Genomic DNA, 453,775 nt, shown 5'->3' with positions numbered 1-453,775 from the left:
TAACCACGGCGATTGATACCGCTCTCGACCAGCTATCTCTTCCAACAGTGAGCAACTACTTCTAATGTCTACTATAGGCTATGGCACCGACGACAGAGACCGTGACTATCAACGATGCAACCATTCCCGCACTCGGCCTTGGAACTACCCCGATGACTGGCCGAGAGTGCCGTCTGGCTGTCGAGCAGGCACTAGAGTTAGGGTACCGCCACGTGGACACCGCACAGATGTACAACAACGAAGACGCGGTCGGAGCAGGCATTACCGCTGCTGCTGTCGACCGGGAGAATGTCTTCGTAACGACGAAACTCAACCGTGGGAACGTAGCGTCCGAGAAGGTGGTGTCCTCAGTCGAGGCAAGTCTCGACCGACTCAACACGACGTATGTCGACCTGCTGTTGATCCACGCGCCAAGTAATCGTGTACACATTACAGACACGATCGGAGCGATGAACGATTTACAAGACCGGGGTTACGTGCATCATATTGGGGTGAGCAACTTTTCGATCGATCAGACGCGGGCCGCGATGGAGGCATCACGGACGCCAATCGTCACGAACCAGGTGCAATACAATCCGTACCATCGCCGGGACAGCCTGCTTGCGTTCTGCATCCAGCACGACGTGAGTCTCACAGCGTATACGCCAATGGCAAAGGGCCGCGTTGCAACCGACGAAACGCTCATCACGATCGGCGAACGGTACGGCAAGACCGGCGCACAGGTCGCGTTGCGGTGGTTACTTCAGCAGTCGAATGTTATCGCGATCCCAAAAGCCTCCCGGAGCGAACATAGGCGGGAAAATCTCGACGTCTTTGACTTCGAACTCACCGACGACGAGATGGAGGCGGTCTTTGCGGTCACCGGAGGGGTGATCGATCGTCTCCGAGAGGTGTTCCGATGGTGATGGTCTCAGTTGTAAAACAGCTGTTCAGTGAACCGTCTCGGGGTCAAAACTAGAGGCACTTGTCGTGTCTCCCTGTCGATCTGCGTAGTAAATACTTCTGGTACTGCCAACGTATATCTATGCGATTACCGTTCGGGGATGTGGTTGAATGGGCGAAACAGAGTATGCAATCATCGGAGGCGGGATCGTCGGTGAAGTGTCGCCCACAATTTCAGTGAGCTGATAGGTGAGTCCGTCGTCGTCTACGAACGCGGGGAACTAGCGTCGGATTCGACGCACAGGTAGTCTTATAGTGATTTAGTCTGTTTCACAGCAATTGCACGTCGATCGATAAAGGTGGGATTATACTACTTTTCGACTCTCGTAGGAGAGAGAAGAGACGGTCGCAGGCGACAAGACGACCTGTGGGGCACTAGTAAGGGGTATTGGATTGTCGATACCTCCGAAAGCCCCCGCACGCTCGCCGGCTGTGCCTCGCTGCTTCTCACTGCGTTGCGGAGCTTGGCTGGCGAGAGCGGAGCTCTCGCTGCTTCCCACTCTCACGCTCGTTCGCTCGCGGGAACGTCGTCTCGCTCGTCGATCGCACAGCCCCTTTCAATCCCCACCCGGAGTGGATGCTCGAGATTTGGGGCTCATTGTTTAACTGGTGGTTCTCTCCGGCACGCCCCGCTCGCCGCTTGCCGCCGTCCGGTGAGCACAGCTCACCGACGTCTCGTTCGCTTTGCTTACGAGACCTCCGCGTCGCTCGCGACTGACCATTCCGGGCTGCGCCGAGCAAGCTCGGCGTTCCGGGCTAAAGTGAATCTGGTCTCGACGCCAGCATTAAGCGCGTTTTCGGTTGCGCCCCTCGCGGGCCGGACACGAGAAACGGCTTAAAGCTGGCCGCTTGCTCCGGGCGGGTCGGCGCGCGGTGCTGGTCATGTTCCTTCGAAAACGCGCGCTCGCTTCGCGCCCAGGGGCGCTCGCGAAGGCGCAAGCGAGCGCGCGTAGGTGATGGTCGAGTTGTGATAGAGGTGGAACTTATGTAGTGGTGAGTGTCGGAAAAGACGCGGTAGTGGACGCGCCTTCGGAATCTAGGCGATCCCAATGAGTACTAGCTATAGCTTCGGTAAAGAAGGTTCGTATCGACAATCGAATAACCAGACGAGCGGCTGCCCGGAATGTGGGCGGCGAGTAATCACAGCGGGAATCGAGACGGTCTGTGAGGCGTGTGGCCTTGTCGTTAGAGTAGATGAAATAAACCAGACAGTGTCACCGAGTGTGCATGGGCCAGTGCGTCGGAGCGGTCCCCAAGAGTGGGCAATCGAGCCGACAACGGTGTTCAGAGTGAATCACGGACTCGGGTCGCGATTCAGTCTCGGACGAGACGGGAATGGACGGCCACTTTCGGCCGAACAAAAGCGGCGATTCGGACGACTACGTCGGTTGGACAAGCGGATGGACGCCCGTGATCGACGGTTGAACGAGAGCTTGCGAGATGTCCAGAGCATCGGTGAGAACGTTGGATTGCCGAGGTATGTTTGTGAGGATGCGTGTCTGCTTATGCGACAGGCGGCCGAGCGACGACTGCCAGGTGGCCGGATGGCCTGGGAATCACTGGCGGCTGGGGCAGTGTTGTTGGCGGCACGAAGAGCGGACCTATCACGAGAGACTGCCGTGGTCGTAGAATACGCAAAATCGACATGCGAACGAGCGTGTGCAGCAGCGCGAAAGATTCGGATCGAGTGTGAACTGGTCGAGACGTTTCCCCCAGTGCAGGTGCGGGCATTGGATGTGGTGTTGGCCGCGTTAGACGACAGGCTGGACGCACAGACTGTACTAATGTTTGCTCGCCTAGGACAGCAATTGCTGGCAGTGGCCGACACGAAGCCAGTCGGGCCAGGAACGTCGCGGGTGGCCGTTGCGGGCGCGGCCGTGTATGCGGCAGACCGGTTGACGGACGGAAAATCAGTGACTCAGGCAGATGTGGCCAACGCGGTGAGTCAGGTGTGTCCGACGTCGAAAAGTGTCGTCGCAGGCTATTCTCGAGAGTTGTACGATGCCTACGAAGAACGACATGGACGGGCAGAACGACAGGATGTCCTCGGAACGGAGCGTGCAGTGGGGAGAATCGAATAGCGCGACGGGCGAGGTTTTCTTTTTTGAGACCAGCCACCCACGCCCACCTCCCCACCCACCGCTCCCGGCCTTCGGCCGGCAGCCACGACCGAGAGAAAGAATGTCGAGGTCAGATACCGTATTCGAAGATTACGGTTTGAGGCAGTTGTATTGTACTTGTGTCTTTCTGCGGAGGGAATCCCACAGTCCACCACTATGTCTTCTTCATTCACCACGTAACGCACGAACTGATGGCCTGTACGTGCCCTATCACGTCCACCACTACGCTTACTGCAAACACATGGCTGCGGTCGAAACCGCGACTGACGGGGGAACGCTCAACGTCTTCCTCAGAGGACGAAGAGAATGGACTAGAAGACTGCGACTGTGACGGTCTCGGTGGCATCACGTGCTGGCCGTGCGACAGGACGGACGGAACTGCCGAATGAACCACTGCTTTAATATAACCCGAGACTCACTTTGATCGCCACATCGATTTCAGCCATTTTTTCGTCGCTGACGTGCCCAAAAGTTCGTTCAATACGCTTTTCAATATCGACCGTCCGTATTTGATCAAGTTGGACAGCAGAATCCTTGTCGACATCTTCGTCGCTTGCCCGGAGAATAACGACAAATGGATACTGTGAGAGTGTCGTTGTCATCGGTGCGACGATTGTTGTCGGAGAATACTGGTTACCAGTATCGTTTTGAACGACGACTGCTGGTCGGGTCTTTTTCATCTCGGAGCCTTTTGTCGGATCGAGATTGACGAGAACGATATCACCGCGAGAAACATTCATAGATAGTCATTTGCCTCTCTCGATGCCCCTTCCCAATCCTCATTTATTTCACGTGCCTGTTCGGCGTTGTCCTTGTATGCTTTCGCGAGTTCCGCATCGTCAACGCCATTCGGCTTTCGAATCACGATTTTGCCATCTTCGCGTTCGACGATGACCTCGTCTCCACCGTGGATATCTTCTTGCTCTCGAATCCACTTTGGAATCGTGATCTGACCCCGATCACCGACACGACGTGTGTTCTGAGACATTATACGAATTCATATGTTTTTCATATCTATAAGTGCACTGGGTGCGTTGGGGAGAAACGACGTGGGATTGGGATGGTCACGGTGACGTCCCGTGTTGGCCATCCCTTCGTGCGAACATAAGGGACGGACAGACCTGCCGAACGAACCACCGCTTCAGCCCTTTTTACCTATGGCACGCCAATTGACGTTTTCAGATACCACCGACCAGCGAACGCTGACGGAAAGTGAGATATGGTGATTAGCTATTGACATCCTCCCGCGCCTGAAGACGCGGGAATCCCACGGCACCGCACCGCTGAGTTGGGATATTACGGTTCGCGGTTCACGACCTGTTCTCGTGGGGCGAAAACGCCCTCACTACAGTCGAGCAGGTGAACCGCTGGCTGTGCCAACCAGCCGTTATCCCTATCGCCGCCATCCGTGACGAGACTCGGGAGTACCTTTTGCCAAATATTCTCCGCACCGTTCACGTCCGCGTTCGCAACCGTCTCGCACTTCTCACACACGTATAGGCCACGTTCAACCCGCTGGTTGTCGTCCACGTGGCCGCACGCCGAACACGACTTCGACGTATCGCGTTCAGATACCAACTCCACGTCGATGCCTTCAGCTTCCGCCTTGTAGTCGAGAAGCGTCGTGAAGCGGTCGAACGCCCACCCGTGCAAGTCCAAGTTGCCGTGGTCGCCCCAATTTCGAGAGGCTTCGTTCTCATCGTCTTCACGGATGCCGCCGAGGTCACCAACGACAAGCGTCCCGACACATCGTTCGACGCACTCTTCAACGATTGCTTTCGAGAGTGCGTGCAAGAAGTGCGTCCGGCGACCCGTTCGCTTTCGGTCAAGACGAGTGGCTTCACGGGACGAGGAATCGTCGCACTTGGCTTTCTTCTTCGTGAAGTAGTATTCATCTTCTTTGAGTGCGCCACCAGGGTACAACACCGACTCACCGCCGAAGGAGACAGCGGCGAAGTTGCAGATACCGAGGTCAACACCAGCTACCTCGTCACCCGGTGGTTCCGGGTCGATGGTGGTTCGACAGACGAATTGCAGTCGCCACTCGTCGCGCGTGTAGATGGCGCGAACCTGTTGGATGTCCCACTCGGTCAGGTCAACATCCGGGCGAGTTTGGTACTCACATAGGATGAAGTCCGAGCGGTGTTCTTTGAAGTTGCGACCTTTCGAGAGGCGAACGCGCTGAAACTGTGCATCATGCTTGAAGCCAGCCGCTTTGAATGACACAGTCGAACGAGGGTGTGAGTCTCCGTTTTTGCGGAAACCGGGCGGTCGGGCACGGTCGTCCCCGTTCCGACGTTTACTGAACCAGCCGGTGAACGCTTCAGCGAGTTCTTCGAGAACGCGCTGACTGGATTGAGAATGTAAGTCCGTATAGCGTTCGTGGCCTTTGAGTTCGGCTTTGAGTTCCCCGTCATCGGGGATCTCGCCCGTCGTGTCCCATCGTTCGTCTGCGTAGTAGCGACCGACGTTCCAGAGTTTGGACGCGGCCCATCCGAGTTGGTCGAGGTCATCACTCACCCGTTTTTGGTTTGTGATTGTGGCCTCGAATGTTCGGATGGTTCGCATTGGATTTTACCTTCAGAATCGGTTATGAACCGTGAAAACATACTATTATCGATTTAACGTGGAATATCCGGCCCGGCAATCACCGGCGGGTGTGCAAGCAAGCGTACGGCGCGTATCCACGGCTGAAAGATCGTGGTATTGTGCCTGTTTAATCTATAACGCAATCCTCTCCAATGTTGTTTACTCAGCATATGATCAAGTCTATCCATGAGATCCAAATGGCCATCTTTCGTACTCTCGATTAACTGTCTACATTTCACCCATTGTAAGTAAACGATGTGGCGTGATCGATGCTTTAAATTCTAGTTAGTAAGCGCGGTCAACGTTCCGTTTACTGAGCGATCGAGAATGATCTCTGAATAAACGATATGCAAAAACCTTTTACTTAGAATGCTCATCTAACTGCTAATGAAAGATGGATACCTCGTTGATGACCCGACTCCTGGCAAATATCTTCCAGCGGATTCAAGTGCAAAGCTTCCCGCAGCAAAATTCTATCTTCCAGATAATCTCCCTCCTGATATTGAGCTTTCAGAAGATGTTATTCAGCAGCATGGTCGAGCAATGCACTCATTAGGACGATTGGATGGGTTCTGGAGTGAAATTGAGGATCCGGATACTACCTTTGGACTTTTTGTCTATAAAGAAGCGGAACAATCGTCACAAGTAGAAGGAACAAAAGTGACAGTTTCAGACATATTCCAAGAAGGGAGCGATTCAAAAGACGTCCGAGAGGCACGTAACTACGCGAAAGCATTACAGGAAGCAACAGCCCAACTTATCGAAAGTGGTCGTTCTCGGGCATACCTTTCGAACGACCTCCTGAAATCTGTACACGAGTTGCTGATGGAGGCAGGACGAACAGAACATGAGGATCCAGCCCCCGGTACATTCAGAGAGCAGTATGTATGGATTGAAGAAGATACAAATGGTTTTGGTCAACAGATTCGGTTTGTTCCACCCGAAGCAGAAATCGCAGCGGGAAAAATGGAAAATTTTGAGCAGTACATGCAAGCTGGCGATAGCTATCCGGATCTCATTGAGATTGGGATACTTCACTATCAACTTGAGACGATCCATCCTTTCATGGATGGCAACGGAAGAGTAGGGAGACTCTTGATTGTGCTGATGCTAATCGCTGCTGACATTCTTGTCCATCCTCTGTTCTATCTCAGCTCATATATTCGTCGCAACCGGGATCAGTACACAGATCTCTTATTGACAGTAAGCGAAGAGGGAGATTGGAATGCGTGGTTAGAATTCTTTCTCCGAGGTATCAAAGAGCAAGCCGACGAAGCGTTTAGTCGTGCAAAACTTCTCCTTCTCCTGCGTGAGCAATATCAAGCTGAGTATGCAGATGCATCACCATCTGTTAGGGCACTTCTCACTGTGATTTTTCGCGAGCCAATTTTAACTGCAGCCAGAGCAGCAAAATTGATCGATATGTCGTATCCTGCAGCAAACAACGCAATTGAACAATTGGTCGCCGATGATATTCTCCGAGAGCGAACTGGAAAAGAGCGATATCGGGAGTATCAAGCTGATGAGGTACTTAGAATACTTAACAAATCTGCTGTAGAAATTCCATCTCCTGGAGAGCTACTCTCGAATCCAGATGGAACATGGCTGTAACCGCTTTTCCCACTGGCTATCGGCTGCTACTCGTATATCTGTGACATGCATCAACATTCACACGTTCGAAGTTGTCACGAGATTCTTTCGTCCCGATTGAGAATACGAATTGTACGTCTTCTGGTAGCGTCCCAAGGTCAAGTAGCTCTTGAGAATCTTCAACTGAACCTCAAACCCAATCGCGTTCCTGGACACCACCGACCAGCGAACGCTCACGGAAAGTGCAAATGCTGCGACCGATGATACCCCTGAGACACCGATAACCCTGCGCGACTGAGCACAACAGCCTGCAACGAACATCGCCGCGAAGTATTTCCCTGACCTGCCGGTCGAAGCAATCGACTGGTAGGTTTCACACCGAGCACAACGACAGGTGGGCATCACGAAGTACGACCCGACGACAGAGGCAATCACGATTGCGCTCACGTGGACGGTCGACGAATAACACGGGTGAAAGCAATTCAGTGTGACTGTTCGCTATGAACTCGTTCACGTCTGGGAGTATCATGAGTTCGGCACCACGGATCACAGCACATCGTGCACCCGCTGACCGATCGCCTCAAAACCTCGCAACACTGCGGACTGTGAACTACCCCGCCCTGCTCGGCCTAACGGCCTCGCTGAGGACGGGGCTTCCTGCTTCCAAAACGCGCTTTGCAGATACAGGTGTATCCACAGGGAGCGCAGTCTCCACAGGCATTGAATCGGAGTGAACCACTCCTACTTTCTTGAGACCACGGGCAAGGATATTCCATGCCGCATTCGCGTCTCGATCCGCTTCGAACCCACACGCCGGACACGAGTGCTCACGCACCCACAACGGTTTATCCGTCTTCACGCCGCAAGACACACATTCCTTCGTCGTGTTCCGTGGGTTTACCGGAACGTAGTGCGTTCCTTCTCGGTCACACTTGTATTCGAGCATCCGGAGAAAAGTGCCCCATGCGGCGGATGCTCGGTTGCGTGAATTTGAATCAAACTGCATCATTCCAGCGACGTTCAGGTCTTCAACAGCCACGAGGTCGTACTCCCGAGCGTAGTAGTTCGAGAGCTTGTGTAAGAAGTCACGGCGCTTCTGTTTCAAATCGGCGTGACGGCCAGCGACGACCGTTCGCTGAGTCTCCCAATTCGCAGAGCCGTGTTCCTTCCGCGAGAGATCGCGCTGTGCGCGTTCCAAACGCTCACGTTCCTCGGACAGGTCGAGGCTTTCGATTGCATACCCGTCCGTGTCATGGGCGTACTTGAGGATGCCCACGTCGATGCCGACACACTTCTCGGGAGCCTTCGGTTTCTCGGGCGTTTCTTCGTCAACGTCGATGGCGAACGTGGCAAACCACTCACCCGTCGGTTCTTGCTTGACCGTGACCTGTTTGATGGTCGCGTTCTCGGGGATATCTCGGTGGAGATGGATTGGAATCTCACCGATTTTGCTCAGCCACAATACGGGCCGACCGCTCGTATTCTTGAGCTTGAAGCCGGTTTGGTTGTAGGTAAGCGAGTGGTAGTCCCGTGGTCGCTTCCACTTGAGCATCCCAACGGCGCGTCCGTTCTCTTTCTGCGCTTTGAGCGTCGAAAGGTTGTCGTAGACGCGCTTGACGACCATCTGTAACACCTTCGAGTGAACGTCTCGGAGGTCATCCCACCACGATTTGAGGTCGGGGAGCGTTCCCTGCACCTTGTATCGGGCGGGAATGTCGTCGGATTCGTTGAGTTTGAATAAGCAATGGTTGTACAGTTGTCTACAAATATCGACGTGGCGCAGAAGCTCCTCTCGGATGGCGACTGTCGGTTCGATCCGATATTTGTAGTTGTACTGCATGGCCTATTCGTCCGGATCTGGGTCTGAAACACGAACGATTTTCACGTCCGCTCCGATCCACCGCTTTGGGACAGTGATGTGAGCACCGCCACTTCCGAAGGGTTTCACGGTTTGGTCAAGGACTTCTTTAGCGTCCTCTGTTTCGTACCTATCCATCACTTATCTATATTCATACCATATAGATAAAGATTTTGATTACGTGTGCCTGTGGGCCAGTCGTTGTACAGTGTATGAAAAACGATGGCGGCGCTGTATCCCCTCCCTACTCGCTCGCCCCGCACCGCGCTCGCTCCTTGAGGAAGGGGACTTAGCGCCTGTATTCAGTTAACACACCAAAGTGGTGAGTTGTGAGCGAGAACTGCGGGTGATCGAAGTGCCCGATATCAGCCCTCGAAAACGGTACGAAATCCGGGCAATACAGCTGTCGTGAGTGCGGTGGGTCACTCTGTGTGAAAGAAGGCAACGACTGACCAACTCTCGTTTAAATAGTTCTTGCAACGAGGAGTAGATAGAGAAGATTTCGCAGGTTGCAGATTGCTGTGTGAGTCCTTGCGATCGCTATTGTTTTAGAGAGAGCGTGCGTTGGTTAGTAGCACATACTAACAAACCGTGGCTATCCTGACAACAAATCAGTCGCTTTCGGAGAGTGCATGAAACTTCGTTTAACGTACCGCTGCCCCAGAGTTTCCATATCTATAGTGCATCTATTATATGAAACGTCTGCGGATCTCTATCTGCCGGCTTTCATCATCGACCGTTCCATGTCCCTACTTCCGAGTACGCCAGTCACCCCTCAGTGCCACGTTACACACCCCACCGTCGAGGCGTGCGATGGTACAGTGGTCGACTCGATAGCGATTGGTGGGGGCAGTCTTTACCGAGCAATAAGAGGAAAGGTGAACAACGGCGCGCTCTGGGAGGATCGGTGTGAAGGTCGTATCTGGTGTGGTCTTCAGCGGGATGTCGGTGAGATCGATGACGATTTTTGTCACCCAGTTGCCATCGGTGCCGGTGAGATAGGCGCACGGCTCGACCAGTGTGGAAAGCGTCCAGCTGGCCCGTGCATCGAAGGGAGTAATGGCACCAAGTGACCCACCGAAGTGACGGGCAATCGTCGACAGCGTCTTTCGGTGCTCGAATGGCTCGCCCGATGCGTACATCTTGATGCGGATGTCTTTGGCCTGTGCAGGGGTGTGTGTCCGATCATGGGTGAACTGGACGATGACTGTGACTGTATTGACAGAAAAGACCAGCGAGACGTTTTCCGGGACGTCTGATTCGTACTTCGCTTGTTGGGTGCGATCGGCTGTACTGCGGAGTGCGGTTGCAAAGTCAGCGAATCCCCAACCGTACCACTGTTGATCCCAGTCCGCGATACTGAACGACGCTGTTTTGTGATCGACACCCCCATACTGACTAACAGTCATCAGTTCTTCGAGGAAGGCAGTCACGGACATCGTCGTCCCCCCAGAGTCGCCGAAGGCCACCAATTGTCGGCCATATTGGGCTACAAAGCGATGAAACAGTGTGGCTCTCTTTCGATTCTGTGCTGTCATATAATAAACGCGGTCAAGAGTGCCATTGGTTCCGTCGAGTGGCCGTCGTATGGGGATGGCAGTATGGTCGAGACCAGTTTCCAAGACCTCGCGATAGGCTGCATCGATATCACCATCATACCGTGCTCTGGCGAGGGCTTCGATGGTGAGTTGTTGTTCGGGGTCCGTGTCGTACGGCAGCATATGTAGAGCTTGCAGTCGGGATATTAGAGCCTATCTTTAAGTTATAAGTATGTGAGAAAATCTATGGTGGAGAGAGTGGACATCGTTGATAGCACCTCTTCATTGTGATGGAGGCGATAGGGCTAACGGCTGGTTGGCACAGCCAGCGGTGCGCTTGTTCGATTGCAGCGAGGGTCGGTTCGCCCCGCGAGAACAGGTTGGTAACCGCGAACCCTAATATCCCAACTCGGGGGTATCCTCACCCTTTAGGGTGGGGAGGATGTCAACTGGTTAGCCACCGAAATCCACCATGGAGCCGGGCCTGACTCACCGCGGCTCGAAGACGTGGACCGGCCAATCGGTTTCGTAGTCGAGCGCGACCTCCCGCTCTGCGGCCGTCGACTCGCGCACCGTAAGTTCGACCGAGTCACCGATGGCGACGTCGGCGTAGTCGGCGGCCACGCGCCCAAGGAGGCGGCCACCGTCCGCAAGCTCCACGACGGCGACCGTGTAGGGCGCGTCCGCCGCGAACGCTGGCGGCGGCGTGTGGACCTCCGTGTACGAGAAGACCCGGCCCTCGCGCGACTGCGGTTCGACGTCGACGGCGCGACTGCCGCAGGCGTAGCAGGCCGGCCGCGGCGGCAACAGCACCTGTTCACAGTCCGAACAGATCCCACCCATGAGTTCGCCGTCCGCGAGGGCGTCGAAGAAGCCCGGAAGTGTCCGCGGGTCGGTCGCATCGAGGTCACCGTCAGTCATGGTGCCACCCCCGTTGTGAGTACGTGGCCAACGGTGACGGCGTCCGCGACGCCCCCTTCGTTGAGCAACAAGGCCGTCTCGGCCCCCTCGACCGCGCGGTCGCCTGCGGCCCCCGTGAGCTGTTCGTAGGCTTCGAGCGCCTGCAAGAGCCCGGTCGCGCCGATGGGGTGGCCGCGGGCCTTCAGTCCGCCGCTCGGACTCAACTGCACGTCCGTCCAGCCGTCAGTCCGCTCCGCTGGCGCCTGGTAGCTCTGATAGCCCGTTCCCGCGGGGGCGAAGCCGACGGCCTCCGCGAGCAGGGCCTCGCAGACAGTGAAGGCGTCGTGGACCTCCGCAATATCGACGGCCGCGGCGTCGATGCCCGCTTCCTCATAGGCGGTCTCAGCGGCGATGCGAGCGCCGGCGATGTCGGTCATGTCTCGCTCGGCGACCGCGATGTTGTTCGCGGAGGCCCCGCTGCCCGCGACACGCACCTGCGGGCGGTCGAGTTCGGCCGCCAACTCGGCGGTCGTCACGAGGACGGCCGCGGCGCCGTCCCCGACCGGCGCACAGTCGTAGAGCTTCAGCGGCGGGGCGATGGGGTCAGACTCCAGGACCGTCGCCACGTCGATCTCCTTCGGAAACTGCGCCCGGGGGTTGCGAGCGGCGTTGGCGTGGTTCTTCACTGCGATCTCGGCAAGGTCGCGTTCCGTAGCGTCCGTCTCGTGGAGGTAGCGCTTGGCGAGCAGTGCGTACTGGCTGGGCGCGGTAATGCCGGAGCGCTGCTCGATGGCACGGTCAAACGCCGCCGACAGCGCGTCAGTCGCACCACTGGTGCCCGCGGAAGTCATCTTCTCGACGCCGCACGCGAGCACGGCCTCGTGTTCTCCGTTGCGGACGTCCTTGACCGCGTGGCGCAATGCGAGCGCGCCTGCGGCGGCACACCCCTCGACTCGTTCGGCGGGGACGTGACGGAGTCCGGCCCACTCGGCCAAAAGTGTCCCATACATGATCTGGTGTTCGTAGCTCTCCGACTGGTTGCCGACATACACCGCCTCGACGAGGTCGGCAGGGTCGGGCAGTTCGTCGAACGCCTCCGCGAGGGCAACCGAGAACAGGTCGCGGCCCGGGAGGTCCGTGCGGCCGATCGGCGAGGCGCCGACCGACGCGATGACTGGCTCTGGCATGCGTACCTACCCGGTCTCACTGTGAATAGTTAGCTATTCGCATTCTCACACTGGCAGAGCTATCTGGTGTTATCGTAGAATAAGTAAGTTGAGATCTCATCTCCACAATTATCATCCTCTCATCTAATATTCTCAATGAAGACGTTGAAATTATAATAATCTTTTTAATCCTCACGATAGAAGTGCTAGTTGTGTCGAAGGGCTAACACGGTCATAGTTAGCAAAACTCATGACATCATTGCACAAACAACGGGGAAATGAGAGGGATATGCACCAAGAGTCAAAACAATATGCAGTGGTGGTTGCCACAAAACGAGAGGACATCGAAATCGTTTTGCATGGGTTATCACCCAGCCGAGCCGAACAACTCGTTACCCAAAAAAAAACCGAGAGATGAGCGGGGAGTCTTCGATTCATGCAATACCAGAAACGGAAGTGGATGGGACCATCGACAACAATCACTAATTGACATCCCCCCGCTCAAACGCGAAGATTTCGCCGAGTTGGAATATTACAGTTCGCGGTTACCAATCTATTCTCGTGGATTACAACGGTAAAATAACGAGAGAGTGACGCGCCACTCCCCCGTCCTCTCGCAGAAACACCGCAGAAACAACCGCACTCAGCAATAGTCGTCCGTTGCGTTCGCCCTATGTAGCAGTGGAAATTATATCTGTGCGGTGGGTGGTGGGGTGAACTTGGAGGTTCGCCGAACCTCCGTATTATCTGGGAGACGACCTCGCCGACAAACTTGCAGATTTGTAGATGCTGGTTATCGATACAAGCGCGTTTATTTCTCTCGCGGTTGGTGGTGTCCTCGACGACGTCCTAACTGAATCTGACGTCGTAACGACGGCACTTGTCATCGACGAACTTGAATCAACTGAAGTTGTCTACTCAAGCAGTTTTGTGACAGCAGATAGTCGCTAATATCCGTAGTCAATAGATATATTGCGTTCTAGCTCGTATTTCTTCGCATGAGCGATACAAGCGAACGGGGGCCACCTAAAACAGATTTTGCTACCGATTTCGCCGACCGACTAGAGGACTCCCCAGCGGACGAGCGAGTCTACAGAACCGCCCTCGAACTCACCGACCCAACCCGTGTTACCGAGGTTTCTGACCGCGCGGATTGCTCTGCGAATGCTGCTCGTCGGCATCTCAAACGACTCGCCGACATTGGTCTCTTGACCTGCGTGACAGAAAACCCGGCGACGTACAAACGGAACGAAGCGTACTTCGAATGGCGACGGCTGAATCGCTTAGCAGAGTTGAGCGAACAGGAATACAAATCCCGGCTTGGAGCATTGCTCGCCGAGAATGAAGCGTACAAGGAGACCTATGATGTGGAGAACCCCAATGACATCGATCCTTTAGACTACGCAGAGTACGGGGATCCAGAACAGGTCTGGTTAGACATTACCAATTGGGAGGCAGTCAGACAGGAGATCCACGATCTCCGCCGTGTCAACCGTGATAGCACGGTTGGTGAAGGGGTCGTCTGAGTGTGGTCAACGGGAAGCGAAAGCGGACACCAAATCGTGCTTTGTTGCGGGAAATCGCATCGGTTCTCGGATCAGAGGAGTGGATCGAGACGATTTCCGTCTTTCCATCGAATCGGCCGGATTCGATCGTCATCTCGCTTCATAATAATGCAGAGCGAGGAAACCCACGACTTGAGTCGTGGGAGGAATCGACCGTCTTTGGTTTCTTTCGTCCTCACCGAAAGTCTTAGGCTCTCTCGGGGCGTTTTGTACAATACTGCTAAGCGGCCAAAACGGACGCTTGGTAGGGGCCTCCGTAGGCAGGCCCTGAACCTCGGAACTGTGACCGCGAACGTGACGCCTTCAGCCTCTCCGTTCCCACTGTTGGGATAGAGCGCGAGACCACGAGGAATTAAAGCGGTGTGAGTCGCCAGCGGTCCTTGCGGATAAACCCCCCGCGAGAGTACGCCGGCCGGAATAACACAATTCCGTCCGGCAGAACCGGCGGCGTGAAGCCCGCTCACGAGTGACCGAGTCGTGTGCCGAAACCTTCGGGGGAAAGCCCACGACTTTAGTCGTGGGTAGCTTACGACGAACACTACCCAGAGGAATATGTGAGAGAGGCGTACATCGAGGTCCAATCCTATGCCAACGGTGACATGAATACGAGCGCATATTTCCGTCGGGACGCTGGCCGCTCAGCCCGTTTAGGAGTGTGCATACTGCGTTATCTCACTGCCGATAGCGTGCTCGCTTCGCCACAAACACAGGGATTTCATCCACATTGATAGCGAACGGACGATGGACTTCTCAAAGTGGTCGAATCGCTTCTGACCACAAACGCGGTGGCCGGTACCCGCTCTCCCCCACCCGCTGGCTTTGAGCCGATAGACGCCGATACAACTGTCATACTCACGAGTAGCCGTCCGGCGTCAGTCCCGAACTGTGTCAATTCGGGACGTCCATAACCGCGTTCGTGTGAGTGGTCGTGGGAGTGTTGTTACCCACTCGGGTGCGATTTCATCCTGGCCACGCTACTCTCCGGCAACCGTGTCTGTGGCCGGGCTGTCGTTCGTGTTGTTCGAGACCTCACCGGGAAGCTCGACGTCCGATTTCAAGACAAGGCGCGTCTCTCGATACTGCAATCCATCCTTGGAGCGCTGGCGTTTGGTCATCCCAAGCCGATGCTTTGAGAGCTCGCACATTGCGTCCATGGTTCGACGAGCGAGTTCCTGTGAATATTTCTTGCTCACGCCGGACTCTTTCAGTCGAATCCACTCGGCGAGATCTGAGGCATCGAGATAGGTCCGAATCTCGCCACTGCCCTTCGACCACAACGAATAGCGACTTGCATCGTCACGTTCGCGCCACGCCTTGCCTGCCAGTTCGTCGGGTTTACGATTCGTGACGGAGGCGAGCATGTCGTCATCATAGCGGGCAAATCGCTGGATCGGCAGGAGATCTGCCGTCGAATGGGCCACTGCACCACCGCGACCGAGGACATCCGCTTCACCGGGCAATCGGAAGTAAGTCTGCCCATCGTCTTTCGTGATACGTTCGAGTTTATTGCCGTCGACGAAGATCCGGTCAGCGTCAACGTTTTGCGCGAGTAGGTGAGCACCTTTCTCGAACTCGCGGGCTTGCAGTTCATCGATGCGTTCGTCACTGGCCTCTGTTTTGCGGATGATTGCCTTGCGATGGGCGTTTGCTTCGGTCGTCGTCGTTTCTAGCTCGTCGATGCGGTGTGCAAGCTCCTCGATTCGGGTGGTGTTTTGCTCAGCAGTCATACGGAGGTCAGCGATTCGCTCGTCTTTTTCGGCGACTTCTGCTTCGAGGTCGTTAATGCGATCGGCAAGCATCTCGATCTGTTCGACAAGGTTGTTGACAGACTGTTCGTCTGTCGTGCCGACAGCGGACGTACTGGTATCACACATCGGCATACACCCCCACTGGACCTGCGGTGTGTTCGGGTGTCAGGAGGGGTGGACAATGGGTGCTAGTGGTGGGAGTGTCGATACAATCTGGGTTCTCGTGAGTCGTGTGAATATCCTCAATGACGGTCATTGGCGAATCGGAGTTGGACTTGGGCGTGGTGGTGCAGTGGAACGTGGCGTGCTGTGTCGTGGTGATCAGTGGTGCCAGGAGTACGAGCGAAGGTGAATGATGTGGAGCCGTCTCGACAAGGCGCGTCGATGGGAGATATGTGTGAACGTGAATGTCGTCACTGGGTGAGCGGTACGTGCATGGCTCTGTGTGCTCTGGATCTCCCGTGGGTAGTGTCTCGGTCCTCATGTCTGCTCACCGTCCGCTGGGTTGTCGAGATTCTCGACGTGGGCGTTCGTCCGAAGCCAAGCGTATCGTCCAGTTGGTGTCCGACCGTACCAATCGAGGTTTGTTTCGGTATGGTCGTACTCATCATAGTAGCAATACTGTACTCTGTAGCGGTCGTTGGTTGGTGTGAGGACCGACAGGACGTGCTCGCCGGGTTCGGGACCACGGCAGGTGAGAACCGGGTCGTGATGTGAACACTGGTAGACGACGCCTGTGAGCGTGCACGTTTCAGTGTGGATCTGGATCGGGTCCCCGCAGTCGAATGCAAGGACTAACTGGTGGTCGATCATTGGCCGTCTTCCTGAGTGATGTGCTGGCAGGGTGGACGGAGTTGGTCGTGTGCTTCGGCAGGGGTGAAGGTGTGAGAGGGTTGGGTGGTATTGGACGAGAAGCGTGGGTGATCATCTGTAGTGACCCGCACCAACTGGCTCATCGGTCGGTCACCTCTGGGTTCGCTGGCGCACTGCGGTGGAGGACGTTGCCGTGACAGCCGCTTCGAACGACGGTCTCGACATTGATCATACCATCAGGAAAACAGATTTTGCACGGTTCATAGAACGCAAGCAGGCCGTCGCTGAGCGGTGTGGTTCGCCACGTAGTGTCTGGCGTGTGTGTTGTGACCCAGCAGTCCGGACGTGGTGTGGGGTGCGAGTCACTCATGGCGTCTCACCACCCATGGGGGAGTTGATTTGTGTACGGTGCGGTAGCCGGACGGGACATTTTTGTCCCGTGTGCGTGTAGGTGAACATGCTTCTGTCAGAGTGATAGAAGCAATCGCGGATCTCGGTGGCTCTAACACCGATCCGCCTTCTACGGAACTTGATCACGAGCGGATAGTCCGCGATTAACTTCCTGATCTAAGGAATGGAACGTAGTCACTTAAGCTTATGCCACCATATAGTGCCATAGAAAGAACTTTATCGGCTCGTATTTGATACTATCGGTGTGGTTATACCTATGATGCACGAGTTGCAGACGAAATGCGGCCACGAGTCTCATGGATGACAGGGAATGACGATACGATTCTTGAATTCCTGCATGAGAAGCAGGTGGCACTCTCACCTACAGGACTCCATATCAATCTGAACCGGGAGGGATACGATATTTCATATTCGACAGTGAAGCGCCGGCTTGGTTATCTCGAGGACGTAAATCTCGTCGACAAACTCGAACGGAAAGGTGGATACTATAATCTCACTGAGAAGGGTCAGCGATATCTCTCCGGTGATTTAAGCGCAGATGAGCTGGAGATAGATGATGAAATCTGACTAAATTCTTGAATCCAGATCTATTCCAAAGTACTCCACCAAACGACAGCTCTTCCTCCGACTTCTTTTCGTTTGATTTTTTCCTCCTCTTCAAGTCGATTGAGTTTCCTAAGTGCTGTACGTCGAGAAATACCAATTTGATTTGCGATTTCACTTGCAGTCAAAACCGGATCATCAGATCTTGAAAAGGCACAGAGTATTCGATCGATAGTCTCGTCATTGTCAGCGGGCATACTATGAAATTCTAAACTTGATCCCATATATAGATTGTCCCTCGAAGGACAAGAACTAAGAGAGTGTCCCACGTAGGACAGAGTGAGGAAGAACGGTTCCCTTGGGACGTGAAGAACGTCCGGGTGGTAAGGATACCCGGAGCCGGTCTTCCTGTAATGAGGTCAGAAGACCAATGCAAACTACGAGAGGCGCTAGTGAAAAGCATTCCGACGAACCGCGTGAAACCATCACCGGCCCGCACATCGGATACGATAAGTACGGCAACCGGGATCACAAGTACTACCGCTGTGAGGTATGTGGCTACGAAGTTGCGGGGAATTGTATCCGGGACAAGTGCTCACGGTGCGGCGCGGAGGCGAACTACAATGCGTCAGCCCACTCGCCAGGATCTCGAACGTCTGGCCCATGAAAAAACGAGTTACACGGCGTTTCGATGTGCCTGTATCGCTGCCGGACTTACTCCAGGCGAGGCAGAGCGTCTCTGGCTCGGTGACCACTCAGTGCTCACCGAAGAACAGATAATAGCCCATGTGAGCGGTGACGAGTTCATACTGACTGCTACTGACAAGGCATGGATTCGAACGGATACACCCGTTCGCGTCCGGCAATAATCTCTCTCCTCAATGTATGCCAGACGAATACATCACAGAGGCACGGGTTTCGCAGGTACTCGAGGGATATCGACTCGGTGAACCAGGGGAGGTTCAGTGTATGAACAGAGGATGCCAACGAAAACTTCGTGACGGTCATCCAGTTACAGTCTATGCCTCCCAATCGAGTGGTGGCAGTGAATGGGTTGTCACGAATGTGTATTGTGCAAATAATTGCGAACCAAAGCCAAGCAAGTACCTGGGCGACGCCCAGACAGAGGTCACCGCTTATGCGTGGTTGGGCGTACTATCACTCGCTGCAGAACAAATTTCGCTGCTTTGTTTGACCAGTGTGGAGGTTGTTGAGGCAGAAAAGCAGGTCTGAGATAGACTGAGTCGTACAGATCTACTGTATTTTCTCGAGGGGGTGACAACGCATTCAGGTAGTTCCATTATAATACATAGACATATACACACTCGTAGTTCCACTGGAACTCTGAGTATCTACGGAAACCCCTGAACAAGTGAACGAACAACCGATCGGTCCATATTCTATGAGCAAATACGACGATCTCTTCGATGATACCATCGACTGACAGCGTCTTCGCCGAGGCGCATTCGATCCACTGGCGAAACCGGACAAAATCATCGCCCGCGACGAACAAGAATGACAACTCGCGACGATCCACAACGGGGTCCACGACGGGTATCTGCCGACGACAGTGTCGACCTATAGTCCACCAGTACTGGGAAAACGACGATGACACGACAGGTATGTAATGAATTCGCCGAGCAAAACAAACAGATTGCTGTCGAGTACTTCAATCTCAAAGGGTGTCGAACGTTATTTAGTGCAGCAAACGAGATTCTCCTAGAGGTAACGGGCGAACAGAAGAAGACCTACGAAGGACTGGACGGCGTCTTTGCGAGTCTCTGGGAGGCAAAGACTATCCAGAGTACACTATCCTCCTCCTGGACGAGATTGACCAGGTCCCCAAGGGCTCGAATTACGGTCCAAACGACTTCTTTTATCGCTTGTTGCGCGGTGAAGGACGACTCAAACACGATATTTCGCTATCGACATTTCTCCTTAATAACGAGCTGCTGGAAGTTGATCTCCGCCTTAATAGTCGCGTTCAGAGCGCGATGAGCGAAAAACAAATATTCTTCCCGCGATACACGCGGTCACAGTTGGATGAACTGATGATTCCGCGTCTTGAACGTGAATTGCGTGAAGATGCATTGTCGGATGACGTGTATAACCATGGCCTCCGACAAGCAGCGACGCGGTGTGGCGATGCACGGAAGACATTGATTCTCTTCCGGCATGCGGGCGAGATGGCGAACAAACGGGAACTTGACACCATCACCCGTAAGTGTATCGAGGAAAACCTCGAACAAACAAAACAGTCATGCTTGAGCGGATCACGTAGTTGCCTCTCCAGCATTTTCTTGTCTTGATTGCGCTGATGACGTACCACCAGTTACGATGACGCAGGTCGAAGAGTCCCACAATAAAATCTCGTTTCCGGAGGATCATTCCATTAGTGTGCATGCTATGAGCGATATCGTGACCGATCTAGAGACAATGGGGCTCGCCGAGACATGGATTGACTCGCGCGGCCGTGATGGCCGCGTAAAGCAGATCGAAGCTACGTTTGACCCAGAGTGGGTCAAAGATGCCAAGCCACAGTACTTCAAGCGATTCAATAATCATATGCGTCAGTCGGAGTCTGAATAGGGTACTGCGATGATCATTTGTGAATCGCTTCCTAATCCGCGAATGAGAGCTACTGATCTTTATTGGTTAGCGATATACGGATGCCTCTTATTCGGCAACTGCATTTTGGTTACACTGTTAAATGACCGGGGTCGTGGAATTGGCGAGAGACACTCCATTCGCTCGAGCATCTCGATACTCGAATTACCATTCAATAATCTCATCAAACTGGATTATCACATCATTTTAGTATAGCATTTCTGACTGTCTGAATGTGGAAAACAAACGCATACTCGTGACGGACGGAGCCGGTTTCAACGGCTCGGACCTCGCGAACTTATTTGCACAACCGAACGATGTCGTCGTCGTTGATGACGGCTATCTGAGCATATCCGACAATCTCGACGATGCGGCTGAGTTCTATGAACGGGGTGTACTGGAAGACGATCTGCCGAACGACGTGGGCGTCGTGTTCCACCTTCCTCCCTCTCGTTGTACAAGATGCACGAGGAGGACCCAACGAGGGGTGCTCGTGTAAACGTCGAAGGGTTCGTCAATATGGTCGAGCAGGCACGAGACGATGGCTGTGACACCGTCATCTACGCCTCCACCTCGTCTAGCCACGGGAATCGAACCGAGCCATCCCCTGAGTACATGGACGTAACGGTCAACACTGGGTACGAAGCGTCCATGCTTGTGGGAGAGCGTTAGCCGAATACTTCCAAAACCACTACAACATGAATATGGCAGGGATGCGCTTTTTCTCGTGTATCAGGGCTACGGCGGTGCCGAAGAGCACAAGGGGGAATTTACCAACGTCATCGTCCAGTTCGAAGACGACATCGACGAAGGAGAAGTAACGGTCATCTACGGTGATGGGACCCTATCCCGCGATTTTACGCACGTCAATGAAATCGTACATGGGTTGGAACTCGCTGCTGAACATCAATTGACGGGCATTTACAATCTGGGGACGGGCGAGGGATACGACTTCAATACAGTCGTGGAGATGTTGAATGCCAAGTTGGGGACGAATATCGAACCAGAGTACGTCGAGAACCCGATTCCAGATGACGTCTACGTTCACGATATGATGTCCGATACGACAGCCATATATGAGGCAACTGGATGGAAACAGGAGATTTCGTTTGAGGAGGGTATCAAGCGAGTGTATGGACAGAACAAATAGGTAGAATTGTCAGGTGTGCCCTTCACATTTAATACTATAGATTTAATATAATATTCGACCATTCTGACAAAAATCGAAAATGTTATATACAAATTTAATAATTAAAATTCCATATAAAACTTACTATCTTTCTCTTTGTTTTAAAATGTTGAGAAATTCCTTAGATAGTGACTGCCAAGATAGGTTTTGTTCGGCATATTTTCTAGCATTTTCACCAATTTTAATTAGTAAATTTTGTTCTGATACGAGATTTTCTATCGTTACTAACATTTCATCAATTGGGGACTCAATATAGTGAATTCCGCTTTCTATATTAAGACCTCTTGAGCCAAATGAGGTACTAATCACTGGAAGACCAGCAGCCATATAGTCAGCCATTTTCACGTTTGACCCTGAACCAGAAATAACAGGATTGAGAGCAAAATCAGAGTTATTGAATACTGTTTCTAAATCATCTACGTACCCAACCAATTTTACATTTTCAGGAATGTCAGAAAAATTCTGACAAACATTTCCTACAATATTAAATTCAACCGTATCTATCTGTCGTGCCATTTCTAATATTCGGTCAACAGCTTGTATATTTGGGTAATGATCGGCTCCAATGAATAAGGCTGTTAGAGGGCTAGTGATTGGTACATTGAGTGTATGATTCCCTCTATCTTTTATATCTGTACCATTTGGGATAATGATAAACTCTGTTCGTTCATCAATAATTTTTTTGTAATTTTTCATATCTCTACTTGAGGTTACTAATGTTATATCTGAATTTTCTACGCTGTATTTTTCAAGATTTTCAATTTTATCATATCTGAATTTACTGAAGCCGGATTCTAAGTGAGAATGCAGTTCTGGTTCATAGTTATGACTTGAATAGACTAATAATGTTCCTTCTGGGACTATTTTGCTAATACTTGGGAATAGCCAAGGATACTCAACAATGACTACATCTGCCTTTTCAATTTTTTTCCTTAATATTTTAGGAAATATTCCCCGATAAACAAGATTTGAAAATATAGGCGGAGAATTCAAGACTTTTCTCGTAAGAAAGCAGGCACCCTGCTGTAATGTGCTCTTCGCTCGGTATTCAAAGTAGCTTTCTTCGATTTTTTTATTGCTGATTTTATCAACAGAAACTAAACTTTCGACATAACGGAATACAGTATCTTGAGGGGGTGCTGACGAGACAAGACCATGCATTCGCTGCTGACCACCACGACAAGGAGGGTATACAGGGCCAGGAGTTATTTGTAATATATACATTCCTTAAACAGGAAATGGTTTCGGTACCTCTTTAATACTCTGGTTACCCATTCAAAATCGACCATCTCAATGAATCTCTCAAAAGCAACTATCCAAATTTTTTTAGTCAATATATTAGACACTATAATTGGGTTTATCGCGATCTCACTATTCTCAAGGCTGATCGGCGTGTCCGGACTCGGTTCATTTTTTATTTTCCAAGCAACATTACATATCCTTTCTATTTTTTCAGATATGGGTCTTGGGAAATCCATAAGCAAGCGAATGAGTGAAGGGAAAGACGTTGGGGATTATTTATTTACGGGTCTTCTTATTCAGTTCCCGCCTATTGTATTTCTTTGTGGAGGGATCCTAATTTTTGAAGCTCAGTTAAATTCCTACCTTGGTAGTAAAGTGGCCCTTCTACTCATTCCTGCTCTAATAGTACGCCAATACAACAATTTCTCAATCCATGCTATAGAAGGCGAATTAAAGGTCGGTCAAACAGCGATTCTTCAAATTGCTCAGCAAACAACTTGGCTACTGTTAGGTGCCGTTTTGATTTTCCTTGGAGGGGGTATAAAGAGTTTGATTTATTCATATATTTTTGGTCATTTCGTCAGTCTTATGTGGGCTAGTAGAAGGATATCTACAGAACTTGGTGAATTTTCAAAAAATAAGGCATACTCCCTATTGGCCTTCTCCAAATTTATGTTTATTTCTTCACTTGGCGGCCAAAGTTATAATTGGGTAGATGTTCTTGTCATGGGATGGTTTCTGTCCGATGTTAGCATTGGTGCTTATGAACTAGCATGGCGTGTTAGTGCTCTATCTCTTATAATGAGCAAGTCAGTAAGTCGTGTCATTTTTCCCCAAATTAGTGCCTGGAGTGCTGAGAATAATGTGAGAAAAATCGAAGATTTGTTTCCATTAGCAGTCAGTGCAGTATTAATCATATCGATCCCATCTTTATTTGGCATAATTCTATTTTCTAAAGAAGTACTTTCCCTTCTCTTTACGTCAGAAGCCAAGATAGCATCCTTAGCATTAATTGTGTTGATGAGTGAAAAAGTAATTCATGCGTTTCATGGGATTGTTGGTCAGTCGCTTCACGGCCTTAATAAGCCCAATTTAGTTGCAAAAGCGACCATAATATCAGTCATTACTAATGTTGTTCTGAATATAATTTTAATTCCAAAGATTGGAATTCTTGGAGCTGCGCTAGCGACAACTATCTCTCATGCGATAAATACCATCATTATATCCTATCTATTGAGGGATTTAATTGAAATGAAAATTTCATGGAAGCATATTGGTTGGTACTTATTGTCTTCGGTCGCTATGTGCATATGTTTAATAATATTAAAAGATTTATTATTCGATGGTAGCGTGATTTCTTTATTCTTACTAGTTTCTATAGGAACAGGATCATATCTGGGAGTTCTAATACTTTGGAAACCCCTTCGGGAACAATTTCGGCAAATAACAGTATCATATTTAATTGGTTAACCTGGCATACATCGCAAGTCAATAAAACGAGTTTGGATAACGTAAAGACAGCTGATGAGGAATTCTACTCTAATCAAAGGATGGAAAATAAACTACATTAATGATATAAATTGGTTGTATAGTTATTTTTATTGAGTGTTTGATTTTACTCCGTGCAATCTAAATGGGGCCATATTACCCAGTAGGTAAATACAGTTCGCAAACTTTGTACTTGTATTCCACCTAACATATTATTCTTTATATACGGATAAATTTAAACTAAAATCGGTACGATTCGACCTTCGGCACTGTCTAGTTAAGCTAGTTTGAGAAGCGAGCAGTTCGTTGATTTAGTGCTTTGCTCAACCAAGAACTGCTCAGCGAGACGTTAGAGACCACGAATCTTGAATGTTGGGAGCGTGAGCGGACGGCGACGTTGACGAGAGCGAAGCTCTCGTTCGCCAACCAGAAATCTTTGATTTCTGGTGACGCCCGTTAGGGCGTTCGCCGTCCGGCTCCACGCGACCGGTTGTTCACTCAGAGAAACAAAAGCAATTCTCGCGCTCCTCGGCGTGAAACGGTCGCATCAAGCGATCTTTCACTGGGTTCATCGGATATCTGACAGCGTGTCCGACCCGCTGTCGGCTACGCCGACGCGAGTCGCGGTGGACGAAACCGCTGTCAAAATTAACGGCGAATGGTCTTGGGTGTACGCTGCAATAGATACCGAAACAAAGGTGCTGCTCGGTATCGAAGTTTTTGATCGGCATGGCACTGATCAAGCGGCTGCGTTTCTCGGCCAGTTGACCGAGAAACACGATCTCTCAGAGGCTGTGTTTCTCGTTGATGGCTACGGTTATCGGACTGCCCTCTTTCGAATTGGGTTGAGCGGTCAGCTTGACTACTCCGAGCGAAACCTGATCGAAAACTGTCCCGTTTCGAGTATTTAAATCCGATGTTAGGCCGTCATGTTCGGCCTGATGACCGAAACGGTTCATACCCTGACACAGCGTCCTTCTGATCAAAATCTCAGCGGAGCGAGTCGCCAGTCAGCTACGACTGCAAACGAATTTTACTCGCTGCTCGACGTAGTCGACAGCGAGTTCATCGCCGAGCAGTTCGATATCGGCACCTACACGAACAAGCACGATTTTGAGAACCATCTCAAGGTCGGCGTCTTCGAGGGAATCAATCCGTCTGACTCGCTCACTGAACTTGCCGAGAAGACAGCCACGCATGACCAGCTCGAGGAAATGGCTGCATCGACCTTTTCCCGGCGAACGAACGACCGCGACTACCGCGCGGTCGTTCGTCTCTTCTTCGAGCTACTCTATTCGCCCCAGCTGTATCACCAACGCAGTGTTCAGCGCAAACGGTTCGAATGGCTCGATCGAGCAGTTGTTGCTCTCGACGGAACAAATCTTGCACTCACAAGGTCGGTCGCTGTTCCGAGTGAGCTCCATGACGGTGAAGTCATTGATGAGATTGAGCCAGGCAACCGTGGCCTCAAATTCAACCTCGCTGCACGTGTGGACGGACACGCCAAGAGGCTGCTTGGCGTGTCCGTCACAGCAGGCGAAACACGCGAACCAACTCAGTTCGACCATCTCCAGGGCGATGTCGAGGTCTTTGCAGACCTCGACTCGCCAATTCGCGTGTTCGATCGTGGCTATCTCGACTATGACCGCTTCTGTACGCTGAAAGAGCGTGAAGAGGATTTTGTGTGTTTATTGCAGTCAGATTCTCGGGTCGATGTCCTGGAACGAATCCAGGACATCGACATCACTGACGAAGCAGGGACGCGACACGTACGCGACGACCTGATTGAACTCGCCGAGACTGGCGAAACGTTTCGGCGGATCGTGTTTGAGGACGTGGACGGAGAGGAGATAGCGTATCTCACGACGCTATCTCCGAAGGAATACGATCCTGTGGACGTGATGAACATCTACACGCTTCGGACACTCATCGAGATTCTGTTCCGGGAGTTGAAGCAGTATACGAACATCGAGAACTTTCACTCACAATCAGTGAACGGCGTGTTGTTCGAGCTGTTCTGTACGTTAATTGGCTACGTGCTGATCGAGTGGTTCCGGCACTGCCACCCGCTACGGGGTGGCGTGCCGGAAGCGATCTGCATGATCCGAACACGGTGGAACCAGTCATTGCGCTCGTACGGATGAGTTCGCCTCACGCCTGTGAGATCGTCGCCGCTTACAGCGGCGGCTCTCTCTACTCTGCCGTCTCAGCCTCGAACGACGGAGAAATATGGAACTGAGGACAGTTTGAGATTGTCCTCTCGGCGGTCAGACTGTAGTCACTGGCTCAGAATTCTAGTCAACAGTTTTTCGGCGTCTTGCTTGCTCGGTAGCCTTATCACGTCGAAACGGGACAGATCGAAAAGTGGTTTCACACGCTCAAACAACGCATCGACCGCTTCCATACGTCGTGGGTGGGCAGTCGGCCCAGCGTCCAGCGGTGGCTTGGACAGTTTGTGCATTACTATAACCATCAGCGACCGCATCAATCGCTCGACAACCGAACACCTGTCGAAGAGGAGCTTAACTAGACAGTGCCCGAACTTCTCTTTTAAAAAAGCGAAATTATTAATCTTACTCATTATATAAAATAGGCAGATTACAAATATAACTATAGATTCGATAGCTAAATAACCATGGGAGATGGGTGTAGAGTGCTGTTATGAAGTCATTGATGACTATTCTATCCTTTCAAATAATAATGTGCCCCACCTGTTGTATATATTTTCTGAACATCAGTACGAGTCGGCCAATTAGGTGGGGAACGAGTCCGACCATTCCAGAGGATTAAAAGCTCTCGAGATGACGGTGTGTCATACCAGTATGTTTCATTAACTGGCCGATTAGTCCCAAATACCCATTGCAGATAATAGGAGTCAAGGGTTTCCTCCTCATATCCTTTAAAAAAACGTATGTGTTTTGTGTCCGCGGAAATCGGAGCATTGCCATAGTTCTTGTGCCATTGCAGTGATGCGTAATCTGTAGATTTAAAGTCATTCCCAAGTTGCCCCGCTTCTCGATCGGGAGATATAGTATTACTGATGAGGTGTGACGGAAGTGTGACTACTGAAATAAGAACGATAATCGACACCATAACGTATGCGAGTCGTGGATGAGACCAGCGTTGGATACAAAAGGTTGCGACAGGCATTGAAATAAGGAACCCAAGTCCGATCAATCTCGGCCCGCCAATAATAGGACTTGCTAACGTCAATGGATAAGCAGCTGCCCAAAAAACTAAAATGAATCCAAAAATATACATCGGCCAAGGAATATTTACAGGGCTGCTAATCCGCTCTTTAAGGATCGAACCTACTATTAGGACAGCTAAGATAATAATGATACCTGTTCTTGCCGCGTGAATTGGTGCCTGATACCAACCACCGCGCCATGCTAGTTGTAAATGACTATACCACGAATTATAAACAAACACATGAGACAGTCCACTAACACTATTTCTCCCGGCAAATGATCCTGTCATGGATCTTATTAATGGCTGAAATATCGCGAGAATTGCTGCTTTGTAGAGGTAGGTCCAATAAATAATAATTAGAGAAAAAACTGATTTCACAGGGAGTTTTGTAGATGAGACATCATTTGTTTGCAGTCCTAACACAGTCAGGTATTTTGACATTGGATGACGGACAATATAAGCAAACATTGCAAGCATAAGCAAAGTTGTTACCAAATGATGAGTGATAATTATTGCAGCGCAAACGATAAGAAAGATGGGAGTCCAAAAACGTTGCTTTTTGCCACGATGACTACGAATTAAAATATAAAAACAGACGACTAATGGCGGTAGGGCATATGTCTCCTTCACACTCCACGAATGGAACTCTGTAAAGAACCATGCACTTGCTAAAAGTACACCAGCAGTCGCACCCCAACGGCTTCCATACCAAGAACGGACCGCTAGAATTACCAGAGTCGTTGTTGTAACAACCGTAATAAAAGGAACATACTTGAGGACAACTTCTGGGGAAACCCCTATTAAAATCGATATTATTGCTATTGCGTAGTGGAAACCAGGTATGGTGTCGACAGGATTTCCAGCAAGGACGTTATTAACCTCGGCTAGCCCAAACGGAGAATCCCATCCATACAATCGATACGGGTCAACTATATACATTGCTGCGATTGTCCCTTGAAATGAGATAGCAGCAAAAATGTTTAGACTGTCTCTCCACACTGCCAACAAGCCGATTAATAATAGAACCACCATCCATATAAAAATCAAACTCAAACTAACATATTCATCGGGGAGACGGTATATGAATAAGCAGATGGCGATCCCAAGGAAAATGAATGTGGTTTCTTCATGGGGAATTCGTGACACAGCAACCCGTTTAAGCTAATCTACTAAATAACTGCTGCATTATCAATATTCAGTACCTAACAAAGCACCTTGACTAATTGCTTTTGAAGTCCGAATTCAATGAGAAAGTTATTGAGTGAACAGTTCTACTGGAAATAGATTCAATAATACACACAAAATTGGCACCCCTCACGCAGCTCGTCGTCTTATATTAATGATTTCCTTGAACAATTATTGTCAGAGGCCACGCCTCAGGTCGGGACATAGCCACGACTCTCAATGCGGATAACGGCACTCATTTTGTAACAAGCGTTTCAGCTCATCGGACAGTGGTCGCACTACCGAGTTCTGTGTTGGGATAGTCGTAATATTTGATCGGAGAGCCAATAGCTTGCCCCGATATTGGAAGAATTGGCTCTGGTGAATCGCCATACAGCGGTTGATTTGGCTATGTTGCGGCACGCTTGATGTTATAAACGACACATTTCACGACGAGTTCACGAAATTCTCGGTACCAGGTTCGCGCACGCACGGCGTCGCCGTGCGTGCGCTTGATCGCCGAGAAGACGGTCTCACACATCGATCTTTGACGGTAGCGAGGCCCATCGACCCGCGCGTTATGCGCGTGGTCGATGGGCCGGAAGATTCGATGTTTAATCAGCGGTCTCACGTCCTCTTCTCGAAGTTTTTCGCGTAATTCCATCCAATCGTAGCCTTTGTCAGCGGCGAGGCTGCGCAGGTCGCCTGCGTTGCGGCAGGCGACCTGCCAGCCGAGCTGTGTGTCATGCAGTTTCTCAGTCGTGCAATGAACGTCAAGGACAGCCTGCGTCTCTGTGTCGACGAGAGCGGTCGCTTTCAGTGTTTGAACGCGATAATTCGTCCGTCGACAGTAGTGCTTGCTGGCGTTTTCACGGTCGAAAAACGTGGCGTCGATGGCGGCGTGACCCGAAAGGTCGTGCAGCTCCGACGAGAGTCGGAGCAGCACTCGCCAGACTTTCATCTCGAATCTATCAAACGCCTTGACTAACGTCGAGTGGTCAGGGAGATCGCCCTCTTCGAGGCCGATCTCCCCAAGAATATGCGGCATTTCGCTCAGCAAATCGAGTGCGTTACGGTACGATTCATCGAGGTAAACCCGCAGACAGTGCAGCGAGACGAGAGCGTAGTCGGCGAAGCCGCCACCCCCTTCGGGGGCGGCGACTTCGCCTCGTTCACCAACAACATTTTTAGCCAACCGAACCACTTTGCTCGTGAAGCGGGAGATTTTCGACATAGAGCATCGGCGATTTCCCGCTTCAACTCCTTCGAAGTAACGGACGAATCCGACGCCGTCTAGTGATTCACCAGAGCCGAAGAATTTTACCTGATGGTATCGAGCGGCTCGTGGTGTGTCAATAAATGGTATGTCACGGCATCCTTCTGACCCGCCAACTCGTGTTCGGCCACAACCATCCTTACTAGTAGGAATAGTTGATTTAGACGAGAAATTTGACGGTCCAACTGAGGTTATCAATTTTTGCCGTCATGCCGTGTGAAAAACATGGCTCCACTTGTCCTAGCGTTCTTGCTTGGCCGTCTTTCCATAGCAGACGATTAAAATTATGTTGTATATAGTTATGTGTCCGAACAATCATCAAATATTTTATCATAGAAGGCATGACTGAGGAAATCAAGTCAATAATAGCCAAATTTATTGAGTATATAATAAAACAACTCAGGATTATCTATCGTCATTCTTGGAGATTCTCGGAATAGTTGAATCGTTTTGAAAATTTGATCCATAGTAGTAAGATTTGAATGATGATAACGGAGATAATCTAGTTTTGCCATGGTTGTTACTTCCTCCGTAAGATATTCTGGAATGGATTGAGATGATTCTTTAGGGGATTCAAGAATTAGATCAGCTAATCGTTGGCCGAACTTTTTGGGTCCAAAATCTTCTCCATATTCTTGTAGAAACTTCTTAGCTGATTTAATATATTGAGTATATTCTTCATCAGAAACATTTCTAAGATATGTGTGTAATTCTTCCGGCGAACCCAAATCTGGATAATGAATAAATGCAGACTCTGGTACATAATTCGATATGTCATTAGATCCCCAATAAATTGGGACAATACCATATCGAAGACAGTCAAATATTTTTTCAGAAACGTATCCATTAATTCCTGTTACATTTTCAAAGCTCAAAGCAAAACGATGGGTATGATATGGTTTCTTCTTGGTATTTACCTTTCCCTTATAAGTACTGTAAGTTGTTGGCCGAAATTGCCCGTAACTTAATGGTTGCGATATTCCAGGAGTAGAGTCCCAGCCAACTCCATAATGTGAAAAGTCTTCTGGATTCTTTGCATCAAAATAGCTTATCAAATCTTCTCTTGAAGAATATAGCTCGTTTGGATGTTGGGAATATTTTCGTCCAGAGATATTACACAACAGTTTTCTGTCTTCGTATGGTTTATCACTAATCTGAGTTTCTGGATAACAATATGGAAGTCGATACTCACTACATTTATGATGGTATGAGGCAATGTTCGGGTTCCACGTGAGAATATGATCAAAAATATCGAGGTACCGTCTTATCCTCGGTAATGTGTTAAAGGGCACAAATGTTGGTGGTTCCCGCATCAAATATATTAATCTTGGATTATTCTCAGCTTGATATATCCTATTCAAATAATAAAAATTAATATCGATCATTACACACACGTCAGCTTCCTCAGGAGGAATTTCATCTACTGTTCCAACATGATGCCCTCGACTCTTGAGTTCTTGGCATAAGGTAAAAAAAGCTGGGCGGTCTGGGCCATAAGAATTACCTAAGTCATACTCATCTGAATTAAAGATTTTATTTTTAAGAAGTTTACTTGAATATGGAATGAAAGCGATGTCCATGTCGTTTTGCACTACCTCATAGGAAAGCAATATAGCTTTTGTTTTTGTAAGCAACCGGTTCAATAGTGATTTGCTGAAATTAAGTATTTAGAAAAGCGAAAAGTATATTAGAGAATCCAAGTTAACATCCCTATCGACGAAGATACTGAAAATGAACGGTAACAAGATAACTAAAGCCATAAATAACCCTATTTTCGCAATGAAAAGTGGGTTAAGGAACGTCAACCGTCTTTTCTATAGTGCTACTATAGGTGATAAAAATCCTTCAGGAATAGATATATTTGCCAAAGACTGGGATAATCTCATTATTCTTGATGCATGTAGAGCCGATTATATAAGAAAATTCGAAATGGACGGTGAATATCAAAAGGTAGAATCAAGTGCTTCAACTACCTGGCAGTTTATAACCAATAATTTCAAAGGAAAAAAACTCCATGATACAGTCTATGTATCAGCAAATGCTTGGTTTCCTAAGCTAAGCGACAAAATTGAGTCGGAGCTACACAAATTCATCAATTTGGAGAATTATGACTGCCAGGACGAAAGAACAGGTATTGAACCGCCGTCAACGGTCTCGAAATATGCTCGAGAAGCACAAAAGGATTATCCAAACAAACGTCTTATTATCCACTATATTCAACCACACTATCCGTTTTTGGGGGAAATCGGTCAATCAAACTTTGACCCTGGTGTTAATCTCTTAGAAGCAGTTACAAAGGCAAACGTTTCTAAAGAGATTGTGGAAGCTGCCTACCGTGAAAATCTAGAGCTGGTCTTAAAGGAAGCAGTTAAATTAATAGATGATCTAGAAGGTAAATCCGTAATTACAGCAGACCATGGAGAAATGCTAGGTGAACGATCATTACCAATTCCGTTTCGCGATTTTGGACATCCGCCAGTAACATACACTAAACCATTAGTTGAGGTTCCTTGGATAGTTTTTAAATCTAACTCACGAAAGTCTATCACGTCTGAATCCCCTGAAACACTCAAAAATAACGACATGAGTAAAGTCAATGATCGATTAGAAAAACTAGGATATAAATTATGAGCTTCAAAAAAGCAAGTCAAGCTATTCGGTTAGCCAATCAAGCATACCATAGTAGAATATTTTCCAGACAATTTAATCAATCAGGAATTTGCGTGATGGAAAGAGATTGGGATATATTATTACTATTAGATGGATGTAGGGCAGATACTTTTGAAAAATTATCTTCTATTAATGGAAAATATGATTGTGTAGAGTCACGTGGAGCGATGACCCGTGAATTTCTTCTTGGTAATTTTCATGAAAGGGAACTCACTGATACCGTGTATGTCACTGCTAACCCTATGCACCGAAGGCATCCAGAGAAAATGAACATTAGGTTTCACAAAGTCATTGATGTTTGGAAGGAGGACGGTTGGGATGAAAATTACAATACGGTACTTCCGGAAACCATGGCAGAGAAAGGTATTGCAGCTGCTAAAGATCACCCGAATAAACGGATCATAATCCATTTCCTTCAACCCCACTACCCTTTCATCACTGACATGATAGACATGTCAAATTATATTCCAGACCCACAAAAGGAAGGAATTGACTTCTGGGGTAAGGTCAGAACAGGAGAAATTAAGATCGATAAAAAGGTCTTGAAAGCTGCGTATGAACAAAACCTCGAAGCGGTTCTACCATCCGTTGAACAAATATTATCGGAAACACAAGGGAAAAAAGTAGTGACTTCTGACCATGGGAATTTGTTTGGAGAACGAGTTTATCCACTTCCTATAGTTGAATGGGGCCATCCAGAGTTCACCTATGTGAAGAAACTCACCACCGTCCCTTGGTTAGAGATTTCCTCAATAAAGAGACGCAGTATTTATAAAGGTAGACAGAAATCAAATAATTACGAACCGAGTGAAGAAACCGAAGAAAGACTTCGGCAACTTGGATACATCTAGAAATCATACAAGAATGAAGGACCTTAATATCAAAAACATCGTCCTCTTTGTTGGAGATGCAGTACGATTTGATTCTGCAGTGGACCAGCTCCGTCAATTTGGTCAAACCCACCGCACAATTGCAGGCTCTCTCCATACTCCAGCTTCCTTTGGAACCATGCTCACGGGTCGCTCTGTGCCGAATACTGGGATTAAAGGGTTCCATAATAAACTCTCCCAAAAAATACCATGTCTTTTGGATATTACGGATCGGAACTGCTACTTGTCCTCAAAAACTGGTACAATGCATGAAGATATTCATAGAATTTTCGGCCACGAGAGGAAAAGTCCAATCGATGAGGTAGAGGAACCTTTCATCTGGATTTGTCGTGATCCTGGTGGTCATGCTCCATACAATGGATATGATCCTGAAACGTATGAGCAAGTTGACGAAAATGCAAAAGAATATTTACGTCGAGTCGCAGGTGATCAAGAGACAATTACTCATGACTATAGAGTAGGGGTACAGGACTCTATCTCGAGATTTCGAGATATACTAAAAAGTATTGAAAAAAGAGGAATTGAAAATGAAACTTTGTGTATCTACACAAGTGATCATGGTGAACTTCTCGGAGAATACGGATTACTTGGTCATAACCATGTTGCTTGCCCTGAATTAGTATATGTACCCACTACCTTTGTTCACCCGGACATTTATCCAGGAGTAGAAAAACCCATACGTCACGTCGACCTTTATCCGACAATAATGAATGCAATGGGGACGGAGTACAAGAAGAACGAAATAGAGGGTAAACCCCTACATTCAATATCTGGTAATGAACTTGGATATAACTACTTTGAGATGGTATTTTATGGTAACAGTCATTTAAAGGGATTCAATCGTACTGTCCATAGTTGTTGGGATAATTCCGGTGGCCATGCCTTCGTAGAAAGTTCGTACATTGATTCGTTTGCTATCTACTTAGGAATACTCTTAAAAAGTCACAAAGGTAGACAAATAATTGCTAGCAAGTCGTTTAAAGAATCGGTCAAGAAATTTTTACCAGGCCACGAAAAATACGGAGAGCCTAATTTTTCAAAGAAGAAAGCTATTTCCCACATGTCAGAAATCGAAGAAACAGGAGTACTAGAAGCAACTGAGGAGTTAGATCCGGACACAAAAGATCGATTAGAAGAACTTGGATACTTATGACATATCCGAGATTTTCTGTCTTGAATGTGGTCATATCCACGCCTAATAACCGAGAAGGAGCAGTTCGAGCTGGGCTTCAACTAGGTGACCATCTTAGGAAGTATGTTTCAGTAGATACCGTTAAAATGCAAGGAAACTACGACGAAGAGCTAGTTACCGAACTGGAGTTGTCTAGTGAATTTTCCCAAATCCCATCAAAAACAAAGGTACGAAATGTATTCAAGAGATTAATAAATTCGCCAAAGAATTATTCGAACACACTTATTTGGACTCGAATGGATACGAAAAGGAATTTATCTGATTATGATATTGTTCATATTCATAATCCCGTACCTCTAGCTGGAATGATTAGTGTTGCAGCTACCTGCCTTCGTGCAGATTTACCTTACTGTGTAACTACTCATGGAATTAGCAAAATTTCAGATCTTAAAGAGACAATGGAAATGTCATCACTAAATAAATTACTATTTGAGAAAATATATATGAGATTGTATTTTGGCGTTCTTAAAAATGCAATACATCTTTTTGCACTATCTCGGTCAGATGCTACCCTTTTGCAGAAGCGATTCCCTAACCAATCTATTAGTGTCGTACCAAACGGAGTTCGTATTCAGGAGGAAAATTCGGAGATGAATGTGAATGAGACACAAGTAGCAGAGATCAATTCATTTACTCCTTTATTGCTTTTTGTAGGTAAACTTACCCGAGGAAAAGGAATAGATGATCTTCTAAATGCAGTAGAAAGACTCGATCAACCGTTCACACTTATTATTGTAGGTCCACCTCAAGATCAAAAATATGTTACTGCACTGGAGTCCTATGGAGATCACATACAGTATTTAGGATATGTAGACAAACCTTTATTGAACAGCTTATATAGAGAATCTGACATATTTGTTTTTCCGACGCGATCTGATGTTTTTCCTTTGGTTACTTTGGAAGCAATGGCATCAAAAACACCGGTTATATCAACAAACGTCGGTGGTATCCCAGAGCAGATTACAGACGAAACAGGCTATTTAGTTGAACCAAAAAATCCAGAAGCTCTCGCATGTGCAATAAGCGAATTATTGGACGATGATATCCTCCGAAATAAGATGGGCGAAGCTGCACAAAAACGTGTAGAACGAAAGTATTCTTGGGATAGCGTTGCTAAACAAACCGCCCATCAATACGAAAATCTATTGACGAAATCAGAAGATATTTGACGAGCAAAACTTAAAATACATATAAGAACACAAATGACCGATACCCCAAAGAATGTGATTATTATAACTATTGACTCTTTGCGCGCCGATCATCTTCCAACGTTTGGCTATGAAACGGAAAATACAGAATCTATATCTTCACTTGCAAAAGAGAGTCTTTCATTTTCAAACGCTTTCGCTACTGGCCCAGGAACCACACCTTCATTCCCGGCCTTACTAACCGGGACTCTTCCTCTATCATATGGAGGCTTAGGTCCCCTCGACTCTGAACGACCTCGAGTCGCCACAAAACTTAGTGAGGAAGGTCTGTCAACAGGTGCTTTCCAATGTAACCCGTTTCTATCATCATATTTCAACTACAATACTGGATTCGATTGTTTCAAGGACTACCAGAATGCTCTCATGGGGATTGCTACAAAGATATTCCCCAGAGGAATTGAGATAAACAATCCAAAATTCCGTCGAGTTGACGAGTGGATCCATTTGACGGATGCGCTGAAAAAATCATATCAGCTTATAAAAGGGAAACCAAGACCGTATGTTAACGCTGAAGTCATAACAACGGATACAATTAATTGGCTCAAGAAAACGAATAATCAATTTTTCTGCTGGACTCATTATATGGATGTTCATCATCCGTGTTTCCCTCCCATTTCTTACCGGGAAAAATATAGAGTTTCAAATGTAACACAATCTGAAGTCTCTGAGTGGTACTCCGCATTGCTTCGAAACCCGACGAAACTTTCCAATGAAGAAATAGAGGAACTCAAGCGATTATATGATGCTTCTATCGACTATACTGATGATCAAATATCCCGGATTATTGAGTATCTTAAAGAAAGTGGTCGATATAAAGATACACTAATAATTATCACCTCCGATCATGGGGAGCTATTTGGTGAATATGACCAATATGGAAAACCTGAACGAATGTATGATGAACTCTTACACATTCCCCTCCTCGTTGTCAATGGTCCTGAATATTTATTTAGTGTTACAGATGAATTAACGAGTCTACTTGACATCCCTCCACTTGTTCACGAGAGTCTTGGCTTTGAAGTTCCAGAAGAATACGAAGGACAAGTTCCTGGCGTCGATAAAACAAGAGACTACATTATAGCTGAACACGAAGTTGAAGGAGAGGTGATTATTGGAGCTCGATCGAGAGATTGGTTATATGAAGGGGATGAAATCAGGGGTGATCATCGACTCATTGACCTCCAAAACGGCGGTTTTGAACAAGTATCTCACGGGAGTTCTCCAGAGGCTGAAAAATTAGAAAAAGTAGTCCTCCGTCGGCTTAATCAATTAGATATTGACACCCGGAGACTTGAGGATGAAGTAGAAGGAGATATACAAGACCGATTGAAGGATTTGGGGTACCTATGAGTTAGAAATTCAAGAGCTATAGCAGAATAACATAACGAAAAATAAAAGAGACGAGAATGATAAAATTCGCTTATAATAAAGCGGGTATTTAAATATTATCTAATTTAATAAATCCTGCATCATCAAGGTAGTTCTGTACGTATATGTGCAGATCGGCAGGTAATTCTTCGAATATTTGGATCTCAGTGTGCTGGTCATCCATCTTGAGTTGGTTGTTCTGGGCTTTAACCAAGTAACCATTTGCGAGATAGTGCTTACCCCCAGACTCATTGATCTCTGATTTCTCATAGAAGTGTTCGTATGACCCCAAAGACTCCAAAATCTCCACCGATATCCCTAATTCATCATGAGCGACACGATGAACTGCGGCTTTCAATGTTTCATGCTTCCTCACACGACCCCCTGGTACAAACCATTCATTTTTTGCGGGTTCATTTTGTCGTTTGGCTAGTACTACACCTTCCTCACAGATTACAACGAGATCAACTGAAACGATTGGCACATTACCAACAATTACTTGCCACTCTTTGTCTGGAATATAGTGGTCGTCCTGAGTCTTCATTTATGCTCCCGGTTTTCTTCATACCAATTAATAGTGGTCTGCAATCCCTCCTCAAATGAAGTTTCTGCTTCCCAGTCGAAGCTTGCTCTCGCCCGGCTAATATCAAGTTGTCGACGAGGTTGGCCGTCTGGTTTAGAGGTATCCCACTCAATATCGCCCGCAAAATCAGTCTGTTCAGCAATAAGCTCAATCAAGTCGCGGATGCTGATCTCCATTCCGGAGCCTAGATTGACTGGCTCACTTTCGTTGTAACACTCAGTTGCGTCAAGAATTCCATGAGCAGCATCCTTAACATAAAGGAATTCACGAGTCGGCTCACCAGTTCCCCAAGCAGTAATACTGTCGTCACCGTGCTCACGTGCCTCAATACACTTCCGAATAATAGCAGGAATAACGTGTGAAGTTTCAAGATCAAAATCATCACGAGGCCCGTACAGATTCACGGGCATGAGATAAATACTGTCAAAATCGTACTGCTGACGATAGGCCTTTGACTGAGTCAATAAGGCCTTTTTGGCAATGCCATAGGGTGCATTTGTTTCCTCAGGATACCCATTGAATAGGTCGTCTTCACTAAACGGAACATCAGTATACTTCGGATATGAACAGATAGTACCGAGAATAGTGAATTTCTCAACACCAAATTGTCGAGCTTGTTCCATGAGCTCGATACCCATGATTGCATTATCATAGAAATATCGCCCCGGATTCTCACGGTTTGCTCCTATCCCACCGACGCTCGCAGCGAGGTGGAGTACGACATCCGCCTCCGAATCTTTGAAAGCACGCTGAATCGCATCACGATCGCGCAAATCGTATTCAGCGCTCCGCGGAACGAAAATATTCACACCATCAGAGCGTGCTTCCAATTCGTCAATGACGTGGCTACCAAGGAAGCCAGCACCACCGGTCACCATGACTGTCTTGTCATCCCAGTAGTTCATCGCCAATCCACCCTTCCGTACCAATTTTGCCGATTATTAGCGTACCAATCTATCGTACGTTGCACACCTTCACGCCAGTCGACTTGGGGTTCCCATCCGGTTTCTTGGTTTAGTTTCTCATACCCCACGAGCAATTCTTCAACATCGCTTTTACCAGGCCGGTAGCGATCCTCATCTTGTACAATTTCTGGTTGATCCCAATAATCGTACTCAGCACCAACATCAAGAATCAAGTTGGCCCAATCGTTCATGGAGATGTTTTCACCGTAACCATAGACATATTGCTCGCCAGGATTCCCCTCCAGAGCAACGTGCAAGTGGCCATATACACCATCTTGGACAAAGCACAAGTCGCGCTTTGGTTCGAGATTTCCAAGTTCGACGATATCACGTTCAAGCGCCTGTGTGATGATAGTACCCGTAATGTAACGAGGATTCTGACGAGGGCCGTAGTTGTTGAACATACGTGTGGTCACGGCGGGTAATCCATACCCATCGTGGTAGTTCATAGTAAGGAAATCGGCTGCAAGCTTCGAAGTGGCGTAAATAGAGGTAGGGTTTACCGGTGAGCGTTCACTTAGGAGGACACGTCCATCATCGAGTAGATCATGGTGCTCAGCCATTTCCTTCTTCACATTACCATATTCTTCGCTTGTACCTGCCGTGTCGAACTTTGTAATCTCAAGATCAAGATCAATAATCGACTGGAGAAGATTGAGTGTTCCCACGACGTTACTGTCTATCGTCTCATAGGGACGTTCCCACGACTCACCAACGTGCGCTTGAGCACCGAGGTGAAAAATAAGTGAGTCATCATGGCCCTCCAATGCACCGAGGGCCTTCTGGACGGAGTGTTTATCCCGAAGATCACCGCGGTGAACAGTGATATCAGAGGCGTGCACTCGAACGTTTTTTAGCTCGCCACTAGAGGTTGCTCGCACGAATGCATGAACATCTGCTCCATATTCAACAAGAGTATCGACTAGATGGGACCCAACGAACCCATCAGCTCCAGTTACGAACACCGGACGATCAGCCAATTGTGATTTTAAATCCATCATATTATTACCGATTTCGAGTCCACATTAATCCTTCTATTGTATTTAGAACAACCCTGGATGAGTTAGCGACTATATATCTGATGAATTATATTATGGCAATATTGGCCTGTTCTACTGAATCAAAAAGCTCATTACTAACATTTGCATATCATATGAATACAACTTTGGCATAAAATGACAGATACATTGAAAGAACATGTGCTGGTGACTGAATATTTCCATCCAGACACTGCTTCTACAGGGCAGCTGATGACCGAACTAGCAACTGGTTTGGAATCACGCGGGCTAGATATGACCGTATACACTAGTCAACCCAACTACCACAGCGGCGAGAATAAACGCCAGCCACTAGAGACAACTCATAAAGGCGTTCTGGTAAAAAGAATACGAGCCCCACAACTACGGCAGTCTTCACTACCACGCCGCCTTTTCAATTGGATCATATATACTGTCTGGATGTCTATCATCTTGTTTGTGAGTAAAGCTGAATCTGAAAGAGAACTTATTTTCGTCTCAAACCCCCCATTTCTCCCGCTACCACTTTGGTTGGTATGTCGCCTACGTGGATGGGAATACACCTACATTGTTCATGACCTCTACCCGGACCAACCCAGGGAACTAGGTTATATAAAACCTGGAGGGATAATTGACCGCTGGTGGTGCGCAATCCATAAGCGAGTATTCAATGATGCAAAGCACATTGTAGCTCTCGGCCCGGTCATGCGAGAACGAATTGTCTCAGTTACTGGAGACGGAGTCACAACGGACGAAATCACGATAATACACAATTGGGAAGATGATGAATTCATTCAACCACGTGAAAAAACGAAGAACTGGTTCAGCAAAGACCATAATCTGGTTAACCCGTTTACAGTACTCTACTCAGGGAACATCGGTGAGTTTCATGATTTAGAGACATTAATCAAAGCTGCACCTGCATTTGATAGCGAAAACGTCCAATTTCTCATCATCGGTGAAGGAGATAACAAGCAGAATTTGGTTAACCTTGCTAAAGAACTCGGTGTTAAAGGAGATGTAGTGAAATTTTTACCGTATCAACCACAAGAAGATCTTCCTTATAGTCTCACTGCAGGCAACGTCTCTGTAGTAAGTGTGAAAGAAGGGTTTGAGGGAGTTTGTGTATCAAGTAAGCTGTATACAGCAATGGCAACTGGGAAACCAATTCTCTGTATTGCGCAACCTCACGATGACGAGGCGCGGCTAGTTGAAACTAACGAGGCTGGCATCCAAGTGGCTCAAGGAGACGTTGAAGGCGTAATTGAGGCAATTCGAACTTGGCAGGAAAACCCAGAATTGCAAACTGATCAGGGAGGAAACGCTCGTGAAGCCTTCGAGACATATTTTACAAAAGAGCAGTCGATATCTCACTACTATCAAATGCTTACAGGAAGGTCAAAATAAGTATTAACTGAGCTAAATTAAAAAAAAGATAATTTTCTAATCAATTTTAGAAGAGAATACACACATACTGAAAGAACGAAGTGGCCAGCTCATTTTTAGTATTTATTCAACGGGGCGAGAGATGTAGTAGTATTTTCGCCAATTTTAAATCGTTTAAGTTTGTATTTGTTTTGTGGGCTCGATTTGACATCAGGTATTTTTTCCGGACAATGGAAAATCGTATAATACTTACCATTATTCAGTTGATAATGGCTGATCTCAAAGTATTTGGTATTGCCTAGTTCTTCATTGATTATCTGGATTGCAGATTCAATCCGTTCAGAGTCTGGTTTTGTCGTCATACTGCCCACATTGAGATTGGAGATATTAGTTGTGGGGTGATTAAAAAAGGTAAGAGGTCACTGAATCCCATTATAAAATTCAAACAGAGAATAGAACTATCATTCTGATACAATTGGTTCATTCGTATTTTGCCACCTAGACATCCGCTTATAGTCCGACTCTAATTTCTCATTGCTACTCTGAAGTGCATTCAAAATTCCAATAACGTCGATCAGAGGTATCGGAACCTACCAAAATGGAACCGGTTGCAGGTTTTGGATCCGTGATAGAGATTTATAAGGACAGATGTGCTGTTATCGTGTGGAACAAGCTCCGTATCGAAAAAGGACAACTTTTTTCCTTGATTATTAATCCAGTCTCTTCATCGAGTTCGCGAATCACGGCTATCCCTGGTGGTTCGTTGGTTTCTAAGTAGCCTGCAAGGATATCCATGATCCAACTACAGGAGGCTGCTTACGTTACATGAGTAGTACCTTTTGTGGTCAATGAAAAACACCTTCACAGGGCTTTGAATTTCGATAGATGGGGAGTTCATATTCAGAACAATATGCATGGATAAAGCCTTCGATCTAACGGTGATTTAGTACCTAATCACAAGCAGAGAGGGGGATAGAAAGATAACATATGTAGGGGAATGCATTTGGGATACGATGGACTGTAGATTTCACTCCGCAATTACACTCATAAAGAACGATGAAAACACCGTCTGAACACCGAGGATAATCGCGGTGAACGCGACAATGTCGTCCATCAAAAGCGGCAACTCAACATAGCCACTTGTCACCCATTTTACCAGCAAGAAAGAAGCATATGTCGCACCACCAGCAAACACTAATAGACCAAGCGTTGCGGCATGTTCCAACTGCATCCGCTTTAGCAGACGACCCATCACCGGGCTTTGCGCTTTCTTGATAGGGTTCGCTGCAACCGTAGCGAACACACCGAGACTCCCGATCTGATACCCACTGATCGCTAGTAAACTACCTGCAACCATCGAGTGTATTCCAATGGTTACCCCGTTGATTGGAACGTTGAAATAAGCAAGCAGCATTACGAGCAATCCAACGCCCGACAATATCATAGCCGGAATCGAGAAGAGATAGCCAGGTGCGTTCACGAGCATGAACTTCACATGTCGCCAACCGTCACTGAAGCTGTCGAGAGTCGCATCACCCTCCCGCTCATGATACGTAATAGGAACCTCTTTGATCGTCATATCACGAGCACCAGCTTCCATGATCATCTCGCTTGCATACTCCATTCCAGTCGTCTTCAATTCCAACTGCTCATACGCTTCGCGTTCGATGACACGGAATCCACTGTGTGCGTCTGAAACACCAGCACCGTAGAACACGTTAAGGAATTTCGTCAACAATGGATTGCCAATATATTGGTGTAGCTTCGGCATCGAACCAGGTTTGATCTCACCTTCGAGCCGACTTCCCATTACCATGTCCGCATTACTCTCATTGAGTTCATTCAACAATCGGGGCAAATCCTCAAAGTCATACGTTGTGTCTGCATCACCGATTGCAACATAATCGCCACGAGCGCGTTCGAACGCGTATCGATACGCATACCCGTATCCTGGCTGGTCTGGCTCGATAACGATTGCCCCCATTTCGCGAGCAATCTCAGGCGTTCGATCCGTCGAACTATCACTGATGATGATTTCTGTTGTCACACCGATCTCATTGATCCCTCGCTTGACCATCTCGATACACTCAGCGATGCCACCTTCCTCGTTGAGCGTCGGCATGATGACACTCAAGGTTGGTGTCTCTTCGCTATTTTGACCTACAAGAAGATCACTGGATTCGGTACTCTGTCTGTCGTGAACCGTAGTACTACTCGCTTGTTCGGTGTCCATTAAGATTCAGTCCCCTCGTCAGTCGTCTGCGTTTTGCTTGTCCGTGCTCACGGTCGCTCGTGTCATCACTGGTGATTCCCCACAGTCGACACAGGCGAACGAGCCAGCGACTGTTTTGGCTACAGGTGCGTTACAGGCGACACATTTGATTGCCGCGTCACGGACGGTTTTTGGATATCTTCCCATTATTTTTTAGCTACTAAATCCAACGTCTTAACTATTTTTAACGAGCTGGACAGATTTTATCAATTAGTATACATTAGTAAATCAAGTTTTCGGATCCTTTGTTTGATTATATGGAATACATCGATAAGACATATAGCTTCCGATGACAGATATGAACACCGGGCCAAAATAGGGACAATTCATCGCTAGTAAAATATAAGGAGGATCCTTACTCATGAGTGGCAAACAGCCGAGGTTACACCCGACGACCGAGAAATAACGACTGGGTCATCACCACTAACCGAATAGATGACTTGTTTGGACACGATCCAGGATTGATACTGATTTTTCTCGACTCGTTTCGGTGAGGTGGGGAAGAGTTGCGCACCGACAGTCGTCCACGACTGCTGTGAGACGACAGTACACTTTGGTGGCCCACTCCCGCCGCGCAACCATTGATACAAGGGAGTGTAGGTGGAGTTTGTCCGTGATGGATAATAGTATGATGCGAGTCGCGTGATATGTCCATCACTCACCCACGTAGACGGGATATACGTCGCAGCAAAGGTAGTCGTCTCGAATTCATTTGGTTCCGTCACCGGTTGTGCTGGCGTCGCTCGAAGGCCAGCAAACGCGAGTGGTGCGCTAACCAGTGCAATCACAAGTAACAACGGAATCAACCCTGTACGAGTGACACGCAAAATTCGATTAGTCACACGACCTCGAATACCAAGACCTACAACAGCAAGAGAAGCTAACACTATCGCCCCGAAATGTGCGAAGATTTGACTTCGAGCAACGATGTCCTGGTACCCGACAGTCAATTCCGCGGTCAGAGCAAAGCCAATTAAAGCGAGTGGTCCCAGAACGAGCGCGAGAACGATCACTCCGTCTCGTGTGGTTGTAATGTACGGGAGTCCATATGTCGCAACGAAACCACCCACTGCGATCGGTATCACCAGCAGTAGTGCCATTGTTTGGAGTTCGGCTGTCCCAGGGAAGACAGGAACAAAGAAATTAGTGACCACAACCCCAACGCCACCAACTAAAATGAGCATTGACACGGTACGTTGACTCCGAACGCTTGTCGTCGGGATTGCGACCGATGCAGCGATCAAGACCAGGATCCAGGCGAAGAAAAGACCGGGAACTGATGTGACTCGTGAGACGTCACCTAACTCCATTATTGAATAATAACTCCCGAGGTACGCCCAGAAGCCAACAACAATCATTGCACCAAGGATTCCGATACGTGGGACCGATTGACGAAGAGATCCAGCTAGAAGCGACGTAATAACGAGCGCACCAATCATCGTACTGAGGCTGTGAGTGAGTGGGAAGACAATAACGAGAAGTGCCGTCAAAACGATCCAAGAAGGTCGTCCTGTCTGTACCATTCGGAAGAAGACGAGAGCAATCACAGCGACAAATACGATACCAGCACCTTCACTTGTAACCGCTGCAGACCGCCCAAGGTAGATGCCTTCTGTTGCCAACACCAACCCAGCGAGTACAGCTGCAATACGAGTTTCTCTCGGTTGCCACCCCAATTCCAGACCGATACAACGGGTGACCCAGATTGCAATCAGGCATGGTACACTTCCAATGATCGCGATCAACGGCTGGGCAATACGAAGGGGCGAGATTCCAGTCAGTTGACTGCAGATAGTCAGCAGCGCAGAGAACGTATATTTATCCGGTTGAAAGTACGAAGCCGACGTTGGGAGGTGGCCGTGAGCCAGCGTATATCGAGCAGGAGCAGCGAACTGAAAGCCGTCGAGATTGAACGGTAAATAACTCCAATACAGTGGAATTGTTCGCATCGCAACCGCGACCATGAACACAGTAATACCAACAAGCACGTACGGACGGCGGTTATCCATGGAGTTCACCTCGGGCGTCCCCGCCAACCTCGGGTGTTACTCCGACTGATTTGAACAGTGAGACCGGTTGTCGTCGCAGAAGGTCGAGAGTGACAAGAAGAGCACTGAGGAGGACAATCATGAGTTCGCCGAATATTACAATCACGACCACCCTAAACGTTATCTGCGAAGTGATTTGAATACCGAAAACCGTAAGAAACCCACTTGAGGCGAGTAGTTTCGTGAGAACAGTTGCACTCACAAGTCCGATTCCAGTCGCAACAACCCCAATTTTGAGTGCATCTGAGAGAACGAGAGCGGCAATTTGCCTTGGAGATGCTCCAGTCGCTCGATAAACACCAATGGCCTGTCGTCGAGCGTGAATCGCTTGGGCGAACATTGCTGTCGTACTGCCGATCGTCATAATGCCCGCTAAGACGGAAAGGATCCCGACAAGAAACGACAAGTTCCCAAACGCAGTTTCGAGAATTCGGCCGATGCCACTTCCTCCGGAGTACGCACCCCGATTCGCATATGCGGTGACAATTCGCTCATCGCCGGTTACCGAATACGAATCAGTATCCAGTGTTTGACCAGCGGCACTCATACGAACAGTATACGAGCCAGGAGCTGCTCGTGCGAGTCGGAATGTCGTCGACTTGTTTTCCCCTGGCCCAACGGAAATATCACGTGTATACTGGCTTCCCGTCCCCGAGAGGGTAACCCGCTCATCGATCTTTGTCTGCCATGGATTATACAAGGACAGCCGAGCACGTGGCTGTACTGTCAGCGACGGCTGGTCGGGACGAACCTGTACTTGCCCTATGAGAGTCTTAGTTGCATTCTGGGAAACGGTAACTGTCTGGCGTATCGAGCGATTCTCTCGTGTCACTGTAACGGTGTACGTTCCAGGTTCTCCAAACGGAACACGGACTGTGCCGTCCCCTCGCGTCATAACCGTTCGATCACCCACTCGCAGCGTCGCATTCGGAACTGGCTGCCCTGTTGCAGTCATGACTTGCACACGTGGGTGACTCGATGGAGGCACGGTTTTTGGAAGCCCCACAAGCCGAAGCGCAGTCGGTGAAATGACCGTGACCAATGTCGTTTGATTATCAACATGCACTTGCTGAGTTCCAGTGTGTGACACGGGGATTCGAACCGTGACAGTCCGCTCAGCATGTGGCTTGAGTGTAACTGACGTCGTTCGCGATCGGTTCCCTACACGAACATGAATCTCACGAGAGGACGTCTCCGATCCAAAATTCTTCACTCGAACATTAACGGGTATGGATTCATTGGTGGTCACCGTGTCGGGAGCCGACACATTAAGAAGAGAGACAACTGAACGTGTCTGTGAGTCCCCACTTAAGGTCTCTTTCGTTCGAATGAAATGCACCATCCCCGGCTTCGCGTTAGAGAGATGCTGCCCCGTCGAGAGCGAGACGAGTAAGTGATCGTCATAGATGTCTGGTGCAGAATACATTCCCACGACTTTGACTCGCGTAAACGTCGCTTTCGTACTTCCACCGAGGGTCACAGAATCACCGACATCGATATTCTGGCTAGTAGCAAGATCTTCACCAACTAGCGCCTCGGTCGATGTTTGTGGTTTCCGTCCCTGTGTTAGTGTCGCATTTGAAACGGTTGCAAATGAGTCGAACTCGGCACCACGCACGACAAGTGCAGTACCATTATACACTGAAAATAACAGCAATTCTGGACTTGCCGCGATGCCCTTTTGTTGCAAGGTACTCGCATAACTACTAGGTACCTTACTAGCAATGGGGTGGACGGCACCCGGCTCCGTAATTGTCGTTCCACCTGTCTGCATAAGCGGGGTAAGAACACCAGCGACAGATGCACCAACCAGTACAACTGTCGCAAATACCACGAGTGTTGCCGTACTGGGAAGCAGTGCTCGCCAGTCAAGCAATGTAAGAGACCAGTACTTCGAAAGTGAAGCGAAAACACCCTGTGATTCTGTACTAGATTCCTGCTGTCGCCCAATTGCTGCGGGAGAATCGCGGCTTGCAGGCCATGCAGCTCCCACACCAGCAATGAGCCCAGTAAATCCAAGTCCGCTATATCCTAATAGGAGGATTTGAACCACACGGGGCGTTACTCGAACCGACAGCGATATCGGAAACCCAGATGCGACGGCGACGTTTACTGCTGCACTCGTTAGGATCACACCAAACGCGTAGCCAAGACTGATCCCAGCCACTGTTAACATCAAAGCACGAATTCCGAATAGTCGCCGTATGGTATTGGGCGTGCCGCCAGTCGAGCGAATGAGTTGAATTGCCTGTAGACGGTCACGCACGGTCATTCGCGTAATGCTGTACACGATTACGCCAACAAGGATCGCCCCGCCAAAAGCCAAGAGTGCAATGACCGAAAGTAGTTGTCGTGTTCCCACAATGAAAAACGCTAATGCAGCACCCAAGGGCACGCCTGCAGTAGGGACAGCGCCAGCACTCCCAGGAGGCTGAATGACGAATGCACCAGTCACACCGAGGCGGTGTACCGTTTCAGGCGATGTACGATACCACGATGGTGGAATACTTGATTGAGAGGTCCCGTCGATGGAAACCGATACCGTACGCGACCCATCTGACCCAGAGAGTCGCTGTGTCTTCCCAGAATATCCTGAACTACTGGCGACACTCACCCCTTCGGTTGGCGGGTCAGGAATTGAAATACCCGTTTGCTTTCGAAAACTCTGAGCTTCATCCGGTGGAATACCGACGACATACTGCTCTGAGCCATTTGAGTCTCTGACTGCTGCAACGGGAAGAACAAGCGCATTAGAAGACGCTTGTGTCTGTGCCGTCTCAAGCGACTTATAGTACGTAGCCGTCCCATCAGAGCCATAATCTTGTGCGATGGAAGTCGTCTGATTTCCAGCTGCAGCGAGGACAATGGTTGTCCCTGTGAGAAACGCAACAGTAACCGCAATAACGAGAATGGCAAGCTTATCGCGGTGTGACCAGCGGATGAGAATCGAACGACGATATCCCACGGATTACCCCAGAGTTTGTTTCGTATCGATATTCCCAGTACTTGGTGCAGCCAACGCATTGGAAGGAGACCCGTTCGAGACGTTTACCCAAAGGTGCAACTCCCGATACGCAGATTGCTCTGAAGGATTGGCCGGTACTTCGTCCTTGTACAATAGATATTGGAGTCGTAGTCGATTTCCAGTTATCGGTGGAGTAATAGTATGGCGTTTACGCCACGTCGAATTCGCATCGAGAGTTGTCTGAAATCGCTTTAGGTCTCGTGTTGTCTGAACCTGGGTACTGTTATTCATCACCTTCACCCGTTGAAGACGCACAACCACCGTGTAATCTTCCTCTTGATGTTCATGGTTGCCGATTCCAACGTACAATGGTTTGCTCTCTCCTTGGGTGAAATTGGTCGGATAATCATCTGCTACGAACTGCCCGCTCTCGTTTTTCGTCAACAGATAAAATTCAGAAAAGGATTCTCCTTGATTTGGGACCATTGTAACATATCCAACACTCCCGGCTGCAAGGAGTAAACTAAGGACCAACACCACGTTGAGTGCGGCGTCAGCTCTCGTATCCGGTTCAAAAAGCTCTGATCTCGTGGCCGTAAACCAACTTTTGTACGGCACGCGGAAGCGCTCTTCTTCAGGAAGTTGAGTGCGTCGAGCTGCTGCAATACCAGTCATACATAGCGTGAACGCGCTGAGGCTGAGCAAAACAGGAACCAGTCGAATTCCCCACGGTGTGAAGTTCAGCACCAATCCGATAAGCGGGACAATTGCGATACTCGTTCCGAACGACAACGCAACTCGCTCGAGCCCATCAATTCCAGAACCGGGACGTGGAAGCCGTGATTCTCCTTCGTCAGGTGAATCATCATCTACTGTCGATTCTATAGGTGAATCCTCCGGAAAAAGTGCGGCAATAAATGCATACCCAGGTGGGAAGAGGACAAACACAAGCCCGACGAAAGCACGAATCGGTGTCTCATTCAGACCGGGAATCAAAACCACAGCAAGTGTGAGAAGAACTACAAAACAGATGGCAGCTAAATCCGCCGGTAGGGAGCGGACTGATCGAGGGAGAAGAAGCTGGAGGTCAACGTCACGAGCCATTCGTTTCCTTGTAATCTCTACCATAATAAAAAGTCCCCGATAGAGTAGGGAATTCTCTGTGGGGGGACTGAAAAACCAGAATGCACGGTAAATAGAACTTTCTTAAGTAGATTTTCTCAGTGCCAGATAGGCGCTGTGAAAGAACACACTTTTGTCAGAACTGACATCATACTGTGCATAAACGCTCTCTCCCCAGAATGGATCGGTGATTGTCTTTTAGAAGTCGGCATTCAGCTTTTCCCACTTCATAATCCCGATTGGCCAACAACGTTGTGCGGCATGCATTCTCTCGTTTGATCCGGAGATCCTCGATTATTCGCAACACCTAATAAAGATGTATGCGTATGTATGCATATGGGGACGAAAACCATCCGACTCGACGACGAAGCCTACGACCGTCTCAACGACCGGAAAGGAGAGGGAGAGAGCTTCTCGGATGTAGTCAAACGCCTTGCAGGCGAACGGTCATTTCTCGAACTCGCCGGAATACTCTCGGATGAACAGGCTGACGCCGTTCGCGACGCGGTCGCCGAACTTCGCGAACGTGAGAATGAACAGATGGCAGCACGTCGAACCGAGCTGGGTAGAGAGACCGAGTAATCCTCCCATGATTTTCGACACCTGCGTACTTATCGACATAATGAACGGAGACGAGAGCGCGATTGAGACGGTTCGTGTGGCTGAACGTGAGCGTGAACAACTGTACCTTTCCGCGCGAACGCTATTCGAACTGTATCAGGGCATTCCCCGCGCGCCGAATAGCGAAAAAGAGCAAGGGACAGTTGAGAAAGTTCTCGAAACAAGAGAGGTACTCCCTGCTGACGATGCTGTGATGAAAAAGGCAGGACGACTGTACGGAAAACTCATCACCGAGGGGCAACAAATCGATGTTGGCGACTGCGTGATTGGCGCAACAGGTGTCGTGCATGAACAGGCAATTCTAACGCGAAATACGTCTCATTTTGAACGGATTCCAGGGCTCGAACTTCGCGATTATTGAGATGCTTGTTTGACGTCTTCCCTCGCTACAAGACGCCCACAGATTCCGAAGCGAGACAGTGAGTCGATGATTTCCGGAAGATTCTGTGGTTGCTGTGTTTCAATCGAACACTCCAGTGTAATTTCCGAAGACCTAAATCCGGGGAAATATCGTTGTGGTAGAATAATCAGATAATATATAACTCTGGCCGTTAATTTTGAATACTTTTAGGGTTCGATAACGAGTACGGACGTAGAACTAAAATCATGAGTAGGGATATGCGACCTGAATGAACTATACGCGAACACTGTTGACACGCTGGTCACGGCGAGATCGACTCGCTGTACTCATTATCGCCATTACTGTTGCGTTTCTCGTTGGTACAACGCTATTGATATCATCGGCGAGTACCCAATCAGCGGCTGTTGCAGGAAGCGAGAGCGGCTCGATGGTGATTCAACAGTACCCCTCATCCGCAACTGCTCAACAGAATGCGACGAAGAGCGATCTCGTCTTTCCAGTGACGACGGTCCAGTTTGAGGGAATGAACCACACAGTAGTGGGAGTACCAGAAAGCGCACCATCAGAGTTGTCTGACCTCTCGGTGTCGTGGCGAAATGCAACTATTCCAGCACCACCAGACACAGGTATTCGCGGCGCAGTCTCAACACCGACCAGCCAGCGTATTCAAACCCATTCAGGAGGCCGTAACTCTGTCCGTGTCATTCCATACGAAACGGACGATTCTATTTTCCCCCGAACGTGGTACGTTGCAAATCCATCCACCGTTCATACGTTTGGAGAAACTGGAGCACTCGTCATCCGAGTAAGCGACTCGAATACGCATGAGCAGCAACTCACACAAGAAGGAATCATAACGCCATCCCTGTCAGCGTATTTTCTACGTGGAATGCGTGAAGTACTCCAAGTACTCACTGCGGCCACAATAGCTGCCAGCGTTCTCATTCTCGTCGTTCTTTACAACGTCACGAAAATGAGTGTCCGAGACCGCCTCAGATCCATTGCCGTCATTCGGTCGACTGGTGGAACCGCACGGCGTCTCGTTGGTATTTTTTCACTTCGATCCGGCCTCTTGGCCATAGTCGGCTGCGTGTTGGGTGTTATTATCGGAGTAGTTGCGACACGGGCAGTCGTGAAGATCGCCATCTATCTCGGGGTGTCTTTCTCGCTTGATCCGAGTATTACACCAGCGGTTGTGCGTATTTTGCTGTTGATGATCGGTTGTCTGGTTGGCACTGCAATGCTTGCAGGCGCTAGTGCAGCCTGGTCAACGGTGAGACAACCGCCAGCACAACTGAACAGCGAACACACAAGAAGGTCTATCACACGAACAAACGAAAAATCGTGGAGAGGAATGCGTATACAGCCTCGGTTACTCTCCTGGCGAGCGGTGATTCCGATAGCAACGACATTGACCGTCTTTGCTCTCATCGTTCTTCTTTCGGGATCGCTTGCAGGGGTGCTTGCTCCGCTCGCAACAGCATCAACAGGCACCGTCACAGAACCGGGTGCGCCATATCCGATGGCGAGTCGCATCGAAACCCAATATGCAACCGCATTGCGAGACCAAGGCATCGAGGCAAGCCCAGAGATCATCGTTGTGCAGATTGCTGATGGAAAGCCATACTTAGCGAGAGGGGCGAACTATTCCGCATTTGCTGCAGTTTCGAATGCAGAGCTTGTCAAAGGCCATCGACCACAATCACCAAGCGAGGCGGTTATCGGTGAGGATCTATCAGAAACATTGAACATCACAGGAGGAGATACGGTTTTGCTTGGGGGAAGCACGTCGCCTGCATTCACCCGAGTACGGATAGTTGGTGTGTATCGTGCGCCCGGGATGCAGGATGACCAACTCATCGTCCCACTCGAGACCGCCCATACGATCTCGACGAGACCAGGAACAGTTCAATTCATTCGAACAGCAAACGGCACACCACAAACACAATCAAGAGAACATCAGAGTTCCGAGACAGAAAACATAGTCATCAGTAGTATGTCCGCTCCCGAGATGGTAGGCGTCGGTCAGGAATTTACTGTCAGAGTCGGTATCCAAAATATTGGAACATCCGAACAGACACGAAGAATTTCAATGTCGTTTGCTGGTGAGACACACCACCAATCCGTCACACTCCAATCGGGTGAAAAGACGACTGTGCAGATGAATACGAGTGTTTCCAAAACAGGCAACTATTCACTAACCGTCGGGTCACATTCACAGACCATCTCCGTCTATCGAAAGCCACCACTCGTCCTGCCAGCGACTCCTGAAGAGGCACCACCAGGAGCAGATATCGGAGTTGCCGTTCGAACAATCACGGAAAAAAACGTCTCGAACGCTACAATTACGATTGGGGATACGAGAACGACAACGAATGAATATGGGCTGGCAAAAATAACACTCCCGGAAACACCAGGAACGTATGAGTTGACGGCCAGTAAAGGAAACCGAACCAAAACAACTAGCATCCAAATTTCACCGGATGCCACGCGACACCTAGTGGCGGACATAGACATCACACCAGATAGGGGAACCGTCTATACAAAACCAGAAGCTCTCATTCGGATTGCAAACCCATGGGGCAAAGACCTCCCTCGAAACGTATCGCTTGTCAGCCCGCTTGAGACCGAAAGTCGGACTGGAACGATTCCCGCATATAGTGTTAAGAACATCCCAGTGACGCTCGAGGAGACTGATTCACCAGATCAGTTCCCACCAGGACGATACACCGCCAAAGTCGTATCGAATGGAACAGTTCTCTCGACGGACACATACGTCGTGACGGGTGATGCTCAAATTCAGTCCTCACTCGCACAGAACACAGACTTTTCGAGTGGTAGTGGACTTGGCCAGGCCGTAGAAGTCGTCTTCGGGAATTTCAAATTGCTCATTGCTGGGATGATGCTACTTGCAGGACTTACTACCATCGGGAGTACAACAGCAACCTTTGCTCAAGAAGTACACGCCCGTCGACAGGCAATTGGGATTCACCGGGCTACCGGTGCGACCCGATGGCATCTTCTGAAAGCGTTGTTTTCTGATGTCGTTCGAATATCGATACCTGCATCCATCATCGCAATCGTTTCTGCATTCGGAATCATGTATGGTATGTCTCTCGCTGGAATGCTGACGATCTTTGGAATCCAATTAACAGTGATGGCAAATCCCTTCCTGATTGTTGGAACGATCCTTGGGGCGTTTTTGTTGTCCTGTCTGAGTGTCTCATTCGCGGTGCTACCGTTGCTCATGACAGATCCCTCTGCCTTGCAATCTGGACGGGCTACTCGATCGAATCTATAGACATCAAACGTAACGAGACGCTCAAACCCATCCTTTTCGGAACCAGGTTGGAGTCATACGCGATCAGAAGAAGAATTAACTAAGCCAGGAAGAAAGGTATATTTAAGCACATGAAGGTTCATCGAAATATAATATGCAAAGATCTAACAGGAATCGTAAATAAATACTATGTGGTTGCTTAAATTAGACTACAGTACGGTAACGAAGTATTCCGATCATACACAACAATGAACAAAAGTAAGATACTGAGTATTTTCTTAGTGGGGATACTCATCACGTCCGCATTCGGTGTTGTTCAAGCAGACAACGGAAAAGACAAGGGCAAAAATGGCGACAAGCACGCCCAAAAGGTCGTTTTCAAAGTCGAGGACATGACGATTCATAACTGGTCGTTTTATGTCGGGCCAGATGATACGCCAGACCGAACTGTATACGTCGATCCAGTTTCAATAAAGGACAAGACGTTCAAGCTGAACGCAAAGAAGATGATGAAAGGTAGGGGCATGTCCGAAATGGCCGCGATGCCTGCAAAAAAGCAAGCGATGGCACAGGCCAAAAAGGGCATCGACCGGAAAAAAGGTGAGACAATCCGTATTTGCATCAAAAGTATCGAGGTGAAAAACGTCAAAGTGGTCGCAAAACTGCCGAAAATGACGCCAGAGGAGATGCAAAAGATGTCGTCCGACCAACAGTCAAAAATGTCGGATGCTCCGCAACTGCCCTCGTATAAAATTACGATCCACCGAATGGACATCGACCGATGGTCGTTCGTTGTCGGAGCAGGTGAGCCGAAAAAGACGATTACGCTCGGAGACCTGACGCTCGAAGACAAAACTATTCCTCTGGGAGGTTTCTCGATGGACGATCAACAATCGAGCCCTGCCATGCAGTCGGTGCAAAAACAAATCCAAGATGGCATGATGAAGAAAGGTGCGAAGATGGGTTCGACCTACCGCATCGTCATTCAAAATGTCCATCTGAAAGATGTCACGCTCGCCGCTGGAGATTCCGGCGAGATGGATGACTCGGAAGATACCCAGACGACCACTACCGAAGAAGAGATGACGACCACCGAAGACGACAAGAAGACAACCACCGAAGAGGAAATGACGACAACTGAAGACTCCTCGGACGATAGTGGATCTGGAAGCGACGGAGAAGAAACGTCCAACAGTAGCGGACAGCCTGGTTTCGGCATTGGAATCGCTGTCATCGCTTGTCTCGCAGCAGCACTCCTCGCGACGCGAAACTGGTAAGCTCTTATAGACGAGAGCTAACTTTTCGGCTTTTATTATAGGGTTCACAGATCAAGCAGACACAAAAGGAAATCATTGCTCCCTTTCGAGTGTATCCCGGCAGCTTCTATACTTGACGCGTATCGCGAATTCGAGCAGATCTACAACAACCACCCCAAAGAACTGGATGTCAATAGCTTCAATCTGATATCATTATAAGCGTAGAGGGTGTCATAGAAGAGTTCTCACACCGTGATCACGGTACTTCCCGGATTGTCTCCACGTTCGTAGTTGGTGATTGCGACGACGAGACGAAGGCACAGCGCGAGGAGACGAAGGCACAGCGCGAGGAATACTTGTGCTCGTGCGTGAACGCGGCCTCGGGCATGCATTCGCCCGAGGCCGCAGTCCTTGACTGATTCGTTGGTTCGTTCGATGCCACTCCGCCGGTTGTACGTCTCGTCTAGCGTTGATTGCTTCAGCTGGACGTCCTCGCTGTGTTTTTCGATGCAGTCTTCGACCCTGTACTCGATGTCTTTCGGGTCATCAGCGTTCCGTGCGTTGTACGGAGCGACTGGCACGACCCCTGCGGCCAGCAGGTGGTCGTGCCAGTCAAGCGTGTCGTAGGCACTGTCACCGACCATCCAGATTGGTTGCTCGACGGCGAGCGCGTCACATGTGACGCGCATCGCCGTCTCTTCCGGTGCTTGTTTACTCTCGGTGAACTCGGCTGCAATCGGGATCTTTTGCCCGGTCGAGACGATCGTACAGCCGTAGCCGTAGTAGTACTCGTCCTCGGTTGGATCGTAGCACTTCGACGCGTCTGGGTCGGCTGGCATCGCCCTCACGTCGGTCGAATCGATGCAGTGGGTCAAGTCGAACAGGCCGCGGCAGGCGGCCTGTTCGACGAGACGGGTGAAGACATCGTCAACGATGTGTTCGAGGTCAGTGAGGAAGCGATCGACCGCGTCTCTCGACGGCGGTCGATTGAAGCCACAGCTCAACCAGACGACCGTGTTCCGAAGCTCTCGCTCAACGGGACGGATGCCGTAGATGTCTTTGTAGTAGCAGTGGAGAAAACCACGCATCAGCTCTGGTGGTTCGTGGTCTCGTGTTCGCCCCGTCTCCGCCGGGGCGAACACGTCGAATTCTTCGAGAAACTCGAAGGAGAGGTGCTCAAACAGCGCTAGCGTCTCGGTTTCCACGACATTGAAGAACGACTCTACCGAAAGATCATCTTGCAGGGTCGCTGAACTCATTCCACCTCAGCGTTCACCCTGCTCTCTGGTGTGGTAATCGTTCTATGACACCCTCAGCGTAGGCTGTTCCCGCTGATCGCTCTTGATACGAGCGGTATCAGTCAGTGAGCGGATTGAGAGTCGATCTAAATTCGAAATATGACGTCCATCTCGTCGTTGTCAGCAACCAAGTCGACAAGGATCAGTCAAAGCACGTCGTCGCACCTGAGTAGCGACTCGAGTCGTGATCATTGCCGGATAATAGTCGTGTTTGTCTTGCGATTCATCTAGTTCAGGAATTGGATTGCCAAGCTGTACGTACCTCTCTACAAATAGTGCATAATAGAAAGTCACGGAGAGACGTGATATCGTTTAGATCAAAACAGATGTTTCAGACAGTCTGCACCAGAAAGTTAGGATCTGGACGGCGAAAGGCGACAAATAAATGCGACAAGTCATGTTGGAAGGATTCAGCGCGGAAAAGATATCGAGAAGAAATCTGTCGTCTCTCAACCCCTTGTCTAAGCCCTCACGTGAGAGGAGGGTTCCCCAGCCTCCCAGTGATAATAGCCGACCAACGATCCCAGGAGAGCCCAGAACGGGAACACTCGCGGGAGCTTGTCAAGGAATGGTCCCCACGCAGCAGCACTTAGCAACCCAACGAGGCTGCAACAAACCGCCAACACTAGGATTCGGTCAGCGTCTCGTGAGAACAGGAGTTTACCTCCCGAGAATAGTGCAACACAGACCGCGCCAAGATATAATATGAATCCGGGGAGTCCTGTCTCTGCGAGGAGTGCAACATAGAGTGAATGCATCCTGAACGCCCTCGAAAGGCCGTAAGACTCGGCATAGAACATGAAATTTCCGCCGCCAACTCCGAATATTGGGTTTCGCATAAATAGGTCGATGCCAGCAGCCCATTGCTCGATTCGCACCCCAAGCGACCGAAGGCTAAAGAACGGAACCGACATGTTGTTCACCAAGTCTGTGGCGGTTGGCCGACCCTTGCCACTAACTTGCGTTGTCGTCTGACTGCCACCCGGCGCTGCTGCCGTCCCGTTCTGAGTAGTAGTAGTCGGGGTAGTTGTCGTTGATGTGGGTGGCGTCGTGGTCGTTTGATGAGTGGTATTCTGTGCAGTAGTGGTCGGGGTTGTTGTCGTGGCTGTGGTCGTGGTATTTGCCGTATCAGTCGCTGTCGGTGTAGGAGCGGTCGTCGTTGTCGTTGTTGTTGTTGTCGTTGACTGGGTTGTTCCAGGAGCTGCACCTACCGATGACGATGAGTTTGGTGGTGTTGGTTGTTTGCCCAGAGTTGGTGAGCTTTTAGATCCTGCACCAGACGCGGGGACGAGAATAATAGCAGCTGCAAAGAGCGCCTGTCCAACCACAGGGAGGTTTTGGACACGGGCAAGCTGATGCACGGAGCCGCGACGAAGCCATAGCAGCCCTGCAACGAATATGAGTGCCGTAAGGAAAATCGCGCCGCGTGCGGAGTCACTTGCGGTCCCCCGCTGAACGATGAGCATTGCAAGGATGGAGAGTGCACCAGCAGTCCTCATAGAGGTGCCACGACGCCAGGAGAACACGGCAATGGCTGGGAATGTGAGGATGATAAGTGAGTTAATGCCGCCGATAGCAAACCCAGACACCCACGCCCCGGTTCGAAGAACGACCGGCCCCAGGCCAATTGTTCCAATAATCTTGTGCGTTTCACCGAGTACAGGGAGTCCAAGTGGGCCTTCATTTGCGAATTGGATAATTCCCACGGAGACATGGCCGATTGCAGTGATGCAAAGCACTCCAATGATATCCCTGAACTCAACGACCCCAGACCGAACACTTCGGATAACAAGAGAAAAAACCAAAAACGCCTGAAGGAAGAATAGCGTGAAGAACAGTGCGACATCTGGCCGTGGCGCATTCGAAACAATTGCGACAATCCCTGACCAAACGACGAATCCCAACAACAACATCTCCGCGCGCGATGTCCCGATTTTATGCAAGTCTTGCCGGACACCGAGAACAATAGCAGCGATTAATGGTGCCTGAAATGCCCAAATAGCGGGTCCAATATTCATCGGATATTGGCTGGTGTCTCCGACAGGGATATTGGCACCGTAGGTCGTCAGCATGAGGAGTGCAACGAGAGATCCAGTGAACCACCGTCCAGAAAGTAGGACAAAGAGTGCATAGCCCCCAATAGTCAATCCGAGGGCAATTAGTGGCCCAACATATCCAGGGAGGCCAATTGCACGGAGAGTTAATCCAAATCCCGGGGTGAAAGCAAACAGTCCAACGGCGAAGATTGCTGCAAATATAAGTGGAGAAGTCTTCGAGGGATTTATTTTGAATCGTTGATAAATATCCGACATGCGGTTGCTGGACACGGTTAGTGGATAAAATAAGCAGGCAAGGTATAATATTTGCGTTACGGAGAGGAAGGTGATAGCGCTCCTCTTCAGTACAAATGCAAGATGGTTATGGCGACTAAATCCGGCTCCTACCGACTGTAATCACCCAATTCCCATCCAAAGTGTGGCGGGATGATCCTCCAAATTCAATGATTCATTATGATATGTACGCTATAAAAGTAAGGACAGCATTGAAATTCATTTGATTTTATATTGGAAAAGAATACCAACGAGAATAGTTGATTTGACAGAATATATGAATGAGTGCAGAGATCAGAAGAATGGAGAGTTCTTATAGCCAAATTCGCTTTTAAAAAAGTACGTCGTCAGTTACTCGTCCACTGAAGGGTCCTTTTCCCGTCAGAAGCAGAATATTTGAGAAATGCAGTCACATCCGACGGCTCTGTTCCGTCTGGAACTTCAAAGATGAGAATCCCCGACCGCTTTTTTCCACTCTCAAGCGACCCAGTAGTGTACAAACTGCGGACTGCACCTTTGTAATCAGCTGGGTCATATCGATCTCCTCCTACAAAAACGTAAATCGACATATTAGACGGGATTTTTTGTGAGGAGTCTGTAGGGTTTGCAACGATGAATTTCACAAAGAGGAATGACTGATCTGTGGATTGTGTCGTCCCTGAATCTTCATACTCCGATTTGATCTGGAATTTCTGTACAGTTCCTGTGAGACCACTCTCGAAGGTCGCTGTTTCCCCCAGCGTTAGAGTCTTACTCGTTGTTTGTCCGTTTGACGTACCTGCTTTTGTCGTAGTCGTCTCGGTCTGTTCGGTAGTCGCTGTCGTCGTTTGCTCTGTTGTGCGAGTCGTTTGCTGTGCTGTGGTAGTTGTTTCAGTAGTTGATGTCTCCTCCTCTGATTCCCCCAAGGAAGAACAACCCGCCATACTGATTCCAAGACCAGTACTGACTATCGCGATGAACTCTCTACGTTCCACACAGAGCAGACGACCTCTTCGTTAATGTTTCTATGGTAGGGAAAATTATAGAATGATTTGCTCAAAATTTCGCGCATAGACGAGGACAATCGTGGGACAGGAACGACAGTGAGAGCGAGGGAGTTCAACCCACAGATAACACTCAAATATCAATTCTAAAATAGATAGATGTTGATTTTCGCTTTCAGTTTCTAGATAGATGGTTGATATTTAGACGTCATATCCATGATTCCAAACAGAGGGTACTACGCTTACAGACGTGTTCACGATGGGAACAAGCGAGGCTAGATTGATTCACACGATGAATAAAACACAGTTTATAGGAGTAATTATATATACAAAAGATATTGAATTATCGGAAGCTCAAATTACGCTCTCTATTGTCCAGATTCCGAATCGGTGGGAAAGGTTTTTATGGTAGGTTTGGGTAAGTTGACCTTATGGCAGAGAATGACAACCAGGTCAAGCGGCGGAAATTTCTAAAAGCGGCAACCGCAAGTGGTGTCGCGGGGATGACGGCCTTAGCAGGGTGTTCTGGTGGCGGTTCTAATAATAACGAAAACAATAACGGAAATCAGTCCGGCGGCTCAGGCAATGCAAAAGCAGGCAAGGGCCTCTCGTCCTACACGTACGTCAATAATGCCCAAAGCTACAACCCACCGAGACACGACGCGATAAACCTCATCGCAAAGCAGTTCAGCGATCTCGGACTAAACATGAATGTCGACGTGCTCGAATGGGGTACCCTGTTCAGCCGCGTCTCCCAGGAATACAATTACAGTTTCGCAACATGGCACACGTTCTTCGTTTCAGAACCGGTGACGGAGTTAAACAACTTATTTAACTCAAATAACACCGGCCCAGGGAAAGGGAATTACTCCGGCTATGAGAACCCCGACCTCGACAAGCAAATGGAGAGTTACCTGGCCGAACCGGACTCTGGCAAGCGAGTCGATCTAGCCCATAAGATACAAAAAAAGGTGATGGACGACGTGCCGATGATGCCAATTACGCAAATGCCGCAGGCAGCCATCTACAACAAAAACCAGGTGGGCAACTGGCAAGCGGACCTCGCAAACGGGTTCAACTCCTACTGGACGATGATAAATCTGGAGATGAAAGGCGGCGAGGACACCCTCAAGGGCTACTGGCCAGAAACACTCTCGACGATGAACGTGCTCGGTCACAATGACGAGAGCAAGCACGTCTATCAGTTCAACATGATGTACGACTTCTTGGTTCAGCTCAACAACAAGGCCGAACCAGACCCGAAGGTCAGCCTCGCTAAAGACTGGAAGCGAGTCGATGAAACCACGATGGAGTACACGATCCGCACAGACCACTCGTGGCACGACGGCAAGGACCTTACCGCCAAGGACGTCGCGTTTACGTACAACTACATCATCGATAACAAGGTACCGCTGTATTCGACGCAGGTGGAGTACCTCAAAAGCGCCGAAGCTGTCGACGAGTCGACGGTTCGAATCAAGATGTCCAAACCGCTGGGGCCGTTCAACCTCGCAGTCGCGAACCTCATCCCCATCATCCCCGAGCACAAATGGGCCGACAGGAAGAACCCGAGTCAAGCAAACATCAAGAAACCGGTGGGTAGCGGCCCAATGATGTTCGACTACTGGGAAAAGGGCAGTGAGTTCGGAATGAAGAAGTTCGACAAACACTTCGCTCCTGTCTCCTTTAAAAAACGGTTCTGGCGCGTCATTCCCGAAGCGTCGACGGTGTGGGAGAACCTCAAAAACGGCGATCTGAATTACGAGCCGTTCGGCCGCATCGACCGCAGTCTCGACCAGAACCAAAATCACAAGAGTATTGGCACGAAGTTCCAAACCGCACCGACGTTTTGGATGTTCACACCGAACGAGCGTGAACAGGGTCTCGACGACGTACAGTTGCGCAAGGCACTCGTCGAATCCATTCCGCGAACACCCATTGTCAAACAGATTCTGTTCGGCTTCCCGGACCCCGGCAGCAACGTCGTCTCGTCGGCGTTCGGGAAGCTCCACACCGATGATGTGACCGAGTACAAAGAGAGCAAAAAAGCCGCTCGAAGCCGACTTAAGGAGGCCGGTTACACGTGGAATGACAAGGACATGCTTCAAGCGCCGAGCGGCAACTAAGCTGGGGGAACCGACTTCCGTTCAGAATTTCACATAAATCAACTGAGAAAATACAACATAAATTATGGGAAAAGCAAGTTTTGTTATCAGACGCACACTCCAGCTCATCGTGACGCTCTGGGCAGTCGCAACAGTGCTCTTCGGCCTGTTTCGACTCATGCCGGGTGACCCAACATCGTATGTGGTTTCCTCGCAAATGACGCAGGAAGCGCGTCGAAAAATAATCGCAAGTTATGGCCTCAATGAGCCATTGCATGTTCAGTACATCAAGTTCCTTGAGAATCTGATACAGCTGAACTTCGGTCAATCGTTCCACTCGAAACGACCAGTCACGGACGTCATTGGGACCTATCTGCCAAACACGCTCATACTCATGCTAACGGCGTTCATATCGGCGTACGCGATCGGCATTACGCTCGGCATCCTATCGGGATGGTACCGTGGCTCCCGATTTGAGAAAAATGCAGTCATCGTCGCACTGACCGCACGGAGCGTTCCCACGTTCTACGTTGGACTTATCGTCCTGTGGATCTTCGGTGCAGGCCTTAACATCATCCCAATGAGTGGTATGACCAGTCTGGGATCTCAAAGTACGGGATTCTGGCAGATGGTATTCTCCGTCGATTTCCTGCAACACCTTGTCGCTCCGGCACTGGTGTTGGGGTTCTATTTCATGGGCTATCCGCTGCTCATCATGCGTTCCAGCATGCTCGAAGTACTTTCGGAGGACTTTATCGACGTTTGCCGCGCGAAAGGGCTGAAAGAGCGGACGATAATGTTCAGACACGCCGCACGGAACGCGCTGTTGCCCATCGTCACCGCGGCGGCCATCGCCCTCGGCTATGCCGTCGGCGGGAGTGTCCTCATCGAGACGGTGTTCGCGTGGCCCGGTCTCGGGCGTGAGATGGTGCGAGCAGTGCTTCGGCGGGACTTCCCCGTCGCACAGGGGACGTTCATAGTCCTCGCCGCAACCATCATCACGCTGAACTTCATCGCCGATTTGGCGTACGGATATCTCGACCCGCGAGTAACCTACGATTAAAACAATGGCACAAGAAGAACAAACCAGACAGTCAATATTTACCGACCTCGACGACAGATCGTCCGATCAGGAGATCAATAAGTGGCGACGAACAGCCCATCTCTGGCGTGGAACGCTTCGCGACCACTGGGAAAAGCTGACCAGTGAGCTCTCGGTCAAACTCTCGCTGATAGTCGTGGCAGGGTTCGTCCTCGTTGCCATCTTTGCGCCGCTTATCGCGAACCATCCACCTCTTCAGCGTCAGTATCAGAGTGACGCCGGAATAATCATCCAAAAGTGGGCTAAACCATCGCTCCTGGGCGCCGACAATTCCTACCTTCTTGGGACGACCGCAGAAGGGTTTGACATCTTTAGCCAACTCGTGTACGGAACGCGGGCGGCACTGATGGTCGGGCTCATTGCAGCGGTGTTCACCGCCGGCATCGGGACGCTTGTCGGTCTTGTCGCCGGGTACTACGGCGGAAAGGTTGACGATGCGCTCATGCGGCTCGTCGATTTCCTGTACGGAATGCCGTTGTTGCCGACCGTCATCGTCCTCGTCGCGGTGCTTGGGCCGAACCTCTGGAATATCATCTTCGCGTTGATTATCCTCCAGTGGCGCTCGACCGCTCGGGTTATTCGGTCCCAATCACTCTCACTCCGCGAGCGGCCGTTTGTGAAGGCTGCGGAGGTTGCCGGTGCAAGCGACTGGCACATCATCAGTCGGCATCTCGCCCCGAACGTCCTGCCGCTAACGTTCCTATACGGTTCGTTCGGCATCGCATGGGCAATCCTGGCCGAGGCGGGTGTCTCGTTCATCGGTCTCGGCGATCCGAACACCGTCTCGTGGGGGACGATGCTCCAGGCATCGCGAGCGTACTCAGCACTCCAGTTCGGTGCGTGGTGGTGGTTCGTACCGCCGGGAATCTGTATCGGGCTACTCGTGATTAGCGGCTTCCTCATCGGCCGCGGCTACGAAGAGATAACCAATCCCAAACTACAATGACCCTACTAGAAGTCAACGACCTCGAAGTCTATTACGAAACGGAAGACGGTCCCGCACAGGCAGTCGACGGTGTATCGTTCGAACTCGAAGAGGGAGAGAACCTCGGTATCGTCGGCGAGTCGGGGTGCGGTAAGACCACGCTCGCGAAAGCGATAATTGGCATTCTCCCCGACGCTGGATACGTCAATAATGGCAGTATCGAGTTCAAGGGCGATGACCTCACCGACATGACGGGCGCCCAACGCCGGCGGCTCAAGTGGGAAGAGATATCGATGATCGCTCAGTCGGCGATGAATTCGTTGGATCCGGTGTACACTATCCGCGAGCAGATCGTCGAGGCAGTCGAGACGCATCGGCCAGGCACGGGCCGCGTTGAGGCCGATGAGTTGGTAACAGAGATGTTCGAGCTCGTGGGACTGGACCCAGAGCGTGCCGACGATTATCCCCACCAGTTCTCCGGCGGAATGCGCCAGCGCGCCATGATTGCAATGGCGCTCGTGCTCGAACCGTCGCTGATGTTAGCCGACGAGCCGACCACGGCGCTGGACGTTATCATGCAGGATCAGATCCTCAAACGCATCAACACAATTCAACAGGAGATTAACTCCTCGATGCTGGTCATCACCCACGACGTGAGCGTCGTTGCCGAGACATGCGACCGCGTACTCGTAATGTACGCTGGGAAAGTAGCCGAAGAGGGATCGGTTGAAGAAATATTCGATCACCCGTATCACCCCTACACGATCGGCCTGAAGCGGGCGTTCCCAAACATCCGGATGTCGGACCAAGACCTACTGTCCATATCGGGGTATCCACCCGAACTGGTAGACCCTCCCCAAGGCTGTCGATTCGCCGAACGATGTCCAATGGCAACTGATCGGTGCCGCAAAGAGGAACCTGAAGCACACCATATCGGCAGTCTACGATCGTACTGCCACTATGTCGACGAGATCGACGAGGAGCTACGGCCATACGCCGACGACGCACGAACGTGGAACCAGACTGCTGCGGCCCAAGACGTCGGAGGTGACTGAAATGAGCGACGTGCTCCTCGAAGTCGACGACCTCAAGAAACACTTCAAGGTCGATCAGGGGTGGATAGCAAGTCTAATGCAGTCGGTCTCCGGTGAGGAACCGGAATATGTTCATGCCGTCGACGGCGTCAGTTTCGACCTCCACGAGGGCGAAACGCTTGGATTAGCAGGTGAGTCCGGCTGCGGCAAGACCACGACGGGAATGTCGCTGGTAAAGCTCCACGAGCCGACTGACGGCGACATCATCTACGACGACAAGGAGCTTTCAAAGGCCAGCGACGAAGAGCTCCAAGAGTTTCGACAGAACGCCCAAATGATCTTTCAGGACCCGTTCGAGAGCCTGAATCCCCGGATGACGGTGTACGATACGATTGCTGAACCGCTCCGCATCCACGACATCCGCAACGAGACTGCACGCGTCCAGCGCGCACTGGAATTCGCAGAACTCCTCCCGGCCGAGCAGTACTTCGATCAGTACCCCCACGAACTGTCCGGAGGACAGCGCCAACGCGTTGCCATTGCCCGTGCCCTCGTGCTTGACCCCGATTTTATCGTCGCTGACGAACCGGTGTCGATGCTCGACGTTAGTCTTCGAGCTGGGGTTCTGTCGCTGCTGGACCGGATGACCGACGAGTTCGGACTTTCGGTCGTCTACATCAGTCACGACCTCTCGTTGCTCCGGCATATGTGTGACCGCCTCGCGATCATGTATATGGGCAAGATTGTCGAGAAGGGGCCGACGGATCAAGTGATCGAGAATCCCCAACATCCCTACACGCAGGCGCTCATCAACGCGGTTCCCGTTCCCGACCCGGGCGTGGGACGTGAACGAGTCGAACTACAGGGTGAAGTGGGTGACGTTATCGACATTCCGACCGGCTGTCGGTTCAAGGCTCGCTGTCCGAAGTACATTGGTGACGTCTGTGACAAAGTCATTCCGCCGTTGGAACAGAAATCTGATGTCGACGGAGAGCAGGACATCGCCTGCCACCTATACGAGAGTGCTGAAGGGTATGATCCATACGAGGAGTTAGCAGGTGAACGTCGAGAGGGCGACGTCGCGATGAGCGAGGACACTGAGTCGGCGTCGGCTGACGACTGAACGAATTAGTCCGTCTCGCTGAGCACCGGCCCGAACTCGCTGGTCCTCGCGATAAACCAGACAAATCTTCACTCAAGATTCACGAAGCGAGATACGGCTCAATCGCATCATAGCTCGACCACCCACCGAGCGCCATCACAATGCGTGGTGATACGTTCTCTTCGACCAGCAGATGGTTCGCCCAGTAGCGGCGCAAATCGTGGGTAGACACTCGTCGATAGTCCTCGTTGTCCGACTCGTCGGCAGCGTTCTCAACCCAGTATTGAACGGTCCGTTTCGACCGTCCAATCAGGGGGTCGTCGTCCCGAAGACCGGCTTCCCGAACGTAGCGATTGATCGTTGCCTCGACCTCGACCGGCAACCATGTCTCGCGCTGCTTCCCACCTCGGTAGCTCCCGGTCGTATCCTTCCCGTTCGTGACCTCTAGCTCGTAGTGGCGGCCGTCGTCCATCCGCGAGATGTTCGATGGCGTGACGCCCAGCACTTCAGTCACGCGCAGCCCACAGTCGCCCATCAATCGAATCGCTATCTCGTGTTCGAACGAATCAGCGGAGCGGGGGATCGCTCGATACTCCTCCCGACTGAGCCAGACATTGAACGTCCCATCTTTTTCCGTTCCGTCCTCATTGCGTGTTACTCTTGACTTTCATACAATATTGAGGTTGAGGACGACGCTATCGAGATGTTGAATCGGGTGATTTCGGTAGTCTCGGGGGTTATCGCCTGTTTGATTTGCACGTTTGTAGATAAACACGAAATTGAACGATTCACATGATCTGATCTCGTTCAGAAGTCAGAGTTAGCATTGTATACTAACTCAACACATGCAAATAGAAAACTAGCGCTGATCGGCGCGACCGTACAATCCGGACATCCAAACGGGCACTGCGTCAATCCCAATCGATTTCTTTCCACCCTTCGAAGTGCTTGATTCGGAGTTTCAATTCAAATTCGTCCCATCCACAGTTGTCATAGAGGAACTGGACCAGAGAACCGAATTCGCCGTTATCGAGCATGATTCCCCGGTTCCCGTGGTCGATAATGAATGATTGTCGTCGGACGATTTCGAGAGATTTCTTCGCAGCACCACCTTTGTGCGGGGGATAAGACGCTTTATTGAGAACCACGTCAGCGGGAAGTGGTTTCCCATATCCGTGGTTAGTAACGAGGACACGAATAATAGAACAAACTAGTTCTGTGTCTTGCATGTATGTTACACGGATGTAAGGGTTAATAAAGATTGCTACTTCAAAGTAAGAGAATACATACTTTGAGTGGTGACTAGCATGCCAATACTTATGTTCTAGCCTTACTTTGGTGTAGTCATGAGCAACCCAGGTATGGATGCTAAAACCCCGAATGACATGACCACGAAAGAGCAACGCCTAGCCTATCCGTCCGGCTGGTTGTATCTCTGTCAGCATGAGAGTGTTCACTTGATGCTTGATGCACTCCTCCAGGTTGATCCCAGAAAGGAGTTTAACAAGACTGAGTTAGCAGAATTCGCGGGTGTCAGTACGCAGAGTGTCCGACGGCACATAGGAAAGCTTGTTGAGTTAGGTATCGTTGAGGAGACAGCTAACGGTCGCAGATACCACTACAACCTTGAGAGCAAGACTGGCCAGATCGTGGCTGAATTGAATGCAGAGATCAACGCAATTGGTGCAGGTCGAGCGGATGAAGAATAGACAGGTGGTCTTCGATAACTGAACAATCTACACAGCGTACTGAAAACGAGTAGAAGTATGGCGACCCAGTGTTTGGGCCTCACGTCTCGAAGTCGGTTCGCGTGGCGGTGCGACGAAGCCGACACACCGACCCCCAATGTAGCCGGGAAGATGCCTGACCAGAAGAATTCTTGGCCCAGTCACGGTGAAATCCGGAAACTGGATCATTGATAAATACGCATCACGAACTGTGCATAGATTGACAGGGGCCCGGGGAGGTTGTACTTCCGCTTATCAAATCAGGCAGAAGAGCAGCTTAATGATGAATGAAACGGACCCGTTCATTACTCTGCTTAGTCATCCGTAATTATATGTCGTGCTGAATCACGATGGTGTCCGATTAGGATCTTATACTATCTCGATGGTTCCAGGTAGGATGTTCGCGAGACCTAGCATCCTTTGTAGTCCTACAACTCTACAAACTCACCCGATAGAAGAATCGAGAAGTCGCCGCTGTCTCGCGTTCTTCTTTCTTTAGGTATCTTAGCAATCAATTTTCCAACCGGCGAAGACCTCACAAAACAGTCACAAACCGATGTCAGTCATGAATCGATGCATCAGGGTTCCACCGCAGGCGTTTCTGAGACGTGGGAGAATCGCCTGAACGGGAGTGAAACGAGCAGTTATCGTGATTACCGTTGGACTATCGGCTTCGGAATTGAGTGTTAAAGGCCTGAACGGTCGTCGTGGCTTATCAGAGATACCGATGAGCGTCGAGAGGCATGCATCGGATAGTAACACTCGTCGTTGCACTCACCGTCGCCAGCACCGTGCTGGTTGGTGGAGCAATGGCAGACTCACAGTATAGCGGCCAAGCTGCTGTCTCAGACGCCGAACAAGACCAGACAGTCGGGCAGTTCAACGTGAATGAGCAGGACGACAACGTGGCTGCCAGTGTTGCCATTGGTGCGGGTGATGGGAACAATGGAGGACCCGGTACGAACCCTAATCAGATAGCCGCTGCTCAAAATGGAGACAGTGGTGCTGAGTCGGGCGATGCGGTCGCGATTCAAGCCAGCGCCCAGAGCAACGAGAACGTTCAGTACGCCGACTCCAACGCCCAGAACTTCAACGGGCAGTCCCAGAACGGTGACGATGGACGACCGCCACAAGCGGGCGGAATATAATCACGGCATCTTCAGTTTTTCGTACGGATTGTGGGCGTCACTGCCGCTTATACTGCCCAGCGGTAGTAAACCCGCTAAATCAGGCAAATTCGAAGAGTCGAGCTTACTGCCGTCGAACGTTCTACTTCAGTTATCAAATCAATCACGCGTCTTGAAGTGTGCCGAAATCCCGGAACGCAGACTACTTTCGCCCGGTTGTTCATCCTACAGTGGAAGACGATCAACTTCTGAGTGATGAATAGAGAGAATATATTTAGCACGCAACTCCTGTCTCACCCTGAGGATTATCAACAGAGCCTCTTCGAGGAATCCTCACCGTTTACGGCGGGGAGGATATCAATCTCGATGCTCTTGTAGCAGTGATTCGTCATCTGGCACGGCCATGTCGAGGAGTGGATCGTTTTCATATACTGCGACGCCCTCGTATCGACTCAGGACATATCCCGAGTGGTCTGTGTTCACTCGGGTTTTCGTCTCCCCGTGAGGTGTGACGATATCCGCAACTACCTGTCCCGACTGGACCCATTCTCCCTCCTGTACTTTATAGTGAACGAGTCCAGCGGTGTCCGCGTGTGGGTGGATGAGCCGTTTGAGATCGGTCTCAGCTGGCAGCTCAAACTCCATTGGGGATGACGCCGATTCGGAGATCATCCCGAAGACGTGGAGCACGTTGTACAACCCGACGATGGCTGCCTCACAGACGTCCTGTTCCACGACGAATCGACCGCCGAGTTCCGGCGTGAACGCCGGAATCCCGTCCGCGACTGCCGCCCCGGTCAACGTGTGCTCGAGCGACCGTCGCTCGGTCTCCTCGTGACTGAACTGGTTGACCGCAGGGAGACCGAACGCGTCGGTGAGTTCGATGATACGGTCGCGTAATTCGACGGCTTCGGATATTTCTCGAGTGTTTCCATAGCTCACTCGTGGTAGAATCGAATACGGATACGTTGCGACCCATGACGTATGAAGTGAGATGACGACATCTGCGCTCGCACTGATCTCTTCGTACACCCGCTCGCAAATCAACTGCTGAACGCTCGGTGGCGTCTCGCCGTCTCCGCGCTCGAAGCCGAAGTACCGATTCGGGTCGTCACCATGATAGTATGAGGTTCGAGCATTCGTCCGAAGTCCAGACGGATTCATCACCGGGATACAAACGACTGTCCCCTGGAGCGATTCGTCCCGAATTCGGGACACAAACTCGTGTATCGCTTCCATTCCAGTCGGTTCATCGCCGTGAATCGTTCCGGTCACCCATACCGTCGGCCCAGATTCTTCTCCTTCGACGATGACGACGGGAATCTGTTCGGGCTGTCCCGTTGGCAAATCAGCGACGGACAGATAGCCTGTAGAAGTCTTACCTGGGCCCGACTCTGCAGTTCCGACCTTCATACGTCTTTCCGGCGACTATCCGTGTACGCTGGTGTTTCCGGGACGTGTCGAAGTCCGGTGTGCGGGCTAGGTAATTGGGTCGATGCAACGGGAACAATTTGTTCTTCGTGATCGATATGCCATTGCGTAGCGCGACCGGTTCGCTGCCGTTCTACAGTATTCTGTTGAAACATAGCTGCTCGTGAGGTTGTCATTTTCGTGGTCAGTTAATTGTCGTCTCTTTCTTGGATATTGAAGACGTCGACAATTCCGATAGTTGAGACCTCGTAGTAGAGAATAGTAAAATCATCGGGAGTCGATCACCGACAGCGAGTTCCGTAATCCCCGTCGATTGCATTCCACGTCTTATTCTTGTGTGCGAAGTTTTGCTCGGAGGCGAACGCCGGGCGCGGTCACCGCGTACGGAATCTGCGATTTGTGTTTCTCGTCGACACCAGTGATAGTTCCTCGGATACAGCCGATAGCAGTCGCATTGGAGAGGGTCAATGGGTCATACACTAACGACAAACCTTCGATGCGGCCGGCACGATCGCCGTTCCGAAGCCGGTAACCCTCCGCGATGGGGAACTGGGCACAACCTCGATCCGGTCGGTCATCGACCTTCCGGTCGATATCCCTTGCGTAGAGGGCACTCGCGGGCATGACGCCCGACCGCTGGACGCGTTCGAACTCGTCACGGAGCCACGGTTCGTCGAATCGCTCGACGAGTATGTCGGCCCCGTCGTGAAGGGCCACCCGGCCAGTATCGCCGGGTGCGACCTCTAGATGGCGGGCATGGATTCGCGGTGGCTGCCCGAACCCGAGACTGTGGATAGCGTTTCCAGCGGGAGACACGTCCGCTTCCGCTCCAGTGGCGGTGTTGTGGAGGTATCTCGTCACCGTTCCGTTCTCGATAAGTTGCACCGGTGTCGTCGGCCGGAGTTCGGCGTCATAACCGCGAGCGGCCCACGAGCCGGCGTGAATGGTATCCTCTATCGAAAGCGACTCGGGACCGAGTTCGTCACCGATGTCGTACGGACTCAAGCCCATCTCAACCATGTCCGCTTCGAGATATCGCGAGATGAACGCGAACAACTGCCCGGCCGCCCGCGGACTGAGAACGACGGTCGCCTCATCGGTCGGTGCGTTGGTCGTCGCCGCTCTCGTCAACGCCCGAGCGTCGGCGACAGCGGACTCGAACACGTCCGGGAGTTCGTCGAGGAACGCTGCGCCTCGCGTAGACCCGGCATGGCGTCGAATCGTCGGCCCGTCTCGGACTGCGAAGGTGAACTCCACGCTCGCGCGGTCCAATGTTGTTCGAACCGTGCTTCCTGTCGTCGTCGACGCAGTTTCCGCAATGTGCGTGTCGGCGTAGTTAACCCACTGTCGTTCGAGATCGATATCTGCCGCCGCCGTGAGACTATCTTCGATGGTCGAACGTTTCGTCTCTAGCGGTACCTTGTCGATTCGGTCCGATGCCCATCCATCGTGGACGGCTCTGTGGGTGGTGAGCTGGTCGAATCGAGCGGGGTCAGCCTGTGCCAGGAACTTGCCGCCGCGAACCGCTCTGTCTGCTACATCGGCTAACGTCTCCTCGTTTAAGTTTGTCGTGTACCGATAGTCGGCAGCGCCATTGGCGAAGACGCGACACCAGACACCCGTCTCGTCGAACTCGAGTTCGTCTCGTGGACCCTCTTCGGTCACGACGATGTCCGTTTTCGTCTGCGAGACGGCACCCGCTTCACCGTACGCGACGTCGTCGTCGTCCTCAAAGCGGGTGAGCAGCCATTCCATCGCCGCTATCGGGTCGCCGCTCGTAGTCATGCGAAAGGATACCAATCAATACGGTATGAAACCACCGAAGGTCGGCCGGGGTTGTCATCGTTCGAACGCGTGAACGCATCGGAGATGAAGTTCGACTCGACTACTGACGATCCTTGCGTTGCTGTGCCTCTGCTTCCGCCTCGTAAGACTCGGCGACAACGGTATCCTGCAGTTTCCGTCGGTACTCCCATCCACCAGCCAACAGGACGAGGAGTCCAACTAACGCGCCACGTAACGGAGCCCCCTCGTACGAGAAGTAGACAAATACGAGGACGGCGAATGCTACGGAGAGTCCGAGACCGACCGTCGCCCATCCGTTCCGTCGCAGTCGAAAATCCGGCATGGTGGTATGTTTCAGGGGCGACAGCATCAACCTTCGGGAGGCCAGCGTCGACTGGTAGGTACTCTTGATACGGCATTCGGTCAACAAATAGTTTGAATAATTGATAAATATACGTTTTCGACGTGTTACGATCGACGCCTACGCCAATTTCTGGAGTAAATCTAAGTGAGACGTGATCGTCCCTGTCGTGGACACTTAACTCACTTGCACCCCTATCGACGAACCGATGCCAGCATACGAACCCGTAGACTCCCCGGACAAGACCACAATTTTCTCGTATCACGATCTGACACCACCTACAACACGGGACATCTATACGGCACGACAAATCGTAAGGCAATATCTCCCGCGAACTCCATTAGTCCGCAGTGAAAGTCTCTCGGCCGAACTTGATGCCAACGTGTTGCTCAAGCGTGAAGATACACTGCCGACACGCTCATTCAAAATTCGAGGATTCTATAATCTCGTCGCAGAGCTTGCACCAGAGTTCCAAGAGATAGGGTTGATCACGGCGAGCATGGGAAATCACGGCCAAGGGATGGCCACGGCCGCACGCGAATTCGATGTTCCGGCAACTATCGTCGTTCCTGAGACACTTGAGAATCAGACGAAGATCAGCAGTATGAAGCGGCTTGGTGCGACCGTCATCAAGCACGGCGAGGATTTCGACGACGCCCGCGAACACGCTGAACACCAGGCAGCCGAGGAGGGATATCGATACGTGCACGGTGGGAATGAGCCCCATCTGATCGCCGGCCGTGCCAGTGCTGGTCTCGAAGTTATGGAGGATTGTCCGGAAGTGGATGTTGTAATCAACCCTGTCGGCGGGGGGAGTAGTGCTTCGGCCTATGCACTGACCATTGGCAAACTCCTCGGCGGTGATGTCATCGGCGTTCAGGCAACCGGGGCTGATGCCGTCTATCAAGCGTGGAGCGAGGGCACAATTGAATTCCAAGAGCAAGCTGATACATTTGCTGAGGGTATCAATATACGGACCCCATTTGCACTCCCGCTTCAGATTATGCAAGACCACCTGACGAAGATGATGCTTGTCGAAGACGACGACATACGCGCTGCTATTCGGAAACTACTTACCGAGGATGCAGTGTTAGCCGAGGGGGCCGCTGCCGTCGGCGTTGCAGCGGCAGTTCAACTGGGCGACGAACTAGCGGGGAAGACCGTTGTTTTGCCAATCACAGGAAGCAACCTCTCGGTGGGAAAACTCCGAGATATACTTGGTAACTCGTAAGCGACCACCGGTCAGATTTGGTATTCAAAGGTATTCGGAATCCAACGTTGGTTCGGTAGTGAAATATTTCACATCCTCTCTCCCCGAAGGGCAGGAGTTTAGTCTCAAAAATCCAATAATTATTCTTCAGAACCACCGAGTGGATCACGATGGGCAACAGTGCAAATAGCGTCGGTTAGCACCTCGACCGCGATCGGTAGTGACGTTTCGTCGATATCAAACGTCGCGGTATGGTGGCCAGTCGGGTGATCAGTGCCGACGATAACGTACGTTGCCAGTCCACCCTGTTTTTGAACTGTATCCATTAGGTAGGTTGCATCCTCGCTCGCTCCGAACCGAATCGAATCGATAACGTGGTCGACATCGTGGTGGTTTCGTGCGCTCTCACCGACGATAGCGGCTAACTCGGGGTCGCTGTCAGCGCGCGGTGCTTGACCATCAACAGTCACGTCGGCCTCGCATTCATGCATGGCCGCGGCGGCATGAACCGTATTCTCGAACTCCGTCTTCGTGTACTCCATTAAGCGAGTAGTCTCACCACGGACCTCAGCTTCTGCCTCGATGTGCTCGGCGATTACGTTCGCCGCGGTCCCTCCCTCCACGCGACCGATATTGACCCGAGTCGTTCCATCGGTATGTCGAGGAATGGCATAGGAGTTCTGAATCGCAGTTCCGAGGGCCTGCATCGCGTTTTGGCCCTCGTTCGGTGCGAGACCTGCATGGGCAGATTTGCCCTGAAACGTGACGATGAGATTGCTAACTGCGAGTGGTTTAACCATTCCCGAAACAATCTCTCCAGTCGGATGACCAAGACCGATGTGGATCGCAAACAGATAATCAACGTCTGAGACATGCTCGCTTTTCGCCATTGGACGGCCCCCGCCCCCTTTCTCCTCTGCTGGCTGGAAGAACACCTTGAACGTGCCAGAGAAGTCACTCGCTCCGATGGCCTCCAGTATACCAAGTCCAATGGTCATATGAGCGTCATGGCCACACGCGTGCATGACGTCATCATGTCGAGAGCGAAATCCTTCGGCCGCCGGACGATGAGTTCCGTCAGTCGACTCTTCACGAAGGAGCCCATCGATATCGACACGCAGAGCAACAGTTGGTCCATCACCATGCTCAAGAATCGCAACTGCACCGGTGCAATCCGAGAGCTGATCGAGAAACTCAGCAGGGGCACCGTCTTCACGGGCCTGTTCTCGCCAACGGTCGATTTCAGTAGCGGAGGGGACGGCCAGTCGCTCAGCGGGGTTCATCGCTTCCCGCCCCAGGTGGAGTCGGTCTACGCCGATGTACTCTATCTCTTCTGCAAGTCGAGAAGTAGTGTAAAACTCACGCCAGGCAGGTTCAGGATATTGATGAAATTCACGTCGAAGATCGGATAAACGGTCATGTATAGGTGTAGTAACCCGCATGAAATCAACCTTGGTTGTACAAATATAAATATTCTCTACAAGGTCCGCTCTTCTCGATGAGACCGAAGAGAAGCGACGGTACGGTATCAGATCAGCTACTGCTAGCGTAGTCAGCAGTATGTGTAGCGAAGGGCTGATGGTCGAAGAAGAACACGTCGAGACAGCAAGAAACACCCGCATCGGTCAAACAATTAAGTTGGTGTGGTGCCAAATATGAGCCATATGGTATCAAGTAGCACAACCAGAGACCTAAGCCACCACCGTTCTCTCGAGACGACCAGTGTCCTGCTGTTTGAGAACGTGTGGATGATTCAAAATTGACTTTGTAATAATGTTCACATTCAGGAAAATAGCTGCCGTTTCAACCCTCTCATGACTTCCCACGACCCACTTGGCGATGTTAGACGTCACACAGCTCTTGAAATCCCTGTCCAGTCGGAAACTGTTGTAGCAACCCGATATGAACCACTCGACAGCGATGGACCCTCACCAGCGCTGTTGATGTATGTTCCGTATCACCAAGACGATCTCATCACATACGGTGCGTATGACCCCCTCTGTCTGTATTTTGCCAAGCACGGCTACGAGGTCATTGTCGCAGACATGCTCGGAACCGGTAGTTCGAGCGGGTTCATCGACGAACCATTCACCCGACGTGAGGGGACTGAACCAGCAGCCATCGTCGAGTGGCTCGCTGAACAGCCTTGGACTACTGGTCGGATTGGTCTCTTCGGGAAATCATACGGTGGTATTACAGCGCTGGATGCTGCGGCTCAGCAACCGGACGCTTTGGACGCAATCGTCCCTATTCATACTCCCTATCAGGGATGGCGGAACGCATATTCCTACGGTGGCCTGTTCGAGTTTCTCACCATTGGGATGGACTGGCTGACACTGATGCAAGCGCTCGAAGCAAAACCAGCGAGTATTCGTGATGCGGATGGTGAGTGGCTTACTCGTTGGCAGAATCGATTAGAACGGTCACGCGATCGAACGCCATGGCTGTTCCAATTCATCGACAATGAGCCCCACGAATCTTACTGGGAGGATAAGACTATTCCCGTCGAGCGTATCGAAACCCCGACACTCGCTGTCGGTGGGTGGCGTGATCCATACACGCAGGATACACTGGAGTACTTCGAGGCCATCGATGCACCAAAGCGGCTTCTTCTCGGTCCATGGCGTCATCAGATGCCTCATCGCGGCCGTGAAAGCTCTATCAACTTCCGTCGACAAGCACTCGAGTGGTTCAACCACTTTTTGCGTGACGAAGAAAACGGAGTGATGGACGAACCGACCATCTCTTACTGGACCGAACTCGACGGTGGCGGATCTTCGGCTGGTCAATGGCGCGGCCGAAAGACTTGGCCGACCGTTTGTGATGAAGACGCAACTGATCGGCCAACCAATGGCGAAACGATTTATCACAAGACAGGTGATTCTGTGTCATTCGCACTCACACCGACAGGACTCGTATCTCCAAATGAATACAAGACCGGTGAAGTTGATGCCGAATACAGATTTGATTCTACTGTCGGACCGTCCTCGATCGATCCCTACGGGGTCTCGTTCGAACCGCCAGCAACGAACGATGACGACGTACGGTCGTTAACGTTCGAGACGGGTCCCCTCGATAGTCCAATCGAACTCACCGGCACCGGCAACGTGACGCTCCGACTCGAAGCCAGCGTACCCGACCCAACTATCGTCGTTCGACTCGTCAATGTGTCACCGGATTCTCGGGGCACACTCGTTTCCCATGGCGCGATTCGAGGTAAATACCGAAAGGGCCTCGACAACCCTGATGAAATGAAACCCGGAACCGAGTACGACATAACCGTTCCGTTCGAGCCGAAGTCGCACGTCTTTGAGGAAGGGCATTCGATTCGCGTTGCCGTCGGCTCATCTTACTTTCCGGTCTCCCTCCCGACCCCACGCCAGGGTTCGTTCATCGTTCGTTCCACACCCGCTAATCCCGCTACTGTGCGGTTCCCTGGCTGCCAAATGAACGGTGTGGATTTTGATGACACGATACAGATGCCTCCACCCGATGAGAGAATTCCGACAAGCGCCGAACATGCGACTAGCAGTTCCTCGTGGACGACTAGTCGTGAGCGAGTCTCTAATCGTGTCCAGACGTTAAAACGCCACGCGTTAGACGTTGATTTCCCACACGGTCGGCTTTCACGGGAAGCGACTTTTGAGGCGTCGGTTACGGCAGACGATCCATCAACCGCAACTGCTCAGAACGAAATGACGCTAGGAATTACGACGAATTTCGGCGAATTCGAGATTACTGCCAGTAACTACATTTCTCACGGTCTCTGCCAGCTTGAGACTATCGTTGAACTCGATGGCGACACAATGTTCGAGCAGACATGGCACTAGTGACAACTCTTTGACAAACGCCCGCGCTCAAGCACGAGGATTCTCCCGAGTTGGGATATTACGGCTCGCGGTTTGCACCACCGCGACCGAGCACGTCTTCCTCGTCGGGAAGCCGGAAATGGACCTTCCCACTGTCTTTCGTGATGCGTTCGAGTTTACGGGTTATTGGGTGATTGCCTTTCGATATGCTGTTGTCTTGTCTGTCTCGCTCGCCAGTTCTTTCGTGGTGGCTACTCAGTTGAAGACGTATCAGCGGCATCCTCAATGAGTGAGTATGCTTTCTCGCGGAGGTTTCCGGTCATGTGGAGCCCGTGCGAATCAACACGGTCGACGAGTTCCCGAGCGTCTTGAGGAGGAAGCCCCTCGTCGACAGCTCGTACGATAACGCCAATGGTTCCGGTGACCGTCGCCCCTAGTCCCCGAGCCGTAGTACGGACGCGACGATCATCGGAAATGACACCGATCGATCTGTCATCGTTAGTGTAGGCAAGGACAGCAGCGATCAGATGGACGTCGCCATTTTCGGTCGGCTCTCCGAGGACATCTTTTGCCTGGTTAATTCGGTCGTGAACGGCAGGATCATCAGTGTGGACCTCATGCTTGTTGACAAACCGGGTGAGATTCGTTTGAGCGGGTTCGGTCGTGACTTCGGCTCCAACGAGTGGGAGGATGACGAGATCGCCAGTAACGTTCGTGAGGAGGTTGAGTTCGCCGATGGTACCGAGAGAAATGAGCGTTGTGGCATCGATGAAGACCTGCATCAGAGCTCACGGGCGGCCATCGCGTCCGCGTCGAGATCATCAGGGGAAAGCTGGGAGGTGAGATTCCGTTCACGGGCGATTTCGAGCCACTCGGCGAGGCTCACTCCAGCGAGGCGCGCTGCCTGATTGACGGAGATTTCTCCTGACTGGTATCGTTCGATGGCGACGCGTTGCCGGAGTGACGTGAGGCCTTCGGAGAGAGCTTTGCGAATAACCGTACTTTTGTCTTCGTCGAGGAGTTCGATAACTGCCTTGAGTTCGTCTTCATCATCCTCAGGGATACGAGCGCTGATCGAAGGCATGTTTACATCTTAATACACTGTATCACATAACGGTTTCTCTTAAAGAGGCTCACCGGTCTTGGATGGCTTGCCCGACAGTTGGGAAACGTGCGTCGTGGCATCCTCGCCCCGCCGTAAACGACGGGACTTCCTACACAGCAGGGACGCCTTGTGCTGAGGTTTCGGAACTATACTCCAGACCCTCCAGCGGGTAGTTTCTACCCATCGGAATCGTAGCGTTCCAAGGCCCTGTCACCGGGGCTCCCGTCTTCCACCGTGTCATTGGCACCCGGTTTCTCGGGGAAACTCACACCATGAAAGTCGAGTAGTTGGGTTCCACTCGAATACGGAATTATGTCGTACATAGCAGGAGAACACCCGAATGACAATGAGCCAACCAAACTGGTCCGGGAAAATCCTTTTTGACTAACTGATTGAACGCCAGTTGGGGGAATCAAAATGAAGCAAACCAGACGACAAGTGCTCAGAGCCATCGGCGTGAGCAGCATACCGATTCTCGGCGGGATTTCGAGCGCACAGGAGATGACCACCAGCCAAAACGGAAACGCGAGTCGCGTCCGGGCCATCCACGCGATTCCGGACGCTCCGGAAGTGGATGTCTACGTGGACGGAAACCGTGTCCTGCAGAACGTCGCGTTCAAGGACGTGAGCAACTACCTCGAACTCGAACCTGGACAATACACCGTTCAGGTCGCGCCAGCAGGCCAGGGGCGGGGGAGTGCGGTCATCGACCAGCAGGTCACTCTCGACGCGAGCACCGATTACACAATCGCCGCGGGGGGAACACTCGACAATCCCGAGGCGTTCGTGTTCATCGACGAGAATCAGATACCGTCCGGAAATCAAGCCCGACTTCGAGCAGTCCATCTCTCATCGGATGCGCCAGCGGTCGATATCGCCGCTGACGGCAACGTCCTTGTCGAAGGACTCGAGTTCGGCAACGCCAGCGAGTACGTCGAAGTTCCCGCGGGGTCGTACACCATCGAAGTCCGACCCGCGGGATCGAACGAGGCCGTCGCCACATTCGATGTGAACCTCGAAGGCGGCACGGTGGTTTCAGCGTTTGCCGTCGGGCTTCTGCAGACGAACGACAAGGCTCAAGCCTTCGACCTCGTGCCGGCGATAGACGCCCCAAGCGAGATGATGACGACCACAACGACGACGATGTAACGACGGCAACACCACGCGAAACAACACCACATTTGTTTTCTGTCAGTTATCGGTGAAGGGTATCACTAACGGTCCAGCAGTTGTTCGGGACTTCGGTTGTTCACACGTTCCCAAACAGTGTCCTTGATTCACTCCGCTGATAATTCTTGGCCGACCGGACTCGTTCGTGTGGGCTACCTTTCTTCAAGGAGAGAATCCCACCGTTTACGGCGGGGAGGATGTCACTCGGTCTCTTCGACGGTCCCACAGTTCCGACAGCGCTTCATTCCACCGTGTACGTCTCCGTAGTCGTGTCTGATACCCGTGATGCACAGCATGTCCTGGAGTACTCCCATACCAGGCAGGTATCGCGGCCACCGGATAACAGTTTCCCGACGACAGCAGGTGACGAGACGGCGCAGATTTGCACATAGCGGGGGCGATGTATCTCCACTATTGATGACGACTGCTATCACTATCGAAGTGGTTTCACTTTCACTCCGTGGCGACGGAATATGATCGAACCAGCCTATTCTTACAACCAACGAACGATGCCACGATTAGAGAATCTACATCCGGACACGGTAATGGATCGCTCGGCGACTCGGGTATTTATTGTTTTAGCAGGAATCGTACTCGCGCAAATGACGCTCCAAATTGCACTCTCAACTGGTTTGGCTCGCTGGCCGGCGATGGGTGCAGGAGCCATAGTTGCGTTCATTACTGGGGTATGTCTGGTCGAGTATGAGATGAGTGCGACGCTTGACGAGCAGATTCCGTTCCGCAGTTAAAGAACGATTGGGCACCACACGAATGTTGACGGTGTGATCAGATGGCTGAATCCCTTAATTGCGCATTGATATAAGCTACTTATTCCAGCAACGCACAGATTTGTAATCCTACTGTTATTTTAATTATATCAGTAATATCTAGTAAACAGTCATTTCGCCGAATTGATATTCGGCTTTGTTGAAATCCTCGGAGCATGATAGGAACTGCGTGCTAAATAGAGAGGACGGATTAATCAACCGGGCGACCCAGTCGGTATCGAGCCGAGTAGTTACGACCCCACCGTCGCGTTCACCGCCCAGTCCGGTTTCTCGACGTTGGTGCTCCCTACGTCGGACAGGGTGTACGTCTCCGTAATCTTCCGGGTGTGATAGTCGGCCCAGACGAATTCGTACTCATAGTGGCGGATGACGCCGTCTTCGTCAAGCAGGAGTGTCGCTGAGAACTCCTCGTACCACGAACTCGCGTTCTCGCCCCCCGCCCATGAATCGGCCAGCGCGTCGACGCCGGTGGCCTCGTAACGCATCACCGGAACGCCCTGGAACGTCTCGACGCCTTCGCGCTCGTAGGTGGCGTCAATCGCAGCAAACGCGAGCTGGCTTCCGCTGTCGTTGTTGAACCATCCGCGCCAGAGATACCGCTCGCCCGACTCGTTGAACACAGGGGCGCGGGTAGGATTCACTGCCGACTCGTTCTCCGTCCGGGACAGGGTGTACTCTGTACTTCCGTTCGAGTAGATGGAACGGTTCCCCGAAAAGTAGCCGGTGGTGTGTCCGAGGTACTGTGAGTCGCCGGGCTCGACGAGAAACCGGCCCGTGTCGTTCATGTACGTGAAGTTCTTCTCTGAAGGGTGGAAAACGCGATCCTTCCGAGTTTTCTCGGTTGAGAGCGTGAAACTCGTGTTCGCCAGCACATTCGCGTGGGTGTCGAACACCGACTGGTCGATGGCCGACGCGTTCGGGAAATCGGCAGGGGACGCGTCGGGCGACGGCCCGTTCCCGCCTGTGCTTTGAAGTCCAGTACATCCCGCGAAAGTCAGGAGGGCGACAACGGCGATCGCTGAAAGCGGAGACGTACGAATAGGGGACTATTCAAATAATCCATATTTAATTCTTATGGGTAATTTCGCCTCTCAGATACAGGGCGATGCCACCCTAAATCGGTGTTGTAACTCTCAAGAGAATCAGTCCCGAACCGATTGCAAGATACACGCTTTCTATTCACCATAGCTTCGACAAGCCATCACCAACCAAGGATTTCAACAAAGCTAGATATTCAAATCCAGGGCACTGTCTAGTTAAGCGATTTTGTTGTAGAGTGGCGTTTCAACGTCTCTACCGAGAGTGGCTAACGAATCTCGTTGTCTCATCATGACTAGGTTTTCGGTGAAGCAATCGAATTCAGTCTTCTCATGATGCAGCCGATCTCACTTTCAAGAATCAGTCACTTACGGGTAGTGTATAAAACGCCGTCAATCGTACCGTTGTCGCTTGATTTTCCTTATCTAGACAGTGCCAAATCCAGTATCGCACCTCGGATCAACACCGATTCAAAAATCGCACGACTCTGAGAAAGAGAATCGGATACACCCCTCGATCAGAACGATCGGAGGTGGATGTTGTTGTCGTCTTTGCTCTCGACGTTGTCGTATTGGAGCGTGTGAGTCTCATCGGAGTCATCCCATCCGAGAGCGGATTTGATTTTGTCCGTGAGACTGGAACTGTCGTCCTGACGAACGTGGGCCGTCCCGTTTTCGACCCGGTCGACCGTTCCGACTTGTGTTCCATCTGCGCTTGTAACGGTTTTACCTCGGTCGTCGTCCGTGAATTTTTGAACCATTGCTTTTGGATAGATTGGACCGATGGAAGAAACTAAATTGGCTGTGTATGCAAGCTATTATGTACCGTTCGATCTGTTGTGGAGACCAGGAGAACGTTAGTCTCGACCGTGGACCTGTTCTCACCGTCTGATGATGGGCTCTCCCGATTGGATGACTCGTGACTTGAGTGACCTCCTCTCCGCCCTACACGGTTCGTGCGTTGAACAGGAGGTCTCACTTCCCTGAAATTCCAGATAATCGTGTCGAGGCGGTTACGCCGGTTGGAGACCCAGACATTCGTACACAGTTACGGTTCATTCTCGCGTTGACTACACAACAATCGGACGTGCTGGGAGACGCATTTGGTTCGATACTTTGACCAGCAGTGCCGCGATCCTTAGAGGTCCACGATTGCCGTTACCACGTTCCAGTTTCGACGTGTCGCTGCCATTCCCAACTTCTTGCCCACGTCGGTGAAACGACCAGTTCCAAGTTTCTCCTTATCCAGCTTGCTGTAGACGTCACGGCCGCGGATTTCGAATGATTCCGCTTCGCTCTGGCTATCCAGCAGCTTCTCACGTTGTTCGGCTGTCGGTACCTCGTTCAGAAATGTGAGATACCGTTTAATCGAATCGTTACTGGGCTCACCAAACGGTTGGTCGTCAACGGCGTCAGCGAGTTCGGTACGTGTCCGTACCATGACGGTGATGTCGTAGTCGAACGTATCGGCGATGGCGTCCGTGACAGCCGAACGAATCGTCTCTTCGTCACTATCCGTCTCGAATACGACGTTTCCACTCTGAATGTACGTCTGAACGCTTTCGTAACCGAGCGACTCGAACAGTACCCGCAGATCATCCATCTTCATGCGGTTATGAGCGCCGACGTTAATGCCGCGAAGGAATGCTATGTACCTCGTCATAAGATACCTCTTTTGAAAGATTGTATGCTTAGGCTGTATTTGAATTTTTTCAGTCTTTTAGCCAAAATCGTTTACTCACTCCGTATTCTCACTCTCACATGAGTGCCGGTGACTCGGCTTTGACCGATACAACGGTCGATATCATATCGTAGGACACCGAGTCCACGTGCACTCTCGAGAAAGAGAAGTGGCGGACTGATAACTCTCCACGCCTCTTTCAGCCTTTCATTGCCAATAGGATGATTCGGACACCCCTGGTGGGAGAGGAAAGTGTTCTCGAAGCCTCGTAATAACGAATCGCGTTTCGGAGGGACAGATGACGAAACGTAGTCGATGGGCTAACCCCCGACGTGAACAAGGCATCGTGTGGATGTCAGTAGATGCGCTCGGTTGCGAGTTCGGCACCTTCGACGAGGGCTTCCAACTTCACCCACGCGATTTCGGGAGAAACCATCCCGAGTCCGGCTTGCGTGCCGAAGCCGCAGTCCGGTGCGGCGATTAGCGGCGTCGAGTCATCGACTGCGTCCGCCACCCGCTCTAAGCGGTCCGCAATAGTTTCGGGGTGATCGACGGTGTTCGTTTTCACGTCCACGACGCCTGGAATCAGCGTCCAGCCATCAGGAACCAAGTGCTCGGCAAATGCACGGTACTCGTGTTGATGACGGGGGGGCCTGTTCGACGCTGAGTCCGGTGATGTCCGCCTCGTAGATTTCCGGTAGCAGTTCAACTAAATCCGTATCGAGGTGGTGGGGGCCTTCGTAGCTTCCCCAGCAGGTGTACAGTCGAACCTGCTCTTCTGGAACGTTCGACAGCGCCTCGTTGAGCGCCTCGACGTGGAGGCGCGTGGCTCCCTTGATGTCCTCGAGGGACTCGTCCGCGTACGCCGCTGTCTGGCCGACGGTGAGGAGTTCGGGAGCGTCGATCTGGAGATTCATTCCGGTTTCGGCGACGAGTTCGTACTCCTCTGCCATCGCATCCGCGACGGCAAAGAGAAACTCCTCGTAGGAATCGTAATACTCGTTGACATGCGTAGCGGTGACGACGCTGGGCGATGCTGAGGTCGTGACATCCTCCCGCGCCTGAAGATGCGGGCCTCCCACACTCACCAATGAGCGGTTCGTTGGGATGGTTACGGTTCGCACCCCGACGAGGTGCTGGCTGTGCCAACCAGCCGGTACTCCTATCGCGTCCAGAGAACGGACGGGACTCGGAGGTACCTGGTTGTTTTGTGTCGGTCCGCCGTCCGTGGGCTTACTTTTTGATGCGGCAAACACCCAGTCAACTGCCAGTTGTCGGACTGTCAGAATCCGATGGGATACCATCGAATCGGCACCAAGAGATACGCACGGAGAGCATCTAAGACTATGCCGTACAGTGAAAGTAACCAAAGACGGCGATACATCCACGCCCTCAAAAGCGTGGTATGCTCGCCTGCAATCCTATAAATATCAACATGACATCTTCAATGCCATATAAAATAATCAATCACCCGGTCAGAAGATATATGTGTGGTCTGGTCGTGAGCCTGGGTGACAATGGAAATCCTCCATCGACTACGTAGTGCTTTCAGTCCGGAAAAGGACTCTCAACGAACGGAAACGCAAGTGCGAGCGGTCGGTGATATTTTCGAGTGTGAAGAGTGCGGAACGACGTTCATTTCGAATCCGACCCAGTGTTCGAACTGCAATCATACCAAATTTCGAAACCACGGAAGCTGTTAATCTTCAATTGTCCTCCGATACCTCATCCATCAGGAGGACTCGATTAGCTGAATTACAGGCGCTAAGCCCCCTTCTTCAGGGAGCGCCGAAGGCGCGAGTAGGGAGGGGATACAGCGTCCACAAGAGCTTCGCTCTTGTGTGCGAACGAATCGCTTTGCGATTCGTCAACGTCCTCAGAATCGCAAGGCGATTTTGACGTGCGAACGAGAGGGGAGCTCTCGTTAGCGCCTGTGGAGACTGCGCTCCCTACGGGAACTGCTGTGGTTCCTGCACAGCGCGTCGTGGAAGCAGGAAACCCCGTCCTCAACGCGCGAAGCCCCTAGGGCGGGGTAGTTCACGACTTATCGGAGACAGGTCACCGCAAACGGTTACTGCTACCGATGAAACCCGTGACATCCTCCCCGTCGTAAACGACGGGGCTTCCCATAACAATGGGATTCCGGCAATGCCGTCGGTTTCAGTCCGAATACGCCGAAAGCGTCATCTGTCCGGTTCTCGGACTCGTCTCTCGGTTGACTGTGGCGGTGTCACGACCGCTCCCATCCTGTGGCGTGTCATTGCGTTCCGGTTTCCAAGGAACGCTCTCACCCCACGGGTCTACGCGACCGGCGATGTTCGCCGCCGCGTTAATGTCTGCTTGGAATGTCAATACGTGGCAGTCGTCGTTTGTACAGCGGAACTCCGCTTGCGAACCCCGCCGACCGATGTGGCCGCAGGCGTGGCACATCTTCGAGGTGTACGCTGGATTCACGAACCGAACGTGGATTCCTAACTCGGTTGCTTTGTCCTCAATGCGGCCCTGCAACCGTGCAAACGCCCACGCGTGCAACCGCCGGTTCATGTACTTGCCGTAATCCAACCGTTCACGGATGAACGACAAGTCTTCGAGAACAATCACCGGGTTCTCGAAGGAGCGAGCGTACTCGACGGCGTTCCGAGACGCCTTTTCAACGATGTCTGTAAGAGCGTTCTGGTAGTGGTCGAAGCGTTCATCAATCCGCCACTCGGACGCGTCTCGCTGTTGGAGTCGTTTCAACGTCGTGTACATCTCTTTGCGGAGGTATCGGGCACGACTGCCATTTTCGAGCATCGGCTTCGTCGGTGTGTTGCGTTTTAGGGCACAGCCCGTAATCAACGCGGATTCTCCGATGTCAAAACCGATGCGCGTCTCGTCACCATCGTGTTCGGGTTCGTCTACCTCATATTCGACGGCGATGTGAAACACCCAACTACTCCGATTCTGTTGGAGTTGTATCTGGCCTGTTTTGGCGTCACCTTCGAGAAGGTCATTCCAAAGAGGTTCTTGCTCCGGGTTCAACCGAAGCGGTATCCAGAAGTTCGTTCCGTAGCCGGGAAGCGGGACGTTCCAACAAATCTCGTAGTGGCGAGATTCGTCACGGTCGAATTTCGCGGCTTGATTCGTAAGTCGAATCGGATGCTCGTCGTCAATCTCACGAGCGTTGTACGTCTTCCGCAGTTTCGGGACGTAGCTACACAGCGCGGCTTTCGCCTGATACGGGAGGTCGTAGGGCGTCACAACGTCACTGACACCACCCATCGTATCGGCTCCCGAATCGAACGCTTCGTCCAACGCTTCGCGGTAGGTGGAGAGAAGGCGACGAAGACGCACCGTTTTCCCCTGCGTTGGCGGGGCAAGTGTGGCTTCGAGTGTCTTCGTCATCGTCTCTACCATACCACACTATACACACTATGAACACTTATGTGTTCCGATGATGTAGGGGATGTATGGAGCGAAGAAACGTCACAATCCGGGAAGAACAGGACGAATGGATACGGGAGAACCACATCAACCTCTCAAGTCTCGTTCGTGAATGTATCGACAACCGAATGGAATCCGGCTTAGCCGATTGACGGCGGCAAGTCAATTGAACGTACGCGATTCACGCCCGCCGTAAACGGCGGGATTCTCTCGCTGATTAAACGATAGAGCAACTCGGTTCCTCGAACTCAGCAGAGCCTACCTCGACCGCCCCCGCTTGCAGTAGAGAGTGAAGAACGACGGACTACGAGGCGTTGATGACACCGACGGTTCAGTTCAATACGCGATACTGTCGGAGTTATAGTCGGTTTCACGTTTCCACTGATTCCGACATTCACCCGAACAGAAGTGATACATGACCGTGACGTCCTCATCAATCTCGTTCACTTCCTCTCGGGTGAGTATAGGATGCGATTCAGTGATGTCTAGCGTGGCTGCACAGTGAACACAGCTCACGTATTGCCTATCGGCCTCCATACCCTTTATCGACTTTCGCGTTTCGCTCACGATATCTTATTACAGAGGATTATCATAATGGTTTTGGCTCCTGACTTCAAGACCGTATCTATCAGATTGCAACGAATAAGAAACGAAAACAGCAATAGTTGCAGAATGTGAGAGCACGTTCGGTGGAAAAACTCGGTTACGGCAGAAACCAGCAGAAACCATACGGAGAGAGTGAAACGTACACGGAATCAGCGTCGGGCTCAAACCGAGCGTCGCCGAAAACGAGCATCGGGTCGGCATTTAACGGAAGCTTCGTCGTGGCCGTCTCGGCGCTCAGATTATGGACAGTAACGATAGTCTCGCCGGCAAGCGAACTCGCGTGAGCGAACACGGCTGGATGATCCACGTCGAGGACGGTTCCATCGCCTCGGAGAAGCCCCGAGAACTCGTCGTGAGTTCGAACGAGATGGCTGATCCAGTTGAGTAAGGAGTCGGGGTCCGCCCGTTGGTCGGCGACGTTTACTTCCGTTGGAGCGAAGGTATCATCCGAAACGATCGGACGGATGAGGTCATCAGAATCAGCGGTCGAAAAACCGGCGTTTGGCTCGTCGGTCCATTGCATCGGCGTTCGGACGGCGAAACGACCCGGTTGATTCAGGTCCTCACCCATCCCTAACTCGTCTCCATAGACGATGATTGGAGTGCCCGGTAGTGAGAACAAGAGGCTATAAGCGAGTTTAATGCGCTCGCGGTCGCCGTCGAGAATCGGTGCCAGTCGGCGACGAATACCGCGGTCATAAATCCGCATCGTTTCGTCGGGGGCGAACGCCTCGTACACCTCTGCCTGCTCTGCCTCGGTGAGCGCGCCGATGTTGAGTTCGTCCAAATTCCGCAGGAAGTTCGCCCAGCCAGCGTTCTCGGGTGGGTCGGGGAGTTCCTCGAGTACTGACGCAAGCGGTTCGGATTCACCGCGTGCTAATGCGAGAATCATGTGCGCATTGAGTTGGAAATTCAACAAGAGGTGCATTTCGTCGCTGTTACCGAAGTACTCGCCCAATTCAGCGGGGGGTCGGTCGGCCTCTGCAAGGAGTACGGCGTCACTGCGACGCTGAGAGACGAACTCGTGCATTTCACGCAGGAACCCATGAGGGTCGTCCAGCGGTTCCTCTACAAGCCCTTTCGCCTGTGTGAGTAATCCAGCAGCGTCGATGCGGAAACCAGCGACGCCCAACTCTAGCCAAAATCCGAGTATCTTCTTCACTTCCTCGCGGACCTCGGGGTTGGCAACGTTCAAATCCGGTTGGAAGTGATAAAATCGATGATAATAGTACGCGTCGGCCTCGCTGTCGTACGACCACACGTGATCTTCCTCACCGGGGAAAATCGGACCACGATCGGGGCGTATCTCTGGCTCTTCGTCTGCCCAGAGGTAGAAGTCTCTATACTTCGAATCAGGGTCGCTGCGAGCGGCTTGGAACCACGGATGCCGATCCGACGTGTGATTGATGACGAGATCGATAACGACTCGGATACCTCGAGCATCAGCGGCGCGTACGAATTCCACGAAGTCACCAAGGGTGCCGAGCTGCGAATCCACTCCGTAGTAATCCATTACGTCGTACCCATTATCCCGTCCCGGTGACGGATAGAACGGTAACAACCAGATGCAGTCGATTCCGATTCTGGAAAAGTAGTCCAGACGTTCAGTAAGTCCTTGAAAATCACCCACACCGTTTTCGTCCGTATCCTGGAATACTTTTAAGTCGAGCGAGTAGATAGTCGCATCCTGATACCACGTATTCTCAATATCTTGCATATTAGCAACTAAGGATGCAATGTAGGAAAATCATCCGGCTCGAACAGCGTATTAGTGAGAAAACAGATGCATATTAGTCGATAGCCTCGTCTGAAACTGGCCGGAACGATTTCGCCGGTCCACCCGAAACAGGGGCCCATGAGCGACCAATCAGACGACGCTGTGGCGGAAATTCCCTCCTCCACCGGATGGCACGATGTGACGACGTACGGCGCGACGGGCGACGGAACGACCCCAGATGCCACTGCAATTCAGGATGCCCTAGAGGCGGCAGCGGACGGTGGCGGAACCGTCTACCTGCCGCCCGGAACGTACCGCGTCGAGTCACCGGTGACGCTTCGCTCCGGCGTTCGGTTCCGGGGTGAGGGCATGGGTGCGACGACGCTGGTGGCGGACGGCGACGACTACGCGGCACTCGAAGGGTTCGGAACGAGAGATGACCCGCTAACTGACCTCTCGGTCGAAGCGATGAGTATCGACTGCTCGGCGCTCAGCGACGGAGAAACGTACTCCACCGGCGAGAAGTGCATCTACCTCCAGAACGTGCGGCGGTGTCGAATCGTCTCTGTCTACGCCTACGGCGCGCCCGCCACCGGTATCGGGACGGATTTTATGATCGATAGCTTCGTCCACGGCTGTATCGCCGAGCGCAACGGACGGCTCTGGTCGCCCGGTGACATTGGAGCGAACGGCATCGGCATCGGGGCGGGTCGGGTTTCGGCAGAAACTGTCGTCGTCTCCGACTGCCACGCCGTGGACAACGGGAACAACGGCGTGATGTTCGAAGCACAGGGCCCAGACGAGAAGAACGTGCACGCGGGGTTCATGACGACGCTCGGGTGTACCGCGCGCGGAAACCGTATCGGCTTCAGAGACTCGGCCGACAGGTGCGTGAAGTTTGTCAGCTGTTCGGCGACCGAAAACGACGAGCACGGGTTTGTCGTCAGCGACAAGAACGACACTTCGCCTCCGGCGACCGAACACCGAATCGCCGACTGCCACGCAGTCGATAACGGAATTCACGGTGTCGCGGTATTAGACGGTGCAGGCTCCGTACTCGACGTGACGGACTGCCAGCTATCGGGGAATGTGGGATGTGGCGTGTTCGTCGCGCCAACCGTGACTGGGACGGTCTCCGTCTCAAGCGCCACCGTTTTCGAAAACGGACGGTCGGGAGTTCGGTTCGAAAACGGGGGCAACCACCACGATGTTTCTCATTGCTCCGTCTTCCGAAACGGTGTTCGCGGGGACGACAATGATTCGGACGACGCCGCGGGAATCCGACTCGTTGCCGCGGCGAACCGGTACCGATATACGACGCTCTCGAACAACGACGTCTACGACGACCGGGACGAACCCACGCAATGTCTCGGTATCGACATCGAGGGTGACCACGAGGGGACCAAGGTGGTCGGGAACACCCTCCGTGGAACCGAGGCGCTTCGATTCACGACCCCTCCGGCGCTCGTCCGTGACAACATCGGGTACGCGACCGAAAACGGCGGTCGAGCGACCGTCGCAGATGGCGAGGCGATTGCGCATGGACTCGCGGAGTCACCGATGAGTGTCGTCCTCCAAACCGAATCTGCCAACCGCGCGTTTCCGACCGAAATCGACGACGAGACGGTCACTACCTCCGTGGTTGGTATCAATGGCGAGCCAGTCGATTCGCCGGAACCCGTTCACTGGCAGGCGCGAGTTCGGTAAGACCAGCGACGATCAGTGTAGTTCACACTTCCAATCGTCCAACTGTATCCTATTCTAACTATTTGACGGGGAGTGCCGAGGACGCTATTCGATTCGGAAAACCAGCGCGGTAGTACTGGCAGTACGAGGACTGAGTACTCCAGAATGACGGAGTTTACTTGCAACCATCGTTACAAAAACGGCTTATAAAAATCGAACCCCTATTTTGAACTGTCAGTCCATCGACGCCGGAGAATCGAGCGTTCGAACCCACTGCTCGAGTTTCTCGCGTGTCGGTGGTCCCGAAAAGAGACTGACCGGGACGAACACGAGGAGACTGCTAAGAAGCCCGTAGATAATGGGTAGATTCGACGAGAACCCCTCGAAAAACAACGTTGCAACGACGACCACTGCACTGATACAAATCGAGGAGAGAGCTCCTTGCCACGTCGCTCGCTTCCAGAAGAACGCCCCGAATATCGGAACAAAAATACAGCCAGTGAGCAAGTCGTACGCGAGGGTTAGAGCGAGTACGACACTCCCGATTTCGATCGCTGCGTAGGTCATGATTCCGCCGAGGACGATAATGAGCCCTCGAGAGACGCTGGAATACTTCGCGTCGGATGCATCGGGGTTGATAAACTGTTTGTAAATGTCGCTCGTAAACTGCCTCGGGATCAAGCCCCGAGGCTTTCGCATGGACTCCCGTTCTATGCCGTAGTGGCAGGGGGGACGTACTCCCCACTCACGTTCAACATCCCGCGATTCAAGCGCACGTCTACAGGTGCGCCTCCGGCGGCTGCGTTTTGCCGCCGCCGGAGATACCGAAAGCCGATATTCTTCGCCGCGTTGTAATCCGCGTGATTCTGATACCCGCACTTCAAGCACTCGAAGTGCTCGCCGTCGCGGTTGTCCTCGTGCGTACACCCACACGTCGAACAGCGTTGGGACGTGTGGTTTGGCGGGACTTGTACGGCGTCGACGCCGTGTTCTGCCGCTTTGTATTCGACGTATTGGAACAACCGGCGGAACGCCCAGACGTGTTGCCACGTCGCCTGCGGGATGTTCTCGCGGATATGCGTTAGGTCCTCGAAGACGATGTGCGAACAGCCATATTCGACGGCTTCCTCAATGAGTTCGTTCGCTACGCCATGCAGGTATATCTCAAAACGCCCGTACTCCTTGTTGCCCACGCCTTCGATGGCTTCGTGTGCCGCTCTTGTTCCGGTTTGTTGGAGCGAGCCACGACGCTTCTCGTACTCCCGACGCCAGTGGTTGAACTCATCGGCAGACCAGAACGTTCCGGTTGACGAAACCGCAATGTTGTTGACGCCCAAATCGACACCGAGGACTGTTCTGTGCTCGGTTTGGGGTTCGGGGTCGTCGGCTTCGACCTTTCGCATCGAGGCATGAAGGTACCACTCGTTGTCCCGACGCTGTAAGTGCGCCATGCGGAACTCGTAGTCTTCGTCATCGAGATACGTCCGTGGATGGCACTCAGGGTCATCAGGAAGGATGTAATCGCACTCGATACGTCCGTTGACGGTCGAAAGCGACACGTAGTCGCGGTGGAACGTCGCGCTTCGTTTATCGTAAACCGCGCTATCGGCGGAGAAGTAGGGTTGTGACGTTCGTTCACCGCGCTTCAGCCTCGATACACCGCTCTTGACAGCTTCGACCGCCCGACGAATCCCCTTCTGAACGAGGTTCGCGGTAAGGTCGGTTTCGTCTCGGAGTTGGTCGTACAAGGCACGTTCTGCTTTGGCCTTCGAGATAATGTGGAACCCGTCGTCACCGTGCCAACACCATTCGCTCGTGGTGTTTGCACAGTGTTTGAATTGCTTGACTGTCTCACGGAGGGACGAATCGGCGCCCTGAGGTACGTCGAGCTTGATTACGGCGGTACGACGGTATTCCACGATATTTCACATATGGAGTCTTGGTTACTTATTGTTATGGGAATAAGCCTGCCGATGTGTGTGGTTTGCGTCGTGTATCGACGCGCTTCCTCCCCGAGGTCAAGCCTCGGGGCATCCGCGCTGTGTTTTCTGTGAAGAGGGTACTCGAAGCGAGCAGAGCGGAGTCCGCCGTCGACATCATCGCTGAAACGAATCCGGCAAGGATGATTCCCGAGAGCCCGACCGGGACGATGTCGAGAATGAGTCGCGGAAGGGCGAGTTCCGAATCACCAAGGGACGGTAAGACGACGAGGGCAATCATTCCGAGAAACGCCGTTGTGAGTCCGTAGACGATCGCGTACACACCCGCGGCAATGTTTCCTTTTCGAGCCGTCTCGGCACTGTTCGCGGTAAAGACACGCTGCCAGATGTCTTGTCCGATCATGATGCCGAGGACGTACAACAGGAAGTAACCGACAATCGTGTTCACCCCGATAGCAGTGACGTCGAAGTACGAAGGGTCGAGTTCCGTCATCAACCCCGAAACACCACCCACGGAGTTGAGACCGAGTGGGAGTGCGATGAAGAAGATACCGATAGTCATGATACACCACTGGACGAAATCAGTCATCGTCACGGTGAGCATGCCACCGAGTGCTGTATAGGCGATAATGATCGCTCCTGCGAGCAGAATCATCGTACTCTGCTCGAAACCGAAGAGGACGCTTAGCACTTTTCCAACCGCGATGGTCTGCGTGGTCGCGATAGTGAGCGCATAAATTCCGGCGATTATAGCACCGATCGTTCCCGAGTATTTGTCGAACCGACGTTCCAGTACTTCGCCGAGTGAGTACGCCTTGAGGTTGGCCAGATTCGTCGAGATGAGTAATCCGAGAGCAATCGTCCCGATACCGAGTGTGATGACCAACCAGGCCCCTGAAATCCCGCTTTCGTATCCAAGGCTACCACCGCCGACAGTGGCCGCACCACCGAGGATGACGGCAGACATGACCGGGACGTACATCCAAAGTGGGATATTACGGCCGGCGACGAGATAATCGTCTAACGTTTCCGATTTTTGGTACCCCCAGTAGCCGATACCGATCATACCCACCATGTACAAAATGAGCAGACCAGTGTCAATGGGTGACACAACCATGGCATGACTATGCCACCTCCAATACTAATATATTGTCCTTCCTGTCTGTTCGGAATAGTGTATCGCGTACGTTTATCGGTTAGGACTCCACTGTGAGAGTATGCCCGACCGTCTCGATAACCGAGAGTATGATTTATTGCGGCTCATCGAGGTGTATGAGCCGATCGGGAGTATCCGTCTCGTTGATCAACTCCAACATCGCGGCTATTCGATTAAGGGACGAACCGTTCGGCTTCTCCTTTCAGAACTGGATGCGGATGGGTTTACGGAAAAAATACCGGGACAAGGTCGGCGTTTAACCGAGAAAGGCCGGTCCGAGTTGCGTTATGGACACGTCAGCGGACGACTCGAACAAGTCCGAGAACGTATTGCTGTCCTGACCGGACAAGTTACGTATGATCCGTTCGAGGACACTGGTGAGCTGGTCACTTCTGCTATCGATCTCCCGAGTTCGATGGTCGAAGACGCTTTAGAAGAGCTGACCGCGGTCGACTCCTTACCGATAGAGCCCGTTATAGTCGCCATCGAAGAAAATCCAAACGAAAACCAGAGCGATGATACCGTTCGCCTATTCTTCCCGTCCAGTATTACCCTCGACGGAGTGTTGCTTTCACGGGGTATCAACAGCCAACTGCAGGTCGCTGGGATAGTCGAATATCATCCCGACCCAGCGCCCGAACAGTTCGCTCACGAAGGAACGATCGTGAGCGACCACGGTGGCGCAGTTCTCCGATACACGGATGCGATCAGTGGGGAAGGATCCACCGTCGACATCGCTGATCTACTTATCGAGGCGAGGAGATCGTCGATTCGTCCACTACTCGACGGAGAAGACTCTGGCTTGTTCATCGTGGACAACCGGGAGTTCCCATTGCTCCGATACGAAGAAGCGTTCGACCTCGCTGCTGCAACCAGAGCACAACTCGGTGGAGTCATCGACCTCCGAAAGCCACGGGAGAACGGACCGTTCCCGTGCGGACAACCGGGATGGGACTTCGCCTCGCTCACGTACGGAGCAATCGGTGAACTTGCGATTTCACTTCTCGTCGAAGAGGGATATAGTGGGTCGTGGACGACGCTCCACGGATTGAAAGAACGGTCGGCGTTTCGACCCGTTGCAACCGTGCTCGCCCAGCACGATTAGTAAAAACTACTCCGCAAATTGCCGTTCGAGCAGTGTTACGCCAAGGAACGCTGCGAGTGTCTGTGTCGATTCCGTCGGATCATACTGTGGCGAGACCTCCATCACGTCAGCAGCACTAACGGCATCGTGCGTCCCCAGCACTTCCATTACTCGCACCGCTTGGTGTGCACTCAATCCATCGGGTTCTGGAGTCCCAGTCCCCGGTGCAATACTCGGGTCTACGCCATCGATGTCGAACGTGACGTAAACGGCGTCTGTGTCAGCTGCCGCCGCCTCGACTGCGTCGACAACCACATCGGTGATGCCGCGGTCGTGGACGTCACGCATCGTAAAGAGGTTGAGCCCGGTCTCATCGGCGAATTCGAAGAAGTTCGGGCTCTCATAGCCACGAATTCCGACTTGACTAACATGAGAAAAGTCACTATACTGGGATTCAGCGATGAGTCGAGTACTTGACCCATGATAATGCTTTCCGAATGTCGTACTCTCGGTAGAAGTATCCGTATGTGCATCGATTTGAACCAATCCAACAGAGTCCGTGTTCGAGCCCTCAGCAAAGCCACAGAAGGCTGGATACGTACAGTAATGGTCCCCACCCAACGTCAGCGGGAAAGCGTGTTCAGCGATCGTTGCGACGTGCGACGTGATGCTCTCTGCGGTCTGTTCGTAATCCATCGGAAAAACCGGAACATCGCCGCAATCGGCGACCTGGAAATCGGAGTAATCGACCTGCGCACCCGTGTTCATGTTTGTCAGCCCGCCCTTATAATTCGATAAGTAAGCCCACCAAGCACTCGAACGGCGGATCGCTTCGGGTCCGTACCGTGCACCGGGTCGATTAGTGAGCGCTCCGTCATAGGGCACTCCAAGAACACCGACATCGATGTCATCGAGATCACCTACACCGCGTGCTTCGCCCTTCAGAAACGTGTTTCTGCCCGCATACGCCATTTCTACATCCGCACCGGGGTGCGTTGACTGAAACTCTGCTGCAGGATTTTTCATTGGTAACTTCCCTTGGGGTTGTCAATTGCTCGTGTGTGCACATTCAACACATGCATGGCAATGTATTGCCACCCTTCTATTATACGCATTTTGGTCAGCTATTTGATTCACTCGGCAGGAGCTTCACTAAGAACGGAAAGATATGGTCGAATGACCCCCCCTAAACGAGAGGGGTATTAAATAGGTTCCACGTAATGTACAATTAGAAGATGCGTAGCATGACAGGTCGGGGGGTGCTCTGAGGCCACCCAGAGAAACAGGACATTTTCCCCAACCAGCATCAAGAATTGAGTCCACTAGCGCTTAACAATTATCCACGTTACTTGATAGGCGAGAATGTCCATTCGGACGCCAAGAGGATTCGCCGACGAGGAGTGGAGAATCGTTCCCCGGCTATCTAACAGACTTAATGGAATGAGAACTAGTTTCTCACACTTACTGATTTCGTAATAATCCGAGTGTTAGTAAGTATAACAGGTTTACTCACTGCTTTTTCATATTGTAATACTGTCGGGCCATTAGACGAATATCTGATTGATACGCTCCGAATTCGATATCTCCGGGTCGGAGGTCAGTCTCTGCACAGTCCGCAAGTCCTCTGCGCGAAAAAACGGCCGAGTGGGAGAGACTTCAGGAAGTGATAACGAGCTTTCCGACGCTCTCACGGTTCTCCATCGACGCAAACGCCTCGTCCGTCTCCTCGAGTGGGTAGGTTTCGTCGACCTCTGGTGTGAGCGCACCATCGGCGACGATTCGACCAGCGTTTCCAAGTCGGACTGTGTCCCCATCGTACTCCCAATGACACGTTTGTGACCGAGGAACAGGTTGGGGATATCGATTTCGGACGTGCCACCGGCCGTTCGCCCACACACCGCCATCCGTCCACCGCGCCGCAACACGTCCAACCCGAGTTGCGTATACGCGCCACCGAGGTGGTTGAGTACTCCGTCGACCGGACCGATATCGGTGACCGCAGCCCGAATCTCGTCCGGTTCGGTACCCTCGATAGCGTACTCGAGACCGAGCGATTCGAGATGATTGAGTTTCGTTCGGGAAGAAGACGTCCCAATGCTGTGGGCACCAAGGATCGCTGCGAGTTGTACACCGGCCACACCGACGCCGCCGGTTGCACCTGGAATAAACACGAGGTCGGTCGGTCCGGCTTCCACTCGGCGAAGCATATGGTAGGCGGTCATGTAAGCCGTTGGGAGAGCCGCCGCCTCGACCATCCCCACGTCGTCGGGAAGCGAAACGAGGCGGTCAGCCTGGACCTGAGCGGTCTCGGCGAGGCCACCGTGGTAGAGGGAGAAATTCTCGCACAGATTTTCCGGCCCCTCGCGACAATAACGACACGTTCCGCACGTCTCGTTCGGGCAGAGTACCACGCGTTCGCCGGGTTCGACGGCAGTGACGTCCTCGCCAATCTCTTCGACAGTCCCGGCGAGGTCGAGGCCAGTGAACTACCCCGCCCTACGCGCTACGCGCGTTGCGGACGGGGCTTCCTGCTTCCAAGACGCGCTGTGCAGGAACAACAGCAGTTCCCGTAGGGAGCGCAGTCTCCACAGGCGTTGATTCGGAGCATCCCGCACCTATATCCGCATTCTTCAACCCTCGGACGAGGATGTTATACGCCGCGTTCCAGTCCCTATCCGCCGTGAATCCACAGGACGGGCATGAGTGTTCACGTACCCACAGCGGCTTGTCCGACGAGACACCGCACGCCGCACATTCTTTGGTCGTCCCTCGGGGATTCACCGGAATGTAGTGCGTTCCATCGCGTTCACACTTGTATTTGAGCATCCGCAGAAAAGTACCCCATGCGGCGGATGCTTGGTTGCGTGAATTTGAATCGAACTGCATCATCCCCTTCACGTTCAGGTCTTCAACGGCTACGAGGTCGTACTCCCGCGCGTAGTACGCCGAGAGCTTGTGCAAGAAATCATGGCGCTTCTGTTTCAGGTCGGCGTGACACCCTGCGACTCGTCGCCGTTGTTTCTCGTAGTTGTTCGAACCATGCTGTTTTCGAGAGAGTTTTCGTTGCTCGCGTTTCAAGCGATCACGTTCGTCCGATAGGTCGAGTGATTCGACGGCAGTTCCGTCGGTATCGTGAGCGTATTTGAGAATCCCGACATCGATACCGACAACGGTCTCGGGCGTCTCGGATTTCTTTGGGAATTCGCGGTCTTCTTCAACGCTGAAACTGGCGAACCACTCACCGGTTGGCTCTTTTTTTAGGTGGATCTGTTTGATAGTCTTTTCGTCGGGGATCTCTCGGTGCATCTGGATGGGCACATCGCCAATTTTCGAAAGGTGGAGCACAGTCTGACCGCTCTTCTTGTCGAGCTTGAAGCCAGACTGTGTGTAAGTGAATGATCGAAAATCACGTGGGCGTTTCCAGTTCAGTGAGCCGACTTTGAATCCCTCTTCTTTGAGCCGTCCGAGTGCTTTGATGTTGTCCACAATCCGCATGACGGCTGTCTGAAGGACCGTCGAATAGACATCGGTGAGTGCGGTCCACCACTTCTTGAGATCAGGAATCTCGTCACGGACTGATTGAACACGTTGCTTGAGAGTCCCACTCGACTCGGGGATTTGTTCAAAGCGATAAAGGCCATGGTTGTACAGTTGTCTACAGATATCGCGGTGTGAGTCCATGACTGAACGCTGTTTGTCGGTCGGACTGAGTGCATATCTGTAGGTGGTGCGCATTGACTATTCGCGCTCCTCGATCAGTTCGTCTATCTTCTCGCGTATAAACGATGAGAGGTTGAGGTGTTGCTCCTCAATCCACTCGTCTTGGTCTTCGCGGATGGTGATAGTCTTGCGCTTCACCGTATGCACATATTGCACGCTATGCACTATAAACATGCCGATTACGTGGACCTGCAATAGAACAGTATATGTAAGACGATGACGGCGCTGTATCCCCTCCCTACTCGCTCCCTTCGGTTGCTCCTTGAGGAAGGGGCCTTAGCGCTGGCAGTCAGGTAAAAGTGAGCACCCTCTCAAATCAACATCTCCGCTTGGCTCCCTCTCGTTCAGAGGTGTTCACTCTGCTTTCGACGGGAATAGGCTTGTATCTGCAAGCAATAGTCGTATGCATCTCGGTTGGCAATTGAACCTGTGCCTGATCTTGGTAATCCAATTGGTTTCGACCTCGCAACCGTTCTCACTGGCTCGGGACTCACCCTTCTGTTGTCTGCAGCGATTGCAAAGTATGGCGAACAGTTCCAGTACAGCACCGTCGAGTTATACGGAATGAGCGGTGCCGTCTTCATCGCCATCGGAGTGATCTTCGGCATCGTTCTCGTAGCGACTGGTAATCGCTAAGCTCCAATATTATAGACCTCAAATCGAGAGTGAGGTTATGAGTCGAGTTTTGAGAGAAGAGATGTATCGGGAGTCCCATCGATTTCGAACAGTACTTTCATCTCGCCATCGGAAAGCTCGAAGTCGAATACGTCGAAATTTCGTCGAATACGGTCCGGTTTCGACGACATCGAGATCGGCGAAACCATGGGTTGTTGAAGCAACCACCGAATGGCGATTTGTGCTGCCGTCTTATCGTACCTCCCCGCGATTTCACCGAGCGTTTCGTTATCGAGTACGTCACCGCCTCCAATGGGGCTATAAGCAGTGAGTACGATATTTTCGTCGATGCAAAACGAGAGGAGGTCGTCCTTCCGCTCGTCGATGTTATATTCGACTTGATTGGTAAGGATCGGTGCGTCCGAATAGTCCATAGCATCTCGAGTCTGGGCGATCGAGAAGTTCGAGACGCCGATATGTTTGACCGACCTCTCGGCAACGAGTTCGTTCATTGCTTCAAGCGTTTCCCGATGTGAAACGTCTTCATTCGGGAAGTGGATCAGGAGCAAATCGACATAGTCGGTTTCGAGTCGACCGAGACTATCATGCGTCGAGTCGATAACCGCGTCGTGCGTTCGATTGTCGCCGGACAATTTCGTCGTAATGAACACCTCCTCACGGTCGAGAGCAGCGTCGCGGACCGCATCTCCGACGGCAGACTCGCTGCCATACATTTGGGCGGTGTCGAGATGGCGATAGCCGGCCTCGAGTGCGGTGGAGATCACTTGCCGACGTTCGTCATCGGTGTTCATACGAGCAGTACCAAATTGGAGGGAAGGGACCGTCGTGCCGTTTTGTGTAGTAAAATACATGTGACCAGGACTATCTACGGCTAGTAGTTACAAAAAGAGTCTTGCGAATGTGACAGTTAGTCAATAGGCTTCGTGTCCCTGCCGCATCACCGCAGAATTGGGTCTACTTCCATCTCCACAGGGAATAACAAATAAGAACACGATCCACGAATCGCTGGAAAAATCCCGACCGGGAAATCAGTTCGCGAGCACAGCAGCGGGTCCATGCCCACGTCCGGGTCGGAATCGAAGACGATGCGATAGCAGCGTGATGTTCGGGTAGCCGATAGTGAACTGAGTTCGCAGTTCACAACCTTGTCGAGAGAGCGTGTGTGCCTCTGACATGGCTTCGACAGGCGTAATGGCCGAGTTTCCTCGAGCCAGCTAAACCAATGGACGGACCTAAAAAATAAATTCTGACCACATTCTCAAAATCGACTCGATAACAGCTACCAGTCTCCCTCGAAGCGACGACGAAAACGAGGTCGTCTCGCTGGAAACGGTAGTCCCCGAGGTGGGCACCGTGCGTTGTGACAGTCGAAAACTCTCGGCCATGACACCAGTTTCCCGTGCATCGACCGGCCCACTGACGCGGGGGATACTCAAAGTCAATCGTTTTCCGTCCTCTGTTGTAATGCGGTTTCGTCGAGAGACCTTCCGTGAACGGGTGATTCTTTTCTATTATGCACGGCAATCCGGATGCGTGACCAGATACGAGACAGCCACGGAGTGTGACTTCCGCCCAGTTCTATGACGTGCATCTTGGCCAAAAGGAGATAGAGCGAGAGCGAAAGGGCGTATATGAGTGGCACTATCGCCAGTTGCCAGAGAAGTGTCGACGTCAGGTCAATCCCAATCGCCGGACGCCAAACCCTGTTCATCGTCCGGAGGAGACGAATCAAGGGGACATGAAGCAGATATATCCCAAGGGCGTGTTGTCCCACTTTCGGGAGAACCGTATTCTTCCCCCACTGCGGGTTCGAGAGTACGTATGCGAAGAGGGCAAGAACGAAAAATGTCGTCGAAACCGTGTACTCGGTCAAGTATATCTCTTGGCGAAGAACGTTACCACGAATAACGTAGCCGATTGCATACTGTTCGAGAAGTTGGATGACTCCAAGGAAGCAAACTGCCCCGAGGTAGATGTGACGACGGTCCTCGTTTGGTGTCCAGTCCACCGAACTGATTTGATATCCGAGAGCGACGTAGAAGAATCCGAAGAAGAGGGCGTCCCGTGTTCGAAACGGTATGTCTACAATCATTTGATAATTCGTTCCGATGAGGCCAACGAGGTGAATGAGCACAGCGATGGGCAACAGATAGCGGGTTTTTCGGAACTTGACGAAACAACCGAGGAAGATGAGTGAGAATATCAGTGCTGTCAGGAACCACAATGGAACGGCAAGTGCGGTTCCATAGTACAGTAGATCGATTCCGGAGATGTCACCGATGCCGCGAGCGATGAGAGCGTTCGCTACTGGAACGCCCCGGAATAACGCGAGACCGACCACTGCTGTTATAGAGATTATTCGCCCGAACAGATAGATCGAGCCGAGTTTCTGGACGGAGTTACTCACGCTCGATTTGACGGTATCGATATTCACCGTCTCTGCGAAAAAGTATCCAGACGTCAGGAAAAAGAACGGAACGTCGAATTGGCCGATAGTGTCCAATACGAAGTAGACGTGATTTCCGTACGTTCCGAAGCCTCGAAACGGTTGGACGTGTGCAATGACGATAAAGAATATAGCGACGGCTCGCAGCGTATCAATGCTATGAATTCGATCACTCATCGTATCTCAAAGGTCTAATGGGGAATCCCTCGCGCCTAATTAAAACGTCTCTGATTGTGGCTGGAAGCCGAATGGGACTTGTTTACACAGGTTATAGGTGACTGGTCAGAGGCACACCGGTGTGTCACTGCCTACGTCGGGAGGTTTTCCGCGAAGAAGTCCTGGTCTTCTTGTTCGATGCCGAGGAGGTAAAGGACGCCTGCGAACGCGACGAGACCAATGACGCCGCCAACCGCGCCCTGAAGGAGCGCAACGATTTTTGGCGATCCGATTCCCACCATGTAACCCGCGAGGAAGGACTTTGTACCAAGCATTGCAAGCGCTGAGACACCACCACTCAACACCGGCTTGATGTACCGCTTAGAGTAGGGAATTAGCCGGACAGTATACCAGACCTGAACCACCCGAACAACATTGATGAACGTGATGACCGTCGCAGACGCAAGTGCGGCTCCGATCAGACCGAATTGCTGGATGAACAGATAGTTGAGAATGACGTTACAGATGCCAAGGACCCACTGATTGACCAGTGTGAGGTAATGATGGTCGGTCATCAACAATACGTAGCCCGAAGGACCAACGCTTGCATTGGCGAGTTGTGCGACAATGAACAGCAACAGGACGGCCTCCCCTTGCCGGGCGAATGAATCACTGAACAGGACCAAAAGCTCGTGTGCGTACACGGCAGCGCCGACCGCAGGGAACAGTCCCAGTGTGAAAGTCCAGCGGGTAATGCGGCGGTACAACGCCTCCAAATCACCCATCTTGTCATTGTTGTAGAGGCGAGAGGCGATTGGCGGGAAAAGTTGACTGAACCCGCTCAGTGGAAGGAGAAGAACCCCAGCAAGCACGGACGCGATTTTGTAGATGCCGACGGCATCCTTGGTCGTGATATACGCGCTCGCCAGGAATCCAACCATCAGCAAGTCGACTTTGCTCGCGAGGACCTGTCCAGCGTGATTGAGCGTAAGGGGTAACGAAAAGTCATAGAACTCAACGATATCGGAACGAGAGCCCCCGAGCTTGGGTTTCAGGTCAGTTTTCGAGATGACCAGATAGACGGCGATACAGAACACAAGAAGTGAAGCGACGACTGTGGCGGCGACTGTCCCAACGAGCGCGAATCCAAGAAGAATCGCGATGCTGATCCCGATAACACGAAAGAGTGGTGTCAGAATATTCCGTACGAAAACCTGATATTCGGGCATTTCCAGGCTTTTGAACAAACTTCCAAAACAGCTAATGAGCGTATCGACTGGTAGTAGCAGGGCAAACACACGCAGAACGTTGGTAAAGTACGGCTGATATGCAGGGTCGACATATCCATTGATGAATGGCGCGGCAAACCACAGAGCGGCCCCGAATATGATACCCGCGGTCAACGACGTAAGATACGAGAGCCCAAGCATCCGTCGACGTTTCAGCGGGTCATCGTCATACTTTGGGATGAACTTCATGATGGCCTGGTTCGTCCCAAGATTGGTGAACACCTGCGCGAAGGTCAGAGCGACTAATCCAAGAGTATAAACACTGAACAGAACGCCACCGAGCCCCTGCACGAGAACCCAGTTGAGAACGAATCGAAGGGCGTTATCGAGCCCTTTGCCAGCCATAAAAAAGGAAGCACCGCGGGAGACCGACTTAAGTGAAGATGACGACTCCGAAGATTGGTCTGCCATTGGTTCAGGATGTCTATTTCATCAGAGCCGATTATCTCTTCCGCTTTTGGGACTGTGTGCGTGCATCTGTGTGCCACACCATCTCCAGATGGTCGTTCGTCTCTCAGCTCACAATAGTTCATACATTGTCTGCCACTTAATTTCTCTCTCCAGCAATCGACCAGTGGATCGTGAATATCAAAGGTTTATAGATTTGAGAGGATCAAATTAATCTAGTGAGAGCACAAAATGTCCGAAATAGGATGTGAGTCAATAACACACAAGTTGCTTACCAAAACGGAGGGAAACCACCAAACAGCATGTGTATTTTCGCTACCATACTCCTGATAAGCCGTTAGCTTTAACCATTAGTTGTGAGATTAAAGACATCATGAGTATGGACAAGGGTGTGAGACATCAGAACCAGTTTTTGCTTTGCGACCCTCAGTTCCAGCCGACCCTCCCCACTAGTTTTTCACACGAAGCCATCTCGGATGACTTGGAGATTTACTACTCCGAGATTCTCCCCTTTCAGCACGTCTCGGATAATGAAGCCGAACTCGCGATTATCGGAGATGTGGTCGTTCCAAACGGGCCAACCATTCGGAAATGGTTAATGGAAACGGTGAGCAAGCAGTTGACGGAGATTTTCCGTCGTTCACAAGAACTCACCGGACGCTACGTGATTATTCACTCAACAGAGGATTCCACGACCATCATTCCAGATGCGATCGCGAACAAATCCCTCTACTATCACACCGACTCTTGCCTAATCACCTCCTCGCTAAAACTGCTGGCCGATTCTGTCGACATCGAACTGGCAGAGAATTCAGCGGTCACGTCGTTCATGAACACGTCGCAGTTCAAGGACAACGAAAGCGCGTTCGTCGGGAATAAAACGGTATTTGAAAACCTCCGCTGTGTCCTCCCCAACCACGTGCTCGACGCTACCGAGATGGAGGTTTCACGGCGCCCACTCTTTGTGCCGGATATCCAACGACCACCAGCCGAGTACATCGCAGACCATATTTCAGGAGCGATGAAGTCATTCAACGACAACTACCGCCTCCTCACCCCGATTACAGCGGGACGTGACACGAGAATGCTACTCGCTTGTTCTCGGGACATCATCCAGGACATTACCTGGTATACGTTCTCCGATTGGGGAAAGGGTGAACATCCCGACGTAAAGATACCAAAGCGGATAGCCACGGAACAGGATTTCGACTATTCGATTCATCACCCTCGGTCGCTCGATGATGACTTTCGAGCGGCGTTCGACGACTATCTCTGTTGGACTCGGTACCTACCTAAGACAAGACACATTCAGTTTTTCTACAATAATTTCGACGTAAACAAAGACCTCTATGTGAGCGGAAATGGGCCCGTTTACAAGATGAACTATGTGATGCCCGAAAACGGAGAAAATCTGGTGGATCACTTCTGTAACGAACTCCAATATCCCGATAGTGAGTTTGTCAGAAAGGAAATCAAAGAATGGTTACCTGGTGCAGTCGAGTACGCGAAGGAGTACAACTTGTCGCCCGCGAATCTCCTGTACTGGGAGCAGCGGATGGGCCGATGGGGAGCATTGGCACCACGGGAAACGGACTTTGCACTAAGAGGAGTGTCTCCTCTCGTGAACTATGATCTACTACTGACGGGGTTGCATGTCGAGCGATCGCGAGTCTCACCACCAGAGTATGACCTGATAAACAGTGTCATCGAGACGAAGTGGCCCGAATTACTGAAGTACACCTATAACCCCAGTGAAAACCCGTATAAAGCGAAAATCGGTCAGATCGCCCCACCGCAAGTGAAACAGGCATTGACCACGATCAACGCCAAACTGGACGATTTCTTCTAGGCGAAACAACGACTCATTTGGTTGCGCCATCACCGTCACTGTCGTTTCCGACCAGCGAACTTACAGCGTCAATGACGGCTGTCGCCGTTTCACGACCCACGCGATTCGTCGCGAATGCCGCCCGTTCGTACCGTTCGGTCACATCACCGATGGTAGATAGCGTCTCATCGCCGACATCAGCTTCCTGGCAAGCGTTATAGAACTCCCAGTGAGTCAATGCGGTCGTCGGAACAACGCTTGCAAAGCGGTTTCGAGTTGCTGCATACCCCATCTCGACAGCTCTTTCAAACTCTCCGTCGTCGCGTGCCGAGCGGGCACGATCAAGGAACGCCATCGCGGATGGTGACGGATCAGATGCCGTCTCCTCGGTAGTGGGAACACTATCAGGTTCCGGCGTACTCTCATCGTCAGTTACCGTCTCCTCGTCTTCATCGTCATTCGAGCGCAAGAAGAGATATCCACCGAGGGCGGCCAGGACTCCGATTCCGGCGATTCCCAACCCTAACCAACGACGTGGTATCGGCAGCAGTGAATCACTTTCAACGGATGAACCCAAAATCGTTGTCGAAGCGCGTGCTGATTCGACGTTCTTTCCTCGGCCATTGAAACGTGCGACAAACGTGGTATTGCCGTTCGAGGAAAGGAGTGCTGCTGGAATCGCTGCTGAGATTCGATAAGACCCGTTTTTGTTTGTCCGTGTGGTTGCTACCTGTGTTCCGTTAGTGAAGATCTGTACCCGTTGACCAGCAAGTGATTGCCCAGATTTGGTCTTGAGCTGTCCAGAGAAGTCGACGGTTTTTGGTTTCCCTTTCGATCCTGAAAGCGTGAGTGTAGTTTTTGATGTGTCGATAGTGACCGGCGCCGTTGCGTTTGCTGCAGTGAGGGAACGATTGTGGAACGGGAAGGATACGCGAATCTTACGGGTATTCGCAGGTACATTAGTGGGAAGAGAACGTGTAAATGAGAACGTACCATTCTGTGCGGTACGAGTCGTTCCAAGCTGAACGTTACCAGCATAGATGGCGACCGGAACATCGGCTGCGACGATTTCGTCTGCTTGAACGCGTCCCGACACCGACACTGTATCGTTGTATCCGACTCGTTGTGTGTGTGACGAGATCGAAATGTTTCCTTCGACCTGTGAGACTGTCGCTTGAACTGAATCGTTCGAGCCGAGATAGATAGTGTCGTTTCGCGGTCGGTACTCGACACGGAATGACTGGCTACCAAGCGCTGTTACTGCTGGTCGTCCAGTCAATGTGAACTCACCATCCTCGTCGGTCCGGTAATCAGTTCGTTTCGTACGATTCTCTCCCATCAGAAGGAAAATCGACTTGTTTTCAATTGCCTCCCCGTCTTCATTCGTCAACTGGCCAGTAACAGTAATCGGCTCAAGAAACGATACTTGATCTGACTCAAGCGAGACTGACAGATTAGTTTTAATGAACTCCGTTTCGCGTACTTCAGTTTGCTGGGTAGAGATGTTCTGTGTGACGTTCTGAATCCGTTGTTTTTCTTTGTCTGTACTGACGTTCGTGCGGTTCGAGAGCTGATTGTAATTTGACGTCAGATTGCCACTCTTTTGATTGATTTGTCGCGCCAGTCGGTTGAGCTTTCGAGCGAGATTTCGAGCTTTTCCATCGTTTCCGTTCTGTTTTGCTCGTTGATATCGATCATGAAGTGTCCGATAGCGCTGAACTTTCGAGACGTATGTTTGCTGGTTCTTTTGAGTGTTTTTGAGCGTTTCTGCAGTCTGGTCGTCCTTTGTTCCCTCTGTCTGTCCGGAGACCTCGACGTACTTACCTAGGAGATCGTTATAATCATCTCCTAATACCGAACGGGCCTTCTGATACTGCCCTTGTTCGATTTGGACCGAGCTCCCCCCGAGACGTGAGGATAACTGACCGGCAAGATATGCTTCAAGACCAGAGAGATCTTCCTCAGATTGGGCATCGTCGGGATCTTCATGATGAACCGAGGAATTGTTGCGAGCGAGTGGCACCGTTTCAACTTGATCCGGCGTCGACGTGAGCTGGGTACTGTCAGCTGCCGATATTGCGGCTACCTGTGCGGGCAGTACTGTCGCTATGAGGAGGAGAGCGAGAAGACCGAGCGAAGCGGTGAACCGAGACACACCTATCTTCTCACATTCCATCGTAAAAACTACTTCTTTCTTGATTCGACACTATCTATTTTAACTTCTCTTCGACAGGCATTCGGTTGTCGAATTCTGGATACTTTCACATACCTAAACTAGTTGTTATAGGAGGTCATTTAGAGAGGAAATGGGAACTGGCCTCACTCAATGTCCTGACTGTCGATGGACCGGTAAGACAAGTAGTTGCGTGATCGATGATCTCGAACGAAAGTGTCCTGTCTGCCACTACGTGTTTCAACGTAATTCGTGAACTGGGAAATCTATCTTTTTGAGGCGAGAGAATCCCGCCGTCGACGGCGGGCGTGAATCGCCGCACAGTAGATTTACGTGGTCAGTGGCTGTACTGGATGCTAACTGACGTAAGATAACCAAGATACTTCCGAGTCAGCAGGGCAGAACCATGACCCCACTGCCGGATAGGAATAACGGCAGCGTGGCCCTGCCAGTATCCTATCGGTTTACAAACGTAAGTTCCCAAACCAGCGGGTCTCGGCTCGTGAAAGGCCTCCGCGTTTCCGCCGAGGAGGAGGTCACCCCAACCATATCCATGACCCACCGAGCAGAATGGTAATTTGTTATCCATAAATGCTTAATAACCAATACTGGATATACTTATCCAGATAAGACGAGATCGTGATATATGAGCGTAAATCGGAAAATTACAATTATAGCTGTTATCATAATGGTTCTTGGAGCTGGTTGTTCATCATTCGGTACTATTGATAACGAAACAACTACGAGTACACATGATAGTAAAACGACATCGGAGATTGCAGCCGACAATACAGCAACCACAACCAATAGTGAGGGCACAGCAACGGTAGCGGACTCAACCACCGTGTCGTCGAATATAGATACGTCCGAAAGCGGGCACAGTTCCGACTCGTCGAAAAGCGATTCGACCACCACGGCTGAAAAGGCAGGAAAGGATACATCGACCGACAAATCATCCTCGGTGACAACCCAAGAGCCAATCGAAGACTCAACAGACGACGGTGACGCCGCAACGACCGACGAATCGGCAACGAGTTCCAATTCGTCAACTGACGACACATCGAGTGATGATTCGAATAGTGATTCATCGAGTGGCGATTCAGCCTCTACTGATGGCACAACTACTGCAGGGACACGAACTACTACAACACAAGACCCAACGCAGACCTCAACATTGACAGCTGCAACTACATCCGAATCGCCACAGACAACGTCTGACGAAACAACGACCACGACTTCTGTTAAGGGCGAAGATAGATATCGAAAGAAGTTCCTCGCAGAAATCGAATCGAGTGGTATCACTGTGGTTCACTACTCCCATCATACTGGGAACCCATCTGTGATCTATGCCACGCAGTATTTGGGCGACGCAAATGCTCAACACGAAGAGATGGATATGATCATCGAAGCATTTGCTGCAGGAGTCGAAGATGGCTGGCAGACAAACACTCTTCATGCCACCATCCAAGAAGGCTACAATGAGCCGCTGGCTTACTACCATATTGAGCGGACATGGGTTGAGCAGTACAACCAGGGAGAAATCAGCTACGACGAACTGAAGAAGAACGTTGACGAGACGGTCGAGTGGTTGTATAATGAACCATCAAAATCGACGACTGAATCGAAGCTCATCCACTACCACGCCAGAAGGTGAGATCCTCCCCGTCCTCAATCACGGGGTTTCTCACACCCACCACTGGGCGGTTCGTTGGTCTCTTCGGATATAGCACCCATCGCTGCCCCATCGTCTCTGTAGTACGTTTGTCATAGCACTTGAACGAACGCTAAGTCAACCGCAGTTCTGAGATCATATCGAGAAAACACTCCGTGAGCACGTTGAGAAACGGGAAGCGACGGAGACGCTCGATGATGCGAAAGAGACAGCAGAGGAAGCCGCTGAAAAAGCCAATGAGACAGTCGAAGATAGCGCAGACGAGGCGAGCGATGATACGGATGAGGCGGAGGTTACGGTGCGCGGCAAAGAATAGCTCAAATTGACTTTAAACAATCCTCTAGAACTCCTCTCATACTCTGTTGTCCAGAATTCGATGGAAAGCCTTAGGAGAGATTTGAACTCCCGACCGACTCCTTACAAAGGAGTTGCTCTGCCAGCCTGAGCTACCAAGGCAGTCGGATATCATTACGCACCCAACAAAGGCTTTCTCCTTTTCTTTGCTCCTCGTCGTTATTATTGGTTCCATGTCTCCCTTCCAATGGGTGTGTCTCGTAGTCAAGGCCCTGAATATTCACACAAAACTTATACATATTTGAGGAAAAGAATTCGTCATGAAATCTAGAACTCGGCGGGGATTCTTAAAAACGGCTGGCGTTCTTGGCACAACACTTGCGGTTGGATCACAGTTCACTCCATCCACAAAAGCTGCTGACGGATATAGCGATACATGGACGATGCCTCGTGGAAATCCGGGACGAACTGGCGCAACCACCGATCCTGGTCCAGGATCAAATGTCACTACCGAATGGTCATTTGATATGGACGGTGGAATGCACACCGCAGAACCGGTTGTCGATAATGGGACCGTGTATTTAGCTGTAACAACGGCACACACCCCTTCAGTCAGCAAGGGCTATGTAGCTGCCTTTGATCTGGAGCAAAAGACCACAGTTTGGAAGCACGATGGGATCGCTCGCCCGGGGACACCGACAATCAGTGGGGACACCATCTTTTTCAACACCCACGGTTCCGAGGATGCCGAAGCATCTGGATTCTTCGCGCTTGATAGCAACAGCGGCAAACAGAAGTGGCACAAATCTGCGTCGGCCGGTCTATCGAATGCACTCGTTGCGGACGGTCGGCTCTATGTTGACATCTCTGGAAGTATTGCTCAACTAGATCCCTCGACTGGTGACAGTATCTGGACAACCGACGGAGTTGATGGAACTGCGTGTTATACTGATGGAATTGTCCTCACTGCGGATGGGGTCGCACTCCAAGCCGACGATGGCTCTGTTCTCTGGGATGTCTCTGCTGATGAAGACTGGATACAAACAGCCGTCGATAGCCTCGTGTATGGCATTGGAAGTAAAGACGACAACGAGCCGGTGGTGAAAGCGAGGTCCACGAGCGATGGGACAGTTCAGTGGGAATATCCACTTGGATTTAAAGATGAATGGTGGGGGTCCCGACTGACAGTCGCTCACGGACACGTGTTTTTCGGAGTTGGAAATTCGATCCGGGCAGTCAACGCAAAGTCGGGCGAGGTAGCATGGAGGACAGAGATCAGTGCAGAGCTTTCTTCCACGCCAACAGTTGGTGGTGAGACACTCTACGTTCCTGGGCGAACAACCCCAGAACAGGATGATGGAGACGCACTAATCGCTGCTCTCGACCCACTATCCGGAGATCAGAAGTGGGACTACTCATTCGGGAGTTGGGAGATTGATGATTATGGCCCTACCGCTCGATCACCCGTTATTTCTGATGGACGAGCATTCATTACGACGTATCCGATGATGTCGACCCTCGATTGGATGTACACAGAATATGCAGACTTCCACGTTCTTGGTTCCGGGTCTGAACCAACTACAACAATAACTGAACCCTCGACCCAAACAACAACCGAGCCAACGACAGGGACGGAGACGGCGACGACAACCAAAACAACAACGGTTCAAGAAACGACTACCACCGGGACGAGTTCAGAGGTCACAACCGCTTCTACATCCACCACTAGGCAATTGACGATGTCTAAAACGACGACCACAAGGACAGGCAAGACGACTACGGGAGAGTCAACAATTCAAACGACCAGTACGAGTACTACGAACTCCGATGGACAGCCAGGTTTTGGAGTACTCACCACGATTGGTGGACTTGCTGGCGTCGGCGCGTATCTTCGATCACGACTCGAAAATTCAGAGTAATAAGAAAGTCGAGTTTTCACGTTTATTGTTCGTAGGTACCTCGACAATTCCTTCACCCATGGAACGCCGTAACTACCAGGCTACAGTCACCAGTGACATCCTCCCTGGCGTAAACGCTGGGGCTTCCCGTCCCGCAGGAGGGATATTTTCCGGTCTACGACACGACCTGCTCTCTCGTGCGAAACACCCCGCTCTCGCGGTCGAACACGTATGTCGGTGGCTGTGCCACACAGCCGTTACTCCTATCCTCGCCGTGAGGACTTGGAGTTATCTTCTGCCGCATGTTCTCCGCCGCGTTGCAATCCGCATTCCCGGCTAATCCACACGACGAGCAGACAGACAGGCCACGTTCGACACGGTTCGACTCGTGTCGTCGCCACACCGTGAGCAGGTCTGTGAGGTGTCCCACTCGTTCTCTTTCAACACCTCGACGCCGTGCTCCTCGCCTTTGTACGTGAGGTACTGGTAGATGCGGTCAAACGCCCATGAATGCAACTTCTTGTTCCCCGTCTTTCCCCAGTCCGAATCACGAACGTTCTCGGGCCAACTCACCGCGAGCGTGCCGACACCGCGTTCAACACATTCGGTGATGATGCTGTCTGCAAGAGTGTGGTAGAAGTGCGTCTCACGGTCTGCGAGTTTTTGGCGTGCCCACATCGACTTCTCGGACGGGCCGTTTTCGCCTTCTGTGTCGTACTCTGCACGTGTGAAGTAGTGCTTGTCTTGCTTGAGTGAATTGCCGGGGTGCAGAACGTACTCGTTGGGGAACGCGACTGTGGCGATATTCTTGATGCCGAGGTCGATTCCGGCCACTTCGTCGCCTGCAGAGTCGTCGGTTTCGAGTTCGACTTTGCAGACAAAGTGCAGTTCCCACTCGTCGCGGTTCCAGACTGCCTGAACGTTCTGTACCTTGTTGACTTCTGAGAAGTCTACATCCGGGTGGGTTTGGTACTCGCAGAGGATGAAGTTCGCAGAGGATGAAGTCCGAGAAATGTTCTTTGAGGTTCGAGCCTTTCGAGAGTCGGACTCTGTTGTTCTCGGAGTCGTGTTTGAAGCCGTCCGCTTTAAACGTGACCGTACTGCGTGGACGAGTGTCGCCGTATTTGCGGTAGCCGGGTGGATTCGCCATGTCGTCTTTCTGTCGCAGGTCGAATCATGACTGTAAAGCGTCGGAAAGTTCTTTGATGACTTTCTGACTGGATTGTGCGTTCAGGTCTTTCCAGCACGCTTTGGTACTTCATATACGCTTTCAGCGGGCCCTTCATCGGGAATCTCACCGATTGTATCCCACACGCGGTCTGCTGTCCATCGTGCGACGTTCCAGAGTTTCGAGGCGGAGTTTCCGAGCGAGTCGAGGCCATCGCAGACCTGTTGGTAGTTCTGGATGGAACCAACGTAGGTACGTGTGACCTCAATCGCCATACATAGCCAATATCGAACCAGTTACCTAATGCTACGGATTGGCGTTGAATATACGATCTGCCATCGGCGGTAGATTACGTAGGAGTTGTCGGATTCACTCCCGTCCCCAGAACGCTTCGCGTTCTGGTGTGCGAACGAGACGCAACCCGTCTCGTTAACGCCGTAAACGGCGGGATTCTCTCCTCGAAGAAAAATAGACCACAGCAACTGTCGAGAATTTTGCTCGCCAGTACTCACAACAAGCAAAGCAGAAACTCCTAGTACAACCCAGACAATCAACGCAAAGACGGGGTGAACTACCCCGCGTCGGATGACCCGTAGTACTCTCGCTGTATTTTCTATAGAGATAAAGTCGATTCAGACCACATTACTGTTGTTTCAAGACAAAATACTTCGATTTGGGTACTGAGATAACACAACGATCGTCTTTGCTCGGCCAGAGAATAGCACGCGTTCGAACAGGAAGGAGGGTGTGGGTAGGGGTAATAGTGGATCAGGAGTGATGGCACCAGACCCACGTTGAAGACCCATTCAGGGATCATTAGCGAACGCACCGCATTCTGTACCTTATTAGGGATCGGTAAATGCTTTGTGCTACTGTTCGAAACAAAGACGATCAGATTTCCTTTGAGAACGACTGAGTACTGTCAGTCAATACCACATCAGGTGCTGCAGTGCCCACGTTATCTCATAAGAGCACTACGAAAAGACTCGCGTGGCGTGTAGCTAGTACTCTCTGTCGTAATGTCAAACACATCGGTATGTCGGAATGTCTTCATTACGAGATAGAGGAGATACGCTTCGACAACAAATTTGACAATCGAGTATGCCCGTGTAGATGTCCGCAGGATAGCTGACAATCCAAGTACAGCAGCTGTTGTATGGATAATACTTCCTTTTGAAGACACCAGTGCGGCCAACACTTCCGACGATTGCCCATCGCTCACATTGCGAACCAGTATATAAATGCTGTTAGGACTGGTCGAAATAATGAGCGCGATTGCACCTGGGACAAAGGCGATGAGGACTCCAATACCAAACACGCATCTCGTTTGTGGAGGAATTATTACTGACACAAATGTTGTGGCGACCAAGGAGATAGGTGTCCTGACGTGATGGCACAGAACTGGGCACAGGTCGAACAATTTGCTATTCTGAGTGCTATCATCTCGAACTTCTTCTCAGGCCGGGACATTCTAGTTGATAATCTCTTTTCAAAATGTGTTGTCTATGTTGTAGGTACCAGTCTTTACTGTTCGTGAACTCTAACATCTTATTATGGAGTTATCACATGGCACGGTATAAAGTCGAATGTGTGACCCTCGACTACGACTCCCAATATGATGATTGCCGTTGTATTGAGGAAATTGGGTTTCGGACTGAAAGCGGGGGATAACTACTCGAACGCCACGTCAGGTGTACGAGATGATCAAACAAGATGGCGATACAGTCCACGTTGAGTACAGAGGAGATCTTACCGAGGTGATCGGTACGACTCATGGAACAACAAAATACGTCCGGACAGAGTCGACAGACTCTAAAGACGATACTCTTCTAAAAAAGCCAAGTTGTTGAGAACGAATCTTAAACTCTGTGTGCCATTGGTTCGGCATACTTTTTTATGGGACAATCTTGATTGACTTGCTCAATCTTGTTCGGGAATTGTAACCGTTGATTCGCCATCGACCACCCGAAACCCACCGGCTTCTTTCCGAGCCGACACCTCCTGCTGAGGATATGGAATTTTGATTCCTTCTCGGTCATAAGCGAGTTTGACAGCTCGAACCACGGCGGTCACTGCTCGCCATTTCCGACGACTACTTGGTTTCTCGATCCAGAACCGGAGCTCGAGCAGTACTGCAGAATCTCCTAGCTGTTTTAACACCACGTCTGGACTGGGTACCGTTAGGATATCATCGACACCCTTCATTGCCTCCTTTGCGATATCCATCGCATAATCAGGATCTGCTTCGTAATCTACTCCAACTTCAACATTGAGTCGAAGGCGTCCCTTCCGCCCGATATTGATGAGTGTACTACTACTCACAAAGTCATTTGGGAGCATAACATATTTTCCCTCAAACGTCTCAATACGCGTTGTGAAAATCGTGATATCAGTCACGATCCCCTCGTGCTCACCAATCTGTACCCAGTCGCCGATCTCGAACGGCCGGGAGAACATGAGTTGAAAGCCAGCGAGCAGTGACCCAAGCGTTTCATTCGCTGCTAATCCGATTGCAGCACCAAGCAGTCCAGCACCCACAAATAACCCTTGGAGGTTTATTTTCCAGACACCCAATATGGCGACAAAACCTACGAGATATACACCGATAATAGACAATCGCGAAACAATCTTTGCCTGATGCCGTGTGATCTCCTCGGTCTGTTGTAAGAGTCGGTCGACGACCCGATCAACCATCCCAGAACTCACGTACGCTGCGACACATACACCAAATGTCAGCACGATCTGAAATCCGGTCTTTCTGACTGCGCCGAGTGCTTTTACACCTTCTTTCGCTTGATTCGTCTGTTCCCAGATGATGACGAAAAGACTGCCACTGACTCCAATGAGAATCAGACTCGCGATGAAGAGACCGATATTTACGAGGCGAAATGGATAGTCACGCTTTGCAACCCGCGAGAGTCTCCAGAGTAGCCACTCACAGAGGATGAACCCGATACCGACAATGAGTGAGAGGAAAAACTGGCCCTCGGAACCAGGGAATTGATTGATAGCCCACTGAAGAGGCGATGCGAAAATCATCGATACTCATCTCTTGTGGGCTGGTATTGGAGGGAGCTCTTAAAGCGGGATATCCAGGTCTGTAGATGTAATTGCTGTACGACGCGCGTCATGCGTCACATTCGAAGACAGCCACGTCACAAGAGTGTACCGAAATTATATTTCACTACCGTAGACCAGTCGTCGATGAGCAGACGGTCAGTTGATCTCAAATATATTCACCGTCCCGTAGTAATAAATCCGATTCACAGAACAGTGACGACGGATTCTGATCGACAGGTAATACAGTACATTAAATTAGGTGGGGATTGCTGTCGATAGTATGGAGGTGACGCGGCGATACGAAGCTGGGGTGGTACTTGTCTGTCTACTCGCGATCAGTGCATGGCTTCTCGATCAACCCTTACTTCTCGTGGGAGCAGCCGGAATCGGCGCGTCACTGATCGTTCAGCAGTATCGCTTTGTGCGTGACGTGCTGGCAACGACAGACAACCTCACCGTAACCCAATCAGCATCACGCGATCGCGTGAGTACTGACGAAGAATTATCGATCGCAGTGCGTGCAACGCTTCCGGAGCCTTCCGGGCTTTCAATGACCGTTGAGGCACAGCCGCCAGTGACTGCAACCATCCGCGACCCGGAACACCAACAGCTTCGTCTTGCCACTGGGGATACGGAAGCGACGACGACGTTGTCACTTCGCTGGCCGGTCGCCGGAAAATTCGAGTGTCCGCCACCAATCGTGACGCTTACAGACCAAACTGGGATGTTTCGCTCGACGGTTTCGGCAGGGAATACCACAAGTATAACCGTCAGACCGCGACGCCCACGCTCACTTCATGTTGGCATGGCTGGCAAAGGGATGTCCACCGTCTTTGGTGAGCACGAAACTGGCGAAAGTGGCGCCGGCCTCGACCCAGGGGAGATCAGACAGTATGTGCCAGGAGATACGGTTCGACAAATCGACTGGAAGGCCACTGCGCGAATGAGACGACCCCATGTCCGTGAATTCGATGCCGAAACAGACCTTTCGACCGCGCTCGTCGTCGACAATCAGTCGGAGATGGCAACGGGGAAAACAGGAGAAACGAAACTCGATTATCTTCGACAGGTCGCGCTCGCCTATGTCGATAACGCACAGATGAATGGAGAGCCAATTTCGCTCTACACCGTTGAAGATGGAGGCGTGACTACCGTCCGGCAGCCGGCTGCAAGCACCCGCCACTACATTGGCTTAGAAACAGACCTACACGACCTTGTTCCGCACCCTGCGGAGGACGGAAGAACATACGGAGACAATGTATCCCTGGCACGCGCGACAACAAGGCGGAGAACAGAGAGAACTCAAACACCCCGCCAAGCACGAGAAATGGCGAGTCGCCTCCGCGATGACAGTTCGTCGTTCGGGCGAGCCCTTCTCCCCTATGTTACAAACTCTGAACGGTATGTACAACAAATCGAAGATGACCCGCTATACAAGGCGACTCGGACATATCTCCGAAGAATCCAGGGACCTCTCGTGACCGTGATCCTCACGGACGATACACATCGAATGGAAGTTCGAGAGGCAGTCAGAGCGGCACGTCACCACTCCAAACAGGTTCTCGTTTTCCTCGCGCCTACGGTGTTGTTCGAACAGGGCGGAATCGGAGATGTCGAAACAGCATATGAAGATTACGTCGATTTCGAGCAGTTCCGCCGTGATCTTACTCAAATCGATGGTGTGACCGCGTTCGAAGTCGGTCCAAGCGATCGAATCGAAGCGATTCTCACCGAAGCCCAACGAACGAGAGAAATTGCCGTTCGGGGGCAATAACGATGCAAGAGGAGACCTCAACTTGGCTCGGTGGCATCGGAGCGCTCCTCATTGGAATCCTTTGCACCGTCGCCACTGGACTACCGGGAGTTCTCGCCGGAGTAGTATTCCTACTGGTGTGGTACACTGTATCGACGTTGTACACCGTCGCGTTTGGGCAACTCATCGTTGCTATCCTCGCCGATAGCATCGCCGCTGAATACCTTATCCTACTGGAGATCGGCCTCCTTGCTGTACTCGTCGGACCATTATTGACGATTGATCGACCGCGCTGGCGTGTCACCGTCACAAGCGCTATGGCTGTTCTATTCGGTGTGGGTACACTGAGAAGCCTTCAGTGGAGTAATCGGCTTTGGATTGCAATCGCCGTTGTAATCTTCGTCTTTGCCATCGCCTCGTATGGACTGCACCGATACGAACGCGTCGCACTCGGACTCGTAGAGGAGAGTACTCATGAGTAAACAATCTGTTTCACCTACCCCAGAACAGGGTAACCAAACGGAATCGGATGCTGAATCGGTCGCCGACCTCACTGCCAGAATTGAACTCCTTACGGAAGAAAACAAACGGTTGCGCGACGAATATCGCCGTGCCCGACGGACGAGTTACCGACAAACCGCGCTTGGAATGGTTGGACTCGGCATCCTCGCCGGGATGGGTGCTCTGCTATTTCCCACCGCACAAACCGTGCTCCTCGCGTTGGCCGGCACCGGATTGTTCGCTGGTGTACTCACATATTTCCTCACCCCGGAACAGTTCGTCTCAGCGTCAGTCGGCGAGCAGACCTACGCCGCCCACGCTGCAACTGGTGGAGAGCTTGTAGAGACACTAGGCTTGACCGACACGACGGTGTATCTTCCGACGACAAATACAGCGAGCGGGGACGCAGGCGTACGGCTGTTCGTTCCCCAACACCGCAACTACGACCTTCCCGCGAAAGACAACGCGAACACATTATTTGTCGTGACGGACGATGAGCGTCAACGAGGAGTGACCGTCCCCCCTACCGGGTCGGGACTATTCTCAGAGTTTGAGTCGATGGTGGGTGATACCGCGACCGAACTACCTGACCTTGCAGACCAACTTGCGGATGCACTCGTCGAAGGATTTGAACTCGTTGAAAGTGCAACACCCGATGTGGATCCCGAAGAGGGACGCATCACTATCGCTATTACCGGGAGTCGATATGGTGCTGTGGACCGATTTGATCACCCCGTCTCTTCGTTCGTAGCCGTCGGATTGGTGCGAGGAACTAATCAACCGGTTACGCTCGAAAGCAGCGCAAGCGACGACGACCGAACCGATTATCTCGTCACTTGCTCGCTTGTCGTCGAAGAGTGAGAAGGAGATTTTTCAACACGTGCCGCCCCGTTTTTCACTGCTGTTGCCGACAAACAACTAAAGCAACCAAACACTTCATCGTCGTTGTTCCCACAGACGCGACCGAAGTCCGGCGTGACAAATGAACCGCAGTTGCGACACCGACGATCACTATATCCGACTTCCTGTTGAGGCATTCGTTTCGATCCAGTCATCAGGACACCACATCGGTCGTTCGCTGGAAGGAGTCAGCGTTCATCCTATCGTTGCTCGTGGTGAGAATTCTCACGCGCAAACTCTGAATGCTATAGCGGGTATCACACCGTTCGACTCTTCTTTTGATATCTGATTGTAACCGTGACATCGTGGTTGTAGGCGGTAGTCGTTCGCATCTCGCTGCTCGCTTTGGAGAGTGTTTGTTACAGAGTGCCAGTCACCGTACTGAGTCGGTCTATCCGCTGGGGTTTCAAACCTTTTTTCGTAGTTTTTTATAATTTAATAAAATAAAGATTTAGTTTAAAGGTCGGATTCGAAACGGTCCTATCCGAAGAGCAGTATCAGTGAGAAGAGTCAGGAATATCCACAGCACCGTAACCGTTCTGGCATGAGTTTATCCGATTCAAGGAAAAAAGATAGAGTATGAAACTCCACGAAACGACCTCGAATGATGCGGAGCGGATTCACGAGTTGGCACGTAGCGCGATGACCACCTCGTACTCCCTAAGTCCACAGCAGATCGAGAACATCGTCGACGAGGAGTTCTCCGACGAACGACTTGCCGACGTGATAACGCGCTCGGAGGGCTACGCGTTCGCGCTCGAAGACGAGGAGTTCGAGACGCTCGTCGGATTCATCGAAGGACATCTCGACGGTGACACGGGTGAAATACGATGGATATTCGAAGACCCCGAACACCGTGGGAAAGGGGTCGGAAAGGAGTTACTCGAAACGACGGTAGAGAAGTTACGCGAGGACGGCGCGGAGCGAATCCACGTGAAAATCCTTGAAGCGAACAGGGAAGGTGCAGGGTTCCTCGCCGATTTCGACGTCGGGAAGACGGATGATCAGCAGGTCGAATACGGCGGCGAATCGTTCGTCGAGGATCGGTACACCCTCGATGCATCAGAACGAGAGGCAGTTGACGACGGGTCCGAGGAGGAACTCGAACCGACGGAAGTGGCATTGGAGAACACAGAAACGCAGGACGGAGTGCTGACTGCCACGACCGACGACGGAGAGACTGTATACCTGAACGTGGAGGAAGCGAAATCGGGAACCGAAAACCCGTTTTTCGTTACCTACACAGACGAGGAGTTCACCGAGCAATTCGGCTACTTCTGTGGCAACTGTGGATCACTCGATACGACGCGTGACGCCCAAGACCACATCGAATGCGCCGAGTGTGGAAACGTCCACACACCGAAGTCGGCCGAATCGTACGACGGTTCGTATCTCTGAACGGGATTCCTCGTCGGAAAAGTGGTCGCCCGTAATTGGCAGCGGTAACCCCTCCGTGGGCGCTGACCGTGAAACGGACGATGCTCGAAGCACGACGATATCAATGGAGGGTACAGAAACGTCTCCGAAATCGACCGTTGCGAACTCACAATCGACGCGCACACAGAAACCGATCCGAGTCCGACCGAGACGCTACGGGCCGTCGTACGTCGAGCGAACGACCTGTATCACGTCCACGACGCAGTTCGGGAGGAACTCCACGCGGACGTCAGCGTCCACGGTGACGCCTTCTGAGAACGGCAGAAGAAGGTAGAAATCGGGGCGGTTGTTTCTGCCGACGAACCCTTCCAGAAGCGGATAAGTTTTCAGTGATAGTTCAAATTTTCAGAATGATACGTCCATAATCAATCATAATAGTTAATGCCCGATGTAGCAACTATAGCATGTACAATGGTAGCAATTGACATCGAAACAGAAGAGGGGCAAAAAGAAGCGTTACGTCGGATGCTGACGATTCGGGCGTTCGACACGAAAGCGGGTGAGTTATTCGGCGACGGAGAACTCCCGGGATTCGTACACCTCTATATCGGTGAGGAGGCAGTCGGTGTCGGTGCGTGTTCGGCATTGGAGGAAGAAGACTACATCACGAGTACCCACCGAGGACACGGCCACTGCATCGCGAAGGGACTCGGATTGGAGGGGATGATGTCCGAGTTGTACGGCAAGGCGGATGGCTACTGCAACGGCAAGGGTGGCTCGATGCACATCGCAGACGTGGATGCAGGCATGCTAGGTGCGAACGGTATCGTGGGTGCCGGGCCGCCGCTCGCCACCGGTGCCGCCCTCACGTCGCAGGTCAAAGGGGAGGACACCGTCGCGTTGGCGTTCTTCGGCGACGGTGCCGTCGCACAGGGACAGATTCACGAAGCCATCAACCTCGCCGCGACGTGGAACCTCCCGGCGATATTCCTGGTCGAGAACAACCAGTTCGGTGAGGGGACACCGGTCGAAAAACAGCACAACCTCCAGAACCTGAGCGAGACGGCGGAGGCGTACAACATCCCCGGATTCACGGTGGATGGAATGGACGTCACCGCCGTCTACGAAGCGGTGAAAGAAGCCCGGAAGCGTGCGCTCGCACGCGATGGACCGACGTTCATCGAAGCGGATACCTACCGCTATCGCGGTCACTTCGAGGGCGACCAACAGCCGTACCGAACCGACGACGACATCGCGATTTGGAAGGAAAACGACGCGATAGAGAAATTCAGGGAACGGCTGATCGACGCCGGCACCATCACCGAATCAGAGTTCGAAGAGATGGAATCGGAAATCAGCGAGCAGGTGGAAGCGGCAGCAGAGAAAGCCAAGGAAGCCGACTACCCCGACCCAAGCGAGGCCTACGACGACATGTTCAACGCCAACGTACCCGAGATAAACGATTTCGCACAGCAGATGCGGACCGACGGAGGTGAGGACCGATGAGTACCGAGAGCATGCCCTCTTCGGGACCGTCGGACACCGAAGAGATGACAGTTCGCGAGGCGATTCGACTCGCGATGCGAGAGGAACTGAACCGCGACGACGACGTCTTCGTCATTGGCGAGGACGTCGGCGAGTTCGGCGGCGTATTCGAAGTGACGAGCGGCCTCGTCGACGATTTCGGCGAGGACCGAATTCGTGATACACCGATCAGCGAAGCTGGGTTTATGGGCGCGGCGGTCGGTGCCGCGGCGACAGGAACGCGGCCCGTCGTCGAAATCATGTTCGCGGACTTCCTCGGCGTCTGTTCCGAGCAGATAATCAACCAAATGGCGAAGAATCGCTACATGTTCGGCGGAAAGACTGAGATGCCAGTGACCGTTCGAACGACCGAAGGCGGCGGGATGGGTGCCGCAAGCCAGCATTCGGGCACGCTACACACGTGGTTCGCACACTTCCCAGGCATCATCGCCGTCGCTCCGGGAACGCCGCGGGCCGCGAAGGGCCTGTTGAAGTCGGCCATCCGTTCGGACGACCCGGTGTTCGTCTTCGAGAACAAGGCGATGTACGAACAGACGGGCGAAGTCCCGCTCGACGAGGACTTCACCATCCCGCTCGGGACGGCGAGCGTCGAACGCGAAGGTGACGACGTGACCGTCGTCGCGACCCAACGCTTGGTCGGCGAATCGGTCGAACTCGCGGACGAACTCGCGGGCGAGACAAGCGTCGAAGTCATCGACCTCCGGTCGCTCTATCCGCTCGATACCGACACGCTCGTCGAGAGTGTCGAGAAGACGGGTCGTCTCGTCATCGCCGACGAGAGTCCGCTCTCGTACGGTACCCATGCGGAGATTGCGACGCGCACCATGGAGAACGCGTTCTTCAGCCTCGACGCGCCGATTCAGCGCGTCGGTGTCGCGGACGTGCACATCCCGTTCAGTCCGGCGTTGGAAGAGGAAGTCCTGCCGGACGCCGACGACGTGAAAGCGGCCATCGACCGCGTCGTATAAGTGTCCCCAACAGTCGGACTCATCGTCAACCCAGTCGCCGGCCGCGACATCCGGCGACTGACGGGCGGCGCGAGCGTTAGTAGCAACTATGCGAAACGGCGAACAGCAACCTGCGTCCTCGAAGGACTGACGATGGCAGACGATGCCGAAGTGCTGGTCATGCCGGACAGCGCCGGTCTCGCTGACCGAATCGTGGATGGTGCACCAGACGACCTCGTAGTCGACCTGCTGGATATGACGGTCACAGCGTCCGGTGAAGATGCACGAAACGCCGCGGAACAATTCTCGGACGAAGCGGATGCCGTGGTCGTCCTCGGTGGCGACGGCACCAATCGCGACGTCGCCCACGGAATCGGGGACGTCCCCGTCGTGAGCATTTCGACCGGGACGAACAATGTGGTTCCCACGGCGGTCGATGGAACCGTCGCCGGTATCGCCACGGGACTCATCGCAAGCGGTGCAGTGCCCGCCGACGAGACGACGATTCGGCACGGAACCGTCGAAGCAGTCGTCAACGACGGGAGTGGGGAACGCCGCATTCGAGGGCTCGCAACTCTCGGGATTTTGGACCAGCAGTTCATCGGGACCCGAGCCATTCTCGACCCGGAAGACGTCATCGGCGGCGTCGTCTCGCGGGCGTCACCGAAAGAAATCGGTCTCTCCGGCATCGCCGGTGGTCTCGCCGTTCACCGTCCGGACGACCCCGGTGGCATCGGCTTTCGAGTAGGGACGAACGAAGCGCAACAGGAGGTACACGCGGTCACCGTTCCGGGCGTCCTATCGCGTATTTCCGTCGAGGAGTATCGCACACTCGACGACGGTGAAGCGTTCGCGTTCGACGTCACCACAGGCGTCATCAGCGCCGACGGTGAACGCGAACTCGAAGTCCGCGATGCGTCCGTCCAATTGCACCCCGTTGCCGACGGACCACGACTCGTAGACATCGACGCGGTGATAGGACGGGCCGCGAATGAAGGACTCTTCCGCATAGAATAACTCGATTCCCGGAAGGGAACCCGACTCCTGCGCTACTTTTCGCCCGCCGCGATCACGAGCGGCCACGGGTTCTCGACGTGTTCGACGAGCGTTCCGAGGAATCGGGCGGCGTCCGCCCCATCCACGATACGGTGGTCGAACGAGAGCGAGAAGGAAATGCGCTTGCGGACGGCGACCTCGTCGTCTTCGGTTGGGACCACTTCGCGTTTGATGGTGTTGACGCCGAGAATGGCTATCTGTGGCGGGTTGATGACCGGGTCGAAGCGCTCCACGCCGAGGACGCCGAGGTTCGAGACGGTTATCGTCCCGCCCGTGAGGTCGTCCATCGTGTACTCGCCCGAGAGCGCCTGGTCGGTCACGTCCCTACGCTTCGCCGCGAGGTCGGAAAGAGAGAGCGAGTCCACGTCGGGAATCACGGGCGCGATGAGTCCGGCGTCGATATCGACGGCGACACAGATGTTGTGTGCTTCGCGTAACCGGTGAACGCCGTCCTCGAAGGTGGCGTTGAACTCCGGATGGGCGTCGAGCGTCGCCGATAGCGCCGTCAACAGGATGTCCGTGACAGACACGTCGGGGGAAAGCGCCTCGTCCGCGGCGGACGCGGCGGCGAGGAGTTCCTCGGCATCGGCCGACCGATGTTCGGTGACGTGGACCGCTTCGCGGTCGCTCTGTCCCAGACGCTCCGCGATGGTACTGCGCATCCCCGTCAGCGGCTGTTCTTCGTCCCGCGTTCCGGGCACCGTCTCGACTTCCTCGCTCGTCGTTCCCTCGGCCGCCATCCGAACGTCGGTTTCCGTGAGACGGCCGTCGACTTCCGTTCCCACGGTTTCGACATCGACGCCCAACTCGCGTGCGAGTCGGCGAGCGCTCGGCGTGGCGAACACCCGTTCCGTGGGGACGTCGGGTTCGTCGGTAGCCGCAACTGTGGTCGCTTCTCCGCCCGCCGATTCGGTCGAAGTCGCCTCCACTTCGGCCGCCTCTTCTTCCATCGACTCCGCCGCGGCCTCCACGTCGCCTTCGGTCACGGCTCCCTGCGGTCCGGTCCCCTCGGCAGTGTGAAGCGGCACATCCAACTCCTCCGCCCGCCGTTTTGCTCGCGGTGTCGCCTTCACATCGTTAGTCGGTTCGGCCGAGTCGTCCTCGGCGGCCGCCTCGACATCGGTTTCCGCGATGGCACCCTGCGGTCCGGTACCGTCGATAACCGTGAGGTCCACGTCTAATTCCTCGGCACGTCGTTTCGCTCGCGGCGTCGCCTTGACCTCGCTCGCTGATGCGGTCGAACCGTCGGTGGCGGCCCGCGTGTCGCTCCCCTGTGCGGCACTCGAACCCCCGTCTTCGGCGGACGTTTCGGATGCAGTTTCCGCAGGTTCACCCTCGACTTCCGCGACCAAGTCGTCGATATCCGCGTCCGGCGCGGCGACGATGCCGAGCGGTGCCCCCGGGTCGGTCACGTCGCCCTCCTCGACGAAGACCCGTCGAAGCACGCCGTCCTCGCGGGCGTCGATTTCGGCCGTCGTCTTCTCCGACTCGATTTCGGCGACGACGGCACCCTCCTCAACCGTATCGCCTTCGGAAACGGTCCAGACGTTGAGCGTCCCGGAGTCCATTTCCAGTCCCAACTTGGGCATCTTGACAATATATCCCATGACATAGAAAGACAGACTCGGTTGTATTAAATCTCCACCGCCGGTTCGGGAACGGATTTTCGACTGACCGGAGCGATGAGAGGGTTCGGCTCGAAGAGGTGATAGCGGTGGGGATAGGGTAGGGTTGCATGTGCCAGTACAATCCTTTCGGTTCTCGCGCGAGAAGTCGAAGACATGGCAACCGAGTCCAACGAAGAGGCGTACTCTTGCGACCACTGTGACAAGGAGTTCGACCGAGAAGAACAGCTGTACGAACACGTGGAGGACGTCCACGGAATCACTCTGGAAGAAAAGCGCAGCGAGGAGTCAGCGGCGGCCACCTCGGACGCGAGCGCGTCAACGGGCTCGATTACCGACGAGACCAACGAATCCCCTTCGGCGGCCGAACCGTCAGAAGCGGCCGGACCCTCGTCGAACGACGACGATATCGAACCGAATTCGGACGACGAAAACTGAGACGTAGCGCCTTCGGCGGAGACGGACGGTAATTCGGTGAAACGCTATTTTCCCGTTAGTCCTTGCCGACGGACGACTGCCCATCTGGAGCGGTTCTGAACAGGTCCGTCTCGAAATGACATCCTCCCCGGCGTGAACGCCGGGGTTTCCTCTCGCTGGGGGTCTCGCTTACCGGCCCACAGAGGCAACTTTCGGGTTTGTGCGCTCCTCGTTGGAACAAATGCGTGGTGACGTTGACCATGAATGGTCGTTCCACTTGAGGCGCACGGGCCGTGCCATCGGCCGTACTACGTCGCTGTGCCGTCTCAGGAACGTCTCGCTCGCTACGAGATCCGCGTGGCCGTCGAAACCACAGGGACATGTGAGTGAATCTTGGTGCCGCGTGGTTCGGTCGGTCGAACCGCAGTTCGGACACTCTTGAGAGGTCCACGCTTCCGACCACACTTCGACCGTGATGCCGAACTCCTCGGCGGTACACGCGAGCCGATTGACGAATGCGCGGAACGCCCAGAAGTTGTGCGTCTTCGCGTTCGCTCGCACCGACCACGACGTTTCTAACACGTCGGTTAAGTCTCCGACGTACACCGTCGAAACGCCTTCGGCGTGCAGCCGTTCGATGAGGTCGCGTACCAGTGCGTCTTGGGCGTGGTCGCGTCGGCGGGTTCGTCGGCGGTACAGTGAGCGTATCTGCTTGCTGCTGTATCGCCCCTCCCGAAGTTTCGACTGAAGTTCGGCAATTCGGCGCGTCGTCTCGCGGAAGCGGTCGAACAGGTCGCGTCCTTCGTACAGGTACTGTTGGCCGGCCGTGGTCGTACACGCAACGAGGTTGTTCGCACCAATATCCAGAGCGGCTTCTTCCGAAGCCAGTGGTTGTGCCAGCCGAGAATTGTCGATTGTGACTGGCTGAAAGGCCCTGAACGTCTGTGCGGTCTCGTCGTAGTACAGCTCCAACCTGCCTTGTTTGTCGTACTCGTCCCAGTTCGGATCGCCGCGAACTTCGAGTCTGAGGCGTTCGCGGGGTCCAAGACCGTACTCGTCTTTCAGGTCATCCCCGACGAGAATTTCGAGCCGGGAGTACTCGCCCCATTCGAGCGTGTATGACGTGTTGCGGATGTACGTCCGAAGGTTGCGACCATCCTCGGCGTTGCCCCAGAATCCGGGTTTGCCGTTGGCTTCGCCCTTCTTCTTGAGTGCAAAGAACGAGTTCCACGCTTCGCGGTTCTTCCGTTCGATTTGCTGAACCGTCGAAGCACCGAGCGTTCCGCCATAGCGCCCGCGATACTCGCTGATTTCCCACACGTCGCCGTCTGGGTCGGCGTAGTTCTCGCGGCGCTCGTAGTTGATTTCGTTCCAAAGAGCGGCTGAAGCGTCCAACAAGCGGCGAAGTAACTCCTCGTCCGCGTCGGATTGGGGAATGACTTCGAAAGTGTTGGTGCGCTTCATCGCTACTTCTGTGTACGGTCGGAACTAACATAAACCTACGATTGTCGTAGATTGTATGTCGAACCATGTGAATATTGAAGTTCCGGACGACGAACAGTACGAGCGCCTCAAGCGAGTGAAAAACGAACATGGTCTGACGTGGCGAGGGATGTTAATCCACGCTGCTGACGACTTGGAGACCCCCGACAAGCAGTGACCGGCGGTTGCGGAACAAAGCGTACGCGATTCACACCCGCCGTAAACGGCGGGACTCTCTCGCTGAATTAGGTAGGCCAATTGGACGATGACGGAGACGATGGCGATCGCCGCGACAGTGTAGAAGACGCCGCCTTGGGCAGAAAAGAGGTGCCAGAGCATCATGGGGAGGAAGAGAACCGTCCCGAACAGACCGATTGCGGGCGGGACGGCCGAGACGGATTCGTGGTCGCTCTGGGTCAACGCGAGGTAGCTCATGCCCCCGAAGACGACGATGAAGGTCAGCGACGCGAACGACGTGATGCCTTTCAAACTGCGACGACGGTGAACGCCGCGGTCAGCACGCCGAGGATGACGATGATGCGCTTTGGAAGGTCCTCGCCCACGTGGAACTCGTTCCCCACCGAGTGAGGGCCATCGTCGGGATACTTCGAGCACTTCAGGTGGGCCGGACGATACAGACAAAAAAAGTGAACAGTTCGGTCGCCGATGACGGCTTCAGTTCACTTCGTTGTGCATCGCGTCGATGACTTCCTCGAGGTCGGGCGTTCCGCCGCCCGGCTGACGACCGTAGGAGAATTCTTCCTTGCCGTCGGCCGACTCGCCCTGCGTCCAGCGCTGGTCGGGATTCGGCCGCTCCTCCTTCGAGGTGGACATGAACTCGTAGTTGTACTCCTGATTTTCCTTCTCCTGCGGGAAACTGTTCGGGACCGGAACGTGATCTTCCATCGTTTCGAGAGCCGCGTGCCACTGGTTCTGGTGCATCGTATCACGTGCGATGAGGTACGACAGCATGTCCTTCATGCCGGGGTCGTCGGTCATCTCCCAGAGGCGTGCGGCGAGAGTCCGCCCCGTGGATTCGGCCATGACATTAGCGTACATGTCCGCGGCGAGGTTGCCGCTGGCGACGATGTAGCCCCCGCTGAACGGGACGCCGTTGGCATCGACGGGCATCGCGTGCAGGCCCGCCGAGAGCGCCTGCCGTGGCTGGCCGCTATCCATCATCTCGGCGATGACCGCGTCCTCTCGCGCCGCCTCGCGCTGTTCCTCGGACGCCCCTTCCAAGTTCTTGGCGACCGCGGTGGAGAGCATCTCGATGTGACCGAGTTCCTCGGTCGCGGTCTCCATCAGCAGTTGCCGGTACTCGCTCTTGTCGGCGGGCACCGCGAATGCCTGAAACATGTACTGGAGCGCGACTCGCATCTCGCCCTCCGCCCCACCGATAGCCTGCTGAAGCATCTTGGCGAACCGCGGGTTCGGTTCCTCGACCGTTACTTCGTACTGGAGTTCGTCGTCGTGATAGAACATCGTTTTTCTCCCACCCGATTGTCACGGGTGGAATCATTAGGCGCGGGGGTTGCTAATGCGCGGAAGTTATACGAGGTTGCTCAAAATCGCTCGTACCGGTCGAATTCGGCCGTCCTGTGCGAGACGCGACGCTTCGCACGGGCCCCCGGCCACAACCCATTGCAGGGAGGAGCGATTTAGACGAAACGATGGTCAATTTCAATCTCGACACGCTTCCGCCACGGGGTCGTCTCGGCTGGTGGGTTTTCGTCATCCTGCTCGCGCTCGTCGCGGGGTTCGTCGCCTACTCGTTCGTGGGGATGTTGGTTCTCGGGGTCTTCGGTTACTACGCGACCCGCCCTATCTATCGACGGGTGAGCGTCATGGCCGACTCGGACGGGGTGATAGCCGGATTGACCCTCCTCGTGGTGTTCCTTCCCATCTTCCTTCTCACGCTGTACGCCGGGTTTCACCTGTTTCACCAGGCTCAACAAGCGTTCGGCGGTGCCACGGACTCGGCGCTCGTCACGAACTATCTCGGGGCGCTTCCGAAAGCACAACAACAACAGGTACTCGCCGCTATGCAGCACCCACAGCAGCTGGTCTCGAATCCACAGAAGACGATCCAGACGGTGCTTCAGTCGGGACTCCAGGTCACATCGGCAGTCATCGGCGGGATAATGCTCATCGCGCTCTCAGTGGCGCTCGCGTACTTCTTCCTGAAAAACGACGATCAGCTCTCCTCGGGTCTCACCCAGTTGTTCGGAGGGAGGGACACGACGGCGTACGCCTACGCTGTCGCCGTGGACGAGGACCTCGAATCCGTCTTCTTCGGCAACCTGCTCTTCGTCGTCGGGATGACCGTCATCGCGGCTATCGCCTACTGGGGGACGAACCTCGTCGCACCCGCGGGACTGCACATTCCGATGATGTTCGTGCTGGCGTTTCTCACCGGCATCGCCAGTCTGATTCCCATCGTCGTGGGAAAAATCGTTTACCTGCCGGTGGTGGGCTACCTCGGGATACAGGCGATGAACGCAAACGGCGACCACCTCGTGTTCGTCGGAGCCGTACTCGTCGTCTACTTCCTTCTCCTCGATACGCTGCCACAGACGTTCCTTCAACCGTACATCACCGGCCGTCAACTCGACATGGTGATGATGATGTTCGCGTACCTCCTCGGCCCCATCCTCTTCGGTTGGTACGGCTTCTTCCTGCTCCCGATACTGTTCATCTTGATGCTGGAGACGATTCGCATCGTCCTTCCCGAACTCCTCCACGGGAAGCCGCTCACGCCGACCGTCTCGATGGGCGAGTCGGTCGGAACGAACCCCCGTTCGGTGCGGGATCTACCCCACGAAGAGAGTGCCGAGGGGGGAACGAACGCGGAGGCCGACACCGAGTAGGAGTCCGACCTCTGCGGACCCTACATCCACCGCTTCATCGGCCGGAAGATACAGCAAACATAAGCCAGTCTGTACTACGCAATGAGAGAGTTCCACGTCCGCGCTTCGGACGATGAACGGGAAACCATCGTGTCGATTCTCGACGAATACGACATCGACTACACGGTGGTCGATGGCGATGGTGGGAGCGTATTTTTCTTCTTTCCCCTGCCGACCGCCATGGTCGGACCGATTCTCGACGAGTTTCGGGAATCAGGGCTCGAAGACGACGTCAGTGCCGTCTCGACGAAGGCGGAACTGGTCGAGACGGCGAACTTCGCCGAACTTAGGGAACGGTACAGCCCCTCCGTTAGGAAACTCGCGGAGAACGAACTCCATGCGAAAATCCGGGAAATGCAGTGGCCGTATCAACTCTACTACCTCGGGACGTTCCTCTCAGTTATCGCGGCCGCCGCCGGGTTGCTGTTGGACCAACCTGCGCTCATTATCGGGTCGATGATAATCGCTCCACAGGTGAGTTCGGCCCTCGCGGCACCGACCGGCGTCATGCTGGGAGACTGGGAACTGTTTATCGAAGCGGTCAAGGAACAGGGGTTGGGCCTCGGGAGCGCGATACTCGTCGCCGCGGCGTTCGGATGGGGTGTTCGACAGGCGGGGTTCGTCCCGCCCGGCGTGTCCATCACAAACATCGAACTCATCGGAGTTCGTCTGGCGCCCACCGCCCTTTCGACCATCGGTGCCGTCATCGCCGGCGTCGTGGGTGCGTTCGGGTACACGACCGAACAGTCCACGACCCTCATCGGCGTCATGATAGCGGCGGCGATAATCCCGGCGGCGGCGGCGACAGGACTCGCTATCGCGTGGGTCGTCCCGCTGTTAAGCATCGGCGCGTTCTTGTTGCTATTGGTCAACATCCTCGCCATCAACGTCGGCGCGTTGGTCACGCTCCTCGCGATGGGGTACCGGCCGAGTTGGACGGACTCGGACGGGTCATTCCGGGAATCGATTCCGTCCGGGAAGCGAGTCATGGTTTACGCGACGTTGCTCGTTCTCCTGGCCGCGACGGTCGGCACCGGCGTTTTGACCGCGACAAACGTCGCATTCAGTAGCTCCACGAACCGGGAGGTGGCGGCGACGCTGGACCAACCCGCATACTCAAACCTCACGCTGTCCGGCGTCCGAGCGACGTACGGTGGGATGAGCTTTCAGTCGACCCCGGCGAACGTTACAGTGAGCGTCAGTCGGAGTTCCAATAAAGCGTATAGCAACCTTCCCGCTCGGTTGGAACGGCGAATCGAACGTGGGACGAACCGGAACGTCTACGTCACCGTCGAGTTCACGGAGTCGGGGACAGCGAATGAGCGGAACTCCTCGAACACATACCGTTCGCTCCCGAATTCGAGCGTTTGAGACAATATGGCGTGCGAGGGATATCATAAACGGGCTTTCATCAGCAGGCACAGCGAAGGAGTGGCCCCTCGTGGAAATCGAACCCAACGATGTCACCCGAAGACCGTGGTGAAACCGACCCGTCGGACCGTCAGCGGGCGTCGCTGGGCAAACGGTATCCGGGATTGGAGGTTCTCACCGAGAACCCGGAAAACGCACAGACAGCGTCGCGGGAACACCTCGAATCATACCTGACGCCGCGCGAGGAGCACTACATCCGGACCCACCACCGCACGCCAGACATCGACACCGAGGAGTGGACGGTTTCGGTGACTGGTATGGTCGGCGAGGAGGCCGACCTCTCGGTGGAAGAGATACGGCACGACTACCCGACCGAATCGGTCGTCCATATGATGGAGTGTTCGGGAAACGGACGGGCGTACTTCGACCCCGACGCGGAGGGCGATCAGTGGACGGTCGGTGCGGTCGGAAGCGCGGTGTGGACCGGGACGCCGGTCCGGGCCATCCTCGATGACTACGACGCCGCCACGGACGACGGGTTGTGGCTGTCCGTGATGGGTGGCGAAGCCAAGGAGGACGAGGACGTGTTCTGCCGGTCGATTCCCATGGAGAAAGTGCTGGACGACTGCCTGTTAGCCTACCAGATGAACGGGGACCCGATGACGCCCGAACACGGGTATCCCCTTCGACTCCTCGTTCCCGGATGGTTCGGGAACAACAGCGTCAAATGGGTGGACCGGATGCACGTCATGGAGACCATGGTGTCCGGCGAAGAGTGGGAATCGAGGAATGGACGCGACTACACGGAGTACCAGCAGTCCTCGTACCGTATCGTCCCGGCACAGGACGACGAACCGGAGCGCTACGAGTCGGTCGAGACGTTCAGCTCGTACGACCAGATGCAGAAAACAGACGAGATTCGAAACGCCTACTGCTTCGACCAACTGGTCAAATCGCTCATCACGTCGCCGACGCAGGAGACCGCGCAGTCGTCCGACGGCCGGGTGGAAATAACGGGCGTCGCGTGGTCAGGTGACGACGCTGTCGAGCGAGTCGAGGTGTCCGTCGATGGGGGCGAGACGTGGAACGACACCGAGTTCGTCGGCCCGGACCTCGGCCGCCACGCCGTCCGAAAGTTCCGATACGTGTGGGACGCGACGGCGGGCGAGCATACGCTCCTCTCGCGGGCTACCGACGAGGAAGGACGCACGCAACCGGCGACCGTCTCGGTCCCGGAAGAAGGGCTTCGCGGGATTAGGAACGGAAAGTATCCGTGGAACAAGAAGGGGTACGGCAACAACGCCTACCGGCCGCTCGGCGTCTCGGTTTCGGTCGAGAAATGACCGAATGGCACGAAAAATCCACGACAGCGCCCGTTTTTTCACTCCGCCCACGACAGTCGGTCGAACAGGCCGTCGATTACGACCACACCAGCGGCGATGACGACCCACAGGCCGAGAACAGCGGCTATCAACACGACCCAGTGCGGGACCGGCGTCGGCGAGGAAACCGCGTGAAGCGGGAGCAGGTGTATCGCTGTCGGGTGTTCGGAAACCCCGATTTCGACGGCGATTTGCGGTGTCATCGTCCCGGTTCAGACATTTTCGGAGGGCGTTTCCCGTCCCTCGTTCGACCCGGTTCGGTAGACGTAGATTCCGGCACCGATGATGAGGAGACTGACGACTATCCAGTGAGGGTTGTAGCGACCACCTTGGGAAAGCGGCTGGTGAAGACCCAACAGGATGTGGTCGACGAGCGCGTCGTAGAGGTCGAACACGCCGAGTCCGATGACGGCGGACCCGGCAATCGGTCGGATGGGCAACGGACTTGCCGTACGCCGCTCCGCTTTCCAGAGCAGGCCGCCGCCGATACCCATGATGACGACCATGGTGATGGAAAACAGCCCGTCGGCGAGGATGTTCGTTCGAAGCCCGTCCATCGTGGTCTGCGGGTAGATTCCGGAAACGAGGTGGTGCCATTGCAACACGAAGTGAAGCACCAGCACGTCTATCAGGCCGCTAAACCCGAACCCGAAAATCCCCGCGGCAATGAGCGCCCGGCGCGTCGCGCCGTCGAATCCGTCCCAGTCGTTACTCATGGTATTCCGGAAAACAGGACCGACGATATTAGACGACGGGGCTCAATTCGCAAGGTCGTTTAAAACCGGAGTGAACGAAACCGACGGTCATCGCTCCTCGACCCGAACGTCAGTGACGTCGCCGAGCACCGTCCAATCGTCCTGGTCGGGACCGTAACGTCGTGCGCGCGGTGTCGTCCAGTCGCCGTTCTCCCGGTCGGCGCGAACGTCGTGTCGGATGCGCGAATCCTCGTCGCCCTCTATTTCGACGCGCAGTCGCTCCTCCGGGTCGTAGTCGACGATGGTCGCTTCCCCGTCGATAGTCGAATCATCATCGACCGTTACCCGAACTCGTTCTCCCAACTCCAACTCTCCCAAGGTTTCGATTAGTGTCATTTGTGGATACCTCCCAGACGTGCGTCAGCGGGACCGGTCAGATGTGTTCAGTCGGGTCGTTCGAAAGCCCGAGAAAAAACGAAGAGCGGGGCCCACTTAGTCCCCAGCGGCCGCCTGCTGGTCGAACTGCTCGCCGGCCTGAGAGAGTTCGTCGAGGGCTGACTGCTCCTCACGGAGCGTTTCCGCCAGCATGTCCGACGCCTCGTCGTAGCCGAGTTTCTGTGCCAGCGAGGTGACGTTACCGTATGCGGCGATTTCGTAGTGTTCGGTCTTCTGTCCGGCGGCGATGTTGTAGCGGTCGAGTACCTCGCCGTCGTTCTCCGAGGCGAACTCCTCGTGTTCCTCGATGAGCGCGTCCAAGACGCGGTCGTCTCGCTCCTGCGGTTGTTCGTCTATCTGCTCGAACACCTCTTCGAGACGCTCGACGTGTTCCTGCGTCTCCTCGCGGTGTTCCGAGAACGCGTTCTTCGCGCTCTCGTCGTCCGTCTGTTCGGCCAGCGTCTCCAGCGCGTCGACGAGTTGCTGTTCGTCGTAGTACAGTTCTTGAAGGCCCTCTACGAGCAGCTTTTGTGTATCGTCTGTAGTCATTGTTATCTCCAACTAGGTTTTGTCGACCCACTACAATGAGGGACGAGGCTACATGCTCAGGGAGTCTAAAACGGGGGCAAAGGAGCGGTCGAACGGAGCGACTCCGTTCGACGCGGCCGTCAGCTATCGGCCGGTCGGTTTTCGGTGCTAGACACGGAATGGGATTACATGAGTTCGACGTTCGAATCCGAGTTCGACGACGTGCTCGCGGCGGTTCCGGACGAACACTACGAACGGTCGCGCTTCGTCCCGTCGGTCGGTCCGTTCGACGCCGACGTGATGATGGTCGGCGAGGCCCCGGGCGAACGGGAAGTCGAGGAGGAAGAACCGTTCGTCGGCAGTGCAGGCGGTCGGCTGGATAGCGCGCTGGACGCCATCGGGGTCGGACGGGACGAGTTGTACATCACCAACCTCGTGAAGGTTCGACCGCCAGAGAACCGAAACCCACACCGGGACGAGATAGACGCGTGGTGGCCCGTCCTGCGGGCGGAAATCGAACGGGTGAACCCGTCGGTCATCGTACCGCTGGGGAGTTTTGCGACGCGCGAGATACTCGATACGGACGAGAATGTATCGGACATCCACGGCCAAACGTTCGAAATCGAGGGCCGCGATGTCGTTCCGACGTACCACCCGGCGGCGACGTTTTACGACGAGAGCAAGAAAGGGGAACTCCAGCGGGATTTGGAGGCGGTGTTCGAACGGACGTGACCGCGACGAGGACCTGAACGCAATTTTCTCTATCTCTCTCTACGCGAGCGACCTCGCGGACTTCGTTTCCACGCGTTTATACGAGATCGAGGAGAATACCTGACCCTTTAGGGTCAGGATGAATCCGACACTACTCTACACTAACCACCGTTCGATTGCCCGGCATGATATTCCACGCTCTAATCCAAATTATTATAACACGACACTGCATAACTTGTTATGAAGACGTTTCACGAATGCATATTCATCGTACTTACCGTGCGAAAATCCGCAACCACTCACAAGTGGAACGGATGCTTGACCTGCATGGATGGAGTGCATCGAAACTGTGGAACGTTGCGAACTATCATTCCCGCAAAGTGTGGGATAACACGGGCGAGATTCCCGATGATTCTAACTTGAAACGCGAGTTGAAGACTCATACAACCTACAAAGGGCTACATTCGCAGTCCAGTCAGCGCGTTCTGGAGGAACTCGCTGAAGCCTTCAACTCGTGGTACGGCAAACGCAAGAACGACTCTCGTGCGAATCCGCCCGGCTACCGCAAGAAAAACTACTACGACGACGATGGCAACCGTGTTCACGAAGAACACCCCCGTTCCACCATCACGTGGAAGCAGAAAGGCATCCGTTACGACACCAAGCACAACCGCGTCAGACTCTCGAAGGGTGCGAATCATAAAGACCACCCCCGCGATTGGGATTACATCCTCGTCGAGTACGAGACTCGTCCCGAAGTCACGGTTGAAAACCTGCAACAGGTTCGGGCCGTCTACAGCAAGTCGAAGGAGCGTTGGGAACTGCACCTCGTCTGCAAACACGAAGTCGAGACCCCCGACTCCCCCGGTAATGAGACTGCTGGCATCGACCTCGGTATCTGTAACTTCGCGGCGGTTGCGTACAGCACCGAGGAAGCCGACTTGTACCCCGGCAACCAACTGAAACAGGATGGCTACTACTTTCCGAAAGAAATCGCTAAATGCGACGATTCAGGCGGTTCTGAGGCCACCAGACTTCACCACAAATGGTCGGAGCGCCGCACCCACTTCTTCCACAGCCTCGCCAAACACATCGTAGAGAAGTGTATCGAGCGTGACGTGGGTCGCATCAACATCGGGAAGCTTGCAGGTGTCCGTGAGGATGAGAACGGCGACTCGAAGAACTGGGGTCGCCACGGAAACCTTGACCTGCACGGGTGGGCGTTCGACCGCTTCACCAAAATCCTCACGTACAAGGCGAAAGTCAAGGGAATTGAAGTCGTAGACGTTTCAGAGCGCGACACGAGCAAGACGTGTTGCGTCTGCGGTAGAGAAGACGATAGTCAGCGCATTGAACGCGGTCTGTACGTATGCGACGAGTGTGAGGCGGCGTTCAACGCGGACGTGAACGGGGCGGAGAACATCCGCCTCGACTTGAGCCAAAGTAACTCCGAGTCTTCGGCCAATTTGGATGAGGATAGGAGTACCGGCTGGTTGGCACAGCCCGGAGTCTACCTTCATCACTTGTCCCACGGATTCTCACCGAGAGAACAAGTGGTGGACTGCAAACCCTAATCTCCCAACGCTTGGGATTCCCGCGTCTTCAGGCGCGGGAGGATGTCAACGCTCGTGTTGTCCTTCCTCGAACTCCTCAACTACCTTGTCACAGAAGGCAGGCAAGTCGTCGGGGTTGCGGCTGGTGACGAGTCCCTCGTCCACGACGACTTCCTCGTCAACCCACTCCCCGCCCGCATTGCGGATGTCGGTCTGTAGGCTCGGGTAGGAAGTCACCGTCCGTCCTTCTACGACGTCCGCTTCGACCAGCGTCCACGGTCCGTGGCAGATGACGCCGATGGGTTTGCCCGCGTCGAAGACATCCCTGACGAACTGGACCGCGTCTTGGTCAGCACGAAGGGTGTCCGCCCCCACAGCACCGCCCGGAATCAACAGGGCGTCGTACTCGTCCGCGGATGCCTCCGAGAACGCCCGTTCAACCTCGTAGGAGCCACCCTCTTCGAGGTCGTTGTTGACCGTTTGAACCTTACCGGTCTCGGCACCAACGACGTCTACGTTCGCGCCGGCGTCCTCAACGGCTTCTTTGGGTTCGGTGAACTCGACTTCCTCGGTTCCCCGCGGTGCGATGAAAATTGCGACGTTCGTATCGGTGAGTGTGTCTGCCATCGTAATCCAGTCGGCGATACCCTGCCGATTTCCCTAAAGGCAGTGGCAGAACACAGAGATTGGCAGTAACGAACCCCGACGAGCGGACAGAAGATACTTGACCTCTTCCCGCGCCTAAAGTCGCGGGAATCCCACCATGGGATTTCAGGCCGAGCGTGGCCCTAAGGTTTCAAGACGCATACGCCCCAAGCGTCAATTGCTGGGCTTCAGCATCGGCTTGGGAGTCTTGTGGGACGGTCAAACGTCCCCCTTCCTCAGCCGAGTCATCGTCACTCGTGTGTTTTCTTGAGTGACTCTCTCCGCTGAGGTAGCGGTCTGCAATATTGAGCGCGGCGTTAACGTCTGCTTGGTACTCCGACACCCAACACGCCGAGTTGGAACACTTGAACGTCGCCTGCTTCGGACGGTAGCCCGTCTCTCCACAACAGTGGCACGTCTTCGAGGTGTACGCGGGATTCACCGTCTCCACACGGATACCTTTCTCAGCCGCTTTGTAGCGAATCTGGGCGTACATCTTGGCGAATCCCCATCCGTGAAGACGGCGATTCATGAACGAACCGTAGTCCATGTTCTCACGAATGTGCGTTAAGTCTTCCAGAACCAACACGGGATTCTCGAATTGGTTGGCGTAGGCGACCACTTTCGACGTGACTGTGTGGAGAATGTGGTCGATGTGCCGCCACAGTTCGTCACCGTAGGATTCCGCGATACGTTCACTACCACGTTTCTGAAGGCGTCGGGTCGCCGTGAAGTACGTCTCACGGAGTTGTCGAACCGTCTTGCCTTCGTCGTTCCAGAGGTTGGGTGTAGTCGGGGAGCCGCGCTCGTCACGGTGACACACCGTCAACAAAGAGGCTTCCCCGATATCTACCCCAATCGGCGTCTCCGCCGAACTGGTAGTCTCTCGCTCTTCTACGTCTCGCGTGGCGACGATGTGGAAGTACCACTCGCCGTCACGGTCGAACAACCGACACTCACCCATCTTTGCGTCCCCCGCGTGCAACGCTTCCAGCCACTCCTGCTGTTCGGGATTTGGTTGGGCGGGCAACCAGAGATGGTAGTCGTCGTGGTGCGGGATTTTGACGTACCACTCGATAGTGTTCTGGGGCTTGTGGTCAAGCTTCGGGCCTTCGTTCGTGAATCGGACGGGGTGGTCGTCGTGAAGCTCTTTCGCGTCGTAGCTTCCGCCACAGAGTTGCGGGACGTACTTCTTGAGCGCGTTCTTCGCGTAGCCGCTCAGGTCGTAATTGACCACTATATCGTTGGCCGCCGACTGTGAGGTACAGTTGGCGTTGAACGCGGCTTCGAGCGCGTCTTGGTACCCCCGTTTCGTCTCACAGAGTTTCCGATGCTTGTGGGCGTTCGGTTCCACGAGTTTCAGATCCAGCGTTTCGGTGAATTCGGTCACTGTTCGTCCTCCTCGTGAAGCTGGATGTAGTTTTCGACTGTTTCACTCGAAACGTGCCCCGCCGTGCCTGCGTAGTACCCACGCGCCCACTTGATTTTCTCGCCGTCGTGGTCGGCATAACGGTGGTTGTATTTCCGCGAGCTGATGCCTTTGAACCAGTTGGCGAGAAGTGACGGAGCGTGTTTCGGTGGGCTACTGACGAACAGGTGGATGTGGTCGGGTTGGACGGTGAGGTCAATTATCTCCAACCCTTTCTCGTCGGCTATTTCGTAGAGGATATCTCGCACACGGTCGGCAACGTCGTTAACCAGCACCGAGCGTCGGTACTTGGGCAACCACACTATGTGGTAATTGAGGTTGTAAGTCGCGTGCCGTGTGGTCTTCATCCGTACTACAAACTATGGTAGCACCAAAGCTTCAATCCACCGAATAGCGTGGGAAATCCAGCCGTTTGTAGCAACAAGGAATGTACGAACTATGCCTACCGCTTGACCTCCGCCTGAAGACGGAGGTATGCGCTATCGGTTTGTATCGAGGAGGACGAGATGGACCCGTCGTATCTCGCAACGCATCGATTCTCGCTGGAGGAGTCGCCGCGTGGGTACGAGATGTCTAAACACAAAGAAGATGAGTGCGTTCGGGCGGTGTTTACCCCGTAGTGAGTATAGACCGCTAATGAGGTCTGAAAATTATTGTTGTTTTAAATAAATCCAAGCAGGAAAGGAGAGGGTACGGCTCTTCAGGCGGCTCATACTCTTGATGTTGGTAGTGATACCCCGAATACAGGGTTCAAATGGGGTATCAACGGGGGTTGTGTACGCAGTGGTCACGTCGTGACCGACTGACCATCGTCATCATCGCGGTAGCGACGGCGTTCCTTGTAGGGACGACGATACTGCTGGTCGCGGTAAACACACAAACATCGGCGATTTCATCAGGATTCAACAACTCGATGGCCGTCACGGGCTACAACACACTTGACGAGGCAAATGCGGCGGCGGCCAACGACGATATTGTGCTTCCTGTAGCAGCAGTCAAGCAAAATGGGACATCGCAGTACGTTGTCGGCGTTCCGAAGGATGCCCCAAGGGTTCTCGAAGATATCTCCGTCTCATGGCGGGAGGCACGGTTTCCCCAGCCACCCCCGGACACGGCGCTTGCCGGACCGGTCGATACGCAAACACAACAACGGTTTGTGGGAGCTGAACGAACGAAGACAGTGACAGTTTCACCGGCGTCTACGGAGAAATCCGTCTTCCCACAATCGTGGTACGTCGGTGATCCCACGACGGTTCAGTCGCTGGGAACGACTCGTGCGTATGTTGTCGATACCTCTCCCAGTGACGGCGGCAACGGCATGCAAGCAATGGATCGGGGCGTCGTTACACCGGGTCTGTACAACTACTTCATCGCAGGAATGGGAGGCGTAGTGAACCTATTAGGACTGGCGACCATCGGTGGTGGTGTTCTCGTTCTCGTCGTTGTGTACAACGTTACCCGGATGAGCGTCCGCGACCGGTTAGATGCCATCGAAGTTATCCGCGCCACCGGCGGAACGCCACGGAGCCTCCTCATCCTCTTTGGCGCGCGAGCGGGTCTGCTCACAGGGGTTGGTATCGCATTCGGCTATGCAGTCGGGGTCATCCTTACGAAAGCTGTGGTCATGGGCGCAATCGCTGCTGGACTTCACATTACTCTGTCGCCTTCGGTCACACCAGCGGTTCTCCGTGTCTTGCTACCCGGACTCGCTTGCTTGCTATGTGCTGGTATCAGTGCAGGCGTACTGGCCGTTCGACCTGCGACGATTACGCCGCCATCTCTTCTTCAACAGACGTATAGACAGAATGGAAAAACGACTGGAACACACTGGTCGAAAGTCGTTGAACGACTGCCTTCGATTGTGGAACCGACCGTCCTCAGATGGCGAGCCGTCGTTCCAGCGGCGACAATACTGACCCTTTTCGTTCTTATTGTCCTCCTCGTCGGGTCGTTGGTTGGCGTCCTGGCCCCAATCGCGACCACGTCTGGCGGAACGGTAACCGAACCAGGCGCACCGTATCCGATGGCGAGTAGAATCGATGCAGGATACGCCGACCTGCTTCGCAACCAAGGCGTAGAAGCCAGCCCGGAAATCATCGTCGTTCAGCTCCGGGACGGGCAGCCGTATCTCGCCAGAGGAGCGAACTGGAGTTCGTTCTCAGCGGTATCCAACGCGTCGCTCGTGGAGGGACATGCGCCGCAGACCAAATACGATGCTGTTATCGGCCGCGACCTCGCTCGGACACTGAACGTCGACGTCGGCGATAACCTTACACTCGGCGGTGCCTCCTCGCCTGCCTTTACTCGCGTTAGGGTTACCGGCATGTATACTGCCGAGGGAATTGAGGACGACCAACTCATCGTTCCCCTTCCGACCGCACACGATCTCTCGACAGAACCGGGAACTGTTCATTTCATCCGAACGTCCGGAGGTGCAGAGCGCCTCTCACGGTCAGAATCGAAGACACGGGATATCATCATTACGAGTGTCTCAGCCCCGGATGCCGTGGTCCACGAATCGCAATTAACGATTCGGGTGTCTATCCGAAACCTTCGGTCTGAAGAACGAAAACGGCGGGTAACTGCGAGGCTCGGATCCGCCTCGGAATCCCGTACGGTCACACTTTCGGGTGGCGAACGTCGGACAATAACGATGAAAATGTCTCCGTCGTCGCTCGGAGACGAGACGCTTCGTGTCGGGTCCTATACACAGTCGGTTGGCGTGTATCGCCACGCGCCACTTCGGGTGCCGAAATTGCCCTCACAAGCACCGCCAGGCGAAACGATGGCCATACCTGTTCGTACAGTTAACGGTGCGAACGTCTCGGGAGCGACTGTCCGCGTGGGGAACCAAACAGCTCACACGAACGATGGAGGTGTCGCGATCGTTCGCCTCCCGAGTGATGAGGGTACCTACAACCTGACCGTGCGGAAGGGGGATCGAACGAACACATCGACAATACACGTCATGTCAGGTGCAACGCGATCACTCATTGGAGCTGTCCGCGTGTCACCAGACAATGTGAGTGCCTCCTCCCGGCCGACCACGAAACTCGTCGTATTCAACCCATGGCAAACCTCGATTACTCGAACGCTTTCACTCGTCACACCGACGGGGACGAGAGAAAAAACGGTCTCTCTTGGACCGTACGAATCGGCAGTTACAACGACGGAGTTAGGAAAAACGACAAAGTCCGGATCCGACCAACTAGTATCGGGTGAATATTCGGTTCGGTTGGTGTCTCGGGGGGAGACGATTGCAACGGACTCGTTTACTGTCCATGGAGACGACCGGGCGTTCTCCACACTCGCTCGGAATACCCAGTACGCCAGTGGAAGCGGACTTGGGCAGGCAGTTCGTGGCGTGTTCGGCAACTTCAACCTCCTCCTCTTAGTCATGGTAATCCTCGCTGGACTGGCGGCAGTCGGTGGAACGACGGCGACGTTCGCTCAAGCAGTCCACGCGCGACGCCGCGCTGTTGGTGTGTATCGGGCCACCGGCGCGACACGAGCACAATTGGTTCGACTCCTCCTCGCCGACGCCTGCCGGCTTTCGATTCCAGCCATCATCCTCGCACTGGCCGGTGCGCTGGTAACGATACATCTCCTTGCCATCACCGAGTTATTCACCGTCTTTGGAATCCGGCTTTCAACGCAGATTTCACTCCCGATACTGCTCCTCACGGTAGGGAGTGCGCTCGTGTTGATGGGTCTGAGCGTCTTCATCGCGGCCCTTCCCTACCTTCTTGCTCAGCCGACGGCGGTTCAACGGGGAACGACATCGAACGGTACAGTCACCGATACTGGGGCGGATCCAGGCCCCGGTCATGAGACAGAATCATATGCCGACTAGGATATACGATCGAAACCAGCATCACCGGGAAACAGTCACCAAACCGGAAGAGACTAGACTCAACCAATTGTACCAAGGGTCAAGAGCAATGACCGAAACCGTACTGGAAGCGAACGCCGTCCGCGTTGTCCGGGGTGGAGAGGACGTTATCGAAAACGCCTCCCTTTCAATACCGACAGACGCACAACTCCTCGTACAGGGACCGAGCGGTGCGGGAAAGACGACGCTGTTCAACGTACTCGGTCTGCTCGATACCCCGACTAGTGGGACCGTTACGATTCGGGGGGAAGATACCGCCTCGCTTTCCGAGCGAAAACGGGCTAAACTACGGCGGGAAACACTGGGGTTTATTTTTCAGGATTTCCAACTCATCGGAGATTTGACCGCGTGGGAGAATGCTGCGCTCCCACAGGACCACACGGGAGATCGGGACGAGGAGTGGCTCGAAACACTGTTCGAACGGTTGGAGATAACCGACCGAGCCGACCAGTACCCGGCGACGCTTTCGGGTGGGGAAAAACAGCGCGTCGCTATCGCCCGTGCACTGGCGAACCGGCCCGCAATCGTGCTGGCGGACGAACCGACTGGCCAACTCGACCCCGATACGACAGAGCAGGTCCTCGATTTGCTGTTTAGATTGCAGGAAACGGCGGATACCGCGCTCGTTGTCATCAGTCACGACATGCAGTTGACACCGCGTTTCGACACTGTGGTTCAACTGGAAGACGGGACAATACACGCAGATGTAGCCTAAGTGACGAGTAGACAGGGTTCAGACCGGCTGCGGTTTGCTGTTTTCGCTACAGAATCGCGTTCAGTCGTCGTTCGGCGGTTCCGGGTGCTCGGCGTCGGCGGAGTCAATATTCGAATACTCAGAATCGGAAGTGGCGACCACATCGTCGATGTCCTCGTCGTTTGTACCGTTCGGCGGCGTCACCGTATCCAAGAGGTCATTTATGATTTCAACAGTCGAACGGTCGCTCAGTTCGGCTTCCGTACTCAACACAAGACGGTGACGCATCACGGGCACCGCCAGCGCCTTCACGTCGTCGGGAATCACATAGTCGCGCCCATGAATCGCCGCCCGCGCTTTCGCGGTATGGAGCAGCGCGAGCGTCGCACGAGGTGATCCACCGTGGGCGAGGTCCGAGTGTTCTCGGGAGGCGCTCACGAGCGACTGGATATAGGATCTAACCGACTCGGCAACGTGAATGGTTCGCACTGCCTCACGTGCGTTGAGGATGTCATCAAGGGAGACGACCTGTGAGAGGTCTTCGGCATCGAGGTCGGGCGTCTCGTTGAATCGGTCGATGAGTTGCAGTTCGTTTTCATCTGACGGGAGTTCAACCACGAGTTTGCACTGGAATCGGTCGCGTTGTGCCTCGGGCAGTTCGTACGTCCCGTCCATCTCGATAGGGTTCTGGGTAGCAATGACCATAAACGGTGATGGCAACAGAAGGGTGTCGCCCTCTATCGTCACAGTTCGTTCTTGCATCCCTTCGAGGAGAGCACTTTGTGTCTTTGGCGTCGCGCGGTTGATCTCGTCAGCGACGAGCAAGTTCGTGAATATCGGCCCACGCTGGAGTTGGAACTCCCCGGTCCCTTCCCGGTAGACGTGGGTCCCCGTGATGTCGGCCGGAAGTAGGTCGGGGGTCATTTGAACGCGCGCGAAATCCAATCCCGTTGCGTGCGCAAACGCGTTCGCAATCGTCGTTTTCGCCACGCCTGGGACACCTTCAAGAAGGATGTGTCCGCGAGTGAGTAGTGAGACGGTAACTCCCTCCACGACGTCATCGTTACCAATGAGGACTTCGTTCATCTCCTCGGACAGGGCAGCATAGACAGCCTCGGGGTCCATCGTTGTCAAGTCTTTCGAAGCAGAGCAGATAAATCAACGGGTTCGTTGAGCGAAATAGATGTCGTTACTCCGAGCGGTCGTTACGATGGGCTGCAACGACACGCCGGATGCGGTTGGATTCCCAGTTGGGGTGTCGCTCACGGACGTAGGCGACCATCGCCGATTCTGACATCTCCGGGGAAAGTGAGTCTGGGTGACCTGTCGCGTTCCCCTCCGACAGCTCCATCGGTTCGCTCGATTCACCGTTCCGCCAGTCTCTCGGTCGACCGTTGAGACGGGACCGAACAGAAGACAGAAGACGATGGGTAGACTCGGGTCGCTGTGCCCAGACGAACACGAGCGCAAGACAGCCTCCACCGACGAGGAATTGCAACAACGATGACTCCCGAAGCACCAAAACGGCGAGCGCAAGCGGAGGGAGGCGCGACGTATGCGAATAATCGAGCAGAACGGTCTGATTGTCGCCGATGACATTCCGGACGAATGCTCGATTACCCGGGCGTTCGAGCATCGTGTTGATCATTGCGCTGGAGTCCCCGACGACTATCACTTGCCCGTCACCGAGTTGTTCCACAGTAGCGACGGGTCTCGACGAAATCGTCTCGTTGTCATCCAGTTTTTCATTGCGATTCACATCGAAATAGGCGAACCCGGACGTATTGACGAGGACGGTTGCATTATTCGGTTGGACAGCTGTTCCGTGATTGAGCGTGAGCGCCGACACGTTCGCCACGAGTGAATGGTTTGAAACGTTTCCGGCAACGGGCAGGGCCGGCGATCGATACTGCCGTCTTTCGTCACGAATCGGGCGACCATCGAGTCGTGCATCAGTGCTGAGTGCCGAAAGCAATCGGTTTGTTCCTGGACCGTAATCGCCCGCGACGAGGAGCGTTCCCCCTTGTTCAACGAACTGGCTGATCCGAGCTCGGTCAGTTTCTGAGTAGTTCCCTTCCGGTGAGAGAACGAATGCAACGGTATCGTTGGGTGTGACACTGGAGTAGGCAGCGGTATCGTGCCCAATTTGTGGCTCCGCACCGGCGGCCGTTGCGACATCACGAAGCTCGCTCGTCCCGTCCCACGCGCCATTGTACGCGCCAAAGGAGGCGGCCGATGTCGAAGAAGCAATGAGCAGCCCTCCGACGACGAGTAAGAGGAGTACGCCGAAGACAAGCGTTGGCACCGAGTACTCGGTGGGGCGTTTCACGGTTAGAAGACCCCCGGAGGGAGAATCGATAGGATTCTGCGAACGACGATGATACCGAAGACAAGCAATCCAAGTGCGATGAACCACTTTAGTCGTCGTCGCCACCGCGGTGTTACGTTGAACGGTGCAGTGAGTTCAATGATGACGAGCAGGACAATGAGACAAAGCACGAAGAACAACTCGAGTGAAAGGGAACCAAGTGCCGCCAATGCGACGAGGGAAGCGAGCATCCAGGCAAGTTGCGCGTGGATGAATCGTTGACGACGTTGCGTAGACATCTGCAATTAACTACAGACACCGGACTTACCAAAGTATCGGTCCTCGACATCCGGTCCGATTTCAAAAGCCAAAATACCTACCACCGTGTTCGAGAAAGGTGTAAGTATGTGGCCTTGGGGACACCTCGCTGTTGGCTATCTCTGCTATTCGCTATGGTCTCGGTACAAAAAACGACCTGTGTCAGCCCTCGGTGCTGTGACTGTCGCTTTTGGCACACAGTTTCCGGACCTGATAGACAAACCGCTCGCGTGGACGTTCGGCGTACTTCCCTCTGGACGCTCCCTGACCCATTCGGTGTTCACCGCCGGATTCTTACTCGCCCTCCTCTGGGTCGGCGCGCGGCGATACGACAAACGACTCCCGTTGGGGGCGTTTGCAATTGGCTACCTGAGCCATCTCGCTATGGACCTCCCAATCACACACTGGGAATGGGCGGGGACGAGTTTTCTCGTTTGGCCAATCCTTCCGTCACCAGAGTATGAAACATCCATGAGTTTCCTCGCTCACTTCGCCAACTTTGAACTGGCTCCATTTGTCCTCCTCCAGTTTGCCCTCGCTGGACTTGCGTTCGTCGTCTGGCTCAAAGACGGTGCACCGGGATTGGACGAGGTTCGCAATCTGTGGCCGACAAGGAACAAAGACCACGTCGGTGAAAGGTGACATCCTCCCCGCGCTAACGCACGGGTTTTAGCGCCTGCATTAAAGAAAACCGAAGCGTACGGCGAATACCTCCTCAGCCGCGTTGTGTCGGTACGTCGATGCCGTCGGGAAGGTGGTCCTGTAGGACAGCGATCGCGGTCGCGGAAAATCAAGGAGAAAGCCTCGCACTTTAGGGCGGGGGGATGTCAATTCTCTTTTGTCCCCGTATCCGATTCATCCGACGTAGCAGCCTCGTATACCGTCTTGCGGTCGTCGAAGTAAGTCGGTGCATCATGGTCAGCCTCGAACTGGACGACGCGCTCCATTGCCTCCCGCCCGTCGTCAACGTCGGTGTGGAGTTCCTCTGCAAGGTCGGAATATTGGTCTGCCAACTTACGGAAGGCAACCATCCGTGCCCGTTTGGCTTCGATGACCGCCCGCGTCTCCGCGATATCATCCTCCAATTCCGTCACCGCCGCGGCGTCAGCTTCGACTGCTTCCGAGGCAGTTCCACCCTCCACTTCCGGGTCGTCCGCATCGTCTGTCCCCGAATCGTTCTCTTCGAGACGAGACCGTACTGCCGCGATACCGTCGTCCACTTCTTCCAACAGCTCGTCAGCCTCCGACGCCATGGTCTCGACGTGTCCGGAGAGGAGGCCCGCCTGCGTTTCACAGTACTCGGCGAACTCGTCGATAGAAAGGGAAACCTCGTCGTCATCCATGCTCAATGATTGGGACGTTCAATAGAAATCGTTTGGGACCGGCGTTGCACGACTGCTCGACTACTGTTGGACCCGGTCGACGCCTTTCTGGCTTTGTTCTTTGACTTTCTGACTCTGTTCTCTCACTTGGTCGATTCGTGACCGGGCAGATACCCGCGTTTCCCCGACCATCGCACCGATCAACGCACCGATTGCACCGCCGGTGCTCGCGGCGTTTCGACTGATGAATCCACCGATTGCACCGCCAATGGCGGCACCGATGGCTGCGTGACGGGCACGACTCAATGCGCGTGTAAGACGAATGGAACGCATACACACCTACTAGTCACCAAGAGTGATAAATCCACTCGCGAACTGACAGGAGAAGCAGCGTTAAACCAATTCAAAAATCATTCATCGCAACGTATGCGTTGCTGATGGGATGGTAGCCCGGTTCGACCGCCGTCCCGCGGTTCGGGTCATCGCGGTCGTTGGTCCGGCACAGTCGCTCGAACCAGTTTCCGTGTCGCGGGTTGATGAAGTTCGATTCCGCATACTCCCACAGTCGGTCGTACCAGTCCAGATACGCCTCGTCGTCCCGCCCGAGGAGCGCCGCCGCGCCGATGCCCTCAGTTATCGCCCAGCCGTATTTGTCCGCAACGACGGGCGCGCCGTCCTCGTCCACGGTGTAGTAAAAGCCGCCGTACTCTTCATCCCATCCGGTTTCGACCGCCCAGTCGAACAGGTCACGGGCGGCGGGTTCGAGCCACGAGTCGTCGCGGTACTCGGCGAGGAGCGAGAGGAGTTTCGACCACTCCAGATGGTGCCCCGGTTGGTAGCCCCACGGACGGAACTGGTGGTTCGGTTGGTCCTCGTTGTACTCCATGTCGTGGGTCCAATCGGAGTCGTAATGCTCCCAAAGTCGCCCGTCCGTTTCCGCCGCGAGGTCTCGGGCGATGCGTTCGGCGATACCGTACGCTCGGTCGAGGTAGCGGTCGTCCCCCGTCACGTCGTGTGCGACGAACATTGCCTCGCAGGTATGCATGTTCGCGTTTAGGCCGCGGTACGGGGCAACCGCCTCCCACGCGCCGTCAGCACGGTCGGCGTACACCCCGTGGTCCGGTTCCCAGAAGTGTCGGTCGAGGACTTCGACGGCGCGTTCGAGTTCCGCTTCCGCACTCGGAATCCCAGCTTCGAGTGCTCGGGCGCTCGCGAGGACAACAAACGCGTGGCCGTAACAGTATCGTGTGTCGTCTGCGGTGTCCCGACCGTCAAGTATCCAATCGTAGCCGCCGTTCTCGGCGTCCCACTGGTGGTCCGAGAGGAACGATAGGCCGTGTTCGGCGGCCGTCCGGCACCAGACGGGGCCGTCGATGAGCGCGCCGACGCTGAAGTTGTGGACGGCCCGCGCGGTGGCGACGAGGTGTTTCGTCCGGGCGTCGTAGACGAAGCCGTCGCGTTCGTCCAATTGAGCGACGTAACCGCCGTAGCGGGTGTCGATGCAATCTGGATAGTAGAAGTTCAGGACGCGGAGTATCTCGCGTCGGAGCAATCGCGGGTCGCGATAGTTCAGTGTGGTCATGGGTCGTGATTTCGTTGGATGTACTGAAAGGATTCGGGTTCGTTCGGAGGACGGTACAGCATCGGATGGAGGGCGGTCACTGTGAACCGAAATGGGCGACGAGGTGTTCGGCCCATCGCTCGTTCGCGTCCCGCGTCCGGCCCGCGATGTGCGGGGTGTGGACGACGTTGTGACGCCCGAGGAGCGGGTCGTCAAGGGGGAGCGGTTCTTCGTCCCACACGTCCGCGGCGAGGACGATTTCGTCGGCGAGCACCCGCTCCCGAACGGCGTCCATGTCGCAGATTCCGGCCCGCGTGACGAGGACGAGTATCGACCCCTCCGGGAGCGCGCCGATGTGGTCGGCCGTCACGACGCCCTCTGTCGCGGGGGTCAATGGAATCGTCGGGGCGAAGACCTCGGCGTCGCTCACGAGTTCCTCCATGCTGTACACCTGCCGTGACCCCGTGCTGTGGAAACACGGTTCGTCGGCGAACGGGTCGTAGGCCGCCACGTCGGCACCGAGATGGTTCGCCGTCGCGGCGTAGCGACTGCCGATGTTGCCGATTCCGGCGACGCGAACGCGCTTCCGTGCGATGGTTCCGCTCACGAAGTTCGGGTCGTCCGCGAACTGGTGGCCGCGCGCGCCGGGCACCTCATTGTCCAGTTGGTCGAGGTCCCACGGGTCGTGCGACTCGGTCATGGCGGCGTGTTTCCGCGAAATCTGACGAAGCGCGTCGATGGTCAGTCCAATACCGAACTCGGACACCGACTCGCTCCAGAACCCCTCGTTCGTGTGGTCGTGGACCGTCACGCCGCGGTCGCGGAGATAGTCGGCTAACTCCTCGTCCACGCCGTACATGGAGTCGGTCATCACGAACGCTTCCGTCAGGTTCGTGAACTCTTGCAGGTCGGAGACGGAAGCGTGGACGCCGAGCGAGACGAGTTCCTCGACGGATTCGGGCGAGGAAACGGCCTTTCTCAGGCTCGTCTCCCTTGTATCGGGCAGCCGAACGAACTCGACGGGCGTGCCGTCTTCGGTCCAGAGTCGGTGCAAGTGGTCCGCAGCGAGCGGCCACACGTCCTCGAACAGCGGGTCTACGACGATTGTGCGTGTCATGGTGAATATCAAATATCAGTCGGTCGATTCGAACAGGTACTGCATGGTGTCGAGTACGTCGGGCGGCATCCGGTGGGGTTCGGTGTTGTATGCCGGGATTTCGGCGGAAATCCACCCGTCGTAGCCGACGTCGGAAAGCGCCGCGACGACGCTGTCCCAGTCGATGTCCCCCTGAAGCGGATACGTCGGTCGGTGAGCGTCCGTCAGCCAGTCCTTGACGTGGACCTTCGAAATCCGGTCGCCGAGTTCCCGAATCCAGCGGTCGGGCAGGCCCCAGCGGAAGCCGTTGCCCACATCGAAATAGGCGGAAACCGACCCTGCCGACTCGACGGCGTCAAGAAATTCGACGAACTCGCGCGGCGAGTACAAAAAGTCGTTCTGGACGTTCTCGATACTGACGCCGACGTCGGCGTCCGCCGCGTAGCCCGCGATTTCGCGCACCGATTCGACCGCACGGTCGTAATCGGCGTCATAGTCTGCGCCGGGAGCGATGAGTGCCGGGACGATGAGTATCTCCTCGGCGTCGAGCGTCGCCGCTGCGTCCACCATTTCCCGTGCGACGTCGATACCTTGCCGTCGTTTCTCCTTGTCGGCGCTCGACAGCGGATACTCCCAGTGGAGCGTGGTCGAAACGGCGGGAACGTCGAGGTCGTGTTCGATAGTGGCCCGCCGAACCCGCTCGCGTCCGTCCGGCGTCGTCAGCAGGCCGTCGGCTTGGTAGTTCGGTTCGACGCCGTCGTATCCGGCGTCGGCGAGGATTTCGCACGTCGTTTCGATATCCGACGTCGGAAATCCGGCTTGATTGAGTCCAAATCTGTGATTCATGTACTTGTAGATTCATCAATCGCTGGGTCATCCCCATCCGCCTGCCCGACAACGATAGCGCGCAAATCGTTGACGTTGGTGCCCGTCTCGCCGGTTTCGATGAGCGCATTCCGGTCGTCGAGGAAGGGATACACATCGTGGTTTCGCAACGCTGTGCGTGCGGCCGCTTGCTGCTCGGGCGAAACCGTCTCGTGATCCACGAGTGCGCCCGCGGCGTCCGTGCTGCCGTCCAAACCGTCGGTGTCGATGCTTGCCACAACGATTCCGGGACGATCTATCTCCTGCGTCGCGGCGAGGGCGAACTCCTGATTCGGCCCACCGACCCCGTCACCGTCGACGGTAACGGTCGTCTCTCCCCCCGAGAGGAGAACCGCGGGCGGGTCGAGCGGGTTGCCGGTCGCGAGACATTCGACGGCGATTGCGGCGTGGGTGCGGCCGACGTCCGACGCCTCGCCGCCGATGCGGGACGACAGGACGAGCGGCGTATAGCCGTGTTCGCGTGCGTGGTCCGCTGCCGCGTCGAGCGCGGTCCAGTTGTCCGCGATGACGTGGTTCGTTACGCGAGCGAACGCGTCGTCTTCGTCGGGTCCGGCGGCGGTCGTTTCCCGCCCGCCGAGCGCCGCTTCGATGTCTTCGGGAACGTCATCGAGGAAATCGTGGAGAATAGCGCGGGCGTCTTCGGGCGTCGCTTGGCCGGGATACGTCGGGCCGCTGGCGACCACCGACGGGTCGTCGCCGATGACGTCGCTCACCACCAACCCGACGAGGCGAGCGGGGGCGGCGGCGCGGGCGAGGCCGCCGTCCTTTACGCTCGACAGCGCGCGACGGACGGTGTTGATGTCGTGGATGTCGGCACCGGAACGGAGCAAACCGTCCGTGACCGTCCGAAACGAGTCGAGCGAGATACCGTCGGCGGGGGCCGAGAGGAGCGCGCTGCCGCCGCCCGAAATCGGCGCGAGGACGAGCGTCCCCTCGTCGGCGTCGCGGGCGGCGTCGAGGATGTCCCTCGTCGCGTCCCGGTTGCGTTCGGTCGGCAGCGGATGGTCGCCGGGTCGAACCTCGATTCGCGTCGTTTCGGCGGGCGTGTCCGTCACGACGATGCCGTCGGTCAGGTGCTCGCCGAGGACGGATTCGAGGCTGACCGCCATCTCCCCGGCGGCGTTCCCCCCGCCGAGGACGACGACCCGCGAAAAATCGTCGAGATCGAACGTCTCGTCTGCGACGGTGAGCATCGACCCGTCACGGGAGAGGGTTCGGCGGACGACTTCCCGTGGCTGTGCGGCGTCGATACCCGCATTCAGGCAGTCGAGCGCGACGGTTCTCGGCGACAGTCGGTGAGTGTGGTCGTGAGTCATCGGTTTCCACTTTGGGGTTTCTTACCCTTCGTTCGCGTCCCGTGTTAACAGTGCGGTTAGATACTCGGCGTGGCACCACGCGAGCGGCATGGCGAACCGAACAACGTCGCGGTCCTTCGTCTGCGCTTCGAGGTCACGGTAGGCTTCCTGCATATGGCCCAGTTCCTCTGCGACGAAGTCGAAGGACACGTCGCGTAGGACGTCCTCGTCGAACTCCTTTTCGAAGTCCAGTCCCGTATCCCACTCGTTCTCCATGAACGCCTCGAACCGCCGTCGCGTCGTGAGGTGTTCGGGGATGTGACCCTCCTCGTTGGCGTGGCGTACGATCGTTTCGAGGACGTCGTTACCGCGGTCGGTTTCGCCGTTCGCGAACCGGTACTGGGCGTGCCACGCGGTGTACTGCAACCACGGCCCGTTGCCGCCGTGTTGATGCACGTCGAAATCGCGGTAGAATCCCATGAATCGCTGGATGCCGCCGATTTCGGGGTCCTCGAGCGCCGTCGCGCTCCTGTTTGCCGCCTCGTGAAGCGACTCCCCGAAGAGGCCGCCGAGGCCGAAGTAGAAGGGAGCGAACAGCGTCACGTCGGGTCGCGTGTCGAGTTCGCCGGACGGCGCGTACCGCCGTGGGACCTGTGCCGGACTCGTGAACGCGCGTTTCACGCCGCCTTCGAGGTGCGACCGGAACGTGGAGACGCGCCGTTCGACGGCCTCGGACTCCTCGGGGAGGAGCGAGAGCGCCCGTTCGATGTCACGGAGGGCGGACACGAAAACGCAGTTGACCCACAGGGTGTAGCCGGATTCGATGCGACCCTCGTGGATGCTCGTGGTGCTCTCGACGAGATGGGCGTTCGGGTCGAACAGGTCGTCGCGGACGTGCGAGACGGCACGGTCCGCCGCCTCAATGACGCCCTCGCGGAACGATGCGTCGGTCGTTTCGAGCGCGTCGGTCGCATCGAGGGCGAACACGGCGTTGGCGAGGATTTGGAGGCCGTGTCCGACGTTGTCCTCCTGCTTGTAGATGCCGCGGTCGGTGCCGTCGAGCGCGTATCGCTGTCGCCACCGCCCGTCTTCTTCCTGTGCGACGAGGAAGAACCGGGCAGCGTCGAAGATGTGTTTTCGGCACTGGTCGGGGCGGACGCCCGTTTCGACGGCGTGAAGCCACGCCTTCGTGATACAAGCGATGTCCCGTGGATAGGCATAGGGATAGCGGTCGTCCGGGTCGCTCGCGAGCGGGACCGACCCGTCGCACTCCGCTGGATAGACGAGGTCTTCGAGGACGTCGAGGTGGAACGTCGGGTCGTCGAGGGCGGTCGTCGGTGCGTCGTGAATCGAGTCGTTAGTCATGTTATGTGACATTTGTTGGGAAGCGCGGTCAGTTGGAGATAGAGGGTCGATGTTTCCGCTCGTCGGAAAGCCCCCGTGTTTTGCGTGCGATGCCGGTGTCCGAGTCGAAGAGGAACACGTCCCGTGGGGAAACCGTCACACCGAGCGTCTCGCCCGGGTCCGGATAGGTGTCGGACGGGACGCGCGCCATCACGTCCTGGTTTGCAACCGAGAGATGGATGAAATTATCATTCCCTTGGTACTCCGAGACGGTGACGGTCGCGGTGAACGTCCCCTCGGCGGAGTCGTCGAACAGTCGAACGTCCTCGGGTCGGAGTCCGAGCGTCACGGTGTCCCCGTCCGTCAGGGAAACCGCGTCGGACGGAACCGTCGCGAGCGTCGTCCCGTCGTGGCGGAACGCAAGTTCGTTCTCGTCCCCGTGGACCGTCGTCTCGAAGGTGTTCATCGAGGGACTGCCGAGGAACGTGGCGACGAACTCGTTTTCCGGGTGGTCGTAGGCCACTTCCGGCGGTGCGACCTGCTGGAGTTCGCCGTCGTTCATCACGGCGATGCGGTCGGCCATCGTCATCGCTTCCGTCTGGTCGTGGGTGACGTAGACGGCCGTGACGCCGAGGTCCGTCTGGAGCTGCTGGAGTTCCGTCCGCATCCGCGCTCGGAGCTTCGCGTCCAAATTGGACAGCGGTTCGTCCAACAGGAACACGTCCGGGTCGCGGACGATGGCCCGGCCGAGCGCGACGCGCTGTTTCTGCCCGCCGCTCATCTCGTCGGGGTTGTCGTCCAACAGTTCGGTGATGTCGAGGAGTTCGGCGATTTCGTCCACCTTGCGGTTGCGCTCGGCCTTGCTCAGGTCGGTCGAGTGTTTCAACCCGTAGGCCATGTTCTCGCGCGCATTCATCTTGGTGTAGAGCGCGTAGCTCTGGAACACCATCGCGATGGAACGTTCGCTCGGCGCGAGGTGTTGCACCTCGCGGTCGCCGATAGTGATGGTCCCGTCGGTCACGGTTTCGAGTCCGGCGAGCATCCGGAGTGTCGTGGATTTCCCACACCCGGACGGCCCGACGAGGACCAGAAACTCGCCGTCATCGATGTCGATATCGAGCGAATCGACCGCGACTTCGCGGCCCTGTGCGTCGTCGTATATCTTCGTGAGGTCGTTCAGTTCAAGCGTCGCCATCCGTCTCACCTCCGTTGTCGTACTCGGCAGTTCGGTTCATCGAATCGCCTCCCCCGTCGCGTCGAACGCGTGGAGTTCCGTCCGGTCGAACGCCGCCTCGACGTTCGCACCGGGGGAGATGCCCTCCGGAAGCGCCCGAATCCGAGCGATGAAGGTGTCGTCACCGCTCGCGAGTTCGAGTTCGTAAGCGTTGCCGAGCGGTTCGATGACCTGCACGGAACAGGTCATGGCGTTCGTCAGGTTCTCCGAATCCGGTCGGGAGACGTTCGCCACGTCCTCGCCGAGCGTTTCGAGCAAATGCACGTCCTCGGGCCGAACGCCGAGCGTTTCGGTATCGTCGGGAAGCCCCGCGTCGAGCGAGAGGGCGTCGCCGTTCGGCAGGAGCGCGACGCCGTCGTCGACGACCACGTCGAAGAAGTTCATCGGTGGGTTGCCGATGAAACCGGCGACGAACTCGTTGGTCGGCGTCTTGTAAATCTCCTCGGGCGTTCCGACCTGTCGCAGTTCACCGTCGTTCATCACGGCGATTCGGTCGGCGACGCTCATCGCCTCTTCCTGGTCGTGGGTGACGTAGACGGTGGTCGTTCCCAGTTCCTGCTGGAGTTCACGAATCTCGAAGCGCGTTCGAACCCGGAGTTGCGCGTCCAAGTTCGACAGCGGTTCGTCCATCAGGAACGCCTTCGGTTCACGGATGATGGTGCGGCCCACTGCGACGCGCTGTCGCTGGCCGCCCGACAGTTGGCCGGGTTTCTTTTCGAGGAGGTCCTCGATTTCGAGGAGTTCAGCCGTGTGCTCGACCTTCGCGTCGCGTTCCTCGTCCGTGACGTCCATCTTCCCGAGCGGGAATTCGAGGTTGCCGCGGACGGTCTTGTGCGGGTAGAGCGCGTAGCTTTGGAACACCATCGAGAGGCCGCGCTCCTGCGGGAGCGTTCGCGTGACCTCCTCGTCGCCGATGTCGATGCGTCCGCCGGTCGGCGTTTCGAGTCCGGCTATCATCCGGAGCGTGGTCGATTTCCCACACCCGGACGGGCCGAGGAGGACCAAGAACTCGCCCGGTTCGATGTCGAGCGAGAGGCCCTCGACGGCTAACACGTCCCCGTAGGACTTTTCGATGTCCGAGAGCGTGATACCGGCCTGCTTCGTCTCGACCGCAGACCGGTTCGTTTCCGTACTGGACGCCGACTCGGCGTCGATTTCGGTGGCTTCAGAGGACATGGATTAGCCCTCCACCGAGCCGAAGGTGAGGCCTTCGACCATGTATTTTTCGAGGTACACGAACATGATGATTATCGGGATGCTCGTCAGCAGCGATGCGGCCATTATCTGTCCCCACACCTGGTGGAACCCGGACGAGAGCGCGTCCAAACCGATGGGAAGCGTGAACGTCGACTGGGTCCGGAGGAAGATGCTGGCGAAGAGGTACTCGTTCCACGCGATCATGTACGTGTAGATGAACACGGCCACGATGGCGGGTGCCGACAGCGGGAGCGTGATGCGGAAGATGACTTCCAACCGCGAATAGCCGTCCATCATCGCCGCCTCCTCGATTTCCGGCGGGACGCTCCGGAAGTAGTTCCCGAGCATGTACAGCGACACCGGAAGCGTCTGGACGAGGTACGTGACGACCAGACTGCCGAGGTTGTCCACGAGTCCCATCCAGACGATGATTTTGAACAGCGGGACGACCAGCAGAATGCCCGAGAACATGTACACGAGCAGGACGCCGCGCGAGAACAGCCCCCGTCCGGGGTAGTTCAAGCGGGCGAAACTGTACGCGCCGAACGTCGCGACGACGACGGACATTCCCGCGGTTATCACCGAGATGATGAGGCTGTTTTTGAAGTAGGTGACGAACGGGAACGTCTCGGGGCTGAAAACGCTCTGGTAGTGTTTCAGCGTCAGGTCCTGTGGCACGAACGACGGCGGGAGCGAGTAAATCGCGCTCTCCGGCATGAAACTCGTGACGACCATCCAGTAGAACGGGAGGAGCGAGACGAACAGCGTCAGCGCTATCGCCCCGTAGAACACGACCCGTTCCCACAGGCTGGTTTCGATGCGACTTCGCCCGAAGGCGTTACCGAAGCCCTCGGATACCGTAGCGAGTATCGTTTGTATCATGTGTTACCACTCCAGAATCCAGCTGACGTACACGAGGACGAACACCATCAGCGCGACGAACAGCACCATCGCGATGGCAGCCGCCTGCCCGTGGTTGTAGTTCGCGAACGCCGTCTGGTAGGCGTACAGTGACAGGGTGTTCACCTTCTTGGTCAGCAGCCAGATGTCGGCGAACTTGTTGAAGTTCCAAATCCAGCGAAGCAGGAAGACGGTGGCGAGGACGTACTTCAACTCGGCGAGGGTGATATCCTTGAACCGGGCGATGTAGCCAGCGCCGTCTATCTTCGCCGCCTCGTACATGTCGCTCGGAATCGCTTGCAGTCGAGCGATTATCATCAGGAACGCGAACGGGAAGTAGCGCCACGCGTCGAAGGCGATGACCGTCCAGAGTGCGGTTTTCGCGTTGTTCAGCAGGTCGATGTCCCCGCCGTAGATGCCAAGGACATTGCTGAAGAAGTACGGAACCATGCCGTACAGCGGGTCCAACAGCCACTGCCAGACGTAGGCCACCGCGATGAGCGGGGCGACGTACGGCAACAACATGAGACCGCGAACGAGGCGACGGCCGCGGAACTTTCGGTTGAACAGGATTGCGACGCCGAGGCCGCCGACGGTCGCGAGCACGTCACTGAGGAGCGTGAATATGACCGTCGTTTTGAGCGCCGCCCAGAACTCACCGCTCGAAAGGAGGGTTCGGTAGTGTTCGAGACCGACCCACGTCGGGGAAGCGTCGGGCGACAGGGGGACGTTGGTAAAGCTCAGGTAAACGTTGTAAAGGACGGGATACACGATGACCGCGGCGACCAACAACAGCGCCGGTGCGATGAGCAGGTAGCCGAGGATGGCCTCCTTCTGCTCGACGGTGTAATCGCCGTCCAACGACAGCTTCGTACGATTTGCTAAACTCATGAGTGAAATGGGGTCATGGTCGGTTTCGAGCGAGCGCCGATTACTCCTTGACGGCGTCGCGCATCTTCTTCGCCTGCTCCTTGGCGACGGTGTCGGCGCTCTCGCCGTCGGTCACGCGGGAGATGGCCTCGGCGATGAGGAACTTGTTCGTGATGTTTCCGAGTTCGGGGAACGCCTTGCCGTCGACGTAGCCGAAGCGCTCGATGTTCTCGAAGGCGGCCGACACGTCCTCGACCGTCGAGCCCCACGCTTTCAGCGTCTCATTGTCTTTGAACTCGTCGCTGCTCGCAGTTTTCTTGAGGACGGGGTTCATTCCGCCGGGGGCCATGTGGAGCCATTCGACGTACTTGTCATTCATCATGTACTCACACAGCGTTTTTCCGGATTCGAGCTGGCCCTTCGAGGCCGACTCGAAAAGGTTGAGACCGACGATTTGACCGAACGAACTCTTCCGTTTGTGTTCGACGTACGGGGCGAAGCCGGTGTCTTTCACCATCTTCTCGCCCTTGTCCACGAGGTCGCCCATGATGAACGTCGAGTACTGGATGACGTGTGACTGCTCGTTGAGGTACGTGTTGTTTGCAGTCTTCCACGTGTCCTTACCCGGCGGCGTGTATTTCGAGAGTTTGCCGTAGAAATCGAGCGCCTCTATCATCTCCTTGCTGTCGAAGACGATGTTGCCCTCCTTATCGAACACGCGTGCGCCGTTCGAGCGGGCAAAGGGCGTGAAGCACTGGCGGGCGAACGCCGTCTTCTTCGTGCCGACGACGATACCGTATTGGTTCTTATCTGGCTTGTGGAGCGTCTTCGCCGCCTTCAGCATGGCGTCCCACGTCGTCGGCTGTTTCAGGTTATTCTTTTCCAAGACGCTCTTTCGGAACCACATCCCCTCGACCCACCCGTACATCGGAATCGCATAATGGCCACCGTCGGGCGCTTTCGTGAGGTCGAGTGCGCCTTTGTAGAACTTGTCTTTACCGACAGAGCTGATGACGTCGTCGGCCGCTTTCGTCGAGAGGAGACCACCGCTGCCGAGCTTTTGCATCGGCGAGAGGCCGAACTCCGCGACGGTCGGGAGCGTGTCGGATGCGCGGGCCGACGAAATCCGGGTCGGCAGGTCGTCTTCCTTGACCGCGTTCATCGTGACCTTCGCTTCGTGGCTCGATTCGAACGAGTCGAGGATGCCGTTGATGACCTTCTTGCGGTCGTTCTCCACGTTGCTCGTCCAGAAAGTGATGTCCTTGGATTTACTGTCGTCACCACTACCGCCAAGACTGCCGAGACAACCGGCGAGAGCCGTTACGCCGGCCGCTCCGCCGAGTGATTTCAGCACCGTACGCCGCGTTTTTTCCCCGTGTTTGTGGTCTCCTGTCATAGGAACTCTGTCCTACTCAACCATGAAGAATAAGACATATATAAATCTTGCTCATAGGTTTGATACAGGAGTGAATATGAGAATTTGTATGGTCGGCACGAGGGACAATTCCGAGATTCGGTTAGAAGATTCAACTTGGTAGGATGGTAAGGGATACACAGATGGACACCGACGAACTTCGCAACGGACTCCGAGAGACGGGGCTGTCGACGTACCAAATCGACGCGTACGTCACCCTCCTCTCCCTCGGGAGCGCGTCCGCGACATCGCTCGCGGAGCAGGCGGACGTTCCGCGGTCGCGGATTTACGACGTACTCCGGGATTTGGAGGAGGGCGGCTACGTGGAGACGTACAAACAGGACGCACTGCGTGCGCGGGCCAGCGAACCGACGAACGTGCTCCAGAACCTCCAATCGCGGGCAGAAACCCTCACGAACACGGCCACCGAGATTCGAAATCGGTGGCAGCAGGCCGGCGTCGGCGGCCACAGAATCAGCGTCCTCAAGCGGGTCGAGACGGTCATCGAACGGGCCGAGGAAGCGATACAGGACGCCACCAATCAGGTGCAACTGTCGGTGACGCCCGAACAGTACGAGGCGCTCGCCCCCGCCCTCGAAACCTGCCATGAGAACGATGTCTTCGTCTCCGTGTCGCTCAACACGAGTCACGAACAACCGACTGACCTCCCGACCGAGGAGGAATTGGACAGCGTCGTCACGGAAGCGCGCCACCGCCACCTTCCCGCGCCGTTCCTCGCCCTCGTGGACCGGAAGATAACCTGCTTTGCACCGCACACCGACCCGGTGGAGCAGTACGGCGCGGTGTTCGAAGACGAGACGCTCTCGTACGTCTTTCACTGGTATTTCGAGGCCGCGCTCTGGGAATCGTGGCCCATCGTCCACACGAGCCACAGCGAGACGCTCCCCGCCGAATACGTGAACATTCGGCGCTGCATTCGGGACATCGCGCCGCTCCTCAAGGAGGATGCGACCATCACCGCCACGGCCAGAGGTCGAGAGCGGGGAAAACGAAACGTCGTGGCGCTCACCGGGGAAATCACGGACGTGTTGTATGCCAACGGAGACCTTCGGGACGCGACACAGACACCCTCGCTCTCCTCGCTCGCGGGGCAGGCGACCATCGTCATCGGGACGGACGATGGCGAATACGGCATCGGTGGCTGGGGTGCCGTCCTCGAAGACATGGAGGCTGACCGAATCATCATCGAAACAGTGAGTTACCCCAACGACGAGGAGGCGGACGCCTGATGCTACCCGACGACTGTGCGCTCGCCGTGGATTCCGGCCGACAGGTCATCGTGGACTCGCGTGGGAACGTTACCCCCGAAACGCCCGAAACCGGCGTGTACGAATCCGACCATCGCTACCTATCCTCTCTCGAAATCGAGGTCGGAGACGGAGACGAGTGGGCCGTCCTCGGCCGCGAGTCCCGCGACCGCGGCGTGACGACGACTCTCGCCAGTCCGACCGTCGGAACCGGCCGTGGCGAGCAGCGACTGTGGATGCTCGGCAAACGCCTCGAACTGACGGAGACGGGCGTCACCGCCACGGTTCGACTCACGAACAACACTCGAACCACACGGGAAATCGGAATCACGTTCGACCTCACACCGGATTTCGGCCACATCTTCGAGATTCCGGCGTTCTTCTCGCCACGGAAAAACCAAGACAGACTGATAACGGTGGAAGAGCACGCGACCGGTTGTACGTTCGTGGGAACCCTCGCGGACGGAACGGAACGACGAGTGAAAGTCGGGTCGGAGTCCGCTCTCGAAGCGACTGTCGGCGACGAGTCGGCGACGTTTTCGGCCACCGTGACGGTTCCCCCCGCATCGACGCGCACGGTCGAACTCGACGTCGACCTCCCGGACGGACGGCGGGAGACGCCCGAAATCGAGGTAAACGTCGATTACCCGCAGTACGAGCGACTCGTAGAACGCGCCGCGAGAACGCTTGGCGCGCTAATGCTCCCGTGTGGCGTCCCGGCGGCGGGCGCGCCGCGATTCCTCGCGCCGTTCGGACGGGACTCGATAGTCGTTAGTTATCAACTCCTACCGTTCGATTCGAGCGTCGCGGAGCGAACGCTCCGGTTTTTAGCCGACGAGCAGGGAACGGAAACCGACGACGCGACGCTCGAAGCGCCCGGCCGCATCATGCACGAGAAACGGCACGGCGACCTTCCGGCCATCGGCGATAGCGTCCGGACACCCTACTACGGAACGGTCGACGCGACGCCGCTGTTCGCCGCGCTGTTCTCGGACACGGTGACGGAAACCGACGACGATTCGCTGTTCGATTCGGTGTACCCCCACGCCAAGGCGGCCGTCGAGTGGACCCTGGACGAACTGGACGATGAGGGACTCCTCTTCTACGAACCGCACGACCACCCGCTTGGACTCACCCATCTCGGATGGAAGGACAGCGCCGAGGCGCTCTCGCATCCCGACGGAACGCCCGCACAGGGGTCAATTGCACTCGCGGAGGTCCAAGGGTACGCCTTCCGCGCGCTGACGCGGTTCGCGCCGCTCGCCGAGCGTCGGGACGATTCGGCGCTCGCGAGAGCATGCGACGACGCCGCGAAAACGCTCGCAGCGACGTTCGAGGAGCGACTGTGGCTTCCCGAGGAAAAATGTTACGCGCTGGGAATGGACGACCGAGGCGTCATCCCGAGCGTCGCGTCGAATCAGGGGCACGCGATTTGGGGCGGATTAGGGAGCGACGAGCGAGTCGCGCAGGTCGCGGAGCGACTGACGAGCGACGACATGCTCACGTCGGCGGGGCTTCGAACGTTCGCGGCGTCGCACGATTCGTTCGACCCGCTCTCGTACCATCGCGGGAGCGTCTGGCCGCACGACACGAGCATCGCCGCGATGGGGTTCGCGGAACGCGGGCACCGCGAAGCCGCCGAATCGCTCGCCGTATCGGGGCTTACGGCACTGTCCGACACGGTTCGGGCGGACTTCCCGGACCGCCTTGGCTTCCCGGAACTCATGGTCGGCTTCGACGGGGACCTGTCGGTGGGGACGGTTCGCCATCCGGACGCGTGTATTCCGGCGGCGTGGAGTGCTGGGAGCGTGTTCGGCTTTCTGCAGGGTGTAGCGGAGTCGAATCGGGAAGCGGCGGATGCGATAGCCGAATTGGTCAGGTAGTCACGCCGAGCGACGAACGACGACGAGGAGTACCGCCGCGACGCAGGTCAACCCGGCCAACAGTTCCCACCCGGTTCCATACCCCGACCGTTCGACCACCAGGCCGAAGACGGGTGGTGCGACGAGTCCGCCGACGTTGATGGCGGTCTGTCCGCCCGCCGTCGCGGCCCCGATGTCGTCGCCATCAACGAGGTTGCTCAGACAGGAGTAGAACACACCGGTCGAACCGTAAATCGAGAGGCCGAGTCCGGCGAACACGACGAGTGCGAGGGGGAACGACGAGATACCAACCGCGAGCGCGGCGAACAGGACGACGCCGCCCGCGATTTGCACGAGGGCAACGGTCGCTGAGCCGCGGGCACCGCCGAGTCTGTCGGCGGCGGTTCCGGCACCGATGCGGGCGGCGCTTCCCATGACTTGCGTGAGCGCCAACACGATACCGCCGACGGCGGTCGTTTTGCCGAGTCCGTCCACGACGTAGAGTACGATGTAGCCAAGCATGGCGAAGATGGACGCACCGAGGAAGAACCCAGCGGCGGCGAGCAACAGATACGGCCCGTTCGACCGGAGTTCGGAGAAGTCCGGCCGCGACATCCGTCCGTCGCCGGACGACCCGCCATAGACGGTGGCGAACCCGAGCGCGTAGCCGCCCGCGAGGACCGCGATGACCCAGAAGCCGAGTTGCCACGCCGCGATGGCCGCAACGCCGGTGATGACGAGCGAGGCGACCCCGCTCCCGGCCGTGACGCCGACCTGTTTCAGTCCCATGGCGAGGTTCTGTCGTCCGTCCGGTGCGCTGGCGATAATGCCTCGATTCGATGCGGGCATCGCAGACGAGTAGGCTGCGCCCAACACGACACCCGCGACGAGCAGCCACGCGTAGGAAGTGGCGACGGAAACGCCGACGGTGGCGACGGCGAGGCCCGCCAATCCCACGACCATCACGCGTTTTTCGCCGTACCCGTCCACGGCTGCACCGCTCGGAAAAAGCGCGAGCGTGTAGCCGAACAGCGCCGCCGTCAGGAAAAAGCCGACGCTCGATGCCGACAGGGAGAAGGCGTCGCGGACGATGCCTGTCGCGGCGAAGATACTGTAATAGCAGAGGCTTGCCGCGGTTTGCCACCCGGTAACCGTCGCAACCGACCGCCAGTTTTTCGACACGAAAGTAGATTCCTCGTCGAAAACCACTCGCGGCGGGGCGGTAAATTTGACGACAGCGGTCAACGTTGTACTGTTCTTCCGACGCGGCAACCGACGGAAAATCGGCGGAGATTTCCGGTTTCCGATGCGGTTGGCATTTCCACTTATGCGTCTCGAAACCGTGAACCGAGGTGATATGCCAGAGACGATGCGAGCGGTCGAAGTGGACGAACCGGGAGGGGAGTTCGAACTCGTGGAACGCGACGTTCCTGAACCGAGTGCCACCGAGGTTCGCGTCGAAGTGGAAGCCTGCGGCGTCTGTCACAGCGACGCCTATGCGAAGGAGGGTGGCTATCCCGGCCTCTCCTATCCGCGGATTCCCGGCCACGAAATCGTCGGCCGCGTCGATGCGGTCGGCGAGGACGTGGAGCTGTGGGAGGAGGGCGACCGTGTGGGTGCCGGTTGGCACGCGGGTCACTGTTTCACCTGTGAGGCCTGTCGCCGCGGCGAGTTCCAGCAGTGTGAGAACGCGGACATCCACGGCGTGACGGTGGACGGCGGGTACGCCGAATACGCAGCGGTCAACGCCGAGGCGCTTGCGGACGTCCCCGACGAACTCGACGCGACGGACGCCGCGCCGCTCCTCTGTGCGGGAATCACGACGTACAACGCGCTCCGACACACCGACGCCCGACCGGGCGATGTGGTCGCGATACAGGGTATCGGTGGCTTGGGACACCTCGGCGTACAGTACGCCCGACAGGCCGGGTTCGAGACGGTCGCCATCTCGCGCGGCACCGACAAGGAGGAGTACGCACGCGAGTTGGGTGCCGACCATTTCATCGACGCCGAAGCGGACGACCCGGCGGAGAAACTGCAGGAATTGGGCGGTGCAAAGGTGGTCCTCGCAACCGCACCCAACGCCGATGCGATTTCGTCGGTCATCCCCGGCCTCGGCACGGACGGGAAAGTCGTCGTCGTCGGCGTTCCCGGTGAACCTATCGAAGTTGCCGGGGCTGACCTCGTCGGCAGTCGCGGCGCGGTGCGAGGATGGGCCTCCGGCCATGCCCGCGAGTCACAGGACACCTTGGAGTTCAGCGCTCTCCGGGACATCACGCCCGAAGTGGAGACGTTCGACCTCGCCGACGCCGCCGACGCCTACGAGCGAATGATGGAAAACGACGTCCGGTTCCGCGCCGTGTTGGAACCCTGAGCCGGGTCCATTTTACAGACGGGCCGACCTGAGGACCTTCGATTCGATAGTTCTCGACGTGCGTGCGAACACGATAGCCGGAATTGCGAATGAAACAACCATCTGGGAAGACCACCCCATATCATTGTTCAAGAGCACTGTTTAGAACCGCCATATAGTAATACTGATTAGAAACACTGACTGGAAACACTGTTTGGAGATTCTGAACGGGAAATCAAACGGTCGGGTCATACGAACATATTGAGCAGTGAGACACGGGTCGAGTGAGGAGGACGACGAGCCGAATAGCTGGAAAGTGATGAAGCGAAACTGGTCGAAAAGCGTCCGAAACACCTAGAATCCAAGAATAAGAAGGCAAGACTCCCAAGACATATTAGATGGGAACACTGGCCATTGACATCCTCCCCGCGCTAAAGCGCGAGGATTCCTCGAAGAGGATATTGAGGTTGCGCGTTTCCTCGGTTCGCAAGGACGCTTTCGCGTGGAACGTCAACGGTAGCCACCGAATTATGACCGACGGTGTGCATTACAGCGCGTGGAGCCGTGTCAAAGCGGCCTTCCTCCCCATCAACTATGGGCGTCGATGACGGCTGGCTGTTCAACCAGCAAGGGAGCACGGTTCGCCTCACCCGAAGTGTTAGGCCGTGCATGGTTCTCCCTCTCGTTTCCCGATGTTCGCCGCTGCGTTCAAATCAGCGTGGCGTTCGTAGCCACACGACGAACAGCTGAAATGGTCTCGGTTCCGCGAGCCGCGTTCACCACATGAAGAACAGTTCTGGCTGGTGTAGGCCGGGTCAACCGTTTCTACGCGGATACCTGCCTGTTCAGCCTTGTAGGTGATGAACGTCTGAAGCTGATGGAAGTGCCACGAATGGACACCTGACCATCCGGTACGGTCGCGGATTCCTTCGAGCGTTTCAATCCGAATCACTGGATTTTCGAATTGGTCGGCAAAGGCGATGAGCCGACGTGAGAGGGTATGATTGAGGTCGCGGATACGGCGGTGTTCTTTGTTACCAACGTGGTTGCGAGCACGAAGTGCTCCCACTTCTGACAGCGAATCACGAAGGGAACGATATTTCCGCCTCACATATCGCGCCTCTTTCCCCGAGACCAGCATTGATTCATCCGTCCCAAGGGCGTGAACGGCGAGAATGTGCCGCTCGCCAATATCAACGCCTATCGGCGTTTCACCGTCAGGAACGGTATCGTATTCGACGGTGAACGAGCAGAACCAGTTGTCACCACGGCGGTAAACCTGTAGACGAGATTTCTTCGCTTCGCCGTCGAGAATCCGCTCGACGGGTTCTTGAATCTCGTCATGGACACAAATCGGCGTATGCCACCACTGCGAAATGCAGGGAAAGCCGACGACAACCGAGCCGTTATCGGTCGTTTCGAGTGTCCAGTTCTGGTTGTTCGTGGCGAACGGCTGGGCGGCAGTGTAGTCCATCCATCCGTCACGCTTATACTCGGCTTTTGCTTCCCGAATAGCTTGGTTCTGAACTGCCGAGTACAATCCGTTATCAATGCTGGCGGTGGTCACGCTCATGCCGAGTTCGCCGGAGTCCCATCCGTTGATCAACTGTTGTTTGGTGTCGCGGTAGACAAGCATGGCGTCTTGCCATTCTTGCCGCCGTGACCGAGTTGGTTGATGGAATTTCGCGGTTACTGTCACCGTGACCATTACATGTGTAATAGAGTTGCATGCCTTAAACCTAACCGATATCGGCTATGCTATCGGCGGTGGGTTGTGTAGTCGATTGTCGGATTCATCCCCGCCCTAAAGGGCGAGGCTTTCTCCTCGAATCTACGTAATACTGATAGAGGAGATCGTTCGAGAGTACTATTCAGTAATGAAGTTGAGAGAGTATCGAAAGAACACCTGCTCAACAGCACTGAGTAGACACAACTTCCAGAACCACTGATCAACATTGTTTCTCAGCATTACTGACCAGTAATACTGTATGGTGCGTCTGACTAGTATTTTTATGGGTTGCTTACGATGGGATTCGTGTATGATTCCGTATACGGTTTGGTCGGAGGCGGGAGGAGTCGGGAAGACGACCTTCTCCGTGAACCTCGCGGCCGCACACGCCCGTCGGGGACAACGGGTACTCGTCATCGACATGGATCCACAAGAAGGTGGACTAACACACCACTTCGGCGCGGACGAGTATCGCTCGGACGCGAGCGTGGACAACATCGTCCGGCACATGGTCGAACGGCCGAACGGCGAGTTCGACGACCTCATCGTGAACGTCGGTGAGAACTTGGACCTCGTTCCGGGGCACAACATGCTTGGGTCGCTCGAACAGAATCTCACGCGTGCGGCCGAGATGGAACAGTCGATGCACGACGCGAACTACCGCTGGCCAAAGGAGAAACAACTTCGCCGCGTGCTCGCCGACGCGGACGTTCCGTCGGCCTACGACGTACTCATCATCGATCCCCCGGCGACGGTCGGGCAACACATCTACAACTCGATTTACGCGACGTCGAACCTCCTCATCCCGGCGGAACTCAGCGCGAAAGGCGAGCAGAGCGTCGAGGGGCTTCGGGACGTAGTGAACAACATCGAGGAAACGCTCGGCGACATCGAAGTCGGAATCTTGGGAGTCGTCCCGAACAAGGTCAGCGGGACGAACGTCCAGCGGTCGGTACTCGATGCACTCGAGCAACAGGACCTTCCCGTCGCACCCGTCTCGATACGCGAACGCGGGTCCATGCTCGGCGAGGCATGGCAGAACCAAGTGAGCATCTTCGAACTAGCAGAAAAAGACGAGTTCCGCTTGCGGGAGTACGAGAAAACCACGCTCGAAAAGTTCGATGAGCTGGCGGCATTCATCTCTGAGCAGTTCACCACACAGGAGACGGTAGCATGAAAACCGGCGCATCCGACCCATTTGGCGACGACGAAACGGAGGTAGAAGAGACGAAAGTGGCCGACGAGGAGGGTATGACTGAAGATACTTCCGAGTCAGAAACACCAAGCAGTAACACCGTTCAGTTTGAACGGTCAGACTTACCGTTAATACTCCGTCGTGACACCGTCAAGGACGAACGAGAGAGCGTCCATCAACTGTTCGTGCAGGACACAACTGACGGCCGGGCTAAGGACGCGGAGCGAGAGTTGGAGTCGCTCATCGGCGACGACGTCTACCGGCTCGACGCCCGGGAGGCCATCTATCTCGCGGGCATGCGGAACCTCGACACCGCGGCGGACATCCTCCGTGAGTGGGGCTACGACCTCTAACGCGAACACATTGATACGCTCAGATAGCCACAAAGAGAATATACGTCCGAAATGAACAAAACAGACATGGCAACGCTCAGTGACGAAGACGAAGGGAAGTTCCTGATGGACGCGGAGGGCGAACAACTCGGAATCGTGACCGAGGTGAAGGACAACACAGCCTACGTCGACCCCGACCCCAGTCTCGGTGAAGCGTGGTTGGAGGCGTTCGGATGGGGAAGCATCGATGACGATGACCTGAGCGTTCCCGGGGAGGTCATCGACACCGTGACCGACAAGGAGCTCCGCGTCGAAGCGGACCTCTGAGAGCGGGATTTCGGTCGTAGAATCAGCAGTTCGGGTTTTTTGTAGCGGTCGAGTAAAACAGCAAATAGCTCGTGAAACGGCGTTAGGTACTCGGGTTCGCCGATCCGGGGTCGACGGACGGTTCGAGCGCCGTCCCGGTGATGTCCCGAACCTTGGCGGTGAGCCGTTCGATTTTGGACTCTCCGACGAGCGCGACTTCGAGGACTTCGCTGATGTGCGAGACGGGGATGATTTCGACCATCTCCTCGTACTCTTCTTCTATCATCACGTCCTGCTCGTTGGCTTTCGGGATGATGACCGTCTCGATGCCGGCCTTCGCGGCGGCTTCGATTTTGTGCGTGACGCCACCGACCGGGAGCACGTCGCCGCGGACCGACAGGGAGCCGGTCATGGCGATGCTCTGGTCGATGGGGACGTCTTCGAGCGCGCTGATGACTCCCGTCGCCATGGTCACGGACGCCGAATCACCTTCGACGCCGCTGTAGGTTTGGACGTACTGGATGTGGATGTCCTTTCCTTCGATGTCCTCGTCGCTGAACTTCTTGATGATAGCGCTGACGTTCTGAACCGCCTCCTCGGCTATCTCCTGTAGTTTCCCGGTAGCGATGACCTCACCTGGCCCCTGCGACGGCGCAATCTCGGTCATGATGGGGAGAACGCGGCCGCTGTCCTCGCCCATGACCGCCAGACCGTTCACGCGACCAACCACGTCACCACTGGTGACAGTGAGATCGTAGTCCTTCCGGCGCTCGATGTGCTGGTCGGCTATCTGCTGTTCGATGGAGCGTGAGCGCTGTTTCGCCTGCAATACGTGGTCACGCGTGGTGAATTCAGCGTCCTCAGCACGGGCGATGTCGCCTGCAACGCGCACCAGTCCACCGAGGTCACGCAGTTTCAGCGTGAGGTGGTCCTTGCGCATCGCACGGCGCTGTGCCTCGTGAACGATCTCTTCGATACCAGTACGGGTGAAATGCGGGAGGTTCCCGTCCTTTTCGACCTCTTGGGTGACGAAACGCGCGTACTTGCGGCGCATCTTCGGCGTGTCATCGATAGTGTCGTTCATGTAAACTTCGTACCCGTATCCCTTGATACGCGAACGGAGCGCCGGGTGCATGTGCTCCATGGCATCGAGGTTCCCCGCCGCGACCAGAACGAAGTCGGTTGGGACGGGTTCGGTATGGACCATTGCGCCCGAAGAGCGCTCGGATTGGCCAGTGATGGAGAACTCGCCCTCCTGAATCGCCGTCATCAGCTTCTGCTGACTGCGAACGTCGAGGGTGTTGATTTCGTCCACGAACAACACGCCTTTGTTGGCCCTGTGGATGGCACCGGGTTCCACGCGGTCGTGGCTCGGTGTCTCCATCCCGCCGGACTGGAACGGGTCGTGGCGCACGTCACCGAGCATAGCCCCCGCGTGAGCTCCGGTCGCATCCTCGAACGGGGCGGTGGCCGTCTCGGAGTTATCCACCAACAGCTTCGGAATCACGCCGTCGGTTCCTCGTGAGTTGTAGTTGAACAGGAGGTAGATGAGCGCGATCGCGATGATACCAAACAGCGGCTCGCCCGCGAGGAAGATGGAGTATCCGGCGACGATGGCAATGACCGTCCACATCAGGAACTTACGCATTCGACCGCGTTTTCGAAGCTCCTCCCTGTGGGCGTCGATTATCTGCCTGCCTTTTCCGGCGGGAACGGTTCGGACCAACGGCTCGTTTCCGTCGTCGGGGTTGTGATAGACGAGGACGTCCTGTAACTCCTCTTTCGGAAGCAACTGACTCATCGCCTTGGCCAGCATCGACTTCCCGGTTCCGGGCGTCCCAATCATCATCACGTGGCGGCGTTGTGTTGCCGCTTTTACCACGGTGTCTCGTGCCGCATCTTGGCCGATGACGTGGTCGACCAGTCGATCGGGAATCGGAATTTCCTCGCTCGTCTCGACGTCGAGTCCGCCGAGAAGGTCGTCGTCCGTTTCGGGGTCGAAGTCGTCGGCGATCAGTGCATCGTCGACGTTTTTGCCGAGGGTGTCACCGTCCGTCACGGAGGCAGGTGTGTCATCAGGGCGGGGCTGAGAATCTCCATGGTCGTCAGGGTCGGACTCCTCGCCGTCGGGATCGGGCATCGTCTCCGACGGGGAAGGGTCGTCAGTATCGTTTGAGTGCCTCATACTACAATATCGTTGATATAATATCCGTAACGACGACAGATATACTTTCTGAAAGAAATGGTATTTCGTTGATTATTTTGGGTCCGAACCTTCGAACACGAGCGCGTTGCTTGAAACGGTTCCGCGACCCGACCCGCACCACAGGAGCGAGGTGGTCGAGTTGACCGGCGACGTCCCGGACCCCGCCTCACCGCCGTCGGGATGTCGCTTCCATACTCGATGTTCGAAGGTCATTCCGCCGGCGGAGTGGTCGCTCTCGTAATCGACGTGGAACGCGGTGTTTTCGCTGCGCGTCGCGCTCAGGGACGACGAACTCGGCCTCGAATCCGTCCGCGAGCGCGTGGCGAGTGGAACCGACGGGGAAGAATCAGTTTCACGGGCGGACCTCCGGTCGGAAATCCGTCGGGAGTACGGTATTCCCCGGCCGCTCGACGAAAGGGAGGTCGAAGAAGTCGTTTCGAACGCCATCCAAACCGCAATCGACGGGAGAGTCTCCCACGCGACGAACCTGCTCGCCGAACGGTTTCCGATGGTGTGCGAGCGGGAACACCCGGAACGACGGGGTGTGGACGGACGGGCCGTCGCATGTCATCTATATGACAGCGATAAGGACGTGACCGACCCCGATTTCGAGCCGGAAGGGACGTGGTGACACACCTCAGCTACCTTGATGGCGTTGCGACGTTTCGAATCGGATAGAGAATGCCTATCGAGTTGAACGGGTCACGGACGACCGCCCGCGTGATGGTCGAGGACGAACGCCTCGTCGAATCGGGCTGTTTAGCCCAAATTCAGGAGCTCATTGACCACCCGGCGTTCACCGAACCGGTTCGGATAATGCCGGACACCCACTGGGGCGCGGGTGCGCCCATCGGGTTCACGATGCCGCTCCCGAACCGCGTGGTGCCGAACATCGTCGGTGTGGACGTCGGCTGTGGGATGTGCGCCACGAACCTCGGCGACGACCTTCCACTCTCCGATGCGGAGCGCGAACGCCGCGTCCGCGACACCATTCCGATGGGCCGCGAGGTTCACGACTACGACGATGCGCCGCACCTGGTTAACGAATTTCCTTTCGAGCGGGCGAACGAAGTGTTCGATGGATTCGACGCCGCCTATCGGGAGCGATTCGGCCAGGACATCGATCCCATCTCATTCGACTTCGACGGCTACGACAAGGCGTACTTCAAATCGCTCTGTGAGCGCGTCCTTGCCGGACAGCGGCAGGGGATGGGCTACGTCATCAAGAGCGCCGGGACCCTCGGTGGCGGCAACCACTTCGTGGAGTTCGCACGCGGTCAGGAGTCGGGTGACTACTGGCTCGTCATCCACAGCGGGTCGCGCTACCTCGGCAAGGCCGTCGCCGAACACTGGCAGGGACGCGCCTCGAATTACCGTGCGGCCGAGCAGATACGGGACGCGATTCCGGACGGCTACGGGAAGTTCCTCAAGTTCGACCCCGAAACGGAGGGCGACGGCGAGATTTTCACGTGGGTCACAGGCGGCATGGGCGAATCGCACATCCGAGCGGAACGCGTCCGGGAGGCCTTCGATGGCGGCGACATCGAGGACGCCTTCGATACGCTCTCGGGGTCGAACCTCCGCCCCGACGAAGAGCGAAACGACGACCTCGACTGGTTGGACGGCCGGGAAGCACACGGCTACTACGTAGACATGCTGTTCGCCCAGCAGTACGCTCGCTGGAACCGCGAACTGATGAGCGACGCAATCTGTGACGCTCTCGGCGTCGAACCGGTTGAGCGCTTCCAATCGACGCACAACTACATCGACTTCCGTGACATGACGATTCGGAAGGGCGCGACGCCTGCCCGCGAGGGCCAGCGACTCGTCGTCCCGTTCAACATGGCCGACGGATCTGTCATTGCCCGTGGAAAGGGCAACGAGGAGTACCACTCGACCGCCCCGCACGGCGCTGGCCGGACGATGAGTCGCGGCGACGCCTTCGACACGATTTCGATGGACGAGTTCGACGAGGCGATGGACGGAATCTACTCCGAATCGGTGGTCGAATCGGTACGCGACGAAGCCCCGATGGCGTACAAACCGTCCGACGCGATTCGGGAGGCCATCGAACCGACCGCCGATGTGGAGGAGCGGTTGGACGTGGTCCACAACCTCAAGGCGAAGTAACGGCGATACGCGAGAACACGAGTTCGTACCTCGGGTTTCGTGTGTAAGTATTGCTTTCCGATATTTCGCTACGAGCTAGGTTCGGTCATTCCGGGATTACAGTTACAAAGACGACCTCGAAAGTCCTCGGACGTTCACGGCCCCTTTTAGCCCCTCCATCCACCGCACCATTGGTGTACCTTCGCGCGCCGTACGGTTAGTCGGTAGCGCATAGCCCGTCCGTGGCCGATGGCGCGCGCTGACGGGACGGTTTGGCCAGCGGTCGGCCAAACCGTCCCGGAAGATTCGTGCGAGGGATGACGGAGAGAGCGCCAGTGACCGGAGGAATCGGCTGGGAGGGATGTGGTGCAGTGCGGTCGCTGTTGGGATGGCTTAGAGACCTCTGCAGACCAATAGTCACCGCTTGGTCGCGCTTGATTATGCCTACCGCTCGACCTCCACTTGAAGACCGAGGTATGCGCTATTGGTCAATATCAAATAGCTACCGACAGCGGAATCGACGGCCACAGATGACATTCAAAAGCAAAGAAAAAGTTCAGTGTAGTCGGTAGGCTGATGTATCCCACCGTCCTACGTTCATCCGCCATGGCCGCAGAATCGACACCGACCCCGGACGGCGAACGGGACATCGAAGGATACGTGGACCAACGGCTGTTCGACGGCAGTTTCGGCACCCTCGCCGACCACGTCGCACGGAAAGCGGCCCTCGGCGACGCGCGGCGCTACTCCATGCTCTTTCTCCTCTACGAGCGCAAAGAACTCTCGCGCAAAGCGCTCGCGGACGCCATCGACGACCCGAGTTTCGACCTCACCCACCACATGGGACAACTGATAGACGCAGGTCTCGTCGTCCGAACCGGTGCCCCGGAGGGTGCCGACGGCCGACAAACATTCTACAAAATCTCGCACTTAGGTCGGCAGGAAATCGAAGCGGACTACGAAAACGTCACTGGACACGCCACATAGCGGCCATCATTAACGAGCGAGCCATCCGGCGCGGACAGGACTGGCACCCGAAACGAAATCTGCGATAGTTCTTGCAGTTCGCCGTCATCGACCGTTCGTTCGTCGTCGGGGGTTTCTGGAGGTTACACGAAGATATCGTCGATGTTCAAAAATTAAATCAACGTGTTCCGCTAGTTTCAGCATTAATTTCAACGAGAGACGGTTAGAAATCGAAAGCATCAATGTACGCCATACGGTGTATATTCCGATGCATTCCAGACGCCGTTTCCTGCAAACGGTGGGGGCGGGGGCCGTCGTCGGGATAGCGGGCTGTAATACCGCACGACGAGACGCACCGAAGACGAAAACGAAAACCACCACGACCGAGACGACCACGACCGCTACGACAGAGGAAGAGACCACAACAGCGACCACGGACCGATCGAAGCGCCTCGGTTGGTCAACCGCCGCGCCGCTCCCGACGCCACAGAGCGACGTCGGGAGCGGCGTCATCGACGGCACACTGTACGCGTTCGGTGGTATCGAATCGGACCAGGGGCTCGCCGCAGTCGCACGGACGTACGCCTTCGACCCAACGACGGAGGAGTGGACCCGCGAAGCGGACCTTCCACGGGCGCTGTGGGGTAACGCCGGGGTCGCCACCGCGGACGCTCTCTTCAGTTTCGGCGGCGCGCCCGCCGACAGCCCGTACGAAACCGGCGAACCACCGTCGGACGAGATATTCGTGTTCCGACCCGGCGACGGGTGGGAGAACCTGACCGAAACGATGGACTGTCGCTGTCCGTACCGAAACTTCGGGATGCGCGGGGTGTACAATCCCGAAGACGGCCTCATCTACTGCGTCTCCGGCGGAACGGACGTGAGCACGCGCGATACCGCCACGAACCACGGTGCGCCGTACGGGAGCGTGGGTGCCTACGACGAGTACCGCGTTTGGACGTTCGACCCCGAGCGCTTCCGGGTCGTGGACGACGAGTTTACACGATTGCCGGAGGCGAAGCGATGGTCGTCCATCGCGCTGGTTACCGACGACAACGGACCCGAGATTTACGCCATCGGTGGCTGGCGCGGAAACAGCGGGCCGACGGACTCGAACGTCCGAATCGACCCGCACACTGGCGAGGTGACGACGATGCGGCGGACGCCGCTCCCGGGCATGTACTCGGCGAACACGAACCCGGTCATCGACGGGCAGGTGTTCCTCTCGCACGGTCTCTTCACGCGGGGAGGGTACACGATGGACAGCTATCGGGTGTTCTGCCACCGCTACGACCCCGTGAACGACGAATTTCATACGGACCTTCCGAAGGCGTCACACATCCGAGTGGGCGCTGCGGACGGCGTAATCGACGGCGTCCTCCACGTCGTCGGCGGTCACATCAAGCCGTTTCAGGGCGACAAGGGACACGACGCCGTGACCTACCACGAACGGTTTCGGCCGGACATGGAGTAAATCAACCGTACGTCGCTATATCTTCGGCCCGGAGATGCGGCGGTCACAGTTCGAAGGGGGGACTCCGCGCGTTTCGGAGCCTGGTCCAATTCTTCCGGATTGTTACCAACACGGTCGAAAATCCTCGTTACAGTGGAGGGAACGTCAAGAGAGGTGCTGAAGTAGCGCATTGGTTACTTCCTCGCGCTCGTCGTGCTGCACCCAATGGGAAGCGCCAGGGAACATCCGTAGTCGACCGTTCTCACAGTGATCGACGCTTTTTTCGGCCATCGAGGGGAGGAGTGCGATGTCGTCTTCCCCCCAACATATCAGCGTCGGATGAGTAACGGTGTTGCATGATGGGCGTTCCGAGCGGCGGAACCCACGATACCAGTTTACCCGTGGACCGACGCCGGTGTGACGCCACGCCGCCAGGTAGCGGTCGATAGTTTCTTCGTCGAACGTATCGGGATTCGACGTTATTTCGAGGGAGTCGACCATGTTGGCCATATCGTTCCGACTCAGCGCCCATTCGGGTAGCTTCGGTAACTGATAAAACCACACGTACCAGCTCCGGACGATCTGTCGTGGGCTAGCTCGCACGGTATCCCGATATACCGTTGGATGTGGGACGTTCAAGATTCCGAGACGGTCGACCATCGATGGCTCACGGAGTGCCACGTTCCAGGCGACGAACCCGCCGAAGTCGTGTCCGACGACGTGGGCCGATTCCCGTCCTTCGCTGTGAATCAATTCACGAACGTCCGCCGATAGTTCCGATTGCCGATAGGCATCGATTCCGTCGGGAGCCTCGCTCAGATTGCAGCCCCGCTGGTCGGGGACGACCACACGGAAGCCGACTTCGGCGAGCGAAATCATCTGCGAGCGCCAGCCGTACCAGAAGTCGGGATGCCCGTGCAGCAAGACGACCAGCGGGGCGTCGGGGTCGCCCGCGGCCACGACGTGTAGTTGGACGCCGTTGACGTCGCGATAGGTGGATTCGACGCCGTGACCGGCGAGTAACGATGCATCGGTGGTGAGGTGTGTCTTCGTGCTCATCATCGGTATTGGCTTGGAACGACGACCGGAGTCGGGAGTTGTGCCACGTACGTGGAACTGTAAGTTCGAGTGTAATTTGACGACGTAGTCGAATATCGTTACTGCCGCAGCCGAAGGGTTACTTTTAAACTCCTCGACCCGCACCGAATCGCGTCACCCGAGATAGGTCGAAACGAATCAGTGTCGCGTACAAAAGCCCGGAATATCACGGCGAAGCTTTACGCCACGCGTTTTTTGGAGAGGTTCGAAGCGAATCACCGAACGATTTCGCTAAACACCCGTTCCTCGACTTTCCGAAGGTGCTCGCTCGCCGTCGTCGGAGCGATACCGACGACATCGGCGACCTCCTGAAGTGTCGCTCGGCGAGGGACGGTATAGTATCCTGATTCGACCGCCGCCTCCAAGACCTCCTCTTGCCGAGACGTTAACATCCTGCTGAACGATGATTCGTCCGGGTCGTACTCACCCATCTCGAGAATCTCGATAGAGATGGGTCCTCCTTCGTCGACGTCTTCGAACAGCTGTTCGAACGTCTCGTCGGTCCCCAAGCACGTTACCTCGAGGGAATCGGAGGACGTGAAGAAAATCGGCGTGTCGATGACCAGTCGTGAGTCCCGTTGTAGCTCCAGCGCCCGGCGAGCCACCTCCGTCGGGTCGAATCGACTCACAGCCATCCAACGGTCACCTCCAGAGACGAGATAGTCCTCGACGTGGGGCGAAGCCTCCATGATCCGCTTGTACCGTTCCTGACTGCCGCTCGCCTCGGCGAACGACAGCACGGTATCATCATCGAGGAGCTCGATACGGTGAATCGCCCGTCGCTCGATAGACGGGTCATCCGTTAGCTTCGCCCCGAGCGGATGGAACGCACTACCGCCGTTCGGTTCGATGAGAACCGTAAGATATCGCATACGGTGACTTGGAAAGCGTTACCGTAAAAGATGGTGGATAGCCTACATCTCGAGTTGCTCACGTCGTTTGCTCGTTTTCCAAATCTGAAGGTTTCACCAGTATCGAGACGAGTAGCGTGGATTCGACGATGTAGCTCCTAAATCGGGCTCCCGACCGAATAGCACCCGTTCGACGGGAGATTACCGTCGTGGTCTACCGGGAGTCCGACGCTTCCCCGGAGAGACGAAAGTGAGTCGCGCGTCGAAATCGCCCTCCGGGATTGTAAGGCGATGGCAGCCCTATTCCACCGGTTCGAACGCGGGTGCCGGCATGCCGTCGAGTTTGACGGTATCAACGAACTCCACGAAGTCCCCGATTTGTACCCCCTCGGTTCCCTCGATTCTCCCCATGACCTTGGTCTCGCCGAGGTCGATGACGGCGACCTGATACGGTCCATCGAATCCGACCGGCGGGACGGTTATCGTCGTCTCGCTGTGGACGGTGCCGGTGTCCGGCAAGGGGTAAACGTCGAGGTTCCGGTCACCACACTCGATACAGGCGCGTTTGGGCGTCGCGGTGACGTGCCCGCAGGACCGGCATTCGAGGCCGACGAGGGCCCCCTCTTCGAGGTGGTCCCGCCAGTCGGCGTAGGGTAGCGCCTCCGAGTGTGGCTCGTTTCCACTCATGCTCGTGCCTCCAGAACGGTCACGACGGTCGTTGCGGCGTCGCCGCCGAGGTTGTGCGCGACCGCGGTTTTCGCGTCTTCGACCTGCCGGTCGTCCGCGTCGCCGCGGAGTTGTTCGGTCAACTCCACGAGTTGGGCCGTCCCCGTCGCGCCGATGGGATGGCCCTTCGCCTTCAGGCCGCCACTCGGGTTGACAGGCATCTCGCCATCGACGTAGGTTTTCCCCTCCGCCGCCGCTCGTCCGCCGGTTCCGTCCTCGAAGAGACCGAGCGCCTCGATTGCCAGCACTTCGGCCCCGGTAAAGCAATCGTGGACTTCGGCGACGTCGACGTCGTCCGCGGTGATTCCGGCCTGTCCGTAGGCCTCCGCGGCGGCGTTACGGGCGGCCCGCGTTTCAGGTAGCGACACCTTGTCCGCCAGCGGCACCGCGTCGGTTCGGTGTCCGACACCGGTAACGGACACCGGTTCGCCGGTGAAACCGTCGGCGAGGTCGTCCGAGACGACGAGGACGGCCGAGGCACCGTCGGAGAAGGGACAACAGTCCATGAGGTGGAACGGGTCGGCGACGACCGGACTCTCCAGCACCGCCTCGACGTCCGTGTCGCGGCCGAAGTGTGCCTTCGGGTTGAACTGCCCGTGGTAATGGTTTTTGACGGCAACTTCGGCGAGTTCCGCCTCCGTCGTGCCGTTCTCGTGCATGTGACGCTTCGTGAGGAGGGCGAACACGCCGGGAAACGTTAGCCCGGTCGGTTGTTCGTACTGACGGTGGGACGCGCCCGCGAAGATACGCGTCATCTCGCCGGTTCCGAGCCCCGTTTTCGGGGTACAGCGTTCGACGCCGCCGACCAAGGCGACGTCGTGGATTCCCGATTCGACCGCCTGTACGGCGTGTTTGAACGCGTTCGAGGAGGTCGCACACGCGTCCTCGAACCGCTGGCAGGGGATTCCCTGTAACCCAATGTGTGTCGCCAGTTTCGGCGCGAGGTGGGTGTCAGATTCCGTCTGCCCGCCTAACGCGTTCCCGAGGTAGAAGGCGTCAATTTCGTCGCCCGCGATACCCGCGTCGTCCATCGACGCGAACGCGGCGTCCGCGAACAGTTCCTCTAGTGGCCGGTCGTGCGGGCCGAATGGCGTCATCCCGCCTCCGACGATGGTAGCTCTTGTCACTACACCCATCTCCTTCGAGGAGTGTCAATAATCCACCGCCCCACCGTGGAGTAGAGCGAAAAACAAGGGCAAATCCCGTCAGGTCTCTTCGAGCTCGTGGGTCAACCGTACAATCGTATCAGCCGAAATCCCCGCCTCGCGGAGGATGCTTTCGGTGTGCTCCCCGTGCTTCGGAAATTGCATCGGAACCGACGGACCGTTCGGGTTGAACACAGGAAATCCAATTCGAGGCGGAATGTTACCAGTCTCGTCATCTGTTTTGACGACCATCCCACGTGTCCTTGCCTGTTCGTGGTCGAACGCTTCGGAGACCGTGTAAACGCCGCCGACGGCCGTGTCCACGTCGTCTAATTCGTCGAGCCATTCCGCCATCGGTTTTTCCTCGAACACCTCACAGAGGGTATCCCGCACGGTCGTCCGAACCGCCGGGTCGTCGCTCAGGTGCTGATCCACCAATTCTGGGTGGTCGATGGCCGAACAGAGCGCCTCCCAGAACTTCGGTTCGAGCGCGGCAACCGTAAGGTAGCGGTCGTCGGCGGTGCGATAGATATCATAGCAGGGAAACTGGCCGGTTAACATCGTTTGCCCCGGTCGCGGCGTCGTTCCGGCGAACGCGCCACTGGCGAACACCTGTGCGAACGACAGCATCACGTCGGTCATCGCGACGTCGAGGTACGTCCCGCCGGTTCCGCGCTCCCGCGAGAGCAGCGCGCTCACGATGCCGAACGCGGCGAACAGGCCGCTCGCCATATCCACCATCGGATAGCCCGGAATAGTCGGTTTCGAGTCCTCGTCGGGGCGTGTCATGTCGAGGAGGCCGGTGAGTCCCGCGTAGTTCAAGTCGTGACCCGCCCGGTCCGCGTTCGGTCCTGTCTGGCCGTAGCCTGAGAGCGAGACGTAGACGAGGTCCTCGTTGTACTCGGTCAGCGTCTCGTAGTCGATTTCCAACCGCTCCGTGACGCCGGGGCGGAACGTCTCGAAGACGACGTCCGCCGTCTCGACCAGTCCGTAGAACGCCTCGCGCCCGACCTCGTCCGAGAGGTCGAGAGAGACGCTCTGCTTGCCGCGGTTGACAGCCTCGAAAATCTCCCCGAACCCACTCTCGCCGATGGGTTCCATCGACCGGGCGTAGTCGCCGTGTCCCGGCTCCTCGATTTTGACCACCGTCGCGCCGAGGTCGGCGAGGAGTTGCGTCGCGTACGGGCCGGGAAGGAGTCTGGAGCAGTCGAGAACGCGCACGTCATCGAGTCGCATACGGGGAGAAAGTGGAGGAGCAATAAATCGTTCGGGGTCGCGGGTCGGCGGGAGGAGACATGCGACGGACCCAATCCTTCAAACGATTCGCCCCCAATCGTGATGTATGGCCGTTTCGGGAACCATCGACGGACACGTTCACCTCATGCCACCGCGACTGATGGCAGCGATTCGGAAGTCCCTCTCGCAGGAGGCGGGGTGGACGTTCGACCATCCAACGGAGCGCGAGGCGATGGAAGCGCACCTGCGCGAGGCGGGAATCGAACGGTACGTCGCGCTTCCCTACGCCCACAAACCGGACATGGCGGCGGAGTTGAACGACTGGGTGCTGGCGGAAGCGGAAGCGTCGGAGATGGCGATTCCGTTCGCCACGGTACACGGCGATGACGACGTCGAACGCGTCGTGAGGAAAGCGTTCGAGGCGGGTGCGCGGGGGTTGAAGTTCCAGTGTCCGGTACAGGAGTGTGGCCCCGCGGACCCGCGGCTCGACCCAGCATTCGAGTTGGCCGCCGAGTACGACCGTCCCATCGTGTTTCACGCCGGAACCGCGCCGATGTTCGAATCGAGTCCCCACGTCGGGGCAGACCAATTCGAGGAGTTCGTCGAATCCTACCCCGAGGTGCGCGCCTGTGCGGCCCACATGGGAACGTTCGAGGCGGAGGCATTCATGGACTTCGCGCGGGACCACAAGTCGGTGTTTCTGGACACGACGATGGCACTCTCGCCGCGCTCCGCAGACGTGTTGGGGTTCGACGCTGGCGAGATCCCTGACGAGGCGTTGGTCGAACTCTCCGAGTCGGTCATGTTCGGCACGGACTTCCCGAACGTGCCGTATCCGTACGAGGAGGAACGGCGGGGACTGATGGAGCGCGAGTTACCCGCGGACGCGTACGAGGACGTCTTCCGCCGGACCGCGGAGCGGTTTTTGGGTAAACGGGCGTGAACGTCCCCCGCGGTCAAGCCACTGGGCTTCCTGCTTCCACGACGTACTTTGCATCCACCCGTCCCGAGTGACGAGCGAACCTAGGGAGCACAGTCTGCACAGGCGTTGATTCGGACCGTCCCGGCCCTACATGAAAAGATTTGAGTCCCCTGTCGAGGATGTTCTTTGCCGCGTTCAAGTCCCGGGCTTCGGTGTGCCCGCACGCCGGACACGAGTGTTCGCGTACCCACAGCGGCTTTGTTGTTTCCACACCGCACTGATTGCATTCTTTCGTCGTACCACGAGCATCGACGCGAACGACGTGCGTGCCGTACAGGTTGCCCTTGTATTCCAGCAAATCGAGGAACCGAGACCACGAAGCGTCCTGTTTGTTCTTCGCCGGCTGACTAGTTTCCAGCATCGGCTTCACGTCCAAGTCTTCGACCGCTACCACGTCGTATTCCCGAACGAGCCACGTCGAAAGCTTGTGCTGAAAGTCGAGCACCTTCCATCGGATTCGGCGCTTTGCCTTGGCGACCTTCCGACGTTGGTTCTCCCAGTTGGCAGACCCGTGTTGCTTGCGGTCGAGCGCTCGCTGTTGGCGGGCGTACTGTTCGTACTCCGATTCCAAGTCCAAACACTCCACGGAAAGGTCCTCGGACGTGTGGATGTACGACTGAATCCCGAGGTCCACACCGATACAGTCGGCACGGTCGATGTCTTCTGGGTCTGGTTTCGCGGGAGTATCCACTTCGACTACGAAACAGGCGAACCATGCGCCGGTTCGTTCTTTCTTGAGAATGGCGCGTTTGACGTTCTCCGTGTCGGGCAAGTCGCGGTGTGCTCGTATCGGTATCTCGCCGATTTTTGAGAGGGTAAGCGTCCCGAAATCGTGGCCCGTCGTGTGATTGGCGTTGAAGCCTTCTGACTGGTACGCTACTGACCGAAACTCTCCTGCACCCTGCCACTTGAGCCGTCCTGTTCTCCGACCGTTCTCGCGGTGCTTTTTGAGCACCTTCTGGTCTTTTTGTATCTGTGAGACCGTCTGTTGGGCCGCGTGTGCCGACACTTCGGCAAACATCGACCATCGACGCTTCCACTCGGTGAGTTTCCGATGTTGGTCGTAGGCACTCGGACGGTCGTTCCACGGTGCTCGGTAGTAGTCGCGGACGGCGTGATTCCGTATTTGTCGGTGAATCTCGATGTGACGCCACGCTTCGCTCGCCGTGGTTTCGTCGGGGTAGGCACGGAAGCGAAGCGTGATGTCCATTCGCTATTCGGACTCCTTTCGCTGTTGCTCTCGAATCGCTTTCTGAAGCAACCCGCTCGGAGAGAGGTGTGGTTGGTCGTCCAGCCACTCGCCTTCTTCGTCCGAGACGGTGACAGTATATCTTTTGCTCACACTCTAAGTGTGTACTGGGACATCTTAAGCGCATTGATGCATAAACTGTGCATTAACGTTCGTCACGGGAATCATACCGTTTATACAGTAACTATCACTTTGTCTGGTGTCCGAAGTACCGGCATACCATACTCGATAAGATGAGCCGTCGTTGGAACTGAGTATCCGAACGGTAGCCGAACAGTACGGATACGACATTCTCTCGTTGCATATCGCCCCGGACCACGTGTGCATCTGTTCTTGTCGGCACACCCGAAACACGCTTCGAGCGAAATCGTTTGAACGATTAAAAGCGTCACCGCCCGAGAGATGTGGAAACAACACGAACCGTTGCTCGAACGGGTGTTATGGGGTGGTGGTTTCTGGGAACACTCGTTTTACGTGAGAACGGCGGGAGAAATGAGCAATTGGACTGTGGAACGATATATCAACCGCACGGGCACTGTCTAGATAAGGAAAACCAAGTGATAGCAATACGTTTGTCGAAGTTTCACCCACCGATCGTAGGTGGCTGATTCTTGATATCGAGATTGGCTGCACGGTGAGAAGACGGAATTTGGCTGCTTCACCGAAAACCCAGTCATGATAATATAAAGTTATCCATTCGATACTCCGGTTACAGGCGCTGAAACGCCACTCAACAACAGAATCGTTTAACTAGACAGTACCACCACACGGAACATGTCTGAATCGAGCGTACGCGATTCACCCTCGGGGTCAAGCCCCGAGGCACTCTCGCTGTTTTTTCTGTAGAAAACGGACGTGAGAAGGGGAGTAGCAAGCGGACAACGACCCATGACAAGCGCTCCCACAATCGGTCAGCAGCGTTATTGTATGCCGATGTCTCCTCCCGCGTAGAGCCCTCGAATGAGTCCCACACGCAACACGGGTAGCGGACTTCTCGGCGACGACACCCCCACTCGGTCGGACCGGTTGTGTCTCAGTGTCGCGCTGGGAGTCGGCACGGTCGTGTTCGTCTCCTATCTCCTCCTCTATCGCTATCCCGCACACGGCGCGGGACTGTACTTCGCGATGGCGGACCAGATTCTCGCACACGGCTATCGAATGCCGCACACGATTCCCGGCTACACCGCCGACGGAATCCCGTTCGCGTATCCGCCGCTCGTCCCGTACCTCATCGCCGTGGTCCGCGATACGACGGGACTTGACCGCATCACGCTCGCCCGGTACGTACCTGGACTACTGACAGTTGCGTACCTCGTTCCGTACTACTACCTCGCGCGGGAACTCCTCGACTCGAAATCGAGTGCCGGTATCGCCGCGGTCATTCTCGCGACGACGCCCGTCGTCCTCAAATGGCACCTCGCCGCCGGCGGCATCCTCCGTTCGGTGGCATTCCTCCTCACGCTGACGGGACTGTACGCGGGCGTTCGAATGTACAAGCACGGAGCGAGGCGATGGCTCCTCCCGTCGATGGTGCTGTTCGGCCTCACGATACTCACCCATCCGGTGTACACGACGTTCTTCGGGGTGAGCTATCTGCTTCTGTTCCTCTCCTTCGACCGGTCGCGTCGCGGATTGCTATCCGGTGCCGCGGTCGCAGTCGGTGGAGTCGGGCTCGCGTCGCCGTGGTGGGTCCACGTCGTTTCGGTTCACGGCCCGGGGATATTCACCGCCGCGGCCGGAACGCACGCGGGGGTTTTGGGGGGAATTCCACGGCTCCTCGGCTCGTTCGTGTATCCGCTGCTTCCGAGCGTCGACTGGCCGTTCTACGTCCTCGCGTTCGGCGGAACGGTGTGGCTGTGTTACCGACGGCGCTTTTTCCTCCCCGTCTGGTTGGTGACGACTGGCTATCTGCTGCGGCAGAACCGATTCTTGCTCGTCCCCGGTGTGATGGCTGCCGCGGTTCTCATCGCGAACGTTGGCGTTCCGATGGTGCGAGAGAAAGCAAAGGTGACGGTTGGCACACCGTCCCGCCGTCACCTGCTCTCGTTGCTGTTGCTCATCTGTTTCGGTATCGCGGCCGCCGGAAGCGGAGCGGTCACCACGGGTGACGCGGGGCCGGCCGTCAAAACGGGCGGGACGCTCCCGGCACCGTACATGAACGACAACGACGAGCGAGCGATGGAGTGGGTGACACGAAACACACCGACTTCGGCCCGATTCGTCGTGCTGGGCGACGCAGCCGAGTGGTTCCCGGCGTTTACCCACAGAACAAGTCTCATCAGTCCGTGGGGCGTCGAATGGCGGGGGAAAGAACGGTTCAAACACCAGAAGGAACTATACGATACCATCTCGGACTGCGGAAACGCTACCTGTCTCTCGCAGCTGCTCGCCACGGAGAACGTTCGACCGGACTACGTTTACGTGCCCAAGGGACGATACACGATACGCCGCGATGACCGCGTCCAGTCGTCGGAGATGCGACGCACACTCGTCGAATCCGAGGGGTATCGCCTCGTATATGAGAACGACGGCGTAATGATATTTCGAGTGACCGCCCGCTCGACGGTAGAGACGTGAATTGATTCGCTTTTACGTGAGGGCAGAATGGTCTAGGTATGGCCTCCGGAATCCACGTCCAGCTTGCGGTGAGCGACGCGGACGGCTGTCCCGTCTCATCCGTCAGCGAGGAAGCGGAAATCGAGTCGTTGACCGTGGATCGACATGCCACGCGGACCACGACGGAAGTCGTGGGTGAGCTAACAGTGGACCATGCCGACGACGAAAGGACAGAACCGGACGGAACGAAGGAAGTGTTCGCCGACGACACGAAATCTGTATACCGATATACACACGGCGACGAGTGTCCATGCCAGCGCCTACCCAATCACGGATGTCCAGTCCGTACCCTCCGGGCCGAGTCAGGACGCCTCCTCGTGTCGTTCATCGCTCCGGACCGCGAAACGCTTCGAGGAGTCGTCGCCGACCTGCGTTCGTGTTGTGGAAGCGTCGCGGTGAATCACCTGACGCAGTCCGGGGGTACTACCGAACCGTCGTTGCTGTCAGTGGACCGCACGGCGTTCACCGACCGACAGTACGAAGCGCTCGAAACGGCCCATGAGATGGGATATTTCGAATCGCCGAAGGGGGCAACTGCCGAGGAGGTCGCGTCCGAAATCGGAATCGCCGCACCAACGTTCCTCGAACACCTCTCGGTCGCTCAGACGAAGCTCCTTGACCAATTGCTATCGGCGTGAAACGGGGCGACGTGCCGTGTTCACAACCACCTTGTCACACATCAACATCATGTTAAATAAACCCGAGTATGGTAGTGAAAGGGTGTATTCGGAATCCGCACCGACGTAGCAGTGACGATGTCACAATCAGTCTATCGCAAAATCGGTGGCCAGCGCGCAGTCGAAGCCGTCGTCGAGGAGTTCTACGACCGAGTGCTGTCCGACGAGCAACTGATTCCGTACTTCGACGGGATGGACATGGACGAACTGCGCGCCCACCAAATCCAGTTCATCAGTTCGGTCGCGGGCGGGCCGGTGGAGTATTCGGGTACGGACATGCGCGAAGCACACGCTCACCTCGACATCGACGAAGCCGACTTCGATGCCGTCGGCGAACATCTCGAAACCGCACTCCGGACGAACGGCGTGAGCGAGGAGAACATCGAGAAGGTCATGGCCGAAGTCGTCGCGCTCAAACAACCGATTCTCGGCCGATAGTGGGTCGGTTCGGTCGGGAAATTCGATAGAACGGGACACTGAGGGATGACAACGGGATGGAGAGGGGGACGACAGTGATGCGAAGGAAAAGTCGTGGAACGATCGACGTCGAAACTGCCGTAAACCGTCCGTTTATCCCTCCGAATCGTTTCAGTCTAGCCATGAATAGAGATTCGTTTTCGCGCTGTTCGAACACGACGGGAATCGGAACGACGGTGGATACGGAGTGAGTAACGACCACGACACGCGAACGGTCGTCCTCAGCCTCATCGCGGGCGTCTTCTTCGGCGGCGTCGGTGGCGGCGTCGCCTTTCCGACGCTCCCACGCCTCGGTAGCCTCCTCGGGTTTTCGGCACTGACCGTCGGGATCATCCTCGCAATCAACCGTTTCACCCGGATGCTGTTGAACACCCCCGCCGGGACGATTCTCGACCGGTTCGGAACGCGGCGACCCATGCTCGTCGGCTTCACGCTTCAGGGCCTCGCCCCGTTCGGCTACGTCCTCGGACTGACGGACTCGTGGACGAACGGAGTCGCCGGTGTACTCCCGGTGACGGCGACCGCCGCGAGCGCCACGACGTTCGCCGGGTCGCGCGTGCTGTGGGGCATCGGGTCCGCGTTCGTGTTCGTCGGAGCGTTTAGCACGGTGACAAAGGTGACGACGCGGGAGAACCGCGGAAAGTGGACGGGGTACCTTCGTGGCGGCCAGAGCCTCGGCTTCCCCGCGGGGTTGGTCGTCGGCGGACTCGTCGCGAACTTGTACGGTTTCACTCCTGCGTTCCTCGTGGCGGGGGGTGCCGGGTTGTTCGCGGCGCTCGTGGCGTTCTTCGTCCTTCCGGATTTGAACCCGAACGTCGAGAACGACACAGGACTCAGTGAGATTCCGGGCATCGTGGCCGCCGACGTTCGCGTCCTCTCCGTTGGAGTGGTGAACTTCGTCGTCCGATTCCTCTTCGCCGGAGTCCTCCTTTCGACGGTCGTCGAGTACGCCGCCGTCGTCGGCATCCGCATCGGCTTTCTCGACGCAACGGGAATCAGCGGCGTCGTGATGGCCGTCAGCGTGCTGTTTTCCAGCGGAACCACGCTGGTAGCGGGACCGGCCTCCGACCGCGTTTCCAACCGCGCGTTCGTCTCGATTCCGTCGCTCGGCTTTCTCGCCGTCGGCTTCGGCCTGCTCGCGCTCGTGCCGTCCCTCCTCGGAACGTTCGTCGGCGTAGCCATCATCGGAATCGGCGTCGAGGCCGTGAACATTCCCCTCCTCGCCTATCTCGGTGACATCAGTCCCGAAGACGACGTGGGAAAACTCGGCGGCGTGTACAACGTCTTCGGCGACTTCGGTTCGACGCTCGGCCCGCTCGTGGCGCTCCCCTTCGCGGTTCGGTTCAGCTACACCACGGAGTACTTGGTCTGTGTGCTGCTGGTGGTTCTGACGGGGATGCTCGCTTCGGTCACGTTGCTCGGTAACGAAGGCAGTCAGCGTCCCATCTCCGTCCCCAGCGACGACTGAGGGCGATTCCTCGTGGGTTCGGGTCGAGCGTTTTCCAACGGGGGTCAGGCGTCCCGGACCGCTGCCCGAAGGAGTCCGGTTTCGTCGGACTCCGACGGAGTTCGTATCGATAGCCCCAACTCCTAGTCATTGGCATCGACCGAACGCGCCCACTCTATCGACACTGAATCGGGGTGGATTCGGCGGAGTTCGATGGCGAGCGGAAGCGTCGGGAGATACCGGCCGTCCCCGTTCAACGCGTACTCGGTGAGCCTGACGAGCCAGTCGCGTGAGGACGCAGTGCCGTCCACTGCCGTAAGTCTGTAGTCGGAGACGATGGACACCGAAACAAGATGTTCGAACATGGTCTCTATCGTCGCCTCATCGTCGACTGTCGGCGGCAATCTGTCCGCCGCCACCGTTAGCACGCGGCCCTGTTCGCGTCGTCCGTGGCTCGAAAGACGATACAGCCTATCAAACGACCGAATACGGCATCTCAGAGGTTCCCGAAATCGAGGGATAGGAATCCACAACCGTTCAAATGAGTTTAGGTAGTCCAAAAAATCTTAGGTCATCCGAAAAAATACTTTTATCTTTGAAAAGGTATATGCGTATGGCGCACGCAGTAGTAGTTGCAATGAGCATTCAGGAAGAAGTTCGGCAGGAAGCCGGTACGGTCGAGGAGAACCCGCTCCGCCTGGACATCGACAAGGCAGAACAGGTAATCGACGCGCTGAACACGGACCTCGCGGACGCGTACGTTCTCTATCACCAGCTACACAAGCACCACTGGAACGTCGAAGGTGCAGAACACCTCCAGATACACCTCTTCCTGCAGGAGGCATACGAGGAGGTCGAGGAGGCGGCGGACGAGATCGCGGAGCGCGTTCAAGCGCTCGGCGGCGTTCCCCACGCGAGCATGACAGCGCTCTCGGCGGCTTCGACGGTCGAACCCGAGGACGAGGACGTCTACGACATCCGAACCTCGTTCCAGCACGACCTGGGCATGTACGGCGACATCATCGAGAGCTACCGCGAACACATCGAACTCGCGAACGGACTCGGAGACTACGCGACCGAGGAGATGCTCCGGGAACAACTCGAAGACATCGAAGAACACGCACACACCATCGACCACTACCTCGAAGACGACACCCTCGTCCTCGAATCCGCGACGCACTGATCGAATCGTACGATCCGACAGAAGAGCTGACGGATCGATCGAAATCACTCTTCACTTGGAACAGTCATCTATCGAGGCCTAAACAGAACAAGCCGAGAGCGCTGTGATTGATCGAGGCCGTTCACCAGTCTTGGACGCGGCGTTGGTCGAGATTATCATCCAGTTCCGTGAATCGGGTATCGTCGATAAGAATCTCATATATGATCTTTTGGTGGGTTTCTTGGTTAGATCACGCATCTTCTCTCCCAACGTCTAAATCGATTCTTTTCCCCTCTTTTCCGATGTTCCGTGAATTACCCGCTCGATTGCGGTACACTCCGCTCGCTCCCGAGGGCAGGGTTTCGATTTGGACTCACAGTCCTAGTGGTCTTAGTCATCAACCGGTCGGAATGTCCCCGTCGAAGAAATCATTTTCTACCCCCACCCCCCCACGTTTCCGACGTTTCTTTTAGCATTCCGCTAGTAACTAACTCCAATCAGAAAGCACGACATTTTGCCCTCTAACCGCCGTTACTCGGGAGTACGGTGATACTGATCTCCAGATTTATTTGGTCACAAACCGGTTCGATAAAAGTAGCTCCCGTAGAGTTTCGTAGAACGTCAGAAACGTGGGGGCTCGATATCTGGTTGACGGACCAGTTTTCAATGGTAACAAAGTTCTCACGGTAGGAGACTCGACAAAAATCAAACGGCCCGAAGTGATACTACCGCTGTAACGGAACGACCACGTCCGTCGCAATCCACCCGTCCGTGTTGCCGTCTTCGAGAAAGACGAACCGTTCAGGGCATGTTTCACAGAGGTTGATATCGGGCGTCGTCGGGTGTGTAGCGTGGGTTGCTTCGTCAATGGGCCGTGAGTTGACAACCATCGGAGATTTTTAGGGGGGCCTAAAACAAAAAGGATTCGATTCTTCGTCGGTGCGGGTAGAGGCGTCGTGATGACATGCATGAGTCCGGAGGAACGATTTTGTAGCCGCCCCCCGGAGATAACGTCATGACGGTGCTCGACGCATTCAAGTTGGACAAGCGGGTAGCAATCGTGACAGGCGGGAACCGTGGCATCGGTCGCGCCATCGCGACGGCCCTGGCGGAAGCAGGTGCGAACGTCGTGGTTGCGAGCCGTGACCAAGAGCAGGCCGAGACCGCAGCGGGGGAAATCGCTGCGGAGACCGGTGCCGAGGCGCTCGGAGTGGCGTGTGATATCACAGACGAGGGCGCGGTGACTGCGATGGTCGAGGCGACCGTCGAGCGGTTCGGCGGCGTGGACATACTCGTGAACAACGCCGGTATCGTCGTCCACGAAGCCATCGAGTCGATGACGCTCGCCGAATGGAACGCGGTAATCGAGACGAACCTAACTGGAACGTTCCTCTGTTCGCGCGCCGCCGGCCGGGAGATGATGGACGACGGCGGCGTCATCCTCAACGTCTCTTCCATGTCAGCGTACATCGCGAATTACCCCCAGCGACAAGTGGCGTACAACGCGTCGAAGGCCGGATTGGAGGGGTTCAAGACGCAACTCGCGTCGGAGTGGGCGGAACACGGAATCCGCGTGAACAATTTGGCTCCGGGGTACGTCGCCACCGACAACGCGGACCAAGGCGCGCAAGTCGCAGAGGACGCCGTCGACGTCTGGACGGGGGAGATGCTACAGGACGAGATGGCCACACCCGAAATGCTCGGCCCGACGGCGGTATATCTCGCAAGCGACGCATCGGCGTATATGACCGGGGAAACGGTCGTGTTGGACGGGGGCTACACCGTTCGATAGTAGCGTCGTTGTATTCTGGTCGAAAATACTGAAAAATGTCGGGCGAGGGGTCGTTCGAACCTGAGGGCCGAGTTTTCCCTCGCATGGTGACTGCTAGCAAGAGTCGAAATCTTTACCCCCTCTTCCGAAAATGATGTGGATGACAGTTCATGAAGAAGGAAATGACGACGATGGATTTCCTCGACCGCGCCGTGGACCTCTACGACGACGTGGTCGGCGTCATCGCGGACGACGGCACGGAGTACACCTACTCGGAGTTCGACGAGCGGGTCAGTAGTCTCGCGAACGTACTGGCCGAGCACGGTGTCGAACAGGGCGACCGCGTGGCGATGCTCGCATCGAACACCCACTACTTCCTCGAAGCGCTGTACGCGACGAACCATCTGGGCGCGGTGTACGTCCCGATGAACTACCGCCTCGTTCCCGAGAACTACGAGTACATCCTGAACGACTGTGAGGCGTCGGTCGTCATCGCGGATTACGACTTCGCCGAGAAGGTAGAGGCGGTCCGCGACTCGATTCCGGCGGAGACGTTCATCGGCTACGAGGCCGACGAAATCGACGGCGACTGGGAGGATTACATGTCGCTCGTGGACGAGGCGTCGGCCGACCCGCCGGAGCGCGCGGACATCTCGGAGGACGACGACGCCAGCGTCAACTACACGTCCGGGACGACCGGCGACCCGAAAGGCGTGGTTCGAACCCACCGAACCGAACACTGGCACGCGCTCGTCCTCAACCAGCACATGGAGATTCGGGACGACGACACGTACCTCTGGACGCTCCCGATGTTCCACTGCAACGGGTGGGGCCACACCTACGCAATCACGGGCACCGGCGGCACGCACGTCTGTCTGCGGAAGTTCACGCCGGAACGAACGCTCGGGAAGATTCGGGACCACGACGTGTCGTTCATGTGCGGCGCGCCGACGGTCCTCAACCGCGTCATCGCCTACAAGGAGAACAACCCGGACGTGGAGACGACGGGCGACAGGGAAGTACGCATCGCCACCGCCGGGAGCGCCCCCGCGACGGCGACCATCGAAACCGTCGAGGACGAAATCGGCTGGCGCATCATTCACATCTACGGCCTGACCGAGACCGCACCCATCATTACCACGTCGAACTCGCCGCGCCGCCTCGCCACGCGCGGGCGCTCGCTCAAGGTCAAACAGGGCAGCGAGACGCTCTGTACCGACCTCCGCGTCGTCCACGACGATGGGACCGACGTGCCTCCCGATGGTGAGACGATGGGCGAAGTCGTCGTCCGCGGCAATCAGGTGATGGACCGCTACCTCAACAAACCGGACGCGACCGAAGAGGCGTTCAACGACCGCATCTCGGGCTACTTCCACACCGGCGACCTCGCCACCATCGACGAGGACGGAATGATTTCGATTCAGGACCGAAAGAAGGACATCATCATCTCGGGCGGGGAGAACGTCTCCTCCATCGAAGTCGAGGACGTGCTCTACGACCACCCCGACGTCGCCAAGGCGGCCGTCATCCCCACGCCGAGCGACCAGTGGGGCGAGTTGGTGACCGCCGTCGTCGTTCCGAAACCGGGCGTCGAACTTTCCGAGGACGACGTGGAGGCGTTCTGCCGCGATCGAATGGCCGGATACAAGATTCCGCGCAAGATTCTGGTACAGGAGGACCTCCCCGAGACGGCGACCGGGAAGGTGCAGAAGTACCAACTACGAAAGGAGTTCTGGGAAGACGAGGAGCGACTCGTCGGGCAAGGGTGAACGTCCCCCGCGGTCAAGCCACGGGGCTTCCTGCTTCCACGACGTGCTTTGCATCCACCCGTCCCGAGTGACGAACGAACGCAGGGAGCACAGTCTGCACAGGCGTTGATTCGGACCGTCCCGGCCCTACATGAAGAGATAGTTTGGTGAGTCCCCTGTCGAGGATGTTCTTTGCCGCGTTTAAGTCCCGGTCTTCGGTGTGGCCGCATGCCGGGCACGAGTGTTCGCGTACCCACAGCGGTTTACTGGTTTCCACACCACACTGGTTGCACTCTTTGGTGGTTCCACGCGCGTCTACACGAACCACGTGCGTGCCGTACAGGTTGCCCTTGTATTCCAGCAGGTCGAGAAACCGCGACCACGAAACGTCCTGCTTGTTCTTGGCCGACTGGCTGGTTTCGAGCATCGGCTTTACGTCTAAGTCTTCGACCGTTACTACGTCGTATGCTTTGACCAGCCATGTCGAAAGTTTGTGCTGAAAGTCGAGCACCTTCCACCGAATTCGACGTTTCGCACGGGCGACTTTCTGGCGCTGTTTCTCCCAGTTGGCCGACCCGTGTTGCTTGAGGTCGAGCGAGCGCTGTTGGCAGGCATACTGTTTGTATTCCGATTCGAGGTCCAAACATTCGACCGAAAGGTCCTCGGACGTATGGATGTACGACTGGATGCCGAGGTCTACACCGATACAGTCGGAACGGTCGATGTCTTCCGGGTCCGGTTTCGGGGGAGTATCCACTTCGACTACGAAACAAGCGAACCATGCACCGGTTAGTTCTTTTTTTAGAATGGCGCGTTTGACGTTCTCCGTGTCGGGCAAGTCGCGGTGTGCTCGTATCGGTATCTCGCCGATTTTCGAGAGGGTGAGCGTCCCAAAGTCGTGGCCCGTCGTATGATTGACGTTGAAGCCTTCTGACTGGTACGCTACTGACCGAAACTCGCCTGCACCTTGCCACTTGAGCCGCCCCGTTCTCCGACCGTTCTCTCGGTGCTTTTTAAGCACCTTCTGGTCCTTTTGTATCTGTGAAACCGTCTGTTGGGCGGCATGAGCCGACACTTCGGCGAACATCGGCCATCGACGTTTCCACCCGGTGAGTTTTCGGTGTTGGTCATAGGCGCTCGGGCGGTCGTTCCGCGGTGACTGATAGTAGTCGCGGACGGCGTGGTTGCGAATCTGGCGGTGAATCTCAATATGTCTCCACGCTTCGCTGGCCGTGTTTTCGTCTGGATAGGCACGGAAGCGAAGCGTGATATCCATTCGCTATTCGGACTCCTTTCGTCGTTGCTCCCGAATCGCTTTCTGAAGCAACCCGCTTGGTGAGAGGTGCGGTTGGTCGTCCAACCACTCGCCTTCTTCGTCCGAGACGGTGACAGTGTATCTTTTGCTCACACTCTATGTGTGTGCTGGAGCATCTTAAGTGTTCTAATGCGTAAACTGTGCATGGTTGTTCGTCGTGGGAACCCCACGGTCTATACAATTAACTATCACTTCGTCTGGTGTCCGAAGTACCGCCATTCCATCCTCGATAAGATTGAGCCATCGTTGGAACTGAGTATCCAAAAAGTGGCCGACCAATACAGATACAAGGTTCTTTCGTTGCACATTGCTCCGGACCACGTACATCTGTTCCTGTCGGCACATCCGAAACACCCCCCAAGCGAAATCGTTCAAACGATTAAGAGCGTCACCGCACGAGAGATGTGGCAACAACACGAACCGTTGCTTGAACGGGTGTTCTGAGGCGATGGTTTCTGGGAACGCTCGTTTTACGTGGGGACGGCAGGAGAAATGAGCAATCGGACTGTGGAGCGATACATCAACCGCACGGAGCATGTCTAAATCAAGCTTACGCGATTCACCCTCGGGGTCACGCCCCGAGGCACTCTCGCTATGTATTCTGTAGAACGGTTATTCGACAACCTCAAAGACCTCTCCGGATCAAGCGAAAGGGGTACGGCGTCGGGATGCTCAAGTGGAAACCGCCACGGGAGTTCCGCAGTTTCACGTACATTCAATCCGGCTTCAAGCTCGACAAGAAGGGCGGTCGGACGGTACTGTTCCTTTCGAAACTCGGAGACATCCCGATACGGCTTCACCGCGAGATACCCGACGGCGTGAAACTCAAACAGGTCACGCTCAAGAAGGAGCCGACCGGCGAGTGGTACGTCACCTTCGGCGTCGAACTCGACCGTGGGCCGCCGATGAAACCCGAGAATCTCGAGTGGTGCGTCGGCATCGGCGTAGGGATTCTCAAGCACGCTCACGATACCGACGGTCACGCCGTTGGGTCGCTCAACCTTTCCGATGAACGCGAGCAACGGAAGCTCTCGCGGAAGCAACACGGCTCGAACAACTACGAGCATCAACGTCGGACGGTGGCGAAGTGCCACGCCGACCTGAAGCGAAAACGTCGGGACTTCCTACACAAGTTCTCTGCGTACTACGCCTGTGAGTATGACCTCGTAGCCGTCGAGGACTTGAACGTGAAGAGGATACTCGAACCTACGTCGAACAGTCGCAACACAGCGTCCGCGGCGTGGCGAACGTTCCTCTCGTTGCTCGAATACAAGTGCGAGCGGAACGGGACGCACTTCGTCGTCGTTGAACCAGCGGCGACAACGAAGGAATGCGCGGCGTGTGGCGTTTCGACCGATAAGCCGTTGTGAATCCGCGAACACTTCTGTCCCGCCTGCGGTTTCACGGCGGGTAGGGACGTGAATGCTGCATGGAACATTCTTTCTCGGGGCATTAAGCAGGTAGGAGTGGGACACTTCGAATTAACGTCTGTGGAGACTGCGCTCCCTGTGGATACATCAGTATCTGCAAAGCGCATCGTTGAAGCAGGAAGCTCTACCCTCAAGCGCGAGCCGTCAGGCGAGCGGTGTTCACAGGCGAATCGAACCGGTTCTCTATTTTTCTCGGTATGTCGAGTGAACGGACTGAACAACCGACAGACACACCATGTCTGAGAGCGTTATGCCCCTCGGGGGAACAACAGTGAACCGATACGACATGAAGGCGGGACGAGTCGAAAGCGAACGAAAACGCACGAGAGGGGGGCGATAGTATGGCGTTCATAGACACGCTAATCGTCTTCATCGTCAGCCTGCTCATCGGCGGCTTCGGTATCTACGTCGGTGCGAGGGTGACGACGGAGTACGCGGGAAGCTACGGCCACGCCATCATCACGGCGCTAATCGGAGCCATCGTGTGGGGCATCATCAGCTTCTTCGTCGGATGGATTCCGATTCTCGGCGCGCTGTTGGCGCTGGTCGCGTGGATCGGCGTCATCAACTGGCGCTATCCCGGCGGATGGGGGACGGCTATCGTCATCGGACTGGTGGCGTGGTTTGCGGCCGCAATCGTCCTGTATCTGCTCGCGCTGTTCGATATCATCGCCTCGGGGGCGCTCGGGATTCCCGGCGTCTGAGTCACTACCCCGAGAAATATCGACCTTCAGCAGTAGTTAGCGCAGTTCCGGGGTCCACACGGACGAACACAGCGAGAGCCGTGCGCCGCGTGAACGGACCCACCACGCGATAGCGGCCGTTCCGACGGCGATAGCGCCGACGCCGACGAGACCAGCCTCGGGGCCGAACGGTCCGCCAGTGAACACGCGCGGGCCGACCTGTTCGGTCGCAACGACGGTCACTGGCAGGCGAAGCCCGCTGACCGAAAAGCCGTAGACGCTCGTTTGAAACAAGTTCCACGAGATATGTAACCCGATGGAGAGGCCGAGTTCGCCGGTCAACAGATAGCCGGATGCGAGCATGATTCCGGCGAGGACGATGACGAACGTACTCGTGAGCGTCGCGTTCGGGTTGAAGACGTGCCCGGTGCCGAAGATGACCGACGAACAGAGCGCCGCGACCGCAACCGCCGCGTCGCCGGATAGCCATCGGAACCAACGGAACCCCTCGGCGAGGTTCGTGAGGAGATAGCCGCGCACCAGCAGTTCCTCGCTGATGCCGACGAAGACGAAGAGCAGGACGGACGTGCAGAAGACGACGGCAAACGACAGGCCCGACACCGTCCGAAAGGTCCCGGTGACGCGAATCCACCCGAGCGCGAGTTCGAACAGAAATATCGCGGTCATGAGCGCCGCACCGAGAGCGAGGCCGAACCCGAAGTCGAGCCACCACGACCGCGACAGATGAAGGCCGAAGTCGGGGAACCGCCGCCGGTCGATGAACCGCCCGACGAGATACGTGAACAGGACGACGACGACGAGTTCGAGCGACGTTTGAAACAGCAGGGTGCCGAGACGACCGAACGACGCGAACTGGAGTCCGACGAAGACGGACACCAACACCGGACGGAGCGAAAAGGCCGCCGCGAGCGAGACGATTCCGAACACGATTACAGCGACGGCGAACCGCCACGGGAGGCGAAGGCGTCGGTCCGCCGCGTTCCAGAAGACGTTCTTTATCGAGGCGAGCACTGCGGGAGACTACGACGAGGAGGCTGTTAATTCTTGAGCCGTCACGGGGTTCGATTCACGTCGTTCGTTTTTGGTTGAAAAGAGGGACGATATCGGAATCTCCGTTTCGAGGCCTGGACACCGTTATCGGCACTCTGTTTCGGAGATATTCACGTCGAGTGACGGCGCTCCGCTCGCTCCTTCGTCGCCACGAGCGCCGATGCTCGTTTCGAAACCGACATCGACCGCTTCGGCGGGGTAGATTTGGTCGCGAATCTCACCGTCCGGATACTCTTTCGAGTGGACGTTGACGTAGGTCTTTCCGCCGGCCATCTCCGTCGTGAGGTCGTCGAGCGAGGACCCTTCGTACGGTCCAACCAAATCGTCGTCGGAAATCGTTCCAGTAGCGACCACACTACTGCCGAACAGGTGCTGTTCTTCCGTGGCGTCGCCGTCGACGAGATTGACGATATGTGGGCCGCTTTCGCCCGATTCTCCCGTATGGATGTGCGCCTTGGTTACCGGTGCGTCGAGTCCGAAGGCGAGGAGACCGTATTCGAGTTCCGCGTCGGTCGTCCGACGGAAGACGGCGACACCTCGCCCGTTGCTGTCAACCGAGGGGACTTGCTCATTTCCGGTAAGTAAACCCGTACTGTACAGTTCGGTCGATGGCGGCTGTTCGGCGGCCGAATTCGAATCTGTGTCGTCGTTCCCGGTGACAACTCCAGCGCTGATGCCACTGAGAGCGACGGTTCCGAGACTTAGGAGTTTGAGCGTTTCTCGCTTATCGGTATCTGGCATTGTGGGACCGTTTATTGAAATGGTTCGAAGATACTAAGATATTATTGCCACACATTAGTGCCTAATATAATCTCGATGTAGAAAGATATGAATACTGTTCTATCTACGACAGGGACGGACGATTACGTGTCCAATCTCTGATTCTTCGATACACATTCGGTCACGGATTCCGAAGAAGACCACATGTCCTCGGATTGGAATCTCGACGGAAAAGTTGCCCTCTTGACATCCTCCCCGCGCTAAAGCGCGAGGATTCCTCTTAGGGCGACACAGCCAGTCGTCGCCCGGAGGAGTTTTCTGATTCGCTCACGCCTCGTTGGTGTAGCGACCCAAGTGTTCGCACCGTCTCGCTAACGGTTGCTCTCCACTCGTGGTCATTCCACTGGAAGTACGAGACACTAAACGTGTCTTCGTCCCGTGCGCGTCCAGCGTCACGGGGAGCGGGCCGTGCCATCGACCCTCGTTTATCACTCGGTTCAAACCACTCCGAGACATCCACGTTTTCATTGCCAGCGAGAATCAACGACGCGCCAACAATATCCGAATGCGTCTCTAACTCGCATTCATCACACGAGAATTCATCCCCATTACGAGACACATTTTCAGACGCACAATGCGGGCATGTTGAACTCGTATCGTACTCCGGAACGTCTTCCAGTTCCAACCCTGCCACCTCGAACGTCTCGTCTAACCGGTCGGTGAGCTGGCCGTGCGACCAGAAATTATGCGTCTTCTGATTCACTGTCGCTGACCAATGCGTATCAAGGACGTCCGACACATCCCCGACATACACTGTTTTAACGCCTTGTGAAAGAAGCCATTACGCAGCGTGTTTCACGGCGGCGTCTCGATGATGATCTCGCCGATCATACAACTCATCGAATTTGCGTCGGATTCGCTCACTCGAATACACTCCTTCAGGAAGAAGTGATTGCAGTTCCGAGATTTCGTCGTATCCGTGCTGGAACTCTCTGAACTGCGGGCGTGCATGGAACACGAGCGAATCACCGTCGCTCGTCACGATAGAGAGCGTGTTGTTTGCACCGACGTCGATTGCGGCGCTGAGGGGATCTTTGTTGTCCGTGTTCTCGGGTGAGTGTGATTGTGAAAAATCAGCCTGTCGGACTACTTCGAGGTAGTCTGGCTGTACAGTGACAGGCTGGTTGACACGGAAACACTGTGATTCTTCATCAAACGCGATATCGAGTCGGCACGACTTCCCCTTCCACCGTGGCTTTCCTCGGAGTTCCAATTCGACGAGATACCCCCGTCCGGGAATCTCGTATTTGTCGTTGAGTGCTTTCCCGACCGGGATTTTGATTGTTGACTGGTCGGCGTTCCAGTCAATTTTGTACAAGTCACCGCGAACAACCGACTTCAAGTCGTAGCCGTCTCTTCGGTTGCCCCAGTAGCCGGGTGGACTTGGATTCTTATTCTCCTTTTCTCGAAGTTCATCGAATGATTTCCATGCTTCGGCGTTCTTGCGCACGAGCTGTTGGCACGCAGCTTTACTGATGACTGGAGCGTAGTCGTCGTACAAGTCGGTGTATGTCGCTTTCTTCCAACTTCCGGTGTTGAAGAAGGATTGGCGGCGTTTGTAGTTGAGTTGGTTGTGGAACGCGCAACTGGCGGCGAGCCATTCACACAAACACGCTTGTTGCCACTTTTCAGTGGTGTGAGCGGTGAGTGAATTGGTTCGCCGCATACAATACTACATACTGTGAGTCATCTTAATGGCACGGATATTTTGCGTGTATGAGAGTGCTGCTTTGAGAATGTGGGTGTCGCGGGGGGAAGCATTTGAGCGTGGTTAGTGTAGATAGTTGTCGGATTCATCCCCGCCCTAAAGGGCGAGGCTTTCTCCTTGACTTTCCGTAACCGGCGGCACGAGCGGAATCGGTCGGGAAACGGCGCTCGCGCTCGCCGACCGCGGTGCCTCGGTCGCAATCGTCGGCCGGAACCACAAACGAGGACGCGATGTCACACGCGAAATCGACGCTCGAAACGGCGACGGGTGGGCGGAACTGTTCGTTGCCGACCTCGCCTCGCAGGAGAAGGTCCGCAACCTCGCAGAGGAGTTCAGGAATCGCCACGACAGACTCGACGTGCTGGTCAACAACGCGGGGACGTTCCGCAATCGGCGGACGGAAACCGAGGACGGCATCGAAGCGACGTTCGCAGTCAACCACCTCGCGCCGTTCCTGCTCACCCATCTGTTGGTCGATTTGCTCGTCGAAAGCGCGCCCGCTCGGGTCGTCACAGTCACCTCCGAACTGCACGAACGCGGCACCATCGACTTCGGCGATTTGGGCCGCGAGAACGAGTACGACGACATGGAGACGTACGCCCAGTCGAAATTAGCGAACGTCCTGTTCACCCGCGAGATAGCCGAGCGACTCCGCGGAACCGGCGTGACCGCGAATGCCGTCAACCCCGGCTTCGTTCCGGAGACGGCGTTTACCCGCGAAGCCTCGATTCGCGGACGACTCACCTTGGGCCTGTTTTCCCGCCTCCCCCTGCCGTTCACCAAAAGCGTCGAGGAGGGCGCGAAGACGGTTATCACGGCCGCGGCATCACCCGAGGTGGCCGACGTGACCGGCGAATACCTCAGCGACGGAAGAATCGCGGAATCCTCCGAGGAGTCGCGCGATAGGGACGTTCGAAAGCGGTTGTGGGACGTGAGCGCCGGATTGGTCGGGATTTCGCCGGAGTATCCGATTCGGTAAGTGGTCGATATCGACTGGAACCGTTTTGTCCGTTCGCTTCCAACCATCACCCGGGGGATACCATGACTGACGCACTGATAGTCATCGACATGCTGAACGACTTCGTGACCGGGAAAATCGCCGCCGAGCGGGCGGAAAACATCCTTTCACCGCTCGACCGACTCGTGACCGCGGCGCGCGAGAACGGCGTTCCGGTCATCTACGCGAACGACGCCCACCGACCGGAGGACTTCGAGTTGGACGTGTGGGGCGAACACGCCATGCAGGGGACGGAGGGCGCGGCGGTGATTCCCGAACTCGAACCCAGGGAGGGCGACCACGTGTTCGAGAAGCGCACTTACGACGCGTTCTACGGCACGGGATTGGACGAACACCTGCGGAGTTTAGGGGTGGACCGGGTGGTCCTGACCGGCCTTCACACGAACATGTGCGTTCGCCACGCATCGGCCGGTGCGTTCTTCCGCGGCTACGACATCCTCGTCCCGGAAGATTGCGTCGAGGCCTTCAGCAGAGAGGCCCACACGGAAGGACTCGAATACCTGAAAGACGTGTACAACGCGGAGATAACGATGGCGGACGAACTCATCGACGAGTGGGAGACGACCACATCGACCGACGCGGTGAGCGACGAGGGAGCGGTGCAATAGTCGACGCGACGAACTATCGTCGGCGGAGCGACCGAACCGTCTCCTGTAGCTTCCGAAGTGACGGAAGACTGTCCGAGGTACCCGTTTCCGTGGTGGTTGGGCTTTTGGACCCTGTGGCATCGGCCGCCCGAGTATTCGAACGCGATGTGTCGCGTGTCGTCCGAGTGTGTGGTCTCGATTCGGTTTCGTGAACCGCTTCATCCCGTTCTGTCTCCGCTTCTGACCGCCACGTGGGGAGGTCCACGGAGAGGTTCGACGCGACGACGCCGGTCAGCAGACCCGTCGAGGACGCCAAGACCGCTGTTTGGAGTTCGAGACGACCGAATCCTTTCGGGTCAAACTGCAGGAGCGTCCACACCAGTCCGGAGACGAACAGGACCACCCCTGCGGCTGTCAGCCATTCGTTCGTGTCGGACACGCCGCTCTCTCGGTCCGTGATCCGCATTACGGCGATGCCCGCGACGAACTGCAGGGCGAACACCGTCACGAGAAATCCGAGGGCTGAAACGGCCGCGAACGGGTCCCACGACGGAAGTATGGAGGTGAACCCACCGAGGGGGTCGTTCGGGGCGAGACCGGCGACGAACTGGAGAACCGCCGTAAGAACCGCGGCGGTCACGGTGTCGATGACGCCGAAGATATCGACGAGCAGTCCGATTTCGCCGTCGAGGAGCGCACGCGCGAGGTCACGAACTGTCTGACTTCCAGAGAGTTCCGCGAGGAGGAAGAGGCCGAACGGCGGAATGGCACCGAAAACGACGACGTATCGTGCGAGGCGGAATGGGATGGTACTCTGACGTGCGCTCTGCACGACGAACCAGACGATGGCGACGAGCGGAACGAGTGCGAACGGCGATTCGTGGAGGACACCGATGGTCGTCTCGAACATGGAGGTGGGCAGACGAACAGAGCATTGCAGTTCCGCATAGAGAAACTTTCGGCTCCGCTCGCGAATCCGAGAGTGTCAATTCAGGGTGAATAATTAGTGAATTCGGCTGCGAACTACCAGTCGGAACAGGAGGGTATCCCGTTTCTAGAGTTTCGAGATCGAGCTATTCGATTTCGATTTCGACGACTTCGGGGTCGTTGAAATCGTCGTCAAGCGGGTCGTGTGCGAGGTCTTCCAACACCAGTTCGATGTTGCGAACGTTGGCTTTCCACACCGCGTCGATGATACCACCGACGATGGGAAGCGAGCCGCCGACCACGTCGATGGTCACGTTCGCTATCATCCGTAGGAGAGTGGTGAACGAGACTCCCAAGCGTGCCGCTTCGAGGACGAGATATAACGCCAGACCCGCGCTGATGACGTCGCCGATTCCCGGAAGCGCGCCAAGGATGGGATCGAGGCCGACGCGGAAATCGGTTCCCGGAACGCGCATGAAGTCATCGAAGACACGCGCGACGGTGCGCATTCGGTCTATCGCCGCACGGTCCAGCGTCGGCGGTAACTCGCCCTCGAAGTCGAACTCTTCTTTCAGGTCCGAATGGTCGTTCATAGGCGCATCTGATTCCGCGGCCCAATAAAGCCGACGGCAGTATTAGAAGAGGTCATGCCGCTAATTCTATGTGAACACACAGGAACGATATCCCAGAATGATATCGCGGTATGTGGTTTATTCTTCAGTCAGCACAGTCATCTACCACAAAGTATTTGATTGATTCCGTAAAGAATCGGTCGTGATGATAGTTTCACAGCGTATCGAACAATAAAGGCGTTTGACCGTCAAAATACGAGTGGACAGCCGCTCTCCGTGCTATCGTCACTGCCTCTGACTTCCAATACCGATGTGTCTTCGGACGCATCGATTCTCTCTGATTCCGACGAGTCCATGTCAATGAGTGGATGGTATTTGTACACAACCATCATGGTTTTGCACGACGTAGGGGTGGACATGTCACGGAGAATCGTCGTGGAAACCGCAAGAACAGAACGCGGGGACCACCAGTGGCTGGAGACGTTCAACGATTCGCCGAGTCGCGGGGACGAGTACGACGCCATCACGTCGCTATCGTGGAACGGATCGGAGCGAAATCAGGAGGGAACGTTGCGTCGCGGAAAACTACCGAAACTCGATTTGCCGTCGTATCTCAACTACTGGTACTACCACCTCAAGTGGGAGCTGGAGAAGGAAGGATTGGTCTCCAGACTGTACGTACCGAACATCTACGAGGCTGACGTGGAGTACATCGAGAAGTACTTCCCCTACATCACTGTCGAGCGGATACTCGAACGACGGGAATGGCGACAAACCGACGAGCAACGGCTCGAAGACGGACGTATTCGATACACGTGGACGAAATCACAGAAGCACGAACCGGTCCGCGAGTCGGCAAAGCGACTCGTGACGAAGGTTCGGCGGAGGCGGGTCACGTGAAGGGACGTCAGTGAGAACCGAGATATGCTCACTCAGGGTGGCCAGCGACCGCATTAACGACGCGGTCGAGAAAGAGGATTCTGAGAGAATATATCGTTCGTAGGGTGTTGGATCACCCGACGGAAATTCAAAGTCGCATTCGACACGTCCGTTGACGGTCGAGAGGGAAACACGGTCGCGGTAGAACGTCGCGCTCCGCTTGTCGTAGACTATACTCCAGGACGTGAACTCTGGTCGGCTCACTCGTTTGCCTTGTTTCCATCTTTTAACGACGCCCTTTGTTGCTTGCACGGCACGTCGAATAGCTTCTTGAACGAGATTCGCGGTGAGGTCTGTTTCTGCCCGGAGTTCCGTGTAGAGTGCGTTTCGTGCGGTGTTGTTGGCAGTAACGCAGTTCTTATAGGTGGTATCGTCCCAACAGAATTCGCTCACACGGTTTGCACAGTAGAGGAACTGGCGGGCGGATTCGTGGAGGTCGTCGCGCCGCTCGTCAGGAATGGTGAGTTTAACCGCTGCAGTTCGACGCACCTCTATGTTTCAGATCGCAACCCGACGGTATTTAAGTATTCGAGAGTCGGGTAGCCACTGTGCTGCGGTTGTGTAATCCTGTGACGGTTTCCTCTCCGGCCTACTCGCTCACTCCGTTCTCCTTGAGGCCGGAGGCTCCACCTCGAATCATGCTGAAGGACGCTGTCGATGGAAAGGTTCTCGGTCGTCCCCTCGATATCGGCCATTCCGCCGAAGTCGACACTCGGAGAGAACGCGGCGTGGAGCGACTCACCGTCAACGGGAATCGGAGGGCGTTCGCCATCCCATCGCGCGTCTCGCCGCGCGCACCGGCGTACGTCATCGCCAGCGCCACGGAGACGCTGAACGAGGAGAGGAACTGATTTCCCGTCGGATTTTCCCCGGCGAGTGAGGAGAGGAGCGACAGGCCGAACTCGGCGTTTCCATGAGAGCGTTTCGATGGCCGTCTCGTCCGTCGAAACCGGATCCGATTTCTCGGTTCCGGTCAGCGTTCCGGGCTCGTTCTCCGACCCATCGGATGATAGAGTGCTAGAGGACGAAAGTTAGCCCGAAAGAAGCGTTCCGGCGGCGAGCGCGCTGGAGAGGGCGAGAACACGACGGCGGGTGGATGTCATATCCTTAGTTACCAGTCGGTGAACAAATATGTACCAATACTCAAAAAATCGTTTGAGGTATCGCGTGACGGATCGGATTACGACTCGTCCGCTTTTTCGCCGTCTCGACGCGCGAAGAACACCTTCGGTTCCATCGTGAGTTTCGTCTCACCGTCCTTATTCTGCATTTCGAGGTAGAACGAGACGAGGCCGCGGGTCGGGTCGCTTTCGAGCGGTCGTTTGTCGGTGACTTCGAGCGTGAGCGAAAGGGTTTCGTCCGGCTTGACGGGGGCGGGCCACGTCACGGAGTCGACGCCAGGCGAGCCTAAACTACCGCTGTCCTCGAAGAAGTTGTCCACGAGGATTCGCATCGAGATGGCGGTGCTGTGCCACCCGCTGGCGACGAGTTCGCCGAACATCGACTCGGCGGCGGCGTCCAAATCGACGTGGAACTCCTGTGGGTCGTACTGCTCCGCGAAGGAGAGGATTTCCTCTTCGGAGACGGTGTAACTTCCGAACGATTCCCGGTCGCCGACGACCAAGTCTTCGAAATCCCGGTTGCTCATGAGGGGATGGTTGGCGGAGGTGGGACAAATAGCCGAGGGCTTGGGAAACTGACGTTCGGAGACTCAGTCGCCCGCCGTCGGCGAGACGGATGTCTCGCCGTCACCGCGGGGAATGTAGTAGGCGAATCCGACCGCGAGTATGGATACGGCCACGGAGAGTGCGAAGACGGTCGTCAGCCCGTCCGTCAGAATCGTCGCCAATCCGGCGGGCGGCGAGGCGGAACCGAGGAGACGCTGTTGGAGTTGCCCGAGGTTCGAGATTCCGGAAATCGTCGTCAACCGGTTTCGGATGACGAGGTTCAGGGCGAAGCCGAGAAGTGCGACGCCCATCGTCCCGCCGAGGTTGCGGAAGAACTGCTGTGAGGAGGTGACGACGCCCATCTGTGCCGTCCCGAAGTGGTTTTGAATCGCCGTCAACAGCGGCGGCGTCACCATCCCCATACCGACCCCCATCACGAATACGTTGACGACGATGAGCGGGAGTGACGTTCCGGCCGTCCAGAGGACGGTTGCCGCACCGAAACTCAGGACGAGGAGAAGGGTGCCGATGGTGGCGAGTCGCTGTTCGCCGACGCGGTTCACCAGTCTCCCCGAGAGAAAACTCGTGCCGGACCAGCCGATGGAGATGGGAAAGACAGCCAACGCAGCGCTTCCGGCACCGCCGCGGACGCTTTGGAGGTAGAGTGGGATGTACGTTATCGCCGCGAACAGGACAAAGCTCGTGAGAAATCCGGTCACGTTCGTCGTGATGAACACCGTGTCGTCGAACATCGACAGGGGAACGATGGGCTGGGTCGCGCGCCGTTCGACGGCATAGAACAGGAAGAGACCCACGAGACCGGCACCGACGAGCGGAAGCGCTAACGAACTCGTCGTTTCGAGCAACTGGAGGCCGACGAGGAGCGTCCCGACGGCCAGCGAGAGGACGCCCGCACCGAGAAAGTCGATGTCCCGGTCGGCGCTCCCGGTCGATTCGTCGAGAGAGACGGCCACGAGGAGGACGGCCAAGAGACCGACCGGAACACTGAGGTAGAACACGCCGCGCCAGCCGACCGTTTCGACGATGACGAAACCGAGGAGGGGACCGACGACGCTTGAAATCCCCCAGACGGTGCTGCCGAGACCGATGGCCCGGCCGCGCTCTTCAGGTGGGTACACCACTCCGAGGATGGTGTACGGGATGGCGAACATGGCACCCGCGCCGATACCCTGAAGCGACCGGAACGCGACCAGTTGGAGCATGCTTCCCGCCGCACCGCACAGTGCACTCCCGGCGACGAAGATGGCAGCGCCGACGAAAAACAGCCGTTTTCGGCCGTAGATGTCGGCGAGTCGGCCGTACAGCGGCATCGAAACCGCCGCGAACAGCATGTAGGCCGCGAAGGCCCACGCGTACAGTTGGAGTCCTCCGAGCGATTGCACGACGGTCGGCATCGCCGTACTCACGATGGTGCCGTCGATGGCCGCGAGGAAAATCCCGAGCAGAACGCCCAGCGTCGCAAGCCGTCGATTTGTCATAGCGGTCCTTCGACAGCAACGGGGAAATAGCCGACCCACAGGTGAGAAGCCAGGAGCGAACGTCAGCGTTCTCTGGATTCGAGACTCCTCAACCGTGGTGTTCCGTCAGGTTGACCGCCAGCACCGGAACCGTCGTCAATCGGATTACTCGCTCGGTGACGCTGCCGAGTACGAGGTGACTGACGCCCGTGTTCGCGTGCGTTCCCATCACGATGGCGTCGATGTCGTTCTCCTCGGCGTAGTTCACTATCTCATCGGCGGGGTTGCCGCTCACGATCGCCGTTCTCGTTTCGAGGCCGGCACGTTCCGCCGATCCTTCTATCGAGGAAACGGCCGTTTCCCCGGACGTCTTCAGATCGTCGTGAACCATGGACTGTGTCGAATCGGAGAGCGACTCGGCGAGTCCGGAATCCACGACGTGAAGGACGTGGACGGTCGCACCCGTGAGTTCGGCGAGCGAAATCGCTTCCTCGACGAACTGCTGTTCACCGCCGCTGCCATCCGTTGGAACGAGGATCGAGTCGTACATCGAGTGGCCCAACGGTGGCAACCGAGATAGTGGTACTGCTTGCTTCATGGGTATCGAACGAACAAAAATGGGAGTCAGCGGTTTTCCGCGGTCTCGCCGAGCGGTCGATTCGTAGAGTATCGGCCGTTAATACGTGTGTTCCGACTCGTCTCTGTTTTTACCGAACGCGCCGCGAACTGAGGATGCGGTCCGTCGAACGAGGAATCGGACGTTTTCGCGGCGGCGAACGAACAGCCACACGCCGAGGAGGACGTAGATGGCGGTGTAGGCGTACAGCAACGTTAAGGTCAGAGAGGAAGCGGCCGACTCCGAAACGAATTGAAGTACGACGAACTCCAAGACGACTTGTGAGACGAACAGGACGAGGAGTGTGATCGCTTCGCGAACGTCGATTTCGAAGTTCACGAGGACGCCGAGCGCGAAGAAGCTCTGTGCGGCGGTGATCCAGATTTCCGCTGCTTGCTTCTGGTCGAACGAGAGCGTTCCAATGCTTCCCGAAGCGATGCTGTAGACGACGGCGAGGGTGCCGATGAGGAGCGTCCACTGGTTGAGTTTCGAGGAGATGAGTGCATTGAAGCCCGCCGTCGAGCGGGCCTTGTTCACCAGATAGATGACGACAATCAGTTCGGGCGACTCGGAGGCCAACGGGGCGATCCACTGAATCATGAAGAACTCGGGGATACCGAACGACGTCCCGAGCGTTTCCAAACTGTGGGCGAACGGGTGGACGGCCTCGAAGATCATGTACCCGGAGTAGGCGAAGAGACCGAGGACGACGGCGACTCGCGACCCCTTCGAGAACGACTGGAGATAGCCGGGGACGCCGCCGTGGGCAGTCTCCTCTTCGACATCGGCACGGATGATGACGCCGACGTAGAGGACGTACAGGCCGACGAGGAAGAGCGTGTCCGCGATACCGATGCCGTTTCCGAGCGGGATGAAGAACGCATACACCGTCGCGACGAGCAGGAACATGATTTCGAGGGCGATGTTCCGGTCGATTTTGACGGCGTCAGCGAGAAGGCCGGAGCGCTGCGCGACGGAGGAATCCTTCGACCGTTTCGCCCGGTATATCGTGTAGAGGGCGATTCCGGACCAGCCGAGACCGATGAGAATCCGATTCGCGCCGGTCATGTTCGCGACGGCGAGGTTGGCGTCGTGACAGGCCCGTGCGAGCGTCCCCGGGTCCCCGCTGGCAATCGTTTTTGCCGACAGTTGCTGGCAGACCTGTGCCGTCGCCCCGTTCGCGCCCGCGTTCCACGCGTAGTAAGCGTCGACGGCGTACTCCGGTGCGACGGCCAGAACTGCCAAAATCGCGATTGCGAAGCCACGAGGAACGTCTTTCTCGGCGGTTTCGGCACCCCACGCGAGCATGAACGAAGCGCCGACAATGGCGAGACCGGTCATCCCGACGATAAGGAAGGTCGACGAGTCGGACAGCGAATCGAAACTTCCCACGACGAGCCACGGAAGCGTGAGGGCGAAGACTGCGCTGATTGCGAGCAGTGGTCGTTTCTTCATGTTATCTGTAATTCGGCCCTATGTCAAAAAACACAAGATAAACCCGATAGTGGTGTTTTCACGGGGTAGAAGCTCTGGTTGGCAGGATTATGGGCAGAACGGGCCAAACTCCCGATTATTGAGATAGGGCGCCTCTCGAGGGTGATATCGGCAGTCAAATCAATAGCGAGCGGTATTGTCAGGACATATTATAGTTGACAGGCACATATTTGACATAGTCGGCGGTCACGAAGGACAGATGAGGCGACCCTTTTTATTACCGGTCGAACGTAAGGCGAGACATGCCGAGTGAACCCCAATTCGAACTGTACGAGGACAACGCCGGAGAATGGCGCTGGCGACTCGTCGTCGCAAACCGTAACATCATCGCGGACAGCGGCGAGGGCTATTCGTCGAAGCAAGGCGCAAAACGGGGTATCGATAGTGTCAAGAAGAATGCGTCTGTTGCACGGGTCGTCGAAAAGTAACGAAGAAGGACCACGAGGCAGAAACAACGGATGTGGTACAGATAGTGCGTGTGAGATGTCGCACTCCAAATCGTCACATCGAACCGTCGTTACACTCTGGACGAGGGGTGTCCCACCATTCAGTTTCACAACACCTCGTGTCCGGTAACCACCGCCATCGGGTAACGAGGAGGTGCGAAAGAGTTCCGGCGAGAAGGATGTTTGACTGATTACTCTCCTTCCCTCCCTCGTTTCCTTTCGGCTTACACTCTTTATCGGGTGGTGATGATAGAGAGGTTATACGAGCAACTTACGGCTATTTACTATGGAATTCAGCGGATATACACTCGACACGTTGTGTGTGGGAAAGGCTTAATTATATATACCGCGCGAACGCTGGCTGTCGTATGGCCGATGAGCCTCCTCGTCTCTCCGATTTCGATACCACGGACGACCCGGCGAGCGACCCCCTGTTTAGCATGGACGACGACACCGCGACACAAGTGTTCGAACGAAAGGAGTTGCTGAAGGTCGGTCACGTGCCACAGAGTACGCGCATCGTGGGGCGGGATTCCGAAATCGAATCCGTCGCGGCCGAACTCCGGCCCATCGTCAGGTCCGACCCGCCGAACAACGTCATGATTTACGGTAAAACCGGGACCGGAAAGTCGCTCGTCACACGGCACGTCACAGAACGTGCGCGACAGGCCGCGAGAGCACAGGAGGTCGCCGTCGGAACCGTCTACGTGGACTGTGCACAACACAACACCCATACGCGCGTCGCGCGGTCCATCACGCGAACGCTGAACAGAGACGAAACCGGGATTTCCATCCCCCGGACAGGCATCGGAAGCGGAGAGTACTACGATTATCTGTGGGAGGTTCTTGACCGCTGTTACGACGCCGTGATCATCATCCTCGACGAGGTGGACCGCCTCGAATCGGACGACGTACTGATGCAGCTATCACGTGCGCGTGAATCGGGGAAGGCCGACTGCCATCTGGGTATCGTCGCCATCAGCAACAAAATCGAATACCGAGACCGATTGAACGAGCGGGTGAAAAGCAGCCTTCGCGAGGAAGAGTTCGTGTTCCAGCCATACGATGCGAATCAACTACGGGACATCATGGAGCATCGGCGCGATGCATTCAAGGAAGGTGTCCTGACCGGCGACGTCATTCCACTGACCGCGGCGTTCGCCGCACAGGAACACGGTGACGCTCGCAAGGCAATCGAAATCCTCCGTCACGCAGGAGAACTCGCGGAACGACAAGGTGACGAACTCGTCTCCGAGGAACACATCCGCGATGCACAGGAATGGGCGGAGGTGGACCGCTTCGAGGAGTTGCTTCGCGGGTCGACGACGCAAGTAAAGTTCATCCTCTACGCGCTTGCACTCTTGACGAAGGAAAATCGGGGGTCGGAGTTTTCGACGAGCGAAATCTATACCCGCTATCAACAGATCTGCAAGCAGTTGGACGCGACGGTCTTGAGCGAACATCGGGTGTACGAACTGCTCAAAGAACAGGCGTTTCTCGGCGTCGTGGAATCGACCCGAACCGGAGGAGGTCGTGGGCAGGGAAGCTATCTCGAACATCGGCTCGTTCAGGATACAGATATCGTCCTCAAATCCGTACTCCGCGACAGTCGGTTCGACGGAATCGACGAGTGAACGCACCCCGCGTCGAAAGTAGACACCCCACATCGAACAGTGACTCACCCGCCCGAATAAGAGCTCATTCTCGTACGAGAAGATGGACGCCGAGAATTGTGAGTGTAGAGTAAAACCGTGTTGAATGAGAGAACCATCGAAATCCAAGGATGTCGAGAAGATTACAGAGAGACGTCGGGAGCCATTGTCTGACACTCGGCAGACACCCCCCGTCCAGAGTGTAATGGAACGAAAGGGGCCCTCGGAAAGAAGAATCAAGAGAATAACTGGGAAGCTATCGAACGAAAATCCCCACTCGAAAACGGGAGAAGGACCGTTTCATCTGGAGATCGGTTTCAGGTAGTAAGGAGGAGAGGGGAGCGAGACACACACCCCTCGTCCAGAGTGTAACGGGAGAAAGGGTTTGGGGGGAATTGGCAGAAGTGGTTGGAGACTGGTCGAGTAGTAATGAACGGAGACGGAGAGACGAAGAGTGGAGTGAACGCAGATGAAAGCAAAAACGGTGCTGAACGGTTCATAGAAGTAGATGACGGACAATTGCACTGAAATCGAATCCAGAGTAATAGCACGATTCATCGGATCATATGAGAAATGGTCGGAGGAGGGACGCCATGGTGACAAGGTAGCAACACGACTGTCCAGTCTAGTCAGCTTTGTTTTTATCGTATCTTCTATCCTATACTCAAACCAGAATATATAATACAATAGAGCGAGTATAGTCCATTAAGCTAAATTTAGTAAAGATGAGACGAATGTCTATTCGTCTTCGACTCCGTTCCAGTCGAATCGACGCTCCGAGATGGTGTCCAAGCCGAGTCGTTACGCGACCGACTTCCAAGTAAGCGTGGAAACGACCCGCTTCAAGTCTTCGGGTCAGTAATCTATCCCATGCTGTTTTCACGTGTCTTCCCGTTTGTTCACTTGTATGAGAGACGCCCCTACTCTCCTTCTACTTCCTCACTCCTACTCCCCCTTTTACTCCTCCACACGCAACATTACCCCTCCCCCCACCTCATTCCCACCCCCTCCCCCCTTCCAGCCGTTACACTCTGGACGAGGGGTGTGTGTGCACACAAGTATGTCTCTTATCGAATATCTTCCTCCACAGCTATATCCACAGTGACGGTTGAATCGAGCAAAAGGTTGTACGGTCCTCATCTTTGCGGGAGCGAGGAAATCCCGTCGCTTGCGGCGGGGAGAAATCGCGTTCGGTTAGCTGGGCGTTTGCACGTTTTTCGCCCGTCTCACTGGGCGTATCGAGAATAAAGCCTGTGACGCGAGGATTCCCGTCCGATTCGTGAATCCAGCGTACACGTCCTAAACGTGCCACGCGTGTGGCCACCTCGGATATCGTGGCAGACAAACAACGTTCCGGTGTACGAACGACGAGTGTTGGGTGATGGAGTATCAAGCGGACATCAACGCGGCAGCCAACATTGCTGGTCGCCTCAACCCGTGGGGTGAGAGCGTTCCTTGGAAACCGGAGCGCGATGACACGCCACAGGACGGGAGCACTTGTGACAGTGCCTTGGGACACCGGGAGACGAGTCGGAAACCCCGACAGACAACTCTCTCGGAGTATGGTTCCGAAACTTCCGACGATGAGGTTTTCCTTGTAGGAAGCCCCGCCCTTTAGGGCAGATGAGGATATCACGTGTCAACGCTGTTTACACCAGGAGAACGAATGGACCCTGCTCCTCGAATACGACGATACGTATTCCACTACCAACGATACCGAGACCGATACCTGCCTATCCGACGACGAACCAATCGAGACTGACCTACCTGGCATCGATTCGTCCACTATCGATTCGACCGATATGGATTCGACCGACGACAGACCGGCCTAACGAGAATCCGGTCAAACCTTATTGCTGAACGGAACGTTAGTACTGTTCCGTATGCGAACTCGGATCGACGGCCGGTTTAACCGTGAAAACGCCTCCCACCGTCTACTCCATGTGTGACGACCGATGTCGGGAAATACGTCGGCGTCTCGATGACGGAGTATCGCTGGCTTCGTTCGGACGAGATGCGTGTCCAACGGAAGACTCGGCAGCCCGGTTTTTTCGAGATCTCTTCGTCCAGCCGCTCGATTTCGACGGAGTACCGTCATCGCATAACGAAACACCGTGGCAGGATCTCCCCGTCCACAAATGGCCGGGCGTTAACGGGATGACGATTCCTTGTGTTACCGCTGCCCGCGTCATCGCACGGAGAGGACCGTTTCGAATCGTTTATGTGGAACTTTCGACCCTCACGAGAACCGCCGAACGAAGTGCAGTCGAAAGCCTCGCCCGTTCCGACTCTTCGGGCGATTGGGGCAGTAGCGGAACCTTCCTTGCAATCTTTCACGCACCCGGAGAAGCGGTCTGGCATCTCGTGACACCGTACGACGATTCGACGGAGGGAAACGTTGCTGACCGGCTGGTTCTTCGCCGGTACGTTCTCGGAGCAGGCCAAACGCATCGAGCCGTCGCTAGCGAACTGGCGGAACTGAACGCCACAGACGACGACTTTGCCGACCGACTCCATGAGGCCTTTCGTCTCAAACCACTTGTACGGCACTTCTACGGGGAGTACGTAGACGTTTTCGAGACGCTCCGAAACGAGTTCGAAACGAAGGGGCTGTCTGAAGCGGCTGCCGACAGACGGGCACATCTCACGCTGAATCGACTGTTGGTCTGTTACTGCTTGCAGCAAACGGGATGGATCGACGGACGGACAGACTTCATTCGATGGTTTCTCGGACAGTACGAACACTCCAACGAGGTTAACGACGAGGACCGTCTCCACGAGACATGGCTTACGGCACTGTTTGATGAATTGTACCGGCCGCACGAACCATCGGACGATTCGGGGTCTCTCGCGGGGCTTCCGGACCCGGTTGCTGAAGCCCTTGCCGACCTGCCAACGTTCGGTGGCGGCCTGTTCAACCCTGCCATCGTCGAGACGGACGACGTCTTTCTCTCGGATGCGACCGTGAAATCGACCGTTCGGGAGTTCTTCGAGCGCTATCCCTTCACGGTGTGCGAGAACCGACCGACCGATATCGACATCGCTATCGGTCCGTCGATGCTCGGGACGATATACGAATCATGTATCGCGGGACGTGAACGGGGTGGGGCGGGAATTTTCTACACGCCGCGAACCGAGGTCGACCTGCTCTGTCGAATGGCGCTATTCGAACAACTGTGTAATCAACTCGGTGCACATGAACCGGCGACGAGACAACGAATCGTAGAACTCGTTTTCAGCGACCTCGTGGCGTGGAATCGAGCAACCAACGAATCGACGGCGGAGGTCGTCCGTGTCTTACGCTCGCTCGACATCGTGGACCCCGCCTGTGGCGGGGGTGCGTTCCTCGTCGGCATGACCGATGTGCTGACCGAACTCTATCGAAAGCTTGGCTACTCCCCGAAATACGACCTCAAAAAAAGAATTCTCGCGGAGAACATCTCCGGCGTCGATGTCAAATCGTGGGCGGTTCACGTCGCTGAGTTGCGCCTATTGCTCTGGTTGCTCCGACCGGAAAGCCCCAGACCAATTTCGAATCCACGATTTTCCAACTCTCGCCTTCCCGACCTCTCGTTCGACCTGCTGGTCGGCGACGCGCTCGTACAAAGCGACGGTTTGGGCGAACCTCTTCCCTTCGATGCGCTCCGCGATTGCAGGCGTGAAGCGACGAACACTGATTCCACTGACGACGGTGCGAACGAAACGAAGCGTACGAGCGACGTGATCGAAATCGTCGAACGGAAACGGCGCGATTTTGCGGCTCAAAAAGCCCGTTTTTTTGATGGAGATACCGAAGACCCTACCGTAGTCGAGAAACGGAAAACGGATCTCGTTCTCGCAGCACTTGACCGAATAATTGACTCGAAAACCAACTCGAAAACCAACTCGAAAACCAACTCGAAAACCAACTCGAAAACCAACTCGAAAACCAACTCGAAAACCGACCGACAATCGACGTGTTCAACCGCGAAGAACGCCACGTTCGAAGAACTCGAACGGATTCGAGAACGGGCCGAGTCGGAGGACGTGACCTGGTTCGTCTGGGAACTCGACTTTCCTGACGTGATGCTGACCGGTGGGTTCGATATCGTCATCGGAAACCCACCGTACGTCCGCCACGAAGATATTTTCCCGCCCGACGTTTCCCCGTCCCGATTCGAAGCGATGACGGATGACGCGATACGGGAAGTAAAATCGGTGTACAAACGACGCCTCGAAGCCTTCGTCGAACGTCGTTTCGACAGGAAGCCGTACAGGACGAGCGACCTGTACCTGTACTTCTACTTCCGTTCACTGGACGTGCTTCGTAACGGTGGGACGCTGTCGTTCGTCTCCTCGAACTCGTGGTTGGACGTGGATTACGGCGGTCGGTTGCGGAAATTCCTTCTCGATGAAGGTGACGTGCGTTACCTCCTCGAAAGTCGCGCCTGCAGAACGTTCACGGAGGCGGACATCAACACCGTTCTCTCCGTCGTGAACCGACAGTCATCCGATGACTCATCGAACGCCGTCGAGTTCGTGGCGGCAGATGAGGGGTACGACCGGTTCGTCTCGACCGGCCTCGAAGCCGTCCTCCTCGGTTCGGGACCGGAAACATCGTTCCCCTTCGCGAACGAACGACTGTCGCTCAGAAGCGGCGACGGATGGCGATCGATTGTGGTTCCCGAGACGGCGTTGTATGCTCCCGGTGGCACACACGCGAACGGCGATACCGGTCCCGACAAGTGGGGAAAATACCTCCGAGCGCCGACCGTTTTCTTCGACATCGTTGCCAACGCGAACGGCGAGTTGGTTCCGCTCGGCGATTGCTGTACGGTTCGGCGAGGGACCAGAACCGGCGCGAACCAGTTCTTCTACCTCCCAAGCGCCTACTACGACGCACGACCCGACGGTGATTCCCTCGTCTTGACCACTACCGGTGAGTGGCCCGATGAGGAGTACGAGACGGAACTAACGGTTCCGCGTCCGTATTGGACGCACGAGACGGCGGACGGGTGGCGACCGAACTACCTCCTGAAAACATCGAAATCGTTCGATTCTCCCGTGTTCGACGTCGAACGTCTCGAACCCGGTCGGGGACTTCGATACGTCCTCCGAATCGCCGACTCGAAAGCGGACCTCGATGGCGACATCGCGGCGTACGTCCGCTGGGGCGAGGAGTACGACCCGAGTCGGGACGACGCCGGGCGCACGAACACGCCGTTTCCCTCTTCGGTATCGAATCGCGGCGTCGGGTGGTACGACATCACCGGGGACCTCCGGCGCGGGGACGTCCTCCCGATGAAGAACATCGGCAGCCGTCACGCGTACTGGCTTCCGAACCGGGAGGCGTGGATAGACGACCGCCTTCACGGTATCGAGGTCCCCGGCGGCGACCGAAACCGTCGGTTCGTCGCGGGACTGCTCAACTCGACGTACGGCGCGCTCACAGTGGAGGTAAACGGTCGCGTGAGCCTCGGACAAGGAGCGCTGGACGTCACGACCGACGACCACAAACGGACGCTGGTTCCTCGACTCGAAACCGTCGATGAGCGATTGAAAGACGATATCGCCGCAAAGTTCGAGATACTCGGGTCCCGTCCAGTTACCTCGATTTTCGACGAGCTGGGATGTACCGACCCGGAATCGGTGTCACTTGAACGCGTCGCTCCCGACAGACTCGAACTCGACCGACTGGTCGTTCGGGACCTCCTCGGATTCGACGAGGAGACCCATCGAGAACTGTATCGTGGCGTCCTCGAACTCACCAGACAGCGGGTTGAAAAGGCGAACAGCGTCTGACGTCCCACCCCTCAACGGACTGCAGACTCCTCACAGGTCCGGTCGAAGTTCGGTGAAGAGGCGTTCTTCGCGGTCAGCGAGTGCTGTCGCTTGCTCGCTCGCCTCCTCGAACAGTTGCCCCTGTTCCGCTCCATCCGTCTCGCTCGCCCGTTTGAGTGTGCCCCCAAGTTCGGTCCACTCGTCGGCGACGGCGTGGAACCGCTCAGAAACCTCGTTTTCGAGGCCCAAGTCCGTCCCGACGTGGTCGAGGAAGCTGGCGTACAACCGGCGGAAGGCACCGCCGCCGGTGCCCCGCCGTTCAATGTTCTGATAGGCGAACCGGGCACACCAACTCGCATCGTCCAATTCGGTCCACATCGAAAGGTCCTCGGCGAACTGTCGAATTCCGTCGACACCCTGTGATTGCCACCCACCCTCCTCCGGCGAGAGCATAAACTCCGCCGTCCGACGAACCGCCTTCCGTGCCGCCGTCGTGTGGTCGTTCTCGATGGTCGGGTCGGTGACGACGAGCCATCGGTTGTCGAGCGGGCCGAACCCGTAGTCCGAATCCCACGCCTTTCGGAGGTGGGAACGGGGCAGTCGCTGTATCGTGTTGAACTCGCTGTCTGAGAGGAGTACGTCATCGCCATCGACCCCGACACAGAGAAGGATGTGGGGGCCGAAATGCGTGTCAGTTTCGAAGTAATCCAGATAGAAGAGGTCCACGAACAGCATCACCGGAACGTCGTCCGCGAGTGCGTTCTTGACGGAACTCCACGCCGTCTCCCACGATTCCTCGCTCGATTGTCGGTACTCGATGCCGAGCGTCTCGAAGAATTCCGTCTCCAACTGTCCGTTGCGACCCATAATGAGACGACTCGCCGGTCCGCGCTCGTAGTATCCGAACCCGAGTCCCGCACCGAGTCCGAAACAGAGTGACTCCTCGAAGCCCCAGTCGTAGTAGTCCGATAGGTTTCGAAGCGACGCCGAGCCACAGTGCGCCCCGGGAGCGTGGGCATACTGGGAAAGTTGCATACCAAAGCGATGTACGCGGTGTGTAAAGTAGTGACCGCCTTCGTCCTTCGAATAGTCGAACTCTAAAGAAAATACAGCGAGAGTTTCACGGGTCACCTGACCCGTGGTCGTTTACACCTTCAGACCAGTCACCGAGGTCTCGATGCTGGATGACTGGGCTCGTTTCTTCCCATCATATTCCCCATGTGTAGATATCGCTGATGACCTCCACACTGAATTCTTCCTCTCGTCATGGAGTCTACAATATTTATCAATTCAACAAGTATATCCTATCTTGTTAAAAATTAGTAATTAATGTCTTCTAACTGTAAACAATTAAGTACCGTTGTCTACAATCGACAATTCGATGCAAAATAACAAGGGCATAGACGGTGCAGTATCTGATAGAACTCGGCGTTCGCTTCTACGTTTCACGGGTGCCGCAGTTACTACTTCCGCTTTTCTCGCAACGCAAGGGACGAGCAACGCTGCGATTCGGACCAAATTTACCATCCGCGAGGATACGCCGGACGAAACTGATGTCTACGTAACCGATACGCAGAAATCGGGACCGACAGCGGTCGTGGTGGGAGGCATACAAGGCAACGAACCTGCCGGTTACGTAGCAGCCAATGATATCAAAACGTGGTCGATAGATCAGGGAACGCTCATTACGATTCCGCAGGCGAATCCGGTTGCGAATCGACGCGGAACCTACCATAATGACAACGGAAACCTCAATCGGAAATTCCCACCGGGAGAAACGCCGACGACGCCCCTTGCACGGGCGATTTGGGGTGTTATCGAATCATACGATCCGGATGTCGTGATCAATCTCCACAGTTCGCAGGGTATCTATCAAGAAAACGTTGGTCCGGATGGCGTTGGACAGGCTATCTATCCGACGACCGCTTCGGGTGCTGCTCAAGACGCAGCAAACACGAAGGGGTATATGAACCTATACCATCTCGATGAGTCGTTTCCCGACTACTATCGGTTTAAGCGCGGCAACCTGATCGGTGGAACACGTCCATTACTCATTCACAAGGTTGACGCCGATCTCGGTGAACCGGGCTTTATCGTCGAGTCGACCCGATACGGAACGGATCTGCAAACGCGTACACGTTGGGAACTCAACATCGTTCGACACCTACTGGGACGACAAGGAATTCACCGAACGTACGAAAATTAAAATCGAGATGATGTTGGATTGCATGTCCATCCAAACGTCCGTGTCGTTCGAGACCGTCACGTCCCACGCTATCGTTCCGTCTTCGTCCTTCGAATCGGTCACTCGTCTCCCCGAGACGTAACTCGCACTTCGACGCCGTTCGGTCGGTAAGCATTCGCCGCGTAGCCGCCCTCATTCCACGGATAGGCGTCTTCCGGAATATCTGTCCAGTCGTCGAGGAACTCGATATTGGATGGTTGTACCCGTTCCTTCTCGTCTGTTGCACGCGAGAGCAGCGTGACCGTGTCTTCGGCTTCCAGATTTGGCTTCCACGTGTAGGTGAATAGACGCCACGCTCCGCTGTAGTTCGGCCCGTACAGGTCTGCGTCGTGCCACGACTCGCCGTTATCTGTCGATATATCGACGCGAGTGACTCTATCGTCGCCCGCCCACGCTACGCCTCGAATCTCGACCCGTCCGTTCGCGCCGGGCGTCACCGGACGTTCGCCGTCCGGTTTCCCGATGAGCGACATGACGTTTTCATCGAAGGTGTACGGGTACTCCACGTCGCCGACGAGTTGATCCCACGTGTCTACCGTCGAGACCGTCTCCTCGATGTCCGGTTCGGCGTCAGCAGGATAGATGCGGTACGCTCCGTGTTGCCAGTAAGTGTAGGTTCGGCCGTCCTCCTCGTCAGCGAACGTCGCGTCGGTGACCATCGTGTCCGTCACTCGAAGCTCCTCGACCCATTTGACGCTGTTCGTCCCGTACCAGCCGGGGACGACGAGTCGGATGGGGTAGCCATGTTCGACCGGAAGGGGCTGTCCGTTCATCTCGTCGGCGAGGATGCAATCGTCGAGCGCCTTCGCCAGCGGAATCGATTTCACGTACACGTTGTTATCCGCGGGGACGTCCCCGCCGACGGCGGTGAGCCAGCGATCTGAATCGTCGCTCACGTCCACTCCACAGTCTTCGAGTACTGACCGGACCGGTGTTCCGCTCCACATCGCGTTCGCAACGGCCTCCCATCCCCATTGAACGCTTCCGGTTTCCGGGTCGTGTTGCCCACGATTGTTGCCAGCACATTCCATCGTATGTGCAACGGCGACTGTCGGATACGTCTCCCGGAGCACCTCCATCGAGAGTGCTTTGTCGTCGTTGACACCTGTCACCCGAAGTTGCCATGTCTCTGCGTCAGCTTCCGGTATGTCGTTTCGGTGGCAGACGAAGTGTTCTTCTATCGGTGTCAACCAATCCGCAAACGTCCGCCGATTCGCCGCACCGACGACCGTGTACCGGTCCTCTTCGTCACGTGCCTCCTGTGTCCTCGGTTTTCGTTCGAGAATCTCCTCGATTTCTCCGCGGCGTGATTCACCCCGTCCTCCATCGCTCATGTATGGTATTCTCAACCACTTGTGGCAAAATCGTTCCGGCGTGATATACGGACGGCTTTTTTCACGACCTTTGTTCACCATCGTTCCAGTAAACGGCTGCTGGAATTCTCGTGTGCTATTGGCTGTGCACTTGACTCTTTTCTTCACTGATCAGACTCATTCATGTCTGTATCTTTTATTATCATCTTGGTGCTTGAGATAACCCGCCGAACCAATTGGTTGACAATGCCTGTTCGATATTACGTCGCTCATTGGTAACGGATGTTTGTACATAACTAATTACTTTTATCTACTGTTTTGCTACGATGTCAGATAATGAGTCAAGAGACGAACTTAGATTCGATCGAACACGGCGTTCGTTCCTTCGTCATGCCGGAGTAGCGGCTACCGCTTCAGCATTTCTCGCTATGCAAGGAACGAGTCAAGCTGCGATTCGGACCAAATTTACCATCCGCAATGACACGCCGGACGAAACCGATGTCTACGTAACCGATACGCAGAAATCGGGATCGACGGCAGTCGTGGTTGGTGGAATACAGGGGAACGAACCTGCTGGTTACGAAGCAGCAGAAGATATCAAAACGTGGTCGATAGATCAAGGTACACTCATTACGATTCCGAAGGCAAATCAGGTCGCAATTCGTCGCGACACCTACCATAATGACAACGGAAACCTCAATCGAAAATTCCCACCAGGAGAGACGCCGACGACACCACTTGCACGGGCGATTTGGGGCGTTCTTACGTCATACGACCCGGATGTCGTGATCAACCTCCACAGCTCGAAAGGTATTTATCGGGAAGATGTCGGCCCGGATGGTGTTGGACAGGCTATTTATCCTACGACCGCTTCAGGCGCTGGTCTGGATGCGGTGAACACAAAACAGTATATGAACCTGTACCACCTCGACGATTCACTTCCCGACTACTATCGGTTCAAACGCGGGAACCTGATCGATGGGGACCGTCCGTTACTCATCCATAAGGTCGATGCCGATCTCAACCAGCCAGGATTCATCGTAGAGACGACCCGATATGGGACAAGCCTTCAAACGCGTACGCGTTGGGAACTCAATATTGTCCGACATCTGTTAGGACGACATGGGATCCACCGAACATACGAAAATTGATATTAGGATGATTGAAATCCGAAGTAGATGATCCCTGAACGGGTTCTTGCCACTATTCTACACCCGAGGCATGTCCCCGCTCCGGTAATAATGAATCAAGTGCATACCCGTGTCTTCAGGCGCGGGTCAAGTGGACAATCGCCACCTGAACCGACGACGACACACAGTCTGGGGTTTGTTCAGCGTCAAGTCCGGCGTTCAACAGCCATCGAAACTCGTGGTTCCGACCCGCTCACTGAACCGAAAATCCGCCGTCAACCACGAGGCCGTGGCCAGTCACGAACGACGCCTCGTCGCTCGCGAGGAACACTACTGCGTCAGCGACCTCCTTTGGTCGTGCGAGTCGGCCGAGCGGATACCGCTTCAACAGCTGCTCTTTCGCCTTTTCGGGATTCGAGCGCGTCTCGAAGAACTGGCGACCGAGTTCGGTGTCTGTGAACGCCGGGAGGACGGCGTTCGCGCGGACGCCCGAACGACCCGCCTCTGCGGCAACCGCGCGAGTGAAGTTGAGGACGGCCCCCTTCGTCAGCGAATACACCGACTGCATCGGAAGCCCATAGAATGACGCGAGCGACCCGATATTGACGATGTTTCCTGACCCCCGTTCTTTTAGATGCGGGAGCGCGGCCTGACAGCCGTTCCAGACGCCGCGAACGTTCACATCGAAGACCCCCTCGAAGACAGATTGCTCCACCTCCTCGGTGTAGGCTGGCGGATGGCCGACGCCCGCGTTGTTGACGAGTACGTCGAGTTCGTGTTCCGTGACGACGGCATCGACGAGGGACGAGAACGAGTCGGCGTCCGTCACGTTGAGTTCGAAGAACTCCGCGTTACCGCCGTCGTCAGCAATGTCAGCGACCGTTTCGGGTCCCGTCTTCTCGTTCACGTCGGTACAGATCACGAACGCGCCTTCGGCCGCACAGCGCTTTGCGGTCGCTTCGCCGATTCCCTGTCCCGCCCCCGTAATGAACACTGTTTTGTCTTCAAGCCGCATACATAATCATTGGCAGCTAACCACTTGATTATTCGTATGATTGGTAAGAAAACGGACGTTGAAACGGCCTAATTTAGAATTCGAGGAGTTCGACCGCGTTCCCGTCCGGGTCTCGGAGGAAGCAAATCCGCGTTCCGCTGCCGGTCGTTTGCGGTTCGCTGATGGTTTCCACGTCGTCCGGTAGGTCCGCGTAGATTCCTTCGACGTCGTCGGTCTCCAACCCGAGGTGTATCGCGCCGGTTTCGTACACGTCCTGGTCGTGCGTGTCACTCATTTCGGTCTTTTCCCCTTCCTCACTCTCGTATTCGATGAGTTCGACGCGTGCCGTCTCGCCGCCGAGCTGAGCGAAGTGACCCGTTATCGCTCCGCTCCCGATGGCCGTCGAGAGCGCGTCGTCAGAGAGCGTGTACTGGTCAAGCAGTTCCAATCCGAGAACGTCCCGATAGAACTCGATTGCACGGTCGAGGTCGGCGACGGAGATTCCGTGGTGGTGTACCGTCTGTTGTGCCATGGTGTTCCCTTCTCGTCTTCCTTCAAAGGTCTTTGTCTCCCCCCGCCCCGTCAGCCCTCACTTTCGAGGTGGAACTTCTGCACTTTCCCCGTCGTCGTCCGTGGCAACTCCTTCACGAACTCCACTTGGCGGGGATGTTTGTATGCCGCGAGTCGTTCGAGACAGTACTCCCTGATTTCCTCCGGCGTTACATCCGCGTCCGGTGTCGGGACGACGAAGGCTTTGACCGTCTCGTTGCGGCGCTCGTCCGGAATCCCCACGACGGCGGCGTCAGCGACGGCCGGATGCTCGAAGAGAAGTTCCTCGACTTCGCGCGGATAGACGTTATAGCCCGCCGTGTTTATCATGTGTTTCTTGCGGTCCACGACGTAGAAAAAGCCATCCTCGTCGGCGTAGCCAATGTCGCCCGTGTGGAACCACCGCTCCCCGTCCGCCTCGGTGAACGCCGCCGCGTTCGCCTCGGGGCGCTCGTAGTACCCTTTCATCACGTTCGGTCCCGCGACGACGAGTTCACCGGTTATCTCGTCGAGGTCCACGCTGCCCTCCTCCACGGGGCCGCGTGTTACCGGCGGGCGTTCGACGAACTCGTCGTCCACGATTCGGGCGGAGACGCCGTCGAGCGGCGTGCCGATACTGCCGGGTCGCCGGTTTCCGACGTGGTTCGCGTGCGTGACCGGACTCGTCTCGGTCAGGCCGTAGCCCTCGCACAGGTCGACGTCGAACCGGTCCTCGAACGAGCGGCGAACCTCCTCGGGGAGGCCGCTCCCGCCGGAGTTCGCGAACCGCACCGACGACAAGTCGAACTCGGCGTCGTCGGGCAGATTCGCGAGGTCGTTGTACATCGCGGGGACGGCGTGTATCAGCGTGAGGTCCGCGGACTCGACCAGCGACGCGGCCGCCGTCGCGTCCCACGTCGGGAGCGGGTAGTAGCTTCCGCCCTCGAACAGGGTGGCGTTCATCGTCACCGTCATCCCGTAGATGTGGAACAGCGGGAGGACCCCGAGGTGTCGGTCGTCCGGCCGAATCCCGTCCGGGATGGGGTTCGTGGCGGCGTCCGCATCCCACGCGAGGTTGTGATGCGTGAGGAGAACGCCCTTCGGCGTTCCGGTCGTTCCCGAGGTGTACGGTTGAACGGCGACGTCGTCGTCCGCTCTGTCGGCAATCGGACGCTTCTCGTCGGCGAGAAACGCCTCGAAACGGCTGTCTCCCTCCCCGTCACCGACGGTGACAACGACGTCCACGTCGGTCTCTTCCCGAACCGCATCGACGTGTTGGACGAGGTCGGGAAGCGTGACGACCGCTTTCGCGCCGCTGTCCCCGAGGAGGTGGCTCAGTTCCCGTCGTTTGTACTGTGGGTTCATCGGAACGACGACGCCACCAGCACGGAGCGTGCCATGAAACGCCGTGACGAACTGCGGGAGGTTCGGGAGGTAGATAGCGACTCGGTCGTCGACGCCAATGCCGTGCTCCGAAAGGCCGGCCGCAAACTGCCCCGCTCGCGTCCAGAACGTTTCGTAGGAGGTCTCCTGTCCGTCGTAGACGAGTGCCGGTGCGTCGCCACGTTCCGCCGCTGCATCCGCCACGTAGTGAACGAGATTCATTGGTCGTTTACGACATACGACGAGAACCTCAAAACGATTATGGATGGACGATATTCATGTCTCTTTAGTTAGCAACGTTCTCACCATCTCTAAAATAGTTAGCAATCTGTGGATGTCAGGCCGCAATAGTGACAAATCACCGCCATCTTGGGGGAGGATATTTATCATGATAGATGTGGTTGAACGTAGTATGCAACGAGAGGACCGACTCGATGCGTATCATTTCTACGAACAAGAATGGGACGACTACGAGCAACTTCACGACTCGTTTGAGTGGGACGTGCCGTCCGAGTTCAACATGGCCGAGTATGTCTGTGACAGATGGGCGGACGAGCGAGGCCGTGTCGCGCTCTTCGCCACAGACGGGGACGGACGGGAACGAATGTACACGTTCTGGCAGCTACGAAACCTGACGAATCGTCTCGCGAACTATCTCGCGGACCAAGGAGTCAGTCGTGGTGACCGCGTCGGCGTAAACGCACCACAAAAACCTGAGACTCTTATCGCACACATCGCCGCATGGAAGTTGGGAGCGGTTTCGGTGCCTCTGAGTACACTCTTCGGCATCGACGGGCTCTCATACCGGTTGGACGATTCCAAGTCGGTGGCATGTATCGTCGACGAATCGAACATCGGAACCCTCCGCGAGATCCGAGATGACCTCCACGCGCTAAACACGGTCCTGACAGTCGACGTGGATGACCCCGCTGACGGCGAAAACGACATCTGGGACGCGATGGTAGCCCACTCACGTGACCGAGACGTCGTCGACACTGACGCTGAGGACGACGCTATCATCATCTATACCAGCGGAACGACGGGGAACCCCAAAGGCGTCCGCCACGCACACCGAATGCTACTCGGACACCTCCCGTTGTTTGTGACCTCGTTTTGTAACCTCGATATTCGAGAGACGGACGTGGCGTGGACACCCTCCGAGTGGGCGTGGGTTGCGTCCCTGTTCGACATCGTCTTCCCCGCACTGTACTACGGCCGGCCCATCGTCGCGTACGAAGGAGGCCCCTTCGACCCCGATGCGGCGTTCCGAACCATCGAACGTTTCGGCGTCTCTATTTTCTTTGCACCGCCGACGGCTCTCCGGATGATGATGAACGTCGACGACCCTGCGGACCACTACGACGTCGATTCGGTGCGCGTCATTCCCAGTGGCGGCGAATCACTCGGACAAAGCATCGTCGAGTGGGGCGAAACCACCTTCGACGGGGCTACCGTCCACGAGGCGTACGGTCAGACGGAGGCGAACCTGACGATCGGCGACTGCACCGCGCTCACCGAGTTTCGCGAGGGAAAAATGGGGATGGCTGGCCCCGGTCACAACGTTCGAATCGTCGATCCTGAGACGGCAGAACCCACCGTCGAGAACGGTGAGGTGGGTGAAATCGTGGTTCGATACGAGGGCGACCCCGTGTGCTTCAAGGAGTATCTGAATCGCCCCGAGAAGACGAATCAGAAGGTTCGTAACGGTTGGCTCCTCACCGAAGACCTCGGGATCCGCGACGAGGACGGCTATATTTCGTTCGTCTCGCGGACAGATGACGTTATCATTTCGTCGGGCTACCGCATCGGCCCGGAGGAAATCGAGGAGAGCCTTGCCGGTCACGAGGCTGTCGCCGACTCGGCCGTCGTCGGTGTCCCCGATGAGGAACGGGGTGAGATTCCGAAGGCGTTCGTCGTCCTCGCGGACGGGTTCGAGTCGACTGACCGACTCGTAGAGGAGCTTCAGTCTTACGTTAAAGGACGATTGGCGAAATACGAATACCCTCGCAAAATCGCGTTCCTCGACGAACTCCCGAAAACGACGACCGGAAAGGTTCGTCGGACTGACCTTCGCGAAACGGAGGGATAGTCCGGTCAGCGTAAGACAGGAGACACATTCGTCCAGTACGGTCCCGAGAGGTCACTTCCCCCAGTTGTACAGCGCGTCCACGAAGATGTCGTGGACGTCCTCCTCGACGACTGGTCTGGGGTTGCAGCGAAGCAACCGTGCCTGCGTCTCGACGGTCTGTTTCGCCAGCCAGTCGACTTCGTCTTCCGTGATCCCCGCCAGTTCATTGAGGCCGCTCGGCAGGACGTTCAGGTCGCGCTGAAGCTGAATGTACTCCCCTTTCAGTGCGTCGGCGGCCTCGCCGGGGGACATTCCTGTCGTATCGACGCCGAACCGACGCGCGAGCGAGGCGAAGCGTTTCGGGTCGCTCGCAGAGTTGTAGTCGATGGTGCTCGCCGGAGTCAACACCGCGATGGTTTCGCCGTGATATGTGTGATACTTGTTCCCGACGGGATAGGCCATCGCGTGACAGAGGCTCGCCCCCGCTGTTAGCCCCGCGATGGCACCGAACAGCGCGCCCTGTAGCATGTTCTCACGTGCCTCCAAGTCGTCCCCGTTGTGAACCGCCTTACGGACGTTGTTCGACAGCAGGTCGATAGCCTTCTCCGAAAACATCTCGGTGAGGGGCGTCCGCCCGGCGTACACGGGACGCTCGGCGGGGTCGGTCGGCCGTAGGAGCGAATCGTACTCGTGAGTCGTATATCCCTCCATGGCGTGCCCGAGGGCGTCCATCGCCGTCTTCGCGGTTAGCCCCGGCGGGAGCGTAGTCGTGAGCGTCGGGTCTAACACCGCGGCATCGGCGCGGATGTGGTTGCTGGAGATTCCCTCCTTGATCTCCTTTTCCTCCACCGAGAGGATGGAGACGGGCGAAATCTCCGCCCCTGTTCCGGCCGTCGTCGGCATCAAAACGAGCGGCGGGCCGGATTCGACGAGAGATTCCCCCTCGCCTGTCGGTTTGGCGATGTAGTCGAGCGGCCCGCCGCCGTTGGCGATGACCGCGCGCGTCGTCTTCGCGGTGTCCATACAACTCCCTCCGCCGAGTCCGACGTAGAAGTCGTACCCCGTTTCGCCCTTCTCGTCGCGGACGAAATCAAGACAGTTCTCGATGGCCGCGATGGACGGTTCGCGCTCCGACTCGTCGTAGACATCCACGGCCAATTCGGCGTCTTCGAGGTGCGTTTCGACGCGTTCGACGTGGCCGATGTCCACGAGGTTCTCGTCGGTGATGATGAGACCGTGGGCGTCCTCGTCCACTCCCAAATCGCGCAATTGAAACGACAGTTCGTCCGTCGCATCCCGTCCGAACCGAATCTGGGGCATCTGGATGTGCCAGACGGTTTCCGGCGAGAGTTCGTGGGATGGTGCGGAGACGGAGCGTTCATAGCTCATCTCAGGGCCATCCTCCCTGGATCTCCTCGAACTGATCCGGGTCGTGCCCGTACACGACTTCAGCGTCGTGTTTGCGCTCTATCTCCTTCAGTTTCTGGAGGCTATCGAACCAGTGTCGGTGGCTCCAGAGGAGTCCAGCACCGAGCGGAATCTCGTCGTCGTAGTTTTCGGTCTGATAGATTTCGTCACCCGCGAACGCGACTGTTCCGACATCGTCGAGGTGAATAACCGTCCCGGTCAGTCCCGGCGTGTGTCCGGGGAGGTGAACGAAATCGACGTCCTCGAAGTGGGTTTCTCTGTCTCGGTGCATCACTTGCCAGTTAAGATCGTGATCGAAGTCACCGAGGATGTACGCCGCGCTTCCCTCATCCGTCTTCGTGCTGTAGTAGGCGAACTTCAACTCCTCTTCGTGGACGAACACCGGCGTGTCCGTCCCGTCGAAGTGATGCAAGCCACCCGCGTGATCAAGATGCAAGTGCGTCTGAAACACGTAGTCGATGTCATCGAGGTCGTACCCCGCATCCCCGAGGTCGTCTCGAAGGTCGTGCTCGCCCACGTCGTGCGGATAGAACGCCTGTTTCAACCCTTCGGGCCAGTGACCGTCGAGGGCCTCCTCGTGGTTGCCCGTATCCCAAAGAATCGTTCCTTCAGGGTGGTCGATGACGAGATTGAATACTGGTATCTCGATGTAGTCGGTGTCCGGGTTCGGTTCGTTGTGACTCCCAAGCGTGTTTCCCTCGATGAGATAGTTGAGGTCACACTCCAGTCCGCCCCGATCGATAACGTCGATGGTTGCGTTAACCATGGTTTATTATTATCGTCCTGGGAAAAGAGCATATCTTACCGTCGAGCACATGTCTGTCAATGGATGTATGATAAAATTGGCAGATATGTGAAAAAAGTACCCGACAATGAATATGAATAGTAATGGAAATGAACTGTCGAACAACTCCTTCCGGTTTGACGTCAATCGCTGGCGTAATAACTCCAGTACCGAAATAGCGGATAAACCGATGCTTTCGAACCAACTCTTCTCTATCGCAAACGCCGTCGGACTGGTCGCCTTCGCCCTCGTCGGCGCGAGCAAGGCGATTCGAGAAGGATTCGATCCGTTTGGGGTCACGGTCGTCGGCCTCGTCACCGCTTTCGGCGGCGGTACGACCCGCGACGTGTTGGTCAACCGCGTTCCGCTCTCACTGCAAACCCTCTCAAACATCGGATTCGGCGTGGTCGGCGTTTCCATCGCCATCGGCCTCTCCTTCTTGTATCGTGAACCCGACCGACATCCGATTTCGCTGACCGCCGACGCCGTCGGACTCGCCGCTTTTACGACCGCGGGTGCCATCGTCGCATCCGGGGTCGGCGTCTCGCCGTTCGGCGTCGTCGCGGTGGCGACAATAAACGCCATTGGCGGCGGCGCGATGGCGGACATTCTTCTCGACCGCTCGCCGTTCGTGTTGGTCCGGGACTTTTACGCGAGCTGTGCCGTCCTCGGCGGCTTTGCGTATTGGTGTCTGTTGACCCTCGGCGGCGATGCCAACGTCGCGGTCAGCGGCTGTGCGGGTATCACGCTCTTGACGAGGGTCGCGGCCGTTCAGTTCGGTTGGCGACTTCCCACGGTGCGAACGAACCCACACTAAATGGTACGAGACTTCATTTTGCACTCGGTAGTAGTGCGTAGCTCCACACAATATCTTCCCGATTCCCGCCTTAAGTAAATTACTTTATATGTGGGTAATTTTTATGTTTTCTTTCCGTTTCGATTCCGTATGGACGATTCCGACCTCGAGGAGCGACTCGGCCGAATCGAGCGACGACAGAGACTTATTCTCGCCCTGCTTGTCATCCCGTATCTCGTTGGCATCGCCACATACAGCAACGTTTGGGTCGCCGGTGTTCTCGTGACCGCCCTCGTGATGGTCGTCATTGTCCGCAGACGCAACCGGAGTACGACAAACGGGTAGACTGGAATTGCCCTCCGATACAAACACTGCTAATACGGTCAATGCATTCTAGTTTCTGTCCAACTGCTCACCGTGTCTCTTGGACGCTTCGGAAAATGAACAAATAAATGACCGTATTCCAGACTGGACAGCAACGTGACCATTGTCTTCTACACCGATCGTTCTCGCTGGCAACTGATGATGCACACTCGACGTCCGTCGTCTCCCGCTTCCGAAGCGAAGGGCATATATCGACCATGTTCGATACCTACGACAGCATCACGGCCGCTAGTCATCACGTGAATCACGGGGCCCGAAACGCACCACCATTGACCCATGAAATCATGACTCCCGAACCGAACCCCTCCACGAAGACGGCGGTCGATGACCTGTCGCAAGCGTGGAACCTACGTGATTCGACGCTCCTCCGCTCGGACGGGGAACCGATGCAGACCTCTCGATTCGACCGGAACATCTCGCCCGATCATTTGCACGAGGCGCTCGACCGGGGGGCGAAGACCGTCCGCGAGAGCGCTCCGAACCGGGACGGGTACGCCGTTCCGTTGCACGAGAAAGGGAACCCGACGACGACGAACGAGTACGTCCTCTGGCGACCAGACTCGGCGCAGGTGGGGTGGTACGACACGAGTTTCGGCATCGACGGGACCGTTCGGTTCATCTCGGTCGAGACGGCCTCGGAGACGACGCTGAGCGACCGTCTCCGATTTTGGCATCCAGAGGTAACACCCGTGGTAGAGGACGAACTGAAAGCGTTCGAACTCCCGAAATCGGAAGTGAGACCTCGGTCCGGCCTCTCCGCGGACGAGCGGCGTGCGTTTTTCGACGAACTCCGTCAGTTCGTCGAATCGGAACGGGAAACCGAACAGCGGGCGAACCGCGAACGGTACCGAAACGAGGGGTTGACGACGCTCACAGATCAGGGAGTCGCGTCCGGGCCGTTCGTCTCGCTCGGACCAAACGGCCGACCCGCGGAACCGACGTACTCGTTTCAGATTTCACCGGAGGACGACGACGGGGACGTCGACCTCTTTCGGGACGAGGAGATGTACCCGGAGAGCGTCTTTCTCATCGACACGATGGGCGAATCGGACGACTTCCCTATCGCCGTCGAAATCGTCTCCGTCGACGGGCCGACGGTGACGGTCAAACCGGACGCCAGTTGCGAACGCTCCGACGTCGAGGAACTCTTCACGGCCAACCGAAGCGAATTCTGGCTGACGCATCTCCTCAATCCCGTTCCGTTCGAGCGGCGGACGGAGGCGATTCGAAAAATCGAGTCGAATCCGAAAAAACGGGAACTGATAGTCGGAAATCGACCCGTCCGGTTCAAGGCCGACGGGCTCTCGGTCCCCAGCGCCGACATGGAGTTGAACGAGTATCAGAAACAGGCCCTGAAATGGGCCGACGACGCGAAAGACATTCTCTGTATCCACGGTCCACCCGGAACGGGAAAGACCCGGACGCTGACGGCGTACGTGCTGTACGCGGTCCAACACGGCGATTCGGTGTTGGTGACGGCACACTCAAATCAGGCCGTCGACAACATCCTCGTCGGAGATAGCGCGGTGGGGGACCCGGAACCCGACACGCTCCACGCGGCCGTCTGTCGGGCGAACGAGTCCGACGAAGACGGCGATGATGGAGGACCCACCGAGGACGGACTCAGTATCGCTCGCGTCGGTCGCAACTCAAAGAACGACGTGGTTCGGCGGCACTACACGAACGCCCCCGTCGCCGAAGCGGACATCGTGGCCGCGACGACGAGCGGCACCGCTCAGTTTGACACGAACCGGTTCGACGTCGCCGTCGTCGACGAGGCGACACAGGCGAGTCGCCCCGCGATGGCCATCGTCCTCAACTGTGCGCGAAAGCTCGTTCTTTCGGGCGACCACAAGCAACTGTCCCCGTACTGCGCCGACGAATCGATGAAGGACGAACGGCTACACGTCTCGCTGTTCGAGCATCTCCTCGACCGATACGGAACCGACATCTCGGTTCTCCTCCGGCGGCAGTACCGGATGCACTCGGCCATCGCCGACTTCCCCAACGCCGCGTTTTACGACGGGAACTTGGAAACGGCGGCGCGAAACCGCGAGTGGCGAATCGACAACCTCGACTCGCTCGTCGCCATCGACGTCGCCGGCGACGAGCGCCGCGAGTCCGGCGGCAACTCCGTCTACAACCCCCCCCGAAGCACGAGCGGTCGTCGCGGAGGTGACGAAACTCGTGGACGCGGGCGTCGCCCCGAAGGACATCGGCGTCATCTCGATGTACCGTGGACAGATCGGTGAAATCCGCTCACGACTCCATCGGACCGGCGAGGACGCGGGCCGTGTCACCGTCGATACGGTCGATTCGTTTCAGGGCGGTGAACGCGAAGCGGTCGTCGTCTCGTTCGTTCGGAGCAACGACGCCGGAAACGCCGGATTCCTCGAACTCCCCAACGAGGGACCACGCCGCCTTAACGTCGCGCTCACCCGCGCGAGAAAACGCCTCGTATTGATCGGCGACTGGGAAACGCTCGTGTCCGTCTCGCCGAGTAGGAGGTCGGAAAACAGTTGCGCACACTTGTACGACGAACTGGCCACGAAACTCGAACGAGAGGGCCGTTTCGTAAACTGACTCGGGTGCTTGAGGTTCGGTGCTCGCCGGTCGGATCGCTTCTTCGAGCGCCGACAGACGACAATCATTTCTCGGACAGGCGACGATGCTCGTCGTCGAGCGCGGCGGCTTCCTCGGTTGACTGGATGGCGAGGTAGTCGGCGTCCACCACCGCTCAGTTCGACGTCTCACACTCACAGCCGCCGTTTTCGAGGAGGTCATCCACCGTGTACGACTGTCCACACGTGTCACATAGGATACGGATATCTACGAAAACGTCGAAATCACCGAGCGTGAGACGGTCCGTATTGACGAGGTTCGTCAGCGTTGTTTCCGTGACTGCACTGGTCTTCGTCCGCAACCGCTGTATCGTCTCGCCGCTCTTTTCCACTTGGTCTGTCTCGTTTTTACCCGACTCGTATTCGACGCCGCGGTGTTTCGTCAGGTAGGTGTGTATCGCCTGATGCGTGACGAAGTCCTTCTTCAGCTCCTCGATGGAAATTCCCTCCCTCTCAAGGGAATTCTTCGTTTCGATGCGTACACCGCGACTCACCGAGTCGTCTGTCAACAATCGGTAGGTGTTCTCGACCTCTCCGTCTAACGACGCCACTCCGGCCTGTTCCAGCGCTGCGCGTAGCACGGCTCGGTTGAACACGTCAGCGAGATCACGAAGGCTGTACTGGGTTCCGTCTTCTCCCGTCCAATCCGCTTCGAGTCGTTCGCCCATTCCGGTCAACTCGTACTCGTTAATGACCCGCTGAACTTTACTCTGCGTGGCCGAGTTTCTGCTCATACTGTACTGTAGTCCTCCTATGACGTTTGATTGTTTCGGAGAGTGCTAGCATCGTCATCATCGTGTCTTTTCACACCTAATCCTGCCATTTCTGACCCGTTACGCGCGTAGTCACGTAACGTCGTCTGTCATTGCTTCTCCCATTTTTCAGACGCTCATTAGACTTTCGTGCCTGACTTTCCCTCCACGTTCGAATCGAAAGAACGTGACTCCCGACTGTCAAAGCACGCGAAACACGCGAACCGTGTCGCGCTTGCTCGGTTCGCGGACGAGTTGGGCGAGGCCGAGGTCGGAGAACACCCGTTTCCAGTTCCGGTAGTACAGCGGGAAGTCATCGTGAACGTAGCTCACTTTCTCGTCCCCGCGGCCCCGTTGTGGACTGTTCCCTTCGTTTTCCGCGGTTATTACGAGATCCGACGCGACGCGGCATATCTCCTCGAATACCCACTCGTTGTCGGGATGGATGTGCTGCAACGTCTCCACCGAGTACACTACATCGAACGTGTCGTCAGGGAACTCGGGGAGGAGGTCCTCGATTGCACCGGTTCGAAACGTCCCCGTCGCGGCGAGTTTCGGATACCGCTCGGCCATCACGTCGAACGACTCGTCGTTGATATCGATTCCAGTGAGGTTTGTGTATCCGTTGTCGAGGAGGTGGGCGAGGTGGCGACCCGAACTACAGCCGATTTCGAGTATCGGTGCCTTCTCGTCGACGTAGTAGTCGAACACGCTGGCGAGGGTGTTACTGACCTCGTTCGGACCGATTTGGGCGTAGTACTCGGGCGAAAAATCACCCGTGCGCTCCGCCCAGTCGCGACGGTTGTCGTCGGGTTCCATAGGTATCGGTCTCGCGGCCGGGAAGTTAAGACCCTCCCTCGACGTCCGGTGTGACGACGCTGAAAAATCGATTCGGGTAAAACCAGCGTGCCAGCCGACCGTATATTTAGGCCGGCCTAATAATCGAAGCAGTTATTAGTGTTTAGGTGTGCCTAAAAACATGGCGGAGAGTGACACACTCTACGAGAAATCACAGCGAGAGTGCCTCGGGGCTTGACCCCGAGGGTGAATCGCGTACGCTGAGTCAGTATCAAAATCGCAAGAGTAAGAGTTATAGTACTCTCCTGTGTATCTTGGACAGTACACGATGTGGTACAAATGAGGTTAGATGCCGACATAACGGACGAAGACCGACAACGGGTAAAAGCCTACGCCGACGACAAAGGAGTGCGTATGCGTCGAGCATACGCCGACCTGCTTCGATCCGCTCTCGACGCCAAGGGGTACTGAAACATGGATGTCACGCTTCGCTGTCGAGCCTATCCCGACGAAGAAGTGGCCAACGAAGCGTGGCGTCACATCGAGATTCACCGACAAATACGGAATCACGCCGTCCGCGACTACTACCAAGCACCGCGGAACGACCGTCCGCGTGCCTACGACCAACACCGCAAGCTCACCGAGTGGAAACGGAGATGGTCGACCTTCGCGGACGTATCAGCTCATGCCGCCCAACAGACCGTGAGTCAAATCCAGAAAGACCAGAAGGTGCTCAAAAAGCACCGAGAGAACGGTCGGAAGACAGGACGGCTCAAATGGCAAGGTACGGGAGAGTTTCGGTCAGTAGCGTACCAGTCAGAAGGCTTCAACGTCAATCACACGACGGGCCACGATTTCGGGACGCTTACCCTCTCAAAAATCGGCGAGATACCGATACGAGCACACCGCGACTTGCCCGACACGGAGAACGTCAAACGCGCCATTCTCAAGAAAGATTGAACCGGCGCATGGTTCGCCTGTTTCGTAGTCGAAGTGGATACTCCCGCGAAATCAGACCCAGAAGACATCGACCGTGCCGACTGTATCGGTGTGGATCTCGGGATTCAGTCGTACATCCACACGTCCGAGGACCTTTCGGTCGAATGTTTGGACTTGGAATCGGAGTACGAACAGTACGCCCGCCAACAGCGCTCGCTCGACCGTAAGCAACACGGCTCGGCCAACTGGGAGAAACAGCGCCAGAAAGTCGCTCGTGCCAAACGTCGAATCCGGTGGAAGGTGCTCGACTTTCAGCACAAACTTTCGACGTGGCTCGTTCGGGAATACGACGTAGTGGCGGTCGAAGACCTCGATGTGAAGCCGATGCTCGAAACCAGCCAGTCAGCAAAGAACAAGCAGGACGCCGCATGGTCCCGGTTTCTCGACCTTCTGGAATACAAGGGCGACTTGCACGGAACGCATGTCGTTCGCGTCGATGCTCGCGGAACCACTAAGGAATGCAACCAGTGCGGCGTCGAAACGTCAAAGCCGCTGTGGGTTCGGGAACATTCGTGTCCGGCGTGCGGTCACACGGAAGCCCGGGACTTGAATGCGGCAAAGAACATCCTCGACAGGGGACTCAAATCTTTTCATGTAGGGCCGGGACGGTCCGAATCAACGCCTGTGCAGACTGTGCTCCCTGCGTTCGCTCGTCATTCGGGACGGGTGGATGCAAAGTACGTCGTCGAAGCAGGAAGCCCCGCGGCTTGACCGCGGGGGACGTTCACGTGACCGTCTCGTGGTTCTTCAGGGATGTTCTGGACCTCGATGCACACGAAGAGGAAGCGATGGAACTGGCGGGGTTCTTGAGTCCGACCGTCGCCGAGCGACTCGCGGCGACACTCCCCTGCGAGACGGAGTTCGCATCTTCGTCCCAAAAGCGGTCACCGTCGGACACAGAGGACGAGAGGTGACGTGACCAACTGCACAGTTGTTATAGCGACATATAGTTTAACCCCTCTCTACAGCATTTCTACCGAACCCTTCCTTTCGTCGATTCGACCGCCATTACAACCTTACTTCTGTAATGGCATCCACCGATGAGATTCGCCCGGGTTCTGCCACTCTGAAGACGCGCTACTATTCCTCAGATGAATTTCGGGTGGTCCCCCTCCCGCTCCGCCATGTTGATGTTCACCTCGATGACGTTCGCCGCGTTCGTCACCTTCTCGACTATCATGTCGTGATACTCCGCTTCGTTCATGCGGTTGGTCGGGCCGGACACGCTCACTGAACCGAGGACGCGACCACTCCTGTCCAGCACCGGCGCGCCGATGGCTTTGAGCCCCTCGATCTCCTCCTCGTCGTTGTAGGCGTACCCGCGTTCCCGAATCACTTCGAGCTCGGACAGCAACTCCTCCCGGTCGGTGATGGTGTTCTCCGTTTTACGGACCAACCCGTAACGGTCGATGATGGTTTCCACCCTGTCGGACGGGAGCGAGGCGAGAATCGACTTTCCGGTCGCCGAGAAGTGCAGGTAATCCGGTTTCTGCAGCTTGCTCGTCTGGTAGTTACTGCCGACCGCTTTGTCGCCCCGAACTTTGTAGAGGTTCACGCTGAGGCCGTGTTGTTCGGTGGCGAGGTGGGCGTACTCCCCCGTCTCGTCGGCCAAACTCTCTATTTCGGGTTTCCCGATGCTGTACAGTTTGTTCTGGTTGCGAACGTACTCGCCGAGAAGGAGGAACTGCAACGACAGCGAGTACGTGTTTCCCTCTTGGACGACGAACTTGTTCTCCCGCAGCGTCGTGAGGTGATTGTAGACGGCGCTTTTGGACATATCGAGATGGTCGGCGAGTTCGGTGACGCGCGCGCCGTCGAACTCTTCCAACGCCTGAATCACGTCGAACGCTCGCGTGACCGTTTTCAGGGTTCGCGACGAGCCGGTTTCGGTCGAATTTGTCATGACATATGATACCAAGCATGTCCATAAAAGCGTTTGTATATGGTGCAATGAATTCCGAATCCGAAAACCGATAGCAGTAGCAATCATATACAAGTATTTGCTATTTATCATATATGTGGTGTTCCTCTAATCAGCCGTAATCGGCCGATTTCGGAAGGATTGCTTTTGGCTTGTCGTTACTGTGCGTTCAAAATACGTGCAAACGGTTTATGGACATTTAGTCCATTGTCGGATTGTTTTCTACGACGCTTTCGTCATATAATCACGGATGCACGAATTATGGGCTCTCACGGGATGTGTGTCGGGTGAAGGATTTCGACCGCGTTCTCTATCGGTGCAAACTATAAATCGGGTGTGAGGTAGACCGTACTTATTCGAAAACGACCGTTTGAGTGGCTAATACACGACTTGAGGGTGCGAACCTGTCGTAGAATCTCACACGAGCGACTCGACTGGTAATAGCTGGAGACTCCCGTCTATTCGTAGCTCGAACGAAACGAACGCTATTTGTCCGTCTGCGAACGGGCTACTCGTTGGAGCCGGCGAGCCGCGCTACCGCACCGGCGAGAACGCGCGTCGATTCGGCACAGTCCTTCCACTCGGTCCACTCCAGCGGATTGTGAGAAATCCCGTCCCGTGACGGGGCAAAGAGCAAGCCAGCGTCGGTGACGCTCGCGACGTGCATCGTGTCGTGGGCGGCTCCGGAGTGGAGGGACAGCGTTTCGATGTTTGCGGCCTCCCCGGCAGCTTCTAGCGCGGTACGACAACGGTCACTCATCGGTACGGGGTGGCGATTCCACGGCCGTTCGAACTCGGTCGTCACGTCGCGTTCGGTTTCTATGCGGTCGAGGCTCCGCTTCGCTCGCTCCACGACGTACTCGATGGAGTCCTGCTCGATGTCGCGGATATCGAGGCTCATCTCGGCCCGTCCCGGGATGACGTTCGGCGCACCCGGCCGCACGTCGAGTTTGCCGACGGTGGCGACGGCCGTGTTCGATTCGGTTTCGACGCACTCGTTCGCGGCGGTTTCGATGTCTAGAACGAATTCGCTCGCACCGGTGAGGGCATCCGACCGGTCGCACATCAGCGTCGACCCGGCGTGGTTCGCTTCGCCGGCGATTTCGATAGCACACCGGGAGAGTCCCGTTATCGTCGTCACGATACCGGCCGGGACCGACGCGTCTTCGAGACGCTCGCTCTGTTCGATGTGGAGTTCCAGCCACGCGTGCCACTCGTCGGCGGCGACTCGCCCCTCGCCGAGAAAGCCGATGTCGCCGAGCGCGGTTTCGAGCGTCACGCCGGATTCGTCTTCGAGCGCGAGCGCCGTTTCGAGGCTCATCTCCCCGGCAGCGACGGCGGAACCGAGCAATCCGCCGTCGAACCGCTGGCCTTCTTCCTCGGTGAAGCAGACGACTTCGACCGGACGGGACGGTTCGACGCCCACGTCTTGCATCGCTCGGACCGCCTCTAACGCGGCGTACACGCCGAGTGGTCCGTCGAAGATGCCTCCCTCGGGCACGGAGTCGAGGTGGCTCCCGGCGGCGACTGCGCCCGCGTCTGGGTCGGCGCTTTCGGGCGTCCATCGGCCGACGATGTTCCCTACTCGGTCCACGTGAACGTCGAGACCTGCGTCCCGCAGTCGCTCACAAAAATACTCTCGTGCGTTCCTGTCCGCCTCTGTTCCGGTTAGGACGGTCCGACCGTGACCGTTTTCGACCGCGACCGACCCGAAAGCCGCGTTGGCCTCGATGTCTCGTCGTAGCCGTTGCTCACGTACCTGCATGCGTACCAAGCGCAACGTGGCTCACCTGCCTATTTGACTGTTTCCCAACCGTACATTCGACTTACAGTTTCAGGCATCCCCATTTCATTTCAAACATTCAACTATATTGTTACAGTTTTCATAATCTTTATCACTGGTGGTTGTGTCCGATATTCTATGCCAAGCGATAGCAATAGCCGCAATATTGAAAAAAATAGCGATACGAGCGGTCACGGACGCGTCGACCGTCGAGCGTTTCTCGCCACGACAGCCGCCAGCGTACCGGTCGCGCTCGCCGGTTGTCTCGGCGGAGGCGACTCGGACGATTCCGGCGGCGGAAGCGGGGACGGAAACGCGAAAATGGGCGGCACGCTCCAGTGGGGCGGTGCTGTGCCCGTGCAGGGACTCGACCCGCACCTCGAAAGCGCCGCCGCGACCAACCGCGTGCTCGAAAACATCACCGAACCGCTCATCCGGTTGGCCCCCGACTACTCGCTGAAACCCCATCTCGCGAAGGATTGGTCGACTTCCAAGGACAACACAAAACTGGAGTTCACGCTCCAAAAGGGAGTGAAGTTCCACGACGGCAGCGAGATGACGTCCAAAGACGTACTCGCGACCTACGAGCGCATCGCGAACGGTGAGTACCTCGCAACCGGCTTCTTCGACTTCGTTGACTCGATGGACAACCCTGACGACCAGACCTTCGTCGTTCAGTTGTCGGAGCCATTCGCGCCGTTCCTCTCGCGGATGTCGACCGGGGAGATGCACATCGTTCCCCAGAAACAGGCGAAAAAGAAGAAGATCAACGAACCCATCGGAACGGGCCCGTACCAGTTCGAAAGCCACGAGGTTGAGACGTCGTTCACAATGACGAAGTTCGACGACTACTGGGACGCCAGCGACAAAAACGGCCCCTTCCTCGACAAAATCGTCAAGAGCGAGATAACAGACCCGAACGTGCGACTTCAGTCGTTCCGCGCTGGTGAGTACGACTTCGTCAACGGCGTTCCGCCGAAGGACGTCGAATCGCTCAAAAACGATTCGTCCGTCCGCTTCGAGAAACAGTTCCCGAAAGCGCTCGTCTACCTCGGCCTGAACTGCAATAAGAAACCGTTCAACAACAAGCACGCCCGCCTCGCGCTCGATTTCGCGCTCGACAAGGAGAAAATCAGCGAGGCGGCGCTCTACGGCACCGGCAAGACGACGGCGACGCCCGCCGCGCCCGGCAGCAAGTGGGAGGATCCCGACATCAAACCACGTCCCCGTGACCTCGATAAGGCCAAAAAACACCTGAAGAAGGCGGGAATGCCCGACGGATTTTCGGTTTCGTTCAAGATTCCCCAATCCTACCCGACGCAGGTGCAGGGTGCGAAAGTCATCTCCGACCAAGCGTCCGAGGTCGGCATCAATCTCAACATCCAGAAGATAACGTGGAGTACGTGGCTGTCGGACGTCTACAGCAAGCAGAACTTCGAGGCGACGACCAGTTCGTACCTCGCGCTGACCTACCCCGACGTGTCGTTCTATAAGTTCCTCCACCCGGACGGTGCGTTCTTCTTCACCGGATGGAAGAACGACGAGTACAACAAACTCGTCGAGAAGGCCCGCCACAAGTACGACGACGACAAGCGTGCCGAACTGTACCACAAAGCGACGAAGATCTTCCACGAGGACCGCGCAGGTCACCTCTTGCTCTGGTGGCAGGCGAACCTGTATGCCGGTTCGAAGGACTACAAGGGTAAAATCGGTACTCCCGACGGCTCCACGCTCCGGTTCAACGACAACTGGCTCGAGGGATAATTCGGAGATTCACCATGTCAATGTCTAACTATCTAATGAGGCGGTTGGGGTTCATGGTGCTAACCCTCCTGTTCGTGACGCTGATAACGTTCATAGTGACGACCATCCTCCCCGGAAACGTCGCGTTGCTCATCCTCGGGCCGAACGCGACCGACAAGTCGATTCAGGCGCTGCAAGCGCAGATGGGACTCGACAAGCCCCTGTACGTCCAGTACATCGACTGGGTGTTCGGACTCGTACAGGGCGACCTGGGGACTTCGCTCCGGTTCGGCGACCCGGTCGTGACGCTCATCGCGGAGAAGCTCCCAAAATCGCTTCTCCTCGCCGGGGCGGCGACGCTCATCGCTGTCTTCCTCGCGCTGCCGCTCGGCGTCATCGCCGCCGTGAAGCAGAACGAGATGCCGGACCTGTTCGCGTCGATGTTCGGATTCATCGGCGTCTCCATCCCCATCTTCCTGTGGGGACTCGTGTTCATCCTCGTCTTCTCCGTGTGGCTGAACATCTTCCCGACGGGTGGCTACGTCCCGCCGAGCGAGGACCCTGTGGGTACGCTGACCCACCTCGTTCTCCCGGCGTCAGCGATGGGGTTCGCCCTCACCGCTTACATCATGCGGATGACCCGGTCCTCGATGCTCGAAGTCATGTCCGAGGAGTACATCAAACTGGCGCGCTCGAAGGGGATGACCCAGCGCGTCATCGTGCTCAAGCACGCGCTTCGGAACGCCATCATTCCCGTCATCACGGTCATCGCGTTCCAGTTCAGCTACGCGTTCGGCGGCGTCGTCGTGCTGGAGCAGGTGTTCTTCTGGCCAGGAATCGGCAGACTGACGCTGACCGCCATCCAGAGCCGCGACATTCCCCTGTTGCAGGGCTGTATCGTCGTCGTCGCAGTGATGTACATGCTCTCGAACCTCGCGGCGGACATCCTCTACGGCTACTTCGATCCGCGGATTCGCTACGGAGGTGATGAATGATGGCGACCTCGACGTCGAACTCGACGGCCACGTCCGCGCGGATAGAACGCTTCCAGCGGTTCACGCACCAGTTCAGGAGCAACACCAAGGCGATGATTGGACTCGTCATCGTGCTGTCGCTCGTCGTGGTCGCGATTTTCGCGCCGCTCATCGCGCCGTACTCGATTTCACACACGTCCGTCGCCGACCGCACGCAATCGCCGTCGATGGACCACCTGTTCGGAACCGACGACCTCGGTCGTGACATCTTCAGTCGCGTCGTGATGGGCAGTCGGATTTCGCTGAAGGTCGGGTTCGGTGCCATCACCGGTGCGCTCCTGATCGGGACGATAATCGGATTAGTGTCCGGCTACTACGGCGGTATCGTCGACGAACTGCTGATGCGGTTCATGGACGCCGCGATGTCCTTCCCACCCATCCTCCTCGCGTTGACGTTGATGGTCGTCCTCGGTCCCGAACTCACGAACGTCATCATCGCGCTGGCGTTCGTCTACACGCCGTACATCGCTCGCGTCGCCCGCAGTGCGACGCTCTCCGAGCGGAACGAGGCGTACGTGGAGTCAGCCATCGCCCGCGGCGAGAGCAACCCCCATATCATCTTCCGCGAGGTGCTGCCGAACTGTTCGGCTCCGCTCCTCGTTCAGGGGTCGCTGAACATCGCCTTCGCGATGCTCGCGGAGGCCAGCCTGTCGTTCCTCGGCCTCGGCGCGCAACCGCCGACGCCGTCGTGGGGACTGATGATAAACAACGGGAGCGGGTTCATGCAAACCGCGCCGTGGATCATCATCTTCCCCGGAATCGCCATCGCAGTCACCGTCATCGGGTTCAACCTGCTCGGCGACGGCCTCCGAGACGTGCTCGACCCCAAGGTGGATTCGATAGAATGAACGGAAACGACGCATACGGCGGGTCCGCCCCCCTCCTCGACGTTCGAGACCTCAGGACGGAGTTCCTGACCGAGGACGGGACGGTCGTCGCCGCGAACGACGTATCGTTCGCCCTCGATACGGGCGAGACAATGGGACTTGTCGGCGAGAGCGGGGCCGGAAAGAGCGTCACCGCGCGCTCGTTGCTCCAACTCGTCGATAGCCCCGGCGAAATCACCGGCGGCGAAGTCGTCTTCGACGGCGTGGACCTGTTGGGACTCTCGGAAGCGGAGATGCGCTCGGTTCGCGGGAACAAGATCGCGCTCATTCCGCAGGACCCGATGTCGTCGCTGAATCCGGTCCTCACGGTCGGCGAACAGATCGTCGAGACGATACTGCACCACCAAGGCGGCAACCGCGAGTCGGCGCGCGAACAGGCCATCGAGGTCATGCGCGACGTGGAAATCCCGGACGCGGCCGAGCGCTTCGGCGACTACCCGCACGAGTTCTCGGGCGGGATGCGCCAGCGCGTCCTCATCGCCATCGGCCTCTCCTGCAAGCCGGACCTGATAATCGCCGACGAACCGACGACGGCGCTCGACGTGACGACGCAGGCGAAAATCCTCGACCTCCTGAACGAACTTCAGGAGGAAAAGGGGATGGCAATCCTGATGATAACGCACAACCTCGGCGTCGTCGCCCAGACGTGCGACCACGTCGGCGTGATGTACGCCGGGAATCTCGTCGAGACGGCGGAACTCGACGAACTGTTTCGGAAGCCGCAACATCCGTACACGCGCGGTCTCATCGACTCGATTCCGCAGACGGACGTGGAGTACGACGAACTGCCGACGCTGGCCGGGTCGATGCCGGACCTCACCGACCTGCCCAGCGGGTGTAACTTCGCGCCACGGTGTGAGTACGCGACCGACGCCTGCCGAACCGGAGGTAATCCCCCTCTCGAACCGGCCGCGGGAACGACGTCGAAAGCGGCCTGTATCCGCACGGACGAAATCGACCTCAGTCAGGGATACACCCCCGTGGAGTCGAGCGGCGAACGGAAACGCATCGACCGCAGCGGCGAACCGCTGTTCGCGGTGAAAAACCTGAAAAAGCATTTCCAGGCCGGCGACGGGTTCCTGGGTGACCTCACGCTCACGCGCTCGGACGGCGGCCTCCCGACGCTCGAACGGCGGGCCGTCAAAGCTGTCGACGGCATCGACTTCGAGATTTACGAGGGCGAGACGGTCGGCCTCGTCGGTGAGAGCGGGTGTGGCAAATCGACCGTCGCGCGTACCGCGCTGAAACTCCTCGAACCGACCGACGGCGAGGTGTACTTCGAGGGACAGCCCATTCACGAGATGAGCGGGTCGGAAGTGCGGAGCCTCCGCCGCGAGATGCAGATGATATTCCAGGACCCACATAGTTCGCTCAATCCGCGAAAGACCGTGGGTCAGATAATCGGCCGCGCGATGGAGAAACACGACATCGCGACCGGTGAGGAAAAGCGGGAGCGAACCCGCGAGTTGCTGACGCGCGTCGGCCTCTCTCCGGACGCGCTCCACAAGTATCCCCACCAGTTCTCGGGCGGGCAACAACAGCGCATCGCCATCGCGCACGCGTTAGCCGTGGAACCGAAGCTCATCGTCTGTGACGAACCGGTGTCGGCGCTCGACGTGTCCGTGCAGGCCCAAATCCTGAATCTGCTCAACGAGATTCAGGCGGAGTACGGCCTGTCGTACCTGTTCATCTCGCACAACATCGGGGTCGTCCGACACATCTGTGACCGCATCGCGGTGATGTATCTCGGCAAAATCGCCGAGTTCGGAACGGTCCGACAGGTGTTTTCGGCCCCGTTCCATCCCTACACGGAGAGCCTCCTCTCGGCGGTTCCGCACGCCAACCCTGACAGGGAAACCGACCGCATCCTCCTCGAAGGGAGCGTTCCGAGTCCGATAAACCCGCCGTCTGGGTGTCCGTTCCAGACCCGCTGTCCGAAGAAGATAGGCGACATCTGTGAGCAGACCGAACCGGAGTTAGAGGAAAAAGAGGGCGACAGCAACCACCAGATATCCTGTCACCTCTCCGTCGAGGAGATGAGCGAACGCCGGTCGTTCGCCGAGACGGCCGAATCTCCGTCCGACGACTGATATTCTACCCACGTTTTTTGCGCACACGCCTTCTAACGAGCGTATCGTTTCGCCCATCGAGCGGACGTCGCTGCGTGATTCTCTTTCGTTTCTTACTATTGTTGCGAGAAGGACTTCAATGATTTAAATACTGCCTCCTTCCATCGAGCGTGTGGAAGCGGCCCGACGAACGGCTCGGGAACTCGATTGAAGTGTGTGGGCGTGGAACGGTGGTCGGGGGAGCAATCGTGCAAGCATACTGTATGCGCTCCATCGGGGAGACCGGCTTTGTGGAAAAGGACCGTCCGAAAGCAGGACCGAACGACGCCGTCGTTCGGCCAACGAAGGGGTTGGTGTGTACTTCCGACGTTCACACCGTCGGCGGGGCTATCGGCGAACGCGAGGATATCACGCTCGGCCACGAGGCGGTCGGGATTGTCGAATCTGTCGGCGACGAGGTCGAGGCGTTCGAACCCGGAGACCGCGTCGCAGTCGGGGCGATAACCCCGGACTGGGGGTCACTGGCCGCCCAAGACGGACATCCGTCGCAGTCGAACGACGCGCTCGGCGGATGGAAGTTCGCGAACGTCAAGGACGGCGTGTTCGCCGAGTACCTCCACGTGAACGAAGCGGACGCGAACATGGCTCACATCCCACAGGGAGTCAGCGACGAGGCCGCCGTGTACGTGACGGACATGATGAGTACCGGCTTCAGCGCGGCCGAACGTGCCGATATTCCCATCGGAGGAACGGTCGCGGTTTTCGCACAGGGGCCGGTCGGACTGATGGCGACCAAGGGAGCGGCGCTTCGCGGTGCGGGGACGATAATCGCCGTCGAAAGCGTCCCCGAACGGCAGGAACTCGCCGAGTTCTACGGTGCCGACGAGGTGGTCGATTTCACCGAGGTCGATACCGTCGAGGCGATTATGAACCTGACCCACGGGGAGGGTGTCGACGCCGCAATCGAGGCGTTGGGTTCGAACGTGACCTTCGAACACTGCATCGAAGTCACCAAGCCCGGCGGCGTCATCTCCAACGTCGGCTATCACGGCGAGGGCGAACACGTCACCATCCCGCGAGCGGAGTGGGGCGTCGGCATGGCCGAAAAGGACATCGTGACCTCGCTCTGTCCCGGTGGTCGCCTTCGATTGCGGCGACTGCTCCGGTTGCTCGAAACGGGGAAGGTAGACCCGACGCGTATGACGACCCACCGGTTCGACTTCGACGACATCGACGAGTCGTTTCACCTCATGGACACGAAAGGAGAGGGAATCATCAAGCCCCTCATCGACTTCGAGTGAGCCTCTCGTCGGAAAATCACTGAAACGATCGCTATTTTTCGCCGGAATTCGGAGACTCAGGACGGAAAAATTATGTGTTCGATACGTCTCAGGTGCGGTAGACCATGCAACGACGAGACCTGCTCTGTATCGGCGGCTTACTCCTCGGTGGCGGGATGACCACCCTCTCCGGTTGTAGCGGTGCGCTCGGGGAGTTCACCTCCTCGCTCTCCGTGACCGACACCGATTCACGGGTCACGGGGTTCGGAAACGTCGTCGTCACCGCCACCGTATCGAACGATTCGGACGAAACGCGTTCGGGAACACTCAGCGCGACGGTGAAAGTGGACGGCGGAAGCACGTACGAGGAATCGGTGAACGTCATCGTCCCCGCGAACACGTCGAAGGAGTACCGAATCGAAGTAGACATCGATTTCGGCGAATCCCTGTCCGCGAGTCGGTATTCGTACGAGGTGTCGGTGAAGTCGGAGTAAACTACCCCGTCCTACTCGCCCCCTTCCGCCTTGCGGCGGTCGGTCACTCCTTGAGGACGGGGCTTTACCGCAACGACATTGTGCCCCGCGACCTCATGCATGGACGCGGCCCGGCTTCCTCTTACCGTCCTTGCCTTCGGCGTGGGTGCATTGTTTGATGCTTTTCACTCCGACCGAAGGCCGGGATTGTTCCACCGATTTAATTCTCGGTGTTCTCACGCTCAAACCCAAGATGGGTAGGGAATTGAACCCGTTCGCGGTCGTCGTTCCCGAGTATAGGACGCGATAATTTCGCGCCACAGGTGCCAGTTTACTGGTGGCACCTACTGTCTTGGGCTTGCGCCAAGGCAGCAGTAGATTATCATACGTTTTCGGCGATAATAAGCCTTCTCGAACGGGTTTCCTCTCCTTTTTACTCACTTCGTTCGTTGAGGAAGGAGGCTCCACCCTAGCGCCTACTGAACGAACGGAAACGAGTCCGTCGACCCTGCGAAACGGCTACGAGCCGGATTCGTCCTCATCCGTGTCGGAAGCGCCGTCCGCTCCCGCGTCACCGTCGAGTTCGTCCGCTTCCTCCTCCGTCGTGGACTGTACCTCCTCGATGTCTATGTCCGTCCCGAGTTTCTCCTCGTCGATGGCCGATTCGAGCGTCTCTCGTTCCGTGATGGCACCGATACCCTTCTCGTTCACCGCCGACTGAATCGTTTGCGCGTCGATAGCCCCGCTGACGTCCTTTCGTTCGACAGCTATTTTGACCGCGCGTCGCACCGCGACGTAGCCGACCGCTCCAGCGCCGCCGGCCATCACGGCACCCGGAATTCCGTACCGTTTGTATCCGAATTTTGCCGCCTTCTTCCCGACGCTGAGTGGGCCAATGCCAAACATGTCTTAATAACTGCCGTCGAACAGCCCTAAGGATTCGGCCTGCATGTTCAACGAACCTACCCGTTCACTCTCGTTTTGCTAACTGCCACCGTCGGCGCACAGAACACGGAAAAGGGTGGGCCGCGTAGTCGAACGCAACGCGATGACACGGACGCTCACGCTCCCGAACGGAGAGGAGGTATCCGAGGACGAAATCATTCTCTACAACGGCTACCCGTACCGACTCCAGTTCGTGGACGGGGACGACTACGAGTTCGTACTCTCCCCGCTGTACTGGGGCGGCAGCGGAATGGACATCCCGTTTCCCGACCGCGACGCGCTGGTCGAACAGTGGGAGAGCGACTCGCGGGGGACCCTCACGGACGAGGAATGGGACGGGTGGATTCGGGAGGCGCGACGCGACTCGCAGTTCACCGACGACGAAATCGACGAAATCGCCCGCGAACTCGGAACGACGGGGACGACGGGCGGCCCCTTGGACCGACTCCGTCGGCTACTCGGTTTCTGACGGAAACCCGCTCGAAACTTCCGCGGTAGTCACCGTTATGGGTGCGGATTTGCAAACACGGGTATGGACCTCTCGCTCGTCGACCTCGCACCGATTCCGGAGGGCGGAACGGCAACGGAAGCGTTCGAAAACACTGTCGAACGCGCACAACACGCCGAAGAACTCGGCTACTCTCGCTTTTGGGTGGCGGAACACCACGGCTTCACCGACCGGTTGGCGAGCACGACTCCCGAAGTGCTGATGGGCAACCTCGCCGCGCAAACGTCGAATATCCGTATCGGGTCCGGAACGGTGTTGCTCAACCACTACAGTCCGTACAAGGTGGCCGAATCGTTCGGCGTCCTCGACGCCCTCGCGCCCGGCCGAATCGACTGCGGACTCGGCCGAGCGACCGGCAATCCTGTCTCCGATTTCGCGTTACAGGAAGACCGGAGCGAACGCCGTCAGCGGAACGACCACGCCGAAAAAATCGAGGAGGTCGCGTCCCACCTCTACGACGGGTTCGACGACGACCACCGATTCAGCGAGTTGTCGCTGGCGCGGTCACGCAATGGCATCCCGGACATCTGGGTACTCGGGTCCAGTCCGTCCAGCGCCGCAATCGCGGGCGAACTCGGGTTGCGGTACTGCTTCGCCGCGTTCATCAGGCCCCAACCCGCCGTCCGCGCGTTCGAAGTGTATCGAGAGCGGTTCCAACCGTCCGAGTTCGGCGCTGGCCCGGACGAACCACACGGGATGCTCGCCGTGAACGTCACCTGTGCCGAGACGGACGAGGAGGCCGCCAGACTCCGTTCGGTCTCCGAAGCGACCCGACAACGACTGCGTCGCGGACAGATAGACAAATCGCCCATTCACTCCGTCGAAACGGCAATCGACGAACTCGGCCACGTCCCGGACCCGACGCCGGACACCGTCGTCCCGGGCGAGTGGCCGCGCGCGATTTCCGGGAGTCCCGAGACGGTCCGGGACCTGTTGGACCAAATGACCACACAGACGGGCGTCGACGAAGTCATCGTTCAGAACCAGTTCGCGGACCCCGAGGACGAACTCCGGTCCCACGAACTCCTCGCGGACGCCGCCGACCTGACTCCTCGGTGAACCGACTGCCGTGAGTCGCTTATTTTCCGGTAACGAGACGGAGTACGGCACCGATGACGAGTACGATGACGCCGAGAATCGTCGCTATCGGCGGGATGGGAACGAACAGCAGGACGATTCCGGCGAGCATGACCATCGTCGAGAGACGAACCATACGACCATCGTACCACCTGTCGTCGGTTATGGATTGTGGCGGAACGCCGTCGTCCGTGTGAACGGTTTATTAGCAATAGAGACCTACAGTATCGCACATCGAACGATGGCGAAATCACCGGAACTCATCCGCGACACCGACGGCGCATGGAAGTTGGCGGGGTCGTTTCAAAGCGGCCGATATCAGTTCGGCGTGACGCCCGCAGGGGAGGGCCTTCTCCGTGACGAACTCGGCTATGACGAGGGCGATACGGTCCCGTGGAACTGCTTTCGGACGCTCGTCTACATCGGAGACGCGTGGCTCCCGTCCGCGACGGACCGCCCCGTCCAGACGGGCGACGATTTGGCGCGACCGCGAAAAGGAGTCGAGATGTCGGACGCGGACGCCCGTGCGCTCGCCGAACTCGTGAAGACGAAACGGCTCGACGAACGGCAACGGAACGCGCTGTCGAGCCACATCGTCGAAACGAAACTCGGTCCGTTACTCTCCATTGAGGAACGTCCCGAAGGGGAGTCCCGTTCTGATGGGAACGGCGACGAAGCGACCCCGTCCGATTCCACGCCCTCGAAACAGCGGACTTCCACGAGGATTCTCCACGTGAGTGATTCGCACCTCAAACCGGGTGGCGAAGACGACGCGGACGGAGTTCACGGACTCGAAGGGTTCGACGCGGCGATGGATGTGGCACTCGGCGAGGGCGTCGACGCCGTCGTTCACACGGGGAACCTGTTCGCGAGCGCGACACCACCGGATGCGGTCGAAGCTGCCTGCGTCGAACGGCTCAACTGCCTCGCTCGAAACGACGTTCCGTTCTTCGTCGTCGCCGGTCGAAACGAGGCGGCGGATTCCGGAGCGCTCGACGCGCTGGCCGAAACGACGCACGCCTGTCGCCTCGGGACAACGCCGGTGAACGTCGGCGACGACGTCGTCCTGTACGGTATCGACCATCGCCCCGACATGGCGACGGCGGACGAAACGATTTCGCTCGCGGCCCCCGATGGACGCTGTCTCAAACTCTGCTGTGTGCATCAAGCTATTTCCCCGCCCTATTCCGAATACGGTGCGGACGTGGAGGCGTATGAACTGACGGTCGAACGCGTCGACGGCTGGATAGACGTGCTCCTCTGTGGCGGAACCGACCGCGCCGTCGAGTGGGAAGGCGACGAACTCGGCGTCTATTATGCGGGAACCACTGATAAAAACCGAGTGCGCGAGGACGAGGCGGAACCCCTCGTGAACCTGTTCACCGTCCGCGACGAGTCGTTCGAGCGCGAGACGATTTCGCTCGAAGGATACGACGCGGACGGACGGAACGGAGAGTCGAGAAAGCAACTGAACGACGGAAGACGGACACGCTCCTCGGACGACCGACGGACGACCGATTCCACCGAGGACGTTCGACCGGTTCTCACTGCGACCGGGACCCTTGCGTCGACCCTCGACGAGACGGAGATACCAGACTTCGACGGTTATTCGACGGCGGACCTCGCGGACATGTACGCGCTCTTCTCGGCGGTTCGGGGGCAAATTGAAACCATGCGGACTGAAGTTCGGGACGTGCTTTCCTCGCGCGTTGGGGACGGCGAGGAGGTTACGGGGTCGTTCGGGTCCGTCGGCGGCTATCATCGGACCAGGAAATCGCTCAGGGACGACGAGACGGTCCTTTCGACGCTCGAACGACACGGCGTCCGTAGAGAGGCCGTCGTCACCGAACGAATCGACCGAACGAAAGTCGAGGAGATAATCGAGGACGAAGACCTCGACATCGACGAATCGACGCTCTACGAGATTACCGAGAACAGCTACGTCCGACGAAACGATATCGACCACGACGCGCTTCGACGGTCGTTCGAGGAGTAGGGACGGGAGAGCGGTGAACCCCGCTTACTACGGAAAAATCGACTGTGGCAGATACGCCGACACGACCCAGTTCGGCGCGTCCACCACTTCGTTGATTTTCAGGTCCACGATGGCCGAACACAACAGGTACGCCTCTGAACGCGTCAACCCGTGGTTTCGGTGTAGATGCGTGATCATGTGCCGAACCGCCTTCTTGCTGGCGTCCATCAGGTCGTCGCTGATGCCGGTCGTCGCGTACACCCGACCGCCGTGGGTCGCCGAAAACGGCCCGTCCGTCTCGAACTGCGGTTGTTCGATGTCCATTCCCGAAACGAGTCGGAGTCGTGCGGTTACGGTCATCGGCGCTTCGATGCCCGTGACACATACCTCGCCGTCGCCTTGTGCGCCGTGGCAGTCGCCGATGCTGAAGCGCGCGCCCTCCACTTCGACGGGGAGATACAGCGTCGAACCCGCCGTCAGGTGTTTCACGTCGAGGTTGCCGCCGACCCGACGCGGAGGTGTCGTGCTGTGTTCGCCACTCTCGGCGGGAGCGACGCCGAGATTCCCCGGGAAGGGCGCGAGCGGGACTTCGATTCCGTTCACGAAACGTCCGACGTTGCCATCTAACTCCCAGACGTGCAGTCCCGGGTCGGGAAACTCCTCGGGAAGCAGTCCGGTTTCCCTGTCACTACCGTAAAAGTACGAGAAGCCGATTCCCTCGTGGTCGAACGAGAGAAGGTCCACCGCGAGTACGTCGCCGGGTCGCGCCCCCTCGACATCGATGGGACCCGTCAGGGCGTGGCCCGGAAGCGACCCGGCGAGCGCGGACACGTCCTCGACGGTCGACTCCGCATCCAGCCGGCCGTTCGTGGCATCACGGCAGTCGAATCGCAGTACGTCCCCGGATTCGACCGTTCGAATCGGGTCGTGGTCACGACTCCAACTCGTGTGGATGTGTTCGTCTCGGGCGGGTACGTGGTGGTCCGGTGTGGGAACGGATGGCATTGGCGTACACCCTGGTAGAAACAGGAACAATATAAAACCCGCCCGTGTGAGATACGTTCCCAGCGCGTGTCTCACAAACCGTTATGGCGTTTCGGTGCCTTTTATCGAACGATGTGCCAATACTGCTCCGTCCGTGAGGAGGGGTGGACCCAACTCCTCGCTTACGACGACGTGTATCAACGTGCTGTCGGTTCCGGCGGCGACGACGAGTATGGATTCCACGAATCGTGGGACGACCTCCGCGACCAGCTCGCGTAATTATCGTCGCGGGAACGGCCCGCCACCCTCGTCCCAGTCGGATTCCGTCTCGTCGGTTTCGACGAGACATCGGTCGAGCGATTCCGCCACACCCGTTTCATCGATATCGGTTCCGATGAGGACGAGACGGGTTTCCCGTTCGTCCGGTGACCACTCCCCGAGGGGGCCACATCGGACGGACGGACCGGCCTGATTCAATCCCATCGCGTTTCCGTCCCACCCGGCTATCCAGCAGATGCCTTTGGTTCTGGCAATGTTCCCGTCCCAATCGTCTAGCCACGCGTTCAACCGCTCCGGGTGGAACGGCCGTTCTCGCTCGTAGACCACGGTCTCGATGCGGTCTGCGACCGACTCTTCGGAGTCGTGGGCGTGTGCTTCGTGCTGGTCGTGGTCGTGTCCGTGACCGTGGTCGTCTCCGCCGACAGCTAACGCGCGCTTCCATCCCGGCGACCGTCGCGCATCGTCGAAATCGAACCGCCCCGTTTCGAGGATTTCGTCGGTCGGCACCGCCGCGTATTCTGTTCGAACTAATTCGGCCGTGGGTTGCAGTTCCCGAACGAGGGCGGCGACTTCGTCGAGGGTGTCGTCGGGGAGGGCGTCACACTTGTTCAACAGCAGCAGGTCACAAAACTCGACGGTTTCGACCAGCACGTCGGTCAGCGGGCGCTGTCCGTTCGCCACTCGGTCGTTCAACTGACCCGTTTCCGTGTCGAACGCGTTAGCGAACCCGACGGCATCGACGACCGAGACGACGGTGTCCAGCCGATACTCCTCACTCGGGTCGGGTGCTTCGTCGTCCATTCCGAGCAGGGTCCGCGCGAGCGGAATGGGTTCGCTCACCCCCGACGCTTCTATCAGGAGGCAGTCGAAACTGCGGTCGTCGAGTCGGGAGAGCGTCGTCCTAAGGTCGTCCTGTAGCTGACAACAGATACAGCCGTTGGAGAGGTCGATGACGTCGTCGGTCTCCCCCTGTATCAGCTCGGTATCGACGTTCATCTCGCCCACGTCGTTGACGACGACCGCGACCTGCCGGTCTCCCGGGTCGCGAAGGACGTGATTTATGAGCGTTGTCTTCCCCGCCCCGAGACACCCCGTTACCACCGTTATCGGCGTTCGTTCATCCCCCATGCTCTAGCATTCGGGTTGATGCGTGATAGGAGTTGATTGTGTGATAATTGATATTTATGCGGCCGGATGCTCGTCGTAGTGACTATGTCATGTACGTCGCGCGCGATAAGTTACAATAAAATTTTAATTAATTTATGTAGTATATATTTGAATGAATCCCTGGAACATATATTCGAATTATTTTTTCATGAAATGAATGTGTGTTTTCTGGTTCGAGATTCGTAACGGAAGCTCCCCTACCACTGACGCTGCTGCGACGATATCTGAACGGATGTAGATGTAATGAGAAAATATACTAATAATAGGTAACAATACACGTATATACTGTGAATAACTAAACAACACTGATCTACATATCGTGAACCGATGGATATCATATCTTTGGAAGTATTTCGGCGTATATTTGCGTTTCACTCCGTTAAACGCCTAAATGAGAGAATTCACAAAACGTAAATAGTGGGCCTTGGTAGTCGTTGACGATGGTGGGTGATTCCTCCCCGAGTCGTCCGCTGAAAACCGTCGAGACAGCTGTCGATATCGTGGACGCGATTCAGCAGTCGGACGGTGCGGACGTTCAGGAACTCGCTCGGGAATTCGACCTCGCACAGAGTACGATCCACGGCTACGTGAAAACGCTCGAAAACCGTGGCTATCTCACTATCGACGACGGAGAGTACCACGTCGGATTGGAGTTTTTGAACAAGGGTGGACACGCCCGCAAACGGAAACGCGAGTACGATTTTATAATCAGTAAACTGGACGATTTGGCCGAACAGACCGGCGAGCGCGTTCAATTCATCGTTGAGGAGAACGGTCGTGGCTACTACATCCACACGTCCATCGGCGAGAACGCCGTCCACGTCGATGCTCACATCGGAAAGAAAATCCACCTCCACGCGAGTTCGGCCGGAAAGGCCATCCTCTCTACTTTTCCGGAAGAACGCGTCCACGAAATCCTTGACCGTTGGGGACTGCCGGAGTATACCCACCACACGGTTACGACCCCCGACGAGCTGTTTGACGAACTCCGGTCGATTCGGGAAGCAGGCTACGCGACGAGCGAGCAGGAGTCCATTACGGGACTTCGAGCGGTCGGTGCGCCGATACAGCCGTACGAGCCGAACCCGATCGGCGCGATTAGCTTTTCCGGCCCGGCACATCGTCTCACGGGCGACTGGTACGAGGAGGAAGTCCCCAACCTCGTCCTCGGCGTCGCTAACGAAATCGAGCTAGACCTCAAGTACCAGTAGCGCTTTTCGCTCCGCAGAGCTGCACCCACTCGCCTTTTTACGATACTCGAATTGCCATTTTGCCGACGACTAGGTCGTTGGAACGTAATTACTAAATATTAGTTCGAGAAGACCGTGTCTGTTGATGACTGGTAACAAGAACCGTATCTCACGGCGAAAATTCGTGGCAGGAGCGGCGGCAAGTAGCGCACTTCTCGCGGGATGTACGACCAGTGGCGGCGGCTCGTACCCGAGTAAAGATATGTCCTACATCGTCCCGTTCAGCCAAGGCGGCGGAACCGACACGTACGCTCGAAAAGTCGTTCCCGAAATCGGCAACGAACTCGACGTCGGCGTCGCCATCGAAAACGTCCCCGGCGCGGCGTCGTTGAAGGGGACCGGCGAGATACTGCGGGAGAAATCAGACGGCTACACGTTCGGCGGGTTCAACCCCCCATCGACGCCGATCTCCTACCTCGTTCACGAACCGAGTTGGGACATCACGAATCTCGTCCCGGTGGCAACGTACGCCCGGACACCGTATGCCATCTTCGCCCGTCCCGAACTCAAAATAGAAGGGGTGAAGGATTTGACAAAGCGGTACCAGAACGGCGACCTCTCGAAATTCGCGGGTCTCGCTCGCGGTGGCATCGTCCACGTCGCGGCGAACGTGATGAAGTCGGAATACGACCTTCAGTACAAGAAGTACATCGGCTACGACGGCGGCGGTCCGGCCATCAAAGCCGCCATCTCCGGCGAGGTTCCGGTCGTCGCGACGACCGACACCGCCGCGATGAGCGCCGTCGATTCCGGCGACTTGGAACCGGTTGCCATCCTTTCGAGCGAGGGAAGTAGCGTGTTCAAGGACGCGCCATCCCCCTCGGATGAGGGTCTACCGAGCATCGACTACATCGGTCAGCTGACCCGTTGTATGTTCCTTCCGAAGGGAACGGACACGGAAAAGCGGGATACGCTCGAAGACGCCGTCAAATCTGCTCTCACACACGACTCGGTGCAGAAGTGGTCCGAAAAGACAGGAAACATCGTGGAGTTCGGCGGCCACAAGAAGGCGGAGAAGGCCCTAAACGAATCCATCGAGACGATTCCGAAGAAAGTGAACCTCAAGAAAATCGCGAGCGAATAATCACACCGTATTTACATGACTATACAATATTCGAAGACACACGAGTACGACGTCGCTGTCGTCGGGAGTGGAACAGCTGGATTGGTCGCCGGTCTCCGCACCGCGGAGCTCGGGTATTCGGTCGCAGTGCTGGAAAAAGCCCCGAAGGAACGACAGGGCGGGCACACGCGTTTCAGCGAGTCTTTCCGCGTCCCGTCCATCGGAACCGACCTCGAACAGTACGGCTACGAATTCGCCGTGGACAACTACACCGAGGAGGACTTCTATCAGGACATCATGAGCCAGACGAGCGGCAAGGCCGACGAAGATTTGACGACGACCCTTGTCGAGAACGCCGGTGAGACTGTCGAGTGGTTGACCGCGGCGGGCGTCGATTGGCGGATGGAACCGCTCGCGGTGGGGTACACCGCCGCTCGAACGTGGTTCGACGGCGAGGAGTACGTCGAAACGCTCACCGCCACCGCCGAGGAGGCGGGTGCGGACTTCTGGTTCGAGACGGAGGCGGCGGCCCTCCACCGCGCCCCGACCGGCGAAATCGACGGCATCGGGGCACGAACGCCGGACGGACAGGTCGAATTCGACGTGGACGCAGTTATTCTGGCGGCGGGCGATTACGGCTCTAGCGACGAGAAACGCGTCCGTTACTACGGTCCCGGGTACGACGAGATGAACGTCCGGGGCAGTCGATACAACACCGGTGAGGCGCTGGTGATGGCGGAATCTGCGGGTGCGAACCTCGTCGGGCAATGGGGCGGCGCACACATGGCGCTCATCGATGCAGCGTCGCCCGACGTCGAAGGCGGCGCGAACCGCGTCGATGGCTACCAGTACGGCGTCATCCTCAACGATCACGGCGAACGTTTCGTGGACGAAGGGGAGGACGCCAGGGCGCACACGTACGCGAAGTTCGGCCGGAAAATCTTCGAACAACCCAATCACGTCGGCTTCATCGTCCTCGATTCGAAAGCACACGACATGGTGCGGGCGACCGGTCCGTCCGACCCGGTTCAAGCCGACGATTTCGAGGACCTGCTCGCGGAAATCGGCTGTGGCGACCCTGCGGCCGGTGTCGAGACGATTCGGGAGTTCAACGCCGCGTGTGATCCGGCCGGATTCGACCCGAAGACGCTGGACGGTAACAGCACGGACGAGTTGAATCTCGAAAAATCGAACTGGGCGATTCCAATCGACGAACCGCCGTACTTTGCCTACGCCGTGACCGGCGGCATCACGTTCAGCTTCGGCGGCGTGAAAACCGACACCGACGCGTCCGTCATCGACACCCGGGATGGGTCCATTCCGGGTCTGTTCGCCGCCGGAAACAGCACCGGTGGGTTGTTCTACGACAACTACCCGGGCGGGACTGCACAGACGAACGCGGCGGTGTACGGGAAGATCGCGGCGGAATCCGCAGACACATACATACGACCATGAGCAACGAAGAAAACTCGAATGTCTTCGAACACAACCCGGCGACGCCCGTCGCGGAGTTTCTCCGGAAAGTGGACGGTGCCCCGTTGTTCTTCTGGTTCCTCATCGTTATCGCCGGATACATGTTCGTCACGGCGGGGGAGTTCTCCGCGTCTGCACGGTTGTTTCCGCGGCTGACCGCCGGGACGGTGCTCGTCGCTGGTGCGCTTAGATTGGCGACGACGCAGTTGAATCTCGGCATACAGCGTAGCGAAAACGTCGTGTTGAGTGGCCGGCAAGCGGAGGAAGTGGCGGAGTCCGATGAGGATGTCTCCCTCGAATCCATGCTCTTTCTCGGCTTACTGGTCGTCGGCTACGTACTCGGCGGCTTTTTGGTCGGGTTGTTCTGGCTGACACCCCCGTTCGTCTTCCTCTATCTACTGTACAAACGGCAACCGCTCTGGCGAACGGTGCTGCTCACTGCCATCATGACCGTCGTCGCCTACGGCTTCATGACGCTGATGAACCTCGACCTAATGACAGGGGGATTCTGATGGCGGACATCGGAATCTTCGTCGAAGCGACGAAAACGGTTTTCGCGTGGCCAAACGCCCTGCTCATCTTGCTTGGCGTTCTCATCGGCATTATCGGCGGGGCATTGCCTGGCGTCGGCGGTGCGCTCACCGTCGCGATAGCGATGCCGTTTACAATCGGGATGGGAAGCACGAGTGCCATCATCTTTCTCATGGCGATTTACAACGGCGTGATGTACGGTGGCAGCATCTCGTCGATTCTGTTCAACGTTCCGGGGGACTCCTCCGCCGCCGCGACGGCGTTAGAGGGCTATCCGATGACGAAACAGGGGCGTGCGATAGACGCGCTGACGATATCGGCCCTTTCGTCCGGGCTCGGTGACCTCTTCGGTGCTATCGTGATCATCCTCCTGATGCCGGTGATGGTCTCGTTGGTGTTGATGTTCGGAACGCCGGAGTACTTCCTGATAGCCGTCTTCGGCCTCTCGCTCATCATCGTCGTCTCCGACGGATCCTTCCTCAAGGACGTGATGGCGGGCGGATTCGGTGCACTCATCGCTACCATCGGCGTCGCACCGATGTCGGTGTCGGAGCGGTACACCTTTGGCATGCTTGGACTGTACGACGGCGTCAACTTCGTCGCCGCGCTCATCGGTATCTTCGCCATCTCCGAGATGTTCCGGCTCAGTCTCCGGGACGGTAGTATCTCCCGCGACGGCGATGTCGACGTGAGCGGAAGCGTGAAATCCGGCATCATGGACGTCCTCTCGAAACCGCTCACGCTGATCAAATCGTCCAGTATCGGTCTTCTGGTCGGTGCGATTCCCGGATCCGGCGGCTCCGTCTCGACGTTCATCGCCTACGGTGAGGCGAAACGGTCAAGCAAGAATCCGGACGAGTTCGGGTCCGGCGTCGAAGATGGGGTCATCGCGACCGAGTCCGCGAACAACGCGACCGTCAGCGGGGCGTTGATTCCGACGCTCACGTTCGGCATTCCCGGGAGTACGACGACCGCGGTACTCATCGGGGCGCTCATGCTCCACGGACTGCGTCCGGGACCCGCACTGTTCGACGAACAGATCGGACTGACCTACTCGATTTTCGCCACGCTCGTCATCTGCAGCGTCGTGATAATCGTTTTCGGGTTACTCGTTGTCAGATGGGCGGGATACATCACGACAGTCAACACAGACCTGATTATTCCGGTTATCATCTGTCTCTCGGTGTTAGGGACGTACTCGCTTCACTCGAACTACATCGACGTGTTCGTCGTTCTCGTGATGGGTTTCGTCGGGTATCTCATGGATTCTTATGGCTACTCGCTAGTGGCGTTCCTGTTAGGACTTATACTCGGGCCGATAGCCGAGGAGAACCTCTATCGGTCGCTCCAACTGAGCGGCGGTAGTTTCGACATCTTTCTCGCAACGCCGCTGCGTATCGTGCTCGTCGCGATGATCCTGTTCGTCGTCGTCGGGCCGTACGTGCGACCGCTTTTCGACCAACTGCATCGACGGGCAACTAACCAGTGATCCACCGATAACATCACTTTCCAAACTCAGAAAACAATGGACCAAGAGACGATTCGCTGTGCAATAGTACGGGGCGGAACCAGCAAGGGAGTCCTCATTGCGAGCGGTGAACTTCCGGCCGAACATCACGACGAGGCGATCCTCTCCGCGTTCGGGAGCTACGAACCGCGGCAAGTCGACGGGCTCGGCGGTGCGACTTCGACGACTTCGAAACTCATGATTGTCTCGCCGAGTTCCCGCCCCGATGTGGACGTGAACTACACCTTCGGGCAGGTCGGTGTCACGGAACCGATCATCGATTACGGCGGGAACTGCGGCAACATGACGACGGCGATAGGGCCGTTCGCGTACGACGAGGGACTCATCGACGCCGTTCCTGACGATGAAGGTCGCGTTTCGCTCTCGCTCTACAATACGAACACGGAGACGAAACTGGAACAATCGTTCCTGGTTGACGGGACGCGTGCGGCATCGACCGGTTCCTTCTCCATCGAAGGTGTCCCCGGGACCGGTGCGCGTGTCGATACGACGTTCGTTCACCCGGGCGGGTCGAAAACGGGGTCGCTCTTTCCGCTCGGTGAACCGACGGTCACGCTCGAAACCGAACACGAGCGTATCGACGCGACGGTGTTGGACGTGACGACGCCCGTCGCGTTCGTCCGAGCGGGAGACCTCGGACTCGACGGGACCGAGGACCCATCCCGTGTGGACACGGATCCACGACTACTCGAACGAATCGAACGGATTCGAGCACACGTCTGTGCGGAACTCGGTCTCGTCGATGACCCGGACGACGCGACGCGGGAATCGCCGGGCTATCCGAAACTGGCGTTCGTCTCCGAACCGCGGTCGTACGGGACGGGAGACGAACGGGTGAGCGCAGAGGAAATCGACCTCACGGCGAGAATCATGAGCATGCAGTACCTCCACCCGATTTACGCGGTGACCGGCGGCGCGTGTACGGCGGCGGCGGCGTTGCTCCCCGGAACGATTCCGAACGAGGTCGCCACTGCGCGTGGAAACGAAGTGACGCTCGGCCATCCACGGGGGACGATGACCGTCTCGGTCGCCATCGAATCGGGTTCCGTTCGTTCCGTGACGGTCTCCCGAACACAACGCCGTCTTATGGAGGGAACCGCGTTCTACACGCTTCCGGAGTCATCGTACTCGGACGAGTAGAGCGTTTGGAACGCCGAGACGAACGAAATCGGCTCTTCATTTCTTAGTAATACTAATCAGTATGAATATATAGTGTGTCTAATATTGCTGAATAGTATTACCAAATAATGCCACTAGACGTCATTGTCATCGAATCCCATTTCACGATTCGACGGTAGACGATCGCTCTAGGATTTCACGCCCGCGACACCGCCGCCGATCGCTGCACCACACTCGTTGCAGGCGACCAAGTAGAACCGTTTCGAGGCCGCGAAAAGTAGGTCATTGCGTCCATCTCCACGAATTCTACGTCGGACTCCTCGGAGAGCGTCGGCGCTTCTCAAAAACCGCGCTCGCGTCGTTAGCTTTCCAACGTTGCGTCGAGTGTGATGTCCGGTCCCGCGAGCGCCTTCGAAACGGGGCAGGTCTCTTTGGCGTTCTGTGTGAGGTCCTCGAAGGTGTCCTCGTCGATGTCAGGAATATCCGCCGTCAGCGTCAGGTCGATACGTGGAATTTCGAAGCCGCCGCCGTCGGCCTGTTCGAGGTGAACGTCCGCCTCCGTGTGGAGGCTGTCCGGCGTGTGTCCCTCCTCTTCGAGGAACGCGGTCAGTTGCATCGAGAAGCACCCGGAGTGGGCCGCTCCGATGAGTTCCTCGGGGTTCGTTCCGGGTTCGTCCTCGAACCGCGTCGGGAACCGAAACGTCCCCTCTATCTGTCCGCTCTCCGTTTCGAAGTCGCCGCTTCCGTCCTTTCCGCCCTGCCACGTGGTGTCGGCTTGTCTTGTAGTCATCGTCACCCCGACGTACAGTCGGCATCCGTATGGAAGTACTGGCCCCCAGAGTCGGGTCCCCGTCAGGCGTTCGAACGCCACGGTCTTTCGAGACGGATATTCAGATTGCCACCGTTTCGATACGAAGGAAATTATGTGGCATGCTCCCACGAATAACGTCGTGGGCTTCCTACGCCCGATTACGCTGGTTTGGGAACTTACCTTTCCGACCCGACACGCCGATGGGAGTGCCACTCCCCCGGTACTCCTATCCCGTACAGGACTCGGAGTTACTTGGTTGTTTTGTGTCGGTCCGCCGTCCGTGGGCTTACTTGTTTGATGAGGCAAACACCCAGTCAACTGCCAGTTTTCAGACTGTCAAACTCGATAGGGTACTATCTAATTGCCAGAACAAGATACGAACGGAGAGAACCTGTGACATCCTCGCCCGCCCTAAAGGGCGGGGCTTCCTACAAGGGAAGCCTCATCGTCGGAGGTTTCGGGACTATACTCCGAGAGAGTCGTCTGTCGGTGGTTCCGACTCGTCTCTCGGTGTCCCAAGGCACTGTCACACGTGCTCCCATCCTGTGGTGTGTCATCGTCCGTCAGTTTCAACGACAGACTCTCACCCCACGGGTTGAGGCGGCCAGCGATGTTCGCCGCCGCGTTAATATCTGCTTGATACTCCGTTACCCAACAGCCGTCGTTCGTACACCGGAATGTGGCTTGTCGTCCACGATATCCGAGGTATCCGCACGCGTGACACGTTTGGGATGTGTACGCGGGATTCACCTTCCGAACTGGTATTCCCACTTCGGTCGCTTTGTCTTCGATACGACCGGCAAGTCGGGCAAAGGCCCACGCGTGCAACCGGCGGTTCATGTACTTGCCGTAATCCAACCGTTCGCGGATGAACGACAAGTCTTCGAGGACGATAACCGGATTCTCGAACTGCCGGGCGTATTCGACCGCCTGTCGAGAGGCTTTCTCGACAATATCCGTCAAAGCGTTCTGGTAGTAGTCGAAGCGCTCGTCAATGCGCCAGTCGGCGTCACGTTGTTGAAGACGGCGGAGAGTCGTGAACATCTCCTTGCGGAGTTGTCGTGCCCACCCGCCGTCGAACAGCATCGGTTGAATTGGAGTATCGTCCTGACAGGCACAGCCCGCCAAGAGCGTGGATTCACCGATGTCGAAACCGACCGGTGTTGGGTTGTCTGGTACGTCTGGTTCCGCGACCGCGTACTCGACGGTGACGTGAAGAACCCAGTTCGTTCGGTGTTCTTGCAGTCGGAACTCTCCGACCGCCACATCGTCATTGAACAAGTCTGTCCACAGCTCCCGTTGAGCGGGATTGATACGGAGTGGAATCCAGAAAGCATTCCCTCGTCCGGCTTGCGGAACGCGCCAGCAGAACTCGTGTGTGCGGTCTTCGGAGTGGTCGAGTTTCCATCCCCGGTTCGTGAACCGGACGGGATGGTCGTCTTTGAGTTCCGAAGCGTTGTACGTATCCCGAAGTTTCGGGACGTAATTCTTGAGCGCGTCTTTGGCGTAAGACGTGAGCGTGTACGGTGTGACGATATCGTTGACCGCCGTTTGTGTGTCCGCGCCACTCTCGAAGGAATCAAAAAGGGCGCGGCGATACGTCGCCACGGTACGCTGAAGCCTTTGCTCTTTGTGCGCCGTTGGTTGCGCGAGCGTGGCTTGAAGCGTTTTCGTGGCGGTATCCATTACACTTATTCCTACAGCATCGAAGCACATAAAACGCACGGAAACTAACATAGATGTATGCCAAAAGATGTGCGGTTGCAGGTAAACGAGGAACAGCACGAATGGTTAACAGAACTAAAAGACGTGAGAGGATACACGTGGAAAGGATTGTTGTTGGAAGGAGCAAGGTGCCTCGACACCGACGATACGACCGAGTAGGACAGACTGCCGGGCGGAACACGTGCAAATGCCCAGCTAAACGAACGCGATTCCTCCCCGCCACAAGCGGCGGGGTTTCCTCGCTACCGCAAAGATGACCCGCGACTCCACCACACCCGTCAGAACGACCGCGCGGTCGCTCGACATCATCGACACCCTGCGCGAACTCGACGGTGCCCGTCTCACAGAAATCTCTGCCCACCTCGACCTTCCGGACAGCACGGTGCACAACCACCTCCGAACGCTCGTTCAACGAGGGTACGTCGTTCGAGACGGGAACACGTATCACGTAAGCCTCCAGTTCCTCGATTTGGGCGAGTACGCCCGCTCCCGTCGCAAAGTGTATGAACTCGCCAGTTCCGAAATCGACGAACTAGCGGCAGAAACCGAGGAGTCGGCGAACCTCCTCGTCGAGGAGGACGGGATGGGCGTGTACATTTACAACGCACAGGGGGGAAACGCCATTCCGCTCGACACTCACCCCGGAAAGCGCGTGCCCCTCCACGCGACGGCCCTGGGAAAGGCCATCCTCGCGTTCCTACCGGAGAGCAGAATGGACGCAATTTTCGAGCGAACGGGATTGCCCGCACGGACGCCGAAGACTGTGACCGACCCCGACGACCTCCGAACCGAAATGGCGACGATTCGGGAGCGAGGCTACGCCGTCGACGACGAGGAACGCGTCCGCGGCGTTCGGTGTCTCGCGGTGGCGATAAAGAACGAGAACGGGCAGGTCATCGGGGCCATCAGCGTCTCCGGCCCCGTGAGCAGAATCGAGGGCGAGTTCCGCGACCGGTTGTTGGACGGCCTACGCCGCGCGAAGAACATCATCGAACTGAAACTGGCACACGCATAGCGACCATCGAACGTCCAAATCACCGGAAAGGTGTCTGGTCGGCTCCGTGAAATCACGTTCACCTACGAGCGAAGCGTATCGCGCATTCCGGCGACGAGAATATTGCTCGAATCTTGGGATATTCACTAACACGTTCCCCTACTGTATCCGTTGTTGTTTACGAACAACACCTTTCCACATCTCCTGACAAGTCGTCGTGAGAGACGAGCGTATACTCGGCAACGCGGTACATACCACAATCCTTCTAAACCGGATGACCGTGGTATTGGCGATTCAAATCAGGTTGCGATTTTCCACGCCTTCGGAGGACATCATCGACGTACGGGAGTCGGAGGTGCACAAAAATAACTGATAGTTGATGTATCACACGAATACGACCATCGTAGAACGGAAGTTCCATGATATTTTGCCATTCGATATTGTATGTGTCGAACAATACTATACGCGGTATTTGCTGCTGAAAGTGGACAAATGAGTCGGTGTCTCGAAAAACGTCTCCGAGCGGGCACGGTAGGGTCGCAACCTCATCGTTTTCGAGTTTTTCTTGTCCTCCTATCTCGGTATGCCCACCTAGTAATACTTTCGAGTAATGCCGGATTGTGGAACTTCGGAAACTCCTGAAAAACACGCGGAAAAGGATACCTAGTCGGTTTTCCGACTGGTATTTTCATCCAGTATTACCAAAAGGTTTTACTCATCTGTACCCGGAATCGTTATCGGCAACCGACCGGACGTGGTTAGTTCTCCGACCAGCAGTTCGGTCGCCGCGGCGAGCGACGCCGCCGTGTCGTCGTACGTCGTGAGATACGTCCCTATTTCCGGCATCACGGAGAGGTCGTAGGGATTCCGGGTCGCGACGACGATCGGGTTCGCGCCCCGCTCCCGAAGTGTATCGACGACTGCCGCTTGGTCGGGGTTCGAGACGGCGTCCGACGTGCAGACGACAGTCGAGCGGTCGGCGACGGCAACGCTTTCGCTCGGTGACTCACCCGGCACGATGACGGTGCTATCGACTTCGACACCCGCCGCAAGTGCCGACGCGAACGCACCCTGTCGGTCGGCCGTCTCCTCGGCGCGCGACCCCCGTCCGGTGTCGAACTCGTAGACGGAAACGTGCCCAGATACTGGCAGTCCCTCGGACTCGTCACGGACGAGCGTGACGCCGCGCTCGGCGATTTCCCGCGCGACCGACCGACAGTCCGCCGCGGCCTCGTCCCACTCGGTTTCGTCGCCGACATACCCCGCTCCGTACGCTCGTTTGGCGCGGAGGACGCGTCGGACCGACGTGTCGATGTGGTCCTCGGAAATCCGCCCCGATTCGACCGCTTCGATGACGGCGTCGATGGCGTCGTGCTGTTTTGCCGGCGTGTGCGAGACACAGATTTGGTCACAGCCCGCTTCGACCGCCTGCACACAGCCTTCGACGGTTCCGACTCCATCGTCGATGGCCTTCATTTCCATGCAGTCCGTGAGGACTACCCCGTCGAAGCCCAACTCCTCGCGGAGGAGCCCCGTTACGACGCTCTGTGAGAGCGTCGCCGGTCGCTTCGCATCGTTCGTGATGGTCGGAAACGCGACGTGCGTCGTCATGACGGCCCCGATACCGCGGTCGATGGCGCGGCGAAAGGATCGCAGTTCCACCCTGTCGAGGCGTTCCCTGTCGTGGTCGATGACCGGCAGGTCGAGGTGGGAATCGACCGCCGTGTCACCGTGGCCGGGAAAGTGCTTTCCACAGGCGACGACGGCAGATTCCTGTAGCCCCTCGGCGAACGCGGCCCCTAATGCCGCGACTCGGTCCGGTCGCTCGCCGAACGACCGAACCCCGATGACCGGGTTGTCGGGGTTGTTGTTCACGTCGAGGACGGGCGCGAGGTCGATATCGACGCCGAGCGCGCGCAATTCCCGTCCCACGGCGTTTCCGGCTCGGGAAGCGAGGTCCGGGTCGTCTACCGCACCCAATGCCATCGCGCTCGGCAGTTCGGTGCCCCACGGGAGACGCGCGACCCGGCCCCCTTCTTGGTCGATGGACAGGAACAGCGGCGGTTTCCCGTCCGGAACGAACCCCTGTAGCGTGCGCGAGAGGGTTCGGAGTTGTTCCGGCGATTCGACGTTCCGGCTGAAGTAGATGACGCCGCCGAGGTGGCGCTCGGAGACGAGCGTCGCTATCTCCTCGGTGGGTGTCGTCCCGTCGAATCCCGCGACGAACAACTGGCCGACCTTTTCGGGAAGCGAGAGTGATGCAACGTCGGCTTCGAAATCCGTCAGGGAAGTCGGTGGATTCGTCGATTCCCCTGGCTCCGATTCGGTTGTCGAACTCATGGTGTCAGTATCGTAGATAGTCCGACCGCACGTCGAGGAATTCGGTTCGGTCCTCCTCCCAACTTCCGACGATGGTGTCGGCGATTTCCCGCGGTTCCGCCGAGGCGTCCGCGGCGTCTATCGTCTCGCGAAGGTAGCTTCCGCCCGCCAACTTGTCGATGAAGTAGTCGTCGTCGTAGGCTATCCACTCGCAGCCGTCGTACGCCGTGAACGCCGAGGCGATGACCGTCAGACCGACCGTTACGGGGTCGATAGCGTCCTGGTCGAGGACGTGAATCTGGACGCCGGTCACGTTCTCGCGTTCGTGTTTCGAGAACGTCGGCGAGAAGTACGCCGGACGGAAGGCGACGCCGTCCAGCCCTTGGTTCGAAAGTTCCGCTGCCCAGTCGTCCGCGTCTATCCACGGCGCACCGACGAGTTCGAACGGCTTCGTCGTCCCGCGTCCCTCCGAGAGGTTCGTCCCCTCGAAAAAGCACATGCCGGGGTACAGCGTCGCCGTCCCCGGCGTCGGCATGTTTGGCGACGGGTACACCCACGGGAGGCCCGTGTCCGAAAACCAGTCCGCCCGCGACCAGTCGCGCATCTCGACGACTTCCACGTCCGCACCCATGTCGAACTCGTCGTTGAAGTACGTCGCCAGTTCGCCCACGGTCATTCCATGGACCATGGGGAGTTCGTACGCGCCGACGAACGAGGCCACGTCGTCATCGATTCGGTTGCCCGCGACGGGGAGCGGCGAAATCGGGTTCGGTCGGTCGAGGACGACCATCCGTTTGTCCGCCTCCGCGACCCCTTTCAGCGCGTATCCTAACGTGTAGATGAGCGTGTAAAACCGACAGCCGACGTCCTGCATGTCGTAGATGACGGTGTCGATGCCGTCCATCATCTCCGGCGTCAGCCGTTTCTGTTCCCCGTAGAGGCTCTTCACCGGAAGCCCGGTGCGCTCGTCGGTGCTGTCTTCGACCTTCACCCCCGCCTGTGCGTCGCCCCGTAGCCCGTGTTCCGGCCCGAAAAGCTTCCGGAGGTCGAACTCCTCGCGGGCATCGAGCAGGTCTATCGTCGTGTTGAGGTTGCTGTCGGTTCCTGACGGGTTCGTGATAAGTCCCAATCGTTCTCCGTCGACCGTCTCGGAACGGTCGTTCAGCAACCGTTCTACGCCGAGTGTTACCATATCTTCGGCAATGCGTTATCCTCTTAAAAAACCCCATGTGGCGTGCGATTATCTGTCAGGGGTGGAACGAGACGGACACGTACACCATCTCCTGTGTCCATTCCCATCACCCGTATCCCTTCTCATCTCGCGTATCGCTTCAATCGCTCGTCGGCGCGATGGCGACGTCGAACCAGTCGAGGTGGTCCTCGCTCAGCAGCGCGTGGTTGTAGACGTGGAGTTCGTCGCCGAGACTGCCAACTTCCCCCACGAACCGCCGCCACTCCTCTTCGGTCCCGAGAACGCCGGGGTCGAGGGTGACTCCGACGTCGACCGGCATGTCGACGGCGTCCCGATACGCACGAACGCGACGCCGTGCGAGGTCACGGTCGTCGGTGTAACAGAGCGAGACGATGCGATCGAGGTGAGTGCTGATGCGGTCGAGGACGACCCCGGCGGGCCACCCGTCGTTCGGTTCGCGGCCGAGACCGTCCGACGCAGAGTAAGTCAACTCGACGTCGCCGCTGGCCGCCGCGATGCGTTCGAGGAACGCGTCGATGACCGACGCGCGGAACTCGAAGAGGTCGGCGAGGACGGGATACTCCTCAACGAGGTGCTCCAGCGACTCGACCTGCGGTGTCGGACTCCGAAGCACGTCGCGGGCGAGCGACCGAACGACGTCCCGGGCGCGGTCGAAATCGACCTCGTGACTCGCCGCCCGCTCTTCGCAGGCCGAACAGAAACACTGCGAGAGGAGGATTTCCTCGGGTTTGCCGCGAACGACCTGATTTTTCGCGTGGCCGAACGTATCTCCGTGGGGGTGAAACGCGTTCGGGAAGCCGATCGATTCGAGGTTGATGGCCGCGATGTCGTAGTCGGTCAGCGAGCGCACGACGTCCTCGAAGTAGGCGTGTACCTCGGGATTGGACGGACAGAAGGCGTGGTCGTGAGCGTCACCGAACGCGCTTTCGATGCGGTACTCGGGGTTCGACGCGCCGAGGTTCGAGTTATGAAAACAGACCAGCCACGCAGTCACGTCGATGCCGTCCTCGGTCAACCGTTCGACGACGGCCCCGAACGGGTCGGGGTGGCCGTCGATTTCGTTCACCGGTGGGTCGATGGGTGTGTCGGCGAACCGCTCCGGGTCGGGTCGGAAGTAGCAACCACCTTCGTACGATTCGAATAGATCGTCGGGGGAACGCGGGTCGAGCGTTCGGATGGAGTGATAGTGCGCGGCGACGGTGACGCTCGTCACGCCCAGTTCGGCGAGTTCCTTCCTCGTCGTGTCGGGTGATTGTGAGAGCAGACGCCACGGATAGCTCCAGACTGCGACCATACCAGCCAACGTTCGCGTCGTGTAATAAATATCCTCCGGCCGGGGCAAGAGTAAACGACCACGGGTCAGGTAACCCGTGGAACTCTCGCTGTATTTTCTTTAGAAAATCGACTCAGTCGAAGCGTCCGGCGGCGACCATCGCGTGGAACCGTTCACGGAAGCGGATGAGGCCGGTCCCCTTCCCCTCGTACACCTGATTCGTGAGCAGGACGGCGAACCGGTCGTGGGCGTGGTCGAGCCACAGCGACGTCCCGGTGTAGCCCGTGTGACCGAGTCCGACCCGCGACCAGTTCGGCGCGGGATAGGTTTCGTCGGCGAGTCGCCACCCGAGGCTGTGGCGGGTGTCGAGGTCCGGCAACCAGTCGTCCTGTAGCCGCTCGATAGTTGCCGGAGAGAGGAGCGTCCCGTCGGCAGCGAGGTACGCCCGTGCGAACGCCGCGAGGTCGTCCACCGTCGTGAACAGGCCCGCATTCCCGCTCTGCCCGTGCATCGCCCACCCGAGCGGGTCGTGAATCTCTCCACGGAGGACACGGTCACGGTACTCGTAGTCGTAGGTCGCGGCGACGTTCGAGGCGTCGCCGAGCGGTCCGAGTCGGGAGTGCTCCATCCCGGCGTGGCCGAACACGTACCGTTCCGCGAGGTCGCCGAGCGAGGCGTCCGTCGCCCCTCGAAGCGCCTCGGCCAAATGGACGAAGTTGAGGCAACTGTACTCGTTTCGACTGCCCGGTTCGGCTTCGAGTATCGACCGGTCTCGAAGCCCTTCTATCACGTCGCTCGGCGACTCCCACGACTCGGAGAACGCGTACGGTTGAAAGCCGGAACTGTGAGTTAGCAGGTCGAGGAGTCGAACCTCGCCGCGCCGATAGCCGTCGAGGGAGGGGACGTGTCGCCGGAGTTCGTCCGAGAGGGTGATATCCCCCGCCTCGACCAACGAAAGCGCCGTCGTCGCCGTCACGACGGGTTTGGTCAACGACGCGCCGTCGAAAACTGTTTCGCGGGTCATCGCCGCGCCGCGCTCGGGGTCGCGTTCGCCGACGACGCCGACCGCCTCGATTCCGTCCGTCGTTCCGACTGCCGCCACGGCACCGGGATACGCTCCCTCCTCCACTCCGCGAGCGAGAACCGTTTCGAGCGACTCGTCTCCTTTCGACTGTGTCATTCCGCTGAACGAGGGAAGCGGACCGTCTTAATCCTTTGCCGGCCCTCCCGCGGTGAACAACCTATTTGTGGGTTCCGACCAAGGGACCACTCGTGACCTACGATTCGCTGTTGTTCGACGTGGACGGCGTCCTTCTCGCCTTCCACCCCGACCACCCGACAGTTTACCGACAAGCCGTCGCGGAGACGTTCGATGCGTTCGACCTGTCGCCCACCGACGATGACCTCGACGCCTTCATCGCCGGGGCGACGGTCGAGGGAATGCGCGGCGTGTGCGACGACCACGGCGTCGATTTCGAGCGGTTCTGGGCCGAACGCGAGGCGAACTCGTCGCGCCTCCAATCGCGGATGATGGACCGCGGCGAGCGGGTTCCCTACGACGACTGTGCGGTCCTCCCGGACCTCGCCGCCAACCACGACATGGGCGTCGTCAGCAGCAACCAACACGCCACCGTGGAGTACATGCTCGACCGCTTCGACTTCACCCACCTCTTTGAAACGGTGTACGGCCGCGAACCGACGGTAGCGGGGTTCGAGCAGATCAAACCCGAGACCTACTACATCGAGCAAGCGATGGCCGACCTCGACGTTACCGACGGCCTCTACGTGGGTGACAGCGCCTGTGACGTTCGTGCCGCCCATCGTGCGGGCCTCGATTCTGCGTTCATCCGCCGTCCTCATCGCGAGGGCTATGACCTCCCGGAAGAACCGACCTACGAAGTCGAATTGCTCACGGACCTCCGTTCGCTTCCCGGCGTCGTGAACGCCGTGTAAGTCCCCGTTCGTTTCCTCACCCCCCCTTTGCGGTTTCTGGTCGTGTGTCGTCGAAAAGCGACCGCTTCGCCTCGAACCGACTCCCATTTCGACACAGCCGAAACGGGGGGAAGAACCCATTGAACGCTGTGTTATTCCGCCGCTGAATGTTCAGTGTGGCATCTCACTACGACGAACGGATTCGGAGGGACCGAAATGGCCCCAGAAACGCCGCGAAAACGACTAAAACGGGAGGATAGCGTCCCACACGACCATTCGTAGTTCATTACAGGTCTACTTTTGTAATGGGCAATTGAACGGACCGCTCGGGTCCTATGTGGTCAGTTAACAAACATGGACATTCGTGATGGATTGCTGGCTCGTTTCGGGTCCGTCGAAAGCCCCTCCTCGACCGCTGATAGCGACGATCACCGTCTGCACTGCGCTTGCGGGTTGACTCATCGACGTTTCACGATTCGACGGACCCGAAGGTGGAGATGCAGTGTGTCTGGGAGTTCTCGGAGAATCGAACGCGTGAAAACGGTTTGAGAAGCGTCAGCGGACGGTTCCTCGGGTCGGCGGGCAGCGTTTCCCCATGACGACCGGACGGTCGGCACCGGTCGCACCGGGAACGTTGTTCGGCACGCCGTCGAGCGCCGCCGCGGCGAGGAGAGCGAACGCGACGGCCTCCTTCGCGTCGCTCCCGACGCCGTACTCGTCGATGGTCCGCACCGGCGCGTCGACTTCGGAACCGAGCATGTCGAGGAGGGTCCGGTTGTGCGACCCGCCGCCGGAGACGACGATTTCATCAGGCTCCTCCGAAAGGAATCGTTCGTATGCGTCGGCGATGGAGCGCGCGGTCAGCGCGGTTGCCGTCGCCACGATGTCGGCATCCGAGCTGTTTCGGTCCCGGCAGTCGGCGACGAATTCCCGCGCGTATCCGCGGCCGAACTGCTCCCGCCCGGTGGACTTCGGTGGCTCGGCGCAGAAGTACGCATCGCTCAGGGCGTCTTCGAGAACTCCCTCATCGACCGTTCCCTCGCGGGCCATGCGTCCGTCCCGGTCATAGGTCCGCTCGCCGCCCGTCAGCAGTTCTACGACCCCGTCGATGACCATGTTTCCCGGACCCGTGTCGAATGCAGTCACGTCGTCGCGCCCGGCACCGGGCGGCAACGCGGTGCAGTTTCCGATACCACCGATGTTCTGTGCGACGCGAAACGACTCGTCGTCCGCGAGGAACGCGAGGTCCGCGAACGGGACGAGCGGTGCGCCGTGTCCGCCCACTGCAACGTCCGCGGTGCGGAAGTCGGCGACCGTCGCGACACCCGTTCGCTCGGCGATGTAGCTCCCGTCCCCGATTTGGAGCGTCGAACGGAGTCGCTCGTCACCCACCGGCAGCGGGTGGGGTTCCGGTTCGTGACGAATCGTTTGCCCGTGCGAACCGATCGCGTCAACAGTCTCGAGTTCGCGGTTCGCGGCCGACGCCGCCGCCACCGCTGCGTCCGCGAACACTGCTCCAAGTTCGACGTTCAACCGACACGCCTCGGCGACGGTTCCATCGTCGGAACACACGCGCTCGAGTTGCTCGCGGAAGTTCGGGTCGTACTCGCGCGTGACGAACGACTCGACGGTCACGTCGTAGTCGCGTATCGTCTCCCCGTCCCGTCGAATCCGACAGCAGGCCGCATCGACGCCGTCGAGCGACGTGCCCGACATAAGGCCGATGACGATGCGTTCGGTCACGCCGTTACCTCCTCGCCGATTTCCTTCGTAAACGTCGTATAGGCGAGCCACGGTTGGAAGCCGAGTTTGCCGTAGTAGTCCACGAGGTCCGTCCAGTCGATGACCATCCGGTCGTAGCCCGCATCGCGGTAGCGTTCAGCGACCGTGGCGACCAACCATAGACCCCATCCTCGCCCGCGATACGCCTCGTGGACGCCGAGCGGGCCGAGACCGCAGACGGCTCCGTCGAGTCTGTCCACCCAGTTGACGTTGCCGCCGCGATATCCCGATTCGAGTGTGTTAGTCCGACCGAACCCGACCGGCGTTCCCTCGTTTCGGAGGAGCCAGTAGTCGTCGCCGCCGCCCGGCACTCGCGTGAAGTTCTCGGCCTCGTACTGCCAGCGCCCGGGGAACTGGTCGGACAGGAAATCGAGCAGCGGTTCCGCGTCCGCGCCGACCCGTTCGAGCGTCAGGTTCGGCCACTCGTCTCTCACCGCTGCGATTCTGTTCGGGGATTCGTACTCGTCGAGGTCGCCCAGAACGTCGTGAAAGGTCCTGCCGGCAGAGAATCCGGCATCCCGGAGGGTCGCTTCGATGTCCGGACACTCGCTCGGGACGCCGGGGAGGAAGTGGCCCGGGTCGCCGCCGAAGCGAAGGTGGGTCACGCCCCATGCTTCCATCTTCCGTTCCACGGTGGCGAGTAGGTCGCTGGCGACCGACGTCGGATCTTTCGCTTCCCCGTCCACGGCGAACAGGCTGAGCCATCCCAACTCGGGTCCCGTGTAGTCGGGAATCGCCTCCCTGAGTCGCTTGCCGAGCGCGACCCCGACGAGTTCGTCGTCTTCGAAGCCCCCCCACGCGGTTACGTCGATGCCGTCGAGCGGGGCGAAGACGTTCTGTGCGACGAGTCTGTTGGGAATCGAAAAATCGGGATAGGAGCGATTCCAAACGTCGATTCCGGCGAAAACTCTGTTGTAGTCCGTGAGTCGGCGGCACTCCGTGGTCATCCCTCCGCTGTTTCTCGTCGGACTACTTATATCTCCGTTCGTCGGGCGGTCCAGTCGGTCGTTCGGGTCAGTCGTTCCCGTCGCTCTCACGGGTTCGCGTCGGCGCTTCGTCGATGTCGTACATCATCGTCTCCAACTGCTGGTCGAGACCGGCGGAGAGGCCGCCGTCGACGACGAGTTCCGTGCCCGTGACGAACGACGCCTTCTCCGACGTGAGGTAGAATGCGGCCTCGGCCACGTCCTCGGGTCGCCCGAACCGACCGACGGGATACTGGTTCAACCACTCCTCCCGGACCGGTCCCTCGGTGGTCAGCTTCTCGCTCGACGCATCGGTGATAATGCTCCCCGGACAGATGGCGTTCGAGCGGACGCCGTGACGGCCGTACTGCGTCGCCACGATTCGGGAGAGCGCGACGATGCCGTTCTTCGCGGCGGAGTAGGAGGCGAGGCCGATGCCGAGTTTCGCGTTAATGGAGGAGATGTGGACCATCGACCCGCCGCCTGATTCGACCATCGCCGGGAGGGTTTCCCGAGCACAGAGGAACTGCCCCTTCAGGTTCACGTCGATGATTCGCTCCCACGTTTCGTCGCTCACGTCCGCGACGTTTCCGTCGTCGAACGACCCGCCCGCGTTATTCACGAGGACGTCGACGCTCCCGTGGCGTTCCATCGTCGCCTCGACCATGGCCGACACGTCCGCCGACTCGCTGACGTCGGTTCGCACGAACTCGGCCGTTCCGCTGACCTTTTCGATACGGGAGACGGTCTCCTCACCACCTTTCTCGTCTACATCGGCGACGATGACAGTGGTGCCCGCGTCCGCGAGTCGTTCCGCGATTGCCCGGCCGATTCCCTTCGCCGCGCCGGTGACGATAGCAACCTCGTTGCTCCGTTGGTCCGTACTGGGTTCCATATGTTCCACCTGTCTCCGGGCCACAAAATGGTTCGTATCTCGAGTACGATTCGTATCCTCACGAAAATCAGTCAATAACCCAAACATTTTTCCGTGTTCATTTTAAAATCGAAGCGAGTATGGATAACAGCAACCACGGTGCTAGCGATGAGCCACAGAGAACTCCGCTGACGCGGCGACGATGGCTCGCGCTCGGCGGCAGCGCGACGATGGCGGGATTAGCCGGTTGCGGCGGCAGCAACCCCAACGACCCGGACGTGACGATGTCGGGTACCCCCGGCGACGATTCGAGCGGTTCGGACGGTTCCAACGGGAAAAACGGGACGCCAGTCACGACCGAACTGCACATGCGCGCGCCGGTCAGTTGGCAGCCTAGCAAGGCCAACATCAACCCCTTCACCGACACGAAGAACACGGAGTTCTGGATGGACTACATGTGGTGGGAGTCGCCGGTGTACCCCAACGCCCACGGAAAACCGATGTACTGGCTCGCCGACGAGGTGAACATCAAGGGGGGTGGTTGTGAGGTCGAGATAAAGCTCAACGAGGACTACACGTGGTGGGACGGCAAACCCGTGACCGCACAGGACCTCCACACGGCATACCTCATCAGCGATTACAAGGAGAGTTACGGTCCCGAGAAAACGGACGATAGCTGGGAAGTCGTGGACAAACACACGCTCAAGCACACGCTCCCCGGACCGGCCAATCCCTCCCTCCATAAGTCCGAATACCTGTCCGTCGCCGTCAAACACGACTTCTTCAAATCGTGGCTCGAAAAGTACGAGGACGCGAGCGGCGAGAGCGCCATCGAGGACGTGACGAAGGAGCTACAGGAGACGACCATCACGCTGAACGACCTCACCGAGAAGGGTCTCGGCTGTGGTATGTGGAAGCCGAAACAGCTCTCGCCGACGAACGCTGTCCACGAGAAGTACGAGGACCACCCGCGCGCCGACTGGACGAACCTGAAGACGTTCAACTGGCACCTCATCTCCGAGAAGCAGAAGGCGATTCAGGCACTCAACGCGGGGCAACTCGACATGGGTGATAAGACCATCAATCAGGCGAAGTCCAACTCCAAGGTGGACGTGTTCAACCGGTTCGGCACGTCCAGCATCGTGAAGCTCTCCCTGAACTGGAACAACGAACATCTCGCCCGCCGTCCCGTCCGCCGAGCCATCGCGTACCTCATGGACCACGACGAACTCGTGAAAGTCATCAAGAGCACACAAGGGCTGAACTACAAACCCCGCGACACCGTCACCGGGATGTCTGCGAAGGCGACGAACCAGTGGACGAGTAAGAGTTTCCAAAACAAGCTCATCGACTACGGTCGCACGTCGAAGCCCGAGAAGGCGAAACAGGTTCTCAAGGACGCGGGCTACACGAAGGACGGCGACGTCTGGGCCGGACCAGACGGCAGTCGCGTCGAGGGTCTCACCTACCTGACGCCGCCGTGGAACATCTACGAGACCATCGGGAAGTACCTGAGTCCCAAACTCAAGGAGTTCGGCTTCGGCAACAAGCTCATCATCCCGTCGAGCAGCGGGTTTTGGAAGCGCTGGACCGACACCCACGACTTCGACATGGTCAACTGGTTCTCGGACACGTCACACCCCGCAAACGCATATACGACACTCAGCGTGGCCGGTCTCGGAAAGTTCGACGAAATCGTGAACGAGAAGGAACCGAGCGGCGACTGCAAAGTCGACCGTCGAATGCCCGACCTCTCCCAACAACGGAGCAAGAAGCTGAGCCAACCCATCCGTCCGAAGTTCCCGAAGAAGGTCGGACAGATGGGTGACGGCGGGGCGAAACAGACCCTCTATCCCGTCAAATGGGGCAACATCATGGCTCAAACCCAGTCCACGAAGGAGGTCAAAGACCTCACGGCAAAACTCACGTGGTACATGAACTGGCAAGTCCCACACATCGGATTTTATGACGAGACGCGTGCGTACTGGGGAGATACGAACAAGTTCGACTTCCCGACAGGGGAGGTGGACGACCACCCGCGGGCAAAGGAGACGAAGAACGAACACTACTCGAACTCGATGGAGTACCTGATGAAAGGGCACATCAACGCGAAGACGAAGTAATCGCCCACCGCTGTCATCTCACTCGCGGTTTTTCCGGTCCTCAGTTTCGATGGCATTTCACGAGGAGCGCCGCCGTTCCGACGCCGAGTGTGCCCGCACCGAGGACATTGAGGACGGACACGACATGTGCCGCCGTTCCCGGTTCCGACCAGAGAAAGAGCAGTATCGAGAGGAAACCGGCCAAACACTCGAACGCCAGCAACATGGCGAACTTATCGGCGTTCGAGCAGACGTAATCGAAGACGGTGGGTGCGTGGGACATCTGTTCGTTCGAGCCACTCGTACGTCAGGAATTAAGCGTTTCGCCCCGTCGTCTCCTCGTCGCTCGTCCGGGCGACGGCGTGTGTGGCCCCGCAGTCGGGACACTCGTAGTACTCCCGGTCGAACGTCGCGCCACATCTGATACACCCGTACGTCTCCCCGTCGTCCGAGTCGTTCCCGAACAACCCGCGGAGTCGCGTGAGAAGCGCCATACCCGTCAATGGGCCGCAGACGTAATGAAACCGTCTATTACAGAGAATCCCTCCCATACCTTTATTGCGGTGGGAGAAACACAAGCACAGTAGCACGATGTATTATTCGAAGCGGATAGGCCAGTCAGTGCTGGTGTTCCTGCTGGCACTCACGGTGACGTTCGCCCTGTACCGAATGTTACCGTTCGGACCCGTCGAGATGGTGAGAATCCATCTGATGCAACAGATGATAGAGCAGGGCAACAGTCCGTCGCCACAGCAGATGGACCGTATCAACGCGATGGTGCAGACGTACACGGGTATCGACCCGTCCCAACCCTGGTACGTCGCGTACTACGATTACCTCCGGAACGTCATCGTTTATCAGGACTTCGGACGGTCGATTTTCAAGAACCGCCCCGTCTTCGACATCCTGTTCGAGGCGATGCCGTGGTCGATATTTATCAGCATCTACGGCCTCGCGCTCGGGACGACGGTCAGTCTGCTGCTCGGTGCGGTCATGGCGTACAACGAGGGAAGCACGTTCGACACCGGAATGACGATATTCTCCATCGCCAACACGACCGTTCCGTACTATATCGTCGCCATCCTCTCACTCATCGTCTTCTCGTTCTCCCTCGGCTGGTTGCCGAGCGGTGGACGGATGGACCCGAATACGACGGCCGGACTGAACCTCCCGTTCATCGTCGGCGTCGTCAAACACGCCATCCTTCCCGTGCTCTCCTCGTTCATCGCCGGATTCGGCGGTGCATTAGCGTTTCGAGGGAACTGCATCCGCGAGATGGGCGAAGGCTACATCCGTGTCGCTCGACTCCGGGGCATCAGTCAGGGGCGAATCGCCATCCGCTACGTCGGCCGCAACGCGCTGTTGCCCGTCTACACGAGTATCATGATGGGTGTCGCGGGCATCTTCGGGAGCAGCATCATCCTCGAAACCATCTTCAACTATCCCGCGATGGGCCTCGTGACGTACAACGCGCTGTTGAACCGCGATTACCCGCTCATCATGGGGTCGTTCATCTTCTTCACCAGCATCACGCTCTTGGGAATCCTCATCGCCGACCTGACGTACGGCGTCATCGACCCCCGCGTCAAAGGAGGGAGCGAACGTGAAGCCTACTAAGGGGAACGACGCAGAAACGTCACGCACCGACGGCTCTCCCCGGACCACCGACGAATTCCCACGAACCGACGGCGGAACAAACAGGCGGTCCGGTTCCCAGCCCGTGGACGAGAGCATCTTCACGCAAACGTCGAACGTCCCCGAACTGACCCCCCGCGAGAAAGCTCGACGGTCGTTCGACCGGCACGTCTACGCGCCCATCGCGGTCCTGTTGGACGACTGGCGGGCACTCGTCGGGTCGCTCATCCTCCTCGGGTTCGTCCTCACGGGTATTATCGCCGTGGAACCGTTCGGCATCGTCCTCGTCGAGAAAGCCACGGTGATGGAGGGGCCGATATTCCTCCCGCCGCTCCAAGACTGGGCGTATCCGCTCGGAACTGGCGTGATGGGGAAGTCGATTTTCAAACAGGTCGTCCACGCGACGCCCGCGATGTTGGTGATGGTCATCGCCGGCGCGTTGTTGTCGGTCTGTCTCGGCACGCTCATCGGGACCGTCGCCGGCTACCGCGGCGGTCGCACTGACTCCGCGTTGATGACGCTCACGGACGTCGTTCTCACCATTCCCGGCATCGCGTTAGTCATCGTGCTGGCGAGCATCTACCAACCGGAACGCCCCTTCGTCGTCGGCCTCATCCTCGGCATCGACAACTGGCCCACGTTGGCGCGGACGGTCCGGTCGCAGGTGTTGAGCATCCGCGAGGAGGCGTTCACCGAAGCCTCGCGCATCATGGGTCTGTCGGAGTTCCACATCCTCCGCAAAGACGTGGTCTCGAACCTGATGCCGTACATCTCGGTCAACTTCGCGACCAGCGCACGGAAGATAATCTTCGAGTCCGTCGCGTTGTACTTCCTCGGTATCCTCCCCCGGTCGAACCTGAACTGGGGGTTGATGATGAACGACGCGTACAACCAAGCGAACCTGACGAACCCCGACCAGATACACTGGCTGTTGGTGCCGATGGCGCTCATCATCCTCATCTCGCTCGGATTCATCCTGCTCGCACAGGGTCTCGACCGGGTGTTCAACGTCCGCCTTCGCGCACGCCACGAAACCGCCGGAGGCGACGAATGAGTACCTCCGTCACGGACGAGCACGGACAGTCGGTGTCCCTCCTGCTCGCCATCAGACGGTCGTTCCTCACGTTTATCGTCGCGTTAGGCGTCGTCTGTTGGCTGTTGGCCGTACTCCTCTCTAGCTATCTCCTTCCCTCGCTGACGCACGCCGTTCTCGCCGGAATGTTAGCCATCTGGGGCACGAGCGCGTTCATCTACGCCATCCTCGGTCGCCTCGGACTCAGCTTGATAGGGTACAACTGATGACACGACACTCACCACTCGAATCCATGTCCACCCTCGATACCACACACGCCGACAGAGCAACACACGCCAACCGAGCGCCACGCACCGACCGGTTCCACAAAACCGGCGGCCGGAGGTGACACCGATGGCAACCGAATTCCGGTCCACGTCGGACGTTGAAACCCCGTCCGAGGAGGACGTCATCCTTGAAGTCAGAAACGCCAGCGTCTCGTTCAGCATGGACCGCGGGGACTCCCGCGTCCTTCGGGACGTCAGCATCGACGTCCACGCGAGCGAGGTGCTCGGTGTCGTCGGCGAGAGCGGGTCCGGCAAGTCGATGTTGGCCTCCGCGATGCTGGATGCCATCGTCTCGCCGGGACAGGTGGACGGAGAAGTCATCTATCATCCGCCGGACGGCAGCGAACCGGTTGACGTTCTCTCCCTTTCCCACGAGGAACTGACAAAGCTCCGCTGGAACGAAATTTCGTTCGTCATCCAAGGTGCACAGAGCGCGTTCAACCCGACGATGACCATCGGAAGCCACTTCGAGGAGACGCTTCGCGCACACGGCGCGGACGTCTCGGAGGGAATGGAGTTCGCACGCGAACTCCTCGCGGACCTCTACCTGCCGACCGAGCAGGTGTTACGCTCCCATCCCCACGAACTGTCGGGAGGGATGAAACAGCGGGCGCTCATCGCTCTCGGCCTCATCCTCAACCCGAGGGTCGTCGTGATGGACGAACCGACCGCCGCGCTGGACCTGCTCATGCAGCGCTCCATCATTAGTATGCTCGAGGACTTACAAGAGAAGTACGACCTGACGATGGTGTTCGTCACCCACGACCTGCCGCTGGTCGCGGACCTCGCCGACCGCCTCGCCGTGATGTACGCCTTCGACCTCGTAGAACTCGGCCCGACCGACGAACTCCTCGACGACGCGGCTCACCCCTACACCCGCGCCCTGCTCAACGCCGTCCCGAACATCTCCGACCGGGCGATGGACATCGAAGGAATCGAAGGGTCGAGTCCCGACCCCGTCTCCCTCCCGACCGGCTGTTCGTTCAGCCCGCGCTGTCCGTTGGCCGACGGGACGTGCGAGACCCAAGACCCGCACCTGCGCGACGTGGCCGAGGGTCACGAAGTGGCCTGCTTCTACCCCGAGGAAGCCCGCGAAACCGTTCCGCTGTTGCTCGACGAACCGCCGAAGTCGGCGGAAGCGCCGGACACCGCCGACGCCAGCGGAGGTGAACGTCGGTGAGTACCCGTCGCGGCGACCCGCTCCTCTCGCTGCAGAACGTGAGCGTCCACTTCGAGAAGGAACAGTTGTTCGGCCTCGCCGGGTCGGAGACCGTCCACGCGGTGGACGACGTGACCCTCGACATCTACGAGAACGACATCGTCGCGCTCGTCGGCGAGTCTGGGTGTGGAAAGACGACGCTCGGGAAGACGGCCATCGGCGTCCAGCGCCCGACGGAGGGGACAGTGCTGTACCGCGGTCAGAACGTGTGGGAAACCAAGGAATCCAGCGGTCTGTTCGGGCGGAAGAAGTCAGCTGGCGAGTATTCGGCGGGTGAGATACGCCGCTCGCTTCAGATGATTCATCAGGACCCCGGCAGTTCGCTGAACTCGAACTACACCGTCGAGTCGAGCCTCGCCGACCCACTGGAACGCTGGCAACCGGAGATGAGCGAGGCAGACCGTCGCGCCCGTATCTACGGCCTGCTCGAATACGTGGGCATGGCTCCAGCGGAGGATTACGCCGAGCGGTATCCTCATCAACTTTCCGGCGGGGAACAACAGCGTGTGGCGCTCATCCGTGCTTTGCTGATGAACCCAGACCTCATCCTCGCAGACGAAGCAATCAGCGCTCTCGACGTCTCACTACGTGCAGAGATGATGGAGCTCATGCTCGAACTGCAAGAGCAGTTCAATACCTCCTACCTGTACATCTCACACGACCTCGCCAACGCGAAACACCTCACCCAGCGGGCGAACGGCCGTATCGGAATTATGTATCTCGGCGAACTCGTGGAGATCGGCACGCCCGAACAGATAATCCATAATCCACAGCATCCGTACACGAAGGTGCTTCTCTGGGCCACTTCCGACCTCAGAAACCGGTCGGAGGGCGTTTCGGATCCCCCGATTCGCTCACTCGACATTCCCGACCCGGTGGACCCGCCGTCCGGCTGTCGGTTCCACACGCGCTGTCCCGAAGCACGCACCGCGTGTGCACGGGCGTGTCCCGAACTCACCGACCACGAGGGCGACGGGCGACGGACCGCCTGTTTCCGCAACGAAGCGGACCACGACTACTGGGAGAGCGAACCGCTCTCCGACGATAGCGCGAGCGGAAAACCCACAGCACCACGCGAGACGGCGGACGGCGACTGACTCAGTCGCACCGATACCGTTCGACCTTCTCCTCGTCCACCGTCACCCCGAGTCCCGGCCCGTCCGGAACCGGGAGCGCGCCGTCCTCGACTTCGAACGGTTCCTCGATTATGTAGTCGTCCCACCCGTAGTAGGTGCTGTCCGGCGGGAGGTTGATGCCGGGTGTGCTCGCCACGGTGTGAAGCATGGCCGCCGTCTTGACGCCGAGGTCGAAGCCGCAGTGGTGGGACACCGAGACGCCCGCATTGGCCGCCATGGCGACCTGTTCGCGCACGGCGAGGATGCCGCCGGCGGGCACGAGGTCCACGACGGCCACGTCGATGGCGTCGGCCTGCAACAGGAATCGGAGGTTGCGCGGGAAGTACGTGTCCTCGTTGACCGCCACGGGCGTCCGCACGCGATTACGGAGCGATGCGTACGTTCCGTAGGTGTCGATTCGAACCGGTTGTTCGAGGTACTGGAGGAGGATTCCCTCCTCTTCGAGTCGGGTGGCGACCCGGACCGCGTCCTCGAAGGCCCAGCCCTGATTGGGGTCGAGTCGAAACTCCAACTGACCGTCCACTTCGTCGTGCATCGCGCGGATTCGTTCGACGTCCTTGCGCCAGTCCGGTCCGGCCTTCGTCTTCAGGGTCGAAAAGCCGTGCTCGACCGCGCGTCGGGCGTACGTCCGCGACTCCTCCGGCGAGAGGATACCGAGGCAGGTGGCGATGTCCACCGTCTCGCGGGTCTTCCCGCCGAGTAGTTGGTGGACGGGCACGCCCACTTTCTTCCCGAAGGCGTCCCACAGCGCGGTTTCGACGGCCCCGACGAAGGGTCGCACCTTCACGTACGGGAAGTAAAACGACTCCACGAAATCGCGGATGTCGCCCACCTCGCGGCCGACGAGTTCCGGGGCGATGACGTCGTCCACGACAGCCTTCGTCACCGCGGCGGACTTCATTCCGACGAGCATCTCGCCCCATCCGGTTATCCCCTCGTCCGTTTCGACTTTCACGAGCATTCGCGTGACCGATTCCACTTGGTCGTGGTTGCTCACGTAGGGCGCGAGGCCAAGTTCGTCTTCGAGCGGTTTGACACCCATCTCTACGGGGATGGCTGACACGTTCGCAATCGACATACCACATCCTCGAAGGCCACCTACAAATAACCCCGTACGGCGGCGAAATCGGGTCCCGCGTTCGTCAGTTCACTTCGTCTAAATACGCGTTCCAGACGGCCATCGGGTCCTCGCAGGCGATTTCCGAGATGGTTCGGCAGCCGTCGTACCCCCACATGAACACGCTGTCGGTACCGAGTTCGAGCGCGGTTCGCGTCGCCGTTCGAACCTCCTCCGTCGCCGAGTCGCCGCTCAAGCCGAAGCCCTGAATCCACAACTGGCTCCGCAGGTCGTTTTTGTCCGCGAGCTCGACTATTTCCCGTCCGAACCGGGAGACGTATTCGGCCGGGTCGGCGTCTTCGGCGAAGGCGTCCCAGTACGGGTCAGTGGCGAGTACGTCGATGTGGTCGTTTTCGGCGAGCCGCGCCCAATTTCGCGGCCCGTGGTCCGCCGACCCCGTCGGCATGAGGCAGACGGCGTTCTCCGCGCCCTCCTCGTGGGTCAGTGCCATCAGTTCGTCGAGGAAGTCGAGCATCGACTCCTCCCGGAACGCCGAGACGGTTTCCGTCTCCGTCGCAGGCATCGGTTCGCCGTACTCCTCGCGATATCCCTCCCGGCAATGTTCACAGCGACAGCACCACACGTCGCGGGGATGGTCGTCGCCGTACCATTGGACGTTGTGCCAGTGGGGTTCGTCCCAGAAGAGGACGTCCGCGCCGAGTCCGGCGGCGTCGCGGGTCCACTCGCGCATGAACTCGCGGAACGCCGGGTCGTTGAAACAGGCGGCGGGCACGCGCTCCCCGGTGGAGAGGACCTGTCGACTGTCGGGGTTGTGCGCGACGAACCGGGAGAACTCCTCGCCGCCGAAGACGCCGCCGACGGCCCACGGGTTGACGTAGACGGACAGCGACCGGTCGTGACTCGCGGCGACGATGTCCTTCACCGTCTCGCTGTAGAAGGCTTGGTCACGTTCGCTGAATGTATGGAGGACGGCGGTCAACCCCTCCCCGTACAGTCGTTCGAGGTCGTCCGCCGCGTGTTCCGGGTCCTGTACGCCGAAATAGCTCGCTCCGCGTTCGATGTCGGGCATAGTCGTGGCGTGGTATCGATGCACGGGCTGCGACCATGAACGTATCGATGGATGTGGTGGAAAGAACCGGCGGGAGAGAAGCAGGGAGCGATTTTCGGAACGGCAACCAGTTGCGTGCGGTTTCGCCGCGGCGAACTGCGACCGCTTTTACGCCTCCTCCTCGCGGGCGCTCGCCACGACCTCGATTTCGACGCCGATGTCGATGGGCAGGTCCTCGACCTGAACCGCGCTTCGGGCGGGATACGGCGCGGAGAACTGGTCCGCGTACACCTCGTTTATCTCGTCGTAGTCGTCCATGTTCTGGACGAATACGGTCGCTTTGACCACGTCGTCCAGCGAACGCCCCGCCGCGCCGAGAACGGCGTCGATGTTTTCGAGCGTTCGCTCCGTCTGCTCCCTGATTGTATCGCCGACGATGTTTCCCGATGTTGGGTCCACCGGTCCCTGCCCGGAGACGTAAATCCGGTCACCGTCGCGAATAGCCTGGGAAAACGGGCCGATGCTCGGCGGCGCGGCGTCGGTGTTGATCTCCTCCATCGTCAGTATCCCTCCGAACGCGCTGGTGCTGATTTCGTGTCGGTACCGACGTCCGTGTCGAATAGCCGTATCGTTCCGCAGGTCGTGCTAACTCTCATCACGACTATGTCCAAGCGCCGAGTTAAAAAACCGCTGGATGGGTTCCGGAGGTGGCTGTAAGTGGCTTCCAACCTCGGTCGTCTACCCGACCGAATCGTCACACTTTGCGGCGCGTATCGTTCCCGGCGAGGTGTGAACGTGGAGTTCTGTGCTCTTTCCACTCCGCCGCCGCGGATTCATAAATTATATGTCGCTATAGCATATCTGTCCGGGATACGGAATCGGGCAGAACGACGGCCGAGCGTAGAACCGAAGGCGCTCCCTAACGAGGGTAGGCCTATCACGAGGCGAACTGGAGAGACGGGCCGATGTCGGGGCGTTCGTCCATCGGTCCCTTATCTCGGAGGGCTACTGTCGTTTCCGTTCCCGGTCGTTTGTCTCCCCGACCCGAAACAAGATATTCCGGGGAAAGTCACGAAACTAACCCATCAGATTGTCAATAGAAAGAGATATACTGTAGGATTGGCCTGTTACTGATGATGAAAGCGGTCATTCTCGCTGCTGGCGAAGGGTCGCGGCTTCGGCCACTCACAAACCGCCGCCCGAAACCGATGCTTCCGGTCGGCAACAAGCCACTCTTGGAATCGGTCGTCGAATCGGTCGCCGCGGCGGGAGTGGACGAAATCGTCCTCGTCGTCGGCTATCACCGCGAGCGGATTCAGACGTACTTCGGCGACGGTCGTCAGTGGGGCGTCGATATCACCTACGCGGTGCAGGAGAAACAGTTGGGAACCGGACACGCGCTCTTGCAGGCCGAATCGTACATCGGGTCGGACTTCATCGCGCTGAACGGCGACCGATACATCGAACCGTCGGTCATCGAGAACCTCATCGCCGACCACGGGGAGACGGGGTCGGCAGGGATAGCGACGACGCGGGTCGAAACGCCGAACAGGTACGGTGTGGTCGAATTCGACGGCCAGAACATCACCGACATCCTCGAAAAGCCGACGCCGGGAACGACGACGTCGGAACTAATCAACGCCGGTGTGTACGTGTTCGGCCCGGACATCTTCGCCGCGATTCGTCAAACGGAGAGTCACGGGGAACTGGCGTTGACGCGAACGCTGCGCAACTACGCGGAAACCCACTCTCTCCGCGCGGTTCCGTACGATGGCCTTTGGGGCGACATCTCGTACCCATGGGATTTGCTGTGGCTCAACAGCTACGTTTCGGACAAACAGGTGTCCGCTGACGACTCCGACCCCACTCTGTCGTCGCACGTCGCATCCACGGCGGTCATCCACGACGACGTAACGGTGGGCGAAGACGTGACGGTGTGCGCCGGCGCTGTCGTCCTTCGAGGGACCTCGCTCGGTGAGAACGCGACTGTCGGTGCGAACGCCGTCGTCGAGGACGCCGTCATCTTCCCGGATGCGACCATCGAACCGGGCGCGGTCGTTCGGAACTGCGTCGTCGGCGCGAACGCTACCATCGGGCCGAACACGACGATTGAAGGAGGCGTAACCGACGTTACTCTCGGGGAGACGGTCCACCGCGACGTGACGTTCGGCGGCCTCGTCGGAGACAACGCCGAAATCGGTGGTAACGTCACCATCACCCCGGGGACGATTCTCGGCGAAGGGGTGACGGCGGAGAGCGGAACCACCCTTCGAGAGCGGACCCAAGACGGCGCGATTGTACGGAGAGGATAGTTATGTGTGGAATTACCGGTTACATCGGAAACGACAGTTGCTCGACCATCGTCGCACAGTGTTTGAAAAATCTCGAATATCGCGGCTACGATTCGGCGGGTATCGCCCTCCTCGATGACTCGTTACGGGTACACAAACGGAGCGGTGAAATCGATAATCTCACCGTTCCCTCGATGTCGAACGCCACCTGCGGCATCGGCCACACCCGATGGAGTACCCACGGGGCACCCACGGAGCGCAACGCGCATCCGCATACCGATTGTTCGGACCAAGTCGCCGTCGTTCACAACGGCATCATCGACAACTACGAGGAGTTCAAGACGGACCTCCTTCCCGACCACGAGTTCACGAGCGAGACGGACACCGAAGTCATCGCACACCTCATCGAGGACGCTCTAACAGGCGATGTCGACCTCCGCGAGGCGGTCAAACGGGTCGTCTCGATGCTCTCGGGGAGCTTCGCCATCGCGGTCACGGCCGTCGGCTACGACGGCATCGTCGCCGCACGGCAGGACAGCCCCCTCGTCGTCGGCCACGCCGAGGACGCGACGTTCCTCGGAAGCGACGTGACGGCGTTCGTGGAGCATACGCGCACGGTGACGTTCCTCGAAGACGGCGACATCGCACACCTCACCGAGGACGGAGCGACCATTATCAACGGGGGCGAGGTCGTCGAGCGAGACCGCCAAACCGTCGATTGGGACGCCGAGGCGGCGGAAAAGGGCGGCTACGAACACTACATGCGAAAGGAGATTCACGAGCAACCCCGAGCGGTACGGCAGGCGCTTTCGGGTCGTATCGACGAACTCTCCGGAACGGTCGACCTCGACCTCTCGCTGACGAAGGAGTACTGTCGCTCCCTCGACGAGATTCAGATAGTCGCCTGCGGAACGTCGTACTACGCGGGCCTGTACGCCGCCGGATTGTTGGAGGAGTTCGCGGACGTTCGTGTCTCGGTTCACATCGCGAGCGAGTACGAGTTCAAAGCCAATCGCGACCCGTGGCGGACGCTCGTCGTCGCAGTCACACAAAGCGGCGAAACCGCGGATACGCTCCGTGCGCTTCGCAAGGCCGCCGGTGCGGGCGCTCGGACGCTCGCGGTGACGAACACGGTCGGTTCGACCGTCACCCGCGAGGTGGACGAAACCGTCTACATCCGTGCCGGACCGGAAATCGGTGTCGCGGCCTCCAAGACGTTCGTTTCGCAGGTGGCGACGCTGACGCTGGTCACGGTGTATCTGGGGGAGCAACGAAACGCGCTCACGTCGAACGAACGGACGACTATTCTGGAGGAACTGTCCGCCATGCCGAGCGCGATTCAGCAGGTACTCGACGCCGAAACATCGGTACAGAGCGAGGCCAAGGCGTTCGCCGACAGCGATTCGTTCTTCTTCATCGGCCGTCGGCTCGGCCATCCAGTCGCGCTCGAAGGCGCGCTCAAGCTCAAGGAGATATCCTACGAACACGCGGAGGGTTTCGCGGGTGGCGAACTCAAACACGGCCCGCTCGCGCTCGTGACCGAGAAGACGCCGGTCATCGCGATACTCACGGAGGGGACGAACGCCGCCGAGACGCTCCACAACGTTAAGGAAGTCGAATCTCGTGGTGCCCCAGTCATCGGCGTCACGTCCGACACAGAACCGAACCCCGTCTTCGATACGATGTTCGAAGTGCCCTCGGTCGGTCTGATGGAACCCGTCATCGCGAACGTGTATCTACAGTTGTTCGCCTATCACGTGGCGAAGGAGAAGGGTCGCGCCATCGACAAACCGCGTAACCTCGCCAAGAGCGTCACCGTGGAGTAACGGCCGTCGAAACGACCGTTCTGATTCGTTCGGCATCCGAAGGGAAATTCCTCGACTGAGGACGTACCTCTGAACCCTCCGTTCGCTGCTAATCCGGTTCTCCTGTCGAGAGATACACTCGACATCGGGGGTGTAACCGATGGGGGAAAACTCATCGTTTCGTCCCCGCGTAATCGTGCTTACCCGCGTCGCCATCGCTCGAAACGTGGTGTACGTCCAACAGAACTGCCGTTACGGTGATGAGAACGAAACGGCGCCGAAAAAACGGTGGTCGGGATTGAAGTCCCGACTCAGTGTCCCACTGGCAGGGAGTTTCGGCTCCCGTGTCACAACATGCAAACTGCACTGAAACACTCGCTCGTCGTCCTTCTCGCCACCGGCCTCCTCGTCGGAGGATTTGCCGGAACGACGGCCGGGCAAGAGCGGCCAGCGGCGCAGTCGAACAGCCTTTCGATGCAAGCACCGTTCGGGAGTTCGGCGTCTCAACTCGGATCGATGTCGTGCAGTGAACTCCATGCGACGTACAAACAGGGTGTCGAGCGAATCCGTTCCAGCGACATGCCGGCGGACCAAAAACGGAGTCTCATCCAGCGTGCGACGGCAGTGTATCAGCGATACAAGCTTCAAAAGGGCTGTTAACTCGTTGTCGTTTCGCTTTTCATGTAACCGAGACCGCCGGACAGGGGAGTCCGGACCCCAATCTTTAGTTAGGTCGTCGGTGTAGGTGAACCCCACCACTACGGACGGTTGGGGGGAACGCGAGTGGGAACGGGCGAGACGGAACGGTGGTACCGACGAGGGTATTCGGGCGGAACGTCCGGAGATGACTCGGCGGATAGCGGTTTCACGCCCGGATGTTCGCGTTCGACACTGACAGTGAGATAGATGATGGATAGATCCGACTTGTGGCTGCTGTTGCCACGCCGCGTTCGCCGGTTTCCCGCGGACCTCGCCGCCGCCATCGCGCTCGTTCTGCTGACGGCAGGCGTCGTCCGCCTCGGTATCGAACTCCTGCTGCCGGTACGGTTAGTTTTGGGATTCCTCTTTCTGTTTTTCCTGCCGGGCTACTGTCTCGTCGCGACCCTGTTTCCGGAGGAAGGCGGGAAACACCCGTCGGAAGACGGACGGGGGCGGGATGATTCCAGCGGCGTCTTCCATCGCCGTATCGACGGTATCGAACGCCTCACGCTCTCTATCGCGGCCAGTTTGGCGGTCGTTCCCCTCATCGGATACCTCCTCAGCTACTCCCCGTGGGGGTTACGACTCGGGCCGAGTCTGCTCAGTGTCGGCGGCTTTACCGTCGTTTGTGCGCTCATCGCCGCGTTCCGTCGCCGGTCACTCCCGGAGTCGGAACGGTTCTCGGTCCAGCACGGACTCGTCTCGGACCGGCTCAAATCCTCCGTTTCGAGCGACACGATACGCGCCCGTCCGTTGAACGTCCTCCTCGTCGTCAGTCTCGTCGTCGCTTCCGCCGGAATCGTCTACACGACGACGACGCCCCGAAGCGACGAGCAGTTCACCGAACTCTACCTCGGGACGAAAAACGAGACGGGAGCGACGGTTACGGACGCGTATCCGCGGAACTTCACGAGAGGAACCCAAAAATCGCTCCGGGTCGGAATCGAAAATCACGAGCGCGAGCGGGCGAACTACACCGTCGTCGTCCTGTTACAACGGGTGAAGCGAAACGACGGGTCGATGCGGGTAACGGCGGAGCGACGGCTCCAACGGTTTCACGTCTCCGTCGGGCAGGGCCGAACGGCCGTCGAGAACCGGAGTATCGAACCGACGATGACCGGCGAACGGCTTCGACTCTCGTTCCTCCTCTTCCGGGGTCGCCCGCCGGCATCGCCCTCGACGGAGAACGCCTACCGGCGAACGCACATTTGGATACGCGTTCGAGGCTAACGACGGTGACTACTCCGCTCTTCGACGGACGAGTCGTTCGACCGATTCCCGAATCGAGCGCGTCGGTTCCCAGCCTAACTCTTCTTGCACAGTGGAGATGTCTACGGCGAAGTCCGTGACGAGCGTCTCGTCCCCGCGTGGGTTTTCGACGAGTTCGATGGTCGGTTCCGTTCTCGTCTCGGCGGCCACCGACCGCTGGACCAGTTCCGCTAACTCCATGACCGTCCACTCCTCGTCGCTCGCTACCTCGTACTTCGAGACGCCGGTCCGCCCCTCCTCGGTTTCCGCTACCAATCGCTCCGCGCTCCGCCGATAGGCGTCCGCGACGTCCTGCACGTGAACGAAGTTCCTCGCCTGCGTTCCCGGTTCGTACACCGGTATCGGTTCGTCGGCGAACGCGCGCCGAACGAAGAACTCGATGACCATCCCCCGCGAGATTCGACGCTCGTCCACGGCGTGTTCGCCGTACACGTTTGCTTTGAGAAACAGGTGTGCCGGGAACGCCGCTCGTGACAGAGACTCGATAGTTCGCTCCCCGACGAGTTTCGTCTCCCCGTACCAGTTCATCGGTTGCCGTGCCGCGTCCACCGTGATGGGGAACTCCTCGGGGTCGCCGAGGACGGCCATGCTGAACGGGAAGGCTAATCCGGCACCCGTCCGCTTGCAGAACCACGCCACGTTGGTCGTCCCGTGAACGTTCGTTTCGAGCGCGAACTCCTCGTCGTTTCGACACGCGTCCACGTCGCTCGCGGCCGCGAGATGGAGGACCACGTCCGACCCGTCCAACGCCGCTTCGAGTCGGTCGCGCCGCCGAACGTCGAGACACTCCACGTCCACGCCGCCGACGTGGTGGATCTCGCCGCGATAGAAGTTGTCGAACGCTCGAACGTCCCAGTCTGGATGGTGGTCTCGAAGCGTGTTCACGACGCAACTGCCGATGTATCCCCCCGCGCCGGTGACGCTGACCGTCGGAGTCGAGGAGATGTCCGTTCCAGCCATCGTCATCGCTCCGACTGCCGGTCGTCCGCGAAGTCACGGACGACCGCCACGACGCGCGCGACTTCGTCCTCGGTCAGGTTCGGGTGGTTCGGGAGTCCGATGACGTTCCCGGCGACGGATTCGACCACCGGAAGCGACTCGTCGTACTCGTGGTCGTGTTCGTTTTCGGACCACGGGAACTCGCTGTTGAAGCCCTCGTGTTCGCGGAAGATGGACTGTTCGTACAGCGGTTTCGTGTACCGGTGGCGCGTCTCCACCCCGTCGTCTTTCAGCGCGCGCCACACCTCCTTTCCCGACATGCCGATGCGCTCCGTGCGAACCTCGAACGGTGCCCAGAAGTAGGCGTGGTCCACGTACTCCCGAATCGTCGCGGGACGAAGCCAGTTCACGTCCGCGAGTTCATCGCGCAGTCGTTCGGAAATTTGGGTCCGTCGCGCGTTGAGTTCCGGTAGGCGTTCAACCTGTGCGACGCCGATAGCGCCGCTGAGTTCGTTCATCCGATAGTTGTAGCCGAGGGCTTCGTGTTCGTCCCGAGTGGCCATTCCGTGGCTTCGAAGGAGTCGGATTCGTTCCGCGAGTTCGTCGTCGTCGGTCGTGACGATGCCGCCCTCCCCCGTCGTGATGTTCTTGGTCGCATAGAAGGAAAAACAGCCCGCATCGCCGATGCTTCCCACCGTCTCTCCCTTGTAGCCTGCGCCGTGGGCCTGTGCGGCGTCCTCGATGACCGCGAGGTCGTACTCCTCAGCGAGCGCGAGGAGTTCGTCCATCTCGGCCGGATGGCCATACAGGTGGACGGGAAGGAGCGCCGCGGTCCGGTCGCTGATGCGGTGTTCCACGTCCTCGGGGTCGAGCGTGTAGAGGTCCCGGTCGATGTCCGCGAACACGGGTACCCCACCTTGGTGGACGACGGCGGTCGCGGTCGAACCGAACGTCAGACTCGGAACGATGACCTCGTCGCCCGGTTCCAATCCCAGCGCGTTCAGTGTCAGCTGAATCGCCACCGTCCCGTTGCTGACCGCGACAGCGTGGTCGCTTCCGACCGACTCCGCCCATTTCTCTTCGAACGCTTCGACGAACGGTCCCTGTAGAAACCGACCGGATTCGAGTACCGCTGCAACGTTTTCCCGTTCCTCTTCCCCCAGTACCGGCTCCGCCACGGAAATCGTGCCCCCCATTCTGCATCAGGTGTCAACGACCGAATATATGATGCTTGTGGCAGGACGCCCGCAGTTCGTTTCGACGATGATATCGAAAAGACATCCCAGTACGGCTCGAATTGTGGGCGCTCGACCTCGGTACCATCGGGATAGCGAACCGTCCACGGTGGGATGTCCTCGTCCACGTACGAGAGCGCACCGACGACGGCACCCTCTCCGAGGGTTACGTCTGGCATGATGACCGATCCGGAGCCGACGAAGACCTCGTCCTCGATGCGTATCGTCCCCCGAATCCGGTCTTTCTCCTCGGCGGGAACGCGGGAACTCATGTGCGACGTGAACTTCGGATAGCCCGTTACGAGAACGCAGTTGTACGTTACCACGGCGTTGTCCCCGACGTACAGTTTGCCGCCACCGATGACCTTCGAACCGGCGTGCAGGCACGAGTTGTCCCCGATGTACGTCCCGCTCCCGGCGTTCAGCAGGACGAAATCGTCTATCTCGACGTTCTCCCCCAGTTGGAGGTTGTCGGTGTTGACGAGTCGTGCCAACTCGTACACCTTGCCTTCCCGTTCGATTTCGCTCGCCATCCTTCCCTCGTACGACGGTTCATCGTTTAGTTATTTGGCGGATTTTCGACCATTCAGTACGGCCGTCGTCTCGGTGCCGGAAGCGAAGAGAAATTGGAGAACTGTCACGATATCCCTGTGGAGTGCCGCCGGTAAGGAACGATGATAGCGGGAGTAACCTCCGCTATCCTCGCCGTCGCGTTCCGTTTCCCATTCACTGGACCGAGTCGCCACAATGTTCATGCGACACATTGGCGTAGTGAGGTTACTATGGTCGAAGTCGCCTTACTCGGCGTAAACGATATCGGAGAATGGGTTTCCGACTGGCTCAGTGACCGGTCCGACGCGACTGTCGCTACGATAATCGAGACGAAGGAGGGGCTCTCTTCGTTACACGACATCGAACCGGACCTCCTCATCTCGGCCGGGTTCCGGGCCATCGTTCCCGAGGAGTATTTGGACCTCCCGCCGCTCGGCGCGGTCAATCTCCACAAGTCCTATCTCCCGTACAACCGAGGGGCGAACCCGAACGTGTGGAGCATCGTGGAAGACAATCCGGCGGGCGTCTCGATCCACTACATGACGCCGACTATCGACGGCGGGGGAGTCATCGACCGCCGTCGGGTCGAAATCGCCCCGGACGATACGGCGAAGGACCTGTACAATCGTCTCGAAGCGGCCCAACGCGAGCAGTTCGTGGACGTGTGGCCGGACCTGAAATCGGGTGCCGAGGCCGTCGAACAGTCCTCGTCCGGGACGTACCACGAGAAGAGCGACTTCGTCGACCTGTGGGAGCTAAACCGCGACGAGGAGATGCGGGTGGGTGAACTCATCGACCGTCTCCGTGCGCTGACGTTTCCGCCGTTCCGAAACGCCTTCTTCGAGGTAGACGGGCGGAAATATTACGTCGAAATCGACGTGGTTCCCGAATCCGAGGACCCGTCGGAAACGCCGTCGGAACGGTCGATTCCGACCTACGACGCGGAAACGGGTAGGGAGACGTAGGTGGTATCTTCGACATCGCTCCCGACCTTGGAATTACGGGCTACGCGGCGGTACGGAGCCGAGAAACGTTAATGGTTTTCGGATGGTAGCTCGCGTGCAATGGTTCGATGGCTGCTGTACATATCGGTAGCGGTGGCGACTACGCTGCTCGGATTCGCCCGCTATAGGACGCACTTCGAGCGCCGTGAACTCCTCGCTTTGCTGTTCGTCGCCGTTCTCGTCGTCGTGTTCGGCGGCGTGGCGGAGGCCGACGGTGTCGGCGTTCGATTCGACGTGCTCGCGCTTGTCGGAGTGCTGGGTATCGTCGTCCTCTGTTACATCCTGTTCGCCATCTGGCGACGGATAGGACGGCGAAAGCAGAAGATGAGTTCCCTCGTCACGGAACTCGCAATCGACGATGTTCGGATGGACGGGACGGACGACAAGACCATCCGGGTCGTCCTCGCGGCGTACAACGAGGCGGATTCCATCGGTGACGTCATCGAGACGCTTCCGGAGTCCATCGAGGGGTACACCGTCGTTCCGCTCGTGGTTTCGGACGGCTCGACCGACGATACCGCCGCGGTCGCACGGCGAGGGGGTATCACGGTGGTCGAACACGCGGTCAACATCGGTCAGTGTAGCGCGCTGAAAACGGGCTTCGACATCGCACGACGGATGGATGCCGACATCGTGGTGGGAATGGACGCCGACGGACAGCATCGGGGCGACGAGTTGGAGCGCATCGTCCGCCCGATAATCGACGGCGAGGTGGAGTACGTTATCGGGTCCCGATACCTCGGGTCCGACGCCTCTGGCAACGGGGTCGTCCGGCGCGGCGGCATCTGGCTGTTCACCACCCTCACCAACCTGATGACGAAATCGAACATCACGGACGCGACGAACGGGTTCCGGGCGATTCGCAGTGACGCGCTCGGTGCCATCTCGCTCACCGAGGACCGCTTTTGTGCCGTGGAAATCCTCGTGGAGGTCAGCAAGAACGGACTGCGAATGAAAGAGGTGCCCGTGACGATAGAACAGCGACAGTCCGGCACGACGAAAAAGCCCAAACTCGGCTACGGAATCGGCATCGCACGCACCCTCTTCGTCACGTACTTCCGTTGACTGTCCGCCGTGGAATCGGTCATCGAACCGCGCGAGAGTGGCGGAAACATTGATTGTGTCTCCTGTCGCATGGCTATCGGACGGTGGACGTGTATGGGAGTGGGAAGGACATCAGCGGAGAGACGACTATGACCGACCGACGGACGTACGTACTGACGGCTCTGAAAGTGGTGATTACGGTGGGGTCGTTCGGTTACTTGCTGTGGAAGTTCCCCGTCGGGCGGGCCGCTCGGGAGATGGTTCGGATGAAGCCCATCTATCTCGCCTTCGTGGTTCCCGTGGTGTTGTTGCCCATCCTCCTCACCTCGCTGTCGCTGCAGTTGCTGTATCGGGAGTACGAGGAAATTCGCTTCCTCCCGATTTTCAAGGTCGATACGGTCGATTTCGTCGTCAACTCGTTTCTGCCGACCAGACTCGGCACGCTCGCCACGACGCCGCTCATCCTGAACAAGTACACGGGCATCAAACTACGGAGCGCGTTCGTCATCAAGGGCGTTCAGGTGCAGATGATAGCGGTCATCAACGGCGTCGTCGCGCTGGTAGGACTGTTCTTCGTTCTCGACCAACTCGGCCGGAACATCACGCTCGTTCTGTTGCTGAGCGCCGCGGTGTACCTCGCCGTCCCGATTGGGGCGCTTCTGATGACGCGCGTGGACCTTCCCCGATTCGTCTCGGACCGCGCGCCGAAACTGCTCTCCACGACGACGGACGCCCAGTACGACGCGTTCTCGCGGAACAAACTCGTCTCCGTCACCCTCCTGTTCGTCTCCTTCGTCGTCCTCTCCGGGGTCCGATTCGGGATTATCGGAACGAGTCAGGGTCTCCAGTTGTCGCCCCTCCTCTACCTCCTCATCCCGACGCTCATCTACTCCGTCACGGTGTTGCCCATCTCCATCGGCGGCATCGGAGTTACGGAAGTGACCGGAACGACAGTCCTCGTAGCGCTGGGCGTCTCGCCGGGCGTCGCGACGAGCGTCGTCGTCCTCGACCGGATTTTCGCCGCGTACCTCCCGCTCGCGGTTCTCTACTTCTACGCGAACTACGTCGTCCACTCGGAGATCAGCGTGTGATGCGTCGAGAAGGGTATCGTCGGTTTCGTACTCCCCCGATAAAATAGGGTATTTTTTGATATTATTTGGAGAAATTAGCACATATTGCGGCTGAATGGACCCTCGCTGCGGGCAAAACCGATAAGGTATGGTAAGTAGTTTGACGAACGGGGGAGAAAAAATGACAGATTTGAGTAGTAAGCGTGTGCTCATCACCGGTGGGTGTGGTTCGATAGGGTCGGCGCTCGTCCACCGCGTGTTGCAGGACGGGCCGGAAGTGGTTCGCGTAATCGACAACGACGAGGGACGACTCCACGAGATGGAGACGAAACTGGGACGACGGTATCCGCGTCGCGTCGAAACCTCGTACAAGGACGTTCGTGAGTTCGACGAGATGGCACGAGCGATGCGGGATATCGACGTCGTCTTCCACGCGGCGGCGATGAAACACGTCGGTATCGTCGAACACGACCCGTTTCAAGCCGTCAGGACGAACGTGGAGGGGACCGAGAACGTGCTCCATGCCGCGATGGAAACGAACGTCGAGGCCGTCATCGCCGTCAGCACGGACAAGGCGTCGAACCCAGTTTCCGCGATGGGCGCGACGAAGCTCCTATCGGAGCGATTGACCGTCGCCGCGAACGGGAGCAAAAACGGTCGAAACGTCAGGTTCGGTTGCGTTCGGTTCGGGAACGTCCTCGGAACGCGCGGGTCCGTCGTGCCGGTGTTCATCGACCAGATTCGACAGGGCGGCCCCATCACCGTCACCGACCCGGAGATGACCCGGTTCGTCATGCGCCCGCAGGACGCCGCGGAGTTCGTCGTGGAGACGTTCGGGACGACCAGCGGTGGCGAAGTCGTCGTCCGCAAGATGCCCGCGTTCAAACTCGGCACCTTGGCTGAGGCGCTCCGGGAGCGCTACGCGGAGGAGTTCGGCTACCGACCCGAGGAGATTCCGACCAGGGTCGTCGGGTCCGGGCCGACCGAACGCTACCACGAAAAACTCGTGTCCGAGGACGAGGTGAAACACGCCATCGAAGAACCCGACCGCTTCGTCCTCTATCCGAACGACAGGTCGATGCCCGACACGGACGACGGTCACGGGAAGGCGCTCGCCGGGGAGTACACGTCGGCGGATGCGCGACGCCTTTCGAAAGCCGAGTTGCTGGCGATGTTGGACGGGATGGAGGACACGGTATCGACGCTGGAAACGACCGCCTGATCACCGTCGATAGATGACGACGCCGCCGTTCGAGTACACGCGGTCGTGGCGGCGGTCGAAATCCGCCTCCGGGTCGTAGGTCAACGACCATCTTCCTTGCATCTCGCCGTACAGCCGATACACCCGTGCCTGCGTTCGATAGGCGATGTATCCGCTCGTTCCCGAAAGCGCCGTCCGGTTCATCAACTCCTCGTCCATGTACTCGTAGGTCTGTGCGTCCGGTTCGTGGAGTCTGACGGTCGATTTCGCGTAGTAGAGGTCCGTGGCTATCTCGCCGGGGACGTGGCTACTGAACCGTTTCGCCGCGACTTCCTCCGACGTGAGGTACTGGCGTTCGCTCTGTGGATGGTCGGGGATGGCCAACGGCGTCACCAACTGTGCCGTCAACAACAAGAAGAGAACGCCGACGGCGAGAACGCTTCGGCGTCGGTCGGGTGCGTGGCGATTCGCCAGCACCACGGCGACGATGACGAACAGGAGGAGTTCCACGTAGAAGTACATCCGGGACGGGTTCACCGCGGAAACGCTCACGGCACCGACCGCAGTGAGGGCGATACAGACGGCGATTCCGGCCAACACCGTCCGTACCCCGTTCGATTTCGCCCGCCACGCGAGCACGAGCCACGCGATTCCAGCGAGCGGAACGAGCGTCAGTCCGTACGCCCGCCGGACGAGAAAGTCCGTCCGCGACGAGGCGACGGGCGTGGCCGCCTTCGGAGTGACGTGTACCATCGTCTCCGACGTGACCCGAAGCGCCAAGAGGAGGCGGCCGACGACGCCGATAATGAAGTCCGTGATGACGGTCAGCTGAACGACAACGAGGACGCCCGAGAGGACGGTGAGCACCATGAGCGTCGATGGCGTCGTCACCCGTTTGAACGGTTCGTCCAACCACTCCCGCGACCGGAGGAGGATGAGGACGGCGCTCCCGACGACGGTTCCGAAGACGAGGAGGGCGGTCAGTTTATGGATGTACACTAACGCGACGGTGAAGGCGAACGTCAACACGAGGTCCGGGGTCCGCTTGTGTCGGAGGTATCGACCGAGAACGTAGAGGAACGGTATCCAGATACCGACCGCGAGCGTCTGTGCTATCGGGACCATGACGTAGAGGACCGACGCGGTGCCGACGGTGACCAAGAGCGCGGCGTAGAGTCCGGCGCGGCGTCCCGATAGCTGGCGTGCGATGACGTACGCGAGAAGGGGAAAGAGCGCGCCGAAGACGAACGCGTACACGTCCAACATGTGCATCGCGTCGACGCCCATCACGTCCCCCGTCAGCGCCCCCGAGACGAGGAACAGGGGTGCCTTGCCGTAGAACTCGAAATCGAGGGTGGACACCCGACCTATCTCCTGTAACGAGACGATGGCGGCGGCATACTTGTCCGGGTCCAGTCCGATGTAGCTTCCCGCGAACGAGACGATGACCGCCCGGTAGTAAACGCTCAGGCCGACGAGTGCCCCCAGGACGGGGAGGGTAGGGACCGACGGGACGGAGACGACGTAGGCGGCGAAAAGAAGGATGACGACGCCGACACCGGCCGGAATATACGGGTAGAGGTGGCCGTTCTGGTGTGCGAGTACGGTCGTCGCCAACAGGACCCAACTGGCGACGATGACGGCGACTTTGAACGCGTCCGTCGAGCGCGACACCGTGACATAACGGGAACTCATTCGGTCCATTCAGCACTCTACGGTGACGGTTACGAATCTATCGGCCTCCGTGGCGGCGTCTCGTTCCCTGTCCGTACGGCTGAACGATCGGAAACGCCTGTCTTTCGACGCACCCCGAGATGTAAATTTCCGAGAATCTTTTTGCCGTTCGGTATCGTCGGTTCATCGGGAATCCACGGAGCGGACCCACTCACCGATGAAAATTGGAATACTGAACCCGACGGTGTTGGTCAGGCCGGACCCACAGATACTCGCGCCGCGGTTGGCGGACGAGGGACACGAAATCGTGTTCTTTCACCCGGAAAAGGGGCGCGGATACCCGCCGGAGGATGAGAACATCACGGTGCGATACTATCCGGCGCGGTTCGTCCCGGAAATCCGGTACACGCTCCCGACGCCGGGATTCTATCGGCTCTTGCGGGAGGAGTTCCCGGCCCTCGATAGACTCGTCATCGGTGATTACCTCTATCCGGTGTGTTCCCTTGCGGCGGTGCTGGGCCGACGGTTCGGCGTCGAGACCACCGTCGTCGTCAGCAACATCGTCGGCGTCGAGTGGTTTTACGGGAACGCGTTCGTCGACGCCGTCTCGAAGGCGTACACGCACTCGGTCGGCCGTCTCACGTTCATGGCCGCGGACCACATTGTCGGTCAGGGGGAGTACGTCCGCGACGGGTTGACCCGGTTCGCGTCGGGCGAGAAGACGAGGATAATCCCGACCGGAATCGACGTCGACCGGTACGCCCCGGATGCGACGACGCCCGCGGAGCGAAACGGCGGCGTCGAATTGGTGTACGTTGGCCGCCTCGACCCGGTGAAAGGGGTCCACAACCTGTTGGAGTCGTTCGTCGAATTGCGCAAACGAGGCGCGCGTGACTACCGCCTGACGCTCGTCGGCGACGGGACGAAGCGGGCGGAGTACGAACGGTTCGCCGAACGGGAAGGCGTTCGGGGGTACGTCACGTTCGCCGGTTATCAAGAGGACGTTCGTCCGTTCCTGATAGCGGCGGACGTGTTCGTGTTAGCATCGACGGCCGAGGGGCCTCCTGCGGTGATACGGGAGGCTCAGGCATGCGAAACGCCGGTCGTCGCCACCGACGTCGGTGGCGTCTCGGATTTAGTTCACGGGGGAAAAGTCGTCCCGCCGAACGACCCGGACGCGCTCGCCGATGGCGTCGAGGCGCTCGCCGAGGCGGACCTCGCCGCCCGCGGTCGGATGGCTCGGGAGTACATGGTCGACCACTTCGACGTCGAGGACATGATGGACGAGTACGTGGCGCTCCTCACGGACAGCTAATCGGGACGCGGTCTCGACTCGCATCGCGGCGCTCGGAGTCTTATCTCCTCGTCTCGAAGCCTCACGACGGTCACAAGAGTTAATAAATCGAGTAAGGTATATGGTTATTCAGCATGGCTGGGGGGAACACAGGCGATGACACTGATAGGGCGACGTATAGACGACACATTCCATCGAAGCGAGTCATTCGAACCGCTTTTGTTCTCGTTTTACTAGCGCTGAGTGCGCCGGTGGCGAGTGCATATCTACAGAGCGGGCAGGAATGGTCGAGCGCACAAATGGAGACGCGAACCGTCCCGCCGGCAAACGGGGTAACCGTCTTAACGACCGACGCCTACGGTGGCGGCCGTATCGGTGCGTACGGGCCGAACGGGAAGACGCTCTATTACAACGACACGCACGACTTTTACCACGACGTGGACCCGAGTCCGAAGGGGGACATGACCGTCCTCTACGTGGCGTCCGATAACGTGAACAAGAGCGCGTGCCACTCGACGGTGAAATGTCGCCGAAGCGTCGTCGAGCGACTCAACTTGACGACGGGTGAGGTCACGCGTCTCTGGTCCGACCTGCGCACGTCGCGCGGTTCCAGTGCGCTACACGACGTGGATTACATCGGCAACGGACGACTCCTCGTCGCCGAAATCAACCCCCCGGACGGCGTGTACATCGTGAACACGCGGAACGGGAACATCGAATGGAACTGGCAGGCCGAACAGAACTTCTCGCACGCGAGCGGCGGAAGTTTCCCCCGCGACTGGACGCACATCAACAACGTCCAACGGCTACACGACGGGCGGATAGCGGTCAGCATGCGGAATCAGGACCAAGTGGTCTTTCTGAACAAGACGACGGGACTACAGCCCAACTGGACACTCGGTGCGGACGACCGGTACGAGACGCTCTACGAGCAACACAATCCGGACTACATCAACGAGGCGAACGGCGGTCCGGCCGAACTCGTCGCCGACTCCGAGAACAACCGCGTGGTCGAATATCAGCGGTCGAACGGCAGTTGGAACCGGACGTGGGTGTGGAGCGATTCGAAGATGCAGTGGCCCCGCGACGCGGACCGCTTGCCGAACGGCCACACGCTCATCACCGACTCCAACGGCGACAGGGTGTTCGAAGTCAACCAGCAGAACGAGATCGTCTGGTCGATGTCGTTCCCCGGTCCGTACGAGGCGGAACGCCTCGGAACCGGGGACGAGAGTACGAACGGGACGAGCGCGAAGGCGCTGGGCCTCGAACCACACGTGGGCGGCTCCACGGGCGATTCATCGTTTTTCATGGCGTCCATGGCCGACCAGGCGGTGACGACCGGCATAAACGTCCTTCCGCCGCGGATACTCCACGCGCTCCTCTTCATCTTCCCGGCGTGGATAACGCCGGTCGGCGCTATCTCGGCGCTCGCGTTTGCCGGAGTCCTCTTCCTCTGGTTGCTGTTCGAACTTCACTGGGCAAGTTACACGCTCTCCTTCTCGTCGCCGGTTCGACTCTCGCGGGAATCGTCCCGAACCGATTCGAGCGACGGGGACGTCGAGGAGTAATCTCTCTTCCTCTCTCAGCTATCAGTCGACGGTGCACCGCCTCAGGCGAACACGCGCTGGACGTGCGTGAAGACGACGTAGCCGAACCCGAGGAGTCCCGCGAGGAGTATCCATCGGAGACGGACCTGCCACTGGGGTCTGACGTGTGCCGGGGACGTGAGTTCTAGCAACATCAACAGGCCGACGAACGAGACGATAAAGAACGTCTCCCCCGAAAGCACGTCGAGAATCGACAGGGTGGCGGCCGCGAGGAGCATCACCCCGAGTTGGCCATAGACGAACCGGCGTCGGTGGCTGACGGTCATCGGTATCGGTACTCGACGGGAACCCGTACAAACCTATCGGTGGCCCTGAACGATCTCCCGCGGTTCGAAAAAGCTCCGTGATTCAATCCGACCCTGCGGGAACGGACTCGGTTTCGTCCCGAAGCACGTCCGGGACGAAGCGGTCCTCGTGTGATTCTATTCGGTCGGTGTGGCGCGAGAGCGTTTCTAACACGTCACGAACCCCGTCCTCGAAGGACTGTTCTTGGCCGTCGATGAGGTCCATGTAGCGGTCGTTTTCTATCTCCATCTCGTGAGTCTCGTCCTCCTCGCGCGGGTTGTCGAAGTGTTCGACTGACGTCTCGAAGTCGAACTCCGACGCCACCTCGTCGATGGTTTCTGCGATTTCGACGATGCTGATGGCTCGCGTCACTTGGTTGTACACCACGAAGTCGTCGGGGCGGTCGTCCGCGTCGCCGAGCGCGAGTCGCGCGAGTCCCTCGACGGTGTCTTCGAGGCTGGCGAAGGGTTTCCGCTGTTCGCCCTTGCCGTACACCGTCAGCGGATAGCCCGCGGCGGCCTGCGCACAGAAGCGATGGACGACGGTTCCGAAGTAGTAATCGAAGTCGAAGCGCGTCTTCAGGTCGTCCTCGCTGGCGCGCGTCTCCTCGGTTTCCGTCCCGTAGGTGATGGCCGTGCGAACGTCGCTGATCGGAATCCCGAACTGCTTGTGTGCCAGCCGCATGTTCGCCGCGTCGTGGGATTTCGTCAGGTGGTACCAGCTACCCGCCATCGCTGGGAACGGCACCTCGTCGCGCTCGCCCTCGTTCTCCATCGTCGCGCCGCCTTCTGGAATCGGGAATTCGGGAGCACCGTAGACGCCCGTCGTCGTCGTCTCGATGAAATGCGTGTCGGTGAGGTCGTTCTCTTCGAGGCCCCACAGGAGGTTTCGCGTCGACTGCAGGTTGTTGTGTTGCGTGTAGTTCGCGCGTTCGCCGTTGATTTGGGAGTACGGCGCGGAGGGTTGTGCGGCCGCGTGAACGATGGTTTCGGGTTGGTGGACCGCGAGCAGTTCGTCGACGAAGGCCTTCTCGGTCAGGTCGCCCTCGACGAACGAGAGGTTGTGCAGTCCCAGTCGGTTCCGCGCAGTATCGATCCGTGCTTCGGGGTCGGCGACCGGAACGGCGCTCTGGCCACCTACCTCCTCGACCCACCGACGCCGCCCGCAGTCGTCGACGCTGACGACTCGCTGGTCGGTTCGGTCGGCGATGCGGAGCGCAGTCGGCCATCCGATGTAGCCGTCCCCGCCAGTGACCAGAATCGTCATCGTCTCTCGTCCTCCTCGTTTCCCGATTCCTCCGCCCGCTGGTCGCTCAGGTGTTCCCAGATTTCGGTACAGCCGATACCGTCCCCGATGTCGTGGAGATGTTCGGCATGCTCCCTCGACTCGTTTTTGCGTCTCATTGGAGTGTCAGTACACCATCCGTTTTGCCTTCAACATTTCGGGCGTAATGCGTTTGAAAACCCCGAAACGGCCCACTACGACGGCTCGTTCCGCCGTTTTATCTCTCGCCCGAGTCGAAATAGGTGCGTACCGCGCCGTCCGCCACGTGCGGTTTTCCGCTCATCGCTCGATACTCGTCGATGGCTGCGGTCACGATGACCCAGACATCGCCCTCAGTCGCGTCCGTCTCCGTCCTCCTCGATTAGGATGCCCTCGGCGGCGTCGAGGAGGTTGGAAACGCTCTCGGTCGAAACGACGTCCGACGCGAACACGACGCGCTCGTAACTGTTAGTCAGTCCGTCTAGCGTCCGGTACTCCCGTTCGGAGAGGAGTGCCCCGGCAGAGTCCCTGAGTTCCCGTGGCGTGGCCGACGGTTCGAGTTCGTAGCGACGGCGGAGAAACCGTCGAAACGCCGAATAGCCGGTTTCGACCGCCCGCTCACCGTCACCGGACGAGAGGTGATTTCGCGCAGCATCGAGCGCGTCCAGTTCCTCCGACGTCGGGTCTCTCGTCTCCGCGGGGCCGTCCTCGTCCGTCGCCTCCGTTTCGCCGTCCAGTGGCGCGGCCGACGGTCCGAACTCCTCCCCGTCATCGTCCGTCTCGTCCTCGCGGCGCGACCTCACGAGGACCGTCCCGAGAAGGAACACGACAGTCAGAAGCGCCACGCCGGCCCACGGCAGCGAAATCCACTCCGGGAGACGCGACCCGTCGGAGACGGCTTGGAGGGTCGCGTTGTCCCGTGCAATGCCGAGGTTCGACGGGGACGGGTCGTACACGGCGACCATCGTCGCCGATTCGTCACGGTCCACCGACGGCGGCAGGTCGAATTTCCCCGCGTAACTCCCGTTCTTGCCCGTTTTTGCCTCGCCGACGCGAGTCCCGTCGACCCGGAACACGACGGTCCCGTTCGTCACACCTTTGTCGTCCTTCGTGTCGAGTTGACCGCGGACCGCGACACTGCTCCCGTTTCTGGCCGCGTGCATCGACAGCGACGTGTTCGTTCGATTCACGCGGAGTTCTCTGGTGACGGTCGCACCCGACAACGCCCGTTTGGAGAGCGGAACCGACACCCGAAGGGGTCTGGTACCCGCCCGAACCGAGTGCGGAAGTCTCGTCCGAACGGTGAAGCTACCGTTCCGATTCGTCGTGGACCGTCCGATTTCCCTGTCGCCGATACTGACGACGACGGGGACGTTCCCCGCTCCCACATCCTTCGCACCGACGACACCAGTGACGACGATTTGGTCCCCGAACTTGGCCGTTTTCGGTGCCTTCCGCACCGTGAGAGACGAATCGACTTGCGTCACGTTTACCGCGACGGCGTCCGTCGAGCCGAGGTAGGCGGACTCGTTTTTCGGCCGATATTCGACGGTCAGTCGGTTCGTATTCACCGGTAGCTCCGTCGGCCGATACGTGGCCTGAAAGTATCCCTCGTCGTCGGTCCGCGTTTCGACGGTTTGGTTTCCGATATTCAGCGTGATGTTCCGGTTCGAGAGGGCACTCCCGTTCTCCGTCGTCAGTACGCCGTTCAACTCGATGGGGTCGAGAAACGAGACGGCGCTTTTGTTCGCCGTCACGTTCACCGTCGTCCCTTCGAACACTTCCTCCTCGACGCTCGATTGCGTCCGGGTGACGTTCTGGGAGATGGACGTCACCTGTTGTGTCGATTCGTTCAGGTTGGCTGGAGTCGTTTGGGAGATATTCCGGTACGTTGATTGCAACGACGTTCCGGACTGGTTCGTCTGCTCCGCCAGTCGGTCGAGTTTCCGTGCGAGCCGTCTCGCACGCTCGATGTTCCCGTTCCGTCGTGCCTTCTGGTAGCGACGATACGTTCGGTGGTACTCCCGTACCGCTCCGATGAACTCCCGTTGGCTCTCCATCCCGTTTTGGAACTCCGCGGACTGGTTTCCGCCTCCTTCCGTGGATTGTTGCACTTCGACGTACTGACTGAGTTGCTCCGAGAAATCGTCACCGACCAACCCGCGCGCTTTCTCGTACTGTCCCCGTTCGATTCGTACCATGCTGTTGCCGAATCGGCTGGCGAGGCGCTGCTGAAGCCAGCGTTCGACCGCCGCCGAGTTCCCTTTCCGTCGGACGACGTCCGGGTCCCGATGACGCGGCGCGGTCACGTTTTGCACCGTCGCGGACCCGTTCGTCGCGTTCTCGTTGACGCGTGGCTCACCCGACGTCGGGGTATTTTGCCCACCACCGACGGCCGACGAGACGAGGAGTACGACGACGACCGCCACTGCTAGCGTGTATCTCGGACGGTTCATGGAGCGGTTTCGGGATTCATCGAGTAGTCAGGGATTCCAATCGGGCGGACGGTGGACGGATATCGGGCGACGGTCCGACGGCTATCCGCTCCAACGACCGCCACGGTGGCCCCGTGGTAAGCCGGACCCGTTCTTAAAACCGGCCGACCGTTGCGACGACTGGTCGCCGATAGGGCCGGCTTACGGCAAGAGGAGACGTGCTTCGGGTGGTATTTCGTGTCCCGTCGGACGGCATAGTCGTTCCATCCTCGGAAAGGACGGATTACCGTCAGAACGATAGCACCGTGTTAACTGCCACCGTCGATTCCGCTTCAGGACGATGCACGCGACTCGTCGCCAGTGGATGGTCGTCTCGTTTGGCCTGTCTTTTTCCGTGTTGGCAGTCCTGCTCGACCGTCCGGCGCTCGTTTTCGGGACGATGGGCGTCACGTGTTGGGTGCTCTATCGATACGTCTCCTTCGCGTCCGAACTCCGCCGTGACGTCGCCGGAACGACCGTCTCACAGTCGTGCCCCCGAATCCACGTGCGGGCGGACATCCCGATATCGGTGACGGTCGACGTCGAGCGACCGCCGGACTCCTCGCTTTCTCTCTCCGCCGAATCGCGGCCGCCGCTCTCCGGCCACGGAGCGGCGAGGGAGGAGCGAACCGCCAACCTCGACGTGGGTGAAACGACGGCAAGGACGACGTATTCGGTGGCGTTCCCGACCGCCGGTTCCGCCTCGTTCGAAACGCCGATAGTAGAAGCCAGCGACCGGTTCGGACTGTTCACCGCCCGGTGGACGGGCGACGACGGGCCGAAGCTAATGGTCACCCAGCGAACTCCGAGCGACGTTCACGTCGGACGCGGCGGCAAGCGGACGCAAACGCAGTACGGCGGCCAGTCCGCGAAGCGGAACACGAGCGGACTTCCGACCGTCGAAATACGCGAGTACACGACCGGTGACAGCCTTCGACGCGTCGATTGGAACGCGACCGCCCGGTTCAACTATCCGCACGTCCGGGAGTACGAGAAGGACCCCGACCAGCGCGTTGCAGTGTTCATCGACCGACGCTCCTCCGTCGGAAACGGACGGCCGGGCGAAACGCAACTCGCGTACCTTCGGGAAGTCGCGCTCGCGCTCGTCGCCGAAGCGCACGACCGTTCGGATTCGCTCGGACTTTTCGCGGTCGGACGCGAGGGCGTTACGGCCGGGTACCCGTTCCGTTCGACGCCGACACACTACGAGGCCATCCGCGAGACGCTTCGTTCGTTAGAGGTGGAGGGCGGGCGAACGCGAGGGAACGACGCCGAAACGACCCCGAGACGGATTTCTGATGCGGTTTCGTCCCGTCGCCGGGATTCGTTACGGGCGGACGACTCGGCGTTCGCGGCGCGAATCCGTCCTTTCCTCTCGGACGCATCGAGGGGCGCCCCCGCCGACGCACCACTGCGTTCGACGGTTGAACGGCAGCTATCCCGACAAGCCGGAAACGTCTCCGTCGTCCTGCTCACGTCGGACGCGCACCGTGCCGAGGTACGCGACTGCGTTCGATACGCGAGTCGGGAGGCGGGCCAAACGAACGTCTTTCTCGCACCACGAGTACTGTTCGACTCGACGGGCTTGGCTGACCTCGACGAAACGTACGGGCGGTACGTCTCGTTCGAGCGGTTTCGACGGAAAATCGGCTCGTATCCGCTGGTGTCCGCCTTCGAAGTCGGACCCGGCGACAGGGTGGAGACCATTCTTTCCTCCGCGCGGGGGGTGTCCGTCTGACCATGCTCGAATCGAACGTGCGGACGCCGCTCGGCGGGATTGCCGCCGTAGTTGCGGCGGGTGCGCTGGCCGTCTCCCATCGGGAGATAGGTGCCCTCGCCGGAGCCGTTCTCCTCGCGCTTTGGGCGTTCACGCCCGCGGTGTACCCGTTCGTCGCCGGGCAACTCGCCGTCGTCGCACTCTATCCGTCCCACGGCCTCGGGTGGACGATTCCGGTCGTCGAACTCGCGCTCACGCTCGTGTTGCTGTCACCGTCGGTTCGGGTCACGGACCGCCGACGGCAACTGGGTGTCGTCGCCATCGTCGCCAGTTGCGCCGGCCTGACGTGGGTCGGTCTCCTCGAACTCGGGACGCTGCCGACGGCGTTCATCGTCGTCGCCGTGGCGGGAATCGCGGCGATGGTGGTGTCACAGTACACTCGTGTCGTGATTCGGGACGGAGGTGACGTCCGATGAGCGAGGAGGTGCCACCCGAATTCGAAGGGGAATCGTCATCGGACGAGCGGTTTCGACTGGCGGCGGAGGTCGAAATACTCCGCGAGGAGAACGCGAACCTCCGTCGGGAGTACGCCCGCGCTCGGCGGGTCAGAAATCGAAACGCGGCGGTCGGTCTCGCGGCGGTCGGTGCCGTAGCGGTTGCGGCGGCGGTCGTTCTGCCGTCCGTGCGGACGATTCTGCTCGTCCTCGGTGCGACGGGGGCGTTCACCGCCACGTTGGTTTACTTCCTCGAACCGACGCGGGTCCTCCCAGCGAGCGTGAGCGAAGCGGTGTACGGTACGCTTGCGGCCAACGAATCGGCGCTCGTTGCCGAACTCGGATTAGACGCCCCGGAAATCTACGTTCCGACGGACGCCTCGGGAACGCCGTCCGTCGTGCTGTTCATCACGCAATCGGCGGCCGACGACCACGCGTCGCTTCCGGATTCGGATTCGTTGTTCGTGATTTCGGACGAGGAAAGAGCACACGGCGTCGCACTTCATCCAAGCGGCGTCCCCCTCCTCGAAGCCGTTCGCCCGTCGATGCCCGACGAAGTCGGTCGCACGCCGGGCGACCTCGGAAACGGGTTGGCCGACGCTATCGAACTCCTCGGTGTCGCCGACGCGGCGTCGGCCTCGTTCGAATCCGATAATCACCTCAGGGTCGGCATCTCCGGGCAGTCGTACGGTTCGCTCGACCGCTTCGACCATCCGGTCGTCTCCCTCTTCGCGGTCGGTTTAGCGAGTACTCTCGACGAACCGGTTCGCGTCGAGAACGTGGCGTCGGGGGACCGAACCGACGAAATCGTCGAGTTCCGCTGGGGCGACTGATTACGCGCCGTCATCCACGCCGTTCGTGTCGTCCCCGCTGTCTTCGTCGTCCCCGTCAGTGCGGCCGCCGTCAGGGGTGGGCGCGAGTTCGTCCGTTTCACTTCCGGGTGGGTCCACGGACGTCTGGACGCTATCGAGTACGTCGTCGACCGTCATTTCGCGCAACTCCGCGTCCGCGTCGAGTACCACCCGGTGGATGAGGACCGACTGAACGTGGAACTTCACGTCGTCGGGAATCACGTAGTCACGTCCGTGAATCGCCGCCCGTGCCTTCGCGGTGTGGAGGAAGGCTATCGAGGCCCGCGGGGACCCGCCGTATTCGACCGCTTCGTGCGCCCGAACCGCCTCGACGAGGCGCTGAATGTACGTTTTCACTTCGGGTGCAACGTGAACGGCGGTGACTTCCCTCCGCGCTTCCTCGATGGCGTCCGTCGTCACGACTTGCTCCACGTCGCTAGGTCCAAGATGCGGATCGGTGTCGATGCGGTCGAGGAGTTCCCGCTCTTCCCCCGACGTGGGTAGTTCGACCACGACTTTCTGTTGGAACCGGTCGCGCTGGGCCTCCGGGAGTTGGTAGGTTCCCTCCATGTCGATGGGGTTCTGCGTGGCGATGACCATGTACGGGTCGGGAAGCGCGAGCGTCTCGCCGTTGATGGTCACGTGTTTTTCCTCCATCGCTTCGAGGAACGCGCTCTGCGTCTTGGGCGTCGCGCGGTTGATCTCGTCGGCGACGACGAGGTTGGCGAAGATGGGTCCCTTCTGCAGCGTGAACTCTCCCCTGTTTTCCCGGTAGACGTGGGTGCCGGTGATGTCCGCCGGAAGCAGGTCGGGCGTCATCTGAATTCGGTTGTGTGAAAGCCCCGTCGTCCCGGCGAAGAGGTTCGCGACCGTCGTCTTCGCGATACCGGGAACGCCTTCGAGCAGGACGTGGCCCTCGGTCAACAGGGACACCGTGAGGTGTTCGACCAGCGATTCCTTGCCGATGAGGACGTGACTCACTTCCGCTCGAACCGCGTCGTACAGCGTCTCGGCGTCAGTCATCGCGTTTCCCTCCTTCCCGTCCAGTTCGGCTTTCGGCGACGATTCGCTCGATACGGTCCCGCGGCCACGACGGATAGCGGCGTTGAATGGCGGTCACTACCTCCTCGGAATCGACTCGCGGAGGGGTCTCGTCGTTCCCGCTGAACCGCTCGATTCCCCCGAGCCTGCTCGACAGTCGACCGGCGGCACGCGATGCTTCCTCCGGGTGGCGAGCACCGAGTGCGAGGAGGCCGATTCCCGCCACGAGCGTGAGCTGGGCGGCGAGCGACCGACGAAGGACGATGAGTACGAGTGCGAACGGCGGCGGCCCTTCGACGTGTGTATAGTCGAAGACGGCGCGGTCGTGTGCGTCGATGAGTCCCCGGACGAAGCGTTCGTTGCCCGGGCGGGAGACCATCGAGTTGATGGCGATGCTCGGGTCGCCGACCGCGACGACGCGGCCGTCGCTGACGTTTTCGACCGTCGCGACGGGATAGCTCCCGAGTCGTTCGGTTCCGTCCAGCGTTTCGTTGCCGTTCCGGTCTAAATAACCGAAACTCGACGTGTTGGCGAGCGTGGTCGCTCCGTTCGGACGGACGGCCGTCCCGTAGTTGAACGTCAGTCGGTCGGCGGTCCCGGCGAGCGATTCGTTCGAGACGGTGGTTGCGATTGGCATGGCTGGTGAGTGATAGTTGTGTCGTTCGTCGCGGATGGCTGTCCCGTCGATTCGAGCGCTCGCGCCGAGCGACGCGAGGAGTTCGTTGCTCCGGTTTCCCCGGTCGTCCATCACGACGACGGTGCCGCCGCGACGGACGAACCCTTCCAAGGATTCGGTCCGTGACGCCGTCCGTGGTGCGACGACGAACACGACGGAGTCGTTCGCGGGGAGCGTGCGATACGTCGCCGGTTCGAGGACGACGTTCGGCCCTCCCCCGGCGTCGTCTATCCACCCGCGGAGGGTCGATGTCCCGTCCCACGCGGGGTTGTACGCGCCGAAATCGCGGGTCGAACTGACGCTTCCGACGGCGACCGCGACGACGACGAGTATCGTCAGGAGGAGCAACAGGACGGTCGGGGGACGAAGCGAGGTGGGTCCTTTCACCGTCGCTCCCCGGATTTCCCCGACGGCTCCGTACTGGCCACCCGTCGTCGTTCCGTCCTCCATCGGTCGAACGCGGTCCCCACGCGCGTCTCGCAAGGCATCGAGTGCAAACGCGCTTCGGTCATCAGTCCGTCATGCGACGATGGTCCTTACAAAGATATCGGCTATCCTGATTGAACTCCTCGGTGGAACGTTCCCCAAACCGCTGTGGAAGAACTACGGTAAAACCTGGCGTAAGTGGTCCGGAGCGCGACTCCATTTCACCTGGAATAACCATCCACTACTGGAAAATCACGCTCCTTAACCTGTTGTTAGAGGGATATTTACGGCGAACGGATTCGTTTCGTCGAGACTACAACGAACCGAACGTCACTCGGATACTCACACTATGCCGAATCACGGGGAGTACGCGATGTGAGGACTCGGGGGAATGGTTTATTATGGGTTCACTCACCCAATATCACGTTAATCAGTGGTTGCTTCAGTTTGTTCACTGATTGGTCGATACACTTTCACTTTCATCGAGGAACTCCGATAAGATATTCTTGTTAACTGAATATACTCCACCAAATAACAAATACGGATACCGTCTTAGCCCGTCCGTGACACATATAGACACGCTATCGCTCATTGACGGTACGGTCGACCCCTGTGAACCCCTTTCGGCATGGAGGGGATTCCGGGGACGACCGGAGTTCCATATCGGGAGAACGAACCGAATCATATTCGGCGAAGAACTCGATGGGGGCGGGACGAACGAACACGTCGTCGCCACCCGTGGGAGGTGACCTTCCATGTGTGGCATCATCGGATGTGCGGGCGGCGGCCGTGACATGGTTCCGTCGCTCCTCGACGGGTTGGCGAAGTTGGAGTATCGCGGCTACGACTCGGCTGGGGTGGCCGTCAGCAACTCCGACATCCACGTCGTCAAACGCGAGGGAGAACTCGACGTCCTCGCGAACACCGTCGAACGGCGATTCGGCGATGGCGGGTCGACGGGTATCGGTCACACCCGCTGGAGTACGCACGGGAAGCCGTCGGACGAGAACGCCCATCCGCACACGGACTGTGAGGGCCGAGTCGCGGTCGTCCACAACGGCATCATCGAGAACTATCGGGTTCTGCGGGAGGAACTCGGGTTGCTACAGCACGAGTTCGAGAGCGAGACGGATACCGAGGTCGTCCCGCACCTCATCGGCTACTTCCTCGACATGGGGATGTCCCGAAAGGAGGCGTTCCAACGAGCCGTCGAAAAACTGGAGGGAAGCTACGCGCTCGCCGCGATATTCGAGGATCACGACGAGGTGATGGCGACCCGAAAGGATTCGTCGCTCGTCCTCGGCGTCGGCGACGGGACCTTCATCGCGAGCGACATGACCGCGCTCGTCGAGCGTACCGACAGGGTCGTTCATCTGTACGACGGCGAGTTCGCGTTCCTCTCCGAGGACGGCTACACGATAGTCGACCGGAACGGGACGCCGCAGTCGAAGACGCTGACGGAAATCGAGTGGGACGCCGAGGCCGTCGCCAAGGGGAGCCACGACCATTACATGCAAAAGGAGATTTACGAGCAGTCGAGCGCGCTTCGAGAGTGTCTGCGCGACCGATTCCCGACGCCGGACTCCGTCTCCTTGGACGCCATCGAGGACGGCTACGCTCCCGATTCCGTCCATCTCGTCGCGTGCGGAACGAGCTATCACGCGGCGCTCTACGGGGCGAAACTGTTACGAAACGCGGGTATTCCGACACAGGCGCACTTAGCGAGCGAGTACGCGATGGCCCCGGCACCAATTCGGGAGGGAACGCTCGTCGTCGGCGTCACACAGAGCGGCGAGACGGCGGATACGCTCGCCGCGCTTCGAACGGCGAGCGACGACGGTGCCCGAACGCTCGCACTGACGAACGTCGTCGGAAGCTCCGCGGCGCGGGAGTGTGACGACGCGCTCTTCATCCGGTCGGGGCCGGAAATCAGCGTCGCGGCGACGAAGACGTTCGCGAGCCAACTCGTTACTCTCGCGCTGTTCGCCCTCCAGTCGTCCACCGAATCGACTCCCGAAACGGACCGACTGATTTCGGCGCTCGCCGAACTGCCGGGACACGTCCAGCACCTCCTCGATACGACCGACGCGGCGGCGGTGGCCCGCCGTCTCGCGGGCAGTTCGAGCTACTTTTTCATCGGACGGGGATTACAGTACCCCGTCGCGCTGGAGGGCGCGCTCAAGATGAAGGAGATAACCTACGAACACGCCGAGGGGTTCGCCGCGGGGGAACTCAAACACGGTCCGCTCGCGCTCGTGACCGACGAGACCCCCGTGTTCGTCTCCGTCATCGGGGACGGCGAAACCGCGCGGAAGACGGTTTCCAACGCGAAGGAAGTGAAAGCACGCGATGCGCCGCTCGTCGCCGTCACCGACGGACGGTCGTCCATCGACGAGTTCGCCGACGAGGTGCTGACGGTCCCGCGAACGGACCCCACCCTCGCGCCGATACTCGTCAACGTCCAGTATCAACTCCTCGCGTACCACACGGCTCGCCTTCTGGACCGGGATATCGACAAGCCGCGAAACCTCGCGAAAAGCGTCACCGTCGAGTGACGGTTTCGCGGAGACCGGTTCAGCGACCGGACACACCACCACCCGGTCCACGATTGGATTCGACCGAGCAGGTTCCTCTTCTACGCGGCGTGGTGATGACGAGCGGGTCGCGTCCCCGTGCCGAATAGATGACGTTTCTCCGGGCGGTGAATCGGTCGTAGCGACCCGTCGTCAGCGTTGTCGGAGCCGACGGGAACAGTTGTGCGCCGACCGTCGTCCACGACCGCTGTGCGACCACCGGGCAGTTCGGTGGCGACCCGTTCCCGTGAAGCCACTCGTACAGCGGCGTGTACCCCGCGTTCGCTCGCTCCGGATAGTAGTTCGTCGAGAGGATGACGATGTGGCCGTCGCCGACCCAACCGCCGTCGAGTTCGTTCGACGCGAACGTCGCGGTGGCGAACTCCGAGGGCGTCACCGTCGGTTGTGCGGACGTGGCGTGCAGACCGGCGAACGCGACGGGGGCGCTCGCGACCACGCAGAGGACGAGGAACGGAACGACGACCCGGCGAGCGGCGGTTCGGAAGGAGGTCTTTCCCGCACGGCGGACGCCGACATCGACCGCTGCGACCGCCGCGACCGCACACATCGAAAAGTGGGTGAATATCTGGCTCCGAACGGCGAGGGATTCGTACTCGTGCGTGAGACTCCCCGTCAGCGCGAACCCGATGAGCGCGAGCGACCCGGCGAGGAGCGAAACGACCACGACGGCGCTCCCGTCCGTCTCCGTGACCCGCGGTACCCCCCACGCGGCCACCAATCCGATGCCCGCCACCGGGAGCAGCAGGCCGAGTTGGAGGGCGTCGGTTCCGGCCGTTCCGGGGAAGATGGGAAGGAAGTGGTTCGCGACCAACAGCGTCACCACGCCGACGATGACGCCCGTCGGAACGAGACGCTGCACGGCCGTTCCCGTGGACGGAAGCAGAGAGGAGAACGCCACGAGGAGGACCAACCACGCGAGGAACACGCCGGGAAGCGTGGAAACGTAACTCGCCTCCTCCAAGCCGGAATACTGGTAGTATACGACCATGAGCGTCCAAAACCCGACGAGGACGACGACGCCGAAGGCGACGCGCCGAGTTGTCGCCCGTCTGGAGGACCGGAGAAAGAGGGCGAACACGACGAGCAACGCGAGCGCGGCGACCATCGTCCCGAGGTTGTGCGTAAACGGGAGGAAGGGAACGGTCACGAGCGTCAACGCCATCCACGCCGGGCGGTCGGTTCGTAACGCTCGCTCGAACGCGATGACCGACAGCACGACGAGCGCGTGGCCCAGCATCTCGCTGCTCACCGCCGCCGAGCGGCCGAGATAGACGCCCTCGACGGCCAGCGCTAATCCGGCGAGCGCGGCGGCGAGTCGCGTATGCGACGGGTCCCAGTTCCACCGACGGCAGACGCGCCGGACGACGCTGACCACGACGAGCGCCGGGACCGTTCCGACGACGGCGACCAGCAGTTGGGCGACGGCGAGCGGACCCGCACCGGTCGCCTGACTGACGCCGGTCAGGTAGGCGGTGAAGACGTACTCGTCGGGGTTGAGAAATCGGCGTGCCGCAGAGAGGTGTCCGGTGGCGGCGGCCTTCCGGGCCAACGCGGCGAAGTGGTAGCCGTCGACGTTGTACGGCAGGGCAGTCCAGTGGAGCGGGAGCGTCCGCATCGCCACGCCCATGAGGAACACCGCGAGGCCGACCAGCACGTAGCGACGTCGGTCAGTCATCGGTTTCCCCTCCGACCCCGGAGTCGGTATCTCGTGCGTGCCGCGGGACCGTCGAAAGGAGCGCGCCCGGTTGCACCCTCGTGAGCGTCGCGACGGCGAGGACGGCGCTGAGACACATGACGCCGACGCCACCGACCACGACGCCACCGACCACGCGGGCGTTCAGGACCGGCGTGATTCGGATGCCGTACAGCACTAACAGGTCGCTTCGCACCAAAATCTCGAGAACGGCGACCGCAATCCCGAACGCCGCCACGGTTGCGACCACGCCGACGACGGCCGCGTCCACGAGGACGGACGAGAGGAGTTGAACTGGCGACGCGCCCGTCGCTCGATGGACGCCGAAGACGTGGCGTCGGGAGTGGACGGTGTAGGCCACGGTGGCCGTCGTACTGCCGACGGTCATCAGTCCGGCCAAACAGACGAAGACGGCGATGAGGAGGTTGAGGTCGCCGAACGCCGTGGAAATCGCGCGACCGATGCTCGTCCCGCCGGACCCGCCGCTGCTGGCCACCGCGGCGGCGATTCGTTCGTCTCCCACGACGCGATACGTCGCCGTCTCGAGTTCCCGCCCGTCCACTGCCGCACGAACCGTGTGCGAACCGGGTGGCTGGCGGCCGAGGCTGATTCGAACCGTCGTCCGTTCACCCGGTTCGAGGGTGACTCGACGGGTGGTCCGCTCGCCGTCGGACGTGACCGCGACCGTCTTCGAGAGGGTGTCGTTCCACGGGTTGGTCAGCGTGAGGAGGGCGGTGGGTCGCGTGATGAGCGTCGGTTTCGACGGCTGAACGTCGACGCGCCCGACGAGGGTGCGTGTCGCGTCGCGCGCTACCGTCACCGTTTCCCGTACCGTCTTCCCGTCGTGTGTTGCACGAACCGTGGCCGTCCCCGGCGCGCCGAGTCGAACCCGTGCAATTCCGTCCTGTCCCGTCCGTTCCGTTCGCCCGTTCACCGAGACGGTCGCGTTCGGAACCGGATTTCCGCTGCTGTCACGGACTCGAACGAGCGGCCTGCTGTTCGGGGGCGCTCGCTCCGGGACGGTGCCGAGTTGGATGGCGTCGCGCGGGACGACGCGGACCGATTGGGTTCGGCCGCCGACCGAAATCCGGTGCTTGCCGAGTCGTTCTGCACGCGTTCGAACGAGAACCTCGCGGTGTTCGTGTGGGTCGAGCGTGACGGACGTAGAATGCGTCTCTCCGTCTATTCTCACCGTCACGTTCCGAGTCACGCGTGACGTGCCGAGGTTTTCGACCTGCACCCGAATCGGAACGCTGGCGTTTTGCGGGACTCGGTCGGGCGTCGAGACGCCGACGACGACGGTCGTTGGGCGGTCGGTCGCAACCCGTCCCGTCGTTCGAATCACCTGCACCGTTCCGGGGTCCACGTTGGCGAGGTGGCGCGCCGTTCCGAGCGAGACGAGGAGTTGGTCGTCGAACGGTCCCGGCGCGCTGTAGGTGCCGACGATTTCGACGCGGGTCACGCCCGCCACGGTACTGCCGCCGAGCGTTAGCGAGTCGTTCGTCGTCACGCCGAGGGTTCGCGCGAGGTCGGCACCGATGACGGCCTCGTCGGGACCGCTCGGCCGCCGCCCGCTGACGAGCGTCGCGTTCGAAACCCGCGCAAACGACCCGTAGGACGCTCCTCGGGCGAGCATCGGATCTCCGTCGTGGACGGCGAACACGAGGATTTCGGGACTGGCGGCCGTTCCGTGGTCGCGGAGCGCGCCCGCGTAGCGCTCCGGAATCCGGCTTGCGATGGGGTGGGACGCGCCCGGTTCAGCAACCGTCGTTCCGCCTGTCTGGACCATCGGCGTGACGACGCCCGTGATGGACGCGACGAGGAGGATGACCAGACAGAACGCCGCGAGCGGCGCGACGCTGGGGACGAGGACCCGCCAGTCGAGCAGTTCGAGCGACCGCCCGCGGGACAGAACGCCCGTGAGACGCGCGGTCCACCCGGATTCGGTTCGTGGCGACATGGCCCGTACGGGCGGGCCGCGCGTACACGCCCACGCCGCCAGAAATCCGGCACCCGCACCGGTCACGACGACGCCGCCGTACAGCGGCAGGAGTATCGTCGCGGCCCGCGACGACACCCGAATCGACAGTGACGTCGGCATGTGTAGGTACACGGCGGCGTTGACGGCGCTTCGCGTGACCACGACGCCGACGGCGTACCCGAGGGCGGTTCCCACCCCGGTCAACATCCCCGCCCTGACCGCGTACAGACGACGAATTCGCCCCGGACGGTCTCCCGTGGCACGCGCCACGTAAATCGTCCGTCGTCTATCGTAGGTGTGCATTCGCGTGACGCCGTAGATAGTGACGCCGACGAGGACGCCCGCCCCCACCGCCGTCAGTCCGAGGACGGTGACGACCTGCCGTATCCCTGTGAGGAAGAACGCGAGTGCAGACCGGAGCGGAACGCCGGTAGCCGAAATCGGACTTCCCGATTCGGGTTCGACGACGAACGCGCCCGTCGCGCCGAGGCGGGAAACCACTGATTCGTTGGCCACGTACCATCGTGGCGGCAGGATGGACTCCGACGCGTTTCGGGGCCGGACCGAAAGCGACAGTCGGGCGTCCTGCCCGCGGACGACGCGCGTCGTTTCCGACGCGACGTCGCCCGTCATTCCCCCGGAGTCGGGCGGACAGGGTATCGAAACGGACGCTTGGCCGTCGGGTGAGTTCGCCCGTGGACAGGAAACGCCGACGACGCGGGTTTCCGTCTCTGTCTCCTCGTTGACTACGGCCGTCGGAAGGACCACCGCGTTCCCGTCCGCCGCGGCGCGAGCGCTCCGAACCGTCGGGTAGTACGTCGCTTGTCCCTCGGTGGTGTACTCCTTCGCCATCGACGTCGTTTGTGCCCCGGCGGCCAGCACGACCAGTGTCGTGCCGGTGAGAAACGCGACGGTCACGACGACGACGAGGACCGCGAGCGCGTCACGGCGCGACCACCGGAGGAGTACGCGTCGTCGGTATCCCACTGATTACCCCCGAACTCCCGTCGTGTCGGAACGCGCCGTTCCGGTCTGATTCGCGGTCCCCAGGGTCGCCCAGAGGTGGAGTTCCTGGTCGGCGTTCTTCGTGGTCGGCGTCGATGGTACAGTTCCCTCGTAGAGGAGAAACGCGATTCGCCGGTTGGGACCATCGACGGACGAGGCCCCGTCGTAGGGGATTCGACGGCTTTCGCCCGAATCGAGCGTGACGCTATGTTTCGCGAGCGTTTCCCGCGCACGGGTCGTCGACGGGTCGCCGGGTCGGACCCGCTGGCGCTGAACGACGACGGTGTAGCGAACCCGTCGATGTTCGTGATTTTCGACGCTGATACTGCCGCCGAAGTCGGACGCCGCGACTCCTGACGGGACGGTGCCGGACGAGTTTCCGGCATGGAGGGCGAACTCGGTGTACGATTCCGTCCGGCCGAGTCCGGCGAACGCCACGCCGACGCTGACCGCCGCCGCTACGATGAGGAGAACTAGCGCGACGTTCAGCCCCCTGTCGAGGTCGGTTTCGGACCCGTCGGACAGGACCGACCGAAGCGGTCGTTTCGGAACCCGTACGGGGAGAGAAACGCTCGTGGGTCGCCGACGTATCGCCGCGACCATCGACGTGAGGAGGATGAACCCGGTAATCGTGAACAGCACTGGGACCGGTCGAATTCCGACGCCCGACGCGTCGAGGCCGAACGCGAACGCCGCGACGACGAGTACACTCAACACGACGGAATACGCCGCCCGTTCGAACCCGTCGAGTCGGGGGTGCGAGTCAGTGTGATTTCGGTGTTTCTCTCTATCTCCTAGCGGAACCAGAGCCGAGAGCAGGGTGTATCCCGGGAGGAAGAGAACCACCGGGAGCGTCAAAATCAACCGAATCGGTTGTGCTCCGAGCGGGGAAACGAGCGGTGTCAGGGCGGCGAGACTGGCCAACACGTCCACCGCGACGAGGTCGGCCGATGACCGGACAACAGACCCGTCGGTCGTCGTGGACGCATCTCTCATTCATCGAGACGACGACGCGACCCGTCAAGTATCCTTCTGAAAATATGACAGATTTGTCCGTGTGACCAACGACTGATTTTATCGCGGAAACGGATGTATCGCCTGGCCGATGTGTGACGCACCTAGCCAGCAGAAATTATGTGCTGGACGTTGCGTGCCTACTCGGTTCGACGAGGACGGACGGTCCGTCCCGAACTCGGGAGACGGGGAGTCATCGCGTTCGACGACTCCCCGTGGTGTCGCGCTCGGTTCTCCCCGGATTCTGGCGTCGTCGCGCCATCGAGCGCAACACCGTGCCGGCAGGACTGGTGAATAACCAATCCAGCGGGCACCGTATCGCACGAGAACCGACCCAGTTGATTTCGACCACACATGTCTGATACGAACGTTCCGAACGAAACGGAAGTCGTCATCGTCGGCGCGGGACCGGGTGGCTACGTCGCAGCGATTCGCGCCGGGCAACTCGGCCTCGACGTCACGCTCGTAGAGAAGGAGGCATACGGCGGCACCTGCCTCAACTTCGGGTGTATCCCCTCGAAGGCGCTTATCTCGGCGACCGACGTCGCCCACGAAGCGGCGTCGGGCGAGGACCGCGGCATCCACGCCGACCCCGAAATCGACCTCTCCGAAACCGTCGAATGGAAGGACGACGTCGTGGACCGTCTCACCGGCGGCGTCGAGCAACTCTGCGAGCAGGCGGGTGCGACGCTCGTCGAGGGTCGCGCCGAGTTCGCAGACGAATCGACCGTCACGGTCCACACTGACGACGGTGAACACCAACTGTCGTTCGACCACGCCGTCGTCGCGACCGGTAGTCGGGCCGTCGAACTCCCGGACTTCCCGTTCGAGGAGGACCTGATTCTCGACTCGCGACAGGCGCTCGCGCTCGAAGAAGCGCCCGAGTCGATGGTCATCGTCGGTGCCGGCTACATCGGTATGGAACTCGCGACTGCCTACGCCAAGGCGGGCACCGACGTGACCGTCGTGGAGATGTTGGACGAGATACTCCCCGGCTACGGAGCGGCGGCGAGCGAACTCGTTCGCGAGCGCGCGACGGACCTCGGTGTCGACTTCCACTTCGGCGAGCGGGCGGCGGACTGGCGGGAACGCGACGGCGGCATTACCCTCGTCACGGAGGACGAGGAAGGTGAGGAAGCGGAGTACGACGCCGAAAAAGTCCTCGTCGCCATCGGCCGCGAACCCGTCACCGATACCGTGAATCTCGACGCCATCGGCCTCGAACCGACCGACGACGGCTTCCTCGAAACCGACGGACGGGGCCGTACCGAGCGCGAGAACGTCTTCGCCATCGGCGACGTGGCGGGCGAACCGATGCTCGCTCACAAGGGAATGCGCGAGGGCGAAGTCGTCGCCGAAGTCATCGCGGGTGAACCGGCCGCGCTCGATTACCAAGCCGTCCCGGCGGTCGTGTTTACCGACCCGGAAATCGCGACGGTCGGGATGACCGAGGACGAGGCCGAGGAGGACGGTTACGACGTGATAACCGGCGAGATGCCGCTCCGAGCGAGCGGCCGCGCGCTCACCCTGAACGACGACGAAGGGTTCGTCCGCGTCGTCGCTGACGCCGACGAGGGATATCTCCTCGGCGCGCAACTCGTGGCTCCGGAGGCGTCGGAACTGGTTGCCGAGTTCGGACTCGCGCTCGAACTCGGCGCGACCGTCGACGACGTCGCCGCGACGATTCACACCCATCCCACCCTCTCGGAGGCCGCGAAGGAAGCCGCGGCCAACGCACGTGACCACGCCATTCACACCCGAAACGACCGATGAGACCCCAAAATTCATGAACGACCCTTCCACTCCACCCACGAACGAATCGCACCGCACCGACACGAAGCCACCGGCGATTTCGATATTCACGGTGTCCGACCATGTCTGAAGAGAAGTGGTCCGAGCGCGACCCGCCGCGCGACTTTCACCAACTCCTCGACGACGAGGGGCACCTCCTCGACGGGGCGGACGTTCCGAGCCTCGAAGACGACGAACTCGTCGACTTTTACCGGACCATGGTTGCGACGCGGCGACTGGAGGACACCATGTTGGATATGCAGCGAAGCGGGGAAGCGAGCCTCGTCGCCCGCGAACTCGGTGAGGAAGCGACTCCGCTCGGTGCCGCCGCGGCGCTGGACGAGGACGATTGGCTGTTCTACACCTATCGCCAGAACGCGGCGCTCCTCCACTGGGACGTACCGATGGCGAAGATAATCCTCGGGACGACCGGACAGGAACCCGAAACCATCGCCGAGGGACTCGGCGACTGGGAGTCTCCCCTGAACTTCTCGCCGGACTACACGCCCGTCGCGGTGAACGTGACGAACGCGGCGGGGTCGGCGATGACCGACCGGTTCCGCGAGCGGGACACCGTCTCGATGGTCTTCATCGGCGACGGGTCCACGAGCGAGGGGTCGTTCCACGACGGGATGAACTTCGCGGGCGTCTTCGACGCGCCGGCGGTCATCGTCGTGCAGAACAACCAGTGGGCGATTTCGGAACCATCACAGCGCCAGACCGCCGCAGAGACGTTCGCCCAGAAAGCCGAAGCGTACGGCGTTCCGCACGAACGCGTCGACGGCAACGACGTTCTCGCCGTCTACGACGCGGCGAGCGAAGCGGTCGAACGCGCCCGCGAGGGAGGCGGCCCAACGCTGGTCGAATGCGTCACCTACCGGATGGGGAACCACAACACCTCGGACAACGCGGACCTCTACCGGGACGAGAGCGAACTGAAAGACGAATGGGAGGGCCGCGACCCCATCGACCGGTTCTCGACCTACCTCGGCAACCGGAACCTCCTCGACGACGACCGGCGCGAGGAGATACGAAACGAGATTGACGACGAGGTGGACGACGCCGTCGAGACGGCCCGGAGCGTCCCTGACACCGACCCGATGCGGATGTTCGACCATCACCTCCACGGCACCTCGTGGCGCGAGGCCCACCAACGAACCGAGTTCCAGCGCGAACAGGAGGGGAAGAACCCGTTCACCGATTTCACCGGCGACGAGTTCGATACGGCGCAATGGGAGGGACACGGTCCCGACCTCGACGTCGAAATCGCGCCGCTCGACCCCGACGAGGACGACGTGGAGACGGAAGACTGGAACATCGTGACGGCCGTGAACCGGACGCTCCATCAGGAGATGAGTCGGGACGACGCGATGCGAATCCTCGGATACGACATCGGACCCATCGGCGGTGTCTTCCGAGCCACGGAGGGACTCCTCGACGAGTTCGGGTCGAACCGCGTGATAGACACGCCGCTGTCCGAAAACGGCATCGTCGGCACCGCGGTGGGAATGGCGATGCGGGACGACCGACCGGTCCCCGAAATCCAGTTCAAGGGCTTTTCGTACCCCGCGTTCGGCCAGTTCATGTACGCCGTCGCCAAGATGTACGAGCGGACCGGCGGTGACATCGAACTACCGATGACGATTCGGATGCCGTACGGCGGCGGTATCAAGGCGCTCGAATATCACCAGGAATCGACCGAGACGTTCGAGATTCACGCGCCGGGCGTCCGCGTCCTCTGCCCGAGTACGCCGTATCAGGCCAAGGGACTGTTGGCGTCGAGCATTCGGTGTGACGACCCGGTCGTGTTCATGGAGCCGAAACACATCTATCGAGGATTCGACGAGCCGGTGCCGACCGAGGAGTACACCCTCCCGTTGGACGAAGCGCGAACCGTCCGCGAGGGCGAGGACGTGACGGTGCTCACGTGGGGGGCCATGGTTCGCCACGCCGAGAGCGCCGCGGAGGAAGTCGATGCGGACGTCGAAGTCATCGACCTCGTCACGCTCTCGCCGCTCGACGTGGAGACGATTTTGGAGTCCGTGAAGAAGACCGGCCGGTGCGTCGTCGTCCACGAGGCGCGGCGCACCCTCGGCCTCGGCGCGGAACTCTCGGCGCTGGTCAACGAGTACGCGCTAGACCGACTGAAAGCCCCCGTCAAACGAGCGACGGGGTACGACGTTCACTTCCCAGACAACGACATCGAGGACGACTATCTCACGGACGCAGAGCGGGCGACGTTCGCCATCGAGGCGGTGATGAGCTATGAGTACTGAACACGCGACAGGCCGTCAGCGATTCCCAGCGGAACCGTTCGAAGACCGCACCACCATCCGAAGGAGGTGGTCGGCGTGACCGCCTACGAGTTCGAACTCCCCGACCCCGGAGAGGGATTGACCGAAGCGGAACTGGTCGAGTGGCACGTCGAAGAGGGCGACGACATCGAGGAACACGACGTCCTCTGCGAGGTGGAGACGGACAAGGCGGTGACGGACGTCCCGTCGCCGTGTCCTGGGTCCGTCGAGGAGCGACGGGCCGAACCGGGCGACGTCGTACAGGTCGGCGAAGTCGTCGCCGTCATCGAGACGGACTCGCCGCCGAGCGGCGGTGAGGTAGCCGAGGCGGCCGAGGAGGCGGCGGAAGAAGCCGACACCGAACAGGAGACGAAAGCCGATGAGGAAGGTTCCGAGGAGGCCCAAGCAGACGCCGAGGAGGAGACGGAACCGGCGGAGGAAACCGAAGAAGAAGCAGCGGAGGAGGAAACGGAAGCCGAAGAAGAATCCGAAGAAACGGCCGCAGAGGAACCCGAATCCGAAGAAGCCGAAGAAAGCCAAGCCGAGGAGGAAGCCGAAAGCGAAACAGAGGGCGAGGAGTCACAGTCGCCCACGACGTCGGAAGACCGGGTGTTCGCGGCACCGCGAACCCGAGCCTACGCCCGCGAGCAGGGCGTCGACCTATCGGACATCGACGGGTCGGGACCGAACGGACGCGTCGTCCGCGACGATATCGATGCGCAGGTAACCGGCGGAACGACGGGCGAGACGGCCGAAGCGGGTGGCGATGCGACCTACGCCATCGAGCATCCGACGACCGAAATCGAACCGGTCGAAATCGACGAGGACGAGGAGCGCGCCGAACGGCGGGACCTCTCGGGGCTTCGCGCTCGCATCGCCGAGAACATGTCCCGCTCGGCCGCCGTCGTCCCGCAGTTGACCTCCGGGTTCCGGGCCGACGCCACCGAACTCGTCGAACTCAAGGAGCGTCTCGACGCGGAACACGACGTTCACATCACCTACACCCCGATTCTGCTCAAGGCGGTCGTTCCGGCGCTGAAGGAGTTCCCGATGGTGAACGCCAGCATCGACGACACGACCGACGAAATCGTGGAGAAGTACTACTACAACGTCGGGTGTGCGACCCACACCGAGAGCGGACTCATGGTTCCCGTCATCAAGGACATCGACAGCAAGTCCATCGTCGAGGTGGCACGGGAGCTGTCGGACCTCACCGAACGGGCGCGCGAGCGGTCCATCGACGCGGCCGACATGCAGGACGGCACCTTCACCGTAACCAACCTCGCCAGCTTTGGCGAACATCGAACGTTCGGGACGCCCATCATCAACTACCCCGAAGTCGCCATCATGGGTATCGGACGGATTCGAGAGGAACCGGTCGCCACCGAAGACGGCGAGGTCGAGGTACGACCGCAGATAGACCTCAGCCTCTCCTACGACCACCGCCTCGTGGACGGGGCGAAGGCGAACCAGTTCATGGAGTACGTCATCGACGGCATCGAGGACACCGACCTCCTCTTGGGCCGCCTGTAACGGGTGGTCGTCCCGTTCGGCCATTATTTATGTGTGTCTCGCTCACGACAATCCGATATGACCCGAATTGCCGTCACGGGCGCGTCAGGTAACGTCGGAACGGAAGTCAGGAAGGCCTTCGACGACCACGACCTCACGCTCATCACGCAGCACGAGCGCGACGACATGGACAGTATTCCGGTCGACGTGACGAACCGGGACGCGTTCGTCGACGCCCTCTCCGACGAGGACGTTCTCATTCACCTCGCAGCGAATCCCTCCCCGTACGCCGACTGGGACGACGTCCATACGGTGAACATCGAGGGGACGTACAACGCGTACAAAGCGGCGGTCGAGAACGGACTCGACCGGGTGGTCTACGCGAGTTCGAACCACGCCATCAACGGGAACGAAACCGTAGCCGCCGACGAACCCGAAACGTTGCTGGAGGACACGCCGGTCGTCAACCACGATGCCCGACCGCATCCCGATTCGTGGTACGGCGTGACGAAAGTGTCGAGCGAAGCCATCGGCAACCGCTTCGCCAGTCAGAGCGGCATCGAAGCGGTGAACCTCCGCATCGGGTGGCTGATGACGCGCGAGAACCTTCGGGAAAGTCAAGAGGACCCCGATTCGTCGTATCCGGAGGCGTACGCTCGCTTTGCGCGTGCGATGTGGCTTAGCCCCCGCGACTGTCACGACGCGTTACGGTCCGCCGCATTCGCCGACATCCCGACGAACCCGGTCACGGCACACGCAATTTCCCGAAACGACGAGCGCTGTCTCTCGCTCACTCACACGCTCAAGTCGATCGGCTATCAGCCGAGGGACGACTCGGCAGAAGTACTCGAAAACGACGGGTAACGACACGTCGACGTCCGTCGTCATCCGCAAAATAGACGACTCGCTTCCGCTCAGTCCCGGTTTTCCGGCCCGTGTCCGTACGGGTCCCCCTCGATTCCGGCGGAATCGAACGTGAACTCGTCGTCTTCTTCCTCCGCGATGTAAAGCGCGCTGTTGATGAGACCGATGTGGCTGAACGCCTGCGGGAAGTTCCCCAACTGCTGTCCCCGTTCGACGTCCACTTGCTCGGCGAGGAGTCCCACCGGGCTCGAATAGTTCAAGACGTTGTTGTGTATCTCACGCGCCTCGTCCACTCGACCGGAGCGAGCGAGCACCGAGGCGAGCCAGAACGAACAGAGCAGGAAGGCCCCTTCGTCGCCGGGCAACTGGTCTCCCCCTTCGTTGTACCGGTACACGAATCCCTCCGGTGTGGTGAGCGTCTCCCTGACCGTTTCGATGGTTCCCTGTACCCGGTCGTCGTCTATCGGGAGGAAGCCCATCAGCGGAATCAAGAGCCCCGTCGCGTCGATGGTATCGCCCTCGAACGTCTGCGTGAAGCTGTTTTTCTCCTCGTCGAACCCCCGTTCGATGACCGCCTCCTTGATATCGGAACGGTAGTCCCGCCAGCGTGTCTTCGGTGCGTCGAACCCCTCCTTTTCGGCCATGTCGATAGCGCGGTCCAGCGCCACCCAGCACATCACCTTCGAGTACACGTAGTGGCGCTTTTCCCGCCGTGGCTCCCAGATACCCGAGTCCGGTTCGTCCCACCTGCGACAGACGTATTCGACGATGTCGTAGACGGCGTCCCAGTCGTCTTCGCTGATTCCTCTCTCCGTCCCGACCAACTGGTAAACCGACTGTACGAGTTCGCCGTAGATGTCGAGTTGAAACTGGTTCGCGGCGTCGTTCCCTATCCGAACTGGTTTCGACCCGCGGTAGCCTGCGAGGTGGCCGAGTTGCTCCTCGGGAATGTCGGATTGGCGCTTCAGGCCGTACAACGGCTGGAGACTCCTCGGGTTGGTCGAGCGACTGAGGTCGAGGAAGTGGTCGAGATAGGCCTCCGCCTCTTCGGCGTGCCCGAGATGCGTCAGTGCACGAATCGTGAACGCGCTGTCTCGAATCCAACTGTACCGATAATCCCAGTTCCGAACTCCGCCGATGCTCTCCGGCAACGACGTCGTCGGGGCCGCACAGATGCTTCCGGTGTCCAACCGCGTGAGGAGTTTGAGGACGAGTCCCGACCGAACGATGTGGTCGTGTCCTAATTCGTCGAAGGGGCACTCGGACCGCTCGCAGGTGTGGCTCCATTCCCGCCAATACTCGGCGGTTTCGTCGAGTACCTCTTCACAGGCCCTGTGACTCATCGGTTCGTGGGTGTCGTACTGGAACACGTACCAGTCGCTCTCGTTCTCGTCGAGCGCGTACGTCGCGTGGGCGATGCCGTCCTCGATGTACATGTTCCTCGTCGTCGAGAGGAATGCACGTTCGTCGTCGCTAGTCGCTTGAATCCCACCCGACGTAGTTTCGAGGCTGGTCTCGGCGCGAGCGTAATCGAAGCGAGGGCGGAACTCCACGTCGATATCGACCGACCCCTCGGTACACGTCACCTGCCGGTAGACGGCGTAACTCGGATAGTCCTCTGCGACTCCCTCCCCGACGACAGGCATGAAGTCGGTGACGACGCACTCGCCTGACGACGTCCGAAACGTCGTTTGGAGGACGTTCGTGTGGCTGAGATACTGTTGGCTAGCCTCGTACTCCTCGACGGGCGAGATGCCGAACTGCCCACCTCGGTCAGCATCGAGAATCCCGGCGAAAACGCTCGACGAGTTCACGCTCGGGAAACACGCCCAATCTATCGATGCGTCAGTGCTCACGAGGACGCACGTCTCCAAATTCCCGATAACTCCATACTCCGAAATCGGCGTAAACGAACCCATCTATATACACTTCATCTCCAGTCATATCACTATCCCTGTCCTACTCTGGAACCCTCTGTTTGCGTCGCCGTCAGATTCATAGGTGGTACGAGATGGATGCCCTATCCCTTAAAGTCGGGAAAGAAGCCGACACTCAATACCACTAACCACTCCAGATGGCAAGGCTGACTCCCTAAATTTAAGTAACCACAGCCTAATATGTGAACCACAGTGGAATACCGTCGTACCGCCGTCATCAAACTCGACACGCCCGACGGAGCCAATTCCTTGCTCCGCGAGACTGTCGAGCAGTTCAAACACTGCGCCAATACCGCAAGCCAGTGGTGCTGGCACGGCGACGACGGTTACCACGTCATCTCGAAAGCCAAAGCAGAACGCGCCCTCTATGACCGACTCCGCAATGAAACCGACCTGACCGCCAACCTCGTCCAAAAAGGGATTCGACGGGCTGTCGAAGCCGTCAAAAGCGGAGTCGAACGCCTTAAACGTGGTGAGGATACGTCGAAGCCCTACTTTTCGGCAGACAGTGCGGTCTACGACAAGCGCAGCGCGACCTTCCACCGCGACTATGTTTCGCTATCCACCGTAGACGGGCGCGTCGAGTGTGACTACATCCTCCCTGATGATGTTGAGACGCCACCAACGAAGTACGTTACCGACGAGAACTTCGAGTTTCGGATGGCACACTTGCAGTACCGCGATGGCGAGTGGTATCTCCACGCTTCGATGCGGAAGGTCGAAGATGATGAGACGCCCGAATCCAACACCGAGCACAGAACAGTTCTTGGTGTGGATTTGGGCGTCAATAACCTCGCGGTCGCCTCAACGGGACGATTCTGGTCGGCAGATGAGTTCAACCACTGGCGTCGAGTATACGAAAAACGCCGTGGCTCTCTCCAGCAGTGCGGGTCACGATACGCCCACGAAAACATCGAGTCTATTGGGCAGAAAGAATACGGTCGGTTCGAGATACACCTGCACACGGTAGCGAATGAACTCATCAGGGAGGCCGTTAAGAACGGCTGTTCGCACATCGTCTTCGAGAACCTGACCCACATCCGTGAGAACATTCCAGAGGCAACGTGGCAACACGTGTGGGCGTTTCGACGCCTCTACGAGTACGTCGAATACAAAGCCGAAGAACACGGCGTTAAATCCGTGCAAGTTGACCCACGCAACACGTCGAGGCGTTGTTCGGCGTGTGGGTTTACTCACGACGACAATCGCCACCAAGAATCGTTCGAGTGCCAAAAATGCAGGTACAAAAACCATGCCGACTACAACGCCTCGAAGAACATCGGTTTGCAGTATCTCCGTCGTCGGCAAAACGCAGACGATGGAGGCGCACCCGTAGATGTGCGCTTGAATCGCGGGACGCTGAACGTGAGCGGGGAGTACGTACCCCCTGCCTCGGTTGAGGCATAGAACGGGAGTCCACGCGAAAGCCTCGGGGCTTCACTCCGAGGCGATTTACATGTCGTTCCACGCTCTTGCCGCCGCTACCCACGAGTACGATTTCCCTATCCACCGGGCGGATATCGCCTTCTTGAGCATACGGGCTCCCGGCCCGCCGAACGTGTTGAGCGGGATGCCGATGACGTCGTGTGCGACCGCCCTGTCTCCGACGGAGACCAGCGTGCCCTTGTTGATGTACGACCAGTGGACGGGTTCGCCCCCCGCTATCATGCGCGCCACGTTCTCGCCGACGTGTTCTCCTTCCTCCATGGCCGCTTCGGCCGTCGGTGGGGGAACGTCGTCTGTGTCGGGGTGGACGACGGCTTCCCACGCGTCCTGTTCGGAGAGCGGTCCGCCCTCCGCATCCTGTTCGACGAGCGCCGCGTCGCCGATGGCGAGAACGCGGTCGTCGCTCGTTTTGAACGTCGAATTCGCGTAGGCGCGGTTGTGATCCTTCTCGATATCGACGTCGGAAAGCGCGTCGTCTCCTTGCACGCCACCGGCCCACACGAACACGTCGTACTGGAGCGGGTCTTTCCCCTCGAACTGAATCGTCGTGTCGTCCACTTCGGACACCGTCGCACCCGTCATGATGTCGATATCCTTCCGTTCGAGTTCGTTCCGAATCGCCCCTTGGAACTCGTGGTCGTGTCCCGGGAAGATTTCGTCCGCCATCTCGATGAGTCGTATCTCGATGGGGACGTCGCGTTCGTCGCGCAACGCGGCCACCTCGCCCGCGGTTTGGATGCCGGTCAGTCCGGCACCGCCGATGACCACCTGTGCTGGGTCGTCTTCGGTCGCATCCGTCGCGGCCGCCATGACCTGCTGGTGAATCGTCATCGCGTCGCCGAGGCTCTTGAGCGTGAGCGCGTGGTCCGCCAATCCATCGATACCGTAAAACGCAGTCTGGCTGCCGAGACAGACGATGCAGTAATCGTAGTCGATGGAATCCTCCCCTTCGATATGGACGACGTGGTCGTTCACGTCGAGGTCGCTGACCGTCCCGTGGACGAACTCCGTGTCCTCCGATTTGAGGTCGTCTATCGGAATGACGACTTTGTCACGGACCGCCGGTTTCCGTATGCACCGGTGGACCTCGTGTAACACTAAGTGATGGTTCGTCTCCGATATCCAGACGATATCGGCGTTCTCCTCCTCCAACTCGTCTTCGAGGCTCTGTACGGCCGCGACCCCGGCGTATCCCGACCCGAGGACGGCGATTGTCGTTGACATGGTTTTGTGAGTTATCGTGATCGGTTTCGAAATCGGTCGTTTGCTCGTTCCTTCTCCCGTTTCCTGTCCGATTTTCCTATCCGATATCTCTCTTCCACGCTGGCAGGGACGCGTGATCGTACACTACGACAGTTTCGGTGTTAAGCCTCGTGCCTGCCAACGCCGGACCCGGCGAACGCGGCTACAAATCTTACCCGGACGGAAACCGTAGACGCCACATGGAGATTTCGAGAATCGAATCGACCGAGTTCTCCTATCCCATCGAAAACGTCGGGTCGGACGACGGCTTCAACCTCGTCTACGACCCGGATTCGACGACTGACCGGAGCCTGTTCGCCATCGAGATTCACACCGACGAGGGTTTCACGGGGGAGTTCGTCGGCGGGAACTCGCCCGCGTTCGCCCAAATCAACGAAATCGCTGACCACCTCGTCGGTGCGGACCCGCTCCGCCGCGAACGACTGTGGTCCGAGATGAAACGCGGCCTCAGGAAGTACGACCGAATGGGAATCGGACCCGTGGATATCGCGCTGTGGGACCTCGCGGGCAAACGCTACGACGCGCCGATTCACGAACTGCTCGGGTCGTACCGAACGCGCCTCCCGACCTACGCATCGACGTACCATGCCGACGACAACGGCGGTCTGGACTCGCCCGGTGCCTACGCCGATTTCGCCGAGGCATGTCTCGAACGCGGGTTTCCCGGCTTCAAAATTCACGGCTGGGGCGGGAGCGACGAGCGTCGGGACATCGACCGCGAAATCGCAACGGTCCACGCGGTCGGCGAGCGCGTCGGCGACGACATGGACCTGATGTTGGACCCCGCGTGCGAGTACGAGACGTTCGGTGACGCCTTGCAAGTCGGTCGCGCGTGCGACGAGGAGGAGTTCTACTGGTACGAAGACCCGTACCGCGACGGCGGCATCTCGCAGTACGCCTACCGAAAACTCCGCCAGCAGATAGACACGCCGCTGTTGCAGACCGAACACGTCCGGGGGTTGGAGAGCCACACCGATTTCCTGCGAAACGAGGCGACCGACTTCCTCCGCGCGGACCCCGTCTACGACGCGGGTATCACTGGCGCGATGAAAATCGCACACATGGCCGAGGGCTTCGGCATCGACGTGGAGATTCATTCGCCCGGTCCCGCACAACGCCACTGTATGGCGGCGATTCGGAACGCCAACTACTACGAGATGGCACTCGTCCATCCCGACTGCGAAAACACGACGCCGCCCGTGTACGAGGGCGACTACGTGGACGACCTCGACGCCATCGACGACGACGGCACCGTTCCCGTCCCGAACGGTCCCGGATTGGGCGTCGAGTACGATTGGGACTACATCGAGGACCACCGGGTCGGCGGCCGCACCTACGAGTGAGGATGTGCAGCCACGCGGCTGAACGTCGGTCGTGAGCCACCGTCCGCTGTTAGATAAAGCGAGCTTGTTATTGCAACCAGTATTGTTAATGAGAGGCTTCGGCAATCGAGGGTATGGCAGAACTGGAAGCCGAGTTCGAAAAGAGCAGGTCGGAAATCGCGACGTACCTGCGCGAGTTCGCGGACAAACTGGATTCCGACGGAACGGGTCGTTCCGATGGGACTGGTCACTCCGAGACGGGTATCCGAACGAACGAGTCTCGGGAACCTGGTTCCACGACGGACTCGGTGGAGAGTTCCCCGTCGGAGTCGCTCGAATCGACGAACACGCAGAAGGTGACGCTCCTCGTCGGGAACGAGAGCGCGACGATGAACCCGCCGGAGACGGTTTCGTTCAGCGTCGCCGTCGATTCGGACTCCTCGCTGATGGACTCCGGGTCCGAAGAGAGCGTGAGTTTCGTCCTTCGATGGGCGAGCGACGAGGTCGAAGCGGACGACGAACTCAGCGTTCACTGATCCCGACAGACGATTTTCGACCGATACTGATGGAACCGACCTCAAACAGTGGCAATCGCGTTATTTGGAATATAAGTACAATAACCTCCTCCGCAAGCAGCGAGGATACAGCGTCATCAGAAATCGACGATTTCTAATTGCTAGCCAAATTCTTACTGAATCTGGCAACGCGCGTCATCGTTTTGCTTGTCTGTGATATTGCTGTCCCGCAGGCCTGTGCATCGATTCATTTCTCTCAATGAATAAAAATATTTATGAAAAAGTAGAAATAAAAGGATACGGACTCGTGGACGTGGATATTTGTCTAGCCGGTGAGGGCGCTCCGTCTATGTTCCACGTCGGTGGCTCGGTGCGGATGTGAAAATTGTTCGTGTGTCAGAACCCGATTCCGGCGAGTAGACGATATGCTACAACTACCGATACAAACTCGACCCGTCCGACACCCACCGTGACCTGTCTCGGCAAGTGTACAATCATTTCCTATACAGAAAATACAGCGAGAGTGCCTCGTGGCTTGATCTGAGGATGAATCACGTACGCTTGATTTAGACATGCTCCGTGCGTTTGATGTTTCACTCTACAGTCCGACTGCTCATTTCCCTGGCCGTCCCCACATAGAACGACCGTTTGCAAAAACCTCCATCCCAGAACACTCTCGACAATACCGGCTCGTGTTGTTTCCACACTTCCCGTGTGGTGATACTTTTGATTGTTCGGACAATCTTGCTCGGGGCGTATTTGGGGTGAACCGATAGAAACAGGTGAACATGATCCGAGACGATATGCAGCGAGAGAATGTGGTATCCGTACCGTTCGGCTATCTCTTGGATACCTCGTTCCAACGACAACTCAATCTCATTGAGGATGGCGTGCCGGTACTTCGGACACAAGACGAAGTGATTGGTAATTGTATAGACAGTGTGGTTCCCCGTCGAACTTCCATACTTTAGTACGTGTTAGAAACGCTTAAGCAGTGCCAGCACATACATGAAGTGTGTCCCGGAAGTACACAGTAACGGTTCCAGACGACCTCGGCGAGTGGCTGGACAACCAACCACATCTCTCTCCAAGCGGATTGCTTCAAAAAGCCATCCGTGACCAGCAAGAAAAAGAGGCCGAATAGGAATGGACCTCACGCTTCGCTTTCGTGCCTATCCAGACGAAAACACGGCCAGCGAAGCATGGCGTCACATCGAGGTTCACCGACAGATTCGAAATCACGCTGTCCGCGACTACTACCGAGCACCGCGGAACGACCGTCCAACCGCCTACAATCAACATCGGAAACTCACCGAGTGGAAACGACGATGGCCGTTGTTCGCCGAAGTGTCGGCACACGCGGCCCAACAGACCGTGAGTCAAATCCAAAAAGACCAGACGGTGCTCAAAAAGCACCGCGAGAACGGTCGCAAGACAGGGCGGCTCAAGTGGCAAGGTGCAGGCGAGTTTCGGTCAGTGGCGTACCAGTCAGAAGGCTTCAACGTCAATCACACGACGGGTCACGACTTTGGGACGCTCATCCTCTCGAAAATCGGTGAGATACCGATACGAGCACATCGCGACTTGCCCGACACCAAAGACGTCAAACGCGCCATTCTCAAGAAAGAACGCACAGGCGCATGGTTCGCCTGTTTCGTGATCGAAGTCGAGTCACCCGAAAAACCCGAACCATCGGACATTGACCGTTCCGACTGTACCGGCGTAGACCTCGGCATCCAGTCGTACGTTCACACATCCGAGGGTCTTTCAGTAGAGTGTTTGGACCTCGAAACGGAGTACGAACAGTACGCCCGCGAACAACGCTCACTTGACCGCAAGGAACACGGTTCGGCCAACTGGGAGAAACAGCGCCAGAACGTCGCCCGTGCGAAACGACGCATCCGATGGAAGGTGCTCGACTTTCAGCACAAACTTTCGACGTGGCTGGTCAAAGCGTACGACGTAGTGGCGGTCGAAGACTTGGACGTGAAGCCGATGCTCGAAACGTCACAGTCGGCGAAGAACAAACAGGACGCGGCATGGTCGCGGTTCCTCGGTTTGCTGGAATACAAAGGCGACCTGTACGGTACGAACGTTGTTCGTGTCGATGCTCGCGGGACGACGAAAGAGTGCAACCAGTGCGGTGTGGAAACCTCAAAACCGCTGTGGGTTCGGGAACATTCGTGTCCGGCGTGCGGTCACACGGAAGACCGGGACTTGAATGCGGCAAAGAACATCCTCGACAGGGGACTCAGCAAACTATCTCTTCATGTAGGGCCGGGACGGTCCGAATCAACGCCTGTGCAGACTGTGCTCCCTGCGTTCACTCGTCATTCGGGACGGGTGGATGCAAAGCACGTCGTCGAAGCAGGAAGCCCTGTGGCTTGACCGCGGGGTGCGTTCACGAAATCGGGGACGAGTTCGACATCGACCTCGGCGTTCTCGCTCACGGAACGACCGGGAACATCTATCACACCGAGGACGGCGAAACCTACGTCACCGATTGGTACAACGACGGGAAACAGGTCGCCGAAGCGGTCAATGCGCTCTCGCTCGACCGCTTCGCGCCGGTCCACTGGGACGTGTGGCGCGGGGTCGAAGCGGACCCGAAGGCGCTCCGCAAATACCTCTCGTCGTACGAGTATCCCCGCGTCTTCGAGACCATCCGTATCGGCGACCGACTCGCCATCGACCGTCCGGGGGTCATCCGGCCGAAATCGATTCGGGAACACTGACGACTTCTCCCGGTGTGTCGCCGTTTCGAAGGGTCTCGCTTTCGAATGCAACGAGTATACTTACCACCCTCCCTCTCCTACTTCGCTAGCCATGGGAGCCGTTCACTTCGATTACGACGGGGAAACGGTCATCGTCACCGGTGCGAGTTCGGGTATCGGCCGCGCAATCGCGCTTCGATTCGGTGAGGCGGGAGCGACGGTCATCAACGCCGACGTGCGCGAGGAGCCGAAATCCGACGGCGAGCCAACACACGAGAAAATCGTGGACGAGCACAAAGGCACGGCGGAGTTCGTCCAAACCGATGTCTCCAAACCCGGCGAACTGGAAGCCGTGGTCGAGGCGGCCCGCGAGTACGGCGGCGTGGACGTGATGGTGAACAACGCCGCGATGCAACACAGCGAACCCTTCCTTGACGTCGAACAGGAGGCATTCGACGAACTCCATCACACGAACATCCGGGGCTACTTCTTCGGCACGCAGGCCGCCGCCAGGGACATGATTGACCGAGGGGAAGAAGGCTGTATCGTCAACACCGCGTCCATCAGTTCGGAAGTCGCCCAGCACGACCAGGTGCAGTACGACTCGACCAAGGGCGCTATCGAGATGATAACGAAGGGGACGGCGCTCGAACTCGCCGAACACGGCATCCGCGTCAACGCCGTCGCGCCCGGCCAAATCGCCACGGAGTTCACGGAAGGGTGGAGCGACGAAGCGCAGGACGCTGCTGGCGAAGGTGGCTTCATCAAACCGGTTCCGCTCGGCCGGGCGGGATATCCGGAGGACATCGCCGGACCCGCGCTCTTCCTCGCGAGCGACGACGCCGACTACATCACCGGCGAACTGCTGTTCGTCGACGGCGGTTGGACAGCGATTTAAGCGGATTCGGATTCGGGGATTTACGTCGGTTATCGTGGTGACGCAGCGGTCAGCAAGAAACGCCACTGTCTTTTCCTCATCCGCAAACGGGGTGGTTAGAAGCGACCGTCTGACGGTCTTTTTCACCGACAGTCATAGGGAATGACGAACTAAAAAATCGGTTCGAAACCGTCGTCAGTAGTTGTCGTAGACGGTCTTGATGATGGTGAAGTAGTCCATCCCTTCCTCTCCTTGCTCGCGATACGTCTCGCTCGAAGAGGCGTTCATGCCGCCGAACGGGACGTGCAGTTCGAGGCCGGTCGTCTTCTCGTTGACTTTCAGGATGCCGAAGTCCGCGTCCTGCACGAAGCGGTTCGCTTCGGAGTGGTCGTCCGTGACGACGCCCGCGGAGAGGCCGAACTCCACGTCGTTGACGAGTCCGACCGCCTCGTCGAAGTCGCTGTACGACGTGACGCCGACGAACGGGCCGAACACCTCCTCCTGCATGATTTGCATGTCCGACTCGACGTCGGAGAATATCGTCGGTTCGATGAAGTAGCCGCTTTCGTGTTCCCCGTCGTCGAGTTTCTCACCGCCGTACTCCAACGTGGCTCCTTCCTTCTTCCCCGTTTCGACGTATTCGAGCGTGGAGTCGAGTTCGTTCTCCGAGACGTGCGGTCCCATGTCGGGGTCGTCCAGACCGGGGCCGATGTCGAGGTTCTCGGCGTACTCCACGAGTTCGTTCACGAAGTCCTCGTACATCGAATCGTGGACGATGACGCGTTCGGTCGCCGTACACGCCTGTCCGGTGACGCCGAACGCGCCGCCGCCGACGATTTCGACCGCCGTTTCGAGGTCGGCGCTCGGCGCGACCACGGTCGGGTTTTTGCTTCCCATCTCGGTCTGTGCTCGCTTGTGGGCGTCCGTCGCCTGTTCGTACACCATCTCGCCGATGGACTGACTCCCGGTGAAAGAGACGGCATCGACGTCCTCGTGTTCGATGATGGCGTTTCCGACGTCCTCGCCGCTTCCCGCGACGAAGTTGAAGATACCGTCCGGGACGTCGAACTCGTCGATGGCCTCGTCGATGCACTCGACCACTTTCGCGAAGACCGTCGGCGCGTCCATCGCGGGTTTGAGCACGACCGTGTTTCCGGTCGCCAACGCCGGTGCGGTCTTCCACGACGGGATGGCGATGGGGTAGTTCCACGGCGTGATGAGTCCGGCGACGCCGATGGGTTCGCGTATCGTGTAGAGGTTCTGGTCCTCGGAACTTGGTAGCCGCCGGGTTCCGGCGTAATCCATCGCCCGTTCGGCGTAGTAGTAGAAGATGTCGATGGCGCGATTCACCTCGGCGTTCGCCTCCGCTCGGGTCTTTCCCTCCTCGCGAACCATCGTTTCGGTGAGTTCGTCCTCGCGGGCGTCCATGCGTTTCGCCGTCGCACGCAACACCTTCCCGCGAGTCGGTCCGGGCGTGTCGGCCCACGCCTCCTGTGCCGCGGCCGCCGCTTCGACCGCACCTCGTGCGTCCCCGACGGTCGATTGCGGGAACTGCGCGACGATTTCCTCCGTATCTGCCGGATTGTGGACTTCGAACTGTTCGCCCGATTCCGATTCTCTCCACTCTCCGTCGACGTAGTTGGTGTAGGTTTCGGGCATCATCCGAACGTATGCGCGTGAATCACTCCGTTCTTTTGGCTCCCCCATTTGCCATTGAACCTTAATGAGTCAAACCTCTACTATCTGCTATGCGCTACCACCGCATCTCGTCGGATGATGGTCCCCGTCTCCTCGCCCGAGAGGAGGAGAAGGCGTACGACCTCACCGCCGTCACGGGTATCTCCTCGTTCCGCGAGTTGGCGCTGGCCGCCGTCGCCATCGGAACGGACGTGGACGACGTGTGTCGAAATCACCTCGACGACGCACCGTTGTTAGATGCCACCGAACTCGCGTCGGAGTCGGACCGCCCGGCGGTTCCCGACGAGGTTTGGGCTGCCGGCGTGACGTACGAGACGAGCAACGACGCCCGCAACGAGGAGAGCGGGCGCTCCTCGATGTATCAGGGCGCGTTCGAGAACGACAGACCGGAACTGTTCTTCAAGGCCACACCTAATCGAACGGTGGGACCGGGGGAGGCCGTCGGTATCCGTTCCGATTCCGAGTGGGACGTTCCGGAACCCGAATTGGCAGTCGTCGTCGCCCGCGGGAACGTCGTCGGGTACACGGTCGGAAACGACATGAGCAGCCGGTCGCTGGAGGGGCAAAACCCGCTCTACCTTCCGCAGGCGAAGATATTCGACCGCTGTTGTGCCATCGGGCCGTGTATCGCCTCGCCGGAAACCGTCGGCGACCCCCGCGACGTGACGATGACGATGCGCATCGAACGCGATGGGGAGACGATGTTCGATGGTTCGACGTCGACGTCACGGATGGCTCGAACCTGCGAGGAACTGGTTTCGTATCTCACCCGGAACGACTCGGTGCCGGAGTTAGCGGTGCTACTGACCGGCACGTCGCTCGTCCCGCCCGACGAATTTACGCTCGCGGCGGGCGACCACATCGAAATCGATATCGAGAACATCGGGACGCTTCACAACCACGTCAAAACGGTATGACTGCCAACAACTAAACACTGTATTGTGGATGTATGGCAATATCGGGTGGAATAAATTATCCCTTGTTTTCTCTGCTTTCGATGACGAAAAATGACGTATATGAGTTGGTGTTCTATAGTTCGGCGGCAAAATAGACGTATAACGGTTTGTATACTTCATACCGTTCTGACGGGGATTTGATGTTTGTGGGTGGCCGAGACGGTCCGAGGATTTCATCATGTCGTCGGAACCCGTCGAAAAGACGCGCGTTACCAACGCTGTTTACGTCGACCACTTCAGAAGGTGCTAAATGGATGATTGGAATTGTGACCATTGTATTGTGCAAATAGGACAATATAAGTGGCGTCCATGATGACATCGAACTCACATCGATGTGGTGACGAGGTCAAACGGGATTACAAAACTACGCCTGTAATGCTCACTCGTCGAACCCGGTTCCTAACTGTCGGAGAATGATATCGGTCCAACCGGTGACCCTTGACGCGGTTCGGCAATTTTGACTCCCTGCCGTGTTCACCTTCCGCCTCCACACAGACATGACGGAACGTCAATGCGTTGTGGTTCTTTTCCACGGCCGATGTTCCCGACCACAAAATGACAAATCATGTGTCGGTTGTGGAATCGCGGTACCGTTCCCGCTGATCGGACGAGTACGGCCATCTCACGTTTGTCTCGCCGTGACGTCGACGACGTTACGCAGAATCAGTTCGAGCGTCAGGGGCCCGACGCCGCCCGGGACGGGCGTGATGGCGCTCGCTTTCTCCCTGACGCTCTCGAAGTCGACGTCGCCGACGAGTTCGTAGCCCCTCTCGTCGTCGGTCTCGACGCGGTTGACGCTGATGTCGACAACGGAAACTCCCGCCGAAACCATCGATTCGTCGATCAGTCGTGGAGCGCCTGCGGCCGTCACCAGAATATCGGCCTCGCGGGTCTTGGCCCCCAGGTCCGTCGTCGCAGTGTGACAAACCGTGACCGTCGCGTCGCCATCCGAACCGCGAGCGAGCAGCAGGTTCGCGAGCGGCTTACAGATAGCGGTGTTCCGACCGACGATGACCACGTCTCGACCCCTCGTTCCGACGTCGTAGGCGGCAAGAAGTCGCAACACGGCGGCGGGAGTGGCGGGTATCACACGCGGGGAACCGACGACGAGACGCCCCAGGTTCACGGGCGCGAAGCAATCGACGTCCTTTGCCGGCGGTACGCGATTTCTGACCGCGGGTTCGTCGACGTGTTCCGGGAGGGGTATCTGCACGAACAGCGCCGTCACGTCTTCGTCCGCACCTAGCCGCTCGACCGCTCGGTAGAGTTCCTCCGCTGGCGCGTCTGGCGGAACGTTGACCCGTTTCGTCGGTATTCCGACCGCATCGCATAAATCGTGCTTTCGGTCCATGAACGCCTCGTCGGCCCCGTCGTCGCTCATCAGTACCGTTCCGAGCGTCGGTGTGACGCCCCGATTCCGGAGCACGTCGAGTCGTTCGCTCGTCCGTGCACGTAAATCGTCTGCGAGCGGTCGTCCCTGCATCAGTGTCGTGTCTGTCATCGATTTCGTGTGTTCCGTCGGGAGGGAATGGGAAAGTAGCTTCGGGGAACGACGGATGTTCCGTCGATTCATCGTTCGAATACGTCGGCAGTCGGACGGCCCCGTCTGGTTGTCGCGGTGACTCACGGGATACGGAGATTCGAGGAGAAAGCCCCATCCTTTGGAGAGGGGATGAATCTGACACCGTATTCGACAGCCGTCGCCGAAATCAAGGCCGAGTATTCCTCGCGTCGTGTTCACTTTCACTCCGCATGGATCGAGGTTAAGTATCTGCCCTGATATAGATTACGTATGGCGAAACAGGTCGTTACGCGAACCTATCGCGCCCGTATCTGCAACTACTCGCAGGTGCGCGACGATCTCGATTCGCTCGGATTCGCCGCTAGCAAGCTCTGGAACGTTGGCCGATGGACGGCCCAACGAGTCTGGAATGCTTGCGGCCACATCCCCGGTGCGAACGCGCTTATGGCCTACCTCAAGACCCACGAACGCTACGCCGACCTCCATTCGCAGTCGAGTCAACGAGTTCTTGAAGAACTCGGTGAGGCGTTCACCAGTTGGTACGGCAAGCGCCGAAACGGGGACACGAACGCGAATCCGCCCGGCTACCGCAAACACAACGACGACCACCCACGGTCAACGATCACGTTCAAAACGGCGGGCTTCAAGCACGACAGGCACAACAACCGAGTCCGTCTCTCAAAAGGCAAGAACCTCAAAGCAAGTCGGGGGGACTTCATTCTGTGCGAATACGATGCCATCGGCCCGGCCGGCAGAACCATCGAAAACGTTCAACAAATCCGTGCAGTATACGAACACGGCATTTGGCGGTTGCATTTCGTCTGCCGAGTCACAATTGACGACCGAGAATCACCCGGTGACGGCATAGCAGGCATCGACCTCGGTATCTGCAATCTCGCTACCATCTCGTATGGCGATGAATCCGTACTGTACCCGGGTGGTGCGCTCAAAGAAGACGAATACTACTTCGCCAAGAAACGCGCCGAGACAGACAACTCGGCGTCACGCGAAGCCCGCCGTCTTGACACAAAGCGTACCGACCGTCGGACACATTTCTTACACACACTCTCGAAGGACATCGTTGTTGAATGTGCCGAAAGAGGCGTTGGAACGATTGTTGTCGGAGATCTTGGCGGGATTCGCGAGGATGAAAAGGGTGACGCCCGAAATTGGGGCACACACGGCAATCTTGACCTACATGGATGGGCGTTCGACCGCTTGAAGTCGATGCTTGTATACAAAGCGGAGGAACGTGGTATTATTGTCGTCACGAAGTCTGAGCGCAACACGTCGAAAACGTGTTCAGCGTGTGGTCGGTCGGACGACCGCCAACGCGTTCAGCGAGGCTTATACGTGTGTGAGTGTGGGTTGGTTGCGAACGCCGACAGTAATGGTGCGGAGAACATCAGACAGAAAGTACTCCCGAATCTCGCCTGTGATGGGGGAGATAGGGATAACGGCTGGTTGGCACAGCCAGCGGTGCGCTTGTTCGATTGTAGCGAGGGCCGGTTCGCCCCGCGAGAACAAGTCGTTAACCGCGAACCGTAATATCCCAAATCGGGGGAATCCTCGCGCTTTAGCGCGGGGAGGATGTCAATACTGTCACGGAATAGTGCTTCCGAACGAGAACGACGATATCCTGTTGGACAGTCACGCGAACCACCGAATCTACATGCACAAACAGTGTGGTGCGAGTCACGACGTCATCGCACAGCGGGCGGATGCAACCGATGGCGTCGAGATAACCTGTCCGGAATGCGGTGCCGTCGAGACGCACTGACGACCGCTTTCCCGCTCGCTCGCTCGCCCGACGCTACGGGAGGTCGATGGAGACGCCCGACCGCAGGCTCGCCGCCTTGACGGTGTTGTACATGAGCATCGCAATCGTGAGCGGCCCGACACCGCCCGGAACGGGGGTGATAGCGCTCGCCTTCTCCTCGGCGCTCTCGAAGTCGACGTCGCCGACGAGTTCGTAGCCCTTCTCGTTATCGGCAGTGACGCGACTGATTCCCACGTCGATGACGGTCACACCCTCCGAGAGCATGTCGCCATCTATCATCTCGGGAACGCCGGCCGCGGCGACGACGATATCGGCACCGCGGGTCTTGGCGGCGAGATCGTCGGTCCGGGAGTGACAGACGGTCGTGGTCGCATTACCTCCCTCGTCCCGTTGGATGAGCAGGTTCGCCATCGGCTTGCCGACGATGTCGGAACGGCCGACGATGACGGCGTCCTTGCCTTCGGTATCGATGTCGCACGCCACAAGTATCTTCTGTACGCCGTGGGGCGTACAGGGTTTGTAACGGGCGTTTCCCGCGACCAATCGCCCGACGTTCTCCGGATGGAAGCCGTCGACGTCCTTCGTTGGGTCGATGCGTTCCAAAACCGCCCGTTTTTCGATGTGCTCCGGAACGGGCATCTGGACCAGGATTCCGTCGACGGCGGGGTCCTCGTTCAGTTGGTCGATACGGTCGAACAGGGTTTCGGCCGGTTCGTCTGGCTCGATTTCGTGGTGGATTCCCTCGATACCGACCTCCTCGCAGGCCCGCTGTTTCATCGAGACGTACGTCTCGCTGGCCCCGTCCGTGCTCATCAGTACCGTCGCCAATCCGGGCGTCACCCCCTCGTCGGCCAACTGATTCGCGCACGTCTTCACGTCGGCTCTGATTCCGTCCGCAATCTCGTTACCGTCGATTATCGTAGTCATAGTTCGTGTACTCGCTGTCGTAGGTGATGCCGTTCGGGTTCGATTGCCCATCGTTCGCGTGGACTTCCGGCACGTCGATACGCTGGCCAGAGGCGACTCCGCTGCCTAGCGCACGCTCGGGTATCGACATCGAGTTCGAATAATATAGGTGGGTATGGGGAATAGTTAACCCCTTGAAGTGGTGACGAATATTCGCGCCGTCGTCGGCACCTCGTCGCGACGCTCCGGTGCAGAATTCGGTCGGACCGACGGCCCACGCAAGGTTTTTGTGGGAATCAGTGCGTGGTGGTAAACGGTAGTATCGGGGGCCAGTACCCGGCTCTCGTGGAGGACAGCGTACGAAATGCGAGAACCAACCGTCATCACCGAAGAGGAACAGTTCGTCGAGACCGCAGACTCGGCACCGCTCGACGCCCGAGTACCGGTCGAGGTACAGATCACCGTCTCCGACCCGTTCGAGGCCTATCGCCGCGCCCGGTCGTCCGACGCCGACGGATTCTACCTCGAAACCACCGGCGGACAGTCGGGGTGGGGGTATTTCGGGCTCGACCCGGTCGAACGCCTGCAGGTGAACGCGGACGCGATACCGTGTGACGACGGCAGCCCTAGCATCGAGGCGATCGATGCGTTACTCGAGCGCGAACACCTCGTCCGGGGGAACTGTGACGTCCCGTACCCGTGTGGCGCGTTCGGGTGGTTATCGTACGACATCGCGCGGGAGTTGGAGGACGTACCGGCGACGACGACCCCGGATGGCCTACCGCACCTCCAGTTGGGGGTGTTCGATCGCGTCGCGGCTTGGAAGGAACCACACGACGGCGAGGTACGATTTCGGGTGACCGCGTGCCCGCTCGTCGACGGAGCACCGGGTGCGGCCTACGAGGAAGGACGGGAGAGAGCGCTGGCACTCGCCGACGCCGCGCTCCGCGGGGAGCGACACGTCCCATCGCTCCCGAGTACCGATCGATCGGCGACGTTCGAGAGCGAGTGTGGTGAAGCGGCGTTCACTGACCGAGTTCGAACCGTCAAGCGGTACGTCCGTGACGGCGACACGTTTCAGACCAACGTCTCCCACAGGCTGGTCGCACCCGTGGCGGTTCATCCCGTCCGGACCTTCGACGCGGTGCGCAGAGTGAATCCCGCGCCGTACTCCGGTCTGCTGGAGTTTCCGAACATCGATCTCATCAGTGCCAGCCCGGAACTGCTGCTGGACGTCGACGGCGACCGACTGCTCACCGAACCCATCGCCGGAACGAGACCGCGCGGCGACACGCACGACGAGGATGTGAAACTAGCGGCGGACCTCCGCACGGACGAAAAGGAGCGCGCCGAACACGCGATGCTCGTCGACCTCGAGCGAAACGACCTCGGGAAAGTGAGCGAGTACGGGACCGTCGACGTCGCGGAGTACCGCCGTGTCGACCGTTACTCGGAGGTGATGCACCTGGTTTCGCTGGTCGAAGGACGACTCCGCGAAGACGCGACCCTCGCTGACGCCGTCGCGGCGGTGTTCCCCGGCGGTACCATCACCGGCGCGCCGAAACCCCGGACCATGGAGATCATCGACGAGGTAGAGACGACACGCCGTGGGCCCTACACCGGGAGTATCGGCGTCTTCGGGTTCGACGGTCGAGCGACGTTGAACATCACCATCCGGACGCTGGTCCGGCACGGCGGCGAGTACCGACTGCGCGTCGGTGCTGGTGTCGTCCACGATTCCGTTCCGGAGGAAGAGTATCGGGAGACGCTGGATAAGGCACGGGCACTCGTGACGGCCGTCGACGAATCGCTGGGCGAACGCGGGTCGTTCGCCGTCGAACCGACGAACGAACCCCTGGAAGGTGACTGATGATCCTCATCGTCGACAACTACGACTCGTTCGCGTACAACCTCGCCCAGTACGTCGGCGAATTTCACGACGTCGCGGTTTGGCGGAACGACGCAATCGACGTTGCGGGAATCCGCGACCTCGACCCGGACGGCATCGTCGTCTCGCCGGGACCGGGAACGCCCGACGATGCGGGCGTCTCGATGGACGTCTTCGCTGAGACGGATTATCCCGCGCTCGGTGTCTGTCTGGGTCATCAAGCGCTGTGTGCGGCACACGGAGCGACCGTCGAACATGCCCCGGAGGTAATCCACGGCAAGTCCTCCTACATCCGCCACGACGGCTCCGACCTGTACGAAGGTATCGACGACCCGTTCGAGGTGGGTCGGTATCACTCGCTTGCCGTCGGCGACGACCTCCCGCCCGAACTGAGGGGGACGGCATACACCGCCGAAGACGACGTCGAGGAGGATGTCGTGATGGGCGTCCAGCACGTCGACCGGCCGCACTTCGGCGTGCAGTTCCATCCGGAGAGCATCCTCACTGACGCGGGGAAGCGAATCGTGGAGAACTTCTGCACGTCGATAGCGGAGTAGGCGGAGGCTCGCTATCCCAGTCGTCTGATAGCCGAAGCGTACCGTCGGCGGCGGAAGTCGAGTATCGCCTCCACGTTCCACGAATGGTGGAAGGATTGTCACGATGTGGTATCACTGATTAGAGGCCCGGATTTTAAGACGCTCGAACGGAAAACCCCCGACCGTGAAGCGAATCATCAGTACCGACGATGCACCGGCAGCGGTCGGCGCGTACAGTCAGGCGACGACCAACGGAAACGTCCTCGTCACGGCTGGGCAGTTGCCGTTGACGACCGACGGGGAGTTGCTCGACGACGAACCGGTCGCCGAACAGACACAGCAGTGTCTCGAAAACGTCGAGGCGATTCTCGAATCGGAGGGACTCTCGCTCGAAAACGTCCTCAAAACGACCGTCTACTTGGACGACATCGACGACTTCGACGAGTTCAACGACGCCTACAGTGAGTTCTTCCGGAACGACCCGCCAGCACGGAGCGCCATCGGCGTCGGTGCGGTACCGAAGGGCGCGGCGGTCGAAATCGAGGCGATTGCAACGACGGAGTGAACCACGACGCCCGGTTCACTCGCGATACCCGATTCGCTCGAGTTCGACGCGAAGTTCCCGTCGCTTCATGAGACAGAATCCGATTGCGATGACGAGGAACCCGACGGGCATCCGCCACGAAATGTGTTCCTCGAACAGCGTCCACCCCGCGACCGTCGCAACGATGGGAACGAGGTACGTGACGAGGTTGACTTCGATTGCCGGATATCGGTCGAGCAAACGGAAAAACAGGACGTAGCCGATAGCAGTCGCGCCCACGCCTAAATAGAGCACTGACGCGATTCCGGTGGTCGTCACGTTCGACGCCCACTGTTCACCCGCGAGAACGCTCAATCCGTGGATAACGACCGCCCCGACCAACACCGACCACGCCGTTCTCGCTGTGCTTGGAAGCGGTGCTGATGCCCACCGAATCAGGACGCTCCCTATTGCCAACCCCAGAACGCCGACGAACAGCAGTGCTTTTCCGACCAGCGCGGCGGTGACGGTCGCCAAATCGGACGGCCAAACCATGAGGATCGCACCGAAAAAACTGACGAACAGGCCGACCATCGAAGCGACCGTCAGCCGGTCCTCCGGGAGCATGGTCCAAGAAACGGCGACGGTCGCGATGGGGGTCAGACTCATCATCAACCCGGAGAGCACACTGGTCGTGAGGCCCTGTCCGACGAACCAGACACCGTTTCCGATGGCGATCCAAAACACGCCGCCACCACAGATAGCGACGACGTCCATGCGCGTTCGTGGGTACCATCGCTCGGTCACCAGACCCACGTAGCTCAGTAGGATCGCTCCCCCTATGTAGTAGCGAAACGCCGAGAGTAACAGCGGCGGGAAGGAGCGAAGACCCACCTCTACGGCGGCCAGACTTAGCCCCCATAGGAGGGCGACTGCACAGAAGGCGACCACGTTTCGGTAACGAACCATCGAGTATCAGGCAGTGGGAGGGAAATTGTCGGGGAGGGCTACGGACTGGACCTCAGAACAGGCCCGAAATGTTGCCGTCGCCATCGATGTCCATGTCGGCGGCGGCGGGGTCGCTCGGAAGTCCCGGCAGCGTCAATACGTCACCCGTGAGTGCGACGAGGAAACCGGCACCGGCCGACGGATAGATCTCGCGTACTTCGAGTTCCCACCCTTCTGGAGCGCCCTTCTTGGTCGCATCGTCGCTCAGCGAGTGGAACGTCTTGGAGAGGCAGACGGGGTACTCACCGAAGCCGAGGTCCTCCATCCGGTCGATGTCGTCCTCTGCACCACCGGTGTACTTGACGCCGTCCGCGCCGTACACTTCGGTGGCGACCGTGTGAATCTTCTCTTTGATGGAGTCCTCGTCGTCGTACAGCGGCGCGAAGTCCTCTTCGTCGTTCTCCTCGACCTCCTGAACGACTCGTTCGGCGAGGTCGACACCGCCCTCGCTCCCGTTTTCGAAGACGGTGGACTCGGCGGCTTTGACGCCGAGATCGTCCCGGCAGTGGTCGAGGACCGCCTGAACCTCCTCGTCCGAATCGTCGGGGAACCGGTTGACCGCTACGACGACCGGAACGCCGTATTTCTGGAGGTTCGAGACGTGTTTGTCGAGGTTTTCGAATCCCGATTCGACGGCGTCGACGCCGGCCGCGTCGATTTCGTCGAAGTCGGCTGGCCACATATCCAACCCGTGATACTTGAGCGCGCGGACCGAGGCGACGAGGACAACCGCGTTCGGCGTCATGTCGCCCAGTCGGCAGACGATGTCCATGAACTTCTCCGCGCCGAGGTCCGAGCCGAAACCGGCCTCGGTGACGAGGTAGTCGCCCATCCCGAACGCGGCCTTGTCTGCGATGAGCGAGTTCGTTCCGTGGGCGATGTTCGCGAACGGCCCGCCGTGGACGAATGCCGGGGTTCCCTCGATGGTTTGGACGATGTTTGGCTTGATCGCGTCCTGAAGGAGCATCGTGACGGCACCGGTCGCGTCGATGTCGTCGACCGTGATCGGGTCGCCGTCCTCGCTGTATGCGATGACGATGCGGGCGACACGCTCCTTGAGGTCGGCGAGGTCGCTGGCCAGACAGAGCACGGCCATCAGTTCTGAGGCCGCGGTGAGGAGGAACCCGTCCTCTCGCGGCGTTCCACCCGTTTTTCCACCGAGACCGATCACCGTCTCCCGAAGCACTCGGTCGTTCATATCGAGTGCGCGGGGCCACGCGACGTCGTTGACGTCGATTTCCAGTCCGTTGCCCTGTGAAATCTTGGCATCGAGCATCGCGGCGATGAGGTTGTGCGCCGACGTGAGCGCGTGCAGGTCGCCTGTGAAGTGAAGGTTGATGTCCTCCATCGGGAGGACTTGCGAACGACCGCCGCCCGCTGCGCCACCCTTGACACCGAACACCGGCCCGAGCGACGGTTCGCGAATGGCGATCATCGCCTCCTCGCCGATGTGATTGAGCGTCTGACCAAGGCCGACCGTCGTGACGGTCTTCCCTTCGCCTTTCGGGGTTGGCGTCATCCCCGTTACGAGTACGAGGTTTCCTTCTTTGTCCTCTGCTTGCTCCCGCAGTCGGTCGATAGCGTGGTGTTTGACCTTCGCGGTGTATTCGCCGAAGTACTGGAGATCGTCGAGCCCCAAGCCCCATGGCTCGACCAACTCCCAAATCGGCTCCATATCGGTCGATTGTGCGATTTCGTAGTCCGTGGGGATCGGACTGTGACTATCGTCCGGTGATGACATCTCGCATCAGTATTCGCCGTATCGAGGTAAGAATATTGGCCTTACTGAAACCGAGAGGATAGGATGTGTTTGAAATCGTGGGGGCGGCGTGCCGTCGCTCAACACGTAACGAACGTTGTAGGACGAGGTTCGACGTCAGTCCCGACGGCGGCTATCGACGCCTCGCACCGTTCTCGACCCCGTTCGTGCCGGCGTCGATACCTTAATCACGTCGCCGCTGTGGTTATGTGGCATGGAGTATCACGACGCCGCCGACTTTTTGACGTCCCTCCGTCGTCGACGCCCCAAATTCGGAACGGAGACGACGGCGCGAATGCTCACTCATCTCGGGAACCCACAGGACGACGTCGATTTCGTACAGATCGCCGGCTCCAACGGTAAGGGGAGCACTGCTCGTATGCTCGAAAGCGTCCTCCGAACCGCCGGCCTCGATGTGGGACTGTTTACCTCACCCAGTCTGAACGACTTCCGCGAACAGATCCGAGTCAACGGTCGGAACGTGTCGAAGGAGCGTATCGCTGAGTACGTCGAACGTATCGACCCCTGCCTCGATAGGCTTCGAGCGGACGACGACGAGCCGACTCACTTCGAGGTCCTCACGGCGCTCGCCATCCTCCACTTCGGCATCGAGGACGTCGACGTCGCGGTTCTCGAAGTCGGTATCGGCGGGCGCTACGATGCGACCAGCGCGGTCGATCCGGTCGCAAGTGCAGTCACGAGCGTGAGTTTGGAACACACCGAACTGCTCGGCGATACGGTGGCCGAAATCGCACGCGACAAGGCGCAGGTCGCTCCGACCACGGCCCCGCTCGTGACGGGTACCGACGGAGCAGCGTTGGAGGCCATTCGATTGGAGACGGACGCGATTACGGTGGGTCCCGACGACGCCGACGTCGTCGCGGTCGAGAACGGGATGCGGTCCGACGTCGAGAGTGATGTCTCCATCACGGGCCCCGATTGGACGTTGGAAACCAACCTCTCGCTGCTTGGTCGGTACCAAGCGACGAACGCCGGCGTCGCCGCGACTATCGCCCGACAGGTCGCCGCGGTCGACCCGTCGACGATAGCGACCGGACTTCGCAAGGCGACGTGGCCGGGACGGTTCGAAATCGTATCCACCGACCCCATGACCGTGCTCGACGGGTCCCACAATCCGGGCGCGACCGCGAAGTTGAGTGACCTACTGGAACGCTACGACTACGACGACCTCCACGTCGTCTTCGCGGCGATGTCGGACAAGGACCACGAACGAATGGTTTCGGAACTCCCGTCGGTCGACGCTGCGTTCGTTACTCGCCCCGACGTGGGTCGTGCCGAGGACGTCGCCGCGCTGGCGGACGTCTTCGATGGGCATGCCGATTCCGTTCGCACGGTGGAGTCCGTCGCGGAAGCGACAGAGCGGGCGCTCGCCGAAGCGGACGAAACGGACTGCGTGCTCGTCACCGGTTCGCTGTACGCCGTCGCGGAGGCGCGGGACCGGTGGACGCGGTTGGTCGTCCCCAAACACGGCGGACGGCTGGCGAACTCCGCCGAGTTCTCCGAGGACGCATTTCCCGAGACACCGGTCAGCGACGTCGATTACCGGACTTTAACGACCCAACTGCGACTGGACCAGGCCGCACGCGTCGAGCGTTCCATGGAGGCCGTCGGCGGCAAATGCGTTCGTTCCGAGGCGGGTGCACCCGAAAAGCTCGTCGCGACGATGCTCGCCGGGACGGCCCCACAGCTTCGGGAATTTACGGATATCGTCGCGACCGAGGGTCTCGGGCTGGGACATCTCGCACGACAGGTCGAGGAGGCACTGGACGGCCCGAAACGGGACGCCCCGTTCGGCGGCGAGAGCACGGCCGTGATGGGTATCGTGAACGTCACGCCGGACAGTTTCCACGACGGCGGCGACTACGAACGGGCCGACCTCGCCATCGAACACGCCGAACGGTTGGTCGCCGCCGGCGCTGATATCGTGGACGTCGGCGGTGAGAGTACGCGGCCGGGCGCTGCTCCGGTTTCGGTCGACGAGGAGATCGACAGGGTCGTCCCCGTCATCGAGTCGCTCTCGTCGCTCGACGTTCCCGTCTCGGTCGACACCCGGAAGGCGGCCGTCGCGGAGGCCGCCCTCGATGCCGGGGCCGACATCGTCAACGACGTCTCCGGCCTCGCCGATCCGGAGATGCGTTTCGTCGTCGCCGACCACGACGCGTCGCTCGTCCTGATGCACAGCCTCGATACCCCTGTTGACCCCGACCATACGAGGAGTTACGACGACGTGGTCGAGGACGTGATGGACGACCTCGCCGAACGTATCCTCCTCGCCGAACGGGCGGGTATCGACCAAGAACGGATAATCGTCGATCCGGGCTGTGGATTCGGCAAGAATGCGGCCGAATCGTTCGAATTGGTCGACCGTCTCCCCGAGTTTCGCGCCCTCGGCTGTCCCGTGATGGTCGGCCACTCTCGAAAATCCATGTTCGAACACATCGGCTCCCGCAGCGAGGACCGACTTCCACCAACCCTCGCGGTGACGACTATGGCCGCCGAGCGCGGTGCCGACGTGGTCCGGGTCCACGACGTGGAGGAAAACGCAGCGGCCCTTCGGACGGTGTCGGCGACGTACGATTCGTAGTCAGTACATCTCACCTCTCCACCGGATATTGGGGGATTCGAAGCGCTCGGATATACGAGGGTATATAAATGGCAGGTACTATTAACACTGTCTTTTATTATTATATGTAGAATCACTCTACAACGATGCCACAGAATAACGACCATCCAAATCATCCGAGTGTCGATCAGTCGGATCGCACGATCCCGAGAAATCTACGGCAGACTGGTGACCCCGGAATCGAGATGTTGGTGTCGACGCGCGTTCGAAAGTCCCCCTTCTTCGACAAATCCTTTAACGAAGAGGAGGCGTGGCGGTGTACGGTGTACAATCGAATCTACCATCCCCGCGGCCTCGTCGACCCCGAGGATGGTGGCGCGATGGCCGAATACGACGCACTCGTCAACAAGGTGACTCTCTGGGACGTCGCCGTCGAGCGCCAAATCCGCGTGAAGGGACCGGATGCCGAGGCGTTAACCAATCACGTCATCACCCGGGACGCGACCGAAATCGAAACGATGCGCGGCAAGTACGTCATCCTCTGTAACGAGGACGGCGGCATCCTGAACGACCCGGTGTTGCTGCGTCCCGAGGAGGACGAGTTCTGGTTCTCGATCTCCGATTCCACCCTCATGCAGTGGTTGCAGGGTGTCAACGTCGGCATGGATTTCGACGTCGAAATCGACGAGATCGACGTCGCGCCAATGCAGATTCAGGGCCCCCTGTCCGAGGACGTGATGATAGAAGTGATCGGCGAGGAAGTCAGCGACATTCCCTACTACGGCCTGATGGAGGCAGAAGTCAACGGCGCACCGGTGTTGGTGAGTCAGACCGGGTTCTCCGGCGAAAAGGGCTTCGAGATATACGTGAAGGACGCGATGGAGAACGCCGAACGCGTCTGGGACCCGGTCCTCGAATCCGTCAAGGACCACGGCGGGATGCAAATCGCACCCGGACACCACCGGCGCATCGCGGCGGGAATCCTCTCGTGGGGACAGGACATGGACCACGAGACGTCCCCGTTCCAGGTCAACTTGGGCTATCAGGTCCCCGACGACAAGGAGACGGACTACATCGGCAAGGAAGCGCTGGAACAGCAGAAAGAACGCATAGATGCCGGCGAGTACCCGTTCACCCACAAAATGGTCGGTTTGAAGATGGCTGGCGAACCGATCAGGGATTACGCGCCGGACTTCTGGCTGATTTCCGACCCGGAGACCGGCGAAGAGTGCGGTTACATGACGTCACCGTGGTGGAGCCCCGATCTGGAGACGAACATCGGACTCGGCTTCGTGCCAGCCGAAAAGCTTCAGGCGGAAACCGACGCGCAACTCAACGACGATATCTACGACGAGGACCTCGACATCGAGTTCGAGGTGCACCTCCCCGACGAGTACGCCGAGGAACCGGGCGAATCGGTGTACGCTACCTTGGCGAGAGTGCCGTTCAAAGAATCGGTCAACCCGAGTGCCCGCGAACAGGCCAAGCTGAACGCGAAGAAGGAAGCGGAAGCCAACGACTGATCGACGCGGATACCTTGCCCTGCTAACACCGTATTTTCGCTTTTTATTCTGTTCGTCCCGTGATGATTCTGTCGCCCCCGTAACACCTTATAAAATGACTCCGTCGCGTTCGACGTTAGTTCGGAAGGCTCTCGAGACGCCACGATTCGGCGTCGGCCGTCTGGTTGAACGTGTAGATGTGAACGCCGCGGATGTCGTAGGTTTCGTCGTTCACGTACGGTGCAAGGCCGGTGACGAGTTCGTCCGGCTTGAACTTCCCCCGTGAGCTGATGAGTTGCCGGACGAATCCGAGGATGCCGGTCGTTTTCTTGAGGAAGGCTATCGAATCGCCGACGCCGACCTTTTGGGAGATGCCGATCAGTTTCTGGTACTTCATCACGCCCGGAATCCCGATTTCGACGGGGAGTTCGACGCCCCGGGCGCGGATTTCTTCGATCCATTCGATGACCGCTTCGGGGTCGTAGCAGAGCTGGGTGACGATGTACGTCGCGTACGGTTCCTTCTTCGCCATCGAATCGTTCAGCTCCTTTTCGCCGAGAAAGGCGTGACCCTCCGGATAGCCGGTGATTCCGACCTCGTCGAAGGAGTACTCCGTGTCATCGAGCGCGGAGAGAAGGTCGTAGGACGACTCGAACTCCCCTGCCGGCTCTTCACGGTCGCCGCCCGGAACGAAGATGTCCGTGACGCCGGCGTCGGTGAGCCGTCGCGCGATGTCTTCGAGGTGGTCCCGGTCGGTGACGTACCGAGCCGCCACGTGGGGGACGACGTCGTAACCGCGTTCAGCTACTTGTTCGGCTCGTTCGATCGTCCGCTCGATTCCCAGTTGCGGTGACGTGGTGATGGCGATGGTCGCGTCGTCGGGAAGGTACGATATCTCCTCGTCGAAGCTCTCGAACGGCATCAGCTCGAACCGCGCGCCGGTGAGGAGGTTCTCGACGCCGTCCGGTTCGGCACTGTCACGCAGTCTCAAGGACATTTCTTATCCACACATGGTGATTCGGACACTTCTGTCTGTGGGTGGACTTGCTAACGTATTTAAGTAAGAGAGGAAACGTCGGATATCAATTCGCCGAGCGGTAGCGGCGTCTCCAGTAGTAAGCCGAACGTTGATGTCCTCTTCCGGGGACATTCGAAACGCGAGCAGCGACCCGTCATCGAGTTGCTCACGACGGACGGCGCGTCGAACGAGTGGCGAACTACGCTCCATAAAACATCACATGTGTGATTGTTTGGGGTTGGCGAGGATACACGAGAGTGGGCTTTCCAGCCGACTTCCGACACGGCCGCGGGAATGACTACGTAGGCGTGTCTCGTCCCGACACCCTTCGACCCCGGCAAACTCGAACGGTAACAACATTGTCAATTCCCTTCGTGAAACGAACGCGGGCGATAGCTATATTTGTCCACCACGGCCATTTTCGAACCGAATTTATGGACACTACTGACGACGTGCCGACCCGAGCCAACACCGTCATCGTGGGTGCTGGTATCGTCGGTTGCAACATCGCGTACCAGTTGACGAAACTGGGCAGGGACGACGTGGTCGTCGTCGACCAAGGACCGATGCCGACGACCGGCGGGGCCTCGTCTCACGCTCCCGGCATCATGTTCCAGACCACCGAATCGAAAATCCTCACCAAGTTCGGGAACTACAGTCGGAAGCTCTACTCCTCGCTGGAGGGCCAGGACGGCCAGCAGGCCTACAACGAGGTCGGCGGCATCGAAACGGCTCGAAGCGAAGAACGGATGGATTATCTCGAACGCCGCGTCGAATGGGCGAAATCCTGGGGCATCGAGGACCCGCAGTTGCTCTCGCCCGAGGAGGTGACCGAACGCCTCCCGCCGGTGAACGAGGACGCGATTCTCGGCGGCTACTACTCGCCGACCGACGGCCAGGTGTCGGGCGTCATCGCCTGCGATGCGCTCGCTCGGGAGGCGATGGAACGCGGTGCCGATTTCGTCCCGCACACCCGCACGGAGGACGTCGAAGTGGAGAACGACTCGGTGCAAGCAGTCGTAACGGAGAACGGGACTATCGAGTGTGACGAGGTCGTCATCGCGACGAACATCTGGGCTCGACAACTCGGCGAGAAACTCGGCGTCCACCTGCCGGTCGCTCCCGTCGAGCACCAGTACACGATAACCGAATCGCTCGACGAGATGGGGGACGCTGCCGTCGACATCACTGACCATCCGTTGTTCGAGAACTACCGGAACGTCTCCGGCGAGAAGGCAAAGCGACTCCTCATCGGTCCGGACCGGCCCATCCTCCGGGACCAGGACAACGCGATGTACTATCGGACGCACGGCGACGCCTACGGCATCGGCTCGTACAACCACGAGCCCATCGTCCCGGACCCCAAGGAACTGGGCGGTAACGACCCGGACGGTGAACAGGGATCGGTCCACGAGTTCACCGACTACCACATGAACAACGCGACCCACCCGGACCGACCGGACAAGGCCCCCCGACAGGCGAGCGACGAGTTCCTTCCCGCCACGGCGGGCAAGGACCTCGAGTTCAAGTACAACGGGATGTTCGCCGAATCACCGAACGGCTTGCCCGTGATGGGTCCCGTCCAGGAGTACGACGGACTCTGGACCGCTGCGGCGATCTGGGTTACCCACGCGGGCGGTGCCGGCAAGGCCATTGCCGAGTGGATGGAGAACGGCGTTCCGCGCCTGCCCGACGGCCCCATCGACCTCGCGCATGCCGACGTCAACCGGTTCGACGCCCACGAAGGGAGTTGGGATTACACCCACGACATCGGGGGCGAGGAGTACCGCATCGTCTACAACATCATGCATCCCAAGTGGGTGTGGACCGACAAACAGCGGGACATCCGCCGGACGCCGATGTACCACACCCACCGGGAGTACGACGCCGAACTGTGGGCCGAAGCGGGATGGGAAGAACCGCAGTGGTTCGAATCGAACGCCGACCTGTTGGCCCGATACGGCGATCAAATCCCAGACCGAGAGGGATGGGAAGCGAAGTACTGGTCGCCCATCGAGGGTGCGGAGGCGCTGCACGTCCGCAACGAGGTCGGTCTCCACGACATGACCTCGTTCAACAAGATGGAGGTCATCGGAAGCGACGCCGGAGCGTTCGTTCAACGCCTCTGTACGAACGACATGGACATCGACGTCGGCGACGTCAAGTACACTCTGATGTGCAACGAGGGCGGCGGGGTGCGCGCGGACATTACGGTCACGCGGACAGACGAGGATCGATACCTCCTGCTCACGACCGGCCGTGAAGTCGGTAACAATCACGTTGCGTGGGTTCGCGAGCAGGCACCCGAGAGCGTCGTCGTCAACGACGTCACGTCCAGTCTCGCCGCGATGGTCTGCACCGGGCCGAACGCCCGCAAGGTACTCTCGAAGGTGGCCACCACCGACCTCTCGGACGACGCGTTCCCGTTCTTCACGAGCCAGCAGTTCTTCGTGAAGAACGTCCCCGTAACCGCTCTCCGGGTCTCCTACGCCGGCGAACTCGGATGGGAACTGTACACGCCCTCCGAATACGGCGAGACGCTCTGGAATCACGTTCTGGAGGCCGGCGAGGAGTACGACATCCGACCGTACGGAAACGGCGCGCTGAACGCCCTGCGCATCGAAAAGGGGTTCCGGCTGTGGGGGAGGGACCTGCACACCGAGCACAACCCGTACGAGGCGGGTCTCGGTTGGGCGGTCGACCTGGACACCGACTTCATCGGTAAGACGGCAGTCAAGGCGGCGGCCGAAGGCGACAACATCGACCACGAAGTCGCCTGCCTGACCTTGGACGACGAGGACGCGGCGATACTAACCAACCGACCGGTTCTCGACGGCGAGACGCCAATCGGCTACGTTCACAGCGCCGAGTACGGGTACTCCACCGGTGCCTGTGTTGTCTACACGTATCTGCCGCCCGAGTACGCCGAACCCGGTACGGAAGTGGAGATTCTCTACGAGGGCGACCGGTACGCCGCGACCGTCCGCGAGGAACCGCTCGTCTCCTGACTGCCGCTCCCGGCGGTGGAGCAGGAAATCGAATCGCATCTCCTATCTGTCACGATGTGGTTCGGATTACGTCGTGTTCCATCCCTCGGCTTGGTTTGTCTATTTTCCAACCTGTCTATCAGGTCGGAGTAACGGCCGTGAGACGCCGGAATTCACGGACCCTCCCCGACTCACCGGTGTATTTATGATTGTGACAGATACATTCCAACGTGAGATATGAGTACGATGAATCTCCCGTCACGAGCGAGCACCGTCGTCATCGGGGCCGGGGCCGTCGGGTGTAGCGTCGCGTATCACTTGACGGACCTCGGGGCCGACGACGTCGTCGTCGTCGACCAAGGCCCGTTACCGGTTACCGGCGGGTCGTCGGTCCACGCACCCGGCATCATGTTTCAGACCTCGCCGTCGAAGATTCAGACGAAGGCGGCTCACTACACGAGTCGCCTCTTCTCCGACATGGGGGTGTACGACGAAGTGGGTGGAATCGAGTTGGCCCGAAGCGAAGAGCGCATGGATTTCCTCCGTCGCCGCGTCGAGTGGGCGACGTCCTACGGGTTGCCGGACCCGCAGTTGCTCTCGCCCGAGGAAGTGACCGAACGCCTCCCGCTGGTGAACGAGGACGAAATCCTCGGCGGCTACTACTCGCCGACCGACGGACGTGTCGACGGCATCGCGGCCCTCCAATGGTATATCGAGAACACGCCGGCGAACTTCTTCGGAAACACCGAGGTGACGGACTTAGACGTGAGCGGTGGCGAGATACGCGCGGTTGTCACCGATCAAGGTCAAATCGAATGCGACCGCTGTGTCGTCGCGACGAACAACTGGGGGTATCAGACCGGACGATTGGCGGGAATCGACCTTCCGATCGCCCCCGTCGAACACCAGTACGTCGTCACCGAACCGATGGACGAACTGGTCGAGGCCGGAACCTCCGTCGGCGACAACACCGCCGACCTGACGGTGCCGGGTAACCGCGACATTCAGGAGTACATGAGCGAGCGACCCCATCGCCCGGTCGGCAGGGATCAGGACCACTCCCTCTATTTCCGGACCCACGGCGACGCCATCGGCATGGGGTCGTACAACCACGAAGCGCTGTCCGTCGACCCCGAGGCAATGGGGAAGAACAGCGAGGACCGACAGGCGTCGGTCAGGGGCTTTTCCGAGACGCACTGGGAGCGACCAACCCATCCCAACCGCGACAAATCCGCAAAGCAAGCGTTTGAGGAGCTCCTTCCGGCAGTCGAGGGCAAGGAGTACGACGTCACGGAAAACGGAATCTTCGTCTTCACGCCCGACGGGATGCCCGCCGTCGGCGAGACGGCTCAAGTCGACGGACTCTGGACCGCTCTCGCCATCTGGTGGACACATTCCGCCGGATACGGTCACATCCTCGCCGAGTGGATGGAAAACGGCGTTCCGCGGCTTCCGTCGGGACCGGTCGACACCGGCGGCATTCACGTCCAACGGTTCGCACCCCACGTCGGCGAGAAGGACTATTTCGTGGACCGCGGAGCGACGCAGTACGAACAGGTCTACAGCATCGTCGAACCGCGGTGGCAACCGGACGACCACCGGGGACTCCGCACCAGTCCGTTTCACCACCAGCAGGAGGAACTCGGCGCGGAATTCTACCAGTCCGGCGGCTGGGAAACGCCGCAGTGGTACGAATACAACGCGGACCTGGTGGAGCGGTACGAGGAACGAATCCCCGAGCAGGACGGCTGGCAGTCGATAAACCGCTCGAAGATAGAGGGTGCCGAACATCTCCACACGCGGGAGAACGTGTCGATGTTCGACATGACCACGTTCAGTTCGATCATGGTCGAGGGCGAGGGCAGCGGTGAATTCCTCCAGCGGGTCTGTAGCAACGACGTGGACATCGACGTAAATCGAGTCCGCTACTCGCTCCTCTTGAACGAGGGCGGTGGTATCCTCGCGGACGTCACCGTCGTCCGCCTCGACGAGAACCGGTACATGGTCACGACCGGCGGCGGGAACTCGCCGAACATCCACGGCAACTGGCTGAAAGACCGCTCCCCGGAGACCGTCTCGGTCACCATCGAGGAGGGTGCGAAATCCACCATCGGGCTGTGGGGTCCGAAATCACGGCTCCTGCTCCAACGATGTACCGATGCGGACGTCACCAGCGGCGACTTTCCCTATTTCGGCTCGAAGCAGATTTACGTCGGTGAGGTGCCCGTCATCGCGCTCCGCGTTTCTTACGTCGGCGAACTCGGTTGGGAACTGTGGACCCCGAGCGAGTACGGACAGCGGTTGTGGGAGACGCTATGGGAGGCGGGGCAGGACCTCGACGTGCGGCCGATGGGCGGCGGCGCTTTGGAGTCGATGCGCTTGGAGAAGGGATTTCGGCTCTGGGGGACCGATATCGACACCGACGCGAACCCGTTCGAGGCCGGCCTCCCGTTCGCAGTCGACATGGACACCGACTTCGTCGGGAAGGAAGCGTTGAAAGCGGCGAGGGAACAGGGTATCGACACCAGCATCACCCCCATCACGCTGGACGACTCGACGGACATCGTGGCGAGCGGCCGACCGGTCCTCAAGAACGGCGAGCGTATCGGCTACGTACAGGCGGGCGACTACGGGTACTCCATCGGCGAATCCATCGCCTACTCGTACCTTCCGAGCGGGGACGCCAAGGCCGGGACGTCGGTCCAGATACGGTGCGAGGGTGAACTGTACGACGCGACGGTTCGCGACGAACCGCTGTTCGATTCCGGTCGGGAGAAAATACTCCGATAAGCCGAAAGTTGTATCGCACGATAACCAACAGGGGGAACCCCCCAAACCCACTACAACCAATGACATCGACCGAATCCGACGAACTTCCTGTACAGTACGCGGACATCGAACGTGCCCGTGAACGCCTCGACGACGACTCCGTGGTCAAGGAGACTCCCATCGAACGGAGCTCGTCGTTGGACGAGTTCGTCGGCGGGGAGGTGTACCTCAAGATGGAACACCTCCAGTGGACTGGGTCGTTCAAAACCAGGGGCGCGTACAACAAGATACGCCAGGACGTCGACCGTGGTGTGGACGAATTCGTCGCCGCGAGCGCCGGAAACCACGCCCAGGGGGTCGCGCTCGCCGCCACCAAGTGCGGGGCTGACTCGACCATCTACATGCCCGAGAACGCTCCGCAGACGAAGGTCGACGCGACACGTGAGTACGGCGCGACCGTCGAACTCGTCGGCGAGGACTTTCAAGAGACCATGACGCACGCGAAGTCGATGGTCGAGGAAACCGACGCCGAGTTCGTCCATGCCTACGACGATACCGATATCATCGCCGGTCAAGGGACGCTTGGAATCGAGATGTACCACGACCGTCCCCACGCCGACACCGTCGTGGTTCCGATCGGTGGCGGTGGACTCATCAGCGGGATTTCGACGGCCATCAAGCATCTCTCCCCGGAGACTCGCGTGGTCGGTGTCCAGGCAACCGGTGCCGAGACGGTCCACGAAAGTCTGGACAAGGGGATGCCGGTGACGCTCGACGAGGTGAACACCATCGCCGACGGCATCGCGACCGGGGGAATCTCCCGAACGACCTTGGATATCATCCAGCGAAACGTCGACGAAGTGGTGACAGTTACGGACACCGAAATCGCCCGCGCGATTCTCCTCCTGTTGGAGCGGGCAAAACAGGTCGTCGAGGGTGCAGGCGCCGCGGCGGTGGCTGCGATCCTCAGCGACGAACTCGACGTTACCGACGAGACGGTGATGCCGTTACTCTGTGGCGGGAATCTCGATATGACGAGACTACAGACGGTGTTGGTTCACGCGCTGACGGAACGCCAGCAGCTCCTCCGACTCCGCGTTCGTATCGACGACCGACCCGGGAAGATGGAAGCCATCTCCGGAATCATCGCGGACAAGGGTGCGAACATCCGAGACGTCCGCCACGACCGGTCCGTCGACGATTTGGAGATCGGCGAAGCATATCTCGTGTTTCGGGTCGAGGCCAGCGGCGCGGGGCACGCGACATCGATAATCGACGCCCTCGAAGCGGCCGACTACTCCGTCGAAAACATAACGAAGACGATATAGTTCGTCTCCGTCGTCCGCGTGTCGTTCGACCCGCGTTCATCCGCCCCGTCGAGCACGCGGGGAAACATATTTGGTAACTGGTTACGGAGCAACGACCGTGCGACCGGTCATGTATGATACCATACTGATTCCCTACGATGGGAGCGACGAAGCGAAGAACGGTGCCAAACACGGAATCGAACTCGCGGCCGCGCTCGGGTCGTCCGTCCACGCACTCTACGTCATCGACCTTCCGGGAGTGCCTCGTGCGCCCGCGCTCCGCGACGACGAAGAACGACTTCGACGGGAGTACGGGGAGTACGGAGAGAAGATTATGGCCGAAATCAGCGCCGTCGCCGCGCAACACGGCGTCGAATGTTCGACCGAAATTCGGAGCGGGTCCGTGAGCGACCAGATAGTGGAATACGCTGACGAGGGAGAGATCGACGCCATCGTGATGGGGTCCGCCTACCGCGGGAAACTCGGCAACCTCTTGGGAGGAACAACTGACAAAGTGGTTCGCAGCGCCACGGTGCCCGTAATCACGAGACGAATGAATGCCGATGAACTGTGACAACCCGGTAACGTTGGTTTCGTCTCGGTTGCTATGTGCGTTCGATGGGTCACAATCGAATTCGACCTCGTTACGACTTCGTAAGTATCGTTTCTCTGAGGTAAATCACGATACTCGCGCTTAAAAAGCTCACCCCGGCCACCCGAAGACTCCCGTTCGTCATCGCCACTAGCGCGATACCGAACAGGAGTACACTCAGGGCGGCCGCTGCCGTCGCCGGTATGTTCATTGTATCATCAGTATCTCGATAGGGTAATAAAACGTTGACGTACTGTTTTCGATGATTCCTCGACACTTACATTTTATTCCACACTTGTATATACAATTGATACATTGGGACGATTCCGGATATCCAAATGAATCATCGTCTGTGTTTGACTTCTGTAGGGTGAGTCGGTCCCGTCGGCCACGGCACGGGACGGGAAACACAACGTCTCATCGCGGTTACACTACCTGCGAGCGACGAATACACCCGTCTCGGACCGAGCGGTCGCCCTATCGACATCCTCGATACTGTTCGCGTCGCTCGATTTCCGCCCGTGCGAACCACGTGGTCGACGAACGGTGTCGAAAATTTTGCCGAAGTTTTATTATTTTCCGTTCAGACTAATGGGTGAGGCAGTATAACACACTGCATCCCAACAGAAAGCACGGGTCGATAGCGAGGTTATTAACACCCTTCGTTAGACGACTACTAGGGCGAGATATAGTGGACGAAAACCACGTTGGAACGACACGAAAGACCGAACGAGTGAACCGACCTATGACCTAGGATAAGATTCATGATTCACAGTGGACAAAACCGGTTACGTATAACGGTGGTACCGCATGGCGGAAGATGAACAAAACACGGACGAGATGTCAACCGGGCTTCAGGTGGATCTCTTCCACCCGGAATCCGACCGCGAGCCCGGTGACACGAACATCCAAGGGTGGGGATTCGACATCCATCCGGTGGTGTTTCCGGTCGCGCTGGCGATAATCGTAGTGTTCGTCGCCGCGACCATCATTCTCGGTGATCAGGCGGCCAATTACTATTCTGCTGTCCGTAGCTTCTTCGAGGGGAATTTCGGTTGGTTCTTCCTCCTCTCGGTAAACATCTTCATGATAACGATCCTCTACTTCGCGCTCGGTAAGTACGGGAAGATCCGGATCGGTGGCGTCGAAGCCGAAAAGGAGTTCAGCGACTTCTCGTGGATGGCAATGCTGTTCAGCGCCGGCATGGGGATCGGTCTCATGTTCTATAGCGTCTCGGAACCGTTGTATTACTTCGGGAACGTGCCCGGTTTTTTCGGCTTCGACCCCAAAACCGGTGAGGCGGCGTCGGCCGCGATGGCACAGACGTTCTTCCATTGGGGATTCCACCCGTGGGCCATCTACGGACTGGTCGGCCTCGGACTCGCCTTCTTCTCGTTCAACCGGGGGCTCCCGTTGACGTTCCGGTCGATCTTCTGGCCCCTGCTCGGCGAGCGAATCTACGGATGGCCGGGACACCTGATCGACTTAGTGACGGTGTTCGCGACGTTGTTCGGCCTTTCGACGTCGCTCGGACTAGGGGTCAAACAGATCAACACCGGACTCTCCTACGTCGGCGGCGACATGCTCGGCCTCGTAAGCATTCCGACAGGGACAGTTCCGCAAATCGTGCTCATCGCCATCGTCACCGCCATCGCGACGGCTTCGGTCGCCGCCGGTCTCGATAGCGGCATCAAGCGCTTGAGCACGATAAACCTCTACCTGATGTTCGGACTGTTGGGGTTCTTGCTCATCGCGGGCCCCACCACCTACATCTTCGGCACGTGGGTGCAGGGCCTGGGAACGTACTTCGGTAATCTCCTCTCGCTGTCGTTTTTCACCGGCACGCAGGGTGCGGGCGGCGAGACCGTTTCGGGATGGACGGTGTTCTATTGGGCGTGGTGGATCGCGTGGTCGCCGTTCGTCGGAATGTTCATCGCGCGCATCTCGAAGGGCCGAACCGTGCGTGAGTTCGTTATTGGCGTGCTGTTCCTGCCGTCGCTGTTCTCGACCCTCTGGCTGTCGGCGTTCGGCGGAAGCGCGATGTTCAACTCCCTGATAGGGAACGGACAAGCCCTCTCCATCTACAACAATGCCGGACAGACTGTCGCAATGTTCGCCCTCCTGGAACAGTTCCCGTTGGGTGCCATCTCCGGTGGGTTGGCCACCTTACTCGTCGTCACGTTCTTCGTCACGTCGTCCGACTCGGGGTCGTTGGTTGTTGACCACTTGACCTCCGGCGGGAAACACGACGTACCCAGAGCCCAGCGCATCTTTTGGGCGGTCACCGAAGGTGGTGTCGCGGCGCTCTTGCTGTGGGGTGGCGGTCTCAACGCCCTGCAGACTGCGGCTATCGCGACCGGTTTCCCGTTCGCGCTCATCCTCATCCTGATGTGCTACACGGTCTACCTCGGACTCCAGAACGAGTACGAAATCCTGGAATCCGAGCAGTTCGCCGAGCGCGTTCAAGACATGGACTTGGACGACGACGTCGAGATTACGAGGAGCGACGAGACCGTGACCGATATCAAAGGGGGTGCAGATGCCGAAGGAACCGACTGAGTCCGCCGTAGCGCTGTCGCGTTCTACGATTTTCGACCCCGCCTCGGAGTAGTAATTCGACCTGCATATTTGTGATTTATGAGTGATATCTTGTCGTAATTATTGGTTTGCTGATATTGGGGGAAGTCCGAACGAGGCGAATCACGGTCTCGTTCCGAGGTCAACAGTCACTCGTCGCTCTCGCCGTCCGAAATCGTCGCGGCGATGAGGTTCCGCATCCCACGACGCAATCTCCCACTCATCGCCGTCGACGACACTCCCAGTTCGCCGGCGACATCGCTGAGCGAAATATCGCGCGGTTCCTTGAAATACCCCCGGTCGTATGCGGTCTGTAGCGCAACCTTCTGTTCATCGGTCAGTCCGTAGGACATCTCGGTCCCAGCGTCGTTGTTGTTGTAAATCTCGATGATGTCGAGGCTGATGTCGTTCTCGTTTGCAAAGGTCCAGACGCTGGCGAGAGCTTTTCTACTGGGGAGGAGTAACTCGACTTGCCAACCGGTTCCCTTCGTCTCCGTGTCGACGAGGAATCCGTTCACGTCCGTCACTACAGTGCTGATGAGTTTCGTCGTGGGCGTGTGCTCAATGTAGTAGATGCCGGTCCTGTCCGTCCAGTCTATGAGTTCGTACTCGTTGACCGTCGGGTCGTCGTCCAGCATCTCTTCAAGTTCTTTCCGGTCGTCGTATTCGATGAGAAACGGGAAAACGGTCGCGCCCGGGTTGGTGTTCCCCTGCGGGATAACCCTGATTTTGATTTCCTCGAGATTCCGTAACGTGGGGACGAGTGAGAGCCGTTCGTGTTTGATATGGGATTTAACAACGATTGGCATATCCGTAATATTTGTTCTCTATCCACCGTATCGCGACGTTCCGATATAGTAGTCCTCCAGCGTCGATTCGTCCGGTCATGTCGTCCACTTCGAGTATATACCCCCAGGTACACAATAATGTTTACATATATAGATACGTAGGACATACCAAAATTTAATCCGCTTACCGTAATTCTATACTCTCCGTCCTATGACCGATACTGGTTTCGCAGGAACCGTCCCTTGACTCGCTCGTCCTCGGTTACATCCCGGTGAGTGATTGACGATAGAAAATATACTTACAAGTATGGTCATCTGGCACGAGTGTCCGTCCATCGCTCTCCATCGAAAACGTGTTCATCGATGTCATACGGACGCTTCTGGGTGGGGTATATAAATATGTGGATAGTTTATGATATACCTATTTCCCCTCATAGAGGATGGTAGAAAACAGACAGGGCCATGGCAATGAGTAACACGTTCGGGTGGTTCACCGGTGTGCTCGAACAGTACGAATCGGGGCGTGCGGAGATACGGCGCGTCGAAGCGATTCGCCCCGACGACCCGGAATCGAACAGGGAGTTACGCGCCTCCGTCGATATCGCCGTTCCGATGTGTGCACCCTCGACGGACGAATCGGACGATGATTCCTCACCGAGCGGTGTGACGATTCGGGAGGACGGTGGGTTACAGGTCGACCTACCGCCTTCTGTACTTCCCACAGTGAACCGGATCGACGACGATCGAATCCTCGTCGAAAAGCGGGAAAATGCACGCATCGAAGACGGAACGATTCTGGTGACGACCCTCCTCACTCTCTCCTCCGACGACACGGCGAAACGAACTCGGGCCGAGAAGGACGAGACGACACGCCAACTCGACGAGAGCGCTAACGACACGTCTGCAATGTCCGAGCACGGAACGAATCCGAGCGATGGACGGCCGTCCGTGGTTATCGACGAATCGGAGCACGCGGACCCGATCAGCACGGCACGAAACGACGATTTACCGCCGTACGAGGACGCCGAGTATCTACAGCGTATCTACGACACGTGTGAGACTTTCGCGGAAATGGCCGAGGTGATCGAGATGGACGTCTCGGCGGAGACCGTCCGTCGCTACATGACCGAGGCGGCCGTACACGAACCGACCTCCTACGACACCGTATCGAGTTCCACCGAAAACGTCGAGTCGCCAGAACGGGACGGTAGCGACACTTCGCTGGCGTTGGAGGGAGACGCCGCCCGGAACCCGAAGGAGGGTTCCGAAACGACCCCCACCGGTCGGGAACCGAAAAGGCGATCGGACGAGACGGATTCCGAACCCGATGATCCCGTGGACGGTATCAAAAGTCAACAGCTGATCGCCGACGGCATCGGACTCCCGAACGAGGTGACGATCGACCAGTTGGCAGACGCGGTCGAGTCTTCGATAACGGTCCACGAGGTGAAACAGGAACTGAACATCGAACGCGATGAGGCTCGACGACTGTTGGAACGATTGAATCTGCTGGACCTCGTTCTCACCCGGGTATGGAGGGAGAACGGTCGCAGGGTGTCGCGGGACGAAATCGCGGATCGGATTCGCCTGAGCGTCACGAATGACTCACGAGCCTGAAAAGCAACTCCTCTCATCGTACAGTAATTCTAGTATATATTATCGTTGTCGATTCGACATTCCCGTCGTTGTTGCGGACGAAAGCTCGTAGAAAAGGTTCGAATGGCCCCATAAACCCCGATTACGATCCGTCCGTCCCCGTCAAAATACTCGTTCGGAACGCAGCCTTTTCTATCGAATACCAGCTGAAAACGGCCGTTGTCGCTCCGATGACCGGATACAGACCTTTCCGGTAGTGAATAGACGGGCGATCGCAAAAATAACATTTTGTTGACTATATGTCCCGATAACGGAACGCTGACAAATATATTCGGACGACCGAACGGACAGCACACCACTACCGACACGTTGTGTCACTCGCCCGGTCGTATATGGGTCGCAGAACGACGCACAGGTCGTGTCTGGTCGTTCGAGTCCATCGCGAAGCGGCGATTCAGGGTGGAGTGGGTCAGAATCGCGTCGTACCCACGTCGTCGTCGGTTCCGTAGACGACCTCGTCGACCATGTTCACGAACAACCCGTGTTCCTGTGCGCCGGGAATCCGTGCCAGTCGTTCTGCGCGCGCTTCCGGGTCTTCGATGTCGCCGAAATCGCAGTCGACGACGAGATTCCCGTTCGCGGTGAACAGCGGCCCGTCCTTCTTCTCCGCGTAGCGAAGCGACGGGTCGCCGTCTTGGTCCCGAATCCACTCCTTCACCACGGTCCGCGATTCGGGCAGTATCGAGAGCGGGACGGGATACGACAACGGCGTCGACGTCTTGTTTTCGTCCGTTGCGATGACCAGTTTCTCGGCCATCGAGTCGATGAGTTTCTCGCGGGCGTGGGATGCACCGCCCCCCTTGACGACGTGCGGGTTCTCGGGGTCCCACTGGTCTGCACCGTCGATGGCGACGTCCAGTTCCGTCACTTCGTCCACGTCGATAAGCGGGATTCCGGCCTCCTTCGCGAGTTCGTGTGACTGAAGCGACGTTGCGACTCCACGGACGTTCTGTAACGTCCCCTCGTCTATCTTCCAGCCGATTTTGGCGATTGCCCACGCCGTCGTACTTCCCGTTCCGAGTCCGACGTCCATCCCGTCTTCGACGACTTCCGCGGCCTGCATCCCGCCGCGACGGCGCATGTCCATCAGAACGTCCTCGGCCGAACTCTTGATTCGCCGCGGCGACGGAATGACGCGGATGTTCTCGCGGATTTCGTCCTCACCGAGGTCCAAATCGCGCTCCGCGAGTTCGTCCTTGGCTTCCTCGACGGTTTCGTCTTCCGTCTCCGCCCACACGCTGATGTCCTGTCCTTGCTGGTGGTAGCTGAACTGTTTCGCCATGGATTCTCACTCGTCCTCGAAGCGGTCTTTCGGCCGGACCGTGTCCATCTCCTCTCTGTCCTCCGCAAGATGGTCGCGTGAGACGTTGTCCACGCGCCCGGTGACGCGCTCGTCGAGGATGTCTTCCGACTCCCCGAACGGGTGCGTCCCGAAGCCGTGCCGCATGGCCGCGATGGCCTTGTAGGCGTGCTGCTGATTCCCCCGCGATTTGAACAACTCGATGACCGACTGGCTGATGACGGGAATCGGCGTTTCTCCTTTGAACGCCTCCTGAACCAACCAGTTGACCTCGCCCGTGTCCTCGACGTAGTTCGGCACGTCCTCGTAGTTGTCCTCTCCGAGTTGGTCGCGCATCAGTTCGACCAGCCAACTCTGGATGACCGACCCGTTGGACCAGTTCGTGAAGACGTCCTCCAAATCGACGTCGAAATCCCCCGCTTCGAGCAGTTCGACGCCCTCGGCGATGGACTGGAGCATTCCGAACTCGACGCCGTTGTGAACGAGCTTCACGAAGTGTCCGCTTCCCGGCGGGCCGACGTGCAGGAGTCCGCCCTCGACGGAGAGTTCGTCGAGTATCGGTTCGGCGATTTCGAAGCCCTCCTCCCTGCCGCCAACCATGAAACACGCGCCGTGACGTGCGCCGGGCGGGCCGCCGCTGGTGCCGGTATCGAGGTAGTAGATACCGTCCTCCCACACTCGTTCCTCGCGGCGCATCGAATCCCGCCAGAAGGAGTTCCCGCCGTCCATGACCACGTCCCCTTCGTCCAAGTGGTCCGTGAGGCTGTCCAGTTGCTCGTCGATGAGGTCCCCCGCGGGAAGCGACAGGTAGATGGTCCGCGGCGGATCGAGTCGCTCGGCCAACCCCTCGTAATCACCGCTGTCGAGCACCGTTACGCCCTTGTCCGTCAGTTCGGGACGGTCGGTCGTATCACAGCCGACGACATCGATGTCCTTTTCGGTCGCTTGTTTCGCCAAGTTCCCTCCGATCGAACCGAGTCCAATTATCCCAAGTTCCATGTTTACGATCAATCCGCGTCGTTCGTTCACTCGACCGAGATAACGGCACAATAACGACGAATTCTGCTAGTGGCGATACCCCCGTCGTTTCAAGAAAAAATACCGTACCGAGAGACTAAATCATTCTGGCTAGTCATCATGACGCATGCTGAGTCTCTGTGTTGTCCTCGCATCTCGGCCTACCTTGTATCTCACCGTTTTTCGTGTCGTCTCTATTCGTCGCGAACTGACCTGGTCTGCCGGTACCGCTCACCGCTCGAACTGAGATAGTGTCGCTATTTCTCTCGACTTTCGGGTGAGAAGGAAGTTCTTTTATTTCGACCCCACGATGAGCAATATTGGAGTCGTGTTCAAGTCCTACATCCAAGATAACGATAATACGATGAGCAGCCATCGAGAAACCGAACAGCGGATCAGAGAGGCTGCGTATCACATACTAATCAAACACGGATACGCGGACCTTTTGATCAAGGATATCGGTGTCGAACTGATAGACCTCCTCCCCTGCGCTCAAGCGCGGGGATTCCGGAGTCTTTAGGCGCGGGAGGATGTCAAACGGATGGAACACTGTTTTTATTCCTCGTTTCTTATTAATGGCATGAGCAACAATACCGACGGTACCTTTGCCCGACTCAAACGACCACTCCTCTACGTGATGGGTTTTCTCTACGTCCTCGCGGGCGTGATGCATTTCGTCGCACCGAAGGTTTACGCTCGAATCGTTCCGCCGCAGTTCCCGCGTCCGGTCCTCCTCGTCTATCTCTCAGGAATCGCGGAGGTCGTTCTCGGAATCGGCGTGGTAATTCGCCGAACGCGCCGCCCGTCCGCGTGGGGTCTCATCGCGCTGTTACTCGCCGTTTTCCCGGCGAACGTCCACATGGCGAGGAGCGGCATGATTCCCGAAGCGGTTCCGGACTGGGCTGACGGTATCGCTCGGGTCGCGCTCTGGGCGCGCCTCCCGTTTCAGGTTGTCCTCATGCTCTGGGCGTGGTGGTACACACGTGTGACACCCGAAAACGTCGGGTGACGGCGACCGGACACACTCGGTTCGTCTAGGACAGACACCGTCGAGTTGTTGTCGTGGCGTAGAGTAGCTCTATCTTCTCGATTTCTAAAGGAAACAGCGAGAGTTCCACGGGTCACCTAACCCGTGGGTGAATCGCGTACGCTAGCCTAATGTTCAGTCTCCTCGATGTACCGACGAACCACATCTTCGGAAACTGTACCAGTTGTCCCGACGTAGTATCCGTCTTTCCACAACCCACTTCCCCAGAAGTACCGCTGTTTGATTTCTGGATGGCGTTTCAGAATCGTTCGGCCCGAGTAGCCCTTGAATTGCTTGGCAATCTCGGCAGGACTCCACTTTGGATCTGCCTCCACGAACAAGTGAACGTTGTCGGTGGCAATCTCCATCGACACAATATCGTCACCGAACCGGTCAGCAGTTCCGTGGTACAACTCCACAATTTCGTTCCGAACTAATTCCAACATCCGGTGACGGTACTTCGGACACCACACGAAATGATACATACACAAACTAATCGAATGTGCATGACTTCTGTACTCTCCCATCCTAATCCCTACTCTTATTATCACTTGATTCGATAGTCAAGGTATGGGTATCGAAGAAGTCACGAAGACCGCACGCACCCGACTCTATACAGAGTCGAGTGAGCGGTCGTGGCTCAAAGATGCCCGATTCACCGCACGAGACATCGCCAACGACACACTCCGACTCAAACAAGACGGCTACAACCGCACCGAAATTCAGAACGAAGTTGACCGCGACGACTTCCTTCGGAACAACAAGTGTGCGGTCGTCGGGAAAGCCCTGCAAGCGTGGGACTCCTACAAGGAACTCCTCAACTGGTGGCACAACCAAGACGACACCAACGTCAGCAAACCGTCACCACCATCCACGGACAAGAAAGGAGCGTACCCGCTCGTCATGGCGCACACCGAGGGTTACCGACTTACCTACAACGACGAGGATGACCGCGTAGCGTTCCGTGTGAGTCCGAAGCCGTACAAGAAGGTGAGAAGACACCTTCGTGGACGACCAGAAGACCTCGGTCTCATCGAGTCGGCTTTGACTGAGGATGAGTGGTCGTTGGGGCAGGCCGAACTTCTGTACCGAGATGGCGTGTATTACCTACACGTCACGGTCAAAACAGAAATCGAAGTACCTGAACCCGAAGACGCTGACACACTCGTCGGCGTCGATATTAACGAGCGCAACGTCGCTCTCATCGCTCTTAACCGTGAGACGATGGACACGCTTGGAACACTCGTGCTGGATTACGGCTCTGTGAAAGCCGAACGCCAACGCTACCACACCATCACGAAACGTTGTCAAGAACACGGCCAACGCTCAATCCACCATCAACTCGGAGAGAAAGAAGAACGCTACACAGAGTGGATTCTTCATAGACTCTCCCGAGTCGTAGTGGAGTTCGCCCAACAGTTCTCGAACCCGGGTATCGTGTTCGAGGACTTGAGCGGGATTCGAGACGCCATCAAGTACGGCACGTACATGAACCGGCGTCTGCACAAACTTCCGTTCCACAAGTTCGAACAACAGGTTCGATACAAAGCAACGTGGAACCAGATTTCCTGTGAGACGGTTGAGTCACCGTACAACTCGAAATCGTGTTCTTGCTGTGGGCATCGTGGATACCGTCAGGGGCGACGGTTCCGGTGTACGAATGATTCGTGTGCGGTTCAGCAAGACCATGCTGACCGGAACGCGAGCGTGAATGTGGCGTGGCGAGCGTGGGCAAAACACGCTGGCGTAGACGTTGAATCGGTTAATTACCGGACTCGCAAAACCCAACCATTTGTTCGGAAGGTGAGCCTGTCTGGGTCGGGGCGCTCTGTAAACCGCCCAACCTCATCCCGCGACATCGCTTCGCGTGGAGTGCTATCGGCATAGGCTGAGGGAACAAGAAAAGCCACGGGTCACCCGACCTGTGGTCGTTTACGACTGGATAGATGGCGACACCCGTTTGCGTGTGTGGCCCGTACGAAAGCTTATGGCAGCGTCATCTCGTCGGCCGCGCGGACTCACGATTCTGGTTGGAGCGTGGTTGCTCGTTCTCGCTGGTGTCGTCGTCCTCGTCGGTTCTCGGGTGATTCGTACGCTCCTCGCTACTGCTGACCTTCCGGCGATGCTTCTCTTTGCGGGGGTGAGTGCGCTGGTTTTCGGCTACGTGAGCTATCGGATGAGCACTAAACGCCTCCTCGAACGCCTCGATGTGACCCCGCTCTCGGAAATCCGTTCGCCGGGAATTCAAGCGAGTGTTGACCGATTGACTCGCCGGATGGGTATCGAACGACCGGACGTCTTCATCGCACGCCTCGGTCAGCCCAATGCGTTCGCGCTCGGGAGCGGGACACTCGTTATCGACTACTCGCTCGTCCGTCTGCTGGCTCCCGCAGAACTCGAGGGAGTTCTCGCTCACGAACTCGCCCATTTAGAGGGCTACGATGGTCTCCTACAGACGCTGGCCATGATTCTCCTCCGGATGGTTGCTACCCTCGTACTCGTGGTCGTTCTCCCGGTCATGGTCGTCGTCTCACTCGGTTGCTGGGGACTTTCGCTCATCGCTGGTCGACCGGTGCGGGGTCCCACCAGCGTTGGGAGCGGCGTGCGGCGTGGGTTGGGTAGAGTCGTGGTTGGTCTGTTCATCGCTCCGACGCTCGTCCTCCAAGCCTACTCTCGCCGCCGGGAGTACGCGGCCGACCGGCGGGCCGTGTCGGTCCTCGATGAACCACTGGCGCTTGCCCGAGCGCTCGAAAAGATTCAACGCGCAAACGAGCCCAGCGGGCTGTTCTCGTGGTTGTTTCCGACTCGCGACCGGCGGGCGGACCGAACTCCGCTGGAACGAGCGTTCGCGAGCCACCCACCGACCGACGAGCGCGTGAGCCGCGTTCGCGAGGCCGCAAAGTCCGCTCTGACGACACACGAAACGAGTCAGTGGCACCACATCGAAGTCGAATAACCCCGTTCTCTCGTCGTTCTCGACGGTGCGATTTCGAGAGCACGAAAATCCGCACTCCTCGTCGAACCACATCGAGTAGTGATGAGTCGTCTGCAACGCAATTTTCCGAGACACATACGTTTTTGCGGTATCACCGCACGACTGAATGCATGACTCGACTCCCAGACGCCGTCGTTGGTGACGCCTATCGCTGCGATTTCTCGTGGCGGGTTCTCGAAGACCTCGTCGACCTCGAAACGCGGATGGCCGGACAGAAGGGGGAGAGGGAAGGTGCGAACGTACTCGAAGGGTACTTCGAAGAAATAGGGTTGCGGAACGTCCACCTCGACGAATTCGATATCGATGGCTGGTGGCGCGGGTCGTCTTCTATCGAGACCGGCGGGAGCCACGACCAGCGATACGAGAAGGATTATCAAGTCATCGCACTCCCGGGGACGCCTGCGGGAACGGGCGAAGGCGAATTGGTCGACGTGGGCTACGGCCGACCCGAGGACTTCGAACGGGCCGACTGCGACGGCAAGATTGTCATGGCTTCCAGCGAGACGCCGGACGATTTCGGGCGCTGGATTCACCGGATGGAGAAGTACGTCAGCGCTGCCAACGCCGGTGCAGTGGGCTTCATCTTTCGGAATCACATCGGCGGCTGTCTTCCACCGACCGGTGAGGTCGGGTACGACAACCGCCCCGGTCCGATTCCGGCGGTCGGCGTTTCGAAGGAACTCGGAGCGCGCCTCGCCCGTCACGCCGAGGGCGGTGACCTCTCGGTAACGGTCGATGTCGACTGCCGGAACGAACCTTCGACGTCGGTCAACGTCGTCGGCGACCTCGGACCCGATACCGATGAAACGGTCCTCCTAACGGCGCACGTGGACACGCACGATATCGCCGAGGGTGCGAACGATAACGGTGCAGGAAGCGTGCTCGCGACCGAGGTCGGTCGCCTGCTCACTCGAATCGAGGATGAACTCGAAACGCGCGTTCGCGTGCTCGTGTTTGGGTCGGAGGAGATCGGACTACAGGGCGCGTACCACGCGATGAACTCGTACGACCTCGACGCCGTGAAATGCGTCGTCAACATCGACGGTGCGGGTCGAGACCGGACCCTCTCGGTAAACGCGAACGAGTTCGACGAAGTCCTCGACGCGTTCGAGACGGTAACGGACGAAGCGTCGGTTCCGCTCGTCTCCAGCAACACCGTCTCGCCCCACGGTGACCAGTGGGCGTTCGTTCAAGAGGGGGTTCCCGGCGTGATGGTCTCCTCGACGAATCCCGACAAGAGCGGTCGCGGGTGGGGACACACGCACGCTGACACGCTCGACAAGATCGATATCCGCGACCTTCGCGAACACGCAGTCACCATCGCAAACGCCGTTTGCGAACTCTCCGAGAGCGACTGTGACGTTCCGAGTCGTTCCCGCGAAGATACACGCGATCTGATCGACGCCGGGTACGAAAAGGAACTCAAACTCGGCGGTCGCTGGTCGTACTGAGCCCCATTCTCTCCAGGATGTATCGTCATCTGATTGTTATCTATTTTTCAATAGACATGAACTGTACCCAAGGCGCGCATCACTTTCATCCTCTGAGGTTGTGCATCTTTTCGCACCAACCAGAAGTTGAGACCGATGTTCTCAATGCATAGAGTCCGATGGAACAGTTGTCTTCTCTTTCAGTCCGAGTAGCTAACATCGCTGGTTCCTGTGGTTCCGGAAAAGAGGTTCTCCTTCGTCGCCAATGCCACCCGAACAAGCGCGAGCATAACGGGCACTTCGATCAGCGGCCCGACGACAATCGCGAGTGCGACATTGCTTCCGACGCCGAAGACGGCGACTGCGACGGCAATTGCGAGTTCGAAATTATTGGACGCAGCAGTGAACGCTACGCTGATTCCCTCGGTGTAGCTAAAGCCGAGCAGGGCACTTGCGCCGTATGCAAGTCCCCACATTGCGGCGAAGAAAATGAACAGTGGCGTTGCGATCAGGACGATCTGTTCGGGATGGCTGACGATGTACTCGCCTTTCAGCGCGAACATGACCACGACGGTAAACAACAATCCAAGAAGACCAAAGGGACTGATGCGCGGGATGACTCGCTCGTAGTAGGCACGTTCACCGATGGTTCGGAACGCAATTTTTTGCGTGAGGAAGCCAAGGAGCAACGGCAATCCGAGGAAGACACCGACCATCTGTGCGATGAGACCGATATCGACGCTCACTGTCGTGTCGCGGAGCACAGTGAGAAAGAGTAACGCGTAGGGAACGAACAGCACGATTTGGAGAAGGCTGTTGACGCCGACACAAACCGCACACATCTCTTGATTCCCACTCGCGAGTTCGTTCCAGACGAGTACCATCGCGATACAGGGGGCGATACCGACGATGATGAGCCCCGTCACGAACTCGGGATAGTCGCTCAAGAAGAGGACAGCGAGCCCGTACATGACGAACGGGGCGATGAGCCAGTTGAACGTGAGCGTCAGCCCGATTTCTCGCCGCGCGGTCCGCGTGACGCGTGGAATTCGTTCGTAATCGATTTCGGCCATAATTGGGAAAATCATGACAAACAATCTGACAGCGATCGGAAGGCTCGTTCCATGCCACGTAACGGCGTTCAGCATGTCTGCAATTCCGGGTACGGAGTGACCGAGTGCAACACCGAGTACCATCGCCAAGCCGATCCAAACCGTGAGATATCGGTCGAGGACGCCGAGGTCGTCACTCATCCAAACAACCCTCCAATTTCTGACTCTGTCTTCTCCTGCTGTTATCCGTGTGAACGTACTTGTTTGCCTCTCGTGTTTGCGGACGTATATCCATCGAAAGAACAATTGTAGAAGTCTTCAATTAAACTTCCGGAATAGGACGCCGTTCTCGACTATTTACTCACCATCGATAGAAATTGGATTGAATATCTACTCAACCGTTCTACGCATGCATGTTGCCGTTGCAGGACAGAGATCCTGAAATTCGGTCGTCTGCTGAATCGCTAACGGTGTGTCTTCCCGTTGAATTTCGCGAAAGCCCAAATCGGCGAAAAATCCGTCAGCAGTCGTGGTAAGGAGATAGAGGTCAGTCACGCCAGTAGTGGCCGCCTGTTCGAACAATCGGCGACACAATGATTGACCGTATCCTGCGCCCTGTTTTGAAGATTCGATTGCCACGGAGCGAAGCAGCGCGACTGACTCGTAACATTCGAGACCACCAACACCGACTTGGGTGGAATCAACAGTATATACGTAGAGGGAGTCTTGCCGTGCTTCGATATCGTCAGTCGGTAGATTCTGTTCCTCGAGAAGACGTCGGATATAGCCCAGTTGGTCTTCGATCGCTGGGAGTAGTTGTCCGCATTCGTCTTGGTTCATAGTGGTCTCACCCATAGGGTCCGTTCACTGCAGTGGTTTTCGACCTTCGATCGTAGCCGATACGACGTACTCACTCAAATCGCGACTGTCGTCCCATTCTCGAATGAACTGGTCGCTCTCCTCTTTCGGTTCGATCTGCACGTCTTCGAACCCAGTATCGGTAAGCATCGTCTGGAGCGACTCAATTGTTGCAGCACCCGCGATACAGCCCGTAAGCGATTCGATGTCGTTTCGAGCGTCGGCGGGCAACGGTGCGGTCATCACCACGTCGGAAATAGCAAGCCGACCACCGGGACGAAGCACACGATAAGCGTCACGGAAGACTTGCGGCTTGTCCGGCGAGAGGTTGATTACACAGTTCGAAATGATGACATCGACGTTCTCGTCCGCTACGGGAAGATGTTCGATCTCACCAAGGCGGAACTCTGTGTTCGTCACATCGTTCTTGTCGACGTTCGATCGAGCTCGTTCGATCATTTCTGGGGTCATATCGACACCGATCACGTGTCCCTCCTCACCGACTTCATCTGCAGCGAGGAAACAATCGAATCCGCCACCAGAGCCGAGATCGAGGACCGTTTCTCCCGCTTCGAGTGACGCGATGGCGTTTGGATTCCCACAGCCAAGCCCCAGATTGGCACCGTCAGCGATCGAATCGATGTCGTCGGCCGTGTACCCGAGTTGTTCCGTTTGCCCCTCAAGTTCGTCCTCATCACAACACGAGAGTGAATCACTACAACAGCTCGATTCGTCGGTTGCGATGGTTCCGTATCGCTCCCGAACCGCTTGTCGTTGGGTTTCGGCATCGACGGTCGTTGCATCGTCGCGTTCGGAGTTGGTGGTGTTACTCATGGGTTGTTTGTCGAATCGTATCGAGTGCACTCAGGAGCGTTACAGCTGGTTCTGTGGCTTCGTAGTATCGCCACCGGCCCTCTTTCCGTCGAGTGACCAGTCCATCCGTGTGCAGGCGAGAGAGCGCATGACTGACAGCACTTTGGCTCACTCCGAGTGACGGTGCGAGTTCGCAAACGCAGACACCATTATCGCTCTCGGCGATGAGCCGGAGTGCTTCGTACCGCGTATCGTTCGCAGTTGCCGAGAGAAGCGTAACGTCGTCTCGGAGCTCACTCTCTGAAAGGGGCTGCTCTGCCGCACAACAGCCTCCTTCCGGTGGTTGTTGGGAATTGGACACCGATCGGGTTGATTGTTCGCTGTTCATCTGAACACATTCTCATATGAGTGTGTTCTCATATAATCGTTGGGGTCAACATGCTCGATCGACTATTGTGGATTACTCTCAAGTCGTTTTCACTCTGTACTGCGCTTTTGACCGAAGAAGGGAGAAATCGACAACTGTCCGTTAGGCTGTCTTCGTGCCGTCGAGTGCAACGAGAAGGGCGGTCGCACGTCCCGTCGCTCGATACTTTCGCCATTTCCCATCTTTGCGTCTCGTAACGAGTCCTGCTTTCGTCAAATCCGATAGTGCGTGGCTGATTGCACTCTCACTGACGTCGAGCAGTGGTGAGAACTCACAGACACAGAGCTCACTATCGGCCGCGTGCAGTAATCGAATGATCTTGTAGCGTGTTTCATTGGCAAGTGCAGAAAGAACTTGTACGTCGGATTCGAGTGTCGTCTCGTCAGTCTGTGTACCGAGCACTTCGAGTTCGTCGACGCGTTGTTCGACGTCTTCATCGCAGCACTCTCCCAGTTCATCGGTGAGATAGCGTCGAAGCCGGTCGTTGGTCGCCATTACCAAACACTTGAGCAAACACTTCAATAAGGGTTCTGGAGTCCAAGGGCCGTGGTAGGATTTGATTTGTTCTTTGTGTGTGTCTGTTCCCTATTGGTCACTTGTTGTCCCCATCTCCCGCAGTCGGCACTGCGAATTTTCAGTGGTTGAATTCCTCTCTTGTTCAAACTCGTCTCTACCACTACTGTGAGCTACTGTCCCAGAGGTAGGTGTGATGCCTTCTCAGTGCTTCTATGTTCCAAAAATGGTTCTTAGGGTCCGAAACCTTAATAGAAGAGTTGTTCAATTATTCATCTATGAGTCACCAAACGTCTACTCAGACGATCAGGGTCGCATTCATGTGCGTGCAAAACGCTGGCCGAAGCCAAATGTCGACGGCATTTGCGGAGCGGGAGCGTAAGCGACGCGGACTTGAAGACACCGTGGAAATATTGACCGGAGGGACACATCCTGCAGATCACGTTCATGAGGTCGTTGTCGAAGTCATGGACGAAGTGGGGTTCGATCTCTCAGGTCGGACGCCGAGAGCCATCACGACTTATGAACTCGAATCGTGTGACTACGTCGCGACGATGGGGTGTTCGACGCTCGAACTCGATACGTCCGCAGAGGTCGATGTTCGTGATTGGGCACATGCTGATCCCGATGGACAAGATATCGATCGTGTTCGCGAGATTCGAGATGAAATCGAAGAGCAGGTGGTCAACCTCTTCGACGAGATCGAGAACCGAGTCGGATGAAGTGGTTCGATCGCGGTTCGAATGAAGACTCGCTCCATCTGATGTTCATTTGCGTAGAGAATGCTGGCCGAAGCCAGATTGCTGCTGGATTCGCGCGACAAGAGTGTGAGCGGCGGAATCTTACTGATAAAATCGAGGTACATTCAGCAGGGACCCACCCAGCTGATGAAATCACCGAGATAGTCGTTGAAGCGATGGCAGAACAAGATATCGACATTTCCGATCAAAAACCGCAACTCGTCGAGTTGGTGGAACTGCAATCAGCCGATTATCTTGTGAGAATGGGATGCTACATCGCTGAATTCAACCCTGCCCTGTACGGAGTTGACTCGCGAGAGTGGTCAGTTGTGGATCCGAATACTGAAGAACTACTGCAAGTCCGTCCCATTCGAAACGACATCGAACAACGGGTGATCGCACTATTCGATGAGATCGAGGCAGATTTACAATGAGTAGCGTTCGCATCGAGCAGCCGTGTGTCGCCAGTAAGACCCTCCGCTTTCAATCGCTGTTGACTCTCACTGAAAGTCCACCAAACGCTTTATGGCCGCAACAACGTCGAAGAACTTTGTCTTGTGATTCTTCTTCTTCGTCTTTGCATGCTTGCTGTATTCGATCTGGCGTACAGTCGATCTACTAACTTATGTCGAACTGACCGGCGAATACGACGGATAACCCATTGTGACTGCTAACACGGTCCTAACGTTGCTGAAGCAAACTGGAATCAGCTAGAACAGATTTTGAGCCGATGAACGCCAGGTGATCAGCGGCAGTGCTGATTCGGCCGCTCGCTAATTCCGGAAAGGGTTAGAATAGTAACTAGACTCACTGTCTGAACTCCAGTTTGAAGCGCTTGCAGGGAGTTGTTTGGCCCCAATCGTGCATTCTGGGGCCGCTGTACCTACTCTAGTCTCATCTTCCAGCACCAACGATTTGATATCGCGCTATGAAATTTATGAAATCCTAAAACAGCCGATAAAACCGGTTAGGGGAGCTCTACTGTATGATTATGTCCAACCAACGGATAACTCGGGGACTTCTGCTTACATCACTAATCGGAAGTAGAACTACCCCGGGCCCCTGAATTAATTCGTGCACGATTCGTACTCCGGAAGTTACGGCCAGAATCAAAGTCTTGGTAGGCGTGGTATCACGAAAATTTGCGGTTTCAGTGATGCACAAGCGACCGGACGTGATCAGCACTGAGGCCTTTATGGAAGATGGAGCAGCTAGCCCTAAACGGTCCAGTGTGAATCCGAACTATCGGTCTTCGACGAGGAAATCGTTGGCCGTGATATACAGAAAAGCGTTCACCGAATCGTCCGTGACACGCGTTCAACGACTGCGTCGTGACGAGTCCCATTTGAAGCGACGATGCCCTCAGCATTCGGCGTCCATCGGCTACCATCGATGTCGGTTACCGTTCCACCCGCCTGTTCGATCAACTAGACTCCTGCGATCGTGTCCCATGGGTTTGGTTTCGGTTGCGTCGAGACGGCGGCGTCGATGGTTCCACTGGCGATCATTCCCAACGTCACCTGTGCACACCCGAAACGCCGTAAGTCGCCGAACTGACGTATCAATCCTCGAAGGAGGTTTCCGAACTCTTGGTCGCGTTCGGAACCGTAACGGAGAATCGGCGCAACGATGAACCGCTCGAGGTCGGTTTCCGTACTCACCGTCGTTTGCTCTCCATTCAGTAGCGTACCGTCCGAATCTGTCGTATAGACGTCGTCCAAAGCCGGAGCGACGGTGGTCGCTGCGACTGTCTCGTGGTCACGGACTGCGGCCACGGTCGTCGTCCACAGTTGAGCGCCTCTGACGAAGTTCGTCGTCCCGTCGATCGGATCGATGACCCACGCGTTTCCATCTTCGGGAAGGGACTTTCGTTCATCCTCTTCTTCCCCGACGATAGTCGCCTGAGGATATCGATTTTTGATGATTTTGATGACACGGTGTTGCGTGTTGATGTCCGCTTCCGTGACGAAGTCCATCTTCGAATCTTTGGTCTCGACGTTTAGCTGAATGCAGGCGCTAAGCCCCCTTCCTCAGGGAGCGCTGAAGGCGCGAGCAAGGAGGAGATACAGCGCCGTCAACGTCTTTTGCACACTGTACTATCACAAGCCCACAGGCCCACTGTTTGCTATCGGTATCTTTATCGAGTATCGTGTGTATTATACTCGTATGGCAACGCGTAAGAACATCACCATCCGAGACGACCAAGAGGAGTGGGTTCAGGACAATCACCTAAACCTCTCGCGGTTCGTTCAGGATAAGTTGGACGAACTTATCGAAGAACGCGAGTAGTATGTACTATGCCTACAAATATCGTCTCAAACCGTCCGACGCCCACCGAGAGGAGTTGGATCTCCACCGCGATATCTGTAGGCAACTATACAACCACGCGCTCTACCGCTTCAACCAAATCCCCGAGGACGCAGGTACACTTAACCAGCGCGTCCGGTCTATCCGTGACGAACTTCCCAGCCTCAAAGGCTGGTGGGATGGCCTCTCGGACGTGTACTCGACAGTTCTGCAAACTGCTGTCATGCGAATTGAGGACAATATCAAGTCGCTCAGGAAACTCAGGGAGAACGGATACGGCGTTGGTCAACTCAAGTGGAAGCCGCCTCGGGAGTTCCGCAGTTTCACGTACAGTCAATCTGGCTTCAAGCTCGACAACAAGGGCGGTCAGACTGTCCTATCACTCTCGAAACTCGCAGAGATCCCGATTCGGCTCCACCGCGCCATTCCTGACGACGCCAAACTCAAACAGGTCACCCTCAAGAAAGAGCCGACGGGCGAGTGGTTCGCCACGTTCGGGGTCGAAGTAGGCCGAGAACCTCCCGAGAAACCCGATGAAATCACCGATGTGGTGGGTATCGACGTAGGGATTCTCAAGTACGCTCACGATACCGATGGGACAGCGGTCGAATCACTTGACCTCTCGGACGAACGCGAGCGATTGGAACGCGAGCAACGCAAGCTCTCGCGCAAGCAACATGGGTCAGCGAACTACCGAAAGCAACAGCGTGTCGTTGCACGCCGTCACTCGGAGTTGAAACAGAAGCGTCGTGACTTCTTGCACAAGCTCTCGAACTACTACGCGAAAGAGTACGACCTTGTCGCAGTCGAAGACCTGAACGTCAAGGGCATGCTCGAATCGCCGTCGAACAGTCGAAACACGGCGTCATCGGCGTGGCGAACATTCCTCTCGTTACTTGAATACAAGTGTGAACGCGAAGGAACGCACTACGTTTCGGTAAATCCACGAGGGACGACCAAAGAGTGTGCATCTTGTGGCGTTTCGACTGATAAGCCATTATGGGTTCGTGAACACTCGTGTCCGTCGTGCGGGTTCGAAGCGGATAGAGACGCGAATGCGGCGTGGAACATCCTTGCTCGCGGTATCACCAAAGTAGGAGTGGGACACTCCGATTCAATGCCTGTGGAGACTGCGCTTCCTACGGACACCGTTGTGTCTGCACAGCGCGTCCTCGAAGCAGGAAGCCCCGTCCGCAACGCGCGAAGCATGTAGGGCGGGGTAGTTCACTTGGGTTCGGAACAGTCTGTGAGCAACGGTCGCACCCTCAACTGCCGCGCGAAATGTAGTATCCTGTCGTGTCATGGCTATCGGTCGTATTCATAACCGTTCGACTTCTTCCACGATAAATATTTTCGCCGGATACATCGGGGAAATCCCACGACTGATGGGTTCAGACGATTCGTGCCCCCGACGTTTCGAATAACCACGCTTCTTCGGTCTGGAACCCCACCTGGACGCGGTCAGTATGCTGTGGGATTTCACCCTGTGATGTGAGCGCCGACAGGGACGTTTCGTTTGCGGAGAGGTGAATCGCATCCCTATCACCGAGCGGTTCGATCACGTCGACATTCGCGGTGAACATCCTCGAGTCGCTATCGAGATTCAGGTACTCCGGTCGAATGCCGTAAACGATGGTTTCCCCGACGCGGTCGTCCACTGCTGCGGTCTGTTCATCTGTCGCTGGAATCGTGCCGACGTCGGTAACGAAAGACAGACCCGTCGAGTCGCGTTCGACCGTCCCCTCGACCAAGTTCGGCGACGGCGACCCGATAAAGTCGGCGACAAAGCGGTTCGTGGGGTCGTTGTAAATGTCGTATGGGCTGCCGATCTGTTGCACGTGACCGTCATTCATCACGACGATTTTGTCGCCGAGCGTCATCGCCTCCTCTTGGTCGTGGGTGACGAAGATCATCGACGTGTTCAATTCGCGCTGAATCTTCTTGACCTCGACGCGCATGTGGTCACGAAGGTTCGCGTCGAGCGCGGAAAACGGTTCGTCGAGCAGAAATGCGGCAGGCTCCATCACCATCGCACGACCAAGGGAGACACGCTGCTGTTGTCCCCCAGACAGGGCGGAGGGCTGTCGGTCCAACATCGGGGCGATGTCGAGCGTTTCGGCGACATCCTCAACGCGTCGGTTCTTCTCGTCTTTCGAGAGGTCCGTGTTCATGTCGAGCCCGAATCGCATGTTCTTCCGCACGCTCATGTGCGGAAACAGGGCGATGCTCTGGAACACGAATGCAAGGTTTCGGTCCTTCGATTTCAGGCCCGTAATGTCCTCACCGTCCACGAGAATTCGACCTTCATCGGGCTCTTCCAGCCCGGCAATGCAACGGAGCGTGGTCGTTTTCCCACATCCGGATGGGCCGACGAAGACGACGAACTCGCCTTCGTCGATGTCGATGTTCACGTCGTCGCAGGCGACGATTTGCCCGTCGTTGAACGTCTTGCGAACCTCGTCGATTCGGATGTGAGATTCGCTGACCCTCGCGGACGGTTGGTCGGCACTCGATTCTACTGTCGATTCGTTCGAACTGGCGTCTGTGGTTTGAGTCATTGTTGATCGCGTCATACGGTGAATGCGTTCTCCAGGTAGTTCCTCGCGACAAGGTAGATCATCGTCGGTGGGATACCGATGATGAGCGTCTCGGCCATCAGTTTGCCCCAATACACTCGCTCACCCGAACCACCTCCGATGGTGCCGTACAGCACCGGGACGGCCGGCACCGGTCCGGTGCCGGTTGTGAGCAGGTTCGCAAAGAGAAAGTCGTTCCATCCGGTGAGGAAGGCGAGGAAACCGACGGCGACGATGCCCGGGGCGGCCAACGGGAGGATGACACGCAAGAACGCCGTGAACTGCGTACAGCCGTACACCTGCGCTGCTTCCTCGATGTCGTCGGGGAGTTTTTCGAAGAAATCCCGAAGTATCCAAATCGCGAACGGAGTGACGAACACTTGATATGCGAGAATCATTCCGGGAATGGTATTGTACAGTCCCAAGTCGTTCCACAGGTCCATTATCGGGATGACGAGGAGGATATAGGGGAACATCATCGCTGAAATGATGGCGTAGAAACCCGCTGTTTTCCCGTAGAACTCCTTCCGAGCGAACGCATAGGCACCCGGAATAGTGATGACCAACGCCAGTATCGCCGTCCCGGCGCCGATGAGGAAACTGTTCACGAGGTTGTCCTTCAGTTCCATATACCCGCTCGTCCACGCCTCTAGCGTCGGCGAGTGGGGGACGATGTGCGGCGCTCCGAAGAACTCGTTCGGTGACATGAACGATACCGAAACGATGAACAGCAGCGGGATGAGGTTCGACAGGACCAGAAAACCGACAACGCCGTACGTGGTCGCCTTGACGGTGACGCCGACGGCGTCGTACTCCCGCTCGCTCATGCTCCCTCCTCGCTCGCGCGTTCGAACTCACGGATGAACACGAATACGAATCCGATTGTCAGGAAGAGCAGGATGATACCGACGGCGTAGGAGACGCCCATACGGCCCTGACCGTAAGCGAACCGGTAGAGCAACACCGCCAGAATGGACGTATCGTATCCCGGACCGCCGTTCGTGAGCTGTAGCACCTGGGATATCTTCGTCATGTTCCAGATGAGGCGGATGCTCACGGCGACGAGAATCGCGCTCTTCAGTTGGGGGAGCGTGACGCGGAGGAACGTCTGGAACCGATTTGCGCCGTACATTCGTGCTGTCTCGTACATCTCTTCGGGGATGCTCTCCAGATTCGCGGAGATGATGAGGAACATGAACGGCCAGAACGTCCACGTCGTCACGAACATGACGACACCGAGCGCCATATCGCCGTGGCTACCCCAGTAAATGGTCTCGTTCAGGATATGCCACTTCGTGAGATAGCCGAAGACGGGTCCGAGGTCCGGTTCGAGCATATACGCCCAGATAGTACCCGTCACCAGCGGTGGAACCGTGTACGAGATGAGGAACATCCCGGTAACGAATCCCTTGCCGCGATGGATTTCGCGGACCGCCAACGCCGCCGCGATGGCGACTATCAGTTGAAACACCGTGGTCAAGGTGAAGATCAGCGTCGCCTTCAACGACGTGTAGAACGGATTCCAACCGAACAGGAACTCGTAATTGGCCAAGCCGGTCCACGTCGGTTCGCCCCCGAACGGCCAATCGTTGAAGCTCATGTAGATGCCCTGCATGAACGGCATCCACATGAGTACGACGAGGAATACCAGGACAGGGAGTATCAGTAGGTATGAGAACCAGTTCTCCGAAAACCGGTTCCGATACCGCTCGGTCCGTTCTCCTACGTTGAGGATATTTCGTGTCGACATGTCAGATTTCTATTTGGTTCCGTATCTGTTTCGCCGAGCGGTTACACGCCTCCTCGGGCGTTATCTTCCCGCGGACGGCCTCCTGAAAGAGCGGTCCGGCGATGTTGTACTGGATGGCGTTCATTTTCGGATGACTCGCCCATCCGTTCTCCATCCCGTCGACCGTCGTCTCCAGCGTCGAGATGAAGTTGCTCTTCTCCAACTCCTTGTCGTTTTTCAACCCGCCCCAGACGTCCTTTCTGACCGGGAGCGTCGCCAAAGAGCGGGGGACCTCCTTCTGAAAGTCCTTCGAGAGGAGCTTGTTTATCCAGTCTATAGCCGCGTCTTCGTGTTTCTTCCAGACGCTCTTTTTGACGCCGTCAGGTTTTCGCATGAGGGCGACACACTGCGTGAAGAAATCCCCACGGTTGCCCGCCTTCCCCTTCCACGAGGGGGCGAAGACTATTTTCCCGTCCTTGAGCATGTCCCCGGCACGGCTTCGAAACAGGCCGAAATCCTTCGTGCTCCCCTGATACATGCTCACGGAGCCGGAGATAAGGCTCTGAGCGACAGCCTCGTTGGACGCTGTTGGAGCCTTATCCGAGGAGAGCCCGTGCTTTTGATGGATGTCGACGTACTGCTTCGTCGCCTTCTTCCAAGCGTCGGTGTCGTAGTTCACGTCCGACCAATCCTTGTTGAGGTACATACCGTCGTACCCGCCTTCGGATGCGGCCCACGTTACCAGCGCCTCGTCGGTGACGTCTCCCTGTGCGCCGTAAATCTGGAAGCCGTAATCCCCCGGTCCGTTCTTTTGCAGCTGTTTCGCGACCCGAAGGAGGTCCTGATAGTCTTTCGGCGGGAAGTCGTCTTCGATAGAGAGTCCGGCCTTCTCGAAGTGGTCGGCTCGTGCGATGAACGGCGCGCCCACTTCCAATCCGATCGGGACTTCGTAGAGTTTGGCGTCGAACCCTCGATAACAACTCTCGGCCATTTCGAACGCCCACTTGACGTTTTTCAGCGCTTTTGAATCCAGTCTGTCCTTGTACTCGTCGACCGGTTTCACCCAGCCTGGCTCGATGAACTGCCCGTTGAGAGAGTTCGTGGAATCGTAGATGACTGGACGGTTTCCGTTACTGATGTTGTTCTTCCATTTCCCGCCGTTGATGTCGTCCCAACTTGCCCAGTTCATCTTCATCGTCACGTCGTGTTTCTTCCCGAACTCGTCGACTGACGATTTCATCAACTTCTCCGCAACTTCCGACTGCGAATGGAAGTACTCCCAGTATTCGAAGTCCTTCCCACCCCCGCCGGAACTGTTCCCATCGGTCACGGCGCTAATGCAACCGGAAAGTCCAGCGATGCCACCGATACCAATCGTTTTGACAAACTGTCGTCTTGATGCCTCAACCGACATGGTTTGTCACAAACAAACATATCTATATAAATCTTTGGTGGGAGATAGTAATAATTTTAGATTCGAATACATTCTACATTGTATAATATTATGAGGAAAACACTGATATAGTGCCTTCGAACTGTTTAGACTACTGCCACAGGAGTGCACCTGCTGGCAAGCTACACTATGAACGACGAATCAGCAGACATCCTCGTACTACGAAGTGACACGCACGGTTTGCCAGCCGAAGAGTACGCGGCTACGCTCGACGAACGGTTGCCGAACCACCGCGTTCATCTCGCCCGAACGCCGTCCGAAGAACGGGACCTCATCGAGCGGGCGCAGGTGGTTACCGGCGTCGACATCGACGAAGAGCTATTGGAACACGCGGAAAACCTACGGTTGTTCGCCGGCATAGCGGCGGGCTACAACCATCTTCCGCTCGAAACCTTCTCCGAGATGGAAGTTACGGTGACGAACGCCTCGGGTATTCACGCGCCGAACATCGCGGAACAAGTCCTCGGCTACGTGCTTTCCTTCTCGCGCAGGCTTCGAGAGGGATGGGAACGCGAAAAACGCCACGAATGGCGGCATTACCAAGCCGAGGAACTGAAAGAGAGTACGGTCACCGTCGTCGGACTCGGCGCAATCGGAACGGCCATCGTCGACCGAGTCGCCGGATTCGACGTCCACACTATCGGCGTTCGGTACACGCCCGAGAAGGGGGGTCCGACCGACGAAGTCATCGGGTTCGAACGGAAGGCGTTCCATGATGCCCTATCCCGGACGGATTATCTCCTAATCGCCGCGCCGTTGAGCGACACGACACGTGAACTCATTTCGGAGGAGGAATTCAAGACGTTACCACCGAATGCGAGAGTGGTCAATGTCGGCCGAGGGCAAATAATCGACACTGACGCCTTGGTATCCGCGATTCAGAACAACCAGATCAAGGGTGCTGCACTCGATGTCACGGATCCCGAACCGTTACCGGCGGATCATCCTCTCTGGCGGTTCGATAATGTCACGGTCACTCCTCATAACGCGGGCCACAGTCCGAAACACTGGGATAGATTGGCAGAAATCGTAGCGAACAACGTGAATCGACTCACCGAACCGAACGGAACGGAAGGGTTGGAAAACGTCGTTCAATCGTAACACGTTTTCCGCCGGCTGACGACCTCTCTCTTCATGAGTGTGGGCAAATGCACCACTTCAGCGTTTGTAGCTCTTTCTCTCGGGAGAAAGGCAGACGCGTGTCGGTCATACCGTCTTCGGCTATCGTGTAGGAATTACTTTTAAACCGAATTGCTGCGTCGATAGGGTATGAACGATAATTCAACGAACGATGACGTGACGAGCGATACCGGGGTGAGTACACTCGGGTCTGTCGAGAAGGCGTTTCTCATCCTCGAGCAGTTGAAAGCTATCGAACGGGGCGGTGTTTCGGACCTCTCGAACGAACTGGACCTTCCGAAGAGTACCGTTCACATCTACCTTCAAACGTTCCAACAACTGGGATTCGTCGTGCGGGACGGAAACGACTACGCACTCAGTTATCGGTTCCTCGAATACGGCGGACAGATAAGGAACCGTTCGAAGCTTTACCAGGTCGCGAAACTGGAAGTCGATCAGCTCGCGACGGACACGGGAGAGGTCGCAAATCTGGGCATCGAGGAGGACGGCTATCGTATCTTAGTTTACAAGGCCGGCGGTCGGGATGCCATTCACGACAACGCTCCGGTCGGGGAATATACGCATATGCACTGGACAGCACTCGGTAAGGCGATGATGGCGGAGTTTCCTCGCACCCGCGTCGAATCGATAGTCGAAACGCACGGGCTCCCGAAAGCGAACGAACATACGATAACGGACGTGGACGCGTTGTTTACAGAGTTAGAGCAAATTCGGAACCAAGGGTACTCGGTCGAGGATCAAGATCGGAGACAGGGTGTCCTAACGATAGGGGTACCGATCATGGATCGCAGCACCGATGAGGTTATCAGCGCTATATCGGTTTCAGGCCCGAAAAGCCGGTTGGACGGAGCCGAAATGTTCAAAGAACTCGTCAGCGCGGTTAAACAGGCGGCAAACGTGATCGAGCTCCGCTACTCTCACTACTAAGCTCATTCGTCTGATATCGATAATTGGGGAATCTCGTGGCTTTCAACGATATTGAACGCACTCGTCGTTCCGACAGCATAATTCCGTCTAGTTAGCGGAGAATTACAAACATAGATTTGTAATACCATTCTCGGAGGTGGGTGGACCGGCAAACTTCACTGTTCGTTACCAAATTAGACGAAGCAGGAATCAATAACGGTGAATGGAAGAGAGTATACTGGATATTACTATCTTTTTGAACCCTCTTCCACCGATTCTCGGATTCGTCCTTTGGATATTTATTCAACAATACTGAACGTTCCTCCGGCATGCGGCCTGATATAGAGATACACAACGTGCTTGTTTACCCATCGGTTGTCCTGGACTAGCCTCAAGTTCGGCTCACGGCTCCCGGATGGTATCCGCCTCAACGAACGGGACGGTCTGACGTGGATGACGAACTTCACGAGCGACCAGTGCGAAGTCGACGTACCGACGGAAGATATCGTCGCCGGAGAGCGAACGCTGGAACCATTCGATGCCATCCACTTCCGCAACTCGACCGACAGTTGCGACTGTCCAGAATAAGTGATTGGAAATATATGGGTTCTGAATGGGATTTGCACTATCAAGTTGTCAAATATGAGTGTACTCGGATTTCGATTTTGAGGGACTTACCACTCGATTACCCGTCCATATAATTTATCAGTTGGCGGTTATTCACCAGCGTTTAGCCCAGTAGCGAGTACTATAGTAGTGTGCATTTACTACAAGAAAATGGCAAACCCTTCGTCTATATATCTCTTGTTGTTGTAGAAAAACTAACTTATAAACTCACTGTTTGTCTCCCGATATCGATTAGGTTACTCTGCATCCCTCTTTATAATCGCTATTGATTGGTGGGTAACAGTGTGATTCCCTAAGTGATTCCAAGACTAATAATTATTGTGCGTCCGTGTCTTTCGGTGAACCCATGGAAAGGGCGGCGCCGAATCGATTTCACGCTGGTCAAATAACACAACACAGAGAGCCAATTTTCCCCGGGTTATATTGTGAGATATGAACAAACTACATCGATATTCTTCAGTCCACGATATCCATCAGAAAATTATTAATTAGACTTTGGGCTCTGATTATTCCAGTCCGGATCGCAGTCCACTAGTTCGAAATCCTGTTTTATCCTCGGAAGGGAATACCCCGCTCGCACGTTCTCGCACGAAATTACAAAAGGAATAAGGGATAGCGTACTCGGTTCCTACGTCCATTCCATTCCATAACTAAAGGCTCAAGACCGTCTTCGAGAAACCAGTACCTGTGATTACGGCGATGTCGGAAGACAACGACTTCACATTCGACGATTTGAGCGTCGTCATGGGAACGTACAACGAAGCGGCCGCTATCGAAGCAGTTCTAACCGACATTGACGCCGTGACCGACGGCAGAGCAGAGGTCGTTTGTGTCGACGGGTCGGACGACCGAACCCCGGAGATAGCCCGCGAACACGGCGCACGAGTGATTCGACAGCCACCGCGCGGATACGGTATTGCGGTCCGCGAGGCCCTCTCGAACGCCTCTCGACCGGTTATCATCACTACGGACTGTGATGACACGTATCCGATGGAGCGGTTGCCGACGATGCTTGATGCGATCAATTCGGGGCACGACGTGGTGAGCGGCGACCGCCTCTATTACGGTGCCGATGCGATGCCGAGGATGAACCGCGCGGGAAATCATGCGTTCGCTATCCTTGCAAGTCTTCTCGTGGGTCGGCGTGTCCACGACGTGACCACGGGGATGAGAGCCTATCGCCACGATGTAATCGACTCTATCGACTGGACGGAAAACACCGGGCTCTCCGCGGAACTCCTCCTCCGACCGGTCGAGCGCGGATACGATGTCCGCGAAATTCCGATCGAATACGGAAAGCGACGCGGTACGACCAAACTCGATCCCGTTTCGGGAGGGTGGGAAATCGCGATTTCCATCGTCAAAGTGGCGCTGGAGGAGAAGTTGCGGTCACTACAACGCGTCCGAGACGTGGTCGGCGGCTTTCAGCGCTAGCGCGGCAATTGTCAGCGTCGGATTCATCGCCCCGCTAGTGACGAACACGCTGCTCGACGAAATCCAGAGGTTTTCGAGGTCGTGGGTTCGCAGCGCTGAGTTCACGACGCTCGTGTCCGGATCGTCGCCCATCCGGGTCGTCCCCATGTGATGAAACGTGGGTCCAGTGGTTTCGGGTCCGACCGTCCACGTCACGTCCACGCCGAGTTCGTTCAGAATTGCACGTTGTAGTTGGTTGGCTCGTCGAATCGTTCGTTTCGACCGTCGGTCGACGGTCCACTCGACCCGAGGTACCGGGTTCCCGTTATCGTCAGTCGTCGAGGGGTCGAGGGCGATACGGTTTTCGGCCCTCGGAAGTTGTCCGACCAGTCCGCCCATGGCGATGTGATTCCCGTACTGCCTTCGAAGGGCTTCCACTAACTCGTCACCCCAGGAATCACCCGTCAGCGCCATCTCCACGGGGGACGGACCGGCGTAGTTGAGGAATTCGAGCTTTATCGGGCCGATATCGGCGTCGCTCCCCGGGATTTCACTCTCCGTTCCCTCCGTCCGCTGGCCGGGGTCGTCGTAGAACTGATGGCACTCGCTGGTGAGGAACCCGACGTGGTTTTGGCGGGTTTCCTCGTCCACGGTTCCACCCATTCCGACGAACAGGTGGTCCATGAAGTATCGACCGACGAGGCCGCTCGAGTTGGCGAGGCCGTTCGGATAGCGCGACGATTTCGAGAGCAGCAACAGGCGGGGTGTCTCGACACCGCCGCAGGCTATCACGAAGGCTCGTGCCTCCTGTCTATGGACCGTTCCGTCCGGAGTTGCGTACACGGCTGCTTCGATTCGATTCCCGGACGCATCGTGCTCTAGGCGTTGAACGGGTGCACGGTCGATGATTCGGGTGCCTGCTTCCTCCGCCTTCCGTACGTGAACGGTGGCACTGTACTTTGCACCGGACGGACAGACCGGTTTGCAGGTGCCGTAACCGACACAGGAGCTCCGACCGTCGTACCGCGTCGTATTTCGAGCGTTCGGGACGGAGTGCATCGTAACACCGAGGCGTTCGCAGGCATCTGCAAACAGCGAATCGCTGTACGACGGTGGGAACGCTGGCTGTGGAAATGGCCCGTCACGTGGCGGTGAGAACGGGTTGTCGAGTGCCCCTGCTAAGCCGAGTTCGCGTTCCGCTTGCGCATAGTAGGGAGCGAGGTCAGCGTAATCGATCGGCCAATCGGCAGCAATGCCGTCGTGGGTAAACCGTTCGAAATCGCGTTCGTGCAACCGCATCACCATCCCCTGCCAATGGAGCGTCGAACCGCCGACGCCCTTGACGCGGGCGTGGTTGAGCGGATATGACCACTCTCCGGCCGAGGTGAACGCGTCACGGTCGCCGCCCATGTTCCAGACGGACGGCGAATCGAACACCGGTCGAATGGCTCGTTCCATGCGTTCGAGTCGGTCTTCGGGGTCGAACCGTTCTCCCGCGTCCAGGACGACGACGTCTCGACCACGGTCGGCGAGTTCGGCGGCGAGTACCGACCCTGCCGGACCGGAACCGATAACACAAACGTCGGCCCGCGGACCGGGGGTGCGGTCCATCACCGGGGCCCCCGCTGGTAGCTTTCGGTACCGCCGGGATGTCCCTGTGGGTTCTCGATACCGACGAGTTTCCCGCCAGTCGGGGAGGTGTAGAGCGCGTACAGGAGTTCGTTGACCACGTAATACCGGACGCGTTCGACGTCATTTCCTTCCGGGTCGGGAGCGACCACATCCAACCCCATTTCCGAAAGCACCCCGTCTCGCGTTTCCACGTCGAGGTCGCGATACGGGTCCCCGTACCAGGTTCGTGCGTATTCGTCGAGCGTTTCGATTGCCTCGATGACTCCCCGTTCATACTCCTCTCGTCCGTGAAATCGACCGACTACATACGTTTCGACGAATTCCGAAACACCAGAAACTTCGGACGGATAGAGCACCCGAGCGACGGCTTCGAGCGTAGCTGCATCGCGCCGTTCGAAGCCACCGTCATCCATTTCTGTCCACCGAAGCACCGCAGTGCCGCCGAGAACCGTCCCACTGGCCGCGAGCGCTGCGAGTGCGTCGCGTCGCGTGAGTTCCATCGGGGAGAGGTTAGGCAAACCTAAACTAATGGTTTTCCATCCCCCTCTTCGCGTGGGTCGCGTTCGTCACGAATCGCGTTTCCACCGACATATCGGACCCCGTTTCGTTGGGGATGAACATCGCTTCGCCGCCACAACGTCGCGGGTCTCGACAGATTTCGACGTAGGGAGTCAGCGCGCGTACCGTTCCGTTCGAGCGTTCGACGGGCATGCGTATCCGGTAATCGAATCCGGAGTCGCCGCCGTAGTGGACGAACGCAGTCACTCGAACGCTGTCGCGCACTCCCACCGGTAGAGACGTGTTTCCGACCGGTTCGACCTCACCTTCGAGATGAGCACTTCGTCCGGCAGTGACGATTTGGAAAGCCAGCGTATCGCCGGGGTCGTCCGCTACGTAGTAGGCGTGCCCTCGGTCGGTAGCGACGCGGAGGGAGACGTGGGTGGCGCCGGGCGGAATCCCCAATCGGTTTTCGAGGCTGACCCGTCCTCCGTGGACGACTCGAACCCGTTGAAGCCTCGCGTCGACCGGAGACCCGGAGTACGGGTTCCACTCCCCCCGGTAACTGTATCGATAGAGCGTCCGGTCGGGATACGCGTCGATGACCGCGAACTGGTTTTCCTGTAACGCGTAAACGACGCGACCGTCGAAGTTTGGGTTATTGCGAAGGGATTGAAACGGGTGGTTCATCCAGTCGCCGTACGGCGTCGGGAGAAACACGAGTGCATCGTCGAACGAACGGTTTTCGAACGGCTGGTAGCCGCTCTCGAGTCGCGCCGAGACGGCAGTGTTCTCCCGAAGCGGGTCCGCGACGGTGACTGCCGCCGTTCCGCCGACTACTGTCGCCGAAACGAGGAGAACGGCCGCACCGATTCGCCCGGCTCGGTGGGAATCGAACCGCTCGGAAACGAGCCTATCGAGCATTTCTATTCCCGATATGGCCCCGTACGCGGCGAACGCTGCCGTCGGAACGAGGAGGTCGAAGTGATAGTGTGGCCCGTAATATTCGATGAGTCCGTCGTTCGGGACCGCGAGCGCGCCGAGAATGTTGAGGTTCCCCCAGAAGAAGACGTTCCCCGCAACGACGGAGCAGAACAATCCGGCGAGCACCGCCTTTCTAGCGTCCCAGCGGCGAGAAGCGAACAACGAGGTGAGTCCTCCGACGGCGAGTACGGTCCCGAGCGGTCCCGCGACGACCCATTCGCTGAACAGCGAAGCGACGACCTGCGCGTTGGCTTCGAGCGCGAGCGTCGGCGTGTACGTTCGTTCGTAGCCGCGAATCGCGCGATGACCGAAGCCGAGGCCGTCGTGGGGAGCGAACGCCTGATAGGGGAACAGCCAGGGGGTGCCGGTTATCAGCGCGTTGTAGCCGACGGCCACCACGACCCCACAGAGGCCGAACGTGGCAGTCGTCATCTGTCGCATTACCACGGACCGGTCCCTGCCTCGAAGCGTCCAAAGCGCGTGAACGACGAACGGCGTAGCGAAGAGCACGGCAGTGTAGGGCCGCGAGAAGAAGGCGGTACCGACGCAGACGCCCGCGAGTGCGGCGTAGTCGAGACGGCCGGTGCGATCGGCCCGAAGATACGCGAACGCGAAGGCGAGGTTCCAAACGGTCGTGGGCGCATACGGGAGGAACAACGCGGATTGAATCAGAAAGAGCGGGGAGAGGGCGAAAAAGAGGGCTCCGAGAACGGCCGTCCGACGGTCGAAGACCTCCGCGACGACGCCGTAGGTCAATCCGACATTCGCGGCGGCGATGAGCGGAAGAGAGAAACGGTAGTTTCCGAGCGCTTTTCCGAGGGCGAACATCGCGGCCGGGACGGGCGCGTACTTCGGGATGAGCACCGACCCGCTCGGGGAGGCGCCGCTCGATTCGATGAAAAACCACGGCCGGAACGCTGTCTCGACGGGCGGTCGAAGTGCGAGCGTCCCGTGGAGCAACATCTCCGCCTGCTGGAGGTACACGGCTTCATCGTGGTTGGTCGAGTGAAACGGGAACACGCTGACGGCGATGACAAAGACGGCGATGGCGACGAGGACGGAGAGCGCGCCAGCGAGACGGGTGTGCCGGTGGACCATGACTTACTCGGCGGGATACCAAGCAAGCGTGTGGTCGGCGGTGAGATCCACGTTGACACGGTTGTCGAGACTGAACTCGGTCGCGTGATTGTGTTGGCAGTGAACGACCTCGCCAGTATCGAGTTCGACATCGTAAACGAACGACGGGCCGGTATACTGTCGATTGATTATCGTCCCATCGCCGATTCCCTCGGTCGGTACTGCCTTCAGGTCGTCCGGCCTGACGAGGACGTCGAGTCGCGCGCCGTCGTACTCGTCGGAGAGGCCGTTCAGCATCGACCCGGTGAGCCGACCGATTCCGGTTTCGATGGTGCCGTCCTCGAAACGACCGGAGATGAACCCGGCCTGGCCGAGGAACTCGGCGACGAATCGTGATTCGGGGTGTTCGAACACGACTTCGGGACGACCGATCTGTTCGATGCTGCCGTCGTGCATGACGGCGACACGGTCGCTCATCGACAATGCCTCCTCCTGGTCGTGGGTGACCGAGATGGCCGTCACACCCGCCTTCTTCAGGATGCGGCGGACCTCTTCGCGCATCTCGGTTCGCAGGCGGATGTCGAGGTTCGAGAACGGTTCGTCGAGCAGCAACACCGCGGGCTCCGGGGCCAGCGAGCGAGCGAGCGCGACCCGTTGCTTTTGCCCGCCGGAGAGTTGGTCGGGCGTACGGTCTGCGTACCCGGCGAGGCTCACGAGGTCGAGCAACTCGGCGACCCGTTCGCGTTGTCGGTCTTCGCTGGCGTCGGTTAGGCCGAACGCGATGTTCTCTGCCACAGTGAGGTGCGGGAAGAGGGCGAAGTTCTGGAAGACGAGGCCGATGTCACGGTTCTCGGGTGTGAGAGATTGCCCCTCGTCCGCGACGGTTGCGTCATCCACACGTACCGTTCCGGCGGTCGGGCGTTCGAGACCCGCGATCAGACGCAGGGTCGTCGTCTTCCCACAACCGGACGGGCCGAGCAGCGTGAGCAACTCACCGTCCCGAACGGACAGCGAGATGCCATCGACGGCCGTTTCCGAACGATACGACTTCGAAACGTCGTTGAGCTCCAACACCGAAGGTGGCGTCGGGTCCGTTCGGTTCGAGTCCTCAGTTGTCGTGACATTCGACGGCGTGTATTGTTGTTCATTCGACATTGTATCGCTCCTTTGCGAGAATTACCACCATTGAGAGACCGGAGATGCCGACGAGAACGAGCGCCGGTATCGCTGCTTGCCCATAGTATCCTGCACCCCGGACGAGCCAAATGTAGGTTACGATCGTGTCGAAGTCCGTCGGGTGAAGCATCAGCGTGGCGGGGAGTTCGCGCATCGTCGTGAGGAAGACGAGCGCGGCCCCGGCGGCGATACCCGGCGCGATCAGCGGCAGCGTCACGCGACGGAAAGCGACCGACGGCGGGTGGTCGAGGGTCCGTGCCGCCTCGATCAACCTCGAATCGACCTGCAGTACTGACGATCGGACGGTGCCGACGGCTTGCGGCAGAAACCGGACGACGTAGGCGAACAGGAGTACTGGAATCGACTGATACAACGCTGAGACTTCCTGCGAAGCCGAAACGAGCGCGAATCCCAGGACGATACCCGGAACGGCGTATCCGACATACGTCGCGCGGTTCGCCAATTTGGCGATTCGTGCGTCACTCCGTGCGGAGAGGTATCCCACGGGCAGCGCCGCGACGACACAGGCGATCGCGGCCGCACCCGCAACGACCACCGTATTGAATGCGAACGTCCACTCGAAGGTGAAGCCACTGCCGTAAGTCGACTCCGGACGGAACAGCCACATGACGAGGATTCCCAGTGGCACGACGAGCGTCATGAAGGCAACCGCCGCACAGAAGACGACTGCGGGCAATTTCCAGACCCCGAGTTCGAAGGTTCCCTGTCGGCCACCGCTCCCAATTCTCGTTTCACCGGCGTCGCCCAGTTGCGATTCGAGCGCGAGCACCGCGACGGTGACGACGACCAACTGTAACGACAGCAGCGCGGCGACTTCCGGATTGAAGGCGTTTGACTCGACGAAGATGGCTTGCGTGAACACTTCGAATCGCATGATAGCGGGCGTTCCGAAGTCCGAGAGCGCGTACAGGGCGACCAGTAACGCACCCGCGCTGATGCCCGGGACGAGCTGCGGAAGAACGACCCGTCGAAACGCCGACAGACGTCCATGATTTAACGTCCGGGCTGCCTCCACGAGTTGGCCGTCTAGTGACATCAGCGCCGCCCGTGTCGTCAGAAAAACGTACGGATAGACGAACAGCGTGAGCACGAGCGTCGCTCCCGGGAACCCGTATATCTCCGGGATTCGGGTGACGCCGAGCGGTGCGAGGACGTTCTTGAGAACTCCGTGAGGTCCGAACGCAGAGACGAACGCGAACGCGCCGATGTAGCTCGGAATCACGAGCGGAAGTGCCGCGGTTACAGTCCAAAAGCGACGGAACGGGAGGTCGCTTCCCGCTGTTAGAACCGCGAGTGGAACTCCGAGGAGGAGCGAACCGGCGGTGACACTCGCGACGAGCGCAACACTGTTGAGGAGGATATCTAGATTTCCTCCGCTCACGAGCGTCGAAACGGCTTCGTTCACCCCGACACGGGTCGCTCGAGCGAACACCCAGAGCATTGGGGAGAGAACGGCCGCGGCGATGGCACCGGCGACGAGGACGAGCGCGGTCGAGGGACCCTCGTCGTCGTCCTCGAATCCGTCGGTCGCCGCGATGTACTCTCGAATCGCCATCAGAGAACGCCGACCTCCCGCATGAGTCCGAGCGTCGGCTCGAGATCCGAAAGTTTCCGGAGGTCGATGCTGGGGGGCGCCAGTTCGTCGATACCGGGAAGGCCACCGACAGGCGGGACGCCCGGAATCATCGGATAGGCGTACGTTCTCGTCGCGAAAAACTCCTGTGCTTCGACCGAGAGCAAGTGGCGTACGAAGTCGATAGCCAACTGCTTCTTCTCGGTCCCTTGAAGGATTTCAGCACCGGCGACGTTGACGAGTGCTCCCGCGTCCTTCTTCGTGAACGCGAGATCGACGGGCGCGTTCTTACGGGACGCTTTCGCGCGAAGGACGTAGTAGTGGTTGGCGAACCCGACGTCGACCTCCCCGTCCGCGACCGCGTTGGAGACGAACCACTCGTCCCGGTATCTGCTTACGCCCTGATTTTTCACCCCTCTGAGCCACTGTTTCGTCTTTTTCGGGCCGTCGATGAGACGCATCGCGGTGACGAACGCCTGAAACGCCTCGTATGTCGGTGCCCATCCGAGCGTGTTTTTGAACCGCTCGTCGCGGGCAAACGCGAAGATGTCGTCCGGCAACTCCGACGCGGAATACTTGTTCGTGTTGTACGGAACGCTCCGCGCTCGGCCAGCGACGCCGACCCACGTGTCGTTCTGACCGTGGAACTCCTTCGGAACCGCCTTCGTCGCCTCGTTCGGCAGCTTCACCGTGGCACCCTTATCGGCGACGAAGCCGAGCGACCCGGCATCGACGGCGAGGAATACGTCCGCGGGGCTACTGCCTCCATCGGACTCCTCCGCGATGCGCTGGGCGAGGTCGCTCGACGGCTCGATGCGATGTTCGATCTCGAAATCCGGGTAGTGGGACTCGAGGAGTTTGATAAGTTTGAGATACAATCCACCTTCACCACCCCCGAGATACAGCGTAAGCGTTCCCGAAAGATCGGGGAGGTCCTTTATTCTGGTTCCCGATAGCTCGGGGCGGCTCTCGACGAGCGGACCCGAACCACGGAAGTCGGATAGAGACACTTGTTCGGGCTTCTCGGATTCGTTACCGGAGAGAAATCCTGTACACCCGGCAAGGGATCCGAGCGCCGTCATCCCACCTAATTGCAAGAAATGTCGACGTTCGACGGCGGAGCGTTTCATATAGTAGTTTAGGCAGGCCTAAATAGTATATAGCTGTCGATTTTCGGTTCAATCGTCCGCGGGGAGGCGACGCTGGTCACCGGCGAGTTCGGCGAGGCAATCGAGCCAATCCAGCATGAACTCCCCGATATGATTGAGAAAAGCACCGTTATTGTACGCGCTCCAATCTCCGTCCGCAAGCACACTCGCCATTGCAGCAAACACCTCGGCGTAACTGTCCGCATCGACACCGACGTCGTCGATGAGGCGCCAGAGGTGTTCGTTGAGTTCGAGGCCGGGAGCCTCGTTTACGAGGTCATCGAACGTCGGACGCGATGCCTTGTTGTGTTCACAGAGTGGATATCCGGTAAGTATCTCCTTGTCGAGAACGTCCGCCGCACGCTTCAGAAAGACGCCGCTCCAAATGTCGTCGAACCGACCGACATTCCATGGATTATCGTCCATCGGGAGCTGATAGAACGCCGGAATGATTTCACGCTTGAACGCGAGATTCATTGAGCACACCGTCAGGTACTGGCTTCTCCCCGCGACGAAGTTACCCTCGTAATCGTCGGCGACGGTTCGTGTTTGTGCCTGCCCCTGCAGATCGCCGTCCATCAATATTCTGACCGCATCGAGATCTGGAACGTTCGTCCAGAGCCCTTGCGAGGCGACGACATCGTCGACGTATTTCGTCCCTACAGTCATCGTTTCGTCCATCGCTGCGTACGGGTATCCTCGTGGATACAAACCGTGTCGCTCTGCGTTCTGATAGAGGACGTTTACCCACCGCGAATCGGTGTTTACGCGCTCGATTTCGCCTTCAAAGTCGAGATTAGCCATATGGGTACCGAAGTAGTCGAAATCGGCATGTGGGAGGGTATCGTCGTCGATGAACAGTCCGTAGGGGAAGTTGTTCGCCCACATGTACATCAGTCCGAAACTCGTTTGCGCATGGCTCGCCTCCGGGATGAGGTGCGAATACTCCGTAATCTCGTTTTCTTCGAACCAGCGACGGCGACGTGTTCCGTCAAATACCCTGCCTTCGACACCCGCTTCGTGAAGCATCGCTCGCATCTCTTCGAGCGGACAGTGGTCCTCCGTGATAAGCACCACGTGCAATCGGTCGAGGTCGAAGCCATGTCTCCTCGCGTTCTGAAAATACGAACGGAGACACTCGAAATCCCGAATGGTAGGCACCATTAGACAGATATCGGGGGTCATCAAACGACTTCCTCTCTTTAGGCGAGCCTAAAAACACTATCGCTTTGAATCAGAACGAGGGCAGTCGCTACCCAAAGTCAATCCAATATCTCCCGTCGAGCACTCGTATTTCAGCATAATTCGAGGTGGAGCCTCCGACCTCACCGCGAACCTCGTTCAAGAAGCCATCCGACGCGCCGTACAAGCGACGAAAGGGTGCGTCGAACGGTGGAAACAGGGCAAACGAGTGAGCCGGCCGGAGTTCACGTCATGGAGCATGGTCTACGACAAACGGAGCGCAACGTTCTACCGCGACCGTGTGTCTCTCTCGACCGTCAACGGGCGCGTCGAATGCGACTTTGAGCTTCCGGCAGATAGTCCGACGCCCTACGAGCGGTACGTTCTCTCAGAAGACTACGAGTTCCGGGCAAGTACACTCCAATACGATAAGGCGACCAACGAGTTCTACTTCCACATCACGACGCGGAAGTACGATAGCGACGAATCCGAGGTTTCGGAAGATACTAAGCACCAAACCGTCCTTGGTATCGACCTCGGCGTCAATAGCCTCGCAGTGGCTTCGACCGGCACGTTCTGGCAGGGCGACGACTATGACCATTGGTGCCGTGAGTTTGAGAAGCGGCGTGGTGAGATGCAACAGCGCGGAACGCAAGCCGTGCACAACGCGCTTCTTCGCCTCGGCAAGCGCGAAGAAGCATGGCGAAAGCAGTACATCCACACCATGGCCAACGAAATCGTCACGGAAGCCGTCGAACACGACTGCGGCGTAATCGCGTTCGAGGATCTAACGGATATCCGCGAGCGGCTTCCGCAGGCGAAGTGGCACCATCTATGGGCGTTTCGGCGTCTGTTCGAGTACGTCGATTACAAGGCCCCGGAACGCGGCGTCACGGCGAAGCAGGTTGCTCCGAACCACACGTCTCAACGCTGTTCTCGGACGGACTGTGGGTTCACGCACCGCGACAACCGCGACGGAGAACACTTCCACTGCCAGAAGTGCGGTTACGAGGTCAACGCGGACTACAATGCAGCGAAGAATATCGGGCTACGATACGCCCGGAAGCGACATCACAGACTCCGTTCCTCGCCCACGTCGGGGGGCGGAGACGCACCAGTAGATGTGCGTATAAATGGTGGGACGTTGAACGGCAAGAGTCACCGGCCTATTGCCGGAGACTGATTGCCGGGAGTCCACATCAAAGCCCCACCCTCAAGGACCGAGGTGCGCATGCGCCGAGGGAGTAGGGTGGGGTAGTTTACATATCGTGCTCTTTCCCTGTCTCCCTATAGCGGGTCGTCCTGGTAGCTGGCCGGGTCCTGCTGGTCGTTGACTGCTTGCGAAAAGAGGCTATCGTCCATCTCTTGGTCGCCCTCGCCCGTGGGTGCGTGGGCCGACACACCGAGCGTGAGGAGTTCTTCGATCGCCTGCTCTCGATTCAGGAAATCACCCTGGTCGACGAAGCGATCGATATCGGAGTCGATACGGTCGGGGAGGTCTACCTCGAATGTAACCATACGCCCACTCACAATCGAGGGTAAATGAATTCTCTGGTCTCCGTTCTTTTCCCGTTTCTCGACTGACCCGAAGTTCACTCATCCGTCCACGGGACGATACCTTCGAGGCGGTTCGTCAATCGAACGAAAGTAGGGTGCCACAGCGCGGTTAGACGATAACGGGTTTGTCCTTCCGTAGTGCGGCTAGCGTCTCACGGGTACACGGGAACCCTCGCGTGTTCCTCGACGTGATGAGGGACTCAACTTCATGCAAAACATTAACATGATTACTGAAGGCACTGAATAACTCGTGATTAGTTGATTGATTGTGATAAAGATATTCAAAATACTATTAATATTAAATAAATTATTTAACCATGTGGGAGAACAAAGGTTGCCATGGCGTCCGAACACGGAGGAAATGAGCTAACACGGGTATTGTCGAACCGCGACATTTTCGTTCTCGCATTTGGAGCGATGATCGGATGGGGATGGATCATTCAGACTGGGTACTGGATCGATGAGGGAGGAACGACGGGGGCAATTCTCGCATTCGCCATCGGGAGCGTTATGGTTGTTACTGTCGGATTGATCTACGGCGAGTTAGCATCGGCGATGCCGTTCGTTGGCGGCGAGCACGTCTATAGTTTACGAGCGCTGGGATCTGCGGGGTCGTTCGTCTGCACTTGGGCTATCATCCTCGGATACGTCAGCGTTGTCATATTCGAAGCAGTCGCTCTGCCGTCCGCGCTTGCATATCTCGTTCCCGGATTTAACGTTCTTCCGCTGTGGACGATCGCTGGCGAACCTGTATATGCAACGTGGGTACTTACGGGAGGTATCGGGGCAACCGTCATGACGGTACTCAATTACCGCGGCGTACGTCCTGCGGCGCAATTTCAAACCATTCTCACGCTCGTTATCGGGCTTGCAGGAATCACCCTCGTGATCGGTGCCGTTTTCAACGGACACTCTACTGCTACGCCACCGTTCACCGACGCCGGGTGGTCAGGGCTGTTCACCGTCGTCGTCATGACACCGTTCATGTTCGTGGGTTTCGACGTGATCCCACAAGCCGCCGGTGAAGCCGACGTTTCCTATCGCTCCCTCGGTCGGTTGATCGTTCTCTCGGTCGTAATGGCGGCGGCTTTTTACATCTCGGTTATCTGGGCCTCCGGCCAAGCGCTGTCCGGCTCCGTACTCGTAGAGAGTTCACTGCCAGCGGCAGCCGCGTTGAGTTCGCTATTCGACAGCACAGCCATCGGTCGAATCATGGCGCTTGCAGGAATCGCAGGAATTCTCACGAGTTGGAACTCGTTCATCATCGGTGGCAGTCGCGCAATGTACGCGCTCGCAGAAGCGAACATGTTACCGGGCAGGCTTGCTACCCTTCATCCACGCCACGGCACTCCATCGACCGCCATCGTTCTCATTGGCAGTATCTCGGTGCTCGCCCCGTTGTTCGGTGAACAGATGCTCGTTTGGGTCGTCAACGCGGGAAGTCTCGGTATCGTCCTCGCGTGGCTCTTCGTCGTAGTATCGTTCCTCGTATTGCGATACCGCGAACCGGAACTAGAGCGTCCTTTCAAACTTCCTGGCGGGTATGTGATCGGTGGTATTGGGCTCGTGCTGACCGCGTTCTTCGTCGGTTTGTACCTTCCCGGAGCACCGTCCGCTCTCTCGTGGCCGTACGAGTGGGTGATAATCTTCGTATGGAGCGTACTCGGGGTGCTCTTCTATCTGTTCTCGGAAGGGTCTTCGGGGGATACCACGATGGAAGACGCAAAAGACGCGTTCGAATCATTTGAGAACTGACGACGACTTTCACGGGGGGAGTTCATAGAGTCGAATCGCGTTCTCACGGAGGACATTTTCAGCGGTCGTAATCGCGTACGTCTCGGTGAGAAACCCGTCGCTCACGAGACGTTCGAGGACCGCGGCGAGGTCCGTCCGAATCCGGTTCGCCGCAAGCACGTACAGTTCCGGAACGCTGGATGCATCGCTCGCGTAGAGCAGTTTCGTCGTCGGTGTGAGTTCCAATACGTGTTATAGGAGCGGTTCACAGCCGTGTTGGACGAGGGGAATCGCGAGGGAGATATCGAGATGGACGTTGTCCAGCGTCGAGGTCACGTACCCCGCATTACGGACGTACGGATATCCGGCGTGAAGAAGCACGATGGGAGCGTCGGAGTGTGACCGGAGGAAGTCGTATGCGTATGTGGGGTCGACGAATCGAGGATGTGCATCGGCATCGCCGAATCCAGTGTGAAGTTGAATCGGTGCATCGTACGTACCCGCGATGCTCGTCGCTTCGTGAACCAGGTGACTCCTCCCCGCCCTAAAGGGCGGGGCTTCCTGTTTCGATGACGCGCTTTGCAGACACAACCATGTCCGTAGGGAGCGCAGTCTCCGCAGGCGTTGACGAATCGCGAAGCGATTCGTTCGCCAACCAGAAATCGAAGATTTCTGGTGACGTTGATTCGGGACAGCCCGTCCCTACTTTCTTGAGACCGCGAGCGAGAATGTTCCACGCCGCGTTTGCGTCTCGATCCGCTTCGAACCCGCACGATGGACACGAATGTTCGCGCACCCAGAGCGGCTTGTTCGTCTTCACACCGCACGCCGCACACTCTTTGGTCGTCCCTCGCGGGTTCACTGGAACGAAATGCGTGCCTTCGCGTTCACACTTGTATTCGAGCATCCGGAGAAAAGTACCCCACGCGGCGGATGCTCGGTTGCGTGAATTTGAATCGAACTGCATCATCCCAGCGACGTTCAAGTCTTCGACCGCCACAAGGTCGTACTCACGAGCGTAGTAGTTCGAGAGTTTGTGCAAGAAGTCACGGCGCTTCTGTTTCAACTCTGCGTGACGACACGCGACAACACGCTGTTGTGTGCGGTAGTTCGCCGACCCATGTTGTTTGCGCGAAAGGTCACGTTGTGCACGTTCCAGTCGTTTGCGTTCGGCGGAGAGGTCGAGCGATTCAACCGCCGTGCCGTCGGTGTCGTGTGCGTATTTGAGAATCCCAACGTCAATACCCACTACGTCCGTGAGTTCGTCGGGTTTCTTCGGTGGGTCGTCGGGCGTCTCAATGCCGAAGACGGCGAACCATTCGCCGGTCGGTTCTTTCTTCACCGTGACTTGCTTGAGTTTCGCACCATCCGGAATGTCCCGGTGCATTCGAACGGGTATCTCACCGATTTTTGAGAGTCGGAGAACAGGCTGACCACTCGTGTTCTTGAGTTCGAAGCCAGACTGTCGATACGTGAACGACCGGTATTCGGCTGGTGCTTTCCACTTGAGCAGACCGACCTTCCGACCAGTATCTTTCGCGTCTTTCAGCCGTGAGAGGTTGGTGTACAATCTCTCAACAACATTCTGAAGTGTGCGAGAATACAGGTTGGTGAGGTCGTCCCACCACTTCTTAATCGACGAGAGTTGATTGATTTCCCCGTACTTCGTCGTCCCGTCTTCGTGGTTGAGCCGGTGGAGAAAATGGTTGTACACTTGCCGATACAGGTCGCGGTGCCGGTCTAACGTCTCTCGGTGAGTGTCGGACGGGTTGAGCCTGTATCGGTAGTTGTAGCGCACGGTATCTACGTATAGACGCCGTATTTTTCTTCAGCATTTTTTGCGTGATGGGGATTTTCGTCCCTGCAATCAGGGCAAATATCGATATATCCCTCTGCTGACGACCCGTGTTTTTCTTCGAAGCGTTCTTCCGCAGCTTCCTGATCTTGGAAACATCCGATGAGGTCGACCGTTTGCCGGTCGCTCGTCTCACCACAGATATGAGACCGTATGCCGGGCGCAAAAGCGTTTCACGTGTGGGCGTTCCGGCGGTTCTACGAGTATGTTGAGTACAAAGCTACCGAGTTTGATATCACGACGATACAAATCAACCCGGTATACACATCTCAACGCTGTTCGAAGTGCGGTCATACCGAACGCGGGAACCGCCCGAAACAGGAGCGGTTCTGTTGTCGAAAGTGCGGCTATGAGGTTCACGCAGACTACAACGCGGCGAAGAACATCTGAATCAAGCATGTCCACGCGGGGCAAAAGTCTCCACGTGGACGGGCCAACCGTCAACTGGCCCTAAAGTCGGGAACGTTGAACGTGAGTGATGAGTTTACGTCTGCCGAAGTTTCGGCTTGAACGGGAGGTCACCGACAAACCTTGGCGTTCACGCCGGGGTAGTTGACCAACACTTGCAAGCGGCCCATCGCAAACTCTTCACGAAGACGTCAGGGACATCCTGATTCGCTGTATGCATATTAGGAACAAAATTTCATCGAGCACCTAAACGATTAGGTATTGGACTTCTATGGTTCGGACTGCATTAGTGGTCCAATGTCATCTAAGAACTGCACTGACCGGCGACTTTCGGTCGAAACGATTCACGAACTCTTGGCCGATCATCAACGACGTCTCGTCCTCATTCACCTCCACGACACGAATCGGTCCACTATCCCTCTTGCCGACTTGGTCGAGTTCCTGCAGGCTCAGGAGGACGGAGAGTCGAAGCGACGGGTACGAATCAATCTGCTTCACAGACATCTGCCAAAACTTGCGGACTACGGTATCATCGAATACGACCGACAAACAGAGACTGTATGCTATCGCGGGGATACGCAACTCGAAACGCTCGTCGAAATCAGTACGTTCTATGAGTGAACGGACCCCGCGGTCAAGTCACAGGGCTTCCTGCTTCCACGACATGCTTTGCATCCACCCGTCCCGAGTGACGAGCAAACGCAGGGAGCACAGTCTGCACAGGCGTTGACGAATCGCGGAGCGATTCGTTCGCCAGCCAGAAATCGAAGATTTCTGATGACGTTGATTCGGACTGTCCCGGCCCTACATGAAGAAATAGTTTGCTGAGTCCCCTATCGAGGATGTTCTTTGCCGCGTTCAAATCCCGGTCTTCCGTGTGACCGCATGCCGGACACGAGTGTTCGCGTACCCACAGCGGTTTGCTGGTTTCCACACCACACTGGCTGCACTCTTTCGTGGTTCCACGCGCGTCTACACGAACCACGTGAGTACCGTACAGTTTGCCCTTGTATTCGAGCAAGTCGAGGAACCGTGACCATGCGGCGTCCTGTTTGTTCTTCGCCGACTGACTGGTTTTCAGCATCGGTTTGACATCCAAATCTTCGACTGACACTACGTCGTACTCTTTGACTAGCCACGTCGAAAGTTTGTGCTGAAAGTCGAGAACCTTCCGTTTAATATGCCTCTTCACTCGTGCTACTTTCTGGCGTTGGTTTTCCCAGTTCGCCGAGCCGTGTTCCTTTCGGTCGAGCGAGCGCTGTTCGCGGGCGTAGTGGTCGTACTCGTCGGAGAGGTCCAAGCACTCGACTGAAAGGTCCTCGGAAGTGTGAATGTATGATAGAATCCCGAGGTCCACGCCGATACAGTCGGCAAAGTCGATATCCGCCGGGTCAGGCTTCTTTGACGGTTCGATTTCGACCACTAAGCAGGCGAACCATGTGCCTGTCCGTTCCTTCTTGAGAATAACGCGCTTGACGTTCTTCGTGTCGGGCAAGTCGCGGTGTGCTCGTATCGGTATCTCCCCGATTTTTGAGAGAGTAAGCGTCCCGAAGTCGTGGTCCGTCGTGTGATTGACGTTGAAACCTTCTGACTGGTACGCTACTGACCGAAACTCACCCGCGCCCTGCCATTTGAGCCGCCCTGTCTTACGACCGTCCTTTCGACGCTCTTTAAGACCCTCCTGGTCTTTTTGGATTTGACTTACGGTCTGTTGGGCGGCATGAGCTGACACTTCCGCAAAGGTCGGCCATTGTCGTTTCCACTCGGTAAGTTTCGAGTGTTGGTCGTAGGCGGTTGGGCGGTCGTTCCGCGGTGAACGGTAATAGTCGCGGACGGCGTGGTTACGAATTTGGCGGTGAATCTCGATATGTCGCCACGCTTCGCTGGCCGTGTTTTCGTTTAGATAGGCACGGAAGCGAAGCGTGATGTCCATTCGCTATTTAGACTCCTTTCGCTGTTGCTCCCGAATCGTTTTCTGAAGCAACCCGCTCGGAGAGAGGTGGGGTTGGTCGTCTAACCACTCGCCTTCTTCGTCCGAGACAGTATCTGTGTATCTTTTGTTCACACTCGAATTACGTTCTGGAACGTCTTAAGTGTATTAAGTGCGTAAACTGTGCATAGAAGTTCGACGGGGCGAATCAGACTGTCTATACTATCAACTATCACTTCGTCTGGTGTTCGAAATACCGGTATGCCATCCTCGATAAGATTAAACAGTCGTTGGAACGGAGATCCGAGAGATGGCCGAACGGTATGGATACGACGTACTCTCGTTCCTTATTGCCCCCGGTCCACGTACAACTGTTCCTGTCGGCTCACCCCAAACACGCCCTGAGCGAGATTGGTTGAACAATCAAGAGTATCACCACACGGGAAATGTGGGAAGAACACGAATCATTGTTGGCGAGAGTATTTTGAGGAGGTGGTTTCTGAGAACAGTTGCTCTATGTCGGGACGGCCGGGGAAATGGCAGTCAGTCTCTGGAACGGTACATCAACTGCATAGAGCATGTCTGAATCAACTCTACGTGATTCTACCCTCGGGGTCAAGCCCTGAGATATTCTTGCTGTGTTTTCTGTAGAGTACGAACTAGGTGTTTCGACCAATTTCTTGACGATTGGGATGACTGTTTTATTTTCTAATTGCACCACAAAGCATTTACCATGCCCGATGAAGCTACGTATTGTGGCGAGGCTGCCTCTGACATACCCTTCATGAGGCACTCGCTGGGTCTGGCGCCATCACTCCCGACTCACCCCGCCCCGTCACCTTTTCCGCGACGACCGAACCACCCACCGAGAGGAATTCATCGCTCCGCACGCTCGGGCACGGAGGACTAACAGCCTTCTGGGGTGTAAATCCAGATCATATTGTCGTTCGCGTGTCCTTTGTTACTCGTATCCTCGCCGATGATGACCCGTTTGTCCCGCATGACCACGAGGTTGTCCGGATTGGAGATGACGTTTTCCTCCTCGAAATCGTCCCCGGTCACGAGGTCGGACGCGGCCTTGCCGAGTTTCTTCATCCCGCCGCCGCTCGTTCCGTTCTCGTCTTCCTCCGTCGGGTTGTACCCGCAATCCGGACAGACACTGCTCTTCGAATCCGGTCGCGCATCGTACGGACAGCCGCCGCAGATGTTCGCGTTCGGCCCGCCAACGACCGCGGGTTCCATCCGCGAGACGTCGTAGTCGGCTTCCAGCGGCAGGCGGTAGACCGCACCCCACTCGTCGCCAGCGAGTTGAATGTCTCCCTCCTCGTCGTTCATCGTCTTGCTCGTCTCCGAAATCGCCATGTAGAGGAAGTCCTCTCCCGGCACGGCTCCGGTGCGGATGTTGAGACCCTCCATCTTGCGGAACTCGTCAGTCGCCCCGACGGCCGCGGCCGCCCGTCGGGTTTCGAGGAATGGGACGCGACGGAGTTCGTCGTCGATACAGCCGATTCCGCCGTCCTCGTACTGCGCGGCCCACGCTTCGACTTCGTCCGGCGTAATGTAGAACGGGTTCCCGTTCTCCTCGACGTAGGCGTCGATGTCCGCGAGGCTCGCATCGTCGTCCAAGGCGTCGACCTCCGCTCGAATCGCGAGGTAGTCCGACTGCGTAACCCCGTCGTATTCGGCTATCCACGATTCGATTTCGTCGAGGGCGGCGTGGCCGAGCGGTATCCAGTCGAGTTCGAAGCCGACTTCGGCGGGGTTGCCGTTCAGTTTCCCCCGTTGGTTCGCCTTGGCGACGTACAGCGTTCCCTTCGACCCGTACTCCGTGACGTCGCCCCGTCCGGCCACGTCCTCGTCGGCGACGAACTTGTAGAAACACTTCCCGGTGCCGTCGGAACTCGTGTATGCCGTCCGCTGGTCGGGCATGACCACCGCGACTTCGTGTGCCGCGCGGCCGAACGTGGTCAGTTTCGTGGCTTCCACGTCGCTCACGTCGTCCGCGGTCGGATTCCCCATCGTGACGATGTGGCCGTACCGGTACGGGTTCGCGTAGGTGTCCGAGATGAGCGTCGCCGTTCCGTTCCCGGGGACTTCGACGTCGTCTCCGCCTCGCGTCCCGCCGAGATACAGCGCCTGTTTTTCGACGCCGTTGAGGCCGAAGCTTCCCTGTACCTCCTCGCTTTCGATACCAGGACTGTCGTTGATGGTGGCCGGTTTCGGTCGGTTCCAGAACCGGGTAGCCGGATGCGAGTACTGCTCTTCCGCGCTCATCGGAATTCCCTCGGGGCTGACGCTCCCGAAGCAGTTGATGTTCGTCCCCTCGACGCGGCGAAGCGGTTCGTCCACGTTTTCGGAACCGACGACCTCCCAGCCACCGTTGTTCCCGCGCTGACGGAGGTGAAGCCGGGTTATCATCCCCGGTTGCGTCTCGAAGTTGGTGAACAGATATCCCTCGTCGCTCGTCTCGTCCGGGACGAAGCCGTTGAAATCGGGCCAGTACCCGTACTCGGAGTACTCGGAGCCTTCGAGGTCACCGACCGGCGTTCCGTCCGGCGTGGTCGGGATGCCGAGCGATTCACCGCTGTCGGTTTCGTCGCCGCCCTGTGCGAGGACTTGGTAGCTCCCCCGCGCCAACCGCACGTCCCCTGCCTGTTCCTCGTTTTCCGAGGGTTGAACGCTCGGAAAATCCAGTGGGAGGTCGTTCATGTCGACCCCGACGACGGCCCCGATGATTCCCTCGTTGTACGGGTCGTCGTTCTCACGGCTCGGATGTTGGACGTTGAAGAAGAACTGCCCCTCCTCCGTGACGTACAATCCCGTCACCTCCGCGCCGGTGGCGCTCGTCGCGAACCGATGGAGGGTCGGCCCTTCCTCACCCTCGTGACCGTGTCTCGCCGGGTCCTTCGTCATCGTCCCAGTTCCGGCGTGGCTGAGGAAGGCTGTCGATGCAGTCGCGGCTAATACCCCTCTTCGGGTGACCTTTTTGTCCATATATTCGTGAACGTTGTATCCATACATATAATTATTCTAAATATTATAACATAATATAATATATGTGGTGCAAATAAAACATCCGTAGCGTTGCTTTGTCTGCCGTTCAGCCCATACGGAACGCGCTGTGACCATTTCGTACTACGAGACCCCTCCTCCTGATGGGAGAGAAAGTCGCGTCCATCCCTGTTTGATCGCTTCAGATTACACTTAAAATAGTACCTCAAATCTAAATTCTTAGCATCTAGAATAATAAAATATACTTATTCGGTTCTACACCATACATCGATAGGATGAATGGAGAAAACGACACCGAGCGGAGACGCTCCGATACGGCAACGACTGAAGAGGCCGGAAGTACCAAACGACGAACCTTCCTGAAAGGGTCGATGGCGACTGTCGGCGCGAGCGTCGCGTCCGTGAGTGCTGGCGAGGCGTCCGACGACGGTAGTCGCGTGAAACAAGGGTTGGGGAACGTCGCGACGGCCACCGGCGACGAAATGGTCGCGACGGTCCATCCGCAAGCGACCCGGGTCGGTGCGGACGTCCTCGCCAACGGCGGCAACGCGGTCGATGCCGCGGTTGCGACACAGTTCGCGCTCAACGTCGTCCAACCGCACAGTTCCGGAATCGGCGGCGGCGGTTTCATGCTCGTTTACTCGGCCGACGTGGACGTCGTGTACGCGGTCGACAACCGCGAGCGAGCGCCGCTCGGTGCGACACCCGAGATGTTCCTCGACGACGATGGGAAGCCGATACCGTTCGAGAAACGACACACCAGCGGACAGGCGGTCGGCGTCCCCGGAACCCTCCGTGCCTGTGACGTCGCGCTCAAGCGGTTCGGTTCGAAATCACTGGGGGAACTCATCGACCCCGCGATTTCGCTCGCGTCGAACGCCTGCCCTCGGGTGACAGTCGACGCTCCGTTGGCCGAATCCATCGCCAACAACGCGGACCTGTTCAACGACGCAGCGCGTGCGGTGTTCGCTCCGAACGGCACCCCACTCAAAGAGGGAGACTCGCTCGTGCAACCGGATTTAGCGAAAACGTTCCGGCTCATCCGTGACGACGGCATCGGGGCGTTCTATCGGGGCGAAATCGCGGAGGCGACTGCTCAAACGGTGCAGGAAAGCGGCGGCAGTATGACCGTCGACGACCTCGCGGGATACAACGTGACGATGGACCACCCCGAGCACGTGGAGTTCGGGGACGTGACGGTTCGGACGATGTCCCTGCCGAGTTCCGGCGGGTTGACCATCGGCCAGATTCTGAAGCTCGTCGAACCGTTCGACCTCGGAGGGTACGAATCGCGGTCTTTCGAGCGCTATCACGCGCTCATCGAGGCGTTCCACCTCGCCTACGCGGACCGCGGCGCGTACATGGGCGACAAACTGTTCGTCGACGCCCCGTGGCAAGGGCTTCTCGACGAGGAGTACGTGAAGCGACGACGCCGACTCATCTCCTTCAGTGAAGCCGGACCGGAGCGCTCGCCCGGCGACCCGTGGTCGTTCCAACCGGGGGACCCGTATCGGGTTAGTCCGCTCGGGGATTCCGGGACGAACGAGCGCCGAGCGACGGACCTTCGCTCCGACAGGGGGCAGACGACACACTTCACGGTCGCTGACAGCGACGGAAACATGGTTTCGTCGACCAGCACCATCGAGCAGTTCTTCGGAACGAAGATGATGGTGCCCGGCTACGGATTCATGCTGAACAACGAACTCACCGACTTCGATGCGACCCCCGGCGGGCCGAATCAGGTGCAACCGAACAAGCGACCGCTGAGCAGCACGAGCCCGACCATCGTCTTCCGCGACGGCGACCCGTACATGACGGTCGGCTCACCCGGTGGCAAGACCATCATCACGACCGTCGCACAGGTCCTCCTCAACGTCGTCGAGTACGGTATGAGTCTACAGTCGGCGATAGCAGCGCCGCGGCTCTACGCCGACGTTGACCCGGACGTTTACTGGGAAGACGGCGTCCCCGAGGGGGTACGAAAGAAGCTACGCGCCCGCGGTCACGCGCTGAACGACGAACCCACGCAACTCGGCAACGTGCAGGCGATTCGGGTGCTCGATTCCGGGAAATACCGCGGCGCGGCGGACGGACGCCGGAACGGGGCCGTGTACGACGGGTCGGAGTAGTCGGTTATCGACCGACATGAATGATATTTTTTAAGTAATTATAATAATATTAGATAACTATTAATACAGAAAGTAAGTAACGTACGGTGGCACTCCCGTGCCGTGTTATCAAGTGCACAACGAACGTACTCACACAACTGAATTGGACCGCTCGAAAGACATCCCGATTTCACGACGGCAGTTCGTCCGACTGTCCGCTGCGACGGCCGGAGCGGTGTCGCTATCCGAAGGTGTCGTTGCCGATTCCACTCCGTCGACAGTACCGACCGAACTCTACGACTTTATCCGCAACCGCGTCGAGGAGGACTACGAAATCCCGACGTTGGTCGTACTCGACCGACCGGCGTTCGAAGCCCTCGAACCATATTCGGACGACTATTTCCGTACGACGACTGACCCGGAAACCGCGGCGTGGCTCCGGTTGACGCCCGAGGAAGCGCGAGACGTGGCCGAACTCGACGCCGTCGATACGCTGAAGTACTCGCCGGGGTCGAACCCGTTCTGGCGACTCGGCGATTACACGAACGGCGTCTTCCCGTCCGTCGACGACAGCGTCGATTACATCGACTACGAACAGATGGTCGACGGAGTTCACCGTCTCGAAGACGAGTACAGCGACCGAGTTCGCGTCCGGTCGTGGGGACGGAGTCCGGGACACGAGAACCTCTTCGAGGAGACGGCGTCCGACCCGCAGGAACTGTGGGTCGTCGAGGTGACGAACGACATCGACCACGAGGCGACGTTTCGGGAGAAGGAAAAGGTGTTCTTCTCGTTGAGCATCCACGGTGACGAGCGGTCCGGGGCGGAGGCCGGTTCCCGGTTCGTCCAGCGACTGCTCGAAGGCAACGAACCGACGGTCGAAGCGATGTTGGACGACGTCGTGTTGCTGTTCGCGTACACGAACCCCGACGGGTTCTCCGCGCGTCGACAGGAGTATCTCGTCAACGACGACCCGGTAGGCGACCCCGAATCGGAGAACAACTCCTTCAAGCGGGTGACGGGGACAGGCGTCGACCCGAACCGCGGGTATCCGACGGTCGGCTGGATCAATCCGTCGTACTATCCCGCCGAGCCGAACGGCCGCGACCTGTGGAACGACGATCCGGGCGTCGACGAGGACGTCCCGACGTCGCCGAAGGACTACGAGGAGATAGTGCCCGACTCGCTCGACATCGTCGAAGCGCTCCGCGGATACGACAACCTCAACTACGGGTCGGACCTTCACGGCATGTTCTGGTCGTCGAACTTCATCGAGGGACTCATCGTGAATGACCAGTACGACCACGGCGAACTCCACGACATCTACGAACTCAACCGACGGACGAACAGTCGGGTCGAAGACGAAATCGGTACCGACCTCGACGACCGCCGTGACCGGTTCGAGGCGCTGAACAGGGAGTACCTGATAGACGGGTACGGCGTCCCTCCGGAGGACGCAGACCGGTACGATACCCCTGTACCGGAAGCGGCCTACGAATACGGCACCATCTTCGACACGATTCAGTACACGACTTCGGGGACGCTCATCAGTTGGATGAGCCACCCGGAGGAACAGGGTGGCCTCGGCGTCTCCATGATGGCCCACGAGATGGGGTGGGACAATCGCGTGTTCGACCGAATGGTGTTCCGCCCGTGGTTGGTCGACCTGCAGGTGCGTGGCTTCCAGGAGGCGATTCGAACCGTTACCGAACACGCGGCGACAGAGGTGACGGCCGACATCCAAACCGGAAAGGCGACCACCGCGTACGTCGAAACCGACGCCCTCACGCGACGTTCGAGCGCGCTCTCGTTCGAAGCGACTGATACGACGACGGCCAGCGAATCCGTCGCGGTCAGCAAGGAGTGGACCGCATCGAACGTATCCGTTCCGGACGGAGCGCACGCACTCTCGGTCACGGTCGATTCACCGAGTGGTCCCGTCCGCTCGAAACTCCGCGACGGAAGCGGACGGGTCGTGCGTTCCCACGAATCCGATGGCGAGCGTCCACGGCGGACGGTCGAATGGTCGATTCCCTCGCCGTCTTCGGGCGAGTGGACGGTCGAGGTGAAAACGCTCGGCGGCGAACGGGAGAGACGGGCAACCATCGGTCGAGCGGTCGTCGGGAGTACCGACGACGACGTGACCTCCCCCGACCCCGAGTCGGTTTTCGGCTACGAACAGCGGAGCTACAGCGTCTCGCCGCTCGCGTACTTCCGCGATTACGAGGCGTACATGAATGGGAGAGACGGTCGAGGACACCGCGGATGGGGTGGTCATCACGGTCATTGGGGAGGACACGAACACCACGGTCGTCGGGACGGACACGGAAGTCGCGGACGACACGGTCACGGTGGAAGAGGGAGACACGGCGACGGCAACCTCACGGGGGCGATGACGGGACTGACCGTCGAAGACGTCAAAGACGGCGCGCTGTTCCGCGGCAAAAGCCGGGAACTCGCCGTCGAAAACCTCGTCGTCTCCCACGCGGACGGTGCCGACGACGACGCGTACGTCCGCGAACTCGACCGGTTCGTCTCGAACGGGGGTAATCTCGTCCTCACCGATACCGGCGTCACCTACCTCGGACTGCTCGACAACGACTTGGCCGCCGGGATTACGGCGGACGACGTTACCACGTTCGAAAGCTCGATTCCGCACTTCGACGCGCGGAACGACGACCACCCGCTGTTGACGGGAACGCGGAACGTTCAACGCGAACTCTACAACGTCCCCCCGCTCGGCTATCCGATAGCTAATGCACCCGCGACCGGGGTCGTTCCGACCGCCTTCGAGAACGCCGGAGGAACGGTCGCCGGGGTTACCGACGGCCAACAGCGTCTCGTGACGGCAGGGTCCATAAGCCGCGACGATGGCACCGGCATTCACGTTCTGGGAGGGATGATACCACCTGCCTACCAAGGCGTGGCACACCCGTTCGGGATGCTGGAGTACACCACGACGTTCCTGAGCCACACCGTCCTCACGAACGCGCTCGGATTTACGCAGCGTCGGTACGTGAACGGCGAACTCGTCGAATCGTTCGGCACGACCGATTGAACTGCGGTCTCGCGTCTCGTCAGGCCCCATTTGTCGTTCGGTCTGGTGGCCCCTCGGTCAGATTTCGACTCTGACCACGAGGTTCAGATGGCGGTTGACCGGACGAGATGCGGTCAGGTGCCCGATTTCGCTGGTCGGCGGAGTCAACTCCGACCTACCCGCGTTGGGTACCGTGTAATAAATTACTGTCAGCTGTACAATCACAGGTATTGATATCGCATGCTATCTTTTAGCAAGGTGTCGATGTCCATTCAAGGTACTGATCAGGAGGTCTGGGAGGACTCGATCGTCCGAACAGCGGATACTCGTCTCGCTGACCTTCTCCTTTTGGAACAAAGTCTGAAAATGCTTTCGTGGTTTCTGATCGGCGGCGTGTTCGTCGGTCTGGTCGTTGTTCGATTGCTCGGAACGTATCACGTTCCGCCCGGATTACTCCTCCTTTCGTTGTTAGGCCAGGGATGTTTCTTCGTCGGAATCTATTATCTGACTCAGATACGTGTCCCCTCGGAGGAACTCTCGATACACGACTCGACAGATTGATCTGGTGTTATCGTTCGATCGGCAAGGGCGGTATTCAGTATGTCAAGATACTAACAGCATGATGGAATAAGAATTGATGATCTATCTCTCAGAGACCAAGAATATTTTTGAACACACTATAACTTTGCCTTCCGACGATTTTCGTGACGTATTTATCAGATCTAAAGGCGAAAAACGTCGGTGTTCCTGGTATATTTGCAGCCTTTGCCACAGAGTAGTCTTCCTTTACTTGTTTTCTATATCTCTTCGACTTTGCCTCGCGAATGATTTTCCGCCCGCTTAACCGTGTGTTGTAGTTAATAAAGGATTTTGTTTTCGAGAGCACGTTCCCAGCATCAAATTGGTCTTGATTATTAAAGTAGAATGCTTTGAGCTTCCAAAACGCTTGTTCATCCCGGGCATAGGTCGATTCTAACGCATAGATTGCGTGGGACCCCCATTTATCCACCACGGGGATTGTTCGTACCACAAAAGAAAGATCCCCTGAGTTGATATGATTTCGCTTGAGCTTTGGATAGGTATTTTTCTCGAAATACACACAATTGGGGCAGGACGGGTCTTCGAATACGATCAGAGTGGCATCCGTGCTGAATGGCATCGGTCCTTGAGTCGGTTCATCGAACACCCCATTCGCAGATGGATGATTCGGTGTCGAGCGGCTATTTGTTGTTGTCGTTCGAATCGAGCTAGTTATTTTTTGCGTAGTCGTTGATTGAGTTGGCTTCGTTGATTTTTGTTTTGTCGTCGGTTGTGGTGTGCTCGTCGATTGCCTGGTTGTTGATTGAATTTTGGTGGTAGTTTCTGGCTCATCTGTGGATTTAGTCGTAGACTGTACTGTGCTACTGGTTTTCTCATCTGTTGTTGTCTGTGTTGTACTAGGCGGCTGTTCAGTAGTAGCCTGAGTTGTGCTGGCTGTTTCCGGTTCTGTCGTTGATTGGGTTGTGGTAGTTGTTCTATGTTCTGTTGTCGATTCTGCACTTTGAACGGTCGTTGTCGACGTGGCAGTGTGTGTTGTCTTCGTTTTCGGCGATTTCTGCTTTCCTACCGTTGTAGTTGTTGAACGAGTAGAGTCAGTAGTGCTAGTCTTATTTGATTGGGAGGTGCAACCAGATAGTAAGAAACTTGCTGGCAAAATTGTTTTGAGGAGGGTACGTCTATCCATTACAATTATTGTCGCTTTTAATGTTTTTATAACTGACGGTTAAGATTACAACTATCAAAGTAACTCATTCTACCGGTATATAATCATCATATATCTTGCTTAACTCCATCAAAATTCTGTAGAAACGCAGTCACTCATCGTCCACACTGTAGTACCCACCCTCTCTCCACAACGTCAACTGCCTCGGGGTCAAGCCCCGAGGCTTGTCAGTGGACTCCCGCTCTAACCGAGTAACTCGGTAGGTCGAAAACGACCATTCGCGTTCAACGTCCCTGACTTCAGAGCCAGTTGACTGGTGGCTCGTTCAGCACCAGACTTGAGCCAGTGCTGAACAAGACGCCACCCGACATTCCGAGCGGCGTTGTAATCGCTATGCAACTGCTTCCCGCACTTCAAACATTCGAACTCATCACCATCACGGTTGTCCTCGTGGGTGAACCCACACTTGCCGTGACTACACCGCTGACTCGTGTACGCTGGACTCACGTCATCCATGTCGATACCATATTCTTCGGCCTTGTATTCGACGTGACGTTGCAGTTCCTTGAACGCCCACTGCTGGAACTTGCTGGCGTTCGAAATACGCTTACGGATATGTTTCAAGTTCTCGAACGCAATCGCCGTACAACCGTTCTCTACAGCCTCCTGAACGAGGGCTTTCGACAAGCGATGTAGATAGTCGGCACTCCACCGGGCGAATCGGTCGCCAATCGACTGAATCGTGAGATGTGCGGAACGAGTGCCAGTCTGTTGCAGGTTCCCACGACGACGTTCGTATTCGTCGCGGCGGTGATTGAGGTAGTCTGCGTTACCGAAGAACGCTCCCGTGCTGGTGACCGCGAGGTAGCCATCCACGTTGAGGTCTACACCGAGAACCACTCCGTTCTCGGATTCTTCGTCGCAAGAATCAGGGTCAACTTCTTTCTTCACGGCGACGTGGAGGTAGTACGTGCCATCGCGCTTGTGGAGCGTTGCTTCGCGTTTCTCCCATTCGTCCGTCCAGTAGTCATCAAACGGCGTACCCTTCTCGTTGACCGGCGTGACGTATTCGGCAGTCACTCGCTTGTCGGTCGTGGCGAGAGATACATGGTCGTCGCTGTACGTGATGGTTCGTCCGTTGTACACGACGGCGCTTCCCCGGAACTCAGGTTTACTCGCTTTCTCACCGTCTTCGATGATGCGGTCTTTGCAGTTCCCGAGTGCCGTCGCCGCGAGGTTGCGGGCACTTTGAACGAGACTGGATTGCAGGGAGAGTTTCTCACGAACATCGGAGTACGTCTCCTCGTGGAGCGTGTTCTTCGTGTCCGTGATGTTGTAGGGATTGTCGTCCCATCCGTGGTCTGCGACGTGTTGGGCCGCCTGTCGGAACTGCTCGAACGTCTCATCAAGAACGCTGTGTGCGTCCTCTGGAATGTCAAGCTTGACTTGGATGTTCCGGACAACCTCCATACTTCATTAGCAAAGGTAGAGATTTTTAAAACTACTTATTGAGATGGGGAGTCAGCTTTGTCATCGAACGTGGTTTGCGTCATCGATTGTCGTCTTTCTCCCCGAGGTCAAGCCTCGGGTATCCGCCTTGAATCTTGATGAAACGACTACTCACGAGACGCTCGCCACACGAACGAACACAGCAGACGGCCGCCCGGTCACCATCCGCCCGACGTGACTCGATAGACGCGACCATCGTGGTTCTGCTCGGACTCCCCGTCCTCGTGGTGTATGCACTCATACTGAGTGCTGCTCCCGTCCTTGCAGCGATGGTCGCGGCGTTCGCCGGGGTTGTCACATTCCCGGTTGTTGGTCCCTACGTCGTCATCCGGGTCGTGACCCATTGGCTTGAGTGACGGGGTTCGTTTCGTTCCCCATCTGGATTGCCGACATCCAAACTCTCTCCGCGCTCCGGCGCAAATCTTTCCGCAAGTCTTGAATGAAACGGTTTCAACTCCTCCGCGAATCTCCGGTAACAGCCATTATATTTGCGAGTACGCTCGTCGCCGTGATGGGTGTCTCACTCATCAGCCCGGCACTTCCCGCCGTACAAGACGCGTGGAACATCTCTGAAGCACAAGCCAGTCTGTTGCTCTCGGCGTTCACCCTTCCCGGCGTGTTTTTGACGATTCCGATGGGATTGGTCGCCGATCGAATCGGCCGCAAGAAGATTCTCGTCCCGTCGCTCGTCGTCTTCGGCCTCTGTGGCGCGGGCGTCGTCATGTTCTCGAATTTCGAGACGATACTCTTCCTCCGCGCGGTCCAAGGCGCTGCGAGCAGTGCGATTGCGACGCTCACGGTCACGTTGATTGGAGACCTCTACACCGGTGAAAAACGGCGAACACTGATCGGGATGAATGCCGCGATTCTCGCGGTTGGAGCGGCCGGCTATCCGCTCCTCGGCGGGGCACTCGCGACGATTTCGTGGACGGCCCCGTTCATCTGTTTTTCACTCGGAATCGTGGTTGCACTCTCCGGAACCGTCTATCTGGAAGAACCGTCCAACGCGGGTGACAGCGCGAGTATCAGCATCCGTGAGTTCGCAACCGGTTCGACGCCGATGAAGCCCTATCTCGTCCTCTACACTGCCATCTTCGGCATCTTTCTCATCCTCTACGGGGCACAACTCACCGTCGTCCCCTTCATCCTCGCCAACTCCTATGGCTACTCGTCGGGAGTTATCGGGCTCCTTCTCGGATTGCCGGCGGTGATGATGGGACTGACGGCCATGCAGGGCGAACGGCTGCTTCAGTCGTTTTCGAGTTTCCAGTCCATCGCACTCGGATTCACCAGCTACGGTGTCGGTCTCGTCCTCGTCTCCGTCGCGGATTCGGTGTATTTGGTCGCCGGCGCGCTCCTGTTGTTCGGATTGGGACAGGGTCTCGCCGAACCGATAACGGACACGGCACTGAACGAGTTGGCACCGGACGAGTTCCGAGGCAGTATCATGAGCATTCGAACCAGCGTGCTTCGTCTCGGAACCACCGTCGGGCCACCGGTGTTCGTCGGATTAGCGGCGCTGGTTGGATACGAGCAAACGCTGCTCGTCGGTGGTAGTGCGGCGCTCGTCGTCGGCATCAGTTGGCTGTTAGTCCGAAACACGCGGTCGTCGAGAATCGTCGTCTCCGACTGACGCTCGAAGACGGTTTTGTAACCGAAAACGGATTAGTCGACACCAGTTGGTGTCGGAAGTTCGGGTGGTTTGTTCACCACGTACTGCTTGAGGAACACGGCGGTGATGATGGCGAACCCGGCGAGGTCAGTCAACAGACCGGGTGCGATGAGAACCACGGCACCGACGACCAGCGCGATTCGTTCGAGGTAGCTCGCGGACGAGTAGAAGTACCCCTGCGTTCCGGCGGACAGCGCGAGGATACCGACGATGGCAGTCGTCGCGCTGATGACGATCATCGTCGTCGAACCGATGAGGAGTAGCTGTGGACCGTAGACGAACATGTACGGGACGAGGAATCCGGCGGCGGCGAGGTTGAGAGCGGTCAGTCCGGTTTTCCACGGGTGTGACTCCGCAATCCCGCTCGCGGTGAACACCGCCAACATGATGGGTGGCGTGATGGCCGAGATGATTCCGAAGTAGAAGATGAACAGGTGTGCGGCGATGAGTTCGACACCCATCTGCTTCAGGGCCGGCGCACCGAGCGCGGCGAGAACGACGTACGCCGCCGTCGTCGGGAGTCCCATCCCGAGGATGATGGACGTCAGCATCGTGAGAATCAACGCGACGATGAGAACGCCGCCGGAGAGACTGGTGATGAGCGTGCTGAACTTGAGTCCAAGACCGGTGAGCGTGACCATCCCGACGACGAGCCCGGCGGTGGCACAGGCCGCGGCGACCGTGATGGTCATCCGCATTCCGCGCTCCATGGCGGCGACGCCGAGGGAGCAGGCACCGTGAACGAGGGAACGTATCGTCTCGGTATCACCGCTCCCGAGAGCGCTAACGAACTCCGCCGCTCTGGCACGCGGAATCGAAACGATGACGGTCAGGACGATGGCGTAGAACGCGGCTTTCATCGCGGAGTTCCCCTGCACGAGGAGAACCACGAGGACGATGAGTGGAATCAGGAAGTGAAAGCCGGTTTTGAGCAGTTTCCAGGGGTCGGGGAGGTCCTCCGCAGGCACCCCTTCGAGTCCCTCCCGCTTCGCGCGGAAGTGGACCGCTGCGCCGATGGAGAGGAAGTAGAGCAGTGCCGGAATCGACGCCGCGGCGATGATGGTCACGTACGGAATCCCGGTCCACGAAGACATGATGAACGCACCAGCGCCCATGACCGGCGGCATTATCTGCCCGCCGCTCGACGCCGCGGATTCGACGGCGGCGGCGTAGTTCGACTTGAACCCCGTCCGCTTCATCAGCGGGATGGTGAACGCACCCGTCGTCGCGGTGTTGGCGACCGCACTCCCGTTCAGGCTGGCGAGAAATCCGCTGGCTAGCACCGACGTCTTCGCGGGGCCGCCGGTCGTTCGCCCCGTCGCGCCGTAAGCGAGGTCGATGAACCAGTCGCCGATGCCGGTCACTTCGAGGAACGCGCCGAGGATGATGAACACGACGACGAACGTCGCACTCACGCCCAGCGGAATGCCGAAGATGCCTTCCGTGGTGAGATAGCTGTGGGAGATGATGCGTTCGATGGTGTAGCCTCGGTGGATTATCGGTTGGGGCATGTACCGACCGTAGTAGGCGTAGAGGAGGAACGACGAGGCGATTATCGGAAGGATGATTCCGGTCGCACGGCGCGTGATTTCGAGGACGGCGAGGATGGTAATCGCGCCGAAAACGATGTCCCGTGTAAGGGGGTTCCCCGAACGGTTCGCCAACGTCCCGAATTCGATGGCGTAAGCGATATAGAGAATGCTCGGCACCGAGACGACCATCAACAGCCAGTCGTACCACGGGACTCCCTTCGTGTCCCCTTTTCGACCTGGGAACAGGAGAAATGCAAGGACGGTGACGAACGCGAGATGGAGCGGTCGGTTGATGAATGCGCCAGGCGTTCCGAACCCGGCGGTGTACACGTGATAGACGCCGGCGATAACGGCGACGGCCATCGCCAGATACCGGGCTGTCCCGGTCACGTCACGCGCTTTCTTCGTTTCCGATTCTGCGTCTGTGGATGCGTCTGATTCGATTGCTTCGGTCATAATTGTGCGGTCGCTTTGTGATAGAGATATTCGAGGTACGACATGCGCCCCGGGGAGAGTTCGAGCGTGTCCCATCGGTCCGCATACTGTGTCAGCGGCGTTTCGTCATCCCCGACGACGAGCGACTGATTCGTGTACGTCGCCACCCGAATCGGGACGGAGTTGAACGTCCGGTTCATATGTAGGACGGTGAAATTCCCTACGCGTTCCTGGTCGCGGTCCGTGTACTCAAGGCCGATGGCGAAGTACTCGAACTCCTCCCGCGTCTGGACGATTTCGCCGTCGCGGATGATGTACACCTCGTGAATCGGGGTCTTGTTGAACGAGTGGATGTACTCGATGGCGAACTCCTGACCCGGGTCGATTCGCTCGACGCCGACCGTCTCGCCAGTTTGAGCGTTTCGGAGACGAAGAACGCTGACCCCCATCGTCGCGCTGGCACCCACGACCAACCCGCAGGCGAGTAGGCCGATTAGGAGGCGTTTACGCATGAATTCACGCTAGAGGTTCGCTTCGTCGAAATACTTCTTCGAACCCGGGTGGAGGTCTATCGGGGCGGCACGAGCGGTACCCTCGAACTGCTTTGCCGCCGGGTGGACTTTCTTGAGCGCGTCGAGGTGTTCGTAGATAACCTTCGTCAATTTGTAGGCGAGGTCCTCGCTCATGCCGCTTTTGACGATCATCGTGTTCGTCACGCCCGGGACGTTGACCTCGTGGTCGACACCATTGTAGGTCCCCGCCGGAATGGTACTCTTCGAGTAGTAGTCGAACTTCGACGTGATCTTCTTCAAATCGCTTTTCGGAAACTCGACAAAGGCGATGTCGCGTTGGCTCGCGAGGTTCTGAATCGACGAAGCAGGGTAGGCGACCGACCAGAAACCCGCGTCCACCTGCCTGTCCTGCATCGCTGTGGCGGTTTCGCTGAACGAGAGGCGCTGTGCGTCGATGTCCTTGTAGGAGATGTCGAAGTAGCCGAGCAGTTCCTTCGCGATGACTTCGGTTCCGGACCCGGGAGCGCCCACCGAGATTTTCTTCCCCTTCATGTCCGGAATCGTCTCGATACCGGAACCTTTCGTCGTGATGACCTGCGTGCTGTTCTGGTACGCACCGAAGGCGGCTTTCAGGTCGAGTGCCTTGTCGAAATCGCCCTTGCCGTCGACGGCGAGGAGGACGGCATTGCCGAGCGCGAGCGCCATTGTCATCTCGCTACTCGACACCAGACGACAGTTCTCGACCGACGCCCCCGTCGATTCGGCCGTCGCCTCCACGTTATCGAGGTTCTTGTTCATGATGTCCGCCATTCCACCTCCCAGCGGGTAGTAGACCCCACCTGTACCGCCAGTTCCGATGGAGACGAACTGGGTTCCGCCCCCTCCGGAACCACTGGAGTTATTCGAACCACCCGATTTTGCGGGTCCACCGGAACATCCGGCGACCATCGTGGTCGTCGTGATTCCGACACTCGATGTGAGAAACGTACGTCTGTCTATGCCGTGGCTTTGATTACCGCTACCCATACCAAAGAACCAAAAGTCGTATTAATAAATCTATTGATTGGACATAATAAATGTCACTGTCCTGTATCCTCCTCCTAAAACGGTGCTCGTACGTCCGATTGCAGTCTACGGGTTGATTTTCCCGAGCCTATCACTTCATCGCCGGTGTACGGCGTGAAAATTTCACTCGCCCATTTCCATCGAAACTGTTTAGCGCGGTATCTTCGAACATGGTCCCAAGATGGTGGTAGATACCGTTCCGCAAGCCGAGTATCGTCTCTCCCAGAGCAGGTGTCCGGATGACCGAACGCTTCTCACCGGTGGACTGGTTGAGTGGCGACTGACTGCAAGTTCGACGAGAGAGCCATAACGGATGGTCGGCGAAGCTCACCGACCAACGACGGAGACCGGCCCCCTCGACGGACTCACCGTTCTTGATGCGTCCCGCGTTCTCGTCGGTCCGTTCTGTACGATGCAGTTGGGGGACCTCGGCGCGGACGTCATCAAAATCGAGCAACCGGGAACCGGCGACCAGACGCGCAAGTGGCACCCGCCGACCTACGGCGAGTCGGACGAGAGTGCCTACTACCTCAGCGTGAACCGCAACAAACGCTCGATGACGCTCGACCTTTCGAGCGAGGACGGACAGTCGCTCTTTCGCGACCTCGCGAGCGAGGCCGACGTCGTCGTCTCGAACTTCCGAGTGGGGACGATGGGAAAGTGGGGACTCGATTATCCGACTCTTCGAGAGGACAATCCCGGCCTCATCTACTGTTCCCTCTCGGGATACGGCGAGTGGGGGCCGGACAGGGACCGACCCGCATACGACCTCATCATGCAGGCCGAAGGCGGTCTGATGAGCATCACCGGCGAAGCGGACGGCCCGCCCGTTCGCGTGGGCGTGGCCATCGCGGATATCGGTGCCGGTATGTACGCGACGCAGTCCATCCTCGCCGCGCTGCTCGAACGCGAACTCGGCGACGGAACGGGACAGAAAGTCGACGTCTCGCTCCTCGACAGTCAGGTCGCGTGGATGAGTTACATGGCGTCGAACTACTTCGCGACGGGAACCGCACCCGGAAGGATGGGCAGCAAACATCCCACCCTCGCGCCGTATCAGGCATTTCCGACGGCGAACGGGTACGTCGTTATCGCGGTTCCGTCGCCGAACCTCTGGCCGAAGTTTTGTGCCGCAATCGACCGCGAAGACCTCGTCGACGACGACCGGTTCCACGACAACGCCTCGCGCGTCGAGAACCGCGACGAACTCGATGCGCTCCTCGAACCGACGTTCGAGGAGTTCACTACCGCGGAGATTCTGGAGACGATGGACGACCACGGCGTCCCGGCGAGCGACGTCAAGGACATGGAAGACGTCTTCGACAACCCGCAAGTGGCCGCACGAAACATGCAGTGGTCGGTTTCACACCCGACTGCAGGTGACGTCGAGATGGCGGGCAGTCCGATGCACCTCTCGAAGACGCCGACGGGCGTTCGGGCACATCCGCCGCTCCTCGGCGAACACACGGAGGAAATCCTCCTCGAATACGGGTACACGGAGGCGGACATCGAGCGGTTGTCCGACGAGGGCGTTCTGTAAACTACCCCACCCTACTCCCTCGACGCATACGCGCCTCGGTTCTTGAGGGTGGGGCTTTGATGTGGACTCCCGGCAATCAGTCGCCGGCAATAGGTCGGTGACTCTTGCCGTTCAGCGTCCCACCATTCACACGCACGTCTACTGGTGCGTCTCCACTCCCCGACGTGGGCGAGGAACGGAGTCTATGCTGTCGCTTTCGAGCGTAGCGTAGCCCAATGTTTTTCGCCGCGTTGTAGTCCGCGTTCACCTCGTAGCCGCACTTTTGGCAGTGGAAGTGTTCTCCGTGGCGGTTGTCGTCGTGCGTGAACCCACAGTCCGCCCGAGAACAGCGTTGAGACGTGTGGTTCGGCGCGACTTGTTCCATGGAGACGCCCTGTTCGGAGGCCTTGTACTCGACGTACTCGTAGAGGCGTCGGAATGCCCATACGTGGTGCCACTTTGCGTGCGGAAGCCGCTCGCGAATGTCGGTCAAGTCCTCGAACGCGATCACGTCACAGTCGTGTTCGACGGCTTCCGTGACGACTTCGTTGGCGACGGTGTGAATGTACTGTTTTCGCCACGCTTCTTCGCGCTTGCCGAGGCGAAGCAGGGCGTTGTGCGCGGCTTGGCTGCCGCGCTGTTGCATCTCACCACGCCGCTTCTCAAACTCACGGCACCAATGGTCATAGTCGTCGCCCTGCCAGAACGTGCCGGTTGAGGAGACGGCGAGACTGTTGACGCCGAGGTCGATACCGAGGACCGTTTGGTCGGGGTGCCCGGTATCTGCCGGAACCTCTGCGTCGTCGCCGTCAGTCCGCCGCGTCGAGATGTTGAGGTAGAACTCGTCGGTTGCCGCGTCGTACCGAAGCGTACTCTCGCGGAACTCGTAGTTCTCGGAGAGCACGTACCGCTCGTAGGGCGTTGGACTGTCTGCTGGGAGAACGAACGGACATTCGACCCGGCCCTCAACTGTTGACAGAGACGTTTTGCGTCGGTAGAACGTCGCACTTCGCGTGTCGTAGTCCATTGTTTCGACGGTGAACGTCGGTCGAGAGACGCGCTGTCCCTTCTTCCAGCGTTCGACAACGCCTTTGACGGCTTCGACGGCGCGGCGGATGGCGGCTTGGACGAGTTGTGCCTGTAACTCCGTCTCCTCGCGGAGGTCGGAGTAGAGCGCGTCCCGAACCCGCCGTTTGTTGGTCTTGCACTCGGTGAACGATGTGTCCGACCAAGAGTATTCGGCGGTTCGGTTCGCGCAGTACAGGTATTGCTCGGCGGTTCGATGGAGTGCATCGCGTTGCTCGTCGGAAACGGCGAGTTTCACGACGGCGGTTCGACGCACGTCCATACTTCAGAGAGTTGCCGACGGTACTTGAAAGTTTGCGAGTCGACCAGTCGGAGTGTGCCGGTTGTGTCGTACCATGTCGGTTTCCTCTCCGGCCTACTCGCTCCCTTTGGTCGCTCCTTGAGGCCGGAGGCCCCACGTTGAATCACGCTGAACTCCCCCCTCTTACTCACTCTGCTGGAACTGCAGCGTCGTCTCTAGGCGTGGAGAGATGTGGCAGGTGGGTGATGGTAGTGAGCAAACCGATGCAACGAGCAGTCGTGTCACTGGGGGTGTGGGTGTAATCGAGAACAGTCATGGAAGAATCGGGGTGACTGAGACAGTGGAAGGCCGGTTGCTGAATTTTGTCCTGTGCAATGGTCGTGATCGGTGGAGCCGTCAGGACGAGCAGTGGAGCGTTTCGTGTTGGTGGGTTCGTCTCCCTGTCAGGGCGGTACATCCCGAGAACCGCTAAGCTTCTCCGACGAGTTCGTCGATGATGGCGTTCGCGCTGGCGAGGTTCGTCGCCAGCGGGACGTTGTGAACGTCACACACTCGCAAGAGTGCGTTGATGTCCGGTTCGTGCGGTTGGGCGGTCAACGGGTCGCGGAGGAATATCACGGCGTTACAGTCTCCGGTGGCTACCGCAGCACCGATAATCATGTCCCCGCCGAGCGGCCCGGACTCCTTTGGGTCGACCGCGAGGTCGGTTTCCTCCTTGATTCGCTTCCCGGTCGTTCCGGTCGAGATGCAGTCGACGGTCGACAGTTGGTCGGTGTTGTTCCGGACGAACTCGACTAAATCGGGTTTCTTCTCGTCATGTGCGATGAGTGCAATCTGCATGCGTGGGCGTATTACGGGCAGTCTCTTGAAGATACGGTGTAGTCCGAATCCGTCCGAGTCCTGAGTGCTATGCGAGCAGACGCGCGATGGGCGGTTCACGGACTAAAGAATAACGTGGGACCGACTCGTTAGCCGAATGGCAAATGCCGCTCAACCGCCGTCGACTCTTGAAAGCACTGGGAACGGGTACTGCAGGCTCGTACCTGACCGGTGGAACCGAAGCGACCACATCCGACAGAGACATACCGACCACAACATGGATCTCCAGAGAGCAGTCAACCGAAGCGAGTCTTCCGCCAACGCAGACCACTTGGGGTCGCCCCGTCGCCGTGGGAAACGGAACGATTCGAACCTTCGTCGCGCATGCAGGGTCGGAAAAACCGCTCTCCGTTGGCGTCCAGTTCACTGCCGCCACCTTGGAAGGACTTCCCACGGCGCCAACCGACGGGAAGTGGGACATTCCGGACGGGAAAGCGCCGTGTTGCGGGCACGAGACCGTTCTCGAATTTCCGAGGTCGGACGTATCGATACCGTTCCGATGGTTCATGCTCAACTGGAACCCGACCGGGCACCCGCCGCCGGACGTCTACGCCGTTCCGCACTTCGACTTCCACTTCTATCTCATGCCGCGAGCGAAGCGCTCCGAAATCAGGAACGGCGATTGTCCGAGGTCGGAGACTGCGGTCACCTGTGAGACGCTGCGACGCGGGACGGAGACGCTCCCGCCGCGTCAACGGCCACCCGACTACGAATCGCTCGGGGCCGTCGAACCGGGAATGGGAAACCACCTAATGGACCTGACGGCCCCGGAGTTCAACGGCGACCCGTTCACTCACACGTTCCTCTGGGGCACGTTCGACGGCGAAGTCATCTTCTTCGAACCGATGATAACACGGTCTTTCCTTCGTGGTCCCTGCACCGAAACGAGAACACCCATCAAGATGCCGACGACGTTTCCGAACACGGGTTGGTATCCGACCGTGTACGCGATTCGATATTCCAGCGCATACGACGCGTTTTCGGTGAGTCTGGAGTCGTTCAGGTGGTTCGGCTCCGGGACCTCTGGTTCCGATTCGACCGACGCGACGGAGTGTTAGCTCCCCATAACAAGCGTCGGGCATCTATTGAGTGAGTGGCGGAGTCCTATCGAACTACGGTCGAGCGACGACGCGTTCCGAACTCCCTGGAAGTCGTCCGGTCGAATACAATCCCGCGAGAACGAGTATGACACCCCCGACGAGCGACGCGAGCGCGACGAAAACGACGTCGAAGGGATATCCGGCGTCGGTCAACAGTCCGACCGTGGCGGTCCCGTTCGCCTCGACCAACAACGAGACACCGGTGAACGCCGCGTAGACGACGCCGCGATTCTCGTCCGAGAGCGAGTTGAGAAAATAGGTATCCAAGGCGGGAAAGAGGCTGTGTATCGAGTAGCCGATGGCGACCGAGACGACCGCTACTGCGACCACGCCGCGTGTGGTGGTGAGTACGACCACCGACACGACGAACCCCGTCAGTATCGCCAATATGTAGGGGACTATCGGGAGGCGGTCCGCAAGCCGTCCGCCGAACCAGAAGGCGGGTAATCCGGCCGCGAACACGACGGTGAGAAGGAGGTTCGCCGTCGTCGTTGATATTCCCTTCGAGGAATGGAGGTAGACGACGTAGAAGTTGAACAGGCCCTGCCACATGAACCCCGCAACGCCGACCATCAGGAGGCCGGTTGCAATGAGTCGCCAGTGAGCCAACACTGCGGGCAGAAACGCTCGGTCGGGTGTGGCCTCGTCGGCGATTTGCGATCCGCGAACGACGCTCACTAGGACGACGCTGAAGACGACGGCACCTGCCGCGAGGGCGACGAACACCGTTCGCCACGAGGCGACCAACAGAATGCCGATCACGAGGGTCGGTGCGAGCACCGCCGCCAATTGGGAGGCCGCTCCGTGGATGCCGACCGTTCGCCCGACCGAATCCGGGAACAGTTCCGCGATAAGCGGGACGGCGGCGACGAAATAGGCTCCGCTTGCGACGCCGAGCGCAAACGTTCCGACCCGAAGCACGGCTAATGAATCCGCGACGGCGATGAGTCCCGACGCACCAGCGAGCAGAACACCCGTCCCGAGAACTGCTCGGTGACGGGGAACGTGGGTGAGGACGTACCCCATCGGAATCCGTGGGACGGCGGTTCCGAGCCACACCAACGATATCAACACACCGATGGTCGCCTGGTCGGTGGAGAAGGCGACCACCAGCGGTTCGAGCAACGGTGCGAAGACGGTTCGCCCGAAGTTCATCAGGAAGACCAACCCGCAAAGCGTTCCAAACAGGCGACGTCTCACTATCAGCCCATACGAGTCGAATGATACAACCGTTATGGAATCGGGGCCTCACTGGTGTCTTCTTCACCACGCCGAATCGAGGTTCTGGGAAACATGAAAGTATTGGAATTCAAATAATTTCACACCCGGGGGATGTATCTCGACAGATGAGAACTAGTCAGCGAGTATATACTCTCGGACGACGTTCTATACCTCTGATAATGCCGATCAACATTACAAGCGTTCTCAAGCAAGGGTACAGCCGAACTGTTAAGCGAAACGGGCTCATGCTCATGGGCATCATTTTCGTCATCTCGGTCATCAACGGCGTATTGGGTGCTGGTGTCGACCGATGGGTCGAGCAACAGGGGTTTACCGCCGCTGGCGTCCAAGCGAACCCGACGATACTTGTTCCGCCGCTCGGTGCGGGTCTCGTTTCGGTGGTCCTGAGCATCGCGTTACTGGTCGTGAGTATCGCGGCCATTCGCGTGTTCGTGAGCAACGAAACCGAACGCCTCCCGAGGGAGTTCTTCACTCGGAACATGGTCTGGGCGGCGGTCAACGTCTTCGTCGGAATGATCGTCTTCGGTATCATCGTCGCGTTAGGTCTCGTCGCGCTGATCGTCCCGGGCATCTTCTTGCTCGTGACCCTGGCGTTCTGGACCGTCTACGTGGCCGTCGAGGACCAGAACTTCGTCAGAGCCTTCCGCAGCAGTTGGGGATTGACGCGAGGGTACCGCGTCAGACTCCTCGTATTGGGCGTTGCAGTGATACTCCTCACGATACTCGTCAACATCGCCTTCGGTTTCGGTGAAATCGCAAGCGGTAGTTTCGCCGGTAACATCGTCGCCCTGGTGTTTGCGCAAGCCGCGAGCGCCATCACGACGGTCTTCTCGACCGCCGTGCTCGCGAGGGCATATACCGAACTCAACGCCCCCGACGAGGACGACCTCGGCGAGACGACCAGCAGGGACGCTCCCGCCGAACGTCCCGCTGCGTGAGACAGCCGATTTTTCGTATCTTCGACGGTGGACACTCTCGACCCGACGAAATCGGGGTGCCACATCGTTCTCCCGTCGTTCTAGTAAAATAAATGAGATGCCGATTGTCACACAACGATTAAGCTATCTGAAATCCATTTTATATGAATGACTAAAAACAACACTACGACATCCGGTAGTTCGTTCAGCGTCGTCGCCGTCTTGGCCGTCTTCGTCGGACTACTTGTCTTCGGGTACGGCCTCCTGCTCGTTCCGGTGTCAGTACTGGGTGGCGTCTGGGTCGCGGCGATTGGTCTCTCACTCCTGCTCGCAGGCGTATTCGCCACCCGCTGGGCTTGTGACCACCTAGGGCTTTCCGCGTCGGACCAGCACACGCTATCGGTGGCGTTCTCTGTCCTCGCACTGCTTTTGCTGGCCGCGTACGTGGTCGTCAACTTCGCGTCCTTCGCACCCGGTGGAAACGGCAGTTACTGACCGACGACGGTGCCGCCCTCGGCGACAATTCGGCCTTCCTTTATGACGTAGCGAGGCGTTCGATTTTCCACGATTGCCCACTGAGGTGAGGAGGAATCGTGAACGACGAGGTCCGCGGGGGTCCCTTCTTCGATACCGTATCCTTTCAGACCGAGGAGGTTCGCCCCGTGGTCGGTGACGAGATTCCACAGATATTCCAATCCTTTCGTGGTCGAATACGACTGCAATTTGAGCGACTCGACGAGCATCGCTTCGAGCGCGTCGATGTTTCCGTGCGCCCCCCAGAGGTCGTGTACTTGGTCGGTACCGTGTGCCATCCCGATTCCGGCGTCGTGAAACCGACGAATCGGCATTCCCTGTCGGGTACTTTGATAGCAGGTGACGAACAGCATCCCCGCCGCTTCGAACCGCTCCATCGCGCTCGAAAGCCTCGTTCCGTTATCGGTGGCATCGACGGTGGCCGCGTCGGCGAGTGCGAAGGCGTGGCTCGCGGCCACCCGACCTTCGTATCCTCGCTCGACCACCGTCGTTGCGAGGCGTTCGAGCGTTTTTACCCCCGTTTCGTCGCCTTCGTGGATGTGGACGTCGATATCTACGTCATGGTCGGCGGCGATATCGAACCACGTCGCTATCGTCGCCTCCCGGTTGCCGTTGAGCGTCTGTGGGTCCAACCCACCGGCGATATCCGCACCGGTGTCGAGCGCCTCACGAGTGGCGGTTTCGGACCCGTCATCGCGCCGAATTCCCTGTTGTGGAAAGGCCACGACTTCGATGTCGAGACGGTCCGCCAACGAATCGCGCGCCGCGAGTACTGCTTCGACGACGTCGGAACCGACGGTCCCGTCGACGTACGCGTGGGTTCGAATGTGGAGGACGCCGTTTGCGACGGCACGATTTCCGACTCTTCGCACGTTCGACTCGATTTGCTGGAGAGGCGTCTCGTCAAAGTAGGTCGCTGTTTTTCGGAGAACGTCGTCCATATCTGAAGTCCCATCGTTGTTTCGAGGGTGCCGCCCGCCGTACGCCGACAACGACATGTCCAGATGGACGTGTGCATCGACCAGTCCCGGCGAGACAAGATTCCCTGCCGCGTCGAGTTCTGTCGGAGCGTCCTCCACGAGGTCCGACCCGATAGCGAGGATTCTCCCGTCTCCGACGGCGATATCGGCGATGGAGTCACGTTCGGTGAGGTAGGCGTCCCGGACGATGACGTCCGCTGTCGTATTCATGCTCATTGAGGGTCCAGCATCCATGTAACCGTACTGGTGTGACTCACATCGATGGTGAAAGACGGTTCGTTCGACCCATCGGTTCGGTTGTTTCTCACGTCACCGTCCATCCCCCGCGAAACCGGGAACCCCACGATAATTCCTGTATCACAGCCACACCCATTATATGACGTGCACTGATAGTTACTGACAATGGTTCCGTCGTCTCCTACCATCGGATTCCTACACTGCGGCGAACTCTCCCCCGAGCAGCAGACGGCGTTCGAGTGGGTCACTACCGAATTGGGTGCGGCAGACCTCGTTTCGTTTGCCGAGATTCACGACGGCGACACCCTCGCTTCCTATGACGTACTCTGGTGGCACCGTGACGCTCCCGTAGAACCCGCTTCGGTGGACGGGTTCGCCGACGTGTTCGCGGATTATTTCGAGGACGGCGGTACCCTTCTATTGACCCTTCAGGCGCTGACGGCAGTCGAACCGCTCGACATCGACCCAGTTGCCCCGAACGCCGTGGGCGTCGAACCCGTCGAGGCTCCTGTCGGCCCTCTCTGGAAGTCCCAGTACGAGGACCACCCGGCGGTCGCGGCCTTCGACGACATCCGCTTTCACACCCGTGGCGTGGGCGACACGCAGTCGTACGCTCGATACGTCAACCTTCTCCCGAAACGCGCGGACGTGTTAGCGGGTACTTTCGAAGGCGATATCGACCGTCCGGGCGAAGTGTCCGTGGTCGAATGGAAACCCGCAATGGGAACCGTCCTCGGCGTCGGCGCGAACGTCGAGTTCGAGGCGTCGGGCGCGGACGGCGGCCGCGAGACGTTCCTCGCGGGGTGTCTGCGGTTCCTCGGTTCGGGTGCCGACGACGGACTCGTCGGCCGTCCGAAGTGCGCCGCCGACCTCGCCGCGATGCGAAACGACTTCCGCGGCGACCACAACCGCCCGCGGTATCACCTCGTGCCGCCCGCGAACTGGTTGAACGACCCGAACGGTCTCGTCGAATGGAACGGCACGTACCACGCCTTCTACCAGTACAATCCGGGAGGTCCCTATCACCACACCATCCACTGGGGGCACGCGACGAGCGACGACCTCCTCCACTGGGAGGACCATCCGGTCGCGCTCACGCCCGACCCCGACGGCCCGGACCGCGACGGCTGTTGGTCGGGTTGCACGGTCGATGACGATGGAACGGCTCGTATCCTGTACACGGGCGGCCGCGGCGGCAGACAACTCCCCTGTCTCGCGACGGCCACCGACGATACGCTCGACGTGTGGACGAAGGACCAGGAAAACCCGGTCGTAACCGACGCGCCGGTCGAACTCGATATCCTCTCGACCGAACACTGGGACGCCGAGTTCCGCGACCACTGCGTCTGGCGCGAGAACGGGTCGTGGTACCAGCTCATCGGCTCCGGCATCGACGGCGTCGGCGGAACGGCGCTCCGGTATCGCTCGGACGACCTCACGGAGTGGACCTACCTCGGGCCCCTATTGACGGGCGATTGGGACGGTTCGGGGCACATGTGGGAATGCCCCGAACTTCTCGACCTCGGCGAGAAACGCCTTCTTCACGTGTCGAACTACGAGCGCGTCCTCTATTTCCTCGGCACTGTCCGCGACGGACGGTTCGAGCGCGAGGCGTCCGGCGTTCTCGATTACGGTGATTTCTACGCGCCACAGACGCTCCAAACGTCTTCCGGGCGGCAGATTACGTTCGGGTGGTTGAAGGAGGCACGCAGCGAGCGCGCACAGTGGGACGCCGGGTGGTCAGGCGCGCTCTCGCTCCCACGGGTCCTCAGCGTCGACGACGGCGAACTCCGACAACGACCCGCCGACGAGGTAACGACGCTCCGCGAGGGTCACCACGGATTCGAGTCGCGGGGAATCTCGGACGGCCAGCGGGAGGTCCTCCAGACGCGCGGTCGAGCGCTCGAACTGTCGCTCACCATCGACCTCGGAACCGCCGACGAGGTGGGCGTCGTCCTCCGTGAAACCGTGGACGGCGAGGAGCGAACGCCGCTGCACGTTCGTCGCGACGAACTCATCCTCGAACGCTCGACGTCCAGCCTCCACCCCGAGACGGCTGACGACCCGATACGGATGCCGCTCGACGGCGAGGAACGAATCGACCTCCGAGCGTTCGTCGACGGGTCCATCGTCGAAGTGTTCGCGAACGAACGCCACTGCCTCACGGGTCGCATCTATCCGACCCGCGCGGACGCCGACGGCGTGTCGCTCTACGCCGCGGGCGGGAACGCCCGCATCGTCCGCCTCGACGCATGGGAACTCGACGGGTCTTCCGCTCCGTCCGTGGATGTTGGTTCGACGGCAGAAGTGGGTGACGACTGATTCAGTAGTTATTCCCGCTCCTGTCGCCATCGGTATCCTCGTCGTCCGTCGAATGGTAGCGAACGCTGTCCGGCGGGGCCAGCGACTCCGATTCGAGCGGAATCCGCCCGTACTCTAACTCGCCCCAGATGCGAGTTCGGTTCCCACCGACTTGCAGTCGGAGCGTCGGTGCGTACGTCCCGCCGAAGCGGCGGAACTGTTCAGACTCCGGGAGAAACGCGACGTCGTCGAGCGAGAGGCCGTTGAGGTCAAAGTAGTTGAAAAAGGACGTGACGAGTATCTCGTCGCCGTGCCCGAAGGCGAGCCACGAGTAGGCCTGAAACGGGGCGTTGTCGGGATTCGCGACGACGAGTCCGGTCTCGTTCAGCGGTTCGTAGGGACCGAACAGGGAATCCGCGACGAAGCCGTAGAGCGCGTCGAAGCCGCTCAAACCGGGCGCGAACGTGTGCTGGTGGCTCGGCGTGAAGAGGTAGTAGCGGCCGTTCCGGACGACGATGTGTGGCCGTTCGAGTTCCTGATTGACTCGTTCACCGTCGAGGAGCAGGTCGAGGACTTCCCAGTCGGTCAGGGTACCCGTTTCCGAGTGGGCAATGCCGATGCAACCGTTGTACGCCAGCTCCGGGTCGGGGTCGTCTATCGGAGTGTTTCCCTCGAAGAGGAGATACGATTTCCCCGTTTCAGGGTCCTCAAAGAACCACGGGTCGCGGAAGGTGTAGATGGGGCCGTTCTGATTTGACGACTGTTCCTGTGTCTGATACCGTTCGCCGTCCGGTTCCAAGAGGACCGAATGGTCCCACGGACCATCGATGCGAAGGCCCTCCTCGTCCGTCGAAATCGTGCCGCCCGTCCCCGCACAGATTCGCTGTTCGTAGGTGAGTTCCGGTTCGCCGCGTCGCCCGGCGGCGGTGTAGTAGGCGTAGACGGTCCCGTCGTCTAACAAGGCCGACCCGGCCCACTGGCGGGAACCGAGCGCCTCTCTTTCGGTGAATATCGGTCCACCGTAGGTCCACTCATGTCCGTCCGACGAGTAGAAGTATCGGATACGCGCCTCGTCGTGACGTTTTCCGGGCAGGAGCGTCGACGAGGCGGAGAGCGAGAATGCGACCCGGTAGCCGTCCACTTCGGCGAACGACCCGTCACGTTCGCGGAGGAACCACGTATCCCAGAGATGATACTCGTCGCTGATTTTCCGCTCGGGAGGATAGATTACCGGCGCGGTGGTGTCGGAGGTGCGGCGGAGTCGAGCGGCGTGGTCACGCGTCCATTTGGAGCGCGGTATTCGGCCTTCGTGCGGACGGGACATTCTTACGCGCCTGTTTTCGTGTGGACGACTAAAACTTCACCCTCCCTCCTGAATCCCCGTCGAACGGCATTTCACTCGGTCCGACGGTGACGGAATGACTTCGTATCGACCGAAACGCGAATCCAACGTACGAAACCGTGGCAACGGAGCCTCCCGACCGGATGGGGTTCCGTACTGTCCGATTAAGTTCACGAATACGAACGGGTTTTAGGCACCTTACCTCCGAGAAACGCCAGAATACCGATAACAAATATCGTTATATTATCGCCGAACGACCCTCCCTGAATACGTAGGGTACGTCGGTAGAATCGCTTTTGGAGAAAAAGTAGGGGGAATCGGAGCCCGGAATATCGAGTGTGAAACGAGGACGAAATATCGATGGGTACCCCACTCCGACGAAACCAAATGTTACGATACATTAAACATATGAAAAATACCTTCGACCGGTTCTTTTTAGCGTATCTCCCTGCAGCAGCACTGTTTTCAGGTTCTCCTTTCAGTTAATAATGGGAGTGGAACAATAGAACCCCATCTCGTGTACAAGTGTATGTCCGCAGAAGCAACTGTGCTCGACGAAGAGTTCACCGACATGATCAACTCGTTTTTCGAAGAAACCGATGCGGTACTCATCGTGAATCCCGCACACGACGTCTTTCGAACGGTGATGTTGACGGCATCTTCGTTCGATGGCGATCTCCCCGACATCCAGGTACTCGCCACGCCGGACGTGCTGAAAGACTCGCTGGACGACTTCATCCTCGCGAGTCACGTGGCAGATTTGATCGACCGTAGTTCCTTGGAACTCCGGACGACCACCGACATCGCGCGAAGTTCGCTGATCGTCAGCGACGACGAAGTCGTTACCGTCGTCACGCTGGATTCGAAAACCACCGGGATGCGCTCGGCGGACGACGAGTTGGTCGAAAACGTGCGGACGACGTTCATGGAGGACTGGGACGATGGGGACGCGTTCAATCTCCGAACGCCCCCGCTTTCGCGCGTTCAGGAAACGCTCCGCGAGGAAATCGGCGCCGACGCCGAGGACGACTTCATGATGATAGCCGAGTCGGTCGAAACGATTCCCGGCGAGGACGACGAACTGGACGAAGTCGCCATCGCGTTGTTGGTCGCGGCGAACAACGAAGTGTTGCTCTACGATATCAGCAAGTGGGGAGAAGATACGGGAGTGGCGAGTAAGGCAACCTTCTCGCGAACCAAGACCCGCCTCGAGGACCGGGGTCTGATAGAAACGGAGAAAGTTCCTATCGACGTGGGACGCCCACGACTCCGGTTGGTCTTGGTTCCGGACGACCTGGAGGATGTGGACGAGCTTGCTGACCAAGCTTCAGCATAATCTCTCGCGAGACCCATCCGGGACGTTCTCAGGGGGTAGCACCGTCGTGAGTCGTACCGTTCGACATTCTCGGAATTCTTTTACTCCGTCGAACTTCGGGTACGGCGTCCTTTAGATGGCGGATTCTCGTCGCTCGCCGGACATAACCGTCGACTGTGGTCGTACTTCGGTGTCCATTCCGACATCGTTCGAACCCGGTGTGGGAATCGTCATTCGTGTCGGCGGTGTGATTTCTGTGAGTACTATTCGGTCGTGGTAGCTTCAGACGCTGTACCGTCCGTTCGTGCATTGCCCGAGTGATAATTTTTGGAGACGCGGGACCAAATGCTACTTAAACTACCCACATCTGTGGGGAGAACGCTTAGCCATTCTCCGAGAATTTTGATTATTGTTATCGTATGACGCACAATTTGGGCGTTGATGTCGGCGGGACGTTCACCGACATCATCGTGTTCGACGACGAAACACACGAACTGACTATCGACAAGGTGCTTTCGACACCCGCGAATCCGTCCGAAGGCGTCCTCACCGGCGTCACGGAGGCGACGGAGAAGGCGGGCACGACGGTCGCCGACCTCGACCTGCTGTTCCACGGCACGACGGTCGTGACCAACATGCTCCTCGAAGAAACGGGGTCACGCGTGGGATTGCTCACTTCGGCCGGGCACGAACACGTCCTCCATCTCGCCAGAGCGTGGACACCGGGGCCGCTCTACGGATGGATGGGAATGGAGAAACCCGACCCACTCGCGGACTTGGTCGATACCCGCGGCGTCTCGGGGCGCATCTCCTCGCCCGACGGGAGGGAAATCGAACCCATCGACGAAGACGAGGTCCGTCGACAGGTCGACGAGTTGTACGATTCGGGCATCGAATCGCTCACCATCGCCCTTCTCAACTCGTATCTGAACCCGACACACGAGGAGACCATCCGGGACATCGTCGCCGATTCACATCCCGACCTTCCGGTGTCAATCTCCTCCGAAATCGTGCCCGAGTACGGGGAGTACGAACGGACGCTGACGACGGTCATCAACGATTACGCTCGTCCGAAAGTCATCTCGTATCTCGACGACCTCGACGCCTCGTTGGGGGACGCCGGGTCGGCGGCGACGATGAACATCGTTCGGTCGGACGGCGGACTGATGAGTTCGTCCGCGGCGAAGGGTCGTCCGGTCGATTTGGCGCTGTCCGGGCCGTCCGGCGGAGTCGTCGGTGCGGCGACCATCGCGAACAAGAAGGGAGTTCCGGACGTGATGACGCTCGACATGGGCGGCACGTCGACGGACGTTTCGCTCATCGAGAACGGCACGCCGGAGAGTACGCGCGAAACGAAGGTCGGCTATCGGGAGTTCAAATCGCGCGGCGTCGACGTCAACACGGTCGGCGCCGGTGGCGGGTCGATAGCGCGCGTACAACTCTCGGGTGCCATGCAGGTCGGTCCCGAAAGCGCAGGTGCGGACCCCGGTCCAGCCTGTTACGGCCAAGGTGGTACCGACCCGACCGTCACGGACGCGAACGTCGTCCTCGGTCGGATTCCACCGTCGGTGAAACTCGGTGGGCGCATGGAACTCGACCGGGAGGCCGCCCAGGACGCGATTCAGTCCATCGCCGAAGAGCGCGGGACATCGGTCGAGGAAGCAGCACAAGCCATCCTCGACATCGTCACCGAGAACATGCACGGGGCGCTCCGCGTCGTCTCCGTCGAACGAGGCTACGACCCCCGCGAGTTCGGCCTCGTCGCCTTCGGCGGTGCCGGGCCGATGCATGCCAACGCGCTCGCGGACGTGATGGACACCTATCCGCTCATCGTTCCGCCGGGGCCGGGCGTCATGAGCGCGTTCGGGTTCCTGACGAGCGACATTCAAAACGAGTTCTCCGAGACGTACTTGCGAACCGACGAGGACGTGGACGGCGAAGCGGTGTACGACAGTCTCCAAGTCATCAGGGACGAGGCCGCGACGTGGCTCGAATCCGAGGGTGTCGACGCCGATAACCGCTCGTTCGACTACTTCACCGACTGCCGCTACTACCGGCAGGACATCCAGATGTCGATTCCGGTCGACATCGAGAACTTGCGAGGTGAGAGGGGACTGGCCGAAATCAAGGCCGACTTCGAGTCGCGCCACGAACACCGCTTCGGTTTCTCGCTCGATGCACCCCTCGAAATCGCGAACCTCCGCGTCGTCGGTCGTGGAGAACTCGACGGCGTCCAACTCGTCTCCCGCGAACTGTCGGATGCGGACCCGAGTCACGCACGAACCGGGTCCCAATCAGTCTTTTTCGACGACGAGTACCACGATACCCCGATTTACGACCGAAGCGACCTCCTTCCGGGCAACCGGTTGGACGGCCCCGCAATCGTCGTCGACGACGATTCGACGGTCGTCATCCAACCCGACCATGTCGCACGCATCGATCAGTACGAGAACATCGAAATCAACCGAGGAGACTCCCAATGAGCAGCGAAACGACCGAGACACCCGACTTCGTCGGCGACCACGACATCGACGCGACGACCTTAGACATCATCGAGAACACCCTTTCGAACGCGCGACACGAGATGGACCGCGTCCTCGAAACGACGGCCATCAGCCCCGTCATCCGGGAGCAGTCCGACCAGTTCCCCCTCATCGCCGACGCGAAGGGACGAATGGTCATGGGCCAGTTCGGGAGCGCCATAGACACCATCATCGAGAACTCTCCCTTCGACTGGGACGACCTCGAAGACGGCGACGTCATCGCCACGAACGACCCGTACATGTGTGCTGGTGCTCTGTCGCACACGCCGGATATGCTTCTCTTGCGTCCCATCTTCTACGATGATCACCTTGTCGGGTTCTCCAGCCAGTGGGGGAACCTGATGGACGTCGGGGGCAAGACACCCGGTAGCATGCCCGTCACCGCCCGTACGATTTTCGAGGAGGGCGTTCGACTGCCGCCGGTCAAACTGTACAAGGGCGGCGAGTTGGACGAAGAACTGCTCGAAACGTTCGCACACAACACCCGACTGCCCGAACACGCGGAGGCGGATATAAAGGCTCTCGCCGCCGGAACGAAGGCTGCCGAAACGCGCGTTCAGGAGCTGTGTGACCGGTTCGGCCGCGAAACGTACGAGACGGCGACCGACGCGATTCTGGACCGAACCCGCGAGGGGATGATAAACCTGATTCGGGAGTTCGTCCCCGAGGGCGAACGCTACACCTTCGAGGATTACGTCGACGACGACGGCCTCGGGAACGGTCCCATCAAACTCCACCTCGAAATCTACCGGGAGGGGGATACGGTGTTCCTCGACTGGGAGGGGACGAACGACCAGGTCCCGGGAACGGTCAACTTCCTCCTCAACGAGAAGATGTTCAAGATGTTCGTCGGTGTCTTCCTCATCATGGCGTTCGACCCGCTGTTGACGTTCAACGACGGGTACTACGACCTCTTCGAGGTGAACCTGCCGAAGGGAAGCGTCATCCAACCGGAGTTCCCGGCGGCGCTCGGGAACCGGTTGCCGCTGATGGCGCGTCAGTTCGACGTGTTGCAGGCGACGTTCTCGAAGCTCATCGACGGCTTCAGCGTCGCCGGAAGTTACGGTACGTCGCCCAACATGGTCTACGCCGGAACCGACAACGACGGCAACGCATTCCAGATGTTGGAAATCCTGTATGGCGGCATTCCCGCCCGCCCCGGCGGCGACGGCCTCGACGGCCACTCGTGGTGGCCCCTCTTTCGGACGGTGCCCGCGGAGTATCAGGAAGCCTACTACCCGCTGACCATCACCGAATACAGCACCCGACGGGATACCGGCGGGTCCGGCGAGTTCCGCGGCGGCCACGGTATCACCAAGGTCTACACGTTCGAGGCCGACGGGTCGATAACCTTCCAAGACGACCGCGCTCACACCTATCCGTGGGGCGTCGACGGCGGCAAACACGGCGGGACCAGCGAGAAGATTCTCGTCCGAACGGACGGGACCAGAGAACACATCCCGTCTAAGGCCGAGAACGTCCCGGTGAGCGTCGGCGACAAGTTCATCTTCCGCACCGCCGGTGGCGGCGGTCTCGGCGACGCGCTCGACCGCGACCCCGAAACCGTCGCGACGGAAGTCCGTCGGGACCTCATCTCCGAGACAGTCGCACGGGATGAGTACGGCGTCGTGCTCTCCGATGAAGGTACCGTGGACGAGGAGGAAACCCAATCCCGCCGCGATGAACTCCGCGCTTCCCGCGAGGAACTGCCGGAGTTCGACTACGGACCGCTCCCGGAGGACGACGAATTAGCCGCCACCATCGCTGCCGAACGACGCGAGTTTGATGACCGTGACTGAACCGACTCGACTACGTTGGGACTTCCAACCTGTCGCGCTCTCAGCGACGGACTTCCCATGACGGACTGGCTCGACGAAACCGAGGCGCTGTACGACGACCGAGAGTTCGGCGAGGACGTCGGGTTCGGCACGCGTCCGGCCTTGGTCGTCATCGACCTCATCAACGCGTTCACCGACCCGGAGTCGAACCTCGGGATGGATGCCGCGCCCGTGCTGGACGCGACCGAACGCCTCCTCGAAGCGTTTCGCGTACGCGACCTGCCGCGATATTTCACGACCGTCGCGTTCGAGGAATCCTACGGCGACGCCGGACTGTTCATAGAGAAGGTCCCGGCGCTCGAAGAGTTACGACTGGGAACCGAACGCGTCGCCGTCGATGACCGAATCGAACCGCGTGACACTGAGCGCGTCGTCCTGAAGAAGTACGCGAGCGCGTTCTTCGGCACCGATTTACAAACGGAACTAACCACGAACGGGGTCGATACGCTCGTCCTCGCCGGGGTGACGACGAGTGGGTGCGTTCGTGCAACCGCCGTCGATAGCCTGCAACACGGCTATCGAACCGTCGTCCCGGCTGATGCAGTCGGCGATAGGGCCGAAGGCCCACACGAAGCGAATCTGTTTGACATCGACGCGAAGTACGGCGATGTCGTCACCACCGACGCAGTGGTGGCCCATCTGGACGAGGCGTCCGACCCAGTTACCGACCCTGATACGGAGCAACCATGATTACACTATTTCGACACCTCTATAGACGAATCGTCACTGAAACTCGCTCTTCCACCGTAACGGGGTGCTCCGGTCGATGACGGCACGGAACCGGAACGGACCGCTCGACGGCCTTCGAGTCATCGACATGTCGGGGATGATAAGCGGTGCGTTCGCCACGACGATGCTCGGCGACTTTGGTGCCGACGTCGTCATGATAGAACATCCGAAAGTGGGTGATCCCATCCGGGAGTGGCCACAGAAGACCGAGGACGGGACCTCGCTCTCGTGGAAATCGTTGGGGCGGAACAAACGTTGTGTCACGCTCGACCTCGGAAGTGACCGAGGGCGGGAGATAGCTTTCGAGTTGATAGCGGACGCCGATATGGTCTTCGAGAACTTCCGCCCGGGGACAATGGAGCGGTGGGGGCTCGGCCCCGACGACATCCACGAGGTGAACGAACAGGCCATTATGGTCCGCCTCTCGGGCTACGGACAGACCGGGCCGAAATCGCACAAGCCCGGTTTCGGAACGATTGCCGAGGGAATTTCGGGATGGGCACACGCCAACGGCTTCCCCGACAGGGAACCCCTGTTACCCCCCATCAGCCTCGCGGACCTCACTGCCGCGCAGTTTGCGCTCCAGTCGTCGTTGATGGCGCTCTACGAGCGCGACATCGGTCGCGGCGGGAGCGGCGAAGGCCAAGTCATCGACGTGTCGCTCACCGAACCGCTGTGGCGGTTGTTCTTCGGCGAAGTCGAGGCCTACGACCGACAGGGCCACATCCGTGAACGAACGGGTAATCGCCACCCGAACACCGCGCCGCGGAACATCTACGAAACCGCCGACGGCTACATGACGATGTCCGCCTCGAACCAGAAAATATTCGAGCGCGTCGCACACGCCATCGACAGACCCGAACTCATCGACGACGACCGGTTCGAGACGAACGCCACTCGCGTCGAACACGCTGACGCGCTCGATGCGGAAATCGAAGCGTGGACGAAACGGCGCTCGACAGACGAGGCGATAGCGACGCTCGAAGAGAACGACGCCATCGTCGGCCCGGTGTACGACATGGCGGACATCTTCGCGGACGAGCAGTTCCGAGCACGGAACGCGATAGTCGAAGTCGACGACCCCGACATCGGGCCGACGAAGACGTTCGCTCCCACACCGACGTTCTCCCGGACGCCCGGGGAGGTGGCCTTCCTCGGACCGAAGCACGGCGAACACAACGAGGAGGTCTACGGGGACGAACTCGGCTATTCGAACGAGGAACTCCACGAGTTGGCGTCGGAGGGAGTCATCTGAATGCGACTGAGCGACGTGACGCTTCGGGAGGGCGACCAGATGCCCGGTCGGGATTTCACCGCCGAACGGAAGATATGCGCGGCGCGAGAACTCGACGCGCTCGGCGTCCCTTACATCCAACCCGCCTTTCCCGCCACCGGCGAGAAGGACCGACGAGTCGTCGCCGAACTCGCGGGGACGACCGACGCCGAAGTAATTGCCCTCGCACGGGCGATTTCGAGCGACATCGACGTGGCGCTCGATGCGGACGCGGACGTCGTCGAGGTGTTTCTCTCCGTCTCGGACCGTCACTTGGAACATCTTCTCGGAAAATCGCGCTCGGAAATGCACGGAATGCTCTGCGACGCAGTCGAGTACGTCCTCGACCACGGCGGCGTGCCGCACGTCACGCTTGCGGACGCCTTCCGGACGGACGTCGATGCCATCGTCGACGTCTTCGAACTCCTCCCAGACGTCCCCGTGATTACGCTCGCCGATTCGGTGGGCGTGCGAACGCCGACGAGCGTTCGTTCGTTCCTGACCGAGTTGGACGCCGACGTTGATCTCGGAGACGTCGGCGTCCACTTCCACGACGATTTGGGCTGTGCGACTGCGAACACGTTGGCGGCTTACGAGATGGGCGTCGCGAAGGCGGACGTGAGCGTCGCGGGTCTCGGCGAACGCGCCGGAAACGGAGTCCTCGAAGAGGTCGTCGCGTCGTGTGACGTTGAGTTCGGCGACGACCTCGGAACGCGAACCGAGCGACTGGTTCCCACCTGTCGGTCAGTTCTCTCTACCCTCGACGAACCGTACGACGACCGGAAGGCGCTGTTGGGGGCGGAAATCGCAGAGCATGAATCGGGTATCCACACGGCGGCGATGTTGGCTGACCCTGCCACGCTCGAACCGTTCGACCCTGCACGCTTCGGCGGTGAACGCCGATTGCGATTTGGTGCCCCGACGGGTGCGGGCGCCGCACGGATACTCTTGGGCCGGGCGAATGTTCCGGCGGACGAGGGAACCATTGAAGCGTATCTAGACGCGCTTGCCGAGCGAGGACCACTTGACCTCGACGGAGCGATTGCACTGGCCGAAGAGCGATTCTCGGGGACGTAGTTCGAAGGTGACTCGGTCGGCTTCCTCGCTATTTTCGGTGTGTTTGGTGTCTCGAGAGAACTACGCAGGTTGAATAGGGTGCGTTTGTATTGGTAACACGGTTTATGCCATGTTCGAAGCACGGATTTACCTCCAACAGCACAAACGCTGTATTCTCACCGACGTCGCGACCCGGTTCGAGACGACGTTCGAAATCGCCATCGAGCGGCTTCACGACCATCAGGTGACGTTCGTCATCGAGTTCGCGGACAGTGCGAGCGAGATATACGATTTCATGGACGCTTCCTCGCAGGTTTCGCATATCGAACACCTCTCCGATACCAAGTACCTCGTCACGAAGCAGTCCTGCGGTGCCTACGACGCTATCGATCGCAATCACGGAATCATCCGGCGGCGAAACCGGATATCCCCCGATCAGCGTGTGTACACTGTGCTGTTGTTCAGGCGGGAGGACCTGAAGGCCATGATAGAGGAGTTCAAGCATATCGGCGTTCCCACGCTCGGGTCGATAACACGGTTCGACGAACCGTCATCGAAACTTACCGCACGGCAGCACGAAGTCGTGGAGCAGGCATTCGAACAGGGGTATTTCGATTGGCCGCGACGACACACCGCCGAAGAAATAGCTCGGACATTGGACATCGACCATTCGACCTTTCTCGAACACGTTCGGAAGGCACAACGAAAGATACTCTCGACGGCGCTCTCGCGCGACCAAACCGAGTCGGAGTTCCCCGGTTACGCGGATCTTTGAGTGGGAACCGTTACCCGACCGACTCGGTCGGTCAGCAGCTTCGACTCAATCGTCGCTCGTCGTCGGGTCTACGTCGTCCGTTCCGACGTCGTCCGCTTCGATTTCCTTCGAAGTCGGTGCCCCTCGAACGTCGCTATCGCGCCACGTTCCGCGTCGGAACCAGAGCCACGCGATACCCGCACCGGCCACGTTCGAGACGAAGAACGCTATCCAGATTCCCCTGACGCCGAAGATGTACTGGGCGTAGGGAACGTCGAATTGGAACTGTGAGGCGAGGTACGCCACCGGCAGTCGGATACCGGCAAGGGTGATGATGGAGATGGCGGCGGCGACCATCGTCTTGCCGGCACCGCGGAAGCCGCCGGTAAACGCCCGCATGATTCCGATGAATCCGAACGACAGTGCGACGTATCGGAGGAACGTGGTTCCCTCGGAAAGCACGGCGGGGTCGTCGGTGAACACGGCCACGATGGGCGTCGGGATGAGGAAGATGAGGACGCCGACAAGCGCGAGGACGACGAACAGTCCCTTGGCAGCGACGTAGTTCGCCTGCTCGGCGCGGTCGTACTTCCCGGCACCGATGTTCTGGCCGGACATGGTCTCGACACCGCGGGCGACGGCGATTGCGGGGAGGAAGATGACCGAGAAGACGCGAGTTCCGATACCGAACGCCGCGACGACCGACGTCGAGAACAGGCCGACGACGAGCAACAGCGCGTTTATCGACAGGGCACGGCCGGTCCCTTCGATGCTCGCCGGGACGCCGATGGAGAGGATTCTCCGCAGATACTGGATGTCGGGCTTCATATCCGTGAGATGGATCTGAATTCCCCGCGTCCCGGACTCCATGATGACGAGGCCGACGAGCATCGCGAGACTTCGGGAGAAGACCGTCGCGATTGCCGCTCCTTGGATTCCCATTTCGGGGAACGCGAGCGGTCCGACCGTCCAGCCATTGATGAGGAACGGGTCCAGAATCACGTTGATGACGACCGTTCCGAACATGACGATCATCGGCGTAATCGTGTCGCCCGCACCGCGCATCAGCGAGATGAAGACGAAAAAACCGAACATGAACGGCAGCCCGAGTGCGACGACTTGCATATACGCGGTCGCACCCGGAAGAACGCTCGGTGACGCCCCGAGGAATTTGAGGAAGGGGCGGACGAACGGATAGCCGACCGCTCCCAGTATCACCGACCCGAGGAAGGCGAACGTGACCGTTTGCGAGGCCGCGTACTCCGCCTGCTCGGTTTCGTCGGCCCCCGTATGCTGGGCGACGAGGACGCTCCCCGCAACGGACAGTCCCATACCCAGCGAGATGAGCAGGAACACCATCGGAAACCCGAACGAGATGGCCGCCAACGCCTCCGTCGAGTACTGGCCGAGCCAGAACGTGTCGGCGAGGTTGTAGGCGGTCTGCATCAGGTTCGTGATAACGATGGGGAGCGAGAGGTAGAGGAGCGGCCTGACGATACCGCCGTCGGTGAGGTCGAGTTCCTCTTGTCCCTTGAAGAGACTCATGCTACCATCTCCGGCGTCCACGCGAGTCGTATTTCCAGATATCGTTCGACCGCTCGGCGGGTCTCCTCGGGACCCTCGCCGAGTGCGACTTTGCGAACGTGACCGCCGTTGACTATCGTGCTGACGGTGCGAGCGACTTCGTCAGGGTCGGCGTCATCGAAATGGCCTTCCGCAATTCCCTCGCGGACTATCGTCGCGACGACGGTACGCATCGCGTCGTCCAGTTCGATGAACCGTTCCCGATACGCTTCGTGGTACGGTGCCTGCGATTTCAGTTCCATGACCGCGACCGGGAACTCGTCGGAGCGGTCGGTCGATGGAGCGAAAACCGCATCCAAGAACGCACTGAGGCGTTCTCGCGGGTTGCCACCGTCGCATGCCAATCGCTCTTCGAAATCGTCGACAACGTCGTCGAGGAGCGCGTTCAAGAGCTCTTCTTTTGTGTCGAAATGATAGTGTATCGCCGCCGTCGTCATCGACGACTCTTCCGCGATGCGTTGCATCGTGAGGTTGGCGTAGCCGTGTTCACAGAGGGCACGACCTGTCGCCCGTATTATCTCGGTAGACGTTTCCGTATTCATTCGTTACCGTACTTACTGACCAGTCAGTCAAAAGGGTTTTGACTAACTAGTCAGTCAATAGTTCACAAGCGGTACGAGGCGGATGCCCCGACCCTTGAGGTCGGGGAGGAAGCCGACAACCGATGGCACAAACCACGCTACGATGACAGGCCGAGTCCCGAACATATAAGTAACACCAGACGTTTATGTGAAAATTCAGTGGAATACCGTCGTACCGCCGTCATCAAACTCGACATTCCCGAAGGAGCCGACGCCCCCCTTCGAGAGACGGTCGAGCAGTTCAAACACTGCGCCAACACCGCAAGCGAATGGTGCTGGTACGGCGACGACGGTTACCACGTCACCTCAAAAGCCAAAGCCGAACGCGCCCTCTACGACCGACTCCGCGACGAAACCGACCTCACCGCGAATCTCGTCCAGAAAGGGATTCGTAGGGCGGTCGAAGCCGTCAAAAGCGGAGTCTCGCGTCTCGAACGTGGCGAGAACACGTCACAGCCACACTTCTCGACAGACAGCGCGGTGTACGACAAACGGAGTGCGACGTTCCACCGCGACCACGTTTCCCTCTCGACCGTAGACGGGCGCGTTGAGTGCGATTACATCCTTCCCGACGACTCGGAGACACCGCCGACCAAGTATGTCTCCGACGAGGGCTTCGAGTTTCGGATGGCCCACCTCCAGTACCACGACGGTGACTGGTATCTCCACGCCTCAATGCGGAAAGTCGAAGCAGACGAGAAACCGTCTGAATCCGAGTCCAAGCACAGAACAGTCCTTGGTGTGGATTTGGGCGTCAACAACCTCGCCGTCGCTTCGACAGGGCGATTCTGGTCGGCAGACGAGTTCAACCACTGGCGACGAGAGTACGAGAAACGCCGTGCATCACTCCAGCAGTGTGGGTCTCGCCACGCCCACGAGAACATCGAGTCAGTCGGGCAGCAAGAGTACGGGCGGTTCGAGATATACCTGCACACGGTGGCGAACGAACTTATCGAGGAGACCGTCGAGAACGACTGTTCGCACATCGTGTTCGAGGATTTGACTCACATTCGGGAGAACATTCCCGAGGCGACGTGGCAACACGTGTGGGCGTTTCGACGCCTCTACGAGTACGTCGAATACAAGGCCGAAGAACACGGCGTCGAGGCCGTGCAGGTTGACCCGCGAAATACGTCAAAGCGTTGTTCGACGTGTGGGTTTACCCACGACGACAATCGGTCAGGCGAGTCGTTCGAGTGTCAGCAGTGCAGGTATGAAAACCACGCCGACTACAACGCATCGAAGAATATCGGTTTGCAGTATCTCCGCCGCAGGCAAAATGCAGGCGACGGAGGCGCACCCGTAGATGTGCGCTTGAATCGCGGGACGCTGAACGTGAGTGGGGAGTACGTTTCCCCTGCCTCGGCTGAGGCATAGAACGGGAGTCCACGCGAAAGCCTCGGGGCTTGACCCCGAGGCGATTTACACGGTTCACTCTGTCGATGATGGGGCCGTCAGTCACGGCGCTATATTCGTGTCCCCCAATAGGTATCCGCCGAATCCGACTACCCAAAGCAGGAGCGGGTATGCCACCCATCGTTCGACACCCCCGGACCCGAGAGGATTGAGCGGGTTCGCCCCCTGCAAGATGAACACGCTCGCCAACGTCAACAACGATATCACGCCGAATATCAGACAGAGGTAGTTGAACGGACGCGAGACGACACGCGATGAGGAAACGACAGTAAGGCCACCGCTGGTGAATGTGAGGAGGGCAAAGAGTCCATGCCACGGGACGACGTTGCCGGGAAACACACCGACGCCGAAAATCCCGATTCCGAAGACGACGAAGAGTACTGTGAAAAAACGACGCCCCATTGAACGATAGAGGAGGGTCGCAGCGACCAATAGAAGCGCTCCCGTCACGAGCATCGTGCTATTGAAGATGGTCGCCGACGGTTGGTGAATGACTGGATTCGGGGGTATCGTTGACCCGAGGTCGCTGATGTCCTGTCTAGTCGAATACCCCGGATAGAGGACTTCTGCTGTGATTATTCCCATAAAAGCGATGCAGCCTGCGATGAACGTGGCGACCCCAGCGATGGACCGACTCGACCAGGGAGCGTTGGACTGCTCAGGTTTCCCCTTCGTCCCATTCATAGTTCGCGAAACAACGGGCAACAAGATAAATCATCGACATGAATATGCAGAGAGTATGGCTTCGGATCTAGAAAATTGTTCGATGGCTCTCAAGCGTTACGAACGACCGCAAAAGAAACCGTTTCCGTGTTCCAAAAACGCACTCCTCCGGTCACGCCTTCTTTCGAATCAGCTCGCGGACCGACTCCTCGACGGAGTGTTTGACTTCCCAGCCGAGTTCCTCGTGCGTTTTCGTCGTATCGACGGTGAAGTCACCCACGAGCGTCTCGCTCGAACGCGGATTCTCAACGAGGGTGACTTCCTTTTCGATGCCCGCCTCCTCGGATGCGACTCGCGCGACGAGTTCGCCGACCGTCATGACACTCGGGTCCTCGCTACTTGCGATTTCGTAGCGTTGAACGCCCGTTTCGCCCGCTTCAAGTTGTTGGGCCATCACTTCTACGCTCCGAACGTACGCACGTGCGACGTCCTTCACGTGGACGTAGTTCCGTGACTGGGTGCCCGGTTCGTAAACGGTCAGCGGGTGGTCCGAGAACACGCGATTGACGAAGAAGTTGATGACCGTCCCCTTTGAGATGGTTTGTCCATCGATTTCGTGTTCCCCGTACAGGTTGGACTTGAGATAGAGATGGGCCGGGAACGCATCGTGTGCCATGTCCTCGACAATGTGTTCTCCGAGGAGTTTCGTCCGACCGTACCAGTTCTTCGGGTCACGCGGCAGGCTGGCCGTGATGGGGAACTGTTCCGGGTCGCCGAGGACGGCCATGCTGAACGGGAATACGAGTCCAGCGCCGGTTTTTCGGCAGAACCACGCGACGTTTGCGGTTCCCTGTACGTTGACGTCGTACGCGAGGTCACGGTTGGTGTCACAATCGTTGACCCCGCTGATGGCCGCGAGGTGCAACACGATATCCGCGCCGTCGAGCGCCGCTTCGAGTCGGTCACGGTTTCGAACGTCGACGTGCTGGATACCGATGTCTCCAATTTTTCGAACCTGTCCCAAATAGAAGTTATCGAGCGCGACGATGTCCCACTCGGGATTGGCGGCTTGCAATCGATTCACGACACGACTGCCGATAAAGCCAGCAGCGCCAGTTACAGCAATCGTCGGGGTGTCAGTGATTGAATTACTCTGTGTCATAGCTACGTCCTTTGACTGTGTGTGCTCGATGTCCCATTCGAGGCGAGCGACGTGTTCGGCGACGTAAATTGCTGCATGAGGTCTCGAATTCCATCACGAACCGTCCATTCGAGTTCGAATCCGGTGTCGGCCACGCGGTCGAAGTTCACGTGATAGGACGGACCCGGATGCTCGTCTTCGAGGTAGGTGATGTCGAATGTGCCATCGACCTCCTCACGGACATTTTGAGCGATGTCCGATATCTGGTAATTTTCGTCGTTCGCACCGACGTTGTACTCCGTTTTGGTCCACGCTTTCGGGTTACAAGCCGCCTGCTTGAACGCTCGGGCGGCGTCGTTGACGTGGATGAACGGCCGCCAATTCGTCCCGTCGCCGTACACGGTGAGCGGACGGTTCGTCACCGCGCGGAAGACAAAGTGGTTGACGACGAGGTTGAACCGAATGCCGGGAGAGTAGCCGTAATTGGTACTCATCCGGAGCGCCGTCCCTCGAAAGTGGCCGTCGGAAACGTGGTCGGCGAGCGCCTGTTCGCCTTTGTACTTCGTTTCGGCGTACGGGTTCAACGGATTGGCCTCCGTCTCTTCGGTGATGTTCGTGCTGGTTGCTCGTCCGTAGTTGTTACACGAGGAGGCGAACACCACGTTGTCGATACCGAATTTTTTCGCCGCAGATAACACGTTCTTCGTTCCGTCGAGATTGACCGCGTACGTCTCCTCTTCGCGGTCGTGCGTACTCGATGCGCCCGTGATGCCGGCAAGATGGATGACGGTGTCCACATCACGCATGGCGTTTTCGACGTTGCCGTACTCACGAACGTCGCCCCGGCGAAACACGATATCGGTATCGTTCCCGATGTACGCTCCGAGGAGGTTTCGCGGCGACCCGTTGGAGAGGTTGTCAAGGACGGAGACGGTATCAATCCCTTTGTCGGCCTGCAACAGCGGGACGAGGACGCTGCCGATGTACCCACAGCCACCAGTGACGAGGACGTTCATGGATGGTCCTCAGTCGAGCTCCGAGACCGCTTCGTCTTCGTCTTCTTCCATCCGCTCTTCGAGGACGCCGGGCAGGAAGCGGTCCTCGTGCGTCGAGATGGTCTCTTCGTACTGGCTCAGCGTTTCGAAGATGTCACGAACGCCGTCCTCGAATGACTGGGCCTGCTCGCCGATGAGGTCCATGTAGTTGTCGTTCTCCATCTCCATTTTGTGTGTCTCGTCCTCGTCGCGCGGGTTCTCGAAGTGTTCCACTTCGACGTCGTAGTCGAACTCCGCGGCCACGTCGGCGATAGTGTTTGCGACTTCGACGATGCTGATCGGTCGCGTCACCTGGTTGTAGACGACGAACTCGTCATCACGCTCGGTGTGGTCGGACAGCGCGAGTTGTGCTAATCCTTCAACGGCATCTTCGAGGCTGATAAACGGCTTTCGCTGTTCGCCTTTGCCGTACACCGTCACAGGGTAGCCAGCGACCGCTTGAGCTGCGAATCGGTGGCTGACGGTTCCGAAGTAATAATCGAAATCAAACCGGGTCTTGAGGTGATACTGCCCCTCGCGAGTTTCCTCGGTTTCAGTTCCGTAGACGATTGCCGTTCGAACGTCGCTAATCGGAATCCCGAACTGCTTGTGCGCAAGTCGCATATTCGCCGCGTCGTAGGATTTGGTCAGATGATACCAACTGCCGGCCATCGCCGGGAACGGTACGTCATCGCGTTTACCCTGGTTCTCCATCGTGGCCCCGCCTTCTGGGATGGGGAATTCGGGGGCACCGTAGACGCCAGTCGTCGTCGTCTCGATGAAGTGTGTCTCGGTGAGGTCGTTCTCTTCGAGCCCCCAAAGGAGATTGCGCGTCGATTGCAGGTTGTTGTGTTGTGTGTAGTTCGCACGCTCCCCGTTTATTTGCGAGTACGGTGCGGAGGGTTGTGCGGCTGTATGAACGATGGTTTCTGGTTGGTGGACTGTAAGAAGCTCGTCCACGAACGTTTTCTCCGTGAGGTCGCCTTCGACGAACGAGAGGTTGTGCAGTCCTAATCGAGACTTCGCAGCGCCAATTCGTTCCTCTATCGATAGAATGGGAATTGCACTGGTACTTCCGACTTCACCAACCCATTCCCGTCGGCCGAAGTTATCGACGAGAATAACGCGTTCGTCTGTCCGGTCGGCAATCCGCAGTGCGGTGGGCCAACCGACGTATCCGTCGGCTCCCGTCACAAGAATCGACATAGTTACTCAGATATAGAGTAACTGGGGTTTGAAAAGTATTCCTATTGGGGTTTTGAATTTAACAGTAACAGACCAAGTGACATCCTACTGCGCCTGATGTTGCGGGCTTTCCACGCCCACTACTGGGTGGTTCGTTGGGATGTTTACGGCTCGCACTCGACGAGGTGCTGGCTATGCCATATAGCCATTACTAGACAAACTGTGATTTATCACCGTGAGTTGCGTTGAATGAGCTATGACGGCATCTCGTGATACGGGCTCCCTTCTGGAATTTCTCGATTTAAAGGAGTATGAATCGATCGCACTCAAGCAACTCTTCTCGATAGGGCGAACGACCGCACCGAACCTCGCGGAGGCGACCGGCATCCCGAAGGCCCGTATCTACGGGGTTCTCGATTCGCTCACCGACATGGGATACATCAAAACGATCCCCGGCCGTCCCAAGGAGTACCAACCCAAACCTCCCGCCGAAATCCTCAACCGGGCACAGGAAAACCAACGCCAAGCGTACGAATCCTTTCGACAAGACGTGGAGTCAGTCCGAGACGATTTCCTCGATGCGTTTCAACCGCTTTACGAACAATCGAGCGAACACATCACGCCCACGGAGGACCTCTTCTACGTCGTGGATGTCGGCGACCCGAGTGAAACGGAGACCCGTGAACTCTATTACACCGCTGACGACACCCTCTGTGTCATTACGAAGAGTTTCGAATACTTCAACGGTGTCGAACCTGCGTTCGAGGCGGCGGTGAACCGCGATGTCACCGTCAAAATCCTGTTTCTCGACCCGAAGCATCTGACCGAAGAGAACGAGGCAGTTCAGCGAGAGGTCGTCTCCTACGTCGACGAAACGTATCCGTGTGTGGACTACCGGTTCAGCGACGAAAAGCTCCCGTGGCGGGGAACATTGACCGACCCGAGCATAGAGTACGAGACGGGAAAAGCCATCTTCCTCGTCGAGGAAAAGAACGTTCCGCTCCATATGCGACAGGCCGCAGTCACTGAAAACGGGTCGTTCGTCGCGGGGATGAAGCGGTACTTCGATCTGATTTGGGAGTACGAGAGTCGAGAGACCGTTCGAGAGTGACGTGGCACAGAATCAATCGTGCACGAGCAACTATAGTAGCCGTTAGAAGTAGCTACTCACTTTTGGGACCGAAAGTTGCTCGAGAGCAGTGTCAATCGCTGTTGTTAACTCCTCAAGTGAGTCGAAGAACCGGTTGCTAAGAGCCGCTTGAAGCTGTCTCCAACACTCTTCGACCGGGTTTAGCTCCGGCGAGTACGATGGAAACGTCACGAACGCGAGGTCGTCACGGGCCGCTAGGTCCGTGACGGCTGACGCTTGAAAGTACGGCGCTCCATCCAGCACCACGAGCAAGTCATCCTCGAATTCTTCAC

Annotated in this window: 395 protein-coding genes, 1 tRNA gene and 18 pseudogenes; 207 read left to right on the top strand and 207 right to left on the bottom strand. The window is 57.5% G+C overall.

What is annotated here, in order from left to right:
* The first annotated feature begins 80 nt into the window (after positions 1–80).
* Together AC1XDK_RS12610 and AC1XDK_RS12605 are read left to right on the top strand one after the other, a co-directional pair.
* Positions 81–905: an aldo/keto reductase gene (locus tag AC1XDK_RS12610; RefSeq protein ID WP_483350241.1), complete on the top strand. Its 825-nt coding sequence runs from the start codon at positions 81–83 to the stop codon at positions 903–905.
* Positions 906–1,991: 1,086 nt separating this feature from the next.
* Complete coding sequence (locus AC1XDK_RS12605) at positions 1,992–3,023, top strand: transcription initiation factor IIB family protein (protein WP_483350240.1); 1,032 nt, start codon at positions 1,992–1,994, stop codon at positions 3,021–3,023.
* A gap of 437 nt (positions 3,024–3,460) precedes the next feature.
* On the opposite strand, the gene AC1XDK_RS12600 is transcribed toward AC1XDK_RS12605, so the two are convergent.
* The 3 genes from AC1XDK_RS12600 to AC1XDK_RS12590 form a co-directional block, all read right to left on the bottom strand.
* A complete protein-coding gene (locus tag AC1XDK_RS12600; protein WP_483350239.1) occupies positions 3,461–3,802 on the bottom strand; it encodes a type II toxin-antitoxin system PemK/MazF family toxin in 342 nt (113 codons plus the stop codon).
* Positions 3,799–4,050 (bottom strand): AbrB/MazE/SpoVT family DNA-binding domain-containing protein, encoded by a 252-nt coding sequence (locus AC1XDK_RS12595; RefSeq protein WP_483350238.1) that lies wholly within the window; start codon positions 4,048–4,050, stop codon positions 3,799–3,801. The genes AC1XDK_RS12600 and AC1XDK_RS12595 overlap by 4 nt, the downstream gene beginning before the upstream one ends.
* A 308-nt stretch (positions 4,051–4,358) precedes the next feature.
* Positions 4,359–5,630 (bottom strand): RNA-guided endonuclease InsQ/TnpB family protein, encoded by a 1,272-nt coding sequence (locus AC1XDK_RS12590; protein WP_483350237.1) that lies wholly within the window; start codon positions 5,628–5,630, stop codon positions 4,359–4,361.
* 408 nt (positions 5,631–6,038) lie between these two features.
* On the opposite strand from AC1XDK_RS12590, the gene AC1XDK_RS12585 reads away from it, so the two are divergent.
* Complete coding sequence (locus AC1XDK_RS12585) at positions 6,039–7,262, top strand: Fic family protein (RefSeq protein WP_483350236.1); 1,224 nt, start codon at positions 6,039–6,041, stop codon at positions 7,260–7,262.
* Between the two features lie 589 nt (positions 7,263–7,851).
* Here AC1XDK_RS12585 and AC1XDK_RS12580 read toward each other — a convergent pair.
* The 3 genes from AC1XDK_RS12580 to AC1XDK_RS12570 all read right to left on the bottom strand — a co-directional run bounded on the left by AC1XDK_RS12580 (position 7,852) and on the right by AC1XDK_RS12570 (position 10,820).
* Complete coding sequence (locus tag AC1XDK_RS12580) at positions 7,852–9,081, bottom strand: RNA-guided endonuclease InsQ/TnpB family protein (RefSeq protein ID WP_483350235.1); 1,230 nt, start codon at positions 9,079–9,081, stop codon at positions 7,852–7,854.
* Positions 9,082–9,084: 3 nt separating this feature from the next.
* Positions 9,085–9,237, bottom strand: coding sequence for a DUF2080 family transposase-associated protein (locus tag AC1XDK_RS12575; protein ID WP_483350234.1), 153 nt, complete (start codon positions 9,235–9,237; stop codon positions 9,085–9,087).
* A 611-nt stretch (positions 9,238–9,848) separates the two neighbouring features.
* The gene (locus tag AC1XDK_RS12570; RefSeq protein WP_483350233.1) at positions 9,849–10,820 is read right to left on the bottom strand and encodes a hypothetical protein; all 972 of its coding nucleotides are present in this window, start codon (positions 10,818–10,820) and stop codon (positions 9,849–9,851) included.
* A 97-nt stretch (positions 10,821–10,917) separates the two neighbouring features.
* Between AC1XDK_RS12570 and AC1XDK_RS12565 the strand changes: the two are divergent.
* A pseudogene (locus AC1XDK_RS12565) lies at positions 10,918–11,037 on the top strand (transposase); the annotation flags it as partial.
* An 89-nt stretch (positions 11,038–11,126) separates the two neighbouring features.
* On the opposite strand, the gene AC1XDK_RS12560 reads toward AC1XDK_RS12565, so the two are convergent.
* Together AC1XDK_RS12560 and AC1XDK_RS12555 are read right to left on the bottom strand one after the other, a co-directional pair.
* On the bottom strand, positions 11,127–11,558 hold the full coding sequence (locus AC1XDK_RS12560) for a Zn-ribbon domain-containing OB-fold protein (RefSeq protein WP_483350232.1): 432 nt from the start codon (positions 11,556–11,558) through the stop codon (positions 11,127–11,129).
* A complete protein-coding gene (locus tag AC1XDK_RS12555; RefSeq protein WP_483350231.1) occupies positions 11,555–12,724 on the bottom strand; it encodes a thiolase C-terminal domain-containing protein in 1,170 nt (389 codons plus the stop codon). Before AC1XDK_RS12555 ends, AC1XDK_RS12560 begins: the two co-directional genes overlap by 4 nt.
* Positions 12,725–13,701: 977 nt before the next feature.
* Between AC1XDK_RS12555 and AC1XDK_RS12550 the strand changes: the two genes are divergently transcribed.
* The gene (locus AC1XDK_RS12550; RefSeq protein WP_483350230.1) at positions 13,702–14,229 is read left to right on the top strand and encodes a DUF7342 family protein; all 528 of its coding nucleotides are present in this window, start codon (positions 13,702–13,704) and stop codon (positions 14,227–14,229) included.
* 1,013 nt (positions 14,230–15,242) lie between these two features.
* Here AC1XDK_RS12550 and AC1XDK_RS12545 read toward each other — a convergent pair.
* The 3 genes from AC1XDK_RS12545 to AC1XDK_RS12535 all read right to left on the bottom strand — a co-directional run bounded on the left by AC1XDK_RS12545 (position 15,243) and on the right by AC1XDK_RS12535 (position 17,199).
* Positions 15,243–16,142, bottom strand: coding sequence for a DUF8008 family protein (locus AC1XDK_RS12545; RefSeq protein WP_483350229.1), 900 nt, complete (start codon positions 16,140–16,142; stop codon positions 15,243–15,245).
* A 354-nt stretch (positions 16,143–16,496) separates the two neighbouring features.
* Positions 16,497–16,829: a hypothetical protein gene (locus AC1XDK_RS12540; protein ID WP_483350228.1), complete on the bottom strand. Its 333-nt coding sequence runs from the start codon at positions 16,827–16,829 to the stop codon at positions 16,497–16,499.
* Between the two features lie 139 nt (positions 16,830–16,968).
* Complete coding sequence (locus tag AC1XDK_RS12535) at positions 16,969–17,199, bottom strand: hypothetical protein (protein WP_483350227.1); 231 nt, start codon at positions 17,197–17,199, stop codon at positions 16,969–16,971.
* A 341-nt stretch (positions 17,200–17,540) separates the two neighbouring features.
* Between AC1XDK_RS12535 and AC1XDK_RS12530 the strand changes: the two genes are divergently transcribed.
* Positions 17,541–17,807 (top strand): winged-helix domain-containing protein, encoded by a 267-nt coding sequence (locus AC1XDK_RS12530; protein WP_483350226.1) that lies wholly within the window; start codon positions 17,541–17,543, stop codon positions 17,805–17,807.
* Positions 17,808–17,827: 20 nt separating this feature from the next.
* On the opposite strand, the gene AC1XDK_RS12525 is transcribed toward AC1XDK_RS12530, so the two are convergent.
* On the bottom strand, positions 17,828–18,040 hold the full coding sequence (locus AC1XDK_RS12525; protein ID WP_483350225.1) for a winged helix-turn-helix transcriptional regulator: 213 nt from the start codon (positions 18,038–18,040) through the stop codon (positions 17,828–17,830).
* Positions 18,041–18,213: 173 nt separating this feature from the next.
* Between AC1XDK_RS12525 and AC1XDK_RS12520 the strand changes: the two genes are divergently transcribed.
* From AC1XDK_RS12520 to AC1XDK_RS12500, 5 genes are all read left to right on the top strand, one after another.
* The gene (locus AC1XDK_RS12520; protein ID WP_483350224.1) at positions 18,214–18,450 is read left to right on the top strand and encodes a DUF8118 domain-containing protein; all 237 of its coding nucleotides are present in this window, start codon (positions 18,214–18,216) and stop codon (positions 18,448–18,450) included.
* Positions 18,407–18,652, top strand: coding sequence for a hypothetical protein (locus AC1XDK_RS12515; RefSeq protein ID WP_483350258.1), 246 nt, complete (start codon positions 18,407–18,409; stop codon positions 18,650–18,652). Before AC1XDK_RS12520 ends, AC1XDK_RS12515 begins: the two co-directional genes overlap by 44 nt.
* Before the next feature lie 16 nt (positions 18,653–18,668).
* Complete coding sequence (locus AC1XDK_RS12510; protein ID WP_483350223.1) at positions 18,669–19,016, top strand: DUF8112 family protein; 348 nt, start codon at positions 18,669–18,671, stop codon at positions 19,014–19,016.
* 761 nt (positions 19,017–19,777) lie between these two features.
* On the top strand, positions 19,778–20,092 hold the full coding sequence (locus AC1XDK_RS12505) for a hypothetical protein (RefSeq protein ID WP_483350222.1): 315 nt from the start codon (positions 19,778–19,780) through the stop codon (positions 20,090–20,092).
* A gap of 28 nt (positions 20,093–20,120) precedes the next feature.
* A complete protein-coding gene (locus tag AC1XDK_RS12500) occupies positions 20,121–20,372 on the top strand; it encodes a hypothetical protein (RefSeq protein ID WP_483350221.1) in 252 nt (83 codons plus the stop codon).
* A 316-nt stretch (positions 20,373–20,688) separates the two neighbouring features.
* On the opposite strand, the gene AC1XDK_RS12495 is transcribed toward AC1XDK_RS12500, so the two are convergent.
* A complete protein-coding gene (locus AC1XDK_RS12495; protein WP_483350220.1) occupies positions 20,689–20,829 on the bottom strand; it encodes a hypothetical protein in 141 nt (46 codons plus the stop codon).
* Between the two features lie 23 nt (positions 20,830–20,852).
* Between AC1XDK_RS12495 and AC1XDK_RS12490 the strand changes: the two genes are divergently transcribed.
* Both AC1XDK_RS12490 and AC1XDK_RS12485 read left to right on the top strand, forming a co-directional pair.
* On the top strand, positions 20,853–21,062 hold the full coding sequence (locus AC1XDK_RS12490) for an NAD-dependent epimerase/dehydratase family protein (protein WP_483350219.1): 210 nt from the start codon (positions 20,853–20,855) through the stop codon (positions 21,060–21,062).
* On the top strand, positions 21,046–21,540 hold the full coding sequence (locus AC1XDK_RS12485) for a GDP-mannose 4,6-dehydratase (protein ID WP_483350218.1): 495 nt from the start codon (positions 21,046–21,048) through the stop codon (positions 21,538–21,540). Before AC1XDK_RS12490 ends, AC1XDK_RS12485 begins: the two co-directional genes overlap by 17 nt.
* A 123-nt stretch (positions 21,541–21,663) precedes the next feature.
* On the opposite strand, the gene AC1XDK_RS12480 is transcribed toward AC1XDK_RS12485, so the two are convergent.
* Positions 21,664–22,740: a glycosyltransferase gene (locus AC1XDK_RS12480; RefSeq protein WP_483350217.1), complete on the bottom strand. Its 1,077-nt coding sequence runs from the start codon at positions 22,738–22,740 to the stop codon at positions 21,664–21,666.
* Positions 22,741–22,872: 132 nt separating this feature from the next.
* On the opposite strand from AC1XDK_RS12480, the gene AC1XDK_RS12475 reads away from it, so the two are divergent.
* The 4 genes and pseudogenes from AC1XDK_RS12475 to AC1XDK_RS12460 form a co-directional block, all read left to right on the top strand.
* Positions 22,873–24,291 carry a flippase gene (locus AC1XDK_RS12475; protein ID WP_483350216.1) on the top strand — a complete coding sequence of 473 codons (1,419 nt, stop codon included), beginning with the start codon at positions 22,873–22,875 and terminating at the stop codon, positions 24,289–24,291.
* Positions 24,292–24,628: 337 nt separating this feature from the next.
* A pseudogene (locus tag AC1XDK_RS12470) lies at positions 24,629–25,196 on the top strand (IS6 family transposase); the annotation flags it as partial.
* A gap of 54 nt (positions 25,197–25,250) precedes the next feature.
* Positions 25,251–26,453, top strand: coding sequence for an IS4 family transposase (locus tag AC1XDK_RS12465; RefSeq protein ID WP_483350215.1), 1,203 nt, complete (start codon positions 25,251–25,253; stop codon positions 26,451–26,453).
* Positions 26,454–26,659: 206 nt separating this feature from the next.
* A pseudogene (locus AC1XDK_RS12460) lies at positions 26,660–26,839 on the top strand (integrase core domain-containing protein); the annotation flags it as partial.
* Between the two features lie 152 nt (positions 26,840–26,991).
* Here the strand turns inward: AC1XDK_RS12460 and AC1XDK_RS12455 are convergent.
* From AC1XDK_RS12455 to AC1XDK_RS12445, 3 genes are all read right to left on the bottom strand, one after another.
* Entirely contained in the window at positions 26,992–28,647 is a 1,656-nt protein-coding gene (locus AC1XDK_RS12455) for a hypothetical protein (RefSeq protein WP_483350214.1), read from the bottom strand.
* 427 nt (positions 28,648–29,074) lie between these two features.
* Positions 29,075–29,899, bottom strand: a complete 825-nt coding sequence (locus AC1XDK_RS12450; RefSeq protein ID WP_483350213.1) for an IS5 family transposase — start codon at positions 29,897–29,899, stop codon at positions 29,075–29,077.
* Positions 29,900–30,300: 401 nt separating this feature from the next.
* Positions 30,301–31,521 (bottom strand): glycosyltransferase family 10 domain-containing protein, encoded by a 1,221-nt coding sequence (locus AC1XDK_RS12445; protein ID WP_483350212.1) that lies wholly within the window; start codon positions 31,519–31,521, stop codon positions 30,301–30,303.
* Positions 31,522–31,672: 151 nt separating this feature from the next.
* Between AC1XDK_RS12445 and AC1XDK_RS12440 the strand changes: the two genes are divergently transcribed.
* The 5 genes from AC1XDK_RS12440 to AC1XDK_RS12420 are packed head-to-tail and all read left to right on the top strand — an operon-like array spanning position 31,673 to position 37,251.
* A complete protein-coding gene (locus AC1XDK_RS12440; RefSeq protein WP_483350211.1) occupies positions 31,673–32,572 on the top strand; it encodes a hypothetical protein in 900 nt (299 codons plus the stop codon).
* A complete protein-coding gene (locus AC1XDK_RS12435) occupies positions 32,569–33,462 on the top strand; it encodes a hypothetical protein (protein ID WP_483350210.1) in 894 nt (297 codons plus the stop codon). The genes AC1XDK_RS12440 and AC1XDK_RS12435 overlap by 4 nt, the downstream gene beginning before the upstream one ends.
* Before the next feature lie 13 nt (positions 33,463–33,475).
* On the top strand, positions 33,476–34,654 hold the full coding sequence (locus AC1XDK_RS12430) for a sulfatase-like hydrolase/transferase (RefSeq protein WP_483350209.1): 1,179 nt from the start codon (positions 33,476–33,478) through the stop codon (positions 34,652–34,654).
* On the top strand, positions 34,651–35,862 hold the full coding sequence (locus AC1XDK_RS12425; protein ID WP_483350208.1) for a glycosyltransferase family 4 protein: 1,212 nt from the start codon (positions 34,651–34,653) through the stop codon (positions 35,860–35,862). Before AC1XDK_RS12430 ends, AC1XDK_RS12425 begins: the two co-directional genes overlap by 4 nt.
* Positions 35,863–35,895: 33 nt before the next feature.
* A complete protein-coding gene (locus AC1XDK_RS12420; RefSeq protein WP_483350207.1) occupies positions 35,896–37,251 on the top strand; it encodes a sulfatase in 1,356 nt (451 codons plus the stop codon).
* An 88-nt stretch (positions 37,252–37,339) separates the two neighbouring features.
* On the opposite strand, the gene AC1XDK_RS12415 is transcribed toward AC1XDK_RS12420, so the two are convergent.
* Genes AC1XDK_RS12415 through AC1XDK_RS12405 form a run of 3 tightly spaced genes read right to left on the bottom strand, consistent with a single transcriptional unit; the run spans position 37,340 to position 39,818 of the window.
* The gene (locus tag AC1XDK_RS12415) at positions 37,340–37,813 is read right to left on the bottom strand and encodes an NUDIX domain-containing protein (RefSeq protein ID WP_483350206.1); all 474 of its coding nucleotides are present in this window, start codon (positions 37,811–37,813) and stop codon (positions 37,340–37,342) included.
* A complete protein-coding gene (locus AC1XDK_RS12410; RefSeq protein ID WP_483350205.1) occupies positions 37,810–38,757 on the bottom strand; it encodes a GDP-L-fucose synthase family protein in 948 nt (315 codons plus the stop codon). Before AC1XDK_RS12410 ends, AC1XDK_RS12415 begins: the two co-directional genes overlap by 4 nt.
* Complete coding sequence (locus tag AC1XDK_RS12405) at positions 38,754–39,818, bottom strand: GDP-mannose 4,6-dehydratase (protein WP_483350204.1); 1,065 nt, start codon at positions 39,816–39,818, stop codon at positions 38,754–38,756. The genes AC1XDK_RS12410 and AC1XDK_RS12405 overlap by 4 nt, the downstream gene beginning before the upstream one ends.
* A gap of 174 nt (positions 39,819–39,992) precedes the next feature.
* Between AC1XDK_RS12405 and AC1XDK_RS12400 the strand changes: the two genes are divergently transcribed.
* Complete coding sequence (locus AC1XDK_RS12400) at positions 39,993–41,240, top strand: glycosyltransferase family 4 protein (RefSeq protein ID WP_483350203.1); 1,248 nt, start codon at positions 39,993–39,995, stop codon at positions 41,238–41,240.
* Positions 41,241–42,246: 1,006 nt separating this feature from the next.
* On the opposite strand, the gene AC1XDK_RS12395 is transcribed toward AC1XDK_RS12400, so the two are convergent.
* From AC1XDK_RS12395 to AC1XDK_RS12380, 4 genes are all read right to left on the bottom strand, one after another.
* Positions 42,247–43,452, bottom strand: a complete 1,206-nt coding sequence (locus tag AC1XDK_RS12395) for a glycosyltransferase family 2 protein (RefSeq protein ID WP_483350202.1) — start codon at positions 43,450–43,452, stop codon at positions 42,247–42,249.
* A 398-nt stretch (positions 43,453–43,850) separates the two neighbouring features.
* Positions 43,851–45,500, bottom strand: coding sequence for a sodium/phosphate symporter (locus AC1XDK_RS12390; protein ID WP_483350201.1), 1,650 nt, complete (start codon positions 45,498–45,500; stop codon positions 43,851–43,853).
* Positions 45,493–48,504 carry an FtsX-like permease family protein gene (locus AC1XDK_RS12385; protein WP_483350200.1) on the bottom strand — a complete coding sequence of 1,004 codons (3,012 nt, stop codon included), beginning with the start codon at positions 48,502–48,504 and terminating at the stop codon, positions 45,493–45,495. Before AC1XDK_RS12385 ends, AC1XDK_RS12390 begins: the two co-directional genes overlap by 8 nt.
* A gap of 3 nt (positions 48,505–48,507) precedes the next feature.
* Entirely contained in the window at positions 48,508–49,608 is a 1,101-nt protein-coding gene (locus AC1XDK_RS12380) for a DUF1616 domain-containing protein (RefSeq protein ID WP_483350256.1), read from the bottom strand.
* Positions 49,609–49,962: 354 nt separating this feature from the next.
* Between AC1XDK_RS12380 and AC1XDK_RS12375 the strand changes: the two genes are divergently transcribed.
* From AC1XDK_RS12375 to AC1XDK_RS12360, 4 genes are all read left to right on the top strand, one after another.
* A complete protein-coding gene (locus AC1XDK_RS12375) occupies positions 49,963–50,208 on the top strand; it encodes an antitoxin VapB family protein (protein ID WP_483350199.1) in 246 nt (81 codons plus the stop codon).
* Between the two features lie 7 nt (positions 50,209–50,215).
* Positions 50,216–50,608 (top strand): PIN domain-containing protein, encoded by a 393-nt coding sequence (locus AC1XDK_RS12370; protein WP_483350198.1) that lies wholly within the window; start codon positions 50,216–50,218, stop codon positions 50,606–50,608.
* 268 nt (positions 50,609–50,876) lie between these two features.
* Positions 50,877–53,909 carry an FtsX-like permease family protein gene (locus tag AC1XDK_RS12365; RefSeq protein WP_483350197.1) on the top strand — a complete coding sequence of 1,011 codons (3,033 nt, stop codon included), beginning with the start codon at positions 50,877–50,879 and terminating at the stop codon, positions 53,907–53,909.
* Between the two features lie 227 nt (positions 53,910–54,136).
* Positions 54,137–55,165, top strand: coding sequence for a PGF-CTERM sorting domain-containing protein (locus AC1XDK_RS12360; RefSeq protein ID WP_483350196.1), 1,029 nt, complete (start codon positions 54,137–54,139; stop codon positions 55,163–55,165).
* Between the two features lie 224 nt (positions 55,166–55,389).
* Here the strand turns inward: AC1XDK_RS12360 and AC1XDK_RS12355 are convergent, their stop codons facing one another.
* From AC1XDK_RS12355 to AC1XDK_RS12345, 3 genes are all read right to left on the bottom strand, one after another.
* Positions 55,390–56,403, bottom strand: coding sequence for a transposase (locus AC1XDK_RS12355; protein ID WP_483350195.1), 1,014 nt, complete (start codon positions 56,401–56,403; stop codon positions 55,390–55,392).
* Positions 56,404–56,903: 500 nt separating this feature from the next.
* Positions 56,904–58,769: an O-antigen ligase family protein gene (locus AC1XDK_RS12350; protein WP_483350194.1), complete on the bottom strand. Its 1,866-nt coding sequence runs from the start codon at positions 58,767–58,769 to the stop codon at positions 56,904–56,906.
* 350 nt (positions 58,770–59,119) lie between these two features.
* Positions 59,120–59,746 carry a DUF4352 domain-containing protein gene (locus AC1XDK_RS12345; protein ID WP_483350193.1) on the bottom strand — a complete coding sequence of 209 codons (627 nt, stop codon included), beginning with the start codon at positions 59,744–59,746 and terminating at the stop codon, positions 59,120–59,122.
* Positions 59,747–60,186: 440 nt separating this feature from the next.
* Between AC1XDK_RS12345 and AC1XDK_RS12340 the strand changes: the two genes are divergently transcribed.
* The 5 genes from AC1XDK_RS12340 to AC1XDK_RS12320 all read left to right on the top strand — a co-directional run bounded on the left by AC1XDK_RS12340 (position 60,187) and on the right by AC1XDK_RS12320 (position 66,044).
* On the top strand, positions 60,187–61,881 hold the full coding sequence (locus tag AC1XDK_RS12340) for an ABC transporter substrate-binding protein (protein WP_483350192.1): 1,695 nt from the start codon (positions 60,187–60,189) through the stop codon (positions 61,879–61,881).
* 64 nt (positions 61,882–61,945) lie between these two features.
* A complete protein-coding gene (locus tag AC1XDK_RS12335; protein WP_483350191.1) occupies positions 61,946–62,923 on the top strand; it encodes an ABC transporter permease in 978 nt (325 codons plus the stop codon).
* Between the two features lie 4 nt (positions 62,924–62,927).
* Positions 62,928–63,908: an ABC transporter permease gene (locus AC1XDK_RS12330; RefSeq protein WP_483350190.1), complete on the top strand. Its 981-nt coding sequence runs from the start codon at positions 62,928–62,930 to the stop codon at positions 63,906–63,908.
* Positions 63,905–64,942 (top strand): ABC transporter ATP-binding protein, encoded by a 1,038-nt coding sequence (locus AC1XDK_RS12325; protein ID WP_483350189.1) that lies wholly within the window; start codon positions 63,905–63,907, stop codon positions 64,940–64,942. Before AC1XDK_RS12330 ends, AC1XDK_RS12325 begins: the two co-directional genes overlap by 4 nt.
* A 1-nt stretch (position 64,943) precedes the next feature.
* The gene (locus AC1XDK_RS12320; protein WP_483350188.1) at positions 64,944–66,044 is read left to right on the top strand and encodes an ABC transporter ATP-binding protein; all 1,101 of its coding nucleotides are present in this window, start codon (positions 64,944–64,946) and stop codon (positions 66,042–66,044) included.
* A 79-nt stretch (positions 66,045–66,123) separates the two neighbouring features.
* Here AC1XDK_RS12320 and AC1XDK_RS12315 read toward each other — a convergent pair whose 3' ends face one another.
* Both AC1XDK_RS12315 and AC1XDK_RS12310 read right to left on the bottom strand, forming a co-directional pair.
* Positions 66,124–66,558: a tyrosine-type recombinase/integrase gene (locus AC1XDK_RS12315; RefSeq protein ID WP_483350187.1), complete on the bottom strand. Its 435-nt coding sequence runs from the start codon at positions 66,556–66,558 to the stop codon at positions 66,124–66,126.
* 376 nt (positions 66,559–66,934) lie between these two features.
* Positions 66,935–67,252 (bottom strand): hypothetical protein, encoded by a 318-nt coding sequence (locus AC1XDK_RS12310; RefSeq protein WP_483350186.1) that lies wholly within the window; start codon positions 67,250–67,252, stop codon positions 66,935–66,937.
* Positions 67,253–67,369: 117 nt separating this feature from the next.
* Between AC1XDK_RS12310 and AC1XDK_RS12305 the strand changes: the two genes are divergently transcribed.
* Together AC1XDK_RS12305 and AC1XDK_RS12300 are read left to right on the top strand one after the other, a co-directional pair.
* A complete protein-coding gene (locus tag AC1XDK_RS12305; RefSeq protein WP_483350185.1) occupies positions 67,370–67,732 on the top strand; it encodes a winged helix-turn-helix transcriptional regulator in 363 nt (120 codons plus the stop codon).
* A gap of 827 nt (positions 67,733–68,559) precedes the next feature.
* A complete protein-coding gene (locus AC1XDK_RS12300) occupies positions 68,560–68,898 on the top strand; it encodes a hypothetical protein (protein WP_483350184.1) in 339 nt (112 codons plus the stop codon).
* Between the two features lie 336 nt (positions 68,899–69,234).
* Here AC1XDK_RS12300 and AC1XDK_RS12295 read toward each other — a convergent pair whose 3' ends face one another.
* The 3 genes from AC1XDK_RS12295 to AC1XDK_RS12285 form a co-directional block, all read right to left on the bottom strand.
* Positions 69,235–70,224: a succinylglutamate desuccinylase/aspartoacylase family protein gene (locus AC1XDK_RS12295; protein ID WP_483350183.1), complete on the bottom strand. Its 990-nt coding sequence runs from the start codon at positions 70,222–70,224 to the stop codon at positions 69,235–69,237.
* Positions 70,225–70,635: 411 nt separating this feature from the next.
* Complete coding sequence (locus tag AC1XDK_RS12290; protein ID WP_483350182.1) at positions 70,636–72,093, bottom strand: metallopeptidase TldD-related protein; 1,458 nt, start codon at positions 72,091–72,093, stop codon at positions 70,636–70,638.
* Between the two features lie 100 nt (positions 72,094–72,193).
* Positions 72,194–72,436, bottom strand: coding sequence for a hypothetical protein (locus AC1XDK_RS12285; protein ID WP_483350181.1), 243 nt, complete (start codon positions 72,434–72,436; stop codon positions 72,194–72,196).
* 226 nt (positions 72,437–72,662) lie between these two features.
* Here AC1XDK_RS12285 and AC1XDK_RS12280 point away from each other — a divergent pair, with 226 nt between their 5' ends.
* Positions 72,663–73,685, top strand: coding sequence for a threonine ammonia-lyase (locus AC1XDK_RS12280; protein WP_483350180.1), 1,023 nt, complete (start codon positions 72,663–72,665; stop codon positions 73,683–73,685).
* 119 nt (positions 73,686–73,804) lie between these two features.
* On the opposite strand, the gene AC1XDK_RS12275 is transcribed toward AC1XDK_RS12280, so the two are convergent.
* Positions 73,805–75,106, bottom strand: a complete 1,302-nt coding sequence (locus tag AC1XDK_RS12275) for an amidohydrolase (RefSeq protein ID WP_483350179.1) — start codon at positions 75,104–75,106, stop codon at positions 73,805–73,807.
* A 372-nt stretch (positions 75,107–75,478) separates the two neighbouring features.
* Between AC1XDK_RS12275 and AC1XDK_RS12270 the strand changes: the two genes are divergently transcribed.
* The gene (locus tag AC1XDK_RS12270; RefSeq protein ID WP_483350178.1) at positions 75,479–77,494 is read left to right on the top strand and encodes a CocE/NonD family hydrolase; all 2,016 of its coding nucleotides are present in this window, start codon (positions 75,479–75,481) and stop codon (positions 77,492–77,494) included.
* 230 nt (positions 77,495–77,724) lie between these two features.
* On the opposite strand, the gene AC1XDK_RS12265 is transcribed toward AC1XDK_RS12270, so the two are convergent.
* Complete coding sequence (locus tag AC1XDK_RS12265; RefSeq protein WP_483350177.1) at positions 77,725–78,255, bottom strand: PIN domain-containing protein; 531 nt, start codon at positions 78,253–78,255, stop codon at positions 77,725–77,727.
* On the bottom strand, positions 78,255–78,557 hold the full coding sequence (locus AC1XDK_RS12260; protein ID WP_483350176.1) for a UPF0175 family protein: 303 nt from the start codon (positions 78,555–78,557) through the stop codon (positions 78,255–78,257). The genes AC1XDK_RS12265 and AC1XDK_RS12260 overlap by 1 nt, the downstream gene beginning before the upstream one ends.
* Before the next feature lie 438 nt (positions 78,558–78,995).
* Here AC1XDK_RS12260 and AC1XDK_RS12255 point away from each other — a divergent pair, with 438 nt between their 5' ends.
* Positions 78,996–79,727 carry a DUF4397 domain-containing protein gene (locus AC1XDK_RS12255; RefSeq protein WP_483350175.1) on the top strand — a complete coding sequence of 244 codons (732 nt, stop codon included), beginning with the start codon at positions 78,996–78,998 and terminating at the stop codon, positions 79,725–79,727.
* 494 nt (positions 79,728–80,221) lie between these two features.
* Complete coding sequence (locus tag AC1XDK_RS12250) at positions 80,222–80,497, top strand: hypothetical protein (RefSeq protein WP_483350174.1); 276 nt, start codon at positions 80,222–80,224, stop codon at positions 80,495–80,497.
* 269 nt (positions 80,498–80,766) lie between these two features.
* On the opposite strand, the gene AC1XDK_RS12245 is transcribed toward AC1XDK_RS12250, so the two are convergent.
* The 5 genes and pseudogenes from AC1XDK_RS12245 to AC1XDK_RS12225 all read right to left on the bottom strand — a co-directional run bounded on the left by AC1XDK_RS12245 (position 80,767) and on the right by AC1XDK_RS12225 (position 86,650).
* A complete protein-coding gene (locus AC1XDK_RS12245; protein WP_483350255.1) occupies positions 80,767–81,534 on the bottom strand; it encodes a DUF7537 family lipoprotein in 768 nt (255 codons plus the stop codon).
* A 557-nt stretch (positions 81,535–82,091) separates the two neighbouring features.
* Positions 82,092–82,334 (bottom strand): DUF2171 domain-containing protein, encoded by a 243-nt coding sequence (locus tag AC1XDK_RS12240; protein WP_483350173.1) that lies wholly within the window; start codon positions 82,332–82,334, stop codon positions 82,092–82,094.
* A 377-nt stretch (positions 82,335–82,711) separates the two neighbouring features.
* The gene (locus tag AC1XDK_RS12235) at positions 82,712–83,236 is read right to left on the bottom strand and encodes a DUF1697 domain-containing protein (RefSeq protein WP_483350172.1); all 525 of its coding nucleotides are present in this window, start codon (positions 83,234–83,236) and stop codon (positions 82,712–82,714) included.
* 373 nt (positions 83,237–83,609) lie between these two features.
* Positions 83,610–84,297 (bottom strand): annotated as a pseudogene (locus AC1XDK_RS12230) (methionine synthase); the annotation flags it as partial.
* A 1,117-nt stretch (positions 84,298–85,414) separates the two neighbouring features.
* Positions 85,415–86,650, bottom strand: a complete 1,236-nt coding sequence (locus tag AC1XDK_RS12225; protein WP_483350171.1) for an RNA-guided endonuclease TnpB family protein — start codon at positions 86,648–86,650, stop codon at positions 85,415–85,417.
* A gap of 53 nt (positions 86,651–86,703) precedes the next feature.
* Here AC1XDK_RS12225 and AC1XDK_RS12220 point away from each other — a divergent pair, with 53 nt between their 5' ends.
* Entirely contained in the window at positions 86,704–86,829 is a 126-nt protein-coding gene (locus AC1XDK_RS12220) for a hypothetical protein (RefSeq protein WP_281247713.1), read from the top strand.
* 184 nt (positions 86,830–87,013) lie between these two features.
* On the opposite strand, the gene AC1XDK_RS12215 is transcribed toward AC1XDK_RS12220, so the two are convergent.
* A complete protein-coding gene (locus AC1XDK_RS12215) occupies positions 87,014–87,214 on the bottom strand; it encodes a DUF7576 family protein (RefSeq protein WP_483350254.1) in 201 nt (66 codons plus the stop codon).
* 166 nt (positions 87,215–87,380) lie between these two features.
* Positions 87,381–89,000: an alpha-amylase family protein gene (locus AC1XDK_RS12210; RefSeq protein ID WP_483350170.1), complete on the bottom strand. Its 1,620-nt coding sequence runs from the start codon at positions 88,998–89,000 to the stop codon at positions 87,381–87,383.
* Between the two features lie 138 nt (positions 89,001–89,138).
* Here AC1XDK_RS12210 and AC1XDK_RS12205 point away from each other — a divergent pair, with 138 nt between their 5' ends.
* Positions 89,139–90,707, top strand: a complete 1,569-nt coding sequence (locus AC1XDK_RS12205) for a right-handed parallel beta-helix repeat-containing protein (protein WP_483350169.1) — start codon at positions 89,139–89,141, stop codon at positions 90,705–90,707.
* A 213-nt stretch (positions 90,708–90,920) separates the two neighbouring features.
* Here the strand turns inward: AC1XDK_RS12205 and AC1XDK_RS12200 are convergent, their stop codons facing one another.
* The 3 genes from AC1XDK_RS12200 to AC1XDK_RS12190 are packed head-to-tail and all read right to left on the bottom strand — an operon-like array spanning position 90,921 to position 93,743.
* Positions 90,921–91,385 carry a sodium:solute symporter family transporter gene (locus tag AC1XDK_RS12200; RefSeq protein ID WP_483350168.1) on the bottom strand — a complete coding sequence of 155 codons (465 nt, stop codon included), beginning with the start codon at positions 91,383–91,385 and terminating at the stop codon, positions 90,921–90,923.
* A gap of 11 nt (positions 91,386–91,396) precedes the next feature.
* Positions 91,397–92,605 (bottom strand): RNA-guided endonuclease InsQ/TnpB family protein, encoded by a 1,209-nt coding sequence (locus AC1XDK_RS12195; RefSeq protein WP_483350167.1) that lies wholly within the window; start codon positions 92,603–92,605, stop codon positions 91,397–91,399.
* A 34-nt stretch (positions 92,606–92,639) separates the two neighbouring features.
* Positions 92,640–93,743: a sodium:solute symporter family transporter gene (locus AC1XDK_RS12190; RefSeq protein ID WP_483350166.1), complete on the bottom strand. Its 1,104-nt coding sequence runs from the start codon at positions 93,741–93,743 to the stop codon at positions 92,640–92,642.
* Positions 93,744–93,843: 100 nt separating this feature from the next.
* Here AC1XDK_RS12190 and AC1XDK_RS12185 point away from each other — a divergent pair, with 100 nt between their 5' ends.
* Positions 93,844–94,887: an NrpR regulatory domain-containing protein gene (locus tag AC1XDK_RS12185; RefSeq protein WP_483350165.1), complete on the top strand. Its 1,044-nt coding sequence runs from the start codon at positions 93,844–93,846 to the stop codon at positions 94,885–94,887.
* 6 nt (positions 94,888–94,893) lie between these two features.
* On the opposite strand, the gene AC1XDK_RS12180 is transcribed toward AC1XDK_RS12185, so the two are convergent.
* The 3 genes and pseudogenes from AC1XDK_RS12180 to AC1XDK_RS12170 all read right to left on the bottom strand — a co-directional run bounded on the left by AC1XDK_RS12180 (position 94,894) and on the right by AC1XDK_RS12170 (position 98,601).
* On the bottom strand, positions 94,894–95,892 hold the full coding sequence (locus AC1XDK_RS12180; RefSeq protein ID WP_483350164.1) for an agmatinase family protein: 999 nt from the start codon (positions 95,890–95,892) through the stop codon (positions 94,894–94,896).
* 630 nt (positions 95,893–96,522) lie between these two features.
* Positions 96,523–97,349 (bottom strand): annotated as a pseudogene (locus AC1XDK_RS12175) (zinc-binding dehydrogenase); the annotation flags it as partial.
* Positions 97,350–97,362: 13 nt separating this feature from the next.
* On the bottom strand, positions 97,363–98,601 hold the full coding sequence (locus AC1XDK_RS12170; protein WP_483350163.1) for an RNA-guided endonuclease InsQ/TnpB family protein: 1,239 nt from the start codon (positions 98,599–98,601) through the stop codon (positions 97,363–97,365).
* Positions 98,602–99,015: 414 nt separating this feature from the next.
* On the opposite strand from AC1XDK_RS12170, the gene AC1XDK_RS12165 reads away from it, so the two are divergent.
* Positions 99,016–99,222, top strand: a complete 207-nt coding sequence (locus AC1XDK_RS12165) for a hypothetical protein (protein ID WP_483350162.1) — start codon at positions 99,016–99,018, stop codon at positions 99,220–99,222.
* A gap of 35 nt (positions 99,223–99,257) precedes the next feature.
* Here the strand turns inward: AC1XDK_RS12165 and AC1XDK_RS12160 are convergent, their stop codons facing one another.
* From AC1XDK_RS12160 to AC1XDK_RS12150, 3 genes are all read right to left on the bottom strand, one after another.
* A complete protein-coding gene (locus tag AC1XDK_RS12160; protein WP_483350161.1) occupies positions 99,258–100,073 on the bottom strand; it encodes an aldo/keto reductase in 816 nt (271 codons plus the stop codon).
* 587 nt (positions 100,074–100,660) lie between these two features.
* Positions 100,661–101,845, bottom strand: coding sequence for an acyltransferase (locus AC1XDK_RS12155; protein ID WP_483350160.1), 1,185 nt, complete (start codon positions 101,843–101,845; stop codon positions 100,661–100,663).
* A gap of 131 nt (positions 101,846–101,976) precedes the next feature.
* Positions 101,977–103,524, bottom strand: coding sequence for an oligosaccharide flippase family protein (locus AC1XDK_RS12150; RefSeq protein WP_483350159.1), 1,548 nt, complete (start codon positions 103,522–103,524; stop codon positions 101,977–101,979).
* Between the two features lie 370 nt (positions 103,525–103,894).
* Between AC1XDK_RS12150 and AC1XDK_RS12145 the strand changes: the two genes are divergently transcribed.
* Entirely contained in the window at positions 103,895–105,370 is a 1,476-nt protein-coding gene (locus AC1XDK_RS12145; protein WP_483350158.1) for a hypothetical protein, read from the top strand.
* Between the two features lie 13 nt (positions 105,371–105,383).
* Here AC1XDK_RS12145 and AC1XDK_RS12140 read toward each other — a convergent pair whose 3' ends face one another.
* Positions 105,384–107,504 (bottom strand): peptidase associated/transthyretin-like domain-containing protein, encoded by a 2,121-nt coding sequence (locus AC1XDK_RS12140; RefSeq protein ID WP_483350157.1) that lies wholly within the window; start codon positions 107,502–107,504, stop codon positions 105,384–105,386.
* A gap of 664 nt (positions 107,505–108,168) precedes the next feature.
* Between AC1XDK_RS12140 and AC1XDK_RS12135 the strand changes: the two genes are divergently transcribed.
* Positions 108,169–109,176 carry a DUF8159 domain-containing protein gene (locus AC1XDK_RS12135; RefSeq protein WP_483350156.1) on the top strand — a complete coding sequence of 336 codons (1,008 nt, stop codon included), beginning with the start codon at positions 108,169–108,171 and terminating at the stop codon, positions 109,174–109,176.
* A gap of 400 nt (positions 109,177–109,576) precedes the next feature.
* Here the strand turns inward: AC1XDK_RS12135 and AC1XDK_RS12130 are convergent.
* Positions 109,577–109,650 (bottom strand) — tRNA-Thr (locus AC1XDK_RS12130).
* A gap of 158 nt (positions 109,651–109,808) precedes the next feature.
* Between AC1XDK_RS12130 and AC1XDK_RS12125 the strand changes: the two are divergent.
* Both AC1XDK_RS12125 and AC1XDK_RS12120 read left to right on the top strand, forming a co-directional pair.
* Positions 109,809–109,886 (top strand): annotated as a pseudogene (locus AC1XDK_RS12125) (twin-arginine translocation signal domain-containing protein); the annotation flags it as partial.
* Between the two features lie 129 nt (positions 109,887–110,015).
* The gene (locus tag AC1XDK_RS12120) at positions 110,016–111,407 is read left to right on the top strand and encodes an outer membrane protein assembly factor BamB family protein (protein ID WP_483350253.1); all 1,392 of its coding nucleotides are present in this window, start codon (positions 110,016–110,018) and stop codon (positions 111,405–111,407) included.
* A 154-nt stretch (positions 111,408–111,561) separates the two neighbouring features.
* Here the strand turns inward: AC1XDK_RS12120 and AC1XDK_RS12115 are convergent.
* From AC1XDK_RS12115 to AC1XDK_RS12105, 3 genes and pseudogenes are all read right to left on the bottom strand, one after another.
* Positions 111,562–112,829 (bottom strand): annotated as a pseudogene (locus AC1XDK_RS12115) (RNA-guided endonuclease InsQ/TnpB family protein).
* 683 nt (positions 112,830–113,512) lie between these two features.
* Positions 113,513–113,872, bottom strand: coding sequence for a LysE family translocator (locus AC1XDK_RS12110; protein ID WP_483350155.1), 360 nt, complete (start codon positions 113,870–113,872; stop codon positions 113,513–113,515).
* Between the two features lie 602 nt (positions 113,873–114,474).
* Positions 114,475–115,593 (bottom strand): mechanosensitive ion channel family protein, encoded by a 1,119-nt coding sequence (locus AC1XDK_RS12105; RefSeq protein WP_483350154.1) that lies wholly within the window; start codon positions 115,591–115,593, stop codon positions 114,475–114,477.
* A 301-nt stretch (positions 115,594–115,894) separates the two neighbouring features.
* Here AC1XDK_RS12105 and AC1XDK_RS12100 point away from each other — a divergent pair, with 301 nt between their 5' ends.
* The 3 genes from AC1XDK_RS12100 to AC1XDK_RS12090 are packed head-to-tail and all read left to right on the top strand — an operon-like array spanning position 115,895 to position 118,729.
* Positions 115,895–117,388, top strand: coding sequence for a DUF58 domain-containing protein (locus AC1XDK_RS12100; RefSeq protein ID WP_483350153.1), 1,494 nt, complete (start codon positions 115,895–115,897; stop codon positions 117,386–117,388).
* A gap of 2 nt (positions 117,389–117,390) precedes the next feature.
* Entirely contained in the window at positions 117,391–117,849 is a 459-nt protein-coding gene (locus AC1XDK_RS12095; protein ID WP_483350152.1) for a DUF8163 family membrane protein, read from the top strand.
* On the top strand, positions 117,842–118,729 hold the full coding sequence (locus AC1XDK_RS12090) for a DUF7982 domain-containing protein (protein ID WP_483350151.1): 888 nt from the start codon (positions 117,842–117,844) through the stop codon (positions 118,727–118,729). Before AC1XDK_RS12095 ends, AC1XDK_RS12090 begins: the two co-directional genes overlap by 8 nt.
* On the opposite strand, the gene AC1XDK_RS12085 is transcribed toward AC1XDK_RS12090, so the two are convergent.
* The gene (locus AC1XDK_RS12085) at positions 118,693–118,905 is read right to left on the bottom strand and encodes a DUF7563 family protein (protein ID WP_483350150.1); all 213 of its coding nucleotides are present in this window, start codon (positions 118,903–118,905) and stop codon (positions 118,693–118,695) included. The genes AC1XDK_RS12090 and AC1XDK_RS12085 overlap by 37 nt on opposite strands.
* 442 nt (positions 118,906–119,347) lie before the next feature.
* On the opposite strand from AC1XDK_RS12085, the gene AC1XDK_RS12080 reads away from it, so the two are divergent.
* The 4 genes from AC1XDK_RS12080 to AC1XDK_RS12065 all read left to right on the top strand — a co-directional run bounded on the left by AC1XDK_RS12080 (position 119,348) and on the right by AC1XDK_RS12065 (position 123,654).
* Positions 119,348–120,166, top strand: a complete 819-nt coding sequence (locus AC1XDK_RS12080) for a GNAT family N-acetyltransferase (protein ID WP_483350149.1) — start codon at positions 119,348–119,350, stop codon at positions 120,164–120,166.
* A gap of 450 nt (positions 120,167–120,616) precedes the next feature.
* Positions 120,617–121,651 (top strand): thiamine pyrophosphate-dependent dehydrogenase E1 component subunit alpha, encoded by a 1,035-nt coding sequence (locus tag AC1XDK_RS12075; RefSeq protein WP_483350148.1) that lies wholly within the window; start codon positions 120,617–120,619, stop codon positions 121,649–121,651.
* Positions 121,648–122,658 carry an alpha-ketoacid dehydrogenase subunit beta gene (locus AC1XDK_RS12070; RefSeq protein WP_483350147.1) on the top strand — a complete coding sequence of 337 codons (1,011 nt, stop codon included), beginning with the start codon at positions 121,648–121,650 and terminating at the stop codon, positions 122,656–122,658. The genes AC1XDK_RS12075 and AC1XDK_RS12070 overlap by 4 nt, the downstream gene beginning before the upstream one ends.
* The gene (locus tag AC1XDK_RS12065) at positions 122,659–123,654 is read left to right on the top strand and encodes an NAD(+)/NADH kinase (protein ID WP_483350146.1); all 996 of its coding nucleotides are present in this window, start codon (positions 122,659–122,661) and stop codon (positions 123,652–123,654) included.
* A 32-nt stretch (positions 123,655–123,686) separates the two neighbouring features.
* On the opposite strand, the gene AC1XDK_RS12060 is transcribed toward AC1XDK_RS12065, so the two are convergent.
* Positions 123,687–125,300 (bottom strand): 2-oxo acid dehydrogenase subunit E2, encoded by a 1,614-nt coding sequence (locus tag AC1XDK_RS12060; RefSeq protein ID WP_483350145.1) that lies wholly within the window; start codon positions 125,298–125,300, stop codon positions 123,687–123,689.
* Positions 125,301–125,474: 174 nt separating this feature from the next.
* Between AC1XDK_RS12060 and AC1XDK_RS12055 the strand changes: the two genes are divergently transcribed.
* Complete coding sequence (locus AC1XDK_RS12055) at positions 125,475–125,756, top strand: C2H2-type zinc finger protein (RefSeq protein ID WP_483350144.1); 282 nt, start codon at positions 125,475–125,477, stop codon at positions 125,754–125,756.
* A 168-nt stretch (positions 125,757–125,924) separates the two neighbouring features.
* Here AC1XDK_RS12055 and AC1XDK_RS12050 read toward each other — a convergent pair whose 3' ends face one another.
* On the bottom strand, positions 125,925–127,199 hold the full coding sequence (locus tag AC1XDK_RS12050) for an RNA-guided endonuclease InsQ/TnpB family protein (protein WP_483350143.1): 1,275 nt from the start codon (positions 127,197–127,199) through the stop codon (positions 125,925–125,927).
* 55 nt (positions 127,200–127,254) lie between these two features.
* Here AC1XDK_RS12050 and AC1XDK_RS12045 point away from each other — a divergent pair, with 55 nt between their 5' ends.
* Complete coding sequence (locus tag AC1XDK_RS12045; protein ID WP_483350142.1) at positions 127,255–127,395, top strand: hypothetical protein; 141 nt, start codon at positions 127,255–127,257, stop codon at positions 127,393–127,395.
* Between the two features lie 497 nt (positions 127,396–127,892).
* Here AC1XDK_RS12045 and AC1XDK_RS12040 read toward each other — a convergent pair whose 3' ends face one another.
* Positions 127,893–128,702, bottom strand: a complete 810-nt coding sequence (locus AC1XDK_RS12040; RefSeq protein WP_483350141.1) for a manganese catalase family protein — start codon at positions 128,700–128,702, stop codon at positions 127,893–127,895.
* 188 nt (positions 128,703–128,890) lie between these two features.
* Here AC1XDK_RS12040 and AC1XDK_RS12035 point away from each other — a divergent pair, with 188 nt between their 5' ends.
* The 3 genes from AC1XDK_RS12035 to AC1XDK_RS12025 all read left to right on the top strand — a co-directional run bounded on the left by AC1XDK_RS12035 (position 128,891) and on the right by AC1XDK_RS12025 (position 132,840).
* Positions 128,891–130,087, top strand: coding sequence for an AI-2E family transporter (locus AC1XDK_RS12035; RefSeq protein ID WP_483350140.1), 1,197 nt, complete (start codon positions 128,891–128,893; stop codon positions 130,085–130,087).
* Between the two features lie 81 nt (positions 130,088–130,168).
* Positions 130,169–131,497: a DUF389 domain-containing protein gene (locus tag AC1XDK_RS12030; protein WP_483350139.1), complete on the top strand. Its 1,329-nt coding sequence runs from the start codon at positions 130,169–130,171 to the stop codon at positions 131,495–131,497.
* A gap of 89 nt (positions 131,498–131,586) precedes the next feature.
* Positions 131,587–132,840: a sulfite oxidase gene (locus AC1XDK_RS12025; protein WP_483350138.1), complete on the top strand. Its 1,254-nt coding sequence runs from the start codon at positions 131,587–131,589 to the stop codon at positions 132,838–132,840.
* Between the two features lie 38 nt (positions 132,841–132,878).
* Here the strand turns inward: AC1XDK_RS12025 and AC1XDK_RS12020 are convergent, their stop codons facing one another.
* The 4 genes from AC1XDK_RS12020 to AC1XDK_RS12005 form a co-directional block, all read right to left on the bottom strand.
* Complete coding sequence (locus AC1XDK_RS12020; RefSeq protein ID WP_483350137.1) at positions 132,879–133,082, bottom strand: hypothetical protein; 204 nt, start codon at positions 133,080–133,082, stop codon at positions 132,879–132,881.
* Between the two features lie 9 nt (positions 133,083–133,091).
* On the bottom strand, positions 133,092–133,595 hold the full coding sequence (locus AC1XDK_RS12015) for a DUF2243 domain-containing protein (RefSeq protein WP_483350136.1): 504 nt from the start codon (positions 133,593–133,595) through the stop codon (positions 133,092–133,094).
* Between the two features lie 87 nt (positions 133,596–133,682).
* Positions 133,683–133,970, bottom strand: a complete 288-nt coding sequence (locus AC1XDK_RS12010; RefSeq protein ID WP_483350135.1) for a hypothetical protein — start codon at positions 133,968–133,970, stop codon at positions 133,683–133,685.
* A 96-nt stretch (positions 133,971–134,066) separates the two neighbouring features.
* Positions 134,067–134,558 (bottom strand): YciE/YciF ferroxidase family protein, encoded by a 492-nt coding sequence (locus AC1XDK_RS12005; protein ID WP_483350134.1) that lies wholly within the window; start codon positions 134,556–134,558, stop codon positions 134,067–134,069.
* 168 nt (positions 134,559–134,726) lie between these two features.
* Between AC1XDK_RS12005 and AC1XDK_RS12000 the strand changes: the two genes are divergently transcribed.
* Together AC1XDK_RS12000 and AC1XDK_RS11995 are read left to right on the top strand one after the other, a co-directional pair.
* Entirely contained in the window at positions 134,727–135,269 is a 543-nt protein-coding gene (locus AC1XDK_RS12000) for a uracil-DNA glycosylase (RefSeq protein ID WP_483350252.1), read from the top strand.
* A gap of 236 nt (positions 135,270–135,505) precedes the next feature.
* Positions 135,506–136,822 (top strand): RNA-guided endonuclease InsQ/TnpB family protein, encoded by a 1,317-nt coding sequence (locus AC1XDK_RS11995; protein ID WP_483350133.1) that lies wholly within the window; start codon positions 135,506–135,508, stop codon positions 136,820–136,822.
* 45 nt (positions 136,823–136,867) lie between these two features.
* Here the strand turns inward: AC1XDK_RS11995 and AC1XDK_RS11990 are convergent, their stop codons facing one another.
* The 3 genes from AC1XDK_RS11990 to tnpA (AC1XDK_RS11980) all read right to left on the bottom strand — a co-directional run bounded on the left by AC1XDK_RS11990 (position 136,868) and on the right by tnpA (AC1XDK_RS11980) (position 139,222).
* A complete protein-coding gene (locus AC1XDK_RS11990; RefSeq protein ID WP_483350132.1) occupies positions 136,868–137,428 on the bottom strand; it encodes a type 1 glutamine amidotransferase domain-containing protein in 561 nt (186 codons plus the stop codon).
* Between the two features lie 169 nt (positions 137,429–137,597).
* Positions 137,598–138,836 carry an RNA-guided endonuclease InsQ/TnpB family protein gene (locus tag AC1XDK_RS11985; RefSeq protein WP_483350131.1) on the bottom strand — a complete coding sequence of 413 codons (1,239 nt, stop codon included), beginning with the start codon at positions 138,834–138,836 and terminating at the stop codon, positions 137,598–137,600.
* Positions 138,833–139,222 carry an IS200/IS605 family transposase gene (gene tnpA, locus AC1XDK_RS11980; protein ID WP_483350130.1) on the bottom strand — a complete coding sequence of 130 codons (390 nt, stop codon included), beginning with the start codon at positions 139,220–139,222 and terminating at the stop codon, positions 138,833–138,835. Before tnpA (AC1XDK_RS11980) ends, AC1XDK_RS11985 begins: the two co-directional genes overlap by 4 nt.
* A gap of 407 nt (positions 139,223–139,629) precedes the next feature.
* Between tnpA (AC1XDK_RS11980) and AC1XDK_RS11975 the strand changes: the two genes are divergently transcribed.
* Positions 139,630–142,728, top strand: coding sequence for an FtsX-like permease family protein (locus AC1XDK_RS11975; RefSeq protein ID WP_483350129.1), 3,099 nt, complete (start codon positions 139,630–139,632; stop codon positions 142,726–142,728).
* An 88-nt stretch (positions 142,729–142,816) separates the two neighbouring features.
* The gene (locus AC1XDK_RS11970; protein WP_483350128.1) at positions 142,817–143,482 is read left to right on the top strand and encodes an ABC transporter ATP-binding protein; all 666 of its coding nucleotides are present in this window, start codon (positions 142,817–142,819) and stop codon (positions 143,480–143,482) included.
* A gap of 60 nt (positions 143,483–143,542) precedes the next feature.
* On the opposite strand, the gene AC1XDK_RS11965 is transcribed toward AC1XDK_RS11970, so the two are convergent.
* From AC1XDK_RS11965 to AC1XDK_RS11955, 3 genes are all read right to left on the bottom strand, one after another.
* Positions 143,543–144,586 carry an AAA family ATPase gene (locus tag AC1XDK_RS11965; RefSeq protein ID WP_483350127.1) on the bottom strand — a complete coding sequence of 348 codons (1,044 nt, stop codon included), beginning with the start codon at positions 144,584–144,586 and terminating at the stop codon, positions 143,543–143,545.
* Positions 144,587–144,650: 64 nt separating this feature from the next.
* Positions 144,651–145,790, bottom strand: a complete 1,140-nt coding sequence (locus tag AC1XDK_RS11960) for a DUF4350 domain-containing protein (protein ID WP_483350126.1) — start codon at positions 145,788–145,790, stop codon at positions 144,651–144,653.
* Positions 145,791–145,792: 2 nt separating this feature from the next.
* Positions 145,793–146,068 (bottom strand): DUF8044 family membrane protein, encoded by a 276-nt coding sequence (locus tag AC1XDK_RS11955; protein WP_483350125.1) that lies wholly within the window; start codon positions 146,066–146,068, stop codon positions 145,793–145,795.
* A gap of 106 nt (positions 146,069–146,174) precedes the next feature.
* Here AC1XDK_RS11955 and AC1XDK_RS11950 point away from each other — a divergent pair, with 106 nt between their 5' ends.
* Positions 146,175–146,729 carry a metal-dependent hydrolase gene (locus AC1XDK_RS11950; protein ID WP_483350124.1) on the top strand — a complete coding sequence of 185 codons (555 nt, stop codon included), beginning with the start codon at positions 146,175–146,177 and terminating at the stop codon, positions 146,727–146,729.
* 185 nt (positions 146,730–146,914) lie between these two features.
* Here the strand turns inward: AC1XDK_RS11950 and AC1XDK_RS11945 are convergent, their stop codons facing one another.
* From AC1XDK_RS11945 to AC1XDK_RS11890, 12 genes are all read right to left on the bottom strand, one after another.
* Positions 146,915–147,430, bottom strand: a complete 516-nt coding sequence (locus AC1XDK_RS11945; RefSeq protein ID WP_483350123.1) for a hypothetical protein — start codon at positions 147,428–147,430, stop codon at positions 146,915–146,917.
* Positions 147,431–147,490: 60 nt separating this feature from the next.
* Positions 147,491–147,742 (bottom strand): hypothetical protein, encoded by a 252-nt coding sequence (locus AC1XDK_RS11940; protein WP_483350122.1) that lies wholly within the window; start codon positions 147,740–147,742, stop codon positions 147,491–147,493.
* Positions 147,743–147,812: 70 nt separating this feature from the next.
* Positions 147,813–148,991 (bottom strand): AGE family epimerase/isomerase, encoded by a 1,179-nt coding sequence (locus tag AC1XDK_RS11935; protein ID WP_483350121.1) that lies wholly within the window; start codon positions 148,989–148,991, stop codon positions 147,813–147,815.
* A gap of 76 nt (positions 148,992–149,067) precedes the next feature.
* On the bottom strand, positions 149,068–150,087 hold the full coding sequence (locus AC1XDK_RS11930) for an NAD(P)-dependent oxidoreductase (protein WP_483350120.1): 1,020 nt from the start codon (positions 150,085–150,087) through the stop codon (positions 149,068–149,070).
* 15 nt (positions 150,088–150,102) lie between these two features.
* On the bottom strand, positions 150,103–150,912 hold the full coding sequence (locus AC1XDK_RS11925; protein ID WP_483350119.1) for a sugar phosphate isomerase/epimerase family protein: 810 nt from the start codon (positions 150,910–150,912) through the stop codon (positions 150,103–150,105).
* Entirely contained in the window at positions 150,909–152,267 is a 1,359-nt protein-coding gene (locus tag AC1XDK_RS11920) for a glycerate kinase type-2 family protein (protein WP_483350118.1), read from the bottom strand. Before AC1XDK_RS11920 ends, AC1XDK_RS11925 begins: the two co-directional genes overlap by 4 nt.
* Positions 152,268–152,288: 21 nt before the next feature.
* Positions 152,289–153,623, bottom strand: coding sequence for a glucoamylase (locus AC1XDK_RS11915; protein ID WP_483350117.1), 1,335 nt, complete (start codon positions 153,621–153,623; stop codon positions 152,289–152,291).
* Between the two features lie 16 nt (positions 153,624–153,639).
* A complete protein-coding gene (locus tag AC1XDK_RS11910; RefSeq protein WP_483350116.1) occupies positions 153,640–154,785 on the bottom strand; it encodes an ABC transporter ATP-binding protein in 1,146 nt (381 codons plus the stop codon).
* A gap of 36 nt (positions 154,786–154,821) precedes the next feature.
* Complete coding sequence (locus tag AC1XDK_RS11905; RefSeq protein WP_483350115.1) at positions 154,822–156,000, bottom strand: ABC transporter ATP-binding protein; 1,179 nt, start codon at positions 155,998–156,000, stop codon at positions 154,822–154,824.
* A 3-nt stretch (positions 156,001–156,003) separates the two neighbouring features.
* Positions 156,004–156,903 (bottom strand): carbohydrate ABC transporter permease, encoded by a 900-nt coding sequence (locus AC1XDK_RS11900; protein WP_483350114.1) that lies wholly within the window; start codon positions 156,901–156,903, stop codon positions 156,004–156,006.
* Between the two features lie 3 nt (positions 156,904–156,906).
* Positions 156,907–157,812, bottom strand: coding sequence for a carbohydrate ABC transporter permease (locus AC1XDK_RS11895; protein ID WP_483350113.1), 906 nt, complete (start codon positions 157,810–157,812; stop codon positions 156,907–156,909).
* Between the two features lie 40 nt (positions 157,813–157,852).
* Complete coding sequence (locus tag AC1XDK_RS11890) at positions 157,853–159,187, bottom strand: ABC transporter substrate-binding protein (protein WP_483350112.1); 1,335 nt, start codon at positions 159,185–159,187, stop codon at positions 157,853–157,855.
* Positions 159,188–159,348: 161 nt separating this feature from the next.
* Between AC1XDK_RS11890 and AC1XDK_RS11885 the strand changes: the two genes are divergently transcribed.
* Together AC1XDK_RS11885 and AC1XDK_RS11880 are read left to right on the top strand one after the other, a co-directional pair.
* Entirely contained in the window at positions 159,349–160,455 is a 1,107-nt protein-coding gene (locus tag AC1XDK_RS11885; protein WP_483350111.1) for a TrmB family transcriptional regulator, read from the top strand.
* The gene (locus AC1XDK_RS11880; RefSeq protein WP_483350110.1) at positions 160,455–162,356 is read left to right on the top strand and encodes an MGH1-like glycoside hydrolase domain-containing protein; all 1,902 of its coding nucleotides are present in this window, start codon (positions 160,455–160,457) and stop codon (positions 162,354–162,356) included. Before AC1XDK_RS11885 ends, AC1XDK_RS11880 begins: the two co-directional genes overlap by 1 nt.
* On the opposite strand, the gene AC1XDK_RS11875 is transcribed toward AC1XDK_RS11880, so the two are convergent.
* Positions 162,357–163,517 carry an MFS transporter gene (locus AC1XDK_RS11875; RefSeq protein ID WP_483350109.1) on the bottom strand — a complete coding sequence of 387 codons (1,161 nt, stop codon included), beginning with the start codon at positions 163,515–163,517 and terminating at the stop codon, positions 162,357–162,359. It abuts the gene before it with no gap.
* Between the two features lie 175 nt (positions 163,518–163,692).
* Between AC1XDK_RS11875 and AC1XDK_RS11870 the strand changes: the two genes are divergently transcribed.
* Positions 163,693–164,709 (top strand): alcohol dehydrogenase, encoded by a 1,017-nt coding sequence (locus AC1XDK_RS11870; RefSeq protein ID WP_483350108.1) that lies wholly within the window; start codon positions 163,693–163,695, stop codon positions 164,707–164,709.
* Positions 164,710–165,346: 637 nt separating this feature from the next.
* On the opposite strand, the gene AC1XDK_RS11865 is transcribed toward AC1XDK_RS11870, so the two are convergent.
* Entirely contained in the window at positions 165,347–166,396 is a 1,050-nt protein-coding gene (locus AC1XDK_RS11865) for an RNA-guided endonuclease InsQ/TnpB family protein (RefSeq protein WP_483350107.1), read from the bottom strand.
* A 331-nt stretch (positions 166,397–166,727) separates the two neighbouring features.
* On the opposite strand from AC1XDK_RS11865, the gene AC1XDK_RS11860 reads away from it, so the two are divergent.
* From AC1XDK_RS11860 to AC1XDK_RS11850, 3 genes are all read left to right on the top strand, one after another.
* Positions 166,728–167,594: a ParA family protein gene (locus AC1XDK_RS11860; protein WP_483350106.1), complete on the top strand. Its 867-nt coding sequence runs from the start codon at positions 166,728–166,730 to the stop codon at positions 167,592–167,594.
* Complete coding sequence (locus AC1XDK_RS11855; RefSeq protein ID WP_483350105.1) at positions 167,591–167,965, top strand: DUF7970 domain-containing protein; 375 nt, start codon at positions 167,591–167,593, stop codon at positions 167,963–167,965. The genes AC1XDK_RS11860 and AC1XDK_RS11855 overlap by 4 nt, the downstream gene beginning before the upstream one ends.
* A 66-nt stretch (positions 167,966–168,031) precedes the next feature.
* Positions 168,032–168,271 (top strand): hypothetical protein, encoded by a 240-nt coding sequence (locus AC1XDK_RS11850; protein WP_483350104.1) that lies wholly within the window; start codon positions 168,032–168,034, stop codon positions 168,269–168,271.
* Between the two features lie 82 nt (positions 168,272–168,353).
* Here AC1XDK_RS11850 and lonB read toward each other — a convergent pair whose 3' ends face one another.
* Positions 168,354–170,435, bottom strand: coding sequence for an ATP-dependent protease LonB (gene lonB / locus AC1XDK_RS11845; RefSeq protein ID WP_483350103.1), 2,082 nt, complete (start codon positions 170,433–170,435; stop codon positions 168,354–168,356).
* 151 nt (positions 170,436–170,586) lie between these two features.
* Here lonB and AC1XDK_RS11840 point away from each other — a divergent pair, with 151 nt between their 5' ends.
* From AC1XDK_RS11840 to AC1XDK_RS11820, 5 genes are all read left to right on the top strand, one after another.
* Positions 170,587–170,697 carry a hypothetical protein gene (locus tag AC1XDK_RS11840; RefSeq protein ID WP_483350251.1) on the top strand — a complete coding sequence of 37 codons (111 nt, stop codon included), beginning with the start codon at positions 170,587–170,589 and terminating at the stop codon, positions 170,695–170,697.
* Between the two features lie 15 nt (positions 170,698–170,712).
* Positions 170,713–171,087: a hypothetical protein gene (locus AC1XDK_RS11835; protein ID WP_483350102.1), complete on the top strand. Its 375-nt coding sequence runs from the start codon at positions 170,713–170,715 to the stop codon at positions 171,085–171,087.
* A 50-nt stretch (positions 171,088–171,137) separates the two neighbouring features.
* Positions 171,138–172,586 (top strand): RtcB family protein, encoded by a 1,449-nt coding sequence (locus AC1XDK_RS11830; protein ID WP_483350101.1) that lies wholly within the window; start codon positions 171,138–171,140, stop codon positions 172,584–172,586.
* A 585-nt stretch (positions 172,587–173,171) separates the two neighbouring features.
* On the top strand, positions 173,172–173,552 hold the full coding sequence (locus AC1XDK_RS11825; RefSeq protein ID WP_483350100.1) for a winged helix-turn-helix domain-containing protein: 381 nt from the start codon (positions 173,172–173,174) through the stop codon (positions 173,550–173,552).
* Between the two features lie 247 nt (positions 173,553–173,799).
* Complete coding sequence (locus AC1XDK_RS11820) at positions 173,800–175,005, top strand: Kelch repeat-containing protein (protein ID WP_483350099.1); 1,206 nt, start codon at positions 173,800–173,802, stop codon at positions 175,003–175,005.
* 144 nt (positions 175,006–175,149) lie between these two features.
* Here the strand turns inward: AC1XDK_RS11820 and AC1XDK_RS11815 are convergent, their stop codons facing one another.
* The 5 genes from AC1XDK_RS11815 to AC1XDK_RS11795 form a co-directional block, all read right to left on the bottom strand.
* Complete coding sequence (locus AC1XDK_RS11815) at positions 175,150–176,046, bottom strand: alpha/beta fold hydrolase (RefSeq protein WP_483350098.1); 897 nt, start codon at positions 176,044–176,046, stop codon at positions 175,150–175,152.
* Positions 176,047–176,297: 251 nt separating this feature from the next.
* Positions 176,298–176,954 (bottom strand): helix-turn-helix domain-containing protein, encoded by a 657-nt coding sequence (locus AC1XDK_RS11810; protein WP_483350097.1) that lies wholly within the window; start codon positions 176,952–176,954, stop codon positions 176,298–176,300.
* Positions 176,955–177,233: 279 nt separating this feature from the next.
* Positions 177,234–177,620 carry a Zn-ribbon domain-containing OB-fold protein gene (locus AC1XDK_RS11805; protein WP_483350096.1) on the bottom strand — a complete coding sequence of 129 codons (387 nt, stop codon included), beginning with the start codon at positions 177,618–177,620 and terminating at the stop codon, positions 177,234–177,236.
* The gene (locus AC1XDK_RS11800; protein ID WP_483350095.1) at positions 177,617–178,786 is read right to left on the bottom strand and encodes a thiolase domain-containing protein; all 1,170 of its coding nucleotides are present in this window, start codon (positions 178,784–178,786) and stop codon (positions 177,617–177,619) included. Before AC1XDK_RS11800 ends, AC1XDK_RS11805 begins: the two co-directional genes overlap by 4 nt.
* 78 nt (positions 178,787–178,864) lie before the next feature.
* On the bottom strand, positions 178,865–180,040 hold the full coding sequence (locus AC1XDK_RS11795) for a CaiB/BaiF CoA transferase family protein (protein WP_483350094.1): 1,176 nt from the start codon (positions 180,038–180,040) through the stop codon (positions 178,865–178,867).
* Positions 180,041–180,146: 106 nt separating this feature from the next.
* Here AC1XDK_RS11795 and AC1XDK_RS11790 point away from each other — a divergent pair, with 106 nt between their 5' ends.
* Complete coding sequence (locus AC1XDK_RS11790) at positions 180,147–180,983, top strand: amidohydrolase family protein (protein ID WP_483350093.1); 837 nt, start codon at positions 180,147–180,149, stop codon at positions 180,981–180,983.
* A gap of 13 nt (positions 180,984–180,996) precedes the next feature.
* Here the strand turns inward: AC1XDK_RS11790 and AC1XDK_RS11785 are convergent, their stop codons facing one another.
* Both AC1XDK_RS11785 and AC1XDK_RS11780 read right to left on the bottom strand, forming a co-directional pair.
* A complete protein-coding gene (locus AC1XDK_RS11785) occupies positions 180,997–182,232 on the bottom strand; it encodes an RNA-guided endonuclease InsQ/TnpB family protein (RefSeq protein ID WP_483350092.1) in 1,236 nt (411 codons plus the stop codon).
* Positions 182,233–182,235: 3 nt separating this feature from the next.
* The gene (locus AC1XDK_RS11780; protein WP_483350091.1) at positions 182,236–182,364 is read right to left on the bottom strand and encodes a hypothetical protein; all 129 of its coding nucleotides are present in this window, start codon (positions 182,362–182,364) and stop codon (positions 182,236–182,238) included.
* 36 nt (positions 182,365–182,400) lie between these two features.
* On the opposite strand from AC1XDK_RS11780, the pseudogene tnpA (AC1XDK_RS11775) reads away from it, so the two are divergent.
* The 5 genes and pseudogenes from tnpA (AC1XDK_RS11775) (at position 182,401) to AC1XDK_RS11755 (ending at position 187,509) form a co-directional block, all read left to right on the top strand.
* Positions 182,401–182,814: pseudogene (tnpA, locus tag AC1XDK_RS11775) on the top strand (IS200/IS605 family transposase).
* A gap of 417 nt (positions 182,815–183,231) precedes the next feature.
* Positions 183,232–184,848, top strand: coding sequence for an ArnT family glycosyltransferase (locus AC1XDK_RS11770; RefSeq protein ID WP_483350090.1), 1,617 nt, complete (start codon positions 183,232–183,234; stop codon positions 184,846–184,848).
* A 38-nt stretch (positions 184,849–184,886) separates the two neighbouring features.
* Positions 184,887–185,525: a helix-turn-helix domain-containing protein gene (locus tag AC1XDK_RS11765; protein ID WP_483350089.1), complete on the top strand. Its 639-nt coding sequence runs from the start codon at positions 184,887–184,889 to the stop codon at positions 185,523–185,525.
* Between the two features lie 117 nt (positions 185,526–185,642).
* Complete coding sequence (locus tag AC1XDK_RS11760; RefSeq protein WP_483350088.1) at positions 185,643–186,002, top strand: group I truncated hemoglobin; 360 nt, start codon at positions 185,643–185,645, stop codon at positions 186,000–186,002.
* Positions 186,003–186,228: 226 nt separating this feature from the next.
* A complete protein-coding gene (locus tag AC1XDK_RS11755) occupies positions 186,229–187,509 on the top strand; it encodes an MFS transporter (RefSeq protein ID WP_483350087.1) in 1,281 nt (426 codons plus the stop codon).
* Between the two features lie 122 nt (positions 187,510–187,631).
* On the opposite strand, the gene AC1XDK_RS11750 is transcribed toward AC1XDK_RS11755, so the two are convergent.
* Positions 187,632–188,021, bottom strand: a complete 390-nt coding sequence (locus AC1XDK_RS11750; protein ID WP_483350086.1) for a DUF7551 domain-containing protein — start codon at positions 188,019–188,021, stop codon at positions 187,632–187,634.
* 104 nt (positions 188,022–188,125) lie between these two features.
* Here AC1XDK_RS11750 and dpsA point away from each other — a divergent pair, with 104 nt between their 5' ends.
* Positions 188,126–188,671, top strand: coding sequence for a DNA starvation/stationary phase protection protein DpsA (gene dpsA / locus AC1XDK_RS11745; RefSeq protein ID WP_483350085.1), 546 nt, complete (start codon positions 188,126–188,128; stop codon positions 188,669–188,671).
* 704 nt (positions 188,672–189,375) lie between these two features.
* On the opposite strand, the gene AC1XDK_RS11740 is transcribed toward dpsA, so the two are convergent.
* A complete protein-coding gene (locus AC1XDK_RS11740; RefSeq protein WP_483350084.1) occupies positions 189,376–189,540 on the bottom strand; it encodes a hypothetical protein in 165 nt (54 codons plus the stop codon).
* 125 nt (positions 189,541–189,665) lie between these two features.
* On the opposite strand from AC1XDK_RS11740, the gene AC1XDK_RS11735 reads away from it, so the two are divergent.
* Complete coding sequence (locus AC1XDK_RS11735; RefSeq protein ID WP_483350083.1) at positions 189,666–190,442, top strand: SDR family NAD(P)-dependent oxidoreductase; 777 nt, start codon at positions 189,666–189,668, stop codon at positions 190,440–190,442.
* A gap of 149 nt (positions 190,443–190,591) precedes the next feature.
* A complete protein-coding gene (locus tag AC1XDK_RS11730) occupies positions 190,592–192,190 on the top strand; it encodes a class I adenylate-forming enzyme family protein (RefSeq protein ID WP_483350082.1) in 1,599 nt (532 codons plus the stop codon).
* A gap of 13 nt (positions 192,191–192,203) precedes the next feature.
* Here the strand turns inward: AC1XDK_RS11730 and AC1XDK_RS11725 are convergent, their stop codons facing one another.
* Both AC1XDK_RS11725 and AC1XDK_RS11720 read right to left on the bottom strand, forming a co-directional pair.
* On the bottom strand, positions 192,204–193,445 hold the full coding sequence (locus tag AC1XDK_RS11725; RefSeq protein WP_483350081.1) for an RNA-guided endonuclease InsQ/TnpB family protein: 1,242 nt from the start codon (positions 193,443–193,445) through the stop codon (positions 192,204–192,206).
* 3 nt (positions 193,446–193,448) lie between these two features.
* The gene (locus AC1XDK_RS11720) at positions 193,449–193,577 is read right to left on the bottom strand and encodes a hypothetical protein (RefSeq protein ID WP_483350080.1); all 129 of its coding nucleotides are present in this window, start codon (positions 193,575–193,577) and stop codon (positions 193,449–193,451) included.
* Positions 193,578–193,628: 51 nt separating this feature from the next.
* Between AC1XDK_RS11720 and tnpA (AC1XDK_RS11715) the strand changes: the two are divergent.
* The 3 genes and pseudogenes from tnpA (AC1XDK_RS11715) to AC1XDK_RS11705 all read left to right on the top strand — a co-directional run bounded on the left by tnpA (AC1XDK_RS11715) (position 193,629) and on the right by AC1XDK_RS11705 (position 195,618).
* Positions 193,629–194,027 (top strand): annotated as a pseudogene (tnpA, locus tag AC1XDK_RS11715) (IS200/IS605 family transposase).
* 60 nt (positions 194,028–194,087) lie between these two features.
* Positions 194,088–195,157, top strand: a pseudogene (locus AC1XDK_RS11710) (RNA-guided endonuclease InsQ/TnpB family protein); the annotation flags it as partial.
* Positions 195,158–195,255: 98 nt separating this feature from the next.
* Positions 195,256–195,618: a hypothetical protein gene (locus AC1XDK_RS11705; RefSeq protein WP_483350079.1), complete on the top strand. Its 363-nt coding sequence runs from the start codon at positions 195,256–195,258 to the stop codon at positions 195,616–195,618.
* A 36-nt stretch (positions 195,619–195,654) separates the two neighbouring features.
* Here the strand turns inward: AC1XDK_RS11705 and AC1XDK_RS11700 are convergent, their stop codons facing one another.
* The 5 genes and pseudogenes from AC1XDK_RS11700 to AC1XDK_RS11680 all read right to left on the bottom strand — a co-directional run bounded on the left by AC1XDK_RS11700 (position 195,655) and on the right by AC1XDK_RS11680 (position 199,114).
* Complete coding sequence (locus tag AC1XDK_RS11700; protein WP_483350078.1) at positions 195,655–196,629, bottom strand: CPBP family intramembrane glutamic endopeptidase; 975 nt, start codon at positions 196,627–196,629, stop codon at positions 195,655–195,657.
* Positions 196,630–196,752: 123 nt separating this feature from the next.
* Positions 196,753–197,409 (bottom strand): CHRD domain-containing protein, encoded by a 657-nt coding sequence (locus AC1XDK_RS11695; protein WP_483350077.1) that lies wholly within the window; start codon positions 197,407–197,409, stop codon positions 196,753–196,755.
* Positions 197,410–197,668: 259 nt separating this feature from the next.
* Positions 197,669–197,863, bottom strand: coding sequence for a hypothetical protein (locus tag AC1XDK_RS11690; protein ID WP_483350257.1), 195 nt, complete (start codon positions 197,861–197,863; stop codon positions 197,669–197,671).
* A gap of 81 nt (positions 197,864–197,944) precedes the next feature.
* Positions 197,945–198,151, bottom strand: a pseudogene (locus AC1XDK_RS11685) (zinc ribbon domain-containing protein); the annotation flags it as partial.
* 78 nt (positions 198,152–198,229) lie between these two features.
* Positions 198,230–199,114: a transposase gene (locus AC1XDK_RS11680; protein ID WP_483350076.1), complete on the bottom strand. Its 885-nt coding sequence runs from the start codon at positions 199,112–199,114 to the stop codon at positions 198,230–198,232.
* 190 nt (positions 199,115–199,304) lie between these two features.
* Here AC1XDK_RS11680 and AC1XDK_RS11675 point away from each other — a divergent pair, with 190 nt between their 5' ends.
* Both AC1XDK_RS11675 and AC1XDK_RS11670 read left to right on the top strand, forming a co-directional pair.
* The gene (locus AC1XDK_RS11675; RefSeq protein WP_483350250.1) at positions 199,305–200,135 is read left to right on the top strand and encodes an SDR family NAD(P)-dependent oxidoreductase; all 831 of its coding nucleotides are present in this window, start codon (positions 199,305–199,307) and stop codon (positions 200,133–200,135) included.
* A gap of 62 nt (positions 200,136–200,197) precedes the next feature.
* Entirely contained in the window at positions 200,198–200,782 is a 585-nt protein-coding gene (locus AC1XDK_RS11670; protein WP_483350075.1) for a cysteine hydrolase family protein, read from the top strand.
* Between the two features lie 13 nt (positions 200,783–200,795).
* Here AC1XDK_RS11670 and AC1XDK_RS11665 read toward each other — a convergent pair whose 3' ends face one another.
* Together AC1XDK_RS11665 and AC1XDK_RS11660 are read right to left on the bottom strand one after the other, a co-directional pair.
* Positions 200,796–201,671 carry a hypothetical protein gene (locus AC1XDK_RS11665; RefSeq protein WP_483350074.1) on the bottom strand — a complete coding sequence of 292 codons (876 nt, stop codon included), beginning with the start codon at positions 201,669–201,671 and terminating at the stop codon, positions 200,796–200,798.
* A 163-nt stretch (positions 201,672–201,834) separates the two neighbouring features.
* The gene (locus AC1XDK_RS11660; protein WP_483350073.1) at positions 201,835–202,281 is read right to left on the bottom strand and encodes a DUF4112 domain-containing protein; all 447 of its coding nucleotides are present in this window, start codon (positions 202,279–202,281) and stop codon (positions 201,835–201,837) included.
* Between the two features lie 396 nt (positions 202,282–202,677).
* On the opposite strand from AC1XDK_RS11660, the gene AC1XDK_RS11655 reads away from it, so the two are divergent.
* Positions 202,678–203,160, top strand: a complete 483-nt coding sequence (locus AC1XDK_RS11655; protein ID WP_483350072.1) for a hypothetical protein — start codon at positions 202,678–202,680, stop codon at positions 203,158–203,160.
* A 74-nt stretch (positions 203,161–203,234) separates the two neighbouring features.
* Here the strand turns inward: AC1XDK_RS11655 and AC1XDK_RS11650 are convergent.
* The 6 genes and pseudogenes from AC1XDK_RS11650 to AC1XDK_RS11625 all read right to left on the bottom strand — a co-directional run.
* Positions 203,235–203,694, bottom strand: a pseudogene (locus AC1XDK_RS11650) (RNA-guided endonuclease TnpB family protein); the annotation flags it as partial.
* Between the two features lie 94 nt (positions 203,695–203,788).
* Positions 203,789–204,094 carry a serpin family protein gene (locus AC1XDK_RS11645; protein WP_483350249.1) on the bottom strand — a complete coding sequence of 102 codons (306 nt, stop codon included), beginning with the start codon at positions 204,092–204,094 and terminating at the stop codon, positions 203,789–203,791.
* A 285-nt stretch (positions 204,095–204,379) separates the two neighbouring features.
* Positions 204,380–204,847 (bottom strand): MaoC family dehydratase, encoded by a 468-nt coding sequence (locus tag AC1XDK_RS11640; protein ID WP_483350071.1) that lies wholly within the window; start codon positions 204,845–204,847, stop codon positions 204,380–204,382.
* Between the two features lie 63 nt (positions 204,848–204,910).
* The gene (locus AC1XDK_RS11635; RefSeq protein WP_483350070.1) at positions 204,911–206,365 is read right to left on the bottom strand and encodes an MDR family MFS transporter; all 1,455 of its coding nucleotides are present in this window, start codon (positions 206,363–206,365) and stop codon (positions 204,911–204,913) included.
* Between the two features lie 88 nt (positions 206,366–206,453).
* Positions 206,454–206,894: a universal stress protein gene (locus AC1XDK_RS11630; protein ID WP_483350069.1), complete on the bottom strand. Its 441-nt coding sequence runs from the start codon at positions 206,892–206,894 to the stop codon at positions 206,454–206,456.
* 126 nt (positions 206,895–207,020) lie between these two features.
* A complete protein-coding gene (locus AC1XDK_RS11625) occupies positions 207,021–208,415 on the bottom strand; it encodes a sodium:calcium antiporter (RefSeq protein WP_483350068.1) in 1,395 nt (464 codons plus the stop codon).
* A 281-nt stretch (positions 208,416–208,696) separates the two neighbouring features.
* Here AC1XDK_RS11625 and AC1XDK_RS11620 point away from each other — a divergent pair, with 281 nt between their 5' ends.
* The 4 genes and pseudogenes from AC1XDK_RS11620 (at position 208,697) to AC1XDK_RS11605 (ending at position 216,333) form a co-directional block, all read left to right on the top strand.
* Entirely contained in the window at positions 208,697–208,882 is a 186-nt protein-coding gene (locus tag AC1XDK_RS11620; protein WP_483350067.1) for an HVO_2922 family protein, read from the top strand.
* 386 nt (positions 208,883–209,268) lie between these two features.
* Complete coding sequence (locus AC1XDK_RS11615) at positions 209,269–210,534, top strand: Cdc6/Cdc18 family protein (RefSeq protein WP_483350066.1); 1,266 nt, start codon at positions 209,269–209,271, stop codon at positions 210,532–210,534.
* Between the two features lie 1,234 nt (positions 210,535–211,768).
* Positions 211,769–212,170 (top strand): annotated as a pseudogene (locus AC1XDK_RS11610) (zinc ribbon domain-containing protein); the annotation flags it as partial.
* A 539-nt stretch (positions 212,171–212,709) separates the two neighbouring features.
* A complete protein-coding gene (locus tag AC1XDK_RS11605) occupies positions 212,710–216,333 on the top strand; it encodes an Eco57I restriction-modification methylase domain-containing protein (RefSeq protein ID WP_483350065.1) in 3,624 nt (1,207 codons plus the stop codon).
* 30 nt (positions 216,334–216,363) lie between these two features.
* On the opposite strand, the gene AC1XDK_RS11600 is transcribed toward AC1XDK_RS11605, so the two are convergent.
* Positions 216,364–217,347 carry a BtrH N-terminal domain-containing protein gene (locus AC1XDK_RS11600; protein ID WP_483350064.1) on the bottom strand — a complete coding sequence of 328 codons (984 nt, stop codon included), beginning with the start codon at positions 217,345–217,347 and terminating at the stop codon, positions 216,364–216,366.
* A gap of 346 nt (positions 217,348–217,693) precedes the next feature.
* Here AC1XDK_RS11600 and AC1XDK_RS11595 point away from each other — a divergent pair, with 346 nt between their 5' ends.
* Complete coding sequence (locus tag AC1XDK_RS11595; protein WP_483350063.1) at positions 217,694–218,518, top strand: M99 family carboxypeptidase catalytic domain-containing protein; 825 nt, start codon at positions 217,694–217,696, stop codon at positions 218,516–218,518.
* A 98-nt stretch (positions 218,519–218,616) separates the two neighbouring features.
* On the opposite strand, the gene AC1XDK_RS11590 is transcribed toward AC1XDK_RS11595, so the two are convergent.
* A complete protein-coding gene (locus AC1XDK_RS11590; RefSeq protein WP_483350062.1) occupies positions 218,617–219,891 on the bottom strand; it encodes a molybdopterin-dependent oxidoreductase in 1,275 nt (424 codons plus the stop codon).
* 407 nt (positions 219,892–220,298) lie between these two features.
* Here AC1XDK_RS11590 and AC1XDK_RS11585 point away from each other — a divergent pair, with 407 nt between their 5' ends.
* Positions 220,299–221,021 carry a M99 family carboxypeptidase catalytic domain-containing protein gene (locus AC1XDK_RS11585; RefSeq protein ID WP_483350061.1) on the top strand — a complete coding sequence of 241 codons (723 nt, stop codon included), beginning with the start codon at positions 220,299–220,301 and terminating at the stop codon, positions 221,019–221,021.
* A gap of 232 nt (positions 221,022–221,253) precedes the next feature.
* On the opposite strand, the gene AC1XDK_RS11580 is transcribed toward AC1XDK_RS11585, so the two are convergent.
* The 3 genes from AC1XDK_RS11580 to AC1XDK_RS11570 form a co-directional block, all read right to left on the bottom strand.
* Positions 221,254–222,015 (bottom strand): SDR family NAD(P)-dependent oxidoreductase, encoded by a 762-nt coding sequence (locus tag AC1XDK_RS11580; protein ID WP_483350060.1) that lies wholly within the window; start codon positions 222,013–222,015, stop codon positions 221,254–221,256.
* A gap of 73 nt (positions 222,016–222,088) precedes the next feature.
* Entirely contained in the window at positions 222,089–222,526 is a 438-nt protein-coding gene (locus AC1XDK_RS11575) for a VOC family protein (RefSeq protein WP_483350059.1), read from the bottom strand.
* A 50-nt stretch (positions 222,527–222,576) separates the two neighbouring features.
* The gene (locus tag AC1XDK_RS11570; protein ID WP_483350058.1) at positions 222,577–224,127 is read right to left on the bottom strand and encodes a long-chain-fatty-acid--CoA ligase; all 1,551 of its coding nucleotides are present in this window, start codon (positions 224,125–224,127) and stop codon (positions 222,577–222,579) included.
* Positions 224,128–224,317: 190 nt separating this feature from the next.
* Here AC1XDK_RS11570 and AC1XDK_RS11565 point away from each other — a divergent pair, with 190 nt between their 5' ends.
* Positions 224,318–225,994 carry an acetate--CoA ligase gene (locus AC1XDK_RS11565; protein ID WP_483350057.1) on the top strand — a complete coding sequence of 559 codons (1,677 nt, stop codon included), beginning with the start codon at positions 224,318–224,320 and terminating at the stop codon, positions 225,992–225,994.
* A gap of 51 nt (positions 225,995–226,045) precedes the next feature.
* Here AC1XDK_RS11565 and AC1XDK_RS11560 read toward each other — a convergent pair whose 3' ends face one another.
* Positions 226,046–227,362 carry a hydroxyacid-oxoacid transhydrogenase gene (locus AC1XDK_RS11560; RefSeq protein WP_483350056.1) on the bottom strand — a complete coding sequence of 439 codons (1,317 nt, stop codon included), beginning with the start codon at positions 227,360–227,362 and terminating at the stop codon, positions 226,046–226,048.
* A 1-nt stretch (position 227,363) separates the two neighbouring features.
* Positions 227,364–228,167: an N-acyl homoserine lactonase family protein gene (locus tag AC1XDK_RS11555; RefSeq protein ID WP_483350055.1), complete on the bottom strand. Its 804-nt coding sequence runs from the start codon at positions 228,165–228,167 to the stop codon at positions 227,364–227,366.
* 208 nt (positions 228,168–228,375) lie between these two features.
* On the opposite strand from AC1XDK_RS11555, the gene AC1XDK_RS11550 reads away from it, so the two are divergent.
* The 4 genes from AC1XDK_RS11550 (at position 228,376) to AC1XDK_RS11535 (ending at position 231,948) form a co-directional block, all read left to right on the top strand.
* A complete protein-coding gene (locus AC1XDK_RS11550; RefSeq protein WP_483350248.1) occupies positions 228,376–229,002 on the top strand; it encodes a trimeric intracellular cation channel family protein in 627 nt (208 codons plus the stop codon).
* Positions 229,003–229,131: 129 nt separating this feature from the next.
* On the top strand, positions 229,132–229,326 hold the full coding sequence (locus tag AC1XDK_RS11545; RefSeq protein WP_483350054.1) for a hypothetical protein: 195 nt from the start codon (positions 229,132–229,134) through the stop codon (positions 229,324–229,326).
* 323 nt (positions 229,327–229,649) lie between these two features.
* Entirely contained in the window at positions 229,650–231,617 is a 1,968-nt protein-coding gene (locus AC1XDK_RS11540) for an AAA domain-containing protein (protein WP_483350053.1), read from the top strand.
* On the top strand, positions 231,541–231,948 hold the full coding sequence (locus AC1XDK_RS11535; protein WP_483350052.1) for a C-terminal helicase domain-containing protein: 408 nt from the start codon (positions 231,541–231,543) through the stop codon (positions 231,946–231,948). The genes AC1XDK_RS11540 and AC1XDK_RS11535 overlap by 77 nt, the downstream gene beginning before the upstream one ends.
* A 154-nt stretch (positions 231,949–232,102) precedes the next feature.
* On the opposite strand, the gene rdfA is transcribed toward AC1XDK_RS11535, so the two are convergent.
* Positions 232,103–232,720 (bottom strand): rod-determining factor RdfA, encoded by a 618-nt coding sequence (gene rdfA, locus AC1XDK_RS11530; protein WP_483350051.1) that lies wholly within the window; start codon positions 232,718–232,720, stop codon positions 232,103–232,105.
* A gap of 219 nt (positions 232,721–232,939) precedes the next feature.
* On the bottom strand, positions 232,940–233,557 hold the full coding sequence (locus AC1XDK_RS11525) for a class I SAM-dependent methyltransferase (protein ID WP_483350050.1): 618 nt from the start codon (positions 233,555–233,557) through the stop codon (positions 232,940–232,942).
* Positions 233,558–233,875: 318 nt separating this feature from the next.
* Here AC1XDK_RS11525 and AC1XDK_RS11520 point away from each other — a divergent pair, with 318 nt between their 5' ends.
* The 3 genes and pseudogenes from AC1XDK_RS11520 to AC1XDK_RS11510 all read left to right on the top strand — a co-directional run bounded on the left by AC1XDK_RS11520 (position 233,876) and on the right by AC1XDK_RS11510 (position 235,449).
* The gene (locus AC1XDK_RS11520; RefSeq protein ID WP_483350049.1) at positions 233,876–234,007 is read left to right on the top strand and encodes a hypothetical protein; all 132 of its coding nucleotides are present in this window, start codon (positions 233,876–233,878) and stop codon (positions 234,005–234,007) included.
* Positions 234,008–234,010: 3 nt separating this feature from the next.
* Positions 234,011–235,246: pseudogene (locus AC1XDK_RS11515) on the top strand (RNA-guided endonuclease InsQ/TnpB family protein).
* A complete protein-coding gene (locus tag AC1XDK_RS11510; RefSeq protein ID WP_483350048.1) occupies positions 235,243–235,449 on the top strand; it encodes a hypothetical protein in 207 nt (68 codons plus the stop codon). Before AC1XDK_RS11515 ends, AC1XDK_RS11510 begins: the two are co-directional and overlap by 4 nt.
* 173 nt (positions 235,450–235,622) lie before the next feature.
* Here AC1XDK_RS11510 and AC1XDK_RS11505 read toward each other — a convergent pair whose 3' ends face one another.
* Both AC1XDK_RS11505 and AC1XDK_RS11500 read right to left on the bottom strand, forming a co-directional pair.
* Positions 235,623–236,438, bottom strand: a complete 816-nt coding sequence (locus AC1XDK_RS11505) for an IclR family transcriptional regulator (protein WP_483350047.1) — start codon at positions 236,436–236,438, stop codon at positions 235,623–235,625.
* A gap of 526 nt (positions 236,439–236,964) precedes the next feature.
* Positions 236,965–238,221, bottom strand: coding sequence for an allantoate amidohydrolase (locus AC1XDK_RS11500; RefSeq protein WP_483350046.1), 1,257 nt, complete (start codon positions 238,219–238,221; stop codon positions 236,965–236,967).
* A gap of 156 nt (positions 238,222–238,377) precedes the next feature.
* On the opposite strand from AC1XDK_RS11500, the gene AC1XDK_RS11495 reads away from it, so the two are divergent.
* The 6 genes from AC1XDK_RS11495 (at position 238,378) to AC1XDK_RS11470 (ending at position 245,746) form a co-directional block, all read left to right on the top strand.
* On the top strand, positions 238,378–240,003 hold the full coding sequence (locus tag AC1XDK_RS11495) for an ABC transporter substrate-binding protein (protein ID WP_483350045.1): 1,626 nt from the start codon (positions 238,378–238,380) through the stop codon (positions 240,001–240,003).
* Between the two features lie 14 nt (positions 240,004–240,017).
* Positions 240,018–240,977 carry an ABC transporter permease gene (locus AC1XDK_RS11490; RefSeq protein ID WP_483350044.1) on the top strand — a complete coding sequence of 320 codons (960 nt, stop codon included), beginning with the start codon at positions 240,018–240,020 and terminating at the stop codon, positions 240,975–240,977.
* Positions 240,977–241,864 (top strand): ABC transporter permease, encoded by an 888-nt coding sequence (locus AC1XDK_RS11485; protein WP_483350043.1) that lies wholly within the window; start codon positions 240,977–240,979, stop codon positions 241,862–241,864. The genes AC1XDK_RS11490 and AC1XDK_RS11485 overlap by 1 nt, the downstream gene beginning before the upstream one ends.
* A complete protein-coding gene (locus AC1XDK_RS11480; protein WP_483350042.1) occupies positions 241,861–243,993 on the top strand; it encodes a dipeptide ABC transporter ATP-binding protein in 2,133 nt (710 codons plus the stop codon). Before AC1XDK_RS11485 ends, AC1XDK_RS11480 begins: the two co-directional genes overlap by 4 nt.
* Before the next feature lie 242 nt (positions 243,994–244,235).
* Positions 244,236–245,273, top strand: coding sequence for an NAD(P)-dependent alcohol dehydrogenase (locus tag AC1XDK_RS11475; protein WP_483350247.1), 1,038 nt, complete (start codon positions 244,236–244,238; stop codon positions 245,271–245,273).
* Positions 245,274–245,377: 104 nt separating this feature from the next.
* Entirely contained in the window at positions 245,378–245,746 is a 369-nt protein-coding gene (locus AC1XDK_RS11470) for a hypothetical protein (protein WP_483350041.1), read from the top strand.
* A gap of 498 nt (positions 245,747–246,244) precedes the next feature.
* Here AC1XDK_RS11470 and AC1XDK_RS11465 read toward each other — a convergent pair whose 3' ends face one another.
* Positions 246,245–246,631, bottom strand: coding sequence for a hypothetical protein (locus tag AC1XDK_RS11465; RefSeq protein ID WP_483350040.1), 387 nt, complete (start codon positions 246,629–246,631; stop codon positions 246,245–246,247).
* 142 nt (positions 246,632–246,773) lie between these two features.
* On the opposite strand from AC1XDK_RS11465, the gene AC1XDK_RS11460 reads away from it, so the two are divergent.
* Together AC1XDK_RS11460 and AC1XDK_RS11455 are read left to right on the top strand one after the other, a co-directional pair.
* Positions 246,774–247,139 carry a hypothetical protein gene (locus AC1XDK_RS11460; RefSeq protein ID WP_483350039.1) on the top strand — a complete coding sequence of 122 codons (366 nt, stop codon included), beginning with the start codon at positions 246,774–246,776 and terminating at the stop codon, positions 247,137–247,139.
* 63 nt (positions 247,140–247,202) lie between these two features.
* A complete protein-coding gene (locus AC1XDK_RS11455) occupies positions 247,203–248,237 on the top strand; it encodes an LLM class flavin-dependent oxidoreductase (protein ID WP_483350038.1) in 1,035 nt (344 codons plus the stop codon).
* A 19-nt stretch (positions 248,238–248,256) separates the two neighbouring features.
* Here AC1XDK_RS11455 and AC1XDK_RS11450 read toward each other — a convergent pair whose 3' ends face one another.
* Positions 248,257–248,391 (bottom strand): transporter, encoded by a 135-nt coding sequence (locus AC1XDK_RS11450; RefSeq protein WP_483350037.1) that lies wholly within the window; start codon positions 248,389–248,391, stop codon positions 248,257–248,259.
* A 105-nt stretch (positions 248,392–248,496) separates the two neighbouring features.
* Between AC1XDK_RS11450 and AC1XDK_RS11445 the strand changes: the two genes are divergently transcribed.
* Positions 248,497–250,251: a metallophosphoesterase family protein gene (locus tag AC1XDK_RS11445; protein ID WP_483350036.1), complete on the top strand. Its 1,755-nt coding sequence runs from the start codon at positions 248,497–248,499 to the stop codon at positions 250,249–250,251.
* Positions 250,252–250,278: 27 nt separating this feature from the next.
* Here the strand turns inward: AC1XDK_RS11445 and AC1XDK_RS11440 are convergent, their stop codons facing one another.
* Positions 250,279–251,235: an acetamidase/formamidase family protein gene (locus tag AC1XDK_RS11440; RefSeq protein ID WP_483350035.1), complete on the bottom strand. Its 957-nt coding sequence runs from the start codon at positions 251,233–251,235 to the stop codon at positions 250,279–250,281.
* Between the two features lie 111 nt (positions 251,236–251,346).
* On the opposite strand from AC1XDK_RS11440, the gene AC1XDK_RS11435 reads away from it, so the two are divergent.
* Entirely contained in the window at positions 251,347–251,493 is a 147-nt protein-coding gene (locus tag AC1XDK_RS11435; protein ID WP_007983385.1) for a hypothetical protein, read from the top strand.
* Here AC1XDK_RS11435 and AC1XDK_RS11430 read toward each other — a convergent pair whose 3' ends face one another.
* Positions 251,494–252,621 carry a CobW family GTP-binding protein gene (locus AC1XDK_RS11430; RefSeq protein WP_483350034.1) on the bottom strand — a complete coding sequence of 376 codons (1,128 nt, stop codon included), beginning with the start codon at positions 252,619–252,621 and terminating at the stop codon, positions 251,494–251,496. It abuts the gene before it with no gap.
* A 479-nt stretch (positions 252,622–253,100) separates the two neighbouring features.
* Here AC1XDK_RS11430 and AC1XDK_RS11425 point away from each other — a divergent pair, with 479 nt between their 5' ends.
* The 6 genes from AC1XDK_RS11425 (at position 253,101) to AC1XDK_RS11400 (ending at position 259,645) form a co-directional block, all read left to right on the top strand.
* Positions 253,101–253,871, top strand: coding sequence for an IclR family transcriptional regulator (locus tag AC1XDK_RS11425; protein ID WP_483350033.1), 771 nt, complete (start codon positions 253,101–253,103; stop codon positions 253,869–253,871).
* Positions 253,872–253,995: 124 nt separating this feature from the next.
* Positions 253,996–254,994 (top strand): Bug family tripartite tricarboxylate transporter substrate binding protein, encoded by a 999-nt coding sequence (locus tag AC1XDK_RS11420; protein ID WP_483350032.1) that lies wholly within the window; start codon positions 253,996–253,998, stop codon positions 254,992–254,994.
* Between the two features lie 15 nt (positions 254,995–255,009).
* A complete protein-coding gene (gene tcuA / locus AC1XDK_RS11415; protein ID WP_483350031.1) occupies positions 255,010–256,428 on the top strand; it encodes an FAD-dependent tricarballylate dehydrogenase TcuA in 1,419 nt (472 codons plus the stop codon).
* A complete protein-coding gene (locus AC1XDK_RS11410) occupies positions 256,425–256,958 on the top strand; it encodes a tripartite tricarboxylate transporter TctB family protein (RefSeq protein ID WP_483350030.1) in 534 nt (177 codons plus the stop codon). Before tcuA ends, AC1XDK_RS11410 begins: the two co-directional genes overlap by 4 nt.
* A complete protein-coding gene (locus AC1XDK_RS11405) occupies positions 256,958–258,466 on the top strand; it encodes a tripartite tricarboxylate transporter permease (protein WP_483350029.1) in 1,509 nt (502 codons plus the stop codon). Before AC1XDK_RS11410 ends, AC1XDK_RS11405 begins: the two co-directional genes overlap by 1 nt.
* Before the next feature lie 36 nt (positions 258,467–258,502).
* On the top strand, positions 258,503–259,645 hold the full coding sequence (locus AC1XDK_RS11400; protein WP_483350028.1) for a PrpF domain-containing protein: 1,143 nt from the start codon (positions 258,503–258,505) through the stop codon (positions 259,643–259,645).
* A 340-nt stretch (positions 259,646–259,985) separates the two neighbouring features.
* Here AC1XDK_RS11400 and AC1XDK_RS11395 read toward each other — a convergent pair whose 3' ends face one another.
* Both AC1XDK_RS11395 and AC1XDK_RS11390 read right to left on the bottom strand, forming a co-directional pair.
* A complete protein-coding gene (locus tag AC1XDK_RS11395) occupies positions 259,986–260,414 on the bottom strand; it encodes an OsmC family protein (RefSeq protein ID WP_483350027.1) in 429 nt (142 codons plus the stop codon).
* Between the two features lie 432 nt (positions 260,415–260,846).
* Complete coding sequence (locus AC1XDK_RS11390; protein ID WP_483350026.1) at positions 260,847–262,121, bottom strand: RNA-guided endonuclease TnpB family protein; 1,275 nt, start codon at positions 262,119–262,121, stop codon at positions 260,847–260,849.
* A gap of 57 nt (positions 262,122–262,178) precedes the next feature.
* On the opposite strand from AC1XDK_RS11390, the gene AC1XDK_RS11385 reads away from it, so the two are divergent.
* On the top strand, positions 262,179–262,319 hold the full coding sequence (locus tag AC1XDK_RS11385) for a hypothetical protein (RefSeq protein WP_483350025.1): 141 nt from the start codon (positions 262,179–262,181) through the stop codon (positions 262,317–262,319).
* Positions 262,320–262,413: 94 nt separating this feature from the next.
* Positions 262,414–263,175: an IclR family transcriptional regulator gene (locus tag AC1XDK_RS11380; protein WP_483350024.1), complete on the top strand. Its 762-nt coding sequence runs from the start codon at positions 262,414–262,416 to the stop codon at positions 263,173–263,175.
* Positions 263,176–263,865: 690 nt separating this feature from the next.
* Here AC1XDK_RS11380 and nagZ read toward each other — a convergent pair.
* From nagZ to AC1XDK_RS11360, 4 genes are all read right to left on the bottom strand, one after another.
* A complete protein-coding gene (nagZ, locus tag AC1XDK_RS11375) occupies positions 263,866–265,494 on the bottom strand; it encodes a beta-N-acetylhexosaminidase (protein ID WP_483350023.1) in 1,629 nt (542 codons plus the stop codon).
* Positions 265,495–265,498: 4 nt separating this feature from the next.
* Complete coding sequence (locus AC1XDK_RS11370) at positions 265,499–266,665, bottom strand: exo-beta-N-acetylmuramidase NamZ family protein (protein WP_483350022.1); 1,167 nt, start codon at positions 266,663–266,665, stop codon at positions 265,499–265,501.
* 139 nt (positions 266,666–266,804) lie between these two features.
* Positions 266,805–267,980 (bottom strand): hypothetical protein, encoded by a 1,176-nt coding sequence (locus AC1XDK_RS11365; protein ID WP_483350021.1) that lies wholly within the window; start codon positions 267,978–267,980, stop codon positions 266,805–266,807.
* A 112-nt stretch (positions 267,981–268,092) separates the two neighbouring features.
* Complete coding sequence (locus AC1XDK_RS11360; protein WP_483350020.1) at positions 268,093–269,139, bottom strand: serine hydrolase domain-containing protein; 1,047 nt, start codon at positions 269,137–269,139, stop codon at positions 268,093–268,095.
* A 92-nt stretch (positions 269,140–269,231) separates the two neighbouring features.
* On the opposite strand from AC1XDK_RS11360, the gene AC1XDK_RS11355 reads away from it, so the two are divergent.
* Entirely contained in the window at positions 269,232–269,912 is a 681-nt protein-coding gene (locus AC1XDK_RS11355; protein WP_483350019.1) for an HAD family hydrolase, read from the top strand.
* 534 nt (positions 269,913–270,446) lie between these two features.
* Here the strand turns inward: AC1XDK_RS11355 and AC1XDK_RS11350 are convergent.
* The 3 genes from AC1XDK_RS11350 to AC1XDK_RS11340 are packed head-to-tail and all read right to left on the bottom strand — an operon-like array spanning position 270,447 to position 273,533.
* Positions 270,447–271,634, bottom strand: coding sequence for an anhydro-N-acetylmuramic acid kinase (locus AC1XDK_RS11350; RefSeq protein ID WP_483350018.1), 1,188 nt, complete (start codon positions 271,632–271,634; stop codon positions 270,447–270,449).
* The gene (locus tag AC1XDK_RS11345) at positions 271,631–272,710 is read right to left on the bottom strand and encodes a GNAT family N-acetyltransferase (protein WP_483350017.1); all 1,080 of its coding nucleotides are present in this window, start codon (positions 272,708–272,710) and stop codon (positions 271,631–271,633) included. Before AC1XDK_RS11345 ends, AC1XDK_RS11350 begins: the two co-directional genes overlap by 4 nt.
* Entirely contained in the window at positions 272,688–273,533 is an 846-nt protein-coding gene (locus AC1XDK_RS11340; RefSeq protein ID WP_483350016.1) for an SDR family NAD(P)-dependent oxidoreductase, read from the bottom strand. The genes AC1XDK_RS11345 and AC1XDK_RS11340 overlap by 23 nt, the downstream gene beginning before the upstream one ends.
* A 119-nt stretch (positions 273,534–273,652) precedes the next feature.
* Here AC1XDK_RS11340 and AC1XDK_RS11335 point away from each other — a divergent pair, with 119 nt between their 5' ends.
* The gene (locus AC1XDK_RS11335) at positions 273,653–275,635 is read left to right on the top strand and encodes an ABC transporter substrate-binding protein (protein ID WP_483350015.1); all 1,983 of its coding nucleotides are present in this window, start codon (positions 273,653–273,655) and stop codon (positions 275,633–275,635) included.
* A 40-nt stretch (positions 275,636–275,675) separates the two neighbouring features.
* On the opposite strand, the gene AC1XDK_RS11330 is transcribed toward AC1XDK_RS11335, so the two are convergent.
* Together AC1XDK_RS11330 and AC1XDK_RS11325 are read right to left on the bottom strand one after the other, a co-directional pair.
* Positions 275,676–275,897: a hypothetical protein gene (locus AC1XDK_RS11330; RefSeq protein WP_483350014.1), complete on the bottom strand. Its 222-nt coding sequence runs from the start codon at positions 275,895–275,897 to the stop codon at positions 275,676–275,678.
* Positions 275,898–275,928: 31 nt separating this feature from the next.
* Positions 275,929–276,108 carry a hypothetical protein gene (locus AC1XDK_RS11325; protein ID WP_483350013.1) on the bottom strand — a complete coding sequence of 60 codons (180 nt, stop codon included), beginning with the start codon at positions 276,106–276,108 and terminating at the stop codon, positions 275,929–275,931.
* A 97-nt stretch (positions 276,109–276,205) separates the two neighbouring features.
* Here AC1XDK_RS11325 and AC1XDK_RS11320 point away from each other — a divergent pair, with 97 nt between their 5' ends.
* From AC1XDK_RS11320 to AC1XDK_RS11300, 5 genes are all read left to right on the top strand, one after another.
* Positions 276,206–277,231, top strand: coding sequence for an ABC transporter permease (locus AC1XDK_RS11320; protein WP_483350012.1), 1,026 nt, complete (start codon positions 276,206–276,208; stop codon positions 277,229–277,231).
* A complete protein-coding gene (locus tag AC1XDK_RS11315) occupies positions 277,218–278,303 on the top strand; it encodes an ABC transporter permease (RefSeq protein WP_483350011.1) in 1,086 nt (361 codons plus the stop codon). The genes AC1XDK_RS11320 and AC1XDK_RS11315 overlap by 14 nt, the downstream gene beginning before the upstream one ends.
* The gene (locus tag AC1XDK_RS11310; protein WP_483350010.1) at positions 278,300–278,548 is read left to right on the top strand and encodes a hypothetical protein; all 249 of its coding nucleotides are present in this window, start codon (positions 278,300–278,302) and stop codon (positions 278,546–278,548) included. The genes AC1XDK_RS11315 and AC1XDK_RS11310 overlap by 4 nt, the downstream gene beginning before the upstream one ends.
* Positions 278,549–278,675: 127 nt before the next feature.
* A complete protein-coding gene (locus AC1XDK_RS11305) occupies positions 278,676–279,788 on the top strand; it encodes an ABC transporter ATP-binding protein (protein WP_483350009.1) in 1,113 nt (370 codons plus the stop codon).
* Positions 279,785–280,924, top strand: coding sequence for an ABC transporter ATP-binding protein (locus tag AC1XDK_RS11300; RefSeq protein WP_483350008.1), 1,140 nt, complete (start codon positions 279,785–279,787; stop codon positions 280,922–280,924). The genes AC1XDK_RS11305 and AC1XDK_RS11300 overlap by 4 nt, the downstream gene beginning before the upstream one ends.
* A 1-nt stretch (position 280,925) precedes the next feature.
* Here AC1XDK_RS11300 and AC1XDK_RS11295 read toward each other — a convergent pair whose 3' ends face one another.
* From AC1XDK_RS11295 to AC1XDK_RS11285, 3 genes are all read right to left on the bottom strand, one after another.
* The gene (locus AC1XDK_RS11295; RefSeq protein ID WP_483350007.1) at positions 280,926–282,041 is read right to left on the bottom strand and encodes a mandelate racemase/muconate lactonizing enzyme family protein; all 1,116 of its coding nucleotides are present in this window, start codon (positions 282,039–282,041) and stop codon (positions 280,926–280,928) included.
* A gap of 64 nt (positions 282,042–282,105) precedes the next feature.
* Positions 282,106–283,110, bottom strand: a complete 1,005-nt coding sequence (locus AC1XDK_RS11290) for a hypothetical protein (protein ID WP_483350006.1) — start codon at positions 283,108–283,110, stop codon at positions 282,106–282,108.
* Between the two features lie 147 nt (positions 283,111–283,257).
* Positions 283,258–283,647, bottom strand: a complete 390-nt coding sequence (locus AC1XDK_RS11285) for a Rid family detoxifying hydrolase (RefSeq protein ID WP_483350005.1) — start codon at positions 283,645–283,647, stop codon at positions 283,258–283,260.
* A 578-nt stretch (positions 283,648–284,225) separates the two neighbouring features.
* Between AC1XDK_RS11285 and AC1XDK_RS11280 the strand changes: the two genes are divergently transcribed.
* The 5 genes from AC1XDK_RS11280 (at position 284,226) to AC1XDK_RS11260 (ending at position 289,114) form a co-directional block, all read left to right on the top strand.
* A complete protein-coding gene (locus AC1XDK_RS11280; protein ID WP_483350004.1) occupies positions 284,226–285,401 on the top strand; it encodes a sugar phosphate nucleotidyltransferase in 1,176 nt (391 codons plus the stop codon).
* Between the two features lie 2 nt (positions 285,402–285,403).
* On the top strand, positions 285,404–287,206 hold the full coding sequence (glmS, locus tag AC1XDK_RS11275) for a glutamine--fructose-6-phosphate transaminase (isomerizing) (RefSeq protein ID WP_483350003.1): 1,803 nt from the start codon (positions 285,404–285,406) through the stop codon (positions 287,204–287,206).
* Positions 287,207–287,539: 333 nt separating this feature from the next.
* Positions 287,540–287,845 carry a hypothetical protein gene (locus AC1XDK_RS11270; protein ID WP_483350002.1) on the top strand — a complete coding sequence of 102 codons (306 nt, stop codon included), beginning with the start codon at positions 287,540–287,542 and terminating at the stop codon, positions 287,843–287,845.
* Between the two features lie 85 nt (positions 287,846–287,930).
* Complete coding sequence (locus AC1XDK_RS11265) at positions 287,931–288,080, top strand: hypothetical protein (protein WP_483350001.1); 150 nt, start codon at positions 287,931–287,933, stop codon at positions 288,078–288,080.
* An 11-nt stretch (positions 288,081–288,091) separates the two neighbouring features.
* Entirely contained in the window at positions 288,092–289,114 is a 1,023-nt protein-coding gene (locus AC1XDK_RS11260; protein WP_483350000.1) for a DUF1616 domain-containing protein, read from the top strand.
* 9 nt (positions 289,115–289,123) lie between these two features.
* Here AC1XDK_RS11260 and AC1XDK_RS11255 read toward each other — a convergent pair whose 3' ends face one another.
* The 3 genes and pseudogenes from AC1XDK_RS11255 to AC1XDK_RS11245 form a co-directional block, all read right to left on the bottom strand.
* Positions 289,124–290,113: an NAD-dependent epimerase/dehydratase family protein gene (locus AC1XDK_RS11255; RefSeq protein WP_483349999.1), complete on the bottom strand. Its 990-nt coding sequence runs from the start codon at positions 290,111–290,113 to the stop codon at positions 289,124–289,126.
* A gap of 2 nt (positions 290,114–290,115) precedes the next feature.
* Entirely contained in the window at positions 290,116–291,288 is a 1,173-nt protein-coding gene (locus AC1XDK_RS11250; protein WP_483349998.1) for a DegT/DnrJ/EryC1/StrS family aminotransferase, read from the bottom strand.
* A gap of 176 nt (positions 291,289–291,464) precedes the next feature.
* Positions 291,465–291,599: pseudogene (locus tag AC1XDK_RS11245) on the bottom strand (acyltransferase); the annotation flags it as partial.
* Positions 291,600–292,109: 510 nt separating this feature from the next.
* Here AC1XDK_RS11245 and AC1XDK_RS11240 point away from each other — a divergent pair.
* From AC1XDK_RS11240 to AC1XDK_RS11225, 4 genes are all read left to right on the top strand, one after another.
* The gene (locus tag AC1XDK_RS11240) at positions 292,110–292,844 is read left to right on the top strand and encodes a methionyl-tRNA formyltransferase (RefSeq protein WP_483349997.1); all 735 of its coding nucleotides are present in this window, start codon (positions 292,110–292,112) and stop codon (positions 292,842–292,844) included.
* A gap of 99 nt (positions 292,845–292,943) precedes the next feature.
* On the top strand, positions 292,944–293,948 hold the full coding sequence (locus tag AC1XDK_RS11235) for a glycosyltransferase family 2 protein (RefSeq protein WP_483349996.1): 1,005 nt from the start codon (positions 292,944–292,946) through the stop codon (positions 293,946–293,948).
* Between the two features lie 128 nt (positions 293,949–294,076).
* Positions 294,077–295,018 (top strand): lysylphosphatidylglycerol synthase transmembrane domain-containing protein, encoded by a 942-nt coding sequence (locus AC1XDK_RS11230; protein WP_483349995.1) that lies wholly within the window; start codon positions 294,077–294,079, stop codon positions 295,016–295,018.
* A gap of 160 nt (positions 295,019–295,178) precedes the next feature.
* Positions 295,179–296,219: an SDR family NAD(P)-dependent oxidoreductase gene (locus tag AC1XDK_RS11225; RefSeq protein WP_483349994.1), complete on the top strand. Its 1,041-nt coding sequence runs from the start codon at positions 295,179–295,181 to the stop codon at positions 296,217–296,219.
* Here the strand turns inward: AC1XDK_RS11225 and AC1XDK_RS11220 are convergent, their stop codons facing one another.
* On the bottom strand, positions 296,220–297,893 hold the full coding sequence (locus AC1XDK_RS11220) for a hypothetical protein (RefSeq protein WP_483349993.1): 1,674 nt from the start codon (positions 297,891–297,893) through the stop codon (positions 296,220–296,222).
* Between the two features lie 196 nt (positions 297,894–298,089).
* On the opposite strand from AC1XDK_RS11220, the gene AC1XDK_RS11215 reads away from it, so the two are divergent.
* Together AC1XDK_RS11215 and AC1XDK_RS11210 are read left to right on the top strand one after the other, a co-directional pair.
* Entirely contained in the window at positions 298,090–299,187 is a 1,098-nt protein-coding gene (locus AC1XDK_RS11215; protein ID WP_483349992.1) for a glycosyltransferase, read from the top strand.
* A gap of 230 nt (positions 299,188–299,417) precedes the next feature.
* Positions 299,418–300,737, top strand: coding sequence for an aryl-sulfate sulfotransferase (locus AC1XDK_RS11210; protein ID WP_483349991.1), 1,320 nt, complete (start codon positions 299,418–299,420; stop codon positions 300,735–300,737).
* Positions 300,738–300,778: 41 nt separating this feature from the next.
* On the opposite strand, the gene AC1XDK_RS11205 is transcribed toward AC1XDK_RS11210, so the two are convergent.
* The 4 genes from AC1XDK_RS11205 to AC1XDK_RS11190 all read right to left on the bottom strand — a co-directional run bounded on the left by AC1XDK_RS11205 (position 300,779) and on the right by AC1XDK_RS11190 (position 304,780).
* Positions 300,779–301,042: a DUF8044 family membrane protein gene (locus AC1XDK_RS11205; RefSeq protein WP_483349990.1), complete on the bottom strand. Its 264-nt coding sequence runs from the start codon at positions 301,040–301,042 to the stop codon at positions 300,779–300,781.
* 82 nt (positions 301,043–301,124) lie between these two features.
* Complete coding sequence (locus tag AC1XDK_RS11200; protein ID WP_483349989.1) at positions 301,125–302,327, bottom strand: NAD-dependent epimerase/dehydratase family protein; 1,203 nt, start codon at positions 302,325–302,327, stop codon at positions 301,125–301,127.
* The gene (locus tag AC1XDK_RS11195) at positions 302,324–302,464 is read right to left on the bottom strand and encodes a hypothetical protein (RefSeq protein WP_483349988.1); all 141 of its coding nucleotides are present in this window, start codon (positions 302,462–302,464) and stop codon (positions 302,324–302,326) included. The genes AC1XDK_RS11200 and AC1XDK_RS11195 overlap by 4 nt, the downstream gene beginning before the upstream one ends.
* Before the next feature lie 213 nt (positions 302,465–302,677).
* Positions 302,678–304,780, bottom strand: coding sequence for a hypothetical protein (locus AC1XDK_RS11190; RefSeq protein WP_483349987.1), 2,103 nt, complete (start codon positions 304,778–304,780; stop codon positions 302,678–302,680).
* Between the two features lie 319 nt (positions 304,781–305,099).
* Between AC1XDK_RS11190 and AC1XDK_RS11185 the strand changes: the two genes are divergently transcribed.
* From AC1XDK_RS11185 to AC1XDK_RS11175, 3 genes are read left to right on the top strand one after another with little or no spacing between them, the layout of a single operon-like run.
* On the top strand, positions 305,100–306,536 hold the full coding sequence (locus AC1XDK_RS11185) for a DUF58 domain-containing protein (RefSeq protein ID WP_483349986.1): 1,437 nt from the start codon (positions 305,100–305,102) through the stop codon (positions 306,534–306,536).
* 2 nt (positions 306,537–306,538) lie between these two features.
* Positions 306,539–306,991, top strand: a complete 453-nt coding sequence (locus AC1XDK_RS11180) for a DUF8163 family membrane protein (RefSeq protein WP_483349985.1) — start codon at positions 306,539–306,541, stop codon at positions 306,989–306,991.
* The gene (locus tag AC1XDK_RS11175; protein ID WP_483349984.1) at positions 306,988–307,842 is read left to right on the top strand and encodes a DUF7982 domain-containing protein; all 855 of its coding nucleotides are present in this window, start codon (positions 306,988–306,990) and stop codon (positions 307,840–307,842) included. Before AC1XDK_RS11180 ends, AC1XDK_RS11175 begins: the two co-directional genes overlap by 4 nt.
* Here AC1XDK_RS11175 and AC1XDK_RS11170 read toward each other — a convergent pair whose 3' ends face one another.
* Positions 307,843–308,883 carry an AAA family ATPase gene (locus AC1XDK_RS11170; RefSeq protein ID WP_483349983.1) on the bottom strand — a complete coding sequence of 347 codons (1,041 nt, stop codon included), beginning with the start codon at positions 308,881–308,883 and terminating at the stop codon, positions 307,843–307,845.
* A complete protein-coding gene (locus tag AC1XDK_RS11165; RefSeq protein ID WP_483349982.1) occupies positions 308,876–310,060 on the bottom strand; it encodes a DUF4350 domain-containing protein in 1,185 nt (394 codons plus the stop codon). Before AC1XDK_RS11165 ends, AC1XDK_RS11170 begins: the two co-directional genes overlap by 8 nt.
* A gap of 506 nt (positions 310,061–310,566) precedes the next feature.
* Here AC1XDK_RS11165 and AC1XDK_RS11160 point away from each other — a divergent pair.
* Positions 310,567–310,752, top strand: coding sequence for a hypothetical protein (locus tag AC1XDK_RS11160; protein WP_483349981.1), 186 nt, complete (start codon positions 310,567–310,569; stop codon positions 310,750–310,752).
* Between the two features lie 6 nt (positions 310,753–310,758).
* Positions 310,759–312,558: a glutamine--fructose-6-phosphate transaminase (isomerizing) gene (gene glmS, locus AC1XDK_RS11155; RefSeq protein ID WP_483349980.1), complete on the top strand. Its 1,800-nt coding sequence runs from the start codon at positions 310,759–310,761 to the stop codon at positions 312,556–312,558.
* A gap of 19 nt (positions 312,559–312,577) precedes the next feature.
* Here glmS (AC1XDK_RS11155) and AC1XDK_RS11150 read toward each other — a convergent pair whose 3' ends face one another.
* Genes AC1XDK_RS11150 through AC1XDK_RS11140 form a run of 3 tightly spaced genes read right to left on the bottom strand, consistent with a single transcriptional unit; the run spans position 312,578 to position 318,272 of the window.
* Entirely contained in the window at positions 312,578–314,272 is a 1,695-nt protein-coding gene (locus AC1XDK_RS11150; RefSeq protein WP_483349979.1) for a sodium/phosphate symporter, read from the bottom strand.
* Positions 314,265–317,258, bottom strand: a complete 2,994-nt coding sequence (locus AC1XDK_RS11145; protein ID WP_483349978.1) for an FtsX-like permease family protein — start codon at positions 317,256–317,258, stop codon at positions 314,265–314,267. The genes AC1XDK_RS11150 and AC1XDK_RS11145 overlap by 8 nt, the downstream gene beginning before the upstream one ends.
* A 3-nt stretch (positions 317,259–317,261) precedes the next feature.
* Positions 317,262–318,272: a DUF1616 domain-containing protein gene (locus tag AC1XDK_RS11140; protein WP_483349977.1), complete on the bottom strand. Its 1,011-nt coding sequence runs from the start codon at positions 318,270–318,272 to the stop codon at positions 317,262–317,264.
* A gap of 138 nt (positions 318,273–318,410) precedes the next feature.
* Here AC1XDK_RS11140 and AC1XDK_RS11135 point away from each other — a divergent pair, with 138 nt between their 5' ends.
* The 5 genes from AC1XDK_RS11135 (at position 318,411) to AC1XDK_RS11115 (ending at position 324,751) form a co-directional block, all read left to right on the top strand.
* A complete protein-coding gene (locus AC1XDK_RS11135) occupies positions 318,411–318,584 on the top strand; it encodes a hypothetical protein (RefSeq protein WP_483349976.1) in 174 nt (57 codons plus the stop codon).
* A gap of 60 nt (positions 318,585–318,644) precedes the next feature.
* Complete coding sequence (gene lpdA, locus AC1XDK_RS11130) at positions 318,645–320,063, top strand: dihydrolipoyl dehydrogenase (RefSeq protein WP_483349975.1); 1,419 nt, start codon at positions 318,645–318,647, stop codon at positions 320,061–320,063.
* Between the two features lie 101 nt (positions 320,064–320,164).
* Entirely contained in the window at positions 320,165–322,357 is a 2,193-nt protein-coding gene (locus tag AC1XDK_RS11125; RefSeq protein WP_483349974.1) for an alpha-ketoacid dehydrogenase subunit alpha/beta, read from the top strand.
* 75 nt (positions 322,358–322,432) lie between these two features.
* Complete coding sequence (locus tag AC1XDK_RS11120; RefSeq protein ID WP_483349973.1) at positions 322,433–323,908, top strand: dihydrolipoamide acetyltransferase family protein; 1,476 nt, start codon at positions 322,433–322,435, stop codon at positions 323,906–323,908.
* 57 nt (positions 323,909–323,965) lie between these two features.
* A complete protein-coding gene (locus AC1XDK_RS11115; protein ID WP_483349972.1) occupies positions 323,966–324,751 on the top strand; it encodes an NAD-dependent epimerase/dehydratase family protein in 786 nt (261 codons plus the stop codon).
* Between the two features lie 50 nt (positions 324,752–324,801).
* Here AC1XDK_RS11115 and AC1XDK_RS11110 read toward each other — a convergent pair whose 3' ends face one another.
* The gene (locus tag AC1XDK_RS11110; protein WP_483349971.1) at positions 324,802–326,670 is read right to left on the bottom strand and encodes a glycoside hydrolase family 15 protein; all 1,869 of its coding nucleotides are present in this window, start codon (positions 326,668–326,670) and stop codon (positions 324,802–324,804) included.
* 210 nt (positions 326,671–326,880) lie between these two features.
* Between AC1XDK_RS11110 and AC1XDK_RS11105 the strand changes: the two genes are divergently transcribed.
* Positions 326,881–328,095, top strand: coding sequence for an RNA-guided endonuclease InsQ/TnpB family protein (locus AC1XDK_RS11105; RefSeq protein WP_483349970.1), 1,215 nt, complete (start codon positions 326,881–326,883; stop codon positions 328,093–328,095).
* A 45-nt stretch (positions 328,096–328,140) separates the two neighbouring features.
* On the opposite strand, the gene AC1XDK_RS11100 is transcribed toward AC1XDK_RS11105, so the two are convergent.
* Positions 328,141–329,358, bottom strand: a complete 1,218-nt coding sequence (locus tag AC1XDK_RS11100) for an NAD(P)/FAD-dependent oxidoreductase (RefSeq protein WP_483349969.1) — start codon at positions 329,356–329,358, stop codon at positions 328,141–328,143.
* A 218-nt stretch (positions 329,359–329,576) separates the two neighbouring features.
* Here AC1XDK_RS11100 and AC1XDK_RS11095 point away from each other — a divergent pair, with 218 nt between their 5' ends.
* The 3 genes and pseudogenes from AC1XDK_RS11095 to AC1XDK_RS11085 all read left to right on the top strand — a co-directional run.
* Positions 329,577–330,740 carry an enolase C-terminal domain-like protein gene (locus AC1XDK_RS11095; RefSeq protein ID WP_483349968.1) on the top strand — a complete coding sequence of 388 codons (1,164 nt, stop codon included), beginning with the start codon at positions 329,577–329,579 and terminating at the stop codon, positions 330,738–330,740.
* A 113-nt stretch (positions 330,741–330,853) separates the two neighbouring features.
* A complete protein-coding gene (locus tag AC1XDK_RS11090) occupies positions 330,854–331,255 on the top strand; it encodes an amphi-Trp domain-containing protein (RefSeq protein WP_483349967.1) in 402 nt (133 codons plus the stop codon).
* A 348-nt stretch (positions 331,256–331,603) separates the two neighbouring features.
* Positions 331,604–331,654: pseudogene (locus AC1XDK_RS11085) on the top strand (hypothetical protein); the annotation flags it as partial.
* 173 nt (positions 331,655–331,827) lie between these two features.
* Here the strand turns inward: AC1XDK_RS11085 and tnpA (AC1XDK_RS11080) are convergent.
* Positions 331,828–332,196 (bottom strand): annotated as a pseudogene (tnpA, locus tag AC1XDK_RS11080) (IS200/IS605 family transposase); the annotation flags it as partial.
* A gap of 53 nt (positions 332,197–332,249) precedes the next feature.
* Here tnpA (AC1XDK_RS11080) and AC1XDK_RS11075 point away from each other — a divergent pair.
* The 4 genes from AC1XDK_RS11075 (at position 332,250) to AC1XDK_RS11060 (ending at position 334,846) form a co-directional block, all read left to right on the top strand.
* Positions 332,250–332,378 (top strand): hypothetical protein, encoded by a 129-nt coding sequence (locus tag AC1XDK_RS11075; protein ID WP_483349966.1) that lies wholly within the window; start codon positions 332,250–332,252, stop codon positions 332,376–332,378.
* Positions 332,379–332,380: 2 nt separating this feature from the next.
* Positions 332,381–333,622, top strand: a complete 1,242-nt coding sequence (locus AC1XDK_RS11070) for an RNA-guided endonuclease InsQ/TnpB family protein (protein ID WP_483349965.1) — start codon at positions 332,381–332,383, stop codon at positions 333,620–333,622.
* A complete protein-coding gene (locus tag AC1XDK_RS11065) occupies positions 333,619–333,969 on the top strand; it encodes a hypothetical protein (RefSeq protein WP_483349964.1) in 351 nt (116 codons plus the stop codon). The genes AC1XDK_RS11070 and AC1XDK_RS11065 overlap by 4 nt, the downstream gene beginning before the upstream one ends.
* A 91-nt stretch (positions 333,970–334,060) precedes the next feature.
* Positions 334,061–334,846 (top strand): SDR family NAD(P)-dependent oxidoreductase, encoded by a 786-nt coding sequence (locus AC1XDK_RS11060; protein WP_483349963.1) that lies wholly within the window; start codon positions 334,061–334,063, stop codon positions 334,844–334,846.
* Positions 334,847–335,020: 174 nt separating this feature from the next.
* Here AC1XDK_RS11060 and xacF read toward each other — a convergent pair whose 3' ends face one another.
* Entirely contained in the window at positions 335,021–336,484 is a 1,464-nt protein-coding gene (gene xacF / locus AC1XDK_RS11055) for a 2,5-dioxovalerate dehydrogenase (RefSeq protein WP_483350246.1), read from the bottom strand.
* Positions 336,485–336,573: 89 nt separating this feature from the next.
* Between xacF and AC1XDK_RS11050 the strand changes: the two genes are divergently transcribed.
* A complete protein-coding gene (locus AC1XDK_RS11050) occupies positions 336,574–337,440 on the top strand; it encodes a fumarylacetoacetate hydrolase family protein (RefSeq protein ID WP_483349962.1) in 867 nt (288 codons plus the stop codon).
* A 661-nt stretch (positions 337,441–338,101) separates the two neighbouring features.
* On the opposite strand, the gene AC1XDK_RS11045 is transcribed toward AC1XDK_RS11050, so the two are convergent.
* Positions 338,102–338,980: a bifunctional 5,10-methylenetetrahydrofolate dehydrogenase/5,10-methenyltetrahydrofolate cyclohydrolase gene (locus AC1XDK_RS11045; protein ID WP_483350245.1), complete on the bottom strand. Its 879-nt coding sequence runs from the start codon at positions 338,978–338,980 to the stop codon at positions 338,102–338,104.
* Positions 338,981–339,271: 291 nt separating this feature from the next.
* On the opposite strand from AC1XDK_RS11045, the gene AC1XDK_RS11040 reads away from it, so the two are divergent.
* Complete coding sequence (locus AC1XDK_RS11040; protein ID WP_483349961.1) at positions 339,272–340,549, top strand: RNA-guided endonuclease InsQ/TnpB family protein; 1,278 nt, start codon at positions 339,272–339,274, stop codon at positions 340,547–340,549.
* A 64-nt stretch (positions 340,550–340,613) separates the two neighbouring features.
* Entirely contained in the window at positions 340,614–340,781 is a 168-nt protein-coding gene (locus AC1XDK_RS11035; RefSeq protein ID WP_483349960.1) for a hypothetical protein, read from the top strand.
* Between the two features lie 33 nt (positions 340,782–340,814).
* On the opposite strand, the gene AC1XDK_RS11030 is transcribed toward AC1XDK_RS11035, so the two are convergent.
* Positions 340,815–341,708 carry a bifunctional methylenetetrahydrofolate dehydrogenase/methenyltetrahydrofolate cyclohydrolase gene (locus tag AC1XDK_RS11030; RefSeq protein WP_483349959.1) on the bottom strand — a complete coding sequence of 298 codons (894 nt, stop codon included), beginning with the start codon at positions 341,706–341,708 and terminating at the stop codon, positions 340,815–340,817.
* On the bottom strand, positions 341,686–341,838 hold the full coding sequence (locus tag AC1XDK_RS11025; protein WP_483349958.1) for a hypothetical protein: 153 nt from the start codon (positions 341,836–341,838) through the stop codon (positions 341,686–341,688). Before AC1XDK_RS11025 ends, AC1XDK_RS11030 begins: the two co-directional genes overlap by 23 nt.
* Positions 341,839–342,051: 213 nt before the next feature.
* Between AC1XDK_RS11025 and pabB the strand changes: the two genes are divergently transcribed.
* The 3 genes from pabB (at position 342,052) to AC1XDK_RS11010 (ending at position 344,676) form a co-directional block, all read left to right on the top strand.
* Positions 342,052–343,557: an aminodeoxychorismate synthase, component I gene (gene pabB / locus AC1XDK_RS11020; protein WP_483349957.1), complete on the top strand. Its 1,506-nt coding sequence runs from the start codon at positions 342,052–342,054 to the stop codon at positions 343,555–343,557.
* Positions 343,557–344,132, top strand: coding sequence for an anthranilate synthase component II (locus tag AC1XDK_RS11015; protein ID WP_483349956.1), 576 nt, complete (start codon positions 343,557–343,559; stop codon positions 344,130–344,132). Before pabB ends, AC1XDK_RS11015 begins: the two co-directional genes overlap by 1 nt.
* A 163-nt stretch (positions 344,133–344,295) precedes the next feature.
* Entirely contained in the window at positions 344,296–344,676 is a 381-nt protein-coding gene (locus AC1XDK_RS11010; protein WP_483349955.1) for a Rid family detoxifying hydrolase, read from the top strand.
* Between the two features lie 15 nt (positions 344,677–344,691).
* On the opposite strand, the gene AC1XDK_RS11005 is transcribed toward AC1XDK_RS11010, so the two are convergent.
* Positions 344,692–345,603: a DMT family transporter gene (locus AC1XDK_RS11005; RefSeq protein WP_483349954.1), complete on the bottom strand. Its 912-nt coding sequence runs from the start codon at positions 345,601–345,603 to the stop codon at positions 344,692–344,694.
* 52 nt (positions 345,604–345,655) lie between these two features.
* Positions 345,656–347,383, bottom strand: coding sequence for a formate--tetrahydrofolate ligase (locus AC1XDK_RS11000; RefSeq protein ID WP_483349953.1), 1,728 nt, complete (start codon positions 347,381–347,383; stop codon positions 345,656–345,658).
* A gap of 232 nt (positions 347,384–347,615) precedes the next feature.
* Here AC1XDK_RS11000 and folP point away from each other — a divergent pair, with 232 nt between their 5' ends.
* Positions 347,616–350,006 (top strand): dihydropteroate synthase, encoded by a 2,391-nt coding sequence (gene folP, locus AC1XDK_RS10995; protein ID WP_483349952.1) that lies wholly within the window; start codon positions 347,616–347,618, stop codon positions 350,004–350,006.
* A gap of 125 nt (positions 350,007–350,131) precedes the next feature.
* Positions 350,132–351,508 (top strand): aminomethyltransferase family protein, encoded by a 1,377-nt coding sequence (locus AC1XDK_RS10990; protein WP_483349951.1) that lies wholly within the window; start codon positions 350,132–350,134, stop codon positions 351,506–351,508.
* A 115-nt stretch (positions 351,509–351,623) separates the two neighbouring features.
* Here AC1XDK_RS10990 and AC1XDK_RS10985 read toward each other — a convergent pair whose 3' ends face one another.
* Complete coding sequence (locus AC1XDK_RS10985) at positions 351,624–352,484, bottom strand: methylenetetrahydrofolate reductase (protein WP_483349950.1); 861 nt, start codon at positions 352,482–352,484, stop codon at positions 351,624–351,626.
* Positions 352,485–352,939: 455 nt separating this feature from the next.
* Between AC1XDK_RS10985 and AC1XDK_RS10980 the strand changes: the two genes are divergently transcribed.
* The 4 genes from AC1XDK_RS10980 (at position 352,940) to AC1XDK_RS10965 (ending at position 360,142) form a co-directional block, all read left to right on the top strand.
* Complete coding sequence (locus AC1XDK_RS10980; protein WP_483349949.1) at positions 352,940–355,513, top strand: GcvT family protein; 2,574 nt, start codon at positions 352,940–352,942, stop codon at positions 355,511–355,513.
* 216 nt (positions 355,514–355,729) lie between these two features.
* Positions 355,730–358,282 (top strand): GcvT family protein, encoded by a 2,553-nt coding sequence (locus AC1XDK_RS10975; protein ID WP_483349948.1) that lies wholly within the window; start codon positions 355,730–355,732, stop codon positions 358,280–358,282.
* 59 nt (positions 358,283–358,341) lie between these two features.
* A complete protein-coding gene (gene ilvA, locus AC1XDK_RS10970) occupies positions 358,342–359,589 on the top strand; it encodes a threonine ammonia-lyase (protein ID WP_483349947.1) in 1,248 nt (415 codons plus the stop codon).
* A gap of 109 nt (positions 359,590–359,698) precedes the next feature.
* Positions 359,699–360,142 carry a universal stress protein gene (locus AC1XDK_RS10965; RefSeq protein ID WP_483349946.1) on the top strand — a complete coding sequence of 148 codons (444 nt, stop codon included), beginning with the start codon at positions 359,699–359,701 and terminating at the stop codon, positions 360,140–360,142.
* A gap of 70 nt (positions 360,143–360,212) precedes the next feature.
* Here AC1XDK_RS10965 and AC1XDK_RS10960 read toward each other — a convergent pair whose 3' ends face one another.
* Positions 360,213–360,371, bottom strand: coding sequence for a hypothetical protein (locus tag AC1XDK_RS10960; RefSeq protein WP_483349945.1), 159 nt, complete (start codon positions 360,369–360,371; stop codon positions 360,213–360,215).
* Positions 360,372–360,970: 599 nt separating this feature from the next.
* On the opposite strand from AC1XDK_RS10960, the gene AC1XDK_RS10955 reads away from it, so the two are divergent.
* Positions 360,971–362,719 (top strand): BCCT family transporter, encoded by a 1,749-nt coding sequence (locus AC1XDK_RS10955; protein ID WP_483349944.1) that lies wholly within the window; start codon positions 360,971–360,973, stop codon positions 362,717–362,719.
* Positions 362,720–362,886: 167 nt separating this feature from the next.
* Here the strand turns inward: AC1XDK_RS10955 and AC1XDK_RS10950 are convergent, their stop codons facing one another.
* On the bottom strand, positions 362,887–363,546 hold the full coding sequence (locus tag AC1XDK_RS10950) for a helix-turn-helix domain-containing protein (protein ID WP_483349943.1): 660 nt from the start codon (positions 363,544–363,546) through the stop codon (positions 362,887–362,889).
* 447 nt (positions 363,547–363,993) lie between these two features.
* Here AC1XDK_RS10950 and AC1XDK_RS10945 point away from each other — a divergent pair, with 447 nt between their 5' ends.
* Complete coding sequence (locus tag AC1XDK_RS10945) at positions 363,994–365,142, top strand: DUF8073 domain-containing protein (protein WP_483349942.1); 1,149 nt, start codon at positions 363,994–363,996, stop codon at positions 365,140–365,142.
* 448 nt (positions 365,143–365,590) lie between these two features.
* Here the strand turns inward: AC1XDK_RS10945 and rpiA are convergent, their stop codons facing one another.
* Together rpiA and AC1XDK_RS10935 are read right to left on the bottom strand one after the other, a co-directional pair.
* A complete protein-coding gene (gene rpiA / locus AC1XDK_RS10940; protein ID WP_483349941.1) occupies positions 365,591–366,463 on the bottom strand; it encodes a ribose 5-phosphate isomerase A in 873 nt (290 codons plus the stop codon).
* Between the two features lie 6 nt (positions 366,464–366,469).
* Positions 366,470–367,480 (bottom strand): NADP-dependent phosphogluconate dehydrogenase, encoded by a 1,011-nt coding sequence (locus AC1XDK_RS10935; protein WP_483349940.1) that lies wholly within the window; start codon positions 367,478–367,480, stop codon positions 366,470–366,472.
* A 598-nt stretch (positions 367,481–368,078) separates the two neighbouring features.
* Between AC1XDK_RS10935 and AC1XDK_RS10930 the strand changes: the two genes are divergently transcribed.
* Positions 368,079–368,507, top strand: a complete 429-nt coding sequence (locus AC1XDK_RS10930; protein ID WP_483349939.1) for a DoxX family protein — start codon at positions 368,079–368,081, stop codon at positions 368,505–368,507.
* Between the two features lie 146 nt (positions 368,508–368,653).
* On the opposite strand, the gene tnpA (AC1XDK_RS10925) is transcribed toward AC1XDK_RS10930, so the two are convergent.
* Entirely contained in the window at positions 368,654–369,052 is a 399-nt protein-coding gene (tnpA, locus tag AC1XDK_RS10925) for an IS200/IS605 family transposase (RefSeq protein WP_483350244.1), read from the bottom strand.
* A 43-nt stretch (positions 369,053–369,095) separates the two neighbouring features.
* On the opposite strand from tnpA (AC1XDK_RS10925), the gene AC1XDK_RS10920 reads away from it, so the two are divergent.
* From AC1XDK_RS10920 to AC1XDK_RS10910, 3 genes are all read left to right on the top strand, one after another.
* Positions 369,096–370,412 (top strand): RNA-guided endonuclease InsQ/TnpB family protein, encoded by a 1,317-nt coding sequence (locus AC1XDK_RS10920; protein ID WP_483349938.1) that lies wholly within the window; start codon positions 369,096–369,098, stop codon positions 370,410–370,412.
* Positions 370,413–370,512: 100 nt separating this feature from the next.
* The gene (locus AC1XDK_RS10915) at positions 370,513–371,481 is read left to right on the top strand and encodes a M48 family metallopeptidase (protein WP_483349937.1); all 969 of its coding nucleotides are present in this window, start codon (positions 370,513–370,515) and stop codon (positions 371,479–371,481) included.
* Positions 371,482–371,630: 149 nt separating this feature from the next.
* Positions 371,631–372,971 carry a M28 family peptidase gene (locus AC1XDK_RS10910; protein WP_483349936.1) on the top strand — a complete coding sequence of 447 codons (1,341 nt, stop codon included), beginning with the start codon at positions 371,631–371,633 and terminating at the stop codon, positions 372,969–372,971.
* 179 nt (positions 372,972–373,150) lie between these two features.
* Here the strand turns inward: AC1XDK_RS10910 and arsB are convergent, their stop codons facing one another.
* The 5 genes from arsB to AC1XDK_RS10885 form a co-directional block, all read right to left on the bottom strand.
* Complete coding sequence (gene arsB, locus AC1XDK_RS10905; RefSeq protein ID WP_483349935.1) at positions 373,151–374,203, bottom strand: ACR3 family arsenite efflux transporter; 1,053 nt, start codon at positions 374,201–374,203, stop codon at positions 373,151–373,153.
* A 189-nt stretch (positions 374,204–374,392) separates the two neighbouring features.
* On the bottom strand, positions 374,393–374,842 hold the full coding sequence (gene arsN2, locus AC1XDK_RS10900; protein WP_483349934.1) for an arsenic resistance N-acetyltransferase ArsN2: 450 nt from the start codon (positions 374,840–374,842) through the stop codon (positions 374,393–374,395).
* A gap of 24 nt (positions 374,843–374,866) precedes the next feature.
* Positions 374,867–375,694 (bottom strand): arsenite methyltransferase, encoded by an 828-nt coding sequence (locus AC1XDK_RS10895; protein ID WP_483349933.1) that lies wholly within the window; start codon positions 375,692–375,694, stop codon positions 374,867–374,869.
* Positions 375,687–376,061 (bottom strand): ArsR/SmtB family transcription factor, encoded by a 375-nt coding sequence (locus AC1XDK_RS10890; RefSeq protein WP_483349932.1) that lies wholly within the window; start codon positions 376,059–376,061, stop codon positions 375,687–375,689. The genes AC1XDK_RS10895 and AC1XDK_RS10890 overlap by 8 nt, the downstream gene beginning before the upstream one ends.
* Before the next feature lie 141 nt (positions 376,062–376,202).
* Positions 376,203–376,595 (bottom strand): ArsR/SmtB family transcription factor, encoded by a 393-nt coding sequence (locus AC1XDK_RS10885; RefSeq protein ID WP_483349931.1) that lies wholly within the window; start codon positions 376,593–376,595, stop codon positions 376,203–376,205.
* A 296-nt stretch (positions 376,596–376,891) separates the two neighbouring features.
* Between AC1XDK_RS10885 and AC1XDK_RS10880 the strand changes: the two genes are divergently transcribed.
* Both AC1XDK_RS10880 and AC1XDK_RS10875 read left to right on the top strand, forming a co-directional pair.
* Positions 376,892–377,335: a low molecular weight phosphatase family protein gene (locus AC1XDK_RS10880; RefSeq protein WP_483349930.1), complete on the top strand. Its 444-nt coding sequence runs from the start codon at positions 376,892–376,894 to the stop codon at positions 377,333–377,335.
* Positions 377,332–377,787 (top strand): arsenate reductase/protein-tyrosine-phosphatase family protein, encoded by a 456-nt coding sequence (locus AC1XDK_RS10875; RefSeq protein ID WP_483349929.1) that lies wholly within the window; start codon positions 377,332–377,334, stop codon positions 377,785–377,787. The genes AC1XDK_RS10880 and AC1XDK_RS10875 overlap by 4 nt, the downstream gene beginning before the upstream one ends.
* 993 nt (positions 377,788–378,780) lie before the next feature.
* Here AC1XDK_RS10875 and AC1XDK_RS10870 read toward each other — a convergent pair.
* Positions 378,781–379,362, bottom strand: coding sequence for an inositol monophosphatase family protein (locus AC1XDK_RS10870; RefSeq protein ID WP_483350243.1), 582 nt, complete (start codon positions 379,360–379,362; stop codon positions 378,781–378,783).
* Positions 379,363–379,519: 157 nt separating this feature from the next.
* On the opposite strand from AC1XDK_RS10870, the gene AC1XDK_RS10865 reads away from it, so the two are divergent.
* Together AC1XDK_RS10865 and AC1XDK_RS10860 are read left to right on the top strand one after the other, a co-directional pair.
* On the top strand, positions 379,520–379,642 hold the full coding sequence (locus AC1XDK_RS10865) for a hypothetical protein (RefSeq protein WP_458206547.1): 123 nt from the start codon (positions 379,520–379,522) through the stop codon (positions 379,640–379,642).
* Between the two features lies 1 nt (position 379,643).
* On the top strand, positions 379,644–380,873 hold the full coding sequence (locus tag AC1XDK_RS10860; protein WP_483349928.1) for an RNA-guided endonuclease InsQ/TnpB family protein: 1,230 nt from the start codon (positions 379,644–379,646) through the stop codon (positions 380,871–380,873).
* Positions 380,874–381,051: 178 nt separating this feature from the next.
* Here AC1XDK_RS10860 and AC1XDK_RS10855 read toward each other — a convergent pair whose 3' ends face one another.
* From AC1XDK_RS10855 to AC1XDK_RS10840, 4 genes are read right to left on the bottom strand one after another with little or no spacing between them, the layout of a single operon-like run.
* Positions 381,052–382,218, bottom strand: a complete 1,167-nt coding sequence (locus AC1XDK_RS10855) for an ABC transporter ATP-binding protein (RefSeq protein WP_483349927.1) — start codon at positions 382,216–382,218, stop codon at positions 381,052–381,054.
* Positions 382,219–382,229: 11 nt separating this feature from the next.
* Entirely contained in the window at positions 382,230–383,063 is an 834-nt protein-coding gene (locus AC1XDK_RS10850; RefSeq protein ID WP_483349926.1) for a carbohydrate ABC transporter permease, read from the bottom strand.
* Entirely contained in the window at positions 383,060–383,986 is a 927-nt protein-coding gene (locus tag AC1XDK_RS10845) for a carbohydrate ABC transporter permease (RefSeq protein ID WP_483349925.1), read from the bottom strand. The genes AC1XDK_RS10850 and AC1XDK_RS10845 overlap by 4 nt, the downstream gene beginning before the upstream one ends.
* A 1-nt stretch (position 383,987) precedes the next feature.
* A complete protein-coding gene (locus AC1XDK_RS10840; protein ID WP_483349924.1) occupies positions 383,988–385,379 on the bottom strand; it encodes an ABC transporter substrate-binding protein in 1,392 nt (463 codons plus the stop codon).
* Positions 385,380–385,547: 168 nt separating this feature from the next.
* Here AC1XDK_RS10840 and AC1XDK_RS10835 point away from each other — a divergent pair, with 168 nt between their 5' ends.
* From AC1XDK_RS10835 to AC1XDK_RS10820, 4 genes are all read left to right on the top strand, one after another.
* Positions 385,548–386,519, top strand: a complete 972-nt coding sequence (locus tag AC1XDK_RS10835; protein ID WP_483349923.1) for a D-2-hydroxyacid dehydrogenase — start codon at positions 385,548–385,550, stop codon at positions 386,517–386,519.
* A 168-nt stretch (positions 386,520–386,687) separates the two neighbouring features.
* On the top strand, positions 386,688–387,485 hold the full coding sequence (locus AC1XDK_RS10830) for an IclR family transcriptional regulator (protein ID WP_483349922.1): 798 nt from the start codon (positions 386,688–386,690) through the stop codon (positions 387,483–387,485).
* Positions 387,486–387,839: 354 nt separating this feature from the next.
* A complete protein-coding gene (locus tag AC1XDK_RS10825) occupies positions 387,840–388,052 on the top strand; it encodes a hypothetical protein (RefSeq protein WP_483349921.1) in 213 nt (70 codons plus the stop codon).
* 738 nt (positions 388,053–388,790) lie between these two features.
* Positions 388,791–389,525, top strand: a complete 735-nt coding sequence (locus AC1XDK_RS10820) for a dolichyl-phosphate hexose transferase (RefSeq protein ID WP_483349920.1) — start codon at positions 388,791–388,793, stop codon at positions 389,523–389,525.
* Here AC1XDK_RS10820 and AC1XDK_RS10815 read toward each other — a convergent pair.
* From AC1XDK_RS10815 to AC1XDK_RS10785, 7 genes are read right to left on the bottom strand one after another with little or no spacing between them, the layout of a single operon-like run.
* Positions 389,484–391,115, bottom strand: coding sequence for a GMC family oxidoreductase (locus tag AC1XDK_RS10815; protein ID WP_483349919.1), 1,632 nt, complete (start codon positions 391,113–391,115; stop codon positions 389,484–389,486). The two genes, AC1XDK_RS10820 and AC1XDK_RS10815, sit on opposite strands and share 42 nt — an antisense overlap.
* Complete coding sequence (locus AC1XDK_RS10810) at positions 391,115–391,636, bottom strand: gluconate 2-dehydrogenase subunit 3 family protein (RefSeq protein WP_483349918.1); 522 nt, start codon at positions 391,634–391,636, stop codon at positions 391,115–391,117. Before AC1XDK_RS10810 ends, AC1XDK_RS10815 begins: the two co-directional genes overlap by 1 nt.
* 25 nt (positions 391,637–391,661) lie before the next feature.
* On the bottom strand, positions 391,662–393,716 hold the full coding sequence (locus AC1XDK_RS10805; RefSeq protein ID WP_483349917.1) for an ArnT family glycosyltransferase: 2,055 nt from the start codon (positions 393,714–393,716) through the stop codon (positions 391,662–391,664).
* Positions 393,717–393,719: 3 nt separating this feature from the next.
* Entirely contained in the window at positions 393,720–394,850 is a 1,131-nt protein-coding gene (locus AC1XDK_RS10800) for an ABC transporter ATP-binding protein (protein WP_483349916.1), read from the bottom strand.
* Positions 394,840–396,447, bottom strand: coding sequence for an ABC transporter permease (locus AC1XDK_RS10795; RefSeq protein WP_483349915.1), 1,608 nt, complete (start codon positions 396,445–396,447; stop codon positions 394,840–394,842). Before AC1XDK_RS10795 ends, AC1XDK_RS10800 begins: the two co-directional genes overlap by 11 nt.
* The gene (locus AC1XDK_RS10790; RefSeq protein ID WP_483349914.1) at positions 396,447–397,595 is read right to left on the bottom strand and encodes an extracellular solute-binding protein; all 1,149 of its coding nucleotides are present in this window, start codon (positions 397,593–397,595) and stop codon (positions 396,447–396,449) included. Before AC1XDK_RS10790 ends, AC1XDK_RS10795 begins: the two co-directional genes overlap by 1 nt.
* A gap of 48 nt (positions 397,596–397,643) precedes the next feature.
* Positions 397,644–398,798 carry an alpha-1 4-glucan-protein synthase gene (locus AC1XDK_RS10785; RefSeq protein ID WP_483349913.1) on the bottom strand — a complete coding sequence of 385 codons (1,155 nt, stop codon included), beginning with the start codon at positions 398,796–398,798 and terminating at the stop codon, positions 397,644–397,646.
* A 133-nt stretch (positions 398,799–398,931) separates the two neighbouring features.
* On the opposite strand from AC1XDK_RS10785, the pseudogene AC1XDK_RS10780 reads away from it, so the two are divergent.
* Positions 398,932–399,978 (top strand): annotated as a pseudogene (locus AC1XDK_RS10780) (RNA-guided endonuclease InsQ/TnpB family protein); the annotation flags it as partial.
* Positions 399,979–400,082: 104 nt separating this feature from the next.
* On the opposite strand, the gene AC1XDK_RS10775 reads toward AC1XDK_RS10780, so the two are convergent.
* The gene (locus AC1XDK_RS10775) at positions 400,083–400,313 is read right to left on the bottom strand and encodes a DUF7120 family protein (protein WP_483349912.1); all 231 of its coding nucleotides are present in this window, start codon (positions 400,311–400,313) and stop codon (positions 400,083–400,085) included.
* A 378-nt stretch (positions 400,314–400,691) separates the two neighbouring features.
* Between AC1XDK_RS10775 and AC1XDK_RS10770 the strand changes: the two genes are divergently transcribed.
* On the top strand, positions 400,692–402,107 hold the full coding sequence (locus AC1XDK_RS10770; protein WP_483349911.1) for an APC family permease: 1,416 nt from the start codon (positions 400,692–400,694) through the stop codon (positions 402,105–402,107).
* A 9-nt stretch (positions 402,108–402,116) separates the two neighbouring features.
* Here AC1XDK_RS10770 and AC1XDK_RS10765 read toward each other — a convergent pair whose 3' ends face one another.
* The 3 genes from AC1XDK_RS10765 to AC1XDK_RS10755 are packed head-to-tail and all read right to left on the bottom strand — an operon-like array spanning position 402,117 to position 403,884.
* Positions 402,117–402,332, bottom strand: a complete 216-nt coding sequence (locus AC1XDK_RS10765) for a hypothetical protein (protein ID WP_483349910.1) — start codon at positions 402,330–402,332, stop codon at positions 402,117–402,119.
* A gap of 6 nt (positions 402,333–402,338) precedes the next feature.
* Positions 402,339–402,677, bottom strand: coding sequence for an amidohydrolase family protein (locus AC1XDK_RS10760; RefSeq protein WP_483349909.1), 339 nt, complete (start codon positions 402,675–402,677; stop codon positions 402,339–402,341).
* Entirely contained in the window at positions 402,631–403,884 is a 1,254-nt protein-coding gene (locus AC1XDK_RS10755) for an RNA-guided endonuclease InsQ/TnpB family protein (RefSeq protein ID WP_483349908.1), read from the bottom strand. Before AC1XDK_RS10755 ends, AC1XDK_RS10760 begins: the two co-directional genes overlap by 47 nt.
* 210 nt (positions 403,885–404,094) lie before the next feature.
* On the opposite strand from AC1XDK_RS10755, the gene AC1XDK_RS10750 reads away from it, so the two are divergent.
* Together AC1XDK_RS10750 and AC1XDK_RS10745 are read left to right on the top strand one after the other, a co-directional pair.
* Positions 404,095–404,331: a zinc ribbon domain-containing protein gene (locus tag AC1XDK_RS10750; protein WP_483349907.1), complete on the top strand. Its 237-nt coding sequence runs from the start codon at positions 404,095–404,097 to the stop codon at positions 404,329–404,331.
* Between the two features lie 315 nt (positions 404,332–404,646).
* A complete protein-coding gene (locus AC1XDK_RS10745) occupies positions 404,647–404,970 on the top strand; it encodes a DUF7344 domain-containing protein (RefSeq protein ID WP_483349906.1) in 324 nt (107 codons plus the stop codon).
* Between the two features lie 13 nt (positions 404,971–404,983).
* Here the strand turns inward: AC1XDK_RS10745 and AC1XDK_RS10740 are convergent, their stop codons facing one another.
* Both AC1XDK_RS10740 and AC1XDK_RS10735 read right to left on the bottom strand, forming a co-directional pair.
* Positions 404,984–406,282, bottom strand: a complete 1,299-nt coding sequence (locus AC1XDK_RS10740) for an RNA-guided endonuclease InsQ/TnpB family protein (protein WP_483349905.1) — start codon at positions 406,280–406,282, stop codon at positions 404,984–404,986.
* A 3-nt stretch (positions 406,283–406,285) separates the two neighbouring features.
* A complete protein-coding gene (locus AC1XDK_RS10735; RefSeq protein ID WP_483349904.1) occupies positions 406,286–406,414 on the bottom strand; it encodes a hypothetical protein in 129 nt (42 codons plus the stop codon).
* Between the two features lie 89 nt (positions 406,415–406,503).
* On the opposite strand from AC1XDK_RS10735, the gene AC1XDK_RS10730 reads away from it, so the two are divergent.
* Positions 406,504–406,698 (top strand): transposase, encoded by a 195-nt coding sequence (locus AC1XDK_RS10730; RefSeq protein WP_483350242.1) that lies wholly within the window; start codon positions 406,504–406,506, stop codon positions 406,696–406,698.
* Between the two features lie 487 nt (positions 406,699–407,185).
* Here the strand turns inward: AC1XDK_RS10730 and AC1XDK_RS10725 are convergent, their stop codons facing one another.
* Positions 407,186–409,273 (bottom strand): alkaline phosphatase PhoX, encoded by a 2,088-nt coding sequence (locus AC1XDK_RS10725; RefSeq protein WP_483349903.1) that lies wholly within the window; start codon positions 409,271–409,273, stop codon positions 407,186–407,188.
* Positions 409,274–409,566: 293 nt separating this feature from the next.
* On the opposite strand from AC1XDK_RS10725, the gene ggt reads away from it, so the two are divergent.
* Both ggt and AC1XDK_RS10715 read left to right on the top strand, forming a co-directional pair.
* Complete coding sequence (ggt, locus tag AC1XDK_RS10720; protein WP_483349902.1) at positions 409,567–411,420, top strand: gamma-glutamyltransferase; 1,854 nt, start codon at positions 409,567–409,569, stop codon at positions 411,418–411,420.
* A 112-nt stretch (positions 411,421–411,532) separates the two neighbouring features.
* Positions 411,533–414,457 carry a M14 family zinc carboxypeptidase gene (locus AC1XDK_RS10715; protein ID WP_483349901.1) on the top strand — a complete coding sequence of 975 codons (2,925 nt, stop codon included), beginning with the start codon at positions 411,533–411,535 and terminating at the stop codon, positions 414,455–414,457.
* A gap of 628 nt (positions 414,458–415,085) precedes the next feature.
* Here AC1XDK_RS10715 and AC1XDK_RS10710 read toward each other — a convergent pair.
* Both AC1XDK_RS10710 and AC1XDK_RS10705 read right to left on the bottom strand, forming a co-directional pair.
* The gene (locus tag AC1XDK_RS10710) at positions 415,086–416,159 is read right to left on the bottom strand and encodes a thioredoxin domain-containing protein (RefSeq protein ID WP_483349900.1); all 1,074 of its coding nucleotides are present in this window, start codon (positions 416,157–416,159) and stop codon (positions 415,086–415,088) included.
* 222 nt (positions 416,160–416,381) lie between these two features.
* On the bottom strand, positions 416,382–417,608 hold the full coding sequence (locus AC1XDK_RS10705; protein WP_483349899.1) for an RNA-guided endonuclease InsQ/TnpB family protein: 1,227 nt from the start codon (positions 417,606–417,608) through the stop codon (positions 416,382–416,384).
* Positions 417,609–417,745: 137 nt separating this feature from the next.
* Here AC1XDK_RS10705 and AC1XDK_RS10700 point away from each other — a divergent pair, with 137 nt between their 5' ends.
* Positions 417,746–418,003, top strand: a complete 258-nt coding sequence (locus AC1XDK_RS10700) for a hypothetical protein (RefSeq protein ID WP_483349898.1) — start codon at positions 417,746–417,748, stop codon at positions 418,001–418,003.
* An 83-nt stretch (positions 418,004–418,086) separates the two neighbouring features.
* Positions 418,087–419,280: an MFS transporter gene (locus AC1XDK_RS10695; RefSeq protein ID WP_483349897.1), complete on the top strand. Its 1,194-nt coding sequence runs from the start codon at positions 418,087–418,089 to the stop codon at positions 419,278–419,280.
* Positions 419,281–419,312: 32 nt separating this feature from the next.
* On the opposite strand, the gene AC1XDK_RS10690 is transcribed toward AC1XDK_RS10695, so the two are convergent.
* The 3 genes from AC1XDK_RS10690 to AC1XDK_RS10680 are packed head-to-tail and all read right to left on the bottom strand — an operon-like array spanning position 419,313 to position 422,824.
* Complete coding sequence (locus AC1XDK_RS10690) at positions 419,313–421,307, bottom strand: TRAP transporter permease (protein WP_483349896.1); 1,995 nt, start codon at positions 421,305–421,307, stop codon at positions 419,313–419,315.
* Positions 421,304–421,798, bottom strand: a complete 495-nt coding sequence (locus tag AC1XDK_RS10685) for a DUF1850 domain-containing protein (protein WP_483349895.1) — start codon at positions 421,796–421,798, stop codon at positions 421,304–421,306. The genes AC1XDK_RS10690 and AC1XDK_RS10685 overlap by 4 nt, the downstream gene beginning before the upstream one ends.
* Positions 421,799–421,807: 9 nt before the next feature.
* Entirely contained in the window at positions 421,808–422,824 is a 1,017-nt protein-coding gene (locus AC1XDK_RS10680) for a TAXI family TRAP transporter solute-binding subunit (RefSeq protein ID WP_483349894.1), read from the bottom strand.
* 220 nt (positions 422,825–423,044) lie between these two features.
* On the opposite strand from AC1XDK_RS10680, the gene AC1XDK_RS10675 reads away from it, so the two are divergent.
* On the top strand, positions 423,045–423,173 hold the full coding sequence (locus AC1XDK_RS10675) for a hypothetical protein (RefSeq protein ID WP_483349893.1): 129 nt from the start codon (positions 423,045–423,047) through the stop codon (positions 423,171–423,173).
* A 3-nt stretch (positions 423,174–423,176) separates the two neighbouring features.
* Positions 423,177–424,403: a CaiB/BaiF CoA transferase family protein gene (locus AC1XDK_RS10670; protein ID WP_483349892.1), complete on the top strand. Its 1,227-nt coding sequence runs from the start codon at positions 423,177–423,179 to the stop codon at positions 424,401–424,403.
* A 76-nt stretch (positions 424,404–424,479) separates the two neighbouring features.
* On the opposite strand, the gene AC1XDK_RS10665 is transcribed toward AC1XDK_RS10670, so the two are convergent.
* Positions 424,480–425,730 carry an RNA-guided endonuclease InsQ/TnpB family protein gene (locus tag AC1XDK_RS10665; protein ID WP_483349891.1) on the bottom strand — a complete coding sequence of 417 codons (1,251 nt, stop codon included), beginning with the start codon at positions 425,728–425,730 and terminating at the stop codon, positions 424,480–424,482.
* 447 nt (positions 425,731–426,177) lie between these two features.
* Positions 426,178–426,549, bottom strand: coding sequence for a methylglyoxal synthase (locus AC1XDK_RS10660; protein ID WP_483349890.1), 372 nt, complete (start codon positions 426,547–426,549; stop codon positions 426,178–426,180).
* 143 nt (positions 426,550–426,692) lie between these two features.
* Here AC1XDK_RS10660 and AC1XDK_RS10655 point away from each other — a divergent pair, with 143 nt between their 5' ends.
* Positions 426,693–427,646, top strand: a complete 954-nt coding sequence (locus tag AC1XDK_RS10655) for a hypothetical protein (RefSeq protein ID WP_483349889.1) — start codon at positions 426,693–426,695, stop codon at positions 427,644–427,646.
* 54 nt (positions 427,647–427,700) lie between these two features.
* Here the strand turns inward: AC1XDK_RS10655 and AC1XDK_RS10650 are convergent, their stop codons facing one another.
* Complete coding sequence (locus AC1XDK_RS10650; protein WP_483349888.1) at positions 427,701–428,888, bottom strand: MFS transporter; 1,188 nt, start codon at positions 428,886–428,888, stop codon at positions 427,701–427,703.
* A gap of 200 nt (positions 428,889–429,088) precedes the next feature.
* Here AC1XDK_RS10650 and AC1XDK_RS10645 point away from each other — a divergent pair, with 200 nt between their 5' ends.
* Positions 429,089–429,868: a DUF7847 domain-containing protein gene (locus AC1XDK_RS10645; RefSeq protein WP_483349887.1), complete on the top strand. Its 780-nt coding sequence runs from the start codon at positions 429,089–429,091 to the stop codon at positions 429,866–429,868.
* Positions 429,869–430,015: 147 nt separating this feature from the next.
* A complete protein-coding gene (locus AC1XDK_RS10640) occupies positions 430,016–430,342 on the top strand; it encodes a hypothetical protein (RefSeq protein ID WP_483349886.1) in 327 nt (108 codons plus the stop codon).
* On the opposite strand, the gene AC1XDK_RS10635 is transcribed toward AC1XDK_RS10640, so the two are convergent.
* A complete protein-coding gene (locus tag AC1XDK_RS10635) occupies positions 430,336–431,571 on the bottom strand; it encodes an amidohydrolase family protein (RefSeq protein WP_483349885.1) in 1,236 nt (411 codons plus the stop codon). The two genes, AC1XDK_RS10640 and AC1XDK_RS10635, sit on opposite strands and share 7 nt — an antisense overlap.
* Positions 431,572–431,763: 192 nt before the next feature.
* On the opposite strand from AC1XDK_RS10635, the gene AC1XDK_RS10630 reads away from it, so the two are divergent.
* Positions 431,764–433,920: a glycoside hydrolase family 32 protein gene (locus AC1XDK_RS10630; RefSeq protein ID WP_483349884.1), complete on the top strand. Its 2,157-nt coding sequence runs from the start codon at positions 431,764–431,766 to the stop codon at positions 433,918–433,920.
* Between the two features lies 1 nt (position 433,921).
* Here the strand turns inward: AC1XDK_RS10630 and AC1XDK_RS10625 are convergent, their stop codons facing one another.
* Positions 433,922–435,223 (bottom strand): glycoside hydrolase family 68 protein, encoded by a 1,302-nt coding sequence (locus AC1XDK_RS10625; protein WP_483349883.1) that lies wholly within the window; start codon positions 435,221–435,223, stop codon positions 433,922–433,924.
* Positions 435,224–435,770: 547 nt separating this feature from the next.
* On the opposite strand from AC1XDK_RS10625, the gene tbsP reads away from it, so the two are divergent.
* From tbsP to AC1XDK_RS10590, 7 genes are all read left to right on the top strand, one after another.
* Complete coding sequence (tbsP, locus tag AC1XDK_RS10620) at positions 435,771–436,577, top strand: transcriptional regulator TbsP (protein ID WP_483349882.1); 807 nt, start codon at positions 435,771–435,773, stop codon at positions 436,575–436,577.
* A gap of 398 nt (positions 436,578–436,975) precedes the next feature.
* The gene (locus tag AC1XDK_RS10615) at positions 436,976–439,039 is read left to right on the top strand and encodes a hydantoinase/oxoprolinase family protein (RefSeq protein WP_483349881.1); all 2,064 of its coding nucleotides are present in this window, start codon (positions 436,976–436,978) and stop codon (positions 439,037–439,039) included.
* Positions 439,036–440,898, top strand: a complete 1,863-nt coding sequence (locus AC1XDK_RS10610; RefSeq protein WP_483349880.1) for a hydantoinase B/oxoprolinase family protein — start codon at positions 439,036–439,038, stop codon at positions 440,896–440,898. Before AC1XDK_RS10615 ends, AC1XDK_RS10610 begins: the two co-directional genes overlap by 4 nt.
* 57 nt (positions 440,899–440,955) lie before the next feature.
* Positions 440,956–441,627, top strand: a complete 672-nt coding sequence (locus AC1XDK_RS10605; protein WP_483349879.1) for an isochorismatase family protein — start codon at positions 440,956–440,958, stop codon at positions 441,625–441,627.
* 76 nt (positions 441,628–441,703) lie between these two features.
* Entirely contained in the window at positions 441,704–442,921 is a 1,218-nt protein-coding gene (locus AC1XDK_RS10600; protein ID WP_483349878.1) for a CaiB/BaiF CoA transferase family protein, read from the top strand.
* The gene (locus AC1XDK_RS10595) at positions 442,922–444,016 is read left to right on the top strand and encodes a LeuA family protein (protein ID WP_483349877.1); all 1,095 of its coding nucleotides are present in this window, start codon (positions 442,922–442,924) and stop codon (positions 444,014–444,016) included.
* Between the two features lie 109 nt (positions 444,017–444,125).
* The gene (locus tag AC1XDK_RS10590) at positions 444,126–444,770 is read left to right on the top strand and encodes a helix-turn-helix domain-containing protein (protein WP_483349876.1); all 645 of its coding nucleotides are present in this window, start codon (positions 444,126–444,128) and stop codon (positions 444,768–444,770) included.
* 45 nt (positions 444,771–444,815) lie between these two features.
* Here AC1XDK_RS10590 and AC1XDK_RS10585 read toward each other — a convergent pair whose 3' ends face one another.
* Together AC1XDK_RS10585 and AC1XDK_RS10580 are read right to left on the bottom strand one after the other, a co-directional pair.
* Complete coding sequence (locus tag AC1XDK_RS10585; protein ID WP_483349875.1) at positions 444,816–446,294, bottom strand: MATE family efflux transporter; 1,479 nt, start codon at positions 446,292–446,294, stop codon at positions 444,816–444,818.
* Positions 446,291–446,875, bottom strand: a complete 585-nt coding sequence (locus AC1XDK_RS10580; RefSeq protein WP_483349874.1) for a TetR/AcrR family transcriptional regulator — start codon at positions 446,873–446,875, stop codon at positions 446,291–446,293. The genes AC1XDK_RS10585 and AC1XDK_RS10580 overlap by 4 nt, the downstream gene beginning before the upstream one ends.
* Positions 446,876–447,073: 198 nt before the next feature.
* Between AC1XDK_RS10580 and AC1XDK_RS10575 the strand changes: the two genes are divergently transcribed.
* Positions 447,074–448,291 carry an RNA-guided endonuclease InsQ/TnpB family protein gene (locus AC1XDK_RS10575; protein ID WP_483349873.1) on the top strand — a complete coding sequence of 406 codons (1,218 nt, stop codon included), beginning with the start codon at positions 447,074–447,076 and terminating at the stop codon, positions 448,289–448,291.
* Between the two features lie 81 nt (positions 448,292–448,372).
* On the opposite strand, the gene AC1XDK_RS10570 is transcribed toward AC1XDK_RS10575, so the two are convergent.
* The 4 genes from AC1XDK_RS10570 to AC1XDK_RS10555 form a co-directional block, all read right to left on the bottom strand.
* Positions 448,373–449,014, bottom strand: a complete 642-nt coding sequence (locus AC1XDK_RS10570) for a DUF998 domain-containing protein (protein ID WP_483349872.1) — start codon at positions 449,012–449,014, stop codon at positions 448,373–448,375.
* A 151-nt stretch (positions 449,015–449,165) separates the two neighbouring features.
* Positions 449,166–450,155 carry an NAD-dependent epimerase/dehydratase family protein gene (locus AC1XDK_RS10565; protein ID WP_483349871.1) on the bottom strand — a complete coding sequence of 330 codons (990 nt, stop codon included), beginning with the start codon at positions 450,153–450,155 and terminating at the stop codon, positions 449,166–449,168.
* Between the two features lie 2 nt (positions 450,156–450,157).
* Entirely contained in the window at positions 450,158–451,150 is a 993-nt protein-coding gene (locus tag AC1XDK_RS10560) for an NAD-dependent epimerase/dehydratase family protein (protein ID WP_483349870.1), read from the bottom strand.
* 9 nt (positions 451,151–451,159) lie between these two features.
* Complete coding sequence (locus tag AC1XDK_RS10555; RefSeq protein ID WP_483349869.1) at positions 451,160–452,374, bottom strand: NAD-dependent epimerase/dehydratase family protein; 1,215 nt, start codon at positions 452,372–452,374, stop codon at positions 451,160–451,162.
* Positions 452,375–452,609: 235 nt separating this feature from the next.
* Between AC1XDK_RS10555 and AC1XDK_RS10550 the strand changes: the two genes are divergently transcribed.
* Positions 452,610–453,464 carry a TrmB family transcriptional regulator gene (locus AC1XDK_RS10550; protein WP_483349868.1) on the top strand — a complete coding sequence of 285 codons (855 nt, stop codon included), beginning with the start codon at positions 452,610–452,612 and terminating at the stop codon, positions 453,462–453,464.
* Between the two features lie 42 nt (positions 453,465–453,506).
* Here AC1XDK_RS10550 and AC1XDK_RS10545 read toward each other — a convergent pair.
* Positions 453,507–453,775, bottom strand: a 269-nt coding sequence (locus AC1XDK_RS10545; RefSeq protein WP_483349867.1) for a transposase, incomplete at its 5' end; no start/stop codon positions are given.

This window comes from Haladaptatus sp. HS23, assembly GCF_056892285.1.
Note: the sequence above shows the minus strand (reverse complement) of the source record. Positions and strands in the feature narration are given on the sequence as shown.

Excerpts from the sequence above, each read along its gene's own strand:
- AC1XDK_RS11670 (WP_483350075.1), top strand. The coding sequence starts at position 200,198 with ATGACTGACGCACTGATAGTCATCGACATGCTGAACGACTTCGTGACC.
- AC1XDK_RS11680 (WP_483350076.1), bottom strand. The coding sequence starts at position 199,114 with ATGCGGCGAACCAATTCACTCACCGCTCACACCACTGAAAAGTGGCAA.
- AC1XDK_RS11225 (WP_483349994.1), top strand. The coding sequence starts at position 295,179 with ATGACAGATTTGAGTAGTAAGCGTGTGCTCATCACCGGTGGGTGTGGT.
- AC1XDK_RS10585 (WP_483349875.1), bottom strand. The coding sequence starts at position 446,294 with ATGAGTCTCTTCAAGGGACAAGAGGAACTCGACCTCACCGACGGCGGT.
- AC1XDK_RS11495 (WP_483350045.1), top strand. The coding sequence starts at position 238,378 with ATGCCAAGCGATAGCAATAGCCGCAATATTGAAAAAAATAGCGATACG.
- AC1XDK_RS11825 (WP_483350100.1), top strand. The coding sequence starts at position 173,172 with ATGGCCGCAGAATCGACACCGACCCCGGACGGCGAACGGGACATCGAA.
- AC1XDK_RS11900 (WP_483350114.1), bottom strand. The coding sequence starts at position 156,903 with ATGATACAAACGATACTCGCTACGGTATCCGAGGGCTTCGGTAACGCC.
- AC1XDK_RS12200 (WP_483350168.1), bottom strand. The coding sequence starts at position 91,385 with ATGCGAAAGCCTCGGGGCTTGATCCCGAGGCAGTTTACGAGCGACATT.
- AC1XDK_RS10645 (WP_483349887.1), top strand. The coding sequence starts at position 429,089 with ATGCCGATCAACATTACAAGCGTTCTCAAGCAAGGGTACAGCCGAACT.
- AC1XDK_RS10930 (WP_483349939.1), top strand. The coding sequence starts at position 368,079 with ATGAGCAACAATACCGACGGTACCTTTGCCCGACTCAAACGACCACTC.
- AC1XDK_RS11580 (WP_483350060.1), bottom strand. The coding sequence starts at position 222,015 with ATGCGGCTTGAAGACAAAACAGTGTTCATTACGGGGGCGGGACAGGGA.
- AC1XDK_RS11640 (WP_483350071.1), bottom strand. The coding sequence starts at position 204,847 with ATGAGCAACCGGGATTTCGAAGACTTGGTCGTCGGCGACCGGGAATCG.
- AC1XDK_RS10960 (WP_483349945.1), bottom strand. The coding sequence starts at position 360,371 with ATGAACATACCGGCGACGGCAGCGGCCGCCCTGAGTGTACTCCTGTTC.
- AC1XDK_RS11665 (WP_483350074.1), bottom strand. The coding sequence starts at position 201,671 with ATGTTCGAGACGACCATCGGTGTCCTCCACGAATCGCCGTTCGCACTC.
- AC1XDK_RS12450 (WP_483350213.1), bottom strand. The coding sequence starts at position 29,899 with ATGTCGAAAATCTCCCGCTTCACGAGCAAAGTGGTTCGGTTGGCTAAA.
- AC1XDK_RS10790 (WP_483349914.1), bottom strand. The coding sequence starts at position 397,595 with ATGAAACGCTCCGCCGTCGAACGTCGACATTTCTTGCAATTAGGTGGG.
- AC1XDK_RS10980 (WP_483349949.1), top strand. The coding sequence starts at position 352,940 with ATGGACACTACTGACGACGTGCCGACCCGAGCCAACACCGTCATCGTG.
- AC1XDK_RS11950 (WP_483350124.1), top strand. The coding sequence starts at position 146,175 with ATGTGGCCTTGGGGACACCTCGCTGTTGGCTATCTCTGCTATTCGCTA.
- AC1XDK_RS12075 (WP_483350148.1), top strand. The coding sequence starts at position 120,617 with ATGGTAGCAATTGACATCGAAACAGAAGAGGGGCAAAAAGAAGCGTTA.
- AC1XDK_RS12315 (WP_483350187.1), bottom strand. The coding sequence starts at position 66,558 with ATGGGCGACTGTGGGCTGCGCGTGACTGAAGTGCTGGGCGTCACGCCA.
- AC1XDK_RS11095 (WP_483349968.1), top strand. The coding sequence starts at position 329,577 with ATGGAGATTTCGAGAATCGAATCGACCGAGTTCTCCTATCCCATCGAA.
- AC1XDK_RS12435 (WP_483350210.1), top strand. The coding sequence starts at position 32,569 with ATGAGCTTCAAAAAAGCAAGTCAAGCTATTCGGTTAGCCAATCAAGCA.
- AC1XDK_RS11880 (WP_483350110.1), top strand. The coding sequence starts at position 160,455 with ATGCTACCCGACGACTGTGCGCTCGCCGTGGATTCCGGCCGACAGGTC.
- AC1XDK_RS11630 (WP_483350069.1), bottom strand. The coding sequence starts at position 206,894 with ATGTACGACTCGATCCTCGTTCCAACGGATGGCAGCGGCGGTGAACAG.
- AC1XDK_RS11690 (WP_483350257.1), bottom strand. The coding sequence starts at position 197,863 with ATGGCACGGCCCGCTCCCCGTGACGCTGGACGCGCACGGGACGAAGAC.
- AC1XDK_RS12015 (WP_483350136.1), bottom strand. The coding sequence starts at position 133,595 with ATGAGTAACGACTGGGACGGATTCGACGGCGCGACGCGCCGGGCGCTC.
- AC1XDK_RS11205 (WP_483349990.1), bottom strand. The coding sequence starts at position 301,042 with ATGACCGTCAGCCACCGACGCCGGTTCGTCTATGGCCAACTCGGGGTG.
- AC1XDK_RS12045 (WP_483350142.1), top strand. The coding sequence starts at position 127,255 with ATGTCGAACCATGTGAATATTGAAGTTCCGGACGACGAACAGTACGAG.
- AC1XDK_RS10605 (WP_483349879.1), top strand. The coding sequence starts at position 440,956 with ATGACGGACTGGCTCGACGAAACCGAGGCGCTGTACGACGACCGAGAG.
- AC1XDK_RS12285 (WP_483350181.1), bottom strand. The coding sequence starts at position 72,436 with ATGCCGGATTTTCGACTGCGACGGAACGGATGGGCGACGGTCGGTCTC.
- nagZ (WP_483350023.1), bottom strand. The coding sequence starts at position 265,494 with ATGAGTTCGACAACCGAATCGGAGCCAGGGGAATCGACGAATCCACCG.
- AC1XDK_RS11870 (WP_483350108.1), top strand. The coding sequence starts at position 163,693 with ATGCCAGAGACGATGCGAGCGGTCGAAGTGGACGAACCGGGAGGGGAG.
- AC1XDK_RS12395 (WP_483350202.1), bottom strand. The coding sequence starts at position 43,452 with ATGGACACCGAACAAGCGAGTAGTACTACGGTTCACGACAGACAGAGT.
- AC1XDK_RS10810 (WP_483349918.1), bottom strand. The coding sequence starts at position 391,636 with ATGGAACTCACGCGACGCGACGCACTCGCAGCGCTCGCGGCCAGTGGG.
- AC1XDK_RS11770 (WP_483350090.1), top strand. The coding sequence starts at position 183,232 with ATGAGTCCCACACGCAACACGGGTAGCGGACTTCTCGGCGACGACACC.
- ggt (WP_483349902.1), top strand. The coding sequence starts at position 409,567 with ATGAATGGAGAAAACGACACCGAGCGGAGACGCTCCGATACGGCAACG.
- AC1XDK_RS12170 (WP_483350163.1), bottom strand. The coding sequence starts at position 98,601 with ATGCGCACCACCTACAGATATGCACTCAGTCCGACCGACAAACAGCGT.
- AC1XDK_RS11045 (WP_483350245.1), bottom strand. The coding sequence starts at position 338,980 with ATGACAGACACGACACTGATGCAGGGACGACCGCTCGCAGACGATTTA.
- AC1XDK_RS10690 (WP_483349896.1), bottom strand. The coding sequence starts at position 421,307 with ATGACCGAAGCAATCGAATCAGACGCATCCACAGACGCAGAATCGGAA.
- AC1XDK_RS11025 (WP_483349958.1), bottom strand. The coding sequence starts at position 341,838 with ATGTCGATACCCGAGCGTGCGCTAGGCAGCGGAGTCGCCTCTGGCCAG.
- AC1XDK_RS11220 (WP_483349993.1), bottom strand. The coding sequence starts at position 297,893 with ATGAGTTCCCGTTATGTCACGGTGTCGCGCTCGACGGACGCGTTCAAA.
- AC1XDK_RS11735 (WP_483350083.1), top strand. The coding sequence starts at position 189,666 with ATGACGGTGCTCGACGCATTCAAGTTGGACAAGCGGGTAGCAATCGTG.
- AC1XDK_RS12190 (WP_483350166.1), bottom strand. The coding sequence starts at position 93,743 with ATGGTTGTGTCACCCATTGACACTGGTCTGCTCATTTTGTACATGGTG.
- AC1XDK_RS12040 (WP_483350141.1), bottom strand. The coding sequence starts at position 128,702 with ATGTTCTATCACGACGACGAACTCCAGTACGAAGTAACGGTCGAGGAA.
- AC1XDK_RS11555 (WP_483350055.1), bottom strand. The coding sequence starts at position 228,167 with ATGGTTAACGCAACCATCGACGTTATCGATCGGGGCGGACTGGAGTGT.
- AC1XDK_RS12570 (WP_483350233.1), bottom strand. The coding sequence starts at position 10,820 with ATGCTGCCGTACGACACGGACCCCGAACAACAACTCACCATCGAAGCC.
- AC1XDK_RS10845 (WP_483349925.1), bottom strand. The coding sequence starts at position 383,986 with ATGTCGACACGAAATATCCTCAACGTAGGAGAACGGACCGAGCGGTAT.
- AC1XDK_RS10775 (WP_483349912.1), bottom strand. The coding sequence starts at position 400,313 with ATGGTTACATTCGAGGTAGACCTCCCCGACCGTATCGACTCCGATATC.
- AC1XDK_RS11490 (WP_483350044.1), top strand. The coding sequence starts at position 240,018 with ATGTCAATGTCTAACTATCTAATGAGGCGGTTGGGGTTCATGGTGCTA.
- AC1XDK_RS12390 (WP_483350201.1), bottom strand. The coding sequence starts at position 45,500 with ATGGATAACCGCCGTCCGTACGTGCTTGTTGGTATTACTGTGTTCATG.
- AC1XDK_RS11990 (WP_483350132.1), bottom strand. The coding sequence starts at position 137,428 with ATGGCAGACACACTCACCGATACGAACGTCGCAATTTTCATCGCACCG.
- AC1XDK_RS10955 (WP_483349944.1), top strand. The coding sequence starts at position 360,971 with ATGGCGGAAGATGAACAAAACACGGACGAGATGTCAACCGGGCTTCAG.
- AC1XDK_RS12090 (WP_483350151.1), top strand. The coding sequence starts at position 117,842 with ATGAGTAAACAATCTGTTTCACCTACCCCAGAACAGGGTAACCAAACG.
- AC1XDK_RS12275 (WP_483350179.1), bottom strand. The coding sequence starts at position 75,106 with ATGCGGGTTACTACACCTATACATGACCGTTTATCCGATCTTCGACGT.
- AC1XDK_RS11730 (WP_483350082.1), top strand. The coding sequence starts at position 190,592 with ATGAAGAAGGAAATGACGACGATGGATTTCCTCGACCGCGCCGTGGAC.
- AC1XDK_RS11470 (WP_483350041.1), top strand. The coding sequence starts at position 245,378 with ATGCAACGACGAGACCTGCTCTGTATCGGCGGCTTACTCCTCGGTGGC.
- AC1XDK_RS12610 (WP_483350241.1), top strand. The coding sequence starts at position 81 with ATGGCACCGACGACAGAGACCGTGACTATCAACGATGCAACCATTCCC.
- AC1XDK_RS12605 (WP_483350240.1), top strand. The coding sequence starts at position 1,992 with ATGAGTACTAGCTATAGCTTCGGTAAAGAAGGTTCGTATCGACAATCG.
- AC1XDK_RS11885 (WP_483350111.1), top strand. The coding sequence starts at position 159,349 with ATGGACACCGACGAACTTCGCAACGGACTCCGAGAGACGGGGCTGTCG.
- AC1XDK_RS11460 (WP_483350039.1), top strand. The coding sequence starts at position 246,774 with ATGACACGGACGCTCACGCTCCCGAACGGAGAGGAGGTATCCGAGGAC.
- AC1XDK_RS11905 (WP_483350115.1), bottom strand. The coding sequence starts at position 156,000 with ATGTCCTCTGAAGCCACCGAAATCGACGCCGAGTCGGCGTCCAGTACG.
- xacF (WP_483350246.1), bottom strand. The coding sequence starts at position 336,484 with ATGCCCGAAACCTACACCAACTACGTCGACGGAGAGTGGAGAGAATCG.
- AC1XDK_RS10725 (WP_483349903.1), bottom strand. The coding sequence starts at position 409,273 with ATGGACAAAAAGGTCACCCGAAGAGGGGTATTAGCCGCGACTGCATCG.
- AC1XDK_RS12020 (WP_483350137.1), bottom strand. The coding sequence starts at position 133,082 with ATGACACCGCAAATCGCCGTCGAAATCGGGGTTTCCGAACACCCGACA.
- AC1XDK_RS11935 (WP_483350121.1), bottom strand. The coding sequence starts at position 148,991 with ATGACCACACTGAACTATCGCGACCCGCGATTGCTCCGACGCGAGATA.
- AC1XDK_RS10785 (WP_483349913.1), bottom strand. The coding sequence starts at position 398,798 with ATGACCCCCGATATCTGTCTAATGGTGCCTACCATTCGGGATTTCGAG.
- AC1XDK_RS12005 (WP_483350134.1), bottom strand. The coding sequence starts at position 134,558 with ATGACTACAGACGATACACAAAAGCTGCTCGTAGAGGGCCTTCAAGAA.
- AC1XDK_RS11540 (WP_483350053.1), top strand. The coding sequence starts at position 229,650 with ATGACTCCCGAACCGAACCCCTCCACGAAGACGGCGGTCGATGACCTG.
- AC1XDK_RS11280 (WP_483350004.1), top strand. The coding sequence starts at position 284,226 with ATGAAAGCGGTCATTCTCGCTGCTGGCGAAGGGTCGCGGCTTCGGCCA.
- AC1XDK_RS10625 (WP_483349883.1), bottom strand. The coding sequence starts at position 435,223 with ATGTCCCGTCCGCACGAAGGCCGAATACCGCGCTCCAAATGGACGCGT.
- AC1XDK_RS11260 (WP_483350000.1), top strand. The coding sequence starts at position 288,092 with ATGATGGATAGATCCGACTTGTGGCTGCTGTTGCCACGCCGCGTTCGC.
- AC1XDK_RS10770 (WP_483349911.1), top strand. The coding sequence starts at position 400,692 with ATGGCGTCCGAACACGGAGGAAATGAGCTAACACGGGTATTGTCGAAC.
- AC1XDK_RS10635 (WP_483349885.1), bottom strand. The coding sequence starts at position 431,571 with ATGAATACGACAGCGGACGTCATCGTCCGGGACGCCTACCTCACCGAA.
- AC1XDK_RS10985 (WP_483349950.1), bottom strand. The coding sequence starts at position 352,484 with ATGTCCTTGAGACTGCGTGACAGTGCCGAACCGGACGGCGTCGAGAAC.
- rpiA (WP_483349941.1), bottom strand. The coding sequence starts at position 366,463 with ATGGCGAAACAGTTCAGCTACCACCAGCAAGGACAGGACATCAGCGTG.
- AC1XDK_RS11015 (WP_483349956.1), top strand. The coding sequence starts at position 343,557 with ATGATCCTCATCGTCGACAACTACGACTCGTTCGCGTACAACCTCGCC.
- AC1XDK_RS11410 (WP_483350030.1), top strand. The coding sequence starts at position 256,425 with ATGAGCAACGAAGAAAACTCGAATGTCTTCGAACACAACCCGGCGACG.
- AC1XDK_RS11705 (WP_483350079.1), top strand. The coding sequence starts at position 195,256 with ATGGCGTTCATAGACACGCTAATCGTCTTCATCGTCAGCCTGCTCATC.
- AC1XDK_RS11520 (WP_483350049.1), top strand. The coding sequence starts at position 233,876 with ATGAGGTTAGATGCCGACATAACGGACGAAGACCGACAACGGGTAAAA.
- AC1XDK_RS10815 (WP_483349919.1), bottom strand. The coding sequence starts at position 391,115 with ATGGACCGCACCCCCGGTCCGCGGGCCGACGTTTGTGTTATCGGTTCC.
- AC1XDK_RS12500 (WP_483350221.1), top strand. The coding sequence starts at position 20,121 with ATGACGCAGGTCGAAGAGTCCCACAATAAAATCTCGTTTCCGGAGGAT.
- AC1XDK_RS11420 (WP_483350032.1), top strand. The coding sequence starts at position 253,996 with ATGACTGGTAACAAGAACCGTATCTCACGGCGAAAATTCGTGGCAGGA.
- AC1XDK_RS12305 (WP_483350185.1), top strand. The coding sequence starts at position 67,370 with ATGAGCAACCCAGGTATGGATGCTAAAACCCCGAATGACATGACCACG.
- AC1XDK_RS11740 (WP_483350084.1), bottom strand. The coding sequence starts at position 189,540 with ATGGTTGTCAACTCACGGCCCATTGACGAAGCAACCCACGCTACACAC.
- AC1XDK_RS12145 (WP_483350158.1), top strand. The coding sequence starts at position 103,895 with ATGAGTATGGACAAGGGTGTGAGACATCAGAACCAGTTTTTGCTTTGC.
- AC1XDK_RS11465 (WP_483350040.1), bottom strand. The coding sequence starts at position 246,631 with ATGTTTGGCATTGGCCCACTCAGCGTCGGGAAGAAGGCGGCAAAATTC.
- AC1XDK_RS12035 (WP_483350140.1), top strand. The coding sequence starts at position 128,891 with ATGGTCAATTTCAATCTCGACACGCTTCCGCCACGGGGTCGTCTCGGC.
- arsB (WP_483349935.1), bottom strand. The coding sequence starts at position 374,203 with ATGAGTGACGACCTCGGCGTCCTCGACCGATATCTCACGGTTTGGATC.
- rdfA (WP_483350051.1), bottom strand. The coding sequence starts at position 232,720 with ATGAGCAGAAACTCGGCCACGCAGAGTAAAGTTCAGCGGGTCATTAAC.
- AC1XDK_RS10750 (WP_483349907.1), top strand. The coding sequence starts at position 404,095 with ATGCCGGGCGCAAAAGCGTTTCACGTGTGGGCGTTCCGGCGGTTCTAC.
- AC1XDK_RS10800 (WP_483349916.1), bottom strand. The coding sequence starts at position 394,850 with ATGTCGAATGAACAACAATACACGCCGTCGAATGTCACGACAACTGAG.
- AC1XDK_RS12520 (WP_483350224.1), top strand. The coding sequence starts at position 18,214 with ATGCAAACTACGAGAGGCGCTAGTGAAAAGCATTCCGACGAACCGCGT.
- AC1XDK_RS12415 (WP_483350206.1), bottom strand. The coding sequence starts at position 37,813 with ATGAAGACTCAGGACGACCACTATATTCCAGACAAAGAGTGGCAAGTA.
- AC1XDK_RS12400 (WP_483350203.1), top strand. The coding sequence starts at position 39,993 with ATGACAGATACATTGAAAGAACATGTGCTGGTGACTGAATATTTCCAT.
- AC1XDK_RS11930 (WP_483350120.1), bottom strand. The coding sequence starts at position 150,087 with ATGACACGCACAATCGTCGTAGACCCGCTGTTCGAGGACGTGTGGCCG.
- AC1XDK_RS11150 (WP_483349979.1), bottom strand. The coding sequence starts at position 314,272 with ATGACTGACCGACGTCGCTACGTGCTGGTCGGCCTCGCGGTGTTCCTC.
- AC1XDK_RS12515 (WP_483350258.1), top strand. The coding sequence starts at position 18,407 with ATGCGTCAGCCCACTCGCCAGGATCTCGAACGTCTGGCCCATGAAAAA.
- AC1XDK_RS11240 (WP_483349997.1), top strand. The coding sequence starts at position 292,110 with ATGGTCGAAGTCGCCTTACTCGGCGTAAACGATATCGGAGAATGGGTT.
- AC1XDK_RS12510 (WP_483350223.1), top strand. The coding sequence starts at position 18,669 with ATGCCAGACGAATACATCACAGAGGCACGGGTTTCGCAGGTACTCGAG.
- AC1XDK_RS11790 (WP_483350093.1), top strand. The coding sequence starts at position 180,147 with ATGGCCGTTTCGGGAACCATCGACGGACACGTTCACCTCATGCCACCG.
- AC1XDK_RS10590 (WP_483349876.1), top strand. The coding sequence starts at position 444,126 with ATGTTCGAAGCACGGATTTACCTCCAACAGCACAAACGCTGTATTCTC.
- AC1XDK_RS12010 (WP_483350135.1), bottom strand. The coding sequence starts at position 133,970 with ATGACACTAATCGAAACCTTGGGAGAGTTGGAGTTGGGAGAACGAGTT.
- AC1XDK_RS11450 (WP_483350037.1), bottom strand. The coding sequence starts at position 248,391 with ATGGTTCGTCTCTCGACGATGGTCATGCTCGCCGGAATCGTCCTGCTG.
- AC1XDK_RS11360 (WP_483350020.1), bottom strand. The coding sequence starts at position 269,139 with ATGACACAGTCGAAAGGAGACGAGTCGCTCGAAACGGTTCTCGCTCGC.
- AC1XDK_RS10805 (WP_483349917.1), bottom strand. The coding sequence starts at position 393,716 with ATGGTCCACCGGCACACCCGTCTCGCTGGCGCGCTCTCCGTCCTCGTC.
- AC1XDK_RS12060 (WP_483350145.1), bottom strand. The coding sequence starts at position 125,300 with ATGGGATATATTGTCAAGATGCCCAAGTTGGGACTGGAAATGGACTCC.
- AC1XDK_RS11860 (WP_483350106.1), top strand. The coding sequence starts at position 166,728 with ATGATTCCGTATACGGTTTGGTCGGAGGCGGGAGGAGTCGGGAAGACG.
- pabB (WP_483349957.1), top strand. The coding sequence starts at position 342,052 with ATGCGAGAACCAACCGTCATCACCGAAGAGGAACAGTTCGTCGAGACC.
- AC1XDK_RS12050 (WP_483350143.1), bottom strand. The coding sequence starts at position 127,199 with ATGAAGCGCACCAACACTTTCGAAGTCATTCCCCAATCCGACGCGGAC.
- AC1XDK_RS11430 (WP_483350034.1), bottom strand. The coding sequence starts at position 252,621 with ATGGGGGATGAACGAACGCCGATAACGGTGGTAACGGGGTGTCTCGGG.
- AC1XDK_RS11975 (WP_483350129.1), top strand. The coding sequence starts at position 139,630 with ATGGGGTATCAACGGGGGTTGTGTACGCAGTGGTCACGTCGTGACCGA.
- AC1XDK_RS10570 (WP_483349872.1), bottom strand. The coding sequence starts at position 449,014 with ATGAATGGGACGAAGGGGAAACCTGAGCAGTCCAACGCTCCCTGGTCG.
- AC1XDK_RS12080 (WP_483350149.1), top strand. The coding sequence starts at position 119,348 with ATGAAACTCCACGAAACGACCTCGAATGATGCGGAGCGGATTCACGAG.
- AC1XDK_RS11385 (WP_483350025.1), top strand. The coding sequence starts at position 262,179 with ATGCCAAAAGATGTGCGGTTGCAGGTAAACGAGGAACAGCACGAATGG.
- AC1XDK_RS11370 (WP_483350022.1), bottom strand. The coding sequence starts at position 266,665 with ATGGTAACACTCGGCGTAGAACGGTTGCTGAACGACCGTTCCGAGACG.
- AC1XDK_RS12000 (WP_483350252.1), top strand. The coding sequence starts at position 134,727 with ATGAGTTCGACGTTCGAATCCGAGTTCGACGACGTGCTCGCGGCGGTT.
- AC1XDK_RS12340 (WP_483350192.1), top strand. The coding sequence starts at position 60,187 with ATGGCAGAGAATGACAACCAGGTCAAGCGGCGGAAATTTCTAAAAGCG.
- AC1XDK_RS11320 (WP_483350012.1), top strand. The coding sequence starts at position 276,206 with ATGTATTATTCGAAGCGGATAGGCCAGTCAGTGCTGGTGTTCCTGCTG.
- AC1XDK_RS11325 (WP_483350013.1), bottom strand. The coding sequence starts at position 276,108 with ATGGCGCTTCTCACGCGACTCCGCGGGTTGTTCGGGAACGACTCGGAC.
- AC1XDK_RS11050 (WP_483349962.1), top strand. The coding sequence starts at position 336,574 with ATGCGCTACCACCGCATCTCGTCGGATGATGGTCCCCGTCTCCTCGCC.
- AC1XDK_RS10555 (WP_483349869.1), bottom strand. The coding sequence starts at position 452,374 with ATGTCGATTCTTGTGACGGGAGCCGACGGATACGTCGGTTGGCCCACC.
- AC1XDK_RS12365 (WP_483350197.1), top strand. The coding sequence starts at position 50,877 with ATGAACTATACGCGAACACTGTTGACACGCTGGTCACGGCGAGATCGA.
- AC1XDK_RS11895 (WP_483350113.1), bottom strand. The coding sequence starts at position 157,812 with ATGAGTTTAGCAAATCGTACGAAGCTGTCGTTGGACGGCGATTACACC.
- AC1XDK_RS12260 (WP_483350176.1), bottom strand. The coding sequence starts at position 78,557 with ATGCCTTCGATCAGCGCTCGTATCCCTGAGGATGATGAAGACGAACTC.
- AC1XDK_RS12240 (WP_483350173.1), bottom strand. The coding sequence starts at position 82,334 with ATGGTTCAAAAATTCACGGACGACGACCGAGGTAAAACCGTTACAAGC.
- AC1XDK_RS11795 (WP_483350094.1), bottom strand. The coding sequence starts at position 180,040 with ATGCGACTCGATGACGTGCGCGTTCTCGACTGCTCCAGACTCCTTCCC.
- AC1XDK_RS11585 (WP_483350061.1), top strand. The coding sequence starts at position 220,299 with ATGCAAGGAACGAGTCAAGCTGCGATTCGGACCAAATTTACCATCCGC.
- AC1XDK_RS10680 (WP_483349894.1), bottom strand. The coding sequence starts at position 422,824 with ATGGGTAGCGGTAATCAAAGCCACGGCATAGACAGACGTACGTTTCTC.
- AC1XDK_RS11270 (WP_483350002.1), top strand. The coding sequence starts at position 287,540 with ATGCAAACTGCACTGAAACACTCGCTCGTCGTCCTTCTCGCCACCGGC.
- AC1XDK_RS11340 (WP_483350016.1), bottom strand. The coding sequence starts at position 273,533 with ATGGAACCCAGTACGGACCAACGGAGCAACGAGGTTGCTATCGTCACC.
- AC1XDK_RS12525 (WP_483350225.1), bottom strand. The coding sequence starts at position 18,040 with ATGCCCGCTGACAATGACGAGACTATCGATCGAATACTCTGTGCCTTT.
- AC1XDK_RS11955 (WP_483350125.1), bottom strand. The coding sequence starts at position 146,068 with ATGTCTACGCAACGTCGTCAACGATTCATCCACGCGCAACTTGCCTGG.
- AC1XDK_RS12330 (WP_483350190.1), top strand. The coding sequence starts at position 62,928 with ATGGCACAAGAAGAACAAACCAGACAGTCAATATTTACCGACCTCGAC.
- folP (WP_483349952.1), top strand. The coding sequence starts at position 347,616 with ATGGAGTATCACGACGCCGCCGACTTTTTGACGTCCCTCCGTCGTCGA.
- AC1XDK_RS11215 (WP_483349992.1), top strand. The coding sequence starts at position 298,090 with ATGAAAATTGGAATACTGAACCCGACGGTGTTGGTCAGGCCGGACCCA.
- AC1XDK_RS12335 (WP_483350191.1), top strand. The coding sequence starts at position 61,946 with ATGGGAAAAGCAAGTTTTGTTATCAGACGCACACTCCAGCTCATCGTG.
- AC1XDK_RS11455 (WP_483350038.1), top strand. The coding sequence starts at position 247,203 with ATGGACCTCTCGCTCGTCGACCTCGCACCGATTCCGGAGGGCGGAACG.
- AC1XDK_RS11445 (WP_483350036.1), top strand. The coding sequence starts at position 248,497 with ATGGCGAAATCACCGGAACTCATCCGCGACACCGACGGCGCATGGAAG.
- AC1XDK_RS12225 (WP_483350171.1), bottom strand. The coding sequence starts at position 86,650 with ATGGTAGAGACGATGACGAAGACACTCGAAGCCACACTTGCCCCGCCA.
- AC1XDK_RS10910 (WP_483349936.1), top strand. The coding sequence starts at position 371,631 with ATGACTCGACTCCCAGACGCCGTCGTTGGTGACGCCTATCGCTGCGAT.
- AC1XDK_RS11620 (WP_483350067.1), top strand. The coding sequence starts at position 208,697 with ATGCCGAGTGAACCCCAATTCGAACTGTACGAGGACAACGCCGGAGAA.
- AC1XDK_RS11175 (WP_483349984.1), top strand. The coding sequence starts at position 306,988 with ATGAGCGAGGAGGTGCCACCCGAATTCGAAGGGGAATCGTCATCGGAC.
- AC1XDK_RS12255 (WP_483350175.1), top strand. The coding sequence starts at position 78,996 with ATGAAGCAAACCAGACGACAAGTGCTCAGAGCCATCGGCGTGAGCAGC.
- AC1XDK_RS11545 (WP_483350054.1), top strand. The coding sequence starts at position 229,132 with ATGGACGATTCCGACCTCGAGGAGCGACTCGGCCGAATCGAGCGACGA.
- AC1XDK_RS11575 (WP_483350059.1), bottom strand. The coding sequence starts at position 222,526 with ATGGCACAACAGACGGTACACCACCACGGAATCTCCGTCGCCGACCTC.
- AC1XDK_RS11820 (WP_483350099.1), top strand. The coding sequence starts at position 173,800 with ATGCATTCCAGACGCCGTTTCCTGCAAACGGTGGGGGCGGGGGCCGTC.
- AC1XDK_RS10580 (WP_483349874.1), bottom strand. The coding sequence starts at position 446,875 with ATGAATACGGAAACGTCTACCGAGATAATACGGGCGACAGGTCGTGCC.
- AC1XDK_RS11625 (WP_483350068.1), bottom strand. The coding sequence starts at position 208,415 with ATGAAGAAACGACCACTGCTCGCAATCAGCGCAGTCTTCGCCCTCACG.
- AC1XDK_RS11830 (WP_483350101.1), top strand. The coding sequence starts at position 171,138 with ATGCCTATCGAGTTGAACGGGTCACGGACGACCGCCCGCGTGATGGTC.
- AC1XDK_RS12235 (WP_483350172.1), bottom strand. The coding sequence starts at position 83,236 with ATGACGAGGTACATAGCATTCCTTCGCGGCATTAACGTCGGCGCTCAT.
- AC1XDK_RS10915 (WP_483349937.1), top strand. The coding sequence starts at position 370,513 with ATGGCAGCGTCATCTCGTCGGCCGCGCGGACTCACGATTCTGGTTGGA.
- AC1XDK_RS12425 (WP_483350208.1), top strand. The coding sequence starts at position 34,651 with ATGACATATCCGAGATTTTCTGTCTTGAATGTGGTCATATCCACGCCT.
- AC1XDK_RS11965 (WP_483350127.1), bottom strand. The coding sequence starts at position 144,586 with ATGGACCCCGAGGCTGTCTATGCTGCCCTGTCCGAGGAGATGAACGAA.
- AC1XDK_RS12535 (WP_483350227.1), bottom strand. The coding sequence starts at position 17,199 with ATGAGTGACTCGCACCCCACACCACGTCCGGACTGCTGGGTCACAACA.
- AC1XDK_RS12480 (WP_483350217.1), bottom strand. The coding sequence starts at position 22,740 with ATGCATGGTCTTGTCTCGTCAGCACCCCCTCAAGATACTGTATTCCGT.
- AC1XDK_RS10640 (WP_483349886.1), top strand. The coding sequence starts at position 430,016 with ATGACTAAAAACAACACTACGACATCCGGTAGTTCGTTCAGCGTCGTC.
- AC1XDK_RS10935 (WP_483349940.1), bottom strand. The coding sequence starts at position 367,480 with ATGGAACTTGGGATAATTGGACTCGGTTCGATCGGAGGGAACTTGGCG.
- AC1XDK_RS11435 (WP_007983385.1), top strand. The coding sequence starts at position 251,347 with ATGTGCCAATACTGCTCCGTCCGTGAGGAGGGGTGGACCCAACTCCTC.
- AC1XDK_RS10895 (WP_483349933.1), bottom strand. The coding sequence starts at position 375,694 with ATGAGTAACACCACCAACTCCGAACGCGACGATGCAACGACCGTCGAT.
- AC1XDK_RS12325 (WP_483350189.1), top strand. The coding sequence starts at position 63,905 with ATGACCCTACTAGAAGTCAACGACCTCGAAGTCTATTACGAAACGGAA.
- dpsA (WP_483350085.1), top strand. The coding sequence starts at position 188,126 with ATGAGCATTCAGGAAGAAGTTCGGCAGGAAGCCGGTACGGTCGAGGAG.
- AC1XDK_RS11910 (WP_483350116.1), bottom strand. The coding sequence starts at position 154,785 with ATGGCGACGCTTGAACTGAACGACCTCACGAAGATATACGACGACGCA.
- AC1XDK_RS12475 (WP_483350216.1), top strand. The coding sequence starts at position 22,873 with ATGAATCTCTCAAAAGCAACTATCCAAATTTTTTTAGTCAATATATTA.
- AC1XDK_RS11335 (WP_483350015.1), top strand. The coding sequence starts at position 273,653 with ATGGATAACAGCAACCACGGTGCTAGCGATGAGCCACAGAGAACTCCG.
- AC1XDK_RS12490 (WP_483350219.1), top strand. The coding sequence starts at position 20,853 with ATGCACGAGGAGGACCCAACGAGGGGTGCTCGTGTAAACGTCGAAGGG.
- AC1XDK_RS10700 (WP_483349898.1), top strand. The coding sequence starts at position 417,746 with ATGAAACGACTACTCACGAGACGCTCGCCACACGAACGAACACAGCAG.
- AC1XDK_RS11125 (WP_483349974.1), top strand. The coding sequence starts at position 320,165 with ATGTCTGAAGAGAAGTGGTCCGAGCGCGACCCGCCGCGCGACTTTCAC.
- AC1XDK_RS12150 (WP_483350159.1), bottom strand. The coding sequence starts at position 103,524 with ATGGCAGACCAATCTTCGGAGTCGTCATCTTCACTTAAGTCGGTCTCC.
- AC1XDK_RS11195 (WP_483349988.1), bottom strand. The coding sequence starts at position 302,464 with ATGAGACGCAAAAACGAGTCGAGGGAGCATGCCGAACATCTCCACGAC.
- AC1XDK_RS10975 (WP_483349948.1), top strand. The coding sequence starts at position 355,730 with ATGAGTACGATGAATCTCCCGTCACGAGCGAGCACCGTCGTCATCGGG.
- AC1XDK_RS10965 (WP_483349946.1), top strand. The coding sequence starts at position 359,699 with ATGTATGATACCATACTGATTCCCTACGATGGGAGCGACGAAGCGAAG.
- AC1XDK_RS12405 (WP_483350204.1), bottom strand. The coding sequence starts at position 39,818 with ATGATGGATTTAAAATCACAATTGGCTGATCGTCCGGTGTTCGTAACT.
- AC1XDK_RS11475 (WP_483350247.1), top strand. The coding sequence starts at position 244,236 with ATGCGCTCCATCGGGGAGACCGGCTTTGTGGAAAAGGACCGTCCGAAA.
- AC1XDK_RS11595 (WP_483350063.1), top strand. The coding sequence starts at position 217,694 with ATGCAAAATAACAAGGGCATAGACGGTGCAGTATCTGATAGAACTCGG.
- AC1XDK_RS12180 (WP_483350164.1), bottom strand. The coding sequence starts at position 95,892 with ATGAAAAATCCTGCAGCAGAGTTTCAGTCAACGCACCCCGGTGCGGAT.
- AC1XDK_RS11865 (WP_483350107.1), bottom strand. The coding sequence starts at position 166,396 with ATGGTCACGGTGACAGTAACCGCGAAATTCCATCAACCAACTCGGTCA.
- AC1XDK_RS12420 (WP_483350207.1), top strand. The coding sequence starts at position 35,896 with ATGACCGATACCCCAAAGAATGTGATTATTATAACTATTGACTCTTTG.
- AC1XDK_RS12135 (WP_483350156.1), top strand. The coding sequence starts at position 108,169 with ATGAGCGTAAATCGGAAAATTACAATTATAGCTGTTATCATAATGGTT.
- AC1XDK_RS11760 (WP_483350088.1), top strand. The coding sequence starts at position 185,643 with ATGTCACAATCAGTCTATCGCAAAATCGGTGGCCAGCGCGCAGTCGAA.
- AC1XDK_RS11785 (WP_483350092.1), bottom strand. The coding sequence starts at position 182,232 with ATGGACATCACGCTTCGCTTCCGTGCCTACCCCGACGAAACCACGGCG.
- AC1XDK_RS10835 (WP_483349923.1), top strand. The coding sequence starts at position 385,548 with ATGAACGACGAATCAGCAGACATCCTCGTACTACGAAGTGACACGCAC.
- AC1XDK_RS10675 (WP_483349893.1), top strand. The coding sequence starts at position 423,045 with ATGGTGGTAGATACCGTTCCGCAAGCCGAGTATCGTCTCTCCCAGAGC.
- AC1XDK_RS11570 (WP_483350058.1), bottom strand. The coding sequence starts at position 224,127 with ATGAATCTCGTTCACTACGTGGCGGATGCAGCGGCGGAACGTGGCGAC.
- AC1XDK_RS10630 (WP_483349884.1), top strand. The coding sequence starts at position 431,764 with ATGGTTCCGTCGTCTCCTACCATCGGATTCCTACACTGCGGCGAACTC.
- AC1XDK_RS11635 (WP_483350070.1), bottom strand. The coding sequence starts at position 206,365 with ATGACAAATCGACGGCTTGCGACGCTGGGCGTTCTGCTCGGGATTTTC.
- AC1XDK_RS11255 (WP_483349999.1), bottom strand. The coding sequence starts at position 290,113 with ATGGCTGGAACGGACATCTCCTCGACTCCGACGGTCAGCGTCACCGGC.
- AC1XDK_RS11180 (WP_483349985.1), top strand. The coding sequence starts at position 306,539 with ATGCTCGAATCGAACGTGCGGACGCCGCTCGGCGGGATTGCCGCCGTA.
- AC1XDK_RS12100 (WP_483350153.1), top strand. The coding sequence starts at position 115,895 with ATGGAGGTGACGCGGCGATACGAAGCTGGGGTGGTACTTGTCTGTCTA.
- AC1XDK_RS12380 (WP_483350256.1), bottom strand. The coding sequence starts at position 49,608 with ATGGCTCGTGACGTTGACCTCCAGCTTCTTCTCCCTCGATCAGTCCGC.
- AC1XDK_RS11925 (WP_483350119.1), bottom strand. The coding sequence starts at position 150,912 with ATGAATCACAGATTTGGACTCAATCAAGCCGGATTTCCGACGTCGGAT.
- AC1XDK_RS10875 (WP_483349929.1), top strand. The coding sequence starts at position 377,332 with ATGAAGTGGTTCGATCGCGGTTCGAATGAAGACTCGCTCCATCTGATG.
- AC1XDK_RS10560 (WP_483349870.1), bottom strand. The coding sequence starts at position 451,150 with ATGAACGTCCTCGTCACTGGTGGCTGTGGGTACATCGGCAGCGTCCTC.
- AC1XDK_RS11500 (WP_483350046.1), bottom strand. The coding sequence starts at position 238,221 with ATGCAGGTACGTGAGCAACGGCTACGACGAGACATCGAGGCCAACGCG.
- AC1XDK_RS11405 (WP_483350029.1), top strand. The coding sequence starts at position 256,958 with ATGGCGGACATCGGAATCTTCGTCGAAGCGACGAAAACGGTTTTCGCG.
- AC1XDK_RS11060 (WP_483349963.1), top strand. The coding sequence starts at position 334,061 with ATGGGAGCCGTTCACTTCGATTACGACGGGGAAACGGTCATCGTCACC.
- AC1XDK_RS10665 (WP_483349891.1), bottom strand. The coding sequence starts at position 425,730 with ATGGACGTGCGTCGAACCGCCGTCGTGAAACTCGCCGTTTCCGACGAG.
- AC1XDK_RS12540 (WP_483350228.1), bottom strand. The coding sequence starts at position 16,829 with ATGATCGACCACCAGTTAGTCCTTGCATTCGACTGCGGGGACCCGATC.
- AC1XDK_RS12370 (WP_483350198.1), top strand. The coding sequence starts at position 50,216 with ATGATTTTCGACACCTGCGTACTTATCGACATAATGAACGGAGACGAG.
- AC1XDK_RS12550 (WP_483350230.1), top strand. The coding sequence starts at position 13,702 with ATGAGCGATACAAGCGAACGGGGGCCACCTAAAACAGATTTTGCTACC.
- AC1XDK_RS11995 (WP_483350133.1), top strand. The coding sequence starts at position 135,506 with ATGCATATTCATCGTACTTACCGTGCGAAAATCCGCAACCACTCACAA.
- AC1XDK_RS12160 (WP_483350161.1), bottom strand. The coding sequence starts at position 100,073 with ATGTATTTTACTACACAAAACGGCACGACGGTCCCTTCCCTCCAATTT.
- AC1XDK_RS10670 (WP_483349892.1), top strand. The coding sequence starts at position 423,177 with ATGGTCGGCGAAGCTCACCGACCAACGACGGAGACCGGCCCCCTCGAC.
- AC1XDK_RS11485 (WP_483350043.1), top strand. The coding sequence starts at position 240,977 with ATGGCGACCTCGACGTCGAACTCGACGGCCACGTCCGCGCGGATAGAA.
- AC1XDK_RS11295 (WP_483350007.1), bottom strand. The coding sequence starts at position 282,041 with ATGTCGATTGCGAACGTGTCAGCCATCCCCGTAGAGATGGGTGTCAAA.
- AC1XDK_RS11110 (WP_483349971.1), bottom strand. The coding sequence starts at position 326,670 with ATGGGTTCGTTTACGCCGATTTCGGAGTATGGAGTTATCGGGAATTTG.
- AC1XDK_RS10695 (WP_483349897.1), top strand. The coding sequence starts at position 418,087 with ATGAAACGGTTTCAACTCCTCCGCGAATCTCCGGTAACAGCCATTATA.
- AC1XDK_RS10600 (WP_483349878.1), top strand. The coding sequence starts at position 441,704 with ATGACGGCACGGAACCGGAACGGACCGCTCGACGGCCTTCGAGTCATC.
- AC1XDK_RS11505 (WP_483350047.1), bottom strand. The coding sequence starts at position 236,438 with ATGACAAATTCGACCGAAACCGGCTCGTCGCGAACCCTGAAAACGGTC.
- AC1XDK_RS11815 (WP_483350098.1), bottom strand. The coding sequence starts at position 176,046 with ATGATGAGCACGAAGACACACCTCACCACCGATGCATCGTTACTCGCC.
- AC1XDK_RS12360 (WP_483350196.1), top strand. The coding sequence starts at position 54,137 with ATGAACAAAAGTAAGATACTGAGTATTTTCTTAGTGGGGATACTCATC.
- AC1XDK_RS11550 (WP_483350248.1), top strand. The coding sequence starts at position 228,376 with ATGCTTTCGAACCAACTCTTCTCTATCGCAAACGCCGTCGGACTGGTC.
- AC1XDK_RS12215 (WP_483350254.1), bottom strand. The coding sequence starts at position 87,214 with ATGGAGGCCGATAGGCAATACGTGAGCTGTGTTCACTGTGCAGCCACG.
- AC1XDK_RS11005 (WP_483349954.1), bottom strand. The coding sequence starts at position 345,603 with ATGGTTCGTTACCGAAACGTGGTCGCCTTCTGTGCAGTCGCCCTCCTA.
- AC1XDK_RS11235 (WP_483349996.1), top strand. The coding sequence starts at position 292,944 with ATGGTTCGATGGCTGCTGTACATATCGGTAGCGGTGGCGACTACGCTG.
- tnpA (WP_483350130.1), bottom strand. The coding sequence starts at position 139,222 with ATGAAGACCACACGGCACGCGACTTACAACCTCAATTACCACATAGTG.
- AC1XDK_RS12280 (WP_483350180.1), top strand. The coding sequence starts at position 72,663 with ATGCCAGCATACGAACCCGTAGACTCCCCGGACAAGACCACAATTTTC.
- tnpA (WP_483350244.1), bottom strand. The coding sequence starts at position 369,052 with ATGGGAGAGTACAGAAGTCATGCACATTCGATTAGTTTGTGTATGTAT.
- AC1XDK_RS11135 (WP_483349976.1), top strand. The coding sequence starts at position 318,411 with ATGTGCTGGACGTTGCGTGCCTACTCGGTTCGACGAGGACGGACGGTC.
- AC1XDK_RS12300 (WP_483350184.1), top strand. The coding sequence starts at position 68,560 with ATGGCAGACTCACAGTATAGCGGCCAAGCTGCTGTCTCAGACGCCGAA.
- AC1XDK_RS11805 (WP_483350096.1), bottom strand. The coding sequence starts at position 177,620 with ATGAGTGGAAACGAGCCACACTCGGAGGCGCTACCCTACGCCGACTGG.
- AC1XDK_RS11480 (WP_483350042.1), top strand. The coding sequence starts at position 241,861 with ATGAACGGAAACGACGCATACGGCGGGTCCGCCCCCCTCCTCGACGTT.
- ilvA (WP_483349947.1), top strand. The coding sequence starts at position 358,342 with ATGACATCGACCGAATCCGACGAACTTCCTGTACAGTACGCGGACATC.
- AC1XDK_RS10830 (WP_483349922.1), top strand. The coding sequence starts at position 386,688 with ATGAACGATAATTCAACGAACGATGACGTGACGAGCGATACCGGGGTG.
- AC1XDK_RS11200 (WP_483349989.1), bottom strand. The coding sequence starts at position 302,327 with ATGACGATTCTGGTCACTGGCGGGGACGGCTACATCGGATGGCCGACT.
- AC1XDK_RS12575 (WP_483350234.1), bottom strand. The coding sequence starts at position 9,237 with ATGGATAGGTACGAAACAGAGGACGCTAAAGAAGTCCTTGACCAAACC.
- AC1XDK_RS11725 (WP_483350081.1), bottom strand. The coding sequence starts at position 193,445 with ATGGATATCACGCTTCGCTTCCGTGCCTATCCAGACGAAAACACGGCC.
- AC1XDK_RS11310 (WP_483350010.1), top strand. The coding sequence starts at position 278,300 with ATGAGTACCTCCGTCACGGACGAGCACGGACAGTCGGTGTCCCTCCTG.
- AC1XDK_RS11140 (WP_483349977.1), bottom strand. The coding sequence starts at position 318,272 with ATGAGAGATGCGTCCACGACGACCGACGGGTCTGTTGTCCGGTCATCG.
- AC1XDK_RS11605 (WP_483350065.1), top strand. The coding sequence starts at position 212,710 with ATGACGATTCCTTGTGTTACCGCTGCCCGCGTCATCGCACGGAGAGGA.
- AC1XDK_RS10840 (WP_483349924.1), bottom strand. The coding sequence starts at position 385,379 with ATGTCGGTTGAGGCATCAAGACGACAGTTTGTCAAAACGATTGGTATC.
- AC1XDK_RS11115 (WP_483349972.1), top strand. The coding sequence starts at position 323,966 with ATGACCCGAATTGCCGTCACGGGCGCGTCAGGTAACGTCGGAACGGAA.
- AC1XDK_RS12440 (WP_483350211.1), top strand. The coding sequence starts at position 31,673 with ATGAACGGTAACAAGATAACTAAAGCCATAAATAACCCTATTTTCGCA.
- AC1XDK_RS10795 (WP_483349915.1), bottom strand. The coding sequence starts at position 396,447 with ATGGCGATTCGAGAGTACATCGCGGCGACCGACGGATTCGAGGACGAC.
- AC1XDK_RS12595 (WP_483350238.1), bottom strand. The coding sequence starts at position 4,050 with ATGTCTCAGAACACACGTCGTGTCGGTGATCGGGGTCAGATCACGATT.
- AC1XDK_RS12555 (WP_483350231.1), bottom strand. The coding sequence starts at position 12,724 with ATGCCAGAGCCAGTCATCGCGTCGGTCGGCGCCTCGCCGATCGGCCGC.
- AC1XDK_RS11590 (WP_483350062.1), bottom strand. The coding sequence starts at position 219,891 with ATGAGCGATGGAGGACGGGGTGAATCACGCCGCGGAGAAATCGAGGAG.
- AC1XDK_RS11390 (WP_483350026.1), bottom strand. The coding sequence starts at position 262,121 with ATGGATACCGCCACGAAAACGCTTCAAGCCACGCTCGCGCAACCAACG.
- AC1XDK_RS10880 (WP_483349930.1), top strand. The coding sequence starts at position 376,892 with ATGAGTCACCAAACGTCTACTCAGACGATCAGGGTCGCATTCATGTGC.
- AC1XDK_RS10550 (WP_483349868.1), top strand. The coding sequence starts at position 452,610 with ATGACGGCATCTCGTGATACGGGCTCCCTTCTGGAATTTCTCGATTTA.
- AC1XDK_RS10565 (WP_483349871.1), bottom strand. The coding sequence starts at position 450,155 with ATGACACAGAGTAATTCAATCACTGACACCCCGACGATTGCTGTAACT.
- AC1XDK_RS12185 (WP_483350165.1), top strand. The coding sequence starts at position 93,844 with ATGCCCGACCGTCTCGATAACCGAGAGTATGATTTATTGCGGCTCATC.
- glmS (WP_483349980.1), top strand. The coding sequence starts at position 310,759 with ATGTGTGGCATCATCGGATGTGCGGGCGGCGGCCGTGACATGGTTCCG.
- AC1XDK_RS10865 (WP_458206547.1), top strand. The coding sequence starts at position 379,520 with ATGGCAACGCGTAAGAACATCACCATCCGAGACGACCAAGAGGAGTGG.
- AC1XDK_RS11250 (WP_483349998.1), bottom strand. The coding sequence starts at position 291,288 with ATGGGGGGCACGATTTCCGTGGCGGAGCCGGTACTGGGGGAAGAGGAA.
- AC1XDK_RS12580 (WP_483350235.1), bottom strand. The coding sequence starts at position 9,081 with ATGCAGTACAACTACAAATATCGGATCGAACCGACAGTCGCCATCCGA.
- AC1XDK_RS12465 (WP_483350215.1), top strand. The coding sequence starts at position 25,251 with ATGACCGAAACGGTTCATACCCTGACACAGCGTCCTTCTGATCAAAAT.
- lpdA (WP_483349975.1), top strand. The coding sequence starts at position 318,645 with ATGTCTGATACGAACGTTCCGAACGAAACGGAAGTCGTCATCGTCGGC.
- AC1XDK_RS12120 (WP_483350253.1), top strand. The coding sequence starts at position 110,016 with ATGGACGGTGGAATGCACACCGCAGAACCGGTTGTCGATAATGGGACC.
- AC1XDK_RS11525 (WP_483350050.1), bottom strand. The coding sequence starts at position 233,557 with ATGGAACCCGACGACAACCGTCGCGACTGGGCGGAGCGCACGGGTGAT.
- AC1XDK_RS10595 (WP_483349877.1), top strand. The coding sequence starts at position 442,922 with ATGCGACTGAGCGACGTGACGCTTCGGGAGGGCGACCAGATGCCCGGT.
- AC1XDK_RS11170 (WP_483349983.1), bottom strand. The coding sequence starts at position 308,883 with ATGACTGACGCCGAGACGCTGTACGACGCGGTTCGAGCGGAAGTGAGT.
- AC1XDK_RS12310 (WP_483350186.1), bottom strand. The coding sequence starts at position 67,252 with ATGCAAGACACAGAACTAGTTTGTTCTATTATTCGTGTCCTCGTTACT.
- tcuA (WP_483350031.1), top strand. The coding sequence starts at position 255,010 with ATGACTATACAATATTCGAAGACACACGAGTACGACGTCGCTGTCGTC.
- AC1XDK_RS11070 (WP_483349965.1), top strand. The coding sequence starts at position 332,381 with ATGGACCTCACGCTTCGCTTTCGTGCCTATCCAGACGAAAACACGGCC.
- AC1XDK_RS12560 (WP_483350232.1), bottom strand. The coding sequence starts at position 11,558 with ATGACTGACGGTGACCTCGATGCGACCGACCCGCGGACACTTCCGGGC.
- AC1XDK_RS11100 (WP_483349969.1), bottom strand. The coding sequence starts at position 329,358 with ATGTCAACGACAATCGCCGTCCTCGGGTCGGGATACGCCGGGGTCGCG.
- AC1XDK_RS12265 (WP_483350177.1), bottom strand. The coding sequence starts at position 78,255 with ATGCAGGTCTTCATCGATGCCACAACGCTCATTTCTCTCGGTACCATC.
- AC1XDK_RS10745 (WP_483349906.1), top strand. The coding sequence starts at position 404,647 with ATGTCATCTAAGAACTGCACTGACCGGCGACTTTCGGTCGAAACGATT.
- AC1XDK_RS10705 (WP_483349899.1), bottom strand. The coding sequence starts at position 417,608 with ATGGAGGTTGTCCGGAACATCCAAGTCAAGCTTGACATTCCAGAGGAC.
- AC1XDK_RS11030 (WP_483349959.1), bottom strand. The coding sequence starts at position 341,708 with ATGACTACGATAATCGACGGTAACGAGATTGCGGACGGAATCAGAGCC.
- AC1XDK_RS10615 (WP_483349881.1), top strand. The coding sequence starts at position 436,976 with ATGACGCACAATTTGGGCGTTGATGTCGGCGGGACGTTCACCGACATC.
- AC1XDK_RS12025 (WP_483350138.1), top strand. The coding sequence starts at position 131,587 with ATGTCACCCGAAGACCGTGGTGAAACCGACCCGTCGGACCGTCAGCGG.
- AC1XDK_RS11970 (WP_483350128.1), top strand. The coding sequence starts at position 142,817 with ATGACCGAAACCGTACTGGAAGCGAACGCCGTCCGCGTTGTCCGGGGT.
- AC1XDK_RS10740 (WP_483349905.1), bottom strand. The coding sequence starts at position 406,282 with ATGGACATCACGCTTCGCTTCCGTGCCTATCTAAACGAAAACACGGCC.
- AC1XDK_RS10820 (WP_483349920.1), top strand. The coding sequence starts at position 388,791 with ATGTCGGAAGACAACGACTTCACATTCGACGATTTGAGCGTCGTCATG.
- arsN2 (WP_483349934.1), bottom strand. The coding sequence starts at position 374,842 with ATGAACCAAGACGAATGCGGACAACTACTCCCAGCGATCGAAGACCAA.
- AC1XDK_RS10860 (WP_483349928.1), top strand. The coding sequence starts at position 379,644 with ATGTACTATGCCTACAAATATCGTCTCAAACCGTCCGACGCCCACCGA.
- AC1XDK_RS10990 (WP_483349951.1), top strand. The coding sequence starts at position 350,132 with ATGCCACAGAATAACGACCATCCAAATCATCCGAGTGTCGATCAGTCG.
- AC1XDK_RS12070 (WP_483350147.1), top strand. The coding sequence starts at position 121,648 with ATGAGTACCGAGAGCATGCCCTCTTCGGGACCGTCGGACACCGAAGAG.
- AC1XDK_RS12055 (WP_483350144.1), top strand. The coding sequence starts at position 125,475 with ATGGCAACCGAGTCCAACGAAGAGGCGTACTCTTGCGACCACTGTGAC.
- AC1XDK_RS10890 (WP_483349932.1), bottom strand. The coding sequence starts at position 376,061 with ATGAACAGCGAACAATCAACCCGATCGGTGTCCAATTCCCAACAACCA.
- AC1XDK_RS11890 (WP_483350112.1), bottom strand. The coding sequence starts at position 159,187 with ATGACAGGAGACCACAAACACGGGGAAAAAACGCGGCGTACGGTGCTG.
- AC1XDK_RS11090 (WP_483349967.1), top strand. The coding sequence starts at position 330,854 with ATGGCAGAACTGGAAGCCGAGTTCGAAAAGAGCAGGTCGGAAATCGCG.
- AC1XDK_RS11365 (WP_483350021.1), bottom strand. The coding sequence starts at position 267,980 with ATGGTCGCAGTCTGGAGCTATCCGTGGCGTCTGCTCTCACAATCACCC.
- AC1XDK_RS11330 (WP_483350014.1), bottom strand. The coding sequence starts at position 275,897 with ATGTCCCACGCACCCACCGTCTTCGATTACGTCTGCTCGAACGCCGAT.
- AC1XDK_RS12155 (WP_483350160.1), bottom strand. The coding sequence starts at position 101,845 with ATGAGTGATCGAATTCATAGCATTGATACGCTGCGAGCCGTCGCTATA.
- AC1XDK_RS11765 (WP_483350089.1), top strand. The coding sequence starts at position 184,887 with ATGGCCTCCGGAATCCACGTCCAGCTTGCGGTGAGCGACGCGGACGGC.
- AC1XDK_RS11915 (WP_483350117.1), bottom strand. The coding sequence starts at position 153,623 with ATGTCACATAACATGACTAACGACTCGATTCACGACGCACCGACGACC.
- AC1XDK_RS12430 (WP_483350209.1), top strand. The coding sequence starts at position 33,476 with ATGAAGGACCTTAATATCAAAAACATCGTCCTCTTTGTTGGAGATGCA.
- AC1XDK_RS10850 (WP_483349926.1), bottom strand. The coding sequence starts at position 383,063 with ATGAGCGAGCGGGAGTACGACGCCGTCGGCGTCACCGTCAAGGCGACC.
- AC1XDK_RS12085 (WP_483350150.1), bottom strand. The coding sequence starts at position 118,905 with ATGCCTCAACAGGAAGTCGGATATAGTGATCGTCGGTGTCGCAACTGC.
- tbsP (WP_483349882.1), top strand. The coding sequence starts at position 435,771 with ATGTCCGCAGAAGCAACTGTGCTCGACGAAGAGTTCACCGACATGATC.
- AC1XDK_RS10685 (WP_483349895.1), bottom strand. The coding sequence starts at position 421,798 with ATGCGTAAACGCCTCCTAATCGGCCTACTCGCCTGCGGGTTGGTCGTG.
- AC1XDK_RS11565 (WP_483350057.1), top strand. The coding sequence starts at position 224,318 with ATGCAACGAGAGGACCGACTCGATGCGTATCATTTCTACGAACAAGAA.
- AC1XDK_RS10945 (WP_483349942.1), top strand. The coding sequence starts at position 363,994 with ATGAGTAACACGTTCGGGTGGTTCACCGGTGTGCTCGAACAGTACGAA.
- AC1XDK_RS11185 (WP_483349986.1), top strand. The coding sequence starts at position 305,100 with ATGCACGCGACTCGTCGCCAGTGGATGGTCGTCTCGTTTGGCCTGTCT.
- AC1XDK_RS11380 (WP_483350024.1), top strand. The coding sequence starts at position 262,414 with ATGACCCGCGACTCCACCACACCCGTCAGAACGACCGCGCGGTCGCTC.
- AC1XDK_RS11940 (WP_483350122.1), bottom strand. The coding sequence starts at position 147,742 with ATGCGTTCCATTCGTCTTACACGCGCATTGAGTCGTGCCCGTCACGCA.
- AC1XDK_RS11945 (WP_483350123.1), bottom strand. The coding sequence starts at position 147,430 with ATGGATGACGACGAGGTTTCCCTTTCTATCGACGAGTTCGCCGAGTAC.
- lonB (WP_483350103.1), bottom strand. The coding sequence starts at position 170,435 with ATGAGGCACTCAAACGATACTGACGACCCTTCCCCGTCGGAGACGATG.
- AC1XDK_RS12590 (WP_483350237.1), bottom strand. The coding sequence starts at position 5,630 with ATGCGAACCATCCGAACATTCGAGGCCACAATCACAAACCAAAAACGG.
- AC1XDK_RS12290 (WP_483350182.1), bottom strand. The coding sequence starts at position 72,093 with ATGACTACGAGCGGCGACCCGATAGCGGCGATGGAATGGCTGCTCACC.
- AC1XDK_RS11810 (WP_483350097.1), bottom strand. The coding sequence starts at position 176,954 with ATGCGATATCTTACGGTTCTCATCGAACCGAACGGCGGTAGTGCGTTC.
- AC1XDK_RS11440 (WP_483350035.1), bottom strand. The coding sequence starts at position 251,235 with ATGCCATCCGTTCCCACACCGGACCACCACGTACCCGCCCGAGACGAA.
- AC1XDK_RS12585 (WP_483350236.1), top strand. The coding sequence starts at position 6,039 with ATGAAAGATGGATACCTCGTTGATGACCCGACTCCTGGCAAATATCTT.
- AC1XDK_RS12210 (WP_483350170.1), bottom strand. The coding sequence starts at position 89,000 with ATGCAAGATATTGAGAATACGTGGTATCAGGATGCGACTATCTACTCG.
- AC1XDK_RS10950 (WP_483349943.1), bottom strand. The coding sequence starts at position 363,546 with ATGCCAATCGTTGTTAAATCCCATATCAAACACGAACGGCTCTCACTC.
- AC1XDK_RS11600 (WP_483350064.1), bottom strand. The coding sequence starts at position 217,347 with ATGCAACTTTCCCAGTATGCCCACGCTCCCGGGGCGCACTGTGGCTCG.
- AC1XDK_RS11290 (WP_483350006.1), bottom strand. The coding sequence starts at position 283,110 with ATGCCCGACATCGAACGCGGAGCGAGCTATTTCGGCGTACAGGACCCG.
- AC1XDK_RS10710 (WP_483349900.1), bottom strand. The coding sequence starts at position 416,159 with ATGGATAGACGTACCCTCCTCAAAACAATTTTGCCAGCAAGTTTCTTA.
- AC1XDK_RS10855 (WP_483349927.1), bottom strand. The coding sequence starts at position 382,218 with ATGACTCAAACCACAGACGCCAGTTCGAACGAATCGACAGTAGAATCG.
- AC1XDK_RS11230 (WP_483349995.1), top strand. The coding sequence starts at position 294,077 with ATGACCGACCGACGGACGTACGTACTGACGGCTCTGAAAGTGGTGATT.
- AC1XDK_RS12600 (WP_483350239.1), bottom strand. The coding sequence starts at position 3,802 with ATGAATGTTTCTCGCGGTGATATCGTTCTCGTCAATCTCGATCCGACA.
- AC1XDK_RS11395 (WP_483350027.1), bottom strand. The coding sequence starts at position 260,414 with ATGACTACAAGACAAGCCGACACCACGTGGCAGGGCGGAAAGGACGGA.
- AC1XDK_RS11920 (WP_483350118.1), bottom strand. The coding sequence starts at position 152,267 with ATGACTCACGACCACACTCACCGACTGTCGCCGAGAACCGTCGCGCTC.
- AC1XDK_RS12545 (WP_483350229.1), bottom strand. The coding sequence starts at position 16,142 with ATGTGTGATACCAGTACGTCCGCTGTCGGCACGACAGACGAACAGTCT.
- AC1XDK_RS12270 (WP_483350178.1), top strand. The coding sequence starts at position 75,479 with ATGACTTCCCACGACCCACTTGGCGATGTTAGACGTCACACAGCTCTT.
- AC1XDK_RS12205 (WP_483350169.1), top strand. The coding sequence starts at position 89,139 with ATGAGCGACCAATCAGACGACGCTGTGGCGGAAATTCCCTCCTCCACC.
- AC1XDK_RS11190 (WP_483349987.1), bottom strand. The coding sequence starts at position 304,780 with ATGAACCGTCCGAGATACACGCTAGCAGTGGCGGTCGTCGTCGTACTC.
- AC1XDK_RS12105 (WP_483350154.1), bottom strand. The coding sequence starts at position 115,593 with ATGATTTTCGCATCGCCTCTTCAGTGGGCTATCAATCAATTCCCTGGT.
- AC1XDK_RS11560 (WP_483350056.1), bottom strand. The coding sequence starts at position 227,362 with ATGAGCTATGAACGCTCCGTCTCCGCACCATCCCACGAACTCTCGCCG.
- AC1XDK_RS11655 (WP_483350072.1), top strand. The coding sequence starts at position 202,678 with ATGTCACGGAGAATCGTCGTGGAAACCGCAAGAACAGAACGCGGGGAC.
- AC1XDK_RS10660 (WP_483349890.1), bottom strand. The coding sequence starts at position 426,549 with ATGCAGATTGCACTCATCGCACATGACGAGAAGAAACCCGATTTAGTC.
- AC1XDK_RS10885 (WP_483349931.1), bottom strand. The coding sequence starts at position 376,595 with ATGGCGACCAACGACCGGCTTCGACGCTATCTCACCGATGAACTGGGA.
- AC1XDK_RS11305 (WP_483350009.1), top strand. The coding sequence starts at position 278,676 with ATGGCAACCGAATTCCGGTCCACGTCGGACGTTGAAACCCCGTCCGAG.
- AC1XDK_RS11425 (WP_483350033.1), top strand. The coding sequence starts at position 253,101 with ATGGTGGGTGATTCCTCCCCGAGTCGTCCGCTGAAAACCGTCGAGACA.
- AC1XDK_RS11850 (WP_483350104.1), top strand. The coding sequence starts at position 168,032 with ATGGCAACGCTCAGTGACGAAGACGAAGGGAAGTTCCTGATGGACGCG.
- AC1XDK_RS11285 (WP_483350005.1), bottom strand. The coding sequence starts at position 283,647 with ATGGAGGAGATCAACACCGACGCCGCGCCGCCGAGCATCGGCCCGTTT.
- AC1XDK_RS11040 (WP_483349961.1), top strand. The coding sequence starts at position 339,272 with ATGGCGAAACAGGTCGTTACGCGAACCTATCGCGCCCGTATCTGCAAC.
- glmS (WP_483350003.1), top strand. The coding sequence starts at position 285,404 with ATGTGTGGAATTACCGGTTACATCGGAAACGACAGTTGCTCGACCATC.
- AC1XDK_RS10920 (WP_483349938.1), top strand. The coding sequence starts at position 369,096 with ATGGGTATCGAAGAAGTCACGAAGACCGCACGCACCCGACTCTATACA.
- AC1XDK_RS12095 (WP_483350152.1), top strand. The coding sequence starts at position 117,391 with ATGCAAGAGGAGACCTCAACTTGGCTCGGTGGCATCGGAGCGCTCCTC.
- AC1XDK_RS11695 (WP_483350077.1), bottom strand. The coding sequence starts at position 197,409 with ATGCCAGATACCGATAAGCGAGAAACGCTCAAACTCCTAAGTCTCGGA.
- AC1XDK_RS12355 (WP_483350195.1), bottom strand. The coding sequence starts at position 56,403 with ATGAGTTCAGCGACCCTGCAAGATGATCTTTCGGTAGAGTCGTTCTTC.
- AC1XDK_RS12220 (WP_281247713.1), top strand. The coding sequence starts at position 86,704 with ATGGAGCGAAGAAACGTCACAATCCGGGAAGAACAGGACGAATGGATA.
- AC1XDK_RS12530 (WP_483350226.1), top strand. The coding sequence starts at position 17,541 with ATGACAGGGAATGACGATACGATTCTTGAATTCCTGCATGAGAAGCAG.
- AC1XDK_RS12320 (WP_483350188.1), top strand. The coding sequence starts at position 64,944 with ATGAGCGACGTGCTCCTCGAAGTCGACGACCTCAAGAAACACTTCAAG.
- AC1XDK_RS10610 (WP_483349880.1), top strand. The coding sequence starts at position 439,036 with ATGAGCAGCGAAACGACCGAGACACCCGACTTCGTCGGCGACCACGAC.
- AC1XDK_RS12445 (WP_483350212.1), bottom strand. The coding sequence starts at position 31,521 with ATGGACATCGCTTTCATTCCATATTCAAGTAAACTTCTTAAAAATAAA.
- AC1XDK_RS12250 (WP_483350174.1), top strand. The coding sequence starts at position 80,222 with ATGATCGAACCAGCCTATTCTTACAACCAACGAACGATGCCACGATTA.
- AC1XDK_RS11400 (WP_483350028.1), top strand. The coding sequence starts at position 258,503 with ATGGACCAAGAGACGATTCGCTGTGCAATAGTACGGGGCGGAACCAGC.
- AC1XDK_RS11855 (WP_483350105.1), top strand. The coding sequence starts at position 167,591 with ATGAAAACCGGCGCATCCGACCCATTTGGCGACGACGAAACGGAGGTA.
- AC1XDK_RS10655 (WP_483349889.1), top strand. The coding sequence starts at position 426,693 with ATGCCGCTCAACCGCCGTCGACTCTTGAAAGCACTGGGAACGGGTACT.
- AC1XDK_RS12375 (WP_483350199.1), top strand. The coding sequence starts at position 49,963 with ATGGGGACGAAAACCATCCGACTCGACGACGAAGCCTACGACCGTCTC.
- AC1XDK_RS11000 (WP_483349953.1), bottom strand. The coding sequence starts at position 347,383 with ATGTCATCACCGGACGATAGTCACAGTCCGATCCCCACGGACTACGAA.
- AC1XDK_RS11660 (WP_483350073.1), bottom strand. The coding sequence starts at position 202,281 with ATGAACGACCATTCGGACCTGAAAGAAGAGTTCGACTTCGAGGGCGAG.
- AC1XDK_RS12410 (WP_483350205.1), bottom strand. The coding sequence starts at position 38,757 with ATGAACTACTGGGATGACAAGACAGTCATGGTGACCGGTGGTGCTGGC.
- AC1XDK_RS12505 (WP_483350222.1), top strand. The coding sequence starts at position 19,778 with ATGAGCGAAAAACAAATATTCTTCCCGCGATACACGCGGTCACAGTTG.
- AC1XDK_RS12030 (WP_483350139.1), top strand. The coding sequence starts at position 130,169 with ATGAGAGAGTTCCACGTCCGCGCTTCGGACGATGAACGGGAAACCATC.
- AC1XDK_RS11615 (WP_483350066.1), top strand. The coding sequence starts at position 209,269 with ATGGCCGATGAGCCTCCTCGTCTCTCCGATTTCGATACCACGGACGAC.